Below are 449,553 nucleotides of genomic sequence, written 5' to 3'. Positions count from 1 at the left end.
ATCGCCTGCAGCCGTTCGGGATAGAACAGCAGCAAGCGATGCAGACACAAGCTGGTGGCGATCCAGGCCACCACCAGCTGCACCAGGTTGCCGGCCAGGACGAACAGCAGGACATTGGCCAGCGTCGCCGCCATCCAGCCGATGAACGCGCCCTGGCGCGCTTCGCCGTCAAGATAGTTCGCCGAATAGCGCAGCACCGCCCAGCCAATGGTCGCGATCATGGCCAGCATCGTGGCGCTTACCGCATCGAGCCGGATCGAAAGGCCGATCCCGCCCGCGCCGATGAACGCCGATGTCGCCGATCCGGTGGAAACCAGTTGCACCACGCTGGCGATTGATATCGCGATCGCGACAAGGGCGGCCGCTTCGGCCTGAGCCAGCAGCAGACGCGGGCGCCGGCCGGGCGTGAGCCAGGCCAGCCCGGCGACGAGCGCAAACAGCAGCGGCGCGGCGAGCGGAAGGGAAGGGTGGATCATGAAGGCTCCGACAGAGGAAAGCAGCAGTCGGACGGCCGATAGGCGCTAGGCTTTATCAAGAAAAATACATTGTTTTGCACAATACGTTCTGTTTAAGTGAACATATGAGTGAGCTGAACTATCACCACCTGCGCTACTTCCATGCGGTGGCCGTCGATGGGAACCTGACGCGCGCTGCAACTGCCCTGAATGTCTCGCAGTCTGCGGTCTCCACGCAGATCCGGCTGCTGGAAGAGCGCCTGGGCCACCGACTGTTCGAGCGGCGCGGCCGCGCGCTGCTGCTTACCGAAGCGGGCCGCATCGCGCTCGACTATGCCAATTCCATCTTCACCAGCGGTGACGAGCTGATCGCGACACTGCAACAGGGCGAGCGCCAGCGGCGGGTGCTGCGGGTCGGTTCGCTGGCCACCTTGTCCCGCAACTTCCAGCTCAAGTTCCTGCGTCCGCTGCTGGGTCGAAGCGATGTTGAGGTCATCGTGCGGTCCGGCAGCGCGGGAGAGCTGTTCCACGCGCTCGAAGATCTGCAGATCGACATTGTGCTGACCAACCAGCCACCCCCGGCCGACACGCTTGGCAACCTGATCGTCCGCAAGCTTGATGAGCAGCCAATCAGCCTGATCGCCATTCCATCCCTGCTGGCTGGCGATCTTTCAATCGAGCAGCGCCTGGCCAGCACCCCGGTGATCCTGGCGACGTCCGGGTCCACGCTGCGGATGAGTTTCGATGCCATGGCAGCGCGGCTTGGGATCAAGCCACAGATCGCGGCCGAGGTTGACGACATGGCGATGATGCGCTTGCTGACGCGCGAAGGCATCGGTCTTGCCGCGCTGCCCCCGATTGTCGTGCGCGACGAACTTGCGAGCGGGGAACTGGTCGAATGTGCCAAGCTGCCCGGTGTCATGGAAACCTTTTACGGGGTCACGGCAGAGCGGCGGTTCCCCAACCCCCTGCTAGAGGTTCTGATCGCCGCAGCTTGACCGGGCCGGCCATCCCGCCTCAGGCTCCGCCTTCTCAGCCGCCTCTTTCTCCGCCACCGCTTTCTCGGCCGCGCGCCGCCGCTCGGCCATCAGGTTCAGCGGCGCCTTGTGGCGATAAGGCTTGAACCCCCGCAGCGGATCGCCCTTCTTCAGCGGCAGATCGGCAAAGGCCGTGCGGCTAGTCCGCCGCGAAGGGCGAGGGGAGCGGCAGGCCAAAGATCCTCCCTGAGCATGCTCGGGGAGGGGGACCATCGCAGATGGTGGAGGGATATTTCACACTCGCATAGCCGCAAATCCGCAAACACCCCAGCCAGTGCCGCGCCAACGGGCGGCACATCAGACGAATGGGAAGACATCAGGCAGGTTCCTCGTGCTGGAAAAATGTTGGATTCCCCTGCGGAGGGAAACACTTACACGAGGCGGGGGTGTGTAGGAAAATGGTTTGTGGCGGCTTTGCTGGACTGTCCGGAATGGCGGCTTTTGAAGCGGCGAGAAGCTGAAAATCCGAATGGTCCGCGATCTATTGGCGCCCACCAAATCCTGGCCGGTCCTTCAATACGGTACCCAGGTCACTGAACCCTGATAAGGCGAATTTCGCGACTTCAGACCCCTGCAAACCCCGTAGCGCTGTTTCCGCGTCGACCGGCCTGCCGAAATGGTAGCCTTGCATTTGTCGAACCCCAATGCTGCGGGCAACAGCCTGCTGGGATAGGCTCTCGATGCCTTCGATCGTGCACTGTAGCCCAAGATGGCGAGATAAGCTGAGAATGGTTCCAACGATCGCGCGTGAACGCTCGTTCTCGACCAGGTCCCGCGCAAAGCTTTGGTCAACCTTGAGGCAGTCAATCGGCAAGTTATGAACATGGCTAAGCGAGGATTGCCCCGTTCCAAAATCGTCAAGGGCGATTTGCAGCCCGATTGCGCGGAGCGCAGTTAGGTTTGCAGCAGCTTTTCTGTAGTCGGACAACAATGCGGTCTCAGTTATCTCTAAGGTGATACTGGAGTTTGGTGCCGACGATTGCTCGATGATTTTACCAATCCGGTCAGATGTGTCGTCGCGAAGAATATCGTGGGCAGACAGATTGATAGCCAAACGGCAGCCCCAATTCCACGCAGGGCACTCATCAAGAGCGGTTGCGAGAACATGATCGGTCAATTCACCAATGCGCCCTGTTGCTTCCGCCAAGCGAATGAATTCAGCAGGAGGAAGTAGCGTGTCACCGTCGCGAGACCATCGAACAAGCGCCTCCAGAGTGACGACCCGGCCCGTATCGACGTCCACTATCGGCTGATAAACCAGCTTTAGCTGGCTCTTGAAGTCTGCACTTGTGAATGCCTTCGCGATCTCGCGCCGCTCCAAAAGGCCCACCTCATCCACATCTGTAAAAACAGATATGCATCCGGTTTCGCCAGCTTTCGCGCGATAGAGCGCCGAGTCCGCACGCTCGAAACATGCGCTAATGCTTGCGCCCACGCATTTGTAAGCGCCAATTGACGTCTGCGCGGACAAGCACAGCTGATTCCAAGCAATTGGCTCGGCAATTGATTGGGCTAACGCCTCCAGCTCCGATTTTACTTCGCTGAGTGAAAGCGTGCCAGACAAGAGTACTGCAAACTCGTCCCCGCCCATGCGCCCGGACGTAACGATGCCGCGACTAGCCTCAATGCGGTCACTTACAGTCATCAGGATATGGTCGCCTACGGGGTGGCCATGCGTGTCGTTAATCAATTTAAACCCGTTGAGGTCCAGGATTGCCAGCCATGGACGTGTAGACGGCGGCCCGATCAGTGCTTCCCCCAGCAACTCTTGGAATCGCCGCCGATTAAGGGCGCCAGTTAGAGGGTCATGCATCGCCAAGGTGCGATGCTTGAGAGCAAGGCTGGCAAACTGCTTTTTGCGCCGACCGGCAAGTTGCCGCGACTGCTCAAGGAAAACGAAGTCCCGGTGGTAGGTGACCGTAATCAATACGAGCAAGATCGAGACTGCAGTTTGAACTCCGACAATGGCGACGCGATTGGGGTGATCATGTAACAAGAACACGACGCTTGCGGGCAGCATTCCAATTAGAGCCATTCGAATTGCAGTTTTTGGAGAATGGCTGAGGCCAAGAATTCCAGTAAAACAGGTCACAGCGGTCACATAATGGATCAAGCTTTGCTGGGGTTGGTCCCCATAAGGGTACAATGACAAGACCCAGCTGATCTGCCCGAGTGAAACCGCGGACCCAAGCAATGGTAGTCTGTCTATGTCTCTTTTGAGGAGCGGCAATGATCGGCGCTGGACATTAATCGGTAGCCAGTACGTGGCCCTGGCAAGCAGCGCGGCCAGCATCGGCAATGGCAGCCAGAATACCAAGGCAGCAGGGGCAGACTGTCTGAAGGTCACCATCATGGTGACAATGTTCACCATCGTCACAACGTAAACCAGCGGGAGGCGATGCGAGAGATTTTCCGCATATGCCTGCGTGAAACCATCGCCGGTTTGGGGCGCAGGGCTTGGGCCAAATAGCTTACGGAGCAACCCCCGGCTGGATCGGACCGGACCGCTTTCGACAGGTTGTGGATGAACCACCGGATTGCTCATGCTCAAGGCCGTAATGCGGAACCATGAATTTTTTCTACTTGGATCAGTGGTAGTTACCGGACCATGGCCCGTAGCCTTTTGCAGTTGGTACCGGAGACTTTTTAGGAAGTGATTTCAGACAGGCAGCACCAACATATCTGAAGAGCCATGTTGAGGCAGCTATGCCTCTTCCCCTCCAAGCAGCGACCCATGTATACCAGCAAACGCACCTATGCCGTTCGCTGCCAATAAGCGGGCAAGTAGACGGGTATGCCTTGTTCGCTTAGATCGCCCTTGCCTCGTTCGGGCACAATCTATTTGTTACCGACGTCTCGTCCCGGAGCCCTGCATGATGCCAGACGTCATTCTCCACCAGTACGATACCTCCCCCTTTTCGGAGAAGATCCGGGTCTGTTTGGGTATCAAGGATCTGGCGTGGTGCGCCGTCGACCAGCCAGTGATCATGCCAAAGCCCAATCTGGTGCCGCTGACTGGCGGATATCGCCGCATTCCGGTGATGCAGATCGGAGCCGACATCTACTGCGATAGCCAGCTGATTGTCCGAGAACTTGAGCGACGCTTTCCGCAACAGCAGCTCTATCCGGCAGGAAGCGAGGCCTTCGCCAATGCGGTTGAACAGATGTGCGACAAGGCTGTGTTCCAGTCCGCCGTTGTGGCGATCTTCGGCTCGATCGGAGAAAACGTCGACCCTGCCTTCATCAAGGATCGCGAGGCGCTGAGCGGCCAGCCATTCAATGTCGCGGCCATGAAGGCGCTTGCGCCGTTCGCGATCACTCAGATCAAGGCCCATGCTGCCCTTCTTGCGCAGCAGCTGGCGGATGGCCGGGCCTTTCTTGCCGGTACCGATCCCTGCCTGGCCGACGCCGCCGCGTACTATAACTTCTGGTTTGTGCGCGCCTTTGCACCCGGAATTGCCGACCAGTTCGAAGACTTGGCCGGCTTTGACGCCTGGTATGGCCGCGTAACCGCGATCGGCCACGGCAAGCGGACTGCGATGGCACCGGCACAGGCGCTCGAAATTGCCGCCATGTCACAACCAGACGAGGCCGAAACGCTAGATTGCGATGCCAGGCTTCAGGGCATGACAGTGGCGCTGTCCGCCACCGACTATGGCCGCGATCCCATCGTTGGAGCTTTTGCGGGCTCGACCCATTTCAGCCTGACAGTCGCGCGAGACATGCCCGAACTAGGCAGGGTAAACGTCCATGTCCCGCGGCTCGGATATTCGCTCAGCGTTGCGTAGATTTGGGCTGCCAAGCCGCGACGTCGATTAAGGCCGGCATGTGCGTCAAAATTGGAAACAATCTGGGGCGATTTACCAGCCGATAATGACGAAGACACATTGCCCGCTGCCAATGTCGCAAGAAACATGCGCGGCGCTAAGCGCGCCAAACCAAGCTGCCTACCAACCCGCTCCAACCCTTGACCAAATCCAACATCCCGCCTAAGGGCCGCGCTCTTCCAGGGCCAAGGCAACTTACGTCCCGGATTGAGCTGAACATTGCCGGGGCGCCTGCTTTCACAGGTAAACCGTCAAAGTAACCCGGTCTTTTCAGCCGGGTGGAGCGTTTTCGGCTCGCGATTGATCGCCGGGTGGGGCCAGTCCCCGCCGCTGCGCTGTTCGCGATTCGCTTGCTCTTCACCCTGCCGCGATGGCCACAACCTAGGTGAAGAGATTCAATGCCTACGATCAACCAGCTGATCCGCAAGGGTCGCGAACCGCAGAAGGCCAAGAGCAAGGTCCCTGCGATGGAACAGAACCCGCAGAAGCGCGGCGTCTGCACCCGTGTTTACACCACCACCCCGAAGAAGCCGAACTCGGCGCTGCGCAAGGTTGCCAAGATCCGCCTGACGAACGCGCGCGAAGTGATTTCGTACATCCCGGGTGAAGGCCACAACCTGCAGGAGCACTCGGTGGTGCTGATCCGCGGCGGCCGTGTGCGCGACCTTCCGGGCGTGCGCTATCACGTGCTGCGCGGCGTGCTCGACACCCAGGGCGTCAAGGACCGCAAGAAGAGCCGTTCGAAGTACGGCGCCAAGCGTCCCAAGTAAGCCTGCGGGCTGGTTTTCACGGCCGGCGCGCCTGTCGCGCGGCCGCAGATAAGGAATAGAAGCGATGTCACGTCGTCGTCGTCCCGAGAAGCGGGAGATCCTGCCGGATCCGAAGTTCAACGATCAGATCCTGTCGAAGTTCATGAACAACCTCATGCTCGACGGTAAGAAGTCGGTTGCCGAAAGCATCGTTTACGGTGCGCTCGAAACCATGGAGACCCGGGCCAAGGCCGATCCGGTCCAGCTGTTCCACGATGCGCTGAACAACGTGAAGCCGCAGATCGAAGTGCGCAGCCGCCGTGTTGGTGGTGCGACCTATCAGGTGCCGGTCGAAGTTCGTCCGGAACGCGCCCAGGCGCTGGCCATCCGCTGGCTGATCACCGCCGCGCGCAACCGCAGCGAAACCACGATGAGCGCGCGCCTTTCGGCCGAGCTGCTCGACGCTGCCAACAACCGCGGCAACGCGGTAAAGAAGCGCGAAGACACCCACCGCATGGCCGACGCGAACCGCGCGTTCAGCCACTACCGCTGGTAAGGCGTCACACCGCGGTCACAAAACTGCACCAGGGGCGGGAGCTGCAGCGCAGCTCCGCTCCGACTTAAGGAAACCCAGACCATGGCACGCAGCCATCCTCTTGAAAAATACCGCAATTTCGGTATCATGGCGCACATCGACGCCGGCAAGACCACCACGACCGAGCGGATCCTCTACTACACCGGCAAGTCCTACAAGATCGGCGAAGTCCACGACGGCGCCGCGACCATGGACTGGATGGAGCAGGAGCAGGAGCGCGGGATCACGATCACCTCGGCCGCCACGACCTGCATCTGGCAAGATCACCGCCTGAACATCATCGACACCCCGGGCCACGTTGACTTCACCATCGAAGTCGAACGCTCGCTGCGCGTGCTCGACGGTGCGGTTGCCGCGTTCGACGGCGTTGCCGGCGTTGAGCCGCAGTCGGAAACCGTGTGGCGCCAGGCGGACAAGTACAAGGTTCCGCGGATGTGCTTCATCAACAAGCTCGACCGCACCGGCGCCAACTTCTACTACTGCGTCCAGACGATCATCGATCGCCTGGGTGCCACCCCGGCGGTGCTGTACCTGCCGATCGGCGCCGAAAGCGATTTCAAGGGCTTGGTCGACCTCGTCGAAAACCGCGCAATCATCTGGAAGGATGAAAGCCTGGGCGCCGAGTTCTACTATGAAGAAATCCCGGCCGACCTTGCCGACAAGGCTGCTGAATATCGTGAAAAGCTGATCGAACTCGCCGTCGAACAGGACGACGTGGCGATGGAAGCTTACCTCGATGGAAACGAGCCGGATGTCGCGACGCTCAAGGCGCTGATCCGCAAGGGCACGCTTAACCAGTCGTTCGTGCCGGTGCTGTGCGGCTCGGCGTTCAAGAACAAGGGCGTTCAGCCGCTGCTCGACGCGGTGGTAGACTACCTGCCTTCGCCGCTCGACATCGAAGACGTGCAGGGCATCAATCCCGACACTGACGAGCCCGACAGCCGCGCCACGGCAGACGACGCGCCGTTCTCGGCCTTGGCGTTCAAGATCATGAACGACCCGTTCGTCGGCTCGCTCACCTTCACCCGCATCTATTCGGGCACGCTGACCAAGGGCAGCTACCTGAACTCGGTGAAGGGCAAGAAGGAAAAGGTTGGCCGCATGCTGCTGATGCATGCCAACAGCCGCGAAGACATCGAAGAAGCCCACGCTGGCGATATCGTTGCGCTGGCCGGCCTCAAGGAAACCACCACCGGGGATACGCTCTGCGCCGAAAGGCAGCCGATCATCCTTGAGCGGATGGAATTCCCCGAGCCGGTCATCGAGCTGTCGGTTGAACCCAAGACCAAGGCCGACCAGGAAAAGATGGGCATCGCGCTCAACCGCCTGGCTGCCGAAGATCCCTCGTTCCGCGTCTCGACCGATCATGAATCGGGCCAGACGATCATCAAGGGCATGGGCGAACTGCACCTCGAAATCCTCGTCGACCGCATGAAGCGCGAGTTCAAGGTCGAAGCCAACGTTGGCGCGCCGCAGGTGGCCTATCGCGAATACCTCGCGAAGCCGGTGGACATCGACTACACCCACAAGAAGCAGTCGGGTGGTACCGGTCAGTTTGGCCGCGTGAAGGTCAAGGTTACCCCGGGTGAGCGCGGTTCAGGCTTTATCTTCAAGGATGAAATCAAGGGCGGCAACATTCCGAAGGAATACATTCCCGCCATTGAAAAGGGCTTCCGTGAAACGGCCGAAACCGGCTCGCTCATCGGCTTCCCGATCATCGACTTTGAAGTGCTGCTCTATGATGGTGCGTACCACGACGTCGACTCATCGGCCCTGGCCTTCGAAATTGCCGCGCGCGGTGCGATGCGTGAAGTTGCCCAGAAGTCGGGCATCAAGCTGCTCGAGCCGATCATGAAGGTGGAAGTGATCACGCCGGAGGAATACCTTGGCGATGTGATTGGCGACATCAACTCGCGGCGTGGCCAGATCCAGGGCACGGATACGCGCGGCAACGCGCAGGCCGTGACCGCGATGGTGCCGCTCGCGAACATGTTTGGTTACGTCAACCAGCTGCGTTCGTTCACGCAGGGCCGGGCGAACTACTCCATGTTCTTCGACCACTACGACGAGGTCCCGGCAAATGTCGCGGCCGAGGTCAAGGAAAAGCTGGCCTGATCCAGAAATACCGCTGTCACCGCTCATGGTGACAGCGGGGGTTGCTATTTGGCGGCGCGGCCGACCTGCAAAGGGTCGACCGCGCCGTCGTCGTTTGGATGGTCCCGAAGGGCATCACGCAAATCATCCAGATAGCCATATGCGACATGAAGGCCACAGTCGCACGAGATTCTGCAGAGCGATCTTTTCTATTTAAAACAACGAACTAGACTCGAAACGCGGCCAGCCGGCTGGCTGCATCTTTTATGGCAAAAAGGGGTCTCAGTTATGGTGTCTTGGCACAGCCGCAAGGAACTCAGGGCTAACATGATCAGCGGCGTTGCCGCATTGGCGCTTCTTCCGGCTGCGCCAGCAGTCGCCCAGACAGCCGGCGATACGTCAGCCGAAACGGCGGAGGCCGAACTGGTCGTGATCGGGACACGGCGAACCGACCGCTCGGTTACTGACAGTCCTTCGCCAATTGACGTTATCGGCGCGACCGAGCTGGGCCAGCAGCCGACTGCGGACATGCTCGATACGGTACGCAACCTGGTGCCCTCGTTCTTTGTGCCGCAGAACACGATTTCGGATGCTTCAACCTTTGTGCGTCCGCCCTCGCTGCGCGGCCTTGGCGCCGACCAGATCCTCGTGATGATCAATGGCAAGCGCTATAACCGCGCCGCGCTGGTTCAAGTCTATTCTGGTGCCGATACGGCGCTGTCCTATGGATCGCAGGGCGCCGATATCGCGAACATTCCCGCAATTGCGGTTAAGAACCTGCAGATTCTGCGCGACGGCGCGACGGCGCAGTACGGTTCGGACGCGATCGGCGGCGTCATCAACTACCAGATTCGCGACGATGCAGGGTTCGAACTACAGGCCCTTTATGGTCAGAACTATGAAGGTGATGGCGATCGCAAGCAGGTTGCCGGCTATGCCGGGTTCAAGTTTGGCGATGGTGGTTATGCCTCCATCAGCGGTGAGTGGTACGATCAGGACGGCACCAGCCGCGGCGCAACTCGCCCAGTTGTTGCGGCGCTCGCCCTGACAAATCCCACCCTGGCAGCACAATTGCCGAACTACCCCGGTCCGGTCCAGATCTGGGGTACCTCGCCGGGCGATGGGTGGAAGGTGTTTGGCAATCTGGGCTTTGCGTTTTCCGAGGCTGCCAAAGTCTATCTCACCGTCAACGCTGCCCAGAGCGATGCCAATCAGAGCTTCAACTATCGCTCCTCTACGAGCCTGGCTGGCACGCTCCAGGCCGATACAGGCACGGGCACACCGCTCACGGTTACGTCGGCCTTTTCGGGTGCCCTGCGGGCCAACGGGTCGTTCAACACGATCTACACCACGCCGTGCCCGACCGGTAACGCAACCTGTCCGTCGGGCGGGTTCGTCCAGAACGGCTCGACATTCAGTTTCACCTCAATTTACCCGGCCGGCTTTACCCCGCGCTTCATCGGCGAAGTGGAACAGTTGTACGGCACAGGCGGTATCAAGGGCGAACTCGGCGGCGGGCTGACCTATGATCTGTCAGCGACGCTCGCACGCAATTCGCTGAACCTGTCGATGACCAACTCGCTCAGCCCATCGTTCGGTCCGCTGAGCCAGACCTCGTTCTTCTTTGGTGAACTGATCCAGCGCGAGCAGACTTTCAATCTTGATCTGACTTATCCGGTTGAAGTCGGCTTTGCGAGCCCGATCACGTTCTCGGCCGGGGCCGAGCATCGCCGCGAAGAATACGAAAAGACCGTTGGTGATCTGCAGTCCTACGCTGCCGGTCCCTATGCCCGTCAGCCGCTCTACGTGCAGACTGCGCCGGGCGTCTATGCCCCGGCACTCAACGGCTCGGGTGCGCAGATTATCGCGACCCAGTCGCCGGCTGCGAGCGGGTACGGCGGCGTCAGCCCGGTCTTTTCCGGCAAGAACGCCCAGAAGAGCTACGGCATCTATGCCGGCGCCGAAGCCGACATCACCGAGGCCTTCACGATGGGCGTGGCCGGCCGTTTTGAGCATTACGACACCTTTGGCGATGCCTTTGTGTGGAAAGCCAACGCCCTGCTCGAGCTTTCGCCCGAGCTCTCGGTCCGTGCAACCATCGGTACCGGCTTCCACGCACCGTCACCAGGGCAGAACAACACCCAGATCGTCACCACCAACTTCCTAGGGGGCCAGCAAACCCAGACCGGTACCTATCCGGTGACCAGCTCGATTGCGCAGTACTATGGCGCAACCTCGCTGCGGCCCGAACGGTCGAACAATTATGGTGCGGGCTTCATCCTTAAGCCGCTCGACGGCCTGACGATGACCGTCGACGGCTACATCATCGACGTACGTAACCGCATCGGCATTTCCCAGAACTTCAACGTGACCGCAGCTAACGTTGCAGCATTGCCTGCGCTGGCGGCTGTAGGTGTTGGGGGCGTGGTGAATTACTTCACCAACGGCTTCAACACCTCGACCAAGGGTATCGATGCGGTCACAACCTATCGCACTACCCTTGCCGATGGCCCGCTGAACCTGACGCTGGCCTATGCCTACAACAAGAGCACGGTGAAGGACTTCAACCCGGCCGTGATCAGCGCAGCGCAGCGGTTCAATATTTCCAATCTACCGCCTCGCCATCGCATCAATGCCTCGGCCAACTGGCAGCTTGGCGATTTCCAGGCCAACGCCCGTATCAATTACTTCAGTTCCTGGGCCAACCAGCTTGAGTATCCGGGCCAGCGCTTTGGCCGCAAGGCGACGGCTGATCTCGACGTCAGCTACACCTTCGCCGAGCATTTCACGCTTACCGTCGGAGCGAACAATCTGTTCGATACCTATCCTGACAGGATCAAGGCGAGCACCACAAATCCCGTCTACGCGATCACTGGCAGCCTCGCCGACGGGCAGGTCTATCCTCGTTCGGGCGGTCCGTTCGGGATGAACGGAGGCTTCTATTACGCAAGGCTCCGGATTAAGTACTGAGCCAAGATGATTGTATGACTAGAGCGGGCGGGGAGGGTTGTACCTTCCCGCCCGTGCTGTCTTGAGGTGCTGACGATCATGGCCGAGACATTTAGGCACCGGATCGCGAATGACGCCGACATCCCCGCCCTGCGCGAGGTGATGCGCCTGGCGATCGAACAATTGCAGCACCAATTCCTGTCTCCTGTGCAAGTGGCAGCGAGTCACAAGGTGATGGGCCTCGACAGCCAGCTGGTTCGCGACGGTACATATTTTGTGGTGGAGGCGGGTGGCCGGATCGCCGGCTGCGGCGGGTGGAGCTTTCGGGCAACACTGTTTGGCGGCGATGACAGCATCGTGGCGCGCGAGCCGGCCCGGCTCGATCCGCTGCGCGATGCTGCCAAGATTCGGGCGATGTACACGGATCCTGCCTTCGTGCGCCGCGGTGTGGGCGCCCTGATCCTTGATCTGTGCGAGGCGGCTGCACGCCAGGCAGGCTTTGCGCGGGTCGAATTGATGGGGACAGCGGCGGGCGTGCCGCTCTACCGAAGTTGCGGGTATTCCCCGCTCGGACCGCTTGATCAGGTCGCAGTTGGCGAGGTTTTGGTGCCTCTGCAACGCATGATAAAGTCGCTGGTCTGACCTGGCCGACGGCGTATCGCAGGCGCGCGCCGGGCGAGCCTCTGTCGCGGCGCATTTTTTCTCTGGCATACGCAGCGGACATTCGCTATCGGCGCGCCTTCGCGAGGTACCGGACGACTCAAGCCGGTTCTGGCGTTCAGGGACGGACCCGTTCCACAGACAGAAATTCATTATCGAAAACGCGGTCAGCCGACGGTTGGCGGCGCGCTGCAAAGGAAAGACAATGGCTAAGGCTAAGTTTGAGCGGACCAAGCCGCACTGCAACATCGGCACCATCGGTCACGTTGACCATGGTAAGACCACGCTGACCGCCGCGATCACCAAGGTGATGGCCGAAATCAACGGTGGTGAAGCCGTTGACTTCGCAAACATCGACAAGGCTCCCGAAGAGCGCGAGCGTGGCATCACCATCTCGACCGCTCACGTCGAGTATGAAACCGCTGCCCGTCACTACGCGCACGTCGACTGCCCGGGCCACGCTGACTATGTGAAGAACATGATCACCGGCGCGGCGCAGATGGACGGTGCCATCCTCGTGGTGAACGCTGCTGACGGTCCGATGCCGCAGACCCGCGAGCACATCCTGCTCGCCCGCCAGGTCGGCGTGCCGGCTCTGGTCGTTTACATGAATAAGGTTGACCAGGTCGACGACGCGGAAATCCTCGAGCTCGTCGAACTCGAAATCCGCGAGCTGCTCAGCTCGTACGGTTTCGACGGCGACAACATCCCCGTAATCCCGGGTTCGGCCCTGGCCGCTCTGGAAGGCCGCGACGAAAACATCGGCAAGGACTCGATCGTTGCCCTGATGAACGCCGTCGACACTGCCATTCCGCAGCCGCCGCGTCCTACCGACAAGCCGTTCCTGATGCCGGTGGAAGACGTGTTCTCGATCTCGGGTCGCGGCACCGTCGTGACCGGGCGCGTCGAGACCGGTATCGTCAAGGTTGGCGACGAAGTCGAAGTGATCGGCCTCAAGGACACCCAGAAGACCGTCGTGACCGGCGTCGAAATGTTCCGCAAGCTGCTCGATCAGGGTGAAGCCGGCGACAACATCGGTGCCCTGGTTCGTGGTCTGAAGCGTGAAGACGTTGAGCGCGGCCAGGTTCTGGCCAAGCCGGGTTCGGTTACGCCGCACACCGAATTCAGCGCCGAAGTCTACGTGCTGTCGAAGGACGAAGGTGGCCGTCACACGCCGTTCTTCGCCAACTACCGCCCGCAGTTCTACTTCCGCACCACCGACGTGACCGGTGAAGTCGTGCTGCCGGAAGGCACCGAAATGGTCATGCCGGGCGACAACGTTGCCTTGTCGGTCAAGCTGATCGCGCCGATCGCGATGGACGAAGGTCTGCGCTTCGCAATCCGCGAAGGCGGCCGCACCGTCGGTTCGGGCGTTGTCTCGAAGATCACGAAGTAATTCGTCGATCCTCGGGCAACCGAGACAGAAAGGCCCGGTCTCCGCAAGGAGGCCGGGCTTTTTCGTTGCAGGAGGGGGAAGGGATGGCCCGTAAATACTCAAAGCACGGCCCGCGCGAAGACCTTTGGCGCGACGACGACGACAATCGGGACGAGGCACCGCCGCCACCCGATTGCTGGCTGTGCGAGCGGCCTTGCGGTGAAACGGTGATCTGGCACCATCCCGTGCCGAAGAGCCGCGGCGGGCGTGATACGGTGCCAATGCACCCGATCTGCCAGAACATGCTGATCACGACCTTCACCAATTCCGAGCTGCAGCGCTATGGGCTGGACGCCAGCTTGTTGCGGATCGAACCGCGCGTGGAAAAGTTCATTGCCTGGGTGGCCGGCAAGGATCCTGAATTCAACGCGCCGCTGGGAAAGAAGAAGCAACGTTAACCGGATCCACGGATCTGGAAGGCAAAGGCTGTTCTGTTTCGCGCTGGCCGCGGTTTTGGTTATTTTCTTGCTTGCGTGGTAGGGGCGGTCTCAACCCGGCAGAAATGCCGCAACTGCACAAGAAAAGAGGCTTGCGCGAATCCCATACCCTGTGTAGGGGCGCGGCTCGAATTTGGTCGGGGTGAAAGTCCCCGTGGCTCTTTCTCATCGGCAGGACACAATGGAAGCTCAGAATATCCGCATTCGTCTGAAGGCATTCGATCACCGCGTGCTCGATCAGGCGACTGGCGAAATCGCCGAGACTGCTCGCCGCACTGGCGCGCTGATCCGGGGCCCCATTCCTCTGCCGACCCAGATTGAGAAGTTCTGCGTTAACCGCGGGCCGCACATCGACAAGAAGTCGCGTGAGCAGTTCGAAGTGCGCACCTATAAGCGGCTGCTGGACATCGTGCAGCCGAACGCCACCACCGTGGACGCGCTGATGAAGCTCGACCTGGCGGCCGGCGTGAACGTCGAGATCAAGCTGGCCTAACGGCCAGCGGCCTTCGGGCCAAACCTTCCGGCTTCGGCCGGTTCGCGGGAACACTCCCGCGCTGACATAGGGATACCTCCGGCTTCGCCCCTCGGGGCAACTTGGCCGGGCAAGCGTCCCCCGTCTAGCCGCCGCAAGGTGGCACTCAGCCCGGACGGGGCTCGCTTCACATTTCGGGCTGAACACGCCTTTGGGGATGGTCCCCACAGGCCTCTGTAGGAGAACGGATCATGCGTACCGGCGTGATCGCCAAGAAGGTGGGGATGACCCGCCTGTTCCAGGAGGACGGCCGGCATGTGCCCGTGACCGTCCTGGCGCTGGAAGATTGCCAGGTGGTGTCCGTGCGCACCGCTGAAACCGACGGCTATGTCGCTGTTCAGCTGGGTGCCGGCAGTGCCAAGCAGAAGAACGTTGCCAAGCCGCAGCGTGAACATTTCGCCAAGGCTCAGGTTCCCCTGAAGGCCCAGGTTGTCGAATTCCGCGTGGCCGATGATGCCGTGCTGGAAGTCGGTGCAACGATCGCTGCCTCGCACTTCGTGCCGGGCCAGATGGTCGACGTTGCCGGCACGACCCAGGGTAAGGGTTTCCAGGGCGCTATGAAGCGCTGGGGTTTCGGCGGTATGCGCGCCACCCACGGTGTTTCGATCAGCCACCGTGCGCACGGTTCGACCGGTAACCGCCAGGATCCGGGCCGCGTCTTCAAGAACAAGAAGATGGCCGGCCACATGGGTGACCGCAACCGCACCCAGCAGAACCTCGAAGTCGTCCGCGTCGATGATGAGCGCGGCCTGATCTTCGTCAAGGGTTCGGTTCCGGGTGCCAAGAACTCCTGGTTGACCGTCAAGGACTCGGTGAAGGTCTCGCGCCACGCCGAAGCGCCCTATCCGGCCGGCCTCAAGGGCGCCGCCAACAGCAATGACTCGGCAGCTGCCGACACCCCGGCGGAAGACGTCGCGGCTGTCGAAGCCACCGAAGGCCAGGAGGGCTAAGTCGTGAAGGTGAAGCTTTCCAATCTCGATGGTACCGCCGGCAAGGGCGACATCGAGCTCAACGATGCGGTCTTCGGCCTTGAGCCGCGCGCCGACATCCTGCACCGCGTTGTCACCTGGCAGCTCGAGAACCGCCGCGGCATCGCCCGCGCCGCTCGCGAGCGTTCGGACGTGGCCCGCACCGGCAAGAAGTTCGGTCGCCAGAAGGGCGGCGGTACGGCTCGTCACGGTGACCGCAAGGCGCCGATCTTCATCGGCGGTGGCAAGGCCATGGGTCCGCGTCGTCGTGAATTCGACGTCTCGCTGAACAAGAAGGTCCGCGCACTGGGTCTCAAGATGGCGCTCTCGGCCAAGGCCAAGGGTAGCCTTGTCGTGATCGACAGCCTGGACATCAAGGACGTCAAGACCAAGGCCGTTGCCGCACAGCTCGCCAAGGCGAACTGGGGCAAGAAGGTGCTGGTGATCGACGGTGAAGCCGTGAACGAGGGTTTTGCCCGCGCTTCGGCCAACCTGGTGGGCGTGAACGTCCTCCCGGCGATCGGCGCCAATGTCTATGACATCCTGAAGCATGATACGCTGGTGCTGACGCGCGCCGCGGTCGAAAAGCTGGAGGCGCGTTTCAATGGCTAAGGACGCAATCGACACGCGTCACTACGACGTGATCGTGGCTCCCCACATCACCGAGAAGTCGACGCTGCTCAGCGAGAACAACGCTGTGGTCTTCAAGGTTGCCGACAAGGCGACCAAGCCCGAAATCAAGGCTGCCGTCGAGGCGCTGTTCGGGGTGAAGGTCAAGAGCGTGAACACGCTGACCCAGAAGGGCAAGACCAAGCGCTGGAAGGGCAAGCCCTACAAGCGCTCGGACGTAAAGAAGGCCGTTGTGACGCTGGCTGCTGGCCAGTCGATCGACGTCACCAGCGGGATCTGAGGCTGAACCATGGCACTCAAGAACTATAACCCGACCAGCCCCGGCCGCCGCGGCCTGATCCTGGTCGACAAGTCGTCGCTGTGGAAGGGCAAGCCCGTCAAGGCGCTGACCGAAGGCAAGCGCAAGACCGGTGGCCGTAACAACAAGGGCCACGTGACCTCGCGCGGGATCGCCGGTGGCCACAAGCAGAAGTACCGCTTCATCGACTTCAAGCGTCGCAAGTGGGACATGCCGGCTACCGTTGAGCGTCTGGAGTATGACCCCAACCGCACGGCCTTCATCGCCCTCGTCAAGTACGAAGACGGTGAGCAGACCTACATCATCGCGCCGCAGCGTCTCGCTGTTGGTGACGTGGTGGTCGCTGGTGAAAAGACCGACGTGAAGCCGGGCAACGCCATGTTGCTCAGCCAGATGCCGGTCGGGACCATCTGCCACAACGTGGAGATGAAGCCGGGCAAGGGTGGTCAGATCGCCCGTTCGGCCGGGACCTATGTCCAGGTCGTCGGACGTGACCGTGGGATGGTGATCGTTCGCCTGAACTCGGGTGAGCAGCGCTACCTGCGCGGCGATTGCATGGGTACGGTTGGCGCGGTTTCGAACCCCGACAACCAGAACACCAACCTGGGCAAGGCCGGCCGTAATCGCTGGCTCGGTCGTCGTCCGCTGACCCGCGGCGTCGCCAAGAACCCGGTCGACCACCCGCACGGTGGTGGTGAAGGCCGCACCTCGGGTGGCCGTCATCCGGTTACCCCGTGGGGCAAGCCGACCAAGGGTGCCCGCACTCGCCACAACAAGCAGACGGACAAGATGATTATCCGTTCGCGTCACGCCAAGAAGAAGAGGTAAGCCACCATGGCACGCTCCGTCTGGAAAGGCCCCTTCGTCGACCTGCACCTGCTGAAGAAGGCGGAAGCCCAGCAGGAAGCCGGCACTCGCGCCGCTCCGATCAAGACCTGGTCGCGTCGTTCGACGATCCTGCCGCAGTTCGTCGGCCTGACGTTCAACGTCTACAATGGCCACAAGTTCATCCCCGTCTCGGTCAACGAAGACATGGTCGGCCACAAGCTTGGTGAATTTGCGCCGACGCGCAGCTTCCCCGGCCACGCTGCCGACAAGAAGGGTAAGCGCTAATGAGCAAGCAAGCTGCTCCGCGCCGCGTAGGCGAAAAGGAAGCGCTGTCGGTCGGCACCACCATTCGTGGTTCGGCCCAGAAGCTCAACCTGGTCGCCGCCCTGATCCGCGGCAAGAAGGCCGAAGAGGCCATGAACATCCTCGCCTTCTCGAAGAAGGCGATGGCTGTCGACGCCCGCAAGGTACTCGCCTCGGCGATCGCCAATGCGGAAAACAACCACAACCTCGACGTCGACGCGCTTGTCGTTGCCGAGGCTTCGGTTGGCAAGTCGGTCACCATGAAGCGGTTCCACACCCGTGGCCGCGGCAAGTCGACCCGCATCCTCAAGCCGTTCTCGCGGCTGCGGATCGTGGTCCGTGAAGTTGAGGAGGCCTGATCATGGGTCACAAGAGCAACCCGATCGGCCTGCGTCTGCAGATCAACCGTACCTGGGACAGCCGCTGGTACGCCGAAGGCAAGAACTATGCGCAGATGCTTGAGGAAGACCTCAAGATGCGCAAGTTCATCATGGAATCGCTGCCCCAGGCCGCGATCTCCAAGGTGGTCATTGAGCGTCCGGCCAAGCTGTGCCGCGTGTCGATCTATGCTGCCCGTCCGGGCGTCATCATCGGCAAGAAGGGCGCCGACATCGAAAAGCTGCGCTCGCAGCTCGCCGCGATGACCTCGAGCGACGTGAAGCTGAACATCGTTGAAATCCGCAAGCCGGAAATCGATGCGAAGCTCGTCGCCCAGGGCATCGCCGACCAGCTGGTTCGCCGCGTGGCCTTCCGCCGGGCGATGAAGCGCGCGGTGCAGTCGGCTCTCCGTCTTGGCGCCGAAGGCATCAAGATCACCTGCTCGGGCCGTCTTGGCGGTGCGGAAATCGCCCGCGTCGAGTGGTACCGTGAAGGCCGCGTGCCGCTGCACACCCTGCGCGCCAACATCGACTATGCGGAAGCCGAAGCGCTGACCGCCTACGGGATCATCGGCATCAAGTGCTGGATCTTCAAGGGCGAGATCCTCGGCCACGACCCGATGGCGCAGGACCGGTTGATGATGGAGGCTCAGACCTCCGGCGTGCGCCCCGCGCGCGATGACCGCAGGAACTAAGTCATGCTGCAACCTAAGAAAACCAAGTTCCGCAAGGCCTTCAAGGGCCGGATCAAGGGCGATGCCAAGGGCGGTACGGACCTGAACTTCGGGTCGTACGGTCTGAAGGCGCTTGAGCCCGAGCGGATCACCGCGCGCCAGATCGAAGCGGCGCGTCGTGCAATCACCCGCCACATCAAGCGCCAGGGTCGTCTCTGGATCCGCGTTTTCCCGGACGTGCCGGTCTCGAAGAAGCCTGCCGAAGTCCGTCAGGGTAAGGGCAAGGGTTCGATCGAATACTGGGCCGCGCGCGTGAAGCCCGGCCGTATCCTGTTCGAACTGGACGGCGTTGCCGGCCCGCTGGCCGCCGAAGCCTTCAGCCGCGCTGCGATGAAGCTGCCGATCAAGACCAAGGTCGTTGCCCGCCTGGGCGACACCTCGCACCTGGGAGGTGAATGATGGCCAAGGTTGAAGACCTGCGCGCCAAGACCGACGATCAGCTGACCGCTGATCTGGCCGATCTCAAGCGGGAAGCGTTCAACCTGCGCTTCCAGGCCGCGACTAACCAACTCGAGCGCCCCGCGCGCATCAAGGAAGTGCGCCGCGACATCGCCCGCATCAAGACGCTGCAGGGCGAACGCGCCCGCGTGGCCAAGTAAGGAGCCCACAGATGCCCAAGCGTATCCTGATCGGGACCGTGGTCTCCGACAAGACCGACAAGACCGTGGTCGTGAAGGTCGAGCGTAAGGTGAAGCACCCGCTCTACGGGAAGATCATCCGTCGTTCGAAGAAGTACCACGCCCACGACGAAGACAATGCCTTCAAGACCGGCGAAACCGTGCGCATCGAAGAGACCGCGCCGATTTCGAAGCTCAAGACCTGGAAGGTCATCGAGCGGGTCCAGGCTGGCAAGACCGCTGCGGTCGAAGCTGACGTCTAAGAAGTCACCCAATTTGGAACTGCCGGACTGGTTCCGGCAAGCCAGTGAGAAGGAACCGGATCTATGATCCAGATGCAATCAAACCTCGACGTCGCTGACAACAGCGGCGCGAAGCGCGTCCAGTGCATCAAGGTGCTGGGCGGCTCCAAGCGCCGCACTGCCGGCGTGGGCGACATCATCGTGGTGTCGGTCAAGGAAGCGCAGCCCCGCACTAAGGTGAAGAAGGGCGACGTGCACCGCGCGGTCATCGTGCGGACCCGCAAGGACGTGCGCCGTGCCGACGGCAGCGTGATCCGTTTCGACAGCAATGCTGCCGTTCTGATCAACAAGAACGCCGAACCCATCGGTACCCGCATCTTCGGCCCCGTGGTCCGCGAACTGCGCGGCAAGGGCTACATGAAGATCATCAGCCTTGCGCCGGAGGTCCTCTAAATGTCCGCTGCCAAGATCAAGAAGGGTGACAACGTCGTCGTCCGCTCGGGCAAGGACAAGGGCCGTTCCGGCACCGTCCTTCAGGTCATGCCGAAGGAAGGCAAGATCGTGGTCCAGGGTGTGAACGTTGCGACCCGTCACCGTAAGCCGAGTCAGGTCAACCCGCAGGGTGGCATCGAGCGCCGCGAAGCGCCGATGGCGATCTCGAAGGTCGGCCTCGCCGATCCGAAGACCGGCAAGGCAACTCGCGTCCGCTTTGAAGACAAGGACGGCAAGAAGGTCCGCGTGGCCGTGAAGTCCGGGGAGACCATCGATGGCTGAGAAGTACGTGCCCCGTCTTCGCAAGAAGTACGACGAGCAGATCGCCAAGGCGATGACCGACAAGTTCGGTTACAAGAACGTCATGGAAATTCCGAAGATCGAAAAGATCACGCTTAACATGGGCGTCGGTGAAGGCAGTCAGGACAAGAAGAAGGTCCAGACCGCCGCCGCCGAAATGGAACTGATCGCTGGCCAGAAGCCCGTGATCACCAAGGCGAAGAAGTCGATCGCGCAGTTCAAGCTGCGTGAAGGCATGCCGATCGGTTGCAAGGTCACCCTGCGCCGTGAACGCATGTATGAGTTCCTCGATCGCCTGATCACTGTCGCAATGCCCCGCATCCGCGACTTCCGTGGCCTCAATGCCAAGTCGTTCGACGGCCGTGGCAACTATGCCATGGGCCTGAAGGAGCAGATCATCTTCCCAGAGATCAGCTACGACCAGATTGAGAAGGTGCGTGGGATGGACATCATTGTCACCACCACTGCCAAGACCGACGAGGAAGCGCGCGAGCTGCTTCGCCTGTTCGGTTTCCCGTTCCCGGCGGAAGCCGAAGCTGCACAAGCGGCCTGAGTTAGAGAGAGCTTAAGTCCATGGCGAAACTGAGTTCCGTGAACAAGAACGAGCGTCGCAAGAAGCTCGTTCAGAAGTATGCGGCCAAGTATGCCGCGCTGAAGGCGCAGGCCGACGACAAGTCGCTTGACGAAACCGAGCGTCTGATCGCCCGCCTGAAGCTGGCGGAAATCCCGCGCAACGGCAACCCGACCCGGGTTCGCAACCGTTGCGCCACCACCGGCCGCCCGCGCGGCTACTATCGCAAGTTCGGCCTTTGCCGCATTGAGCTGCGTGATCTTGCCAACAAGGGCATGATCCCGGGCGTGACAAAGTCGAGCTGGTAAGGATCAAGCGATGGCACTGACCGATCCCCTGGGTGATATGCTCACCCGCATCCGTAACGGCCAGCGGGCGAAGAAGGACTCCGTCCTTTCGCCGGCTTCGAAGCTGCGCGCCCGCGTGCTCGAAGTCCTCCAGCGCGAAGGCTATATCCGTGGTTACTCGGAGGACGCCACCGGCGCCCACCCGCAGCTGCGGATCGAACTGAAGTACTTTGAAGGCGAACCGGCGATCAAGCACGTCGCTCGCGTCTCCAAGCCGGGCCGCCGGGTCTATTCGGGCAGCAAGGAGCTGCCGGTGATCCGCAACGGTCTTGGCATCACCATCGTCTCGACGCCGCGGGGCGTGCTTTCGGATGCCGAAGCGCGCGCCCAGAACGTCGGCGGCGAAGTGCTGGCGGAGGTGTTCTGATGAGCCGCATCGGTAAGCGTCCGGTGTCGATCCCGAGCGGCGTAACCGCCGAAATCGCGAACGGCATCCTCACTGTGAAGGGCCCCAAGGGTACCCTCACCCTGGGTCTGCGCGATGAAATCGCCTACAAGGTCGAAGGTGACAGCATCTCGGTGCTGCCGGCCAACGACAGCAAGCAGGCTCGCGCCTTCTGGGGCATGCAGCGTACCCTGGTCGACAACCTGGTGACTGGCGTCACCCAGGGTTACACCAAGGTGCTCGAAATCACCGGTGTCGGTTACCGCGCCACGGCTCAGGGCAAGATCCTGAAGCTGCAGCTCGGCTACAGTCACGATGTGAACTTCGACGTGCCCGAAGGCATCGAGATCAAGACCCCGGATAACACCACGGTCGAAATCTCGGGTATCGACAAGCAGAAGGTCGGCCAGGTTGCGGCCGAGATCCGCCGTTGGCGCAAGCCCGAGCCTTACAAGGGCAAGGGCATCAAGTACCGCGGCGAGTTCATCTTCCGCAAGGAAGGGAAGAAGAAGTAATGGCCAAGCTTTCCCTGTTCGAGCGCCGTCGTCGGCGCGTTCGCACCGCGCTCAAGGCGCGTGCCGGTGGCCGTCCGCGGCTTTCGGTGCACCGTTCGGGCCGCCACATCTATGCCCAGATCATCGACGATGCCGCTGGCCGTACGCTGGCTGCCGCTTCGACCCTGGGCAGCAAGGGTGGCTCCAACGTCGACGCTGCGGCCAAGGTCGGTTCGACCCTCGCCGAAGCAGCCAAGAAGGCTGGCGTGACTTCCGTCGTGTTCGATCGCGGCGGCTACCTGTTCCATGGCCGCGTCAAGGCGCTGGCTGATGCCGCCCGTGAAGGCGGGCTGGAGTTCTAACGATGGCTGACGAAAACAACACCAACGAAGCCGAAGCTCCGATCGCGGCTGGCGAAGTGCAAAGCGCTGACGCCGGTACCGAAGCCCGCGAAGGTCGCGGCCGTGGCCGCGGCCGCGGCGGTAACGATCGCGGCGGTGACCGTGGCGGCCGTGGCCGTGGACGTGACGATCGTCGCGGCCGTGGCGGCGACGATGACGGCGGCGAAGAGCTGATCGAAAAGCTGGTCCATATCAACCGCGTCTCGAAGACCGTTAAGGGCGGTAAGCGCTTCGGTTTCGCTGCGCTGGTTGTGGTTGGCGATGGCAAGGGCCGCGTTGGCTTCGGTCATGGCAAGGCTCGCGAAGTGCCGGAAGCCATCACCAAGGCGACTGCCTCGGCCAAGAAGAAGATGGTCCGCGTTCCGCTCAAGGAAGGCCGCACCCTGCATCACGACGGCAAGGGCCGGTTCGGTGCGGGTAAGGTGAACCTGCGCTCGGCTCCGGCCGGGACCGGGATCATCGCTGGTGGTCCGATGCGCGCCGTGTTCGAAAGCCTGGGCGTTGCCGACGTGGTGACCAAGTCGGTCGGCACCTCGAACCCCTACAACATGATCCGCGCCACCTTTGACGCGCTGGTGAGCCAGACTTCGCCGAAGTCGGTCGCTCAGCGTCGCGGCAAGAAGGTTGCCGACCTGCTGGGTCGCGGCGGTGCGAGCGCAGCTGAGGCGGAAGCCGAAGCTGCCGCGATCACGGAGTAAGCTGACATGGCCAAGATCAAGATCAAGCAGATCGGTTCGCCGATCCGTCGTCCGGAAAGCCAGAAGAAGATTCTGGTCGGCCTGGGCCTGGGCAAGATGCACCGCGTGGTGGAGTTGGAAGACACTCCCGAAGTGCGCGGCGCGATCGCCAAGCTGCCGCATATGGTGGCTGTGGTCGATTGACCGATCCAGCATCCCGGCTTCGGCCGGGATGTTTCTTTAAGCGCGACAAAAGCGAAAGCGAGTGCAACGACATGAAACTCAACGAAATCTCTGACAACAAGGGCGCCCGCAAGGGTCGCATGCGCGTCGGCCGTGGTATCGGTTCGGGCAAGGGCAAGACTGCTGGCCGGGGCCAGAAGGGTGCCAAGGCGCGCTCGGGCGTCTCGGTGAACGGCTTTGAAGGCGGCCAGATGCCGCTGCACATGCGGATCCCGAAGCGCGGTTTCAACAACATCTTTGCCAAGGACTATGCCGAAGTGAACCTGGGCCTGGTCCAGAAGTTCATCGATGCCGGCAAGCTCGACATCAAGGCCGTTATCGACCACGCCGCGCTGAAGGCCGCTGGCCTGGCCCGTGGTGGCAAGGATGGCGTGCGCCTGCTCGGCAAGGGTGAGTTCACGGCCAAGGCCAAGTTTGCCGTTGCCGGCGCCAGCAAGGGCGCTGTCGCTGCAGTCGAAAAGGCCGGTGGGTCGGTTGAACTGCCGGCTGAGCAGCCGAGCGAGCACGACAAGAAGACTGCTCGCCGCGAAGCCAACAAGGCTGCGAAGTAATTCGAATCCATCCCCGCCCATCAGGCGGGGATGGATTTGTTTGCAGGGTTTGGACTTCGCCGCACGCTCCCTATATGGGGCTGATAAGCGGTCCGGGGCGGACCCAAAGCAAGGTTCACTTACCCGATGGCTTCACGTGCCGATAACGTTGCGAGCAATCTCAATCTCGCGAATTTCTCCAAGGCGACCGAGCTGAAGAACCGTATCTGGTTCACGCTTGGTGCCCTGATTGTCTTCCGCTTCCTGAGCTTCGTGCCGCTCCCCGGGGTTAACCCGCTGGTGCTTGAGCAGCTCTATGCCCAGACGCGCGGCGGCATCCTGGATATCTTCAACACCTTCTCGGGCGGCAGCCTTGAGCGCATGAGCCTCATCGCGCTTGGCATCATGCCCTACATCACCGCCTCGATCGTGGTGCAGCTCGCCGCCTCGCTCCATCCCTCGCTGATGGCGCTGAAAAAGGAAGGCGAAAGTGGCCGCAAGAAGCTCAACCAATACACTCGCTATGGCACGGTGCTGCTGACAGCAGTGCAGGGCTGGTTCATTGCCTCAGGCCTTGAAGCCTATGGCGCTTCCAGCGGCCTGCAGGCGGTGGTCAATCCGGGCCTGATGTTTAAGGTTGTGGCGGTGATCAGCCTGGTTGGGGGCACGATGTTCCTGCTGTGGCTCGGTGAACAGATTACCAGCCGCGGGATTGGTAACGGCACCTCGCTGATCATTATGGCCGGTATCGTTGCGCAGATGCCCAAGTTCGTCTCGAACCTGTTCGAAGGCGGGCGTTCCGGCTCGATCTCGGGCTTCACCATCGCTCTTGCGGTTGGCGTTCTTGTCGTCCTTGTCCTGTTCATCTGCTTCATGGAGCGCGCAACCCGGCGACTGTTGATCCAGTATCCGAAGCGTGCCAGCCAACACGGCATGATGCAGGCCGATCGCAGTCACCTGCCGCTGAAGATCAACACGGCGGGTGTGATCCCACCGATCTTCGCCAGCTCGCTGCTGCTGCTACCGCTGACCATCAGCCAGTTTGCCGGGAACTCGATTTCGCCGGATACCAAGCTGGGTGGCGCGATCGTCACGCTGAACCAGTACCTGGCGCACGGCCAGCCGCTCTACATGACGCTCTACGCGCTCGGCATCATCTTCTTCTGCTTTTTCTACACCGCCGTGGTGTTCAATCCGGAAGAAACCGCTGACAACCTCAAGCGCAATGGCGGGTTCATCCCCGGCATTCGTCCGGGCAAGAGCACGGCCACCTATCTGGACTATGTCCTGACCCGCATCACCGTGATCGGCGCGATCTATATCACCGTGGTCTGCGTGATCCCTGAATGGTGGATCGCCTCGACCGGGCTCAACATGATGTTCCTGGGCGGCACGAGCCTGCTGATCGTGGTCAACGTGACGGTCGATACGATCACCCAGATCCAGTCGCACCTGCTGGCACACCAGTATGGCGACCTTATCAAGAAGGCGAAGCTGAAGGGCCGCATTCGCTGATCTGCACTTGGGGGTACTGACGTGAACATCATCCTTCTGGGCCCCCCGGGTGCGGGCAAGGGTACGCAGGCGCAGCGCCTGGTCGAGCGGCACGGCATGCGCCAGCTCTCGACCGGCGACATGCTGCGCGCCGCGGTCAAGGCGGCGACCCCGGTCGGCCTCCAGGCCAAGGCGGTGATGGAGCGCGGCGAACTGGTGTCGGACGAAATCGTCTCGGCACTGATCGGAGAAGAGCTGGATGCGATGGGTCCGGAAACCGGGGCGATCTTCGATGGCTATCCCCGAACCGAAGCCCAGGCCCATTCGCTTGATGCGATCCTGGGCCAGCGCGGCCGCACGCTGAACCACGTGATCGAACTGTCGGTCGATGAGGACGCGCTGGTCGAACGCATCACCGGCCGGTTTACCTGCGCCAACTGCGGCAAGGGTTATCACGACAAGTTCGAACGCCCCAAGGTCGACGGCGTCTGTGACAAGTGCGGCTCGACCGAGTTCAAGCGCCGACCCGACGATAACGAGGAAACGGTTCGCACCCGCATGGCCGAGTATCGCGCCAAGACCGCGCCGATCCTGCCGATCTATGAAGCGCGGGGGATTGTCAGCCGCGTCGACGGCATGGCTGACATGGACCAGGTGACGGCGGCCATCGAACAGGTTATCGCTTCCTGATCCTGTAAGGGGAGGGAAGGGCGATGTACCGTTCACTTATCCTGACCGCGCTGGTGCTGGCATCGCCGGCCCGGGCGGAACTTTCGGCCAGCACCGATGCCGGCTTCGTCAGCGACCACGCTGCGACCGTTGCGGCTGAGCCGGCTGCTGTCTGGAAAGTCCTGATCGCGCCCAACCAGTGGTGGTCACCCAGCCACACCTATTCGGGCGATGCTGCCAATCTCTACCTCGATGCCCAGGCTACCGGCTGCTTTTGCGAGAAGCTGCCCAAACCGGCCGATGCGCCCGAAGGTCAGCGGATGGGCAGTGTCGAGCATATGCACGTGGTATATATCGATCCCCAGCGCGGGGTACTGCGGATGACCGGCGGCCTTGGCCCTCTGCAGGGCGAGGCAGTGCATGGGGTGCTCACCATCACCCTCAAGAAGGTGGGAGATGGTACGCAGATCAAATGGCGCTATGCCGTGGGTGGGGTCTGGCAGGCCAAGCCGGCCGAGCTGGCGCCGCTGGTGGACAAGGTTCTGGCCGAACAGGTCCAGCGCTTGGCCGATAAGGCTGGCGGTCCGATGCCCGATAGCGCACCGTTGAAGCTGGCACCTTAACTGCGGCGTTGACACCTTGGCCGAATCAGCATAAGCGCCCGGTCCATTCGGCATGAACGGATAAGTCCGGAAGGCGAGGGCCATTGCGCGCGCCAACCGGGCTTTTTGCCGTTCTAACGAATGAGCGTTGAGATGGAAGGTCGTGGACACCCGCCGCCTTCTGTGGAGCATGGAGAAGTAAGTGGCTCGTATTGCCGGGGTCAATATCCCCACCAACAAGCGCGTTCTTATCGCGCTCACCTACATTCACGGTATCGGCCCGTTCAAGGCCCGCCAGATCGTCGACAAGCTGGGTATCGACCATACCCGTCGCGTTTCGGATCTTTCTGACCAGGAAGTCCTGCACATCCGCGAAACGATCGACGCCGAGCACACGGTTGAGGGTGACCTCCGCCGCGAGACCGCGATGAACATCAAGCGCCTGATGGACCTGGCCTGCTATCGCGGCCTGCGTCACCGTAAGGGTCTGCCGGTTCGCGGTCAGCGCACGCACACCAACGCCCGTACCCGCAAGGGTAAGGCGAAGCCCATCGCCGGCAAGAAGAAGTAAGCAGCAGGCTCAGGCCCGCAGCTTTCCCTTCCCGATATTCGAGTAGGACAACCAAATGGCACGCGAACCCCAGCGCATTAAGCGCCGCGAGCGGAAGAACATCACCAGCGGCATCGCCCACGTGAATGCCAGCTTCAACAACACGATGATCACCATCACCGACGCCCAGGGCAATGCGATCTCCTGGTCCAGCGCCGGCATGATGGGCTTCAAGGGTAGCCGCAAGTCGACCCCCTATGCCGCTCAGGTGGCTGCGGACGACGCCGGCAAGAAGGCCGCCGAACACGGCGTGCGCACCCTCGAAGTCGAAGTGAAGGGCCCCGGTTCGGGCCGCGAAAGCGCGCTGCGTGCCCTCCAGGCCGTTGGCTTCACCATCACTTCGATCCGCGACGTCACCCCGATCCCGCACAATGGGGTCCGGCCTTCGAAGCGTCGTCGCGTCTGATCGTGCATTCGCGGCGGTGGGGCCCCATCGCCGCAGTTTCGGATCGGTCGCGGTGCTGAAAAGCGCAGCGGCCGTTCCCGCCAAAACAAGACCCTAGGGGAAGTACATGACTGTCAACATCAAGAACTGGCAGGAACTCAAGAAGCCCAACGCCCTCGAGGTGAAGCCGGGCAACGACCCCAAGCGCCGTGCCACTTTCGTCGCGGAGCCGCTCGAGCGCGGTTTCGGCCTGACGCTGGGCAATGCGCTGCGCCGGGTGCTGCTGTCCTCGCTGCAGGGCGCGGCCATCACCTCGATCAAGATCGAGAACGTGCTGCACGAATTCTCGTCGCTCGCTGGCGTGCGTGAAGATGTCACCGACATCGTCCTGAACGTGAAGCAGATCGCGCTGAAGATGCAGGGCGAAGGCCCGAAGCGCTTGCAGCTTTCGGCAACCGGCCCGGCTGAAGTCAAGGCTGGCGACATCGCCGTCTCGGGTGACATCGAGGTCATGAACAAGGACCTCGTGATCTGCCACCTCGACGAAGGTGCGACGCTGAACATGGAACTGACTGCCGACACCGGCAAGGGCTATGTCCCGGCCGTGTCGAACCGTCCGATTGATGCGCCAATCGGGCTTATCCCGGTCGACTCGCTCTACTCGCCGGTCCGCCAGGTTTCGTACAAGGTCGACAATGCCCGCATCGGGCAGGAACTGGACTACGACAAGCTGAACCTGACCGTCGAAACCGACGGCACGGTTACCCCGGAAGACGCCGTGGCCTATGCGGCGCGCATCCTCCAGGACCAGCTCTCGCTGTTCGTCCACTTCGATGATGCGGTGCCGATGGGCGCCTCGCCGATGATCGGCATGGCGGCTGCTCCGGCCGAGGAAAGCGACACCAACCAGCTCAACCGTTACCTTCTCAAGAAGGTCGACGAGCTCGAGCTGTCGGTGCGTTCGGCCAACTGCCTCAAGAACGACAATATCATCTACATCGGCGACCTGGTCCAGAAGACCGAGGCCGAGATGCTCCGCACGCCGAACTTCGGCCGCAAGTCGCTCAACGAGATCAAGGAAGTCCTGAGCTCGATGGGTCTGCGCCTTGGCATGGACATCCCTGGCTGGCCGCCGGAGAACATTGAAGAAATGGCCAAGAAGCTCGAGCAGGAGCTGCTGGGCTAACCAGTTTCGGGGCACCTGCGGGTGCCCCGACGGTTTTCGGCAGCAACCGCGACTGCTGCCAGCTACGGGCTACCTGATACGGGCCCATAACGAACAAAGGAATGACCCATGCGTCACAAGCTTGGCGGGCGTAAGCTCAATCGCACTTCCAGCCACCGTAAGGCGCTGCTGCGCAATATGTCGGCGGCCCTTATCAAGCACGAACAGATCACCACCACGCTGCCCAAGGCGCGCGAACTGCGTCCCTACCTGGAAAAGCTGATCACGCTGGCGAAGCACGGTGGCCTGTCGAACCGCCGTCTGGCCCATGCCCGCCTGCTCGACGAAGCGCAGGAAAAGAAGCTGTTCGAAGTTCTGGCTGCGCGTTACGCCGACCGTCAGGGTGGCTATACCCGCGTGATCAAGGCCGGCGTCCGCGCTTCGGACGCTGCCCCGCTGGCGGTGATCGAACTGGTTGATCGCGACACCTCGGCCAAGGGCCAGGACTCGGGTCCGGTTATGATGGCTGACGACGCCGAGTAAGCACTGCGCTGCGACCTTTGGTCCAGTTGAAAAGGCGAGGGTGACTGCTAGGGTCGCCCTCGCCTTTTGCTTTTCGGAGACCCGCATGTCGCGCCGCCTTCCGGCCACCTTGGCCGCACTTGTTGCCCTTTCGCTTGTCACTCCCGTCGCTGCCGAAAAGATGACCCTGTCCTATCCGGAAACCAGCAAAGTCGATCTCGTCGAGACGCAGTTCGGCGAAGCGGTCCCCGATCCCTATCGCTGGTTGGAAAACGATGTCCGCACCGACAAGGCCGTGGCCGAATGGGTGGCCAAGCAGAATACCCTGACTCAGGGCTACCTTGCGCAGCTGCCCCAACGCGAATGGTTCGCCCAGCGGATCAAGTCGCTGATGAATTATGAACGCTTCGGCCTGCCGCGCAAGGCTGGCGGCTATTACTTCTACATGCGCAATTCCGGGCTGCAGAACCAGTCACAGCTGTTCGTGCGCAAGGGGCTCAACGGCACGCCCAAGCTGCTGATCGACCCCAACGCCTGGGCCAAGGACGGCGCGACGGCGCTCGATGCCTGGGTGCCATCGAAGAACGGCAAGCTGCTGGCCTATTCGATCCAGGATGGCGGATCGGACTGGCGGACGATCAAGGTGCTGGACGTCACGACCGGCAAGGACCTGGGCGATGGCATCAAGTGGGCCAAGTTCACCGGCATCGCCTGGGTCGGAAGCGAGGGCTTCCTCTACTCGCGCTTTCCCGAGCCGCAGCCGGGGGCGGAGTTCCAGTCGCTCAACAAGAACCAGGCGATCTATTTCCACCGCATCGGCACGCCGCAGTCGCAGGACGAACTGGTCTATTCGACCCCGAACGACCCCGAACTGGGCCACGGCGCACAGGTAACGCACGATGGGCGCTGGGTGGTGATCACCACGTCAAAGGGCACCGACAGCCGCTATGCGCTGCACCTGATCCCGCTCGGCAAGAACCGCAAGTGGCAGGCGCGCACACTGGTGGCGGGCCTCGAGAACGACTGGCGCCTGGTCGAAGGGATGGGCGACACGCTGTACTTCGTAACCAACAAGGATGCGCCGAAGCTTAAGGTGGTGAAGGTCAACGTCGCCGCTGCGCGGCCGCAGTTCGAAGAAGTGATTGGCGAACGCGCCGAAACGCTGGAACGCGCGGAGATTGTCGGCGATCGCCTGATCCTGTCCTATCTCAAAGATGCCAAGTCGGTGGCTGAGGTTCGCTCGCTTGATGGCAAGCCGGTCCAGCAGATCGCGCTCAACGCGATCGGAACGGCCTCGGGCTTTTCCGGCGAGCCGGGCGATCCTGAGACGTTCTATTCGTTCTCCAGCTTCAACCAGCCCAGCGGGATCTTCCGGTTCGACACCCGCACCGGCAAGAGCGAGCCCTTCGCGCTGCCGAAACTGACCTTCAACCCAGCCGACTATGCGATCGAGCAGCGCTTCTACAATTCGAAGGACGGCACCCGGGTGCCGATGTTCGTCGTGCGCAAGAAGGATGTCGCCCAAGCGGGCAAGGCTGTGCCGACGTTGCTCTATGGCTACGGCGGGTTTGATATCTCGCTCACTCCCGGATTCTCGGCCGCGCGGATGGCCTGGCTTGAGGCTGGCGGAGCCTTTGCACTGGCCAATCTGCGTGGCGGCGGGGAATACGGCAAGGCCTGGCACGATGCCGGACGCCTGGGCAACAAGCAGAACGTATTCGACGATTTCATCGCGGCGGGCGAGTATCTGATCGGGCAGGGGATCACGCCGAAGAATGGCCTGACCATTCAGGGCGGTTCGAATGGCGGTCTGCTGGTCGGTGCGGTGGTCAATCAGCGGCCCGACCTGTTCGCTGCTGCCAATGCCGCTGTAGGCGTGATGGATATGCTGCGGTTCGATCGTTTCACCGCCGGGCGTTATTGGGTCGATGACTATGGCTATCCCAGCAAGGAGGCCGATTGGCGCGTCCTGCGGGCCTACTCGCCCTATCACAACATCAAGGTGGGGGTGGAATACCCGGCCATGCTGGTGACTACAGCCGATACCGATGACCGCGTGGTTCCGGGCCACAGCTTCAAGTACACTGCGGCGCTCCAGGCCGCCAAGGCCGGCGACAAGCCGCACCTGATCCGGATCGAAACCCGAGCCGGCCATGGCTCGGGCAAGCCGACCGACAAGGCCGTGGCCGAAGGTGCAGACGTGCTGGCCTTCCTGGCCCAGTGGAGCGGTTTGGAAGTGCCACGTTCAGGAAAGTGATTTAAAACCTGAACGCAGCCTAACGACCGAGTTCAGCTTCACGCCACGGTCGAGTCGCTAATCCTTCACTCAACGACGGGCCATCATGCCCGCCGAAGAGTGAAGGATCGATACGATGAAGACCATGTCCAAAGCCCTAGTCGGGACCATCGCGGCTGGCGCGATGGCGTTCTCTTCGGCCACCCCGGCGTTCGCCGACAATCGCGACCGCGACGGGATCAGCGCGGGCGATGTTATTGCCGGCGCGCTGATCATCGGCGGGATTGCTGCTGTGGCTTCGGCCGCCAGCAACAACAACGATCGCTATGATCGCGACTATCGCTATGACCGCGCGGGTTACGGCGGTTATGGCTACAACCAGGGTTACGGCTATCGCAACGACTATGCCCAACGCGGCAGCGCCCGCCGTGCGGTGGAGCAATGCGTCTACGCCGCCGAACGCAACGCCGCGCGCTACAGCTATGGCCGCGCCGATGTGACCGACGTCCGCGATATCCGCGAAACGCGCTATGGTTATGAAGTGCGCGGGCGGATCGCGGTCAATAGCAACGGTCGGGACTGGCGCCGTGGTGACGGCAACTACGGCCGGGGCTGGAACGGCGACTACCGCGGCTGGAATGACAATCTGCGCGGATACGACTCCGGCTCGTTCAAGTGCCGGATCGAGCGGGGCCGGATTGTCGACCTCGACTATAGCGGGATCCGTGGCCTCTAACGGCTAAAGATCCAGACTTTGGGCGGTTCAGGCAGGTGAAAGCCTGGGCCGCCTAGGTCGTTGCAAGCACTGACGCGAGTCGCGTTATGGAAGGGGTCAAGCAAATGACGGGTAAGTTCAAGCGGAGCGCCGCTGCCCTGGCGCTGGCGGCTTCGTTCTCAATGGCGGCAACGCCGGCCCTGGCGCGCGGCTGGGGCGATGGCTGGGGCGGCCATTACCGCCACCGCGATCGCGTTGATGGCGGCGATATCCTGGCCGGCATCCTGATCATCGGCGGCATCGCCGCAATTGCCAGTGCGGCCAGCAAGGCGAACAAGCAGCGTCAGGACCAGCGCGACTATCGCGAACCCTTGCCGCGCGACCGGGAAGAAGCGCCGCGCTATGGCAGCGACGAAGATCAACCGGAATGGCGCGAAGGCACCGGGATCGACAGCGCGATCAATCGCTGCATCGATGAAGTGAATCGCGGCCGAACCCGAGTGGGTGAGGTCGACAGCGTCAATCGTGACGACGGTGGCTGGCGGATTACCGGTACGACCACCGGCAATGGCAACTTCAGCTGCACGATCGATCGCGATGGCCGGATCCGCAACGTGAACGTTGACGGTCAGGCCGTTTAACCCAGTGTTTTTCAGATAAAGGGCCGTGCGGATCCTTCCGTGCGGCCCTTTTGCTTATCCCGCGACCCTCAGCCAGTGCGCCATCGCGCCAAGCAGGTCGCGGCCATAGGCCTTGGCGAGGCGGCTTTCCGTGACCGCGTTGAAAGCATGGATCGCCCCCGGATAGGAATGCAGTTCGACCGGCACCCCGGCTGCAACCAGGCGGCGAGCGTAATCCAGGTCCTCATCATAGAACAGGTCAAGGCTGCCCGTGCCGATCCAGGTCGGCGGAAGGCCGGACAGGTCTTCCGCAAGGCTGGGCGAGAACCATCCCTTGCGATGGTCGCTCGGCGCATAGTTGCCTTTCAGCGCACCCCAGCCATAGCGGTTTGAGGAGCGGGTCCAGACAAACTCCCCGGTCGCGGCGTTGTTGTAGGGGCAGTTATCACCGCCGGTGCGGTGGTCCAGCATAGGATAGGTCAGGAACTGCGCGGCCAGCTGCGGACCGCCCAGATCGCGCGCCATCAGGGCCACCGATGCCGCGAGCCCGCCGCCGGCGCTCTCACCGGTGATGCCGACGCGTTCCAGGTCGACCTCGGGCAGATCGGCCAGCCACTTCAGGGCAGCCAGGCAGTCTTCCTGCGGGGCTGGGAAGGGATGTTCAGGGGCAAGACGATACTCGACCGAAGCGACAGGGATGCCGAGCGCCTGTGCCATGGCCGCCGGGCCAGCCTGCATCACGCTGGCCGATCCCATGATCATCCCGCCGCCATGGATATGCAGCAGCGCGGCGCGGCCCGGCGTGCCGGGGGCTGGATCGTAGAGATAGATGTCAAGCGGCCCACCCGGACCGTCGATGGTGTGGACCACCGGCGCAAGCGGCGGGGCACCAAGGAAGGCATAGCGCGCGTTGCTGGTCTCGCGCAGTTCGTTGAGGTCCATCGCCGCCAGATCGGTCGGCGGCAGCAGATCGAGCAGCGGCAGCAGCTCGGGATCGACCAGGTGCCGGGTGGACATCAGGTCTATTGCAGGCTGGTCTTCGGGAACATCCAGCGCTGCGAGAGCCGCGCCTGGAACGGCTTCCATTCGCCCTCGGGCTGCTGGAGCCGGTCCACGATGGCAATCACCGCGCTGGGATTGAAGCCAAGACCGCAGTGGCTGGCCAGCACCTCGATATTCTCGGTATGCGGGTGGCTATCGCGCTTCTGGACGGAGCCACGCCAATGGACCACGCCATCGGTCTTGGTCAGGATCGAGGTCGTCGGGACTGGCGGGGCGCGATGCAGATCGACGAACCGGCCCTGGCGGATCGGCTCGGGATCGCGGCCGTTGAGGTATTCGAACAGCCGCGCCGCATTGGAATGGCGGCGGTCATCGGAAATGGGACTGCCAAGCGAGATCACCAGCCGCACTGCTTCTGGGTGGGCCTTGGCCAGTTCGCGGGCAAAGACGCCGCCCAGGCTCCAGCCAACGATCGAGACCTTGCGGCCAGTCTCGCGGTAGATCCGTAGCAGCATCGATTCCATTTCGTGCACGCGGGGTGCATCGATCCGGACATTGCGGCCCATGCCCCAGCCGCGGGCATCATAGCCCAGCTGCTTGAGCAGGTTGCGCAAGGGTGCGGTCGAGCTGTCCGAGGCGAGAAAACCCGGCAGGACCAGCACCGGATGCCCATCGCCCTTTGGCAGGTTCGAAAGATAGGGGCGGACAGCATAGAAGGCCGCGAATTCAAGCAGCGCGCGCGGCTCGGCAAAGGCGAACAGGCGCGAGGGCGGCCGAGCGTGGCTCGGCTGCGGGAATGCGGCACTGGCTGCTGTCATTTCTTGGCGACCTTCCTGCTTTTGGTGGCCGGCTTCTTGGTGGCCGGCTTCTTTATCGGTGTGGTTTTTGCTTTTGCTGCTGGCTTTGCGGCGGACTTGGCCGGTTTGGCTGCGGACTTTGGCTGCTTGACGGGCTTGGCCTGCGGCACCCGCGGCTCCTGCACCTTTGCTGCCGCTTCGCGCAGCTCGTGGAAGCTCTCTTCGATGCACTGGGCGTAGAACTCCGGATCGGGCAGGAGGTTGCGGCAGGCGGTGAAAGCAATGGTCGCTTCCTTGACGTAGCTCTGCACCACATGGCCAAGGCCCAGCCCGTCGGTCAGGCAGAGCAGGCCCATCATGCTCTCCAGCCGCGCGCCGGCCGAATAGATCGGCACCGGCGGGCCGGGCACGTTGGTGACCACCGTGGTGAAGGGCAGGGCGACCCGGTTGGCGAGGCCCAGGCGGGTATAGGCCTGCGCCGCCAGCGCCATGAACAGCGCCGGGCTGACCTTGCTCATCTCGGTCATGTTGCGCGCGCCGAGCGCGTCGGTCATCGCCTTCGAATTGGTGGTCTGCGAGAAGACGTATTCCAGCCGGTCAATCGGATCGGCGATGTGGGTGCCCAGCGGAGCGATCATTGCCGCCACCTGATTGCCCATGTCGCCCTTTTCGTCCTTCCCGCGGACCGAGATCGGGGCCATCGCGGTCAGCGTCTTGTCGGGCAGGTCGTCCTTGGCCTCGAGGTACTTGCGCATCGCCCCGCCGATGATGGTCAGGAACACGTCGTTGACCTTGGCACCCTCCACCGATTGGCGGATCGCCTTGATATCCGACAGCGGGACCGAACGGCCCTCAACCACGCGGCTGGTGGAGATCACCTGGTTGAACCGGGTGCGCGGGGCGATCATCTCGCCATGCAAGGCAAAGTCCTTGGTGGCCAAGCCCTTCACCGCGCGGGCCAGGCCCGGCATAGCCTTAGCGGCCACCTCGAGCTGGCGGACCGGATTGGCAACCGCGTTGAGCCAGGACTTGGCGATCAGCGAAGCGGGGCTGGGCACCGATTCCGGCTGCCAATTATCCGGCTCTGACGGCGGCGGCGCATCGGGCATCAGCGTGTGGAGCGCCTCCATCAGGTCGATCCCGCTCATCCCGTCGATCGCCGCGTGGTGCACCTTTGTGACCATGGCATAACTGCCCTTGGCCACGCCGGGGATATTGTCGAGCCCTTCGACCACCGTGAATTCCCATGGCGGCCTGGTCAGATCCAGCGGGCGGGCAAAGATCCGCGCGGCCTGGATGCAAAGCTGGCGCCAGTCGCCCGGCTTGGGCAGGGCGACGTGGCGGACATGGTATTCCAGATCGAAGTCCGGATCCTCGATCCAATAGGGGTAATCGAGATCGAACGGGACCCGCACCAGTCGCTGGCGCATCGTGCGCGACAGCTGCATCCGGCTTTCCATAAAGCTCAGGATGTCCTTGAAGCGGACAAAGCCGCCAGGTGCTGTCTCAGGATTGTAAATCAGGATCGAGCCGATGTGCATCGGCGAATTGCGCGTTTCGAGCGCCACGAATGACGCGTCCATCCCCTGGAGCTGGCGCAAGTTGATCCTCTCCTGCCTTTGACCTGCCTTAAAGGCCTGTTCTTGTTGGCGAGCCTATCAGACTCGCGCCACCCGTCAATCGCTCGCTTGCGGAGCCTTTGCGCCGGTCCGATAGCGTTCGAACCAGGCGATGATCGCGGCCGCCTTGGCTGCCGATTGCGAGGGGCGGGCGGCTATGCCGCCGTGGCTAGCACCGGGAACCTTGACCAGCGCGGTGGGCACCCCAGCGATCTTGAGCGCAGCGTAGTATTGCTCGGCCTCGCTGACCGGCGTGCGGTAATCCTCGCTGCCGACGACGACCATAGTCGGGGTCTTGACCTTGTCGATCAGGCTTAACGGCGAGCGCCGCCAATAGGGCGTCACGTCCTTCCATGGCGGCTGGTCAAACCAGTAGCGCGAAGTGAAGCCGGTGCCGTCCATGGTCAGGGCTTCGCTGATCCAGTTGATGACCGGCTTCTGCGAGACTGCCGCGCGGAAGCGCGTCGTATTCCCGACAATCCAGGCGGTCAGGATGCCGCCGCCCGAGCCGCCGGTAACGAACAGGTTGTCGGGATCGGCAACGCCTGCGGCAATGGCTGCGTCCACCGCAGCCATGAGGTCGTTGTAATCCTCACCCGGATAGGCCCGGTCGATCAGCTTGGCGAAACCTTCGCCATAGGACGTGCTGCCGCGCGGGTTGGTGTAGAGCACGGCATAGCCGGCAGACGCATACTGTTGGTAATCGGTCGAGAACCACGGACCATAGGCCGAATGTGGCCCGCCGTGGATTTCCAGCACCAGTGGCACCTTTTGGCCGGGCTGGCGGCCTGGCGGCATGACCAGCCAGGCGTCGATTGGCTTGCCGTCCGGAGCTGTTACCGCCAGCTTCTCGACCGGCGCCATCGCCTTGGCTTCCATCCAGGCGTTGAGCCGGGTCAGCTGCCGTGGCGCGCCTCCTGCCAGAACCTTTACATCTGGTGGGCGCTGCGCGCTGCCGCCGCTGAAAGCGATTGCGCCGGTGCGCGAAAGCGAGAAACTGCCGCCGGTGTAGGGGCGATCGTAGCCCGGGCCTGAGAGCCCGGAGGCAAGCTGGCGGAAACTGCCGTCCAGACCGAACCGGCCGATGGTCGCCGCGCCCTTGAAGTCGTATTGCACCACCAGCGATTTGCTGTCGGCGGACCACTTTGCATCGTCGATGCTGATGTCTTGACCAACCGAGATCGAGCGCGCGCCGCTGCCATCGCGGTTCATCACGTAGAGCTCGGCATTCTCGTAAGTCCGGTGGGTGTCATCGAAGCCGAGATAGGCGATCTTCTGGCCGTCGGGCGAAACGGCCAGCACCTGATCGGGACCATAGCGGCTGGTGAGCGCGGTCAGGTTGCCGTTGCGCAGATCCAGCGAATAGACTTCGCTGTCGTTGAATTCGGTTTCCCAGTTATCCTTGCGAATGGCGGAAAACAGGATCGACTTGCCATCGGGTGTCCAGGCAATCGGGCCATTATCATCGAAGTTGCCGAAGGTCACTTGGCGCGGCGCACCGCCGTCGGCGGGAACTACGAAAAGGTGGTTGAAGCCAGGTTTGATGTAACCGCCGCCATCGGCGCGGTAAGTGGCCCGATCGAAGATTTCCAGCGGTTCGGCCCAATTCGCACCTTCGGGCCGGGGCAGCGGTTTGCCAAGGCTGGTGCCCTCTGCCGGGACCCGCATCGAATAGGCAATCGTGCTGCCATCGGGCGACCAGGTGATCGCATCCGGCGCATCGGGCAACTGGGTGATACGGGTTACCGCGCCGCTGGACACCCACCGCACCCAGAGCTGCGCACCGCCTTCGTCGCCAGAGATATAGGCCAGACGCGAACCGTCGGGCGACCACCGCGGCGAACCATAGCTGCCGGGTCCGGTCACCAGCGGGCGCTGCTCGCCACTGGCAACGTCGACCAGCCACACAGACCCGCGCACCCGGTCGCTCATCACGTCGGCGCTGCGCCGAACATAGGCGATCGTCTTGCCATCCGGGCTGATCTGCGGATCGGCTGCGGCTTCAAGCTTGAACAGGTCTTGCCCGGTGAACTGACGGTCCGGACCGGCATCGGCGATGGCCGGTTGCGGTGCCAGCGCACTGGTGAGCAGCAAAGCGAATGCGGCGAGTCTCATGGCGGTATCTCCCCCTGGGCCTCAGCCTGCGGCGAAGCGGGGACAAAGGCAACGGCAATGTGCCCGCGCGGCACTGCACATTTTCCTACATCCCGGGTTTGTGTCACAGAAGCCCGGTGATCAACCTGTCTTCTATCCCGATGATTCTCGCCGTGGCGAAACTGCCTGCCGGCGGCGGAAACGCGCCGGTCTTGGTGTGACTTTCGCGTGACCTTTCGATGAGCAAAGCCGGCCGCCCCGATCTGCCCAATGGCAATGACCGCTTCAACGAGGAGCGGGCGACCTATACGGTCAAGTCGGGCCAGCCGGATCTAGAGGCTGGCGTTGCTGCGATCCGCGAGGTTCTGGCCACGTTGAAGCCCAAACCCGGCGTCTACCGGATGCTCGATGCGCGGGGCGATGTCCTCTATGTCGGCAAGGCACGGGCCCTTAAGAACCGGGTGGCCAACTATACCCAGGTCGAGCGGCTGCCGCTGCGGCTGAAGCGGATGGTGGCGCAGACGCGGGCCATGACAATCGTCACCACCAACAGCGAGGCCGAGGCGCTGCTGCTCGAAGCGCAGCTGATCAAGCGCTATCGCCCGCCCTACAACGTGCTGCTGCGCGATGACAAAAGCTTTCCCTTCATCCTGCTGCGGGTCGATCACGATTTCCCGCGGATCATGAAGCACCGCGGCGCGCGCAAGGCCAAAGGCAATTACTATGGCCCCTTCGCCAGCGCGGGATCGGTCAACACCACGATCAACGCGCTGCAGAAGCTGTTCCTGCTGCGCTCCTGCACGGACAGCTTTTTCAGCCGCCGCGACCGGCCGTGCCTGCTCTACCAGATCAAGCGCTGCTCGGCCCCCTGCGTCGGGCGGATCGACGCCGCCGGCTATGCCGAGCTGGTCGGTGAGGCCAAGGATTTCCTTGGCGGCCGCAGCTCGGCGGTGCAGCGCAAGCTGGAGGACCAGATGGCCCAGGCGGCCGAAGCGCTCGATTTCGAACGCGCGGCCATGCTCCGTGACCGGCTGCGCGCCGCGACCTTCATCCAGGGCAGCCAGGCGGTGAATGCCGAAGGCGTCGGCAATGCCGATGTCTTCGCGATTGCCGAGAAGAGCGGGCAGTTCGGCATCCAGGCCTTCTTCATCCGCGGCGGCCAGAACTGGGGCCACCGTGCCTTCTTCCCCGGCCACACGGACGGGCTGACGGCGGAAGAGGTGCTGACCGCGTTCCTCGCCCAGTTCTATGAAGAGGTGCCGCCGCCGCGCTGCATCCTTGTTGATCGCGCGCTGCCCGAGGCCGAACTGCTGGCCGAGGCCTTCCGGGAAGGGGCCGGTGGCAAGGTCGAGTTGTCGGTGCCGCAGCGCGGCGATCGGCGGCGGCTGATGGAACAAGCCCAGCGCAACGCGGTCGAAGCGCTCGATCGCCGCGCGGCTGAAAGCGGCACCAAGGCCCGGCTCAACCGCGACCTGGCCGAATTCCTGGAGCTTCCCGAGCCGCCGCAACGGATCGAAGTCTACGATAACAGCCATATTCAGGGGGCACAGGCGCTGGGGGCGATGATCGTCGCCGGGCCGGAAGGTTTCATCAAGGGTCAGTACCGCAAATGGAACATCAAGACCGCCCAGACCAATGATGACTTCGCGATGATGCGCGAGGTGTTCCAGCGGCGCTTCGCCAGGGTCCAGGATGAGGACCCCGATCGCGACGGTGGGATGTGGCCCGACCTGGTCCTGATCGACGGCGGTAAGGGCCAGATGTCGGCCGCGCGCGACACGCTTGAGGACATGGGGATCGAGGACGTGCCGCTGATCGCGATCGCCAAGGGGCCCCATCATGGCCGCGAGGGGCGCGAGGTCTTCCATTTCCCTGACGGGCGCGAGAAGATGCTGCCGGAGAACTCGCCATTGCTGTTCCACCTTCAACGTTTGCGCGACGAGGTCCACCGCTTTGCCATCGGCGCGCACCGCGAGAAGCGCAGCCGGGCGATTACCGCCTCGCCGCTCGACGAAATCCCCGGGATCGGTCCGGCGCGGAAGCGGGCCTTGCTGTTACACTTCGGCACGGCGAGCAAGGTTCGCGCGGCCAGCCTTGAAGATCTCCAGCGTGCGCCGGGGGTAAGCGGGACGGTGGCCCAGACGGTCTACGATTTCTACCATCCCGGCGGCTGAGCGGGCGTCAGGACCGGCCTGCCCGACCTTTAGGAACCATGTGCAGCAGGTGAGGTTCCGGTTGGAACGTTATGTTTCAGCAGGAAATTGTATCATGGCTACCCGCGCCGAAGTTAAGCTCCGACAATCGCAGTTCAATTCCGACCTGTTCCAGCAACGCCTGGCCCAGTGGAACCGCGTACGGCTGGCGCCAGCGTTTCCAGAGGTCAACTGGCGTGACCAGCTTGAGATGGACCAGACCATGTTGCGGCTTGAGGGCGCCTTCCTTGAAGAGCTGCGCGCCGACGTCCGGCATGAGGCGGCGGCCGTGCCGACCGATCCTGATGGCTTTGTCGAATGGTTCGAAGCGCTGAAAGACGACGGTCCGGGGCAGGGCGATCCGCTGTTCCCGTGGTTGGCAGAGGATGCCTCGCGCGACGAGCTGCGTTGGTTCCTGCAGCAGGAAGCCGCGGGCGAAGCCGGCTTCGATGACCTGGTCGCGCTGACCCAGATCAAGCTTCCGGAAGGACCCAAGCTGGAGCTCGCCCGCAATTTTTGGGACGAGATGGGCCGCGGCCAGGCCGCCGGGATGCACGGACCGATGTTGGCCGGGCTGGTCGATACGCTCGATCTCGACCCGCAGATCGAAACGACGGTCTGGCAGAGCCTGGCGCTGGCCAATGCGATGACGGCGATGGCCACCACGCGCCGCTATGCCTGGCACAGTGTTGGCGCGCTGGGCGTGATCGAACTGACCGCACCGGGCCGCTCCGCCTGCGTTGCCAAGGGCCTTGCCCGGATCGGCCTGACCGAGCGCGAGCGCCGCTACTTTGCGCTCCACGCCGTGCTTGACGTCAAGCACAGCGAGGACTGGAACCGCGAAGCGCTGCGGCCGCTGGTCAGTGCAGACAGTCGCCGGGCGGCCGCGATTGCCGAGGGTGCACTGCTGCGGCTGCGCTGCGGTGCCGCGTGTTTCGATCGGTACCGCGAGCAGTTTGGATTGTAATCGGCTTCAGGTCAGATCGCGCTGTAGACTGCGGCGACAAGCGCGTTTGCGCGCGCATCGTCGCGCAGGTTCGCGTCCATGCGGTTCATCGTATAGGCGATGGTCAGCCTGTTCTCGGGATCGGCGCAGGCAAACGAACCACCCCAGCCAGAGTGCCCGAAGGCCGTCGCGATCGGGCCGAACAGCCCGCTGGAATTGAGTAGAAAGCCGGCCGCCCAGTCGCATTCCATTCCCAGTACCAGATCGGCATGGCGGATTTGCCGCGAGGTGGCTGCCGCAAGCCCCTGCGGTGAAACCAGACCGCCTTCGGGCGCAATGAGCGCCGCGTAGATTGATGCCAGCGCCCGCGCCGTGCCATGCCCATTGGCGGAGGGTAGGTCGGCATCGCGCCATGTCTTTGTCATGGCGATATCCGCCCGCAGCGGCGGGTTGCCCATGGCTGCTAACTGGGCCGCGTTGAATGTGGTGGGATCGACAGGCAAGGCCGGTGGCGGGACCAGTTCGGCGCAGCGGCTATTCTGGCTGGAATCGAGGCCGATCGCAAAGTCCAGGCCAAGCGGGCCGGCAATCTCCTCGGCCACGAATTGCCGGATCGACCGACCCTCAATCCGCCGGAAGAGTTCGGTGCCGAGGATGCCGATCGACAAGGCGTGATAGCCGCTGGCACTCGCTGGTTCCCAGATCGGAACCTGCTGCGCCAGGCGCTGCGCGGCTGTATTTCCGGACAGCAGGTCGGCCTCGGTTGCTGCCGCCGTAAAGCCACAGATTCCCGCCTGGTGTGACAGCAATTGTCCGACAGTCACCCGATCCTTGCCCGCAGCGGCAAACTCGGGCCAGAACGCGGCGACGGGCTGATCATAAGAGAACAGACCGCGATCGGCCGCCATCGCAAAGCAGGTGGCCTGTACGCCCTTGGTCGTGGACCAGACATTGACCAGTGTATCAGGGCCCCACGGACGGGTTCGCGCTGCGTCTGCCCAGCCGCCGTGCAGGTCAACGACCAGTTCGCCGTTAAGGGTTACCGCAAAAGACGCGCCGATTTCATTGTTCAGCGCGAAGTTCCGTTCGAAGGCCGCGCGAACAGCTGCGAACCGATCGGTGCAGGTTCCGCCGATCGTGATTTCGGTGCTTCCGCTCATGCCTGGTTCCTCTAGCTCTTCGGGGTCGCTCGGCGGATCATGCCTTCTTGGGCGACGCTGGCGACCAAGCGGCCATCCTGCGTGAAGATCCGCCCGCGGTTGAAACCGCGGCCGCGGTCGGACCAGGGGCTTTCGGTGGCGTAGAGCAGCCATTCGTCGGCGCGAAAATCGTCATGGAACCAAACGGCGTGATCGAGACTGGCGCTGACCACTTCGCCGCGCGCCCAGGACAGGCCGTGGGGCAGGGCGCAGGTGCCAAGCAGTGTCATGTCGCTGGCATAGGCCAGGACCGCGCGGTGGATCGCCGGGTCGTCGGGCAGCGGAGCGACGGTTTTAAACCAGGAATGCGATCGCGGCGGGGCGGGTTGCGGGTTCATCCAGTGTCGCCCCTCGACCGCGCGCATTTCGAGGGGATGCGGGGCCAGGAAGTGATGCCGCGCCTCGGGCCGGGCCTGTTCGGCAAAGCGGCGGCGCACATCGACCTCGGGCTCCAGCTCATCCGGCGGCGGAACGTCCGGCATCTCGGCATCGCGGTGCGACAGGCCCTCCTCGTGCTTCTGGAACGAGGCGGTGAGGTTCAGGATCGGCCGGCCCTGCTGGCTGGCGACGACGCGGCGGTTGGAGAACGAGCCGCCATCGAAATCGCGCGCGACCTGGTATTCGCTCGGGTGCTCCTCGCTTGCCCCGCGCAGGAAGTAGGCGTGGAGCGAGTGGGCCGCGCGGCCTTCCTCGACCGTGGCCTGGGCGGCGTTGAGCGCCTGGGCAATCACCTCGCCGCCAAATACCCGGCCGATACCGCCCTTCTTGCGGCGGCCGTGGAAGTGATCCTCGCCATCGGGTTCGACAGTCAACAGGCGCACCAGGCCGGAAACCAGGCGTTCGGGGGAGATTTCGGGCATATCCATGCCATGCCCTTTGCGGGTGGCACTCTCGCGCGTCAATCCGGTTTTAGCCGGGCAGTTAACTCCGCAACGACAGCCGCCGCATCACCCGCCAGCCAAGCGACTTGGCCGCGTTGCGGTGCGGCCAGCGGCCAGGCTGGCGGGGCCTGAGACCAATCCGCCGCAGCAGGGAGTTGAAGGCCCGCGCGTCTGCCTCGGCAAAGGACCATTCCGATCGCCAGGTGATTGAAAGCGAGACCGAAGGCTCTGGCCCATTGCGGACGAAGTGCGGCGCCATCACCGGTACGAACAGCGCCTCACCAGGCTTGAGCGGGAACTCAGTTCCGCCCACCAGCAACTCATCGCGCCACTTCAGCTCGCGCCCGCCGCCGGTGTGATAGGCCTCATGCACCTCGTCCGGGGCATAGGTGGCATCGCCCGCCAGGAACTGGGTCATCACCTTGGCGCCACGGATCTGCAGCAGGATGTTGTGCTCGGGATCGAAGTGATAGGGTGTCACGCCATTGGGGCTGGTGATGAAGATGAAGCCCTGGGTCTTCAGCATTCGGCCGGTCTTGGCTTCGATCTGCGGTTGGATTTCGGCCAGCAGGTCGGCCAGCAGCGCGGCATAGGCCGGCAACTGCTCGATGTTCTTCAATGCAGCCCACGAACCGGTCTGCTCGATTTGGCGGATAGTCTCGCCGATCGGAATGCCCGTCGGGTCTGGCTTGCCATCAATGCCGATCGGCAGGTCGGCCTGGTTGTACTCGATCGATTCTGCCGGGAGCGCTTCGGCGAGGCGGGCGAGGGCATCGAGCTCCAGTAGCGGATGGCGGCCAAGCGCATGGGCCAGCTTGTGTGGCACTTCCGGATAGTGCGCGGCAAAACGCTCGCGCTCAGCGAGGGTAAAGACGGTCATCGGCTCAGTCCTGCGGGGTGGCGGCCCAGCTCAAGTCGGAGCAAGGCGGAGAAGGCGCGGCGGCGGAGCCCACCGCCAATGCCGAGTGATATTCGTCCGATCACGCGCCGTTCGCGCCAGATGTGATCGATCATCGGGTGGTCGGCGGCAGCGCAGCTGTCGGTCCAGAAGACTTGCGGATCGTCCAGCATGGCAAGGTTGGCGCGTTGCAGCAGCACGCCAGGGGAAAAGCGGGCGAAGCGCTCGTCAAAGGCGGTCTTATAGGAGAATGCGCCGGGCGGGCTGATAAAGCTGGCCAGCATCGCCAGCGGCTCCCCGTCCAGCGCCAGGGTGAGCCGCTCCAGCCGCCCCTGGGCGGCGGCGCCGGGCAGCGCCTCGCGAAAGAGCTGCGCCGTGGTGTGGTGTGAGGCGAGCGCCGAACCGGCGCTGCCCTTCCAGCCGGAATGCTCGAGGGCGAGGAAGTCCTCGATCCATTTCTCCAGCCCGGCACTGTCGCGACTCTGGCTGATCGTAACCGCGCCCAGTTCGGACAGGCGGGCAAACTGGCGGCGCAGTTCCTTGCGCTTCTTGCCGGTCAGCGCCGCCGCAAGATAAGGCTCCGGAGCGAGCTCGGAGGCGAGCATCGCGCGCTCCTCGCGGTGGACCAGACCGGCGGGGCGGTGCTGCTGGGCACACAGTGCGGTCAGCGCACGGTGATTGGGGCCATCCAGCGGCAGGTGCGGCAAGTGCAGGAACAGGCCAGAGCTGGCGTGGCTATCAGCCCAGGCCAGCAAGGCCTGCCAGAACAGGGTTTCACGGCCCGTGGCGACCAGCGGCGCGCCGAGGAAACAGTTGCCGTGCATCCAGGCGGCCCAGTGCGGAATGAGCTTGCCATAATAGCGCGGCAGCCGGGCAAGGGGGATCAATCCGACCAGCGCGCCATCGTGATGCAGGCAAAACAATCGCACTTCGCCCGCCGGATCGTGAGCGCGCAGCGCCGGCAGCAGATACCAGGGTTCGAAGAACGGATTGGGTTCGGCCGCGATCCCAGCAAGGGCATTCCAGGCGGCGCGAAACTCCGGCCGGTCGGCGCCGCGCCAGTCGGTTACGGTTACCTGAAGAGCAGGCGCGGCAACAGGGTCGGCAGTTTGCCGCACTTCATCAGGCAGGACCAGCGATGCGCTGCTTGCCAAAGAAAACCCCCGGTTGCCGTGGCCGAATTGGGCCCGCAACCGGTGGTTTAGCTTTGAAACCCCAAGGATTGGCTAACGCGGGTTATTTCCCGCCGCCGGCCGTCCCCCCGCCGCCACCAAACAGCCGGGCCGCCATCCGCACGACGTCCGGATCGGGGTCGGGCTTCTTGGCATAGTCGGCATCGGTCGGTACGTAGGCCGGGTTGAACTTGTTCAACCAGGCCGCCGTGCCGCCCAGCCATTCAAGCCGTTCTTCCTTGGTGAAGAAGATGCCGTAGTGACCGTTCTTGGGCTGCTCGATATAGGCAAAATCAACGCCTTCGACCTTGCCTGCAGAGCGCAGGCGCGAGACCAGGGTGCGGCCCTGGGCGATCGGGACGCGCGGATCGCGTACCCCGTGGACCACCAGGATCGGTGACCAGTTGGTTTTGGTCTGGAGTGCCGGCGAAACCTCCTGCAGCGAGTTTGCCCCCTTGGCGAGGTAGTTGGCACCGAACGAGCCAAGGTAACCCTGGTCATAAGAGCGCATCATTGGCAGGTCATAGACCCCGGCACCGGCGATGGTGCAGCGCCAGCGCTGCGGATCGCGCTGGGCCGCGCGGGCCGAGGCATAGCCGCCATAAGACCAGCCCATCATGCAGGCACGAGCCGGATCGACTTCACCCTTGGCGGCGAGGTGATCGACCACGTCGTTGAGATCATCCTGCATACGGGTCCCGAAGCCATCCTTGCGGCCCGCCTTGACGAATTCCCGGCCATAGCCGCCCGAGCCGCGATAGTTTGGCTGGACAACCACATAGCCCTGTTCGGCAATTGACTGGGCCCACTGATCGTAGTCCGCATTGTCGCGCACGCCATAGGGTCCGCCGTGGGTCAGGACGACCACCGGCAGCTTGCCCTGGCCGGCGCGGAGCCGGGGCCGGGTGACGATCGCTTCGATTTCCAGGCCGTCGCTGGCCTTGTAGCGGATTGCTTCAACCGGGTTCATCAGCCCGTCCTTGATCGTCAGGCTGGCATAGCCAATCAGCTGCATCTGCCCGGTGATCGTGTCGTAGGTGTAATAGGACGGCTGCTGACGCGGCTGCGACAGCGCCACGATCAGCTTCTGGTTTTTCTCCCCGCGCGAGACGATCAAAGCGTTGTCCTTGCCAAAGCTTTCGTCAAGGAACGCCTTGATTTGCTTGAGCTGCGGATCGACGAAGTACTGGCGCGGGCGATCGGTGGTGAAGTTATAGCCCAGCAGCCTGCTGCCGTTGATATCGGTGATCACCCCATCGACATCATAGCCGGCTGGGGCAGAGAACATCTTCGACACGATCTGCATCGTGCGCATATTGGCTTTGTATACGGCGTTGAAACCTTCATGATTGCTGGTCACCACGGCCATGTCAGGTTCCTGCAAGAACATCGCCGGGCGAAGGCCGCCGCCGGCAAAATCCTTGTCAATGACCCGCTGCACGGTCTGAATCGGCTCGCCCGCTTTGGAGCGATAGAGGTACCGCTCCTCGCCGGTATCGCGATCACCACCAAAGCCCAAGCGAACTACACCGTTGCTGTCTGCCGCCCAGCCGCCAACCACTGGGTTGGGCTGCTGGACGATTTCGATCGGCTTGCCGCTGACGATATCGACCCACTCGACGCGGTCGCGGAACATCATCTCGGTGTTGCCGGTATCGACGCCGCGCGCCAGCAGGATGCGCAGGTTTTTCTCGTCGACATAAAGCACGTCGGCCGCGCCGCCGGTGGAATCGCGCCAGGCGACTGGCGTGCTCGTCCCGGTTTCAGTGTCATACGAGACCAGCCGCGACAGATCGACCCGCTGCCCGGCGATCGCCTCGCGCGAGTTGAGCGTCATCAGGATGTAGCGGTTGCCGACCCAGCGATAGCCCGCGATCGCCTTTTGGCCGGCTTCCTTATAGGTTTCGGCTGAAGCAATGACCTTGGGCTTTCCGCCATTGATCAGGTCGAGCAGCGCATAGACGAAGTCATTGCCACCGCCGAGCGTGACCATCGCCTTGGTCCCGTCAGGGGACATCCGCACCTGTGACAGGGCAGGGAGCTCGGTCAGCACACTGAGCGAGACCTTGGTCGCAACCGGCGTTCCCGGCGTGGTTTGCGCGGCAGCTGGGGCGACGAACGACAGACTGAGCACGGCAGCCAGCGCGCCGCCGAGCAGGATGTTCTTTGCAAGCACTTCCAAAACCTCCGGTTCAGGGCGCGACCCACGCGTCCCCGATGGAGCGAAACCTAACGAAACCGGCGTCGCGCGCAATGGGCCAATGGGCCTAATTCCAAAAGAAAACCCCGCCCGGATTGCGCCGGACGGGGTCTCCTTCACCTGTGGGGTGTGTGGTGGCTTGCGCCGCCTCAGTGCCCCGCCGCCAGCGCCGCGAGCAGCAGCAGCGCGACGATGTTGGTGATCTTGATCATCGGGTTGACGGCCGGACCGGCGGTATCCTTGTAAGGATCGCCAACCGTGTCCCCGGTCACCGCAGCCTTGTGGGCTTCAGAGCCCTTGCCGCCGTGGTGGCCGTCTTCAATGTACTTCTTGGCGTTGTCCCACGCGCCGCCGCCCGAGGTCATCGAGATCGCGACGAACAGGCCGCCAACGATCACGCCCAGCAGCAGCGCACCCAGCGCCGCAAAGCCATTGGCCTGACCGGCGACCGCCGTGATCACGAAGTAGACGACGATCGGGACGAGGACCGGCAGCAGCGACGGAACGATCATTTCCTTGATCGCGGCCTTGGTCACCAGGTCAACGGTGCGGGCATAGTTCGGCTTCGAAGTGCCGGCCATGATGCCCTTGTCGTTGGCGAACTGGTCACGCACGTCCTTCACCACGTCGCCGGCGGCGCGGCCCACGGCGGTCATGCCCATCGCACCGAACAGGTAAGGGAGCAGCGCGCCGAGCAGCAGGCCGACGATCACGTAAGGGTTCTCCAGGCTGAAGCTGACGACCAGATCAGGGAAGAACTCGCGAAGGTCAGTCGTGTAGGCGGCGAACAGCACGAGTGCCGCGAGGCCCGCCGAACCGATCGCATAGCCCTTGGTCACGGCCTTGGTGGTGTTGCCCACCGCGTCGAGCGCGTCGGTCTTTTCACGGACCGAATCGTCGAGGCCGGCCATTTCGGCAATGCCGCCGGCATTGTCGGTGACCGGACCATAGGCATCGAGCGCAACGACCATGCCCGCGAGCGCCAGCATCGCAGTAGCCGCATAGGCAATCCCGATCAGGCCAGCGAGCTGGTAGGCGATGATGATGCCGGCGCAGATCACGATCGTGGGCAGCGCGGTCGATTCAAGGCTGATCGCCAGGCCCTGGATCACGTTGGTGCCGTGGCCGGTTTCAGACGACTTGGCGATCGAGCGCACCGGACGATAGTTCGTGCCGGTGTAGTACTCGGTGATCCAGATGATCAGCCCGGTGATGACCAGACCCAGCAGCGAGCAGTAAAACAGCACGCGGCCGGTGAAGCTCACCGTGGTGTCGAGGATGGTGTAGCTCATCGCGGTTTCCATGTCGCCCAGCGCATAGGAAATCGCCCACCAGATCGCGCCGATCGAGAGCACGGCGGTGACCAGGAAGCCCTTGTACATGGCGCCCATGATGTTCGTGCCGCCACCCAGGCGGACGAAATAGGTGCCGATGATCGAGGTGACGATGCAGACGCCGCCGATCAGCAGCGGCAAGGCCATCATCGGGGCCAGCATATCGCCCAGGCCCTTCAGCAGCAGCGCGGTCAGCACCATGGTGGCGCCAACGGTGACGACATAGGTTTCGAACAGGTCGGCAGCCATGCCGGCGCAGTCACCCACGTTGTCGCCCACGTTATCGGCGATCACGGCCGGGTTGCGCGGATCGTCTTCGGGGATACCTGCTTCGACCTTGCCGACAAGGTCAGCGCCGACGTCGGCGGCCTTGGTGAAGATCCCGCCGCCGAGGCGCGCGAAGATCGAGATCAGCGAGGCACCGAAGGCGAGGGCAACCAGGCCATCGACCACGGTGCGGTCATCGCCGCCCACGGTAAAGCCGGCCACAGTGGTCAGGTAGTAATAGAACACCGCGATGGCGAGCAGCGCCAGGCCGGCCACCAGCATGCCGGTGATCGCCCCGGCGCGGAAGGCCAGGGTCAGACCGGCCTGCAGCCCGGTCTGGGCCGCAGCGGCGGTGCGGACGTTCGAACGGACCGAAATGTTCATCCCGATGAAGCCGGCGACGCCTGACAGGATCGCGCCGATCAGGAAGCCCGCAGCCGAGATCGGCCCCAGCGCGACGGCGACAATGACAGCGACGATGACGCCGACGATAGCAATGGTGGTGTATTGCCGCTTCAGGTAGGCTTGCGCGCCCTCCTGGATGGCTGCGGCGATTTCCTGCATTTTTGCATTACCGGCATCTGCGCCGAGTACTTGGCGGCTGGTGATGAAACCGTACAATACGGCCACCAGTCCCAGGATTATTGCGAGCGTGACGAGATCCACGAGATCGCTCCCCCTTATTATCTAATAGGAACCCCGCGAATGCGGGGCTGGGCCGGGACGCTAAAGCACGTTTTCCGGCCATGCAACGATTTCGCGCAGCCTTTTCCCCGCCACTTCCGCTAGGGGCGTTTCCGGATGGGGCAGAAGGTTGAATCCAAGGAATCTTGCGCACTTGGATGGTTTGTGGGAAGTTAACGCCATGGCCACGGTCCTCAAACAAGTGCTCGCCTGGATGCCGTTCTTCTTCGGCATCGGCTTTATCGCTCCGCTGATCGCGCAACTGATGGTGCTGTGGGATCTGCCCGCGCCGTTCGGGATCAGCCGGATTGCCTTTGGCCTGATCATCGGCGGGACCTGGGGCCTGGTTGCAAATATCCGGGGGCGCTGGCTGTGAGCGAACAAGATCTTCTCCTGCCCAATCCGGCTACGGTTGCGCCGGCTGATGATCGCGCTGCGCTCCCGCTTGGGCGCGACGGGATGGATCGGTACACCCGGCGCGATCTGCGCAAGGAAGAAATTGAGATTGCGCGGCGGTTCCATGGCGGCGCGATGTGGCCCTATGCGGTCGCGGCCTTTGGCTGTTTCGCGATCTGGCTCTCGTTCTTCCCGCTGGCGATCATGGGCGTGCTCAATCTGCCGCTCGCTTTCGTCCTGTCCTGCATCTTCTGCGTCGGCGGCTATGTGACGAGCCACGAGGCGATGCATTCGAACATCGGCCGGCCGGGCACCAAGTATCGCTGGCTGAATGAAGCAGTTGGCGCGGTTTCGACCATTCCGATCGTTTTCCCCTTCTCGATGGCGCGGCTGATGCACCTCGAGCATCACTACCATACCAACCATCCCGACAAGGATCCGGACTATACCGACGAGGCCCCCAACATGTGGCTGGCCTGGTACAAGACCTGGTACAACCGCCAACCCGGCGTCGACGGCTCGATCCACCACTACAAGCGAATCCTGGCCGAAATGGGCACGCCTGAAGCGCGCCGCGCGTTGGTCGAAACGATGATCCTTCAGTTGGTCTTCATGGGCACGCTCTTCACCATGGCCTGGAATGGCTATGCAATCGAGGCGGCGCTGATCTGGTGGCTGCCGCGTCACATCGGCCTCAGCTATATTCGTTTCTTCCTGTCCTGGGCGCCGCACCACCCGCGCGAAGGCAAGATGGGCCGTTATGAGAACACCAATGTGTTCAAGAGCCGGGTCGGCCACATCCTGTCGATGGGGATGCAGTACCACATCGTCCACCACCTCTATCCCGGCATCCCCAACCACCGGACCAAGGAAGCCTATTACGCGCTCAAGCCGATCCTGAAGGCGCGCGGGGTGGACGTTTCACCGCTTTAAGAGTGCTCGTAGCCAAGGCCCTTGGCCTCGGTCAGGGGCAGGCCATCCAGCACGACCGGGGCTTCGGCTGAGGCAGATGCCGTGCCGATCTGGAAGGCCGTGATCGGCGGTTCTGCCCCCTCGGGCAGCGTGAACAGTAACTGGTAATCCTCACCCCAGCGCAGCGCCTCGGCCCGGCGGGCTTCTGGCGCGGCGATCGGCACGGCCATGCTGTCGATAGCGAAGCTCACGCCCGAGGCGCGGGCCATACGGCTGGCATCGAGGAGAAGTCCGTCCGAGACGTCCATCATCGCCGAGACGAGCGGAGCTAGCGCCCGTCCGTCAGCCAGCCGGGCGAGCGGACGGCGGAAAGCAGCGCTGTCCGCAGCGGTGGCATCACGCAGGGCCTCAAACCCCAGCATCGCAGCGCCCACAGGGCCGGTGATCCAGATTGCATCGCCGGGCCGCGCGCCGCTCCGCGCCGGGACCGGGCGATGGGTGGCGCGGCCTAGTGCGGTGAGACCCAGCACCTGCGGCCCGGTCGCACTGATGGTGTCACCGCCGAGCAGCGGCACGCCAAAGTGCACCAGCACCTCCTCCAGGCCCGCCAGGAACCGGGCATCGTCCGGACCGAACTGATAGCCCAGCAGCACGCCAAGCGGTTCGGCCCCCTTGGCGGCCAGATCGGAGAGATTGGAGGCAACCAGCTTCCACGCGACATCGGCTGCGTCCTGTCCGGGCAGGAAATGCACCCCCTCGGCCATGGCGTCATGGGTCAGGATCAGCGTTTCGCCGCCGATCTCTAGCACCGCACAATCATCTGCCAGACCGCGCGCGGCGGGATGCGTGGCTATTCCACGCAGCGCGGCAATAAAGGCCGCCTCGCGGCTCATCGAGCTTCTTCCCCCTCGATGGGGGAAGGATACGGAGACTTGGCGGAACGCCTAGTCGTAGTTGGATGGGGGTGCGTTTGCCCGACAAGATCAAGTAGCCGAGCCAGGCACCCTTCGGAATTCTCCAGCACTTCGTTGTTCCAGAAGCGGGCAACGCGATAACCCTCGTGCTCGATCGCCGCAGTACGGACTGCATCGCCAGCTTCGGAATGCTGTCCGCCATCCAGTTCGATCACCAGCCGAAGCCGATGGCTCGCGAAGTCGGCGATGTAGTGGCGAATGGGAACCTGCCTCCGCCATCGGCCTTCGGGAAACCCTTCGCGCAGCAAGCGCCACATGCGCAGCTCTGCCGACGAGGCATTCTGCCGAAGTTCGCGTGCGCGAACGGTCGAGATGCCAGGCGGATGCTTCTTCATCGGATGCCTCTCTAGCCGAGAGATCACCCCCATCCAACCTGCGCTAGGCGACAAGTCGCCAAGCTGCGGTATCCTTCCCCCATCGAGAGGGAAGGGAGGGTGTCAGCCGCGCACGTCCTTCGCCACGGCATCAAGCACGCCGTTGACGAACTTCGCCTCGCGCGCCTCGAAGAAGGCGTGGGCGACGTCGACATATTCGCTGATGGCCGTGCCGGTCGCCACGTCAGCGCGAGCGAGCAGTTCCCAGGCGCCGGCGCGCAGAATCTGGAGCATGGTCTTGTCAAGCCGCTCCAGTTTCCAGCCTTCGGCAAGGCGCGCCTCTAGCAGAGCGTCAATCTCCTCGTAGCGGGCGATCACGCCCTGTACGATCGCGTCGAAAAAGGCGACTTCGGCCTCGGCGTACTGGTCCCCTTCGATCTCGGCGCCAAGGCGGTGGCGATGGAACTCGTCGAGCAGCGAGGCCAGCGGCGTGCCTTCCATGGCGTGCTGGTACAGCGCCTGCACCGCCGCAAGGCGGGCGGCTGGGCGGGCTTTTGACTTGCTCATATTCCCAGTCTCACTTCGATCGAGCGCGCATGGGCGGTCAGCCCCTCGGCATTGGCCAGCTCCACTGCAGCCGGGCCAACGGCCTTCAGCGCCTTGGCATCAAGCTGGATGAAGCTGGTGCGCTTCATGAAATCAAGCACCGACAGCCCGGATGAAAACCGCGCGCGGCGTCCGGTGGGCAGTACGTGGTTGGGCCCGGCAACATAATCACCAACGGCTTCAGGCGTCATCCGGCCAAGAAAGACCGAGCCGGCGTGGCGGATTCGTTCGAACAGCGCCTGTGGATCGTCGGTGGCGATCTGGACGTGTTCGGCGGCGAGCGCATTGGCGAGTGCCGGGGCCTCGGCCATCAGGTCGGCCACTTCGATAATCGTGCCGTGGGTGTTCCAGCTCTCGCTGGCGACGCGGGCGGTTGGCAGCATGGCCAATTCGACGCCAATCCGGTCCGCCACCGTATCGGCGAAGACCGGATCATCGGTAATCAGGATCGACTGGGCCGAGGGGTCATGTTCGGCCTGGCTCAGCAGGTCGGCGGCGGTCCATTCCGGCGAGTTCTGGCCATCGGCGATCAGCAGGATCTCGCTCGGTCCGGCGACCATGTCGATCCCGACCACACCGTAAAGCTGGCGCTTGGCTTCGGCGACCCAGGCGTTGCCGGGGCCAACGATCACATCGACCGGCTTGATCCGTTCCGTGCCATAGGCCAGCGCGCCGACCGCTTGGGCGCCGCCGATCCGCCAGACTTCATCGACGCCGGCCAGGTGCGCGGCGGCCAGGACCAGCGGGTTGACCTGGCCCTTGGGGCTGGGAGTGACGACGACCAGCCGCTCGACCCCGGCAACCTTGGCCGGAATCGCGTTCATCAGCAGCGAAGAAGGATAGGCCGCGCGGCCGCCCGGCACATAGAGCCCGGCGGCATCGACCGCCCCCCAGCGCGCGCCCATGCGCACGCCATGCTTGTCGGTTTCGTCGCGATCGGCCGGCTTCTGCCCTTCATGGAAGGCGCGGATGCGCTTGGCGGCAAGTTCCAGCGCGGCGCGCAGGTCCGGTGTGAGGTTGTCGAAGGCTTCGCGGCAGGTGGCGGCATCGACCTGCCAATCGGCATCGCTGGCCAGCTCGTGCTGGTCGAACTTGCGGGTCAGCTCGGCCAGCGCCGCATCGCCGCGGGCGCGGACATCGTCGAGGATGATCTGGACATCGCGGCTGACATTCTCGTCGCTCTCGCGGCGGTCGGAAACCAGCTTGCGGAAGGCAGCGTCAAAGCCGGGGTCGCGGGTGTTGAGGCGCAGCATCAGGCGGCCTCCGCCGGTGCGGCCAGCGCACGGAACGCCTCGACCAGCGCGCCCACCCGGGCGTCGGTCTTGAGCGCGGCGCGGTTGACGATCAGCCGGGCCGAAACGTCTAGGATCGTGCTGGTCTCAACCAGGCCGTTGTCCTTGAGCGTGCGTCCGGTCGAAACCAGATCGACGATGCGGCTGGCCAGCCCCAGGCCCGGCGCCAGTTCCATCGCGCCGTTGAGTTTCACGACTTCGGCCTGAACCCCCATCCGCTCGAAGTGGCGGCGAGTCAGGTTTGGGTACTTGCTGGCGACGCGCAGGTGGCTTGAAAGCGGCGCGCCAGCCTGGCCTTCGGGTTCGGCCACCGACAGCCGGCAATGGCCGATCGCCAGGTCAACCGGCGCGTAAAGGTCGGGATAGGCGAACTCTTCCACCACATCCGAGCCGACGATCCCAACCTGTGCGGCACCGTGGGCAACGAAGGTCGCGACATCGAAGGCGCGTACGCGGATCACCCGCATGTCTGAGCCTTCGCAGGCGAAAGAGAGGGCGCGGTTGCCCTTGTCGTGGAACCCTGCCTCTGGCACCACACCGGCGCGGGCCATCAGCGGCAGCGCCTCGTCGAGAATGCGGCCCTTGGGCACGGCGAAGGTCAGCGGGTTCGACATAGCGCCGCGCGTTTAGGCGGGGCAGCGCCAAAGGGCAAGGAGCGCCTATGGTCCAGGGTTATCAGTTCATCGATATCAACGCGAAGGGCGAAGGCATTGTCGTCGCGGCCTTCGACAACCAGGTGGCATATTGCACCCAGGCCGGTGCGACCGTAACGGCGCGCGTGGTGGCGGCGCTGCGCGACCTGCTGGAGCGCGGCGAACCGGGGCAGCTGTTCGATGCGCTGCGCAACTGGCCAGGTGCGCCCTTGGCCGATGCCTTGCCGCTTCGGCTGGCAGGCGGCATCCATGCCCTGCACCTGAAGGGGGCGGAGCCAGCCCTGGCGGCGATCTACGAGGATCGCGCCGGGGTTGACGATGCGGCGATAGTGGCCGCAGCGATCCTTGCACATGAAGCGGAGCTGCTGCCCTGGCTAGACGGCCCGCCGCAGACCAACGAGGCGGGGCGCTCCAGCAACTTCATCGCCGCTATGTTGTGGCTGGCTAGCAAGGGACTGCCGCCCCGTTTCCAGTGCCTGGAGATCGGCTCAAGCGCGGGGATCAACCTGATGATCGACCGCTATCGCTATGACCTTGCCGGGGTGCAAGTCGGGCCGGAGCCTGGGGCCATGGGCTTCAAGCCCGAATGGCAGGGCAATCCGCCGCCAGCCCAGCAGATCGAAATAGTCTCCACCAAGGGCTGCGATGTCGCGCCAGTTGATCTGACCGACCCGGATCAGGCGCTCCGGCTCAAGGCCTATATCTGGCCTGAGCACACCGTGCGGTTCGAGCGGATGGCTGCTGCCATTGCCGAGGCCGGCAAATCACCGCCTGACCTGGTGCAAATGAACGCTGCGGACTTTATCGAGGCCGAACTGGCGAAACCGCAGGTGGCCGGGACCACTCGAGTGCTGATGCACTCGATCGTCTGGCAATACGTGCCGGAAGACCAGCAGGCGCGGGTGACCCAGGCAATGGAAGCGGCGGGGGCCATGGCCACGCCCGAGCGGCCACTCGCGTGGATTGCGCTGGAGGCAAACCGCGTGCTGCATCTCCACGAACTGGTCGTGCGCTATTGGCCGGGCGGGGGTGAGCCGGTGATGCTGGCGCGGGCGCACCCGCACGGCGCTAGTATTGACTGGCGAGCTTGAACCAGGCGACGGTATCGTCGATCCGTTCCTTCCACCCACCGTGGTAAGAGACCCATTCCCAGCCCGAGACAACGGCAAAGGCGGCCACGCCCATGCCGCCAACCTGCAGCGTGGTCAGCATGCCTTTCCACGCTGCAATGCCCAGTCCAACGAACAGCAGCGTTCCGACCAGATGCGATAGCGGGAAATTACCGAGCGGGTTGGAATTGCGCTTGAACAGACCCAGACCCACCAGGAACAGCACGCCTCCGCCGCACATCACTAGCGCCAGCTTGCCGTCGGCGGGCTTGTACCAATTGTCGAGCAGCTTGGCGTCGGCAACCGCCAAGATCACGATGCCCAGCACGATCGGCATATGCAGATAGGTATAGGCATTGCGCGCCACCCGGCCGACCTCGGCGTTCTCGCTGATATGGTCCGACCCGCGCTTTTGCCCGAGATCGAAGTAGAGCCACCACATCAGAACCGATGAAAGGAAGGCGAGGCAGAAGGCGAGTACCCGCCCGCTCTCCATCGTCGCATCGGCAAATGTAGCGCCGGTAATGATGATCCCTTCGCCCAGCGCGATGATGATGAACAGCCCGCAGCGTTCGGCCATGTGACTGCCGGAAATGTCCCAGTCCGAGGCCTTGGAGCGGCCCAGGCCCGGCACCGGGAATAGCGTGATCGGGCCAAGATACTCGATCACCACGGCCAGCAGCCACCAGGCCAGCCGCTCGTCCTCCGGCCGCAGCACGCCGATCAGCCAGAACGGCGCGGCATAGCAGAACCACACGGCGATCCGCATCATGTTGCGGGCATTGGCCTGCTGCTCGCGGTAGAGCACGAAGGACATGAACACCGTGCGCCCCAGTTGCAGCAGGACGTAACTGGCCGCGAACAGCCAGGCATATTTGCTGAAGCCATAGGGCAGTGCGACCGCCATCAGCAGGCTCAATGCCATCAGCGCGAGCAGCATGATGCGGATCTCGAACCGCTCGGGATCGGCCCAGTTGGTCGCCCAGGTGGTGTACATCCAGGCCCACCATACAGCCAGGAACAGCACCAGCGCCTGGGCAAAGCCCAGCCAAGTCAGGTGGTCCTTGAGGAAGTGCGAGAGCTGCGTGATCGCGAAAACGAAGACCAGGTCGAAGAACAGCTCAAGGAAGCTGACCGGCGCGTGGCCGCCGCCGTGATTGCGCAGCAACGAGCGGCGGCTTTTCGCCTCGGCCGCGGCAATCGCGGCGCCGATCCCGCCGCGCCGCGCCTCAGCCATGGCCGGTCCGCGCCAGGAAGCCATCGAGCGCGGCGTTGACTTCGTCCGGGGCTTCCCACTGCACAAAGTGCCCGCAGCCGGGCACCTGGACCAATGTCAGGTCCTCGATCACTTCGTCCAGCCCATCGAGGTTCGCAGCGGGCAGGGCGATATCGTCCATCGCCCAGACCACCAGTGTCGGGATGGTCAGCTTGGGCAGGGCCGGTGGCTGATATCCGGCTGGAAGCTCATAGGGCGCATCCATGTCGAGCACTTCCATCGGACTGGCGCGGTACCAGTTCAGCATGGCGATGGAGGCCTCGCGGTTGGCATAGTCCTCCATCAGCGCAGCGCGCTCGGCCGGGTCCATTTTGGGGTTTTCCGGCACCTCGCCAAAGGCTTTGAGCAGCACACCGCCAAGGCCGAACTGCTCGACCAGCTCGTCGCTGGCGGAATCGCGGAACACGCGGAAATACTGGCTGGCCTGGCGCTGCTGACGGTTGGTGTAGAGCAGCTTGGGGAAGATCGTGGGGTGCGGCGCGTTCATCACGACGGCGCGCGTTACCCGGCCATTGAGCTGCCCCATGATCGCCACGCCCCAGGCAATCGCGCCGCCCCAGTCATGCCCGACGATGGTGAACGGCCCGACGCCCAGCGCATCGGCCAGCTGGAATACGTCGCCGATCAGCTTGTCGGGCGTGTAGTTCTCCACCCCCACGGGCTTGGACGAACCGCGATAGCCGCGCTGGTCCGGCGCGATGCAGCGATAGCGGCCAGACAGGTGTGCGATCTGGTGACGCCAGGTCCGGTGGCTGTCGGGAAAACCATGAAGGAAGATCAGCACCGGCCCGTCGCGCGGGCCGACATCAACCACATCGAGTTCGATCGCGTTGGCGAGTTTGACTCGGATCTGCTCCATCACTGCTTTGCCTCTGACTTCATCTTTTCGGCATAGCCAGAAGCCATCATCGCTGCGACCTGATCGAACAGGGCGTCGGGTGTGCGGCGCAGCTCGCCCATTTTCGCCTCGCCGCCTTCGGCCACGATGATCTCGCGCTGGTCGGCCAGCATGGCGTCCAGCATCCACTTCGCCGCAACCTGCGGATCGATCCCGTTGTCGATGACAGAGTCGCTAGCCCCGCGGGCCGATCCATCGGCGGTGAGCGCATTGCGCGAGACATCGGTGCGGATCGATCCGGGGTAGATCGTATGCACCTTGAGCCCCAGCACCGAAGTTTCCGCACGCAAGGCATCGGCATAGCCAGCCAGGCCGAACTTGGCCGCGCAATAGGCGGTGCGCATCGGCACGCCGACCTTGCCCGCGATTGACGAGATATAGGCGAGCCGGCCCGACTTGCGCGCCGCCATCTTCGGCAGGATCTCCTGCGTCAGCGCGATCGGCGCGAGGAGATCGACATCGATGATCCGCTGATAGACCGGATAGGCCGTCTCCACCGCCAGGCTGCGCTGCGAGATGCCGGCATTGTTGACCAGCAGGTCGATTCCACCTGACCAGGTCCAGGCCTGTTCAACCGCCGGAGCTAGCGCCGCGATGTCGGTCGTCTCGAACGGCAGGATCAGGCAATCGCTGCCACATTCGGCCGCCACGGCTTCCAGCGCATCGATCTTGCGGCCTGACAGCACCAGCCGCGCGCCTTGCTCCGCCAGCGCCTTGGCCAGCGCCGCGCCGATCCCCGATGAAGCGCCGGTGATCCAGGCGGTCTGTCCCTTGAAGCTCATCGCACTCTCCCTGTTATCGGTCTTAGCTGTTGTCGCTGTTGGTCAGTGGCACCTGCGGGATCGGGATGAATTCATCCTCGTCCCCGGGCACCTTGGCAAAGCGGCCTTGCCGCCAGTCATCCTTGGCCTGGTTGATCCGATCGCGGCTTGAGGAAACGAAGTTCCACCAGACATGCCGCGGGCTGCCAATCGCCGCACCGCCCAGCAGCATGACGCGCCCGCCGCGCTCGCTGGCCAACCGCATCGGCTGGCCGGGTGCGAGGACGGCCAATTCGTAAGGTCCCAGCGCCGCGCCATCCAGGCTCGCCTCGCCGCCAACCAACATGACGGCCCGCTCGTCCGCTTCGCTGTCGATCGGGATCGCACCGCCGGGGGCGAGGACGATCTCGGCATAGATGGTGTCCGAATGCTGGGTGGTGCGGGCCGTGTGGCCCCACAGGCTGCCCATGATGACCCGGGCGGAAACGCAGGAATCTTCGACCAGCGGCAAGTCGGTCTGTGCTTCGAAGGCCGGGTCGATCTCCTCCTTGCCATCGGGGAGGGCGAGCCAGGTCTGCATTCCATACATCGGCTTCGCGATCTCACGCTCGGCCGGCAGTCCGCGTTCGGAATGGACGATGCCGCGCCCCGCGGTCATCAGGTTGACCTGGCCGGGGCGGATCGTGGCGAAGGTGCCCAGACTGTCGCGGTGGTCGATCGCGCCTTCGAACAGCCAGGTCACCGTGGCAATGCCGATATGCGGGTGCGGGCGCACGTCCATCGCGGTGCCGGGCGGAAGGATCGCAGGGCCGAACTGGTCAACAAAAACGAACGGCCCGACCATGACCTGCCGGGGCGAGGGGAGCACCCGGCGCACCTGGAAGGCGCCAAGATCGTGCGTGACCGGCTGGATCGTGGTCTGGATGGTCATTCGCCGGGAGCCCTTGCTTTGATGGCCAGTGCATGGACCCGCTGGCCGGGGATGTCGCCCAGCGCGGCATTGACCATGCGTTGGCGCTGCAGCCGTGAAACGCCGGCAAAGGCCGCGCTCTCGATCTCGACCGTAAAGTGCGATTCGCCCGAGCCGTCATCACCCATATGGCCATGATGCTTGGCCGAGTCGTTGAGCACGGCGAGGTGGCTTGGCGCAAAAGCAGCGGTGAGCAGTGCCTGGATTTCGGTCGCAATGGGGCTGGTCATGGCTTCCCTTCTAGCCGAACAATCGCCATGTGGAAGCCGTGAAGCACGATCGTTTTCATGGCCGGGTTCAGGGTGCCCAACGCCGCTGCATGGCTCCCGGATGCCGGGAAGCCGGGGAATTCCGCGCACCCGGTGAACGCCGCCCCGGATTTGACGGGCCGGGTGACTATCGCTGGTTCTGCCTTGATCACGTCCGCGCGTTCAACGCCGGCTATGACTGGTTCGCCGGGATGACGCCTGAGGAGATCATGCGCGCGCAGAACCCGATTCACGGCTGGGAGCGTGAGACGCGCGCCTTCTCACCCACGGCCGGGATCGATTCGGCGCCGCGCTGGGCCGATTTCAAGGATCCGCTGGAAGCGATTAGTGGCCGGGCGCGGGCGCGCAAACCGGCCCAGCGGCAGGATGGCCGCGCGGTAACCCCGGACGAGCGCCGCGCGCTCGATGTGCTGGGCCTGGCGCTTGATGCGAGCCGCAGCGACCTGCGCAGCCGCTATTCGCAGCTTGTCCGCAAGTACCACCCCGATCGCAATGGCGGCGACCGCAGCTTCGAAGCGCGGTTACAGGAAGTGGTCGAGGCTTACCAGCTGCTCCGAAAGGCCGTGGCCTTCGCGTAAGAGTTGCGGTACCTAGCGCTCGCAGAGCGCCTGCAGCTGGTCGGTGCAGGCATTCCAACCTTGCTCGAAACCCATCTCGCGGTGCTGTTCCATTGCCTCGACGCTCCAGTGGCGGGCGCGGGCGGTATAGCGGGTGCCGTCGCCTTCTGGCGCGATCTCCCATATGCCGATCATGAAAGGCGTGTTGGGCTCAAGGTCGCCAACAATCGAATCCGTTGAGGCGACCCGGCGGCCCTCGTCCCAGGCGAGGATCAGGCCAGGATGCTGGTGCACTTCGCCATCCGGGCCGTACATGACGGTATGGGTGGCAGCGCCAGCGCGGCGCTCACCCCAGTCAACTTCGGCGCGCCAGGGCACCGGACACCACCATTCATTGGTGCGGTTGACGAGTGCGTCCCAGACCTTTGCGGGCGGGGCGGCGATCAGACGGGTGACGGACAATTCGTTCATGGGGCAGGTCCTGATTAATCGCGGTTGGGTGCGCCGAGCGGGAAAAAGTGGCGATAGGGCCGCGCTTCATCGACGCAGCGGGCAACGGCCGGCAAACTGAGCAGGTGCGCGCGCCACTGGCGCAGGGCATCGAACTGCATCGGGATCGGGTAAACCCAATCGGCATAGAACAGGCTGGGCGCGGCGGCGCACTCTATCAACGTGATCGCATCGCCAGTGCGCGGGGCCTTGGCCAGCCAGGCGTTGAGCCAGCGGTAGGCGCGGTCCAGCTTATCGCGGGCGCGGCCCTCGATGGCCGGGTCGGGCATGCCGGGGGAACGGATGTGCTCTGCGACGATCTCCTGCATCGGGCTCATCACCGCCAGATCGAACACCCGGTCGAGCATGCGCAGATCGAGCGCCGCCGCAGAGTCACCCGGCAATAGCGGGGCCCGGCCGGGATGATGGAGGTGCAGGTATTCGATAATGCAGCTCGCCTCGAAGACCGTCGTCTCGCCGTCCAACAGCACCGGGAACTGGCCGAGCGGACCTGCCGCGGCGACCACCGCGCCATGCTCTGGGTGATTCGGATCGAGCATCCGGAATTCGAAAGGTGTGGTGTTGGCGTAGAAGGCGATCAGCGCCTTCCACGTGTAGGAAGAGAAGGGGTGGCCGTAGAGCGCCAGCACCGGCTCAACCTGCGCGGGCCGCTTCGATCGCGGCATGGTCGATCTTGTGCATTGTCATCATCGCTTCGAACACCCGGCTGCGCACAGCCGGATCGGGATCGGCCATGCCCTCGGTCAGCACGCGCGGGGTGATCTGCCAGTTGAGGCCCCACTTGTCCTTGCACCAGCCGCAGGCACTTTCGGCCCCGCCATTGCCGACAATGGCGTTCCAGTAGCGGTCGGTCTCTTCCTGGCTGTCAGTTGCAACCTGGAACGAGAACGCCTCGGTATGCGGGAAGATTGGCCCGCCATTGAGGCCCAGGCATTTCACACCGAGCACGGTGAACTCGACCGTCAGTGGATCGCCCGCTTTGCCCGAAGGGAAGTCGGCCGGAGCGTAGTGAACCGCGCTGACCGAACTGTCCGGAAAGACCGAGGCGTAAAAGTTCGCCGCCTCTTCTGCCGTGCCATCGTACCACAGGCAGATCGTCACATCGGTCATTTGCGGCTCTCCTCAATCAGCGCGTTGTCGATGCCTTTGGCTTCCTTGTAGGCCGGGCGGGCCTGAAGCCGCTCGGCATAGGCGACAAAGGCCTCGTTCGGCGGAATCGAGCCGAAGGTCAGGCCCCAGTCGACCTGGCTGCCAACATAGACGTCCGCCATGGTGAAACGCTCACCGCACACGTAATTGTTCCCCTCGAAATGCCCTTCGAGCGCGGCAATGGTGCGTTCGTAGCTGCCCCAGCCGGCCATCGCCTGGCGCTCAACCGGCAGTTCCCAGCCCATTGAGCGGGTGATGATCGCTTGCTCGACCGGTCCTGCAGCGAAGAACAGCCAGCGGAAATAATCCGCCGACTCGTCTGCCGACGGTCCAAGTCCGGCCTCCGGTTGCGCTTCGGCCAGGTAGGCGCAGATCGCAGCGCATTCGGTGATGACCTTGTTGCCCGTCTCACTGTGGTGGATCAGCGTCGGCACCTTCGCCATCGGGTTGGCGGCGAGGAGCGCGGGGGGCTTGCTATCCCAGCTTACCAGCACCTGGTCGTAATCGACGCCCGCCTCATGCAATGCCCAACGGGCGATCTGGCCGCGGCTCATCGGGTTGGTGAAGAAGGTATAGGCGGCCATGGCTGATTTCCCTCAGTGAGAACAAAAATAGAACGATAGCGATCAGAGCCGTTCGGTCAAGGGTTCCCGACCAGCGAGAACAGTGCGCCTTGCGGGTCAACGCCCTGGATGATCCACAGCGGGCCGGGCACCTCATGCGGACCATTGACGATATGGCCGCCGTTGGCGGTGACCCGCTCCTTGGCGGCAGCGATGGATTCGACCCAGAAGTAGTGACACCAGAGCGGGGCAGGGACGGCATCGGGCTTGGCCATGATCGCGCCAACAGTCGTGCCGTCATGCGCGATGAACTGGTATTTGCCCATCGGGCCCATGTCCATCGCATCGGGCAGGGTCCAGCCGAACTGGCCCGTGTAGAAGGATACCGCGCCGTCGAAGCTTCCGGCCAGAAGCTCGTTCCAGCCGCAGCGACCCGGGTGCGGCATGGCCGAAAAGCAGGTGCTTTCACCGCCGCCGGGCGGCGGCGTCGGCGTCATGATATAGAACGGCACGCCATCAGCATCGGCGACCATGGCGATCCGTCCCGCCATCGGCACGTCGCGCGCGGGCATCAGGCTTTTGCCGCCAGCCGCCTCAATCGCCGCGACGCTGGCATCGACATCGTCGACCCCGATATAGCCCAGCCAGCAGGGCCGCGCGCCGTGGTCGGTCATGTCCTGCGAGAGTTTGAGCAGGCCGCCAGTCATCCCGCCATCGGCATTGGCGATAAAGCCATAGTCGCCGGTTTCCGGCGTGCCCGGCTGCATCGCCCAGCCGATTACGGCATCGTAGAATGCCTTCGCTCCGGCCGGGTCCGGCGTCATCAGTTCGTACCAGACCCAGCTGCCTTGAAGCTTAGTCATTGGTGCCATCTCCCTGCTGCATTTCCACCACCGGCGCGAAGCCGCCAAAGATCAGACGCTTGCCATCGAAGGGCATGGGGTTTTTCGCCGGATCCATGCGCGGATCGACTTTCGAGGGATCGTTCATCATCTCGGTCATCCGGGCCATGGCGGAGTCGCGGGTGGCCTTGTCAGGCCACTCGATCCAGGAAAACAGCACCTCTTCATCGTCCGCGGCTTTCACCGCCATGCGGAAATCGGTGGTGTGGCCGGGCTGAATATCGTCGCCCCAGCATTCGACCACGCGCAGCGCGCCCATCTCGATAAAGACCGCGTCACCCATCCGGGCATGGGCGATGAACTTGTCGCGATTGGCGCGCGGACAGGCGATCACGAAGCCGTCGACATAGGTCATTGCCCCACCTCCTCGGTCTTGGCCTCGCCGCCGGCAAAGGCCGGGTCCATCCAGAACGGCTCCCAGACATGGCCGTCCGGATCGAGGATCGTGCGTTGGTACATAAAGCCATGATCTTCCGGCGGGTTCACGTCTGCTGTTCCGCCATGGGCCGCGCCCAGTTCCACCAGCTTGTCGACCTCGGCGCGATCATCGAGCGCCAGAGCGAGCGAGACCTCGCTCGACCCCTGCGGGCAGATCGGCCGCGTGGTGAAGCCCTGCCACTTCGGATGGGTCAGCAGCATGACGTAAATGGCATCCGACCAGACCATGCAGGCGGCGGTCTCGTCAGTGAATTGCGGGTTATTGGCAAAGCCCAGCGCGGTGTAGAACCGCGTGGCGTGGGGCAGGTCGGCCACCGGCAGGTTGACGAAAATCATTCGGCTCATGGCATCTACTCCTCTTCATCGCCCCCGACATTAAACAGCAGTTCGAAATAGCGGCGCAGGTGGCCAATTGCCTCTCGGGCCAGGTCGGCCGCGGCATCGGGCGCTTGCGACTTGGCCAGGATGAAGGCGCCCTGGATCACGGTCTGGACATGGCGCGAGAGGCTGGCGGCAGTCGTGCCGGTGACGCCGGCTTCGGCCATGGCAGCTGCGATATCTCCCTCAAGCGCGATGGCGTTGCCCATGATGCTCGCCTCGCAGGCCGCACGGATCGCGTCGCTGGTGCGGAAGCTTTCCTGCAGCATGGTGCCCGCCACGCAGCTGAAGCTTTCCGGCGGCCCGGCGATAAGCGCCAGGCGCAAGTCGATATAGCCAAGCACGCGGTCGATCGGGCGGGCGTGATGGTGATAGGGCGCCTCCGCGAAAAAGCCCCCCGTACTGGTCGACCAATAGGCCGCCAGCGCCACACCCAGCGCCTCCTTTGAGGCGAAGTGGTGGAAAAATGCGCCCTTCGTGACCCCTGCCGCACGGCACAGATCGTCAACCGAAGTGGCGGCAAAGCCTTGTTCGCGCACCACCCGCACGCCTGCTTCCAGCAGCTTGTCGCGCGCCGTTTGCGGGGCAGGCCGGAAGGGGCGATTCGGAATCATGCTTTAGCCATACCGACCGGTTGGTATGTCGCAAGACTAAATCGGTGGATCACTTTGCCTTTGCGTTCAAGTGACGGATGTTCAGCCCTGTGCCTTGGTCTGGCGGTAGAGTTCGCGGTCTGCTGCCAAGGCTGCCTGATAGGCCGGACGGGCATGGCACCGCTCGGCATAGGCCAGAAAGGCGTCGTGCCGGGGCAGCAGCTTCAGGTTCAGGCCCCAGTCGAACTGGCTGGTGAGGTAGACGTCGGCCATGGTGAAGCGTGTCCCGCAGGCAAAGTCATGCTGCGACAGATGGACGTCCAGCGCGGCGACGGTCCGGTCGAAACTGCCGAACCCGGCAGTGCCTTCGCGCTCCGCCGGCAGTTCCCAGCCAAGCATTCTCGCCATCAGCGCCTGCTCCAGCGGCCCGGCGGCGAAGAAGAGCCAGCGGTGATAATGGCCTCGCTCGGCCGGGTTGGGGAGCAGGCCGGCCTCGGGGTGCTCCTCGGCCAGGTAGGAACAGATCGCCGCCGCCTCGGTCACCACGCGGTCGCCTTCGGGCGCGTGGTGAACCAGGGTCGGGACCTTGCCGAGCGGATTGGCGGCGAGCAGGGCGGGGGGCTTCTCCCTCCAACCAACCGGGACCATTGCGAAGTCAGCCCCGACCTCGTGCAGCGCCCAACTGGCGATCAGCCCGCGCGAACGCGGGTTGGTGTAGAAGGTATAGGCCGCCACCGCCTAGCCGCCCAGCGCGCGGCTCACGATCTTGTCTTCCAGCGCGGCGACCGGTCCCCAGCTCGGCCGCGCCTTGACCCGCGCGTACCAGGCCGCAGTGCGGGGGTGTGTTTCGGGGTTGGGTTCAAGTCCGACATAGCCCAGCGAGCGGAACGTGGCCGCAACGGCAATGTCGCCGATCGAGAAATCGTCTCCGGCCAGCCAGCCATCGCCGCACTGGCTCTCTAGATATGCCAGGATCGGCTCCAGCTCCCTTTCGCCCTGCTGGGCCATGGCCTCGTCACCAGGCTTGCCCATCAGTTTGGGGCTGACGAAGCGGTTGAACATGATTTTGCCGCCCGCCGCGATCAGGATCGTATCGGCAAACTCCTCAAACCAGATTGCCTTGGCCTTGGCCTTGGCATCGCCCGGCGTGATCGGGGGTTCGGGTTGAATGGCATCGAGATAGGTCACGATCGCGGTCGAATCGCACAGCGTGAAATCGCCATCGACCAGCGCCGGGATCTTGCGGAACGGGCTCGCCGCCAGAAACTCTGCCGCGGGGTCGGCCGGGTTGCTCAGCGCCAGTTCAACCGGCACGCCCTTTTCGGCAGCGACGAGGTGAACCTTGCGGACAAAGGGCGAGATGGGGAAACCATAGACTTTCATCGAACGAACGCTCCCGGGCATTGAGTCGCTGATTGCAACGCATTCCTTATTGCAGCGCTGCGCGCGCGCGTATAGGCGATGCCTCGTCATGACCGATATTCCCAACATCCAGCTCGACACCAGCGGCAACACGATCCTGCCTGCGCCCGATATCGAACTCGACGTGCGCGAGACTTTCGGGATCGACATCGACATGAAGGTTCCGGCCTTCTCCGTGGCCGATGAACGCGTGCCTGATCGCGATGACAGTTATGTCTTCGATCCAGACACCACGCTGGCGATCCTGGCCGGCTTTGCCTTCAACCGCCGCGTGATGGTTCAAGGTTATCACGGCACCGGCAAGTCGACCCATATCGAGCAGGTCGCGGCACGGCTTAAATGGCCCTGCATCCGCATCAACCTTGACGCCCACATCAGCCGGATCGATCTGATCGGCCGCGACGCGATCGTGCTGCGCGATGGCCTGCAGGTTACCGAGTTCCGCGAAGGCCTGCTGCCCTGGGCATTGCAGCACCCGGTTGCGCTGGTGTTTGACGAATACGATGCCGGCCGCCCCGACGTGATGTTCGTGATCCAGCGCGTCCTGGAAACCGAAGGCAAGCTGACCCTGCTGGACCAGAACCGGGTCATCCGCCCGAACAAGAACTTCCGCCTCTTCGCCACGGCCAACACCGTCGGCCTGGGCGATACTTCGGGCCTCTATCACGGCACCCAGGCGATCAACCAGGGCCAGATGGACCGCTGGAACATCGTCGTCGGCCTGAACTATCTCCCCGCTGCGGTGGAGAGCGAGATCGTGCTGAAGAAGGTCGCCGGCGTGCCGGACGATACCGTCGACAAGATGGTCAAGGTGGCGGACCTGACCCGCCAGGGCTTCATCGGCGGCGATATCTCCACCGTGATGAGCCCGCGCACCGTCATCACCTGGGCGCAGAACACCGCGATCTTCAAGGATCCGGGCTTCGCCTTCCGTCTCTCGTTCCTCAACAAGTGCGATGAGACCGAGCGGATGCTGGTAGCTGAATATTACCAGCGCGTGTTCGGCACCGACCTGCCGGAAAGCGTGGTCGGGAAGGCGTGAGAGCAGGGGCGTGAGCCTGCTCTGCCTCGCTCCGCTGCTGCTGGCGCAGGCTGTAACAGCCACTGGGCCGGCAGCGGAGGAGTGCAAGGCGAACTTGCCAGACAAGCCCGTCGCTACGGCTGCTACCGCGAAACCGTTTTATGACCAGAAGGCCGATGCCCGTGCTGCGATGGACGCGGCGCTGGCCGGTGCCGCGCAGAGCGGGCGCTCGGCCGTGCTCGTGTTCGGGGCGGACTGGTGCCACGATAGCGTGGCGCTGGCCAAGGTGCTCACCTCCGATGCCTTCAAGACCGAGTTCGGCCAGGACTATTCGGTCACCTTCATTGACGTTGGCGTGCCGCAGACCGGCAATGGCCGCAACATCGAACTGTTGGCGCGCTTCAAGGTCAAGCAGCTGAAAGGCACCCCGGCGATGTTCGTGGTGGGGTCTGACGGCCGGCAGCGCAACAAGTCCAAGGACGCGCTGTCCTGGCGCAACGCCGAAAGCCGAGGCGCGGCGGCAACCTTGGACTGGTTCCGCAAGCTGCGGGGCTAGCGACCGATTTTCCTACATTCGAGCCGTCTGGTAGAACACGGGCTGCTCTTTCCACCGTCAAACGTCAGGCGCATTTCGGCGTCATCTCTGCCTGCAAATCCGGCACGGAATTTTTTTAGCCGGAGCAAGCGCGAGCCCGTGAAACAGGCTCCAACACCGCAGAAAACAAGCGTTCCTGCGGTGTTGGGAAAAGCGGACTCAGTGTCAACTATGTCAACTTGAGCGTAACGCTGCTCAGCCGTCGTCGGTATCGGCATCGGCGGTCGGGCCGCCACCAGCGGGTCCAGCATAGCCGGCATCGCCATCCTTGCCTTCCCACCAATAGGCCGGTCGCTTGCGGCTGCCGGTCAGCTCTTCGTTGAGCGTCGCGGCATCGAGCAGGCGGCCACCGATCATGACCTTGCTGATCTTGTCGGAATTGCGGATGTCCTTGGTCGGGTCGGCATCCAGCACCACAAGATCCGCCAGCTTGCCCGGTTCAAGGCTGCCGACATCGGCGTCATAGCCAAGGCTGCGCGCCGCCTCGATCGTGCCGGCACGCAGCGCTTCGACCGGGCTCATCCCGCCGCGGGCAAAGGACCACAGTTCCCAATGCGCGGCGATGCCGGGTTCCTGCCCGTGTGCCCCGATCGAAACCGGCACGCCGCGGCGCGCCAGCTTGGCGGCTTCGCGGGCGTTGTCATCGTCCTTGTAGTCGCCGTCGGCGGCTATGGTCCGCCGCGAGTTGTTGGCAGCAAGGATGGCGGCCGGCTCGTGCTTCTTGAGCAGCGGATGCTCCCAGACATTGGTGTGCGATCGCCAATAGGGATCGCCTGCCGGGCCACCATAGGTCACCACCAGGGTCGGGGTGTAGCCGGTCTTCGACTGGCTGAAGAACTGCAGCACGTCTTCATAGAAGACACCCAGCGGCAGGTTGTGTTCGACCGTGGTGTTGCCATCGGCGATCAGGGTCATGTCGAAGCCGAACAGCGAACCGCCTTCGGCCACCGAACGCATCCCTTCGGCCAGGGCCGCAGCGGTGACCTGCTGGCGCTGGTCGCGGCGCGGCTGGTTATAGTTCTTAAGGCTGTGCGCCCCCTGGGCCTTCAGCCGCCGGACATGGGCCAGCGCATCGTCATAGCTGTCGATCTGCGCATAGACCCCGGCCGCCCGCGCACCATAGACGATCTCGGCGGTCGAGAAGGTCCGCGGGCCGATGATTGTGCCGGCGCGGGTCATCTCAAGCGCCGGGAAGACCGTGCGGGCGCTGCTCGACGGGTCGTGCCGGGTGGTCACGCCCATGGCGAGGTTGATCATCTCGGCCCAGTTGGCCTGGGGGGTGATCTCGTCGATCCCGTAAGGGCCATGGGCATGGGCGTCGATCAGGCCAGGGATGATGGTCTTGCCCGTAGCGTCAAAAATCGGTGTACCGGCCGGAATCGCCACTTCGCCAAGCTTTCCGACGCCCTTGATCCGATCACCCTCGATCAGGATCACCCCGTTGTCGATCGCGCCGCCATCGGCGCCCTTCATCGTCACGACCCGCGCGCCGATGATCGCCACGGTGCCCTTGGGCTTGTCCGCCGTGATCGTCATCGACAGCGAAACGCCGGTCTTGGGCGGCTCGAACTTCACCGGCTTGGCGCCCTTGGCCAGCGGGGCATCGCCGAACAGACTGGCCGTATCGGCGCCGAACACCGTCGGGCCAAGGGACCAGTTCACGCGGCTGCCGCCCTGGCTGAAGTGGATCCAGTCGGCCCCGTCACCGCTGACCTTGACCACTGGCAGAGCCCCGCCCTTGGGCGAGAGCGACACTTCCTGCGTGCCCGGAACCAGCGGGGTGACAAATGCCTGGTAGTTCTGGCGGAAGGCCAGGAACTTGCCATCAGGAGAAACGCGGTAGTCATTGACCAGCTCGCCCTTGGCATGGACCCGGCGGGCCTCGCCATTGAGGTCCAGGCTGACCAACCGGCTTTCCTTGGCATCGCCTTCCATCACGAAGATGCGGTCATTGCTGGCCCCGAACTGCGGATTGCCCCCGTTCTCCGTAATGCGGGTCAGCGCGCCGCCAGTCGCAGCCACACGGTAGACGCCCGGTTCAGCCGAGGCGCGCGGGCTGGAGAGATAGCCGCCGCGATCCTTCTCGAAGACCACGGTCTTGCCATCGGGCGAAAAGCGCGGGCGGGCATAGTGGCCGGCGGGGGTGATGGCGGTCGACTTGCCGCCGCTTGCGGCAATGGTCCGCACTTCGCCCAGGCCCGCATCGGTCCAGCGAACATAGGCCAGTCTTTTGCCGTCGGCCGACCATGATGGGTAGGCCTCCATCGCGGCATCATCGCCGGTCAGACGGCGCGGTTCGCCCCCGGCCATCGGCTTGACCCACAGCTTGCCCAGCGTCTCGAACACGACCGACTTGCCATCGGGCGAAACGGTCGCACCGCGCGGCAGCTTGGTCTCGAAGCTATCCGGAGCTACCGCCACGGCCGGACGCGGCGGATCAATCAGCCCGCGGGTATCGGCGATCTTGAACGGGATCACCGCACTCTTGCCCGTGGCCAGGTCGACCCGGTTGAGCTTGCCGCCAGCCCAGACCACCAGGCTGGCCGAATCCGGCGTCCAGGCCATGTTGGGATAGACCCCGGTAACGGCCCAGGTCTCCTGCATGTCCATGTCGAGCGCGTCATAGACCTTGCGGTCCTCGCCCGTAGTCAGATCGCGAACATAGAGCCGCGGCTGGGTCGCCTCGCGGCGGACATAGGCGATCTTCTTGCCATCGGGTGAAGGGGTTGGCCGCACCGCCCCGCCTTCGCCGCCGATCACGCTGTCGATCTTGCCGGTCTCAAGGTCATAGCGTTCGATCGCGAAGAGCTGGTTGTTGCTGTCCTGGGCATATTCGAAGATCGGACCCGGCGTGGTGTTGCGGGTGTAATAGACATGCTTGCCATCGGGCGCGAAGATTGGCTCGCCCAGTTCCTTCTGGTGCTGCTCGCTCGGCCGCTTGACCAGCAGGACGCCGTCGCCGCCCGAAACATGGTACATCCAGACTTCGCCCGTGCCGAGCGAACGGCCGGTGGTGAAATGCTTCTTGGCGACGATGTACTGCCCATCCGGACTCCAGCTTGGCTGGTTGAGCAGGCGGAAGCTTTCGTTGGTCAGCTGGCGCTTGTCACTGCCGTCGCGGTTCATGATCCAGATGTTGTCGCCGCCGCCGCGGTCGGAGGTGAAGGCGATCCGCTTGCCGTCGGGGGAGAAGCGCGGCTGGGTCTCATAGGGCAGGCCTTCCGAGATCCGGGTCGGCGTGCCGCCGCTGATCGGCATGGTGTAGATGTCACCCAGCAGGTCAAAGGCCACGGTCTGCCCGTCCGGGCTGACATCGAGGTTCATCCAGGTGCCTTCCTCGACCGAGATCGGCACTTCGCGGACCTTCATCCCGGGCGGAGCGGAAACATCCCACTTGGGCGCTTCCTTGGCATCCTGGGCCAGTGCGGCGGCAGGCAGGGCGGCAAGGCTCAGCGCCAGAGCCAGGCGCGAGGCGGTACGGTTGGCAGTCTTCATCGGTGGAATCTCCCCCATTCTGGCCCCAGACTTCCCGTCCGGGAGCAGCGCTGTCAATCAGCGGTTCGGCGAACGACTTCAGTATCGGACGAAAGCTCTCTCCTCCCCCTCGATGGGGGAGGGATACCGCAGCTCGGCGGCTCTGCCGCCTAGCGCAGGTTGGGTGGGGGTGCGCTATCCAAGAGGTGCTGTGACCTAAGGTTCCATCACCCCCATCCAACTTCGACTAGGCCGCTGCGCGACCAAGTCTTTGTATCCTTCCCCCATCAAGGGGGAAGAGATGTGAGTACATCAGCCGTGCGGCGTAACCAGGTACTTCTCGCCCGTGCGGCGGGCGTTGTACATGGCTACCGCATCCTTGGTCAGCATGTCCTCAAGAGTGCCCTTCTTGGCATAGTGGCTGGCGAAGGTGGTGGTCAGGTCCTTCATCACCCGCGCCCGCATCCGCCCGACCACTTCGGGTCCGGCCTTCATCATGAACGGGGTCAGCAGCCAGCCCGAAAGGTCCCAGGTGAGGCCAAAGGCGCGGTTCAGGATCGTCGGGCCAAGGTCCAGCGCACCATAGATGCAGACCTTCTTGGCCGCGTTCGAGCCATAGCGGCTGAAGGCCGCGCCGCGGCTCGCGGCGGCTTCCATTGCGGTCAGGAACTGACTGGCCACGGTGCCGCCACCGATCGGATCAAAGCCGATCATCGCCTTGGTCTCGGCAATCGCGTCGATCAGCTTGGGCATGTAATCGGCATCGGTCATGTTGAGGACGTGGGTCGCGCCGAGATCCTTCAGGAGCTTCACCTGCGCATCGGACCGGACCACGTTGACCAGCGGGATGCCATCCTCAAGGCAGATCTTGAGCAGCATCTGCCCCAGGTTCGATGCAGCGGCGGCATGGACGATGCCGGTGTAGCCTTCCAGCTTCATCGTTTCGACAAAGCCCAGCGCGGTCATCGGGTTGACAAAGGAGCTGGCCGCCTGTTCGGCGGTCACACCGTCCTGCACTTCGAAGCCCATGTTGGGATCGGCATAGGCATAGGAGCCATAGGCCGTGCCGGGGACACAGGCGATCCGCTTGCCCATCAGGTGTTCGCAGCCTTCGCCGGCGGCAACCACGATCCCGGCGGCCTCGTTACCGGCCGGCATGGGCATCCCGTGACGTGCCTTCATCGCCCGGGTCGCATTCTCGGGCATCTTCGCCACGACCTTGCCGGGCGAATAGACCGCAGTGTCAGTATCGGCGCTGGCAAACAGCAGGCCCAGGTCAGACGGGTTGATCGGCGTTGCCTCAACCTGGATCAGCACCTGGCCGGGCTTTGGATCGTCCCAGGTCTGGTCATTGAGCTGAACGGTCAGCGTGCCATCGGCGTCGAGTTGAGTGGTGAGCTGCTTGCCGGTGAAGGCCATTGGTTGTCTCCCGAATCCTTGGTTTCGGATCGCAACCTAGTGGCTCATTCGCCCGGGTAAAGCGCACGGACGAAATAGAGTCCCGCGCTGGGCGCATTGAGGCCCAGCGCAGCGCGGTCACGAGCCGCAAGCGCCTCACCCACCTGCTCCTCGCGCCAGCGGCCCATGCCTACCAGCGCAAGGCAGCCGACCATCGAACGGACCTGGTGATGCAGGAACGAGCGGGCGGCCGCGCGGATGTGGACTTCCTGATCCACCCGCTCGACCGATAGCAGTTCAAGTGTCTTCTCCGGGCTCTTCGCCTGGCAGTGGACCGAGCGGAAGGTGGTGAAGTCATGCTGCCCGACCAGCACCTGGGCCGCGCGGTGCATGGCCTCGGCATCGAGCGGCTGGGCGACTTGCCAAGCGCGATTGGCGTCCAGCGTTAATGGAGCGCGGCGATTGGCGATGCGGTAGAGGTATTCGCGGCCAATGCAGGAGAAGCGGGCGTGCCAGTCTTCAGGCTTGGCCTCACAATCGAGCACCGCAATGGGGGCAGGGCGGAGGTGGTAATTGAGCGCTTCCATCAGGCGGAAGGCGTCGATCTCCTTGGTCACATCAACGTGGACCCGCATCCCCAGCGCGTGGACCCCGGCGTCGGTGCGCCCGGCGGCGTGGAGAGTGACAGTCTCACCCGTTGTGGCCTGCACGGCCGCTTCCACCGCCAGCTGCACCGATGGCCCGTGCGCCTGCCGCTGCAAGCCCATGAAGGGGGTGCCATCGAATTCAAGGGTCAGGGCAAAGCGGGTCAAGCGAGTCTTGCCCCCGCAGCAATCGCCCACCCGCGCAGCAAGTCAGCCGTCGCCATCACTGGCCGGCCAGCCCGCTGGACGAGCGTCGGGCGGATTGCGCCTGTGGCGCAAGCGATGGTCAGCAGGTGATCCAGCACCTCGCCAGGTGCCCCGCTCCCGTCAGTGATGTCAGCCGCGAGCACCTTGCAGCGCTCGCCCTGGTATTCGAACCAGGCACCTGGGGCCGGAGCAAAGGCTCGGATCTGGCGTTCGACCTGCGCAGCGTCCTGGGAAAAGTCGAGCCGGGTCTCGGCCTTGTCGATCTTTTTGGCATAGGTCACGTCGTCGTCCGGCTGGGGCTGTTCCGGATAGGCGGAAAGGTTAGCCAGCACCTCCACGATCAGCCGCGCCCCGATCTGCGCCAACTCCTCGGTCAGCTCCCCGGCAGTCTTGCGGTCGATTGGTGTACGCCCTTCCAGCAGCATCGGGCCGGTATCGAGCCCGGCCTCCATCCGCATGATGTCCACCCCGGTCTCTGCATCGCCGGCCAGGATCGCGCGCTGGATCGGTGCGGCGCCGCGCCAACGTGGGAGGATCGAGCCGTGGAGGTTGAGGCAGCCGTGCTTTGGCGCATCAAGCACTGCCTGCGGCAGGATCAGACCATAGGCCGCAACCACGGCAATGTCGGCATTGAGCGCCGCAAGGGCGGCCTGTTCCTCCGCACCCTTGAGCGAGGCCGGATGGCGCACTTCGATCCCCAGCTCCTCGGCCTTGCGGTGCACCGGGGTGAGCGTCAGCTCCTTGCCGCGCCGGCCGCCGGGGCGGGGCGGCTGGGTATAGGCAGCAATCACCTCATGCCCCGCCGTAACCAGCGCTTCCAGCGCCGGTACGGCAAAGTCCGGGGTACCCATGAAGATGATGCGCATTGGTGGCTTTCGCTTGGCTTCGCTTCGCCCTATCGAGGCGGCCATGGCATCGCAAGAGATCGAGACACTGACTCAGGCCCTGTCGCGCCTTCCAGGCTTGGGGCCGCGCTCGGCCCGCCGTGCCGTGCTGTGGCTGATCAAGCGGCGCGAGACCGCGCTGGTGCAGCTGCTCGCCGCGCTGGAGGGCGTGTCAGAGCGGCTCGTTGAGTGCCAGACATGCGGCAATGTCGATACGACCGATCCTTGCGGCATCTGTGTCGATCCGCGTCGCGACCAGCGCGCGCTCTGTGTGGTCGAGGATGTCGCCGATCTCTGGGCGCTCGACCGGGCGCGGCTGTTCACCGGGCGTTACCATGTGCTTGGCGGCCGGCTCTCGGCGCTGGAAGGCGTGCGGCCCGAAGACCTGAGTATTGCTGCGCTGATCGAACGGGTTTCGGCTGGCGGGATCGATGAGGTGGTCCTGGCAATGAACGCCACGCTCGAAGGCCAGACGACCGCGCATTACATCGCCGAGCGGCTGGAGGGCTTTCCGGTGCGGATCACCCAGCTGGCCCACGGACTGCCGGTGGGCGGCGAACTTGACTACCTTGACGAAGGCACGCTGGCCCAGGCGCTCCGCGCGCGGCGGCCGATGGGCTAATCGATCAGACTGATCGGCGCAGCCACCTTGCGATTTGGCGCTTTGCCGCCTATTTGCCCGCTATGGCTATCCGCGAAATCATCGAAGTTCCCGATCCCCGACTGAAGGTGATCTCCGAACCCGTCACCAAGTTTGACGATGAGCTCAAGTCGCTTGTCGCCGACATGTTCGAGACCATGTACGACGCCCCCGGCATTGGCCTCGCCGCCATCCAGGTCGGCGTGCCGCTGCGCGTGCTGGTGATCGATCTGCAGCCCGAGGATCCGGATGCAGAGCCGGAAGTCTGCACCGCGCATGGCGGCCATTCGCACACACATCAGCCGCTCAAGAAAGAGCCGCGGGTTTTCATCAACCCGGAGATTCTTGATCCCTCGGAAGACCTGTCGGTCTATTCTGAAGGCTGCCTCTCGGTCCCGGAAATCTATGCCGATGTCGAGCGTCCGGCCCGGATCCGCGCCCGCTGGCAGGACCTAGACGGCAAGGTTCACGAGGAGCACATGGACGGCCTGCTGGCAACCTGCCTGCAGCATGAGATGGACCACCTCGAGGGCATCCTGTTCATCGACCACCTCAGCCGGCTGAAGCGGCAGATGGCGCTGAAGAAGCTGGATAAGCTGCGCAAGGTCGCCTGATAGGACTGGCGTTCCTGCTCCGTTCCGGTTAGCGTGGCGGCATGGACTCCACGCTTACCCTCATACTCCTTCTCGTTTTCGGCCTTGGCGCGGGCACGGGCCTCGGCTGGTTTTTCGGCTCGCGCCCAGTCGCTGATTTGCGCGTGCGGCTGGCCGAGCAGGAGGCCGCGAGCAAGGACCTCGACGCCCGTTTCCGCCAGGCCGTGAAGGAATTGAGCGAGGCGTCGATCGAGAATGCGACGCTCAAGGCGAATGCCGCCAACTTCGAGGAGCAGAAGGCCGGCCTGATCGCCGCGCAGGAATCGCTCAAGAAGGAATTCGAGAATGCCGGCGCGAAGATCCTTGCCCAAGCGCAGGAGGTCTTGCTCAACCGCGCGCAGGAACGGCTCACCCAGTCTGAAGAGAAGAGCGCGGAACGGCTGAAGGCGCTGCTGGCGCCGGTCGATGAGCGGCTCAAGAGCTATGAAGTGCAGGTCCAGTCGCTGGAAAAGCAGCGCGTTGATGCCTTTGGCCAGCTCACTGGCCTGATCCAGTCGCTGCGCGAGGGGCAGGAGCAGGTCCGCGCCGAGGCGGCTCGGCTGGGCAACTCACTCACCAACGCCCCCAAGGCCCGCGGCCGCTGGGGCGAGCGGGCGTTGCAGAACGTGCTCGAGCAGTGCGGTCTGTCGGAGCACACCGATTTCGAACTGGAGCACTCGCTCGACACCGAAGACGGCCGGCTGCGGCCCGATGCGATTGTCCACGTGCCGGGGCAGAAGAAGCTGGTGATCGACGCCAAGGTCTCGCTCAACGCCTATCAGGCGGCGTTCGAGGCCAATGATGATGCCGAGCGCAAGCGCCATCTCGATCTCCACGCCCGGTCGATGCGGAACCATGTCGCGACGCTGGGGGCCAAGGCTTACCAGAGCCAGTTCGACGATGCGCCGGACTATGTGGTGATGTTCGTTCCCGGCGAGCACTTCGTCGCCGCCGCGCTCGAACACGATCCCGAATTGTGGGATTTTGCGTTCCACAATAAGGTTCTACTCGCCACTCCTACCAACCTGGTTGCGATTGCGCGGACCGTGGCGATGGTCTGGAAGCAGGACCAGCTGGCGCGCGAGGCAGTTGAAATCGGCAAGGCCGGGGCCGAGTTGTACGACCGGATTGCCGTGGCTGCGGAACATCTCAAGCGGGTTGGCGGCGGCCTCGAAAGCGCGGTCAACAACTACAACAAGTTCGTGTCCAGCTTTGAACGCAACGTCGTCTCATCCGGCAAGCGGCTGCGCGACAAGGGCATCGAAATCGGCAAGCGCGAGATCGAGGAGGTGCCCCTGATCGAGGCGGCGCCGCGCTATAGCGGCAGCGAGGCTCCGACCATCGCCGAGGAAGCGGACTAATCGGCCTTACGGACCAGCTCCGCCACGTGCTTGCCGGATTTGATGCCCATCCGGCCATTCTCGACGAAGAAAGCCGGTGATGCGCCAAGCAATTCGGCGACGGCGCGCTCCTGCTCCATCAGGCCTTCGCAGTACATCTGGGTCGAAATGATCGGTCCGACCTTCATCTGTCCATTGATCAGTTGAAGGTCTCCGCCAAGGCCGTTGCAACCAACGGTTGCGGCAATGCGCTTCTCGAAAATCCGTAATTCAGCCCTATTGGACACCGGTTTCTGGCCGTCGATCGAAACGAAGGTCCAGCTGGTCAGCGGGCGATCTGGACCGCTCGCCGGCTTGGGCTCGGCTCCAGTCTGCGGCGTGGCGCAAGCGGCGAGCAGGGGTAGGGCGGCGAGAAGCGCTTGGCGAAGCATGCTTTACCGTATCGGCTAATCCGCCTGATCGCCAGCTGAACGGTCAGCCGCCCAGCGCGACCAGCACTTCATAGGCGAGCACTGCGCCGGCAACGGCAGCGTTCAGGCTGTCGGCACGGCCCTTCATCGGCATGGTTACGCGCAAGTCGCAAGCCAGTTCATAATCCTCGGGCAGGCCGCGGCTCTCGTTGCCGACCATGATGAAGCACGGCGCGGCATATGGTGCGCCGCGATAGGGCACGGCATCGCGCAAGGATGCGGCGACAAGCTGCCCGGCATCACCCCGCAGCCAGGGCAGAAAGTCCTCCCACCGCGCCTGCGCGACCTGCTGGGTAAAGATTGCTCCCATGCTGGCCCGGACGGTTTCGGCCGAAAAGGGATCGGCGCAGTCGTCGATCAGGATCAGCCCGCCGGCGCCAACCGCATCACCGGTGCGGAGCATGGTGCCAAGATTGCCCGGATCGCGCAGCGCCTGGGCGACGAGCCAGATTTTCGCTTTGCTGCGGTCAAGCGCAGCAAGGCCCGTGTCGAATTCCGCAAAGACGCCGCAGACCGCCTGGGCGTTATCCTTGCCGGTGATCTTGCTGAGAATGTCCGCAGTCGTCTCGATCACTTCGCCGCCAGCGGCCAGAACATCGGCCTCAAGCGCGGCCAGCAGCGGATGCGGATCGCGCTCTTCAGCCATGACCAGCACTTCAGGCAGATGTCCGCTTTCGCGCGCATCGGTCAGCAGCCGCAGCCCTTCGGCGAGGAACTTGCCCGCAGCCTTGCGATGCTTCTTGTCCCGTAGCGCCCGCAGCGCCTTGACCGTGGGGTTGGAAAAGCCGGTGATCTGGCGGCGCGACATATTAGTCTTCGCCGAACCCGTCCTTGACCAGGCCGACCAGCTTGAGCAGCGCAGGTTCACAGCCTTCGCCGCTGACGATGATCTCTACGCTGTCACCCTTGGCCGCGCCGAGCATCATCAGGCCCAGGATTGAACCGCCGGCGGCCTCGTTGCCATCCTTTTCAACCCGCACGGTCAGGCCATTGCAGAGCTGCGCCACGGCATTGACGAACTTGGCGCTGGCCCGCGCATGCAGGCCCCGGTTGTTGACGATTTCAACGGTTTCGCGCGCCTCAGCCATTTGCCTGTTTCCCCACCCCAAAGCCGGCCGTTCATGCGTCCTGGCCAAGAAACTCCGACGCGATCGTGATATAGTTGCGGCCGGCATCGCGCGCGGCTTCGGTCGCCTTCTGCAGCGTCATGCAGGTGCGGGCCTTGGCCAGGCGGATCAGCATCGGCAGATTGATCCCGGCAATCACTTCGACCTTGCCGGCTTCCATCAGCGAAATCGCCAGGTTGGATGGGGTGCCACCAAACAGGTCGGTCAGGATGATCACGCCATTGCCGCCGTCGACATTTTTCACCGCGTCGGCAATCTCGCGGCGGCGGGCTTCCATATCATCGTTCGGGCCAATGCAGACCGTGGCGACCGCATCCTGGCGGCCGACGACATGCTGCATCGCATGGACAAATTCCTCGGCAAGCTTGCCGTGTGTCACCAGGATCAGGCCGATCATGCGGGGGGAATGCTCCGAACTGCCAGCCCGGCGAATCCCGCCGGAAAGTGGCGCAGGGCCATGACGCCGAACGAAGGCACGGTCAATGCTTTCCTTCGACCAGGTCAGCCGCGCGCGAACCAAGGTTGCGGTGGATCACCGTCGGGGTAAGCCCCGCTTCGTTCAGGGCGATGGCCAGTTGTTCGGCCGAATAAACCGAGCGATGCCGCCCGCCGGTGCAACCAAAGGCAATGTTGACATAGGCCTTGCCCTGGGCGGCATAGCGCGGAAGCAAGGTCAGCACGAGGTCGCGAATGCGGCCAAAGGCATCTTCCCAGGCAGGATCTCGGGCGATGTGTTCACCGACCGCGGCATCGCGACCGGTCAATGGACGCAGGCCCGGATCCCAGTGCGGGTTGTCCAGAAACCGCATGTCGAAAACCAGGTCGGCAATCGGCGGCATACCGCGCGAGAAGCCAAAGCTGGTAACCGTCACGGTCGTTCCGGCCGGAGCGCTGTGGGCAAAACGCTCGCGGATGGCCTGCTGCAAATCGTTGCTGGTGAACTCGGTCGTCGAGATCACCATATCCGCCCAGCGCCGTAGCGGTTCAAGCAGCTCGCGTTCCGATGCGATGCCGGCGGTGACCGGCAGGTCCTGCGCCATGGGGTGGCGACGGCGGGTTTCGTTGTAACGTCGTTCCAGCTCGGCCCCGCCGCAATCGAGGAACAGCGTGGTCAGTTCAAGGTCCGGGCGTTGAACCAGCTTCTTGACCCGATCGATCACCTTGTTGGGATCAAAGCCGCGGGTCCGGGCATCGAACCCGATCGCCAGCGGCGGGCGCAATTCGCTGCGCGGGGCATCCGGGCTGTCAATCAGGCGATCGAGCAGCCGGATTGGAAAGTTGTCAATCGTCTCCCAGCCCAGGTCTTCCAGGACCTTGAGCGCCGTCGTCTTTCCGGCACCGAGCAATCCGGTGACAAGGAGCACGCGTTGCCGCGGCGGGGCGGAATCGATTGCAGTCATGGTCGCGGGCCAATGTGGGACTGCTCTGCGCCAAATGAAAGCCCCCAGCGTTCCAGCGCCGCCTCGGCCCGCAAAGCTAGTACCGGGCTTTCGGGCCAGAGCGCCAGGCCAGGCAGTTCAATGCCTTCGATCAAGACGGCTTCAGGCTCCTCGGGCAAGCGCGGGGCCGCTGGATCGAGCCGCAGAGCCAGGGCGATCGGCACGAAGCTGGTCACAGGCCTGGTCAGAATCCCGACATTGCGAACTTCGATCAGGCCTGCGATGCGGGGTGGGGGGAAGGCGCGCAGCACGGCACCCTGGGCCTCGACGCTTAGGCCGTCATCGCCCACCAGCATCGCGCCGCGATCGATCAGGGCCAGGGCGAGGCTTGACTTGCCTGACCCCGGCGGGCCCTGGATCAGCACGCCGCGCCCGCCGATTGCCACGCAGGTGGCCTGGATCAGCCGGCTCATTCGGCCTCCTCCGCCACTTCGGGCAGCGGCAGGTGCAGCACCAGGCAGGCGCCGCGCCGGCCATCGGAGCGGTCCAGTGCGGTCAGCGAGCCGTCGTGCGCCTCGGCAATCGTCCGGGCGATGGCAAGGCCCAGGCCCGAGTGGCTGCCAAAATCCTCGCTTTGCGGGCGCAACGAATGGAAGCGTTCGAATACTTTCTCGCGCGCCTCCTCGGGGATGCCTGGGCCTTCGTCGCTTACCGCAAGTTCGAGTAGATCGCCTTGCCGCTCAAGCGTGACCGTCACCACCCCGCCAGCCGGAGAGAACGAAACGGCGTTGTCGAGCAGGTTCTCGAGCACCCGTTCGAGCCGCGCCGCATCGCCTGGAACGTCCCAGGGACCGGTGCCGAGTGGACTGACCTCGATCCGGCAGCCGGCATGCGTGCCGCGCTCGGCCCGGGCCGCCACCAGCGAGCGGGCGAGGGCCAGCATGTCCACCGGCTCGAACCGGGTGCGCGAAAGCTCGGCATCGATCCGGCCGGCTTCGGCAATTTCGGTGATCAACCGGTCGATCCGGCGCAGGTCGTGCGCGGCGATTTCGGTCAGTTGCCGGCGCAGCGCTTCGTCCTTGACCTTCCCGAGAGATTCCAGCGCGGAGCGGAGCGAGGCAAGGGGATTCTTGATCTCGTGGGCGACATCGGCGGCAAAGCTTTCGCCCGCATCGATCCGGTGGCGCAGCGCAGAGGACATGTCGGAAATGGCGCGGGCGAGCAGGCCGATCTCGTCGCGCCGCTCGGGCAAGCGGGGCACCACGACCTGGCGCTCGCGGCCAAGGCGCACCCGGATCGCCGCACGGACCAGCTCACGCAAAGGCTGGACGATGGTTCGGGCAAGGAACAACGAGAGTTGGATTGAAATGATCAGCGTGACCGCCAGCACGATCGCCAGCGTCTGACGGGCATCGCGCACGCTCTGCGTCACGTCGCGGGCATTGCGGGTGGTCAGCAGCATCTCGCCACTGGTGCCAACAGGCGTCGCGGCATTGATCACCGGGGTCTCATCGGGTGCAGCGCGACGTTCAACCACCGTGGCCTTCAGGCGAGCTGCTTCGCCCAGTTCAGGCCACGCGGCGCTATTGTCCACAACAGGGTCAGCATAGGCCGAGCCAGCCGCATTGCCGATCAGGAAGTTCATCCCGGCATCGAGCCAGCGGGCTGCGTGCTGGTACCAAGGCTCAGTAGCGGGATCTACCAGGGCATAGGTCGGCGGAGCCAGTTTGAAACTGTCGAGCAGCAGCCGGCCGCTGGTATCGTAGAGTCGCAAACGCAGGGACTGTTCGCGGCCGATCCGGGCCATCAGCGTGGCCCGATGATTGTGCGATGCAAAAGCGAGTCCCTGGGCCGCAATCTGCGCTTCGGCCCGGGCCAGCTGATAGCGCTCGGCGAACAACTGATTGCGGTACGAATCGAGGTAGAAGAGGCTCCCCGCCATCAGTCCCAGGGCGATAATGTTCACCGCCAGGATCCGCGCCGTCAGCGAGGCCCGCCGGGTCCAGTCGCGCCGCCGCGCAAGGCGAGGGCGGAGCGGCTCAGCCATCGCTGAACGAATAGCCGGCACCATACAGGGTATCGATCGCGGCGAATTCGGGATCGACCACCCTGAACTTGCGGCGCAGGCGCTTGATGTGGCTGTCGATCGTGCGGTCGTCGACGAACACGTCCTCGCTGTAGGCCGCGTCCATTAACTGGTTGCGGCTCTTTATGACGCCAGGGCGCATGGCAAGGGCTTCAAGGATCAGGAACTCGGTAACCGTCAATGAAACTGGTTGCTTGCGCCAAGTGACGCGGTGGCGCGCCGGGTCCATCTCTAGCGCACCGCGCACGATTGCCGTGCTCGGCTGAGCATCAGGTGTGGCATTGTCTTCAGCTTGGGCTGCCTCGGCCTTGACCAGTTCAGTCCGCCGCAGGATCGCGCGGATCCGGGCGACGAGCAGGCGCTGGCTGAACGGCTTGGTGATGTAATCGTCCGCGCCAAGCGACAGGCCCAGCGCCTCGTCCGTTTCCTCGTCTTTGCTGGTCAGAAAAATGACCGGGAGAGGGCTCTTGGCGCGGAGCTGGCGAAGCAGTTCGAACCCGTCCATGCGCGGCATCTTGATGTCGCAGACCGCCAGGTCAGGCGGGTTTTCCAGCAGAGCCTTGAGCGCAGTCGCGCCATCTGAATAGACCCGTGTCGCAAAGCCCTCGGCCTGGAGCCCGATCGACACGCTGGTCAGGATGTTGCGGTCATCATCGACCAGCGCGATTGTCTGCAGGGGGCTGGCGGGCGTGGCGTCCATTGGGTCCGTTCGGGCGTCCAGTGCGGGGCTATTCGGTTACCGCCTTCATCTGCTGGTGACAATCTTGCTGGTGCGGTTGCCCCCGCATTCGATTTTCATCGGGATTCGGACCTGTTGCAGCGTTCAGCAGTTTGACGGGTGCGGCCCGCGTCGCTATGCGCGCTGGCGAATCCCTGCATTCGTATGCAGAACCCCCGGCGGAGCGCCTTCGCGACCCGTCTTGAACACGGAGACGACCTTGACCGCTGCGCTGTCCTACCCGCTCGCCAATCAGGGTATTGCCACCGATGCCACGATCCACGCGAACCTCGGCACCGCGCCGCTTGTGGAGCATGCGCTGGCTAACGGCGAAGGCATCCTGGCCAAGGACGGCCCGCTGGTGGTCGAAACCGGCAAGCACACCGGCCGCAGTGCCAAGGACAAGTTCATCGTCCGTGATGCGCTGACCGACGGCACCGTGTGGTGGGGCAAGACCAACGTCGAAATGAGCCCGGAACACTTCGCCGCGCTCAAGGCCGATTTCCTCGCCGAACTGGCGAAGCGCGATACGCTCTACGTGGCCGATCTGTTCGGCGGCTCACAGCCTGAACATCGCGTCAACGTCCGCGTCATCAACGAGCTCGCCTGGCACAACCTGTTCATCCGCACGCTTCTGGTCCGGCCGACTGCGGCCGAGCTGGATGGTTTCGTGCCGGAATACACCATCATCGACCTGCCCAGCTTCGTGGCCGATCCGGCTCGTCATGGCTGCCGCAGCGAAACCGTGATCGCGGTCAACTTCACCGAGAAGCTGATCCTGATCGGCGGCACCAAGTATGCGGGCGAGATGAAGAAGTCGGTCTTCGGCATCCTCAATTACCTGCTGCCCGAAAAGGGCGTAATGCCGATGCACTGCTCGGCCAATATTGGCCCGGACGGCAAGACCGCTGTGTTCTTCGGCCTGTCGGGCACCGGCAAGACCACGCTCTCTGCCGATGCCAGCCGTACGCTGATCGGCGATGACGAACATGGCTGGTCGGATACCGCCGTCTTCAACTTCGAGGGCGGCTGCTATGCCAAGATGATCCGCCTGTCGCCTGAGGCAGAGCCGGAAATCTTCGCCACTACCAAGCGCTTCGGCACAGTTCTGGAAAACGTCGTGATCGACCGCGAGACCCGGGAACTCGATTTCGACGACAACTCGCTGGCCGAGAATAGCCGCGGATCCTACCCGATCGACTTCATTCCGAACGCCTCGGAAGACAACCTTGGTCCGGTCCCGGCCAATCTGATCTTCCTTACCGCCGATGCCTATGGCGTTCTCCCGCCAATCGCGCGGCTGACCCCGGACCAGGCAATGTATCACTTCCTTTCGGGTTATACCGCGCGCGTCGCCGGGACCGAAATCGGCGTGACCGAACCGGAAGCGACCTTCAGCACCTGCTTCGGTGCACCGTTCATGCCGCGCCACCCTTCGGTCTATGGCAACCTCCTGAAGGAACGGATCGCGAAAGGCGGGGTGAAGTGCTGGCTGGTCAACACCGGCTGGTCGGGCGGCAAGGCGACGATGCCGGGGATCAGCCGCATGCCAATCAAGGCCACCCGGGCGCTGCTCAACGCCGCGCTTGATGGCAGCCTCAACGATGCCGAGTTCAAGAAGGACTCGAACTTCGGCTTCGAAGTGCCGGTTGCAGTGCCGGGCGTCGATAGCAAGCTGCTCGACCCCCGCGGGGCTTGGGCCGACGGTGCAGAATACGACAAGACCGCCCAAGACCTGGTCCGCAAGTTCATCGACAACTTCGCGCAATTTGCCGACCACGTTGATGAAAGCGTTCGTCAGGCGGCCCCCACCGCCGCCTGATCCGGCCCGGAACTTCCGGGCCTCGTGATGAGACCCGGAGTTCCTGATGTCTGAAGATTTCGACCTTTCCTGGCCGATCCGCCGGTTTGCCGACGCCGCCGCAGTGCGCCGCATTGGCAACGGCTTGCTCGATTGCACCTTGCCGCGCGCCGAGTGGACGCATGAAGCGCATCTGGCCGCCTGTCTGTGGCTGCTGACCGAGCGGCCTGACATTCTGCCTGAGCGTGACCTGCCCGCGATCATTCGCCGCTACAACGAAAGCGTCGGCGGGGTGAACGATGATACCCAGGGCTATCACGAGACCCTGACCCAGCTGTATATCCGCGGGGTCCGGCGGTTCTTGACGGATTCCCGGGCCGATGGTCTGGCTGAACGGGTCAATGCCCTTTTGAGCAGCGCCGTGGGCGCGCGCGAATGGCCACTGCGGTTTTACAGCCGTGAAGTGCTGTTCTCGGTTGCGGCGCGGCGGGGATGGATCGCGCCCGAACTTACTCCGATCTAGTCGGTTCGACCTCTAGCCCTGCTTGGCGGCGATGTAGCGGTCCACGTTCTGGGCCAGGACATCGAGCGGGACATTGCCGCCGCCCACCACTGCATCGTTATAGTCCCGCAGATCGTACTTCGAGCCAAGCGCTGCCTTGGCCCGGTCGCGCTGATTGAGGATCTCGCTGTGACCGATCTTGTAGCCACAGGCCTGGCCGGGCCAGGAGCAATAGCGATCGACTTCGCTTGAAACCTCGGCACGGCCTGAACCGTTGGTGTTGGCAAACCAGTCAATCGCCTGTTCGCGAGTCCAACGCTTGGCGTGTAGCCCGGTATCGACCACCAGGCGGCAGGCACGGAAGGCAATGGACTGCAGGTAGCCCAACTGCCCGACCGGATCGCCTTCGTAGGCCCCCAACTCATCGCCCAGCGTCTCGGCATAAAGCGCCCAGCCTTCGGAATAGGCGTTGAAGGCCAGCAAGGTGCGGATCAGCGGGAGCCGGTTGGCATATTCGCCCTGCCAGACGTGCCCGAAAATCCCTTCATGGAAGGCCAGGGTTGGCAAGCTGTAGCGGCTGTGCAGCTCGGTCGTGCTAAGGTTGATCCAGATCTTGCCCGGGATTGATCCGTCGATCGAGCCCGCTCCGCCATAAGCTCCAGGCGCACCAGCTTCCTCGGCCGGGGGCAGACGGCGGATCTCCAGGTTGCCCTTTACCGGGTGCCCAAACGCGCGCGGCGCCTGGGCGCGCATATAGTCGACCTTTGACTGCATGAGCGCAATGATCTCGGCCCGGCCCTTGTCATCATTGGGGAAGGTAAAGCGCGGGTCCTTGCCCAGCGCGGTCATCCGTTCGCCCACCGTGCCGCTGGTATAGCCAAGCGAACGTAGAATTGGGTTCATCCGGCCATGCAGCAGCGCGAGCTGTTCCTGGCCGATCTGGTGGACTTCCTCCGGCGTGCGGGCGGTCGTCGTGCTGGCAGACAGGCCCCAAGCGTACCATTCATCGCCGCGCGGCCGTGCCCACAGGCCGGCGTCGCTGGTGGCGAGCGTGCGTTGCAGCTTGAGTTCGGCCAACTGGCGTTCGAGAGCGGCTGCGACTGGTCCGGTCGATAAAGCCTTGGCGCGCGCCTCCCAATCCCCTGGAATCGTAGCGGTGCGGCGCACCAGAGACCGCGTCAGGTCGCCGCCATCGCGCAGGCTCGCCAACTGCGTTTCCATCTGCCGGATCGCTTTGTCGAGCAGGAACGAAGGAGGCACCAGGCCCATGCCGCGGGCCGACTGGATCCGGTCCAGCTCGCCCTCCAGCAGCGCTGGAAAGGCACCAAGGCGGGCGAGGTAAGCTTCCGCATCGAACGCATTGCGGACTGGATGATCGCTGTCGAGGAAGCGCGGGATATCAAGATAACCGCCGACATTCTGGATTACGACATAGGGCGTATTGCGCCAGCCGCCGACTGCCACGTCGCCATATGGCAGATCAAAGCCCTTAAGCGAGGTGCGGAAGGCGCTGCGGACCACAGCCAGGCTCGTGCGCGTGTCGGGATCGAGCGCTTCGCCGTTGATCGCCTCCACCTGCTTGAGCCCACGCCGCAGCACTGCTGCCGTGGCCTTTTGCCCGGCGGCGGAGCGATCACCCAGCCTGCCGCGCAGTGCGGCGTGGGCGCCGGTGTCGATCCCAAGCGAGGTTGCGCCCTCGGGGCTCTGTTCGATCAGCTGCCAGGCCAGCGAATCGAGCAGGGCGGCAGCGCTGTCCGGTTTGCTGGCAGCGGCCAAGCGGTTGGCGCAACCCGGAAGAATTGCTGCGGTGGCCGTCGCCCCAAGCAGGTGCAGGCTCTGGCGACGGGAAAGTGACATGGATTCCATGGCCTAATCGTGCTGCGCCAAACGCCCCCTGTCAAATCTGAGCGGAACCTCAGGATAACTACGCGATACAATTGGCAGCAACCCTGCAATTGGCATAACGTAGCAAGGCCCAGGGGTCGCATCCGGGTAGAACAAGTGCAGAAGCCGATGAGTACTCCGAATGCCTGACCCCGGCTTGCTAGATGTCCTGCGTCGCAGTGGCGGGGTTGTTGCCATTGCCCGCCAGCTGGACATTGCCCCGCCCATGGCCCTGGCCGCCGCGACTGCGCTACTGCCACTGGTCCGCGCGGGCTTTCGGCGCGATGTCGAGCAGGCTGATAACCGCTCGGCCGGATTGACCTCCCAGCTGGAATGGCTGGAGGAACTGGGCGGCGGTGCAATGGCCAGCGCCGTTTTGCAGAACGACCAGGCCGGGCCGCATCTGGGTGAGGCGATCGTAGCCCGTATCTTCGGTCCAGGTCTGACCCAGCAGGTCGTCGCGGCAGCAGCTGCGCAAAGCGAGCTGCCGAGCGAAATCGTGGCGCAGGTCCTGCCTCTGCTAGCGATGCTATCAGGCGGATATGTCTCGGCGCGCGCCGGGCATATGTCGGAGGCGGACCGTCTGGCTGAGCTTGGGCCGCTGCTCGATCTAGCGGGTGCCCCCAATCCACTTGACGCCCTGATCGGCAGCGCCGACGACTAGGCGATGATCACCACCGTCCTGTCGCTGCTGACCCTGGCTGTCCTGCTGATGCTTGCCGGTGCCGCGCTACAATGGCGGCGGGGCGAGCGGCGCAAGGCAGCGCTGCTGGTGATCCTGGCGCTGGTCGCCGGGATCAATGTCGCGATCTGGACTGTGCCTTACGACAGCGGCGAAGCGCCCGTTGCTCGCGCGGACGAGAAGCCCGCCTGAACACTCAGCGGATCGGGCAATCCGGGGCGAGGCGCATGTCGAGGTAGTTGTCGACCGCGCGCATCATATCGTCGAGCTCGTTCTCGAAAAAATGGTTGGCGCGGGGAACTTCATCATGATGGATCGTGATGTGCTTTTGGGTGCGCAGCTTATCGACCAGCTTTTGCACCGCGCCCGGGGTTACCACCGTATCCTGAGCGCCCTGGATGATTATGCCCGAGGCGGGGCAGGGGGCAAGGAAGCTGAAATCATACATGTTGGCGGGTGGGGCGACCGAGATGAAGCCGCGGATTTCCGGACGGCGCATCAGCAGCTGCATGCCGATCAGCGCGCCAAAGCTGTAACCGGCGATCCAGGTCGTGCTGGCTTCCGGGTGGATGGACTGGACCCAGTCAAGCGCTGCGGCCGCATCGCTCAACTCGCCGATACCGTTGTCAAAGCTGCCCTGGCTGCGGCCGACGCCGCGGAAGTTGAAGCGCAGCGTGGCAAAGCCACGCGCCTGGAAGGTCTTGTACATCGCCATGGTGATGCGATCGTTCATCGTCCCGCCGGCCTGGGGGTGCGGGTGCAGGATCATGGCGACCGGCGCGCGCGGACGGGTGGCGGGCTGGAAACGCCCTTCAAGGCGACCTTCGGGGCCGGGGAAGATGACTGACGGCATGGCGGTACCTGCTTCTTGGCTGCTCCACCCAGGGGCCGCCGGAGAAAACGGCGCACCGGACCAGATGGGGCTATGATCGGGAGAGAGGCGCTATATAGAAACGGACCTTCGAAAAGCAACTTTTCCGAACCATGACCGGCAAACCCATCTATCTTGACCACCAGGCCACCACGCCGCTTGCGCCCGAGGCGCTGCAAGCCATGCTGCCCTGGCTGTCCGGCCCCGAGTCCTTGGGCTTTGCCAATCCCCATTCGATGCACCGGGCCGGGCGGGCCGCAGCGGCAGCGGTGGAAGTGGCCCGCGAGCAGGTGGCCAGCCTTCTCCCCAGGGGCGGGCGGGTGATCTTTACCAGCGGCGCGACCGAGGCGCTCAACCAGGCGCTTCGTTCGGTCACGCGCGGTGCCATCGCCTATTCCGCGATCGAACATTCCGCTGTGGTCAACGCCGCGATTGCGAGCGGCGAAGCGGTTCACGAGCTGCCGGTAAGCGCGCAGGGCCTGGTTGATCCGGAAGTGGCTCTGCCGGACGGCGTAGGCCTGGTCGCAGTCATGCAGGTCAATAACGAGATCGGTACGATCCAGCCGGTCGAACGCCTGGCCGAACGCGCGCAAGAGGCGGGGGCGCTATTCCTCTGCGATGCGGTCCAGGGCGCTGGCAAGCTTGCTCCACCCGAAGGTGCGGACCTGATCGCGATCACCGCGCACAAGCTTTATGGTCCTAAGGGGATCGGTGCTCTGTGGGTCCGGGATGGCGTCAAGATCGGCCCATTGATCGCCGGGGGCGGCCAGGAAAGCGGTTTGCGTTCAGGTACGCTCAGCCCTGCCCTTTGCGCCGGGTTCGGCGCGGCTGCAGCGCTGGCCAAGGCACGGATGGAACAGGACTTCCAGCACCTGTCCGGCCTTGCTGAACTGGCTCGCTCAGTCCTGTCCCGCTGGACTGTGAACGGCAGCGAAAGCGCGCGCTGGCCCGGCAACCTCAGCCTGCGATTGGCAGGGCTGAATTTCCCGCGCCTCCTCAGCGATTGCCGCGACATCGCCTTCTCGGCTGGATCTGCTTGTGGCAGCGGCACGGGAGCACCCAGCCGGGTGTTGACCGCAATCGGGTTGGAACCGGCTGAGGCCCGCAATTCGATTCGCCTTGGTTTCGGCCGCTATACCACCCATGACGAAGTTGAAACGGCCTGCCGCGCGCTCGAAGCCGCCGCCCAGGCCCAGGGAGTCTGATTAATGCCCAAGGTTACCTTCATTACCGCCAAGGGCGATCGCGTCGAGGCCAAGGCTGCTGAAGGAGACCGGCTGCTGGAAGTGGCGCAGAATGCAGACATGCCGCTTGAGGGCACCTGCGAAGGGCAGATGGCCTGTTCCACCTGCCACGTGATCATTGGCAAGGACTGGTTCGGCAAGCTCCCCCGTGCAAGCGAGGACGAGGAGGACATGCTCGATCTTGCCGCCGGGGTCACCCGCACCAGCCGGCTCGCCTGCCAGATCGTCCTGACCGCGGCGCTCGACGGGCTGGAAGTGCGGATTCCGGGGGAAAGCCACAACATGCAACGCCGCTGACCCTTGGCGGCAGGATTCCCGCCCTGCTAGGGCGCTGGCCAATGACGACCGACACGACTGAACCCGATCCCTTCGACGCCATCGTCGACGCGCCGTTCGATGCGGCGCTGTCCGAGCGCTATCTCGTTTATGCCCTGTCGACGATCACTGCTCGCTCGCTGCCCGACCTGCGCGACGGGCTGAAGCCAGTCCACCGCCGCCTGCTGTGGGCGATGCGTCAATTGAAGCTCAATCCCAACGATGCCTACAAGAAGTCGGCCCGCGTGGTCGGCGATGTCATCGGTAAGTATCACCCCCATGGCGATCAGTCGGTCTATGACGCCATGGTCCGCCTCGCGCAGGATTTTTCGCTGCGTTACCCGTTGGTCGACGGGCAGGGAAACTTTGGCAATATCGACGGCGATAACGCCGCTGCCTACCGCTACACCGAAGCGCGGCTTACCAAGACTGCGATCCAGCTGATGGCCGGCCTGGACGAAGGCACGGTCAACTTCATTCCGACCTACAATGGCGAGGAGGAAGAGCCAGAGATCTTCCCGGGCCTGTTCCCCAACCTGCTGGCCAATGGCTCCAGTGGGATCGCCGTCGGGATGGCTACCAATATCCCCAGCCACAACGTGGCCGAGATCATCGATTCCGCCCTACTGCTGATCGACAATCCCCATGCCGAACACGCCCAGCTGATGGAGCTGTTCCACGGGCCAGATTTTGCCACGGGCGGGATCGTGGCCGAAAGCCGCGAGGTTATCTCGCGCGCCTATGAGACCGGGCGCGGCGCGCTGCGCGTGCGCGGACGCTTTTCGACCGGGCGAAATGCGGATGGCACTTGGGAAGAAACCGGCATTGAAAAGCTGGGCGGCGGGGCCTGGCAGCTGGTGATTTCGGAGATCCCGTATCAGCTCCCCAAGGGCAAGCTGATCGAGCAGGTCGCCCAGCTGATCGCCGACAAGAAGTTGCCGATCCTGGAAGACGTCCGTGATGAATCGGATGAGCAGATCCGGCTTGTCTTCGTGCCGAAGAGCCGCAACGTCGATCCCGAACTGCTCAAGGAATCGCTATTCAAGCTGACCGATCTGGAAACCCGGTTCGGGCTCAACCTCAACGTCCTCGATGCCAGCCGCACGCCCGGCGTGCTCAGTCTCAAGCTGGTGCTTCAGGAATGGATCAAGAGCCAGATCGACATCCTGGTCCGGCGCAGCCAGCATCGTCTGGCCAAGATTGCCGACCGGCTGGAACTGCTCGACGGCTATATCATCGCTTACCTCAACCTTGACCGGGTGATCGAGATCATCCGCACCGAAGATGAGCCCAAGCCGGTGATGATGGCCGAATTCGGCCTGACTGACCGCCAGGCTGAAGCGATCCTCAACATGCGGCTGCGCTCCTTGCGCAAGCTGGAGGAAATGGAGCTGCGGCGTGAGCGGGATGACCTGCTGACTGAGAAGGAAGAACTGGAAAAGCTGCTCGAAAGCCCGGCACGCCAGCGCACCCGGCTTAAGCGTGACCTGAGCAACCTGCGCAAGGACTACGCCGAAGACACGCCTCTTGGCCGCCGGCGGACCACCATTGCCGAGGCCGCGCCAACGGTTGAGTTTTCGATGGACGCGATGATCGAGAAGGCACCGGTAACGGTGATCCTCTCGGCCAAGGGCTGGGTCCGCGGCGCCAGCGGCCACGAGCCGCTCGACAAGGATTTCAAGTTCAAGGAAGGCGATGGGCCGGCCTTCGCGCTTCACGCCCAGACCACCGACAAGCTGCTGGTCGCCTGCGACAATGGGCGGTTCTATACGCTTGGGTGCGACAAGCTGCCGTCAGCGCGCGGGTTCGGCGAACCGATCAGGACAATGATCGATATCGATGCCGGGGCAGAGATCGTGGGCCTGCTGGTCTATAAGCCCAAGGCGCAGCTTTTGCTGGCCAGCAATGCCGGGCGCGGCTTCGCGGCCGAAGCAGACGAACTGCTTGCCGAAACGCGCAAGGGCCGCGGGGTGATGACCACCAAGCCAGGCGTGAAGCTGGCAGTCGTGCGTGAAATCCCGGCCGAGCACGATCACATTGCTGTGGTGGGTGACAACCGCAAACTGGTGATCTTCAGCCTGGAAGAGCTGCCGATCCTCGCCAAGGGCCAGGGCGTAACCCTGCAGCGCTATCGCGATGGCGGGCTGGCTGATGCGACGACGCTGAAGCTGGACGAAGGCCTGTCGTGGAAGATGGGCGGCGACAGCGGCAGGACCCGAACCGAGAGCGACATGCGCTTGTGGAAGGTGGCGCGCGGGGCGGCAGGCCGGCTGCCGCCCAACGGCTTCCCGCGGGACAACAAGTTCTAACGCTTTGGCACCAGGACCAGTTTCTCGCCTTCGACCCGCCAGCTGGCTAGCTGGCTGAGCAGGTTCATACCGATCACCTGTGTATCGTCAGCCGTATCCTGCGGCACGGCCACGGGTAGGCCGCGGACTTCGATATTGCCGAAGCGCAGGGCCTCGATCTTGCCCATGGTGGCGGTAATCACGCCGTTGGCGGTTTCCAGCTCTAGCGGGGCCTGTTGCGGGTCGGGTTGGATCCCGAGTTTCTCTGCCGCATCGCGGCCGATCCCGGTGAAGGTCGCGCCGGTATCGATCAGGAAGTCGAGCTCGCGTCCGTTGACCTCCGCGGTTACCCAGAAGTGGCCGTCACTGGCCATTGGCACGATTGTCTCGCCGCCGCTGACGGACAGCGCCGGGCGGCGGTGCAGTTCCAGCGCGGCATCAGAGCGTTCGGCAGTATAGGCCAGTTGGCCGACCAGCAGCAGTCCGGCCGCGAGCATCCCTAGGTAGCCCGTCTGGCGCAGCCCGCGGGCGAGGCGAGGGCGGTCGCGCTCGATCATCCACCCGGTCGCGGCGGCAAGCACCGCCAGGATCGCGATGACCAGCAGCGGTTCGTTGAAGACCAGCTCGCTCACGCCTGTTCGCTCAGCTCCGCGTCAAGCAGGGCTGGGATGAGAGAGTCCGCAAAGCCCGCGGCGATCCAGCCGCTTTCAACCCGGCGTAGCACCCGTGCGACCTCGGGCCCGGCCTTGATTCCGCGCGCCACAATCTCCCCGCCCTTGAGCGGGAATTCAGGGATGGTCCAGCCGTCCAGTGCAGCGACATCCGTCCCCGCGATTAGCAGCCGGTCAAGCGCGCCATCAATGCCGAGGCGATAGGCAAGGGGGCGGGCTTCCTGCTCGGTCCCCTCCCGCGCAGCCGCCAACGCCAGCCGCTTCTTTTGCGCTCCTGACAAACGAAAGCGGCTTGCTACGGCTTCGGCCAGTTGCACGTCAGCAGGCAGCAGCGCGGCGAGGCGGCGCAGGGCGTCAGGCGCGATCCGCTGGCGCACTTCCTCGGCCACCAGCGCCGCGAGGGCCACTACATCCGCTTCGGGCAGAACCACTTCTAGCACGCCGAGCTCTGCCATCCGCGCCACGGTTGGCGCCGGATCGGTGAGCGAGAGGAGATTCATCATCTCCATGCCGACGCGTTCGCGCGACAGGCCCTTGAGCATCGCGGCCAGTTCGGCGCAGGCGCTTTCGGACGGCGCATCGGCCGGCATCGAACCGAACCGCGCTTGAAAGCGGAAATAGCGCAGGATCCGCAAGTGATCCTCGCGGATGCGTTGGTGCGGATCGCCAATGAACCGCACTCGCCGTGCGGCAAGATCGTCCAGCCCACCAAACCAGTCAAAGATCTCGCCGGTCGCCGGATCGGCATAGAGCGCGTTGATCGTGAAGTCGCGCCGGGCGGCATCGTCCTGCCAATCGCTGGCAAAGGCCACCGTGGCACGGCGGCCGTCAGTACTGACGTCATGGCGCAAGGTAGTGATCTCAACGGGTCCTTGCGGCAGGACAGCAGTTACGGTGCCATGTTCGATTCCGGTCGGAACCACCTGAATTCCCGCGCTCTTCAGTTGTTGCATTACCGCGCGTGGTTCGAGCGGGGTAGCCAGGTCGACATCCTTGACCGCTATGCCCAGCAGCGTGTCACGTACAGCACCGCCGACATAGCGCGACTGGCCCGGGCCAAGCGCTGCCACCAGCAAGGCCAGGTCCTCACGCCTGGTCCAATCCGCCGCGGGCAGGGTAAGCGTCACCAGGCAATCCGCCGCGACAAGTTGTGGATGATCGCCGCTGTCACGCCCCAGATCCGATGCTGCTGCCACATGATCTCGATGTAGCGCCTTTCCGCGCCTTGCCAAAATGCCGATTGCTCGACCTGGTTCTGGCGGTTGAAGACGAAGTCGACTGGGGCCTCGAACCACTGCGCCACCTCGGTCGGGCTTGGATTGAGTTCAAGGTCTGGCGGAACCACCGCGATAACCGGGGTCACCGCATAGCCGGTGCCGGTGCGATAGACATCGCTGGTGCCGATCACGGTCACGTCGCGTTCGTGGATGCCCAGCTCTTCCCAAGCCTCACGCAGGGCGGCCTCGACCGGGCTCTCGCCGGGGTCGATCTTGCCGCCGGGGAAGGCGACCTGGCCGGGGTGCGAGCGCATATTGGAGGGCCGGTGGATCATCAGGAAGCCCGGCCGTTCCCGCTCGGTTATGGCGGCCAGGACCGCAGCCGGACGAAATGTTCCCCCATGGCGTTCGTCTGACAGCAGGTTGTCTAGTTCCTGCGCGTGCCCGTCTTCATGCAAGGCGCGCAGCCGCGCCACCAGCTCGCTCATGCCGGCACCAGCGCGAAGCGGACGCCCTGGCTTGCCGCAGTCAGGTCGGCATCGGCCAGCTCGACCAGTTGCAGCCAGGTGCTGCGGTTGATCCGCGCCTCGCAGCCATTGCGCACGGCGAGGTAGATCGCCGGCAGCTCGGCCGTGCCGCGCGCCACCAGCGGATGATCGGGCCCCGCCACGATGATCTCATCGGTGTTGAGCTTGAAGGCCAGTGCCCCGTCCTGCGCAGCGACATCGGTGGCGATGAAGGCTGCGTCCTCGACCTTGATCGACTGCTTTTCGACCGGGGTCACAAGCCAATAGCGCCCGTCGCCCTCGCGCCGCAGCAGGCCGGCGAAGGCGCGGATCATGGCCGGGCGGCGGATTTCCCCACCATCGTGGAACCAGCGCCCGTCGGCCCGGATCGTCATCAGGCTATCGCCGCTGGTTTGCGGGTTCCACTGCGCGACCGGCGGCAGCTTGCGCGCATCGTTAAGCGCTGCAATCTCGGCAAGGCTCAACGTCGCAAGGTCGGGCAGAGGTTCGTAGGGCATCGGCGCTGCGATGCCAGATCAGCTTACCCGCGCCAAGGGCCCAGCATACCGTATGCGGGCAGGACTGCCGGATTGTCGCAGCGCGCCAGTAGCCGGTGCTGCTCAAACGGGCCGGGTAGGTCCCAGCCGCCGGTATGGGCATTGGTGAAGCCCCAGAACCGGCCGTAATACTCCGGATCGCCGATCATGACTTGCGGCAGCGGGGCCTGCGGGGAAAGGGCAGCTAGGCTGGCGGTCATCAAGGCCTTGCCATAGCCTGCCCCCTGCGCGGCTGGCTCAACCGCGACCGGGCCAACCATGATCAGCGGATGGCGGCGGCCATCCGGATCGGTCAATGCGACCGGCCAGCATTGGATCGTGCCGACCAGATGTTCTTCGTCATCGATCGCGGCAAAGGACAGGCCTGGCAGCCAATCGGTACCCTCGCGGACCTTGTAGGCGGTGCGCTTGTGCCGCTCCGGTTCGAAGGCGCGGTCAAGCAGCGCCTCGACCAGCGCGGGGTCGACGTTGTCGAGCGGGATCAGAGTGGGACCGTCTGCCATAGGCGCGCGCCCCTAAGGCGCGGTGCCGCGCTTGTCGATGGAATTTACCCTTCGGCCTACTTTGCGGGGGCGAGCTTGAGCAGACGGCCATCCTTGCCGTCCTCGATCACCAGCAGCGTTCCGTCCGCAGCTTCGGCCACGTCGCGAATCCGCTTGTCGAGCGGATAGCGCCCGGCTTCGGTCACCTTGGTGCCGTCGATGGTGACGCGGACCAGGCCCTTCGAGGCCAGCCCGGCGATCAGCAACTGTCCGCGCCAGTCACGGAAAGCCTTGCCACGGTAGAACACCATGTCGCCCGGCGCGATCACCGGAGTCCAGACGAGGTTCGGCGCGGTCATGTCGGGCCGGGTGCTGTGCGGCGGGATATCCTTGCCGTCATAGTGATCGCCTTCGGAAACCACCGGCCAGCCATAATTCTTGCCTGGCTCCACCAGGTTCAATTCGTCCCCGCCGGCCGGACCATGCTCCAGGTCCCAGAGCCGGCCCTGCGGATCGAAGGCCAGACCCAGGATATTGCGGTGGCCATAGGACCAGATCTCTGCACTGACGCCGCCCTTGTCGGCAAAGGGATTGCCCGGGGCGGGCTTGCCGTCGGGCAGCAGGCGCAGCACCTTTCCGAGATTTCCGGTCAGGTCCTGCGCAGGGTCCATCTTCTGCCGTTCACCCGAGGCGACGAACAGCAGCTTGCCATCGGGCGAGAAGGCGATGCGGTGCGAATAGTGGCCGCGCCCGGTCACCTTGGGGCTTTGCCGCCAGATCACTTCCAGCCCCTCGAGCCGCGGGGCATCGCCGAGCACCAGCTTGGCTCGGCCGATCGCTGCGCCGCGGGTTTCGCCATCACCGGCTTCGGCCCAGGAGAGGTAGACCATGCCGCTCTTGGCATAGTCCGGGGCCAGCACCACGTCGCCGAGGCCACCCTGACCGCCAAAGGCAACGGTTGGCACGCCCGCCACATCTTTGACGGTGCCATCGACCAGCTTGAGCTTGCCGCCCTTCTCGGTCACCAGCACGCCGCCGCGCGGCAGCACGGCAATCGCCCAGGGGGCATCGAGCGCGGCCAGCGGCGTTACTGCAAACGCCCCCTTCGTTTCGGTGATAGCCGGTTTGGGGCTATCCCCAGCAACCGATGGGCTGCAGCTTGCGAGGAAGGCGGCGAGCGGGAAGAAGGTGCGGATGATGGTTCTGGTCATGGCCGGATAGATGGAAGCTGGACTGCTCTTAGCCAAGGGGACCAAAGGCCGGGTCGTGATCGGCGTGGACGAGGCGGGTCGCGGGCCGCTGGCCGGGCCGGTTGTCGCCGCAGCTTGCGTCCTTGGGCATGATGCGCCGCAGGGTCTGGACGATTCCAAGAAGCTTTCGGCCAAGCGGAGAGCCGTGCTCGAACCACAAATCAAGGCTAGCTGTCACTGGGCGCTGGGTGTGGTCGAGGCGGACGAGATTGACCGGATCAACATCTTTGCCGCCACCATGCTGGCCATGACCCGCGCGGTTGCCGCCCTGGCGCTCGAGCCGGACGAGGTGCTGATCGATGGCAATATGACGCCGGCCGGCCGCCACCCTGACTGGTGCTGGCCAGCCCGGGCGATTGTCGGCGGCGATGCGCTGGAGCCCTGCATCTCGGCCGCCTCGATCCTCGCCAAGGAACACCGCGACCGGCTGATGCGCGAATATGCCGAGGCGCACCCGCATTACGGCTGGCAGACCAATATGGGTTACGGCACGGCTGAGCACCTGGCCGCGCTGCGCGAACACGGACCTAGCCCGCTCCACCGCCGCAGCTTTGCCCCGGTTGCGCAGCTGGTGTTGCTCTGACAGCAAAAAATTTCGAGCCGAGTCTCGCGGGCCACACCCACCAGATGTTGAGTCCGGATCGATTCTCCGGGCTCTAGATGCTGTGGCGGACTCGTTTCGTTCTCCTCGCCGGTAGCCCTTTGCTAACCATGAATCGCTAGGATTCCTGCGGAGTCGCCCTTGACGCGGGACTCCGGATGACTCACCCTGTGGATAACTTTGGGGACATTAGAGAACGTCATGGGTCAGTTGCTGGTGGGTGAAAAAGCGCGGTTGAAGGCTGCGCGCGAGGTGGTCAGGCCGGATCTTCCGATCGGGCGGATCCTGGATGGCGATTGCATCGAAGCGATGCGCAGCCTGCCCGATGCCTCGATCGACATGATCTTCGCCGATCCGCCTTACAACCTGCAACTGGGCGGTGATCTGTCGCGCCCCGATGGCAGCCATGTCGATGCCGTGACCGATCACTGGGACCAGTTCGACAGCTTTGCCGCCTATGACAAGTTTAGCCGCGAATGGCTGACCGAGGCGCGTCGACTGCTGAAGCCCAATGGCTCGCTGTGGGTGATCGGGTCCTACCACAACATCTTCCGCCTTGGCGCGATGCTGCAGGATATGGGCTTCTGGATCCTCAACGACATCGTCTGGCGCAAGGCCAACCCGATGCCGAACTTCAAGGGCACCCGCTTCACCAATGCGCACGAAACGCTGATCTGGTGCTCGATGGGGGAGAAGGCCAAGTACACCTTCAACTACCGCGCGATGAAGACCCTGAATGACGAGCTGCAGATGCGCTCGGACTGGGTCCTGCCGATCTGCGGCGGCCAGGAGCGACTCAAGAAGGCCGGACACAAGGTTCATCCGACCCAGAAGCCCGAGGCACTGCTCTACCGCGTTATGCTGGCGACGACCAACAAGGGCGACGTAGTCCTCGATCCCTTTTTCGGCACCGGGACAACCGGCGCCGTCGCCAAGCGGCTGGGCCGCGAATGGATCGGCTGCGAGCGCGAGAGCATCTACCGCGAAGCCGCCCTGGAGCGGATCGAACTGGCCCTGCCGCTCGACGAATCTGCGCTGATCACGATGCAGAGCCCCAAGGCCGCGCCCAAGGTGGCCTTTGGCACCCTGGTCGAGACTGGCTTTATCGCCGCCGGGACCAAGGTTTTCGACAAGAAGCGCAAGCTGGTTGCCACGGTGCGGGCCGATGGCTCGCTGGTTGCGGGCAGCGAGATCGGATCGATCCACGGCCTTGGTGCCAAGCTGCAAGGCGCGCCCAGCTGCAATGGCTGGACTTTCTGGCACATCGAGCATGAGGGCGAACTCAAGCCGCTCGACGCGCTCCGGCAGCTTTACTTGCTGGCGACGGAAGATTGAGCAGCGCCCACTACCTTCGCCCCATTGCCCTTGCTGAATCGCCGCAAAGCGAGGAGGGCGGGGCAGTCCGCATTGCCGGCGGGCTGACCTATGCCAGCCGTTTCGCGGTCATTGCTCGCGAAGGCGGCAGGGTGGTTTCGCGCGAGCTCTATTCGGCGAGCGAACTGCGAGCGGTCTTGCCCGATCTGTCGCACGATCTGCAGGCGCAATTTACCAACCTGCAGCGCAGCCATGCGCCGCTGGAATGCGGGGCCCGCACGATCCGGCTCGACCAGCCACAGGTCATGGGCATCCTCAACATCACGCCGGACAGCTTTTCCGATGGCGGCCAGTTCATGGACGATCCGGAAATTGCCGCAACCCATGCTGCGGCGATGCTCGAAGGCGGCGCCGCAATCATCGACATTGGCGGTGAGAGCACCCGGCCTGGCGCGGCGGCGGTCTGGGAAGGCGATGAGCTGAAGCGCGTCGTGCCAATGATCGAGCGGCTGGCTGCATCGGGTGCGGCCATCTCGATCGACACCCGCCGACCGGCAGTAATGGAAGCGGCACTCGCGGCCGGGGCCCACATCATCAACGATGTGTCCGCCCTGCGCCACGATCCGCGCAGTCTGGATTTTGCGGCCCGCTCGGGCGTGCCGGTCGCGCTGATGCACGCGCCGGGTGAGGGCGATGATCTGCATGGCGGCGGCGCCTATTCAGATGTCGTGCTTGACGTGTTCGACTGGCTGGCTGCGCGGCGCGATGCGGCGATTGCGGCCGGGATTCCGCGAGAGAAGATCGTGCTCGATCCGGGTATCGGCTTCGGCAAGTCGGTCGCGGACAATCTCGCGCTGCTGATTGCCTTGCCACTGTTCCATGCGCTGGGCCAGCCGCTGCTGGTCGGGGTCAGCCGCAAGCGGATGATCGGTGCGCTCTCGGGCGAGGCCCCGGCGCATCAGCGCCTCGGTGGTTCGATCATGCTGGCGACGCGGGCGCTGGAAGCCGGCGTGCAGCTGCTGCGCGTCCACGATGTGCCGGAAACGGTTCAGGCGCTGCGCGTCTGGCGCGGTCTGCGCGATGCGGCGCTGACCGATTTCAGCCAGCTCGCCCCTTAGGCGACGTTTTCGATCCCTAGGTCGGACAGCTTGCGATAGAGCGTGGAACGACCAATCCCCAGGCGGCGCGCGACTTCAGTCATTCGGCCACGGTAATGGCCGATCGCGAGCCGAATCACGTCGGCTTCGATCTCTTCAAGCGGGCGCAGATTGCCATCGGGGGTGTAGAGCGTGACGCCTATTGCCTCGTGGTGGTTGACCGCGCCGTTGCAGGCCTCGCCCAGCATGTTCGCGAGCTGCGGGAAATCATCGGCGGTCAGGGCGTCGCCATCGCAGAACACGGCGGCGCGGAACAGCACCGCCTGGAGCTGGCGGACGTTGCCTGGCCAGTCATAAGCGGTCAGAAGCGCCAATGCGCCATCAGTGATCCCTATTTCGCGCAGCCCCGGCTGTTCGCCGATTTGAGCCAGGAAATGGCGGGACAGGGCTGGAATGTCGCCAGCGCGTTCGCGCAGCGGCGGCAATTGCACTGTCACGCCGGACATTGCCTCGTGAAGGTCAGCCAGGAAATGTCCGCCCGTGACCATATCTTTCAGCGGCAAGTTGCTGGCTGCGATCAGCCGCACGTCGATCCGAAACGAGTGCCGCGCGCCGATTGGGCGGACATCGCCGCGCTGGATCGATTCGAGCAACCGTTCTTGCACGGAGAGCGGCAAACGATCGACTTCATCGAGGGCCAGAGTGCCGCCGTCGGCATGCTGAAGTGCGCCGACATGGCGATCAAAGGCTCCCGGGAATGCCCCCTTTTCATGCCCGAACAAGGCGGATTCGATCGAATTGGCAGGAATCGCGCCGACATTGAGCAGCCGGAATGGAGCTTTGGCGCGTGGGCTGGCGGCCTGCATCGCGCGGATCAGCATTTCCTTGCCGGTGCCGCTCTCGCCTTCGATCAGGATCGGGCCATGACCGCGTGCCGCTTTGGCGGCAATGGCCAGGGCAGTCCGGAAAGTGGGCGAAGCACCGATCATCGCGTCGAAATCCGGGTTCGACGGCATCTTCTCGGTCAAAGGCATCAGCTCGTCGCGCGGCGCCTCGCGTGTGGTCGCCATGCGCAGCGCCTGCATCAAGCGTTCGGGTGAGACGGGCTTGACGAGGTAATCGGTCGCCCCGGCGCGCATTGCTTCGACCGCAAGCAGCGGCGAGGCCGAGGCGGTCAGCATCAAAATCGGCAAGGCAGGGCGGCGGCTCTTGAGCTCGGCAATCAGCGTGCAGGCTTCGTCACCCGGGACCCACTGGTCAAGGATGATCGCGCCAAGCTGCATGCCCTGGCGCGTGCCCAGGGTTGCGATTGCTGTTTCCGAATCGCGCACCACCAGTGTGCGCCACCCTTCGCGCGCGGCCAATGCGGAGATCAGCCGGCTTTGCGCCGGCTCATCGTCGATCAGCATCAGTGTTTGCTGTTCGAAATCCGCCATGATCTTAGTGATAGTCCCCGCTCTTGGTCGAACCTGCGATAGCGCAAGGGAGTAAAGAGGCGATTAAGCCTGCATTTTGGGGATGGTTCCCTTTTGGCCTACTTGAGTGCAGGCGCAGGCGGCGATAGACGGGGCGGCGAAACATCAACTTGCCAATTCAGGGACAGGATTATGGCTTCGGGTAATGACATGAAGATGGCCAACGAAACCTACGGCGGTTTCATCGGCCTGGTGAAGTACGGCAGCGTCGTGGTGGCGGTTGTCGCTGCCGGCGTGATCGCACTGATCGCTTGATTAGCCGGTGAGCGCCAGCCTGCGGATCGCCGTCCTAAAGGAACGTGCGAACGGGGAAACCCGGGTCTCGGCTACACCGGAAACGGTGAAGAAATTCATCGCCTTGGGCGCGACTGTTGCAGTCGAAGCCGGGGCTGGTGGAACGGCTTCGATTGCCGATGCAGACTATGCCGCCGCTGGCGCTGAAGTGGTGAAGGATGCCGCCAAGGGCGCCGACATTGTCCTTGGCGTCCAGGGGCCGGATTCCAAAGCATTGAAAGGTGCCAATGCCGGTGCCTGGATCGTGGCGGGTCTCGATCCGTTCGGCCAGCGTGCCCGGGTGGATGAATATGCCAAGGCCGGATTCGAGGCCCTGGCGATGGAATTCATGCCCCGCATCACGCGCGCACAGTCGATGGATATCCTGTCCAGCCAGTCGAACCTTGCGGGCTACAAGGCGGTAATCGAGGCGGCGAATCTTTATGGCCGCGCCTTCCCGATGATGATGACTGCGGCGGGCACAGTTTCCGCCGCCAAGTGCTTTGTGATGGGCGTGGGTGTGGCTGGGCTGCAGGCCATTGCCACCGCCCGCCGCCTGGGCGCGCAAGTTTCGGCAACAGACGTGCGCTCGGCGACCAAGGAGCAGATCCAATCACTTGGCGCCAAGCCGATCTTCGTTGAAAGCGTGGCAGGGATCGAGGGTGAGGGCGCTGGTGGCTATGCCACGGAAATGTCTGAGGAATATCAGAAGGCGCAGGCCGAACTGGTTTCTGGCCACATTGCCAAACAGGACATCGTCATCACCACAGCGCTGATCCCGGGGCGACCAGCGCCGCGGCTGATTTCGGATACACAGATTGCCAGCATGAAGCCCGGCTCGGTAATCTTTGACCTCGCTGTCGCTCAGGGCGGCAATGTCGAAGGCAGCAAGGCTGACGAAGTGGTCGAGCGCCACGGGGTCAAGATCTTCGGCTATTCGAACACCCCGGCCAAGCTGCCCGCCGACGCCTCGGCGCTCTTCGCCCGCAACCTCTACAATTTCCTCTCCGCATTCTGGGACAAGGAAGCTGGGCGCCCGGTCTTGGACGAGGAGATCGGCAATGCCGTGCGCCTGACGCAAGGCGGCAAGGTCGTGAACGAAAGGCTGCTCGGGTGAGGGCGCTGATCACGGCGCTTGCCCTGACCGCCAGCCTCGCCTCTGCGCAGACTCCGCCAGTCGCTTCGCCTTACGCGGCGCTGGCCGGGGAATGGTCGGTCGATCTGCGTGTCGCGCTGACCGATCCCGCCTATAGCAAGGCCATGGTGCTGAACATTGGGACTGATCGCGCGATCACGGGCAGCTTCTATGACAGCGAGATCCTCGCCGGCCGAGCAGGGACCGCGCAGGGACGCCAGTGCGTGGCATTCCGCACTACCGACGGGCAGGGCATGTATCACAGCTCCGCCTGCCTGATCGACGGCAAGATGGTCGGCCAGACCTGGGCCGAAGGGCGCAATTTCGTGCTGCCGTGGACGGCGACAAGGAAGTAGCAATGGACTTCATTTCGATCCTCTCGATCTTCGTCATGGCCTGCTTCGTAGGCTATTATGTCGTCTGGTCGGTCACGCCCGCGCTGCACACGCCGCTGATGGCGGTCACCAATGCGATCTCTTCGGTCATCATCGTCGGCGCGCTTATTGCAAGCGCCGCGGCGGGTAGCCCGGCGGCCAAGTGGCTTGGGTTGCTCGCAGTGGTCTTCGCGAGCGTGAACATCTTCGGCGGCTTCGCGGTCACGGCCCGCATGCTGGCCATGTACAAGAAGAAGGATCGCTGAGCATGGAACACGCTGCGGTCCCTGCCTGGGCAATGCTTGCCTATCTCGCTTCCGGCGTTCTCTTCATCCTGGCGCTGCGGGGGCTTTCCAGCCCCGGCACCAGCCGCGCGGGCAACCGTTATGGCATGATTGGCATGCTGATCGCTGTCGTGACCACGCTGGTCACGCACGAGATCGCGAACCTGCCCGAGATCCTGGCTGCCATCGCCATCGGCGGTGGCATCGGTTGGATCATCGCCCGCCGCATCGCGATGACCGACATGCCGCAGCTGGTTGCAGCGTTTCACTCGCTCGTGGGCTTGGCAGCAGTATTGGTCGGGTGGGCGGCCTATCTCAATCCTGAGGCCTTTGGCATTGTCGGCGCGGATGGGCTGATCAATCCTGTGTCGCGGCTTGAGGCCGGCCTTGGCATCGCCATCGGTGCGATCACTTTCTCCGGCTCGGTCATCGCCTTCCTCAAGCTTGCCGGCAAGATGAGCGGCGCGCCGATCCTGCTGCCAGCGCGGCACGTTATCAATCTCGGCACGCTGGTCGCGATTGTTGGCCTGACCGGCTATTTCATGACCGACCAGAGCCTTTGGGTGATCGCCACGATCACCGCGCTGGCCTTCCTGATTGGTTTCCTGCTGATCATCCCGATCGGCGGGGCGGACATGCCGGTCGTGGTCTCGATGCTCAATTCCTACTCGGGCTGGGCGGCGGCGGCGATGGGCTTTACGCTGCACAACACCGCGATGATCATCACCGGGGCGCTGGTTGGCTCCTCGGGCGCGATCCTTTCCTACATCATGTGTAAGGCGATGAACCGCGGCTTCCTGAGCGTGATTGCCGGCGGCTTCGGTGCCGATGCCAGCGCCGGCGGCGGCGAAGCGCGCGAGCAGCGCCCGTGGAAACGCGGCAGCGCCGAAGACGCAGCCTATATGCTGGGCGAGGCCGAGAAGGTCATCATCATCCCAGGCTATGGCATGGCTGTGTCCCAGGCGCAGCACGCGCTGCGCGAGATGGCTGACCTGCTCAAGGCCAAAGGCGTTGAGGTAAAGTATGCGATCCACCCCGTGGCCGGCCGCATGCCAGGCCACATGAACGTACTGCTGGCCGAAGCCAACGTCCCCTACGACGAAGTTTTCGAGCTCGAAGATATCAACAGCGAGTTCGCGACAGCCGACGTCGCCTTCATCATTGGCGCCAATGACGTGGTCAACCCGGCCGCCAAGACCGACAAGTCGAGCCCGATCTACGGGATGCCGGTATTCGATGTCGACAAGGCCAAACAGGTCTTCTTCATCAAACGCAGCATGGGCGGTGTTGGCTATGCCGGGGTCGACAACGACGTGTTCTACATGGACCAGACGCTGATGCTCCTGGCCGACGCCAAGAAGATGGTCGAGGATATCAACAAGGCGCTGGCGCACTGATGCGGATCGCAGTTGCTCTGACCTTCCTGGTGCTTGCGGCCTGTTCGCCGTCGAAGCTCGCCTATGGTCAGGTCAAGAGTGCGATGATGGATGCTGGCCTCAGTGAATCCAACGCCGCCTGTATGGCCGAACGGATGACCGACCGGCTGACTCTCGGCCAGCTGCAGAAGCTCAAGCAGCTGAAGGGTGATAAGCGCAATCTGGCCGACTATGTCGTCGCGGTGCGGCGGGTCGGCGATGTTGAAGCGATCAAAGTGACCGCCAGTTCTGCCGCGCTCTGCGCGAGCGGGCTGGCCAGCGAGAAGCGTTGATCCTGCCTTTTGTGGCGGTGGATTGACTTACACCGCTGTCAGTTCAAAACTCCGATCCCATGAGGATGCCCGCAACGCTGATCGCTGTGGCCACGGCACTGGCCCTGGCTGCTCCTGCCCATGCCAAGGTGATACCCGTCGCGGCGGGCGAAAACGCCCAGGCCCGCTTGCAGGAGGCTTTGATCCTGGCCGAGCCGGGGGACGTCGTTGAGCTAGGGGCCGGGCGCTTCACGCTGACTGATGGCCTGTCGCTCGACGTCACGGGCGTGACGGTGCGCGGTGCCGGGATGGACGCGACCGTGCTCGACTTCACAGGCCAAAAGGGGGCCGGCGAGGGGCTGCTGGTGACTTCTGACGAAGTCACCCTGCGCGATTTCGCGGTCGAGAACACCAAGGGCGACGGGATCAAGTCCAAGGGTGCCGATAACATCGTCTATTACCGCGTCCGCGTGACTTGGACCGGCGGGCCCAAGGAAACGAACGGCGCATATGGCATCTATCCCGTCTCGAGCACCGGAGTGCTGGTTGATGGGTGCAAGGTTTCGGGCGCCTCAGACGCCGGGATCTACGTCGGCCAAAGCAAGGCGATCACGGTCCGCTACAACTATGTCGAGCAGTCCGTCGCGGGGATCGAGATCGAGAACAGCCGCGATGCGTTGGTTACCGGCAACCTGGTGACCCGCAATACTGGCGGCATCCTGGTATTTGATCTGCCCAACCTGCCGGTGATGGGCGGAGGCAACGTGGTGATCCGCGACAACTTGGTGGTTGGTAATGACACGCCAAACTTCGCGCCAAAAGGCAACATCGTTGCCGGTGTGCGGCGCGGCACCGGGGTAATGGTGATGGCCAACGATGGCGTAATGGTCGGCCGTAATCAGTTTGACGGCAATCCAACGACCTCAATCATGGTGGTCTCCTATCCGCTCGCATTTGCCGATGCGCGCTACAATCCTGCGCCTCGCAATGTGCTGATCGGCGGAAACAGGTTTGGACGAGACGGATACGATCCGCAGCTTCCCGGGGCAGCTACGCTGCTTACGGCATTCGGTGGTTCGCTCCCTCCGGTGCTGTGGGATGGGCTTGGCGATCCTCCAAAGGCGGTCGACCTCGTGAATGGCAAGGCCTTGTCATTGAACCTGCCAAAGCAGGGGGCAGGCGCTGAACAGGCCAAGCCGGCACCATTCCGTTTGCCGGATTCGGTGCCGATGCCGCCCGCACCAGGAGCGAGCCAGGCAGTCGAACCTCGGGCCCCCGCAGCGCTCGATCTACGTATTCAATGAGGCTGTTACTGGCCGCATTCTTGTTGACGGCGACGGCGGTCGCCGTCGCTGCGCCGCAAGATGACGGCGTCAATGTTGCGGCAGTAACAGGATCCGGCCTGCCGGCCACTCTAGGCGAATTCCATTTCTTCGCTGACGCCGCTGCCCAGCGACCGGCAGCAGGCGTAACGCCCTATCGCCTGCAAACGCCGCTCTGGTCTGATGGCGCGGAAAAGCTGCGCTTTGTCTATCTCCCCGCTGGAACCAAGGCCAAAGCCAATGGCGATGGTCTGCTCGACCTCCCGGTCGGCGCCGCCCTGATCAAGACTTTCAAGCTGGAAGGCCGCCTGATCGAAACGCGCGTGCTGCTCCACCGCGCCGATGGCTGGGTCGCGCTGCCCTATCAATGGAACCGCGAACAAACCGAGGCACGGCTGGCCCTGGCGGGCGCACGGCTGGAACTGACGACGCCGCAGGGACAGCCGATTTCCTATGCCATCCCCAACAAGAACCAGTGCAAGGAATGCCACCAGCAGGGCGATGCGGTGGTGCCAATCGGCCCCAAGGCGCGCAACTTGTCGGCGGCTTGGCTGGAGAGCTTCCACAAGGCTGGTAAGCTTGACTCTGTGCCAAAAGTGACCGCGCGCGTTCCGCTATGGGATGACCGCGCCAAACTCGCGGTCGCCCCGGTCGCACGCGGTTGGCTCGACAGCAATTGCGCTCATTGCCACAATCCCGGTGGCTCGGCCTCCAATTCGGGCCTGGACTTGCGGTGGGAGCAAGCCGACCCGGTCAAGCTAGGCATCATGAAACGGCCGGTGGCTGCAGGTCGCGGCTCGGGCGGGTTGGAGTTCGATGTGCTGCCGGGTCATCCGGAGCAGTCGATCATGATCTACCGGATGGGCAGCCTTGAGGGCGGGATATCCATGCCTGAAGTGGGCCGATCGAGCATCGACCCGGATGGACAGGCGGCCGTTGCGCGATGGATCAGGGAGATGAAACGGTGAAGCGTCTGGGCAAGTGGCTGCTGGGTATCATCGTGGTCCTTGTGGGCGCATTCCTGCTGTTCCGTACCCCCGATACCGATCCCGCTGAGATGAAGGCCAAGTACGGCGGCTCACCGTCTCAATTCGTCGATCTGGGTGCGGGGCTGACGGTCCATTTGCGCGATGAGGGCCCGCGCAATGCGCCCGTGCTTGTGCTGCTTCACGGCTCCAACGCCGATCTCCACACCTGGGATGCCTGGACCAGGACCCTGTCAAATCAGTTCCGCGTGATCCGCTTTGACCAGATCGGCCACGGTCTGACCGGGCCTAACCCGGCGGGCAAGCACACGCTGGAAGACATGGTCTCTACCACTGAGAAGGTTCGTGCAAAGCTGGGGATTGAACGGATGGCCCTGGCCGGCAATTCCATGGGCGGGGCGATCGCGGCGAAGTATGCGATGGTCCATCCCGAGCACCTCAGCGCCTTGATCCTGGTCGATGCCGGTGGAGCACCGCAATCGCCAGACCGCCAGGGCCGGGGCAATATCGGCTTTACCCTTGCCGCGACCCCGGGGGTGAATCTGGTGATGCGGTCAATCACGCCGCGCGCCCTGGTTGAAAGGAGCCTGCGCCAGAGTGTCTCCAACCAGGCGGTTGTCACCGATGCGGCCGTTGACCGGTATTGGGAACTGCTGCGCTTTCCTGGCAACCGGGCCGCCACAGCCGAGCGCTTCGCTACGCCCCGCAAGAGCTTTGCCGCGCAGGAGCTATCCGCAATCAAGAGCCCCACGCTGATCCTGTGGGGCGAGGAGGACAAGCTGATCTCCGTTGCCGGTGCGCACTGGTACAATTCGGGAATCGCTGGATCGCAGCTCAAGATCTATCCCCGCATCGGCCACCTGCCGCACGAAGAAGCGGCCGAGGCGAGTGCCGCAGACGTCAGATCGTTTCTCAGCCCACAACCCTGAGGGGGCACGTGCTGGACCTGTTGGACCACCTTCGTTAAGGGCGCTGGCAACAGGGACCCACGCCCCTAACGGAGAATTTGCTTGCGCAAGATCGGTTTGATCGGCGGGATGAGCTGGTACTCGACCCGCACTTACTACGAGCACATCAATCGTCTGGTTCAGGCACGCGTCGGCCAGGGTTCCAGCGCGTCAATGGTGATCGAAAGCCTGGACTTTGCCGAACTGTCCCGCCTGTCGAGCGACGCGGAATGGACCCGCGCTGCCAAGACCCTGGCGGCGGCTGCCAAGCGCCTCGAAAAGGCCGGGGCGACGGCTATCCTGATCGGCGCCAATTCGATGCACAAGGTCTATGACCAGGTTGCCAAGGCGGTGGATGTGCCGATTATCCACATCGCCGAATGCGTGGCCGAGCGGATGGCTGGCGGCCGGGTCAAGAAGGCGGCGCTGCTTGGTACCCGCAACGTGATGCTGGAAAGCTTCTATCGCCAGAAGCTGATCGCCCGCGATATCGAGTTGCTGCCGCCGGAAATGCCTTTCGTCGAAACGCTCGACCGGGTGATCTACGACGAGCTGCTAAAGGGCAAGGTCAGCCGCCAGGCCGAGCGAGAGCTGAAGACGATCATCACCAATCTGGAACAGGACGGAGCCCAGGCGATCGTGCTGGGCTGCACCGAACTGGAAATGGTTGTCGACGTCGATGCCAACGTCCTGCCGATCTTTGACTGCACCCGGATCCATGCCGAGGCGGCGGTCGACTGGATGCTGGCAGACGCGTGAGGGCCGCATACGCCTCTGACCCGGCGCAGTCGCGCGGGCGCGAGTTTCCGCTGGAAGCGGCGCTGGCCCGCGGGCCGCGCAGCCAGTTTCAGCGCGATCGCGACCGGATTGTCCACTCGATCGCCTTCCGCCGGTTGCGCCACAAGACCCAGGTCTTTGTCGCGCCCGATGGCGATCATTACCGCGTCCGCCTAACTCACAGCCTGGAAGTTGCTCAGATCGGCCGGGTCATAGCCCGGGCGCTGGGGCTGGATGAGGACCTCACTGAGGCGCTTTGCCTGGCTCATGATATCGGCCATCCGCCGTTTGGTCATGCCGGTGAGGACGCTCTGAATGCGGCGCTGGAACGCCACGGCGGGTTTGATCACAATGCGCAGTCGCTGCGTATCCTGATGCGGATTGAGAGCCCCTATTGCGAACACGACGGGCTCAACCTCTCATGGGAAGTGCTGGAGGGTCTGGCAAAGCACAACGGGCCGGTCGGCATGGTCAACTGGGCCTTGGCCGAACTCGATGCGGCCTATCCACTCGATCTTACCACCTGGCCCTCCCTTGAGGCACAGGTCGCCGCGATTGCCGACGACATTGCCTATGACAACCACGACATCGACGATGGCCTGCGGGCTGGCTTCCTTGAGCTGGATGAACTCCTGACACTCGATTCTGTGGCCGACCAGTGGCGCGCAATCGAACGCAAGTTTCCCGCCGCGCCGCAGGACCGGCGCCTGCGCGAGTTGGTCCGCAGCCAGATCGGCTGGATGGTCAACGACGTGATCGCCGAAACCAATGCGCGGGCCCAAGGCATGGACTGCGCGGACGATGTCCGGGCTGCGGGGCAGGCAACCTGTGTCTTTTCAACCGGGCTGGCGGCGCATGAACGCAGGCTAAAGCGCTTCATGTATGACCGGCTGTACCACCATCCCCAGCAGTTACAGACGGCCGAGCGCGCGCGGGCAGTGACGGCCGAGCTTTTCGCTGCCTATGCCCAGGATCCGGCGCTGATGGAGGGAGGCTGGGTCAGCCGCCTGCCGAGCGATGAGCCGCATCGCAGCCGCCATATCGCTGACTACATCGCTGGCATGACTGATCGGTTTGCGATCGCCTCGCATGCCGCGATCTATGGCCGCACCCCCGAAGGATTGCGCAATGTCTAAGGTTACCCGCATTGCCCTGGTCGGGGCTTCGGGTCTGATTGGGCAGAGCCTGATCAAGCTGGCGGTCGGCCGCAGCGACATCCGTCTTGTTGCCATTGCCCGCCGCGAGATTCCGCTGCCCACAGGCGCGCGGATGGAAGTGCTGGTCGCGCCGCCTGAGAACTGGGATGATGCCATCGCTGCATCCAACGCCGATGTCCTGGTTTCTGCGCTCGGCACCACGTGGAAGAAGGCGGGCAAGAGCGAGACCGATTTTCGCGCGGTCGATCAGCATCTGGTGCTGGCCTGTGCCAAGGCGGCCAAGGAGGCCGGGATGCGGCAGGTGATCGCCATCTCCTCGGTCGGGGCCGATGCCCTGGCCAAGAACTTTTACCTGAAGGTCAAGGGCGAGACCGAGCAGGGGCTTGGGCGCATCGGCGTTCCCCGGCTCGACGTGCTGCGCCCCGGCCTGCTGCGCGGCCCTCGCGAGGAATTGCGTCCGGCCGAGCTGGCGGGCCGGATACTTAGCCCTGTGGCCGATTTGCTGCTGCAGGGCCAGTACAGCAAGTACCGCTCAATCAAGGCCGATACGATTGCCAAGGCGATCATCGGACTGACCAAGGAAAAAGCTGCGGGGCGCTTTGTCTTTGAGCACGATGCCATCTTGCGGGCCGCCCGCAAGGCAGACTGAACCCTCGATCGGGGAAGGACCCGAAGGCCGGGATTGACTTGCCCGCTGGCTCCGGCCATCGCCCTCCGCATCGCTGATCGCGCGGGAGAGTTCCGACGATTCGTCTGTTGACGTCTCGTCGGGCGCCGAAGGAGCAACCGCCCCGGAATCTCTCAGGCACCAGGGACCGCGTGGGTCAATAGCGATACTCTGGAAAGTGTCCCATTCCTTGGGGCCGCCGAAGGGGTAACCTTGGACTTGCTCCAAGGGAAAGCTCTCAGGTTTCCGTGACAGAGGGGGCACCGATTTTGGTGCATTCTGTGCGGAGTAGACCTGTGGGCGACGTCCATTCGATCAACGATGAAGAAGCGGTAGAGCCCGAAGTGCTGATGCTGCCGCTTGACGCCTGGCACCGCGCGCGTGGTGGCCGGATGGTCGAGTTCGCCGGCTACTGGATGCCGGTCCAGTACGAGGGCATCATCGCCGAGCACACCTGGACCCGCGAGAGCGCCGGGCTGTTCGATGTCAGCCACATGGGTCAGCTGTTCATCTCTGGCGAGGGCGTCGAGGCGGCGCTTGAAGCCGTCCTTCCGATCGATCTTGCGACGTTGAAGCCCTATGGTCCGCGCTATTCATTGCTGCTGGACGAAAACGGCGGTGTTCTGGATGACCTGATGGTCACGCGCTGGAACTCCGGGTTCTATCTGGTGGTGAATGGCGCGACCAAGTGGGACGATATCGGCCACTTGCGCGAGCATCTGCCCGATGAGGTGACGATCAACCATCTGGAGGACAGCGCGCTGCTGGCCCTGCAGGGGCCGAAAGCCTTCGCTGCACTGGAGCGGGTGGTGACGGGCGAATATCCGCTTGCTGCGCTTACCTTCATGAAAGGCGGGCAGTTCAAGATTGACGGCATTGACGCCTGGATCAGCCGTTCGGGCTATACGGGCGAAGACGGGTTTGAGATTTCGATCCCGGCTGCCGATGCCGAACGCGTGGCCGATCTGATCTGTGCCCAGCCGGAAGTGAAGCCGATTGGCCTTGGCGCGCGAGATTCGCTGCGGCTTGAGGCCGGACTGCCGCTCTACGGTCATGACCTTTCACCCGACACCAGCCCAATCGAAGCCGGCCTGTTGTTCGGCATCAACAAGCGCCGCCGGACAGAAGGCGGCTTCCCCGGAGCTAACCGTATCATGCGCGAGATTGCCGAGGGCACTGCGCGCAAGTGGGTCGGGCTTGTGCTCGAAGGCCGCCAGGCTGCGCGCGAAGGTGCGACCGTCCACCTTGGCGCAGATCAGGTTGGCGTGGTCACCTCGGGCGGCTTTTCGCCCAGCCGCGGCGAGCCGATCGCCATGGCTTACATCGCCAGTGCCAATGCCGCGCCTGGTACCAAGCTTGAGATCGAGGTGCGGGGCAAGCGCCTCGCCGCCGAGGTCGTTTCCACCCCCTTCGTTCCGCACCGCTATTTCCGAGGAGCCTGACGCCATGACTCGCTATTTCACCCAGGACCACGAATGGATCGATGTTGACGGCACCAGCGGTGTGGTCGGCATTACCGACTATGCTCAGAGCCAGTTGGGCGACATCACTTATGTTGACCTGCCCGCTGCCGGCAGCACTGTGAAGAAGGGCGACGCCCCCTGCGTGGTCGACAGCGTCAAGGCTGCATCAGACGTCTATTCGCCCGTCAGCGGCACGATCACCTCCGCCAACGATGCGCTGGGTGATGCCCCAGAAACTGTTAACACCGACCCTGAAGAGGGCGGCTGGCTGTTCCGCATCGATCTCAGCGATGTGTCCGAACTTGAAGGCCTGATGGATAAGGCCGCCTACGACGCCTACGTCGCGGAGCTCTGAACCCATGCGTTATCTGCCCCTGACCCCGAGCGACCGCAGCGCCATGCTTGGCGTCATCGGCGCGGGATCGATAGACGATCTCTTTGTCGACGTACCCGCCGAAGCGCGCCTTGCCGGACCACTTCCAGGTCTGCCCTTGCGCCAGAGTGAAATGGCGGTGGAGCGCCATTTTTCGAACCTGGCCCGCAAGAACAAGGCCGCTTCCGATCATCCGTTCTTCCTGGGGGCAGGGGCCTATAAGCACCACGTGCCGGCCAGCGTCGATCACCTGATCCAGCGTGGTGAATTCCTGACCGCCTACACGCCCTACCAGCCGGAGATCGCCCAGGGCACGCTGCAGGTGCTGTTCGAGTTCCAGTCTCAGGTCGCGCGCCTGTTCGGCTGCGACGTCGCCAATGCCTCGATGTACGATGGCTCGACTGCGTGCTGGGAAGCGATCGGCATGGCCGGCCGAGTCACGCGCCGGAAGAAGGCGGTGCTGAGCGGTGGTTTGCACCCGCACTACGTCAGCGTGGCCAAGACAATGGCCCGCTTCACTGGCGATACGCTGGATACGGCCACGCCGGACCTTGGCAGCACCGACATGGATCGCCTGTTGGGTGCGATCGATGCCGAAACCAGCTGTGTCGTGGTCCAGTATCCGGATGTCCTCGGCCGGATCGAGGATCTCTCGCCGCTCGCCGCTGCGTGCCAGGCGGCTGGTGCACTGCTGATCGCCGTGGTGACCGAGCCGGTTGCCCTGGGCGCGATCAAGTCTCCGGGCGAAATGGGCGCGGACATCGTGGTCGGTGAGGGGCAGTCGCTCGGCGTCGGCCTCCAGTTCGGTGGCCCCTACGTTGGCCTGTTCGCAACCCGCGATAAATACGTCCGCCAGATGCCAGGTCGGCTGTGCGGTGAGACTGTCGATGCCACCGGCAAGCGCGGTTACGTGCTGACGCTCTCGACCCGTGAGCAGCACATCCGCCGCGAAAAGGCGACCAGCAATATCTGCACCAATTCAGGTCTTTGCGCGCTCGCCTTTAGCATTCACATGACCCTGCTGGGTGAGCGCGGCCTACGTGATCTGGCGGCTCTGAATCACGCCCGCGCAGTCCAGGTTGCCGATCTGCTGGCGGCGATCCCGGGCGTCAGCTTGGTCAACAGCAGCTTCTTCAACGAGTTCACAGTGACCCTGCCCAAGCCGGCGCGTGCCGTGGTGCACGAACTGGCCGCAAAGGGGGTGCTGGGCGGCGTTTCGTTGGGCCGGCTCTATCCGGAACTGACGGAGCTCGAAAATGGCCTGGTCGTTGCCGTTACCGAGGTCGTCTCGGACGAGGATATCGCTGCCCTTGAAGCAGCGCTGAAGGAGGTGCTGGCATGAACGCTCCGAACACCGCCGGCTGGCGTCCCGAAATGGGTGATGCCCACATCGCAAGTGAAGAAACCTTCACCGGCAACCGCGCATTGATGCTGGAAGAGCGCCTGATCTTCGAGATTGGCGATACGAGCACCACTGGTGTCGATATCGATCCGGCCCCGGCAGCAGCGTCGCGGCTTGGCAGCCTGGCTCGCGCAGACGCCATTGGCCTGCCGGGTCTGTCAGAGCCGGAAACGGTTCGGCACTATACCCGCCTTAGCCGCCAGAACTATGGCATCGATCTGGGCTTCTTCCCGCTCGGTTCCTGCACGATGAAGCACAATCCGCGCCTCAATGAAGCCGTGGCGCGGATGAAGGGCTTCAAGGATGTCCACCCGCTCCAGCCGCGCGAAACAGTGCAGGGCGCTTTGGCCGTGATCGACGAGCTGGCCCACTGGCTGGTGACTTTGACCGGCATGGACAGCGTCGCTATGTCGCCGAAGGCGGGCGCGCACGGCGAGCTGTGCGGGATCCTGGCGATCAAGGCTGCGCTCGAAGCGCGTGGCGAAGACCGCAAGGTCATCCTGGTGCCGGAAAGCGCCCACGGCACCAACCCCGCCACCGCCGCCTTTGCAGGATTCTCGGTCGAGAACATCCCGGCGACCGAAGCGGGCCGGGTCGATCTTGCCGCACTCAAGGCCCGCCTGGGGCCGGATGTTGCGGGCGTGATGATCACCAACCCCAATACCTGCGGCCTGTTCGAGCCAGACCTGAAGGCCATTTCCGACGCGGTCCACGCCGCCGGCGGCTATGTCTATTGTGATGGCGCGAACTTCAACGCGATCGTCGGCAAGGTGCGCCCGGGTGATCTGGGCGTCGATGCGATGCACATCAACCTGCACAAGACCTTCTCCACGCCGCACGGCGGGGGCGGGCCGGGTTCGGGTCCGGTGGTGCTGTCTGCGGCGCTGTCGCCCTTTGCACCGCTGCCTTACGTCAAGCGCGAGGCCGATGGCTCGCTGCGCCTGGTCGAGGAAGAGACCGCGGGCGAGGATCAGCCGGATAGCTTTGGCCGGATGGTCGCGTTTCACGGCCAGATGGGCATGTTCACGCGGGCATTGGCCTATATCCTCAGCCACGGTGCCGATGGCCTGAAGCAAGTGGCCGAAGATGCCGTGCTGAATGCCAACTACGTGCTGCGCAGCCTGGAAGGCGTGCTTGATGCCCCGTTTGGCCATTCCGGTCCGTGCATGCACGAAGCGCTGTTCACCGATGATGGCTTTGCCGAAGGGTTCTCGACCCTGGACGTTGCCAAGGGACTGATCGACGAGGGCTTCCACCCGATGACGGTCTATTTCCCGCTGGTAGTACACGGCGCCATGCTGGTCGAACCGACCGAGACGGAAAGCAAGGCCGCGCTCGACCAGTTCATCGGCGCGCTGCGTTCGGTGGCGATGCGCGCCAAGCAGGGCGATCCGGCGCTGAAGTCCGCACCACATTTCGCCCCGCGTCGCCGGCTTGACGAGACGCTGGCGGCCCGCAAGCCGGTGCTGGCCTGGAAGGGCGATAAAGGGGAGTAAGCGGCGATGTGGCAGGCGATGTTCTCGTTCACCAATGCGGTGGTCGTCATCGCCTGGCTCATCCTGGCGTTCCTCCCGCGCAAGCCGCTGGCGATGACCGCGGTGCTCTACCTCGGTGTCGGGCTGCTGTGCCTTTGCTATACAGTGATGTTCGCGGCTTTGCTGAGCGGTTCGGTCGACCCCGGCCAGGTCCCCGGCAGCGCCCCCTATGTTGCCTCGGACTATTCAATCGCCGGCTTGCGCAAACTGTTCTTATCCGACGGCGGGCTGGTGATCGGCTGGACGCATTACCTGGCGTTCGACCTGTTCACCGGCCTCTGGATCGCGCGTGACGCGGATAACAAGGGCTTCAGCCGCGCGGTACAGTTGCCGTTCCTGTTTGCGACCTTCATGGCCGGGCCGATTGGCCTGTTCACCTGGCTGATCGTGCGGGAACGCCGGGCGCGGGAAATGCACCCGGCGCAAAACCGCATCCGGCTGTAATCGGTCAGGCGGCTTCCTTGCTTGACGGCGCTTCGTAGTTCTCGGGCGTCAGGTCGATCCGTTCAATCCGCGGGGTCGCTTCGCGGCGGCGCATGCGAGTGCCAGTATTACCCTCTTCGAAACGGGCGGTGAGGGTATAGCGCTCGATCATGTAGAAGCCCGGCGCTGTCCCGCCATCCTTCTTGAGCGGCGCATAGATACGCTTGGCGATGTTGGCGAGGACCGGCTTTAGCCAGGACTTGTCGCCCGACGTGCGCAATGCCTCGATATCGGTTACGCGGCCATTGGCGTCGATCCAGAAGCCGACATCGGCCCATTGGTTACGTGCCTGGAGCGCGGTCAACCGGTTCAGCGTGTTAAGTCCCGGCTGGTCATCGGGCAGGTCCTTCTGCAGGTCGGTCCGCTGGAGCGGTTCGGCAAAGAGGAGGATCGGACGGGTCGCCCCACCACGCTCGGCAAAGCGCTTGATCAGGGCTTCCGTGCTGCCAGCGGCACCGGCCTTGCGATCAACCTTGGCCTTGATCACTTCGGCAGCAAGGGTAAAGTCGCTGCTTTCGGCAAGCGGTTGCTGAATGAGCTGATCAAGCCGTTCATTTACGTTCTTCAGGTTAAAGGCGTTGGGATTCTGGTCATACTGGCCGCGCCAGAGCAAGGCTTGGCGCAAGCGCGAAAAGCTGGCCACTCGCGGCTGTCCGGCAGCCAGCGCGCGCGCTTCGACTTCCTTGTAGATCCGCTCTGCTTCTCTCGCGAAACCTAGCTTGGCGCGGCTGTCACCCACTTCGATCTGCGCCACCAGAGTTCGGAAATCGTTCTCTCCAAACCCTTTTTTCAGGGTGTCGCGCATATCCAGGACAGAAAGCTGGAAATCCCGGGCCTCGCCCATCTGCTCGGCAATCCGGCCATTGGCGCGCAGCAGGTCCGATACGGGGACCGGGAAGGCGTCGCCATGCTTGCGGTTACGCCCCACCGAATCTTTCAAAGTTGCCCGGCTGTTCTTGTAATCGCCCGAGACGAACAGGTTCTCGGCATGGGCCAAGGTTGCCCTGATGTCTTCATCCGGCGGGCACTTCCGCTCGAGGCAGGCCCTAAGATCAGCCTCGGTCTGCTTGAGCGACTTGCCCGTGACGACAATATCCTGGGCCTTGGCCGGTAAGGCGAAGGCCAAGGCAACGGCAAGAGCAGGCAAAGAAAGGACAGCGCGACGCATTACAAGCTCCTGAAAGGCAAGTATTCGTCGCTGCCCTATCAGACTTGCATGGGCAAGGCATTGCTCATCGACCAAGCGCAAACCTGGTCGGGTCAATGGCACGTCGGATGGCTTAGCGATTGATCGCCTTGTCACCCGCGTCGCCAACAGACTCGATGTCGCGGCCCAAGCCCTTCACCGTATTGCAGGCAGACGTCGTAACCGCGACCGAAGCCAGCAAAATCGCGGCGATGATACGCTTCTTCATGGTTCGTCTCCGTTGCTTGGAATTCAGCGACCCTGTTTCACCTAGCTGGTGTTAACACAAGCCGAATGCAGCCCCTGCCTTGACGCCGCGCGATGAACCGAGCAGCGGAACGCGATGAACTGGGACTGGCTCTATAGCGACTGGGCGCCCTGGGCCGAGCTGGCCAGCGGCGCCGTGCTGGTCGCAGCGGTCGCCTGGTGGGGCGAGCGGAGGCGAATGCGCCGCAGCGATCCCGATGCCGTCGGTTTCATGCCCTGGGGCACCGTCTTTGTGCTGGCGCTGTTCGTCGTTCTGATCGCCGCCGTCTTTATCCTGCGCTACGCACTTTAGAGACAGGCTTCCAGATAGGCTTGGTCGAACCCAAACTGACGGGCCTTTTCCAGCGTGTAGGGCCGCAGGCCCGACGGGCGGAATTCGCCGATGATCTTGCCGTCGTCGCTCTCGTCCAGATACTCGAACTTGAACAGCTCTTGGGTGACGATCACATCGCCTTCCATCCCGATCACCTCTGTGATGTTGGTCGTGCGGCGCGAACCGTCGCGCAGGCGCTTGACCTGAACGATGATGTCCACGGATTCGGCAATCTGGCGCGAGATCGCTTCCTTCGGGATCTTGATGTCGCCCATCAAGATCATGTTTTCCATACGGCCCAGGCATTCGCGCGGGCTGTTGGCGTGGAGCGTACACATCGAACCGTCGTGGCCGGTGTTCATCGCGGCGAGGAGGTCAAAACACTCGGCGCCGCGGATTTCGCCCAGGATGATCCGGTCCGGCCGCATACGCAGCGCGTTCTTCACGAGATCACCGATGGTGATTGCGCCCTGGCCTTCAAGGTTGGGCGGACGGGTTTCGAGCGGCAGCCAGTGCGGCTGCTGCAGGCGAAGTTCGGCCGCGTCTTCGATGGTCAGCACACGCTCGCCCGGGTCGATCATCTTCGACAGGGCGTTGAGCATGGTCGTCTTACCCGAACCCGTACCGCCCGAGATGACGATGTTCATGCGGCAGGCACCCGCGATCTTGAGCGCGGTGCACATCTTGTCGCTCATCGAACCGAAATCGCGCAGCATGTCGAGCGTGATCGGCTTCTCGGAAAACTTACGGATTGATATCGCGGTGCCCCGCAGCGAGAGCGGCGGCACGATCACGTTGACGCGGCTGCCATCCTTGAGGCGGGCGTCAGCCAGCGGCGTGGTCTGGTCGACGCGGCGGCCGACCTGGTTCACGATCCGCTGTGCAATCTGGAACAGATGGCTTTCGTCGCGGAACCGGATCGGGGCAATCTGCAGCTTGCCCTTCTTTTCGATGTAGGTCTGGTCCGGCCCGTTGACCATGATGTCCGATACGTCGGGATCGTTGAGCAGCTCCTCCAGCGGGCCGAAGCCGAGCAGCTCGTCGATCAGGACCTTTTCGAGTGCGAACTGTTCGCGCCGGTTCAGCGTGACCTTCAATTCGGCCAGCACTTCCATGATGATCGGGCGGAACTCTTCGGAGAGTTCTTCCTTGCTCAATGTGGCGGCGGCTTCGGGATCGACGCGTTCGAGCAGGCGCGGCAGCACCTGTTCCTTGATCTTGTGGACCGAGGCTTCGAAGCCTTCGGCATTGTACTGGTTGTCGACCACGCCGTTGACGCGGTCCTGCAACCGGGTCATTGCGTCGGCCTTGACCGCAGGGTTGTCGTACGAGGCGGGCTCGGCCATTTCGCCAGGCAACGGCGGGAACTGGTCGCCGCCGGGGACGGGCGCCTTGGGCGTTTCAATGCCGCCCTTCATCGGGCGGGCAACACCAAACTGGGGGCGTGCCCCGGGTGCCATGCCACCAGCTCCGTTGCGTCGGCCGAATGCGCTCATGCTTCAAAATCCCAACTGTGCCCGGGCCGTGACCATGGTCTCGCATGGCTACTCCAGGGCTAAGCTGGATGGTGAATAGATCGGAAACTTTGATTATTTCCTAATGCCGCGATGCAGGCGGAAACTGCCGCTTGGCAAACCCACTCCGGCGGCTAAGGGTGCGACCATTCCCGCTCCTAAGGTAAAGCATTTGCCCGCTGAAAACCGTTCCGGACTGCTGTTTGCCCTGGCCGGGTTTGCCGTGCTTTCCGTTGGAGACGGCGTGATCAAGTCGATGGCCGGGCAGTGGTCGCCAGTGGCGATTGCAGCCCTGCGGTTCAGCATCGCTGCATTCGGGCTTGGGGCCTTGTTGGCCGCGCGCGAGGGGACTGCCGCAATGCGCCAGATGTGGCGCTGGCCGCAGGCCGGACGGGGCCTTGCGCTGGCAGTTTCATCAACCATTTTCTTCACTTCGCTGTTTGTCCTGCCACTAGCGACCGCGACCGCGCTGGGTTTTACCAGCCCGATGTTCGCGGCCTTGTTTGCTGCTATCCTGTTGGGTGAGCCAGCCCGCAAGGAAACCTGGATCGCTTCAGCCGTGGCCTTCATTGGGGTTCTGATCGTGCTGCGGCCAAACTTGGTGGAAGCTGGGTGGTGGGCCGTGCTGCCGGTCTTTTCGGCGATGACTTTTGCCTTGCTGATAATCGGCAACCGCTATGTAGCGGGACAGGCTTCAGGCCTGGCGATGCAGTTCGTGGTTGCAGCCTATGCAGCGCCAATCCTGCTGGTCGCCACCCCGCTGTTTGCCTTGACTGGAATCGAACGCTTTGCAGTGGGCATGCCGGACAGGAGCATTGTCGTCCGCTGCGCCGTGGTTGCCTTGACCGCCAGCTGCGCACATTGGCTGGTCTATCTCGGCACCACGCGCGCGGGGGCCGCAAAGGTCGCGCCGATGAGCTACATCCAGCTACTTGTCGCCAGCGTCATCGGCTGGGGTTGGTTCGGGGACCACCCCGATGGCTGGACACTGCTTGGTGCGGTCATAATCATTAGCGCCGGGCTCTACCTCTGGCGCGCCGGATTGGTGAAGGAACCGGCAGAGAGCGAATAGGCTCGACGAACGACACGCCATGTCGCTTGGTTTGTGGCGTGATCCCGCTAGAACAAGCGCTTCGCCGCGCTTGAGATATCCGTTCGATGAAGAAGCTTGTACTCGCTGCCCTCCTGACGCTTTCGGCTCCCCTCGGCGCGCAGAGCGCCGCGCGCAGCTTGCCCGAATGGATGGCCGGAACCTGGGTGCACGAGGATGGGGCAAGCTGGTCGGACGAAATCTGGACGGACGCGCGGGGCGGCCTGATGCTCGGCCTTGCCCGCACCGGGTTCGGGCCGCGGCTCGACAACTGGGAGATTGCCCAGATCCGGCGGAAGCCTGACGGTACGATCAGCTTCCTGGCCCAGCCGCAGGGCAAGCCAGCCAGCGAGTTTCCGATGGTGTTGGTCAGCGAGGAAGCGATCGAATTCGCCAATCCGGCGCACGATTACCCGCAGCGAATCCGCTATTGGCGCCAGGGTAAGCTGTTGATGGCCGAAATTTCCAAAATGGACGGCAGTCAGGTGATGCGCTGGAACTATCGCCCAGTCGTCCCCCCGCAGGATTGAGATTTATGACCGTTACTCGCCGCTTCGCCCAGGTCGACGTGTTTACCGCTGTGCCGCTGATGGGCAATCCCGTCGCCGTGGTGCTCGACGGGGAGGGGCTGACTACAGAGCAGATGCAGGCGATGGCGGCCTGGACCAACCTGTCGGAAACAACCTTTGTCCTGCCGCCGAGCCAGGCCGGGGCGGATTACCGGGTACGGATTTTCACGCCGAAGGCCGAACTGCCCTTTGCTGGTCACCCCACGCTGGGGACGGCGCATGCCGTGATCGAGGTGGGCATCGCGGCACCAAAAGATGGCCGTCTGGTGCAGGAATGCGCGGTTGGCCTGGTCGAACTGACGGTTGGTGCCGATCGCCTGTCGTTCCGTTTGCCGCGTTATGCCCTGACTGAGCTCAGCGATCCGGAGGCGACAGCCTGGATCAACGCGCCGGTCAGGGGCATGGCCCAGGCGGTCGATGTCGGGCCAGTCTGGCTAGTGGCCGAAGTGGACGGTGTTTCTGCGCTTGAGCACCTGGCCCATGATGAAGCCCGGCTGGCAGCTTACTATGTCCCCAAGGGATGGACCGGTGCCACGCTATTTGCTGCTGAAGGAGACCGGGTGGTGGTTCGCAGTTTTGCCCCTGGCGATGGCATCCCCGAAGACCCGGTTTGCGGCAGCGGCAACGGTGCAGCAGCAGCATTCCGGCTGAATGCCCGGCAGGTCGGCGATGGCGACAGCTACCGCGCCAGCCAGGGCCGCCAGGTCGGCCGCGATGGCTGGATCGACATCCGCTTCGAAGGGTCTAGTATCCATGTCGGGGGGCAGTGCGTAACATGCATAACGGGGACAGTGACGATCTAGCCAGGCCGGCCGCTGCGACAGCGGCCGAACGGATTGAGGCGCTTGACGCGCTGCGCGGCTTTGCGCTGCTGGGCATCCTGCTTGCCAACATACTCTATTGGTCCGGCTGGGGACTGATGAGCGAAGCCCAGCATCTGGCCTTGGCCGGGGCGGATGGCGCGACCTGGCAGTACCGGTTCCATCATCTGCTCATCGACGGGAAGTTCTACACGCTGTTTTCGCTGCTGTTCGGGGCCGGTTTCGCGCTCCAGCTGGCGCGGATCGAGGGGCGCGGCGGCAATGGCCTGGCGATCTACCGGCGGCGGGTGCTGGTCTTGCTGGGTATCGGGCTGATCCATTCCTGCCTGATCTGGGACGGCGATATCTTGACGCTTTATGCGCTGCTGGGGCTGATCTTGCCGCTGTTCATCCGTTGGAGCGATGCCCGGCTTGCGATTACGGCCCTGATCCTGATTTTCGCTGTGCCCTTTGCGGGGGTTGCCTTGTTCGATGCCCTGGGTTGGGCGCCGCACACCGCGCTCTACAACCTTGGCGACTCGGTCGCCCTGGCGCTTGGGACGCGACTGACGGAAGACAATGGCGTTGCCGTTCTGGCCAGCGGCCGCTGGGATCAGCTGGCAGCCTGGATCATCAGCGGCCCGATTTATGCCTGGGGGATCAAGCTTGAATCCTGGCGCATCCCGAAGGTTCTGGGGATCATGCTGCTGGGCCTGATCGTTGGGCGCTGGTTTGCCGGCGGGCGGTTGCCGGGCGACCGGACGCTGCTGCGCCGCACCTTGCTGGCAGGCCTGCTGCTGGGGCTGCCGCCAACCCTGGCCTATGCGTTCATGCCAAAACAGGATCAGGCGGACTGGTCCTCGCTGCTCGGGACGGTGCCGATGGCCCTGGCCTATGGCGCTGCTTTCCTGCTCGCCTGGCCCCATGCGCGCAGGGTGCAGCAGCTGTTTGTCGCGCCGGGCCGGATGGCACTGACCAATTATCTGAGCCAAACGCTGATCGGGATCGTGCTGTTCTATGGGGTTGGTTTCGGGCTTGTCGGGCAGGTCAAGCCACTGGGCATCTATGCTATTGCCCTGGGCATTTTTGCCGTTCAGATCGTATTCTCGCGGTGGTGGCTGGCGCGCCATGCCATGGGGCCGATGGAGCGGCTCTGGCGCAACCTGACTTACGGCCGCCGGCCGCAGTAGTCGCCATCGCTGCGAGACGAGCAGCCGATAACCGCCAGCGGCTCAATCGCGATCGGCCCGAGCTAGTCCGCCTACCCTTCAATTGAAACATGGCAGTCCTGTACGGGCAGACGGGAGCAAACGAAAAGGGCGACCCGCAGGCCGCCCTTTGCTTGTCCAGGTTGAAGCCGAAAGCCTTAGCCTTCGACGTGTTCCGCCAGGACGGTCAGGCCAGTCGCGGCGACTTCAGCGAAGCCGCCCTGGATCTGGATGGTTTCCGGAGCACCACCTTCGGTCCGGTAGACCAGCAGGGCACCGTCGCGGATGGTCGACATGAAGGGCGCGTGCCCTTCAAGCACGCCGAACTCGCCTTCCGCACCGGGGACGACCACCATGTGGACGTCTTCCGAGCGAACGAGCCGTGCCGGCGTGACGAGTTCGAAGTGCAGGGCCATGATGCTTAGGCTTCCTCAGCCAGCTTCTTGGCCTTTTCGACCGCTTCGTCGATCCCGCCGACCATGTAGAAGGCGGCTTCGGGCAGGTGATCGTATTCGCCTTCGACCACGGCCTTGAACGAGCGCACGGTGTCTTCGACCTGGACGAACTTGCCCGGGATGTTGGTGAAGACTTCGGCGACGTGGAACGGCTGCGACAGGAAGCGCTGGATCTTGCGGGCGCGGGCCACAGTGAGCTTATCTTCTTCCGAAAGCTCGTCCATGCCCAGGATCGCGATGATGTCCTGCAGCGACTTGTACTTCTGCAGCGTTTCCTGAACGCGGCGAGCAACGTCGTAGTGCTCCTGGCCGACAACGGCCGGGGTCAGCACGCGGCTGGTCGAGTCGAGCGGGTCAACGGCCGGGTAGATGCCCAGTTCCGAGATCGCGCGCGACAGGGTGGTCGTGGCGTCAAGGTGAGCAAACGAGGTGGCCGGCGCCGGGTCGGTAAGGTCGTCCGCGGGAACGTAAATCGCCTGCACCGAGGTGATTGAGCCCTTGGTGGTCGAGGTGATGCGTTCCTGCAGCGCGCCCATGTCGGTCGCCAGGGTCGGCTGATAGCCCACGGCCGAAGGAATACGGCCGAGCAGCGCCGACACTTCCGAACCCGCCTGGGTGAAGCGGAAGATGTTGTCGACAAAGAACAGCACGTCCTGGCCTTCCTGGTCGCGGAAGTATTCGGCCATGGTCAGACCCGAGAGCGCAACGCGGGCGCGGGCGCCCGGAGGCTCGTTCATCTGGCCGAACACCAGCGCCACCTTGGAGCCTTCCGGCGTGGCATTGCCATCGGCGTCCTTGGCGATAACGCCGGCGTCGAGGAATTCGTGGTAGAGGTCGTTACCTTCGCGGGTGCGTTCACCGACGCCCGCGAAGACCGACACGCCGCCGTGGCCCTTGGCGATGTTGTTGATCAGTTCCTGGATCAGCACGGTCTTGCCCACGCCGGCGCCGCCGAACAGGCCGATCTTGCCGCCCTTGGCATAAGGCGCGAGCAGGTCGATAACCTTGATGCCGGTCACGAGGATCGCGGCTTCGGTCGACTGGTCGACGAATTCCGGCGCAGCAGCGTGGATCGGCGCGCGCAGGTCGGTGTTGACCGGGCCGCGCTCGTCGATCGGATCGCCGACCACGTTGAGGATGCGGCCCAGGGTCTGCGGACCGACCGGCACCGAGATCTGCGCGCCCGTGGCGGTGACCGGCTGACCGCGGGTCAGACCGTCGGTCGAGTCCATCGCGATGGTGCGGACGGTGTTTTCACCCAGGTGCTGGGCAACTTCGAGCACCAGACGGGTGCCGTTGTTGTCGGTTTCCAGCGCCGAGAGAATCGCCGGCAGTTCGCCGTCGAAGGTCACGTCGACGACGGCGCCGATGACCTGGCTGATCTTGCCGCCAGCGGTGTTGGCGGCGGCCGGAGCGGCCTTCTTGCGAGTGGTGGTCTTGGCTGCGGTGGCCATGGTCGTTTCCTTGCCTTGAAAGTCGTTAGAGCGCTTCGGCGCCCGCGATGATTTCGATCAGTTCGGTGGTAATCGCGGCCTGACGGCTGCGGTTGTACTGGATGGTCAGCTTCTGGATCAGTTCGCCGGCGTTGCGCGTGGCGTTGTCCATCGCGGTCATCGACGCACCCTGTTCCGAGGCCTGGTTTTCCAGCAGTGCGCCGAACAGCTGGGTCCGCAGATAGCGCGGCAGCAGTTCGGCGAGGATTGCTTCTTCCTCGGGCTCGTATTCCACCACGGCGCCATCGCTGCTGGAAGCAGCAACCTTGGGGGCGGGGACGGGGATGATCTGCTGTTCGGTCGGGACCTGCGCGAGCGCACTCTGGAAGCGCGAATAGAACAGGTGGGCGACGTCGAACTTGCCTTCGTCATAGAGCGCGACGAGTTCGTTCGCGATCTTCTGGGCTTCGGCAAAGCCGGGTTCGCGCACGTCGGTCGTGTCGAACATGGCCAGCACAGCCTTCGGGTAAAGCCGGCGCACCACCGCGCGGCCCTTGCGGCCGACAAGGTAGAACAGCACGGTCTTGCCTTCGGCTTCCAGCGCGCGGGCCTTGACCATTGCAGCCTTGACGATGTTCGAATTGAACGCGCCGCACAGGCCCTTGTCCGAGTTGGCCACGACCAGCAGGTGAACCTGGTCCTTGCCCGTCCCGGCGAGGAGCTTGGGGCTGTTCTCGCTGACCGTGATCTTGGCAGCAAGCGAGCCCATTACCGTGGCCAGCCGCGCGGCATAGGGCCGGGCGGCTTCGGCAGCGGTCTGCGCCTTGCGCAGCTTGGCCGCGGCGACCATCTGCTTGGCCTTGGTGATCTTCTGGGTCGACTTGACCGAGTTGATCCGACCTTTGAGTTCCTTAAGCGAGGCCATGAAGCCTTACCCTTTCAATCGGATCAGGCGAACTGCTTCGCGAAAGCTTCGAGTGCGGCCACGGTGCCCTTCTTGGCATCGTCGCCGAAATCGCGGGTGTCGCGGATCAGCTTGAGCACGTCGGCGTGCTTGTCGCGCATGAAGCTGAGCATTTCGGCTTCATAGCGGACAACGTCGCCGGTCGCGATGGCATCGAGGTAGCCATTGGTGCCGGCGAAGATCGACACGGTCTGCTCTTCGAACGGCAGCGGGCTGAACTGGGCCTGTTTGAGCAGCTCCGTCAGGCGCGCACCGCGGTTGAGCAGCTTCTGGGTCGAAGCGTCGAGGTCCGAACCGAACTGGGCGAAGGCCGCCATTTCGCGGTACTGCGCCAGCTCCAGCTTGATCGAGCCCGACACCTTCTTCATCGCCTTGGTCTGGGCGGCGCCGCCGACGCGGCTAACCGACAGACCGACGTTGATCGCCGGACGGACGCCCTGATAGAACAGGCCGGTTTCGAGGAAGATCTGGCCGTCGGTGATCGAGATCACGTTGGTCGGAATGTAGGCCGACACGTCGCCCGCCTGGGTTTCAATGATCGGCAGGGCGGTCAGCGATCCGCCGCCCAGGCTGTCATTCATCTTGGCCGCACGTTCAAGCAGGCGGCTGTGGAGATAGAACACGTCACCCGGATAGGCTTCGCGGCCCGGCGGGCGGCGCAGCAGCAGCGACATCTGGCGATAGGCGACGGCCTGCTTCGAAAGGTCGTCATACACGATCACGGCGTGCATGCCGTTGTCGCGGAAGAATTCGCCCATGGTCGCGCCGGTGTAGGGCGCCAGGTACTGCAGCGGAGCCGGCTCCGAAGCGGTTGCGGCGATGACGATCGTATATTCCATCGCGCCGTTTTCTTCGAGCTGGCGCACGATCTGCGCGACGGTCGAGCGCTTCTGGCCGACAGCGACGTAGATGCAGTAGAGCTTCTTGCTCTCATCCGTGCCGGCGTTGACGCCCTTCTGGTTGATGAAGGTGTCGATCGCGACGGCGGTCTTGCCGGTCTGGCGGTCACCGATGATCAGTTCGCGCTGGCCGCGGCCAACGGGGACGAGGGCGTCAATCGCCTTGAGCCCGGTCTGAACCGGCTCGTTCACCGACTGGCGCGGGATGATGCCCGGAGCCTTTACTTCCACGCGCTGGCGGGTGGCTCCTTCGATCGGGCCCTTGCCGTCGATCGGGTTGCCCAGCGCGTCGACCACGCGGCCGAGCAGGCCCTTGCCGACGGGGACGTCCACGATGGTTTCGGTGCGCTTGACGGTGTCGCCTTCCTTGATCTCGGCGTCCGAGCCGAAGATCACGACGCCGACGTTATCGGCTTCGAGGTTCAGGGCCATGCCCTTAACGCCATTGGCGAACTCGACCATTTCACCGGCCTGAACCTTGTCGAGGCCATGGATGCGGGCAATGCCGTCACCGACGGACAGCACGGTGCCGACTTCCGAGACCTGGGCCTTCGTACCGAAGCTGGCGATCTGGTCCTTGATGACCTTCGAGATTTCAGCGGCGCGGATATCCATGTTCAGCCTTTCATCGCATTCGCGAGGGTGTTCAAACGGGTACGGATCGAACTGTCGATCTGGGTGGAACCGATCCGGACCACCAGACCCCCGAGTACCTCGGGGTCGACATTCGCCTTGATCTTTACGTCCTTGCCTTCACGGGCCTTCAGCTTGGCGGCAAGCGCCTTGAGCTGGGCATCGCTGAGCGGATGGGCGCTGGTCACTTCAGCGGTCACTTCGCCGCGGGCGGCGGTAGCGATCGTGCTGAAGGCGCGGACCACATCGGGCAGCGCGGCGAGGCGGCGGTTGCCCGCCAGCACGCCGATGAAGTTCTGAGTAAGCTGATGCAGGCCAAGGACCTTGCCGACTTCGGCCATCGCGGCGGCAGCGGCATCGCGGCCGATCTGCGGGTTCCGAATCAGTGCGGCCAGATCGGCATTGCCGAGAATCGCCGCGCCCAGCTTGTCGAGGTCGCCCTCGACAGCGGTTACAGCCTTGGATTCGCTGGCCAGCTCATAAAGCGCAGAGGCGTATCGCCCCTGCAAGCTGGCCGTAATGCCGCCGGAATTCTCCACGCGCTCAAGTTCCTTGCATCGGGTGCATTGATGAGGCTGAAGCGGACCAGGTCCGCACATCTGCCCCTTGGACGGGGGCGCGCATAGCGACGATTGTGCTGCGATGCAAGGTGGGGTTAGGACTATGCGCCAAGCAATCTGAGAGAGGGCGCGCCTGATGGGCGATACAATCACGATCACCATGTCTGACGGGCATGCAATGCCGGTCTATCATGCCCAGCCAAGCGGCGCGCGTCGGGGCGGGCTGGTGCTGGTGCAGGAGATTTTTGGCGTTACCGATCATATCCGTGAGCTGTGTGACGAATATGCGGAGGATGGCTATGAAGTGCTCAGCCCTGGCCTGTTCGATCGGCAGGAGCCAGGCTGTGCACTGGGCTACACTGGTGCCGACTGGGAGCGCGCAGTCCAGATCGCCCGCAGCGAGCATGACTGGGACCAAGGCCTGAAGGACACCCAGACCAGCGTCGACTGGCTGGCGGCGAAGGGTGGCCCTGTATTCATAGTCGGCTATTGTTTCGGCGGATCGGTCGCCTGGCGAATGGCGCAGATTAGCCCAAACCTGACAGCGGCCTCGTGTTACTATGGTGGCTACATCGCCACCCGCTTCGCCGACGAAGCGCCGCAGGCTCCTGCGATCTGCCACTTCGGGCGCTACGACAACCTGGTCGAGTTCGCGCCGGTAGAGAAGCTGATCGAGAAGCAACACCCGACGGCGCAGATCTTCGTTTACGAGGCCGGCCACGGCTTCAATTCCGATCGCCGCAAGGACTGGCATCCGGAAAGCGCCGACCTGGCCAAGGAGCGGACCCTGATGCTGTTCCGGGCCTGCGGCAGCTGACCAGGAACTTTGAACGCAAGGTCCGGGACGCGGGCTGCTGCGGCGCAGTCTAATGCGGCTCCAGCTAGTTTGGAGTTGACCTATGACCTATCGCATTGCCGGACTTTCTGACGAAACTTTCGCTCCCTTGTTTGCGCTTGAAGACGCAGCGCTGGCCGCGCGCAACGCCCGCCGGGTAACCGCCACCGCTAGCCGAGGCTTTCCCTGCCGGGTCAGCCTGGAGGACGCACGAGAGGGGGATGAACTGATTCTGCTCAATCACACCAGCCACGATGTCGGGACGCCCTATCGTAGCACCTATGCCATCTATGTGCGGGCCGACGTAAAGCCGGCAGAGTTCATCGACACGACCCCACCGGTGTTCGAAGGCCGCCCGCTCGGGCTGCGCGGCTTCGATGCAGAGGGCAACCTGCGTGATGCCCGCCTGGCCTTGCCGGGTGAGGCCGACGAGAAGATCCGCGAGCTGCTTGCCAATCCCGCGATCGCCTATATCGATGCCCATAATGCCGCGCATGGCTGCTTCAGCGCGCGGGTCGAGCGCCACGGAGATGCGCCATGCTGATCGATGACGATTGCTGGACCGCCGTGCTGGCGCGCGACCGGGCCTTTGACGGGCGCTTTGTCACTGGGGTGCTGACGACCGGCATCTATTGCCGCCCGTCCTGCGCGGCGCGGCATCCGGCCCGTCACAATGTGCGCTTCTTTGCCGATGGCGCGGCCGCACGCGCAGCTGGTCTCAGGCCCTGCAAGCGTTGCCTGCCAGACGACGTCAGCCGCGACGAGCGGGCAGTGCTTGCAGCGATCGCCGCGATCAAGGCGGCCGAGCAACCGCTGGCCTTGGCCGCGCTGGCGGCGGAGACAGGTTATTCGCCCACGCACTTCCAGCGGGTCTTCACCCGCCACACCGGACTGTCCCCCGCCGCCTATGCGCGGGCCTTGATGCAAGAGCGGGCAGCCGAGGCGCTGACTGGTGAGGGCCGGGTGACCGAGGCCATCTATGCGGCCGGCTATTCCGGTCCGAGCCGGTTCTATGGCAACAATCGGGAGAAGCTGGGCATGGCACCTTCAGCCTGGGCCAACGGGGGCAGCGGGGTTACGATCCATTGGGCAGTAGTCCCGACCTCTTTGGGCCCGATGCTGGTTGCAGCTACTGACAAGGGCGTTTGCCGTTTGTCCTTCAACGAAGGCCGCGAAGCCTTGGTGGCGCGGTTTCCCAAGGCCGAACTGGTTGAGGGCGGGGCGGAGTTCGCAGCACTGCTCGAACAAGTGGTGGCCGCCGTCGAAGCGCCTGGCGACTTCGCCCACATCCCGCTCGACGTAAAGGGCACCGCCTTTCAGGAAGCAGTCTGGAAGGAACTGCGCCGCATTCCGGCCGGCGAGACCCGCACCTATGCCCAGCTTGCTGCGGCAGTCGGCCGGCCCAAGGCAGTCCGGGCGGCGGGCAGCGCCAATGGCGCCAACAATGTCGCTGTGCTGATTCCCTGCCACCGGGTCATTGCAACAGGCGGCGGGCTGGGTGGTTATGCCTATGGCTTGGAGATCAAGCGCAAGCTGCTCGAAAAGGAAGCGAAATGACTGACCCCGTAACCGCGTTCAAGGCGCTTCACGTCCCAGGCGATCCGCTGGTGCTGTTCAACATCTGGGACGCTGGCAGCGCGCGGGCCGTGGCACGGGCGGGCGCCAAGGCGATTGCTACCGGATCCTACGGCGTCGCCGAGGCGCAGGGGTTTAGCGATGGCGAGGACTTTTCGATCGACGATGCCTTGCGCAACCTGGAACGGGTGCTGCGGGTAACCGACCTGCCCGTCACGCTTGATTTCGAATCCGGCTATGGCGCAACCGCCAAAGAGGTTGGCCAGTCGGTCCAGCGGGCCCGCGCCGCCGGTGCTGCCGGGATCAACATGGAGGACCGGATGCCGGGCCAGGCCGAGCTGATCCCGCTGGCTGAGGCGGCTGACCGGGTGGCGGCAGCGGCCGGTTCCGGGCTGTTCGTCAACGCGCGCTGCGATGTCTATCGCGGGGCCAAGCCCGAGGCGCTGGGCCAGAGCCAGATCGATGCAGTGCTTGAACGGGCAGAGGCCTATGCAGCGGCAGGCGCGGGTGGTCTGTTCGTGCCGTTCCTGGGCGATCATGCGGCGATCACCGCGATCTGTGCCGGTTCGCCATTGCCGGTGAACATCCTGTGGGGACCGGGGCGGGGCACCCGCGCCGAACTGGCGGCCTGCGGCGTCGCGCGGATCAGCTATGGTCACGGTCCCTGGGCGGCGGCGATGGACTGGCTGGAAGGGCAGGCGCGGGCGGTGTTTGCCGGTGAAGTCGTACCTTATGCTTCCGGCTGAATGGCTTGACCACGCACCGTTACTGTCTTATTCAAACAATACAGTAACGGGAAACAGCGCCGTATGACCGAATTAGCCACCGCCGAACCCTCGCGAATCCGGCGGATCGTCGCTCACCCGGTCAACCTGCTGCTGATCGGTTTTGCATTGATGGTGGCAGTCGGTGCAGTGGGGTCGATTGTACTCAACAAGGTGTTCGGCGCGCTTGATGCAAGCAAGAACACACCGACGCGGCTGCTAGGCGCCATCATTCTCGCTGCGCTCTTCATCCTTGCTTACAAGGGCTACAAGCGTTGGATCGAACGAGCACCCGACCGCGAGCTGGAATTGGCCGGGGCCGGGCGCGAGCTGGCGCTCGGTCTGCTCGGCGGGGCTGCGCTCTTTTCGGTCATGACCGGCATCGTCGCCCTGCTTGGCGGGTTCGAAATCATGGGTCTGCGCGGCGCGGGGGCAATTTGGTCGATGCTTGGCCTTTCGGTGTTCAGTGGCGTGTTCGAGGAGATCTTGATCCGGGGGATCGTGTTCCGCCAGCTTGAGGCCTGGCTTGGATCGTGGATCGCGCTGGCGCTCTCATCGGCGCTGTTCGGGGCGCTCCACATCATGAACCCGGGTGCTACCTGGTTTTCCAGCGTCGCCATCGCGGTCGAGGCCGGGATCCTGCTGGGTGCGGCTTATATGCTGACGCGGCGGCTGTGGCTGGCGATCGGCATCCACGCCGCCTGGAATTTCACGCAGGGCTGGGTGTTCTCCGTTCCCGTCTCGGGCGGAGAGGCGCCGCTGGGCCTGCTGATCACGCGCCGGCTCGGCCCGGACTGGCTGACCGGCGGCGATTTCGGTCTGGAAGCCAGCGTCGTGGCGATGATCGTCGCCACCCTTGCCGGGGTGATCCTGCTGCTGTTGGCGATCCAGCGCGGGCAGTTGGTTGCCGCGCCGTGGCGCCGGGTCAGGTAAGCATCGGCGGCATGCCAGGCTCGGCCTTGGCCATCGCGCGCTGATAGGCCGGACGCTGGCCGATCCGCTGCAGGTAGGCTGCGATGTTCGGATAGGGATCCAGCGAGGCCCCGCCGAATGCGCGCGAGGTGGTCAAGTTGAAGCCCATCATGATGTCGGCCAGGGTCAGGTTGCGGCCGCCGAAGAATTCTGCCTCACCCAGTCGCGCATTCGTCATCGCCCAGGCCTTGGCAACCCGATCGGCAACAAAGGGCGGTGTTTCAGCAGCACCGAGCGACTGCGCCACCAGCCCCATCATGCCGTTGGTCATGAAGGTCGCGTTGGAAAAGTGGAACCAGAACAGGTGATCGGCAAAGTCCGGATCGTCGACGCCGGGCGAGAGGCGGCAGCCGCCATACTTGCGGTCGATATATTCGCAGATCGCCCCGCTTTCGCCCAGCACCAGGTCGCCATCGGTAATCACGGGCGCAATCCCCATCGGGTGCAGCGCCTTGTACTCGTCCGGCGCCAGCCGATTGTCCTCACGGCGATTGTAGAGCTTCAGATCGTATTCGATCCCCAGCTCCTCGCAAAGCCAGACGATCCGCTCGGACTGGGAAATGCGTAGGTGATGGACGGTCAGCATGGGAGGCTCTCCTATCGGTTCTGTTCTGATTGACCATGCCGCGCCCAGCCGGCGTCAGCGTTTTGCAATTGCTGCAGGAATGCCTCCGCGCTGGCAAGGTATTCCGTGCGCTTCTCCTCGCTCATCCGCCGCCAGGTGGCGTAGGGATTGGCGAGGCGCATGTTGCGGCCAAGCTTGTCTTCGTTGCGATCAAGGAAGTGCCAGTAGAGCGCATTGAAGGGGCAGGCGTCCGGACCGGTCTTGAGCTTGACCTTGTAGCGGCAGGATCCGCAGTAATTGCTCATCCGGTCGATATAGGCGCCACTGGCGGCATAGGGCTTGGAGGCCAATCGGCCGCCATCGGCAAACAAGGCCATGCCGGCCACGTTGGGCAGCTCGACCCAGTCAAAGGCATCGGCGTAGACCACCAGGAACCAGTCAGCCACGTCCTGCGGGCGGATTCCGGCAAGCAGGGCAAAATTGCCGAGCACCATGAGGCGCTGGATATGGTGGGCATAGGCATTGTCTCGCGTGGTGCGGACGCAATCGGCCAGGCAGGCCATGTCGGTTTTGCCAGTCCAGTAGAAGTCCGGCAGCGGCCGGGTGGCACCAAGGTAATTGTCCTCGGCCAGCCCCGGCATTTCCAGCCAGTAGACCCCGCGAATGTACTCGCGCCAGCCAATCAACTGGCGGACGAAGCCTTCCACCGCGGCCAGCGGCGCGCGTCCGGCGCGATATTCGGCCTCGGCGCGGCGGCAGAGGTCGAGCGGATCGAGCAGGCCGAGGTTGATCGCGGGCGAGAGCACGGCGTGGAACAGGAAGTCTTGCCCGCGCACCATCGCGTCCTGCCATTGGCCAAAGGTGGGCAGGCGGTCTTTTAGGAACGCCGCTGCGGCGGTTTCGGCCTCCTGCGCCGTGACCGGCCAGCTGAACTTGTCCAGCGCACCGAAGTGATCGGCAAAGCGGGTGCCGACCAGTTCGATTACCTCGTTCGTCATTGCATCCGGCGCGAAGCGAGGAAGGGGCGGTCCCTTCAGCCCCGTGGGCGGGCCGGAGCGATTCGCGGCGTCATAGTTCCACTTGCCGCCAACCGGATCCTTCCCGTCCATCAGCAGGCCGGTGCGCCGCCGCATCTCTCGGTAGAAGAACTCCATCCGCAGTTCCTTGCGGCCCGCCGCCCAGCTGGCAAATTCGTCGCGCGAGCAGAGGAAGCGGCTATCGGGCAGGATCTCTACCGGACAGCCGATGAAGGTCTGCCAGTCGAGCATGGCCTGCTCGACCCGCCAGTCGCCCGGTTCGACCACGCGGATCAGGCGGGGTGAGTGGCGCTCGGCAGCACGAATGACTTCTCCCGTGAAGCTGCCCGCGTTTTCGGGATCGTCCAGCCGGATATAATCGACCCGCCAGCCTGCCTTGCGGAGCTCGGCCGCGAAGTGGCGCATGGCTGAGAAGATCAGCGCGATCTTGGCCTTGTGATGGCGTACATGCGCGGCTTCTTCCGCCACCTCCATCATCAGCACAACCGTATCGGCTGGGTCGCAGCCTTTGAGGCTGGCAAGACCATGCGAAAGCTGATCGCCCAGCACGGGCACGAGCACGGTCATACGAAGGAGTAGGGATCGATATCCACGGCGACCCGCACGCCCTGCGGGAAGGCCAAGGCGCCCAGCCACTGGCGGATGATGTCCTGCAACTGGGCCGAGCGCCTGGCGTTGATCAGCAGGCGATAGCGATAGCGCCCGCGCAGTAGCGAAAGCGGGGCGGGGGCGGGACCCAGGATCATGACGTCGGGCAGATCTGGCCGCGCCCCGCCGATCTGGCGGGCGGCCGCGCGCGCTTCAGCTTCATCCTCGCTCGACACGATGATCGCGGCCCAACGGCCAAACGGCGGCGCCCCGGCATCGCGCCGGGCCTCGGCTTCGGCGGCGTAGAAGGCGTCACGGTCACCGGCGGCGAGGGCAGCGATGACGGCGGCTTCGGGATGGCGGGTTTGGATCAGCACTTCGCCCGGCTTTACCCCCCGGCCCGCGCGTCCGGCTACCTGGGCTATCTGCTGGTATGTCCGCTCGGCCGCCCGCAGGTCGCCGCCTTCGAGGCCCATGTCGGCATCGATCACGCCAACCAGGGTCAGTTCGGGAAAGTGATAACCCTTGGTGACAAGCTGCGTACCGACAATCACGTCGATTGCGCCGCCTTCCGCCCGGGCGACGAAATCGGCGATCTTTTCGGGGCTGTTGAGCGTGTCGGACGTGGCGATGGCAATCCGCGCTTCGGGAAACAGGCTGCTAACCTCGTCAGCGATCCGCTCCACGCCGGGGCCGCAGGCGACCAGGCAATCGGGCGTGTGGCATTCTGGGCAAGCCTCGGGCACTTCGGAGGCATGACCGCAGTGGTGGCACGCCAGCCGCCGCGACAGTCGATGCTCGACCAGCCAGGCCGAGCAGTTGGGGCACTGGAAGCGATAGCCGCAATGCCGGCACAGCGTCAGCGGGGCATAGCCGCGGCGGTTGAGGAACAGCAGCGATTGTTCGCCGCGCGCCAGCCGGTCTTCTAGCGCTTTGACCAGCGAGGGAGCGAGCCAGTGCTGGCGGGCCGGTTCATCCTTGCGCAGGTCGACCACTTCGATGTGCGGCAGGGTGGCACCGCCAAAGCGGCTGGGCAGGTCGATCTTCTGATAGACCCCGGCTTCGGCCAGCTGCAGCGATTCCAGAGCGGGTGTGGCACTCGCCAGGATCACCGGGATCGCTTCGAACCGCGCGCGGATCACGGCAACGTCGCGGGCGTTATAGCGCACCCCGTCGTCCTGCTTGAACGAGACCTCGTGCGCCTCGTCGACCACGATCAGGCCCAGCCGCTTGAACGGCATGAACAGCGCCGAACGCGCGCCGACCACAACCTGCGCTTCGCCCGAAACGATCGCTCGCCAGGCCCGCCGCCGCTCGCTCTGCTTGAGGCTAGAATGCCACAGTACGGGCGGTACCCCGAAGCGTGCCTCGAACCGCCGCAGGAAATTCTCGGTCAGGGCGATTTCCGGCAGCATCACCAGCACCTGCTTGCGGTCCCGGATCGCTGCGGCGATGGCTTCGAAATAGCACTCGGTCTTGCCTGACCCGGTCACCCCGTCGAGTAAAAAGGTCTGGAACTTTCCAGCGCCGACAGCCGCTATAAACTGATCGGCTGCGGCCTGCTGCTCTTCCGACAACTCAGGCTGTGCATGGTCCGGCTGCGCCCGGGGGTAGGCGCGGTCAAGGTCAACCGTCACCGGCTCCAGGATGCCGGCATTGACCATGCCGCGCAGCACGCCTTCGGAAACCGAAGCGAGTTCGGCCAGCTCGCGGATCGAGGCCTGCTCGCCCTGCAAGGCATCCAGTGCGGCGGCGCGCTGCGGGGTTAGGCGGGCTGGTTCAAGGCCGGACAGGCGATACTCGGTCGTAGTCCCACCGCCGCGCAGCGCCGCCATCGACCCCAGCATCATCCGGGCAACGGAATTGAGCGGGGCGCAATAGTAATCGGCCGTCCATTCGATTAGCCGCCGCAGCGGCTCGGCAATCGGCGGGACGGGCAGGACCTCCAGCAGGGGGCGCAGTTTGCTTTCGGGCACTTCCGTGCCGTCGAGCCGATCCGGTTCCCAGACGATTCCCAGCACCTGGCGCGGGCCGAGCGGGGCGATCACCACGTTGCCCAGCTGTACGTCCACGCCCGGCGGCACCCGGTAATCGAGCACCGACAGGACCGGATTGAAGACAAGAAGGCGGACGCGGCTCATGAGTCTCGTCCCTATGCGCAGAAACCGCGCTGGGGGCTAGGCCCTCGCCAAAGCCTTCCCTATAGCGATGGGGAATCGTTACCGGAGCATGCCCGCCGTGAAGTTCTTTGCCGACACCGCCGAAATCGCCGAGATCAAGGACCTGGCCGCCACTGGCCTGCTTGATGGCGTCACCACCAACCCCTCACTGATCGCCAAGTCGGGGCGCGATTTCATCGAAGTGACCCGCGAAATCTGCGGGATCACCAGCGGCCCGGTCAGCGCCGAAGTGGTCGCGCTCGATCACGAAGGGATGATGCGTGAGGCGGAAGTCCTGCGCAAGATTGCCGATAACGTCTGCATCAAGGTGCCGCTGACCATTGACGGCCTTAAGACCTGCAAGGCGCTGACCAGTGAAGGCACCATGGTCAACGTCACGCTCTGCTTCTCGGCCAACCAGGCGCTGCTGGCGGCGAAGGCCGGAGCCAGTTTCATTTCGCCGTTCGTGGGCCGCCATGACGATAACGGCTGGGACGGGATGCAGCTGATCAGCGACATCCGCCTGATCTATGACAACTATGGCTTCCAGACCGAGATCCTGGTCGCCTCGGTGCGCCATTCGGTTCACGTGCTCGAAGCCGCCAAGATCGGCGCCGATGTGATGACGGCGCCGCCGTCGGTCATCAAGGGGCTGTTCAAGCATATCCTGACCGACAAGGGCATCGAAGGCTTCCTGGCCGACTGGGCCAAGACCGGGCAGTCGATCTGAGCAGCTAACCGATGGCCGACGAAACGCCCCTCGATCGCTTCCGCTCCGTGTTGACTGGCGCCAGCCGGGCAATTGCGCACGAGCCCGAGCTGGAGGTGGCGTGGACGGCCGACATGGCCGTGGCCAATGGCAAGAACCTGCGGGTGCCGATGCCGGGCCGCAACCTGCCGCGCGACCAGGCAATGGAAGCGCGCGGCCATGCCGATTCGATGGCGCTCAAGCTGCGCCACCATAACGAGGCGATGCACGCCAAATCCGCGCCAAGCGATCCCTCGGCCCGGGCCTGCTATGACCTGGTTGAGCAGGTGCGTTATGAAGCGCTCGGTTCGAAGGCCTATGCCGGGATGCGCGACAATCTGGACGCGGCCATGGCCGTGCGGGTGGGGGGCGATCCGATCGCCCGCGCGACCAGCCCAGATGAAGTACCGCTGCCGGTCGCGCTGTCGCTGCTGCTGCGCGAACACCTGACCGGCCAGCCGGTGCCCGAGGCCGCGCGCAAGGGCACTGATATGCTGCGCGGCTGGATTGCGGAGCGCGCCGGGACCGATTTCGACGCGCTGGCGCTCTCGCTGGATGACCAGAAGGCATTCCAGGCGCTCAGCCTCGACATGCTCCAGCACCTGGAGCTGACCCGTTCCGAGCCGATGGAGGCCGAACCCGAGGAGGGCGAAGACCAGGACGGCGAAGACGATAGCGAGGACAATCCCGACGCCGGCGATAGCCAAGAAGACCAGGCCCCCAGCGAAGTCGCCGGTGAGCCCAGCGAGGGCGATGAGGAAGGCGAGGGCGAGGTCGAACAGCAGGTCGAGGACGACAATGCCGAGGCCGAAGCGGGTGACGACGGCGAAGAGGGGATGCTCCCGGTCCGCCCTAACCGGCCGTGGACAGATATTCCCGGCAACTTCGACTACAAGGTCTTCACCGAGCAGTTCGACGAAGTGGTCGCCGCGCAGGACCTCTGCGACGAGGAAGAGCTGACCCGGCTGCGCGCCTATCTCGATGCGCAGCTGAAGGGCTTGCAGGGCATCGTCACCAAGCTGGCCAACCGTCTGCAGCGGCGGCTGATGGCGCAGCAAAACCGCTCGTGGGATTTCGACCAGGAAGAGGGCATCCTCGATGCCGCGCGGCTGGCCCGCGTAGTGATCTCACCCGGCCAGTCGCTGTCCTACAAGGTTGAGCGCGATGTCGAGTTCAAAGACACCATCGTCACCCTGCTTATCGACAATTCCGGCTCAATGCGCGGACGACCGATCTCGATCGCTGCGATCAGCGCGGACGTGTTGGCGCGTACGCTGGAACGCTGCGGCGTGAAGACCGAAATCCTGGGCTTCACCACCCGCGCGTGGAAGGGCGGGCAGAGCCGCGAGGCCTGGCTGGCGGGCGGCAAGCCGGCCCAGCCCGGCCGCCTCAACGACCTGCGCCACATCGTCTACAAAAAGGCCGACGAGCCCTATCGCCGCAGCCGCCGCAACCTCGGCCTGATGATGCGCGAGGGCCTGCTCAAGGAAAACATCGACGGCGAGGCGCTGCTCTGGGCCCACACCCGGATGCTGGCCCGGCCCGAAGACCGCCGCATCCTGATGGTGATCTCGGACGGGGCACCGGTCGACGATTCAACCCTCAGCGTGAACACCGCCGGCTATCTGGAGCAGCACCTGCGCCGGGTGATCGACTGGATCGAACGCCAGTCGCCAGTGCAGCTGGTCGCCATCGGCATCGGTCACGATGTGACGCGCTATTACCGCCGCGCCGTGACTATCATGGACGTTGAACAGCTTGGTGGCACGATGATCGAGCAGCTTGCCGCGCTATTTGAGGACGAATAGCGCTTGACCGCTCCGTTTAATCGAACGATTAAACGCGCCATGAACAAAGCCAGCACCCCCACCGAAGCCGTCCTGACCCGTCGTTCGATCCGTTCGTTCAGCGACAAGCCCGTACCATTGGAAATCATCAAGCAGGTGATGGACACCGCCCGCTGGGCGCCCTCGGGCTGCAATTTCCAGCCGTGGGAGGGCGCGATCCTGACTGGGGAGCCGCTTCGCCAGTTGCAGGAGAAGATGCGGAGTACCCCGCCGCAGAACCCGCAGGAATATTCGTGGAGCGATCCCGAGGTCCTGCCGGAATGCAAGGCACGCCTCGCGCAGGTCGGCGCGGACATGTACGCGGCCATGAGCATCGAACGGTCCGACAAGGCCGCGCGCGGCGATTTCATGGCGCAGAACCTGGTCTCGTTCGGGGCACCCGCGGTGCTGATGGTCTATTTCCCGCGCGTCATGGGCCCGCCGCAATGGTCGGACGTCGGCATGTGGCTGCAGACCATTATGCTGCTACTGCGTGAACACGGGCTCGATACCTGCCCGCAGGAATTCCTCTCGCTCTACGCCAAGCTGATCAAGGAGTACCTTGGCGTCTCGGATGAAACCCATATCTTCTTCTGCGGCATCGCCATCGGCTATCGCGACGAGACCGATCCGGTGAACGGCTTTGATCGCAAGCGCGAGCCGCTGGAAAGCAAGATCCAGTTCCTGGGCTTTGAATAGGACTTGGCCGGCATGAACGTTTCCGAAGCCGTCGCCACCCGCCGCACGGTGCGGGCGTTCCTTGACAAGCCGGTTGATCAGGCAGTGCTGCGCCGGGTGCTGGAAAAGGCGCAGAACGCGCCCTCGGGCGGCAATACCCAGCCGTGGAACGCCACGGTGATCACCGGCGAGCCGCTGGCGAAGCTGCTGGCCGATGTCGCCGCGATCCTGCCCGAGGGGCCGGCGCGGCATAAGCCAGAGTACCACATCTACCCGCCCGAACTCGACGGCGCCTATGCCGAGCGCCGCAAAGGCGTGGGCGAGGCGATGTATGCCGCGCTGGAGATCCCGCGCGACAACAAGATGGGCCGCCTGATGTGGTTTGCGAAGAACTTCCAGGCCTTTGGCGCCCCGGTGCTGATGCTGATCCACACCCCGCGCTACATGGGGCGGCCGCAGTGGTCCGACATCGGTATGTGGCTGCAGACCGTCTGCCTGCTGCTGCGTGAGGAGGGCCTCGATTCCTGCCCGCAGGAAGCCTGGGCGATCTACCAGGAGCAGATCCGGGCCGTGGTGAACATTCCCGAGGATCACATCTTCTTTTGCGGGATGGGCATTGGCTGGCGCGATCCGGATGCCCCGGTCAACCAGTTCCCGGTGCCGCGCGCGCCGCTGGATGAAGCGATCCGCTGGGAGGGTTTCTGAGCCTCTCACTTCTGCTCTGGGTGCCGGTGACAATTGCTGCGGCATCGGCGCAGGTTTTCCGCAACGGCGCCCAGGCGGGGCTGACCAAGACGATTGGCATGCTGGGGGCGACGCAGGTGCGGTTCGTCTTCGGTCTGCCTTTTGCGCTGCTGTTCCTGGCTGCGGCCTTGTGGCTGACCGGCCAGCCGCTGCCGGGTCTGACGCGAACGGCGCTGGGCTGGGCGGCGCTGGGCGCGGTCTGCCAGATCATGGGCACGGCGCTGATGCTGGTGGTGATGCACCAACGCGCCTTTGGCGTCGCCTATGCCTATATCAAGACCGAACCGGTGCTGGTCGCCGTGCTGGGCGTCATCCTGCTGGGCGACCACCTCAGTCCGCTGGCCTGGCTGGCGGTGGGCGTGGTGACGGCAGGAGTGCTGATCGCCTCGGTCAAGCCGGGGGAGTACCGCAATCTCTTGAAAGAGGGACGGATGATCGCTGCGGGTGTTGGTGCGGGCGGGCTGTTCGGCCTCTCCGCCATTGCCTTTCGCGGCGGTATCGGTGCGCTGGAGGGCGGGGATTTCCTGATCCGCGCGCTGACCGTGCTGACGATCAGCCTGACGATCCAGGCGGGTCTCCTGGGGCTGTGGCTGGTGGCGCGCGATCGCGAAGCCTTTACCGGCAGCCTGCGCGTCTGGCGGACCAGCCTGGGTGCGGGATTTCTTGGCGCCTTCGCCTCGGCCTGCTGGTTCACCGCCTTCGCGCTGACCCCGGCGGCCAATGTCCGCACGCTTGGTCTGATCGAAATGCCGCTGGCCGCGCTCTTCGCCGGGCGGCTGACCGGCAAGGCTAGCAGCCGCCACGAAGTGGCCGGATTGCTGGTCGTGATGGCCGGGGTAGGGCTGCTGCTCGCCTCGCTGGCAGCTTGACCGCGCCGCAAGCCTGCGTAAGGCGCGAGGCATGACTACGACGCCCCTCAAGCTGTTCAACAGCCTGACCCGCCAGCTGGAAGAATTCCAGCCCGTCCACCCGGGTGAGGCGCGCGTCTATACTTGCGGGCCGACGGTCTACAATTACCCGCACATCGGCAACATGCGCGCCTATGTCTTCGCCGACGTGCTGGGCCGTACGCTCAGCTTCAAGGGCTACAAGCTGACCCACGTGATCAACATCACCGACGTGGGCCACCTGACCGACGATGCCGACGCGGGCGAAGACAAGATGGAGAAGATGGCGGCCGAGCGGGCGCAATCCATCTGGGACATCGCCCGGCACTATACCGAGGCCTATTGGGCCGATGTGAAGGCGCTGAACATCCGCCAGCCGGCCCAGTGGACGATTGCCACCGAGTTCGTGCCGGCGATGATCGACTTCGCCAAAAGCATTGCCGAAAAGCACTGCTACGAACTCGACAGCGGGCTCTATTTCGATGTCTCGACCGTGGCCGATTACGGCCGCCTCGCCCGCGCCGTCACTGAAGAAGGCGAAGGCCGGATCGACGAAGTGGAAGGCAAGCGCAACGCGGCTGACTTCGCAATCTGGCGCAAGACGCCGCCGGGTGAGAAGCGCCAGATGGAATGGGATTCGCCCTGGGGCCGGGGCGCGCCGGGCTGGCACCTGGAATGCTCGGTCATGTCAGGCCAGGTCCTCGGCTTCCCGTTCGACATTCACACCGGCGGGATCGATCACCGCGAGATTCACCACCCGAACGAGATCGCCCAGAACCAGGCGTTCTGCTGCACCAATGGCCTGAACGTGCCGGCCAATTCCGGCGCAAACATCTGGATGCACAACAACTTCCTGGTCGAACGCACGGGCAAGATGAGCAAGTCGTCAGGCGAGTTCCTGCGGCTGCAATTGCTGATCGACAAGGGCTACCACCCGCTCGCCTACCGGATGATGTGCCTCCAGGCGCATTACCGCAGCGAGCTGGAGTTCAGCTGGGAAGGGCTGCAGGCGGCGCTGGTTCGGCTGAAGCGGATGCTGATGGCCCACCGCAAATGGACCGACACGCTGAAGGAAGGCCGCATGACGCCCGGCGACAGCAGGGAGCGTGAACGCGTGACCAATGCGCTGGTCGCCAGGTTTGAAGCTGCGGTGTCCGCCGATCTCAACACGGCCGACGCCCTGACGGTGCTGGAGGAAACGCTGGCCTTGAAAGGCACAGCACCTGAATGCGTCGCGACTGCGGCTTCGCACATGGACTGGGTAATGGGCCTAAATCTTGGTCACCTGCAACGCACTGACCTGCGCCTGCGCCCCAAGGCTGCGACGATCACCGAGGCCGAAATCGAGGCCGTCCTGGCCCAGCGCAAGGAAGCCCGCGCCGCCAAGGATTTTGCGACGTCCGACCGTCTGCGCGACGAACTCGCCGCGCAAGGCGTCGAGGTGATGGACGGCGATCCACTCGGCTGGGACTGGAAACTTGGAGACTGATATGACCATTGCCGTCCTCTCTTCCATCGCCCGCCCGATCCTTGAACCGCGCCTGCCTGACTGGATTGAACCGCGCTGGTTCGCCACCACCGAAGAGCTGCTGGAGATCGCCGATCAGGCCGAAATCGGCTGGTTCGACCTCTACAAGAAAGAGGACATGGCCGAAGCGGCGCGGCGTGCGGTGCGGATGAAGTGGCTCAATTCGATCTATGCGGGCCTGGAACACATGCCGCTGGCGCTGATGCACGAACGCGGCGTGGTGGTGACCAACGGCGCCGGGATCAACGCCATTACCATTGCCGAATATGTCGTGATGGGGATGCTGACGGTGGCCAAGGGCTATCGCGAGGTGGTCCATGCCCAGGATCGTCACGAATGGCTGATGGATTCGCCCGGCAAACGTGAACTCTTTGGCAGCAAGGCGCTGTTGCTCGGCATGGGGGCTATCGGCTCGCTCATCGCCGAGCGGCTGGCACCGTTCGGGGTGGAAGTGACCAAGGTTCGGCGCACCCCGGGGCCGGATACACTTGCGCCGGACGCCTGGCGCGGCAAGCTGGGTGAGTTTGACTGGGTGATCCTGGCCGTCCCTGCCACGCCCGAAACGGATGGGATGATTGGTGCGGCCGAGCTGGCGGCGATGAAGAGCGATGCCGTGCTGCTCAATATCGCCCGCGGCACCGTGGTCGATCAGGACGCGCTGGTCGAGGCGCTCAAGGCCGGACAGATCCACTCGGCCTTCCTCGATGTCACCACACCAGAACCGCTGCCGGCCGACCATCCGCTGTGGGATCTGCCCAACGCCCATGTCACCATGCACCTGTCGGGCCGCGCGCAAGACAAGATGTTCGTCCGCTCGGTCGATCGCTTTCTGGTGAACCTTGAGCGCTATCGCCGGGGCGAACCGCTTGAGCCGGCCGTGGACCTGCTGCGCGGCTATTAGCCGTCTTCCAGTAACAGGAGCTCCAGTTCCAGCGCCATCTGCGGCTGGGGCAGGGCAACCTGATCGACCGAGATGACCGAGGCATCGGCGACGAGCTGCCCGGGTATCGCAAATTCGTGATCGGGCAGGGCTTCGATCAGCGCCTCGCCGGCTGCAATCGCCTCCGCTCCGATGAAGGCCAGGGTGACGTTGTGGCGCGTACCAGCGAAGGTTGCGCTGGCCCAGTTGCGCTCGGCATGGCGCAGCAGCTCGGCCTGGCCCTGGCCCAGCTCGAACAGCGCTGAAAGCAGGGAGAGCCACGGGCGCCGGCCCTTGCGCTGGGCCGCGGCGGCAAGGGTGCGAAGGATGGCCGGATCATGCAGCACGGTGATTCTCCCGAAAAGTGTTCATGAAATGTTCCACACGCGCTTCCATCGCAGTGCGCGGGGTGCGGCCATTCCGCAGGTCTTGCACAAAGCGCGGATCATGCGCGGCCAGGCGGCCGAATTTGGTCCACGGCATCCCGGTTTCGCGCAGGAATTGCTCGATCCGGCGTATCAGCATGGCAGCGTCTCCCATGGCGAGGGTTGGTTCCGGCCCGGCGAATCGAACCGAAGGAATAATCCTGTTCTCTCTGGCGAAATCCTACTTGTCTAGGAAAAATACATCGTGTAGGAATGATTCATGGTTACCGCCGATCCGCGCCAGCGCCTGCTGCAGCTCGCCACCGAGCGGGGCGCCAGCTTGTCCGCCCTGTCTGACCTGATCGGTCGAAATTCGACCTATCTTCAACAGTTCATTCGCAAGGGCAGTCCGCGCAAGTTGGAAGAGACGGACCGCCGGACGCTGGCGCGGTTCTTTGGTGTGGATGAATTGGAACTGGGTGCGCCAGAGGAATTTTCCTCGCCTGCTGTGTCAAAACCGGTGCGGGGCGACTGGGTCGACGTGCCGCGCCTGCCGCTTGGCGCCTCGGCCGGTCCGGGTACTCTGGCGTTGGAAGAACTGCCGATCGGGGCCTTCCGCTTTTCGGCGCGCTGGCTGCGCGAGCAGGGGCTCGATCCGCGGATGCTTTCGGCGATCCGGGTGGAGGGGGATTCGATGGAAAGCACGCTGCGCGACGGCGACGAGATCCTGGTTGATCGCAGCCCGCGCCCCTTGCGCGATGGGATTCACGTGGTCCGCACCGGCGAAGCGCTGCTGGTCAAGCGGGTCGACCTGGGGCGCCCCGGCACGATTACCCTGCTCAGCGACAATCCCGCCTATCGCCCGATCGAGCTGCCGCCCGAAGAGGTGCAGGTGATCGGGCGCGTCGTCTGGAAGAGCGGCCGCTTGTGATCGAACGCTTGCGGGCCTGGGCGAGGGCCCTCAAACGCGACGTCATGGCCTTGTGGCTCGCCGCGCGCGATCCGCGCGTTCCGATGCTTCCCAAGCTGCTCGCCGGGCTGGTGGCGGCCTATGCGCTTTCGCCGATTGACCTGATCCCCGACTTTATCCCGGTCCTCGGCTATCTCGATGATCTGCTGATCGTTCCGGCCGGGATCTGGCTGGCGGTGCGGATGATTCCGGCGGATGCGCTTGAGGACTTGCGGCTTCGGGCGATCGAAGAGGAACGGCCGGCTTCTTGGGCCGGATTAGCCTTCGTACTCACTGCTTGGCTCGCCGCAGGGGTGGCAGCGTGGGCGTGGCTCGCTGACTAGCCAAACCCGAACAGGCTGGGGGCCAGCCCGTTCCACCACGCAGTTCGCGCGACGAATGGCTCGGCAATATGGATCGGGACCAGCACGGCGGCAGCCAGGCAGGTGATCGGATGGACCTTCCCCAGCGTGCGCCGGTCATGCAGCGCCAGCACGATCAGCGCGGCATCGGCAAACAGGTTGGGTGCCATGTCGAGCCAAGGGTAGGGGAGCGGCATCTCCAGGAACCAGCGCGAGGCTGCCGGTCCCATCAGGTTCAGGATCGCGATGAAGGCCAGCCGCCGATGCCAGTCGATCCGGCGGCGCGTCTCGAAGATCGCCCAGCCCATGAGCAGACTGAACACCAGGATATCGACGAGGTTATAGATCGCCCACTCGAACGGCAGGGGATAGCCGCTGGCAATCCGCCCTTCGATCGCCGCGATTGCCATCCAGAGCCCGAGCGGCAGCATGGCGCCCGCCAGCGCTATCCCGGCCAGGCCGACCTCGCGGTGCAGCCGCACATGGCCGCGCACAGCCAGCTGGGTCTGCAACACGTAAAGCCCGGTCCAGGCGAAGAAGGCCAGGCCGTGCAGGTGCCGCAGCAACGAGAAGGTCTTCGTGCCGGTGACGAGCGGGATGTAATAGGTCAGCGGGAAACTGAGCAGGATCACGGCGGCGATGACCAGGCCGGACCGGGCAAAAAATGGATCGCGGCGCGCTTGCGCCCCGTTACTGGCAACTGTTGTCATGCTTGATCCCCCTAATGCCCAAGGGAAGCCTAACAAAACCGTGGGGCAGGCGATAGTGCGCGGGTCTTGCAATGAACCGGCCTGCCGTGCACATCCGGCCCATGACCGAAACCAAAGCCGAACCGCCGATGCGCGTGGGGATCGTGCCTGTCACGCCGCTCCAGCAGAACTGCTCGCTGATCTGGTGCACCAAGACCATGCGTGGCGCGCTGGTCGATCCGGGCGGCGATCTCGACCGGCTGAAGGCCGCCGTGGAGAAGTGCGGCGTGACGATCGAAAAGCTGCTCGTCACGCACGGCCACCTCGATCACTGCGGACAGACCGGGATTCTGGCCAAGGAACTGGGCGTACCGATCGAAGGCCCGCACGAGGAAGACCGGTTCTGGATTGCCCAGCTCGATGATGACGGCAAGCGCTGGGGCATGGATGCCAAGACTTTCGAGCCCGACCGCTGGCTGCACGATGGCGACAAGGTCACCGTGGGCGAACTGGAGCTCGATGTGATCCACTGTCCGGGCCACACGCCGGGCCACGTGGTGTTCTTCCACGCGCCGTCGCGCTTTGCGATTGTGGGGGATGTGCTGTTTGCCGGGTCAATCGGGCGGACCGATTTCCCCAAAGGCAATCACCAGCAACTGGTGGATTCGATTACCCAGAAGCTCTGGCCGCTGGGTGAGGACGTGACCTTTGTTCCCGGCCACGGCCCCACCAGCACTTTCGGCGCCGAACGCAAGGTCAACGCCTACGTCAGCGACTACGTCCTCAGCTGACTACATCCGGCCGAGCACGACCAGTACGGCCACTACGGCCAGGCCCAGCTGGGTCAGCATGGTGATCAGGGTGCCGACCATCCGGCCCTTGGCGGTTGCCCCGGTGCCATCCATGCCCAGTCCGTGGGCCACGCGGCCCAGCATGTAGACCCCGCCGACGATGGCGAGCCACTGGCCGCCCTTGCCGGCCAGTTCAATCCCGGAGATCAGCAGGAGCACCCAGGGGGTGTTTTCGACAAAGTTCAATTGTGCGCGCATCCGACGCTCGAGCAGCTCGTTGCCGCCGGTGCCGATACTGATCCCGGCCTTGCCGCGGACTTGTCCGCAGCGAATGCCGAGCCACAGATTGATGATTGCGGCAGCAGCGGCCAGTGACAGTGTAGTGGGTAGCAACATAACTCTCTCCCCTATTGGTGGCGCAAAGGGCAGGACGGTGCTTGCAACGCGCGCAATATTCGCTATAGGCGCGCCTTCGCAGCCGCCGGCCCCTTGGTCCAGCGCGGCATACTTAGTCGACCATACGAATTTCAGGAACAGGTGCCGCGATGGCTGTCCCCAAAAGAAAAACGAGCCCGTCCCGCCGGGGCATGCGCCGCAGCCACGATGCGCTGAAGGTCGAAGCATTCCACGAATGCTCGAACTGCGGCGAACTGAAGCGTCCGCACAACCTTTGCACTGCCTGTGGCCACTACAACGGTCGCGAAGTCATCGCCGTCGGGCTCTAAGCCCAGTTAACGGGGGGATAGCGCGATGAGCCTGCCGCGTATCGCCATCGATGCGATGGGCGGTGATGAAGGCGTTCGCGTAATGATCGAAGGCGCCGCGCTTGCGCGTCGGCGCCACGATCGCTTCAAGTTCCTGCTGGTCGGTGACGAAGTGCGGATCAAGGCCGCGCTGGAGAACCACCCGAACCTGCGGGCTGCTTCCGAAATCCTGCATTGCGACGATGTGGTTTCCGGCGATGAAAAGCCAACCCAGGCGCTGCGCCGGGCGAAGACCACTTCGATGGGCCTTGCGATCAATGCGGTGAAGACCGGTGCGGCCGGCGCTGCGGTCAGCGCAGGGAACACCGGCGCGCTGATGGCCATGGCCAAGCTGGCGCTGCGCACCATGCCGGGGATCGACCGCCCGGCGCTGTCGGCGCTGATGCCGACGCTGGGCGAAAATGACGTCGTCATGCTCGATCTCGGTGCCAATACCGATTGCGACGCCCGCAACCTCGTGCAGTTTTCGATCATGGGTGCGGCCTATTCGCGGATTATCACCGGGCGCGATCACCCCCGGGTCCGTCTGCTCAACATCGGCAGCGAGGAAACCAAGGGCACTGAGGCGCTGCGCGAAGCTGCGGCGCAGCTTAACGCCCACAGCGAACTCTCGCTGAAGTTCGATGGTTTCATCGAAGCTGACAAGATTAACCGCGGCGATGTCGATGTGGTGGTGACCGACGGTTTCTCGGGCAACATCGCGCTGAAGGCGATCGAAGGTACGGCCCGGTTCGTAGCGGACCTGCTGCGCCGCTCGTTCGCCTCGTCGCTGCGTTCGAAAGTTGGCTTTCTGATCTCGCGCCCGGCGACAGAGCTGCTCAAACACCATCTCGATCCCAACAATCACAACGGCGCGGTCTTCCTTGGCCTGAACGGCATTGTCGTGAAGAGCCACGGCTCGGCCTCGGCCTTGGGCGTTGCCAATGCCGTGGCCGTTACCGCGCGGCTGCTGGAAGAAAAGCTGACTGAGCGGATCCAGGCCGAACTTGAGCATTTCGGCGCTGAATCGATCCGCCGCGGCGGCAAGGCGGCGGGATGACCCGTCGTTCCGTACTTGTCGGCACGGGTTCGGCTCTGCCAGTCCGGGCCGTTTCCAATCAGGAATTGTCCGAACGCGTCGATACCAGTGACGAATGGATCGTTGAACGAACCGGCATCCGCTCACGCCATCTGGCGGGCGAGGGGGAAACCACCTCCAGCCTCGCTACCGATGCCGCGCGAGCTGCCCTGGCTGCTGCGGGATTGGAACCCAAGGACATTGGTCTGATCGTGCTGGCCACCTGCACGCCGGACCAGACTTTCCCGGCCGCCGCTACAATTGTTCAGGACCGCTTGGGTTGCCATGGCGGGATCGCGTTCGATGTCGGTGCAGTGTGTTCCGGCTTCCTCTACGCGGTCAGCGTGGCCGATGCGATGCTCAAGACTGGCGCAGCGGAACGCGCGCTGGTGATCGGCGCGGAAACGATGAGTCGGCTGCTCGATTGGGATGACCGCACCACTTGCGTGCTGTTCGGTGATGGTGCCGGGGCAATCGTGCTGGAAGCGCGGGATGTGGCAGAAGATGGGCCCGGCATCCTGGCAAGCAAGCTGCATGCCGATGGTGCGCACAACGAACTGCTTTATGTCGATGGCGGACCATCGAGCACCGGCACCGTTGGACACATCCGGATGAAGGGTCGCGAGGTTTTCCGCCACGCCGTCGTAAACTTGGCCGATGTACTGGGCGAAGTGCTTGCTGACACTGGCGTCACGGCGGATGAGCTTGATTGGGTGGTACCGCACCAGGCCAATCAGCGGATCCTCGATGCGACAGCCAAGAAGCTTGGCTTGCCGCCAGAGAAGGTGGTGGTGACAGTCGATCGCCACGCCAATACCTCGGCTGCGTCAGTTCCGCTCGCGCTGGATGCCGCAATCCGCGATGGCCGAATCAAACCAGGCGATCTGGTGATGCTGGAAGCAATGGGTGGTGGCTTCACCTGGGGTGCCAGCCTGGTACGAATGTAACTTTTCCCCGATCAAAACGTCGTTTTTCAGACGCTTTTGTTGCATTTTTACGATATTGCGCTATCCGACCCACTCCGGGTCGCGCCTAATGTTGTTCGAGGGGAGAGAGCTATAATGCGCTCTATGCACACATTGACCCGGGCCGATCTTGCCGAAGCCATCAATCGGAAAGTGGGCCTGTCCCGCTCTGAATCGCTCGGGATGGTGGAAGCGATCCTTGATCACATGGGTAACGCCCTGGAAAAGGGCGAGAATGTGAAGATCTCGGGCTTTGGCACTTTCCTGCTGCGCGACAAGGCTCAGCGGATCGGCCGCAACCCGAAGACCGGCGTTGAAGTGCCGATCACCCCGCGCCGGGTCCTCACGTTCCGCGCCAGCCAGATGCTGAAGGACCGGATCGCCAAAGGGTGACAGGGGCAGACCTCTTCTCAACCGATTCGCCGGCTCCCGGGGCTGCTGCTCCGGGATCGGTCGATGGCAAGGAAGAGGGCGCGCTGCGCACAATTGGCGAAGTCGCAAAAGCGCTCGGTATTCGCCAGCACGTCCTGCGCTATTGGGAAGAACAGTTCCCAATGCTCAAGCCACTGAAAAGAAGCGGCGGTCGTCGATATTACCGTCCTGAAGACATTGCGCTGGTCGAAACGATCGACCGTCTCGTGCACCGCGAAGGCTTCACTCTGCGCGGTGCCCGCCAGGCTTTGAGCAAGGGCAAAGTCAGCAAATCCGAAGCTGCGCCGCAGCCGATCCCGGCACCTGTGCAGTCGGCCATGGCAAGCACGCCCCCGATCAACAGCTCTGCCTTTCGCGCGCGGCTGATTGCGCTGCGTGCCACACTGGTCAAGGCGCTGCACGACAGCTAATCCTGCTCGTTAGAGAGCGAGGATTCCCATGACTCAGAATTACGACGCCGACCTGGCGCTTTTCATCAATGGCAGTTGGAAGATCGGCGAGGGGCGCGACCTGTTCCCGGTGGTTGACCCGTCCAGTGGCGAGACGATTGCCGAAGTGCCGCTGGCCAGCCCCGCCGATCTGGACGAGGCACTGGCAGCAGCCGAGCGCGGCTTTGCCCTGTGGAAAGCGACGCCGGTTGAGCAACGCGCGGCCGTACTGAACAAGGCCGCCGCCCTGCTGCGCGAACGCGCCGATGGCATTGCCCGCATCCTGACGATGGAACAGGGTAAGCCGCTGGCCGAGGCGCGCGGCGAAGTGATGTCGAGCGCCAGCCTGTTCGAATGGTGCGCAGCCGAAGCATCGCGGATCTATGGCCGCGTGCTGGTCCGGCCAACCGGGCAGCGCGCGCTGGTTACGAAGCAGCCGGTTGGCCCGGTCGCAGCCTTCAGCCCCTGGAACTTCCCGGTCTACCTGATGGCCAAGAAGCTGGGGCCGGCCCTGGCAACGGGCTGTTCGGTGATCGCCAAGCCGCCTGAGGAAACCCCAGGCTGCACCGGCGCGCTGGTGCGCTGCCTTTATGACGCCGGCCTGCCGGGTGATGTGGTTCAGCTGGTCCACGGCGTGCCCGACGCGGTCAGCCGCCACCTGCTGGCCTCTCCCGTGATCCGCAAGGTCAGCTTCACCGGCTCGGTCCCGGTTGGCAAGCACCTGATGCGGCTGGCCGCAGACGGGCTGAAGCGCGTGACGATGGAACTGGGTGGGCACGCGCCGGTGCTGGTCTTCGATGATTGTGATCTCGAAAAGACGCTCGACATGGTCGTGCCGCAGAAGTTCCGAAATGCCGGGCAGGTCTGCGTGTCGCCGACCCGGTTCTATGTCCAGCAGGGCATCTATGACCGGTTTGTCGAAGGCTTTGCGGCCCGCACCGCCAAGGTGAAGACTGGCAACGGGCTTGAGGGCGATACAAACATGGGTCCGCTCGCCAATGTTCGACGCCCGGCTGCGATTGAAGCGCTGGTCGAGGATGCCCGGGCCAAGGGCGCCCGGGTCCTGGCGGGCGGCAATCGCGGCAATGCCGGGTTCTTCTTCCAGCCGACGCTGCTGGCCGACGTGCCCGACAGCGCCGACATCATGGCCAACGAGCCATTCGGTCCTGTGGCCGTGGCCGCGCCGTTCGTGGACCTTGACGATGCGATCACCAAGGCCAACCGCCTGCCTTACGGCCTTGCCGCCTTTGCCTTTACCGAGCAGATGCGCCGCGCCAACCTGCTGGGCGATGCGCTGGAATCGGGCATGGTGGGGATCAACACCTTCGCCATTTCGGTTCCGGATTCACCCTTCGGCGGGGTCAAGGATTCGGGCTTCGGCAGCGAAGGCGGGATCGAGGGGATGGAAAGCTACCTCGTTACCAAGGCGATCCACATGGCCTGAAGGCGTGGGGGGTGCCTTGCGGGGCACCCCCGTGCTTTATCAGGCTGGTAGCAGATCCTCAATGCCGTAGAACTTTGCCGCAGTGCCGGCGTAAAGCGCGCGCTTCTCGTTGGCGCTGGCGCCAGTCGTCAGCCGCTTGAAGGCGTTCCACAGCACAGGATAGCTCGCGCCCCACTTGTCGACCGGGTAATTGCTTTCGAACATCCCGCGCTCGGGGCCGAAGGCCTCGATGCAGGTTTCGATATAGGGCCGCCACATTGCCGCCAGTGTCTCAGACGAAAGACCCGCCGCCGGGCCATGGTCGGGCAGGCCGGCGAAGGACATGGCAAGGCCGCCCAGCTTGATCGATACGTTCGGGCATTCAGCAATCGCGCGGATCTTGGTGCGCCAGGTGTCGAACCGTTCGTGCAGCTTGCCATGGTATGAACCCATGCCCAGCGGCGTGCCGCAGTGATCAAGCACGATCGGCTGGTTGGGGAAGGCCTTGGCCAGGCTCAGCACATCGTCAAGCTGAGGCTCTAACAGCCAGGCATCGAAAGTCAGCCCGCGCTTGCCCAGTTCGGCAAAGCCTTCGCGGAACTTGCTGTCAAGATAGAGCCCGGCGGGATGGTGGAACGGCGGGCCCAGCACGTCGGGATCGGCATCCCAGGCCGCAGCATGGCGAATTCCGCGGAAGCGGCCACCGCCCGCCGCGGCCAGTGTATCCAGCACAGCACCGGCACGGCTACCCAAGGTGAGATCGGCATGTCCCACGATCGCGTGGCACAGCCGCTGGCTGCCATAGAGCCCGCTGGCGCTCTGCGCGGCGACGCCGTTCACATATTCGACCTCGCCCACGACCTTGAGCTCGTCGCCAGCGCCGGCCTTGTAGAAGGCGCCGCATTCCATGAACACCGTGCCGATAACGTTGTGACCACTGGTCGTATCGGCGTGCAGCTCGTTGAAGGTGTAATAGGCCGAGAGCGCGATGCTGGAGATGAAATGATGGACTGGCTCGGGGAAGGCGCCCATCAGCGGACGCAGGTCCCACAGGTGATGGTGCGGATCGATGATGGGCAGATCTGGTTCCAGGATCGCTTCGCTCACGGGGTCACTCCTCTCCGGTTCTCTTTGACGTGCAGCTTATGGCCCGATGCGGGTTTGACAAGCACAGACCGGCCCCGCATTAATCGATCGATTAAAAAAATCGTGGACGAGGGGTTGGGATATGAATTTCGAACATAGCGACAAGGTCAAGGCGCTGCTGGCCCAGGTCAGTGCCTTCATGGATGAGCATATCTATCCCAACGAGCAGGCCTATCAGGACTTCGTGACCGATCCGGCCAACCTCTGGCAGGAATGGCCGGGGATGGAGGAGCTGAAGGCCAAGGCGAAGGCGCAGGGCTTGTGGAACTTGTTCCTGCCGCACGAGTATGGCGAATTCTCGCCGGGGCTGACCAACCTGGAATATGCGCCGATTGCCGAGCTGCTCGGCCGCGTGCCGTGGTCCAGCCAGGTGCTCAATTGTTCGGCCCCCGATACCGGCAACATGGAAGTTCTGGCCAAGTTCGGCAGCCCCGCGCAGCAGGAAAAGTGGCTGAAGCCGCTGCTCGAAGGCACAATCCGTTCGGCCTATGTCATGACCGAGCCGCAGGTCGCGTCATCGGACGCGACCAACCTTGAGTTGTCGATCACACCCGATGGCGATCACTATGTCCTCAACGGGCGCAAGTGGTGGATCTCCAACGCCATGCACCCGCGCTGCACGATCTGGATCGTGATGGGCAAGACTGATTTCAACGCCCCGCGCCACGCGCAGCATTCGCAGATCCTGGTCGAGCCCGACACGCCAGGTATCACCATCGTCCGCCACCTGACGGTCTTCGGCTCTCACAATTCACCCGGCGGGGAGTGCGAACTGCGCTTCGACAATGTCCGCGTGCCGAAGGAGAATCTTATCCTGGGCGAGGGGCGCGGCTTCGAGATCGCGCAGGGCCGCCTTGGGCCAGGCCGGATCCATCACTGCATGCGCTCGATCGGCCAGGCCCAGCGGGCGCTGGAAATCATGGCGCGGCGGGCCGACAGCCGTACCGCCTTTGGCAAGAAGCTGGCCGACCAGTCTTCGATCCGCCAGGACATCGCCAAGAGCTTCTGCGAGATCGAGATGGCCCGGCTCCTCACGCTCAAGGCGGCCGATGCGATGGACCGGTTTGGCAACAAGGTGGCCAAGGACCTGATCGCCGCGATCAAGGTGGTCGCGCCGCAAATGGCACAGACTGTCTGCGATCGCGGCATCCAGATGCATGGCGGGATGGGCGTGTCTGACGATACGCCGATTGCCCGGTTCTTCACACTAAACCGCTTCGTCCGCATCGCTGACGGGCCGGACGAGGTGCACATGAGCCAGCTCGGCAAGCAGAAGATCAAGGAATATGTCGCGATGAACGAGCGGTAAGGGCCATGGCATCACTATTCGATCTCACCGGCAAGGTTGCGCTCGTCACCGGCGGCAACAGCGGTATTGGCCTTGGCATGGCTGAGGGCCTTGCCCAACACGGTGCTACTGTTGTGATCTGGGGCACCAATGCCGAACGCAACGTCAAGGCGGCCGAGCAGATCCGCAGCCACGGCGGCGAAGTTCGCGCGGCGCAGATCGACGTATCCGATGAGACGGCCGTCGCCGCCGGCATTGCAGCGATCATCGAGGAGTTTGGCCGCATCGACCAGGCGATTGCCAATGCCGGCATCTCGATCCCGCGCAAGAGCCTGTTCGATATCTCCGCGGCCGACCTTGAGCGGATCGAGGCGATCAACATCCACGGCGTGTTGTTCACCCTGCGCGAGGCGGCGCGGCACATGATCGCGCGGCATGAGGCGGGCGACAGTGGCGGCTCGCTGGTCGGCATCTCATCGACCTCGGCAATCCACGGCGCGGCGCGCAACGAGCACTATGCCGCCACCAAGGGTGCGGTGGTCACCATGATCCGCGCTATGGCGGTCGAACTCGCGCGCTATGGGATTACCGCCAACTCGATCCTGCCCGGCTGGACCCGCTCGGGACTGACCGAGGGCTTGCAGGGTTGGGACAAGTTCAACGACAACGTCATCAGCCGCGTGCCGACCGGCGGCTGGATGGACGGGTCGGACTTTGCCGCCATTGCCGTCTATCTCGCCAGCCGCGGCTCGCGCCACCATACCGGCGATTCGATCGTGATCGACGGTGGCTACACGATTTACTGAGCGGAGGACTGGCATGAAGGCCCTGCGATATTACGGCGCACGCGATGTCCGGTATGAAGGCATGGACGATCCCACGCCGCAGTCCGACCGTGACGCGGTGGTCAAGGTAACGGCCTGCTCGATCTGCGGATCGGACCTCCACATCTATCACGGCCACGGCTTTTCCGATGATCTGGGCTTCTGCGTCGGCCATGAGGCCGTCGGCGAAGTGGTCGAGGTCGGCCGGGCGGTCCACCGCCTCAAGGTGGGGGACAAGGTCATGCTGCCGGCGGCGGTAGGCTGCGGGGCTTGCCGCTCCTGCCTGGCCGGCAATGTTGCCAATTGCGCCAATAATGCCGGGGCCTGCTATGGCCTTTCGGCCAAGCTCCAGGGCTCGCAGGCCGAGGCGGTGCGGGTGCCGGCTGCCGACATGAACGCTGTGCCAGTGCCCGAAGGTGTTTCGATGGAACAGGCGCTGATGATGACCGACGCGCTAGCGACGGCCTGGTTCGGTGCGCGCAACGCTGACATCAAGCCGAGCTCGAGCGTTGCGGTAATCGGCCTTGGTCCTATCGGTTTGATGGCAGTCGACAGCGCCCTCGTGATGGGTGCGCACGTGGTCTATGCAATCGATCCGGTGCCCGAGCGCCGCGCCATGGCCGAAGCGTCCGGCGCGATCGCGCTCCATCCTGATGAAGCGCTGGAGCGGATCAAGGAGGACACGCTCGGGATCAAGATCGACTGCGTGGTCGAAGTGGTCGGCTCCGATGCCACGGTCGATTTCGCGCTGCGGCTGGTGCGGCGGCGCGGAACAGTCTCGGTGATCGGCGTCCAGCAGAGCAAGCGCTTTGCCTTCCCGCTGGAGCGTGCCTTTGGCGCTGGTCTGACCTTCCGGGTAGGGACCTGCTCGGTGCCCGAGGAACTGCCGGCGCTGTTCCCGCTGGTCCAGTCGGGCCGGCTGCGCCCCGAACGCTATGTCAGCCACCGCATGCCCCTCAGCCAGGGGACGGAGGCCTACCGGCTGTTCGAGGCGCGCGAAGCCGGAGCGCTCAAGATGGTGCTGCTGCCGGACTAGGTCCGGGCAGCACCATTGGCGGCGCTGAGCACGGCGCGGACTGAGGCGGTTGCGACGTCCTCGTCAATGCCAACGCCCCAGACTGTCTTGCCGTCAGGCCCAATGCATTCGACGTAGGCTGCTGCGCGGGCATCCGAACCGGCGGTCATCGCGTGCTCGGCATAGTCCTTGACCTCAAGCGATACGCCAAAGGTCTCGGCAATCGTCGCCACGACCGAGCTGATCAGGCCGTTGCCGCGACCTGAAACGGACTGCTCCTTGTCATCAACCGCGATCTTGCCAGCGAAGATGCGGGTGCCGTCGGCTGCCTTGCTTTCCTCGTAGTCAACCAGTTGGAAGTGCTGCGGCGTGCTGAGGTGATAGGTCTTCTGGAACACGGTCCAGATATCCTCGGCAAACAGTTCGCGGCCCACTTCGTCGGCCAGCTCCTGGACATGGGTTGAGAAGTGCGCCTGCATCTTCTTGGGCAGCTTGAGGCCCTGGTCCTGTTCCAGCACCCAGGCGAAACCGCCCTTGCCGGACTGCGAGTTGACCCGGATTACCGCTTCGTAATCGCGGCCCAGATCAGCCGGGTCGATCGGCAGGTAGGGCATTTCCCAGGTCTCGTCATTCTGCTGCTCGCGTGCGGCAAAGCCCTTCTTGATCGCATCCTGATGGCTGCCCGAGAACGATGTGTAGACCAGCTCGCCCACGTAAGGATGTCGCGGGTGGATCGGCAGCTGGTTGCAGTACTCCACGGTCTTGGCGATCGCGTCGATGTCCGAGAAATCGAGGCCGGGATCGACGCCCTGGGTGTACATGTTGAGGGCGACGGTCACGATATCGCAGTTGCCGGTGCGCTCGCCATTGCCGAACAAACAGCCTTCAACCCGGTCACCGCCAGCCATCAGACCCAGCTCGCAGGCCGCGATGCCGGTGCCGCGGTCATTATGGGTGTGGAGCGAGATCACCACCTTGTCGCGATCCGGGATCGAACGGCTGAACAGTTCGACCTGGTCGGCATAGACATTGGGCGTGGCGCATTCGACCGTTGCCGGCAGGTTGAAGATGATCGGCTTGGCTGTGGTTGGCTGGAGCACCTCCATGACTGCCGCACAGACCTCGACCGAGAAATCGACTTCGGCGGTCGAGAAGGTTTCCGGCGAATATTCGAAGTGCCAGTCGGTCCCGTGATACTTCGCCGTCTGATCGCGCATGATCTTCGCGCCTTCGATCGCGATCTGCTTGATCTCGGCGCGGCTCATTCCGAAGACGATCCGCCGCCAGGCCGGGGATACCGCGTTGTAGACGTGGACGATGGCCTTTTCCGCGCCTTCCAGGCTGGCAAAGGTGGTTTCGATCAGGTCACGGCGCGACTGTGTCAGGACTTGCGGCGTGACGTCGGAGGGAATCCGGCCACCTTTGACCAGGCCTGAAATGAAATCGAAGTCGGTCGCGCCCGAGGCCGGGAAGCCGACTTCGATTTCCTTCACGCCCACCTTCAGCAGCAGATCGAAGAACCGGCTCTTCTTCTCGGCCCCCATCGGGTCGATCAGGGCCTGGTTGCCATCGCGCAGGTCGGTCGAAAGCCAGCGCGGCGCCTGGGTGATGACACGGCTGGGCCACTGCCGGTCGGGCAGGTTGATGGGCGGGAAGGGGCGGTACTTGACCCCGGGGTTCTTCAACATGGTCATGGCATGGTCTCGACTTGGTACTGCGACTGTCTAGCGGTGCGTTTGGGTCCCTTGGGCGCTGCTGCGCGCCGCAGGATGGCACGCCAGCTCACGCCCAAGGGCGGATAAGTCGCAGGGTAAGGCCAAGCGGAGAAATCATGGCGCTAGCCTATGGCGGCAGGAATCGCCGCTGTAAAGCGGGCATCGCACATTCGTTGCTTTGGCCTTGCACTCGCGGCAATAGGGTTGCCGAACACAGCCATTGGAATGACCGAATGAGATTCGATCCGACCCGTCTCGACCGTATCCCCGCTTTCATCAAGGACCGCTACCTCGATACCGGCAAGCTGCCGCACGCCCAGGTGCTGGTGGCGCACCGGGGGAAGATCGTGCACTTCTCCTCGCAAGGCGCTGCGCGCGAGGGGGCTTCGGCCCAGATCGACGAAGGCACGATCTTCCGCATCGCTTCGATGACCAAGCCGGTCACTTCGGTCGCCTTCATGCAATTGCTTGAACAGGCGCAGGTGGCGCTCGATACGCCGGTCCATCATGTCCTGCCCGAGTTCAAGGACCTGGCTGTCTACAACGGCGGCGGTGGTGGGGTCGGCTTCCTGACCAGACCCTGCGAGCGGCCGATGCAGATGGTTGACCTGCTGCGCCATACTTCGGGCCTGACCTATGGCTTCCAGCAGCGCACCAACATCGATGCCGCCTATCGCGAGGGCAAGATCGAGAATTGGCATGGTAATCTGACGCTAGACGAGTTCATCGGCGCGCTGGGCAAGCTGCCCCTGGAGTTCTCGCCGGGCGAGGCCTGGAACTATTCGGTCTCGACCGACGTGCTCGGTGCCGTGGTGGAGCGGCTATCGGGCCAGTCGTTGCATGAATACTTCCGCGATAACATCTTCGCCCCGCTGAAGATGGATGACACCGGGTTCATGGTGCCCGAGGGGCAGACCCACCGCTTGCCCGATTGCTATACGATGGTGCCGGGCAAAGGCCGGGTCCTGCTTGATCGCGGTGCGGAAAGCCTGTGGGCGAAGATGCCGCGCTTGGTCTCGGGCGGGGGCGGGCTGGTCTCGACCGCGCTGGACTATCACCGCTTCAACACCATGCTGCTGAACGGCGGCGAACTCGACGGGGCGCGGATCCTGGGGCGCAAGTCGATCGAGCTGATGACGCTCAACCATCTGCCCGATGATGGCGATCTCGCCTCGTGGTCAAGGTCGCTGTTCAGCGAGGCGACCAATGCCGGTGTCGGGTTCGGTCTGGGCTTCGCGGTCAACCTCGACCCGGTGCGGACGATGATCCCGGGTTCGGTCGGGGAGTATTACTGGGGCGGGATGTATTCGACCGCCTTCTTCGTCGACCCGGTCGAGGAGATCACGATGGTCTTTATGACCCAGCTGGCCCCCAGCAGCACTTACCCGATCCGGCGTGAGCTGAAGACCCTGATCTATTCGGCGCTCGTCTGACATGAGCGTGGACAGCCTTTACGAAACGATGGGCCTTCACCGGATCGTCGAAATGAGCCCCGACGGCCACGCGCGGCTGGAGTACTTCGCCAAGCCGGGCATGTGCCATTCGGGCGGCGTAGTGCAGGGCGGCTTCGTTACCGGCTGGATCGATGCTGCCATGGCCCATGCGGTGATCGCCGTGCTGGGCGATGAGGTCACGCCGATGAGCCTTGAGATCAAGGTCAGCTTCTTTGCGCCGGTTCGCCCCGGCCTGGTCGTGGCCGAAGGCTGGATTGAGCGGCGCGGGCGCAAGACGGCCTTCCTTGAAGGGCGGCTGCTGGACGAAGCGGGCAATGTGCTCGCCAAGGGAACATCAACAGCAACACTGTTCGACCGGGCCAAGGTGGAGGCAGCAGCGAAAGCGGCAATAGGGGGATAAAGATGAGCGCGATCCGGCCTTTCACACTGGAAGTTCCGCAATCCGAACTGGATGATCTCAAGGCGCGGATCGACATGGCCCGCTGGCCGGAGAAGGAGCCGGTCGACGACTGGTCTCAAGGCACGCCGCTAGCAGTTCTGCAGGATCTGGTGGCCTACTGGCGCAACGACTATGATTGGCGGCGGTGCGAGGCGCGGCTGAATGCGCTTGGCCAGTTCATGACCGAGATTGACGGGCTCGACATTCATTTCCTCCATGTCCGGTCGCCACGCGCCGATGCCATGCCGGTGGTCATGACCCATGGCTGGCCGGGTTCGGTGATCGAGTTCATGGGGGTGATCGACAAGCTAACCAACCCCGACGATCCCACAGCGCCCGCCTTTCACCTCGTCCTCCCATCGCTGCCTGGCTATGGTTTTTCCGGCAAGCCGACTAGGACCGGCTGGGGCGTCGAGAAGATCGGGCGCGCGTGGGGCGAACTGATGGCGCGGCTGGGTTATGAGAAGTGGTTTGCGCAGGGCGGGGACTGGGGTTCGATCGTCACCACCGCGATCGGGGTGCAACAGGTGCCGGGCTGTATCGGTATTCACCTCAACATGCCGATTGCTCGGCCGACCGAGGAAGACCTTGCCAATCCAAGCCCGGCCGAACTCAAGGCGCTGGGCGCACTCAAGCATTACCAGGATTGGGATTCGGGTTACTCCAAGCAGCAAAGCACGCGGCCGCAGACCGTTGGCTATGGGCTGGTAGACAGTCCGATCGGGCAGGCCGGCTGGATCCTCGAGAAGATCTGGGCCTGGACTGACAACCAGGGCTCACCTTGGGACGCGCTGAGCCGCGACCAGGTGCTTGATAACATCATGCTTTACTGGCTGCCGCGGAACGGGGCCTCTTCCGCGCGGCTCTATTGGGAAAGCTTCGGCAGCTTTGCTGCGCAGGAAATCGCCATTCCGGTGGCCGTCAGCGCCTTTCCGCGCGAGGTCCTGCCAACCCCGCGAAAGTGGGCGGAGCGGAATTATCGGAACCTGTTGCACTGGGGCGAGGTTGAACGGGGCGGCCACTTCGCTGCCTGGGAGCAACCGGATGCATTTGTGCGGGAATTGTGTCTCGCTTTTGGACAGATGTCCTCAGCGTGACCCGAATCACGGTTACGTCTTTCCAAAAAAGGTAGAAAATACGTACAGTAAGGTGTCATGCTGCGTTCATGTGGCATCTGGATGGGTGCGTTTGGCCTAAAAATGACCGTTTGGAAGTAAGATTGAAACTCTTTGAAGCTAGGGTTTGCGGGACGTTGGTACATCCGCAAGTCGCGGCGGGGTGATTTCAGAAGGAAAATCATGCAGATCGATAAAAGCATCACCGCGAGTGAGATGCTCGATCCGGTAGCCGCCTGGCTGGAAACGGCACGCATCGGCATTATCGGCTTGGGGTATGTTGGCTTGCCGCTGGCGGTTGAGTTCGGCAAAAGCTTCCCCGTAACCGGATTCGACATCAGTGAGCGGAGAATTGAAAGTCTGCGCAAAGGTTTAGACCACACCCTTGAGACATCACGCGAAGAACTGCAGAGCGCCGAACACCTGACTTACACCACCAGCTCGGTCGATCTGGAAGACTGCAACGTGATGATCGTTGCGGTGCCGACCCCGATCGACAAGCTGAAGCGTCCGGACTTGACCGATCTGCTGTCGGCCTGCCGGGTCGCCGGTTCGGTGCTGAAGCCCGGCGACCTGGTGATCTTTGAATCGACCGTTTACCCGGGTTGCACGGAAGAAGACTGCGTGCCCGTGCTCGAGGCTGTTTCCGGCCTCAAGCTCAACGAGGATTTCCACGTCGGCTACTCGCCCGAGCGCGTGAACCCCGGCGACCGCGAGCATCGCCTGACCGATGTGGTCAAAGTGACTTCGGGCTCGAATGCCGAAGCTTTGGCGCGCGTTGATGCTCTTTATGGCGCCATCGTTACCGCCGGGACCTTCCCGACCGAAAGCATCAAGGTTGCCGAAGCAGCCAAGGTGATCGAGAATACCCAGCGGGACCTCAACATTGCCCTAGTCAATGAGCTGGCGATCATCTTCAACCGGATGGGCATCGATACCCAGTCGGTGCTTGAAGCGGCTGGCACCAAGTGGAATTTCCTCCACTTCCGGCCGGGTCTGGTCGGCGGCCACTGCATCGGCGTCGATCCCTATTATTTGACCCATAAGGCGGAGAGCATCGGCTATCGCCCAGAGATTATCCTGGCGGGACGCCGGCTGAACGACGGCATGGGCCGCTACTGCGCCTCGCAGCTGATCCAGGCGATGAGCCGCAAAGGTATTCCCCTGAAAGACTCGCGCGTCCTGTTGATGGGCTTTGCTTTTAAGGAAAACTGCCCGGACACGCGCAATACGCTGGTGACAGACCTTTATTGGGCGCTCAAGGAATACGGCTGCGAGGTCGATGTCCACGATCCAGTGGTCTCGGCCGAGGATGTTCTGGCCCACACCGGCATCGTGCTGATCGATCAACCTTCAGCGGGTGCCTATGACGCCACTGTTTTGGCGGTCGGCCACGATGTGTTTCGCCAACTAGGTTCGGCCAAAATTCGGAAGTTCGGACGCAGCAAGCACGTGTTCTTCGATCTGAAGCACCTGTTTGACCGCGCGGATAGCGATCTCAGGCTCTAGGCGTTGGGTTGGCGGGCTGTCTTGGCTGCCAGCGGGCGCGCCCGCTTGGGATACCAGGCCGCAATCTGATGTTCGAGATGCGCCATCAGGGCCGAATGGTCCATCACCGCCCGATGCCGCTTGGCGGCGCGGGCGCGGTCCAGCGCCACCGACAGGGTCTCGGCATCGTCCGCGATTTCGATCAGGCCGCGGCTCGCGAAGACTTCGGCAATCTCGCTTTGGTGGTCGTCATAGGAATCGCCAGCAGAAACCCGGCGCGGGATCGCCACAACGCCGCAGCACTGTGCAAGTGCGGTGATGATCGAACCGGTTCCGGCATGGCAAACCACCAGATCCGCCCGCGTAAGCAGTTCCTGCAACTCGTCGAAAGGCAGGCTCTCGACAATCGTCAGGCCCGGTATCTTGGGACGGGGCAAGTCACTCTTGCCAACTTGAAGGACGACGTCCTCAGGGATCCGTCCGGCCGCCTTCAGTTCCACGACCGCGCGCTCCAGCCGGTGCAGAGGCAAGATCGCGCCGACGGTTGCGAACAGCAGGCGTTCTTTGCCTTGGGCGATGGCCGGTTCGGTTCGCAGCGGATCGAATGCGGTGCTGCCGGGCCAATTGTCGGCCGACACCTGAGACTGGGTGATCCGGATATTGGCCAGCGGGCCGCCGATCCGGGCGAACTTGCTGGGCGCGTGAAACCGGGCAAAGCTGTCAACCAGGATGACCTTCGCACCGATCAGCCGTGCCCAGGCAATGACGAATATCTGCGAGCCGGCGCCCGTGGTGATGACCACGTCGGGGCGCCGGCGGAGCATGATTCTGAGCGAGTGCCAGGCACTGCGGGCGGCGCCGGAAAGCATTGCCCAGCCTTTACCCATGCGGCTCTGGCCCAGGGCGAAGTGGGGTATGAATTCCACATCCTCGCGCCGCGCCAGGGACCGCGCCAGCACCGTATCTTCCGTCACCAGAAAATGCGGATAGCGCGACCACAATGGTTCAAGATCAAGCAGTTGCCGAAAATGGCCTCCGCCCGAAGCAGAAAGACAGACCAGCGGTGCAGAATTCATGAGATCGGGCCGAGCCACGCCTTGTCCTTGCCGCAAATGTCCCGCTTTGTGTTTGCGAATACAGTTGCCAATATAAAATTAGTGGTGGCAAATTACGCCTAGCGCAATCGCATTTACCATTTTGCTATACCGGCCATGGCAACAACCGTGTCCCGGAGCCGATTTTAAGGAAACCCCCGATGAAGTACGCTAGTTCAATCACCGTAGCCTTGGCCTTGATGGTGGCAGCATGCGGCGGGAAGGGCGATGTGCCCTCTGGGCAGGTTGTCGCAACCGTGGATGGGCAGGAAGTCACCCTGGCTGATCTCAAGGCAGAGATGAGCACGGACGACAACACCGATGCCAACACGCAGGCGCAGGCATTGGAGCGGATTATCGCCCGAAAGTTGCTGGCGGCTGAAGCGCGGCGTCAGAAACTCGATTCCACGCCGCTTGCGGCGATCGTCAAGACCCAGGCTGAAGAAACCGCCCTGGCGCAACTGCTGGCCCGGAAGGTCACCGAGGGCGTTCCCAAGGTATCCGAGGACGAGATCAACGAGTTCCTGCGCAGCTATCCTGCCAGCATATCTGACCGCCGCCTGCTGTCGGTCGACCAGTTCTTCGTCCCGAGCTTGCCGCCCAAGGTGCTGGAGGAGATCTCTAAGGTGAAGACCATGGAAGCGGCCGAAGCGATCCTTAACGCCAACAAGGTGGTGTTCCGCCGCACGGTGACGAACGTCGATACGGTCTCGCTCGATCCAGCCTTCGCTCAGCAACTTGTGGGGACGGAAGGTAATGACATCTTCGTCATGCCTAACGGCCAGTCGGCCGAGATTGGCCGCATCGTCTCGAGCCGGTCAGAGCCTATCACGGGCGATGCGGCACGGCAGGCTGCGCGCACAATCATGATGCGGCAGCGGAGCGTCGAGATGGTCAACAATCAGCTGGGCAAGGTCATTGCAGAAGGCCGCCGTAAGGTGCAGGTCAATCCGCAGTTCCAGGGCAAGGCAGCCCCGGCCAGCGCTGCCGAGGCGGCCAAGCAGGCTGCTCCCGCCGTCGCCAAGTAAGCGCGAAAGGGCAGGCGGCTGGTTTGCCGCCGCGGTCCCGCGGTAACGATCCTGGGGTGAGATCGAACTGATGCATTCTCCCACCCTTGAGCGGGTACGTCGCGGCGAGTTGTGCACGGGATGCGGCCTGTGCGCCGCGCTGTCTGACGGCGCCTTCAGCCTGGCAGACAGCGCGCCAGGCTATCTCCGGCCTCCTGCAGGCGCTGCGCTAACGCCTGCAGCAGAAATTGCTGTTGCCGCAGCCTGTCCGGGCAATCGTGTTGCGCCTTGGCCGGAGGATCGGCCGGTCCACCCTTACTGGGGGCCGATCGGTTCATGCCAAACCGGCCACGCCGGCGATCCTGCAGTCCGTCACCTGGGTTCTTCGGGTGGCGTTCTGACGGCGCTAGCCATCTTTGCGCTTGAACAGCGACTGGTCGATGCGGTTGTCCATGTCGCTGCCGATCCGGCCCAGCCGACGCGCAACCGCAACGTCCTGTCGCGCGACCGGGACAGCGTTTTGGCAGCAGCGGGGTCGCGATATGCGCCGTCCAGTCCGCTTGCCGAGGTCGATTCCCTGCTGGCCAGCGGGGAGCGGTACATGTTTATCGGCAAGCCCTGCGATGTTTCGGCGCTTGCGGCTTTGGGCGAAATCGATCCGCGCATTGCCAGCGCTTTCCCGTACCGTCTTTCGTTCTTCTGCGGCGGCATCCCGAGCTTTGCTGGCACCGACCGGATCCTGGCCGCCCTCGGCTTGGCCGGCCGGAAGCTGGCAAGCTTCCGGTTCCGCGGCAATGGCTGGCCGGGACTGACCGAGGCGCGCACGATGGACGGCGAGGTTGCGACCATGCGTTATGCCGACAGTTGGGGGCGTTATCTCAGCACAGAAGTACAATACCGGTGCAAGATCTGCCCCGATGCGGTCGGTGGTGTGGCCGATATTGCGGCTGCCGACGCCTGGTATGGCGGTGAGAGCGGCTATCCGACCTTTGAGGAACTCGATGGGCGCAGCCTGGTTATCGGTCGCACCGCAATCGGCCAGGATTTGCTGGCGCGCGCGCTGGCATCGGGCGCGATTGCACTTGAGGAGTTGGACCTGGCCGAGGTAGACCTGATGCAACCATCGCAGGCGCGCCGCAAGCGGCTGGTCGCGGCGCGTACTGCCGCCGCCCGCACCTTGCTGCAGCCGGTGCCGGAGATGCGTGGGCTCGGCTTGGGCGTCGCGGCACGGCAGGGAAAGATTGCGGAAACCATACGTAATTACTTTGGCAGCTTACGACGCATCATTGTGGGGCGCAGGTAAGATGAGGCGAAGTCATTCCATCGAGAAAGCTTGGGTTCATACCATAAATGCTGTAGCGACTAGCAACATGGGTGTGGCTAATTCATCTCGTCGCCGGGTCTGGCAGTTTCGTGCCGGGCTGATGGCTATTTGCTTGCTGTCGCCAGCGGGGCTGCGTGCGCAGGAAACGCCGAAGGGCAATTTCGAGGAGGTCGGGCTCAACTTCGACCTGCGCCACTTTGGCAACTCGGTAAGATCGTCAGAAGCGAGTGCGGCTGCGCGCGGACTGGTTCTTGCAGACCAGCGTCTCACGGTTGGCGTCGATATCGCGGTCAACCGCGATATCGGGCGGAACACGCTTAGATTGGTCGCCAATGTCGGCTATGATTTTTACCGTCGCAACACGCGCCTGAACCGCGAGCGGATCGGGATCGGTGCAGAGACCGGCATAAATGTTGGACCCTGTCTGGCCGAAGTGGCTGCGCGAGTAGACCGCCGTCAAAGCGATCTTGATAGCATTGCCCTGGTCAACCTGCCGGATGAAGACAGCGTCAGCAACACCGAGACTGTCCAGACCTACCGCGTCGAAGGGCGCTGCGGTTACGTCTATGGCCTGCGCCCGTCACTCGGATACGTGCATGCGCGCGGGGACAATTCGAACGCGCTTCGTGATATATCGGACTACACATCAAACCGTGTGTTTGGGGGTATTGCCTATGACCACCCGGTTATCGGCAAGGCCAAGCTGACCTACGAGCACGAGAAGCTCAAATTCGGCAACCGTGTTGCCACGCCGCTGGCCGCATATTCGGGCTACCAGACGGATGAAGTGCGATTGCAGCTGTCCCGCGATATCGGCACGCTGCTGACGGCCGATGCGATGTTGGCCTATACTTGGCTCAAGCCCGACAATGCCGCTGCGCAAGACTTCAAGGGCACAACGTGGCGGGTCGGCGGTACGATCAAGCCAGGCACACGGCTCCAGATCCGGGCTTTCACCGAACGCTCGATCCAGCCGTCACTGGGAGCCGAAGCGCTCTATTCGAAGCAATTGATGAACGAAGTACGGGCCAGCTACGCCTTGTCGGAACGGCTGTCCGCTTCGGGCGGTTTCAGCCTGCGTAAACGCGATTACGAAGGCGCCCAGGCCAATTTTGGTCCGCTTTTGGATGAGGACAAGTTCCGCCGAATTTTCGCCGCGATGACCTTGCGCACCAGCCGCCGGCTCGATCTCACCCTTGAGGGCGGACACGAACGGCGCAACGCGACCGGTACGATCTTTGATTACAGCGGTGGCTATGTCGGCCTGCGTGGCCGGCTCAAGCTCTAGCACCAGGATGATGGACCAGATGAATTTCGCATTTGCAAATGCACGGCCCTTGCGCGGCTTGTTTTCCCTGATTGCTGCTTTCCTGATTGCGCTGTCGGTCCATGCCGGTCCTGCTGCCGCACAAACTTCTGCGCCGGCTCCGACCCAGGTTCCGACCCAGGCTCCGACCCAGGCCTCGGTCGCAGCACCGGCGAATGGCGGCGTGATCACCCTGAATGACGGCTATGTCATGGGGGTTGGCGACGTGGTGGAGATTGCGGTGCTGGGCCGCGAAGAATTCAAGCCGCGCGTGCAGATCCAGGTCGATGGCACGGTTCAGCTGCCCTATCTCCATTCGGTCATGGCTTCGAATCTGACCGTGATCCAGCTGCGCGAACGCGTAGCCAAGCTGTTGCGTGATGGCGGCTATTACGTCGATCCCGTCGTGAGCGTGACGGTCGTCAGTTATGCCAGCCGCTATGTGACAGTGCTGGGCGAGTTCGCGGTTCCCGGATTGGTGCCGGTTGACCGCGCCTATCGCGTTTCGGAAATCCTGGCGCGCGCCGGCGGTCCGCGTCCGACCGCTAGCGATGAGCTGGTCCTGCGGCGCGCTACCGGCGAAGAGGTGATCCTGCCGATCGAGCTGCTTTCTCGCGGTGGGCCGGCCGATGATCCGCTGGTTCAGCCCGGTGACAAGCTGTACATTGGCGCGGCGCCCAACTTCTACATCTACGGGCAGGTCAATGCGCCGGGAGCCTATCGGACCGAACGCGGTATGACCCTGCGCATGGCCCTGGCCCGGGGTGGCGGCCTGACCGAGCGCGGCTCAACGGGGCGTCTCTCGCTTTTCCGGAATGGTAAGCAAATCAAGGTAGGACTCGATTCCGTGTTGCAGGGCGGCGATACTGTCGTCGTCGGCGAACGCTTCTTCTAGTCCAATGAGGATCGGCCCGATCGCATGAGTTTCGAACAAATCTTCAGATTGCTCTGGGCGCGCCGGGCACTGATCCTGATAGCCACGGTGCTTGCTCTGTTTGCGGCAACGATCGCAGGCATGGTTCTGCCGCCGCGGTACCAGGCGCATGCCCGTGTCATGCTGAATCTGGTCAAGCCAGACCCGATCACGGGCGAAAGCATCTCCTCCCAGTTTGCGCGCGCCTATGTTCGCACCCAGACCGAGCTGATCCGCGACTATCGCATTGCCGGCAAGGTGGTTGATATCCTTGGCTGGGCCAGTTCGCCCGACCTGGCCGAGCAGTATGCCAACCGCCGTTCGGACGACGTGCGCGATTTCCGCCGGTGGATGGCACAGCGGGTTATTGACAGCACCAATGCCGAACTGATCGAGGGAAGTAACATCCTCGACATTTCCTACACTGCGCCTTCGCCGCAAGGTGCGTCTGCCGTGGCAGAGGCGATCCGGCGGGCCTATATCGAACAGGCAATTGCCTTCCGCCGCGAAGATGCCAGCCGCGATGCCGAATGGTTCAGGCTGCAATCGGCCAAGATCAAGGAAGAGCTTGCCGCCGCCGAGCAGCGCAAGAGCGCCTTTGAACGCGCCAACGGCATCGTGCTTGACGATCAGGATATTGATCAGGACCAACGCCGATTGACCGCGCTGGCAATAGCCCAACCGGCGCAGGCCAGCGGGCAGGCTATCTCGGTTGGTGCAAATCCGGCTGCAGCGCAGATCGCACAACTTGATGCCGCGATTGGCACGGCGGAGCGGACACTGGGCCCCAATAACCCGCAGCTGCTCGACATGAAGCGGCAGCGCGAGGCCCTGGCCAGCACCGCTGGTTCGGCGCAAGTGGTTTCCGCTGGCCCTTCGGGTCCCTCGGTCGGGGCACAATACAACGCCCAGTTGCAAAAGGTTCTGGCCCAGCGCGGCAAGACGGATGAGGCCCGGCGTCTGTCGGTCGAAGTGGCGGTGCTGCGCGACCAGTTCCAGAAGGCCAGCATGCGGGTTGCTGAACTTGAGCAGCAGTCACAGTCGATCGAGAGCGGTCTGACCCTGCTTGGCGCGGCGACTGCACCCAACAAACCTTCGTTCCCGAACTGGCCGTTGATCATTTTTGGTTCGCTCGGGCTCGGCCTGATGCTTGGCGTCCTGGCAGCACTCATCGCCGAACTGCTGGCCCGCCGCGTCCGCTGCACCGCGGATCTGCGATTTGGCGAACTGCCGGTGCTGGGCGAAATGGCCGTGCCGGCACGAAGCGGAGGCTGGAAACTGCTCAGCTTCGGCCGCAAGCCGCAAACCTCTGAGGTAATGGCCCATGGCTGACGTCGATTACACGATTGCCCCGGGCGCCTTGCGCGAGCGGCCGCACGCTTTGGCGGATAGTAGCGCCCAGCATTCCTTCGTCCTGACCGAGCACCTGGTGGCAGCAACGCGGCCTGGCTCGATCCAGGCGGAGAGTTTCCGGGGGCTGCGCTCCAACCTGCTCTCTCAACACGTCAATCGTGGCCGCCGGGCCCTGGCCATCTGTTCCCCCGCAGCGGAAGCCGGCTGCAGCTTCGTCTCTGCGAATCTGGCGTTCGTCATGGCTCAGGCTGGCGTCAATACCCTCCTGATCGACGGCAACCTACGCGGACCATCGATCCATCAGTTCATCGCCAGCGATCACTATGGCGCAGGGCTGGGAGAATGTCTGGCCGATGATACCCTGCCATTGGCCGGCGTCATCAAGCGGGTCCAGCCTTCGCTTTCTGTGCTCTATGCCGGCGATGCAGGCATTGCGGCGGCTGACCGCCTCGGCTCGTCCGTGTTCCGCAACCTGATTTCCCAATGCCTGCGGGATTACGACCTAACGATTATCGACACCCCGCCATCCAGCCTTTCGGCCGATGCACGGCGGATCGCGGCGGTTACCCATTATGCCCTGGTGGTCACCCGGCGTGACAAGACCTTCGTCAAGGATGTGCGGGTCCTGCTTGATGAGCTCGCCGCCGATGGGGCAGAGCCGATCGGCACTTATCTGAATGACTTCTGACGCGATTAGCCGGACGAAGCTTGTCATTCCAGCCTGGTGGCCGCTGCTGCTGGGGCTGCTGGTCTTGGCTGTGCCGACCATCGCCAGCCTCTCTAGCAGCGCCTGGTCGACTGATACCGGTGCCCATGGTCCCATTGTCCTCGCGACCGGTCTTTGGCTGCTTTATCACGACGGGCTGCGCCCACCGCCGCCTGGAGCGACCGCGCACTGGCGGCCGGCGCTGCCAGTCTTTGTGGTCGGCTTGCTGAGCTATGCCTTTGGGCGCGCCTATGACTTCATTAGTGTTGAGGGACTTGGGCTGTATCTGGTCTTTGTTGGCATGGTCATCCGGCTGGCCGGGCTTGCGGCGGTGCGTCGGCACCTGTTTCCGTTGTTCTACCTGGCCTTGTGCCTGCCGCCACCAGGCTGGTTGATGACCGAGCTGACTGCGCCGCTCCAGGTGCTGGTTAGCTGGGCGTCCGAAGGGCTTGCCGCCGCGCTCGGCTTCCCGATTGCAAGAGAAGGGGTGGTCCTGCACGTGGCCCAGTACCAGTTGCTGGTGGAGGATGCTTGCGCTGGGCTCAATTCGCTGTTCGGGCTGACTGCGATCAGCCTGCTCTATATCTTCCTCGCACACCGCGCCTCGCTGCGTCATGCCGGGATCCTGCTTCTGGCGGTAATCCCGATCGCGATCCTGGCGAATATCATCCGCGTCTTCGGATTGATTCTGATTACTTATTATTTTGGTGATGCTGCGGCCCAGGGCTTCATGCATTCGACCACCGGCATGGTCATGTTTGTGGTTGGGCTGTTGCTGATCATGGCCTTCGATCAGGTGGTCAGCCGGTGGCTGCTGCGGAGCCCGGCACCATGACGCTGGACAGGCGTGACCTGCTGGCCGGACTGGCCTGTGCCGGCGGGCTGGGCCTTGCCGAATGGCTGCGGCCGCGCACCCCTGTCGTTCTGATGCCACCGGGCGGCAAGCTTACCAATCTGGTCCCGCAGCAGCTTGGTCCCTGGTCCCAGGGCCAGGAAGGGGACATTGTCGTCCCCCGAACCGAAGGCAGCCTGGCTTCGCGTCTCTATGGCGATCAGCTGGCCCGGATCTATTACCGCGCCGATCAGGCTAACATGCCAATGATGCTGAGCATCGCCTATGGCAGCCGGCAAAGCGATTCCTTGCAATTGCATCGTCCTGAGGCCTGCTACCCGGCGGTCGGCTTCACGGTTGGCCCGCCGCGCAGCCTCATGCTCGACCTTGGCGTGACGCAGGTGCCGGCAGTCGCACTGACGGCAACCGTGCGGGACCGAATTGAGGATCTGGTCTATTGGACCCGCATGGGCCGCCGGTTCCCCCGCAATGAGGCAGAGCAACGCGAGATGCGCTTCGCCAATGCGATCGAGGGGCTGGTGCCCGACGGCGCGCTAGTCCGGGCTTCTGCGATCCGCACTAACCCGGATATGCCGGTATTTGGCGCAGTTGAGGCCTTTCTTAAGGCCCTGGCGAGCTCGCTCGGCCGCGATGGCCGCAAGGTCCTGCTCGCGGCCGAAGGATAAGTGCGGCTAACGGAGTGCCAAGGCGTTGCTCCGTTATGGGACAACCGTGGAATCCCCTAGTGTTTTGCATTGTCAGTCCCCCAGCCGAGGGTTAAACAGGCATTAACTCCGAATCGGCCTTTAGCTAAAAAGGTCGCGCTTTCCCGGATGGGGGCATGGGCGATGAGGGGCAGGGAAGAACTGGAGTATTTGAAATGAAGCGGACTTTTACCCTTGCACTCGCAGCTGCCGCGACCTTTGCGGCCGCATCGCCGGCTCAGGCCGCGCTCACTCCGACGGGCCTAGCTTGTAATGCCTCGCAGGTTTCGCCGACGGCTTCGGCCTGTGTCGGCTGGTACCAAGGTCAGCTGCTTGGCGGTTCGCCCGGCATGCGGGCTGATGCTAAGGCTGCCCTCGCGTTGCTCGGCTTTAACTGGTCGCCGAATATCCTGTCCAACACTGTGCAGATCCTCGGCAGCCTTAACGGCAACACGATCGACTTTACTGCTGGCAGCGGGATCCTCTCTGGCAAGACCATCATCGGTATCCACCGTGGTGGTGCGAACAATGGCGAGCAGTCGACCGCTTTCTTCCGCTGGGATAACCTTTCGCCGACCGACAAGATCACCCTGAACCTGGGTGGCCTGTCGAGCTCGACGCTCTTCCTCACCACCTTCTCGGTCGTGCCTGAGCCTGCCACCTGGCTGCTCATGATTGCCGGTGTTGGCCTGGTTGGCTGGCAGCTGCGCCGCCGTCGCCAGACGGTCAAGGTCAGCTACGCCTGATCTGATTACCAGTTAAAACCGCTTCGAGGGCCGGGTCTTTGACCCGGCCCTTTGCTTTTGGGCGGATATGGTTGCGCGAGCGAGGGGGTTTGCAGTTCCCAAGGACTTCGGCGAAGAACCGCCCAGGCCGATCGCGCCCGTAAACACATGAGTCGCCACAGGCGCTGCTTTGCGTCCTATCCAGGTATGCCAGGGTGGACCCTGGGTCAGCTTTGCAGTTCGGCCAGTCGCAACCAGATTGTCAGCGGAACGCCGTCATCGACAAAGGTCAGCGGGATCTCGCCGCTGGCCTCCCCATCGGCCATCGGCTTCAAAGCCGGGAACTGGTTCAGCGTAACTTGCCCGAAATGTTCCAGGGCATGACCAACGGCGGCGCGCAGCTGATCATGCGGGACCTGGGTCAAAAGCTTCTCAACCTGCTGTTGGGCGGCTTCGGGCAGGCGCAGCATCTGTTCGCGCGCCATCATCGCCAGTCCGTCCTTTAGATCGGCTGAAGTCACTGACTTGCCGCCGCGCTCGATTGCGCGGCTACTGGCCTGGTGGGCGATCAGATTGGCCAGATAAGGCGAACCATTGGCCGAGGCGATCAGCCGCTCTTGCGCAATCTTGTCGATCAGAAGGCCGCTGATTGCCTGCCCATTGGTAAGGATCTCGATCAGTTCGGCATCGCTCATCCGGCCAACCGGGATGCCCAGCAGGTTGCGGCGGATCGACGGGATCTGGCGGACCAGCTCGCTAAGGTTTTCAGCAACGCCGCCGATCAGGATCTGGACCTTGGAACTGCGATCGGACAGGTTCTTGATCAGTTCGGCCACTTCACGGCGGAAATCCGGGTTCTCGGTCCGGTCGAACTCGTCGAGAATGATCAGAAGCCGCGTGCCGGATACGCCATCGAGGACCTCGCTGAGCGAGGCAGGCGTCAGCCGGCTCGCATCAAACAGATCGGCCAGGGTCTTGCCGGATTCGACCTGGGCCGAGGTCGGATCACCCTTTTCATGGTAAAGCAGCGGAATGTCCTCGGCGATCGCACGAAAGGTACTGTCGAGGTCACTGGAGGCACTGCACGAGGAATAGCGCACCAGATAGCGGGCATCCTTGGCCAGCAAGGCTATGATATGCAGCAGGGAGGTCTTGCCGATCCCGCGATCACCATAGAGCACCACGTGCATTCGCCGTTCTTCGATCGAACGGATCACGCTGGTCAGCAGTTCGCGCCGCCCGGCGAATTGCCGCAGGTCCGAAACCGGCTGCGAAACCGGGTAGGCGCGGCCTAGCCGGTGACCGGCCGAAAGCTCGCGGGACTGGCCGCGATCGTCCTCAATCTCGTTCGCCAGGCCGGAAAAGCGTGGCAATCCTCCGGAATTGCTGGCCGGCGCAACGGGCGCGGAAACGACCAGCGTTGCCTGTCCGTCATCATACTCCGCCTGGTCGTTCTGTGGGCCAAGCCCGAAAAGCTTTCTAATCCAGCTCATGTGTTTTTGTTATCCGGGAGAGGGAAGGTTGGCGCGCGGCATAGCCCTATTCGGGGCGGGACAGCGGCTTAAGCACGTAATAGATATAGGCCAGTACTGCCACCAGCAAGGCAACAGCGGGGATCGGATAGCCTTCATCGCCGACGTAGTTCACGGCCATGCAGCCCATGGCCGGCGGCAGATAGTGCCAGACCTTGTCAGTCGGTTCAGGCGCGGCCGAACGCTGCAGGTACAGCACAGCTAAACCGCAAAAGACCAGGACCGTGATCCAGTCGAAGATCGATTCCATCAAATGCATCCTGTCATTCGCGACTTGTAGCCGCGAAACTATACCGAAGCTCAGCCTGTGACCAGCAACACTGGCCTTAGACCTGCCGTGGTGGGGTATTGTTCGTTCTTAGAGAAGCGATGATAAACTGAATATGCCAATAATCCGTAATCATGAACTTTGTTGCGCCGATGGCTGGCCAAGCGTCCGGGTGGCTGGCACTAGTCAGGTTTCCGGGTGGTTGACCCGCTGTCAGACAGGGGAGATCGCGGTTGAGGACTTTTGCTGACCTGCCTGCAGGGCGGGACAATCATTTCAACCTGATCCGCCTGCTGGCCGCCGCGGCGGTGCTCGTATCCCACAGCTTTCCCCTGACCCGCGGCATGGGCAGCGAGGAGCCGCTCGAAAGACTGACCGGGCAGTCGCTTGGTGCGGCGGCAGTCTATATCTTCTTTGGCATATCGGGCTACATGATCACGCGCAGTTTTGACCGCCGCACCGATCTGTGGAGCTTTGCCGCGGCGCGGATTGCACGGATTTTCCCGGGTCTGCTGGTGGTTCTGGCGATCACCGCCTTCATCCTTGGTCCGATTGCGGCAGTGGTGGACTGGCGGACTTTCTTCGCTGATCCGCGAGTCTGGACCTATGTGCCCCGCAACCTCAGCCTGCGGTTCCTGCAGTTCGATCTGCCCTATGTGTTCACCGCCAACATTTACCCTGGCGCAATCAACGGCTCGCTCTGGACGCTGTTCTGGGAAGTCGCCTGCTATGCGATGGTCGTGGTGCTAGGACTGCTTGGAGCCCTGCGTGGCAAGTGTTTGCTGGGATTCCTGGCGATTTATCTGGCAGTTTGCGTGGCCATTACCGTCACTGATGAACCGGGGAGCTGGATACGCCTGTCTTTCCCCTTTGTAACTGGCATGGCGATCTACCTGCTGCGCGACCGGATTCCAGCCAGTGGGCCTGCGCTGGTGCTAGTCTGTGCAGGGGCCTTGGCACTTTACCTCACGCCGCTGTGGCCGCTGGCCTACGGTTTCGCGCTTGCCTATCTGGCGTTGCTACTGGGCCATGCCAAGGCCAACTGGCTGCTGGGCTATAACCGCCTGGGTGACTACAGCTATGGTACCTATATCTATGCCTTTCCGGCGCAGCAGACCGTCGCCTGGCTTGTTCCCGGCATTACCGTACTCGAGATGATAGCGCTGACCCTGCCAGCCACGCTCGTCCTGGCTGTCCTTTCCTGGCACCTGATCGAGAACCCCGCGCTGGAGCGGCGGGAACGCCTGGCAGGGCTGATCCGGTCGCTTCTGCCGGCGCGCCTGGTCAAGCGGAGCTAAAGCCTACGCGCGCAGGGCGTGCTTTAGCCGGCTGGCGAGTGGCATCCAGCAAAACGCGCCGTGCATCTTCAATCTGAACAAGCGTTCGGTGTCGGATGGTTCAACCGCCGTACGGCCCCGGAGAATTGCAGCGTGGCCGCTGCCGATCCGTTCGGGCATGACCGAATAGGCCCGGCGATAGCCCGCGCCGTGCACAGCCTGAACCGCCGCATCGTTGAGGCTGCCATAGGGAAACGCAAATTCGTCGACCTTTTGCCCGCAGACCTCTTCCAACGCGGATCGCGACACTGCCGCCTGCCGGGCAGCCTCCTCGGGCCCAACTGCTGCCATCTGGACATGATCGATCGAATGCGACCCGATCCGCAGCAAGGGTGACTGGATCGCTCGGAGTTGATCCGCCGACATCACGGTTTCGGCCTGGTCGTGCAGCGATTCCATTGCCCAACCGGCCTTTTGGCCAAGCCAACCGCTGGGAGCAAAGACTGTCGCGGGCAGCCTTCGCTCCGCCAGGATTGGAACTGCATTGCGGGCAACCGAAGTGAATGCATCGTCGAACGTGATTGCGACCATGGGGCGATCGCCGCCCACGTCACCTTCGAAATCAGCGAAGACAACGTCCGTCTCAGCCGCCAGGATATCCATTTGCCGGGCAAAACCATCCCGCAGATGATCAGGCACGGCATGATAATAGAGGATGGTCAGCGCCGGGCGGACTCTTAACAGGCGCGCTCCCGCCATCCAGGCCGTGGCGATCGATGTCTTCAGAGGGCCGTGCAGCGCCACGTCAGGCTGTCCTGACCGTCATGAAGGGGACGGAGAGTTCAACCTCCCGCGGATCCAGACTGTAGCCGCTCGACGCTCCCCCGGTAAATCCGATCTCCTCCAGCACCAGCTGCGCGGGCCGATTGCGATCGGTCTTGTGGAAATCGATGAAGACTTCGGCCGTCGCGGGCCCCGCTAGGCGAACCAGGTGATCGATCAATGCCTGTTCGATGAACTTGCCCTGGACCCGGCATGACAGCATGAAATCATCAACCACGACCCGCGGTGTGCCGGCGATGTCCTCCAGATGGGCCATGCAGAAGCCGACCGTGCCATAGCTGCCGAACCGGTCGCTGCATTCGATCACTAGGTGGATGCGATCATCCTCTAGCGCCTCGGCGATGGCGGCACGGTCATACTTCCGGCCTGAGAAGTTGAGCTGATTGGTGCGCTGGACCAGCTCGGCAATCCGGTCATGATCGGCGGGCAGATCGGGCCGGATCGTCAGCACCAGCTCGCAACTGCGCAGGAACTCAAGGTAGTCATCTCCGAACGAGCCGGCCGCCTGCGTGCGTACCACAGCCTCCTGGTACATCTTACGGCGACTACGCGATTCGGCGGTTTTGGCACCCTGAAGGCGCGGGTGCTGGAGCAAGTTCGCAAGCGACTGATCGTCGAGCACTTCGACTTTGGGGTGAACCGCGCTGACTTCGGCGCGCTCGAACGGATTGTCGTCGATAAACATGACCGAATCGATCCCGATATCGATCGTGTCGACGATCGTCTTGATCGAGCGCGATTTCGGCAGCCAGCCGATCTGCGGAAACAGAAGGAGTTCATCGAGACCAAACCCGGCAAGCCGCTCAAGCGCGTCCGCCGGAGCATTCTTGCTGGCGACCGAGAGCAGGATGCCGCGCTCGTCCAGTTCCCGGAACAGCTCGCGGATCCCGTCACGCAGGCGAACATCGCCTTCGAGCAGCACGCCGTCCCACAGCGTGTTGTCGAGGTCGAACACCACCAGCTTGGCCGGTACCTTGAACTCTGTCTGCGCGCTTTCAACGGGCTGCGCTGCCAGCGCGGGATCGAACACGACTTCCAGTTCGAACAGGATCAGGTGCGGCGTGGCAGAGCCCAGCGGCGCGAGCGCAAGGTTGAACGGCAGACCACATTCGAAGACCGGTGCAGCATCGGAGATGGGGATGGAAAGCCGATTGCTGCCGGGCACGAGGGTGATCGGGATGCTGACAGGCGGCGGCAACTGACTGGCGGTCAGGTCCCGGGTTAAGCGGGCCTTGTCGACTGCGATAGTCAGCAGGAGCTCGCACGGCTCGGCATCCAGGTTTTCTGCCTCAATCAGCGCCAAGTTCGGGACCGGACCGGTCGGATCGCGGTGCCGTTCGAGCCAGGTATTGACCCGCTTGAACAGGGTTTCGTGCGCGGTGGCCCAACGCGGCGCGGTGGAAAAGCGCCCGATCAGCTGGCCCAGTGCATGGGCTTGCCGAGCGGCCAAGGCTGTCAGGCGCTCTGCCGTGCGCGCCTTGGCGGGCGGAAACAGCCGGGCGTTGCCCTGGGCCTCCAGCTTGCCCCAACGCTTGAAGCGCAGTTCGACGCCAGTGCGCTGACCGGCCTGGACTGGCACCAGTCCGTTTTCGATCCGCCGACACTTGCCCGCCTCGGTTGGGGAGAACAGATCGCAGCTGGCATAACAGCTTGGCGCCGCGCATTCGATGCAATGCTCGGCCCACGACAAGAGCAACCGGTCACGCAGGTCATCCGCAGCCGGCGCGCGATCGCCTCTCCATTCGCTGGGGCGGGCAAAGTAGTTGAACTGGAACATCTAGATTGGGACTGCGATAGCTTTAGCCTTACCGGGATGGCAATCACGGCATTACGATATATTCATTGCGATGGCGTTTAGGCAGGGTGGACTGCCTGAATTCAGGGATCGATTGGCGCATAAGGCCGGTTTGTGGCTTTGGAAGTTTCAAGGACCAGTGTGGACAGCAAGGATAAAATAGTCGTCTGCCTGGTTGGGTTCCGCAACGCTGCAGATGTCATGCGGTGTCTGCCGGCTCTTGCCGCGCAGACTTTCACGGCATTCGAGGTGGTCATTTGCGAGAACGGCGGGATTGAAGCGCTCGCCGCACTTGCGGCGGTGGTCCCAGACCGCCTGGATGCAGGCCAAGCCGTTACCCTCATCGCCGATCATTCCAACCCGGGCTATGCCGGGGGCATCAACCGCTGCATCGCTGCGCGGCCGGATGCTGGCGCCTATTGGGTGCTCAATCCCGATACGGTGCCCTATCCCGAGGCATTGGCCGCCATGGCCGAGCTGGTATTCAGCGGGGCAGGGGACGCCATTGGCGGACCGATCGTGCTTCCCGATGGCCTGCTGCGCACCTGCGGGGGGCGCTGGTCGCCGTGGCTTGCCTATTCCCGCGCCATCGCCAACGGAACGCCGCTGGCGGCCTGCCCGACCGCTGAAGAGGTGGAACCGCACCTTTCATTCATTTCCGGCGCATCGCTGCTGGTATCGCAGCGCCTCATCGCCGAGGCCGGGCTGATGCGAGAGGACTATTTCCTTTACGGCGAAGAAGTTGAATGGTGCCTGCGCGCAAAGGCAAAAGGCCTGCGCCTGCGCTTTAGCCCTGCGGCAGTGGTGCTGCATTATCAGGGTACGACCACCGGATCGGCCCACGATATCAGCGGCCGGCCGCGTTTGGCGATCTTCTGTGATGAGAGAAACCGGATCCTGACACTGCGCGACACGGCTTCCTTTCCCGTCTTCGCCATAGGTGCGATTGGCGCGGGACTAACTGTTCTGATCCGCTATGGACGGCGCCTTGCTTTCCGCGCGCTACGGCATGCTCTGGCCGGGTGGTGGGCCGGGCTGTGCAATCGGCGGGGGAAACCGGCCTGGATGACCAACCCAAAGGAAGCTCAATGCGAAGTGTGACAATTGGGCTGCTGTGGCACTCAGTCAATTCAGGAAACCTGGGCGTTGGCGCGTTGACGATCGGCAACATGGCGCTGATCCGCCAGGCCGCTGAAGCGGCTGGTATCCGCCCTCGCTTCGTGATCTTGGGCTTCGTCGATCCCGGCCGGGCGTTGTATGTCGATGGCCCCGATGTGGAGATTGTCGCACTCAACTCGCGGGCAATGCTCCCCGGTGGAGCCTTTACCCGCGCGGTCCGAAGCTGCGACTGCATCATAGACATCGGCGGGGGTGACAGCTTTACCGATATCTATGGGGCCAAGCGCTTCGCGTTCCTGTGGGGCAGCAAGGCCATAGTCCTGATGCAGGGCAAGCCGCTTATTTTGGCCCCGCAGACTATCGGGCCGTTCACCAAGACGGTCCAGACACGGCTTGCCGCCTGGGCCATGACCCGTGCCCAGGCCGTGTTCTGCCGCGATCCGATTTCGTTTGCCTTCGCCCAGACGATGGCCCCGGCAACGCGGCTGTACCAATCCGTCGATGTTGCCTTCGCCCTGCCGTTTGAGAAGCCGGCGCCACAGCCGGGTAAGGCCAGGATCGGAATCAATGTTTCTGGGCTGCTCTACAATCGGGGCTATGACCGATCGAGCAGCTTCGGGATGGAGATTGACTACCCGGTCTATGTCGATCGCCTGCTTGCGGCGCTGGAAGGACGGGAAGACTTGGAGGTGACAATCGTCCCGCACGTGCTCAGCGACGCGACACCGGTGGATGATGATCGGCGCGTGGCAGACATGCTTACGGCGCGTCACCCCTGGCTGCGGCGCTCTCCCGATTTTGCCGATCCAGTCTCCGCCAAGTCATTCATTTCAGGGCTGGACTTCCTTACCGGCGCGCGGATGCACGCCTGCATCGCCGCCTATTCATCCGGTGTCCCGGTTTTGCCATTGGCCTACAGCCGGAAGTTCACCGGGTTGTTCGAAGGCGCCTTGGCATATCCCCATGTCATTCCCGTTACGGGTGTTCCCACCGAGAAAGCGGTCGATCTGACAATCGAGGCAATCGCCGGGCGGGACAAGCTCGCTGCCAGCATTGGCCGCGGCAGTGCCGCTGTGGCGGCATTGCTACGCAGTTATGTTGACCACCTGGCCGAATTCCTGGCCATTACGGCGCGATAGCCGCTTCCTGCGGCAGTTGCCCTGCCGCGCGCCGGGTGTGTTCGCGAACCCGATAGATCAGGGCAACTGTCAAGCCAAGCACGGCAAAGAAAAGCGTCAGGTTTTCAAGCTGGCTCAACACGGTCTTGATGATCAAGAAGTTTACCAGCGTGATCGCCGCCGGAACCAGCAGCGAGGATTCAAAGTCATAAGTCCGGCTAATTTCCTTGGCGCCGGTCAAGGCGGCCCAGGCAAACATGATGACAAAGGCAGCCAGCCCTATAAGGCCCAGTTCCAGCGCCAGCGACAGCATATAGTTGTCGATCGTGATCATCCCGGCTGGATTGGTGAAACCCAGCGTTTCACCGCTCCGGCCGATGCCATACCCCCATGGGCGTTCCAGGATCATGGGCAGGCCCTTGTTAACCTGGTCGATCCGGCCCTGGTTGCTATCGCTATAGGCGCTGGAGCCCCAGACGATGTTCTTGAGCCGCTGAATTGCAAACGATGCGGCGATGAATGCTGCAAAGCCCAAGGGGTAGCCCAGCACCACAACCGGAGCCAAGAGCGAGTCCTTGCGTTGCCGCATGCGCATCACGGCCCAGGCCAAAATGAACAGCAGCGAGGCAAACATCAGTCCGATCATCCCCAATCGGGCGTCGGTCTTGGCAATCGCCCATATCAGCGGGGGGATCGTGCAGACCGCAGCAATTCGGGCGACCACATTCTTGTGGTAGGCGGCTATGTGCATGATGAATGGCGCGCTAAGGGCCAGAAATTCCGACATTGAGAGCGGTGAGGCAAATTTGGTCTGGGCCCTGAAAACCCCGGTGCTGCCGCGGACCTTGGGCGATAACATGCGTTGCACCGCTTCGTCCTCGATCTTCAGGAAGTTGGGGATGTGGCCGGCCCACGGGATTGCTTGCCGGCGTACTTCCATCACCGCGATAATGCAGATGACGATCGTGCTGGCCCAGACAAGATAGCAGAAGATCGTCGCCGTTCCGGGCCGTCTGAACACATGGCTCGCGATGAAAAAGATCATCACCCAGGCATAGGCGGCAACAAATAGTCGGTTGGCGGAAGCGAAGGGTTTATCCGATACCAGAACGCTAAAGGCTGCAACGGCAGCAAATATCGCCATGGCCTTCCAGATGACCGGGACCTCAGCCAGCACAGCCTTGATCTCGGCTCGATAATGGCGCGACTGCGAAAGCGACGAGATGTAGAAGATTGCCAGCGGTATCGCGGTTATTCTTCCCATCGTGATCCAGGGGAGCCCAGGCAGGGCAATGGCCAGGTAATCGGGCCACAGCATCGCTCCTCCCAGGTAGACAAAGAACAGCACCTCGACGAGCCTTGGTGAGGGATTGTCAGTTTCGGGCAGGAGCCAGAGTACCAGAAAGGCTGCGAAGGCGGGCAATAGCAGCAACTGCATCAGGAAGATCGTGCCGGTAGCCCCCACGACCAGCCCGTAAAAGAGTGAAATCAGCGCCAAAGTTGCAGAAGCAATAAACCGGCGGCGTCGCCTGCGTTGCTGTTGCGTATATCCGCCCAACACCAGAGGCGCGGCGGGCTTCCTGGCCCTACGAGGAAAAGGCCAGCGCCACGTGCCAAGTTTGGTCAGGAGCTCACTGCGATTGATCATTTGGCGGAGCTATGCACCGGGACCGCGGCCACGAACAGCCCAAAGATCACGGACATACAAAGTCCGCGCCGACAGCGCGCCCGGCTGATGCAGAACCGAATGCGGTCTTGCACACGCGCCGCTGGAGCTCTGCCGGAACAGGCGTGCGACTGCGGATAAGGCGCAGGAGCTCACCTTCCCACGGCGGCGCGGCATTGAGCCAGCGGTTGGCCTGCGCGCCCGTAGGTTCCGTGACCGGGGCGGTTGCAGCGGGCGGCCTGCCGAAGTTGCGGGATACCGTGACGCCTTGATCGTTGGGGTTCATGCGCAGGCCGATGGGTCCGCCCAGCATAATGTTGTCGCGGATTGCAACGTCTCTGGTCTTCAGGCCCCAGCTAATCAATGCTCCCAGCGAATCCGGGGTTGAGACCAGCAGATTGTTTTCGAAGACCAGCGCTTGAGGCGTTGCGGTCTTCTCGTTGTTGCCCTGGAATGTCACCGCCTGTTTGGCATCGATCACCGTATTGCGCCGGAAAGCGACATTATTGTTGCCTTGATAGGCGGTCAGTCCGTTGCCGTGGACACCCTTGACGTCGGCGATGAAGTTGTCGGTCACTTCAACGTCCTTGGCCTCGGCAACATAAATTGCTGTGCGACCAATGCCGACGATGGTGTTGCCCGAGATACGCGTATTGACCGATGGCCCGGCAAGGCGAATGCCAGAGCCCCGGACAATACCTTCGATCTGGTTGCCCACTATCGTGAGATCGCTGACCCCGCGCAGATTGATAGCACCCGTGCCCGATCGCAAGTCCAAGTGCCGCAAGCGATTGTTGCTGATTGTCAGGCCGCGAATGCCGGGCGTGTTGACGAACACTCCGATGCCTTTTCCATAGGCCCCGCCGTCACCCATCTGCTCAAAACCAAGGTTCCTGATCGTCACCCAAGAAGCATTTCTGACCATGATCCCGCCGCGGCCGGAAGCGAACGCGAACTTGCTTCCCGCCTGCCGGGGCAGGGCCAGCACCAGTCCGTCGCTGACTGGCAGGTACTCGCCAGGCTCATCAAGAAACTGAGGCAATCCGCGCAAGGCATAGCGCGTATCGCGATCAGTGTAGAAGCGCAGGCCAGCGGGATCAAACTGGGCCACACCATTCTTGATCGAAAGGACCGGTTTGCTCACCACGACATTGCGCTGGACCCACAAGGCCAGCTCCATCCCGCAATCGCCGGCGCAATCCGGACTGCGGATCGGCAGGGGGAATTCGCCGGCCTGGATCCGGCTGGTTGCGATCGAACGGAATTGCGTGATTTCGTCAGGATACTGCGCGGATTCGGGATTCGGATCCTGGGCCAGCCGCATGGGTCCCGCGCTGTCGAAGATCGTTCCCGCCAGCGCCGCGTGGCGATCGATCCGCAGCAGCACCGCTTTGCCGGCCAGGCCCTGGCACTCCGGTTGTGACCCGCACGGGATCGCCTCGACCGGTTCGGACCCGTTGATAATCGCGGGCGCTCCCGCCGCGGCTTCAAAGACAATCGGCGCGGGCTGGGTGCCGCTGTCACTTACGACGATGCTGCCGCGATAGGTTACGCCGGCCGCAAAGGTGACCTTGTCACCCGGAACCAGCCGCAGACCCTTGGGCTGGCCGGTTGCGTTGGGATCGCCGGGCGCGTGCTTCCAGCTCCGCTGCGGCGAAAGGCCATCGTTCTGATCGTTACCGCGCTCGTAATCGACGTGGAAATGGGCTGCCGTCCGTGTTTTGCCGTTCTGTGCCACAGCGAAACTGCCCAGTGCCAACGAGATTGCGGCGACAATGATCCAACCCAGTTTCATCATCACAGGATTACAGATTGTTGCAGATAAGCAAGAAGCCAAGCTCGCTCCGGTCAGGCACGAACTTGCGGGTCTGCAGCGCATCGAGCATGGCCGGATCAAAGATGCCGAGGCGATCGAGGCGTCCGAAATCGAGCCGATCGGCGCCGCCGTGCTGGCGCCACGCCTCGACAACCGCTGCGCTTCCCAGCGCCGCACCAGAGCGCGGCCGGATCCGTTGCCCAACCTTGCGGGCCAGCTTACGGGCAGTGCCGCGCAGACTCTCCAACTTCGTCCCCAGTCCTGGGTTCAGGAAACTCGCGGGCGTCCTGCCGCTATCGAGCGGGATCCTGGCCAGCATGGGATCGATGTCGTGCAAAAGACGGTATGCAGCTATCGATTGGCTGCGGCTGGAAGCCGGAAGAGCCATGGCTGCGGCAACAAAACTCGGATCAAAGAAGGGCATCAGCATCGTACGTTTAACCAGGTTGCTACTGGCTGCGTTCCCCACCCACGCCTGCATGCGCAATCTGAGATAGAGCCGATCCAGCACCTGCCCCCATTCGCCCGCGAAATTGCCCAGTTCTGCCAGCAATGCCTGGCGCTGCGTCGGGATCATTGCATCGCGCGCATGCTTTGACAGCAATCGCGCTGAAACCTTGTCGTTGGCCGTCAATCGCCAGTCGACAAGATTGGCCCACAGGCTCTCAGAGGCGGGCAAGCCAAGCGGTTGCATCGCGTGATAGAAGCCGCGCAGGATTTCACCGTTCTGGCCGCCGAACCGGATTAGTTCAGTGCTGTCTTCGCCGGCCGCCAGCAGTGTTGCCTTGTCGACGGGATTGCCCATGCCCTGATAGCCGTCGCATGCGTCGGCCAAGGTTGCGAAAAGCACCGCGGGATCGTCCCAGGGGGTGGCGGGCGGCTGGTTGATCTGGTGAACTAACCCGTAGTCGCTAGCCAACCTGCTGGCGATGCGCTGGTCCGGGCTGATCTCTCCGGGGCTGCCAAGGGTCAGGGCACTTCGTCCGGCCCGTTGCTCGGGAGTCATAGCGGCCAGGATCAGCCGACTGTCGAGTCCGCCACTCAGCTCAAGCGCCGCAGACGGCGCCGCTGATAGCAGCGCTTGCACCGCATTGCGGAACGTCGATTCCACGTGATGATTTAAATCTTTGGCCTGGCTTTGGGAGCTGGCGGCGTACTGATCCGCCCAGGGATCGGGAGGCAGCAGCTTGCTGACCCCCAGGTAGGGCGTGGCCGAGAAGGCGAAGACGCCCAGCTGCGAATAACCAAGCAGCGCGCCAGTGTCAGGTTCAGCACCGATCGCTCGGGCGACAAGCCGGGCTGACGACGCGGTGAAGAGTACGCCGTCGGAGCGGCCTTCGAACCAGTGTCCGAGCCCGAACTGGTCAAAGTGCACGGTGGGACGGTTTGCGCTGCGATCGACGGTCAGCAGCCGGAACGGCGGTGCTAGGTCCATGACCCATTCGGGGCCGTTGCGAACCAGCGCCCTGCCGACGTCGGCCCGCGACATCAACAGGCCTCTTGCGCGATTTACGAATTGCCGTGTCGGAGTGGCGACCACCCAATCGCCCAGTTCAACGATGCAGTCTTGCCGGTTCGCTCCAACAATCCAGCCTGGACCTTCGCTGATGGACCAGTCCCGCAACTGCTCAAGAAGAGCCTCTACCGCAGCAGGGCGATGGCCTTGGTCATGGTCGGGCCAGCTGGCAGACCAGATTATCGGGCCGGTATCGCGCACTATGGGTCGCCTTGCTGCTGAATCTCAGGACAGGGCAAGGTCAAGGCAATCTCTTGCTAAGTCAATTGAGCTGTCGGCAACTGCGACCACGCCTTCCCGACGCGGTCGCAGCTCCGATCGTCATCAGAAGTTGAAGTCGGTCGACAGCAGTTTCGAAACGCCATGGACCATCATGCTGAAGTCCGGCACCCCGTCACCGTTGACGTCGCCTGAGACCAGCATGCCGCCAGCATAGGCCTTGATCTGCAGTTCTCCGGCCTTCTTCGAGAAGTTGGCGCCCCAGATCGGCGTGAATGTGTCATTGCGCGAGGTGTTGCTGTTCGCGTCGATCCCGCGCAGGTCGATCTTGTCCTGGCGGCTGACGAAGTCGAAGATCTCGTCGAAATCGTTATTCGCAACACTGCTCTGATCAAAGACAAATGCGTCCTTGCCGGCGCCGCCATAAAGCTTGTCGTTGCCGCTACCGCCGTTGATGATGTCGTTGCCGTCACCGCCATAAACAGTGTCGTTGCCGGCACCAGCGCTGAGCCGGTCGTTGCCGCCAAGTCCGCTGAGGACCTGGCTGCCTGCATCCGAATTGATGTAGTTGGCCAAGCCGTTGCCTGTTCCGTTCACCGCTGACCCGGTGAGGTTCAGGTGCTCGACTTCAGCACTCAGCGTGAAATTGACACTGGCGTTGACCGTATCGATCCCGCCGCCGGCAACCTCGTTCACCGTCGTACCGGTGGCGCTTACCGTGTAGAAATCATCGCCCGCCAAGCCAAACAGCTTCGAAGCAATGCCCTTGTCGCTCAAGTTGTCGACGCCTGCCGTTCCATTGATGACCGGCTGCGTCGGCGCTGGCGCCGGTGTCGGTGCAGGTTCGGTGGTGGTTGTCGTCGAGGTGGGGCTTGTTGAACCCGATGTAGTGCTATCGGCGGGGACCGGTTCGACCAAGACGGTGCCGGGTGAAATTGTGCCGGACGTATCCGTCGTCGTTGTCGTTGTCGTTGTCGTTGTGGTCGAGGCTTCCCAAGCCAGCTGACCAGCCCAGGTCAGCACGGCCCCAGCTGTGATTCCGTCAATCTTGGCCAGATCTTCAAGCTTTGGCAGCGTGGCGAGGCCGTTTATGAAAACTTTACCATAATAACCTGCAGCGTTGGGGTCAGCGCGGGTGATGATCATGTTGCCCGACTGGACCGACGTCGAATCGGTGTAAACGGTGACGTGGCCCAGCAGATTATTGGTGATCGTCAGTGAAGAGCCTTCGGCGGCGATCAGGCCGGGCGAGCCTTTGACCATGCTGTTGTCAGGCGCGATCGCGGTGTTGCCGGTCACGATCCCTTGGACGTGCTCAAGCCGAAGCGCCTGGTTGTTGGCGTTCGAGATGATGTTGTTCTGAATGACTACATTCTCATAGCCAAACGGCGTCGAATTGTTGGCAAGGAAGATCCCCAGCATCGCTGTGCCGGTGCCCTGGGTCAGGAAGTTGTCCTTGATGATGATGTTCTTGGAAGCTGTCGTTTGGTAATTGGCATCGGTCCATATGTGGATCAGGTCGCCGTGGTCGCCATAGCTGGTTCCCCAGGCCCACGGCGTATAGTTGTAGGTGTGGTTTGACGAGATCGTGATGTCGTTCAGCGCGGAGCCAACTATTGGCGATGAGCGGAGGTCGTGGATTTCGTTGTTGTGAATGGTCACGCCATTCGACTGCGCCATCACGACGCCCTTGTGGAACAGCGAAATGTCGTTGCCTTCGATGCGGATGTCGCTCGACTTGTTGATCATGATGCCGCGGCCGACGGGCAGGCCAAGCACGTTGCCGGTTGCATCGAGCACGGTCGAGCTGGGATCCACGCCGTTGACCGAGGGGCCGCCGGTGATCTTGGAGTTGAGCACGCTGATCCCGCTGGATTGGGTGATCGTGATCGCGCTGCTTGCCGAGGTGCTCGTCGCGCTCGGGATCAGCTTGTAGGTCAGGCCGTCCAGGACAATGCCGGTAGAACCGAAGATGACCACGCTGTTGAATACCGGCGGGTTGGACGGATCAAGGGCCGTGATCTTGATTGGCGTGTCTGCAAGCTTGTAGCGGATCGACAACGACGGATATTCGCCCGCCGCAACCTTGATCTCGTCGCCTGCCGCCGCCTTCGAGATTGCGTTGGCAAGTTCGGTGCTATTCGTGACAGTCCAAATGGCCATGACCCGGTATTTCCCTTTTTGGTTCATCGGCGGGATACCGGCCGGGTATTAAGGCTTGATGGAAAAGATCAGGTTAATTCGCTAGTCACAGGTTTGACACCATGAGCTTTCACCCGGAGTTAGCCGAGTCCGGTAAACATAGTCATAACAAGACCTTGCGCGCTTATTCAGCGATAAGTCGCCCGCGCAAAACGTCGATTCCTTCAAGGCGGCGCACCGCCAAAACGCAGCTAATCGCGCGAAAGGCCATTAATGAAGAGATGCAGGCGGCCAAGCCGGTGGCGCCCCATGTCCGGACAAAGAACGGAGCGGTTAGCACGATGGCGGCCGTGGTCATCAGATTGACCCACAGATTGATCCGCGGATGTCCGCTCATCGCCAGGACCATGCTGGCCGATCCGGCAAATGTGAAGGCGATCTGTCCCAGCAGCAGAACGCGCAGGACAGTGGCGCTGGCGGCGAATTCTGGGCCCACCAGGCCTAGTAGGTAAGGCGCAAGGAGCAGGACAATCAGCGCCAGCGGCAGGACAAGAGCGAGGGATAGCATGGTAGCCTGTCCCGCCGTCTTTGCGGCGAGCTCCTTGTCGTTGGCATGGAAGGCGGCACTGACCGGCGTCGAGTAGGTACCCAACAGCCCCAGCGTGATGATCGAGAACGATACCGCGAATTGGGACGCAACGCGAAACAGGCCGGTCTCTGCCAGACCGCCAATGGCTGTGATGGTAACGAGGCCATACCAGTCCGCAAAGTTCTGGGCGATCGCCACGCCCCACAACGGCCAGGCGGTTGCATAGAGCTTGCGCATGTCGACCTGCCAGGCATCGCTTGCGCCGCTGGATTCGCGCCAAGCGACGACCATGCCGCCAGTCGCTGCAATGCACCCGGCGATCAAGGTGGCGAGCAGGATCTCGCTGACTGTTCCGGCCAGGCCTGCCGCAATCAGGACGACCGTAAGCAGTGGCACGGACAGCATTTCAATCGCTTGGCTGGTCAGGAAGTAGGACTGGGCGCGAAGGATTGTCGCCAGCATTCGCAGCAGGGTGCGCGACAACAGGATAAGGCAGAGCAGCAGGATGCTGCCTTGCGGCAAATCAGGGCGGCCCAGCATGTGGAGGAAGGGGCCGGACGCAACGGTTAGAATTCCGGCCAGGGCGATTGCTATCCCGAGCGACTGGCCTAGCACCAGGGCCAGGCTACGACGCGATACCGACTTGCCCTGGACCTTGGCTTGCGGAAACTCTCGGGCGACAGCCAGATCGAGGCCGCCGATGGCGATCATGGCCAGGAAGATGGCCGTCTGCGAAACGATCGCATACTGTCCGTTCGCGACCGGGCCGAACAGTCTTCCGATATAGATCGTGACGGCAAAACCGGCCAGCACCCCAAGCCCGCGCACGCCCAACGAGGCCATCGGCATGATGTAGGGCTGCAGCTTTTCCAGAAGCCTGGCTTGGAGTGTGCCCATGATCAGGCCGCCGCCCGTTCGATTGCCGCGCAATAGCTGGAGACGATCGCTTCACGCTGAAAGCTTCGGGCGCCGTCGTGCAGTTGCCAGCCGGCCAGCTGGGTCTTGATCTCGTGCTGGGATTTCAGTGCTTGCACTAAGGCAGCACCAACACGCTCGGGATCTTGCGCTCGGGCGGCAAGGGCAAAGGGCAGATTGTCGAAATAGCCATCAACGGCTGCCCCTGCAGGATGGACTATCGGCGTGCCCGCCAACAACGCCTCGACAAAGACCATGCCAAAGGTTTCGCGGCGCGAGGGCAGGGCAAACACTGCCGCATCGTTCATCCAGTCCTGAATGCGTTCGGGCGGGATATGGCCAGACAGAGTCGTTATCTCCGCAATCCCCGCAGCTTCAATCAGCTGTCCGACCTTGGCTGTTGCGACATTGCTGCCTGCTCCGGCAATCTTGAACCTCAGCGCAGGGATCTCGCGGCGGGCAAGGGCAACGGCCTTAACCAGGGTCTGCAGATTCTTATTCTGCCAGAAGTCCAGATTGAACGCCGTGCAGACCGTGTCTTGGTTTTCGCTTGGCGCCAAGATCCGCTCGCTCGCGACGATGCAGGGCAGATTGGAAACCGGCCGACGGCGCCTGCCAAAGCGGCCCTGGCACCAGGCTGCGATCCACGGGCTGAATGCAAACACATGGGCCGCATCGTGCCACGCTGCACTGAAGTGCCGATGCAGGTCGCGGCGGGCAGAGATCACTTTCTGGTCGGTGTTGCCCTGTAGCGACATCACGAAGGGCTTGCCGAGGCGCCGCGCCAGAGCTTGCCCTGCCAGCCCTTCAAAGCTCAGCTTGTGGGCATGGATCACGTCGGGCTCATATCCCAACGCTGCGATGTCTGCAGCGATCGCTGCCGCAACACCCTCCATCGATTTGGCGAGCATCAGACCCCAACGGGGTGCGTGGTAGCGCATTGGCACTAGCGCGAGGCCGCGCTCCACAACCTCCGTGCTGCCCGGCTGCACCCATCCTCTCCAGCCGTTCGCGCGGTTGAGCGAATAGACACGATGATCGAGCTGCCCAGCCGTCGCCTCGACCAGGTTAGAAATGGCACGCGTCTTGGCCGGTTGAAGCGGATCGGGATAGTCAGCCGAAATGTGCAGGACCCGCAGCATGATCGTCGCTTGCCGGAGTGGAGCGCTGACGTCGAGCGGATTTACCAATCCCGGTCTATTCCCCTGTCACGGTTTCGGCTGTCCCCACCAGAGCCGCCGCATCGGGTGAGGCGCGGCTGGACTTGAGGTTCGGGAGGGTAACTCCGTCAAGTGCCGATAGGGTCCCGGTCAGCAGCGGGACATCCCCCTTGCCCTTGACCCTGCGGAAGTGATCGGAGGGATCATAGAGTGTTAGACCATCCGACATCTTGGTCGGATCAAGCTGGCCCATGGCGGCGAGCAGTGTGGCGCGGCTCTGGTACTCGTCAGCCAGTGCCGCATTGTAGGCATTGCGGACATTCAGCAGGTCGCGCGCCAAATCGAGCACATCAAGCGTGCTGCGCATCCCGGCCCGCTCCTGCCGCTGTGCGTTCTCGTAGGCACGCTGGGCACTTTCCACCGCCTGACGATAGTGATCAATCGACATCCTCGCGGCGAGCAGGTTGTTCCAACCGGTCGCCACTGCCGTGCGGCTGTCACGCTGGGCGGCTGCGATCAGTTGCAGATCGGCGGAATTGGCCTCGCGCGCTTGGCCGGATTCGGCTGAACGGGCACCGCTGTCGAACAGCGGGACGGACAGCGTCACCGTGCCGCGAACCCGCGTGCCGCGCAGGTCGCGAGTGTACTCCGAGACCGAGCCATAATCAGCCGTTCCGCGGAAATCGACGCGCGGCGCCGCCTCGGCCCGGGTCCCGGCCAGAAATGCGCGCGATACCCGTTCACGCGCCTGGGCCGCGCGGACCAGCGGGCTTTCGGTATCAGCCAGCCCATAAGCCTCAGACAGTGCGGTGACAGGCAATGTCAGCGGCTCGGGCGGGGCGAGTTCGCCCGGCGGCATCCCAACCGCGCGATAGAACCGCGACTGGATTTCACCCAAGCGTGCCTGCGCATCGAGCAGAACCGTTTTGCCAAGAGCGAGCCGGGTTTCGACCTGCTGGACATCCGCTAGGGTAATCTCGCGCACCGCAAAGCGGGCATTGGATTCTTCCAGCTGGCGCTGCAGCAGAGCGACGTTCTCGCGCGCGATCGTGACGGCACCAGCCTCGCGCAGTGTGCCGACATAGGCCGCGATGACATCAAGCATCACTTCGTTCTGGACCAGTCGCAGCGACTCGCGGCGGTACTCGATGGTGGCCGCCGCCTGGCCAACCCGCGCCTGCGAGCGGCCGAAGGTCAACAGCGGCTGGCTGAGGATCAGGCTGGCGGTGTCGCTCCAGCCCTGCTGGCGCAGGAAGCTGCCGGGCAGGACCTCGTCGCGATCGCGCGTGTAGGACAGGTTGGCACTGGCATCGAGCCGCGGTCCGAATGCGGCGCGCGCTGCCGGATAGCCGAGATCGGCGGCGCGGCTCGAGGCGCGCTCCGCCAGTAGGCGCGGGTTGGTTTCGTAACTGTAGGCGATCGCCTGGGCGAGGGTGCTGGCCGAACCAGGGCTGGTCGGCTGCTCGGGCGGCTCGATCGAGGAATAGGCCGCTGGGATGAACTTCGCTTCGGGCGGACCGAAGGCCGGTTCGGGATAGATAACCTGTGCCGGCGCGCCCACCGGCACAGTCTTGGCAGCAGTCGTTTCAACCCGGCGCGGCGGGCCGGCCGGGGTTGGCTCCTGCGCGATAGGCGCAGGCGTGAATGCGGCCAGCACCAATTCACCCACTGGCAGCTTCGCCCGCGGCACGGCCACTGGCTCGGCCACTGGCTCGGCCGGTCTGACGGGGGCTGGCTGTAGGGTGGCAGGGATTGCCACTGGCTGTTGAACTGGCGCCTTGGGTGCAGCTGCGGCAAGCACCTCGGCCAGTGGCTTTGCCTTAGGTGGCAACACAGGAGCGGGATTACTGGGCGGCACTGCCGATGCAGCCTTTGGCACCTCGGTCGCAGCCAGCTTGACTGGAACGGCCTGGACCACAGGGGCAGCAACATAGGCCGGTGCCGGCTTCGCTGCCACCGGATAGGCTGGGGTCGCCGTGGCCTTCACCGGGTGCGGGGCGTCAATCGCTTTCGGCGCTGGTAAGGGCGAGGCGGGAGTGCTGGCCTGAGCCTCACCTTGCACCGCCGCCTCGGCTGCTACGGATAGTAGATCGACCCGGGCCACTGCAGCGGGCTGAGGGGGCAGTTCCAGGCGCGCCAGGACCACTGGTTGAGGCGGGAGCGGCTGAACCAGCGGTTCCGCCACAAAATTCGGGGTGGCGGTCGGTTTGGTCAACAACGGCGGTGGAGTATCGGCTTGCGCCAGCAAGACCGTCGCAGATTGTAATGGCGGCACCGAAGAGGCCGGCTCCGCTATCGGCGCTGGTAGCGGCTGCACCACGGGCCTCGCCACGAAAGCAGGCGATGGCTCGGGATCTGCCACGACTAGAGCGGGCAGGGCAGCGACAAGGTCGGGCGGCGGCAGCGTTGGCAAGGCCAATCGTTCGGCTTGGGTCAACGGTTCGATCGGCGGAACAAAGGTGGGTTCCGGCAGCCGGAAGGAATCTTTAGACCCCGGTTGCATTTCCGTTGCCGGGACGGCCGCTGCGGGCGCTTGCCCGAAAGCCGGTTCGATTGCGGCAAGCCGCTTGGCTGGATCTGCGACAACTTGCGGCTGGCTTGCGCCTTCTGGCTCAGGCGCCAAGGGCGGCGCGGCACTGCGCTCATCCGCGCTGGCCAGCAGCCAGGCACCCGGCACGGCAGCGGCAGAGGCGAGCAAGCCTGCTATCGGACGCTTCATTTCCCGAATCCCGAGCTGCGGGGCGCGACCTTACCCCAACTGTTTCAAGTTGGGACAGGCTACGGCAGCCCGGGAATCTTTGCACCGGCAACACTGATGTTTTCCACTATCCGGCGATGACTTGAGCCCGACTTGTCAGTTGTCCCTGAAGGCCCGCGCAAACTGGTCGCGTAGCGGCTTGGTCAGGTAGGATAGCATCGAACGGCTGCCGGTCTCGATAAAGGCTTCGGCCGGCATTCCCTGCCGCAGCTTCAGTTCCGGATAGCGTTTCAGCATTGCGGCATCGATCCGCACCCGGACCGGGAAGAAGCTGCTGCCGTCCCGTTCACGCACGGTTGGATCTGCCGCAACGTAGAAAACTTTGCCGGCGATTTCCGGTGTGGCGGTTGAATTGATTGTGCTGAACCGGATTCGGGCTGGTTGTCCCACCTGAACCTGCTCGATATCCGCTGGCGAAATCGCCGCCTCCACGATCAGGTTATCGTCTACCGGTACGATTTCCATGATTGGTTCGGCTGGACGAACCACCCCGCCGACACCCGTAAAGGCAAGCTTTTCGACCACCCCGGCATAGCTCGCCTTGACGACGCTGCGATTCTGGCTGTCGGCTGCCGCAATATTGCGCAATTGCTGCTCGTTCAGCGCCGCGTTTACCGTGGCGAGCTCGGTGCCGGCATCGGCACGGCGCTGCTGGCCCAAGAGGACAATCTGCTGGCGGGTTTCGCCGATCCGTGCCTCGGTCTGGGCGATCGTAGCGTAGAGCGCGCCGACATTGCCCTTTAGGTCAACTGCTGTGCGCTCCAGTTCGTTCTTGCGGCTGATCGTCACCAGGCCGCGATCCCAGAGTTCCTGTACACCCTTGCGCTCGGGCTCAATCAAGGCGCTCTGCTGGTTGAGTGCACCGATCTGGATGCGATAGCCGGATATCTCGCGTTGGAGCTGCGTCACGCGGGCTCCAAGCTGGGCGCGCTGGCTGGCCTCCTCAACCTGACGCAGGCCGAACAGCCGCCGTTCGTATTCCATCGCTTCCTTGGCGCCGGGTGAGGTCGAGTTCAGCAGGGCATCGGGGAAACGTATGGTCGGCAGGCTGACCTGCTCGGCCTCAAGCCGCGCGCGCTTCGCCAGCAATTGATCGACGGAGAGGGCCGAAATCTCCGACTGGCCGCTAGTAACGCCATCGTCAAACCGCAGCAGTGGATCGCCAGCCTTCACCCGGTCACCATTGCGAACATAGAGATAGGCGATCACCCCGCCGTTGGGATGAGTCACGCGCTTGGCGCTGCTTTCCATCCCCACCTGGCCCGAACCGATCACCGCGCCACCAATCGGAATCAGCGTTGCCGCAGCAAGCAGAACGGGAACTAGGATGCCAATCCCCCAAAGAACCTTGCGCGTCTGCTGGCGCAGTTCACCCTCGGGTTCAGCTGCCTGCTCTGGGGCGGCAGTTTCCAAGGCGGGAAACTGGTGAGTCATGTCCATTCGGGTGCGATCCCTTGTATGTGGTTAAGCGGCTGCGGGCAACTTCCGACCGTCACCCTGGCGAAGTAGCGGGGCGAGCACCTCGTCGCGCGGGCCAAACCCTTCCATCCGGCCATTGCGGAGCAGGACGATGTGCGTAGCCTGGGCGAGAATTGCCGGGCGATGGGCGACAACGATCACGATGCAGCCACGGTCCCGAGCCGCGGCAATGGCCGTTTCCAGCGCCACTTCGCCTTCCTGGTCGAGGTTCGAGTTGGGCTCGTCCAGTACCAGCAGGAATGGGCTGCCATAAAGCGCACGGGCCAAACCAATCCGCTGGCGCTGACCGGCCGAAAGCCAAGAGCCATCGCGACCGATCGGGGTTTCGTAACCCAGTGGCATCCGTACGATCATATCGTGCACGCCGGCCAGCTTGGCGGCCTCAATCACTGCGTCGGAGTCGGTGCTGATTGCAAAGCGCGAGATGTTTTCGGCGATGGTTCCGTCGAACAACTCAACCGACTGCGGGAGATAACCGATCGCCTGACCGAGCCGTTCGGCTGGCCATTGATCGATCGTCGCACCATCAAGCCGAACTGAGCCGCGGCGAGGCGCCCAGGCGCCGACGATCGTGCGGGCGAGAGAGGACTTGCCAGCGCCGCTCGGCCCGATCACCCCGACGACCGAGCCAGCCGCTACGGCAAACCCGACGTTGCTGACCGCCGGCATCGGGTGGCCCGGAGGGGCGGCCTGGACGCCCTCAAGGCGCAGTTCATTCTGTGGCAGGGGCAGGGCAATGTTGCTGGATGCCAGTGCTGGCACCTCATCAAGCAACTGATTGAGCCGCGCCCAGCTGGCTTTGGTCGAAGTAAAGCTGCGCCAGTTGCCGATTGCCATATCAATCGGCGCGAGCGCGCGGCCAAACAGCAGCGAAGACGCGAAGATCACCCCGCCGCTCGCCTTGCCATCGATCACCAGCAATGCGCCGACCGACAGGATCGCGGACTGCAGAAACAGGCGAAATACCTTGGAAAAGCTGCCCAGCTTGCCGGCGGCGGCTGACAGGCGATCCTGCGCGATTAGATAGCGCTGGTTCACCTGGTCCCAGCGGCGCTCCATCGCGCCGCGCATGCCAAGCACGGTCAGCACTTCGCTATGCCGCAGCGCGGTCTCCGCCTGGCCTGAACGTTCGGCGATCAGCTGACCTAGTTCGCGGCTCGGCTCTGCCCCAACCCGATGCGTGGCGACTGCCAAAGCGATCAGAACAATCGCCCCGGCCAGTGCAAACAGGCCCAGCCAGTAATGCAGCAGACCAAGGACAATCAGGAAAAAGCCGATCCACGGCAGGTCGAGCAGGGTGGCTGGACCAGTGCCAGTCAGGAAGGTGCGGACCTGATCAAGGTCACGCATCGGGGCAAGGCCATCGCCTTCGGTCTTGCCGTTGAGCCGCGCCATGTCGTTCATGGCACGCTGGACTCGGCGGCTTAGCTGGCGTTCAAGCTGGGCGCCAACGCTGGCCAGCAGCTTGCCACGGCCATGTTCAAACAGGCCCTGGAAGCTGTACGCAATCGTTACGAGCGTAAAGAGTCCGACCAGTGTTGGCAGCGAATGGCTTGGCAGAACCGAATCATAAATCATCATCAGGTAGAACGAGCCGGCCAGAACCAGCACGTTCAGCACTGCGCTGAGCACGGCCACTGTTATTAGCGTTGCGCGGTAACGCTTTAACGCGGCCCCCAATTCCCCGGTCCAAAGTGCCAAGTCTGCCTCCGCCAGAGCCGCTGCAAATCCCGCAAATCTGCGGAAACGACCCCTTTGAGGCGAGGATTAGGTCGGCATGGTCAAGATTGACTTAATGCCGAACCCTTATTTTTTATCTACGGGGAGTGCCTCCGGTCCGCCTCGGCATTGCCCGGCCGGTGTGCCCTTGAACAGCGCACAGTCGAACTCGATCGTTTCGCGGTTCTGATCATCGAGGACATAGCTCATGCTGATCCGGTTACGTGCCTGGGGCGGGACGGGATAGCCACGCGGAACGGCACTGCGATCAGCCCAGGCCATGACCCGGCAGTAACCATTGCCGCCGCACAGCCGGCGTGCCATCGCAACCGCCCCCGATGCGCCTGTCCCCGGCTTCAGCCCCACCAGAAAGGCACCGCCGTCTGGATGGGGAATAACCAGCTCTCCGGCGGTTTTGCCAGCAGCCAGACTGCCGACCTTGGCCACATCTGCCGCCTCGCTCGCCGCGTCCATGGCGGATTCGCTAGCGAGCGGATCGGGTACCTGCACCTGCTGGACCAAGGCGGTGAAGCTGGGCTCACCACCGCGATAGCGTGACTGGACCGCAGCCGGCGTCCCCCAGAAACCGCGCCAGCGGAAGAACAAGTGGGTATCGACCTGGGCAACCTTGTCGAGACTGGGGCTCCAGTAAGGATAGACCCAGTTGGTGTGGTAATGGGTGGCAAGGCCTACTGGCTTGTAGACATAGCCATCGAGGGCCTCGCGGGCCCGCTTGCGGGCGGCTTGCCAGGCCACATCCGGATAGCGGCGAGCGAGCGAGCCATCGCAGGTATACGTAAACTGACAACCAGTCGCACGCTCAGAACCCTGGAAGACCACGCCGCAGATCGTCTTCGGGAATGCGGGGTGTCGCACCCGGTTGAGCACGACCTGGATCACTGCACGCTGGCCGGGATCGCTGCCGCCCGCCTCAGCCATGGCAGTCAGCGCAAGGCATTCCGTCGCCTGAAGCCGGTCAGCGGCCGAGCCAGTGAAATTGAAGGCACGGGCAGGCGTGATCGGGCCTTTGACAAAGGGCACTGCCGCATTCTGATTGAGCGCAGTGAGCGGATCGAGCGATGGTTGCACGATCGGTTCTGATCCGGGCTTGCCCGGCAGGACGGCCAGCTCGCGCTGCCGCGCCGCCTGACCGCCGGGCGTGCGAGCGGGATCGCCGAACAGGCCCTGCTGCCAGGCCAGGGCCAGGACCCCGAACAGGGCTATAGCCACGGCAAAGCCGATGATCAGACGAACATTGGACATCGGCACGCGGGCCGCAGCGGCGGGCATGGTCAGAACGCCTTGTGGTGTATCAGCACCCGCACCGTGCCGATCATGATGCGGAAATCACGCCACAAGGTCCAACCCTCGAGATACTCGATGTCAGAATTGAGCCGCTGGGTCAGGTCTTCTTGCTCTTGCGTCTCGCCCCGGAAGCCCCGGATCTGCGCCAATCCGGTGATCCCGGGCTTCAACGCATGGCGTTGCCAATAGTTCGGGTCGATTTCCCAGAACAGCTTCTCACCGGCGCGCGAACCCAGCGCATGGGGGCGGGGGCCAACCAGACTCATGTCTCCCAGCAAGACGTTGAACAACTGCGGTAGCTCGTCGATCGAGGTCTTGCGGATGAAGGCACCGACACGAGTCACTCGGCTGTCACCAACCGAAACCGACTTGTTGCCATTGCTGTCAGTCGCCTCATGGCGCAGCGAGCGGAACTTGTAGATCCGGAACGGACGATTGCCGTAGCCGACCCGAGACTGGCGGAACAACACGGGGCCTGGACTGTCGAGCTTAATCGCAATTGCCACTACCAATAGCAGAGGTGCCAGCAGCAGCAGGGCAAGTGCCGAAACCAGGATATCGACCAGCCGCTTCTTGATCCGGCTTGCCACGGAGAGCTGGCCGCGATTGACGATCAGCGTCGGCCGATCGCCCATGCGACCGATCCCGATGGCACCGATCGGCAAGTCAGACGGCATGACAACCTCAGCCTGGATATCGAAGGCTTTCAGCATCAGGCTCCAGGCGCTGGCGCGCTCGGCATCGTTGCAGATGACAACGACCTTGTCATGGTCTGCCAGTACTGAACCGAGGCGAGCGACCACGTCTGGGTCATTGCGTTCAGGGCTAATGCCTTCGGCCTGCGCATCTAAAGTGGTCAGTCCCGGATCTGCCGGGGGCGGTGCGCCATCCAGCAGGACGATTCGACTGGTCCAGAATTCATCGCGATTGTGCAGAAACAGGGTCAGGAAGATGATCCGGCCGGCACCAATAAACAAGGCCGACAAGACAATGGCGGTGAGCAGCGATAGACGCGACAGCGTCAGGCCGTGCGGCTGGAAGAACAGAATGGCGATGCACAAGGCACTGGCCATCAGCAAGGTCCGCTCGCCCAGCATGGCCGAACGCAGCCGCGAGCCGAACGCATCGCGGGTAACGCTGCCGCTCGACAGTGCGAGCATGGAGTAGATAACGCAGAACAGAACCGAGACTGGAAAGCCGTACAGCTGCAACCAATAGGCCCCGCGCCAATGCGAAGCTATCGCAAACCCAGCCTGGATCGAAGTCAGGTCGCACAGCAGCATTGACCCGTAGCTGATCAGCCGCAGGGCCTCGCGCTTGTTCAGCGAGTCACCAAACAGACGGGTATTACTCATCGCGGCCTGCTCGCGGGCGAATGCAAGTTCCTGTTCCCTCACCATGCTGCAGGAACCTCGAATATAGGCTCCCGGGTGCAAAACTGACAATGCCCGCCACGCGAAATCACGCAGCGGGCATCAACAGTGCTAGCAGATGCGGGTAAACGATCAGTTCTTGTCCTGGTCGACCAGCTTATTTGCGCCGATCCAGGGCATCATGGCGCGCAGGCGGGCACCCGTCTGCTCGATCGGGTGGGCTTCGGCCGCCTTGCGGGCGGCCTTCAGTTCCGGCTGGCCGGCGCGGTTGTCGAGTACGAAGTTCTTCACGAAGCGGCCCGACTGGATATCAGCCAGCACGCGCTTCATCTCGGCCTTGGTCTCGGCGGTGATGATCCGCGGGCCAGTGGTGATGTCACCATATTCGGCCGTGTTGCTGATTGAGTAGCGCATATTGGCGATGCCGCCTTCATAAAGCAGGTCAACGATCAACTTGGTTTCGTGGAGGCACTCAAAATAGGCCATTTCCGGGGCATAGCCCGCTTCAACCAGGGTTTCGAACCCAGCCTGGATCAGGTGCGTGATCCCGCCGCAAAGCACGGCCTGCTCACCGAACAGGTCGGTCTCGCACTCTTCCTTGAAATTGGTCTCGATAATGCCGGAACGGCCGCCACCAACGCCCGAGGCATAGGCAAGGGCGACGTCGAGGGCATTGCCAGTCGCATCCTGATGCACGGCGACCAAGCACGGCACACCGCCGCCGCGCTGGTACTCGCTGCGCACGGTGTGGCCAGGACCCTTCGGCGCGATCATGATCACGTCGATGTCTGCGGGTGCTTCGATCAGGCCGAAGTGAATGTTGAGGCCGTGCGCGAAGGCGAGGGCCGAACCGGGACGCAGATTGCCCTTGATGTCATCGGCCCAGATCGCAGCCTGGTGCTCATCCGGGGCGAGAATCATCAGGATGTCGGCCCATTTGGCAGCTTCGGCGTTCGAGAGGACCTTGAAGCCGGCAGCCTCGGCCTTGCGCGCACTGGCCGAGCCGGGACGCAGCGCAATCGCTACTTCCTTGACCCCGCTGTCGCGCAGGTTCTGCGCATGGGCATGGCCTTGTGAGCCATAGCCCAGGACGGCGATCTTCTTGCCCGTGACCAGGTTCAGGTCGCAATCGGCGTCGTAGTAAACCTTCATGTCAGTCCCTCAGTTCGTCATTCCCGCGAAAGCGGGAACCCATCTCCCGCGCTTTCGTGAAGCTGTACCGTCCGGTGATGGGTCCCCGCTTGCGCGGGGATGACGGTATGTGAGTTATGCGTTCCTCGGCTAAGCCGCCTCGGCCCCGCGCATCATGCCGACCACCCCGGTGCGGCCTACTTCGACCAGTCCCAGCTCGCGCATCAGTGCGACGAAACGGTCGATCTTGCCGGGGTCACCGGTCAGTTCGAAGACGAAGCTGCTGGTGGTCGTGTCAATCACCTTGGCCCGGAACACCTCGGCCAGGCGCAAGGCCTCAACCCGCGCGTCGCCCGTGCCCTTGACCTTGACCAGTGCCAGCTCGCGCTCAACGTGGTCGCCAGCCTCGGTCAGGTCGATCACCTTGTGGACCGGCACCAGCCGCTCGAGCTGGGCATGGATCTGGTCGATCACCGCCGGCGGGCCGTGGGTGACGATCGTGATCCGGCTGACCGCGTGGTTTTCGGTGATGTCGGCCACGGTCAGGCTGTCGATGTTATAGCCGCGCGCGGTGAACAGGCCGGCGATCTTGGCCAGAATCCCGGCCTCGTTGTCGACGGTGATGGTCAGGACGTGGCGTTCGGCCGCCTGGTGCTTGATCTTCATCATGGCCTGCCCCTTACACCAGCGCCTTGGCTTCGTCGTCCATAGTCCCGGCAACGGAATCGCCATAGAGGATCATGTCGGTGTGGGCCGCGCCGCTGGGGATCATCGGGAAGCAATTTGCTTCCTTGTGGACCAAGCAATCGACGATCACTGGTCCCGCATGGTCGATCATCGCCTGGATCCCGGCATCAAGCTGACTTTCGTCCTCGATCCGGATCCCCTTCCATCCATAAGCCTCGGCCAGCTTCACGAAATCGGGCAAGCTGTCCGAATAGCTCTCCGAGTAACGGCTTTCGTACGTCAGTTCCTGCCATTGGCGGACCATGCCCATCCATTCGTTGTTGAGCACGAAGACCTTGACCGGCAAGCGGTACTGCGTGGCCGTGCCCAGTTCCTGAATATTCATTTGGATCGAGGCATCGCCGGCAATGTCGATCACCAGGCTGTCCGGGTTACCCAGCTGCGCGCCGATGGCGGCCGGCAGGCCATAGCCCATCGTGCCGAGCCCACCCGAGGTGAGCCACTTGTTGGGCGCAAAGAAGGGGAAGTACTGCGCCGCCCACATCTGGTGCTGGCCAACTTCGGTAGCGATCACGGGGTCGCGTTGCTTGGTCAGCTCGTACAGGCGCTCGATCGCGAGCTGCGGCATGATCGCCTGCTTGTTAGCCGGATAGGCCAGGCTTTGGCGCGCGCGCCAGCCGTTGATCCGGGCCTTCCACTCGGTCAGGTCCTGGCCCTTGCGGGTCCCCCAGGCGTTGAGGAGTTGCTCGAGCACGAGGGTGCAATCGCCAAGGATCGGAAGATCGACCGGCACGGTCTTGTTGAAGGACGATCGGTCGATATCGATGTGGATCTTGGTCGAATTGGGAGCGAACGCGTCAAGCCGCCCGGTCACCCGGTCATCGAACCGAGCGCCCACACAGACGATCAGGTCCGCCTTGTTCATCGCCATATTGGATTCATAGGTGCCATGCATGCCCAGCATGCCCAGCCAATCGGCATGGTCCGCTGGGAAGGCGCCAAGGCCCATCAGCGTTGACGTGACTGGTGCCCCAGTCTTGGCCTGCAACTCGCGCAGCAGTTCGGTGGCGCGGGGGCCTGAATTGATCACGCCGCCGCCGGTATAGAAGATCGGGGCCCGGGCATTGGCGAGCAATTCGATTGCGCGGGCAATATCCTTGTCAGTACCGCGCAGGGTCGGGGTGTAGCGGTTGGGCCGCTGCGGCGCGCCATCGGTGTAGCTGGCGACCGCAACCTGCACGTCTTTCGGAATGTCGATCACGACCGGGCCTGGGCGGCCCTGGGTTGCGATCTGGAACGCCTCGTCGATCGTCGCGGCCAGGTCCGAAGGGTCTTTCACCAGATAGTTGTGCTTGGTGCAGTGGCGCGTGATGCCAACCGTATCGGCTTCCTGGAACGCGTCCGAGCCGATCAGGCCGGTCGCGACCTGGCCGGTAATGACGACCAGCGGGATCGAATCCATGAAGGCATCAGCAATTCCGGTAACCGCATTGGTTGCGCCGGGGCCGGATGTGACCAGCACGACGCCTGGCTTGCCGGTTGAGCGGGCATAGCCTTCGGCGGCATGGGCGGCCCCGGCTTCGTGACGCACCAGGATGTGGCGAATGCGGGGATCGGCGAACAGCGCATCGTAAATCGGCAGCACAGCGCCCCCGGGATACCCGAAGACGAATTCGACCCCCTGGCGGACCAGGCTTTCGACCAGGATGCTTGCGCCGCTGCGCTCTTCACTCACCGTAACAGTCCTTCATTCGTATTCCCGCACCCTTGAAAGAACCGACCCGGCACAGTTGCCTGTGCCGGGTCGCCCTCTCCAACTCGTGCGGGCCTGCCATGGGCAGGTAGTGATCTGGCCCTAAGCGACAGTAAATAACGTGTCAAGCGCTAATGTTGTAATAATGATGCGAATTGATGGCCTAGATCGACATTTTGGGACTCAATTTGCTGCCAATTGGCTGGCGGCTGGTTGCGGAACCAGGTGTATTGGCGCTTGGCATAGTTGCGGGTTGCCTGCGCTCCGCGCTCAAGCAGTTCTCGTCGCGTAATCTCTCCGGCCAGGAAGGCGCGGATTTCCGGTACCCCAATGGCCCGCATGACGGGCAGGGCAGGGTCAAGCTGGCGAGCGAGCAGGGCTTGGACCTCGGCAATTGCCCCTTGCTCAAGCATGAGCCCAAACCGCCGGTCGCAGCGCTCGTAAAGCCAGGCTCGGTCCGGCAGGAGCACGACCGCGTGAAGCGAGACGGACTGGCCAATCCCGCCTTCCCGGCGCGCTTGCCAGGCGGCCAGCGGCTGTCCGGTTGAACGGACGACCTCCAGCGCGCGGGCAATTCTGGTCGTGTCATTCGCCGCGAGAAGGGCTACCCGATCTGGATCTTCCTGTCGCAAGGCCAACCAGGCTTCGGCCACAGGCAGGGCGCGTACTTCTTCCCTGATTGTGGGATCGATCGGCGGCACTGGCGCAATCCCGTCCAGCAGTGTCCGCAGGTAGAGACCGGTCCCGCCGACCAGGATCGGGACCGCTCCATCAGCCTGGGTGGCATCAATTTCGGCCCGCGCAGCCTTTGCCCAATCGGCTGCCGAGCAGGCTGTCGCGCCGTCCCAAGTGCCGAACAAGCGATGTGGCACGCCTTGCATTTCTTCTTGCAAGGGACGGGCGCTTAGTATGGCAAGATCGCCATAGACCTGTGCGCTATCAGCGTTGATCACCACCGCCTTGCGCCCCTGCGCCTTCAGGGAGAGTGCCAGCCGCACGGCCAGATCGCTCTTGCCGCTGGCGGTCGGCCCTGCGATGAGCGCCAGCGGCGGCCGTTCGCTGTCCGAATCTGAAGGGGAATCCTGCGTGCTCATTGCCCGGGTGATAGCAGAACCGGCGATCTTGTCCGCCCATCTCGATGCCGCGGTCCATGCGATCGAGGCGCAGGGCGCGCGGGTGATCGGCGCCGATCCGCTGCCGGCGATCGATCAGGTGCTGCAGGTCATGACGCAGGACGGCGATCCCGCCGCAATTCGGGGCGTGCTGGATCGTCACTTCCAGCCGTCGGACCTGCTGATTGCCGATCATCTGCCGCAAGTTCCGCAAGTCTTCGTGTCGGACATGGATTCGACCATGATTGGCCAGGAATGCATCGATGAACTGGCCGATTTCGCGGGTCTCAAGGACCAGATCGCCGACATTACCGAGCGCGCCATGCAGGGCGAGCTCGATTTCGCCGAAGCCCTGACCGAACGCGTGCGGCTGCTGGGCGGGTTGGGTGAGGACGCAATCCAGCAATGCCTGGATGAGCGGATTCGCGACATGCCGGGCGCACGCACGCTCGTGGCAACACTCAAGGCCCATGGCTGCAACACCGTGCTGGTCACGGGCGGCTTTCACCAATTTGCCGATCCGGTGGCCGAGCGGCTGGGGTTTGAACGCGTGGTCGGCAACCGCCTGGCCGTGAGCCACGGCAAGCTGACCGGCGGGCTGGTCGGTGACATCGTCGACAGCGCGGTCAAGGAAGCGGTATTGCGCGGCGAGGTCGAAGCGCGGGGCGGGGCGGCCAGCCTGGCCACCGGCGATGGCGCCAACGATATCCCGATGCTGGTCGCGGCCAGCTATGGCGTGGCTTATCACGCGAAACCCAAGGCCCGCGCCGCCGCGAACGGTGCGATTGACCGCGGCGATCTGACCGACGTACTGCGGCTGCTGGGGATTCCAGAAAGTGACTGGAATTAGATAGTTAGCTGATACTGACACACTATTGACATTTCTGTAAGTAGTTCGCATTATCGTGTTCGCTATGAACATGATGACCGCACCGCTCGAAGCCAGGCCCTCGCTGCGCCAGGCCCATGTCGATTTCGCCGCACCGGACCTGCCGCTGATGCTGCCGGGGCGCCCCGAAATGCGCTATGACTTGCCCAAGGCCTGGCGCAATTTTCGTGAGCTGGTGAAGGACAAGGAAGACACGTCCAAGGTCACCCCGATTTTCGAAGCTCTGCCGTGGCGCGGAGTTTATGACGCTGCGCTAAGCTTCCTGAAGACCGAGCGTGCGCAGGAAATCCGCCGCAAGGAGCCTTCGCTGATGAAGCTCCTTGACGATCACGAAACGCTGCGCAAGATGCACAAGGGCAGCCTGGCCCACGTCTATTGCGACTTCATGGAGCGCGAAGGTCTCTCGGCCCACGGCCTTGTGGACGAGCTCGACAAGGATCGCCCGCTCAACTTCTACTGGGAAGATCAGGTCACCTGGTATTTCAACCGGATGCGCGACACGCACGACCTGATGCACATCCTGTCCGGTTTCGGCCGCGATGCGCTGGGTGAGCAGTGCGTGCTGGCCTTTACCTATAGCCAGCAGCCAAGTCCGGCTCACCTGTTCCTGGGCTATGCCGGTGCGGTGGAGATTGCCAAGCGCAAGACGGTGAAGGTGCCGGTGTTTCGTGCGGTGCGCGAGGCGCAGAAGATGGGTAAGGCCTGCCCGCGTCTGGTTGAAATGTGCATTTCCGACCTGCTGCCGCTGCCGATCGAGGAAGTGCGCGCCAAGCTCAACATCAAGCCGCCGAGCTACTACCAGCAGGCGCACGCGATGTGGCGGGCGGCGGGGATCGATCCCTATGATCTGATGGCGCCAGCCAAGCAGGCCGCCTGATCAGGCAGCCTAACGCAGGTCCTTGCGGATCACCAGCTTCAGGCCGGACCAGACTTCGTCCACCGCGCAGACCTTGGTGTCGACCAGGCCGAGCGGCAGGCAGACTTCGCGGATCGTGTCCTCGGTGATGTCGGTCTGGACCTTTGCGGCCTTTTTCGGCCAGCTCACCCAGATCTGACCATCGGGCGTGATCTGGTGGCGCAGCGCGCCCAGCCGCGCTTCCAGCACTGCGCGCTCCGTCACGAAAACATGTGCGGCGTCGATCCCTTCGGCCGGGTCGGCGATGAAGTGCAATTCCAGCGCATATTCGTCGATTTCATCGGCAACGGATTCGGGCATGGCATCGAACCACACCCGCATCCCGTCACGCAGGTTGAGCTTCTTGGCCAGCGGCGTGCCGGAATAGCCCGCCGTGCTCACCGGCTCAGCCTTCCATCCAGTCGCGGAAGAAGCGCTCGTTCGCTTCTTGCAGTGCACTCAGCTTGACCGGCTGGCCATTGATCACCAGTGCATCGCCGCCAACTGTACCAATCTTTTCGAACGGTACCTTGCTGCGGTCCAGCGGCTTGTCGGCCGGGTAGGTGACCAGATACCGCGACTGGGTCTCGTTGAAGGCGAAGGCCGTATCCATTGGATCGATCGCCGCACCCAAATTGCCCGCCAGCGCCATTTCCGCGATCGCGACCAGCAGGCCACCGTCGCTGATGTCATGAACGGCGGTCACTGCGCCGTCGGCAATCAATTGGCGGATCACTTCGCCATGGAAAAGTTCGTCGCCCAGATCGACCTTCGGCGGATCGCCATCCTCGCGGCCATGGATTTCGCGCAGCCACAGCGATTGGCCAAGCTCGGGATAGCTTGGGCCAATGATCGCCAGGCATTCGCCTTCGGCCTTGAACGCGATAGTGGCCATGACCTCGTAATCGGCCATCAACCCGACGCCGCCAATCGCCGGAGTGGGAAGGATCGCCGAACCACCGCCGGTCGCCTTGCTCTCGTTGTAGAGGCTGACGTTGCCTGAGACGATAGGATAGTCGAGCGCCCGGCAGGCATCGCCCATGCCACGCAGGGCTTCGACGATCTGTGCCATGATTTCAGGACGCTGCGGGTTGGCGAAGTTCAGACAATTGGTGATTGCCAGAGGCTTAGCGCCAACAGCTGAGATATTGCGATACGTTTCGGCGACGGCCTGCTTCCCGCCTTCATAGGGATCGGCATAGCAATAGCGCGGGGTGCAATCGGTGCTGATCGCCAGCGCCTTCTTCGTCCCGTGAATGCGCACCACTGCCGCATCGCCGCCGCTCTTCTGCAGGGTGTCGGCGCCAACCTGGCTGTCATACTGCTCCCAGATCCAGCGCCGGCTGGCGAGATCGGGGCAAGCCATCAGCTTGAGCAGGTCTGCGCCCAGGTCCGTGCTCTGCGGCACCTCGCCCAAAGGCTTGACCTTGGCCCAGGCCTTGTATTCCGCCAGGCTCAGCGCCGGGCGGTCATAAAGCGGGGCGTCCTCGGCCAATGGACCGAGCGGAATGTCGCAGACCGTCTCGCCTTGCCAGGTCAGCACCATGTGGCCGGTGTCTGTCACTTCGCCGATCACGGCAAAGTCCAGCTCCCACTTGCGGAAGATCGCCTCTGCCATGGCTTCCTTGCCGGGCTTGAGCACCATGAGCATGCGCTCCTGGCTTTCGCTCAGCATCATTTCGTAAGGCGTCATGCCTTCCTCGCGGCACGGCACCTTGTCCATGTCGAGGATGATGCCAGCCTTGCCGTTGGTCGCCATTTCCACCGAGCTGGAGGTCAGGCCCGCCGCGCCCATATCCTGGATCGCGACGATTGCGTCGGTCGCCATCAGTTCGAGGCAGGCCTCGATCAGCAGCTTTTCGGTGAAGGGATCGCCGACCTGCACGGTCGGGCGCTTCTCGTCAGACTTCTCATCGAAGTCGGCGCTGGCCATGGTCGCGCCGTGGATCCCGTCGCGCCCGGTCTTGGAGCCGACATAGACGATCGGGTTGCCGATCCCGGTGGCGGCCGAATAGAAGATCTTGTCGGTATCGGCGATCCCCACGGTCATCGCATTGACCAGGATGTTGCCGTCATAGGCCTGGTGGAAGTTGGTCTCGCCGCCCACGGTCGGCACGCCGACGCAGTTGCCATAGCCGCCAATGCCCGCGACCACGCCCTGAACCAGCGATTTCATCTTGGGATGGTCGGGCCGGCCAAAGCGCAGCGCGTTCATATTGGCGACCGGGCGCGCGCCCATGGTGAACACGTCACGCAGAATGCCGCCAACGCCAGTTGCCGCGCCCTGGTAGGGCTCAATGTAGCTCGGGTGGTTGTGGCTCTCCATCTTGAAGATCGCGGCCTGGCCATCGCCGATGTCGATCACCCCGGCATTTTCGCCTGGGCCGCAGATCACCCAGGGGGCCTCGGTCGGCAGCTTCTTGAGGTGGATCCGGCTCGACTTGTACGAGCAATGCTCCGACCACATGACGGAGAAGATGCCGAGCTCCACCAGGTTCGGCTCGCGCCCCAAGGCGTGCAGGACGCGCTGGTACTCGTCTTCGGAAAGCCCGTGCTGGGCGACGATTTGGGGAGTAATCTCGGCCATGGGCGGCCCTTAGCGCCCACCTGCGGCTAAGGCTAGCCCGCGAGGATATCTTCCCCACCTTCAAGGAAGGCATCGATCAGCTTGGGGGTTTCATCGCTGTCAACCAGGGTGCCCATGAACTCGGTCGCTGCGGTCAGCAGGCCCTGCTCCAGCGTTTCGCCAAAGGCAACTTGCCGCGCCATCCGCTTTGCCGCGGCGACGGCATGGGGCGGATTGGCAGCCAGCTCTGCCGCGATTTCAAGCGCGCGGTCGAGGGCGGAGGGAACAACTTCATCGACCAGACCAATCCGCAGCGCCTCGTCCGGGCCAACCACGCGGCCGCGCATCACCATTTCGCGGGCTCGCGATAGGCCAACGGTCCGGGCCAGCAGTTGCAGTCCGCCGACGCCCGGGATGATGCCGAGGCGGGTTTCGGGCAGACCGATTGTGAAATCGCCCGCCTCTGCAATCCGTATGTCGCAGCACAGCGCAAATTCGCAGCCGCCGCCCATGCAGATGCCGTTGATCGCGGCGATGGTCGGCTTTTCGCAGGCCAGCATTAGGTCGATCAGGGCATAGACCGGTGAGGCCGCTCGATCCCCGCCCGGCTGGATTGCCCCGGCCCGCAGCGCGTCCGCCACCGCCTTGATCTCGCCTACGTCATAGTGCCGAATGAACACCCCGGGCAGGCCGCCGGTGAAGACGATCACACGAATTTCCGGAGCGGCGAGGGCGTCCTGCAGGGCGACCAGCAGCTGCGCCGCGTTGGCTGCATTCATATAGCCGCGCGGCGGATTGGTCAGCGTGATGATCCGGACCGGGCCCTTATCGTGGGTGGATACCTGGCTCATGCCTGCGAGCTCTCGCTTTTGCCCATCCACCAGGCGGCCAGCGTCCCCAGGCCATAGGCGAAGAAGGCGAGTAGGCTGGTCCCGGCAGTCACTTCGGGCTCCACCGGTCCGAACCAGTTTACCGCCTGGAGTGCGATTAGGATCATGGCCAGCGCAATCACGCGCAGTCCCGCAGGCTTTCGGACCTTCGCATACCACCATAGCGCACCGAAAGTGATGCCCAGTTCGAGCGGTATTTCGACCATCGGATGGTTCCAAAGACCCAAGCCGAGCTTGGGCGGATTGCCGGCAAGGGTCAGGTCCGGCACGTGCACCAGCAGGTCGAGGAACCAATGCGACAGCACCACCGCGCTGCCGATCAGGGCGGCCGAGGGGTCCTTGCTGCCCAGCCAGATCAGCCCGGCAAACACCGCCGCAAACCCGGCCGAGCCCAGCAGGCTATGCGTGATCGGCATACGATAGAGGTCCATCGGGTTCATCACGCTGATCCCGGGGGAAAAGCGCATGTGCTCTACGCCCAGCAGCAGGAGGCCAAAGAAGGCCCAGTCGACCAGCTGCGCTGCCACGAACAACACGCCGATTTTCGGCGCGCGCTTGCTGGCCGCTGCGGCGGCGAGGGCGGGCGCCCAGTGACCGATGAACATGGCTTTCCCCCTCCCGTCAAAGCCCTATTGCGAAGTGAGTTTCTGCACCGCGAAGACTGCGAGGCCGCTGGCCAAGGCCGTGGCCGATGCGCCCCAGGCAATGTCGATCAGAGTCATCTGGGTGGACCAGACCTTCAGCGTGGCCTGGTTGGTCAGGTCATAGGTGGCATAGCACAGCGCCCCCAGCAGCGCGCCGTTCAGCACGCCATAGGGCACCCCTTGCGAGAGACCTGGCCGGACTGCGAACCACACCATCCCGGCGATATAGAGCGCGTAGAAGACCAGCGCCGGAACCATCCTGAAACTGTCGGCCAGCATTTCCCCAATCAGCGGGCGGTAAAGGTTGGGTGCGGCCCAGCGCAGCCACAGCGCATCGAGCACGCCAAAGGCCACGGCGGCAGTCACATAGGCGGTAATCCACTGCATCGACATTCTCCCTTTGCCGATCAGCTTGACCGGCGCGGCGGGCGCGGTCAATGCTGTGCGACGATGAGCGAGGACAATTCCGATATCGCCGACCTGAGCTTCGAAGACGCGCTGCGCGCACTCGAAGACATCGTGCGCAAGCTGGAGGGCGGGGAAGTGCCGCTCGACAGCTCAATTGTGCTCTACGAGCGGGGCGAGAAGCTGCGCCAGCATTGCCAGGCCCGGCTCGATGCGGCCCAATTGAAGATCGAACAGATCATTGCTGGGGCCGACGGCCAGGCAGCCGGAACCCGCCCGTTCGATTCAGAAGCCGGACACTGAATCATGACCGGCAAGGCAACGCCGCTGCTGGCTGAGGCGATCCGGGACATCGGTACTGATGTCGCCGCTTTGTTCGATGCGCTGCTGCCGGTGCCAGAGGACCCGCGCGCCCGGCTTGTTGAAGCCATGCGCTACGCTCTGCTGGGCGGCGGCAAGCGGCTGCGGCCGCTGCTGGTCACTGCCACGGCCGCGCTGTATGGCGTGGACCGTTCTGCTGCGCTCCGTGTCGGCTGCGCGATCGAGGCGATCCATGTCTATTCACTGGTCCATGATGACCTGCCCTGCATGGATGACGATGCCCTGCGCCACGGCAAAGCGACCACCCACCTCGCCTTCGACGAGGCGACGGCGGTCTTGGCGGGCGATGCACTGCACGACTTTGCCTTCGAGATCCTGGCCGATCCCGTCACCAGCGGTGATCCTTTCGTTCGGGCGGAACTGATCCAGGTCCTGGCGACCGCCAGTGGCTGGAACGGCATGGCCGGCGGGCAGATGATGGACATGGTGGCCGAAACCACCACTTTCGATCTTCATACCATCACCAAGCTGCAGCAGCTCAAGACTGGGGCCTTGCTGGGTGCATCGGTCGAACTGGGCGCGGTGCTGGGCCGGGTGCCGCAAGAGGGGCGCGCACACCTGCGTGGCTATGCCCGCGATATCGGCCTTGCTTTCCAAATTGCCGACGATCTGCTGGATCACGAGGGCGATGCCGAAAAGGCTGGCAAGGCGGTGGGCAAGGATGCGGCGGCCGGCAAGGCCACCTTCGTTTCGCTGCTCGGCCCGGACCGGGCGCGCGATCAGGCGCGGATGCTGGTTGATCAGGCCATTGCGCACCTGGGCCAGCATGGGGCAGAGGCGGACCTGCTGCGTGATCTTGCGCGGTTCATTGTGGAGAGGGACCACTGATGGAACGGGTTGGGGTATATCCGGGGACGTTCGACCCGATCACGCTGGGTCACATGGATATCATCGCCCGCGGGGCGAAACTGGTCGACCGGCTTATCATTGGCGTCACGACCAACATCGCCAAGTCGCCGATGTTTTCTGATCCCGAGCGGATCGACATGGTCAAGCGCGAGGTGGCTGCCCTGGGGGTCACCAATATCGAGGTGGTCGGTTTCAATTCGCTGCTGATGGATTTTGCCGAAAGCCAGGGCGCATCGGTGGTGATCCGTGGCATTCGTGGGGTGACCGACTTTGAGTACGAATACCAGCTCACCGGGATGAACCGCCAGCTCAACGCCCGGGTCGAAACCATCTTCCTGATGGCCGACGTCTCGCTTCAGCCAATCGCCTCGCGCCTGGTCAAGGAGATCGCGATCTATGGTGGCGACATCTCCAAATTCGTTACGCCCACCGTTTGCGCCGACGTCCTGGCGCAAATTGCCAAGGCGGGCGGCGTGCGCGGTTAATAGTCTGCGGCCATTCATTGCCACGACAGGCTGACGCGGCTATCCCGCGCCAGCACGAGCGAACCTCCAGATTCCGAGACCTGACCTGATGATCCGAGCCAAGTTTACTGCCGTTGCCCTGGGCCTGGCCCTGATTGCCGGACCCGGCTTGGCGAAAGACAAGGCGCCGCCGGCCCCTGCCGCTCCGGTGCTGAGTGCGGTGATCAATCCTGATCCAGCCTTTGAACCCGAGAATATCCTGGTCCTTGACCTGTCGAACGGCGGCCGCGTGCTGATCCGGCTGATGCCGGCCTGGGCACCGGGTCATGTCGAGCGGATCAAGACCCTGGCCGCTCAGGGCTTTTACAACGGGATCATTTTTCACCGCGTGATCGACGGCTTCATGGCCCAGACTGGTGATCCGACCGGAACGGGGCAGGGCGGCTCGCCGCTGCCGGACCTCAAGGCGGAATTCAACTACATCCCGCACGTGCGCGGTTCGGTCTCGATGGCCCGCACGGATCAGCCCGACACGGCCAACAGCCAGTTCTTCATCGTGTTCTACCCGCGTTTCGCGCTCGATCACCGTTATACTAACTTCGGCCGCGTGATCGCAGGCATGGACTACGTCGACGCGATTGAGCGGGGCGAACCACCTGCAAACCCGACCAAGATCCTCCAGGCTTCCATGCTCAGCGAGGGCAAGCCGCGCCCGGCTGCTCCAGCAGCCGCCGCGCCGGCTGCGATCTCGGCCGACATGCTCACCCAGTCGAAGTCCAACTAGCCCACTTTGCCGACTTGACCGCTGACCACGCCCCGCTAGGGCGCGGCCATGCGCGTTGACCTGTTCGATTTCGAGCTTCCTACTGACCGGATTGCCCTGCGGCCGGCCCGCCCGCGCGACGCCGCGCGGCTGCTGTTCGTGCCGGGGCAGGGGGACTTTGCCGACAAGGGCGTGTTGGACCTGCCCAGTCTGCTCGAACCCGGTGACGTGCTGGTCTTCAACGACACGCGGGTCATTCCGGCCCAGCTTGAAGGCTATCGCGGCGCGGCCCGGATCGGCGCGACGCTGCACAAGCGGATCGACCTGCGCCGTTGGCAGGCCTTTGTCCGCAACGGCAAGCGGCTGAAGGCCGGAGACCTGATCGAGTTCGCCGCCGCGGTCAGCGCGGTGGCGGAGGAGCGCCATGCCGATGGCTCCTGGACGCTGGCCTTTGCGGGCGATGAGCCAGTCGAGGTGCTGCTCGACCGGGCCGGCCAGGTCCCGCTGCCGCCCTACATCGCGGGCAAGCGCGCGATCGATGAGCAGGATAAGTCTGATTACCAGACCATGTTTGCGGCGAAGGACGGTGCCGTCGCCGCTCCGACGGCCGCGCTCCACTTTACGCCAAGGCTGATGGAAGCGCTGGCGGCGCGGGAGATCGGGCATGAGACGCTGACGCTCCACGTCGGCGCCGGCACCTTTCTACCGGTCAAGGCTGACGATACCAATGATCACCAGATGCACGCTGAGTGGGGTGTGATCAGCGCGGAAACGGCTGAACGCCTGAATGCCAGCCGGGCGCGCGGTAACCGGATTGTTGCAGTGGGTACGACAAGCTTACGCCTGCTTGAGAGCGCAGCAGATGCGGACCGGGTGATCCATCCATTCGAGGGTGACACGGCAATCTTCATCACCCCTGGCTATCGCTTCAAGGGGATCGATGGGCTGGTGACGAACTTCCACCTGCCCAAGTCGACCTTGTTTATGCTCGTTTCCGCGCTAATGGGGCTGGATCGGATGCAGGCGGCCTATGCCCATGCCATTGCCAACGAATATAGGTTCTATTCCTATGGCGATTCCTCGCTGCTGCTGCCGAGTTAATCGCGCGCCTAAACACCGCTTGCGCTGATCAGCCTTTTCCGGTCTCCTTGTCCGGCTTCCCGCAAAGCGGGGGTCTGGAGGGGGATTTGAGATGACGGATTCGACTGCGACAGCGGCGCCAGGGCCACTTGCTGGGCTGGGCATTGTTCTGATCGTTGTGGTTGCGGTAATCGCCTGGGCGATCATCGGGACGGCGCTTTTTTCAGACCTGACGCTGTTCGGCGGGTTCCTGTTGCTTTGGCACTGGGCCAATCTTGAGGCGCTGGAGATCAAGCGCTTGCCGGCAACGATTGCCGGGGCACTGGTCGGCATTGGACTGGCCTGGCAGGTGGTCTACCTGACCGGCAAGATGGGCAGCAACGGCATGATCCTGGGCTTGTTGATCATGGTCGCTGCGATCTACCTGCAGGTGATCGCCGTGCTGCCATTCCTGTTCAACGCCGCGGCGATGCTGTTCCTGACGGTGGCGGCTGCCCCGCTGATTCAGCTCAAGATCGATTTTGCTGAACTCGCATTGGCGACCGTAGTCGGTGGGCTGTTCTTCGGCGTCTTCGTCGAGGCGATCAAGCGGATCGCGGCCAAGTTCATGCCCGCGGCGGGCTAGCGCGTGAACAGGGTGCGCGGGTCGATCACCCGGTCGATCAGCGCGTGATCCTGCGGCAACTGTCCATCAAGCATCAGCATGGCCAGGCCGTGGACCACCGCCCAGGCCTGGACCATCAGCCGCTGGGCGCCGGCCGCGTCGCCGCCGACCGCGTGCAGCGCCCGGTCTTGCAGCAAACGGGCGGCAAGGTTGTCGCCAAAGATCGACGGGCCGACATCGCGGCATTGCCCGAAGACCAGACGGAACAGCGCCGGATTGGCGAGCGCCCAGCGGACATAGGCCCGGCCAGTTGCGCCGAAGGCATCGCTATTGCCCTCCGTACCGGCTGCAGCGGCTTGCTGGTACTGGCCCAGTTGCTCGATCCCTTCAGCCGCCAGCGCAGCCAGCAATGCCTGCTTGTCGGGGAAATGGCGATAGACGGCCGTCGGCGATACGCCGACTTCGCGGGCGAGGGCACGCAGCGAGAGTTCCTCGATCGGTGCGGATTCCAGAGCCTTGAGCCCGGCATCGACCAGCGCAGCGCGCAGGTCGCCGTGGTGATAGGCGCGGGTTTGCGGTGATGTTGACACTGTTACCATTGCTGCTATGTTTACGCCATAAACATTAAGCGGAGATTCGCATCATGGCAAGCGCAGTCGAGACCGTTATCCGGGGGGTCGTCACCAAGGGTGTCATGGCCGTGGCCAATTTCAACCGTGCGCGCCAGGATGCTGAGCAGCAGCACCCGTTCCTGACCGGCATCCACACGCCAATGACCGAGGAACGGACGCTGACCGACCTCAAGGTCACCGGTACGATCCCGGCTGAGCTTTCCGGCCGCTATGTCCGCATCGGGCCGAACCCCTTCAAGCCCGATCCGCGCGGGCACCACTGGTTTATCGGTGACGGCATGGTCCACGGCGTTCGGCTGCAAGGCGGCAAGGCGCTGTGGTATCGCAACCGTTATATCCGCAGCCAGGCGCTTGAGGCGCAGGGTGGCCCTGAGGCCGCCCCAGGGCCACGGCGCGGACGGCGTGATCTGGTCAATACCAATGTGATTCAGCACAATGGCCAGACCCTCGCGATTGTCGAAGCGGGTTCATTCCCGGCGCAGCTCAATGATGAGCTCGAAACTGTTACCTACACCGATTTCGGGGGCACCCTGCATGTGCCGTTCACCGCCCACCCACACGAAGACCCGCTGACGGGTGAGCTGCACGCGATCACCTATGACGCCATGACTCCCGACACGGTCTGGCACGTCGTTGTTTCAAAGGACGGCAAGGTGCTGCGCGAAGCGCCGATCCCGGTGGAGCATGGCCCGTCGATCCACGAATGCGCGATTACCCAGCAGTATGTGCTGGTATTCGATCTGCCTGTGACCTTCTCGATGAAGGCGATGATCGCGGGTGAGCAGTTCCCCTTTGCCTGGAACCCGGCCCACCGCGCCCGCGTCGGCCTGTTGCCGCGTCAGGGAACGGCGGCTGACATCGTTTGGTGCGATGTTGATCCCTGCTATGTCTTCCACGTCAGCAACGCCTTTGATGCGGCGGACGGCAAGGTAATCGTCGATATGTCGGTCCATGAAACGATGTTTGCCGGTGGCCCCGAAGGCCCGAACGGCAAACCGCTTGGCATGGAGCGCTGGTCGATCGATCCGGCCGCCGGCAAGGTCGTCCGGACAACGCTCGATTCCGCGCCGCAGGAGTTTCACCGTCCAGACGAACGCTACTTCGGCCAGCCCTATCGCTATTCCTGGTCGATGGGTCTGCCGAGCGAGGAAGACGTTGGTTTCCTCGGTGAAGCGCCGATCTATCGCTATGACCTTGAGACGGGCGAGCGCAGCCAGCACAATTTCGGCCCGGGCCGCGTGCCGGGTGAGTTTGTCTTCGTACCACGCAGCACCGATGCGCCCGAGGGCGATGGCTGGGTCATGGGTTATGTCATCGACACCACCAACGAGACGACCGATCTGGTCATTCTCGACGCGGCCAATATAGCCGCACCGCCGGTCGCCTCGGTTCATATCCCGCATCGCATCCCGCCGGGTTTCCACGGCAACTGGCTGCCCGACGCTTGATTTCTGACAAGACATCGACCCTCCGCTGCGGTTAGCCTGCGCGGCGGAGGGATCGATGACGAATAGCCAGGGTCAGGCCGCGATTGAAGCGCGACTGGAACGTGCCGCCGAAGTTCTTGGTGACCTGACCAGGCCGGTGATCACTGAATACTATCGCCGCTTCCCGCAGGCCCGCGCCAGTTTTGCCCACCATGCTCCGCTTGGGCCGGAGCGGCTCGAGGCCGAGATGGTCGGCAACACACTCTACTACGTCATGACCTGGTTCGATTCGCCGATTGAGGCGCGAATCTATTTCGATACCTCGGTTCCGCACCACCGCGTCGCGCTGGATGTGCCGCCGGACTGGTTTCGCGGGCTGATCGATACGCTGATCGATGTGGTGGAGGATGCAGTCCCGGCTATCGATGCGGCTGAGCAGCATGGCTGGGACGAAATGCGCGGGGCACTGGTCGGGCTGGTCGAGCGCAACCGTTTCGTCTAGCGGGCCGCTATGACAGCGCCGCGCTTCCAGTTTGAAATCCACGCCACCGATGGCAAGGCCCGTACCGGCACAATTCGGATGCGGCGTGGTGAGATTCGCACACCCGCCTTCATGCCAGTTGGTACGGCCGCGACAGTCAAGGCGATGAAGCCGGAGAGCGTCCGCGCGACCGGAGCGGACATCCTGCTGGGCAATACCTATCATCTGATGCTGCGCCCGGGTGCAGAGCGGGTGGCGCGACTGGGCGGCCTGCACAAGTTCATGAACTGGGACCGTCCGATCTTGACCGACAGCGGCGGTTACCAGGTGATGAGCCTGTCCGACCTGCGCAAGATCACCGAAGAGGGCGTTACCTTCAAGAGCCACCTCGACGGCAGTCGGCACTTGCTGACCCCCGAGCGCTCAATGGAAATCCAGCGGCTGCTCGGCAGCGATATCGTCATGGCCTTTGACGAGTGCCCGCGTGCCGATGCGCCTTATGACACGATCGCGCAGTCGATGCGGATGTCGATGCGCTGGGCCGCGCGCAGCCGCGCGGGGTTCGACAGCGGCGCAGAGCATGCCGAACGCTCTGCCCTGTTCGGGATCCAGCAGGGCGCGCTGAATGAGGACCTGCGCCGCGAAAGTGCACAGGCGCTGCAGGAAATCGGCTTCGATGGCTATGCGATCGGCGGTCTGGCCGTGGGTGAGGGGCAGGAAGCGATGTTCGCCACGCTCGATTTTGCGCCTGGGATGCTGCCAGCGGACCGTCCGCGCTACCTGATGGGCGTGGGCAAGCCCGATGACCTGGTCGGTGCAGTCGAGCGCGGGGTCGACATGTTCGACTGCGTTCTGCCAAGCCGCTCGGGCCGCAATGGTCAAGGCTTTACCTGGAATGGCCCCGTCAACCTGCGCAACGCCAAGCATGCCGAGGATCCGGCTCCACTGGATGAACGCTGCCCAGGCGATTGCTGCACCAGATACAGCCGTGCCTATCTCCACCACCTCCACAAGAGTGGCGAGATCCTGGGTGCCATGCTGCTGACCGAGCACAACCTGACTTTCTACCAGCAGCTGATGCAGGCAATGCGCGGCGCGATTGCGGCAGGCACTTTCGCAGCCTTTGCGGCCGATTTCAGGCGCAGTTACCTGGGCACCTGACAAGCGCGGCGAATCGTCTTAGTCTGCCCGCAAAGAGACAAGGAGAGCGATCATGGCCACTGTGCTTGAAACCAGAACCGAAACGAACGACGATCATGTGCGTGCATCGGTAAGCGCCGAAGAATGGGCGGTCCGGGTGGACCTTGCGGCAGCCTATCGGTTGGTGGCGCTGTATGGCTGGGATGATCTTATCTTCACTCACCTTTCCGCCCGCGTGCCGGGGCCAGAGCATCACTTCCTGATCAACCCCTATGACATGATGTTCGAAGAGATCACCGCCAGCTCGCTGGTGAAGATCGACGTCGAAGGTCAGCCGGTGATCCCGACGGCCCACCCGGTCAATCCCGCCGGCTTCACGATCCATTCGGCGCTGCACATGAATTGCGAGGATGCGCACGCGGTGATGCACCTCCACACGCCTGCCGGCCAGGCTGTCAGCGCCATGTCCGAAGGATTGCTGCCGCACACCCAGACTGCGATGATTGCCGGGTCCGACATCGCCTATCACGACTATGAAGGTATCGCGACCGACCTCGAGGAACGCGACCGGCTGGTGGTCGACATGGGCGACAAGCACGTGATGATCCTGCGCAACCATGGGACCCTGGCGATCGGCAAGACCGTGGGCGAATGCTTCCTGCGGCTCTATTTCCTGGAGCGGGCCTGCGATGCGCAGGTCAAGATGCTGTCGGCCGGGCGTGATGGCCTGAACAACCCGCCGCAAGGCACGCCCGAAAAGGTCAAGTCGCAGACTCCGCCGGCCGGGATTGGGATGCTGGCCAACGGCCTTGCTTGGCCGGCTCTGCTGCGCAAGCTGGACCGGATCGATCCCTCGTTCCGCAATTGATCAGAGCAGGATTCCCGCAATAGATTGCGGCAATTGCAACGGCGCTGCGGGCTGATAGGCTCCTACGATTGGAAGGGGGCGGGGCTCATCGCTGCCGACCCCCGGCAGGGGGAGAATGCTATGCGAATTATCAGGGGCTTGCTCGCGACGGCTGCGGTCACCCTGGCTATGCCTGCTGCGGGGCAGGATGCTGCGACACTGGCGCAAAGGTTCGGTGCGCTGGAATCGATCCGTCAGCTCTCGATGTCGCCGGGCGGCAACTACGTCTCGATCGTTGCGCCTGACAAGACTGGCGGGCAGGTGCTTTATCTGGCTGACCTGACGGTGCCTGGCCTGCCAAAGGCGATCATGCGCCAAGGCCAGCCGGACCAGCAACTGCGCTGGTGTGAGTTCGCGACTGACACCCGGCTGGTCTGCATGGTTACCTTGCAGATGGATGAAGGCGGCGAGACGCTCAATTTCTCTCGGCTGTTCTCGATGGCGACCGACGGAACCGATGTGAAGCAGCTTTCGGCGCGCAATGGCGGGCGTTCGCTGGGGCGGGTCTTTTATGGCGGCGGGATCATCGATTGGGATCTCCCGGGCAAGCCAGGCAAGGTGCTGATGAGCCGTGTCTTCCTGCCACAGGATACGTCCGGAACCAATATCCGGTCCAAGGGGGAAGGGCTGGGAGTCGAAGAAGTCGACGTGACCACGCTTAGCCGCAAACTGATCGAAAAGCCTCGCTCAGAAGCGTCGGAGTATATCAGCGATGGCCATGGCAATGTCCGGATCATGGGCATCACCCCGCGCGACGCCGATGGCTATTTGCGCGGCAAGGTCAGCTACTCGTACCGCAAACCGGATTCGCGCGAATGGGAAGGGCTGGCCAAGGTCGTGCAGAGCGACGCCGGGCTGTGGGGCGGGTTTGAGCCCTATGCTGTCGATGGCGCGCGCAATGTAGCCTACGGCTTTGACGACAATAACGGTTATTCCGCGCTTTTCGCCATGTCCCTCGATGGGCTGGGCAGCAAGGAACTGGTGCTTGGCCGCAATGACGTCGATGTGGACTCGCTGATCCAGATTGGTCCGAGCAACCGTGTGGTCGGCGCCAGCTATGCGACCGAGCGGCGGATGATCGAATTTTTCGATCCGGAGCTGAAGAAGCTCGCAGCGGGCCTCGGCAAGGCCTTGCCGGGCAAGCCGGCGATCAGCTTTGTCGATTCGAGCGCGGATGAGAGCAAGCTGCTACTCTTCGCCTCCAGCGACGTCGATCCCGGCCAGTTCTATCGCTATGACAAGACAGCCCGCAAGCTGGAGCCGCTGCTGCCGGTGCGCGCCGAACTGGCCGGAATGAAACTGGCCGAGATGAAGCCGATCACCTTTGCGGCGGCAGACGGCACTCAGATCCCGGGCTATCTGACTCTGCCGCCGGGCAGCGCTGGCAAGAACTTGCCCGCCATTGTCATGCCGCACGGCGGACCAGGTTCCCGCGATGAATGGGGTTTTGACTGGCTGGTCCAGTTCTATGCGCTGCGCGGCTATGCGGTGCTTCAGCCCAACTTCCGCGGCTCGGCGGGATATGGCAACGCCTGGTTCCGCCGCAACGGCTTCCAGTCCTGGCGGACGGCGATCGGTGATGTGAATGATGCCGGCCGCTGGCTGGTTAGCCAGGGGATTGCTGCACCTGATAAGCTCGGCATCCTGGGCTGGTCGTACGGCGGCTATGCTGCCCTTCAGAGCTCTGTCCTCGATCCCGGATTGTTCAAGGCGATTGTTGCGATTGCGCCGGTGACTGACCTCGAAGGTCTGCGTGCCGACCGGATCGACTATGCCGACTATCCATTGGTTGATCGGCTGATCGGGACGGGCGCGCATATCCGCGAAGGCTCGCCAGCGCGCAATGCCGGGCAGATTAAGGCGCCGGTGCTGCTGTTTCACGGCGATCAGGATACAAACGTCAAGATCACCCAGTCTAGGCTGATGGCCGACCGGCTGCGCGATGCCGGCAAGCAGGTCGAACTGGTCGAATTTCAGAAGCTGGATCACTATTTGCAGAGCAATGCAGCCAGAACTCGGCTGCTCTCGCAGTCCGATGCCTTTTTGCGCAAGGCGATGGGAATACCGGCCAACTGAATGGGCGGGAATCGAAAAGGGCGGCCCCGCAGGACCGCCCTTCTTGAATTCGGTAAGGCCGAAGCTTAGCGCGAGTAGAACTCGACGACCAGGTTCGGTTCCATCTTCACCGGATAGGGCACTTCGTCGAGCGTCGGGACGCGAACGAAGGTGATCTTGTCGGTGCCGTCGGCAGCGACATAGTCCGGGATTTCACGCTCGGCCAGGGTCTGGGCTTCAGCGATCAGGGCCATTTCCTTGGCCTTCTTGCCCAGGCTGACGACATCGCCCGGACGCACGCGGCGGCTGGCGATGTTGCACTTCACGCCGTTCACATAGATGTGGCCGTGCGAAACGATCTGGCGAGCCGAGAATATGGTCGGCGCGAACTTGGCGCGGTACACGACCATGTCCAGGCGCTGTTCGAGCAGGCCGATCAGGTTCTGACCGGTATCGCCCTTCATGCGGCTGGCTTCCTGGTAAGTGCGCTTGAACTGCTTTTCGGTGACGTCGCCGTAGTAGCCCTTGAGCTTCTGCTTGGCGCGGAGCTGCAGACCGAAGTCCGACACCTTGCCCTTGCGACGCTGGCCGTGCTGGCCCGGGCCATAGGAGCGGCGATTCACCGAGCTCTTGGGACGACCCCAGATGTTTTCGCCCATCCGGCGGTCAATTTTATACTTCGACGCATTGCGCTTCGACATGGCGCATCCTTCAATTTGCATGCCCTGGAACTGCCCGGGGCTTCTGGTCCGGAACCGCACCATCCGGCCTGCTGCCGGATGCGACCGCCGCTTCACCGGAGTGCGGGGTCAATTGCGAAGTGGCGCCCCTAGCTGTGCCGGGGGCAGAATTCAAGAAAAAATGCGCCTTTGTAGGGCGTCAGATCTTGGGACCGACCGGCTCAACCTTGGTCGTGTCTTCCATCCGCCCTTCCATATAGACGTCCTTGTCGCGGATCTTCCATTCCGCGGCAGTCTTGCAGACGCGGCCCTGCGGGCGGTGACTGCCGGTGCGGGCGGGCAGCGGACGGCAGATCAGCTTGGGCTTGGCAGCCGTGGTTGCTTCCGGCGTCGGCGCGGCATCGGCCGCCAGGACCGGCGCGGGCGCGGCAACCAGGGCAAGGACAAGGGCGGTGGCAAGGTGACGCATTGAATCGAACTCCATAAACGATTGCAGCGGCCTATGGCGCAGGAGACCGAGCGGCGGAAAGGACTTTCGACGAACGACCTAGTTCGGCCGCCGCGGTCCCTTGGCCAGGTGTGACAGCACCCCGCGCAGGGTCCGCACTTCCAGGTGATTCCAGCCCGGCTTGGTCAGCAGACCGCGCAGGGTCCGCCGGGTTGCTGCGGCGCGGCTGACCGGGTGATAGAAGCCGGTAGGGGCCAGCATGGCCTCTAGCTGGGCAATCATCCCTTCAAGTTCATCCTGCGGGGCGGGGGGAAGCAGTTCCTCGACCGTCGGCTGCACGAGACTGGCCTGCTTCGACCATTCGTAGGCGCAGAGGATTACCGCCTGGGCCAGGTTGAGCGAACCGAAATCTGGATTGATCGGCACCGTTAGGATCGTGCGGGCCAGGGCCACGTCATCGGTTTCCAGGCCCGACCGCTCGGGTCCGAAGACATAGGCCGAGCGGCCTGGCTCCCGATGGATCGCCAGCGCTGCCTGTTCGGCATCGACTACCGGTTTGGTCACCCCGCGCTTGCGGACTGTCGTGGCGTAGACATGGGCGCAATCGGCCACGGCTTCGGCCAGACTGTCAAAGACCCGCGCTCGTTCGAGCACGATATCGGCGCCGGCTGCGGCAGGCCCGGCACCTGGATTGGGCCAGCCATCGCGCGGCGCAACCAGGCGCAAGTCCGTCAGGCCGAAATTGAGCATGGCCCGCGCTGCCTTGCCGATATTCTCGCCCAGCTGAGGGCGGACCAGCACGATGGCGGGCTGGTTACTGCTTGGCGGCATCCTGCACCGCGCTCGCAAAATCTTCAAAGTCCTTGGCTTCGCTGAAATCGCGATAGACCGAGGCAAAGCGTATATAGGCCACGCTATCGAGCTGGCGCAGCCCGTCCATCACCATCTCGCCGATCTGCTTGGCACTCACTTCGCCATCGCCGAGCGTTTCGACTTGACGCTGGATTCCGGAGACGAGTTGATCGAGCCGTTCCTGCGCCACCCCGCGCTTGCGGCAGGCGAGCGCGACCGATTGTTCGATCTTCGAACGGTCGAACGGCTCCCGCTTGTCGCCCGATTTGACCACGGTGATTTCACGCAGCTGTACGCGCTCGAACGTGGTGAACCGGGCCCCGCAGCCTTCACATTGCCTGCGGCGGCGGATCGCGGTGTTGTCCTCGGTGGGCCGCGAATCCTTTACCTGGCTGTTGTCGTGCGCACAGAACGGACAGCGCATGCGTTACGGGCGCAGTCGCTTGTAGAGCATGAAGCCCGCCCCCGCGATCAGTCCGACCGGCCAGGTAATCACCGGTAGAACCGTCGCAGCAACCGCACCAACTGCAGCGCCAGTCAGCACCGGCTTGGTTGAGGGATGGGCCATCCCCTGCTTGCCCATGCCGACAATTTCATCGCGGGCTTCGGACAGCAGGTCGTTCGGGCGGTTCGGATCGGTCATGGCTTATAGCTCCGGATAGATCGGGAAGCGGGCGCAGAGCTCTTCCACCTGTCCACGGACGCGGGCTTCGATCTGGCCATCCCCTTCGTCGCCGTTACGGACCATGCCGTCAACCACTTCGGCGATCAGCGCACCGACCTTGCGGAACTCTTCCTCGCCAAAGCCGCGGGTCGTGCCAGCCGGGGTACCGAGCCGGACGCCCGAAGTGACGAACGGCGAGCGCTTGTCGAACGGGATGCCGTTCTTGTTGCAGGTCAGCCAGGCACGATCGAGGCCCTTTTCAGCGGCCTTGCCGGTCACGTCCTTGGCGGTCAGGTCGACCAGCATCAAGTGGTTGTCGGTGCCGCCTGACACGATCCGCAGGCCGTTTTCGGTCAGACTTTCAGCCAGCGCGCGTGAATTCTTGACGATCTGTGCGGCATAGGCCTTGAACTCTGGCTTCAGCGCATCGGCAAAGGCCACGGCCTTGGCGGCAATGACATGAACCAGCGGGCCGCCCTGCATGCCCGGAAACACGGCGGTGTTGAACTTCTTGGCCAGATCCTCGTCATTGGTGAGGATGATCCCCGAACGCGGCCCGCGCAGGCTCTTGTGCGTGGTCGAAGTAACGACATGGGCGTGGGGGAAGGGCGAGGGGTGCGCTCCGCCAGCAACAAGCCCCGAGAAGTGGCTCATGTCGACCAACAGATATGCACCTACCGCATCGGCGATCTCGCGGAACTTCTGGAAATCCCAGACCCGCGAATAGGCGGTGCCGCCGGCGATGATCAGCTTCGGCTTATGTTCGTGGGCAAGACGCTCCACCTCGGCCATGTCGAGCAGCTCGTCCTCGGCGCGCACGCCATAGGGGATCGGCTTGAACCACTTGCCGCTCATGTTGACCGGCGAACCGTGGGTCAGGTGGCCGCCCGAATTGAGATCGAGGCCCATGAAGCTGTCACCCGGCTGCAGCAGCGCCAGGAACACCGCCTGGTTCATCTGGCTGCCCGAATTCGGCTGGACGTTGGCGAACTGGCAGCCGAACAGCGCCTTGGCGCGCTCAATCGCCAGGTTCTCAACCACGTCGGCATATTCGCAGCCGCCGTAATAGCGCTTGCCCGGGTAGCCCTCGGCATACTTGTTGGTGAAGACCGAGCCGGTTGCTTCGAGCACGGCAAGCGAAGTGATGTTCTCGCTGGCGATCAGCTCGATCTTGGTCTGCTGGCGGTGCAGTTCCGAGCGGATCGCGGCGTAGACTTCAGGGTCGGCGCTGGCGAGATGTTCGGTGAAGAAACCGGCGGAGCGGATCGCGGGGCTGGCGAGGGTGGTGGTCACAGGAAGGCTCCTCAGGCGGGCGGATTGGAGAGTTTGGCAACGCGGCCAGTGTGGCGACCTTCGCCAAAGCCGGTTGCCAGGAAGGCGTCAATACAGGCCTTGGCCATGTCACTGCCGATCAGGCGCGCGCCCATCGCGATGACATTGGCATCGTTATGTTCGCGGGCGAGGGCGGCCGAAAGCGGCTCTGAAACCAGGGCGGCGCGGCAGGCCGGGTTGCGGTTCACCGCGATCGAGATGCCGATCCCGGATCCGCACAGCGCCACGCCGCGCTCGGCCATGCCGTCAGCGATAACCGAGGCGAGCAGATAGCCATAGTCAGGATAATCGACCCGGTCGGCCGTCTCTGGGCCAAGATCGGCCACTTCATGGCCCAGTTCGATCAGGTATTCGCGCAGTTCCGCCTTCAGGTCGACGGCAGCATGATCAGATGCGATCGCAATACGCATGGCACACCATAGGGTTTAGCGGGGGTGCCCAGACGAGCGGCAGCTACGTTTCACGCTCCCCGGCGGTACTCCGCCTGACTCGTCAGTTACGTGAACGAAGGCGGTATAGTTCCTGGCGACGGGAACCGCAAGCGATGCCCCGCCGCCAAGTGCGTCATTGATCGAGGAACGAACGCATCTTGCGTGACCGGCTCGGGTGCTTGAGCTTGCGCAGCGCCTTGGCTTCGATCTGGCGGATACGTTCGCGCGTCACCGAGAACTGCTGGCCAACTTCTTCCAGCGTGTGATCGGTGTTCATGCCGATGCCGAAACGCATGCGCAGCACGCGTTCCTCGCGCGGGGTCAGGCTGGCCAGGACCCGGGTGACCGTTTCCTTGAGGTTGGCCTGGATTGCGGCGTCGACCGGGATGATCGCGTTCTTGTCCTCGATGAAATCGCCCAGGTGCGAATCTTCCTCGTCGCCAATCGGCGTTTCGAGGCTGATCGGTTCCTTGGCGATCTTCATCACCTTGCGGACCTTTTCGAGCGGCATGGACAGGCGCTCGGCCATTTCCTCGGGCGTGGGCTCGCGGCCCTGTTCGTGGAGGAACTGGCGGCTGGTGCGGACCAGCTTGTTGATCGTTTCGATCATGTGCACCGGGATGCGGATCGTCCGCGCCTGGTCGGCGATCGAACGGGTGATCGCCTGCCGGATCCACCAGGTGGCATAGGTCGAGAACTTGTAGCCGCGGCGGTACTCGAACTTGTCGACCGCCTTCATCAGGCCAATGTTCCCTTCCTGGATCAGGTCAAGGAACTGCAGACCCCGGTTGGTGTACTTCTTGGCGATCGAGATCACGAGCCGCAGGTTGGCCTCGACCATTTCCTTCTTGGCGATGCGCGCCTCGCGCTCGCCCTTCTGGACCATGTTGACGATGCGGCGGAACTCGTTGAGGCTCATGCCAGTCGCCGAAGCGATGTCGGCGATTTCGGCGCGGATGCGCTCAACCGCGTCGGCTTCGTTCTCGGCGAAGGCGGCCCACTTCTTGTCCTTGGCCGCCATGGTCTGGAGCCAGCCATCGTCCAGCTCGCGTCCGACGTAGCTATCCAAGAAGTCCTTGCGATTGACCTTGTGACGCTCAGCCAGGCGCAGCATCTGGCCGCCCAGGGCGGTCAGGCGGCGGTTGAAGGCATAGAGGTTGTCGACCAGGTATTCGATCTTGGTCGCGTGGAACTGAACCGATTCAACCTGCGCGGTCAGGTCTTCGCGCAGCTGCTGATAGGTCTTTTCCTTGGCGGCGGAGAACACCCCGCCAGCGCCCATCACCTCAAGCCGTTCGGCCTGCAGCTTTTCGAACTTCTTGAAGAGCGAGGTGATCTCGGCAAACTTCTCCAGCGCATGCGGTTTGAGCTGCGCCTCCATCTGCGCGAGGCTGAGGGTGTTGTCCTCTTCCTCTTCCTCGACCGGTCGGCGAGCGCGGCGTTCGATGCCGTCCTCATCCTCTTCGTCGGCCGATTCCTCTTCCTCGATGTCTTCCTCTTCCTTGTAGGAAGGGCCGGCAGTCGCTTCAGAGATTTCCCCGTCGCCTTCGTCTTCGCCGTCCTCTGAGAGGTTTTCCGGCGCCGGTTCCTTGGAAAGCATGGCATCGAGATCGAGGATCTCGCGCAGCTGCATTTCCTCGTTGTTGAGAGCTTCGGACCACTGGATGATGGCGTGGAAGGTGATTGGGCTTTCGCACAGGCCGAGAATCATCGTGTCCCGACCGGCCTCGATCCGCTTGGCGATGGCGATTTCGCCTTCACGGCTGAGCAGTTCGACCGCGCCCATTTCGCGCAGGTACATCCGCACCGGATCGTCGGTGCGCTCGACCGTTTCTTTCTTCTTGATGAGGTCCGGCCGCTCGGCCATGCCGTCCGGCTGCTCGTCGATCTCCTCGACTTCCTTCTCGTCGGGATCGACCGCATCCTCGTCGCTTTCGACGATATTGACGCCCATCTCGCTGATCGCGGCCATGATGTCCTCGATCTGCTCAGAGGTCATCTGGTCCTGCGGCAGGGCCTCGTTCAGCTCGTCAACCGTGATCACCCCGCGGCGCTTGGCCCGGGCAATCAGCTTCTTGATCGAGGCTTCATTGAGATCGATCAGCGGGGCGTCGCCACCCTCATTACCGCCGCCGATGTTATCGTCTTCGTCCATTAGTCCGCCATTGGTTTGGCAGGGGAAGACAGCGCCGCCCCCGCTCGCGCGCTGGCCATTTGCCGCAAGCGCGCATCGAATTCCAGTTTTCTCTTCAACAGCCGCTGCTGTTCGGCATAGGCCCCCTCGGAAAGGTCGCTTTCAAACCGCTTTGTGGCCGCTGCCAACGCCGCTTCCAGCGCCGGACGCTCGACCAGCAAGCCGATTGCCTGGGCAAGCTCGGCGCGGGCCTGTTCCGGTGGAATGGCATCGGCCAGAAAGCCAAAGCGCATTGCGGCATATTCCTCTGGGGTCGGGGCAGCCATACCCCGTTTGGCCAATATGGGTTCCATCGCCCCCTTTTCAAGCGTTGCCGCCGAGTCGGCTGCATCCAGCAGTACATCAAAGCGCGGATCGGCCAGTCCCGCCTGACCCAGCACCTCGGCATGACGGTGAATCTGGTCCGGAAAGCGCAGCAATCCGGTCAGTACCGCGGCCGAAAGCGCATCGCGCGGGGGAGCGCGAAGAACGGCCGAGGCCCGCCGCGGCGGCGCGGAAGGCTTGCGCCAGTCGCGGCCGTCGCGGCTCTCGCGGCGGGGAAAAGCGAAATCTGAGAATCGCTCAAGCAGTTCGCGCCGGTAGAGCGCCTGGATGTCGCGATCGGCAATCGTCTCGACATGGGCCAGCAGCCGCGCCTTGAGCCCGGCCTTGTCCTCCGGCGTGGCGAGCGGAGCGGAATCGCGCTCATGTTCCCACAGCACCTCGATCAGCGAGCGGGCATTGGCGAGCTGGGCTTCCATCGCTGCGACGCCCTGCTGCTTGATCAGGTCATCGGGATCCAGCCCCGGTGGCAGGCGGACAATCTTGAGCGAATGAGCAGGGCGGAGTAGGGGCAGGGCGCGGGTGATCGCCCGCATGGCGGCGCGCTGTCCGGCAGCATCGCCGTCAAAGCAGAGGACTGGCGCTTCAACCAATCGCCACAGCAGTTCGATCTGCCGTTCGGTCAGCGCGGTACCCAGCGGCGCGACGGCATCGGCAATTCCGGCTGCGGCCAGAGCGATCACGTCCATATAGCCTTCAACCACCACGATCCGCCCGGTCTGGCGGCTCGCTGGGCCAGCGCGGTGGAGATTGTAGAGCGTGCGACCCTTGTCGAACAGAGGCGTATCGGGTGAGTTCAGGTACTTGGGCGCATCGGTCTTCTGCGCATCAAGAATACGGCCGCCAAAGGCAATTACGCGCCCGCGCGCGTCCTCGATCGGCAGCATCAGCCGGCCGCGGAACCGGTCATAGGGTTCCTTGTCTTCAACTGCGATGCGCAGGCCCGCCTCGATCAGCTTGGCTTCGGGCACATCCTTCAGCGCCGCCTTCAAGGCTTGGCGGCCTTCCGGTGCATAGCCGAAGCCGAAGCGCTGCAATGTATGGGCATCGAACCCACGCGTGGCGAGATAGGCGCGGGCCTTATCGCCCTCCGGCCCGGCGAGCTGCGCCACAAACCAGTCCTGCGCGGCCTTCATCACATCGTGCAGGCTGTCCCGCTGCTCTGCGGCCTGGGCCGCGCGCGGATCGGGGGCGGGGACTTCCAGCCCGGCCTCGCTCGCCAGCTCCTTGATCGCATCCATGAACGACAGGCCGCGCTGGTCGGTCATCCAGCGGATCACATCGCCATGCGCCCCGCAGCCAAAGCAGTGATAGAACCCCTTCTGGTCGTTGACCGTGAAGCTGGGGCTCTTCTCGTTGTGGAACGGGCAGCAGGCCTTGAATTCATGCCCCGCCTTGGTGAGCCGCGTCGTCCGGGAAATGACGCTGGACAGCGTCACCCGGGCGCGGAGTTCATCAAGCCATTGGGGGCTGAGCATCTAGGATTTCTCGCCGCGCAGCGGGCGAGCCCACAGGCTCCCCTCCCGCCTACGGGAGGGGCTGGGGGAGGGCATGTTTTCAAGAGTCTGCCCGATCACAGCCAAAACACCGTCCAGATTGTCGAGAACCTCATTGTTCCAGAAGCGCAGCACCTTGTAACCCTGCACTTCGAGGAAGGCTGTGCGCCGTGCGTCATATTCGGTGGAAAAGGCATGCTGCCCACCATCCAGCTCAATCACCAGCCGCCGTTCACGCGAAACGAAGTCGCAAATGAACTGGCCGATCGGGTACTGCCGATTGAAGCGGACACCGCGCAGTTTCCGCGCACTTAGGTGTGGCCAAAGCTTGCGTTCGGCCTCGGTCGCATTGCGGCGGAGCTGGCGCGAACGCAAGGTTGGGCGGGAATAGCCCTTGTCGTTCGACTTGAACCAGTCTTCGTCCAACTTGCGCTCCGGTAACAGGCCCTCCCCCGGCCCCTCCCGCAGGCGGGAGGGGAGGTTTTTGAAAATCACGCCAAGGCGGATTTAACGAGTTGGCTGGCCTTGCCCATATCGATCTGCGTCCCGTGCTTGGCCTTAAGTGCGCCGACGACCTTGCCCATATCCTTCATGCCTTCTGCGCCGGTTTCGGTGATGATCGCGGCGATTGCGGCCTTGACCTCGTCCTCACCCATTTGCTGGGGCAGGAAGGTCTCGATCACGGCCAGTTCGGCCTTTTCGATCTCGGCCAGCTCCTGACGGCCGCCCTGCTCATAAAGCGTGATCGATTCGCGGCGCTGCTTGGCCATCTTCTGGAGCACATCGGTCACCACCACGTCGTCATCGGGTACATTGGCCGCGGTGCGCAGTTCGATGTCCTTGTCCTTGAGCTTGGCGAGAATCAGGCGGACGGCGGCCAGTCGGGCCTTGTCGCCGGCCTTCATCGATTCGATCTGGGCGGCCTTGATGGTATCTCTCAGCATTATCTCTCTCAGCGTTTTGGCGAGGATTGGGGAAAGAACCCGCCTAGCCGGATTTTTCGCCTTTTCCTAGGTTGACGCTGGGGGTCATCCCCTCTAGCGGCGGTGCCTTAGCGACATCGCTGGAACCCCATTATTCGGAGCGCCTCCCCATGGCCGACGCCGCCTCTTCGCACGCACCCCAACCACAGGGTGCGACGGGAGTCCTTGTGCTTGCCGATGGCACGGTGCTCTGGGGCCACGGCTTCGGCGCGAGCGGTGCCGCAGTGGGCGAGGTTTGCTTCAACACCGCAATGACCGGCTATCAGGAAGTCATGACCGATCCCAGCTATGCCGGGCAGGTCGTCACCTTTACCTTCCCGCATATCGGCAATGTCGGCGTGAACGAGGAAGACCTGGAAAGCCACGTCGATGGTGCGGTCGGCTGTGTGGTGCGCGAAGACGTGACCGCGCCCAGCAACTTCCGCTCGACGGGCACCTTTGGCGATTGGTTGACCAGCAAGGGCAAGATTGGCCTCGCCGGAATCGACACCCGCGCATTGACCCGCCGCATCCGCCTGTCCGGTGCGCCCAACGCGGTGATCGCCCATGCGCCGGACGGCAAGTTTGACATTCCCGCCCTGATCAAGCGCGCGCAGGACTGGCCGGGGCTGGAAGGCATGGACCTTGCCCGCGTGGTCAGCCGCGAAGAGATCGAAAACTGGGAAGGCAGCGTCTGGACCCTGGGCAAGGGCTATGGCCGCTCACCCCATGACAAGCGCCCGCATGTGGTGGCGATCGATTACGGCGCGAAGGACAACATCTTCCGCAACCTGGTGAAGGCCGGTGCCAAGGTTACCGTTGTCCCCGCGCAGACGCCGCTGAGCGGTGTGCTGGCGCTGGAGCCGGACGGCGTGTTCCTTTCCAACGGCCCGGGCGATCCCGCCGCGACCGGCGCCTATGCCGTGCCGGTTATCCAGGGCCTGCTGGAACGCGATATTCCGGTCTTCGGTATCTGCCTCGGCCACCAGATGCTCGGCCTCGCCGCCGGGGCCAAGACCACCAAGATGCACCAGGGCCACCGCGGCGCGAACCATCCGGTCAAGCGGCTGGCAGACGGCGTGGTGGAGATCACCTCGATGAACCATGGCTTCGCGGTGGATAACACCGCCCTGCCGGACAATGTCGAGGAAACCCACGTTTCGCTGTTCGACGGCAGCAACTGCGGCATCGCCATCAAGGGCAAGAAGGCTTTCGGGGTGCAGTATCACCCCGAGGCATCGCCGGGGCCGATGGACAGCTTCTATCTCTTTCAGAAATTCATCGAAGGCCTCGCCTGATGCCGAAGCGCACTGACATCTCCTCGATCCTCGTCATTGGCGCTGGCCCGATCATTATCGGCCAGGCCTGCGAGTTCGACTATTCCGGAACCCAGGCAATCAAGGCGCTGAAGGAAGAGGGGTACCGGGTGATTCTGGTCAACTCGAACCCGGCGACGATCATGACCGATCCGGAATTCGCCGACGCGACCTATATCGAGCCGATCACGCCCGAGATTGTCGCCCGGATCATCGAGAAGGAGCGGCCCGATGCCGTCCTGCCCACCATGGGCGGGCAGACCGCGCTGAACACCGCGCTGGCGCTGTTCAACGACGGCACGCTGGAGAAGTTCGGCGTCAAGATGATTGGCGCCGATGCCGATGCGATCGACAAGGCCGAGGACCGGATGCGGTTCCGTGAGGCGATGACCAAGATCGGGCTGGAATCGGCCCGCTCCGGCATTGCCCACAATGTCGAGGAAGCCTTTGCGGTGCTGGAGCGCACTGGCCTGCCGGCGATCATCCGCCCCAGCTTTACCCTGGGCGGCACCGGCGGCGGCGTGGCCTATAACAAGGCCGAGTTCGAACACATCGTCCGCACCGGCCTGGACGCCAGCCCGACCACCGAAGTCCTGATCGAGGAATCGCTGCTCGGCTGGAAAGAGTACGAGATGGAAGTCGTCCGGGACCGGAACGACAACTGCATCATCATCTGCTCGATCGAAAACGTCGATCCGATGGGCGTCCACACCGGGGATTCGATCACCGTCGCCCCGGCGCTGACGCTGACCGACAAGGAATACCAGATCATGCGCAACGCCAGCATCGCTGTGCTGCGCGAGATCGGGGTCGAAACCGGCGGTTCGAACGTCCAGTTTGCGGTCAATCCCAAGGATGGCCGCCTGATCGTGATCGAGATGAACCCGCGCGTCTCGCGCTCATCGGCGCTGGCCTCCAAGGCCACCGGCTTCCCGATTGCCCGCGTCGCCGCCAAGCTGGCGGTCGGCTATACGCTGGACGAGCTGACCAACGAAATCACCGGGGCCACCCCGGCGAGCATTGAGCCCTCCATCGACTACGTGGTCACCAAGATCCCGCGCTTCGCCTTTGAAAAGTTCAAGGGCGCCGAGCCGCTGCTCTCCACCGCGATGAAATCGGTGGGTGAGGTCATGGCGATTGGCCGCAACTTCAAGGAATCGATGCAAAAGGCGCTGCGCGGGCTGGAAACCGGGCTCGACGGCTTCAACCGCGTCATGCACCTCGAAGGCGCGGGCCGCGATGCCATCGTCGCCGCGCTATCCCGCCAGACGCCGGACCGGTTGCTGATCGTCGGCCAGGCCTTCCGCGAAGGCTTCACGGTCGAGGAAGTCCAGGCAATCACCCATTACGATCCCTGGTTCCTACGCCACATCCACGAAATCATCGCCGAAGAGACGGCGATCATGGAAAACGGCCTGCCCAACGATGCGGCTGGCCTGCGCCGGCTGAAGGCGATGGGCTTTTCCGACAAGCGATTGGCGATCCTGGCAGTGCGCGGGATCCATGTCGCGGGCGGCATGGGCGAAACCTCGGCCCGCCGCTCCGGCCTGCTTCACGACGCCCTGCGCGCCATGGCCGGGGCGACCAGCGAGGAAGAAGTGCGCGAGCTGCGCCAGCGGCTGGGCGTGCACCCCGTGTTCAAGCGGATCGACAGCTGCGCGGCCGAGTTCGAGGCGGTTACGCCCTACATGTACTCGACTTACGAAGGCCCCAGCTTTGGCGCGCCAGAGTGCGAATCCGCCCCGTCGAACGCCAAGAAGGTGGTTATCCTCGGCGGCGGTCCGAACCGGATCGGGCAGGGGATCGAGTTCGACTATTGCTGCGTCCACGCGTGCTTCGCGCTGGAGGAGGCGGGCTATGAAACGATCATGGTCAACTGCAACCCGGAAACGGTTTCGACCGACTATGATACCTCTGACCGGCTCTATTTCGAGCCGCTGACCGGCGAGGACGTGCTGGAAATCCTGCGCGTCGAGATGAGCAAGGGCCAGCTGCTGGGCGTGATAGTCCAGTACGGCGGCCAGACCCCGCTGAAGCTCGCCCAGACCCTCGAAGACAACGGCGTGCCGATCCTGGGCACCTCGCCCGACGCGATTGACCTCGCCGAAGACCGTGAGCGGTTTGCCGCGCTGGTCAATAAGCTGGGCCTCAAGCAGCCGCTCAACGGCATTGCCCGTAGCCGGGACGAGGCCGTCGCCGTCGCCAATCGCATCGGTTACCCGGTGCTGATGCGGCCGAGCTACGTGCTCGGCGGCCGGGCGATGGAAATCGTCGATTCCGAAGCCCAGCTCGATGACTATATCGCCACGGCCGTGCAGGTTTCGGGCGATAGCCCGGTTCTGATCGACCAGTATCTGCGCGATGCGATCGAATGCGATGTCGATGCCCTGTGCGATGGCGATCAGGTCGTTGTCGCGGGCGTCATGCAGCACATCGAGGAAGCCGGGATCCACTCGGGCGATAGCGCCTGCACCCTGCCGCCCTACAGCCTGTCGGCAGAGATCGTCGCCGAAATGGAGCGTCAGGCCGACGCCCTGGCCATGGCGCTGGGCGTACGCGGGCTGATGAACGTGCAATTCGCGGTGAAGGACGGCACGGTCTACCTGATTGAGGTCAACCCGCGCGCCAGCCGCACCGTGCCTTTCGTCGCCAAGGCCATTGGCCAGCCGGTTGCCAAGATCGCGGCGCGGGTCATGGCCGGTGAGAAGCTCAAGGACTTTCCGCCGTTCAAGCGCGAGCTCGATTACATGGCGGTCAAGGAAGCGGTCTTCCCGTTTGCGCGCTTCCCGGGGGTCGATCCGGTGCTCAGCCCGGAGATGAAGTCCACCGGCGAAGTCATGGGCATCGACAGCAATTTCGCCACAGCCTTCGCCAAGGCTCAGCTGGGCGCGGGCATGGTCCTGCCGCAGGGCGGGGTGGTGTTCGTCTCGGTCAAGGATACCGACAAGCCGGTGATCCTGCCGGCGATCAAACAGCTCATCGACCTGGGCTTCACCATCATCGCCACGGGCGGGACGCAGCGTTACCTTGCCGAAGCAGGCCTGCCGGTCGAAGCGGTCAACAAGGTGGCCGAAGGGCGGCCGCACATCGTCGACCGGATCATCGATGGCGATGTCGCGCTGATCTTCAATACCACCGAGGGCTGGCAGAGCCTGAAGGATTCGCAGTCGATCCGCGCTTCGGCGCTTACTGGCAAGGTGCCGTATTTCACGACGGCCGCGGCATCGGTGGCGGCGGCAGAGGCGATTGCAGCCTTGCGGGGGGCGAAACTTGAAGTTCGCAGCCTGCAAGACTATTATGCTTGAGTAGATCGCGTTTTCCCCCACATCGCGACGGCACTGCCTGCAATCCCCTGAGGGATGCGGGGCAGGGTTCTAGTCGCTAAACGGGGCGGTCAGAAGGAACGGACGGAATGGCAAGTGTCGAAAAGCTGCCGATGCTGGCGGAAGGCTATGAAAAGCTGATCGCCGAGTTGAAGGCGCTGCGTGAGGAGCGGCCAAAGATCGTTGATGCGATCGAGGAGGCGCGCGCCCACGGTGACCTCTCCGAAAACGCGGAATACCATGCCGCCAAGGAGCGCCAGGGCCAGGTCGAAATGTCGATCGCCGACCTGGAGGACAAGGTCAGCCGCGCCCAGATCATCGATCCGGCGACGCTGTCGGGCGACAAGATCATTTTTGGTGCCACCGTCACGCTGCTCGATGACGATGACAATCCGGTGAGGTACCAGATTGTCGGCCCCTATGAGGCGGACGCCAAGGTCGGCCGGATCAGCTACAACTCGCCGCTCGGCCGCGCCCTGATCGGCCGCCGGGTTGAGGATGAGATCGAAGTGACCGTACCCGCAGGCGACCGGTCCTATCTGGTGCAGAAGATCGAGTTCGTCTGATCCCGGAACGGGTCCGGGACGACTTCATTCCGGCCGCTTGAGCTGTTCCGGCTCAAGCAGGCGGTGCAGGTGCACCACGACATACTTCATTTCAGCGTCGTCGACCGTGCGCTGCGCTTTGTCGCGCCAGGCTTCCTCAGCCTCGGCGTAAGTGCCGTAGACGCCGACCAGGTCGAGCGCGGCAAGATCGGTAAATTCAAGCGTTTGCGGATCGCTGACGCGACCGCCCATCACAAGGTGAAGTTTCTGGCTGCTCATCGCAAATATCCCGGGGGAGGGTGGATGGCGCGCCTTTAGCGTCCCTTGCGTTTCGCGCAAGGGGTGTGCGGGCTATTTCCGGACGCGCGCCGCCAGCTTGATCGCCTCACGCGCGATGGTTGCGCCAGTGTTGCGAGCGGTTGAGCGGACCTGCTTGCCGCCTTGCTTGGCCAGTGACAGCCCATCCCGTCCCGCTTCACCAGCACGTTCGCCGGCCTGCTTGCTCAGCGCCAGACCGATTTCGCCAGCGGCGATTGCCAGGCTGAGCGCACGCTTGCCGAACTTGCTGCCAGTCTTCTTGGGCATCAGCGCGCCGGCCAGCAGACCCAAGCCTGCACCGGCTGCAACGGCCAGCCACGGATATTCGGCGATCAGCGAGCGATAATCCTCAGGCGGATAGGCATCCTTGGACGGAAGGGCAGGGCGGGTGCTGCTATTGCGATCAAGCCGTTCTTGCGAAGCGGCGATCTTGGCTGCGATCCGTTCCTGGCGGGGTTCGGGCTTGCTCATTGGGCCGGCTCCTCAAGCGCTTCGTCGAAATCGTCATTGGCAGGTTCCGGCTGAACGTCACCTTGCGCATCGCGACGCGACTTCAGCAGATTGAACAGGGGCTCACGGAACATCCAGGCAAGCAAGGCGGCGATCGTGGCCGCGACCAGGCCCTTGTTGTCTTTGGCGACTGCCACGGCCTCGTTTGCAACTGCCAGGGCGTCTTCCTTGGCCTTGGCAACGATCCGGCCTTTGATGCCTCGCGCGGCGAGGTCTTCCTTGACCTGCGCCAGACGCCCTTCGAACAGGCTCCAGGCTGCCTTGCGGTTGGCGCGATCCATCTCGAACCCGCTCATGCCGCGTCATCCTCGCTCAGCCGCCGCGACATCGCGTTCCAGCGCTTCGCCGCAACCCAGCCGCTGAACGCAGCAGCGGCCAGCAGGACTGCCACCACCACGAGGGTGGCCCCGAGTCCCCCGATCAGCGGGGCCAGGGCAAGCAACATTCCCATAACCAGCGCCATCAATGCGAAGAACACCAGGCTGAGCGCCAGAGCGATCCAGCCCGCCATGCTCTTGGCGGTGCGGCCAGCCAGAGCCGCGCGGGACTTCTGGTAGGCCAGTTCAGCCTCAAGCAGCGTCCGCCCGTCGGCGACGAGCTCACGCACGTCGTCGACCAGCGAACGCTCAGCGGCATCAGCCGAGGCTTCTTTCACCAATGAGGGATCGGGCTGTTCCATTGTCCTGTACCGGCAAAACTCGCCGGATCAGGCTTTGTTCGATCCCTTGAACAAACGCGCGACTAGGAAGCCGAATGCCGCTGCAATGCCGACGGCGAGGCCGGGGCTCTTGCGGACGAATTCCTTGGCATCGTCGCCCAGTTCATTGAGGTCCTTGGAATCGAGCTTCGCAGCCGATTCCTGCATGGTGCGGGCGGCGGTGCGCGCATAGTCGCCATAACGGGTGCCGAGTTTCTCATCGATCGTGGTGGCATTTTCGCCCACCAGTTTGCCCAGCGTCGAGATAGCATCGCTGGCCTTGGCCTTGCCTTCAACGGCGAGGTCGGTCGCGCGGCCCTTGGCCTGGCCGGCAATATCCTTGGCTTCTTCGACCCAGTCCGCGCTCTTGGTGGACAGCTGGTCGCGGTAACCTTCGGCCTTGGCCTTGGCTTCGGCGGTCAGCGCAGTAGCGCCGGCCTTGGCTTCTTCGATTGCCTTGGTGAACTTCGCCTTGGCTTCGCCAGTCCCGGCCGAGGCTGCCTTGGCAGCCGGCTTCTTGGCAGCCGGCTTGGCGGCGGTGGTGGTGGTCTTTTTCGGAGCGGCGGTGGGGGTCTTGGCCATGATGTTTACCCTTTCTGCACCGCAAGATGCGGCAATGAATAAGAATGTGGTGCCGTTACGGCAGTGCTGCAACCCCGAATATGCTGCAATGCACCTTGCCTGCCAAGGCTCCGCTGCTTAGGAGCGGCCCAACCGAGCCATACAAGGGGTAAAGCAGCCATGACCGCGATCATCGACATCCACGCGCGCGAGATTCTCGATAGCCGCGGTAACCCCACGGTTGAAGTCGATGTGCTGCTGGATGACGGTTCGTTTGGCCGTGCCGCTGTGCCTTCAGGTGCCTCGACCGGCGCGCACGAGGCGGTGGAACTGCGCGATGGCGACAAGGGCCGCTACCTTGGCAAGGGCGTGCTCAAGGCCGTGAAGGCTGTGAACACCGAAATCAGCGACGCGCTGCTGGGCCGCGATGCCGAAGACCAGCGCGATATCGACGCGGTGATGATCGAGCTCGACGGGACCGAGAACAAGGGCCGGATCGGCGCCAACGCCATCCTCGGCACCTCGCTGGCCGTTGCCAAGGCCGCCGCCAATGCCCGCGGCCTGCCGCTCTATGCCTATGTCGGCGGGGTTTCGGCCCACGTCCTGCCGGTGCCGATGATGAACATCATCAACGGCGGGGAACATGCCGACAACCCGATCGACTTCCAGGAATTCATGATCATGCCGGTCGGCGCGCCGACCCTGGCTGAGGCGGTCCGATGGGGCGCGGAAGTGTTCCATACCCTCAAGAAGGGCCTCCATGAAAAGGGCCTCGCCACCGCCGTGGGAGATGAAGGCGGCTTTGCCCCGAACCTCTCCAGCACCCGCGCCGCGCTCGACTTCATCATGTCTTCGGTCGAAAAAGCCGGATTCAAGGCCGGGACCGACATCAAGCTGGCGCTCGACTGCGCCGCGACCGAGTTCTTCAAGAACGGCAAGTACGAGATCAGCGGTGAAGGCCTCTCGCTCAGCCCGGTCGAGATGGCCGATTACCTTGCCGCGCTTTGCGCCGATTACCCGATCATCTCGATCGAAGACGGCATGAGCGAGGACGATTTCGAAGGCTGGAAGGCCGTGACCGACAAGATTGGTCACCAGGTCCAGCTGGTCGGCGATGACCTGTTCGTGACCAACCCCAAGCGCCTGACCATGGGCATCGGCAAGGGCCTGGCCAATTCGCTGCTGGTCAAGGTCAACCAGATCGGCTCGCTATCGGAAACGCTCGACGCGGTCAGCATTGCCCAGCGCAATGGCTACACCGCCGTCATGTCGCACCGTTCGGGCGAAACCGAGGACGCGACCATTGCCGACCTGGCGGTCGCCACCAACTGCGGCCAGATCAAGACCGGTTCGCTCGCCCGCTCTGACCGGCTTGCCAAGTACAACCAGCTTATCCGTATCGAGGAAGAGCTGGGCGATGCCGCCCGCTACGCTGGTGCGGCTGCGTTCGGACGTCTCGCCTAGGCTCTCTGGCCTAAGCCCATTGCCACCCGTCTCCGGCTCGTTTAACCGTTCGTTTAAACGACCGGAGGAGAGGGCCGGGTGACAGCGATACCGTCGCACCCAGATTCGATTACGCCTGCCTGGCTGACCGAGCGCCTGCGCGCTGCTGGGCTGCTTGAGCGTGGTTCCGTCACCGCTATTCGCTGGGAGCCGATTGGCACTGGCCAGGTGGGTGACAGCGTCCGCCTCCATGTCAGCTATGACCAGCCCGGAGCCGGTCCGGCGACGCTGGCGGGCAAGTTCCCGGCGGCCGATCCCACCAGTCGCGGCACGGCGGCAATGTTCGGGCTCTATGCCAAGGAAGTCGGCTTCTACCGAGAGCTCCAGCAGCACCTGGGGGTGCGCGTGCCGCGGACGATTGCGGCCGAGATTGCCCCCGATGGGGTCGATTTCATCCTGTTGTTCGAAGATCTGGGACCGGCGCGGGGCGGCAACCAGATCGCCGGTTGCACGGCGGAAGATGCCCGGGTCGGAGTGATCCAGGCAGCAGCCCTTCATGCCCCCAGCTGGGGCCATGCCGAGATCCTGGCGACCGAATGGCTGCAGCCCAAGCCCGAGGTCATCACCCAGATCGGCGCGCTCTACCCCAACGCTCAGGCGATCTTCCGCGAACGCTATGCCGACAGCCTTGAGCCGGAGTTCATGGCGCTCTGCGAGGAACTGGCGGAGGTCAACGCCGAGCGCATGGGGCGGCAGGATCCGCCGCAGTGCCTGATCCACGGCGATTTCCGGCTCGACAACATGCTGTTCGACATCAAGGGCGGCGCCGAGCCGATTGCCGTGCTCGATTGGCAGACGGTCGCGCTGGGCAATGCCATGACCGACATCGGCTATTTCCTTGGCACAGGGATCGGCGACGAACTGCGGCGGGTGCACGAAAACGAACTGCTCGATCTTTACTGCGCCGAGATGACCGCGCGCGGCGTGCCGCTGACCCGTGACGCGATCTGGGACGATTACGTGATTGGCGCGCTGCACGGCGTCTCCACCGCCGTGTTCAGCGCCGCCTACGTCGAGCGGACCGAGCGCGGCGATGCCAATTTCCTCTCGATGGCCCGCGGCGGCTGCGCTCTGGCGCTGCAGCACGGCAGCATCGCCAAGCTGAAAGGCTGATTTGATGGTTCTGACCAAGGGTGACGATTTTCCGCTGCACCAGACGCCCGAACCGGTCGCCTATGCCGGGACCAATCGCAACTTCTACGATCGCTATTTCTTCAATGGCTATGCGCCCGATGGCACGGGCTTCTTTGCCGTGGCACTGGGGATCTACCCGCACCTCAACGTGGCCGACGCGCATTTCTCGGCGATCCGCGACGGGGTGCAGCACAACGTCCACGCCAGCCGCGAGCTCAACATGGAACGGTTTGACCTGCAGGTTGGGCCGATCCGGATCGAAATCATCGAGCCGCTGCAACAACTGCGGGTCGTTGTTGACGGGGAGGGGCTCAAGGCCGACCTGACTTTCACGGGCCGAGCCTTTCCTATCGAGGAGCCGCGCTTCATCCATCGGATCGGGCCGCGCACCTTCATGGACTACACCCGGTTGACCCAGAACGGCCACTACGCCGGCTGGATCGAGATCGACGGCGTGCGGCAGGACTGCGCACCCGGCACCGCCGGGACGCGCGACCGCTCATGGGGTGTCCGCCCGGTCGGCTCGCGTGATGAGCAGCCCCACGGCCACGGCGTGATCCCGGGCTTCTTCTGGCAATGGACTCCGCTCAACTTCGCGGACCGCTCGGTCTTCTTCCACATCAATGCGGATGCAGGTGGCCACGCCTGGAACACCCGCGCCGTGATCGCGCCGGACGGCAGCGGGGGAGAAGGGCATTACGAGACGCCAGCTGCGCAGATGGCATCACCGCTTATGCCGGGAACACGCTGGCCCGATGGCGGGACGATCACGGTTGAAACCCCGGACGGCCCCGACACCATCACCTTCGAGCCGCTCGGCCGATTCCAGATGCGCGGGCTTGGGTATACCCATCCCAAGTGGGGCCACGGCCTCTACCACGGCAAGCAGGTGGTCGAGCGCGAGGACTTTGGCCTGGCGCAATGCGATCCGCGCACGATGGACAATTACCATGTCCAGTTCGTCTCGCGCGTCCGCTCGGAGCGCTATGGCGAGGGGATGGGCGTGTTCGAGCAGTTGATCATCGGGCCTTACAAACCCCTTGGCCTGAAGGAGTTCATGGATGTCGGGTAAGCTCGCTACCGCTGGCGTGCTGCTTGCCGGCCTGGCCGTCGGCGCGGCTTCGGGATGGTACACCTTGCAGCATGGCATGGTGCAGGGCGACACCTACTCGGGATGGAGCGGCAGCAAGGTGACCGGCTCGGTCGATGCCGATCCCTGGACCCGCGCGCGGGTGGCTGTTTCGGGTCTACTGGCGCTCAACAAGAGCCAGGCGATCTACTTCAGCCGCAACACCGACGATAGCGGTGCCCGCCTGCGCGAGGATTGCCGGTACCGGGTGACCGGTGGGGCCATGCCGGCGCGGTGGTGGTCGATCACGGTCTACGCGGCCGACAACTACTTGCCGCTCAACGACGACGATGCCCTATCGTTTGACCAGACCGAGGCGCAGCCGACGGGGAAAGCGGAATGGACCGGCATCCTTTCGCCCAAGCAGCCAGATGGCGAACCCTGGGCCTCGACCAACAAGGCGGGCGACTACGACATTACCCTTCGTCTCTATCAGCCGACGCCGCAGGCGCAGCAGGATTATGACGCGATCCCGATGCCCAAAGTCACCAAGCTTGATTGCGGAGGTGCAGCATGACCCGCAACCTCAAACTGCTGGCACTGTTTGTCGGCGCGGCAGTGATTGGCCATGTCGGGCTGGTCATGGCCGTACCGCACGCACTGATGAAAGTGGCGATGAACCGGATGTCCGGCGATGGGGCCCGGATCAACCAGTTCAGTTTTGGCCCGCGCACCACCAAGGATTCGCGCGGCGTGGTGCGGCCATCGCCGGATCTCGCCTATTCCTCCTGCGTCTATGATCTCAGCAAGGGACCGTTGCTGGTCAGCGCGGCACCGTCACCCAACCAGGGCTATGTCTCGCTCTCGGTATTCGCCGCGAATACGGACAATATCGCGGCGCTGGACACGACGCAGTACCCCAAGGGCATCCGGTTTGTGCTGAAGCGCGAGGATCAGGTGGCACCGGTGGGTATGCAGGTGGTGAATTCACCCTCGGACAAGGGGATCATCCTCGACCGGCGCTTGGCACCTTCCGCAGAACTGTTTGCCGAGGTCGACCAGGCCCGCCGCGCCGATAGCTGCGCCCCGGTGAAGGGTTGATCGCGGGCGCCTAGCCGAGCTGAACGGCGCTCAGGCGCTCGACCTGATCGTCGCTCAGTTCAAGCGCGGCGCTTTCGATCAGCTGGACCAGCTGTTCTACGCGGGTGGCGCTGGCGATCGGAGCCGCGATGCCAGGCTGATGGCGCAGCCAGGCCAGAGCAATGGCGGCATGCGAAGCGCCGGTTTCGGCGGCGATCTGATCCATCGCGGCCAGCATCGGCTTGCCGGTGACGATCAGCTGCTGCAGGCGCATGCCGCGCACCGATTTGCCGAGGTCGGCCTCCACCCGGTACTTGCCGGACAGAAAGCCGTTGGCGAGGCCGAAGAACGGCAGCATCGCTACGCCGCTTGCGGTGCAGATCGCCTGCAGATCCAGGCCATAGTCTGCGCGTGACACCAGGTTGTATTCGTTTTGCAGCGCTGTGATCGCCATCCCGCCGCTGGCCTTGCTGGCGGACAGCACCGCTTCAAGGCGAGCCGCCGAAAACTTCGAGACGCCAAACGCGCGAACCTTGCCCTCGGCTGCACCGGTAAAGGCGGCGACGATATCGCTGGCGGACAGCTCTGTGTAATCGCGGTGGGCATAGTAGAGATCGATGTAATCGGTCCGCAGCCGGTCAAGGGACTGCTGGAGCGAATGCGCAATCCGCTGCGGGTCGTAGAGCGAAGGATCGCCGCCTCCGGGTGCGAGCATGCCGGTCTTGGTGTGGATACGCATATCTTGGCGCACGCCGCGGCTTTCGAGCCAATCGCCCAGCACCGCCTCGCTCTCGCCGCCTCTGTGGCCCGGCACCCAGGCGGAATAGACGTCGGCGGTATCGATCATCCGCCCGCCGGCTACATAAAACGCGTCGAGGATGGCGAAGCTGGTGTCGCGGTTCGCGGTCCAGCCGAAGACGTTGCCACCCAGGACTAGCGGAATCCCGGCAATTGCCGGATGACTCACGTAAATTTCTCGCGCAGCTCGAGCATTGCAATCGCCGCCTTGGCCGCTTCGCCGCCCTTGTCCTTCTGGGCCGGATCGGCGCGGACCAGGGCTTGCTGCTCGTTCTCGACCGTAAGGATGCCGTTGCCAATGGCCATGCCATCCATGGTCAGCGCCATGATGCCGCGGGCGCTTTCGCCAGCGACGATCTCGAAGTGATAGGTCTCGCCGCGGATCACCACGCCGATCGCGACATAGCCGTCATAGAGCTGGGCCTGATCGGCAAGGCTGATCGCGCCGGGGATTTCCAGAGCGCCGGGGACCGTTATGACGTCAGCCTGGTGCCCGGCAGCTTTCAGCGCGGCCTTGGCCCCGGCGATCAGCTGATCGTTGAGGTGGTCGTAAAAGCGCGCTTCAACGATAAGAAATTTCGCCATTATTCGCCTGCCGTTCCGGTGATGGGCCGCTCTCCGACGATCGACAGGCCATAGCCATCGAGCCCGGCAAGGGTGTGGTGGGTGTTGGTGAGAAGGATCATGTCGTGGACGCCCAGTTCCGCCAGGATCTGAGCGCCGACCCCGTAATCGCGCAGCTGCTCGACTTCGGGCGCGCCGGCACCTTTCCCCTGTTGGCGCAGTTCGATGAAGCGCGACACCATGCCTGGCATACGCTTGTTGATCAGTACCAGCACCCCGGTGCCTTCCTCGGCGATGATCTCCATCGAGCGCGAGAGCAGGCCCGAGCGCTCGTTGGTCTCACCGAACACGTCCACGAACATGCTCATTGTGTGCATTCGGACCAGGGTAGGCTTGTCGGCAGTGATGTGGCCCTTGACCAGGGCCATCGTCTCGTCCTCGGTGGCCTTGTTGAAGAAGGTATAGGCGGTCCATTCGCCGCCCCACTTGCTCTGGAACCGCAGTTCCGCCCGCTTTTCGACCAGGTGGTCATGCTTGCGGCGATAGGCGATGAGGTCGCGGATCGTGCCCATCTTCAGCCCGTGCTTGCGGGCGAAGGGCAGCAGGTCATCCATCCGCGCCATGGTGCCGTCTTCGTTCATGATCTCGCAGATCACGCCCGAGGGATTGAGGCCGGCCAGGCGCGAAATGTCGACCGAAGCTTCTGTGTGGCCGGCGCGTACCAGGACGCCGCCATCGCGCGCGATCAGCGGGAAGACGTGGCCGGGGGTGACGATATCCTGGCGGCCCTTGCTGGAATCGATCGCCACGGCAACAGTGCGGGCGCGGTCGCCAGCGGAGATCCCGGTCGTCACGCCTTCGCGCGCCTCGATCGAGACGGTGAAGGCGGTTTCATGCCGGGTGCCATTGTTGCGGCTCATCAGTTCAAGGCCCAGCTGCTCGGTCCGTTCGCGGGTCAGGGTCAGGCAGACCAGGCCGCGGCCGTGCATGGCCATGAAGTTGATCGCGTCGGGCGTGGCCATTTGCGCGGGGATGACGAGGTCGCCCTCGTTCTCGCGGTCTTCGTCGTCGACCAGGATAAACATGCGGCCGTTGCGGGCTTCCTCGATGATCTCTTCGATCGGCACCAGCACCGGCTCATCGTCGCTGTCCCACAGGAAGCGTTCAAGCTTGCGCAGGGTCTCGGCCGTGGGGTTCCAGTCGGTTTCCGTGCAGTCACGCAAGGTGTTGGCATGGAGCCCGGCAGCGCGGGCGAGGCCGGCGCGCGACATGCCGCCATCGTTGATAAGACGGCGGACGCGATCGATGAGTTCAGCAGACATGCGAATCGCCTATCACATCACAATGTGATGCAACAGGCGGAAAATCACATCGATGTGATTCAGTCACCCTTGAAGACGGGTTTCCGCTTTTCGAGGAAGGCGTTGACCGCTTCCTCGTGATCGCCGGTGGCATGGGCGACGGCCTGCATGGCGGCCGACATCTCCAGCACAGTGGCGAGGTCTGCGCGGCGCGCTTCCCACAGCAGGCGCTTGGTCATGCGCACGGCGTGCGGCGGATTGGCGGCAATCTTGGCGGCAAGCGCCCGGGCCTCGGTCAGCAGGTCCGCATCCGGCACAACGCGCGAAACCAGTCCGCAGGCCAGGGCTTCGGAAGCATCGAGCATGTCCCCGGTCAGCGACATTTCCGCCGCCTTGGAGAAGCCCACGACACGCTGGAGCAGCCAGGCTCCGCCATCGCCCGGAATGATCCCCAGCTTGACGAAGCTCTCGGCAAACTTGGCGCTTTCGCCGGCGATGCGCAGATCGCACATGCAGGCCAGATCAAGCCCCGCGCCGATCGCCGGGCCGTTGACCGCAGCGATCACCGGAACTTCGAGGGCCGCAAAGGCCAACGGAATGCGCTGGATGCCGCGCTTGTAGTTACCGCGGGTTCCGGCGGGGAGACCGGCATTGAGCCCGCCGCCGCCCGGCTTCATCGCGTTGATATCGCCGCCCGATGAGAAGGCCTTGCCGGCGCCAGTCAGGATCGCGACGCGGACCTTGGGATTGGCTTCCATTGCCGCCAGTGTATCGCAAATGCCATTGACGACATCGTCGCCCGAGATCGGGTTGCGCATATCGGGGCGGTTGAGTGTGATCGTGGCGATGCCGGCATCGTCAAGGTCGAACAGGACGGCGGGTTCCATCGGGGGTCTCCTCTAAGTCTTTGCCAGCGCCTTGCGGGCATCGCGGCGGTTTGTCCACCACACGATTGTGAGAGCGGTCGCAAGGGCGAGCGGGATCGCCTGCCACTTGCTGCCACCCAGCTCACGGACGGCTTCCAGGATCGGCAGGTGCACCGCGAAGAGTGGGAACGAGATCGCGGCGGAGAGCCAACCGAGCCGGGTCTGGCGCGTGATTGCCGTCGCCGCAGAAATGACTAGCGGGCAGAGCAGCACGACGAAGGCCAGATCGAATTGCCAGGTGCGCCAGTCACCATACCAGCTGCCCATGATAGCAATCGACATGGCGGCGAGGACCACGGCGGCGGGGAGGGGGAGCAGCACCCGCTCCTGCCGCCAGCGCCACAGGCCGATGCCCAGGCAATAGGCAAAGAACACCCGCGGGATCGCCGCCCAGATATGACCTGGCCGGGCGCCCACATCGAGCGAGCCCCAGGCCATGGCAACCCACACCGTCAACCCGCCCAGAACGATGGTCAGCACTGCCAACCAGCGGTTGGTGAGGTGGCGCAGCGCGAAGACATGGGCGCCATTGGCGACCAGTTCGGCAAAGATTGTCCAGGCGGGGATGTTGAGCGCGAACAGCAGGTTGGCCACTGGCCAGGGCAGCAACGCGAAGTTGGCCAGCAAGGCTGGCAGGAACGGCCACCATTCGCCACCTGCGCGGATCCACAGGTACGGAATGCCGATCAGCGATCCCAGCGCCACCGTGCCCCAGAACCGCTTGTAGCGCGCGACCATGAAGCGCTGCGGCAAGAGGCCGGCAGCAAGCCGCGGTTCGGTAATCCGGGCCATCAGGAAGCCCGATAGCATCAGGAAGAAATCGACCCCCAGGTAGCCCTTGGAAAAGGCCCCAAGCCCGCCGAACACGGCATTGGCATGCAGGCCCATCACCAGCAGCGCGGCAATCCCGCGCAGTGCATCAAGGCCCGCCAGGCGCGGTGCAGCAGCGCTCACGCCCAGATCCGTTCGATGAACCAGAAGCTGGCAGTCGCGCCGATCAGGTAGGTGCTGGCGATGATTGCAGGTCGCCGCACCTTGGGGGCCAAGCGCTCAAGCGTGGCTAGGGCCGCCAGGGTCGCGGCGATGATCAGCAATTGTCCCGCTTCCACGCCAAGATTGAAGGTCAGCAGCGCCATCGGCACGTCGGTTTCAGGCAGACCGATCTCGCGCAGCGCGCCGGCAAAGCCGAAGCCGTGGAGCAGGCCGAACAGAAAGGCGACTACCCAAGGCAATCGCTCCGACAGGCGCGGTTCGCCCGGTCTGGCCTTGGCGATCTCTACCGCAAGGAAAACGATCGAAAGCGCAATGCTGGCCTCGACCGGCGTCTGCGGAAGGCCAAACAGACCCAGGGTGGTACCGGCCAGGGTAATCGAGTGGGCCAGCGTAAAGGCCGATGCTGCAACCACGACCGCCCGACCGCGCTGCAACAGCAGGACCAGAGCGACCACGAACAGCAAATGATCGAACCCGGCGACAATGTGTTCGACACCGATCACGAAATAGGTTCGGGCCACTTGCCAGCGATCGGGTACGCCGCTGACCGTATAGGTGCTGCTGCCGGAGGTCAGCCGCTCGCTCTGGATCGGGCGGCCCAAGGGCGCAACCCGGAGCAACGCGTCGGTCGAGCCAGGTTCCATGCCGGTAAGGCCAACAGTCGCGCCATCGAGCGACCTGCTACAGGTGACCGTGCCTTTGGCGACCACGGCAGGTCCCGCCAATTGCGGCGTCTCCAGCCGGAGCTGGCAATAGTCGGGCAAAAGCGGCTGCGCGCGGGTGGCTAGGCCGCCCAGGATCGGTGCTTTCCAGACGAGCTTCCATTCGCTGGCGCTCTGCTGCGTAAGTTCAAGGTAGCCGGGTCGCAGTTCATCGGCTCGGGCGGGGGCAAGGCCGACCAGCATCAGCAGTGCCAGGAGCAGCCGCGCGAGGCGTTTCACCGTGGCTTCTCAATCACGACGTCATACCCTTTGAGCAGGGCATTGAGGTTGTCTTCCTCAGCCTTGCGCACCGCCGCACTGCGCCAGTCGTTTTCAAGCCGCTGGCGGATATCTGCGAGCTTGGGCGGTGGCGGATTGTCGCGCCGGATCACCTTTACCAGATGCAGCCCGAAGCCCGATGCGACAGGACCAGTCCAGCGGCCGGTCGGCGCCTTTTCGAGCGCGAGGGCAAAATCATCGCCGAACTGGGTCGCAATATCGATCAGCGGGGCGCCATCGAGGGTTCCAGGCAGGGGGATGGGTTGCTCGGGCAGGGTCGGAGCATCGCCCGGCTTCAGCGAAGAAAGCTGTGCGATTGCAGCAGCGCGAAGGGACGGCGTGTCTGACCCCAGGTAGCGCTGTTCCAGCGTGTAGCGCGGGGGCTCGGCGTAGCGCGCTGGGTCCTTGTCGAGCAGTGCCTGGAGTTCAGCGTCACTTGGCCTGGTCGCTTCGGCTTCCGCCCCCGCAATCGCCAGCATCTTGTTGCGCAGCCGTTTCTTGACGACATCATCGTCACGGTCGAGTCCCAGCCGCAGCGCCTCACGGTAATAGACCTCGCCGCGAACGTAGTCGCGGATCAGCCCGTCCAGTTCATCGTCGCTCGGCGGGCGGCGAAAAGCCTGGACATAATTGTTGACCAGCCCAGTCACGACCGCTTCGTCGACCACGATCCGCCGCTCGCCCGTATCGGGAGCACGGCCGGACAGAACGACGAAGATCAGGGCCCCGGCGACCAGAAAGTGCACCAAGGGTTCGCGCAGCAAGGCCGCTGCGCGGGTCCGCCAGGTCATTTAGGCTCCTTATGACTTGGTCGGGTTATACCAGATCGCCGAGGTATAGGCGCGTTCCTGCTGCTTGACCCGCACGTCCGGGGTTAGCTTCAGCTTGAAGCGAACCGCATCATAGGCTGGCCAGCTTGGCGTCGGGATCTCCATCACGCGCACGTAATAGAACGCGCGCACGGCGGGATCGAATTCCGGATCGGTCCAGACAGTGGCCAGGGTCGGCGCGCCGATGGTGTTCTTGTAGGTCGCCGTGGCCACATCAACCGTATCGCCCACCGCCGGCACCTTGCCGCCCACGGGCTTGCGCTTGCCCGGATCGCTCCAGACCACATCAAAAACCTTTTCCTGGGCCTTGCCAGACTTGTCGACCCAGCCCTTGACCACCTGAACACGGTCAAGGTTGGCACCGATCGGATCCTTCAGCGCCGATACGATGAAGCTGGGCGCGCCGTTTTTGCCGCCGGACAGTTCCCCGCCCATCGGCACGCCGCGCTTGTAGCCGGCCTGGACCCAGTTGCCCTTCAGGTCATCGGCCTTGAAGTCCCAGCCGCCGAAGAACCGCACGGTCATGCGCGGGCCGGTGCTGGCATAGACTTCGCGCCGCTCCATCGCATCGAAGATCGCGGCGCGGGTGTTGGCCTTGGCCCAGACCGCGGCATAGCCGCTGGCCAGGTAGTGCCAACCGAATCGGCCCTTGCGAGTGCCCAGGTTCTGCGGTTGCATGACGCGGTTGGGGTTGGGTTCGTTACCGGTGTGCTTGCCGAAGAATTGATCCTCATCGGCAGTTGAAAGCGCGGTGTGGCTGTCGGTCGAGCCGATCACCCCGAACTTGTAGGGGTTCACGCCCATCTGCGCTTCGAGCAGCAGCCCGCGCTTCAGCGCCTCACGGACATACTCACCTGCAAACATGTTGGGCGTCTTGGGCTGGTTGCCTAGCAGGTTGCTCAGTTCCCAACCAGCCACGCCAAAGCCGGCGAATTCGTCGTTGGGAGACAGGAACGGATGCGCTTCGCTGTCGCCCTTGATCTGGGTGATTTCGACCACTGGTTCGAGCTTCGCGCGGCGCTTGGCATAGGCTGCCGTCATCGGCCCGCCGCCGGGCTGGGTTAGCTCGAACATCAGGCCGTTGGAGAGGTTCGAGTTGTGCGGGATTGCGAGGACCCGCCCGCCGGTCGCCTTCTCATAGGCTTCCATGTAGTTCCAGATCTCGTCCGGCGTGGCCTTGTAGGTCGGGTCGATCGGCGCGACTGTACCAACCTTGTCGGCGCCATCGCGGAAGATCACGTTGCGGTGCAGGTTATTGCCGCCTTGCATCAGGGTATATTCAAATCCGTGGAAGGCTGTGAACTTGCCCGGCTCGTTGTAGTCCTCGACCGTCTCCATGTTGGACTTCCAGACCGACTTGGTCCGTTCGGCCGCATCGCCGGCATTGAGCATGGCCTTAGGCAGATCGTTCCGCCCGCGCGCGTCCAGGATCTCTGCCATTGCGCGCTGTGAGCCTTGGGGCCCTTCGTGCATCATGTCGTACCACCGGCGCATCGTGGGATCGGTGATCAACATGCGCGGCGCATCATAGAGCGCTTTGGTGGCGCCGAGACCTTCGGCGTGATCGGTCACGACCAGAAAGTCGAGCGGACGAGGCAGCTTGGCCTTGAGGCCGGTGGTCGAGGTGACTTCTTCACCGCGGGCAAAGCGCAGGGCGTCTTCGGGCGAAAGGCGGACACCGAAGCCGAAGGCGTCGACCGAGTTGGCGGTATGCAGGTGGGTATCGCCCCACAGCACCTTTTCCGGATAATCGGCTTCCTTGACCTCGACGGTCTTGCCACCGACTGCATTCTTGACCTGATCGCAACCTGCAATCAGCCCGCTTGTCCCCAGCAGCAATGCTGCCAGCATAACCTTGCGCCGCATATTCCCCTCCGCATGGCATTTCAGTTTTGCTTTGCAATTCACCATGCCACGCAAATGCAGAGCGTCAATCCCGAGTTGTTGCGGAATTGGTGATCAGCGGACCGCGATCGCCAGGACTTCGATGACATCGGGGCGGCCGGAAAAATCCAGCATCTCGCCGGCCTCGGCGCCCATCATCGCGCGGGCCAGCGGGGCGGACCATGAAATCAGGTCCCCGGCGGGATCGGCTTCATCATCGCCAACAATTCCCAGGGTCCGTTCCTTGCCATTGAGCCGAAAGGTTACGTGCACGCCAAACTCGACTGTCTCGCCCGTCGGGATTGGCATCAGTTCGGCAGTGATTTGCCGGGTGTGCCAGTAACGCAGGCTGCGCTTGGCCGCCATCAGTTGCGGATCATCCGCCGCCAGTCCCGCCAGCGCGGCCACTTCGGCTTCCAGCGCTTCGACCTGCTGCGCGATCAGCGCCAGGCCGCGCTCCGTCACCCGGTTCGGTCCGGGCGGGATCGGCAGTTCGAATTTCGGCTCCAGGTGTTCCTCGTCGCCGTCGCGCCGGAAGGCAACGCTCATGCTGGCCCCCGTCTCACGCGACAAGTGCTTCGAGGGCTTCGCTCGCCTCCAGCCAGGCTACCTCCGCCGCTGCGATCCGCGCTTCCAGTTCGGCCCGGTGCTTCATCAGCTCGGTCATGGTCAGCTTGGCGAGGTGGGCCTGGGCGCTTTTGGGATCGAACATTGCCTGATCGACCGCCTTCAGCTGGGCAGTCATTTGGGCCAGCTCAGCCTCGGCCGCATTCGCGCGTTTGCGCATCGCCTGGCCTTTTTCACGGGTTTCGGCAGCGGCCTTGCGCTGGTCCTTCTTGTTGATCTTGCGGTTGTCGTTGTCATGCTCGCCGCCGCCGCGGGACTGGGCGGGATCCTTGGCGAGGACAAAGGCGATGTAATCGTCGATCGAGCCGTCGAATTCCCGCGCCGTGCCGCCATCGACCAGAACGAGCCGGTCCGCCGTGGTTTCCAGCATGTGCCGGTCATGGCTGACGATCACCACAGCGCCCGAATAGGCATTGAGCGCCTGGATCAGCGCCTCACGGGTATCGACGTCGAGGTGGTTGGTCGGCTCGTCGAGGATCAGCATATGCGGCGCCTCGCGCGTGATCAGCGCCAGGGCAAGGCGCGCGCGCTCACCGCCTGACAATTTGCCGACTTCGGTCGTGGCCTTGGGGCCGGAGAAGCCGAAGCGCCCCAACTGGGCCCGCACTGCTGCAGGGCTAGCGCCTTTCATCAACACGGTCATGTGCTGCAGCGGCGTTTCGGAGCGATCAAGCTCCTCGACTTGGTACTGGGTGAAATAGCCTACGCGCATCTTGCCGCTGGCTGTCATCGACCCATCCAGCGGGGCAAGCTGAGCGCAAAGCAGGCGTGCCAAGGTGGTCTTGCCGTTGCCGTTGCGACCCAGCAGCGCAATCCGGTCGTCCGGATCGATCCGCAGGTTGAGCCGCTGGAGCACCGGCACATCGCCGTAGCCGACCGATGCGAGATCAAGCGTGATCAACGGCGGGCGCAATTCTTCCGGATCGGGAAAATCGAACTGCAGCGAGGGATCGTCGATCATCTCGGCGATCGGCTGCAGCTTGGCCAGCGCCTTGGCGCGCGACTGCGCCTGCTTGGCCGTGCTGGCCCGCGCCGAATTGCGGGCAACATAATCGCGTAGCCTGTCGCGCAAGGCTTCCTGCTTTTCCCGCGCCGAGGCGAGCTGGGCCTGACGCTCAGCACGCTGGCGTTCGAACGCGTCATAGCCGCCCGGATAGAGCGTCAGCTTGCCGGCGGAGAGGTGCAGGATGTGATCGACCACGTTATTGAGGAAGTCCCGCTCGTGGCTGACCAGCAGGATGGTGGCCGGGTAAGACCGCAGGAAATCCTCCAGCCACAGCACGGCTTCAAGGTCGAGGTGGTTCGAAGGCTCGTCAAGCAGCAGCAGGTCAGGCTGCGAGAACAGCAGCGCGGCCAGGGCCACACGCATCCGCCAGCCGCCAGAGAAGCTCTCCAGCGGGCGGTGCTGCGCCGCTTCGTCAAACCCCAGACCGACCAGGATCCGGGCCGCGCGGCTTGGCGCCGAATGCGCTTCGATCGTGATCAGCCGCTCGTGGATTTCGGCCAGGCGGTGCGCGTCGTGGCAGGTCTCGCTTTCCAGCATTAGCGCGGCGCGCTCAGTATCGGCGGCCAGAACCGTCTCAAATGGCGTCGCATCGCCGCCGGGCGCTTCCTGCGCGATATAGCCCAGCCTGCTGCCGCGCGGCATGGTCACTTCGCCGGTATCGGCTTCCAGCATCCCCGCGATTACCCGGACCAGCGTGGACTTACCCGCGCCATTGCGCCCGATCAGCCCGATGCGCCCGCGCGGCGGCAACTTGGCCGTCGCATCATCAATAATCGTGCGTCCGCCAAGGCGGACCGTGATCCCGGTCAGGTTAAGCATGGCGCGCGCCTAGCAGGAGCGGACGATAATCGAAAGCCGCGTGTCACGATACGGGAGCAGAGCGGCTTTGAAGGGGGGTGGTGGACGCACTAGGGCTCGAACCTAGGACCCGCTGATTAAGAGTCAGCTGCTCTACCAACTGAGCTATGCGTCCACACGGGCGGTACTCCGCGAGGTCCCGAATCGTCGGGAGCGCCCCCTATAGCGGCTGTTTCGCCGGTGAAAAGGGGGCAAGTCGGGTTTTTCTAGCTGGCAATGCCACTCCCGCGCCGGCTCCAGCGATCAACAGCCATGATCGTGCCCAGGCAGATCATGTTGGTCATCATTGAAGAGCCGCCATGGCTCATGAACGGCAGCGGGATGCCGACCACGGGAGCAAGCCCGACGACCATCAGCAGGTTGATCGCCACATAGAAAAACACCGTGCAGGTCATCCCCGCTGCCAGCAAGCGCGAGAAGCGGTCCGGCGCGTTCTGGGCGACGCGCCAGCCCCAGCGCAGGATCAGCATGAAGATGAACAATACGAACAGCGCACCCAGCAGGCCCCATTCCTCGCCCATGGTGGCAAAGATGAAGTCGGTGTGGGCCTCGGGCAGGTATTCGAGATGGCTTTGCGAGCCATTGCCGAAGCCCTTGCCGAACAAGCCGCCGGAGCCGATCGCGATCTTGGACTGCGAGATGTGGTAGCCGGAGCCGAGTGGATCGCCTTCGGGATCGAGGAACACCAGCACGCGCTTGCGCTGGTAGTCGTGGAGCAGGGTAAAGAATGCAACCGGCGCGGCGACGAGGGCGGCAGCACCGGCACCCAGGAACCAGCGCAGCGGCAAGCCCGCCAGAAACATGACGGCAACCGCACCGAAGGTAATTGCCAGGCCCGTGCCAAGGTCGGGCTGAAGCATGACCAGTCCGGCCGGCACGGCGAGTAGTCCGGCGGCAGGGATCAGCGAGCGCCAGTTCTGCGTCATTGCGGGAGGCAAGGCGTCATAGAACCGGGCATAGGCAAGAACGATAGCCGGCTTCATCATTTCTGATGGCTGCAGCTGCATGAAGCCCAGGTTGAGCCAGCGCTGGCTGCCCCCGCCGACCGCTCCGATCAGATCGACCAGCATCAGCAGGAAAACCAGTGCGCCATAGGCTGGATAGGCGGCCAATTTGAACAGCGATTGCGGCAGGCGGGCAATGACCATCGCCATGGCCAGGAAGACCAGGAACCGGATCAGGTGCTGGAGCGCCCATGGCTGCATGCTCCCACCCGCCGCCGAATAGAGCACGGCCGAACCGAAGGACGTAAGCACCGCCAGTGGCAGGATGATGCCCCAGGGTTGGCGCGCAATGGCCGCCGGGATCACGCCGGCCCTCATTGCGGCGCATCCGGCTGAGCTGGCGTGGTGGCCGCTGCGGCGGGGGCTGCATCGGCACCATCTTCGGGCCGGGGTGCTGCTGCCTCAGTCTGCTCAGGTTGCGGCTTGGTGCCGGCTGCTTCCGCGGCGGCGTCAGCCGTTGCCACCGGATTGTCCTCGGCCGGTTTGGGGGCACTGGTGCCATAGCGCGCTTCGTAGCTGCTGTAGCGGGCGGCCATGCGCTGCTGCGGGGTGCCGCCCCAGCCAGCTTCCATCTCGATCAGCACCTGCATGGCCTTGGCCGGATCGAACAGGAAGGTCATCACATCGCGCGCGATCGGATAAGCGGCGGAAGAGCCACCACCATGCTCGATCACCACGGCGCACGCATAGCGCGGGTTGTCGAACGGGGCGAACGATATGAAGTGGCCGTGATCGCGATACTTCCACGGGCCGGACTTGCCGTTGGAAATGTGCAGGCCAACGACCTGAGCCGTCCCGGTCTTGCCGGAGATCTGGATATCGGGAAAGGGCAGGCGCGCCCGGCCGGCGGTGCCAGGACCGTTGACGACGTCCCACATCGCCTTGTGGACATAGTCCAGGTGCTCCTGGCTGAAGCCCATGCTTGGCGTGGCGGGCGCCTTGGGATCGAGCAGCAGACGCGGCTGCAGCTGCTTGCCACTGGCAATCCGCGCCGCCATCACTGCCTGCTGCAGGGGGTTCACCAGCATGTAGCCTTGGCCGATGGTGGCATTGACCGTATCGAACACGGCCCACGGCTTGCCGTACTTGCGCTGTTTCCAGGCGGCATCCGGGACCGTGCCATAGGACTGACCGACCACCGGCAGGTCGAACTTCTGACCCATACCTAGGCGGCGGGCCATGGCAGCGATCGGATCCATCCCGATCCGCTGGGCGAAGTGATAAAAGTAGACGTCGCAGGACTGATAGATGCCCTTGGCCATGTTGACCGTGCCGTGACCGCGCCGGTTCCAGCAGCCGAATACCCGGTTGCCAACGCGCAGGCCGCCACCGCAGAACACGCTCTCGTCGGGGTCCAGGCCGGCCTCGAGGAAGGAAAGGGCGACCATCGGTTTGACGGTTGATCCCGGCGGATAGAGCCCGCGCAGCACCTTGTTGCGCAGCGGGACGTGATCGTCTTCCGACAGCATCTTCCACTCGATCCGGCCGATCCCGTCGGAAAAGCTGTTGGGATCGTAACTGGGCATTGAGGCCATCGCCAGGATATCGCCGGTGTGGCAATCCATCACCACGACCGCGCCAGATTCGACCCCCAGCCGCCGCGCGGCATAATCCTGCAGCGGGGCATTGATCGTCAGGCGCAAGGGTTGCCCGGGAACATCCTCACGCATTTCGAGATCGCGCACGACCTTGCCGGCGGCGGTAACTTCAACCCGCCGCGCGCCGGGGATTCCGCGCAGTTCCTTTTCGAACCGCTTCTCAAGGCCGTCCTTGCCGATCTTGAAACCCGGCGTAACGAGCAGCGGGTTACGCTCTTTCTCGTAATCCTCGGCCGAAGCGGCGCCGACATAGCCGATCAGGTGGCCAACCGAGGGGCCCGTTGGGTACCAGCGCGAGAAGCTGCGCTGCGCCAATACTCCCGGTAGGTCCGGCAAGCGGACGGAGATTGCGGCAAAGCTGTCCCAGTCCAGGCCTGCCGCGACTTCGACGGGCTGGAACCCGCGCGCCTTGTCGAGCTTGTCTTTGAGATCCTTGATCCGCACGTCGCTGAGCTTGAGCAGGCGGCCAAGCTCGGCCAGCGTGCGATCTGGATCGATCAGCCTGTCGGGCACCAGATCAACGCGAAAATCCGCGCGATTGGCGGCAATGGGTGCACCGTTGCGGTCAAGAATGGCGCCGCGCCGGGGCGAGATCAGCGTCAGGTTGACGCGGTTACTTTCCGAGGCGAGCGTGTATTTCTCGTTTTGGGCAAGGCTGATCCAGGCCACGCGCCCGGCCAGCAGCAGGCCAACCGCTGCCTGCAGCCCGCCGATCACCAGCGAGCGGCGGTCGTAGGCGTTCTTAAGCGTGCCCGAACTGACATGGGGCGTCAGACCGCCGATCATCAAACCTCCCGCACCGGGATCAGCCGCAACCTGTCAACGAGGCCAACCAACTGCGCCGTGATCGGATAGGCCAGGATCGACAGCGCGATCTGCGGCAACATGGCCAGCAGCAGGTCAGGCTGGCGGTGGACCCCGGCAAACCAGGCCGCAACCAGCAAATAGCTGGCAATCACCGCCGAAGCGACTAGCCAGTTCTGGACAAAGCCGCGCCAGGGAAAGCGCGTCTCGACATAGTCCATCCCGATCGTGGCCAGCGACCACAGCAGGATCGCCGAGCCCATCGGCTGACCGCTGAACAAATCATCCACCAGCCCAAGCGGCAGCCCAGCCCAGACAGGCAACAGCCCAGGCCGCAGGTGCAGCCAACCGAGTAGGAACAGGAACCCCACCGGCGGCATGACCGGTGCCGACGAGATGATTGGCCAGGTCGGGCTGAGGCTGCCAAGCATGACCAGCACCCAAGGAAGCGCGATCGCCAGTGGGGGTGAGGGGGCGCGGTTGATCCGCGGCCGGCCCAGATCCTTCAATTGTTCCGGGATCGGAACCGGCATCACTTTGCTCCGGCGGCAGGCGGAGCCGTCAGTCGCTGGGCGGCAGTGCCTTCTTCCCACAAGGGCTGGACCTGGACGAATTCGGTGGTGCCAGGATCGCTCAGGGCACGGGCGATCGCGCCGTCGCGGGTTAGCCTGGTCACCACTGCAATCGCCGTATTCGGCCAGTAAAGCCCACCCGACCCGGAGGTCACGAAAGCATCGCCGACCTTGAGCGGATTGGTGCCAAGGTTGATCAGCCGCAGTTGCAGCGTCCCGTCGCCGCGGCCAGCAGCAAAGGCCGGGATACCGTCGCTGGCGCGGCGAACCGGCACCAGGCTTTCAGTATCGGTTATCAGCAGGATCCGTGCGGTGCGGTCGCCCGTTTCAAGCACCCGGCCAACAAGCCCCAGCGGCGAGCGCACCGGCATGCCCACTGACACGCCCTGATCGCGCCCCGCACCCAGCAGCGCAAAGCGCCGGGTGCTGGTGGAGGTCGATCCGATCAGGCGGGCCATTGCGATCGGTTTGGGTTCGCTCTCACGCAGCTTCAGCAACGCTTTGAGCCGCGCATTCTCGTTCTTTACTGCTTCGGCTTCGGCCAGCTTGACGCGGGCTTCGGCCAATTCCTGTTCATTGCGGGCAACTCGAACGCCATAGGTGAAATATCCCGTCAGCGCAGACCAGACTGACTGGCTCTCGCTGCGACTGGCAGCAGCCGCAGTTGCGGCAGGCGCGACAACATCGCTCGCACCGCTGCGTAGCGATGCAAAGGCACCGGCATTGCTGGTTGAGAACAGCAGCACGGCGACGCCCGTGATCACGCCCGCAAAGGCGATCACATAAGCCAGAAATGTCGAGTACTGCGCCCTGCGGGAACTGCCGGGGCGCCGGTTCGACGACGGCGCCATGCGGTGCCTTCTCCCCTGTTTAGGCCGTCATCAACACGCCGCGGTAGATCGGATCTTCCATCGCCCGACCGGTGCCCAGCGCCACACAGGACAGCGGATCCTCTGCGATCGAGACGGGCAGGCCGGTTTCTTCGCGCAGGTAATCGTCCAGCCCCTGGATCAGCGCGCCGCCGCCAGTGAGGACAATGCCCTGATCGACGATGTCGGCGGCCAGTTCCGGTGCGGTGTTTTCCAGCGCGATGCGCACGCCTTCGATGATTGCACCGATCGGTTCAGACAGCGCTTCGGCGATGTTGGCCTGGGTAATGGTAATTTCCTTGGGCACGCCATTCACCAGGTCGCGACCCTTGATCTGGATTGATTCGCCGATGCCGTCGAGCGGCACGGTCGCCACGCCATAGTCCTTCTTGATCCGCTCAGCCGTCGCTTCACCGATCAGCAGGTTGTGGTGACGACGCACATAAGAGACGATGGCTTCGTCCATCTTGTCCCCGCCGACCCGGACCGAGGTGGTATAGGCGAGACCGCGGAGCGAGAGCACGGCGACTTCGGTCGTGCCGCCGCCAATATCGACGACCATCGAGCCGACCGGTTCGGTCACCGGCATGTCGGCGCCGATCGCTGCGGCCATCGGCTCGAGTATCAGGTAGACCTGGCTGGCCCCGGCGTTGCTGGCCGCATCGCGGATTGCGCGGCGTTCGACCGAGGTCGAGCCCGAAGGCACGCAAATCACGATTTCCGGCGGCGAAAACATTGAAGTGCGCTTGCCGTTCACCTTGCGGATGAAGTGCTTGATCATTTCTTCGGCAATTTCGATGTCGGCAATCACGCCATCCCGCAGCGGACGGATCGCTTCGATGCTATCCGGGGTTTTGCCCATCATCATCTTGGCATCATCGCCCACGGCCTTGACGCGCTTGATGCCGTTGATCGTTTCGATCGCCACCACCGACGGCTCGTTCAGCACGACGCCGCGATCCTGCACATAGACCAGGGTATTCGCTGTCCCGAGGTCGATCGCCATGTTCTGCGAACCAAATTTGAAGAATCGGGACAGGAAATTGGCCATTGGCAAATCCATAATGTTTACGGCCACTTACTGCAAAGACTGCAGAAGTCAAAAGCCGGTAGGTTGGCGTGAATCGCGGCTCATTACCGCAAGGGGCGAACAAAGGCCAAAAATTTGTCCGAAACATGGGGATTGCGTTCGTTCTTCCGTCTCGAATTCGGTGCACTTCATCGCTAGGGTCGGGAACCAATGCCGATGATCCGCCGCCTTCCCGAGACACTGGTCAACCGCATCGCTGCTGGCGAAGTGGTGGAGCGGCCGGCCGCGGCACTCAAAGAGCTGGTTGAGAACGCGATTGATGCCGGATCGACCAGCATTGCGGTGCGCCTTGGTGAGGGCGGTCTGGGCCTGATCGAGGTAACCGACGACGGTTGCGGCATGACCAGCGCAGAAATGGCTCTCGCGCTCGAGCGCCATGCCACCTCCAAACTGCCCGATGATGCGATCGAACTGGTCGCCACACTCGGTTTCCGGGGCGAGGCGCTGCCGTCGATCGCCAGCGTTGCGCGGCTGACCATGGAAAGCCGGGTGCGGGGCGCGGACAGCGGGTGGCAAGTGGCGATCGATCACGGCCAGCAGGTCGGCGAAGGACCCGCCGCCTTACCGCCAGGCACGCGTATCCGGGTCGAAGACCTGTTCGGCAAGGTCCCGGCGCGGCGCAAGTTCCTGCGCTCGCCGCGGAGCGAATACGCCGCCTGCCTTGATGTGGTGCGGCGCCTCGCCATGGCGCGGCCCGAGGTAGGCTTCACGCTGGAGCACGATGGCCGCCGCGTGCTGGCGGTGCAGGGTGGGCAAAGCCTGGCCGCCCGGGTTGCGCAGCTGGTTGCCCGCGAGCTCGCCGATGACGGCGTGGTGATTGACCTGGCGCGCGGCCCCGTGAAGTTGACCGGGGTGGCCGGCCTGCCGACATTCAATCGCGGCGTTGCCGATCACCAGTACCTGTTCGTCAATGGCCGCCCGGTTAAAGACCGCTTGCTGGTTGGCGCGGTGCGGGGGGCCTATGCCGACATGCTGGCGCGCGATCGCCATGCCGTGCTGGCGCTGTTCCTCGATCTGCCGCCCGAAGAGGTCGACGTTAACGTCCATCCGGCCAAGACCGAGGTCCGTTTCCGCGATCCCGCCTTCGTGCGCGGCTTCATCGTTTCCGGTCTGCGCCATGCTCTTGATGCAGCAGGGCAGCGCTCGGCTCAGGCACCGGCGGCGCCGGCCATGGCCAACTGGCAGGCCGAGCCGATCACCCGCGAGGCCGCGCCTGCGCTGGGATCGCTGTTCGCCGGCAGACCGGAACCTTACGCCGTGCGCGATGCCGGGCAGGTGTGGCGCGGCTATGAAGCATCGGTCCTCGCACCGGCGGCCCGCGCCGAAGTGGCCCAAGCCGCACCGGAACCGGCCGCATCGCACCCGCTCGGGGTTGCTCGCGGCCAGGTCGCCAACACTTACATCGTCGCCGAGGCTGAGGACGGGCTGGTGATAGTTGACCAGCACGCCGCGCACGAGCGGCTCGTGCTTGAACGTCTGAAAGCCGCCGGAGCGCAGGGGGCTATGGCGGCATCGCAGGCGCTGCTGATCCCCGAAGTGGTCGAGCTGGACGAACCGGATTGCGATCGCCTGACCGAGGCCGCCTCGCAGCTGGCCGACCATGGTCTCGCGCTGGAACGCTTTGGTCCGGACGCAATGCTGATCCGCGCTGTCCCCGCCGCTCTCGCGGGCGGTAATGTGCAAGCCCTGGTCCGCGACATTGCCGATGACCTGGCGCAAAACGGCGCAGCGCTGCTGCTGGGCGAACGGCTCGATCACGTCCTGGCGACAATGGCCTGCCACGGTTCGGTTCGCGCCGGCCGTACGCTGTCGGTGGCGGAAATGAACGCCCTGCTGCGCGAAATGGAACGCACGCCCCGTTCCGGCCAGTGCAACCATGGGCGGCCGACCTGGGTCAAGCTGGCGCTTGAAGATGTCGAGAAATTGTTCGGGCGGCGCTAGGCTGCCAGGCTTTCGCGATTGGGGGATCTGCATGGCAAGGCCGGTTCGGAAATTTGTCGATGGTCAGCATGGCCAGATCCACCTGCGGATCGCAACGCCGGCCGCGCCAAGCAAGCGCCCGCTGGCCTGCTTGCACATGAGCCCGAAGTCAGGCCGGATCTTCGCCCGGTTTATCGAAGCGGCTGCGGATGACCGGATCGTGCTGGCACACGACTATCCGGGCTTCGGCGAGTCCGATCCGCCGCCGAGTTCGCCGCCGGTAACCATAGAGGACTATGCGCAAAGCCTGTGGGATGTGGTCGATGCGCTGGGGCTTGGGGTGATCGATCTGCTGGGCTATCATACCGGGTCAGAAGTGGCGGCGGAGGCGGCGCGGCAGCGGCCGGACCAGGTCGGCGCGATCGTGATGATCTCGGCGCCGGTCTTCTCACCCGAAGAACTCAAGCTGATGCACGAAACCTATGAGCACATTCCGCTCGATGTCGAAGGCACCAGGTTCCGGATAATGTGGGAAAAGGTGGTCCATCATCGCGGTCCGGGCACCGATCTGGAAGCGATGGCGATGTCCTTTGCCGAGAACCTGCGGGCCGGCGAAAACTATGAATGGGGGCACCGGGCGGCCTTTGAGTACGCCCCAAAGTATCCGGCAGTCGTCGGCGCGCTGTCGCACCGGATCACCGTGTTGATGCCGGGCGATGAACTGGCTGAATTCACGCCCCGCATTGCGCCCTATCTCGCCAACGGGGAAATCATCGCCCATCCCGAATGGGGGCACGGTTTTCTGGATGCGCATACAGAAGCTGCTGTCACGGCGGTGAAGGCTGCACTGGGCTGAGGTTGATTGTTTTCCTACATCGGCGCTGCCTGCTACCTTCGCATCGGCTCTTTCAGATCGTTGTTTTCGTTGCGTTTCGTGGCGCGCGCTCGTTCACGCTGGTTGAACCGCGTTCTACGCGCGTGTTTCATCAACTAACTAGCCGCGACTCGGCGAGACCGCGTTGGCGAGAACGCGCGTTCAGTCGCGAGTTTCGGGGTTACGCACCGCGATCAGGCCGATCGAGCGGAAGGTCATGACTTTTTCGTCGTTCTGGTTGAGCACCGTCACGATTGATTTGAAGCTGCCCATCTCCGGGCGCGAGCGGCTGCGGGTCTTTTCGAGCAGCTCGGTTTCGACGCGCAGCACATCACCGGGATAGACCGGGCGGTGCCAGCGCAGTTCGTCCTGCCCCGGCGAGCCAAGCCCGGCCTGCTTGCGCTCGGTGATGTTGTCGACCAGCATCCGCATGGTCATGGCGCAGGTGTGCCAACCGCTGGCGGAGATCCGGCCGAAATGGGTCTTGGCGGCGGCCTCGTCGCTGAGGTGGAAGGGCTGGGGATCGTACTTGGCGGCGAACTCCAGCACCTCCTCGCGCGTCACCTCGTAGCGGCCGAAGCTGGCCTTGGTGCCGATTTCCAGGTCTTCGAAATAGAGCAGGTCGTCGCTCATCGCCGCCTCACACGTTGAACTTGAAGTGCAGCACGTCGCCGTCCTGGATGACGTATTCCTTGCCTTCCTGGCGCAGCTTGCCGGCATCCTTGGCCGCCGTTTCACCGCCCAGCGTGATGTAATCGTCATAGGCGATGGTTTCGGCGCGAATGAAGCCGCGCTGCATGTCAGAGTGGATTTCGCCGGCCGCTTCCGGGGCCTTGGCGCCGCGGTGGACGGTCCAAGCGCGGGCTTCCTTGGGGCCGACGGTGAAGAAGGTGATCAGGTGGAGGAGGTCATAGCCAGAGCGGATCACGCGGGCCAGGCCGGTCTCGTGGAGGCCCATTTCCTCCAGAAAAACCATGCGTTCCTCCGGGTCCATCCCGACCAGCTCGCTCTCAATCGCGGCCGAAACGATCACGGCATTGGCGCCTTCGGCCTTGGCCTTTTCGAACACCGCAGCGGAGAAAGCGTTGCCGCCCGCCGCGCTCTCTTCCTCGACATTGCAGACATAGAGGACCGGCTTGGCGGTGAGCAATTGGGCCTGGTTGAAGACGCGCAGTTCGTCCTCGCCTTCCGGACGGGCCAGGCGGGCGGGCTTGCCATCACGCAGCAGCTCGAGCGCGGGGGCGAGGACCGCGGCGATCAGCTTGGCCTCCTTGTCGCCCTGGGCAGCCTTCTTCTGGGCAGCGGGCACGCGTTTTTCCAGGCTTTCGAGATCGGCCAGCATCAGCTCGGTCTCGACCGTGTCGGCGTCGGACACGGGATCGACCCGGTTGTCGACGTGCTGGATGTCATCGTTTTCGAAGCAGCGCAGCACGTGGACGATGGCATCAACCTCGCGAATGTTGCCAAGGAACTGGTTGCCCAGGCCTTCGCCCTTGCTGGCGCCGCGCACCAGGCCGGCAATATCGACGAAGCCGAGCTGGGTCGGGATGATCTTGGCCGAGCCGGCAATCGCCGCCAGCTTGTCGAGCCGCGGATCGGGAACGCCGACATTGCCGACGTTCGGTTCGATCGTGCAGAACGGATAGTTGGCTGCCTGGGCCGCCTGGGTCTCCGTCAGCGCATTGAACAGGGTCGACTTGCCGACATTGGGCAGACCGACAATTCCGCAACGAAACCCCATTTCACACTCCGATCGAACTGATGCGCGGCGGCCCATAGCGGGGCAGGGCGGGTTTGACCAGTTGCGGCAGGGCCGGCGCGGTGTTTCACCGAATTTTCAGGGGTTGGTGGCACGTTAATGCCATGCGCAAGACCCTTTTCCTGCCCCTGCTATTGGCGATCTCCGCTTGCTCCGCTTCGCCCGAGGAGCAGGCTGCCGATGCGCGGGCTGCCTTTGCTGCCAACGACTATGCCAAGGCCCGAATTCTCGCGGCTTCGGCGCTTGAGGCCATGCCGGGGAACAAGGACCTCTTGCTGCTCCAGGCGCAGACCCTGCTGGCGCTGGGCGATGGAGCCGGCGCGGGCGCGGCCTTGCAGAAGCTGGCGGAAGTCGGCGGCGTTCCCAGCCAGGCCGAGCTGACCGCCGAAGCAGCCTTGCTGCGCAATGCCCCGCAAGTGGCGCGCGATGCGCTAGGCAGGGCGACCAGTTCCGAAGCGGACCGCCTGCGCGGCCTGGTTGCGATCCAGGATGGCGATACCGGCGCAGCGGCGGGCTTCTTCGCCAAGGCCGTTGCTGTAGGTGACAACGCCCGGGCCTATGCCGACATGGCGCGCCTGCGGCTGATGGAACGGGACATTGCCGGTGCGAGCGACCTGGCCCAAAAGGCCGCCGCGCTTGCCCCCCAGAAAATCGATACCCTGCTGATCCAGGGCCAGATTGCCCTGGTGAGGGGTGATCTCAAGGCGGCGCTCGATACCTACAGCTTGGCGGCTAAGCGCTATCCAACGAGTCTGGCCGCGCTCAACGGGCAGGCCGCAGCCCTGGGCGATCTCGGCCGGTTCAAGGACATGCTCACAGTGGCCGACAAGGCCGCCGAGCTGGCGCCGCGCAATCTCCAGGTGGCCTACCTGCGCGCGCGGGCCGGCGTGGCGATGCAGAACTGGGAACTGGTCCGCTCGATCGTCCAGCCGCTCGAGGCGGAACTGCCAGCGGTCGATCCGCTGCGGGTGCTCTATGCGCAGGCGCTGGTGAAACTCGATCGCAGCGAACTGGCCGCAGCGCAGCTGACCCCGATCGCGCGAGTCCAGCCTGGCAACCGTAAGGTCGCGCTGTTGCTGGCCGAGGCACGGCTTGCCAGCAATGATCCCAAGGGGGCGATGGCCGCGCTTCAGGCGATTGCCGATTCAGTCCAGGCGCGGCCGGAAGAGCTTGCTGCGATGGCGCGGGCTGCCAAGGTTGCCGGTGATCCGCGTGCGGCAGACTATGAACGGCGAGCAAAAAGCCCGTTACTGCAAGTGGTCGGGGCCGATCTGGCCGAAGCCGACGCAGCAATTCAACGCGGTGACTGGGCCAAGGCAGCAATCGCTTACGACCGGATCCTGGCCTCAACCAAGGGCGGCAACGTGCTGGTCCTGAACAACATGGCCTATGCCCAGTCCATGCTCGGCAACCACGACAAGGCCCGCAGCTTTGCCGATCAGGCGCTCAGGCGCGCGCCCGACAATGCCTCGGTACTCGACACTGCGGGATGGGTACGGTTCCGGGCCGGACAGGACCTTGAAAATGCGAAACGCCTGCTCCGCCGTGCCGCGGAACAGGCGCCCCAGAACAAGACTATCCAGATGCACCTGGCCGAAGCCACGCGCACCGGGAGCTAAGCTTTAGGCCAGCGCCAACTGCTGCTGGCAGCGACGGCGGCGGGCAAAGGCCACGCCGGCAAGCGCCGCGCCAAGCAGACCAACCATGCCCGGTTCCGGAACTGGCGTGCCGCCCGTGCTGGTGCTGCCGCCGGAAGTTGTCAGTGTGCCAGTGCCGCTGCCCGAGGTAATGTTGCCCGCGCCGGTGATCGACTGATACCGCACAAAGAAGTCGCTTAGCGTCAGCGAGGTCAGCGGCTGTGCAAAGTTCAGCGTGAAGCTGCCGGTGCCATTCTGGCCGTCGAGCAGCCCGCCGCTGCCACCACCCGCGCACGCGCCGGTCGAGGCGGCCTTGAAGCAAACGTCGACGCTGCCGATCCCATTTGGGTAGCTGCCGCCGACGGTCGTGTAGCTGAACGCCCCAGTCGAACTGGCACTCGAGATATTGGGATCAGTGTTGAAGGCAAAGCCTGACAGCCGCGAATTGACCGGATCGCTGGTGGTGTTCGTCAGGCTGTAGCTGAAGGTGTAGCTGTTCGACGTAACGCCCGTCAGCGTGAGCTTTGCGGTCGAGGTCAGTCCAGTGACAGTGGTGCCGCCCGAGTAACCGTCGAAAGCAAAGTCATAGCTTGAACCAACGTCGCCCGCGCCAAGCGTGATCGCATCGGCAAGGGCCGGTGCACTGGCAAACGTCAGGCAGGCGGTAACGGCCAGCGACGAGATCTGACGGGCAATGCGCATGGAAACCCCCTGCAAACGAATGGTTGACGGCAAGTAACGCAATCGCCGTGCCAGTTCAGGAACGCAGGGGAGGCCGGTGGTTAACGACCGATGTGAGGTGTTAGGTTTGTAAGTGAAACCGACAGCTTCCAGCTAATCGTGGACTGCCTTGAAATCGTTTGGGTTGGTCCCATTTGCTACCGCTAGCCGGTCAGGGGCAATAGCCCCCCGGCCAAAGGGAGGCGTTAACGATGCTGATCATTCTGGGCTATGTGCTCGATTTCTCGGCTGTCATGGCCTCAGCTGTCGCTGCCTGGTTCTGGTACAAGGCCAGCAACCAGCTGATCCACCGGGTCACACCCCATGAAACCTTCGATTACCACGATCTCAACCGCGTGATCGTGGCGATCAACCGCAATGGCATTCGCAACCGCCGGGCAGCCCTGGCCAGCGCCGTGGCGGCAGCGATTTTTGCGCTCGACCTTGCTTTGGCAACTTACGTCAACTGACCGAGCCATTCGGCGGCAAGGCGCGAGTTTTCGAAGCGCAGCACCTGGCCGTTGAACTGCTGCAGCGCCGCCGCGTTGCGATGCTGCCAAGCCCTGCGGAAGTTCAGCACATAGAGCAGGAACTCAAGATTGAGGTTCTCCGGGCAGCCCTCGGTCATGTCGGGCCGCGCTCTGCCGCGGTATTGCCACCAGCGTTTGAACACCCGGCCCAGGCAAAGCCAGGTTGGATAGTCCAGCCAGACCACGGTATCGGCCCGGGCAAGCCGCATCGGCAAGGTCGAGCCATAATTGCCATCGATGATCCAGCGCTCACTGGCCAGAACCTCGGCAAGCTCGGCGCGACCCTTTCCGCGGTCGCGCTCGACCCAGCCGGGCAGCCAGAACAGCTTGTCGAGGTGATGAAGTGGTAGTCCCGTTCGCGCGGCCAGCGCGTGCGACAGGGTCGATTTGCCCGCACCGGGCGAGCCTATGACGAGCACGCGCTGCATGGCGCCTAATCCTGCATGCGCAGCGCCAGGTCGCTCATGAAGCGGGCATCGTCACCGCGGGCCAGCCATTCGGCCTCCGCGGCGATGCCGCCCAGCATGGCAGCCAGGTCATCCTGTTCGGCCTTCGCGTAGTTGCCAAGGACATGACCGGTCACCCGGTCTTTATGTCCAGGGTGGCCGATCCCGATCCGTACCCGGCGAAAGTCCGGGCCAAGGTGCTGGTCGATCGAACGCAGGCCGTTGTGTCCGGCGAGGCCGCCACCCTGTCGGACCTTGACCTTGAACGGAGCCAGGTCGAGCTCGTCATGGAATACCGTCAGGGCATCCACGCCCAGCTTGTAGAAGCGCAGCGCTTCGCTGACCGAGCGGCCGCTTTCATTCATGAAGGTTGCCGGCTTCAGAAGCAGGACCTTCAGTCCGCCGATCCGCCCCTCACGCAGCCAGCCCTGGAACTTCTTGGCTTCCGGACCAAAGCCATGGACCTCGGCAATGGTGTCGAGTGCCATGAAGCCGACATTGTGCCGGTGCAGGGCATATTGCGGTCCCGGATTGCCAAGGCCGACCCAGAGCTGCACGTCATTCCTCCAAAGAAATACCTGGCAAAACGAAGCCGGGCCGCATCGCTGCGGCCCGGCCTGTGTGGGACAGCAAGGCCGCCCCGGTCAACCTGAAGGGCTTAGGAAGCCGCTTCGGTCTTGGCGTTGTCGCCTTCCTCACTGCGCAGGCCCGAAGGGGCAACGATGGTGGCGACGGTGTCATCACGATCGGCATGGGCAGCGGTAACGCCGACCGGCAGCTTGACATCGTGGATGTGGATCGAAGCACCGACTTCGAGGCCGGTGACGTCGATGACGACTTCGTCCGGGATGTTGTCGGGCGAGCAGACCACGTCAAGATCGTGCAGCACGATGTTGAGCACGCCGCCGCGCTTCAGGCCCGGCGAGGCTTCTTCGTTGGCGAAGTGGACCGGCACGTTGACGTGGACCTTGTGGTCCTTCGAAACGCGCAGGAAGTCAGCGTGGATCGGACGATCGCTGACGGGGTGGAAGGCAACGTCCTTGGGGAGCGTACGCACGGTCTTGCCGCCAACTTCAACTTCGACGATCGAGTTGAAGAAGTGACCCGTGCCGAGCTGCTTGACCAGCAGCTTTTCTTCGACGTGGATCGCCAGCGGCTCTTCGTTGTTGCCGTAAACTACGGCGGGGACGCGGCCATTACGACGCAGATCACGGGAGGCTCCCTTGCCAGCCCGTTCGCGCGTCTCGGCCGGCAGGTGCAGCGTATCGCTCATTGCATTGCCTTTCAAAACTCTGGATTACAGTTCTTCTCCGTCACGCCTCCAGGGATGACCATAACGGGAAGCGCGCGCCGTTAGCGGCAAAGCGGCAGGAAAGCAAGGCTATTGCAGCCGGGTGACCCTGAAACCCTGCGCTTCGAGCCTGGTAACGAGGCCGTCCTGCCCAACCAGATGGAGTGTGCCGACGGCCACCAGCGGCTTCTCTCCGCGCCTCAGCATGGGCAGCAGCTGCGCGATCCAGGCCTCGTTGCGCCGGACCAGCAGGGCCTCGCGCAGTTCCGGATCGGCCAGCAGGCCCTGGTGATCAAGTGCAGCCAATGCCGCCGCATCGCCGCGCAGCCAGGCTTGCTGGAGCTTGCGGCCGTCTTCGCGCGCGGTGGAAGCTGAGCGGATCACGGCGGAAAGCAAGTCGCGCTGCTCCGCTTCGGGCAGGGCATCGAAGATCGCGAGCTGTCGCTCGGCGCCTTCGAACTCGGCCAGCGGTTTGCCCTTCATCTCCTTCAGGACAAGCCGGTCAGCGCCATTGCCGCTGTCGTCGCCGCTGCGAGCCGAGACGGCCTGTCCGAGCATAAGCGCCGCTGCCCAGGTGTCCATCTGGTTGAAGCTGTCGGCCGGGATCTTTGCCTCGGTCAGCAGCTTCAACAGCACCGGGCGGTCAAGTTCGCTGGCGCGGGCGGTGATCGGCGGGGCGGCCGCAACTGCGGACAGACTATGAAAGGCCAGCGCGGTGCGCTTGTCATCGTCGAGCGCGGCGACTTCGACGACCAATCCAGTCGCCTCGGCAGTCGCGCGGTCAAAGGCTGGGCTATCGAGGCTGATCGGGTTGGGCAGGGCATGGATTGTGCCGAGCAGCCAGGCCCGTTCGCCATTGGGACCATCGAGCTGCCACAGCGCGGGGCGGGCTTGTTCCTTTTGCTGGCAGGCCGCCAACAGCAGCGCCAGCAGTGCCGCAATCAGCCTATTGGACACGGGAAGACTTGACCCCAAGCGCCTGAAGCTGGTCCTGGACCGAACCCTTGCCGCCCAGATGGCCCGCGCCGACTGCGATGAAGGCCACCCCCGGCCGCGCCAGCCGCGCCTTGATCCACTGGGCCCAGGCCTTGTTGCGGTTGGTCAGCAGGGCTTTGACCATGGCGGGATCGTCCTGATCGGCATTCATCAAGGTGGCAAGCTTGGCGGCATCGCCAACGCGCCAGGCCTCGACCATTTCGCCGACGTCCTTATCGATCTCGGGCAGGGCAGCGATTACCTCGAACAGGTAGCGGCGCTGGACCTTGGCTGGAAATGCATCGAACAGGCCAAGCTGGTAGTCGAGCGTCTCCAGCCCAATCCGCGGCCGTTTTAGCTCTAGGTTTCGGTTGGCCAGGTCGGCCTCAACCCCATTGGCCAGCGAATAGCCCTTGCGCTGCAGTGGCAGGGTGGAAAGGACCACGGCGGCATACCAAGGCTTGAACCGGTCAAATGCGGCAAGCGGCATGCCATAATTGCCCAGTGTTTTTTCAAACTGCGTGCGCTGCTTGGGTGACATCTGGTCACGCAGGCTCTGCCCGGCGGGCAGGATGCCGCGTTTCAGCAGTACGGCCTGGCCGGTTTGCGGATCGATCTCGGGAATCTCGGTTACTAGCTCGTCGGCCTTGGCAAAGGCATCTGCTAGAGGCCCCTGGAACCAGTTCAGACCCTGCGGCAGCAGGTGGATTGTGCCGAACAGGTAGATGGTCGTGTCTTCGTCCGCCACCCGCCATAGCGCGGGGTGGACCTCGGCCGGCACGGGCTCCGCCACAACCGGCTGCTCGGTTGGCAGCGATTGCTGGGCGGGGGCGGCGGTCGAAAGCAGCAGAGCGAGGGGAGCCAGGAAACGTCCGATCATGCCTGCGATATAGCGCAAGAACCGGGCGCGTCGATGAACGATCTCGCGTAGTGGAACCTTGCCTCGCCGGTTGACCCGAAACGGCCCATCCGCCAAAGGCCTCGGCCATGACGGACAATGCCCGCCCGCTTTCGTTCCAGGAGATGATCCTGCGGCTCCACGCGTTCTGGAGCGCGCAGGGCTGCCTGATCCTGCAGCCCTATGACATGCGCATGGGGGCAGGCACCTTCCACCCCGCCACCACCCTGCGCGCGCTGGGGCCAGAGCCGTGGAAGGCCGCCTATGTCCAGCCGAGCCGCCGACCGACCGATGGCCGCTATGGTGAAAACCCGAACCGGCTGCAGCACTATTACCAGTATCAGGTGATCCTGAAGCCGAACCCGGCGAACCTGCAGGAACTCTATCTGCAGTCACTGGCCGAAATCGGCGTCGATCCGCTGGCGCACGACATCCGCTTTGTCGAGGATGACTGGGAAAGCCCCACGCTGGGCGCCTGGGGCCTGGGCTGGGAAGTCTGGTGTGATGGGATGGAAGTGACCCAGTTCACCTATTTCCAGCAGGTCGGCGGGTTCGATTGCAAGCCGGTGGCGGGCGAGCTGACCTATGGGCTTGAGCGCCTGGCCATGTATATCCAGGGCGTCGACAACGTCTATGACCTGGCCTTCAATGCCGAGGGCGTGAGCTATGGCGACGTGTTCCTCAAGAACGAGCAGGAACACTCGAAGTACAATTTCGAAGTCGCCGATACCGAGCAGCTGTTCAAGGGATTCCAGTACGCCGAGGCCGAATGCCAGCGCTGCATCGCCGCGCAGGTGCCGCTGGCCGCCTATGACCAGGCGATCGAGGCCAGCCACTTGTTCAACCTGCTCCAGGCGCGCGGCGTGATCTCGGTCCAGGAACGCGCCAGCTACATCGGCCGGGTCCGCGATCTTGCCAAGGGATCGTGCCAGGCCTGGATCGAGAAGAACAAGGCCGAATGGGAAGCGAAGTACCCGGGGTGGACCGTATGAGCGACTTCCTGCTTGAGCTCCGCTCCGAGGAAATCCCGGCCCGGATGCAGGCCGGCGCACGCGCTGACCTGGAAAAGCTGTTCCGCAAGGAAATGGATGCGGCCGGCGTTGCCGTCGGCGAAGTCACCGTCTGGTCAACCCCGCGCCGCCTAGCGCTGATCGCGCGCGGCCTGCCGGCGGCGACGGCGGCGGTCTCGGAAGAAGTGAAGGGCCCCCGCGTCGGCGCGCCGCCGCAGGCGCTGGAAGGCTTCCTGCGCAAGACCGGGCTGACCGAAGACCAGCTGACCGAACGCGATGGCGTGCTGTTCGCGATCACGGAGAAGCCCGGCCGCGCCACCGCCGAAGTCCTCGCCGAAGCGATCCCGGCGATCGTCCGCGCCTTTCCCTGGCCCAAGAGCCAGCGTTGGGGTGCGGCCTCGATCAGCACCGAAAGCCTGCGCTGGGTGCGCCCGCTTTCGGCCATCGTCGCGCTGTTCGACGGGCAGGTCGTCGATTGCGAGGTCGGCAGGATCAAGGCCGGGCGCCTGACCAAGGGGCACCGCTTCCATTCGAGCGGCGAGATCAGCGTGGATGGCGTCGATGACTACGCCGCCAAGCTGCGCGCCGCCCATGTCATCGTTGACCATGTCGAGCGCCAGGACCTGATCCGCAGCAAGGCCGGCGAAGCCGCCGCTGCTGCGGGCCTCAAGCTGGTCGAGGACGAAGGCCTTGTGATCGAGAATGCCGGCCTGACCGAATGTCCAGTCCCGCTGCTCGGCCGCTTCGACGAACAGTTCCTCGAAGTGCCGCCCGAAGTGATCCAGCTGACCGCGCGGACCAACCAGAAGTACTTCGTCTGCGAGGATACGGCGGGCAAGCTGGCCAATGCCTTCGTCTGCACCGCCAATATCGCGGCGGCCGATGGCGGCGCGGCGATTGTGGCCGGCAACCGCAAGGTCCTCGCCGCGCGCCTGTCCGACGCTCGCTTTTTCTGGGAGCAGGACCGCAAGACCGCGCTGTCCGACCATGCCAGGAAGCTGGAGCAGATCACCTTCCACGAAAAGCTCGGCACGGTTGCCGACAAGGTCGAACGGGTCGCCAAGCTGGCGCGCTGGCTGGTGGAGGAAGGGATCGTCAAGGGCGCCAGCGCCGACGATGCCGAACGCGCCGCCCGGCTGTGCAAGGCCGATCTTGTCACCGAAATGGTCGGCGAATTCCCCGAACTCCAGGGCCTGATGGGCGGCTACTACGCCCGCGCTGAGGGCCTAAGCGATGCCGTCGCCGACGCGATCCGCGATCACTACAAGCCAGTAGGACAGGGCGATGAGGTGCCGACTTCGCCGGTGACTGTGGCGGTGGCGCTGGCGGATAAGCTGGATACCATCCGCAGCTTCTTCGGTATCGATGAGAAGCCGACTGGTTCGAAGGATCCCTTCGCCCTGCGGCGTGCGGCGCTGGGTATCATCCAGATTATCACCACAAATGGCCTGCGTTTTGGCGTTGGCGAAGGTGATGTCCTCGCCTTCTTCGCCGACCGCCTCAAGGTCCAGCAGCGCGAAGCCGGCGTACGCCACGACTTGATCGACGCAGTCTTCGCGCTCGGCGGCGAGGATGATCTGGTCCGCCTGCTGGCCCGGGTCCACGCGCTTCAGGCCTTTGTTGGGACCGAGGATGGCGCCAACCTGCTCGCTGGCTACAAGCGCGCCGCCAATATCCTCAAGAAGGAAAATTGGGGCGAGGGTGGCAATGGCACCCGCATCCCTCGCGATGGTGAGGAAGATCCCTTTGCCATGGTCGACGATCCCGATGTCGCCCATGCCATGCGTGAGCGGATCGCCGTCCAGAAAGAACTTTCCTACACGCCCGAACAAGCGGAGAAGGCGTTGATCGATGCGCTCGAGGCAGCCGGGCCGACTGCTGCCGCTGCCGTGGCGGCAGAGGACTTTGCCGGGGCCATGGCAGCGCTGGCTACTTTGCGTGCGCCGATCGATGCATTTTTCGACGAGGTGACCGTGAACGATGCCGATCCCGCCAAGCGAGCATTCCGACTGACGCTACTGGCGCGGCTGCGTGATGCGGTGCACGGCGTCGCCGATTTCTCGAGGATCGAAGGGTAGCGTAACCGGACAATTTTCCGCATCCCGCTGCCGAACTGCCCGGATTTCGGATGTGTTTCCTTGGAAATGCACCAGAAATCGTTTGTTGGAAGAAGCGGACACAGTGTCAACTGTGTCAACCTGCAAGTTCAGGGAAGAGACTGGAAACGTGAACAAGCAAGTCTATACCTTCGGCGGCGGTGCCCGCGACGATAGCGCCCGCAGCCGCGACAAGACCATTGTTGGGGGCAAGGGCGCCAACCTGGCCGAAATGGCGGGCATCGGACTGCCGGTGCCACCGGGCTTCACGATCACGACCGAGGAATGCGTCCGTTACCTGGCCGAAGGCGGCGACTTTTCGGAGAGCCTGAAGGCCGAAGTCCAGGCCGCGCTCGCCCACATCGAGGCCGCCGTCGGCAAGAAGTTTGGCGATCCTGCCGATCCGCTGCTGGTTTCGGTCCGTTCGGGTGCGCGGGTTTCGATGCCGGGCATGATGGACACGGTGCTCAACCTGGGCCTCAATGACGCCACGGTGGAGGGGCTGGCGACGTCATCTGGCGACCCGCGCTTTGCCTGGGACTCCTACCGCCGCTTCATCCAAATGTACTCTGACGTCGTGCTCGGGCTCGATCACCACCTGTTCGAGGATGCGCTGGAAATCGCCAAGGAAGACAACGGCTTTTATGCCGATGTTGAGATGGAGGCTCCGCACTGGCAGGCGCTGGTGCGGGAATACAAGGGCATCGTGGAGAGCGAGCTGGGTCGCTCCTTCCCGCAGGACCCGCACGAACAGCTGTGGGGCGCGATCCGGGCGGTGTTCGACAGCTGGGATTCAGACCGGGCCAAGGTCTATCGGCGCCTCAATGACATTCCGGGTGACTGGGGCACGGCGGTCAACGTCCAGGCCATGGTCTTCGGCAATATGGGCGATACCAGTGCAACCGGCGTTGCTTTCACGCGCGACCCGGCAACCGGCGAGAAGGCCTATTACGGGGAATGGCTGGTCAATGCCCAGGGTGAGGACGTTGTCGCCGGCATTCGCACGCCGCAGTACCTGACCAAGGCAGCGCGCGAGCGTGCCGGGGCCAAGCCACTTAGCATGGAAGAGGCGATGCCGGCGGCCTATGCCAAACTCGCGGGGGTCTTCGAACTGCTTGAGAAGCATTACCGCGATATGCAGGACATCGAGTTTACCGTGGAACGCGGCAAGCTGTGGATGCTCCAGACCCGATCGGGCAAGCGCACCGCCAAGGCCGCGCTGAAGATGGCGGTCGACATGGTCGCCGAGGGGCTGATTGACGAAGCCACAGCCATCAAGCGCGTCGATCCGATGGCGCTCGACCAGTTGCTCCACCCGACGCTTGATCCGTCGGCGACGCGCGACGTGCTCGCCCGCGGCTTGCCAGCCAGCCCGGGTGCAGCCTCTGGCGCAATCGTTCTTGATGCCGATACGGCGGAAAAGCGCGCCGAACGCGGCGAGGCCGTGATCCTGGTCCGGGTCGAAACCAGCCCGGAGGATATCCACGGCATGCATGCCGCCAAGGGCATCCTGACAGCGCGCGGCGGCATGACGTCGCACGCCGCCGTGGTCGCGCGCGGGATGGGTCGGCCTTGCGTTTCAGGCGCTTCGGCTGTGTCGATCGACATGGCCAGTCGTACGCTCAAGATCGGGCAGCGCGAGCTCAAGGAAGGCGACATCATTACCCTCGATGGCGCCAATGGCGATGTCATGGCTGGCAAGGTCCCGACCATCGAGCCGGAACTGGTCGGCGATTTTGGCACGCTGATGGCCTGGGCGGATCGCCACCGCCGGATGAAGGTCCGTACCAACGCCGAAACGCCCGATGACTGCCGCATGGCGCGCCAGTTCGGGGCCGAGGGCATTGGCCTGTGCCGGACCGAGCACATGTTCTTCGACGCCACGCGCATCTCAGCCGTGCGCCAGATGATCCTGGCCGAAGACGAGGCCGGCCGCCGCGCTGCGCTTGCCAAGCTGCTGCCCGAGCAGCGCGCCGATTTCCAGGCGATCTTTGCGGTCATGGCCGGCCTGCCGGTGACGATCCGTCTGCTCGATCCGCCGCTGCACGAGTTCCTGCCGCACAGCGAAGCGGACTTTACCGAACTGTCCGAAGCGATCGGCATCGGCGTGGATACGCTGAAGCGCCGGGCGGGCGAGCTCCATGAGTTCAATCCGATGCTGGGCCACCGTGGCTGCCGCCTGGGGATCACTTTCCCTGAGATCTACGAGATGCAGGCCCGCGCGATCTTCGAAGCGGCCTGTGCGGTTGCCGCCGAAAGCGGTGATGCGCCGGTGCCTGAAGTGATGATCCCCCTGGTTGCCACCCGCAAGGAGCTGACGATCCTCAAGGCCCTGGTCGACCGCACTGCGGAAGCCGTCTTTGCCGAGCAAGGCCGGCGGATCGACTATCTGGTCGGGACGATGATCGAGCTGCCGCGCGCCGCCTTGATGGCCGGTGAGATTGCCGAGGATGCGACGTTCTTCTCATTCGGCACCAATGACCTGACGCAAACAACTCTGGGCGTCTCGCGGGACGACGCGGCGCGCTTCCTGACCCCTTACGTCGAGCAGGGCATCTATCCGCGCGATCCCTTCGTCAGCCTGGATATCGAGGGTGTCGGTCAACTGGTCGAACTGGCGGCCGAGCGGGGTCGCCAGACCCGTGGTGACCTGAAGCTGGGCATCTGCGGCGAACATGGCGGTGATCCGGCCTCGATCGCTTTCTGCGAAAAGGTTGGCCTCGATTACGTCAGCGCTTCGCCCTACCGGGTGCCGATTGCGCGCTTGGCGGCAGCGCAGGCTGCCCTTAACGCCGCCAGCCGCTGAGCGTCAAGATCTCGAAACGCTCAACGGTTCCGGTGCCAAACTGCTCGTTTACAATTGAATATTGCTTACGGGTAAGGATCGGTCCGGATTGAGAAAGCACATTGGTCAGACCCTGCGTCCGCAGGTCTGCCAACAGGCTTTTCAGACTACTGAACCGAACAGCGAGCGGGCGACTGTCCACCACCGGATCGGCCCAACCGGCGCGCTGCAGTAGCTGGCCACCAGCCCGGACATCGACCGTGGGATGGAGCCTTGGGGCGGGGCGATCACCATCCGCAGCCAGCATCGCGGCGCGAAGCGCGGGCAAGCTGCCAGCGCCAACAAAGCTGGCGATTGCCAGTCCGCCTGGGGCCAGCGCGTTGCGGATATGAATCAGCGCACCGGGCAGGTCGTTGACCGTATCGAGCGTCCCGAAGCTCGCAATCAGGTCAAAGCCGCGCCCGGGAAACGGCTGCTCCTCGGCGAAGCCGGTGGCTGGCTCGACCTGCGTGACCTCCGCACCGCGCGCCGAAAGACTGGCAAGGAGATCGGCGGGCGCCATTCCGATCAGCAGCACTCGCTTTGGTTCGTGCCGCAGGAATGCAAGCCGCTCGAGCAAGTCTTCGGCCATGTCGGCGATTAGATATCGGGCCGCGCCCGGGCGGGCTTGCAGGGCCAGGGCGCGGCGGCGGACGGCCAATCTGCGGGCAGGGGAGAAGATCAGGGGCGGGGCTGGAGTGCTCACCGGGCCGCACTGCCTTGCGCTGGCAACGGGCGCAAGCGATAGTCGTCTGCGATGCAGGTTCCCGCTTCCATTGCCCCGCTCGTGGACCTGGTCTTCCCGCCACGCTGCCCCTTGTGCGGCGAGGCTTTGGCCAGCCAGGGTGGGCTCTGCTCCGACTGCTGGAGCGAGCTCGCCATCCCCGGAGAGCCCTGCTGCGCCAGTTGTCAGCGCCCCTTCGGCGAGGGCGCGCCTGAGGGCATGGTCTGCGGCCCATGTTTAGCCAATCCGCCAGCCCACGACGGGATCGCCGCGGCCACGCTTTACACTGAGGGCTCGCGCCGCCTAGTCCTGGCCTTCAAGCATGGCCGTCGCATCGCCCTGGCGCCGCTGCTCGCAAGACTGATTGCCGCCAAGCTGCCTGCCGTCGGACCCGATTGGGTCATCGTGCCGGTTCCCTTGCATCGCTGGCGGCTCTGGCGGCGCGGCTTCAACCAGTCGGCCTTGCTTGGGCGCGAGCTCGCCGCGGCCACCGGGGCCTCGCTGCTGGTTGACGGGTTGGTCCGCCGCAAGGCTACGCCGATGCTGGGCGGCCTAGGTCGCGCGGCCCGAATGCGGGCGTTAAGCGGCGCAATGGCCGTCAATCCGGCACGGGCCGGGCAAGTTAGAGGCAGGCAGATCCTGCTGATCGACGATGTGCTGACCAGCGGCTCGACCAGTGAGACTTGCGTGAAGGCCCTGAAGCGCGCTGGCGCCAGCAAGGTCCAGATCGCCTGTTTCGCTCGCGTCCTTGATGAGGCGTTGGACCTCGTCTGAAAACGAAAACGCCCGGAGCTGGGCTCCGGGCGTCCTCGTGACGAAACTGTTAGGCGTCGCTTGCGCGATTAGGCAGCCCCCCTTGACCGCCTCGCCAAACCCTCATGCGGTGGCTCACCTTTTCGGGGAGCCGGCCTGGTCCCTGAACCTTGGCCGCTTGCTTTCCGCAGCGCTTCTTTCACCGAACTTGGCCACGCTGGAAAGCGCGAAGCGGCGGCCTTGCAGATTTTGGTCGACACATGTGGTTATCGTGCAACAAGGAAGCGCCATGACAGAGACTGATGACCGCGAGCAGGGGACTTCGTTTCAGCCCCGTTTCGATGCCAATGGCCTGCTGACCGCCGTGGCGGTCGACGCTGAAAGCCTTGAAATCCTGATGCTGGCACATATGGATGCGGAGGCCCTGGCGAGGACCCGCGAGACGGGCCTGGCGCATTTCCATTCACGTTCGCGCGGGCGGCTGTGGATGAAGGGCGAAAGCTCGGGCCATGTCCTGAAGGTCGAGCAGATCCGCGTCGATTGCGACCAGGATGCGCTGGTGCTGATCGTTCGTCCGGCCGGTCCGGCCTGCCATACCGGGGCGGTGAGTTGCTTCTACCGCGCTCTCGAAGGCGATTTGCTGGTGCGCATCGACGATTGACGCTTACGTAAAGGGAACCTAGAGGAGGCGGCGATGGACTCGCCGGTTTCCACGACTCCTGCCCATGACGGCGCTCACCTTGAGCGGCCCGATGCCCTGGCGCGTGAGCAGTTCACCATTTCCGACCTGACCGCGGAATTCGGGCTGACCGCCCGCGCGCTGCGATTCTACGAGGACGAGGGCCTGATCGCCCCGGCGCGGCAGGGTCTCAGCCGGGTCTATTCGAAGCGCGACCGGGCCCGGCTGGCCTGGATCATGCGCGCCAAGAACGTCGGCTTTAGCCTGACCGAGATCAAGGAAATGATCGACCTGTACGACCTGGGGGATGGTCGGGTCGAGCAGCGCCGGGTGACTATCGCCCGGTGCAAGCAGCAGGTCGAACGGATGCAGCAGCAGCGGGCCGATATAGATGCCGCGATCCGGGAACTGACCGACTTCATCACGCTTGTCGAAAACATCGATCGCGCCCCGCGCGGTTGAATTCAAATTTACAACGAGGACCCCCATGCCCGTTTACAAGGCACCGACCGGTGACGCCCGCTTTCTGATCAACGAAGTGCTCAAGCTTCAGGACTATGCGGACCTGCCCGGCTTCGCCGGCGCGACCCCTGACATGGTGGAAGCTGTGGTCGAGGAAGCCGGTAAGTTCTGCTCGGAAGTGCTCGCTCCGATTAACCTCGCTGGCGATCAGGAAGGCTGCACCCGTCATGCCGATGGCTCGGTTAGCGTTCCGGCGGTCTACAAGTCGGCCTTCGCGCAGTTCCGCGAGGCGGGCTGGTCGACCCTGTCGGTGCCGGAAGAGTTCGGCGGGCAGGGCCTGCCGCACGTGCTGGGCATGCTGATGGAAGAGTTCATGTCTTCCGCCAACCAGGCCTTCTCGATGTATCCCGGCCTTACCGCCGGCGCGATCTCGGCGATCCTTGCCAAGGGTTCGCCGGAGCAGAAGGCCAAGTATGTGCCCAAGATGGTCACCTGCGAGTGGCTCGGCACGATGAACCTGACCGAGCCGCAGTGCGGGACCGACCTTGGCATGATCCGCACCCGCGCCGTGCCGCAAGCCGATGGCAGCTATGCGATCACCGGCACCAAGATCTTCATCTCGTCGGGCGAGCACGATCTGGCCGAAAACATCATTCACCTGGTCCTGGCGAAGCTGCCGGATGCCCCGGATTCGACCAAGGGCATTTCGCTGTTCATCGTGCCCAAGGTGCTGGTGAACGAAGATGGCTCGCTTGGCGCGCGCAATGCCGTGTTTTGCGGTTCGATCGAGCACAAGATGGGCATTCACGGCAATGCCACCTGCGTGATGAACTATGACGGCGCCACCGGCTACCTGGTTGGCGAGGAGAACAAAGGCCTCGCCGCCATGTTCATCATGATGAACGCCGCCCGCCTGGGTGTCGGCATCCAAGGCCTGGCCCAGGCCGAAGTGGCCTACCAGAACGCGGTCAAGTATGCGGGCGAACGCCGCCAGGGCCGGGCGCTGACCGGCGCGGCCGAACCGGGCGAGAAGGCCGATACGCTGTTCGTTCACCCGGACGTGCGGCGCATGCTGATGGACGCCAAGGCCTTTACCGAAGGCATGCGCTCGCTCTGCCTGTGGGGCGCGCTTCAGGTCGACCTGAGCCACAAGGCCGCGACCGAGGAAGCGCGCCAGGCGGCTGACGACCTGATCAGCCTGCTGACCCCGGTGATCAAGGGCTATGGCACCGACAAGGGCTATGATGTTGCCACCAACATGCAGCAGGTCTTCGGTGGTCACGGCTACATCGAGGAATGGGGCATGAGCCAGTTCGTCCGCGATGCCCGCATCGCCATGATCTATGAAGGCGCCAACGGGGTTCAGGCAATGGATCTGGTCGGTCGCAAGCTGGCCCAGAATGGCGGGCGCGCGGTGCAGGCCTTCTTCGCGATCGTCGATACCGAATGTGCGGCGGCCAAGGACAAGCCCGAACTGGCCAGCCTGGCCGCAGCCGTCGAAGCCGCCAATGCCGAGCTCAAGGCGGCGACCATGTGGTTCATGGCCAATGGCATGACCAACCCCAACCAGGTCGGGGCCGGGGCGCACCATTACATGCACATCATGGGCATCGTTGCGCTTGGTTCGCAGTGGCTGCGGATGGGCACTGCGGCACTTTCGGCGCTGGCCAGTGGCGCCGGTGACAAGACCTTCTACGAGGCCAAGCTGACCACTGCACGCTACTTCGGCGAGCGGTTCTGCCCCGATGCTGCGGCGCTGCGCCGCAAGATCGAGGCAGGCAGTGAGGCGGTCATGGCCCTGCCGGTCGAGGCTTTCGCTACGGCCTGATCCGGGCGGAGCAGCGTTACGCTCAAGTTGACACAGTTGACACTGAGTCCGCTTCTTCCAACAAGCTGGAAGGGCCCGATTTCGGCCGTTTTCGGGGTGGTTTCCGCGGTAACGACGGGTTGGAGAAAAGAAAAAGCCGGGCCGCTGCGGTGCGCCGGCAGCGCACTTGCCAGAAGCGGATCTACAATTGGAAAGAGCCCCGGCTGTTTAGCAGATGGGCGTCATGTAGGAAAACATGCGGAGCCGGGGCAGGGTGGCTCTCAGTCAGGCCTGGCTAAGCAGTTCGTCGAGCAGTCCCAGCAGCGCGGCCCATGACTGCCGATCAGCGCTGGCGTTGTAGCTGGGATTGGGCGCGCCCGCCGGCGTCAGCGGGTTGGTGAAGCCGTGATCGACCCCGGCATAGCTATGGAAGTGCCAATCGGCCTTCACGCCGTCCATTTCTTCCCAGAAGGCCATCACATGGCTGCGGGGGACGAGGAAATCGACATCGCCATGGCAGACCAGGATGCGCGGCTTGATCGGCTGCGCGGCAGGCAAAGGCGATTGCAGCAGGCCGTGGAAGCTGGCGACAAGCACCAGGTCGGCGCCGTCGCGGGCCAGTTCGAGCACAGCCATGCCGCCCAGGCAGAAGCCGATGGCGGCCTGGGGAATGCCAGGTGCCAGTTCGTCCAGCTTGGTCAGGGTGGCGCGTAGCCGCCGACGCATCGCCGCGGGATCGGCGCGCAGCTTGATCATCGCCGCATTGGCGCTGTCGAAGTCATGCGGGGAATCGGGGCCATAGAAGTCGGCGACGAAGGCAAGGTACCCCTGCGCTGCCAGCGCGCGGGCCTTGGCTTCGACCCCCGGCGTCGTGTTCATGAAGGTCGGATAGACCGCGACGGCGGCTCGGGGCACTCCAGCCGGACGGGCGAGCCAGCCGGTCAGGGCTGTCTCGCCATCGGCGTAGGCAATCCGCTCGAGGCTGCTCATTCGGGCAGGAAGTCCGGCACCGAGAGGTAGCGTTCACCGGTATCGTAGTTGAAGCCCAGGACGCGGCTGCCGGCGGGCAGGTCAGGCAACTTTTGGGCGATCGCTGCCAGGGTCGCGCCCGAGCTGATGCCGACCAGCATGCCTTCTTCGCGCGCGCAGCGGCGGGCCATTTCCTTGGCATCGGCCGGATCGACCTGGATCGCGCCGTCGATGGCCTGGGTGTGCAGGTTGGCCGGAATGAAGCCCGCACCGATCCCCTGGATCGGGTGGGGCGAGGGCTGGCCGCCTGATATGACCGGCGAAAGCGTCGGCTCGACCGCCCAGGCCTTCATTGCCGGCCACTTGGCCTTGAGCGCTTCGGCGCAGCCGGTCAGGTGCCCGCCCGTGCCAACCCCGGTGATCAGGGCGTCGATCGGCGTGTCGGCGAAATCAGCCAGAATCTCTTGTGAAGTTGTGCGGACATGGACGGCGATATTGGCCGGGTTTTCGAACTGCTGCGGCATCCACGAATTGGGCGTGCTGGCGATCAGCTCATGCGCCCGCTCGATCGCGCCCTTCATGCCCTTTTCGCGCGGGGTCAAATCGAAGGTCGCGCCATAGGCCAGCATCAGCCGGCGGCGTTCAAGCGACATCGATTCGGGCATGACCAGGACCAGCTTGTAGCCCTTGACCGCCGCCGTCATGGCAAGGCCGATCCCGGTGTTGCCGCTGGTCGGCTCAATGATCGTGCCGCCGGGCTTCAGACTGCCATCGGCTTCAGCCGCCTCGATCATGGCGAGGCCGATGCGGTCCTTGATCGAACCGCCCGGGTTCGATCGCTCCGACTTGATCCAGACTTCGTGGTTCGGGAACATCCGCGAAAGGCGGATGTGCGGGGTGTTGCCGATCGTAGCGAGAACGGAGTCAGCCTTCATGGCACAGATCCTTCTTTTGGAATGACATGGCGGTACTGCGGAGCAAAGGTCTTTGCCCGGCGTAGTTCAGGGAATAGCACGGCCCAGGCAGCTGTTACCACAATCGCGCCGACGCCGCCGAGCGCAACCGCCCAGACCGCGCCGAACAGCCCAGCAGCCAAGCCGGATTGCATCTCGCCCAGTTCGTTTGAGGCTGAGATTGCCAGACCCGAGATCGAGGAGACCCGCCCGCGCATCTCATCAGGCGTATTGAGCTGAACCAGGGTGCCACGCACGAAGACCGAGACCTGATCTGCCGCCCCCAATAGGGCCAGCATGGCCAGCGAGATGGGGAAGCTCTTGGACAAAGCAAAGGCCAGCGTTGCCGCGCCGAATATCGCCACCGCCCAGAGCATCTTGGGCCCAACGTTTCGCGAGAGCGGGAAGAAAGCCAGGAACAGCGCCACCAGCGCCGCGCCCAGGGCCGGGGCGGCGCGCAGCAGGCCCAGGCCCTCGTCGCCTACGTGCAGGACATCATAGGCAAAGGCCGGCAACATGGCGGTGGCGCCGCCCAGCAGCACGGCAAAGAGATCGAGCGAGACGCAGCCGAGCAGAAACCGCTCACGCCAGACAAACCGCGCGCCCTCGGAAATCTGGCGGAGCGGAGGTTCGGTGCTTTTGGGCTTGAGCGGCAACGGCTTGATGAAAAGAAGACCGACGATGGCGATCGACAGCAGGACCGCCGACCAGACATATGGCAGGGCATCGCCCCGGGCGAGCAGGAAGCCGCCAAGCGCCGGGCCGAGCACCGAGGCGCTTTGCCAGGCGATCGATCCGGTCGCGACAGCCTTGGGCAGGATATCGGCCGGGACCACATTGGGGACGATCGAACTGATCGCCGGACCGATGAAGACGCGCGCCGCGCCGTGCAGGGCAGCCATGACGAACAGCAGCGGCAGGCTGACCAGCCCCAGCGTATTGGCTGCGATCAGCGTCAGCGCGACCAGCAGATCGAGCAGCGAGGAGGCCGCGCCGACGAAGCGACGGTCCATCCGGTCAGCCACCAGCCCGGCGACCGGGGTCAGCAGCAGGAAGGGAATGAACTGCGCGAGGCCCAGCGTGCCGATCAGGAATGCGGCCTGCTTGGTATCGTAGCCGTAATCGGTCCGCGCGATCTGGTAGGTCTGGGCGGCGACGACCACGACCATGGCGGTGGTGGCGGCGACCGATGCGAACCGTGCCAGCCAGACCAGGCGATAGTCGCGGATCTGCAGCGGATGGGTCGGCGTGCTCACGCCCCCGGCATGGCAGCGCCAAAGACGCTTGCCAAGCCGAGTGCTGCTTCTTTCCTCAGAAGGATAGCTTTGCGGTCACACGCACGTCGCGGCCGGCCAGCGGCACGAAATCGCGGGTGAACGAGGCGGCACGGCGGGCCGAAACGTTAAACAGGTTGTTGGCCGCAAGGCTCAGCGTCAGCGGACCCTCGTCGCCCAGCGGGTGCCAGACGGCCGAGACGTTGACCAGGGTGAAGCCAGCGACCGGGGTTTCGAAGCTGGCGACGCGGTCCTGCTTGTCGTTCCATTCGACTTCGCTGCGCAAGTGCAGCGGGCCAAACTCGAACTCGGCCCCGCCGCGCAGCCGCAGCGGCGGAATGCGCGGAACCGGGCCGACGCCCTTTAGCTCGGCATGGGTATAGTCGGCCTGGGCATCGAGCGTCAGGCCGCCGTCGGTCCAGTCCAGCACCTTGGCGCTGGCTGCGGCCTCGAAGCCCTGGAAGCGGGCCTTGCCCTGGGAGTATTCGAACACCGGGAAGCCATCGATCTCGGCGCCATTGGGCAGGGCCGCGATGAAGCTGTCGAAATCGGAAAGGTAGCCGGTGAGCGAGAGGTTATAGCGCCCGCCATCGTACCGCAGGAAGACTTCGCCGCCGTTGCTGGTTTCGGGGCGGAAGGCTGCGTTGCCTAGCTCGTAGGACTGGGTGGCAACGTGAAGGCCGTCGGACAGCAGCTCTTCCGGCGCGGGCGCGCGGGCACCGCGGATATAGCTCGCGCCCAGCTTCCAGCCGGGGGCAAAGCGCCAGGTCAGGCCGGCCGACCCGCTCCATAGATCATAGGCCTGCTGGAAGCCGACCGAATTGGCGCGGACCGTGGCGCGTTCATAGCGGCCCGCTCCCTCCAGCTCGATCTGGCCAATGCGCAGCGACTGGAGCGTGAACACCCCGAAGCGGGTCACGTCGTTTGACGGGGCAAAGGCCTCGGCGCCAACTATCGACAGGTTGCGAGTGAAATACTGGATCCCGCTGCGGCCGCGCCAGCCGCCCTTGGTGTTCTGCACCAGGTCGGCCCGCGCCTCGACCCCGCGGCCGGTGAAGGTCGTGCCAACCTCGTCACCTTCGAATTCGATATGCTGGTAATCACCGAAGGCGCTGCGGACCTGGATCGAATCGAACAGGCCATCGCCCAGTTCGACAGCGCCGCGCAGGTCGACGCGGGTCTGCCCGAGTTCGATCGAAACCGGCTCTTCGCCGTGATCGCCGCCGCCGTGATCGTGGTGACCGGCGCCGGGCCGCGAAGGCAGGCCATAACGCATGTCCTGGCGTTGGACCGAGATGCCCAGGTTCCCGCCTGCATCGATGAAGGCCAGACCCGCACCAAAGGTCGTGCTGCGCGCGGCGGTGTTGGGGACCTTGCCGCTCAGGTTGGCGAGTTCCTCGTATTCCTCAGCTTCGGCCGGTTCGCCATCAGCGCGATATTCGGCGGCCTCATCGAGTAGGGCAGCGCGCAGGGACGGTGAATTGACGAAACCCGGGACTTTAAGGTCATCGCTCTTGCGCCACGAGGCATCGACGCTGGCGGCCCAGCGATCCCCGAGGCGGAACTGCGCCGCGCCCGATGCGGCGCGTTCGCTGGCCGCAGAGCCATAGGAGCCAAGCACATCTAGCTTGATGCCGTCCGGCACGGCACGCGGAATGCGCTTGTCGAGCGCGTTGACCGCGCCGCCGATTGCCTGGCCGCCGAATAGCAACACGGCGGGGCCATGCAGCACGTCGATATGGTCAACTGTCAGCGCATCAAAGACCACGGCATGGTCGGCTGAGACGCTGGAGGCGTCGATCGCGCCAATCCCGTCGGTCAGCACCCTGATGCGGTCGCCGTCAAAACCGCGTAACACCGGGCGCGAGGCACCGGGAGTGAACGAGGTGGCCGAAACACCCGGCAGGCTGGCAAGGGTTTCACCCAGCTGACCACGCAGGCTGACGTCGAGCTTGTCACCCTCGATCGTGCTAGTGCTGTTAAGGAGGTTGAAATCGACCGGCGGGTGGCCGACCACGACGATACCATCATCGTCCGCATGAGCCTTGCCATGGGGATCGTCACCCTGTTCGTCATTGGCAAGGGCTGCGGTAGGCAGCAGGGCGATGGCGAGGGCCGTCAGGCTCAGTCGGTGCTTGAACATAGCGCGCCCACTAAACGCTATGTTATACTATATCAAGTCTGGTCAAAGCGACTCGTCGATGCGCAGCCGCCGTTCGTCGTCGGGAATCAGCGCCGGGCCGGACGCAGGCGCGGGTTGGGCTGAAGCGTATCGATCAGCTTCATGAAGTCTTCGAGCCGGATAATCCGTTCGAACTGGAAGCCGGCCCGATCGCCCGATGTCCAGATCATGTGCGCCTCGATCCGGCCCACTTCAGGCAGGCGGATCACGACGCGTTCGCCGCGTTCGAAGCTGATCTCGCCCTCGGTCATGAAGCCATGGGCCGAGATGTTGACGATGCGCATGTGCACGTCGCCGAGCCGGCGGTGTTCGCCGATGACCTTGTGATCGACCGGATGCCGGGTGGCCCGGCGCAGGTCGGTAACAGTCAGTTGTGCTCGCGAAGACATGGCTTCGTGCGCCTCCATCAGGTTGATACAGGCAGCACTATGTCGGCAATGAGCAAAGAAAGGGTAAACTGCTGGAAGATTTTTTTGAATTCAGCCGTTTAGGCCGGTCGCAGCACTCCATGCTTTTTCTTGCCGGCAGAGATGCGGACCTCGGACACCCCCGTAATATGGTGCGTTTCGTCGGTAACGCTTTCGCCATCGATGCGGGCCCCGCCACCGGCTATCAGCCGCTTGGCTTCACCCCGGCTCGCGGCGAAGCCGATCCCGACCAGGGCATCGATCAGGCCAAGCCCTTCGGCGGGAAGCGTCAGTTCGGGCAAGTCTTCACCCACGCCGCCCCCGGCAAATGTGGCGGCGGCAGTGACTTCGGCGGCCTTGGCAGCATCTTCGCCGCGGCACAGGCGGGTAACCTCGTTGGCAAGCACGATCTTGGCCTGGTTGATTTCGGCGCCTTCCAGCGCTTCGAGCCGGGCGATCTCGTCCAGCGGCAGATCGGTGAACAGGCGCAGAAACTTGCCGACGTCGCGGTCATCCGCGTTGCGCCAGTATTGCCAGAAATCGTAAGCTGGCAGCGCATCGTCGTTGAGCCAGACGGCGCCGGCGGCGGTCTTGCCCATCTTGGCGCCATCGGCCGTGGTCAGCAGCGGGGTGGTGACGCCGAAGACTTCGGTCCCGTCCATCCGCCGCGACAGCTCAATCCCGTTGACGATATTGCCCCACTGGTCGCTGCCGCCCATCTGCAGGCGGACCCCGGCATTCTTGGCGAGGTGGCGGAAGTCGTAACCCTGGAGGATCATGTAGTTGAATTCCAGGAAGGTCATCGGCTGTTCGCGCTCAAGCCGCAGCTTGACCGAATCGAAAGTCAGCATCCGGTTGACCGTGAAGTGCGTGCCGACTTCCTGCAGCAGCTGGATATAGCCCAGCTGGCCCAGCCAATCGTGGTTATTGACCATGATCGCATCGGTCGGCCCGTCGCCAAAGGTCAGGAAGCGTTCGAAGATCGTGCGGATTGAGGCGATGTTGGCCTCGATCACTTCGTCGCTGAGCATCTTGCGGCTCTCGTCGCGTCCGGTCGGATCGCCGATCCGGGTCGTTCCGCCACCCATCAGCACAACCGGCTTGTGCCCGGCCTGCTGCAGCCGCCGCAGCAGCATGATCTGCACCAGGCTGCCGACATGGAGCGAGGGCGCGGTCGCGTCAAAGCCGATATAGCCGGGCACCACCTGCTTGGCAGCCAGGGCATCAAGACCCTCGGCATCGGTCATCTGGTGGACGTAGCCACGTTCATCGAGCAGGCGCAGGAGGCTGGATTTGTAAGTCATCGCGCCGCGCCCATAGCAGCGGTTGCGGACAAGCCCAAGTGCCGCATGACGTGCCGCTTGATGCTCCTTCGGGCAGCGGGCATTAGGCGGCGATGCATAGCCTGGTTCTCCACCCCGATTGCGCGAGCGGCTCGATCCATTCGATCGAGGCCGCCATTGTCCCGACCGCTGATGGCTGCCGTGCCACATTCGTCGCGCGCGGCGACGTAACCAAGATCGCCGTGCCGACCGTGGCCACGCCCGGCCGGTTCGACAACCTCTGGAAGACCACCTGCTTCGAGATCTTCTGGAGCCACGACGGCACCAGCTATCGTGAGTTCAACCTCTCACCCTCGACCCGCTGGGCCTGCTATGATTTCGATGCCTTCCGCGAAGGGATGCGCGATGCCCCGGCCGAAGTTGAAATTGCGGTGACGGTCAGCGACAGCGAACTGCGCCTTACGGCCGAAATCCGCTCGACCCTGCCGGTCCCGGCGACAGTCGCTTTGAACGGGATCATTGAGGACGAGGACGGCGTGAATCGCTTCTGGGCGCTGGCCTTCCGCTCCGGTTCCCCCGAATTCCACGCCAGCGAATGCCGCGCGCTGGAGCTGCCGGCATGAGCGTGCTGTTCGGGATCGACCGCCTGCTGGCCGAGCCGGAGCTGCGCGCGCCGCTGGCTGGCAAGCGGGTCGCGCTGGTCGCGCACCCGGCGAGCGTCACCGCCGACCTGACCCATTCGCTCGACGCTTTGATTGCCGCCGGGATCAATGTCACCGCCGCCTTTGGCCCGCAGCACGGCCTGAAAGGCGACAAGCAGGACAACATGGTCGAAACCGCGGACGAGCTCGATCCGCATTACAACATCCCGGTCTTCAGCCTCTATGGCGAAGTGCGCCGCCCAACCGGGCAGATGATGTCGACCGCCGACGTTTTTCTGTTCGATCTCCAGGACCTGGGCTGCCGGATCTACACCTTCGTCACGACGCTGCTCTATCTGCTCGAGGCGGCTTCCGGCACCGGCAAGGAGGTCTGGGTGCTGGATCGCCCCAATCCGGCCGGTCGTCCGGTCGAAGGCACGCTGCTGGTGCCGGGGCAGGAGAGCTTTGTCGGGGCCGGGCCGATGCCGATGCGCCACGGGCTGACCCTTGGCGAAATGGGCCAGTGGTTCATTACCGAGAACAAGCTGGACGTGCCCTATCGGGTGATCACGATGCAGGGCTGGACGCCGGAGGCCGCGCCGGGCTGGGGCTGGCCCGAAAGCCGGATCTGGATCAATCCCAGTCCCAATGCCGCCAGCCTCAACATGGCCCGCGCCTATGCCGGGACTGTCATGCTCGAAGGCGCGACCCTGTCCGAAGGGCGCGGCACGACCCGGCCGCTCGAAGTGCTGTTCGGCGCGCCTGATATCGATGCCAAGGCGGTCCATGCCGAGATGCGGCGGCTTGCCCCGCAATGGCTGGCGGGCTGCGCGCTGCGCGAGGTCTGGTTCACGCCAACCTTCCACAAGCATGCCGGGCAGCTTTGCAACGGGCTGATGATCCACGCCGAGGGCGGCTTCTACGATCACCACGCCTTCCGCCCCTGGCGCTTGCAGGCACTGGCCTTCAAGGCGATCCGGCGGCTCTATCCCGATTACGAGCTGTGGCGCGACTTCCCCTATGAGTACGAGTTCGAAAGGCTCGCGATCGACGTGATCAACGGCGGACCGGCCTTGCGCGAATGGGTCGACGATCCCGCTGCCGAAGCGGGCGACCTGGAAAGGCTTGCCGGCACCGATGAAGCGGCCTGGATCGCCGCCAGCACCCCTTACAGGCTCTATTGATCATGACGCCCGAACCCCGCTTTGACCTGGCCGAGACTGAGCGCCGCCTGGAGCGTAACCGCACCGATTCCGCCGCGATGCTGTCCAAGGCCGAGCACCTCCTGCAGGCGGGTGACCTGCGCTCGGCCGGGGCATGGTTTCGCGGGGTGCTCAACCTCGCATTCGAAGGCCGCGCCGTCTCCTTTGGTGAGCGCGCCCGGGCCGAAGCGGCAGTCGAATGGATCGGGCGGCGTCAGCGGCAGTTGCTGCTAGAGGGGCTGGACCAGGCTGGACTGACCCGCGCCGAGCGGCACCCCCAATTCCAGAAATCGTTGGAGATCATGCTGGGTGAGCGGCAGCGCGGAACCGAGGGCGGCAAGTTCCCGCAGTTGCCGCAGACCTATTACTACCCGGACCTGCCTTATGTTCAATTTGCCGATCCGGCGGACTATCCCTGGCGTGCGGCGCTGGAGGCACAGACCGCAGCCATCCTGGCCGAGGCGCTAGACCTGCTCGCCGATCAGCAGGCCTTCACGCCCTATGCCAAGCTCCAGGAAGGGCGGCCGCAGGGCGATGTTCACGGCTTGCTCGGCAATGCTGACTGGAGCACCTGGGAGCTGACCGACAAGGGCACTCCGCTGCCTGACCGGATCGCCCGCACGCCGCAGACCTATGCCGCGTTGGAAGGGCCGGTCCCGTTGTGCCGCATTCCCAATCGCGCGCCGACGCCGATGTTCTCGCTGCTGCGCCCGCATTCGCGCATCCCGGCGCATACCGGCATGATCAACGCCCGCTTTATCTGCCACCTGCCGCTGGTGGTTCCGCCCGGCTGCGGCTTCCGGGTCGGTGAGGAAACTCGCGAATGGCAGGTGGGCGAGTTGATGGTGTTTGACGATTCGGTTGAACACGAAGCCTGGAATGATAGCGATCACGATCGCCTGGTGCTGATCTTCGATGTCTGGCGGCCCGAAGTATCGCAAGTGGAGCAGCAGCAGATCGCCACGCTGTTCCGGATCGTTGATGCTGCCTGAGACCTCAGGTCGGGGTTGACCCGGTCGGTCCTGCCCGCCACTTTCGATGCGGATGGGATTCGCGGTGCTCAAGCGCCGGGGCCAAGAGAGGATGATCGATGGCAGAAGCAACGGCGGGCCCCAAGCCCGTGAATTCGCTGCGTGTTACGCTCTGGGTCCTGCTGATCGTCTACATTCTGAATTTTCTGGATCGCCAGATCCTCAACATCCTGGCTGAACCGATCAAGGATGAACTTGGGCTCAGCGACACCCAGCTGGGCTTGCTGGCAGGCCCGGCCTTCGCCGTGTTCTATGCCGTGCTGGGCATCCCGATCGCGCGCTATGCCGACCGCGCCAGCACCAACCGGATTTCGCTGATCTCGGTTTCGCTGGCGATCTGGTCGGGCATGACCGTGCTGTGCGGCTTTGCGCAGAATTTCTGGCAGATGGCGCTCGCCCGGATCGGTGTTGGGGTGGGCGAGGCGGGTTGCACGCCCTCGGCACACAGCCTGATCAGCGATGCGGTTGCCCCTGAAAAGCGGGCCTCGGCAATTGCCTTCTATGGCATGGGCGTGCCGATCGGCACCTTGCTCGGCCTGGTGATTGGCGGCGTGGTCAATGACATCTGGGGCTGGCGGGTTGCCTTGATGCTGGTTGGCGCGCCAGGGCTTCTGCTCGCCGTTTTGTTGCCGCTGCTGCTGCGTGAGCCGCGCCGCTCTGGCCTGATCAAGGGGCAAGCCAGCCCGGCCGGCCCGGCGCAGGTCCCGGTGCGTGAAGCCGTCGCCGAAGTGTTTGCCTCGCGCGCTTACGTGCTGCTGCTAGTGGCCGCTTCGTTCGCGGCCTTCCTCAGCTATGGCAAGGGGCTGTGGACGCTGTCCCTGTTCATCCGCAGCCATGGCATGACGACGACAGAGGTTGGCCTGATCGGCTCGGTCACGCTGGGCATTGCCGGCGTGTTCGGTACCTGGCTCGGTGGCTGGGCCGCGGATCGCTTTGGTGCAACAAATCGCCGCCACATCCTGACGCTTCCCGCAGTCGGCATGGCGGTTGCGGCGCCGATCCAGTTCCTGGGCTATGGCGCGCCAATCTGGTGGGTGGCGGGCCTGTTGATCCTCGTTCCGACAATTCTCAACGCGGCCTATTATGGCCCAGCCTATGCCTGTGTGCAGGGGCTGGTTCGCAAGGAGCTGCGGGCGGTCGCCGCCTCGGTCATGCTGTTTGGCCAGAATCTGATCGGCCTGGGGCTGGGGCCGTTCGTGTTTGGCGCCCTGTCAGACTGGCTGCAGCCCATGGCAGGCACCGACAGCGTGCGCTGGGTGCTGTTTGGCGCGGCATGGCTTGGTTTCATTCCGGCCTTCTTCTTCTGGCGCGCCAGCCTGCGGCTGAACGACGAGCTCGACAAGAAGGGCTGAGCGGTCAGACGTAGTTCGCCACCCAGGCAATCGCCTGGGCCGATGGCAGGAACAGCAGCTGGGCCAGCAAGGTGCCGGCAAGGCGGCTGAGGCTGATCCAGACTATCGTGCGGCGGAACAGCGCTTCGCTGACCCGGCCTTCGACCACATCGTCGGTCATCACCGAAAGCTGTGGGTCGATCAGCGCGAACAGCAGGATCGTGGCAAACCCATTGACTACGGCGGAGAGCTGCGAAGCGGTGACGCGGAATTCGGGATTGAGGTACCCTGCATAGAGCGAGGCGACCACGCCGACCGTGATCAGCGCCTGGGCCAGGCAGTTGGCCAGCAGCACGCCCCAGCCAACGCCGCGTTCCTTGACCAGCTCCTTGAAAATTGATGGGCTGGGCGGCGTGATTGCCTTGCGTAAGGTATGCAAACCTGCGGGAGTGGCGGTGCGCAGCAGCATTCGGGTGGTAGAGCGGTGTTGCTGGAAATAGCCGATGGCGCTGGCGAACAAGCGCTGCCCGGTGGGAACCAGCAGAATGCCGATCAGTACCGCCAGCGAGGCCGAGGCCAGCACGAGGTGAAAATCGAATAGCAGGGCTTCCCCGCCGCCTTCGGAAATTCGCACCTCGATCCGCTTGGCCAGGAAGGGCCCGAGGAACGAGTTGGACGTGCGGCTGACCAGCACGAGGATGTTGAACAGCGCAAAGCTCATCGCGATCCGCCGCGTCCGCACCCCGGCAATGCGGGCGGCATAGGCCAGCGTACCGATCAGGTTGATTGCGGCAGTAAGCAGGCAGATGATCAGAAGCTGGCTATCCATGCCGCGCTTCTAGCGGCGAGATTGCGTCGCCGCCATCGCGATCGGCAATGGTCCACAATCTCGCGTCAGGCAGCCACCAAGCGGGTATCGCCAATCAGGTAGCTGGTCATCGATAGGGCGCCGTCGATGCTGTCGTTGAACACCGCACAGTCATCGCCCGGCAAACGCGCGCCAACCGCGTAGAGCAGTGGCAGGTAATGCTCGCCGCTGTTGATTGCCTCGCTGGCTGCCTGGTCATCGGCGGCGCAGCGGGTGAGCGCTGCATGGTCGCCAGAACCAACCGCAGCACTGATCCGGTCCTGAAACCCGCGCGCCCAATCTGGCACGGTTCCGGCAAATTGCCGCCACAGCCGCAGGTTGTGCACCACGTTCCCGCTGCAGATGATCAGCACACCTTCGTTGCGCAGTGGCGCGAGCTTGGCCGCGACTGCCAGGTGTTCCTCGGCCGAAAGGCTGCGGTTCAGGCTCATCACCACAAGCGGTATGTCGGCCGCCGGATACATCGGCTGTACGACGCCCCAGGCGCCGTGATCGAAGCCCCAGCTATCGTCCGCCTTCGTCTTATTGGCACCGATTAGATCGATCACCCTTTGCACCAAGGCTGGAGATCCGGGCGCCGGATACTGGATGGCGTAGAGTTCGTCCGGAAACCCGCCGAAGTCGTGGATCGTGCGCGGTGCCATGCCGCCGGTCAGGTGAATCTTGCCCCGCGTCTCCCAGTGAGCGGAGACGACCAGGATTGCCTTGGGCCGCGGGAGCGACTGGCCCAAGTTCTGCCAGGCGCGCCGTTCGGGGCCATCGGTGATCACGGTCATGGGCGAGCCGTGGCCGAGGAAAAGGGTGGGAAGCCGCTGGGTCATGTCCTGTAGATGGACCGGCTAAGGCTGCAATCAAGCCAACTATTTCTTTCACCAACGAAACCGGCGCGGCTTCTGACAGGTTACACCGGAACGGTGAAACGCGTTCGTCGAAAAGGCCTTGGCTCCTGATGCCACAGTCCTAGCGCCAGAGCCGACCCGTTATCTTGGAGCGATTACCCGATGTTCACCACCCGCCGCCATCGCCATGACCGCCAGCTTGCCCTGACGATCGGGCTTGTGCTGCTGGTTGCGACCTACCTGGTCTTTTCGATCCGTGCGGTCCTCGATCCGGCCGCGCCGGGCGAGTTTCTCAGCCTCAAGCGATTGCTTGCCACAACTGCTGGCTCGGGCCTGTTCATGCTTGCCGTGGCCAAGGCCGCCAAGATGACCACTACACGCTGGTCCGAACGGCTGATGGCCCTGCTCTGGGTCACGGCAATCGGGTCAATCGCCATTTTCGCCTTCCGGATTGGTTACGATGTGCTGGTCGACAACCGCCTTGAAGCGGTCGTTGCCCGCAATGCCCGCTGGGTACTGGCGTGGCTCGGCTATTTTGGCTCGGCTATCGGGGGCTACTTTGCGATCACTTTCGTGAAGCAGGCCATGCACCGCGAGCCGGCAGCGCCAGCCTTCGATCGCGCCGATATTGCAGCCGTGATGGTTGCTGAAGTGGCTGATTGGACGCCTGCAGAACGCCGCGCCCTGATTGCCCGCCTTTCACGCCTCCGCGATTACGATGAGGCCGATCCGCTGGTCGGCTGCCTTGACGCCCCGCCGCGTGGTTAGTGCTTCTTGCGGGTCAGCTCGCGCATCGCGCCGTCCAGGCCATCCAGCGTCAGCGGGAACATGTTGCCGCCGACCATCTCCTTGATCACCTTGGTGCTCTGCGAATAGCCCCACTGCTTTTCGGGCACCGGGTTCAGCCAGACTGTGGCCGGATAGACGTGGGCAACGCGCTGGAGCCAGACCGCACCGGCTTCCTCGTTAAAATGCTCGACCGAGCCGCCCGGGTGGGTGATCTCATAGGGGCTCATCGCCGCATCGCCGACGAAGATCACTTTGTAGTCGTGGCCGTACTTGTGGAGGATGTCCCAGGTGTTGGTCCGCTCTGACCAGCGCCGCTTGTTGTCCTTCCACACGCCTTCATAAAGGCAGTTGTGGAAGTAGAAGAACTCCAGGTTCTTGAACTCGGTCGTCGCCGCGCTGAACAGCTCTTCAACCAGCTTGATGAAGGGATCCATCGATCCGCCGACGTCCAGGAACAGCAGCACCTTGACCGCGTTCTTGCGCTCGGCCCGCATGCGGATGTCGAGCCAACCCTGCTTGGCCGTACCCTCAATCGTGCCTTCTAGATCGAGCTCGTCCGGGTTGCCCTCGCGCGCAAAGCGGCGCAGCCGGCGCAGCGCGACCTTGATGTTACGGGTGCCAAGTTCCCGGGTGTTGTCGAGGTTCTGGAACTCGCGCTTTTCCCAGACCTTCAGCGCGCGCTTGTGCTTGCTTTCGCCGCCGATCCGCACGCCTTCGGGGTTATAGCCGTTGTTGCCATAGGGCGAGGTACCGCCCGTGCCGATCCACTTGTTGCCACCTTCATGGCGCTTTTGCTGTTCTTCAAGCCGCTTCTTCAGCGTCTCCATGATCTCTTCCCAGGAACCGAGCGACTTCATCGCTTCCATTTCCTCAGGGGTCAGGAATTTCTCGGCAACGGCCTTCAGCCATTCCTCGGGAATGTCGACCGGGTTCTGGCCGTAATCGGTCAGGATCCCTTTGAAGACCTTGTTGAAGACCTGGTCGAACTTGTCGAGCAGGCCCTCATCCTTCACGAAAATGGCGCGCGACAGGTAATAGAACTGCTCGGGCGTCTGCTCGATCACGTCCTTGTCCAGCGCTTCGAGTAACACCAGGTGCTCCTTGAAGCTCGCCTGGATCCCTGCGCTGCGCAGCTCGTCGATGAAGTTGAAGAACATGGGATTAGCTTCCCGAAGGTGCTGGATTGGGTGACGGCGGCATCTGCGAGAACTGTGGAATGGCAGGATCGATCTGGGCCCACGCGGGTGCTTCAGCCGTCCAGATTGCCATTTCCGGCTTCAGCCCGTGCGGTTCATCGATGAAGCCCAGCCGCACAGTGCGGAACTGCGGCCGGGCCGAGCTTTGGGCATAGGCCTGTGTGCCGCAGCGCGGGCAGAAGTGGAAAGTCAAAGTGTTGCCACTGGCGGCGATCCAGCTTGATGCGGCAAGTTCGCCTGAGAAATGCACGCTTTCAGTTGGGAACATGGCATTGTGCGTCGGGCCGCCAGCAGCAATCTGCTGGCACTGGCGGCACCAGCACTGACGCACCGCAACCGGTTCGCCTTCAAGCTTGAGCGTTACGGCCCCGCAGGCGCAACGGCCAGACCGCGCCATGGTCAGTTCTGGCGCCGCGCCATGAAGGCCAGGCGTTCGAACAGCATCACGTCCTGCTCGTTCTTGAGCAGCGCGCCGTGGAGCGGCGGGATGGCCTTGGCCGGATCGCGGTTCTGCAGCACGTCGAGCGGCATGTCCTCGTTGAGCAGCAGCTTAAGCCAGTCGAGCAGTTCGCTGGTCGAGGGCTTCTTCTTCAGTCCCGGCACTTCGCGGACTTCGTAGAAGATTTCCATCGCCTTGGAGACGAGAGTCTTCTGGATGCCGGGGAAGTGGACGTCGATGATCGCCTGCATCGTCTCGCGATCGGGGAACTTGATGTAGTGGAAGAAGCAGCGGCGCAGGAAGGCGTCCGGCAGCTCCTTTTCATTGTTCGAAGTGATGACGACGATCGGGCGCTCCTTGGCCGCGATCCGCTCCTTCGTTTCGTAAACGTCGAAGCTCATCCGATCGAGTTCCTGGAGCAGGTCGTTCGGGAACTCAATGTCGGCCTTGTCGATCTCGTCGATCAGCAGGACGGGGAGCTGCGGCGAGGTGAAGGCCTCCCACAGCTTGCCCTTCTTGATGTAGTTCGAAATGTCGTGGACGCGCTCGTCACCCAGCTGGCCATCGCGCAGGCGGGCGACTGCGTCATACTCGTAAAGACCCTGCTGGGCCTTGGTGGTCGACTTGATGTTCCACTCGATCAGCGGCGCATTGACCGCCTTGGCGATCTCATGCGCCAGTACGGTCTTGCCAGTGCCGGGCTCACCCTTGACCAGCAGCGGGCGGCGCAGCAGCACCGCGGCATTGACCGCAACCTTCAGGTCATCGGTGGCAACGTAGTTCTGAGTACCTTCAAAGCGCTGCATGGAAATGGTCATCCCCGGTCGGTTAATCGTTCGGTTAAGGGATAGGGATGGGCGCTGAAGCGCGCAAGCGTGAAAAAGACCAGTTTCGGTTCGTCGCAAACCTCAGCCGGCCCATTGCTATCGCGCTTGCGTTTCCAGTATCAACCGGCGTCCCGTGGGAAGGTAGCATGGTTCGATTGCGATCAGTTCGATCGAGGCTGCTGCGCGAGCCAACCTTCGGTCACAGTATACTGGTGATTTCAGCCTGCGTCGCAGCAGCCTCGCTGGCGCGTTGGCTGCTTGGCGATGCGGCGCGGACGGTGCCATTCGTGACCTATTTCCCGGCAATCGTGCTCTGCGCACTGCTCGCCGGCTGGCGAGCCGGCTTGGCAAGCATTTTTGCATCCATGGCAGTCGTCAACTATGTTTTCATGCAGCCAAAAGTGGAGATAACTGCTGACTGGAACACAGCAGTGATGATGATCCTCTTCGTGCTGTCCTGCTCCCTCCTGGTTGCGATTGCCCAGACCTTGCGGAGCACCGTTGGCAGGCTTCAGGCGGCGACCGATCGGGCCGAATTCCTCAACCAGGAACTCATCCACCGGGTGCGCAATTCACTGACTGTGGTGAATTCGCTGGCGGCGATGACCCATCAGGCGGACCCGGCCAATTTCACTGCGGTGTTCTCGAAACGCATGGCGGCGCTGGCGGCCGGCCTGGACATCCTGTCGCGGCGCGAAGGGCTGGAATGCGATCTGCGCGAGATTGTCAGCAGGGCCTGTGAGCCCTTCGACGTGGGTAACCGCATCGTCATTTCCGGCACTACCGGCAGGTTGCCGCCCCAATCCTGCGTTCCGCTGATCCTCGCAATCCACGAACTCTGCACCAATGCAGTCAAATATGGCGCCTTGTCCGTGCCGGCAGGCCGGATCCTGGTCCAGACCGACTGGGACGATGCCCGCGGCCTGGCCCATGTGCATTGGGAAGAAGCCGATGGCCCCCTGGTGGCTTCGCCCGAGCACGAAGGCCTTGGCTCGGCCTTACTGGCCGACCCGGTGCTTGGGCCGGCTAACCTGGTATTCAATCCGCAAGGGCTGCGCTGCGAGATCTGCCTCAAGACCAGCTGTTAGGGCGCGTTAAGCGTCAATCAGTTCCGGATCGATATCCGCCGCACGGTTCTGAATGAACATGAAGCGCTGGGCCGGATCGCGTCCCATCAGCCGGTCGACCAGGTCCTTCACCGCCGCCCGGCCCTCATATTCGGGGGGCAGGGTGATGCGGATCAGGCTGCGCTTGGCGGGGTCCATCGTCGTTTCGCGCAGCTGCTGCGGGTTCATTTCGCCCAAACCCTTGAACCGGCCAACTTCTACCTTCTTGCCCTTGAACCGGGTTGCTTCCAGCTCGGCGCGGTGGGCGTCGTCGCGGGCATAGGCGCTCTCTTTGCCGGCGGTCAGGCGATAGAGCGGGGGCTGGGCAAGGTAGAGGTGCCCGCGCCGGACGATCTCGGGCATTTCCTGGAAAAAGAAGGTCATCAGCAGGGTGGCGATGTGCGCCCCGTCGACGTCGGCGTCGGTCATAATGATGATGCGGTCATAACGCAGGTTGTCGGCGTTGCAGTCCTTGCGGAAACCGCAACCCAGCGCGAGGCCGAGGTCGGCGATTTCGGTGTTCGCGCGGATTTTGTCGGCCGTGGCGCTGGCGACGTTAAGGATCTTGCCGCGGATCGGCAGGATCGCCTGGGTCTTGCGATCGCGCGCCTGCTTGGCGCTGCCGCCGGCGCTGTCCCCTTCGACAATGAAAAGTTCGGTCTCTGCATCGCCTTCGCCGGTGCAGTCGGTCAGCTTGCCGGGCAGGCGCAACTTGCGCGCGTTGGTAGCAGTCTTGCGCTTGACCTCACGCTCCTGCTTGCGGCGCAGGCGCTCATCCATCCGCTCGAGCACATGGCCGAGCAGCGCCTTGCCGCGTTCCATGTTGTCTGCAAGGAAATGGTCGAAGTGATCGCGCACGGCATTTTCGACCATGCGCGCTGCTTCCGGGCTGGTCAGCCGGTCCTTGGTCTGGCTTTGGAACTGGGGGTCGCGGATGAAGACCGAGAGCATGATTTCGCTGCCGGTGATCACGTCCTCGGGCGTGATGTCCTTGGCTTTCTTCTGGCCAACCAGATCTGCGAAGGCGCGGATGCCCTTGGTCAGCGCAGCGCGCAGGCCCGCCTCGTGTGTCCCGCCGTCAGGGGTGGGGATAGTGTTGCAGTACCAGGAATAGGCCCCGTCGCTCCACAGTGGCCAGGCGACGGCCCATTCGACCCGGCCCTGCTGCTCACCCGGAAAATCCTGGCTGCCAGAAAAGAACTGGCTGGTGACGCACTCCCGTGCGCCAATCTGCTCTTTGAGGTGATCGGCAAGGCCGCCGGGGAACTGGAAAACGGCTTCGGCCGGAACTTCATCGCTGGTGAGCGCGGCGGCGCATTTCCAGCGGATTTCCACCCCGGCAAAGAGATAGGCCTTCGACCGGACCAGCTTGAACAGCCGCGCCGGTTTGAACTTTGCATCCTCGCCGAAAATCTCGGGATCAGGCACGAAGGTAACCGAAGTGCCGCGCCGGTTCGGTGTGCCGCCCAGGTGCTGGAGCGGGCCCGTGGCCAGACCGCGCGAGAATTCCTGGGCGTAAAGCTCCTTGTTGCGCGCCACTTCGATCCGGGTGAGGGTGGAGAGCGCATTGACCACCGAGACGCCGACACCGTGAAGGCCGCCCGACGTGGCATAGGCCTTGCCCGAGAACTTGCCGCCCGAGTGAAGCGTGGTCAGGATCACTTCGAGTGCCGACTTGCCAGGATACTTCGGGTGCTCGTCAACGGGGATGCCGCGGCCATTGTCGGTGATGGTCAGCCGGTTGCCTTCCTCCAACGTCACCTCGATCCGGTTGGCATGGCCGGCAACGGCCTCGTCCATCGCGTTGTCGAGCACTTCGGCGGCCAGGTGGTGCAGCGCGCGCTCATCGGTGCCGCCAATGTACATGCCCGGGCGGCGGCGGACAGGCTCAAGCCCCTCCAGCACCTCGATCGCGCTGCCATCATAGGAATCGCCGCTGCTTTGGGGCAGCTTTTCAAACAGGTCATCAGCCATGGGAACGTCTATAGAACGCGGGGATTCCGCTAAGCAAGGCGGGGCTGGGGGTTTTCGTCAGTCGCCGAACTTGTCGGGTGCCGGACTGACCACGGCGACAGTCCCGGCGCGGGCTTCGCGCACTTCCAGCGCCCGTTCGATCTGACCGGACGGCGTGAAGCGGAAGGGACCGTCGAGTCCAAGAAAGCCACCGGTATCGGCCAAGCGTGCCGTCGGAAATGGCGTGCCCAGCCGCCAGTCACGCGCCACGCGGATCGTCAGCAGGACCGAGTCATAGCCCTGCGTGGCGACACGGAAGGGCTTGGTGCCAAACCGGCTCTGGTAACTGTCGGCAAAGGTGCGGAAGCGGGTATCCGCCACCGCCGAAAACCATGCCCCGCGCAGCGCGGGGGTAGAGCTGATCACGCTCTCCCCGCTCCACAGTTCGGTGCCAAGAATGCGCGGGTTGGCTGCGCCCGGCGTCTTGAGCTGCGGCGCGGCAAGGGCTGCAAAGCGCGCACCGTCTGCAATCAGCACGGCCTCAAAGCCGCCCCGCGTGCGCAGACGCCGGGCCGCGCTGACAATCGAAGGGTTGGAACGGTCATAGCTTTCGCTGGCGACCAGTGTGCCGCCCACGGCCTTGACCGCATCATCATAGGCCACCCTGGCCCGCGCACCATAATCGCCATTCGGAACCAGCAGCGCAAAGCGGGTGATGCCGCGGGCCTTGGCGAAGGTTACGGTGCGACCGATCGAATTGCTTGGCGCGGTGCCCATAGCAAAGACATCGCGGGCATTGGCACTTGTATCGCTGGCATAGGAAATCAGCGGCACCCGCGCAGCGCGGGCGACTGTGGCCACGGGCGGCACTTCGTCGCCCATCAGCGGGCCAAGGATCAGCTTGTTGCCATCCTGGATCGCCTTGGTCGCCGCAGCAGCAGGGCCAGCCGAGGTGTCGTAAGTCGTAATGCGGATGTTCTGCGCATTCGTATCGAGCAGCGCCATCGTCGTCGCATTGGCAAGCGACTGGCCGACATCGGCGTTGGGCCCGTTCATCGGCACGAGCAGCGCGACGCGGTGGCGCGTCTGGTCGCTGGGCAGGGCATCGGTTGGCCGGTCTTCCGGTGGCGGAGCGGGTGTGGGGGTGCCCTTGGGAATGACCTTGCAGCCCGACAGCAGCACGATGGCGCCCAGCATGATGGCGTTGCGCCGATTGAAGGACATCACTTTACGCTCCCCTCGAGGCGGTCCATGAACTGGTTATGGACGCGCCGCTCTCTCCGGGACTCTACATTGTCGCAACGCCGATTGGCAATCTGGGCGACATCACCCTGCGAGCGATAGCGACACTGCGTGGCGTAGCTGCGGTAGCCTGTGAAGACACGCGAATCACGGGCAAACTTCTGCATTATTTACAAATAAAACAAAAACTTATCCGCTATGACGACCACGCGAGTGAGGCGACGCGGGATCATATCCTGGCATTGGCGAGCGAGCAGCCGGTCGCGCTGGTCAGTGATGCGGGTACGCCGCTGATTTCAGACCCTGGTTTCAAGCTGGTCCGCGCAGCGCGGGAACGCGGGGTTTCCGTGACCAGTCTGCCGGGGCCAAGTGCCGCGATTATGGCCCTGACTCTGGCCGGCCTGCCGAGCGATCGCTTCCTCTTTGCCGGGTTCCTGCCCAGCAAGGACAAGGCCCGCCGCGATGCGTTGCGGGGCCTCGCCAGCGTAGAAGCAACGCTGGTGCTGTATGAAACTGCGCCGCGTCTGGCGGATGCGCTCGCCGCGATTGGCGAAGAGCTGCCGGGACGCGAGGTGGCTGTCGCCCGCGAGTTAACCAAACGGTTCGAGGAGTGCCGCACCGGCAGTACTGCTGGGCTGATTGCCCACTACGCCGCCAATCCCCCCAAGGGCGAGATCGCGCTGGTGATCGCTCCGCCTGGCGAGCCGGCAGCGGTGGAGCACGATATCGATGCCCTGCTGCGCGCGGCGCTGGCGACTGACAAGGCTTCGCAGGCCGCTGCCGCGGTGGCCAAAACGACCGGGCTGGACCGCAAAGTGCTCTATGCCCGCGCGCTGGAGCTCAAGTGAACCAGCGCGCCCGGCGGGAGGCCCAGGGGCGGCGCGGTGAAGCGCTGGCGGCGCTCTATCTTCGCTTCAAGGGCTGGCGCATCCTCGCCCAGCGGCTCAAGACCCCGCGCGGCGAGATTGACCTGATCGCGCGGCGGGGGCGAACCGTGATTTTCGTTGAAGTGAAATGGCGTTCGTCCGCCGAATTGCTGGACGATGCTATAGACCCCTATCGCCTTCGCCGGGTGTCCGCCGCCGCCGAAGCTGTCGTCCATCGCTATGTCCGGCCGGGCGATCTTGTCCGCATTGATGTTCTCCTCCTTGCGCCGTGGCGTTTCCCGCGCCATCTGGAGAACGCTCTGGCGGCTTGAGGAATTTGCATGACCTTGCGTGTCGCGGTCCAGATGGACCCCATTGAAACGATCAATATCACCGGCGATTCCAGTTTTGCGCTGATGCTGGCGGCCCAGGCGCGCGGACACCGGGTCTGGCACTACGATGTCAACGCGCTGACGCTGGATGCGGATGACCGGCTTACCGCTGTGTGCCATCCGGTGACCGTCCAGCGCGTGGCTGGTGATTATTTCGCCAAGGGCGATCCCGTCCGGCTCGACCTTGGCCGCGATATCGATGTGGTGTTGATGCGCCAGGATCCGCCGTTCCACATGGGCTACATCACCGCGACCCACCTGCTCGAGCGGATCGAACACGAGACGCTGGTAGTCAACAACCCGCGCTCGGTCCGCAATGCACCCGAGAAGGTCATGGTGCTCGACTACCGCCGCTTCATGCCGCCGACGCTGGTGACGCGCTCGGTCGACGAGGTGAAGGCGTTCCAGGCGCAGCACGGCGCCGTGGTGGTCAAGCCGATCCACGGCAATGGCGGCAAGGCGATCTTCCGCGTGCCAGCCGAGGGTGACAACCTTTCCGCCTTGTTCGAGGTGTTCAACCAGACTTGGCCCGAACCGCACATGGTCCAGCCATTCCTTCCCGAAGTGGCCAAGGGCGACAAGCGGATCGTGCTGATCGACGGCGAAGTGGCCGGGGCGATCAACCGCAAGCCGGGCGAGGGCGAATTCCGCTCCAACCTCGCCGTCGGCGGCAGCGCCGAAGCGACCGAGCTTACGCCGCGCGAGCAGGAAATCTGCGCGGCGATGGGACCCGAGCTCAAGCGACTGGGTTTGATCTTTGTCGGGATCGACGTGATCGGCGGCGAGTGGCTGACCGAGATCAACGTCACTTCGCCGACCGGCATTGTTGCGATCGACCGATTCAACGGCACCGATACGCCCGGCAAGATCTGGGATGCGATCGAAGCACGGATCGCTGCCCGCACCGTAAGCTGAGGACAGCATGGAAGACTGGATCATCCGCCTCGTCGAATGGGGCGGTTACTGGGGTGTCGCTGCGCTGATGCTGCTGGAAACGGTGTTTCCGCCGGTGCCATCGGAAGTGATCATGACCGTTGCCGGCGTTTCGGCGGCACGTGGCAGCATGACGCTGGAGGGAACGATCGTGGCCGGCACCGCCGGTGCCATGTTGGGGAACTGGTTCTGGTACTGGCTGGCGATCAAGTTCGGCGAAGCGCGCATGCACGTGTTCATCGACAAATACAGTCGTTGGCTGACGCTTGACTGGGATGAGGTCGAGCGCGGCGAACGCCTGTTTGAGCGCTATGGTTCGACCATCGTGCTGATCGCCCGGATGATCCCCACACTGCGCTCGCTGATTTCGGTCCCGGCCGGGTTGTTCAAGATGTCGCTGCGGCGCTTCCTGGTTTTCTCGACCATTGGCACGCTGGGCTGGAGCGCGGCGCTGGCCGGGGCGGGCTATTTCCTGGGTTCGCAGTTCGGCGATGTCGAAAAATGGCTGGGACCGCTGTCGACCGCCGTGATCGCGGCGATTGTCGTCACCTACCTGTGGCGCGTGGTGACCTGGAAGCCAAAGGGCTAACCCGCTTCACGCGGGTGGGCGTGGCGATAGACATCGAGCAGCACGGCAGCATCGACCTTGGTGTAAATCTGGGTTGAACCCAGGCTGGCGTGGCCAAGCAGTTCTTGCAGCGAACGTAGGTCCGCGCCCGCGCTCAAGAGGTGCGTCGCAAAGGAATGGCGCAGCGCGTGCGGGGTGGCGCTGGGCGGCAGACCGAGAGCGCTGCGCGCCGAGGCCATCGCCTTTTGAACCATGCCTTGCGACAACGGTCCGCCGCGGGCGCCGCGAAACAGGGGCTTGTCGCGCTCCAATGGCCAGGGACATTTGGCGGCATAGTCCGCGACGGCGGCGGAGACCAGCGGCAGGATCGGCACGGCGCGCTGCTTGCCGCCCTTACCAGTGACGGTCAGTGTTTCGCCCAGCGGCAAGGCTGCGCCGGACAGCGAAAGCGCTTCGGCAATGCGCAACCCAGCGCCGTAGAGCAGCAGCAGCACGGCCCGGTCACGCGCGCCGATCCACGCGATCGCCGCATTCTCCTCGACCCCGGCGGCGAGATTGACCGCTTCGTCCGGCGTGACGGGGCGGGGGAGGCCTTTCTTGACTCGGGGGCCGCGCATTCGCGGCGGGGTGGGATCGGTCATCCCCGCCTGCGCCCGGGCAAAGGCGACGAAGCCCTTCAGTGCCGAGAGCTCCCGCGCGGTCGAGGCATTGCCCAAACCGTCTGCGCGGCGCCGGGCTAGTTGCTGGCGCAAGGCCGTCGCATCGATCCGAGCAAGCGTTGCCCAGTCGGTCAGTCCGGTAGCCTCGATCAGTCGCTCCACTATGGCTACATAAGCACGAACAGTATGCGGGGAGCGGCGGCGCGCCTGGGCCAAGTGATCATGCCAGGCGTTGAGGATCGCGCTGGCGCTCATGCTTCGACCAGTTCGGCCGGGACCAGCTCACCGAGCAGGGCGTCGAGCAGCGGCATTCCCGCCTCGGTCACGCCGACCCTCGCGCCATCCTGCCAGACCAGGCCTTGCTGCCGGTAAAGTTCAGCCTTTGCCTGATCGAGCAAGGCTGCCGGAGCCAGGCTGAACCGCGCGGCGAGGGCCGCCAGCTCGATCCCTTCACGCAGGCGCAGCCCCATCAGCATGGCCTCGGCGGCTTGCTCGCGTGTTCCGAGCACGCGGCTTTCGGCGATGCCGTGGCCATTGGCCGCGACCGCGCTCAGCCAGTTTTCCGGCTTCTTGTGCCGCACGGTCGCTGTGCCATTGCGACGACCGTGCGCGCCAGGGCCGATCCCAACATAGTCCTGATAGCGCCAGTAGGTCAGGTTATGGCGGCTTTCCTCACCGACAGCGGCGTGGTTGCTGATCTCGTAGGCGGGGAGGCCTGCCGCTGCGGTCTGCTCGCGGGTCAGCGTGAATAGGTCGGCGCAGGTGTCGTCATCCAGCGGGGTGAAGTCGCCCTTGCGTACCATGGTCTCGAACCGGGTGCCGGGTTCGATCGTCAGCTGGTAAAGCGAGAGGTGTGTGGTGCCGAAGCTGATGGCGCGCTTAAGCTCCGCAGCCCAGGCTTCCGGCGTCTGGCCCGGGCGCGCATAGATCAGGTCTAACGAGACGCGGCCGAACACCCCTTGCGCCGTTTCCAGCGCACGCAGACCTTCACCGGCATCATGCAGACGGCCCAGGAAGTGCAGCGTCTGGTCATCGAGTGCCTGGATGCCGAGCGAGGCCCGGTTGACTCCAGCCGCAGCCAGAGCCTCATAGTTCGCCGCCTCGATCGAGGATGGATTGCCTTCCAGCGTGATCTCGATGCCCGGCGCGAAGCCCCAGAGCTTCTCCGCCTCGCCCAGCAGCCGCGCGACCAGGGCCGGCGGCATCAGTGATGGGGTGCCACCGCCGAAGAAAATGCTGTCGAGCGGCTCGCCGCCAGCCAGTTCCGCCTCGTGCCGCAAGTCCGCCAGCAGCGCGGCCTCCCAGGCGGCATGGTCGACGCTGTCACGGACATGGCTGTTGAAGTCGCAATAGGGACACTTTGCGAGGCAGAACGGCCAATGGATGTAGAGCGCGCGGGCCATGCGGGCAGTCTTACCCGCCAAACTGCTCCGCGACCAGCTTGGCAAAGGCATCGGCGCGGTGGCTGATGGCGTGCTTCTCGGCCGGGTCATGCTCGGCAAAGGTGCGGGTGTCGCCCAAGGGGACGAAGACCGGATCATAGCCAAAGCCCATGGTGCCGCGCGGCGGCCAGGTCAGGCTGCCATTGGCGCGGCCTTCGTAGACGGCGCTTTCGCCGTCGGGCCAGGCAATCGCGAGGACGCAGGCGAAGTGGCAGGAACGGTCTGTATCCGGTCCCAGCTCGCACAGCAGTCCTTCGACCTTTCCCATGGCCATGTACCAGTCGCGACCCGCGGGACCTTCGAACCACTGCCGTTCGGCCCAGTCGGCGGTGTAGACGCCGGGGCGCCCATCAAGCGCCGTGACGCAGAGACCGGAATCGTCAGCGAGGGCAGGGAGGCCAGAGGCTTCGGCCGCAGCCCGCGCCTTGATCAGGGCATTCTCGACAAAGGTCTTGCCCGTTTCGGCTGGCTCCGGCAGCCCGAGCGAGCCCGCAGAGATGCAATTGACCCCATAGGGATCGAGCAGGGCGCCGATTTCCTTGAGCTTGCCCGCGTTGTGCGTAGCAATCACCAGGGTTCCGCCGCCCAGCCGCCGGGTCATTTGCCGACCGCCTTATCCTGCGCCGCGAAGATCGCGTTGCAGCCGATCCGGGCGAGGCGGAGCAGGCGCAGCAAGCCTTCCTCGTCATAGGTCGCGCCTTCGGCCGTGGCCTGGACCTCGGCAATGTGGCCGCCTTCGATCAGCACGAAGTTGGCATCGGCATCGGCCGAGGAATCCTCGTCATAATCAAGGTCGAGCACCGGGTTGCCCTTGAAGATCCCGCAGCTGACCGCCGCCACCTTGCGGGGCAGTGGATCGGCGGTGATCAGGCCCTGCTTGAGCAGGCCATCGACCGCGAGGCGCAGCGCGACCCAGGCGCCGGAGATCGCGGCGGTGCGGGTGCCGCCATCAGCCTGGATCACGTCGCAATCGAGCGTGATCTGGCGCTCACCGAGCGCCTTGAGGTCGGTGACTGAGCGCAGGCTGCGGCCGATCAGGCGCTGGATCTCCTGGGTGCGCCCCGATTGCTTGCCCTTGGCCGCTTCACGGCTGCCGCGGGTGTGGGTAGCACGGGGGAGCATGGAGTATTCCGCCGTCACCCAGCCTTCGCCCTTGCCGCGCAGAAACGGCGGCACGCGTTCTTCGACTGAAGCGGTGCAGATCACCTTGGTGTCGCCAAAGCTGACCAGCACCGATCCTTCGGCATGTTTGGTGAAGTGGGGTTCGAAGCTGATAGCGCGCATCTCGTCGGGCGCGCGGCCGGAAGGTCGCATAAGTAATCCTTGCTTGGTTTCGCGCCGCGTTAGGCGCAATGGGCTTGAGGCTGCAAGCCCAGCCTTTACATTAGGCCCGCAATGTCCACCCCGCCGATCACCGAATTGACTGCCCGCGCCCGCGATATCTTTCGCCTGGTGGTGGAAGGCTATCTGACGTCGGGGCAGCCGGTCGGCTCGAAGACGCTGGCCGGCTCCGGGGTCAATCTCTCGCCCGCCTCGATCCGTTCGGTGCTGCATGAACTGGAAATGCTTGGGCTGCTGGCCGCGCCGCATACCAGCGCCGGGCGGATGCCGACCGATCAGGGACTGCGGCTATTCGTTGACGGCATGATGCAGGTGGCCGAACCGACTCCGGAAGAACGCGCCGCGATCGAAAGCCGCCTGGGCCAACCCGGGCCAATCGAGGCAGCACTGACCGCCACCAGCGCAATCCTGTCCGAATTGTCCGCTGCGGCCGGCGTCGTGATGGTGCCGCGCCGCGAGCCGCGCTTGCAGCATCTGCAGCTGGTCCCGCTGGCCCCCGGCCGGGCGCTGGCGGTGCTGGTGGGGGCCGATGGCGGGGTCGAAAACCGGGTGGTCGAATTGCCGCTTGGTCTTGCTCCCGGTGCGCTTGAGCAGGCCTCGAACTATATCTCCGCGCACCTTAGCGGGCGGACCCTGGCCGAAGCGGCGCGGGCGATGCGGGCTGAGATTGCAGCAGGGCAGACCGCGCTGGATGCCGCCAGCCGCGATCTGGTCGAACGCGGGCTGGCCGTGTGGAGCGAGGACGCGGCGCAGCGCCCGGTTCTGATCGTGCGCGGCCAGGCCAATCTGCTCGATGAAGGTGCTTTGACCGATATCGAGCGCGTCCGGCAATTGCTGGATGATCTGGAGAACCGTCAGTCCGTCGCCGACTTGCTCGATGCCGCGCGCGAGGCTGAGGCGACGCGAATTTTCATCGGTGCGGAGAACCGGCTGTTCTCGCTTTCCGGCTCTTCCGTCATCGCCTCGCCCTATCGCGATCGCGATGGCCGGGTGGTCGGCGTGGTGGGGGTTATCGGCCCGACCCGGTTGAATTATGCGCGGCTAGTCCCCATGGTGGATTTCACAGCCCAATCGCTGGGCAAACTGATCCGATAGACAGGTTTTAGAAGCATTATGAGCGACGAAAACAAGCCGCAGGTCGACCCCGCGGTGGAAGCCGAACTGGCAGGCGTTCCTGACGAACTGCTGGACAAGGAAACCGACAAGCTGGGCGAAGCGCTTGACCGGCTGCGCGAAGATCTTGAGGCGGCGAAGCAGGAGGTGCTCTACGCCAAGGCCGAAACGCAGAACGTCCGCCGCCGCCTGGAAAAGGACATCCAGGATGCCCGCGCCTATGCCGCCACCGGCTTTGCGCGCGATATCCTGTCGGTGTCGGACAACCTGGCCCGCGCGCTCGATTCCATCCCGGCCGAACTGCGTGAGGATGACAAGCTCAAGAACCTCGTCGCCGGAATCGAAGCCACCGGCCGCGAGATCGACAAGGCCTTCGCCGCCCACGGCATCAGCCGCATCGCCGCCCTGGGGCTGCCGCTCGATCCCAACCAGCACCAGGCGATGATCGAGATTCCCTCGGCCGATGCTGAACCGGGCACCGTGATCCAGGAGCTGCAGGCCGGCTATATGATCAAGGATCGACTGCTGCGACCCGCGATGGTGGCGGTGGCTAAGAAGCCGGATTGATTAAGCCGCTCCGGAAACTTTCTTTCGGACCTGCTCGATCTCACATGAAAGCAATTTGAAATCCGCTATGCGAAGTATCCGGGCGGGTCGCGCGGATGCATCAACATTTTGGGCATTCACAGCTAGAGCTTGAAGCTGCCCCTCAAGTTGCACAAACCGCAGTTGAGAATGCACCAGATCGTTGCGGATCGCCCGTAGAGCAGTGATCTCTTTGGCAAGTGCATCGGTCTTGCTCAGAGTGGCAGAGCGTCCAAGCGCCTCCTCAAGCGCGGCAAAGGCGTCAAGGAAACGGCTGCGTTCGGTGTGGAACGCGTCTTTGGTTGCCTTGTTTTCTACAGAGGTCATGGCAGCAGACCTTATTTTAGGTCTGCTGCCAATCGGTTAACTTGTTTCAAATCACCTGCGCCGCGTTCTCATCCCGGTGCTTCTTCAAATACTTCATGAACGGCGTCCCCCCAGTCCCAACGTCGGGGTCGTTGCCCGGGATCGAGCTGGCCTGCTTGTTGATATAGCTGGCGGCATATTCGAGGTGCCGGGTGCGAAAGCGCGCGACCTGTTCGAGGTTGGCGTTGAAGGCGTCCTTGAGGCTTTGCACACCTGATTCCGCCACGAACCCGCGCAACTGCGAGCGGGCGCCGACATCCTCGATAAAGCGCCGGTGCGGCACCGGGCGGTAATGGTGCAGCTCATCGAGGAAAGCCTTTAGCGGATCGTCGCTGTGCTTCACCCCGAACAGGGCATCCATGGCCGGGACGATCGAGCTTTGCGAACCGGTCTGGCCGCGCAGTGCCTGGGGCTGGCCATTGTAGAGCCCTTCATAGACCAGCCCGCCGTTCAGCGCCGGATTGTTGGCCCAGCCATGGATCCACGGGCGGACACGGTGGAAATAGACATAGGGATCGCAGCGTTCCGGCATCCGCTTGAAGTGCGCGTAGATCCGTTCCCAGGCATCGTTCATTTCCAGCAACAGCGCCTCGCAGCGCGCCGCATCACCGGCTGCGCTGGCGGCGATCAGCTGGACGGCATTGTCGAGCAGCACGCCGGCTTCCTGCTCGATCGCGACGTGGATCAGCACGAACCAGTTCTCGTCCTCACCGCCCGCGAAGTTCTGGACCATGCGGACATTGTCGAGGCTGAGCGGAGCCGCCTTGTCGATCCGCGCCCAGTTATCGAGGACATAGCCCGAATAGGGCAGCAGCGGCGCCTGGCCGAGCCGCTCGGCAATCGCCACCATCGGCTTAGCCAGGTTGGCGGGCAAGTGGCGCGGCGGCTCGGCATGGCCCCAGACATAAGCCTGAACCAGGAAGCTGTAGCGCACCATGGCGGCGCGGACTTGTTCTTCGGGGGCGGTCTGGGCCCATTCGGCCAGGTCGGGATCGGGCAGCCGCTCCAGCCAGTCGCGCACCCGGCCGCTAGTAATCAGGCCGGATAGCGTTTCGGCGGCTTCGACAATCGCGCCGAACCGGGCGGGGAGGGCGATTTCGTCGATCTCGAATGCGGAGAGGAAGCCGCGCTCGCGCGACAGGCCATAGTCGGAAAGATGCATGGGGCAACTCTCGGTCGGGCGCGGGTTGGGCCGCCCTGATAGTTGCAACTGTTACGATCTCGATTTGGGCAGATCAACACCCGTGCCGCTACGGAATGGCAGGATCTGTTGATAGGTTTTGAGTGGCGGCGCCCCTGCCACCGGCACGCCGCGGGCCAGCAGAAAGGCATGGCGCACAATCTCGGCCTGTTGCTCCAGCCCATAGCGTTCCAGCGGCCAGCCAGGCTTGAGCGCGTAATCATAGCTGCACAGCGGATGCCGGCGCAGCACCAGATACCAGCGCCCCTTGGCCTGGGCCTGCCAGACATGCGTCATCTCGTGGATGAAATGGCCCTGCAGGTGGATATCGGCCTGCGCGAAATCGTCGCAGTAGCTTTGGGACGCCGGATGGAAGTGCAGGTGCCCCATCGGCGCCATGGTCACCCGGCGGGGTTGGAACGGGAACCAGCGGCGGCGGCGGATCCGAACCGCACCGCAGTCAATCGCACCGCCGAAAACGGACTGGACCAGCGCAACCTCGCCCGGGGTCAGGGGCCGTTCGCCGCCAACCGGACAGGCATAGGTTGCGGATGCCTGGGTCAGTTCGTGTGCTCCGAGTGGTCCATGCCTTCCATCCCTTCCATCTCACCCATGTCATGCATCGCACCGCCCGGCGCTTCCAGCTTGAGTGGGGCGGAGAGCTTGTCGCCGTCGGCAAAGGTCAGGGTGATCTCGCTGCTTTCGCCGGCAACCAGCTTGGGATCGAGCTCGAAGGCCATGACGTGCTTGCCGCCGCGCTCAAACTTCACCGTTTCTCCCGGCTTGATCTCTAGGCTGGCGAGCGGGGCCATGGTGCCGCCTTTGGTCTCGTGCATTTCCGCCCGGGCAGCACCCGAAATGCTTACGGCGGCCAGCGTCACCGCCTTGTCACCGTTGTTCACCAGGGTGAAATAGCCGCCGGCGGGATTGCCCTTGACCGCCGGAAGCACCAGCGTCCCTTCGCTCAAGGCAAGGCCCGGCTTGGCCTCGGGTGCGGCCTGGCTGGCCTCATCCTTGGCGGGCTGCTGTCCGCAGGCAGACAGTGCGGCCAGCGAAATGGCCAGGAAGAGCGGGGCAAGACGCTTCATCGGGAACCTCGGATCAGGGGGTTGAAATTGCAGTGGTGCCTAATGCGACGCTGCCCTTGTGCCAAGCAAAACCGCTCCTATATCCGCCCGGTCAACGAGCCGCAGGGCGCCTTTGCCGGGACTGGGAAGGTGCAGGGGCGGTGTCCAGAAAATGACCAAGGATGGGCAGTAATATGGGTAAAGTAATCGGTATCGACCTCGGCACAACCAACAGCTGCGTTGCGGTTATGGATGGCGGCAAGCCGAAGGTTATCGAAAATTCGGAAGGTGCGCGCACCACGCCGTCGATTGTCGCCTTCACCAAGGATGGTGAGCGTCTGATCGGCCAGCCGGCCAAGCGCCAGGCGGTGACCAACCCCGACAACACGATTTTCGCGGTGAAGCGCCTGATCGGCCGCCGCTTTGACGATCCCCTGACCAAGAAGGACATGGAGCTCGTCCCCTACAGCATCACCAAGGGCAAGAACGGCGACGCATGGGTCAAGGCTGGCGGCGAAGACTATTCGCCCAGCCAGATCAGCGCCTTCACGCTCCAGAAGATGAAGGAAACGGCTGAAAGCTACCTGGGCGAAACCGTCACCCAGGCAGTGATCACCGTGCCGGCCTACTTCAACGACGCGCAGCGCCAGGCGACCAAGGACGCCGGCCAGATCGCCGGCCTTGAAGTGCTGCGCATCATCAACGAGCCGACTGCGGCCGCGCTGGCCTATGGCCTCGACAAGAACGACGGCAAGACCATCGCGGTCTATGACCTTGGCGGCGGCACCTTCGACATCTCGGTGCTCGAGATCGGCGATGGTGTGTTTGAGGTGAAGTCGACCAACGGGGACACGTTCCTCGGCGGGGAAGACTTCGACTCCAAGCTGGTTGAGTACCTGGCCGACAAGTTCAAGGCCAAGGAAAACATGGACCTGAAGTCCGACAAGCTGGCCCTCCAGCGGCTCAAGGAAGCCGCCGAAAAGGCCAAGATCGAGCTGTCGAGCGCCCAGACCACCGAAATCAACCTGCCGTTCATCACGGCCCGCATGGAAGGCGGCACCACCACGCCGCTGCACCTGGTCGAAACGATCAGCCGTGCGGACTTGGAGAAGCTGGTTGCCGACCTCATCCAGCGCACGCTGGAACCGTGCCGCAAGGCGCTGGCCGATGCGGGCCTCAAGGCTGCAGATATCGACGATGTGGTGCTGGTTGGCGGGATGACCCGCATGCCGCGTGTCCGCGAAGTCGTGAAGGAGTTCTTCGGCAAGGAACCGCACACCGGCGTTAACCCGGATGAAGTCGTTGCCATGGGCGCGGCGATTCAGGCCGGCGTGCTGCAGGGCGACGTCAAGGACGTGCTGCTGCTCGACGTCACTCCGCTGTCGCTGGGGATCGAGACGCTGGGCGGCGTGTTCACCCGCATGATCGATCGCAACACCACGATCCCGACCAAGAAGAGCCAGGTCTATTCGACCGCCGAGGACAACCAGCAGGCGGTGACGATCCGCGTGTTCCAGGGCGAGCGTGAAATGGCCGCGGACAACAAGCTGTTGGGTCAGTTCGACCTGGTCGGCATTCCGCCGGCCCGCCGCGGGGTGCCGCAGATCGAAGTGACCTTCGACATCGACGCGAACGGCATCGTGAACGTCAGCGCCAAGGACAAGGGCACCGGCAAGGAGCAGCAGATCAAGATCCAGGCTTCGGGCGGTCTGTCTGACGCGGATATCGATCAGATGGTCAAGGACGCCGAGCGCTTTGCCGAGGAAGACAAGCAGCGCCGTGCTGCGGCCGAGGCCAAGAACAACGCCGACAGCCTGGTCCATGCGACCGAGCAGCAACTGGCCGAGCATGGCGACAAGCTTGACGCCGACCTCAAGGCCGAAATCGAGGCTGCCATCGCCGAAGCCAAGACTGCGATCGAAAGCGGCAATGTCGATGACATGACCGCCAAGACCCAGGCCCTGACCGAGAAGGCCATGAAGATGGGCCAGGTGATTTACGAGAAGGAACAGGCCGCGGCTGCCTCTCCGGGTGCCGGCGCCGAAGCGGCCGACACTGCGGAAGACGTGGTCGATGCCGAATTCTCGGAAGTCGACGAAAACAACAAGGGCTGAGCAAGCCATGCATGACGCCCGCCACCGTGCTGACCGGCGCGGTGGCGGGTGCTGCATCGGGGTGGGGCGATGGCAGTAGAAGTCGACTATTACGAGCTGCTCGAGGTAGATCGCGGCGCGGATGACGCTGCGATCAAGTCCTCGTACCGCAAGCTGGCCATGCGTTGGCACCCGGACAAGAATCCCGGTGATGCCGAGGCCGAAGCGCGGTTCAAGGCAATCAGCGAAGCCTACGAATGCCTGAAAGATCCGCAAAAACGCGCAGCCTATGATCGGTTCGGCCATGCCGCGTTCCAGAACGGCGGGATGGGCGGCGGAGCCGGCGGACCCGGCGGCGGCTTTTCCGATCTGGGCGATATTTTCGAGACGATCTTCGGCAGCGCGTTTGGCGGCGGCGGCAGGCAGCAGGCCCGGCGCGGGGCGGACCTGCGTTATGACCTAGAAGTCAGCCTGGAAGAGGCGTTTCACGGCAAGCAAGCCCAGATCGAGATCGAAGTCGCTGCTGCTTGCGAGCCCTGCGATGGCTCAGGCGCCGAGCCGGGCACCGGTACGCGCCGCTGCAACCTTTGTGGTGGTCATGGTCAGGTCCGCGCCCAGCAGGGCTTCTTCATGGTCGAGCGAACCTGCCCGACCTGTCACGGTCGCGGCGAGGTGATCGAAAAGCCCTGCCGCAAATGCGGCGGGGAAGGGCGGGTCGATCAGCCGCAAACCCTTGATGTCACGATCCCGCCAGGCGTCGATACCGGCACCCGCATCCGCCTGGGTGGCAAGGGTGAGGCCGGGCCGTTTGGGGCGCCGCCGGGCGATCTCTACATTTTCGTTCACGTCCGCCGCCACGCAGTGTTCGAACGCGACGGGACCACGCTGCTGACCCGCGTGCCGATTACCTTCACTACGGCTGCGCTGGGCGGCGAGATCGAACTGCCCGGCATTGATGGCGAGCGCCATACCGTGCCGATCCCGGCCGGCATCCAGTCCGGTAAGCAGCTGCGCCGCCGCGGTGCCGGCATGCCCGTCCTGCAAGGCCGCGGGCGCGGCGACCTGGTGATGGAAATCACGGTTGAAACCCCCACCAAGCTGACCGCGCGTCAGAAAGAACTGCTGCGCGAGCTGCAGGAGACTGAGACCGGTGATGAATGTCCGGGTTCAAAGGGCTTCTTCGACAAGCTGAAGGAAGCCTGGAACGACTTGACCGATTAGCGGCGGGGGCGCAGTCCTCTCGCCCATAAGAACCGAGAGGATTTATCATGCGCCTTGCCAAGCTATCTGCCGCTGCAGTTCTCGCCGCGAGCATTCCTGCTGCTGCGCAAACGCCGGATTTCAGCAAGGTCGAGATCAAGTCGGAAATCGTCGCGCCTGGCGTTGCCGTACTGTTTGGCGCGGGCGGCAATATCGGTCTGTCCTATGGCGAGGATGGCTCAGTCCTGATCGATGACCAGTTCGCACCCTTGACCGACAAGATTGTTGCTGCAGTTGCTGCGGTCGGGGCCAAGCCGGTCAAGTACCTGGTCAACACCCACTGGCATTACGATCACACCGGCGGGAACGAGAACCTCGGCAAGACTGGAGTGACGATTTTCGCCCATGAGAACGTCCGCGTGCGGCTGCTGGCCGGTTCCAGCAGTGGCCCGACCGCCACTCCGCCGGCACCGCCCGCAGCCCTGCCGGTGGTGACCTATCAGGATGGTGTGAGCTTTCACCTGAATGGTGATCGGATCGACGCAATCGGGACTAAGGGAGGCCACACCGATGGCGACACTGCGCTTTATTGGCGCAAGGCCAATGTCCTACACACCGGAGACCTGATGATGAACGGTCTGGGTTTTCCCTTCATCGATACCAACTCTGGCGGCAATGCGCTGAACCTGGTCCATACCCTTGATCACCTGATCAAGATCACCAACCCCCAGACCAAGATCATCCCCGGCCACGGTCCGGTCGGAACCCAGGCCGATCTGATTGCCTGGCGCGGGATGATCGCGCAATCGATCGAACTGATCCGCGCGCGCAAGGCCAAGGGGCAAAACCTGGAAGCCGTGCTAGCCGACAATCCGCTGAAGCCGCTGGAAAAGCCCAAGGCCTTCATCAACGCCGACACGTTCGCCAAAGCGATCTGGGCCAGCCTGGACGCCAAGCCGGCGCCTGCCCACAAGCACTAGCTTGCCATTACCTCGGCCCTGATCCGTGGCACCAGGCCGGGATCGGCGCGCAGGCGGGGTTCTTCCTCGTCCAGGACAGTCAGGAAGGCCTCGCGCTTCAAGGCCGCCAGCTCATGCTCGTCGATGATGCTGCCGGCCGGCAGGGCAGAAGCGACCAGATCAATCATGCGTTCAGCGCCATGGAGCCGGCCCCAGAGGTAATCGTTCTCACGGTAGGCGCGGCTGAAAAACGCGCCGAAGTTGTAGAACTCCACCCCGCGCAGCGCTTGCGCTGCCCCGCCAGCGCGGATGCCAGGGCAATCGTCGGGTGAAATCCGGTCAACCTTGGCCGGATCCAGCTCGTTGATGTTCTCACCCCGCAGCAGCGGCAGAGTGACCGTGTCGTAGAACGGGAAACCCAGGTAGGTCAGCAGGATTCGCCGCCGCAGTTCGCGTGGGAGCGGCTTAAGCGCCTCGACCAGGATCGCATCAACTTGCGGATCGAGTTCGGGCAGGGCCCGGCGCTCGGCCATCATGGCAAGGACAGTGGCCGGATCCTCCAGCACTCGTCGGGCCGCAGGTACAAAGTCTGGCCCCAGATAGGCAGCGCCCTCGCGTTCGAAATAGAGACCGAGCGCGCGGTACACAGCATCGCGGGCGTCCTCGCGCGCGTGGGGATGCTCGCGGTCGATATCGTCCCAATCCTCGGACAGGCGCCGCGCCAAGTGCCGCAGGCGGCGAACGCGATAGCCAAGATCGTGGTCGCGGAAGAAGGTGATAGCTTCTGACGAAGCACCACCCTTGAGCAGGGCAAGGTGATCGAAGCCAATGGTGTTGAGCCAGCTGGTCAGGTGACGCTCTATGGCTTCTCGGTCGCCCGGAATGTCTGGTGCCGCCGCATGGATAGTCTGGGCCAGATCCTGCACGATTGCGCGCAGCTTGACCTGGCCATAACCGTGATAGGCATAGCCGGCACCCTTGGCTGCTGCATCCTGTGCTTTCTTGCGCCATGATGTCAGGCGGCGCAGGCTGGGCCATTCGAACATCAGGGTGCGACCGAACAGCCGCTCAACCTCAGCCTCGACATCGGGGCGAAGCGTTTCGACTACGCGCTTCAGTTCATCAAGCTCGTGCGAGCGCTCGGCAATGGCATCAAGATTGTCCCGAACCGGCTGCTCGCGCGGGATCGAGGATAGCGAGCCGAGGATCACCGAAAAGAAACCCGGCGGGCGCGGATCGTTGCGGCGCAGGCCGCCAACCCGGTCCGGATGGGGGTCAACATAGACGAAGCGCCGATCGACCTCGCGCTGGGCGGGCCGATCGCGCAGCACGTTCATCGCTTCGGCAAAGGGAGCGTTGACCAGCACCGAGCCGTCGATCAGCGAAACGCCTTCGACATCGCCAAGCCGGGTGTGGTTGGGCATGATCCGTGCGAAAAAGGCGGTGCGGCTGTGCCATTCCTCGTCACGCTCTGCCACCAGCGCGTCGATCTCGGCGGCTTGCAATGCCGGGAAGGCACCGGGAAAGCTGGCAGTTGCGCGTGCGGCGAAGACTAGTTCGGGTGTCGGGGCGAGGGGGTGGGCGCCGGTTAGCGGCGTCTTGCTGCGAAACCCGATCGAAAGGCGATGCTCGCTTTCCTCGGCATTGGCCGGACTGTTGAGCCGCAGCATCTGGGGATGGCCCTTGAAGTCGGTGGCAGTCACGAACAGGTCAAGCGGATGGCCCGGCGGCAGAAGCGGCGCGTCGGTCGGTCCTTTGGCCATGGTATCGAGCGCTTCAGCCAACAGACGCGAGAAACCGATGCCCGAAAAAGGCGGTTCAAACCAACGCGAGCGGATCAGGCGCGAAAGCTTGGCCCGCACCTCGCCGCGGGTCTCTGGGGCGACGCTTTGCGAAACCACGTTACCGGGACGCGAAAGCAGGAACCAGACAATCGGCATCGCCCAGAATTTGGCAAAGCGCCACCAGGGGCGGGCATCGGGATCGACCAGCACATCGACATCGGCGCGCTCCAGCCAAAGGTCGGTCAAGGGTTCCAGGCTCTGTCCGGAATGGATCGCCTGCGCCAGGAACACGCCGTTGATCCCGCCGGCGCTAGCCCCGGCAACGATATCGGGCATGACCCGCAGGCGCAGCTGACGGTCACGCTCCATGCTGCGCAGCAGTTTAAGGTAGACCGCCTCGGTGCCCTTTGGTGCATCCTCACCGACGATATGAGCGCGGCTGGCGCGGGCCAGCTTCCACAGCTCTTTGGTAACGCCGTGCATGTAAACCGCAAGGCTGACCCCGCCATAGCAGACGAGGGCGATGCGGAGTTCCTTCTGGCGCATACCGATCATATAGGCAGATTTAGGGCTGCAACGAAACCTCGTTACAAAACAATCCACGCGCCTTGCGTTCCTGCTTCGTTCCGGTTATCGGTCGACCATGGCCAAGCCCAAACGCCGCTATATCTGCCAGGCCTGTGGTAGCGTCAGCTTTCGCTGGCAGGGTCAGTGTGCGGACTGCGGCGAATGGAACACGCTCAGCGAGGAGGCACCGGAAACGGTCTTTTCGGCCAAGCACGATCTTTCGGGCGGCGGTCGGAAGATTGATTTCGAACCGCTCGACAAGCCCGGTGAAAAGCTGGTCCGGCGCAGCACCGGCATTGCTGAGTTCGATCGCGCGCTGGGCGGCGGGCTGGTGCCTGGTTCGGCGGTATTGATGGGCGGCGATCCGGGGATCGGCAAATCGACCTTGCTGATCCAGGCCGCGGCGCAGATGGCGCGGGCTGGGGGTGAGGTTGTCTATATCAGCGGCGAGGAAGCGGCCGGGCAGGTCCGCCTGCGGGCTGAGCGCCTGGGGCTGGCCGATGCGCCGATCCGTCTGGCCTCGGCTACTTCGGTTCGTGACATCCTGACGACGTTGGGCGGCATGGCCCCGCCGGCGCTGGTGGTGATCGATTCTATCCAGACCATGCACTCTGACCAGATTGAGGGCGCACCCGGCACGGTCAGCCAGGTTCGTGCCTCGGCCTTTGAGCTGATCCGCTTTGCCAAGGAATGCGGCTGCGCGCTCGTGCTGGTGGGCCACGTTACCAAGGATGGCTCGATCGCCGGGCCCCGCGTGCTGGAGCACATGGTCGATGTGGTCATGAGCTTTGAAGGAGAGCGCAGCCACCAGTACCGGATCCTGCGCAATCTCAAGAACCGCTTCGGTCCCGTCGACGAAATCGGGGTCTTCGCGATGGCTGGGCAAGGGTTGGAAGAGGTAGGCAACCCATCATTGCTTTTCCTGTCGGGCCGCGAGAACCCGGTTCCAGGCAGCGCAGTCTTCCCGGCGATGGAAGGGACCCGCCCGGTGCTGGTGGAGATCCAGGCCCTGATCGTACGGCTCGCCAGCGGAGCCACGCCGCGCCGCGCTGTGGTCGGTTGGGACAATGGCCGGATGGCCATGTTGCTGGCCGTGCTGGAGGCGCGCTGCGGGCTCAACTTCTCTTCTTGCGAAGTGTACCTCAATGTGGCGGGCGGATATCGGCTCGGTGACCCGGCTGCCGATCTGGCAGTAGCGGCGGCGCTTATTTCAGCCCTGGCTGACCGGCCGCTGCCCAATGACGCAGTCTGGTTCGGTGAAGTTTCGCTGGCCGGGGAAGTGCGACCCGTGGCGCACGGCGGGTTGCGTCTCAAGGAGGCGGCAAAGCTGGGATTTACTAAGGCCTTCGGCCCGGGTGACGGTACAGGCATGGCCAAAGGCCATCGCGAGGTAACCTTACTCCGGAATCTCGTTGACCAGGTGATGGGCGGGTCATAGATTTGAAACCATGACTGGTTTTGACATCGCTGTGCTGGTCTTGGTCGGGCTGGGCGCAATCACGGGTTTTATGCGCGGCTTCGTGCAAGAGATTTTGGCGCTTTCGGCCTGGGTCATCGCGCTGTTCACAATCCACAATCTGCATACGCCGCTGTCGGCTGCGCTGGTTCCCTATGTCGGCAGCGAATCCGGGGCGACCGTGTTGGCCTTCGCCCTGCTGCTGCTGGTGCCCTATGCGATCGTCAAACTCGTTGCCAACCGGATGGGTGAAGCCAGCCGCGAATCGGTGCTAGGTCCGATCGATCGCCTGCTCGGTTTCGGGTTCGGCGCAGTCAAAGGCATGGTAATCACCGTGCTGGCCTTTTCGGTGCTGGTGCTGGGTTATGACACCGTTTGGGGCATTGGCGGTCGGCCGACCTGGATCACGCAGGCCCGCGCCTATCCATTCGTCAATGCCAGCAGCGAAGCCTTGGTCAAGATGATTGCCGAGCGCCGCAAGGAAGCGGCCGAGGCCGAAGCCAAGCGCCTGGGCAAAGACAAATCCTGATCGTTGAGTAGCACTACTAACCTCTACACGCGCGAAGTCCTCGCGCTGGCAACCAGCCTCAGCCAGTGGCCTCACGATCCAGGCCTGCCCCTGCAGGGCGCAGTGCGTTCGCAAACATGCGGCAGCGCGGTAACGCTTGGCCTGGCAGTTGGTGAAGCGGGCGCGATCACCGGCATTGGGCTGAAGGCTCAGGCCTGCGCCATCGGTCAGGCCAGTGCTGCGCTGTTCGCAGCGCAAGCAATTGGTCACGATGAGAACAGCCTGCGCACCGCGCTCCGCGAAATTCGCACCTGGCTGAATAAGGGCGGTGATTTGCCCGCTTGGCCGGGCTTCGCCACGATCGCTGCCGCGCGAGACTATCCGGCCCGCCATGGCGCGATCACGCTTGCCTGGCAAGCCGCGCTGGAGGCGCTTTCCAGCGCGCCAAAGCCCGGCTAGAGGGCAGCTAACGAGATAAACTACAGGGGAAGCCATGGCCACGCAGACCGTTCACCACGAGCCCTCCGCCTCCGACATGCGCCTGGTAATCGGCGCCTCATCGGCCGGCACCGTGTTCGAATGGTATGACTTCTTCATCTACGGCGCGCTCGGCGCGATCCTGTCGAAGACCTTTTTTCCGACCGGCAATGCCACACTGGAAATGCTGCTGTTCTGGCTGGTCTTCGCGGTCGGCTTTGGCTTCCGCCCGCTGGGAGCGATCCTGTTTGGTTACCTGGGTGACAAGCTGGGGCGCAAGTACACGTTCCTGGTCACCGTAACGCTGATGGGGATCGCGACGGCCGGCGTTGGCCTGATCCCGGCAGCATCGGAAATCGGTCTGTGGGCACCGGCCATCGTGATCCTGTTGCGGATCCTGCAAGGCCTGGCACTTGGCGGGGAGTACGGCGGGGCTGCGATCTATGTCGCGGAGCATTCCCCTTTCAGTCGGCGCGGTTACTTCACCAGCTATATCCAGGCCAGCGTGGTCGGCGGCTTCGTTCTCAGCCTGATCGTCGTGCTGGGTTGCAAGGCGGCGATGAGTCCCGAAACCTGGAACGCCTGGGGTTGGCGCGTGCCTTTCCTGCTCAGCCTGCTGCTATTGGCGATCTCGCTGTGGATGCGCTTCAAGCTCTCCGAAAGCCCGGTCTTCCAAGCGATGAAGGAGGCGGGCGAAACTGCGGGCAACCCCTTCGTTGAAAGTTTCACCTATCCCGGCAACAAGAAGCGCATCTTCATCGCCCTGTTCGGCATTGCCGCTGGCCTGACCGTGATCTGGTACACCGCGATGTTCTCAGGGCTGTCTTTCCTGCAGAATGCGATGCACGTGGAGAGCACCACGGCGGAAATCATCGTTGGCATCGCGGCGCTGATCGGGATGGGCTTCTACATCTATTTCGGCAGCCTTTCGGACCGCATCGGGCGCAAGAAGCCGATCGTGATCGGCTATGTCCTGACCCTGCTGCTGTTGTTCCCGACCTTCTGGTTCATCGGCTCGGTCGCCAAGAACCCGGCACAGCACGCCTCGATCGAGTGGACCATCCGCGGCAGCGACTGCTCCTATGATCCGTTTTCCACCAAGCAGAAGACCCAGTGCGGCAAGCTGATGGGCGATTTTGCCGGAGCCGGGATCGGCTATACCCTTGACCAGGGTGACAAGCTTGAACTTGTGATGGGCGGCACGGAAGTGATCGCGCTTGATGGGCTCAACTGGGACGATGCCAAGGCCCGCAAGGCTGAGATCGAGGCGCGCGTCGGCAAGACGGTGTTCAATTTCGAGAAGCACAAGCCCAGCCTTGGCCAATCCGCGCTGATCATTGCCGCGCTGCTGGTGCTCATGGCGCTTTCGGCGGCAACCTATGGCCCCGTCGCGGCGCTGCTGGCGGAAATGTTCCCACCAAAGGTCCGCTACAGCTCGATGTCGATCCCCTATCATATCGGCACCGGCTATTTCGGGGGCTTCCTGCCCTTCATCGCCAGCTTCATCGTTGCGCGCACCGGCGATCCCTATTCAGGGCTGTGGTACACCTGGGGCGTCGTGCTGATGGCATTGATTGTCGCCTGGTGGGGCTTGCCGGACGGAAGGCCGCGCGATTTCACTGACGATGTTGCCTGAACTGCCGCCAGCCACGCTGCGCCTCGCGATCGACCGTGATGCGCTCGCCGCCAACTGGCGCGCGCTGGATCGGCTGTCAGGACAGGCAAGCGCGGGGGCCGCAGTAAAGGCGGATGCCTACGGACTTGGCGTTGCAGTTGCTGCGCCAGTCCTGCGCGAGGCAGGCTGCCGTGACTTCTTCGTGGCGCATTGGCAGGAGGTACCGGCGCTGCTGGAGCATGTTCCGCCTGCCGCAGTCGCTGTGCTGCATGGCCCGTTGACTGCTGCCGATGCAGCATTTGCGAAGACCTGTGGTGTGCGTCCTGTCATCAACTCGCTGCTCCAGGCGCAACGCTGGATTGAGGCTGGCGGCGGCCCCTGCGACCTGATGATCGATACGGGTATCAATCGCATCGGGTTAAGCCTTGGCGATCTGCCTGACCCTGTGATTGCTCAGCTTGAGATCGATGTGTTGCATTCGCATCTCGCTTCGGCTGACGAAGATTCCGCACAAAATGCTGCGCAGCAAAGTCGCTGGAATGCTGCACGCGGCGTTTTGCAGCATAAGCGGGCCAGCCTTGCGAACAGCGCTGGTATCACGCTTGGTCCCGACTATCACGGCAATCTGACAAGACCAGGACTGGCGCTATATGGCGGTGTTCCTTGCGCGGCACTTGCGGGCGAGATCAGCCAGGTTGTCGCGCCCGAGGCGGCCTTACTCCAGGTACGGAACATCGCGGCGGGCGAGAGTGTTGGTTACAACGCGACCTTCGTTGCGCCCCGTGCCATGCGGATTGGCGTAATCAGTCTGGGCTATGCCGATGGTTATCTGCGTGCCTGGTCAGGCAAAGGCATGCTGCGCAGTATGGGCCGGTCAGTCTCCGTGATTGGGCGCGTTTCGATGGACATGACCGTGGTCGATCTGACTGCCACGCCAGACCTGCGCGAAGGAGACTGGCTCCGCGTTGATTACAGCCTGCCTGAAGCCTCCTCGGCAACGGGCCTGTCGCAATACGAGCTCCTGACGCTGCTGGGCCGCCGTTTCGCGCGCTAGGCTACTGCTGCTGTGCAGCATGACTCATGTTGCATTGCCGTTGTTGCGGGTGCTAACAGTGCTGCAACTGCACAGGCAAAGGGGAACCTCATGGCCCAGGCCAAAGGCGATACCGTAATCATCAAGAAGTACGCCAACCGGCGGCTCTACAACACCCAGTCATCGAGCTACATCACGCTGGAGCACCTCGCGAAGATGACGCGTGAGGGGGTGGAGTTCAAAGTGCTCGATGCCAAGACCGGGGCTGACATTACCCACCAGATCCTGACCCAGATCATCATGGAAGAGGAAAGCTCAACCGGTGAGCAGATGCTGCCGGTGAACTTCCTGCGCCAGCTGATCGGAATGTACGGCAATTCGATGCAGAGCCTGGTGCCGCATTACCTCGAAGCCTCGATGGAGAACTTCCGCTCCAACCAGGCCAAGCTGCGCGAGGCCTTCGAAACCAGCCTCGGCAACAATCCGCTGGCCAAGTTGGCCCAGCGGAACCTTGAGATGTTCAAGGCGGCGGCATCAGCCTTCGTTCCGGGCCTGGCAGACAGCAAGCCCGCCAGCGGCGAAAGCAAGGACGACGAAATCGCCCAGCTCCGGGCCCAGATGGCCGCAATGCAGAAGAAGCTCGACGAACTCAGCAAGTAGGCCTCTACGCAGGTTGACGCCGCTTGCCGGGGCGAGGGCGCTCCGCTATCGCGCCGCCCCATGAAGCACGCTCTTTCCGTCACCCGCGCCGACGATTTCGCCCAATGGTATCAGGAAGTCATCTCCGAAGCAGAGATGGCCGAGGAAAGCGGCGTGCGCGGCTGCATGGTAATCAAGCCATGGGGCTATGGCATATGGGAGCGGATCCAGCACCTGATGGATGCGCGGATCAAGGCCGCCGGCGTGCAGAACTGCTATTTCCCGCTGTTCATCCCGCTGTCCTACTTCGCCAAGGAGGCCGAGCACGTTGACGGCTTTGCCAAGGAAATGGCGGTCGTCACGCATCACCGCCTGATCCAGGATGGCAAGGGCGGGCTGGTGCCCGATCCGGAAGCCAAGCTGGAAGAGCCGCTGATCGTCCGCCCGACCTCCGAAACGGTGATCGGCCAGGCGATGAGCCGCTGGATCCAGTCGTGGCGCGATCTGCCGCTGCTGACCAACCAGTGGGCCAACGTCGTTCGCTGGGAAATGCGCACCCGCATGTTCCTGCGCACCAGCGAATTCCTTTGGCAGGAAGGGCACACCGCGCACGCCAACCGCGACGATGCCATGGCGGAAACGCTCCGCGCGCTAGAGATGTACCGCAGCCATGCCGAGGACGATCTCGCCATGCCGGTAATCGCCGGCGAGAAGCCGGAGAACGAGCGATTCCCGGGCGCCGTTGCGACCTATTCGATCGAAGCGATGATGCAGGATGGCAAGGCGCTCCAGGCCGGCACCTCGCACTATCTCGGCACCGGCTTCGCTGAGGCGGCAAATATCCGCTACCAGGACAAAGAAGGCAGCCAGCAGCTTTGCCACACCACCTCGTGGGGCGTTTCGACCCGCCTGATCGGCGGCGTGATCATGACGCATGGCGATGACGACGGCCTGCGCGTGCCGCCGCGCATCGCGCCGCACCAGATCGTGATCCTGCCGATGCTGCGCGAGGACGATGGCGACGAAGCCCTGCTGGCCTATTGCGAGGAGCTGCGCGCTGCACTCGCCAGCCAGTGGGCGCTGGGCGAGCCGGTTCGCGTGCTGCTCGACAAGCGGGCCGGCAAGGCCACGGCCAAGCGCTGGGGCTGGGTCAAGAAGGGCGTGCCACTGATCCTTGAAATCGGTGGCCGCGATGCTGCTGGCGGCCAGGTTTCGGCCGTGCGCCGTGACCGGCTGTACCGCGAGGATGGCAAGGTCAACTTCGTCGGCCAGTCGCGCGAGGACTTCCTCGCCGCTGCTGCTGGTGAACTTGAGGACATCCAGCGCACACTCCATGCCGAGGCCACCGCGCGCCGCGATGCTCAAATCCACCGTGGTGTAACTGACTTGGCCGGACTCGAAGCTTTCTTCAGCGCCGACCAGCGCTATCCGGGCTGGGTCGAAGTGCTTTGGTCGCGCCCGACTGGCGCGGCGCTGGAAGCCGTGGTCGCAAAGCTCAAGGCGCTCAAGCTGACCATCCGCAATACGCCGATGAACGGAGAGCCGGTCAGCGGCACCTGCCTGTTCACCGGCGAGCCAGCGGTGGAACGTATCTTCGTCGCTCGGGCTTACTGACTTGGTGAAACGAACCAAGCCTGAACCCGGCCTACCGAGCCGCCAGCAGATCCTGGATTTCATCGCGAACAGCGAAGACCCGGCCGGCAAACGGGAGATTGCCCGCGCTTTTGGCCTCAAGGGCCAGGAGAAGATCCAGCTCAAGGCCCTGCTCAAGGATATGGCCGAGGAAGGCCTGATCGACGGCAATCGCACGGCCTTTCACCGCATGGGCGGCGTGCCCAAGGTAACCGTGCTGCGCGTGGTCGGGACGGAAGACGGCGAGGCCCTGGCCGTTCCCGATACCTGGCAGCCGGAAGAAGCCGTGCCGCCACCGCGCCTGCGCCTGATCGAGCAGCGCAAGCAGCCCGCCTTGCGTGTTGGTGACCGGGTGCTCGCCCGAACCGAGGAAACCGCCACGGGCTGGATTGCCCACCCGATGAAGAAACTGCCGGCCCGGACCGAGCAAATCATGGGCGTGGTGGAAATCGACGGCACGGGGAAGGGCTGGCTCGCGCCGGTCGACAAGCGGGAACGTCATTCGCAGCCGATCGCCGACCTGGGCGGGGCCGAGGCGGGTCAGCTTGTCCTTGCCGAGCCAGCCGGACGCAGCCCGCGCTCTGGCGTCAAGGTGACCGACGTGCTCGGCGATCCACTGGCACCCAAGGCCTTCAGCCTGATTGCGATCCACAAGCACGGCATCCCTTTTGCATTCTCGCCTGAAGCGATCGAGGAAGCGCAGCGCGCTGCCAAATTGCCGCTAAGCCAGGATCGCCGCGAGGACTTGCGGCACCTGCCGATTGTCGCGATCGATCCAAGTGACGCGCGCGACCATGACGATGCGATCTGGGCAGAGCCCGACGGAGAAGGGGGCTACCGCGCGCTCGTCGCCATTGCCGATGTCAGCTTCTATGTCCGTCCCGGCGGGGCGCTGGATCGTTCAGCGCGGGAACGCGGCAACTCGGTCTATTTCCCGGATCGAGTCGTGCCGATGCTGCCGGAAGTGCTGAGCGCCGATGTCTGCTCGCTGCGAGCGGGCGAAGATCGTGCCGCCATGGCCTGCCATCTGACCATTGCCGCCAATGGCAAAGTCACCGACTGGCGCTTTACCCGCGCGCTGGTGCGGATTGACGAGGTCATTGAGTACGAAGAGGCCCAGCGCCGGATCGACGAAGGTGATGCTGCGCCGCACCTGGTCAACCTGTGGGATGCCTGGCGCGCGCTGGAACGTGCCCGGACGGACCGCGATCCGCTTGACCTTGACCTGCCCGAGCGCCGGGTCAAGCTAGACGAGGCTGGCCGGATCACCGAAATCGCGCTGCGCGAACGGCTCGATGCGCACCGCGTGGTCGAGGATTTCATGATCGCGGCGAATGTGGCTGCAGCCAAGGCGCTCGAAAGCAAGGTCGCCCCGATCGTGTACCGCATCCACGAGCCGCCGAACCGCGAAAAGCTGGTCGCGCTGAAGGACTATCTTGCCACGTTCGAGCGCAAGCTGGCGTTGGGCCAGGTGATCACGCCCGGGCTGTTCAATCGCCTGCTCAAGGATGTGGCAGACGAGGCTGAGAAGGCGCTAATCATGGAAGCCGTGCTGCGCAGCCAGACCCAGGCCTATTATGGCCCGCGCAATGCCGGGCACTTCGGCCTGGCGTTAGGCTCCTACGCGCATTTTACGTCGCCAATCCGCCGCTATGCTGACCTTCTGGTCCACCGGGCGCTGGTCGATGGCTTTGGGCTGGAACAGCCGGAACCGAAGGGTGATTTGCCGCCGCGTTCGGGCCTGTCCGACCGCGACCGCAACGACCTCTCACGGATCAGCGATGCGATCAGCGCGGCCGAACGCCGGGCGATGGAGGCTGAGCGAGAAACGATCGATCGCTATGTCGCCGCCTGGCTGTCAGCGCGGGTGGGCGAGGTGTTCGAATGCCGGGTGACCGGCGTGCAGAAGTTCGGCCTGTTCGCCACGATCATAAGCCTGGGCGGCGATGGCCTGGTCCCCGTTTCAACGCTGGGTGACGAACGCTTCCACTTTGACGAACGCGCCAAGGTGCTGGTGGGCGACAGTGGCCATACGCGCTTCGCCATGGGGGATCGCCTGCGCCTGCGCTTGGCTGAAGCCAATCCGCTGACTGGCGCATTGAAGTTTGAACCGGAAGATCACGTAGGCGCGCCGATTGAGCCGCGCGGGCGACCGGTGCAGATGCCGCTAAAGAAGCGCGGGAAGCACCTGGTCGGTCAGCGCGGTCGGCCGGGCAACATTCGGCACCAGGGCCGCGGCAAAAAGCGATAGGGCAGGGTTAGCCGAGCCGCTCGAGGTCGGCGTCGCTGATGTTGCCGGGGATCACATAGACGGGGCAAGGCAGTTGCCCGGCGATCCCGACAAAGTGATTTACCAGTGGACCGGGTCCGCCATTTGCCGCTGCACCCAGTACCAAGGCGGAAACCTCTGGGTGTTTGGCCAGGTATTCGCGGATTACCGCCACGCCTTCGCCCTGGCGGACAGAGATAGTGGGCGGGTGCGGACTGTCGCCCATCACTGATCCGGCGGCGCTGGTCACCAGCGCCTCGGCCCGGACGCGGGCTTCCTCCTCGATGGTAGCCTGGATGCCGCCGAAGGCGACGAAGGGCTGGCGCGGGATCAGGGCGAGCAGATGGATGGACCCGCCCGTGCGCGCCGCACGCCGGGCGGCAAAGCGCAAGGCAACACCGGCCTCATCGGTCTCATCCATGATCACCAGATAGACACGCATCGGCCGGCCCCTTCTGGCGGCTATCATATCCGCTACAATCGTATTCCGCGCAAGAACCTTGCCCTTGGGCGCAGTTTTGGCCAGAGACGTAACGGCAAATCACTCCCCAGCAGGACTTACCCGACCGATGCCGATCGAGATCAAGATGCCCGCCCTCTCGCCCACGATGGAAGAGGGCACCCTCGCCAAATGGCTGGTGAAGGTTGGCGACAAGGTTTCATCCGGTGACATCATGGCCGAGATCGAGACCGACAAGGCGACGATGGAATTCGAAGCCGTGGACGAAGGCACGATTGTCGCCATTTCCGTTCCGGAAGGTTCCGAAGGCGTGAAGGTTGGCGCGGTGATCGCCACGCTCGCGACCGACGATGAGGACGCAGCACCGGCTGCGCCCAAGGCAGCCGCACCGGCTCCCAAAGCAGAGGCTGCTCCAGCACCCGCCCCGGTTGCTGCCCCGGCACCGGCCCCAGTCGCTGCCACGCCAAAGGCTAGCGCCGAGGACCGCGTTGTTGCCTCGCCCCTCGCGAAACGGCTTGCGGCTGAACTGGGCGTTGACCTCTCCAAGGTGACCGGCACTGGCCCCAACGGTCGGATCGTCAAGGCTGACATCGAGGCGGCCGCTGGTGGCGCCGTTGCGCCGTCCTCGCCAGCACCCGTTGCCGCGCCCGCTGCTGCTCCGGCTGCACTTGCTGCCGTTCCGGACTTCGGCATCCCTTATGAAGCCGAAAAGCTCAACAATGTCCGCAAGACCATCGCTCGCCGCCTTACCGAGGCTAAGCAGACCATTCCGCACATCTATCTCACCGTCGATGTCCGGCTTGATGCCCTGCTCAAGCTGCGCGGCGAGCTGAACAAGGCGCTTGAGCCGCAGAGCGTGAAGCTCTCGGTCAATGACCTGATGATCAAGGCCCTCGCCAAGGCGCTAGAGATCGTGCCCAAGTGCAACGTCAGCTTCGCGGGGGATGAACTGCGCAAGTACTCGCGCTCGGACATCTCGGTCGCCGTCGCCGCGCCTTCGGGCCTGATCACGCCGATCATCGTCGATGCGGGCGCCAAGTCGGTCTCCCAGATCTCCAAGGAAATGACGGCGCTCGCCGGCAAGGCCCGCGAGGGCAAGCTGCAGCCGCATGAATACCAGGGCGGCACGGCCAGCCTCTCCAACCTGGGCATGTTCGGGATCAAGCAGTTCGACGCCGTGATCAACCCACCACAGGCAATGATCCTGGCCGTCGGTGCGGGCGAACAGCGACCCTATGTGGTCGATGGCGCGCTCTCGGTCGCCACGGTCATGTCAGCCACGGGCAGCTTCGATCACCGCGCAATCGACGGAGCCGATGGCGCCGCACTGATGCAGGCCTTCAAACAGCTAGTGGAACAGCCCCTCGGGCTGCTTGCATAAGCCAGACCAAGACAAATTTCGGAGAGTTCGATGTCTGAACAGTACGACGTCATTGTCCTTGGTTCGGGACCGGGCGGCTATGTCGCGGCGATCCGCTGCGCGCAGCTTGGCCTGAAGACCGCCATCGTCGAGCGCGAGAACCTGGGCGGGATCTGCCTCAACTGGGGCTGTATTCCCACCAAGGCGCTGCTGCGTTCGGCCGAGGTGCTGCACAACATGAAGCACGCCGCTGCCTATGGCCTGGCGGCCGACAATATCCGCGCCGACCTGGATGCAGTGGTGAAGCGCAGCCGCGGTGTGGCCAAGCAGCTCAACCAGGGCGTCACCCACCTGATGAAGAAGAACAAGATCACCGTGCACATGGGCACCGGGGTCCTGAAGGGGGCAGGCAAGCTGGAAGTTACCGGTGACAAGGGCACCGAGACCCTCACCGCCAAGCACATCATCGTCGCCACCGGCGCACGGGCCCGCGACCTGCCTTTCGCGCCGGCTGACGGCAAGCGCGTCTGGACCTATCGCCACGCGATGGTTCCGCAGGAACTGCCGAGCAAGTTGCTGGTGATCGGTTCCGGCGCGATCGGGATCGAGTTCGCCAGCTTCTACAATGATATGGGCAGCGAAGTTACCGTTGTCGAAATGATGGACCGGATCGTGCCGGTTGAGGATGCCGATGTTTCGGCCTTCCTCGAGAAGGCGCTGGTCAAGCAGGGCATGACGATCATGACTGGCGCCGGGGTCGAGAAGCTCGACGTTACCGCCTCAGGCGTGCAGGCCGCGATCAAGGGCAAGGACGGCAAGGTCGTTACCAGTGATTTCAGCCACGTGATTGTCGCGGTCGGCATCGTTCCCAACACCGAGAACATCGGCCTGGAAGCGCTGGGCGTGAAGGCCGAGCGCGGGATTATCGCGATCGACGATCACGGCCGCACCAATGTGAAGGGCCTTTGGGCGATCGGCGACGTTACGCCCGGCCCGTGGCTCGCCCACAAGGCCAGCCATGAAGGTGTGATCGCGGCGGAAAGCATCGCCAAGGAACTGGGCAACAAGGATGTCCACCCCCACGCGATGGACCGTCGCAACATCCCTGGCTGCACCTATTGTCACCCGCAGGTCGCCTCGGTCGGCCTGACTGAGGCCAAGGCCAAGGAGGCCGGGCACGAGGTCAAGGCCGGGACCTTCCCCTTCATTGGCAACGGCAAGGCGATCGCGCTGGGTGAGCCGGAAGGCTTCATCAAGACCGTATTTGACGCCAAGACTGGCGAACTGCTGGGCGCCCATATGGTCGGCGCGGAAGTGACCGAGCTGATCCAGGGCTATGTCGTTGGCAAGACGCTCGAGACGACGGAAGCTGAATTGATGGCCACAGTCTTCCCTCACCCGACGCTCAGCGAGATGATGCACGAAAGCGTCCTCGCCGCTTACGGGCGCGCGCTGCACATTTAAGCCGCGATGCACGTCACGCATTCGCCAGGCGATCCCGCGGCCGATCCGATCACCTTCGAGGATTTCCTCAAGGTCGATGTACGGGTCGGCCGGGTGGTTACGGCCGAAGCCTTTCCGGAAGCACGCAAGCCGGCCTACAAGCTGACGATCGATTTCGGGCCGACGATCGGCGTCAAACGCTCCTCGGCCCAGATCACCGAACACTATGCGCTGGAAGATCTTCCGGGCCGCCTGGTTGCCGCCGTGGTCAACTTCCCCCCGCGCCAGATCGGCAAATTCATGTCCGAGGTGCTGACCCTGGGCTTTCCGGACGAGCGCGGCGCTGTGGTGTTGTTCGCACCGGATAAGGCGGTGCCAATCGGCGGACGGCTGTTTTGACAGTGCCGGCTACGCTCCGGGCAGGCTAGGCCTCGGAGCGAAGAGGAGGCAGTGTGACGGACGTAGCAGCATGGCTGGGCAGCTTTGAGCGGGCTCTGGCAGACAACCAGCCGGACCTGATCGCGAACCTTTTCCTCGAAACGGGGCTGTGGCGCGATTTCCTGGCCTTCGACTGGACGCTCGCAACCCATGAAGGACGGGACGCGATCGCCGAGTTCGCCAAATCCCGGGCTGCCCTTACTGCTCCATCGAACTGGACCACCGAAGCGGCTGCCGGCGCCAGCGAAGGCCTTATCGCCTTTGAGACGGCGATTGGGCCGGGCCAGGGTTATGTACGGCTAGTCGATGGCAAGGCACTCAGCCTGTTCACCATGCTTAGCGATATCAGAGGGCACGAACTCCCGCTGCGCCAACGCCGAGTGAGCGGGCTTATCGCGGACGCGGAGGGACGCAACTGGCAGGATCTGCGCCAGGCCGACCGCGATACCATTGGCGTCTCGCGTGAACCCTATGTCCTGATCGTGGGTGCCGGCCAGGCTGGCTTGGCGCTTGGCGCAACCTTGCGGCTGCTAGGTGTGCCGCACCTGCTGATCGATAAGCATCCGCGTGTCGGCGACCAATGGCGATCACGCTACATGTCGCTGACGCTGCATGATCCGGTCTGGTACGATCATATGCCGTACCTGCAGTTTCCGGACCACTGGCCGGTCTACACCCCCAAAGACAAAATGGGCGACTGGCTGGAGCTCTATGCTGCGGCCATGGAACTCGACGTCTGGACCGGAACGGAGCTGAAGTCTGCCCGACCGACCGACGCGGGTTGGACCGCCACGGTGGTCCGGGAAGGTGAGGAGCGGGAACTGAAGCCCAGCCATGTCGTGATGGCCTTGGGCAATTCCGGCTTCGCCCGTATTCCCGAAATTCCCGGCGCAGAGAGCTTTCGCGGCGCACAGTACCACTCCAGCGCGCACCGCGGGGGGGAAGGACTGGCGGGCAAACGGGTTGTCGTGATTGGTGCCAATAACAGCGCTCACGACATCTGCGCAGACCTGGTCGAGCATGGTGCCTTCCCGGTGATGATCCAGCGATCCTCAACGCACATCATCCGTCAGTCGACCATGACCGACGTCATGCTTAAGCCGCTGTATTCGGAACAGGCTGTTGAAGCTGGCATGACGGTCGAGCGTGCTGACCTGATCAGCGCTTCCGTGCCCATCCGCTTGCAGGAAATCGGCAGCCGTCAGGCCTGGGCTCGGATTCGAGAGGCGGAGGCCCCGTTCTACAACCGACTCGAAGCCGCCGGCTTCAAGCTGGATTTCGCCGAGGACGGAGCGGGCATTGCCGGCAAGTACCTTCGTTCGGGCTCAGGCTACTACATCGATGTTGGCGCCTGCGAGATGATCGTCGATGGCCGTATCGCGCTCCGTTCTGGTCATGATGTCGCAAGAATTGTTCCGGACGGAATCGAACTGGCTGATGGCGAGCACATCGCGGCAGACATGATCATCTACGCAACCGGCTTCGGCGCGATGGAGGAATGGGTCTCGCGGCTTATCGGGCCGGACGTGGCGGAGCGGATCGGCCGCTGCTGGGGTTACGGCTCTGGCTACCGCGGGGATCCAGGGCCTTGGGAAGGCGAACTGCGCAATATGTGGAAGCCGACAGCGCAGCAGGGGCTCTGGTTCATGGGCGGTAACCTGGCCCAGGTACGGTTCTACAGCCGTCTGCTTGGTATGCAGCTAAAGGCACGGCTTGAGGGCCTGGTCGTCGCCTAGCTGCCAAAGCGCGCGAGGAATGGCGGACAGGGTGGGATTCGAACCCACGGTGAGCTTGCACCCACGGCGGTTTTCAAGACCGCTGCCTTAAACCACTCGGCCACCTGTCCTTGGCAACGCCCGCTAGCGGCAAAGCGCGGGATTGTCACGCCCGATGGATTTTCAGAATCGTCTGCGCTGTGCCAAAGTTGGGCCGATGAGCTTGCTGCGCCGAATCTGGATTGCTTTTCCGCTGGGTGTGGCAGCCGCGGCGTTCTCGATGCCGTCAGCGTCGCAGGTCGGGCCAGAGCCAGACGTTGCAATTCCTGTGGTTCAAGCTGTGCCGGCTTCGCCTGCCCCTGACCCTGGCTTTCAGTCTTATCTTCAACTTGTTGCGGCCAAGGCGCGGGGGCAGGGTGTCAGTCAGCAAGCGGTCGACAGCGTGCTTGGCGGACTAACCTACAATCCGCGCGTCGTTTCGCTTGATCGGGCTCAACCGGGCTCGAACCCGGGCACGCCGCCGCCATTCTCTGATTATTACGAGCGGCATATCGGAGCGGCCCGGATCAACGGTGGTCGCAATGCCCTGGCCGAAAACCTTGATCTGGTCCGGCAGATGGAGGCGCAGTACGGCGTCCCGGCCAAGATGATCGTTGCGATCTGGGGCAAGGAAACCTTCTACGGCCGGATCAAGGGTGACTTCGATCTGGCCCGATCACTGGCCACACTTGCCTATGAAGGGCGCCGCCGGGAGCTGTTCGAGGGCGAGCTGATCGCGTTGATGAAGATGATCGATCGCGGCGTGCCCCGGTCGCGAATGCTGGGGTCCTGGGCCGGGGCCTTTGGCAATCCGCAGTTTCTGCCCTCGGTGTTCTTGCGGGTTGCACGCGATGGTGACGGCGATGGCGATGCCGATATCTGGAATGACCGCGCCGATACCTTCGCTTCGATTGCGAACTATTTTCGCGATGCCGGGTGGCGAGCGGGTGAGCCCTGGGGTGTTCGGGCTTCGGCGCCGGCCAGTCTTGATCGCAGCCAGTTAGGTACGCAGCTGCAATCGCCGGCCTGCCCGCGCGTCCATGCCCGGCATTCACAATGGAAGACGGTTGCTGAATGGCGCGCACTTGGCGTCGTTCCACTGGGCGGCATTGCTGATGCGACCATGGCAACGCTGTTCGAACCGGACGGAGTGGGTAACGGCGCCTTCCTTTTAACCGGTAATTATCGGGTTATCCTGCATTACAACTGCTCGAACTACTACGCGCTGTCCGTGGGGTTGCTTGCAGATGAGATTGCCCGTTAGCCGAAACCTGCCGCATGCGGCGCTGATCCTGTTGCTGGCCGCGGGCGCACCTGGCTTCGCGAAGGATCGTCCGGCGCCCCTGCCAGCAAACGGCCCCCAATCGGACTATCCGATGGTCCTTGGCCAACCCTTTGTTGTCGATGGCGTGACCTACACGCCCGCAGATACGCTCAATTACGACGTCGTAGGCCACGCTGCTGCTTCGAGCGAAGGTGGTGATGCCATTACTGCCAGCCATCGGACCTTGCCGCTGCCTAGTTATGTCGAGATCACCGCGCTTGAAACCGGACGGACGATCCTGGTTCGGCTGGAACGGCGCGGCCCGATGACCGGCAATCTGCTGACCGAGCTCTCGCCGGGTGCGGCGGCGCAGCTTGGGATCGCCGGGCAGGCCAAGGCTCCGGTGCGCGTGCGCCGGGTCAATCCGCCCGAGCCCGAACGCGCAGAATTGCGCGCCGGCCGCACGGCACCAGCCCGGATGGATACGCCGCCGTCACTGCGGGCGGTGCTGATGCGCCGGCTTGAGCAACAGGGACCAGGCGTCCAGGTCTCGCGCCCAAGCCCGATGGTGATGCCAGACAAGGTGCCGCCCGTTCCAGTTGGCGGTCCCGTTTCGCAGGCCATCCCCGCCGGATCGGCGCCGGTCACCAAGCCTGTGCCAGCAATGGCCAGGCCCGAAACCAAGCCGGCCTTGAAGCCGGCCTCGGCCGCCAAGGCTCCGGATAAGGGTGCGTGGCTGGTGCAGGTCGGTGCCTTTTCCTCCCGGCCGCGCGCCGAGGCGATCGCGAAGGCCGTTGGCGGTGAAGTTACGGCAGCTGGCGCGCTGTGGCGCGTTAGGATAGCCAACCTTGCCACAACGGCCGCCGCCGATGCGGCGCTGGCGAAGGCCAGGGCTGCAGGCTATACCGACGCCAGGATTCAGCGCGCCGACTGACCTGTTCTGTGGCGCGGCAGATGCGCCGAGGAAAGATTGGCTAACCCACTGGTTTTGTTTGCAATCGCTGCTGGCGTGCTGGCTTTGCCTGCGCGTGCCGGTGATCCTGCAGGCCCGCCCATACCTGCCAGCGTAAGATCGGCACCAATTGCTCTTCTGGTCGATCTTTCGGCTGGCCAGACGCTTTATGCCCATCAAGCCGAGCGCCGCTTTCGACCTGCCTCAATGACCAAGGCGATGAGCGCGCTGGTGGCGTTTGATCTGATCAAGATCGGCAAGCTTGATGAAGAGGCCATCGTTGTGGTCGATCCAGGCCTGGCTGCGCAATGGGCGGGCAAAGGGACGACGCTTTCCCTGCGGGCTGGCGAAAGGCTGCCGGTCAAGCGTTTGATTGAAGGCATGATCACGGCGTCTGCCAATGACGCGACAGAAGTGCTGGCACACCACGCTGCTGGCAGCCGGGGCAAGTGGTTAGCCTTGATGAATGCGCGGGCCAGCTCGCTCAGCATGACCGACAGCACATTCGCCAGCCCCAGCGGTTGGCCCGATGGCGGCAAGACGCAGGTGACCGCGCGTGACATGGTACGCCTCGCCCGCGCGCTGATCGAGGACCACCCGGAGCTTTACCGGCGATACTTCGGCCACCCGGTGATGACCTGGCGCGGCACGCAGCTGGCCAGTCGCAATCCCCTGGCTGGCCGGTTCAAGGGCGCGGACGGGATCAAGACTGGCCACACCAGCGAAGTTGGCTACAACTTCCTCGGCGCGGCGGTGCGCGATGGACGCCGGCTCGTACTGGTGATCGGCGGCGCGCCGAGCGAGGCTACGCGGGCGGCTGCGGCGCAGGGTCTGGCCGAATGGGGCTTTACCGCCTGGGATAGCCGCCAGCTCGTTCGGAAAGGGCAGGTCGTGGGCCGGGCATTGGTTCAAGATGGATCTGCCCCGGCCGTTGACCTGGTGCCATTGCGCGACTGGCGTTTGACGGTGCCGCACGGCAGCACGGCCAGGGTTACCACCCGGATTGTCTATCGCGGCCCGCTGGGAGCCCCGATCGAAGCCGGGCAGGTGGTTGCCGGGCTTGAGGTAACGGTGCCCGGTCTGCCGCCGCACGACATTCCGCTGGCAACGGGACAGCGGGTAACGCGGGCAGGACCGTTCGACAGGATGGTCAATGGCCTGCTAGGGCTGCTGCCATGATACGTGGGAAGTTTATTGCTCTTGAGGGCGGCGAAGGGGCCGGAAAAAGCACGCAAGCGCGGTTGCTGGCTGATGCCCTGCGTTCTCGCGGTGAGACCTGCGTCATCACCCGCGAGCCGGGCGGCACTGCCGGTGCTGAGGCAATCCGCGGCCTGCTGCTCGGTACCGAAGGGGAGGGGTGGCATCCCCGCGCCGAAGCCTTGCTGTTTGCTGCCGCGCGCTCCGATCATGTCGAACGCCTGATCGTACCGGCACTTGCGCGCGGTGACTGGGTCATCTGCGATCGCTTTGTCGATTCAAGCCGGGCCTATCAGGGCGGCGGCGGCGGCCTCTCTGACGCCGAGGTGCTGGAGCTCCACCAAATCGGTAGCGGAGGATTGCTGCCGGACCTGACCTTGCTGATCGAGGTTGCGCCGGAAATTGTGACACAGCGGCTCGCCGCGCGTGATGGCGATCAGGCAGACCGGATCGGCGGGCGCGATGCCAGCTATCATGCCGCGGTCGCCGCTGCCTTCCGCCGGTTCGCCGAGGCGGAGCCAGGCAGGTTCGCCCGGATCGATGGCAACGGAAGCGCTGAAGTGGTTCACGCAGCCGTGATGGCGGCGCTTGGGCCGGTTCTGCCATGAGGCTGCGCGGCCACGATGCCGCCTGGGCGGAATGGCGCGCGGCGCTGGGTTCTGAGCGGATGCATCACGCCTGGATTCTTGCCGGGCCGCGCGGGCTGGGCAAGGGACTGTTCGCCCGCGCTGCGGCGGCCGAACTGGTAGCAGAACCGGGCTTGCCGCAGCCGTCTGCTGATCGCCACCCCGATATCCTGATCCCGGAGCATCCGCCCGAGAACAAGGATGAAGAGAAGAAGCGTGCTGACGGACAAGAGGATGTCCGCCGCAAACGCTCGATCCCGATCGACGAGATCCGGACTGTGCAACACCGGCTGACCACGCGGCCAACGCTTGGCAGCCGTCGCGCTGTGATCATCGATCCGGCCGACGACCTTGAAAAGGGTGCGGTCAATGCTCTGCTGAAAAGCCTCGAAGAGCCACCTGTCGGGACCTTCTTCCTCCTGGTGGCGCACCGCCCAGGGCGCTTGCTTCCGACGATCCGTTCGCGCTGCCGGATGCTGCGCTTTGCTCCGCTGGGTGACGCAGATGTCGAGGCTGTCTTGCGAGATGCCGCGCCCGAGGCCGATCCCGCGGCCCGCGAAGCCGCCGTTGCGGCCGCCCAGGGTGCGCCTGGCGTAGCCTTGGAGTTTCTTGATCAGGATCTGGGTGCGATCCTTAAGGCAATGCAGGCGATCCTGGCGCGCGGCGACGACGATTTTGCCCTGCGGGGCATCCTTGCGGGCGAGATCGGTGCGCGCCCGGATCGAGACCGGATGCAGGCAGTCGTCGAACTTGCCCGCGCCGTAGTTGCCGCCGATCTGGCCAATGCGCCTCGTCCCCGCCAGGCGCGGATCATTACGGCGCATGCCGAGCTGGTCCGTCTGGCCGGGCAATTGCCGACCTACAACTTCGATCCCGGCCTCGCTGCCATGGAAATTGGCGGGTTGCTGGCCTCCGCCGCGATGCCTAGAGAGGCCGCGTAACTCAGCCAGAAAGATTGCAAACGGCCATGGCCGAACCATTCTATATTACCACCGCGATTGCCTATCCGAACGGCCGACCGCATATCGGCCACGCCTATGAAGCGATTGCAGCCGATGCCATTGCGCGCTTTCAACGCGCGATGGGCCGCGACGTCCGCCTAGTCACGGGGACAGACGAACACGGCTTGAAAATGGATCAGACGGCGCGCAAGCTGGGCCGCGACACACTTGAATTTGCAACGGAAATGTCGAATTATTTCCGTGAAATGTGCGCCACTCTTAACATTAGCTATGATGCTTTCCGGCGGACTACGGAAGAGCAGCACAAGGCGGCCTCGATCGCGATCTGGCAGGCGATGGAAGCCGCTGGCGATCTCTACCTGGACCGCTACGAAGGCTGGTATTCCGTCCGTGACGAGGCCTTCTATGACGAAAGCGAGCTAACGGACGGGGAAGGGGGGCAACGTCTTTCACCGCAGGGCACACCGGTGGAGTGGACGGTTGAGGAGAGCTGGTTCTTCCGCCTGTCGAAATATCGCGATTATCTGATCGAGCTTAATGAAAGCCCCGGCTTTCTGGAGCCCGAAAGCCGCCGCAACGAAGTGCTGGCCTTCCTGAAGGGCAACGAACTGCGCGATCTGTCCGTGTCGCGCACCAGCTTTGACTGGGGCGTCCCGGTGCCAGGTAGCCCGGGACACGTGATGTACGTTTGGGTCGATGCCTTGACGACCTACCTGACCGGGATCGGTTTCCCCGCTCGCGATGGCGAATTCGCCCGGTTCTGGCCGGCCAATCTGCATCTGATCGGCAAGGACATCGTCCGGTTCCACACGGTCTACTGGCCAGCCTTCCTTAAGAGTGCGGGCCTCCCAGCGCCAAAGGCGGTGTTCGGACACGGCTTCCTGCTGCATCGCGGCGAGAAGATGTCGAAGTCGCTCGGCAACGTGGTCGATCCGTTGGAACTAGCGGAGCGCTTTGGCGTCGATCAGCTGCGCTATTTCCTGCTGCGCGAGGTCAGCTTCGGCCAGGACGGCTCCTATTCTGCTGAGGCTATTGTCACGCGCTGCAACGCCGAATTGGCCAACAGTTTCGGCAACCTGGCCCAACGGGTGCTGTCGCAAGTGTTCAAGAACTGCGATGGCTATCTCCCTGAAATATCAGGGCATACAGAAGAAGATAATGCACTGTTCGAGCTGGTCCAGCGTGTCGTTGGTCGCGAGATGCCAGAAGCATTCGCTGCGTTGGCGTTGAACCAGGGGATCGAAGCCTGGATGTCGGCCGTCTTTGCCTGCAACGCCTATATCGACAGCCAGGCTCCTTGGGCGCTCAAGAAGACCGATCCCGCCCGGATGCAAACCGTGCTGGCGACACTGTATATCGCCATCGCGCAGCTTGGCACGGCGATCCTGCCGATCATCCCGGGCAGCGCCGGCAAATTGCTCGATGCGATGGGCATTGCGGCAGACTTGCGAAGCTATTCCGGGATCCAGTCACATTGGTATTCGCCGTTGGCGGAAAGCGGCTTCCGGCTCGATCAGCCGGTCGGTCTGTTCCCGCGCCTGGAACTGCCGGCCGACGAGGCCGCCGACTGATGTTGATCGATTCGCACTGTCACCTTGAATACAAGGGTCTCGTTGAGGATCAGGCAGGTGTGCTGGCGCGCGCGCGGCAGGCCGGAGTGGGGGGCTTCCTCTCGATCTCGACTCGCCAGCGCGAATGGGCACAGGTCATCGCCACGGCTGAGCGCGAGGCGGACGTCTGGGCCAGTGTCGGTATCCACCCGCATGAGGCCGATGGCCATGCTGATCTGGGGGAAGCGGCCTTGCTCGAGGCGGCGGAACACTCGCGCGTAATTGCAATCGGCGAGACGGGCCTCGATTACTATTACGACCATTCCGACCGTGCGACCCAGCAGGCCCTGTTTCGGCGGCATATCGCCGTCAGCCGCGCCACAGGCCTGCCGATCATCATCCATACCCGCGATGCCGAAGACGATACGGCCGCCATCTTGCAGGAAGAGATGGAGCGGGGGGCCTTTCCGGCGCTGATCCACTGTTTCACGGCTTCGGCGGACTTCGCCCGGATCGTACTCGATCTGGGGCTGACCATTTCGCTGTCGGGTATCGTGACATTCAAAAATGCCCGGGACTTGCAGGCTATCGCTGCAGCGGTTCCGGAGGATCGTTTGCTGGTTGAAACCGATGCCCCGTTCCTTGCGCCGGTGCCCAACCGCGGCAAAGTCTGCGAGCCGGCCTTCGTGGCCGACACGGCACGCTTTGTGGCAGACCTGCGGGGTATAACCACAGAGACATTGGCTGAGACGACAACGGCAAACTTCCGCCGCCTGTTCAACAAGGCTGCGCTATGAAGCTGCTGATGCTAGGCTCCGGCACCTCGACCGGGGTGCCGCGGATTGGCAATGACTGGGGCCTGTGCGACCCCAACGAGCCGAAAAATCGCCGCACCAGAGCTTCTATCATCGTTGAAAGCGCGGCCGGGCAGCGCATTCTGGTCGATACCTCAACCGACCTGCGGGCCCAATTTCTCACCAACGGCATAGACCGGATCGATGCGGTGTTCTGGACCCATGACCACGCCGATCATGTCCATGGCATAGATGACCTGCGCCCCCTACGCTACGGTCGTGGCGGGCCCATCCCAGGCTATGCGATCGGCGAGACGGTGCGCCGGCTGCGCCAGCGGTTTGATTACGTCTTTGCCGGTCAATACGGCTACCATACGATTGTCGAGCTCGACACGCTGGACCGGCTGCGAATTTGTGCTGGGTTCGGGATCCGCCATTGCCAGATGCCGCACGGACCGGCGCAGACTACCGCCTTGCGATTTGATTGTGACGGAAAAACAATCGGTTATGCGACAGACTTCAGCGCGATTACGCGTGAGATGGTCGATCTTTTCACCGAAGTGGACCTGTTGGTTGTCGATTGCCTGCGCCGCGAGCCGCATCCGACTCATGCATGTCTGGGCCTGGCACTCGAACTGGTTGAGGCCACCCGCGCGCGACAGGCCGTTTTGACCCATCTCGACAAATCAATGGATTATGCGACCTTGTCGGGCGAGGTGCCGTCGCACGTTGCGGTGGGCTTTGACGGTCTGGAGATTGTTCTGTGACGACGACCGCGCAGATCGTTGCAATCATATCGGTGCTTGCCAGCTTGTTTCTGGTCACGCGCGGTTTTCGCAGTCATGGCTTGTCGATCAACCAGACAGTGAAGATGGCGTTGATTTGGGCAGCTATCATTTCGGTAGGGACCCTGCTGATTAGCCGTCTCGCCGGATAGAGCGCCATTTTATTTTACATAATATATATTATCATCCTTATATATATTATCATCCTTATATGACTGAACCAGCCAAACCCTCCATCACCCGCCTCCTCGCCATTATGGCTCGCCTCCGCGATCCAGAGCGTGGCTGCGAGTGGGATCTGGCACAGACTTTTGCCACGATCGCGCCGTATACGCTCGAAGAAGCTTATGAGGTCGCCGACGCGATCGAACGCAATGATCTCCCCGCGCTAAAGGAAGAACTCGGCGACCTGTTGCTCCAGGTCGTGTTCCACGCCCGCATGGCGGAGGAAGCCGGCCATTTTGATTTTCACGCCGTGGCAGAAACGATCAGCGCCAAGATGGAGGCTCGCCATCCGCATATCTTCGGCGATGCCGATGATAAAGGCCAGTCGCGCGAAGAACGCTGGGAGCAACTGAAAGCAGAAGAGCGCGAAGCCAAGGGCGCAATCAGCGCACTGGATGGAGTCGCCCTGGCGCTGCCAGCCTTGCTCCGCGCCGAGAAGCTGCAAAAACGTGCTGCGCGGCAGGGGTTTGATTGGACTGATCTTGAAGGTCCGATGGAAAAGCTGCGCGAGGAAATGGGTGAACTCGCGGCAGCGAGAACAGCACAGGATCGCATCGAGGAGGCAGGTGACCTGCTCTTTGCCGCGGTCAACGTAGCCAGAGCCTATGGTGTCGCACCGGAAGACGCCTTGCGGGCTGCCAACGCCAAGTTCGAGCGCCGATACCGCGGCATGGAAGCTCTGGCCCGCGATCGCGGCGTTGATTTCGCCGCGCTGAGTATCGATCAGCAGGAAGCTTTGTGGCAGGACGTCAAGGCGTTAGAGCCGGACAAAGCGCCCTAGCTCGCGTGGTTCAAGACGCACGGTCAGCCGCCGCAATGGACCGCGATCGTCTTCCCCGCCATCTTCATCGGCCACCACTTCTCCATGCGCGTGCAGCCAGGCCAGTCGTTGGCCATCACCCACGGGCACCACAAATTCGTGCGGCCGCGCCCCAGAGGTGAGCAACTTCGCCACGGCTGTCAGGAGTTCCTCACACCCTTGGCCGGTCAGCGCGGACAGCGGAACGATGACTTCATCGGGATGTGCCGCAATCTGTTCGGAAAGCTCGCCAGCGCGATCGGGTGGGAGCAGATCCCACTTGTTCCATGCCTCGACAATCGGAACCCTTGGCGTTCCGCCCTCGCCTTCCACCAGCCCCAGTTCTTCCAGCACTTCAAGCACTTGGCGCTTTTGCGCAAGGCTGTCGGGATTGGCGATATCACGGACGTGGACGATCACGTCTGCAGCAGTAACTTCTTCCAATGTGGCCCGGAATGCTGCCACCAGTTGGGTTGGAAGATCAGAAATGAACCCGACCGTGTCGGAAAGAATTGCCTTGTCGACGCCGGGAAGCCGGATCCGCCGCATGGTCGGATCAAGTGTCGCGAAGAGCAGGTCCTCGGCCATCACCCCTGCCCCAGTCAACTGGTTGAATAGCGTGGACTTGCCCGCATTGGTATAGCCGACCAGTGCGATTACCGGCCACGGTGCCTTTTCGCGCCGGCTGCGATGCAGACCACGCGTGCGGCGAACCTGTTCAAGTTCGCGGCGCAGGCGGGCCATCCGGTCGCGGATCATGCGCCGGTCGGCCTCGATCTGAGTTTCGCCCGGACCGCCGAGAAAGCCGAAACCGCCGCGCTGCCGCTCAAGGTGAGTCCAGGACCGGACCAGTCGTCCAGCCTGATAATCAAGGTGCGCCAGTTCGACTTGGAGCCGCCCTTCAGCCGTCGCCGCGCGCTCACCGAAGATTTCCAGGATCAGGCCGGTCCGGTCGATCACCTTGCGCTTGAGCTTGTCTTCAAGATTGCGCTGCTGGATCGCAGTCAGGGCCCCATCGACAATCACCAGCTCGGCCTGCTCCATTTCGCAAGTGGCAGCGATGTTCTGGATCTGGCCGTCGCCAAACAGGGTGCCGGCGCGCGCTTCGCGAATCGGGACCAGCAGCGCATCGACCACGACGAGGCCGATCGCCAAGGCAAGACCCTTGGCTTCCTCAAGCCGCGCGTCCGGATCAGCGCTGCCACCACGGCTGCGAAATGTTGGGCAAACGATGACGGCCCGTGCGCCGCGGGCTACTTCTTCGCGATTGTCATCGAGAAAGCTCAGGCGTCGTCTTCCTCTTCGCCGTCCCACTCACCAGTCAGGTCAACGGGGGTGATCGGCTGGATTGTAGAAACCGCGTGCTTGTACGCCAGTTGCACATAGCCTTCGCGTTCCAGCAGCATGCAGAACAGGTCATAGGCGGCAACCCGGCCCTGCAACATCACGCCATTGACCAGGAACATGGTGACCTGGACTGCTTCCTTGCGCAGGCTGGAGAGAAACACATCCTGGAGCAGGCGAGTCTTCTTGCCCCCTTCTCCGGCGCTGCCAAACTGGCCAGCGTCGATCGGCTGACTGGGCATGATGGTTGAGACCGCGTGCTTGTAGACTAGCTGCGACTGGCCATCGCGGCGGAGCAGGATCGAAAAATTGTCAAACCAGGTGACGATGCCCTGCAGCTTAACGCCCTTCACCAGGAACATGGTGACAGGAATCTTGTTCTTGCGCAGCAGGTTGAGGAACTGGTCCTGCAGGTTTTGCCCCTTCCCTGCCACGATCGGAGCGGCAGTTGCTGCCTGGGCTTCGGGTTCTGCTTTGGCCGGGCGCGGACGGGCACTAAGGGTGCGAGAGGTCATTATGGTCTCCTTCGTTCTTGGCGGACACCTTGTTGGTGATCCGCAGTCTGGTTGCCCAAAGGCAACCGGCATTCAGTCTGGGAAGGTTATCCCGCCTTAGTATTTGCCGCAATGCACAATTCACCCAGAATCATTCGGCAATCTCGTCTTCGCATTCATCTTCGCGCCGATCGACCATGCCAAGCAGCTTGAGCTTGCGGTGCAAGGCCGAGCGTTCCATGCCGATAAATGCGGCAGTGCGAGAAATGTTCCCGGAGAAACGACGAATTTGCACGCGCAGATATTCGCGCTCGAAGTTCTCACGCGCCTCGCGCAGTGGCACTCCCATCAGCGCGGACAGACCGCTATCACCATTGATCCGCCCGCCCAGTAGTTCTCCTGGCAGCATGTCCGCTTCGATCCGCTCAAGCTTCTCGCGCGGGGTCAGGATAATCGTGCGTTCAACCAGGTTGCGAAGCTGGCGGACGTTGCCCGGCCATTCGTAGCTTTGCAGAGCGGCCATGGCCTCGCTGGTAACCTCGGGGGGCGATACGCCTTGATCGGCGGCAAAGCGGGCAAAGAAGTGATCGACCAATGCCGGGATGTCATCGCGTCGCTCGGCCAGCGAAGGGATCGTCACGGGCACGACATTCAGCCGGTAGAACAGATCCTCGCGGAACCGGCGCTCGGCGATCTCAACCTCAAGATCCCGCGCGGTCGAGGATACAACGCGGACATCGACGCGGATTTGGCGATTGCCACCCACGCGAACGAAGCTCTGTTCGGTCAGAACGCGCAAGATTCGCGCTTGGGTCGAAAGCGGCATGTCAGCCACTTCGTCGAGGTAGAGCGTGCCACCATCGGCCATTTCCAGCAGGCCGGCGCGGACCAGCTTGCCGCCCGATTCCTCGCCGAAAAGTTCCTGCTCGAATCGCTCGGGCGTAATGCGGGCGGAATTCACCGTCACGAATGCGTGATCGAAACGCTGGCTCCATGAATGCAGCAGCCGCGCCGCAACTTCCTTCCCAGCACCAGCAGGACCTGAGATCAACAGGCGGCTGCCGGTGTTCGCGACCCGCTTCAGCGTGGCGCGGACCTGATTGATCGCGCTGGAATTGCCAGTGAACTCGTCAGCCGTGACGAAGCCTTCGCGCAGACGGGCATTTTCCCTACGGAGGCGTTCGGTCTCGGTCGCGCGGGCGACCAGCAGCAGCAGGCGCTCTGCCTCGAACGGCTTTTCGATGAAATCCATCGCCCCGCGACCGATCGCAGAAACGGCAGTGTCGATATTGCCGTGGCCGGAAAAGATAATCACCGGCAGTTCCGGTTCACGCGCCTTGATCGCGTCGAGCACTTCAAGGCCGTCCATCGGGCTACCGTGGAGCCAGACATCGAGCAGGACCAGGCTTGGACGGCGCTGGTCAATCATTTCCAGCGCGGAGTTGCTGTCGCCGGCCGTACGGCATTCATAGCCCTCGTCGCTCAGCACACCCGCCACCAAGTCGCGGATATCGCGTTCATCATCGACGATCAGAATATCGAGTGCCATTTCCTGTCCTAATCCCGCGCTTATTCAGCTGCTTCATTGGCGCGGCCGCTGCCTAGCGGATCACGCGCAAATCGCATTGTTACGATGGTCCCCTGCCCGTCCGCCGGGCCAAAGGTCATGTCGCCGCCGTGTTCCTCGACGATCTTCTTCACGATCGCGAGGCCAAGGCCCGTGCCCTTCTCGCGTGTCGTAACGTAGGGCTCAATGATCCGCTCCCGATCCTGCGGCAGGCCGATGCCATTATCGGTAACGGTCGCGACAAGGTCTTCTTCATCCAGCGTCAGCGCCAGGCTGATCCGGCCGCGATAATCCGCCTCTGCCGTCTTCTGCCGCGCCTCCACCGCTTCGGTCGCGTTCTTGAGCACGTTGGTCATGGCCTGACCGAACTGGTGGCGGTCGCAGGCAATGATGCCGATGTTCTTATCGGCCGAGAAGTCGAAGTTAATTTCCGGTCGCGCAACTTCCTGCAGGAACAGCGCCTGCCGCGCCAGATCGACCGGATCCTCACCGCGGAACACCGGCTTGGGCAGGCGTGCGAACGAGGAGAACTCGTCGACCATTTTCCTGAGGTCGCCGACCTGGCGGATAATCGTACTGGTCAACTCGTCGAACAGGTCGACATCGGCCGTCACCAACTTGCGATAGCGCCGCTTGAGCCGCTCGGTCGCGAGCTGGATTGGGGTTAGCGGGTTCTTGATTTCGTGCGCGATCCGGCGCGCCACGTCCGACCAGGCCGCCTGCCGTTGATCGAGAAGCTGGCGGGTAATGTCCTCGAAGGTCACCACAAAGCCAGTCGGGCTGGCGCTGGCTTTGACTGCCAAGGTCAACAGTTCAGAGCCCTTGGCATATTGCACGATCCCGCTGTGCTTACCGCTTGCTATCAACTCGGCGATCGGCGGGACCAGCTCGGCCAGCGGCTCGCCAACCGGCGATTGCGCACCCGGCGCCAGCAGAAGCTTCATAGCCGCACCGTTGATCAGCCGGACCTCGCCGGTTGCCGTGGTTGAGACCACGCCGGCCGTGACCGAGTCCAGCACCGCCTCGATAAAGGCCCGGCGCTCATCTAGCTGCTGGTTGGCGCCGACCAGCGCCTGGGTCTGGCGCTCTAGCTGCTGAGTCATCCGATTGAAGGCGCGGTTGAGCAGGCCGATCTCATCGGCACCGGTTCTTCCCTCTACCCGCATCGAAAAGTTGCCTGCCCCCACCTCGCGTGCGGCGGCGACGAGATCGTAGAGCGGTTTCACCTGTCGGTCGGCAAAGCGGAGCGCAAACCAGACCGACAGGCCGACCAGCGCGAGGGAGGCGACGAACAGCGCAATGATCGACTGCAACTGCAATACCCGCGTGCGCTTGGTTAGCTCGGCATAGTCCCGCACGATGCTTTGCGCGCGCTGACCTTGCGACAGGCTCAGCAAGTCGGACTTGCGGGCCGTGTAGAGGTAGATGCCGGACCGGCGGTCGATCGGCGTCAGGGCCTCGATCCGGTCCGGCTTGGTATCGACAACGATGTCAGCGCCGCTATCGAGTTGGCGGACCACGTCGACTGAAACTTGCTCGTTGAGAGGGTTCTCACCGCGTGCAAAGGCAGCCCGGCTTAGCGAGCCATCGGCCAGCTTTTGCAGTATGGTCGATTCGTTGATGTTCCGGTTGGTGATCTGGAACTGGTAGTAGCTGATGAATTCCGGGCTGACCGGGCTCTGCTTGCTGAGGAAATCCCGCAAGTCGGCGGCCATGGCGAGCGACGAATACTTCATGTCGTTCTCGGTCTGCTCGTAGAAGCCAAGCGCCAGCTTGTTCGAGTTTTCCAGCAGGCCGCGCGACTTGTCGGAGAACCAGAATTCAACAGCCGACTGGAAAAGGAACGAGGCGAAGATCGCCACCAGCAGGGTGGGGATGGCCGAGATCAGCGAGAACAGGAACACCAGGCGGACGTGAAGCTGGCCGGACCCGCCTGCCACTTCGCGCGCACGCTGGAGCGCGAGCCGGCGCCCAAGCAGGACCAGGATACCCAGTGCCGGAATCAGCGTGCCGACCAGCAGAGTTGCCGTCAGGTCGGTTGGCAGCAACTGGTCACTCTTGGCCTGGGCGCTGATCACGAACCAGGTGATTCCGGTCATGATCAGGAAGCTCAAGACCGCAGCAATCTCCATCACCGCGAAGAAGTTCGCCCGCCGCGCAGCAACCTGGAAACGCCGCCACCAGCGGGGCCAGCCGCTATTGCGCGGAGAAGGGGCGCCAGGCGTCATCGTTGCGCGGTTACAACACCCCTGTTGCCAAAAAGCAAGAGTGACTTAGCGAGCTAGCTCACCCGGAGCGATGCCGAGCTCACTCAGCCGCTTGCGCAGCGTGTTGCGGTTGATCCCTAACACTTGTGCTGCACGCAGCTGATTGCCCTGCGTTTGCCGCAACACGGCCTCGAACAGTGGCCGCTCAAAGGCTGCCAGCGCGGCGTCATAGACCGTTCCTGGCGATGGACTGTTGATTCCCAGCCAAGCCCTTACCGATGCATCAAGGTCATCAGTATTGGCAGCCTCCCCTCGGGGTACTTCAGCGAGAACTGGACCTAGGCTCGCCGCATCGATCACATCCTCGCGCGACAAAAGCGCGAGCCGGTAGATGAAATTCCGCAGCTCTCGCACGTTCCCGCGCCAGGGCTGGCGCGAAAGCAGTGCCGAGGCGTCTTCTGACAGCTGGCGACGCGGAAGCCCTTCCTGTGCTGCCATGGCGAGGAAGTGGCGGGCCAGGGCCGGAATATCATCCGCCCGCTCGCGAAGCGGCGGAAGCGTGATCGGCACGACGTTCAGGCGGTAGTACAGGTCTTCGCGAAATGTGCCGGCGGCGATCATCGGCTGCAGATCGCGGTTGGTAGCGGCGACAATCCGCACATCGACCTTGATCTCATCGCGCCCACCGACCCGGCGCACTGAACCGGACTGCAAAGCGCGCAGCAGGCGGGTCTGCGCCTGCATCGGCATGTCGCCAATTTCATCAAGGAAGAGCGTGCCGCCATTGGCCTGCTCAAACTTGCCGACATGCCGCGCGACGGCGCCGGTGAAGGCGCCCTTCTCGTGCCCGAACAGTTCGCTTTCGATCAATTCGCCGGGAATCGCCGCAGTATTGACCGCGACAAATGGCCCATTGCGCCGCTGGCCAAGCTGATGGATTGCCTCCGCCACCAATTCCTTGCCGGTCCCGCTTTCCCCCAGGACCAAGACGGTGAGATCGTTCCGCAGAACACGGGTGATCATCCGGAACACCGCCTGCATCGGCGCGCTGCGGCCGACCAGCGGGAGGCTGGCTGGAGCCCCCTCCCCTTCCAGTTCGGCCTTAACGGTGTTGCTGCCGACAGCTTGGCGGACGGTCCGCGCCAGCTCGTCAATGTCGAACGGTTTGGGGAAATACTCGAAAGCCCCGGTGTCAGTTGCGCGGACGGCCGTATCGAGGGTGTTCTGGGCCGAGAGAATAATGATCGGCAGACCGGGATCGGCAGCGCGGACGCGGTCAATCGTGGCGATCCCGTCTCCATCGGTCAGCATGACATCGGTCACTAAGGCCGAGAAGCGGCGCTCCGCCAGCAATCGGTCGCGCTCGACGATCGAATCGCAGCGCACCACCTCGAAACCTTCGGCTTCGAGCGCGGCGGTTATAACGATGGCGATGGACATGTCGTCCTCGACCAACAGCACGCTCACGCCACCTGCTCCCGTGCCCTGCTTGCATCTGGTGCGATTGACTTGGGTGCAACCTGCAAGTGAACGCGGAAGTGCGTCATCCCAGTGGCCTGCTCGCGATCATGGCTGATCCGTCCGTTCATATCGCGGACCATGCGGCGGACCAGTGCCAGACCCAGGCCCTGCCCGCTTTTCTTGGTGGTGACGAAGGGCTCAAACAGGTGATCGGCCATGGCCGGATCGACGCCGGGGCCGTTGTCGCTTACCCGCAGCTCGATTGGCAAACGGACCGGCGCGCCCTCATGCGTGCGATGCAACTGCAGCCCGCTGGCAAAGCGGGTTCGCACGGCAATCCGCGGCTCCGCAGATCCGGCGCAGGCCTCCGCAGCATTCGCGATGAGGTTGATCAGCACCTGAACCAAGGCATCGGCATTCGCCAGCACAGGCGGGAGCGAAGGGTCGAACTCTTCGATTACCAGCGGCGATTTGCCGCTCGCCTCGATCACAGCGCGGGCGCGCCGGACGGCTTCATGCAGGTTGCACGCTCCGAGTTCCGGCGGGGTGCGCCGCGATAGTGACTGCATCTGGTCGATCAGCTTGGCAATGCGATCAACCTCATCTGCGATCAGGCCAGTGAGGGCAAGATCGCCGTCCTGCAACTTGCGCCCCAACAACTGCGCCGCGCCGCGAATTCCGGCCAGCGGGTTCTTGATCTCGTGCGCCAGGATTTCCGGGGCACGCAGGACCGTGTCCTCACCGCCTTCGCCGCGCAGCGCTTCTGCTCCGGCGGAGTCCTGCAGCGTCAATATCTGCCAGCCGGGCTGATCCAAAACCGGAGCAGTTGTCACATCAAGGCGGCGCTGCCCCTGTCCTGGCACCAGAACCGGCGTTGCCCGTGCTGAGATCTGGGCATCGACTTCAGCCATCCGCTCAGCCAGTCGCGGCTCATCAAACAGGATCACTTCGCCCAGGGCCCGCCCCACCAGGCGCCGTGCGCTTTGGCCCAGGAACTGTTCCGCTGCCGGGTTTACGGTCGAGATGCGTTGCCCCGGCGCAAGGAGGACCACAGCCAGTGGCAGCGAAGCCAGCTGACGCGCCGGATCGACCATGGTCAGGCCGCCAACCGCGAGATGAATGGCGCGTAAAACTCACGCAGATTGCGCATCACCGCGTCGGCATCGTCGACGAAGTTGATCATGTTGCGGAACTCGGCCGAACCGTGCAGGCCCTTGGTGTACCAACCCAGGTGCTTGCGGGCCATCTTGACCCCGGTATCCCTGCCATAATGGCTGAGCATCGCCTCATAATGCTCTAAAATAACTGATAACTGCTCATTGATCGAAGGATCTGGAACCTGCACCCCATGGCGCAGCCAGTGCATGACCTGGCCCAGCAGCCACGGCTTGCCATAGGCACCACGGCCGATCATCACGCCGTCCGCACCGGACAGCTTGAGCGCGCGGGCCGCGTCCTCGATCCCGCAGATGTCGCCATTGACGATCACCGGGATCGAGACGGCGTCCTTGACCTGGCGGACGAAGGCCCAATCGGCCTCGCCCTTGTACATCTGGTTACGGGTACGGCCGTGGACAGTGACCATTTTGGCGCCAAGGTCCTCAGCAATCTTCGCGAGTTCCGGTGCGTTCAGGCTATCATGGCACCAGCCCATCCGCATTTTGACGGTGACAGGAACCGAGACAGCCTTGACCGTCGCTTCGATCAACTTGGCCGCCAGCGGCACGTCGCGCATCAAAGCCGAGCCGGCATCGCCATTGACGACCTTGCGGACCGGGCAGCCCATGTTGATGTCGATGATCGCCGCGCCGCGGTCCTCGACCAGCTTTGCGGCCTCGCCCATCTGCACCGGATCGCAACCAACCAGCTGCATCGAGACCGGCTCTTCGATCTGGTCCCACATTGCCTTCTGCACCGAAACCCGCGTTTCGCGAATGGCGGCCGGGCTGGCGATCATTTCGGTGACATTGAGGCCCGAACCATAGCGCCGCACCATCCGACGGAACGGCAGATCGGTCACGCCGGTCATCGGCGCCAGGATTACCGGGCAATCGATGCGCTGCGGACCGACCTGGATCGGGTCTAGCGAGGGAGGAACGGGAAGGGACATTGTGATCTGCCTAAAATTTGGGCAGCACATAGGGAATTGCCGGAAACACGGCAAGTCTTTACCGGCGCGCAAGCGATGAGCAGTTCTGACGCCCCCCCCTCTAGCATTGCCGCCGTGATTGTCGCGGCCGGCCAAGGCCTGCGCGCCGGCCAGCCGCTGCCCAAGCAGTTCGCCCGCTGGCGCGGCAAGCCGGTGGTCCGCCATTCCGCTGAGGCATTTGCTAAAGCAGGTGTGGCGGCGATCGTTGTTGCGATCCCAGAGGGCGCCGAAGCCATTGCGGCGGAGCGTCTTGCCGGTATTCCCGGGATCCAGCTTATCGTCGGCGGGGCAACCCGCCAGAATTCAGTGCGGCTAGGGTTGGAGGCACTTGCGGCTCAGGCGCCCGACATCGTGTTGATCCACGATGCAGCGCGCCCGATCCTGCCAGGTGCAGTGATTGAGCGGCTGGTTGGTGCCCTGGCCGTTCAGCCGGGGGCCATCCCGGTCCTGCCAGTGGTTGACAGCCTGACCGAAGCCGAAGGGGAACTGATGGGCAACCCGGCCCGCCGCGAGACGCTGCGCCGAGTCCAGACCCCGCAGGCATTTCGGTATCGGGACATTCTGGCGGCCCATCGGGCTTGGCCCGGCGCGGCAGAAGCGGGTGACGATGCGCAGGTGGCGCGCGCTGCGGGTTTGACCGTGGCGCTGGTCGAAGGAGACGAACGCTTGCACAAGCTGACTTTTGCCAGCGACTTTGCCGCCGAACTGCCGCCCATGCGGGTCGGCACTGGCTATGATGTCCACCGTCTGGCCGCAGGCGAAGACCTGTGGCTTTGCGGGATCAAGATCGATCATACGCACGGCCTGGCGGGACACAGCGACGCGGACGTTGCGATCCATGCCCTGGTCGATGCCATCCTGGGAGCGATTGGCCAAGGTGACATTGGTAGCCATTTCCCGCCCAGCGACCCGCAGTGGAAGGGCGCCGCATCGGACCGCTTCCTGGCCCATGCCGCCAAGCTGGCAAGCACTGCCGGCTATCGTATTGGCAATATTGACCTGACGATCATTTGCGAGGCGCCCAAGATCGGCCCCCACCGCGAGGCGATGCGGGTACGGTTGGCCGAAATCCTTGCTACCGGGATCGAGGCAATCAGCGTAAAGGCCACCACAACCGAGCGGCTTGGCTTTACTGGCCGAGCCGAAGGGATCGCTGCGCAGGCGGTCGCAACCCTGCTGCGCGATTGATTGGAGAAGTTTGAGATGCGTGTCCTCAACCGGACTATCGCCATTGCGGCGGCCTTGGCCTTGCCTGCCCCTGCCCTGGCCCAGGCAGCGGGAGTTCCCTGCCTGACCGCGCAGGAATTCACGGCTGTCTCAACTTTTGCCTTGCCGGGCGTGATCCGCGGCGCGGCGCAACGTTGCACGCCGGTCCTGCCCAGCGATGCGTTCCTGCGCAGCCAGTCCGAAAACCTGGCCAAACGCTATTCGGCGGGCCGCGACCGGTCCTGGCCGCAGGCGAAGGCCGCCTTCTTCAAGATCGGCGGGGGCATGGACCCGCAGGCCGCCAGCCTGCTCAAGGCCATGCCGGACGAGAACCTGAAGCCTTTCGTCGAGGGTGCAGTTACCACCATGGTCGGTCAGCAATTGCCGACCGACCGCTGCTCGGCAGTCGACCGCCTGGTCATGCTGCTTTCCCCGCTGCCAGCGGAAAGCACGGCCGAAGTGATCGGCCTTGCCGCCGGTCTCGGTGCCCGATCCGGGCAGGCCCGCGTCGGCAAGTTCACGATCTGCAAGGCCTGAGCGATGGATCACCTGCTTCCCGCCGACATCACCGAACTCGCCGCGCGCGTGATTGAAAGCAACATTGCCGCCGGCCGGACCGTGGCCCTGGCCGAAAGCTGCACCGGCGGACTGGTCGCAGCCGCCTTGACCGAGATCGCCGGCTCCTCCGCCGTGCTTGATCGCGGCTTCGTGACCTATTCGAATGAAGCCAAGCAGGAGCTGCTCGGCGTCAATCCCGACATCATCGATACCTTTGGCGCCGTCTCAATCGCCTGTGCCTGGGCCATGGCCCAAGGCGCACTCAAGCGCAGCGGCGCGGATGTTGCCGTGGCGATCAGCGGGATTGCCGGACCGGGTGGCGGGTCGCCGCAGAAACCCGTTGGCACGGTGGTTTTCGCGCGGGCAATTCGCGGGCAAGATGAAGAGGAAGCGCTGGCCGAAGAGCGGCTGCTCGATGGCTCAAGCCGTTCTACGGTGCGCCATCAGGCGGCGCTGGTCGCGCTGGAATTGCTGCTGCCGTAAAGCGCCTCGGCCCGCGTCTCAAAGGCGCCGACCATCTTGCGGAAGGCCCGGTCGAAATACTGGCCGGCCAACCGTTCGAACATGGCGTTGCGGAATGTGAAGTTGACCATGAACTCAACCTCGCAGCCGCCGTCTTCGGCGGGCCGGAACTGCCAGACGTTGTCGAGATCGCGCATAGGCCCGTCGATGTAGATTACCTCTATCCGCTCCGGCCGCTGCTTGAGCACCCGCGAGGTGAACTTCTCACGCAGTGCATTGAAGCCGACCAGCATGTCAGCGATCATTTCGGTTTCGCTGTCCGAGCGGACCCGCGTTGCGACGACCCAGGGCAAGAACTCGCCATAGCGAGCGACATCGGCAACGAGGTCGTACATCTGCTCGGCGCTGTAGGGCAGCCGGCGGACTTCGTGGATCCCCGGCATCAGCCGCGCGCAGCGGCCTTGGCCAGCTGCGCCTCACGCGTAGCCCGCATTGCCTTGAAATCATCGCCCGCGTGATAGCTTGAGCGGGTCAGCGGGCTAGAAGCGACCTGCAGAAAACCTTTGGCCCGGGCGATCGCGCCATAGGCATCGAAGGCTTGCGGCGTGACGAAATCGATCACCTTGGCGTGCTTCGGCGTGGGCTGAAGGTATTGCCCCATGGTCAGGAAATCGATCCCGGCACTGCGCATGTCATCCATCACCTGGTGCACTTCAAGCCGCTCCTCACCCAAGCCAAGCATGATGCCGCTCTTGGTGAAGATCAGCGGATTATGACGCTTCACTTCCTCGAGCAGGCGAAGCGAGGCGTAATAGCGCGCGCCGGGGCGGATCGTCGGGTAGAGCCGCGGCACGGTTTCCAGGTTGTGGTTGTAGACGTCTGGTCCGGCGGCGACGATTGCCTCGACCGCCGCATGCATTTTGCCCCGGAAATCAGGGGTCAGGATCTCAATCGTGGTTTGCGGCGTGTTGCGGCGCAGGGCTTCGATCACCTTGACGAACTGCCCGGCCCCGCCGTCCGGCAGGTCGTCACGATCAACCGAGGTGATGACGATGTGCTCCAGCCCCATCTTGGCAGCGGCGGTGGCGACGTGTTCCGGCTCCAGCGGGTCGACCGCGCGGGGCATCCCGGTCTTGACGTTGCAGAACGCACAAGCGCGGGTGCAGACATCGCCCAATATCATCACAGTGGCGTGCTTTTTGGTCCAGCACTCGCCAATATTGGGGCACGCAGCCTCTTCACAGACCGTGTTCAGGTTGAGATCACGCATCAGCTGGCGCGTTTCGCCATAGCCCTTGCTGGTTGGTGCCTTGACCCGGATCCAGTCCGGTTTGCGTTGCCGTTCGGGCTTGGGTGAGCTGGCCATGTCGTTCATGCCCTGCCCTCTAGTCGCCTTGCCAGCACTTGCCAATGGCGCTAGCGCTCTCGCTCATGGAAGTATCTGCATTTGCCCCGTTCGCTTCGCCGGTCTTTCTGTTCTTCTTGCTCGGCCTGCTGCTGACCATGTGGGATGTCGAAGTAATCCGGGGGGAACGCTTCTAATGCCAGAATTTGCCACCCTGCTTGAAGGCTATCGTCGGTTCCGGACCGGTGCCTATCGCGAGCAGAAGGAACGCTATGACCGGCTGGCCGAGGAAGGCCAGTCACCCAAGCTGCTGGTGATCGCCTGTTCCGACAGCCGTGTCGATCCCGCCCAGGTCTTCGATGTTGATCCAGGCGAAATCTTCGTTGTGCGCAATGTCGCGGCGCTTGTGCCGCCGTTCGAGACCGCACCAGGCCTGCACGGCGTTTCCGCTGCGCTCGAGTTCGCCATCCAGAAGCTGCAGGTAAAGCAGGTGGTCGTCATGGGCCACGGCATGTGTGGTGGCTGCAAGGCAGCTTTGACGCGCGAGTTGCAAGGTGCGCCGCGCGGCGAAGGCGGCTTCGTGGCTGACTGGATCGGGCTGCTGGATGGAGCCCGCCACATGGTATCGCTGCGCCACGGGACCGAAGGTCCGGAAGCCGAACGCGCAATGGAAATGGCAGGGGTGAAGGTCAGCCTGTCAAACTTGCGCACATTCCCACAAGTTCTTGCCAAGGAACGCGAAGGCTCGCTCAAGCTGCGCGGCGTGTTTTTCGCGATCAGTGATGGCGTGCTGCATGTGCTGGATGAAGCGACGGGCGAGTTTTACGCCGCTGACTGAGCGCAAATGAAAAGGGCGGCAGTTGCCCGCCGCCCCTTCCGATCGACATAGACCTGATCAGACCGCCGGAACGACCTTGCCCTTGGCAAGCAGGGTCCAGAGCTGGGCAATGCCCTTGCGCGGACCATCAACCTTGGCAAGGGCCGCTTCGGCCTCAGCCATTTTGCCCTGCTTCACCAGGGCGATGCCCAGGCGCAGGTTGGCGCCGGCCAGGTCAACGCCCGGTTTGCCCAGCGCAATCTGGTACAGTTCCGCCGCCTTGGCATCCTGATCATAGCTTAGCAGGGTATCGGCACCGATCAGTACGGTCTTCGCCGTCGCCGCAGGCGCGCGGGCATCGCGCTCAAGCCCGGCGAGCGAGGCCTTGTCAGCTGCCAAGCGACGGTTTGCTTCGGCCAACGCATCGCGCACGAACGGATCGGTCGCCTGCAGGGCAGTCGCCTTGATCCCCTGGTTGGCGATCTTGATCACCTCGCCCGGATAAAGCACGCCAACCTTGCCAACGGCGGACTGCAGATACTCGATGTATTCGCGCTGCACCGACTGGGTGCTGGTGTTCAGCGCGCCCGCCTTGTCGAGCGCACGCGAGATATCAAGCGACTCGTTCGGGCCAAAATTGGCGCGTTCGCGCAGGATCTGACCGGCGGCCACCCAGCCCAGCTGCGTCGGGTAGAATTCAACCCGGCGGATCGCCCAGTCGGCGGCATCCGGGTTCTTGCTCTGATAGGAAATCACCACGGCCCGCTCGATCACGTCGGCGGCGGGGGTCTGGCCCGCAGCCACTGCGCTGTCCACGATGGTCTTGATCGTCGCAAGCGCGTCGGCCGGACGGCCGGCCGAATTTTGCGCTTCAGCCAGCAGGCCTTGAACATCGGCACCATTGTTGCCAGCGGCAATCGCTGACTTCAGCGAAGTCTCGGCAGCAGCAAAGTCCTTCATGTCAAAGGCAAAACCTGCAGCGTAATAGTGGTACTTGCCCAGTTCGGTCGCGGGCACGTTGCCGCTATCGATCATCGCCACAAGGCCACGGCGCTGCATCGGCTTGTCGACGGCAAGGCCGCCGTAGGTGAAGGCCAGCTGGCCAGCAAAGAACTTGTCCGCTTCGTTGCCGGTCTTGGTGAACAGCTCGTCAGTCTTGGCCTTCTCAGCCGTCAGCAGGCCGGCAAGAGCCGCGACTGCAGCGTCGTACTGACCGCGGGCGGCTTCCTGGGCCGTACGGCCACGGGCCGAACGATAGGCACGCTCGGTCTCGGTTACCTTAGTCTTCGCGGCAATTACGTCCGGGCGCTTGGCGGCAGCATCCAGCATGGTCTTCAGTTCGGTGTAGACCGGCACAAAGGTTTTGGTCGGCTGCGGGCCCTTGGCGGCGGCGCCCTTCTTGTCATCCTTCTTCTGGGCTTCAGCCGGACTTGCAATCAGGCCTAGGGCACCGATCGAGGCCAGCGCCAGTGCAAGGGCATAGGCCGGACGGGTCAGAAACTGGGTGCGACGCATTGTTCACTTCACTCCTCGTACCGCCCCGGCGGCGAGCCCGGGCGCAACTTCCATCTGGCCTGCTACTGACGCCAAAACGCCAATTTGGCAACAGTTGGGGCGAACTATCGCGCTCGCACTGAACGCGTGTTGAATGCACTTCGTCGCCTTCGTTCAGGAATACTGCCGCGGGTGTGGAAAAACTGCGTTCGAGTGCCCCTTAAGGTGGCCTTTCGGACAGGCTTGTCCTAGGCGCTTGGGCGAGACTTTCCCGCCAACAACCGGCCGATATTCCGCGTGAGCGATAACACAGACATACCCGAATTCGAAGGCAGCGAACCCACCGGACCGGAGGGCGATTTCCAGCGCGTCGACATCGTCGATGAAATGAAGGCCAGCTACCTCGATTACGCGATGAGCGTGATCGTCAGCCGCGCCCTGCCGGACGTGCGCGATGGTCTTAAGCCAGTTCACCGCCGCATCCTGTTTGCCAGCCAGGAAGGCGGCTTTGTCGCCGGCCGGCCTTACCGCAAGAGCGCCAAGATTGTCGGCGACGTGATGGGCAACTATCACCCGCATGGTGACAGCGCGATCTATGACGCGCTGGCACGCATGACCCAGGACTGGTCGATGCGCCTGCCGCTGATCGATGGCCAGGGCAACTTCGGCTCGATGGACCCCGATCCGCCGGCCTCGATGCGCTACACCGAAGCGCGCCTGGCCCGCGTCGCCAACTCGCTGCTCGACGATCTCGACAAGGATACGGTCGATTTCGCCGACAACTATGACGGGTCTCGCCAGGAACCGACCGTCCTTCCCGCCCGCTTCCCCAACCTGCTGGTTAACGGCGCCGGCGGTATCGCGGTCGGTATGGCCACCAACATTCCGCCGCACAATCTGGGCGAAGTGATCGACGGCTGCCTGGCCTATATCGAGAACCCGGCGATCACCTCCGAAGAGCTGATCGAGTACATTCCCGGGCCGGATTTCCCCACTGCCCCGCTTATCCTGGGCACGGCCGGCGCGCGCAAGGCCTATACCGAAGGCCGCGGCTCAATCATCATGCGGGCGCGGCACGAGATCGAGGAAGGACGCGGCGACCGGCGCTCGATCGTGCTGACCTCGATCCCCTACCAGGTCGGCAAGAACGGTCTGGTCGAAAAGATCGCCGAGGCGGCAAAGGACAAGCGGATCGAAGGCATCTCGGACATCCGCGACGAATCGAGTCGCCTGGGCGTGCGGGTCGTGATCGACCTCAAGCGCGATGCGACGCCGGAAGTCGTGCTCAACCAGCTGTGGCGCAACACGCCCGCGCAAAGTTCGTTCCCGGCCAACATGCTGGCGATCCGCGGTGGCCGCCCCGAAGTGCTGATGCTGCGCGACATCATCAGCAGCTTCATCACCTTCCGCGAGGAGGTGATCACCCGTCGCACCAAGTTTGAACTGAACAAGGCGCGTGACCGGGCCCATATCTTGCTCGGTCTGGTCGTAGCCGTCACCAATCTGGACGAAGTGGTTCGGATCATTCGCGGCTCGCCCAATCCGGCGGCGGCGCGCGAAGCCCTGCTGACCCGCGAATGGCCGATCGGTGAGATCGCACCTTACATCAAGCTGGTCGAAGCGATCGAGCCGAGTGCCGAGCAGGAAGGCGGCACTTACCGCCTGTCCGAAGTGCAGGTGAAGGCAATCCTCGACCTGCGCCTGCATCGCCTAACTGCGCTGGGTCGTGACGAGATCGGTGATGAGCTCAAGGAACTGTCGATCGCGATCGAGGAATACCTCTCGATCCTGGGTGACCGCGCGAAGCTCTATGGCGTCCTCAAGGGCGAATTGGTGCAGATCCGCGATACCTATGCCACGCCGCGTGTGTCCGAAATCACCGCGGCTGCCGACGGCATCGAGGACGAGGACCTGATCGAGCGCGACGAGATGGTCGTGACCGTGACGATGGACGGTTACATCAAGCGCACCCCGCTTTCGACCTTCCGCGCCCAGAACCGCGGCGGCAAGGGCCGCGCGGGGATGTCGACCAAGGAAGAAGATGTCGTCACGAACATGTTCGTGACCAGCACACACAACCCGGTGCTGTTCTTCTCAACCGCCGGCAAGGTTTACCGTCTGAAAGTCTGGCGCCTGCCTGAAGGCGGCCCGGCCACCAAGGGACGCCCGATCGTCAACCTGCTGCCGGCACTCGACAAGGACGAAACGATCCAGACCGTGCTGCCGCTGCCGGAAGACGAGGCGGAATGGGCAAAGCTCTCGGTCGTCTTCGCAACAGCCAAGGGCAATGTGCGCCGTAATTCGATGGACGCCTTTGCCAACATCCCGTCCAACGGCAAGTTCGCGATGCGGTTTGACGAAGGCTCGGACGATCGCCTGATCGGCGTCGCCCTGCTCGAGCCCAGCGACGACGTCTTGCTCGCCAGCCGCCAGGGCAAGGCAATCCGATTCGCCGGCGATGAGGTGCGTGAATTCACCAGTCGGACCTCCACCGGCGTGCGCGGTATGCTGCTCAAAGGTGACGACGAGGTGATCAGCCTCTCGATCCTCCACCGCGTCGGCACGACCAGCGAGGAGCGCGAGGAATACGTCAAGTTCGCGCCGTGGAAGGGCGAGAAGGAAGGCGAACCGTCGCTTTCTGCTGACCGCTATGCCGAAATGCAGGCGCGTGAGCAGTTCATTCTGACCGTCTGCGCCAATGGCTATGGCAAGCTCAGCTCGGCCTACGAGTATCGCCGCACCGGCCGCGGCGGCCAGGGGATCACCAATATCGACAACATCGGCCGCAATGGCCCGGTGGTGGCGAGCTTCCCGGCCAGCCAGGCTGACCAGCTTATGCTGGTGACCGACCAGGCCAAGCTGATCCGCCTGCCGCTCGAGAGCCTGCGCGTGATCGGGCGCGGTTCGGCCGGTGTCCGCCTGTTCAACGTGGCCGACCAGGAGCACGTCGTCTCGGCCGTGCGTCTGGCCGACGACGGCGAGGAAGGTGGCGAGGTAGCGCCGGTCGACGGGGATACGGTGCACTGATGGGCCTGCAGGCCGAACCCTCAGGCGGGGCGTGCGGGGCACGCATCACCGGGGTCGACCTGAAGGCGCCGCTCGATAGTGCCACGGTCTCAGCAATCCGGGCGGCCTGGCTCGAACATCACGTCCTGGCCTTCCCGGACCAGTTCCTGAACGACGACGAGCTTGAGCGGTTCACGCTCTACTTTGGCGGGTTTGGCGAGGATCCCTTCTTTGCACCAATTCCCGGTCGGCAGCACATCGCTGCCGTTCGGCGCGAAGCGGATGAGCAATCGCCGCTGTTTGCAGAAAACTGGCACGCCGACTGGTCTTTCCAGGCCCGCCCGCCTTCGGGCACCTGCCTTAACGCGGTCGATATTCCGCCGGTCGGCGGCGACACGCTGTTCGCCAATCAGCATATGGCCTGGGAAGCCCTGCCCGATGCCCGCAAGGCCGAGATTGGCGATTTGATCGCAATTCACTCGGCTCGGATGCCATATGCCCCTGACGGTACCTATGGCTCGCGCGACAAGGGGCGCTCGATGGATATCCGGCCATCCGAAGCCGCCTTTGCAACCCAGACCCATCCCTTGATCCCGATGCACCCTGAAACGGGCCGACGCGGTTTCTATTCAACGCTTGGCTACATCATCGGAATCGACGGGATGGATCAGGCTGAGGCGATGCCCTTGCTGCTGGAACTGGCGCAGTGGCAGGGGCAGGAACAGTTCACCTATGCCCAGAAGTGGGAACCGGGCATGCTGGTCATGTGGGACAACCGCTCGGTCCTGCACAAGGCCACGGGCGGCTACGAGGGCTATCGGCGCGAGCTTCACCGGACGACCATCGCCGCCTGGCAAGGCTAACTCGCACCGGCTTCACAAGCCGTCGTCAGCGCGCCACAAGCAAATCAACCGACTCGGCCCCTATTGGCCGGCAAGTACTTTTCCAGGAGGGGAATACCGATGAAGACCCGCGCCGCCGTTGCCTTTGCCGCCAAGCAACCGCTCGAAATCGTTGAGCTGGACCTGGAGGGTCCGAAGGCAGGCGAAGTGCTGGTTGAAATCATGGCGACCGGCGTCTGCCACACCGATGCCTATACGCTCGATGGCTTGGACAGTGAGGGCATCTTCCCCTCGATCCTCGGCCATGAAGGCGCCGGGATCGTGCGCGAGGTGGGCCCGGGTGTAACCTCGGTCAATCCGGGCGATCACGTGATCCCGCTCTACACGCCGGAATGCCGCCAGTGTAAGTCGTGCCTTTCGGGCAAGACCAACCTCTGCACCGCGATCCGCGCGACCCAGGGCCAGGGGCTGATGCCTGACGGGACCAGCCGGTTCTCCTACAAGGGGCAGACGATCTATCACTACATGGGCTGCAGCACGTTCTCGAATTTCACGGTCCTGCCCGAGATTGCCGTTGCCAAGATTCGTGAAGACGCGCCGTTCCAGTCTTCGTGCTACATCGGCTGCGGCGTCACAACCGGCGTGGGTGCGGTGATCAACACGGCCAAGGTCCAGGTCGGTGACAATGTCGTGGTCTTCGGCCTTGGCGGGATCGGCCTGAACGTGATTCAGGGCGCGCGGCTGGCCGGTGCCAACAAGATCATCGGCGTCGACATCAATCCTGATCGTGAGGAATGGGGCCGCCGTTTCGGCATGACCGAGTTCCTCAATTCCAAGGGCATGAGCCGCGAAGATACCGTGGCGAAGATCGTCGCCATGACTGACGGAGGGGCCGACTATACGTTCGATGCCACCGGCAACACCGAAGTGATGCGCACCGCCCTTGAAGCTTGCCACCGTGGCTGGGGCACTAGCATCATTATCGGTGTGGCCGAAGCTGGCAAGGAAATCGCCACGCGCCCTTTCCAATTGGTCACCGGCCGCAACTGGCGGGGTACGGCCTTTGGCGGGGCCAAGGGCCGCACCGACGTGCCGAAAATCGTCGACATGTATATGACTGGCAAAATCGAGATCGACCCGATGATCACGCATGTGATGGGCCTTGAAGAGATCAACACCGCCTTCGACCTGATGCATGCTGGCAAGTCGATCCGCTCGGTCGTGGTGTTCTGATGTTCAGTCACGTCACCATTGGTGCCAACGATATCGCAGTGGCCAAACAGTTCTATGACGCCGCACTCGGCGCGCTCGGCGTTCCCCCGGGTGAGATCGATGTTCGTGGTCGGCTGATCTACAATCATGCCGGCGGGCGGCTGCTTATTACCAACCCCATCAATGGCCAGCCCACGCACGGCGGTAACGGCCATACGCTGGGCTTTGTCGCCGCCTCCCCGGCCGAAGTGGATGCCTGGCACACAGCCGGGCTCGCTAACGGCGGCACCGCGATCGAAGACCCGCCGGGCGAACGCCATCCGCCAGACGGGCGTGTCCTGTACCTCGCTTACCTGCGCGATCCATCGGGCAACAAGCTGTGCGGATTTCATCGGGTCAAGTGATGGAAACCGTCTCCACCAATCGCAGCCACGGCGGCACTCAGGGCGTTTACACGCACCAGAGCACTGCGACCGGCACGGCGATGACCTTCTCGGTCTTCGTGCCGGACCACGCTCCGGAGGCCAAGCTGCCTGTGCTGTGGTATCTGTCCGGCCTGACCTGCACCCACGCCAACGTCACCGAGAAGGGTGAGTTCCGGGCCGCCTGCGCCGAGCACGGGATCATCTTCATCGCGCCTGATACCAGCCCGCGCGGCGATGATCTGCCGGATGATGAGGCTTATGATTTCGGCAAGGGTGCCGGCTTCTATGTCGATGCAGTGCAGGCGCCGTGGTCAGTCAATTACCGCATGCGCACTTACATCGAGCAGGAACTGCCCGCCCTGGTTGCGGAGCACTTCCCGGTCGACATGGCGCGCCAAGGGATCACCGGCCATTCGATGGGTGGCCATGGTGCCCTAACCATCGGCCTGCGCAATCCTGATCGCTTCCGCTCGGTCAGTGCCTTTTCTCCGATTGTCAGTCCGCTCAATTGCCCTTGGGGGGAGAAAGCGCTGGGCGGATACTTGGGTCCCGACAAGGCCGCTTGGCGCGCGTATGACGCCTGCGCGCTGATCGAGGACGGGGCCCGCTTGCCCGACCTGCTGGTCGATCAGGGCGATGCCGACAGTTTCCTGCACGAGCAGCTCAAGACCGGACTGCTGGTCATGGCCTGCCGCAAGGCCGGCATCCCCGCGACGATCCGGATGCAGCCGGGCTATGACCATTCCTACTACTTCATCTCGACCTTCATGGCCGATCATATCGGCTGGCACGCCGCGCGTCTGAAGGCGTGACGCAGGAGCAGCGCATCGCCGAAATCTGCGCGGCCCATGCGGCGCAGGAAGGGCCCTTGCTGCCGATCCTTCATGACGTCCAGGCCGAGTTTGGCTGCGTGGATGCAGCCGCCGAACGGGTGATCGCGCACGAGCTGAACCTCAGCCGCGCCGAAGTGCACGGCGTGGTCAGCTTCTACCATGACTTCACGGCCGAACCCGATCCACGCCCCTGCATCGAATTATGCCGGGCCGAAGCCTGCCAGGCGCGCGGGGTCGAAGCGCTGGTTGCCGCCGCTGAAACCGCAGCCGGTGAGCGGGTGCAGCTCAAGACAGTCTATTGCCTCGGCCTATGCAGTGTCGGACCGGCAGCGCGGGTTGGCGACCGTCTCCATGCCCGTCTGGACCAGGCGAGCTTGGTCAAGCTGGTGCAGTTGACATGACGGTCGTGCGGATCAGCGACGATGCGCTTGCCCTCGCTTGCGGAGCGGGTGCAGTCGCGCATGCATTTGCGGAAGCAGGATCTGAGATTGAGCGGGTCTCCAGTTGGGGGATGCACTGGCTGGAACCGCTGGTTGAGATTGATGGCCAGGGGTTTGGGCCAGTCTCTCCCGCCGATGTGCAAGCGATCCTGGCTGGCCATTCGGACAAGGCGATTGGCCCGATCGTCCAGCACCCTTTCATCGCCGGCCAGCAGCGATTGACCTTCGCCCGCGCGGGCAGGACCCGCCCGCTCAGCCTTGAAGACTATGCAGCAACGGGGGGGTGGACTGCCCTCGCCCGTGCCCGGGCAATGGCGCCGGCGGATGTTATCGCCGAAGTCACTGGCTCTGGTCTGCGCGGTCGCGGGGGGGCGGGTTTCCCGGCTGGGGTCAAATGGCAAACGGTTCTAGCCGCCGCGGCGCCGCGCAAATTCGTGGTCTGCAATGCCGACGAAGGCGACAGCGGGACCTTTGCCGACCGGATGCTGATGGAAGGCGATCCCTTTCAGCTGATTGAGGGCATGGCCATCGCGGGCCACGCGGTCGGTGCCTGGCAAGGCTTCATCTATATCCGAAGCGAGTATCCGCATGCGATTGCCAAGCTGCGTGCTGCGATTTCGCTGGCCGCGTCTCAGATCGCGCCGTTCCAGATCGAGGTTCGCGTTGGCGCAGGGGCCTATGTTTGCGGAGAAGAAACCTCACTCCTGAACTCGATTGAGGGTAAGCGGGGAGAAGTCAGGGCGAAGCCGCCCTTGCCTGCAATCGAGGGCCTGTTCGGTTGTCCCACCGTGGTGAACAATGTCCTCACTCTCGCCGCGATCCCGCACATTCTGACTGACTGTGGTTCAAGCCTTTACGACAGCCTTGGCATCGACCGGTCCAAAGGGACAATGCCGATCCAACTTGCCGGCAATATCAAGCACGGCGGGCTGTTTGAAACGGCCTTCGGGATCACCTTGAACGATCTGATTCATGGTATTGGCGGGGGAACTGCTTCGGGCCGCCCGGTCAAGGCCGTTCAGGTGGGTGGCCCGCTTGGCGCATACCTTCATCCTAGCCAGTTCGATCTGCCGTTCGATTATGAAGCCTATTCGCGCGCTAATGCGCTGATCGGTCATGGCGGCGTGGTGGTGTTCGACGATACGGCCAACATGGGTGCACTCGCCCGTTTTGCGTTCCAGTTCTGCGCGGCGGAAAGCTGCGGAAAGTGTACGCCGTGCCGGATCGGCTCGACCCGTGGAGTCGAACTGATCGATCGAATTCGCTCTGGCCAACACGTGCCGGACTTGGTTGCAGCGCTTCCGCAGATGCACAACGCCCGCAATCACGCGCGCAGCCGGGAAGAGGAACTGGCTCTGCTTGAGGACCTGTGCGAAACCATGCAGTACGGATCGCTTTGCGCACTGGGCGGGTTCACGCCCTATCCGGTGCGCTCGGCACTGAAGCATTGGCCGGAGGACTTCGCATGATCCTCGGATGCGTATTGGCAGGCGGCCAGTCGAGCCGCTTCGGCAGCGATAAGGCGTTGGCGGAGCTGCACGGTCGCACGCTCCTGTCACGCGCCGTCGATACGCTCTCAGGCTGGTGCGAACATGTCGTGGTGGTTGGCCGGGCCGAGGCCCCTGCCCCGACATTGCCCGATTGGCCCCGCCCTGGAATGGGTCCGCTTGGTGGACTAGCCGCCGCGCTCCACCTTGCGGCAGACGAGGGATACGAGGCGGTACTCACTTGCGGTGTCGATGCGCCGCACCTGCCAGACGATCTGCTAGCCCTTCTGGTGCCCGCCCCGACCTACCTGGCCGCACAGCCAGTGATCGGGCTGTGGCCGGTCAGCAGCGTTGCGGCGATCGAAGCGATCCTGCACGGCACCGGCAAACACTCGATGCGCGCCCTGGCCGAAGCGATTGGCGCTCGGCCGGCGAACCTGTCTGCCGCGCCGGCCAACATCAACACGCCCGACGATCTGCGGGCGGTGGAGACGCACCATGGGCTATGAACGGCAAGTCGATTTCGGCACGCCGGCGGTCCAGTCGGACAGCGCAGTTTCGCTGACCATCGACGGTCGTTCGGTTACTGTCCCCGCCGGGACCAGCATCATGCGCGCGGCGGCCGAGAGCGGCGGCTCGATCCCCAGCCTCTGCGCGACCGACAGCGTCAAGGCGTTCGGTTCGTGCCGGATGTGCCTCGTCCAGATTGAGGGACGGCGCGGCACCCCCGCGAGCTGCACCACCCCGGTCGAGCCCGGCATGGTGGTGCACACCCAGACCGCGCTGCTTACCCGGCTGCGGCGCGGGGTGATGGAACTCTACATCTCCGATCATCCGCTCGATTGCCTGACCTGCAGCGCCAACAACGATTGCGAGTTGCAGGATACCGCCGCCGAAGTCGGTTTGCGGGACGTGCGTTATGGCTATGCGGGCGAGAACCACCTCGGCCTCGAAACCGATGCCTCAAACCCCTATTTCGATTTCGACCCCTCGAAATGCATCGCCTGCTCGCGCTGCGTACGCGCCTGTGACGAAGTCCAGGGCACGCTCGCACTGACCATGGATGGCCGCGGCTTCGCCTCCAAGATCAGCGCGGGCCAGGCCGGCGACGATTTCCTGTCCAGCGAATGCGTTTCCTGCGGCGCCTGCGTGCAAGCCTGCCCAACCGCGACCTTGCAGGAAAAGGCGGTCAAGGAAATCGGCAAGCCCGAGCGCGCGGTGATCACCACCTGCGCCTATTGCGGGGTCGGCTGCACGTTCCGCGCCGAAATGCGCGGGGAGCAGCTGGTCCGGATGGTGCCGTGGAAGGACGGCAAGGCCAACCGCGGCCACTCCTGCGTCAAGGGCCGCTTCGCCTGGGGCTATGCCAACCACCAGGACCGGATCACGGAGCCGATGATCCGGGATTCGATCGAGGAACCCTGGCGTGTGGTCAGCTGGGCGGAAGCCTTTGCTCACACCGCCGCGCGGCTGAACGCGATCAAGGCTCAGCATGGCCCGCGCGCACTCGGCGGGATCACCTCGAGCCGCTGCACCAACGAGGAAACCTTCCTGGTCCAGAAGCTGGTCCGCGCCGGGTTCGGATCGAACAATGTCGATACCTGCGCACGGGTCTGTCACTCACCGACCGGCTATGGCCTGAAGACTACCTTTGGGACTTCGGCCGGCACGCAAGACTTTGACTCGGTGATGGATTCGGACGTGATCCTCGTGATCGGCGCCAACCCAACCGACGCGCACCCCGTCTTTGCTTCACGCATGAAGCGGCGGTTGCGCCAGGGCGCCAAGCTGATCGTGATCGACCCGCGCCGGATCGACCTGGTCCGTAGCCCGCACATCCAGGCCGCGCATCACCTCCCGCTCCAGCCCGGCACCAATGTCGCGGTGCTGACCGCAATGGCTCACGTCATCGTCACCGAAGGCCTCGCCGACGAGGCCTTCATTCGCGAACGCTGCGACTGGGACGAATACCAGGACTGGGCGCGCTTCGTGTCCGACGAGAAGCACAGCCCGGAAGTGCTGGAGGCCGTGACCCGCGTCCCTGCCGCCGAGCTGCGCGCTGCTGCCCGACTGTTTGCCACCGGTGGCAACGGGGCGATCTATTACGGCCTCGGCGTGACCGAGCACAGCCAGGGTTCCTCAACCGTCATGGCGATCGCCAACCTTGCCATGGTTACCGGCAACATCGGCCGGCGCGGTGTGGGCGTGAACCCGCTCCGCGGGCAAAACAACGTCCAGGGCGCCTGCGACATGGGCTCGTTCCCGCACGAGCTTTCGGGCTATCGCCACATCTCCGACGTCGCCACCCGCGGCCTGTTCGAACAGGTCTGGGGCGTCACGCTTGATCCCGAACCTGGCCTGCGCATTCCCAACATGCTCGACGCCGCGCTCGATGGCTCGTTCCGGGCGATCTACATCCAGGGCGAAGACATCCTCCAGTCCGATCCCAACACCCATCATGTCGCCGCCGGACTCAAGGCAATGGAACTGGTCATCGTCCACGACCTGTTCCTCAACGAGACCGCCAATTACGCACATGTCTTCCTGCCGGGTTCGACCTTCCTCGAGAAGAACGGCACCTTCACCAATGCCGAACGGCGGATTCAACTGGTCCGCAAGGTGATGGAGCCGGCTAATGGCCTCGAGGACTGGGAGGTGACACAGGAGATCGCCCGGGCGATGGGGCTTGAGTGGAACTACGCGCACCCGAGCGAGATCATGGACGAGATCGCGCGGCTTACCCCGACCTTTGCCGGAGTTTCGTTTGGACGGCTCGATCGCGAGGGTTCGCTGCAGTGGCCGGTCAATGACAAGGCGCCTGATGGCAGCCCGATCATGCACGTTGATGGGTTCGTGCGGGGCAAGGGTAAGTTTGTTGTGACCGACTATGTGCCGACCGACGAGAAGACCGGCCCGCGCTTCCCACTGCTGCTCACCACCGGACGCATCCTCAGCCAGTACAACGTCGGCGCGCAAACCCGGCGGACTGCGAACACAGTCTGGCACGATGAGGACCTGCTCGAGATCCACCCGACCGACGCTGAGAACCGCGGCATCAAGAGCGGTGACTGGGTCCGCCTTGCCAGCAGGACCGGCGAGACCACCCTGCGCGCCGAGGTGACAGAGCGGGTCGCGCCGGGCGTGGTCTACACTACCTTTCACCACCCTGCGACCCAGGCCAATGTCGTCACGACCGAGTTCTCCGACTGGGCTACGAACTGTCCGGAGTACAAGGTTACGGCGGTGCAGGTTTCGCCCAGCAATGGGCCAACCGAATGGCAAGAAAGCTATGCCAGCTGGTCCGAAAAGAGCCGCCGTATCGCGGCCGAACCGGCCGAGTAGCAATGGACAGTGCTCGACTTACCTACATGGCCAATCAGATCGCCCGGAATCTTGCCGCCCAAGGTGAGGATGCAGCGATCGCCGCAACCGCGCAGCATATTCGCGATTTCTGGGATCCACGGATGAAGGCGGCGATCATCGCGGTTGATCCAGCACCCCTCGAACCCATCGCCCGGGCCGCGATTGAACGGCTACGCTCGGCGCTATAGCCGCGACCTACATCGCCATCTTAGCGAGAGCCTCGGCCAGGGTCGATCCGTCCGGACCCATCGGCTGCTTGGCCGCGATCTCAAAGATCCGCTGCGCCTTCGCCTGATCGCCCTCGGCCGCGGCCAGGATCATCCCAGTAAAGGCTACCGAGAAGGCATTGCGATCCAGGCGCCGCGCGATCTCCAGACGGTGCCGCGCGGCTTCAAAATTCCCGGCAATTGCTTCCATGGCTGCCAGCGAACCTTGGGCTTCACCAAAGGTATCATCGTGGCGCAGCGCCGTCTCAATGCGTTCACGCGCGGCGTCTGGGTTACCAGCAAGAAAATGGGCCCATCCCGCCGCTAGCCAGGCGCCCAGGTGATCATCGAACTGCTCTGCCCCGCGATCGAGGTGGTCGAGCGCCTCGTTGCTCCTGCCAGTTGCGAGCTCGACCAGCCCGAGCCCAACATGGGCCCGTGGATTGTCTGGGCGCGTGGTGAGCGAGCGCAGAAACATCGCGCGCGCGGCATCGTGGTTGCTATCGGCCAGAGCAAAAGTGCCAAGCGTGGCCAAGGCATCGGGATGATCACCGCCCAGCTTCGCAGCCTCGCGCGCCAATTCCGGTTCGTCCATGTCTAGCGCCAACAGCGCGATTGCCGCATGCAGCGGTTGATAGTCCGGGAAACGCGCTGTGTACTGCGGGATCTTCGCTTGGGCTTCCGCAAATTCACCCAGATGATGAGCCAGCTGCAGGTCAAGCATGGCCGCCTGCGGCAGGTCTGTCCCGCTCACGTCGCCCAGCGTCTCGCGTGCCGCCAAATGATTGTCGGACAGGGCCTGGCTCCACGCCAGATTGAACCGCGCGCCCTGATCATCGGGCGCTTCATCCAGTCGCGCGGCATAAATCCGTTGGGCGGTCTCCTGGTCCCCGCCCCGCATGGCGGCGATGCCGGCAAGGCTCAGACCTCGCGTACCCAACCGGTTCGCTGCCAAAAACGGCGCCAGCAGCTCGCGCGCCAGCTCGATCCGATTGGCTTCAAGTGCCGCACCGGCGCAATCAACCGCCAGGACCGGGTTGTCCCGATCGTGATCAAGATAGCCAAGGAGACGTTCGAGCTTCGCTTCTGCTTCTTCAGCCACTTTTCTTTCCCCAACCAAGCTTAGGCCGAAGCGGGTTCCAGTCTTACCACGTCAAACGATGACAAAGACATGCGTGTCGGGATCTCATCAACCGAGATCACCGCAAGCTGCACCATGGTCCGCTGGGTCGTTATAATCTGCCCTTTCAGCAGATTGCCTTGCTGCTTGGATTGAGCAAGGGTCGCGTATCGCAATTGCATTCGCAAGGGCTCGAGCGCCTGCGCAAACAGATGGCGCCTGTGCGCTAAGGCAAGGGAGGTCTGCATGTCCGATGAGTTGGCATCCGAGGCCGAAATCGCGGGGCTGATCACCGCGATCGAAACCCGCGCCGATGGCGAGGATCAGGACATTGCCGCGCTGCTCCGTCGCTACCCGGATGATCCGCGGTTGCATTTCATGCTCGGCTCAGTCCTGGCCGGCAAGGGGCGGGCAATCGAGGCGCATCGATCGATGAGCCGTGCGGTCGTGCTGGCCCCTGGCTTCCAGGTGGCGCGGTATCAGCTTGGCTTTTTCGAACTCACTTCGGGCGAATCGGAGCGCGCGCTGTCAACCTGGGGGCCACTGCTTGCCGCGCCGCGCGACAACTATCTGCGCATCTTTGTTGAAGGGATGACTCACCTGATCCGCGACGAGTTTGCCGAGGCGATTGCGCAGTTCCAGGCGGGGATTGCCCTCAACACCGAAAACCCACCCATGAACGCCGATATCCAACTGCTGATTGCTGAGTGCCGTAAGCTCATGGATCGGACAGGCGGGTCTGCTGAGGAGGATGTCTCTGCCACGGCGCTGCTGCTGGGCCGGTTCTCCGGCAACCGCACAGTCCAGTAGGCCAATCGGAATGGTAACGATCAGCAATGCCGACCAGGTCGTGGCCATGGTCCGCGCGCAGCTCGAGCGAATGTCGCGCGAGCGCAAGGTTGACAAGGTCGGCCGCCCGCCGAAGTCGGGCAGCACCGGATCTGCCGGCAAATTAGCACCGGCCAGTCGGCAATCGCGGCTGGAGGCCATTTGCAACCTCGTCGACCTGCCCGAAGAGGAGTTTGATCGGGTCTTGGGGGGTGCATTGCTGTCTTACGAATTCGGCGAAGATATTGGGCGCGATTCCCGGTTCCAGTCGCTGGTTGGTCGAACCACCGCAATCCTTCGGGGTGACCCCGATCTTGCCGCGATGCTAAGCGATCTGCGCCAAGGCCTGCTTGATTGAGGGCCAATGCCCCCGGGCTGTTCCCGAGGCTTGTTCAAGACCAAGCTGGTAGCGGAGGAGGGATCTATAATTCCTCTACAAAATATTGATTTATTGCATTTTTATCGGCGATAAGTTTTCAATACCCCCACCAATACCCCCGACTATTTCGGCTTTGCGACTGCGTGTTTCGGCAATCGGATGAACTGAGCTTCTCCAGCTCAGCCAGCGCCCCTTCCTGATTGGATCCCTTCAGAAACAGTGGATGCTCGTGCTTTGACCGAGAAGCGGAGATCAGAGCACGCGGCCACCCTTCGGCGGCGAGGAACCAACCCCGACTTGTTTTGGTACAGGCCGTGTAAAAACGCGTTGGCAGACTAACGGCGCTGATTCCGGATTGGCGCGGAAGGTTGCCGTTCACCTTCAGGTCTGGATTGCGGTGATCATCGCCGGGACACCGAGGATGGCGACCACCCTTTTGAAGTTATAGGCCAGGATGTGGAGACTGGCTTCCGTTCTGACATTTTTTAGCGTCTTCATTTGGAAGTGGGTCGAGCCCATCCAGGATTTCAGCGTGCCGAACGGATGCTCGACCGTTTGTCGGCGGATTCGCATCGCCTCTGGCCTATGATCGAGGCGACGCTCCATTGCCTCTACGACAGCCTCATGCTCCCATCGTCTGACCCGCCGTTCCTTGCCGGTCGTGCATTGGTCATGGAGCGCGCATGTCTGGCAGTTCGAGCTCCAATAACCTTCATCCCGAATTCTGGACCGCTTAAGCCGGCAAATTCCAGTATTGATCGGATGGTCACCTTTCAGGGGAGCACGTTAGGTGGCGCCAAGAAAACAAGCCGCGCTACACCCCCGCACCTACTTCGGTGCGGGGGCTGCTACATAAACAACTCAGGATCAGAACTTGTAGGACAGCTCAAGACCGTATGTTCTTGGTTCACCGTAAGTGCTGGAGATGTAGCCAGCTTCGCGATAAATACCAATCACGCCAACACGATAGAACTGGTCGGTCAGATTATTCACGAAAGCGGCAGCCCCGATCCCGGTCCCCTTGATGTTCCCGAGCGATGCTCGGAGGTTCACCAGGGCATAGCCCTTTTGCAGGCTCTGGTCGTCATTGAGATCAAGCCAGATTTTGCTGCGATAAGACATGCTGGCATTGAGGTTCAAGTCTCCCAAACCGGCGAGTGGAGTTGCATAATTCAGCGTAACACCAACCTGATGCTGGGGAGCACCGACCAGTTCATGTTCGAACGGTTGCAGTCCCTTCGTGATATCGATGTTCACATAGGCATAGGACAGCGTCATATCGAACGGACCGGAATGCAACCCTGCATCGAATTCTGCGCCATAGTTGTGCTGGGCAGCCGTATTGGAGATGATTGTCGTGACGTTGCCGCCACCATCGATGCCGGCCTGCTGCTTCTGTACATTCCTGTAATTCTGGAAAAACAGGGCCGTAGCAGTCGTCAGGCGCGCACCGCCCAGATCTGTGCGCGTTTTCAAGCCGAGTTCGTACTCCTGCACCTTCTCCGGATTGAAGGGTGCCAGTTCGGCGTCAGATGTTGCCCGGAGCGAGAACCCGCCCGCCCTGAAGCCTTTTCGCGTGGAAATATAAGCCGTCAGCGCATCTGAAGGCTGATATTGCAGCGTCACATCCCAGGTGAAGGCATTCCAGGTGTTGGAATTCGAGTGAGTGCACTGTGCGAACGGGAAGCTCGTCCCGTCAGGTCGACGATACAGGCATACACCGAGCGCTGGAAGCTGGGGAGACACAGTCGCGCTGCGCTTGTCGGTGGTGTAGCGTCCGCCAGCAGACAGTTGGAACTTGTCGGAGAACTTGTAGGTGCCTGCGAGGTAACCCGCCACCGCCTCCGCGCGCCCGGTACCTCCCAGAGCGTTCCTGAACAGGACAGCGGGTGTCGTCAGCGGCAATCCCTGACTGACGAGCGCAAGTTCGGGAAACTGTTGCGAAGTGGACCCGTCAGACCCTTGCTCAAGGAAGTAGTAAATTCCGGCTACGAAATTGAGGCGATTATCGAGCGCCTTCCCCTGAACTTGAAATTCTTCACTGTATTGCTCGATATTTCGTGTCTGTGCAGAGTTGATCAGGAAAGCCGGAACTCCGTCCAGGTCCTGAAAGGAAGCATACTCCACTTTTCGATAACCAAACACGTTCTTCAACGTGAGATCACCGACCGGAATTATGGTGCGATTGGTCACGCCCCAGTTCTTGCTGTATTCGTACGGTTTGAATCCATAGGCGTCGAGATTGCCGCCGTCACCGAAGCCCTGATCGAATTGTTGGCGGCCCAAGGTTTGCTGCCGGGCAAACTGCGCAACCGGGTCCGCGACGTTCAGGCCTAGCGAACGAAAGTACGCGTAGGCCCCGATGGCCGGCGCGGCCGGGTTGATGGCGGTCGGATAGAGGGCGGACCCGTGAATACGACTGCGCAGCCAATCGAAGATAGTGGTCGATTCGATCCCGCCGCCCGGCGTCAGTCGTAGTGAAGCACGGAAGGTATCGTAGTTCTGATCATCATAATCCCGACCGTCACTGACGTCCGTCGTGTACCCCTTGCGTTCGCGGGTCTTCCCGGCAACACGCAGCGATGCCCAGTCCGCTAGCGGAATGTTGAGCATGCCGTAAACGTCATGCATCTTGTAGTTGCCGACTTGCGCGACCACCTCGGCCGCCAGTTTGTCGGTCGGTCGATTGGGCTCAACCAGCACGGCACCGCCAGTCATGTTGCGGCCGAACAGCGTGCCCTGGACGCCCTTGAGCACCTGGACCGACTGGATATCATAAAGCGATGATGCAAACCCGATGGATCGCGCCTGCAAAACTTCCGCAAAGTAGGCACCAACCGGCTGGTCGGTCAGCAGCTGCGCCTCGTTCGTGCGCTGGCCGCGCAGCGAAAGGGCGAAGGCCGTCCGACTCGTCCCCTGAGTGGTGATCGTCAAGGACGGCGCCACTGCCTGGATGTTGGCAATGTCCGTGGCTCCCGTCTTGGCAAGCGCGGCGCCGGATACCGCAGTAACCGCGATTGGCACGTTCTGCAGGGATTCTTCACGGCGCCGTGCGGTGACAACAATATCGCCAGTCTCGTTACCGGCAGTGGCAGTCGCATCGCGTGCCGGTGCCGGCGTTGCATCCTCGGCCCAGGCCTGCCCGGCACCCGAGATCAATGCCGCAGAAGCCAGCAACATCCGCCCAAACATCCTCATCGCATCTTCCCCTCGAATTTTTGGTCTGCAGGATGCGGAATATTGGCAACTTGGCGTGACGAACAGGGAGACGGCCCGTTGATCACAATCGCGATGGCGGGTCCGCAATCGCTCTCACAAAACGCCAGTCAAAGGGGAATTTGTTTCCAAACGACGCACGTTGAAAACCGCGGATTCCGTAGCCCCATGGCACACCGGCGCCGGCGCACTTGCTTCGATGAGGCGACTCACGCGCCGCGATAGGCGGGCTTGCGTTTTTCCTTGAACGCCCGGGTCCCTTCCGCGAAATCTTCCGTCCACGTCATAAGTGCCTGAACGGCGGCTTCGAATTCCAAAGCCTCATCGAGTGACTGGGTCGGCGCGCTGTCGAACTGACGCTTTATTTGCGAAAGAGCGAGTGTCGGGGCGGTAGCGAAGCTTGCCGCCAACTCGTTCGCACGGGCGAGCGCAGTACCCGGCTCTACCGCCTCCAACGCAAAGCCAAGCCGTGCTGCTTCCTCGCCGCTCACAAACCGGCCGCTGTAGGCAATCTCCTTTGCCCGCATTACCCCCACGTGTCGTTCGAGCAGCCACCCCGCCGCCCCGTCCATCGCGAGCCCGATGTGGCGGAAGGCAAACTGGAAGCGCGCGTTCTCGGCGCAAACGACGAAATCGCAAGCGAGCGCTAACGCGAACGCCACGCCGATGCACACGCCTTCGACTGCGGCAATCACCGGCTTGTTGGTGTGCGCCACGCTGCGCACCATGCGATGCAGGGTCCGTGATTTGACCATGTTACCCCGGACTCCGCCGGTTCCCATTTCGCCCACGTCGGCCCCCGCGGCGAAATCGCCCCCTGCGCCGGTCAAGATAATCGCGCGGACCTCGTCGTCGTCCTGCAGATCCTGGAACACACTCTGAAAAGCTTGCCGCATCGCCATGGTCACCGCGTTCTTGCGTTCTGGGCGATTGATCGTGACGGTGGCGACTCCGGCCTCGCGGGTCACATCGATCGACATCAGCGGCTCTCCTGCATTTCGCGTAACGCCCCGATCAAGCGGAGGTCGCGGCCCGAATGGAGTGAGATCTCTAGCAGCCATCAGAACTCCGGCCAGCCCGCTTGTCAGGCATATCGCTGCTGTGATGAACCGGAGTGGGCAATTGGCTCACTGCAGCAGCTACGCCACAGAGGCGACAAACAGCAGGCAGAACTCGTCGTGCAGACTTTTGCGATTCAGGCCATGTCTTTCCCGGAAGAGGGCCCGGCTCTTCGCCGCCAGGTGCGAGCTCTGGTTGAGGAACACGTGGGCTTCGACGACCCGGCGGCACGAACAAACTGCTGGGCGGTGGCCAATCCGGATTTCAGTCGTGCGCTGGGCGCGGCCGGGCTGCTTGGCATGACATGGCCGCGTGCATACGGCGGGCACGAGCGCAGCCCGCTCGAACGCTATGTTGTGCTTGAGGAACTGCTTGCAGCAGGGGCTCCGGTTGGCGCGCACTGGATTGCGGATCGACAGACAGGTACGTTGCTGCTTCGCTATGGCCACGAGGAGGAGCGTCGCCGCTGGGTGCCCGGGATGGCGCGCGGTGAGATCTACGCGTGCATCGGCCTTTCCGAACCTGGCGCCGGTTCCGATCTCGCAGCAGTTCGGACGACCGCGCGGCGTGACGGCGAGGGCTGGGTCATCGATGGACAGAAAGTCTGGACGACCAACGCCCACAACGCCCACGTCATGATCGCGCTCGTACGCTCCGAAGAAGGCTCGCAGCGCAATGCCGGGCTCAGTCAGTTCGTCATCCCAATGGACGCGCCGGGGGTCATCGTGCGTCCGATCATCGACCTCACCGGCGGGCATGATTTCAATGAGGTGTTCTTCGATGGCGTCCGACTGCCAGCCACCGCGCTACTCGGTATCGAAGGCGAGGGATGGAAACAGGCCACTGCCGAGCTGTCGCTCGAGCGATCCGGGCCGGAGCGATACCTCTCATGCCAGACGCTACTCACCGAACTGATCCGTGCGGTCGGTACGGAGCCAAGCGAGGGAGTGCGTGCGCTGATTGGTCGGCTCGTATCCGAGACCTGGACGCTGCGTTTGATGTCGGCGTCGGTCGCGGCGCAGATCGCGGCCGGCCATGATCCAGCGCTCGAAGCGACGATCGTGAAAGACCTCGGGAACAGCTTCGAGCAAGCAATGCCCGAACTGATCCAAGCCGCGGTTGAAACAGACCTTTCCAGCGAGGCGGCCTTGCCCATCATGCTTGGCCATCTGCTTCAGGTTTCGCCCTCGTTTTCTCTTCGCGGCGGCACGCGCGAAATCCTCAAGGGCATCATCGCGCGGGGGCTTGGCCTTAGATGAATGAACAACAACAGATGCTGGCGGACATGGCGAACGGCCTCTTTGGGAGCCTCGGGCCAGGAGCAACTGTCGAGCGCGATTGGGACCAAGTGGTGGAACTCGGCCTCCCCTCGCTCGTGCTCCCAGAAGACGCCGGTGGCTTTGGTGGAACGTGGCAGGATGCGCTGATCGTATTCCGTCTCATCGGTTACCATGCGCTCGCGCTGCCTCTTGCAGAGGCAGCAGTCGCCGCCCGCCTGGCAGCAGGTCTCGGCTTTGCCGGGCGAGGGACAATTGCATCACGTTCGGACGGGAAGATTGTCGACGAACGCTTCACCGGCACCGTTCAAGGTGCTGTGGCGAGCGAGGGCGCTGGGTTCGTTGCGGCGCCCATCCCCGGTGGAACGGGTGGAACGATGATCCTCGCGACCGAGGGCGCGGTTTGCATCGCCGGCCGCAATCCTGCTGGCGAGCCGCGTGATGTCCTGCACTTTACCAAGGCACCGGTACGCGCGGGGTATGAGGATGTGTTCAAGCTCGGCGCCTTTGTTCGCGTTGCTCAGATTGCCGGCGGGCTCGATGCTGCGCTTTCGATGTCGGTTCGCTACGTGAACGAACGGCAGCAATTCGGAAGACCGCTTGCCAAGTTCCAGGCAGTGCAGCAGTCGCTGGCCACCTTCGCCTGCGAAGCGGCGGCGGCGAACTGTGCGGCGATGGGCGTTGCCCAGGCGCTTGATCGCAGCGGAGGAGACGCAAGATTCGAGGTCGCCGCCGCCAAGCTCCGCGCCAATCGCGCGGTGGGTGCGGGCACCTCGGCCGCGCACCAGGTGCACGGCGCTATCGGTTTTACGCAGGATTATGCTCTTCAGCCGAACACCCGCAGGCTGTGGTCTGCCCGCAGCGAGTTCGGCGGTGATAGTCATTGGGCAGCGCAAATAGGCGGGCGTGTCGCGGTCGCCGGCGCCGATCGCTTCTGGGCTGACCTCACCGCTCTCACCGACTGACAGGATCCATCCATATGCCCGATGCCGTGATCGTCGCCACTGCCCGCACCGCCATTGGCAAGGCCGGTCGCGGTGCGCTCAACAATCTCGACGGAGCCGATCTTGGAGCGCTGGTCATTCGCGAGGCCATGTCGCGGGCTGGTCTTGAGGGCGCAGAAGTGGAGGACGTGATGCTCGGCGCGGCGCGTCTCGAAGGACCGCAGGGCGGCAACCTCGGGCGCATGGCGGCCTTGCGCGCGGGGCTGCCGGTCTCGGTTGCGGGCTTTGCGATGGACCGCAAGTGCGCCTCGGGCCTCAACACCATTGCTCTCGCGGCGCAACGGATCATTGCTGGGGAAGAAGGCATCTATGTGGCTGGCGGCTTGGACAGCTGCTCGCTCGCACTGCCCGGTACCCGCGCCGACAGGCTCCAGAACCCCTGGCTCAAGGACCACGCACCCGGCGTCTACGACAGTATGATCCAGACCGCAGAGACTGTTGCGGCGCGCTACGGTATCAGCCGAGAGGCGCAGGACGAGTTCTCACTAGTCAGCCAACAGCGCATTGCTACAGCACAGGCCGAGGGCAGGTTCGAAACTGAGATCGTGCCGGTTACGGTAATCAAACTGCTCAAGGACAAGACTGGTGCCGTCGTTGGCGAAGAAACGGTGAAGTTCGCACAGGACGAAGGCAATCGACCCGGAACGTCGCTCGAGAGCCTCGCCGCGCTGCGCCCGGTGATCGAAGGAGGGACGGTTACCGCGGGCAATGCAAGCCAGCTTTCGGATGGTGCGAGCGTTTGTGTCGTGATGAGCGATCGCGAGGCGGCACGGCGCCGCCTGCATCCACTGGGTGTTTTTCGGGGTTTTGCAGTCGCGGGCTGCGAACCCGACGAAATGGGCATTGGACCGGTGTTCGCAGTGCCCAAACTGCTTGAACGCGCAAGCCTGTCGGTGGACGACATCGGCCTTTGGGAGCTCAACGAGGCTTTTGCGGTCCAGGCAATCTACTGCCGTGATCGACTGGGTATCGATCCGGCGCGGCTAAATGTGAATGGCGGTGCCATCGCGATCGGCCATCCATTCGGTATGTCTGGTTCTCGCCTCACAGGTCACGCCCTGATCGAGGGCAAACGCCGAGGCGAAAAGTACGTCGTAGTGACGATGTGCGTTGCGGGCGGAATCGGCGCGGCAGGACTGTTTGAGATCACCTGAAGGGGTGCAGTCATCGGTCATACGATGGCTGTCCCGAGTGGCTCGACAGCGCGCGGCCAGCATGGCTACTCGGCGATGACGGCTCCCGGCACAGACCGGTGAAGCTGACCCGACGGAGACGCTGGCATGACGAGCACCTATGCGCCTGACAGGACGACCCTGTTTGGGATCTACAAGCGGGTCGCGCTGTTAAAGGCCAACGACGAGCGCAGCCGCAAGGTGATCATGACCGGCCGACTGGTGATGCCCTACTACAGCTACCGCGGCCAAGAGGTGATCCCTGCCGCGATGGCGACCGCGCTGACCGACGACGATTACTGGGTGACGATCTACCGGGGCATTCACGACATGCTCGCGAAGGGCATGCCGCTCAATGACCTCTGGGCCGAGATCGCTGGGCGGGTCGACGGTACCTGCAAGGGCAAGGGGGGGCCAATGCACCTCACCTACCCCGAGAAGGGGATCATGGTGACGACCGGCATTGTCGGCTCATCAATGCCGATCGCCAATGGCATCGCATGGGGCTCGCAGCTCAAGGGCAACAACCGGGTAACGGTGGCGACTTTCGGCGATGGCGCGACAAACATCGGCGCGTTTCATGAGAGCCTCAACCTTGCTTCGGTCTGGAAGCTGCCCGTGATTTTTCTGTGCCAGAACAACCTGTACAGCGAGCACACGACCTACGAAAAGGCGACCGCAGCCAAGCGCGTCGCTGACCGAGCCGCTGCATACAACATGCCCGGCGTGCGCGTGAACGGCAACGATCCAGTCGAGATGTATGCTGCCGCGCGCGAGGCGGTGGACCGCGCCCGCGCTGGCGACGGCCCGACATTGATCGAGGCAATGACCTTCCGCTTTTACGGCCACGTGTTCGGCGATGCCGATGCCTACATGGACAAGGGACAGAAGCAGGCGGCAATGGATGCCGACCCGGTGCCGCTTTTCCGCGCTCGGTTGATCGCGGAAGGGATCGCCACCGAGGCGGAACTCGTCGCGATCGAAGCAGAGATCGAGACGCGTATCGATACCGCAGTCGAGTTCGCGCTCGCCTCGGCTTTCCCCGATCTCGGTGAACTGACCCGTGATGTCTACGCTGAGGGAGAAGTGGCATGAACGCGACCGCCACCAACGCCAAGCCGGTCACCATCCTGCAAGCAATCAACAGCGCCCTCGCCGATGCCATGGCAGAGGATGAAACGGTGCTCGTGCTCGGCGAGGATGTTGCCGATCCGGAGGAAGGGGGCGTAGTCGGTGTTACCAAGGGCCTCTCGACCCGCTTTGGCGATCACCGTGTTCGCTCGACGCCAATCTCCGAGCAGGCGATCATCGGCGCGGCGATCGGAGCGAGCCTTGTGGGCTTTAGGCCCGTGGCCGAGATCATGCTGATGAATTTCACGACGGTCGCGATGGATATGATCGTCAATCACGCGGCTAAACTGCGGTTCATGTCTGGTGGGCAGACCCACGTCCCGATTGTGATCCGCACCATGACCGGCACCGGTTTTGCCTCGGGCGGCCAACACTGCGACTATCTCGAAGCGTGGTTTGCGCACACCGCAGGCATGAAGGTCGTCGCCCCGTCGAACCCGGCCGATGCTTACGGTTTGATGCGCGCCGCGATTCTCGATCCCGACCCTGTTCTCTACATTGAGAACCTGCCGTCGTACTGGACGCCCGGCGAGGCGCCGCCGACTGGCTTCGTGGTGCCGCTGGGCAAGGCGCGGGTTGCGAAGGAAGGCACAGATATCACCATCGTCAGCTATTCGCGCGTGCTCACCGAAGTGCTCGGCGCTGTCGAGGCGATGGAGGCAGCCGGTGTTTCAGCCGAAGTGATCGACTTGCGCACGATCTCGCCGTGGGACAAGGAGACGGTGTTCGCTTCGGTGGCGAAGACGGGCCGCTGCCTGATCGCGCACGAGGCGGTCACCCAGTTCGGCGTCGGTGCGGAGATCGCCGCGACGCTCCAGGCCGAGTTCTTCGGCCAGCTCAAGGCCCCCGTTGGGCGGCTCGGCGCGCCTTACGCACCGGTGCCGTTCTCCAAGCCGCTTGAAGCCGCCTATGCCCCCACCGCCGCGCGGATCGCCGAAGTTGCGATCGCGCTGACCAAGGACCACTGAACCATGGCTACTGAAGTCCTCCTGCCCAAGATCGGCTTTTCAATGAATGAAGGCGTCCTCGCCGAATGGCTCGTTGCCGACGGCGATCAGGTCAGCGAAGGCCAGGTGATCTACTTGCTCGAGAGTGACAAGTCGACCAACGAGGTCGAAAGCCCAGCCAGCGGTACGATCCGGATCGCAGCCCAGGTGGGCGAAACCTACGAGGTCGGCGCTGTGCTCGCGGTGATACAGTAAACTTATCGCCGGCTTTCGATGATCAAACTATGGCCGGGACCACCTGTTGAAGCAAGTACGACCATAGTTGGCGAGTATTCTTCAAGCAGGCGTAGGTTCGCACGCATTGTGCGCTGACATGCAAGAGACTGAGAAAGCCAATGAGCGAGACAAGCATCACACCCGACCTCGTCGAATTCATCCGACAGGCCAAGGATCGACAGGAGATTCATGACTGCCTTCTGCGATACACTCGCGGCGTGGACAGGCACGACAAGGCACTGATGATGTCTGCATACCACGCCGACGCCTGGGATGAGCATGGGGTAGCGGAAGGTGACCCCGAGGCATTCTGCAATTGGGCAATCGGTTGGCATGCCCAAGCGCAGACACACCACCAACATATCATCACCAATCATACCGTCGAGATCGACGGCGACACCGCCCATGCTGAAACCTATTACCTGTTTCTCGGGGAGAACCGCGAAGGTCCGCCATCGCTCGCATTCGGGCGCTATGTCGACCGATTTGAAAAACGTAACGGCAAGTGGGCCATCGCCCACCGGGTCTGCGTCAACGAGAAAGCGGGTGCCTTCGTGGACATCGACATACCTGACGAGTGGCTCGCTGCGATGCGTTCCACCGGTCCTGATCGCCGCGACTCCCATGATATATCCTATAGACGCCCGTTGATCAGGACTGGCGGGACCGCCAGTTGATCACCGAAGGCCGACCGGCCGAGGGTTGGTTTCGATTTCGTCGCAAGGCCGTGTCCAGATCGTAAGGCTGCAACGGAGGGCAGGATGAGCGAGATTACCGAGCTGGCTCGCCGGGTTGAGCGAACGGAGGCACGGCAGGCGATCGGGGAACTCCCGGCCCGCTATGCGCTTGCGGTTGATGCTCGCGATATCGAGGCTTGGGTTAACTTGTTCGTCGAGGACGTGGACTGTGGCCGCCGTGGGACGGGGCGCGATGCGCTGCGCAGCTTTATCGTGCCAAGCGTGCGCACTTTTTACCGATCAATCCACCAGATCTGCGGGCACACGGTCGATTTCATCGACGACGATCATGCGACCGGTACAGTCTACTGCCGGGCCGAGCACGAGGACGGCGACCAGTGGGTGGTCATGGCGATCATTTACTTCGATCGATACGTCCGGCGCGACAGGCAGTGGTACTTCGAGACGCGGCACGAGAAGCACTGGTACTCTGCCGACGTTCTTGAGCGCCCTGCCCCCCCATTCCAACTTTGGAAGACTTGGGCGAGCCGCTTGCCCGAACTGCCGGGAGACTTCCCGACGTGGCGCCCATTCTGGGAAGGGATGGACCAGGATGTGCTCTCAGCCCTGACCCGCAGGCCATGAAAACAATTCACCCCGTCAGAAGGAAAACGTCATGAGCGAAAAGGTCATCCAGTTCGCCAGTCAGAGCATCACCTGTGAGGGCACTCTCCATCTGCCAGTGGGGTTCGACGCTCAACACAAATACCCTGCCCTGGTCATCGGCCACGGCTTCACGGTGTCGCGTAGCAGTCTGGTGCAGGAAGCGCGTCTCTTCGCCGAAGCCGGCTATATTACTCTGGCGATCGACTATCGTCATTTTGGTACTTCAGGCGGCGAACCGCGCGGACGGCTCTGGCCCATGCAGGAGGTCGAGGACTTCCGTGCCGCGATCGACTGGCTCGAAACGCAGCCGGGTGTCGACCCAACCCGCATAGGCATCTGGGGAACAAGCTTCGGTGGCGGGATCGTCACCCATGTAGCAGCGCACGACATCCGCGTTCGTGCTTGCGTGGCGCAGGCGCCAATCCTCGATGGCGACTTCTGGATCCGTTCGCTCAATCGCGAAACTGACTATCTGGCCGTACGCAAGTACCTTCTTGCCGCAAGGCGCAAGCGCCTTGTTGAAGGCGGAGATCCGACGATGCCAATGGGAGCGCAGCCCGAGGATGGCTTCATGCCGATGCCGGCCGATCCAGCAATGATCGAGGACGTCATGGGCTGGTATCAGAAAACCGGCGACATGCTGATGCACTCAGCTCCGGAGATAACGATCGAAAGCTTTGAACAAGTCATGCAGTTTGACGCGACATACACCGCTCGCAAGATCGCACCGCGCGCCTACTGCATCGTCCAGCTCACGGGTCACGATGTGTACCATCCCAACGAGCCGATCCAGACCGCTTACCGGGTCGCTGGGGAGCCCAAGCGAATGGTGTCGCTGAAGATGGATCAACTTGATGCGTACAAGCCTGGCTTCCGCGAGCAGGCGATTGGCGCGGCAGCGGCTTTCTTCGACGAATATCTCGCCTGAGAGTGACCCTCTCAGGAACGAAGCAACCGAGTACGGCTCGGCAGACCGGAATAGTGACATCCTCTACCGAGCCGGCCTTCAGGCAAGGCTCAGGGTGCTGGTAAGAAGAAGGCGAACAAGCTCGGCCTGCCGTCTGGTGCCTGTCTTCTGAAAGATGCGCTTTGAGTACGTTCGCGCGGACTGCAATGTGATGCCCATCATTTGCGCTGCTTCCGCAAGCGTATTCCCCTTGCCCAGGGCCAGCGCAAGCCGCGCCTCGGACGCGGTGAGGCGGAACATCTCGGCCAGTGATTCTAAGCTGTCGCCAGCCGATCGCGGATCGCAGTGCACATATGCGCGCAGGACAGGTGTGTGCCGGCCCGTTGCTGGCCGCTCAGTCACTGGCAATAGAAGCATGTCGGCACCGGCAGCGTCGCCAAGCCGCAGCGCCCGAGGGCGGCCCGCGGCCTCGCGAGCGAAGTCACGAAGCGCCGCAGCGAGGGTTCGTGCAGCCCCGCCATTTTGCAGTACCAGCCGTCCCCGCGGATCGCGTGACATGACCTCGCCGGCAACCATCAGCCGGCTAGCCAACGGATCGGCATCAATGATCTGCCCATCGGCTGCCAGCGTGACCAGTCCAACATTGAGCCGGTCCATCGCGCGCGCGTAGGCTGCTAGCCGGGAGTGGGCATCCGCGAGTTGGACATAGGTCTCAAGTGCAATGCCCAGATGCAGAGCAAGGCGTCCGAGCACCTCGCGATCTCTGCTGGAGAAGCCGGGATCATCAGCCATCACTGTCAGCCATGCGTTCGCCCCGTGGGTCTCGGTGATCCGCACGATCAGCAGGTGCTTGGCGCCAAGGTGATCGAGCAACCCCTGCATCCTCGCCATGCCGACTTCCTCTCCAGGCCCGAACAACTCCGCAAGAGAGAAGACCTGCCCCGCGCCAAGCCGATAGTAGGGCAGCGGGTCCTCGCGGTGAAAACCGCCGAAATAAAACTGCGAGATTTCCTCTTCGTCGCCGCCACTGGCGAAGGAGGTCAGCTCAGACATTGGCGCGTCAGTTCGCCGTAGAGTCAGATTCGCGTGAACCGCGCCCATTGTTTGGCGAAGAGCGGCTGCAAATGGCTTCCAGCCAGCTGGATCAATCACCCCCTGATGCGCGGCAGCGATCAACCCGTTTTCACCTTCAGCGTCCATTGCGCCCTTCCTTGCTGCATTGCCATTTGGGGACGGCGGCAGGCTGCAATGCGGCTAATATTCGCATCGGAGAGGTTGGGAAAGGAACATCGGGTGACAAGGATCGCCAAAGTGGGCGAAGACTGCCTTTTTGCAGGCAGCCGCGAGGAGATGTGTGCCGAAGCGGCGCGTCGAACCGGTCTCGAAGACTTCGGCAAGCCCGACTTTCATGAAGGCCTTGACCGACTGCTCGATGAGCTGGATAGCGCAAACCTGTCTCCGCAAGGAGCAATCGCCGCTCGCGAAAGCATACTCGGCCACCTGACCGGGCGGCTCCGCTCCATTGACGGCTTCAAGCGCCATGCCGAGGCGATGCTGCGCCCGGTGGTTCGGCCCTTGATCGTGACTGGCATCGTCCGTTCGGGCACTACGGCATTGCACAAGCTGCTTTCGATGGACCCGCAGTTCCAGGGAGCAGAGCATTGGCTCTGCGCTGCACCTCAGCCGCGTCCGCCGCGCAGCGCCTGGTCCGACAATCCGGACTTCAGGAATTCGAAGTCAATCCTTGATGGCATGATCGCACAGGCTCCCGAATTCCTTGAAGATCACGGCATGGCGGTGGACACAGTCGAGGAATCTCTCAATCTGCTGGCCCAACGGTTCTGCACCAACATGTTCCCGTCTCAGTTCGTCATCCCGAGGTATGATTTCTGGTATCGAATGCAGGATGACACCCCCAGCTATCGCCATTTTGCAGACAATCTCCGGTTGATCGGTGCCAATGATCCGGACCGGCGGTGGCTTCTCAAGAACCCCACCGACACGCTTTCCCTCCACGAAGTCTTGGCAGTCTTCCCGGATGCAATGGTGGTTCAAACCCACCGAGATCCGCTGCAGTCAATTCCCTCTGTCGTTAACCTGATCAGTGCCGCACACCGCATGTTTTGCGGTGAAAACGCTGATGCTGCCCGTGTTTATGCGCGCGAAGAAGAGTTCTGGGAACTAGCTCTGCGGCGCGCAGACGAGGTCAAGGCGAAGCATCCGGGGCAGGTTTTCGACGTCCAGTTTGCAGATTTCGTCCGCGACCAGATCGGTTTCGTGCATCGCATCTATGATCACTTTGGCCTCGAACTGTCCGCGCAGGCTGAAGTGGCAATGCGTGGCTGGCTTGCCGCGAATCCCCGTCGCTCGACCACGATGCAGCGCTTCACCCCCGAGGACTTCGGCGGCAGCAGCGATGCGCTGAAAGAGCGCTACGCCGCTTACCGCGGACGCTACGGCTACTGACACCATGTGCTCAATGGAGACAACCGCGATGACCGTTCCCCTGTTGGACAGGATTTTTCAGATCGCCTACGTAACGAACGACGTTGCCCGGGCGGAAGCGCTGTTTCGCGAAAGGTTCGGTACTGGCGCCTTTAGCAGGATGGACCCGCCGGGCGGCTTTATGCGGATCTCGCTCGCCTTCGCGCAGCAGACGATGATCGAGCTGATCGAACCTGTCGGCGATGCCGTCGAGCTCTACGCGAACTGGATCGCCGGTCGGCAGGACTTCGTCGTTCGACATCATCATTTTGGCATGCTGGTCGATAGCAAGGCCGAACTCTCGGCAATCAGGGCTGCACACGTCGAAGGCGGCACTGCAATTGCGATGGAAGGCGAGATGCCCGGCGCCCTCGACTATCTCTATGTCGATACGACGCAATCCCTCGGACACTATCTTGAATACATCCGGTTGGAAGAGGGCGGACGAGCCATGTTTGCTGGCGTTGAGGGCAGCACCTTCCAGGCGACCTGATCGCATCTCGGCCTCGATTTGGCCCTACGCCTCGACAGAACCAATCGGTCGCTGCTCTCAGAACGTCGAGAGAGAGCAGCGGCCGGTTGCCATGTGCAAGCTCAGGCCCGCCCGCCGCCATTCAGGCGATGATGCGTTCCAACTCGTTCGACCCTGTTGCGTGATGCGCGGCGATGAAGCCAAAGGTGAATGACGCGCCGATACTCGCCCCTGCCGCCGGGTAGCAACGACCGAAGACCGATGCTGTCGAGTTGCCGGTGGCGTAGAGGCCCGGAATTATCGATCCATCATCCTTGAGGACGCGCGCGTACTCGTCGGTGACAACGCCGCCCGCGGTGCCGACATCGCCAGGATAGATCGCGACGGCATAAAACGGTCCCTGCTCCACCTTGCCAAGACTGGGGTTCGGCTTGACCGTCGGATCGCCATGGAGCTTGTCGAAGCGGCGGCAGCCTCTGCCAAAATCCTCGTCCACCCCGGTATCGCAAAACCGATTGAACCGCTGTGCTTCGGCAACCAGTCCGTGCGGATCTATACCGCAGAGTTCCGCGAGTTCCTCGAGCGTATCGGCTTTCTTCATGTAGCCGCTGTCGAGCCAGGACCGCGGCGTCTTGCCGGGCGGCATCGCGCCCCAGGGGTATCGCTCGCGATGGCGCTTCTCGAAGATCACCCAGCAGGGTACCGCCCTGCCCCCTGTCTCGCGGTTGCGCTGGTATATCCGCTCGCCGATCTCCATGTAGGCACCGGCCTCGTCAGCGACGCGACGACCATTTTGGTCGACCATGATCGAGTGTGGCATGCTGAGGTCGAGGTGGTGCATGAACGGGAACACGCGCCCGTCCTTCCAAATCGCCCCTTCTGGCCACTCGCCGTTGGTGTTGCGCGAAGTAACGACCCACCAGGCGGTGTCGAGGCAATCGGTCGCTGCGCCAATGTCGATCATCGCCTGGACCATCTCGCCGGTGTCGCCCGGGTTCGCGCTAGTCCACTCATCGGTCGTCGGGCCGTCGGTCACCTTCTGTCGGAATGACTTGTTGCGCGAAAACCCGCCGACGTTAACGAGCACGCCCTGTCGGGCTCGAACCGGTATCGATTTCCCATCGCGCTCGATCATCACGCCCGTGACCTTACCGCCCTCGACGATCAATTGGCGCGCCGGACTGCCTAGCTGGATTTCAAGCCCTTCGCGGAGTGCGATCTGGAGCATTCGTCCCTGGATCGCCGAGCCGTTGCCAACCGTCTGCCTGCCTGTCAGCCGGTCACGAAGCATGAGCCAAGCCATGCGCAGCGCCTTTCGCTTGCCCGCCCAGGTCCGCTTCATCAGGAACAGCGTGGGATATTCCTCGGCGGGCATGGGCAGGGATGCCATTGGCGGGTAAATCGCCAGATGATCCTCCCACTGACCCAATTCACGAAGGTTCAAAGGTTCGGGCATGATCGAACGGCCCTGCGGCTCGCCGCCTGGCAGATTGTCGTAGTAGTCGGGCCAATCATCGCGCGGTCGACGGACTTTCAGGCCCTTGTCGCGCAGCCAGTCGAGCATCCGCGGTGCCGCCTTGAGGAACGCATCCCTTCGTTGAGGTGTAACTGCCGGCCCTGAATACGTGACGCAACTGTCAAAGTACTCGCGTGAGCGTTCGAAGCTGTCGGCAATCCCCGCCTCGCGCAGCAGGCTGTTGTTGGGGATCCACCAGACGCCACCCGAAAAACTGGTCGAACCGCCAAAGCGGGTCTCTTTCTCAAGGATAACCGCAGTCCTTCCCTGCTGCTTTGCTACAAGCGCAGCTGGTACCGAGCCTCCCCCCGATCCGACGATTACGAGATCGTATTCAGCTTCGAGTGGCGGATTGACGATCGCCATGGCAGGCCATTCTCCTTGCCCACCGGTCTTAGGCGGGACTTTGCGAGGGATTACGCTAACCGCACCATCGCCAATCACCAGTCCCTGGCTGCAGGTCGCCTCGGGTCATCGCGCCTGCGATGCTGGCCGCCCCGCCCCGACAGGGTCACGACCAGGCGAGCTCGAGCTTGAGGATGCCGTTTACCATGCCCGTCGCCATGACAGGTTTAGTCCCAGCCTTGATCCGGAACTCGGGAATGCGGCTCAGCCATTCTCTCAGGAAGATGCGCAGCTCACGGCGAGCCAGGCTAGCGCCGGGACAGGCATGGGGCCCGTTGCCAAAGGCGGCATGGATGCCCCCTTCCCGCGCAAAATCGACAGTCAGTGGATCCGGGTTGAGCCTGTCGTCGATGCCCACCAGAAGATTGGGAGGCAGCAACCGATCACCGGCCCGGAACCTCACGCCTTTGTACTCGAAATCATGGGTCACCACGCGTGCGGTGTTCGCCATACCATGCCGGCGGATCAGTTCCTCGATTGCACGTTTGAGAAAAGCATCGTCGTCGAGGCGTTCGACAATCTGGCGGCGCTGCACATCATGAGTCGCGAGATGGCGCGCGAAGAACGAGAGCATGCCCGCAACCGTGTCGAGCCCACCGAAGAGGACAAGCGCCGCATAGGAAATCGCTTCATCATGCGAGATGCGCTGACCGTTGATCTCGACGTTGACAATTTGCGTGAGAAGGTCGTCCCCCGGTGCTTCACGTCGCTCATTCACCCACTTTTGCAGATAGGCGCCCATAGCCACCATAGACTTGAAGCGCGTTTCGGCATTGCGGCCTCGTACCGAATCCTCTGCGATCGGCAGCAGGAAATTCTTGTCCTCGAGCGGCAGGTTCACCATGCGAAGGAACACGTGGATCGGCAGCACTTTGGCAAAGTTCTCGACGAACTCGCATTCGCCCAAGGGTAGGAGCCGCTCGATAGCCTCGACGGCAACGTCATGAACGCCCTGCTCGAGCTTTGCCACTGCCGCAGGTTGAAGCGCCTGCATGAGCGGCCGGCGATAATGCGCGTGCTGCGGAGGATCGATCTCGAGCGGTATTTGCCGCGGGGCCACCTCGGGCATCGGCGGCAGGGTGATGTGGCGATAGGAGAAGCGCTGGTGATCCTTCTGCATCACCAGGATGTCATCCGCCCGGGTTGCGACCCAATGGCCTCCGTTTCGGGGAGTCCAGAAGATATCCGGGCCTTGCACCTGAAACTGGCGGTAGGCGGTCTGAATGTCCTCGTCCGATCCGGGCAACTCGTAGAAATCAAAATCTACCACCAGGGCCTCAGGCACATGGTCAGGCCGCCGGGCAAGCGACGGCTCGATCGGCGTAGACATTGCGGGCCTCCCTCGTCTGCTGGTCCTGGACGTCAGGCGTCGAAAAGCACATGAATGTGGGCGGGCACCCGCATCATCATGCCTCGGATTTCCGGAGCTGGGCGCTGGGGATCGAGACGCAGCCCTGGCAGCTTGTCCAGCACAGCGTGGAGCGCACGCGTCATTTCCACCTTGGCCAAATGCTGACCGACGCAGATATGCGGTCCTCGCGAGAATGAAAAATGCGGACGCCGGTCGCGGAAGATATCGAAACGGTCGGGATCCTTGTAGACATCCGGGTCGCGGTTTGCGGCACCGGCGAGCACATCCAGAGACGCCCCCGCAGGGATATGAACCCCGCCCACGACCGTATCCTGGATCGCAACGCGAAGTTGGGACAGCACAGGTCCATCCCAGCGCAGCGCTTCTTCGATCGCGGCAGGTATAAGGCTACGATCGGCGCGGATCGCGGCCAACTGGTCCGGATTGCGCAGCAACGCGGTGAGCAGCACGCTGGTACCACGATAGGTGGTGTCGCCTGCCGCGTTCATCAGCTGGCGCAGGAACGAGACCAGGACGATTTCTGGCAAGTGCTCACCATCAACCTCGGTAGTGGCAAGGAGGCTGACCAGATCTTCGCCGGGCTCGGCCCGTCGTGCATCAATGAGCGCACGGAAATAGTGGCCGAGCTTGACACCCGCCTCCTGCGCCTGCGCCATATGGACATAATCGGTCTGGCCGATTGCCAGGCGCTGGAATGTATGGACGTCACTCGCTGGCAAGTCGAGTTGGTGGTAGATAACCTCGAACGGGTAGCGCTGCGTGAATTCTTCCACGAGGTCTGCCGAGCCGCGCGGAAGGAACCTGGCCATGAGGCCATCCACCACCGGATCGACTATGGTGGTGCCCCAGGTGCGCACGTACTGGGGTAGGAAGATCTTCTGGAATATTCGCCGCCACCGTCCATGCTCGGGATTGTCAAGCGTACTGATGCTGCCCATCCCAAACGTGGTGCCTAGCGTAGGCCGGTAGCCCGAGTTGGAGAAGCGCGATGCGTCGGTGAGGACCTCTTCCGCTTCGCTACTTCCCAGAACCGTGAATTTCGGCCCATCTCCGTAAAAGCAAGGGTACCCCATGTGCTCGCGGTACGACCCGGGGATGACTGCCCCCCCCGCACGCAAGGCGTGAATGCGCGGATAGGGATCGAGATCATCACCGAAGTTGACCTCGTCGGATGTGAACGGGTCGTACGCGGTGTCGTCGAATTCCTCGATCCGTAGTGGGGTTGTCATTTTCAGCCCATCCTCTCTTATACAGTGATCACTACATAAGTGCTGGGGGTCGCCGGGTCAATCGGACAGTACCGTTCCAGGGCCCGGATCGAGGGCACGTCCGACCATGCCCTCAAGCAGTGAAACAATCTGGTCGTTCGACGGAGCACCTTCGGGAAAGAGCCAGTCGCGCAGCAGGACCGAAGCAGCGAGCATTCCGAACGCCAACCTCAGCCCGAGTCCAACATCGAAAGACGGTACCTCGCCGCGGTCGGCATACTTCTGGAGTTGTTCGGCCGTGCCGGCGCGGAAAAACGAAACCAGCCCTTCGAACTGTGGCATGGAACCAGCCTCTTCCCGTGGCCCGCGCGCCGAAAGCAGCGCAGTAAACAGTGCACGGTTCTGCTCGATCAGATCATAGACCGCCGTAAAGATGAAGTGCTCGTCGGCACGCGGATCGGTGCTGGTCGGGCGCTGCGCAAGGAAGTCTTGGAGCAGGCGGTTGAACGGTTGCAGCACGACTTCATCGAAGAGAACTGCCTTGTTGCCATAGTAGCGAAACAGCAGAGTTTCTGACACATCGGCAACCCGCGCAATCTCGCGCGTGGTTGCGCCATGATAGCCAAGTTCGGCAAAGAGCCTTCGCGCGGCATCGTGGATGCGCTGGTTGACGTCGGCGCGCGACCGCCGCCGGCGACGAGCACCCTCGACGGCTTGTTGCGCAGACAGGCCTGGCGCGGCGCCTATCGGTTCCTCCCGTCAAGAATCAGCGAAGAGGCTCGCCAAGCCGACGCCATTATCGGACCATTGGTATTGGCCGAGACCATTGTCGGCATGATTGATCCATCCACCACTCTAAGTCCCGCGACCCCGCGCACGCGGAGCTTGTTGTCGAGTACCGCATCGGGGAAGTTGCCCATCCGGCAAGTGCCACAGGCATGGTAACCAGCCTGCCCGGCCGTGCGATAGGCGTACAGAATGTCTTCGTCGGTGCGCAGTGAACGGCTCGGCTCGCGTTCCCCTTCAATCATCGAGGCGATCGCCGGCTGCTGCATCCAATTGCGGATAAACCGATGCATCGCAATGGTCACGGCACAATCGTATGGATCGGAAAGATAGCCTGCTCGAATGCGCGCCGGAGCTAGCGGATTTCGAGAGGCAATGCGGACCGAGCCCTCACTGCGTGAACGCAACGGATAGCCGAACAGGGTGACACTATGCGTCCGATCCACGGCGAGTTGCCCGCTTTTGTCAGGCAAGGCGACTACGGGTGAAAAGAGGATCTCGATGTCGGGTGTGTCTGATTCCGCAAGCACGCGTGCGAAGGCACCCACAGTCCCGTAAGCGACCGCCATTGGCCCGGTCCGGGTCAGAAACCACCGCAGGCCGTTGGCGATCGCGCGCACACCGCGCAGCTGCAGATTATGACTCCATGGCACTGTCAGCCCATAGTGCATTCCGAACAGCCGATGCTCGAGCATGTGCTTGCCTACGCCCGGGCTATTGACCAGGACCGGGATACCGAGCGAGCCTAGATGCTCGTCCGCTCCGATGCCCGAGCGCTGAAGGATCTGCGGGGACATCAGTGCACCGGCGGAGAGGATCACCTCCCCATCTGCCTCGAAAGTCCGCGCCGGCGCCCCCTCGGTCGCGACTGTGACGACGCCGCTGGCCCGGGCGCCATCAAACAGGACCTTGTCAACCGCGACACCGGTCTCGACTCTGAGATTGGGGCGTCCAGCGGCGGCCTTGAGAAAGGTTTGTGCCGTGCTCTGTCGCCGCCCTTTGCGGATCGTGCGAGGAGCGTAGCCCACGCCTTCCTGTCGCGGCTGATTGAGGTCCTCGACCCGAGGCACACCCATCTGCTCACCCGCTTTGATGAACGCCTCGGTCAGCGGATTGCGCTCGCGTTCGATTGAAATGCCGAGCGGCCCACCGGTGCCGCGCACGCCATCATCACCAAGTTCGTGGTTTTCCATCGCGCGGAACGCCGCGCTCATCTCATCCCAGCCCCAGCCGTGCGCGCCGAGCGCCTCCCAGCCATCGTAGTCCTGCGGCTGGCCGCGGAAGTACATCATTCCGTTGATCGAGGACGAGCCGCCGAGCATCTTGCCGCGTAGCCATGTCTCGGACGGAATGTTGTCATGTGCCTCGGTCTGGAAGTACCACACGTGGCGCGGGTCGCCGTAGAGCTTGCCGACACCGCGAGGCATGTGGATGAACGGACTGTGGTCGGGCGGTCCAGCCTCGAGCAGCAGCACGCGGTTCGCGGGATCCGCGGAAAGCCGTTCAGCAAGCACGCAGCCCGCCGAACCCGCTCCGACAATGATGTAGTCCCAAGCGGACATCGGTTAAATGCTCTCCATGTGCCCTTGGCGGCGCTCACTCGGTCCTGGCAAAATGCGCGGTGACGACCTGGTCCTGAATTGCTCGACGCATCGCGTTGCTGATCCTGTCGGTCCGCTCTCTTCTTTCAAGACGCTTGGCCTTAGCCCACACGGTTGACTGCTCGCGTCTCCTGCATCGCCTCGCTCACAACACAAGCCCATTGCGGGTCAGTTCCACGCGGCGGGAAAATGCCGCACGATCCAGAAGTTGATTGCATCGAAGTACTGGATGGGTCCCGTCAAACGCAGATTCGGCAGTCTCTCGATCAAGATACGCAGCGCGATTCTTGCTTCCATCCGGGCGGTCCAGGCGCCGGGACAGAAATGCGCACCGCTGCCGAATGCGATGTGCCGCTCATCCTTGCGGTCAAGCCGGAATATGTCAGGGTCGCTGAAATGGGCCGGATCGCGGTTGGCACTGAGAACCGAAAACAGCACTCGGGAGCCTTCAGGAATTGTCTCGCCTGCTATGGTAACCTGACGCGGGGTGCCGCGGAACATCCCCATGGCTGGCGGCTCGAGACGCAGCGATTCTTCGATAGCTACATCGATCAGCGCGGGATCAGCCTTTACCTGCTGCCAAAGTGGTGGCTGCTCGAGCAGGCGATACAGGGTATTGAGCATAAGCGCGCCGGTCGTATCCACCCCACCGACAAAGAAGCCGCGGATGGTGCGGCGCAGTTCGTCATTGGTGAGGTAGCGCCCGCGATAAGGCGTCGTCATCAGGACCGACGTGAGGCTGTCGTCGAGAACAGTGCCGACATGGGTCGATGCGGGCTCGTCGACTCCGGCTTCGCGCAATTTCTGGCGCTTGAGCTCAAACTGCTCATCGAAAAAGGCGTACATCTCGGCGATGACGCGTTGCTGCGCCCCAGGATCGCGGATCATTGCGTCGAGGAAAGAATCAGTCCAACGCCGGTACATCTCGACCGGCTCCTCCGGGAAACCGATTGCCCGTGCGGCAACCTTTGCCGGCACGGGTTTCCCAAACAGATGCTGGAGGTCGCCCGAGCCGAACGCCTCGAAGGAGTCGATCGCCTCATGGGCAATGCGCGCGCAGTCCCCGGCCCAGCGCTTGACTCCAGCTGGTGACATTTAGGCGTTGTAGAGGCGCCTGAACGCATGGAAGTCTGGCGGATCCTGATTCAGCGCAACACCGCGCTCCATCGGCGCTAGCTGACTGCCCCACTCCTTTGAAAAGTGTGCGTGATCTTCCAGCACTTCCTTTACGATGTCGAAGCCCGCCGCAAGATAGAAGCCGCCATCGGCGGAAAGCGAGACGCCGTAGTTGCGCAGCTGGCTGTGAAACGCCGGGCGGTCGGCAAGCGCTTCCGGGGCGTTCGGGTCGACTTTCTGCATAAGGCAATCTTTGTCGCAACCAAGCCCGCAGCGATCTTCCGAAGCAATGCGTGCGTGCGATCCATCACATGGCTGATGGACTTTACCCTGACCGGGACCGACCGAAGGCCAAGATTACTTATTTCGGCTTTTTGCAGCCTGGCGGACAGATCGGCGATCACCGCGAGATCGGCCGTCAGGAGCGGTCCGCCCAACTGGTGCAGAGCCTGCGCCTTGTTGCGCGATGTACCGGGTGAGCAGCCGCGAAAATACGTCGAAGGCTTGTTAAAGCACCCCCGCTGCGCGAAGCCGCTCGATCGCCGCGTGGTCGTAGCCCAGCACTTCACGAAGTACCGCCTCGTTGTCTTGGCCAAGCATCGGCGGTGCGCTGGCGGAACCGATTGGCGTTGCCGACATACGGATCGGATTTCGCAGCACAGGCACGACTCCAGCGACACTATGCTGGACATGGTCGAGCATGCCGCGATGGCGCACCTGCGGGTTATCGAACACCATAGCCACGTCGTTGACGAGGCTGGCGGGAACGTCAGCCACCTCAAGCGCGGCAAGCCAGTCCGCCGCAGGTCGGCTGGAGAACAGGCGATCGAGAATGGCAAGCAGCGCGTCGCGATTCTCGATACGGCGCTGCACCTGGTCGAAACGCGGGTCGCACGCCACCGCCGGCTCGCCGAGGACGGTCATCAGCCCGCCGAACTGCTTGTTGGTACTGGCCACGACGAAGATGTCGCGATCCGCGCAGCGGAACGTCTGTGAGGGGATGCCCCCAAAGCCGCCGTTGCCGCGCCGTTCGGGGACCACTCCGGAGATCAGATAATTCTGGACGTAGTGCGAGAGCGACGCGAGTCCGCAGTCGAGCAGCGCCATATCGATGAACTGGCCTTGCCCCGTCCGATCGCGGTGGCGTAGGGCCGCGAGGATCGCATTGCTCGCGTATAGTCCAGTGAGAATGTCGACCATCGACACGCCGACCTTCATCGGCCCACCGCCGGGGACCCCGTCGGGCAGGCCCGACACGCTCATCATCCCGCACATCGCCTGAAAGACACCGTCATAGCCAGGACGGGCCGCATACGGCCCATCCTGGCCGAAGCCGGTGATCGAGCAATACACAAGCCGAGGGTTGATGGACTTCAAGCTGTCGAAGTCGAGACCATACTTGGCGAGCACGCCAGTGCGGAAGTTTTCGATCACCACGTCGCACTTCGCCGCCAATTCCCGCAGCAGCGCGGCGCCTTCTGGCTTTGCGTGGTCAACCGTAATGCCGCGCTTGTTGCGGTTGCAGCTCAGATAGAAGCCAGCGTCGCGAGTGTCCTCGCCATCCTCGTCTTTGAGGAATGGGGGGCCGTAAGAACGGCTGTCATCCCCTGCACCCGGCCGCTCGACCTTGATCACTTCGGCGCCGAGATCCGCCAGAAGTTGCGCGCAGTAAGGTGCTGCGAGAATTCGGCTCAGATCTAGTACCCGGACACCCTGCAATGCTTCCGATGGCATCGATCCAGCCCCTGCAGCCCCATTCGCTGGTCCCGCATTCACCGTCTTTGCCGCGTGAGGACAATCTTGCCGTCCGGCACATCATATTAGCGATATATCACTTTCGCACACGGGGCGCCCTCGCCTTCGCGCGCCTCTGTTGCCAAAGCAGCCACTCAAGCGAGCAAGCCGGGTGCTGGCCGCAGGATCACGATCGGAGATGGCAATGAGCACGGTGGGTTACGAGATCGACGGCGAGGTTGCAGTCCTGACAGTCGAATACCCGCCGGTCAACGCACTCAGCGCCGCAGTGCGCACCGGGCTCGGTGAGGCGCTCGAGCGGGCCCGCAGTGATGCGGCGGTGCGTGCAGTGGTGATCCTCGGCGGGGGCAAGACGTTCATTGCCGGTGCCGACATCACAGAGTTCGGAACCGACAAGAGCAAAGTGAAGCCGAGCCTGCAGGACATCCAGACGGTGCTGGAAGGCTTCCCCAAGCTCACCATCGCAGCAATCCACGGCACTGCGCTCGGCGGTGGGCTGGAACTGGCGCTGACCTGCCACGCGCGTGTCGCCGTTCCCGCCGCGAGGGTCGGACTACCCGAAGTCAATCTCGGCCTCCTGCCGGGCGCCGGGGGCACACAGCGGCTTCCGCGTCTGACCGGTGTGGAGGTGGGCATCGACCTGATCACTTCGGGCAAACACATCCCTTCGCAGCAGGCGCTGGCGCTCGGGGTCATCGACGCGATCGTCGATGACGTACGCAGCGGCGCCGTTGCCTACGCGCGGGAGGCACTGGCCAAGGGCATCAGTTTTGTCCCGGTGATCGAACGCAACGATAAGGTGACAGGCATTGACGCCGCCGTGTTCGCCGCCGCACGCAAGCAAGTCGGTGCCAAGGCGCGTGGCAAAATTGCGCCGATGGTCATCATCGACTGCATCGAGGCCGCCTGCACCCGTTCTGCAGCAGAGGGGCTCGTCTACGAGAAGGAGCGGTTCCAGGAGCTCTTCGCCAGCGACCAGCGCGCCGCGCTGATGCACTACTTCTTCGCCGAGCGGCAGGCGCGCAAGATCCCCGGCATCCCGGCGGACGTGAAGCCTAAGCCGATCCAGTCCTGCGCGATCATCGGCGCCGGTACGATGGGCGGAGGCATCGCTATGACCTTCGCCAATGCAGGCATACCGGTCACCCTGCTGGACCTCGACCAGGCATCGCTTGATCGCGGGCTCGGCGTGGTACGCAATAACTACGGGATCTCGGTTTCGCGCGGATCGATCAGCCAGGAGAAGATGGACAGCGCACTGGCGCTGATCACGCCGACGCTTGCCTACGACGACCTTGCGACATGCGACATCGTCATCGAGGCGGCGCTCGAGCGAATGGACATCAAGAAGGAAATCTTCTTCCGGCTCGATGGTCTGATGAAGCCGGGTGCGATACTCGCCAGCAACACCAGTTACCTCTCGATCGACGAGATCGCGAGCGTCACGAGTCGTCCCGGCGACGTCGTCGGTTGTCACTTCTTCTCGCCCGCCAACGTCATGAAGCTGCTAGAGAACGTGCGGAGCGCGTCGACCTCGGACGAGACGATCATCACCGTCATGGAGATGGGCAAAATGATCGGAAAGGTGCCCGTCCTCGCGCGCAATGCGGACGGCTTCATCGGCAATCGCATGCTGCAGTACTACACCGGCGAGGCGGAATTCCTCCTGGAACAGGGAGCTACGCCAGAACAGATCGATCGCGTAGCAACGCGTTTCGGCATGGCAATGGGGCCGATGTCGATGCGCGACATGGCCGGCATGGACATGGCCGTCGTATCGCGGAAGGGTCGCGCGGCGAGCATCCCCGCGGGTGAGCGCGTGTCGCCGATCGTTGAGCGGCTGGTCGAGGCCGGTCGCTACGGACAAAAGACTGCCAAGGGCTTCTATCGCTACGAGGGCCGCGAGAAGTTCTCCGATCCCGAAGCTATCGCGATCATCGAAAGCGTGTCGAAGGAGTTCGGGATCACGCGCCGCGAATTCACGGATGACGAGGTTGAGGCGCGGCTCTTCGCGCCGCTGGTGAACGAAGGCGCCAAGGAGATCGAGGACGGCACCGCCATCCGGGCGAGCGATATCGACGTGGCTTGGGTGAACGGCTACGGTTTCCCTGTTCATCGCGGCGGCCCGATGTTCTGGGGCGAGAAATACGGGCTGGACCGGATCTACCAGATGGCGCTCGATGCAGCTGAACGGAACGGTCCGCGCTGGGCTCCGGGCAAGCTGCTCGAAAGGTTGGCAAAGGAAGGCAAGGGCTGGGACGCGGCGTGAGCAAGGACGGGATGGCGGCTGGCGCGGCGATCGACTGGGACGAGACCAGGTTCGATCCGCTCGACGGTCCGTCGACTATCCCCGAGCAACTCGCTGAATCGGCGCGGATTCATAGTGGTCGCCTCTTCCTCGTCGGCGAGGACGGACGAAGCCTGACATTTGCCGAAACCGAAACCTCAGCGCGCCGCATGGCGCGTGCCTTCATTGCGGCGGGGATCAAAGCAGGTGACCGCGTTGCCATCTGGGCGCCGAACAGCATCGAGTGGGTGATAGCCACGCTTGGCCTGCAGTTGGCGGGTGGCGTGCTGGTCCCGCTCAATACCCGGTTCAAGGGCGCGGAAGCCGCCTATATCCTCGAACGCAGTCGGGCTACAATGCTCTGCACCGTGGGAAGCTTCCTTGGCATTCAGTACGTCGACTTGCTCGCTGAGGCGCGCGGCGGGCCGACCGAAGACCAGCCGATCAGTGGACTGCGCCATTTGCGTGAGATCGTCCTGCTCGATCCCGAACCTCTGGCCGACTTCGTGGCCCGTGCCGATGCCGTGAGCGAAGCTGCACTCGACGGGCGGATCGCTGCGATCAGGCCAGACAGCCTTTGCGACATTCTCTACACCTCGGGCACCACTGGAAATCCCAAGGGCGCGATGTTCTGCCACCGTCAGGCGCTCGCAGTCTTGCGCAGCTACAATTTCGTGAACCGCACCCGGCCCGGCGACCGGATGGCTATCGTGAACCCGTTCTTCCACAGTTATGGGTATCGCGCGGGCTGGGTTGCCTGCCTCGTGGACGGGATGACGGCTTTTCCGGTCGCTCAACTTGACGCCGAGCACCTTGGAGAATTGATCGAGCGCGAACGTATCACTGTGTTGCCCGGCCCCCCTGCCCTCTTCCAGACCCTCGTGGACCGACCGAGCGGCCATGACATCTCCTCCCTCAGGATCGGTACGACCGGGTCGGCCAGCTTGCCTATCGCGCTGATGCAGGCATGTCGCGAGACGCTTGGTCTTGAAGTGCTGCTGACGAGCTACGGACTCACCGAAAATACCGCCATGGGGACGAGTTGCCGCGTGGGCGACAGCGCCGAAATACTGGCGACGACCGTCGGACGGCCGTTTCCCGGTTTCGAGATGCGCCTTGCCGGCCCGGATGGAGCGCCCGTGCCTCCCGGTGAGCCCGGCGAGGTCTGCTTTCGGGGTTTCAGTGTAATGCAGGGCTATTTCGAAGACCCCGACGCCACCGCTCAGACAATTGATGCAGATGGCTGGCTGCATACGGGTGACGTCGGCGTGCTAGACTCGCGCGGCTACCTGCGGATCGTTGACCGGCTCAAGGACATCGTGATCGTCGGGGGCTTCAATGTCTATCCAGCTGAAGTCGAAACAATGCTGCGCAGCGCACCGGGCGTGGCGGATGTGGCCGTGGTGGGCATGCCGGATCACCGCCTCGGTGAGGTCGCAGTGGCCTTCGTGGTACCCTCTCCAGGCGGCGCGCCGGACGAGGCCCTGCTCACCGCGTGGGCCCGAGCGAACATGGCCAATTTTAAGGTACCTCGAAGGTTTGTAATGATCGATGCGCTTCCACGCACACCCCTCGGCAAGGTCCGCCGCGTCGAGTTGAGAGAGCGGGCGGCAGTTCTTGACACGGCCCGCTGATCGCCTTCGCCCGGCCGTCTAATCGCAAGCATGATCAGAACCCGCCAATGCTGTGCCTGCAGACAGCCCGTCGCGTTAGTCTGCATGTAATGGGCCGGCGAAGCGCCGCCGACCATAGGCCGCCCACCAGCTGATCCACCAAGAGGAACGTACCTTGCCCATCACTGGACCAATTCTCGTGACTGGCGCCACCGGCACGCAAGGCGGCGCGACCATCGACGCGCTGCTGGATGCTGGAATGCCAGTCCGCGCACTGGTGCGCGATCCCGCCTCGGCGGCTGCGCGCAAGCTCTCGGAGCGCGGGGTGACGCTCTGTGCTGGCGATTTCGATGATACGGTCCTGCTCGACAAGGCGGTCGAAGGTGTCTTCGGCGTCTTCTCGATGCAGCTTACGCCGCTGCCCGGTGACCCTGACTCCGAAGTCAGGACCGGTCGTAAGCTGATCGAGGCGGCACGGCGCGCCGGTGTGGTTCAATTTGTTCATACCTCGGTTGCTCGCGCAGGTGACCAGGCGAGCTTCGCGGGGTGGAGCGAAGGGCGCTGGACAAAGGGGTACTGGGACAGCAAATCCGCCGTGAACAGCCTGGTACGCGTCGCCGGCTTTGACCATTGGACGGTGCTGAAGCCGGCGTTCATGATGGAAAATTTCATTCCTCCCAAGGCGGTATGGATGTTCCCGCTGCTAGCCAGTGGTTTACTGGGCACGGCAATGACCAAGGGCGTGCCGCTCGATCTGATCAGCGCCGCGGATGTCGGGCGCTTCGCCGCAGCCGCTTTCATGGATCCATCCCGGTTCGACCGGCAGGAGATCGATCTCGCTGCCGAGACACTCGATATGGATTCCTTGGCCGCCGTGATCGCCGACGCAACGGGTAAGCCGGTGCAGGCCCGCTACCTGACCGAGGTGGAAGCAATCGACACCGGACACCACGCCGGGCTGGTCAGCAGCCAGCAATGGGCCAGCATTGAGGGCTACAAGGTGGATCTCGCCCGAGCGGCCTCATTCGGCATCAGGCTCGAAACCTTCGCTGCATGGGCGCAGCAGCACCGCGACGACTTCGTCGTGAACGTCTGACGTCGATGCTAGCCAAGCCGGGGAACGCCTGAAGTATGACCGAGCTCGTTGGCGACGACCTGCTGATCGAGGATCGCGGCCCGATCCGCATCCTGACCCTAGACCGGCCGGAGGATCGCAATCCCGCCTCGACCGCGCTGCTGTTCAGGCTGACCCGGATCGCGCGCGAGCTTGCCGAGGACGGGAGGGTCCGCGCGGTGATTCTGACAGGCGCGGGCAGGGCGTTCAGCGCTGGCGGCGATTTCCTGCACTTCGTGGCCACCGCGAACGATCCGGCAGTCGCCCGCGAAACAATCGCCAACGGGCGGGATTTCATTACCGCCATGCTCGATGTTCCCGTACCGGTCATCGCCGCAGTGAACGGCGCTGCAGTGGGATTCGGTGCGACGCTGCTGGCGCTTTCGGATATCGTGATCATGGCCGAGAACGCCTTCATCATCGAACCCCACGTCAATGTCGGGCTGGTGATCGGCGACGGCATTTCCATTACCTGGCCGTTCCTCGCATCGCTGCACAAGGCCAAGGAACTCGCCTTCACCGGGGACCGACTGCTGGCGGCGGATGCTGTGGCCTGCGGTCTCGCCAACAAGGTGGTGCCCCCAGGCGAGCACCTCAACGAAGCACTTGCGATGGCCGAGCGCATCGTCGCGCACCCGCGTAGCGCATTGGCAGGCTCCAAGAGGCTGTTCAACATGTATGCCAAGGGCATGGTCGATACGGTGCTGAAAGCGCAGATGGACCTGCAGTTCGCCCAGACCCAGGGGCCCGATCACGGACGTATCGTGCAATCCATGATCGATGGGCAGAACCGGAACAGATGAGACGCCAACCCCGAGTCTAACCCCGTTGCGCCGCTTCAGGCAGCGCCGAAATGAGGCACCGCGCCGGTAAAGCCGCCAAGCGCCGCGAGCCGGCCAAGCTGGCTCTCGGTATCGCCCAGGATCATGCCGATTGCGGTGAGCCGGCGGAAGTAGTGGCTGATCGCGTGCTCCTCGCTGACGCCGATCCCGCCGTGGAGTTGCACCGCGTTCTGGGCTACGAACCGGCCGGCCTTTCCGATCACCGCCTTGACCGCAGCATGCCCGGCGGCACGTGCATGCTCGTCCGACTCATCGGCGAGCAAGGCCGCGTACATCGCGGCGGAGCGCGCCTGCTCTACCTCGACCAGCATCTCGGCCGCACGGTGCTGCAGGGCCTGGTTGGTGCCGATTGCCTTGCCGAACTGTTCGCGGGTCTTGAGGTAGTCGACCGTGAGATCGAGCGCGGCCTGCATGGCACCGGTCGCTTCGGCTGCAAGCCAGGCGATCCCGGCCTCGAGCACGCGGTTGATCCGGCCTTTGCCGGCAAGCCGGTCTGAACCAGCCACTCTTACCCGGGAAAGATGCAGGTCAGCCGCGCAGCCACCACCATGCAGCTGATAGCCGCGCCTTGTCAGTCCGTTGACTGATGGTGGAACGGCGAAGAGATCATCTCCGGCCAGTATCAACAGCAAGTCGGCGCTGTAGCCGCCCAGGACCATGCGGGCCTCGCCGTCGAGCAGCCAGTCCTCGCCTTCGCTCCGGGCCAGGATCGAGCCTGAATCGGCAAATGCCGCGATCGTCTCTCCGGACAGGATGCCAGGTAGCCAGCGCTCCGCCTGGGCCGCCGTCGCGCATTCGCGGATTGCGTTGCCGGCAAGCACGATCGAGGAAAGATATGGTTCGACAACAAGGCCACGGCCGAACGCTTCGCCCACGATCATCGTTTCGACGCCGCCGAGGCCCAGACCCCCCTGCTCCTGCGAAAACGGCAACATGGTCAATCCCAAGTCCGTGATCGCGCTCCACATCACAGGTGACCAGCCGCGAGGCTCGCGCATGGCCGCCCGCCGTGCATCAAGGTCGTAGCGTTCGGCTATCAACCGCTGGACGCTGTCCTGCAGCATGCGCTGGTCGTCGGAAAGCTCGAGGTCCATCGCGGTCAGACCCCCAGCTGCGACTTGGCGAGGATACCCTTTTGCACCTCGCTTGAGCCGCCATAGATCGAGGCGGCTCGAAGAATTCCGTAATTGGGCATGATCGTGCCAAGCCATTCGGATCCGTCTTGATCGAACGGTGCATCGTCATGGCGCACCTCAAGCGCCGCAGGTCCCGCGGCGGCGAGCAGCAACTCCGAGGCGGCCTGGCGTAGCTCGACCCCCTTCAGCTTGAGGATCGAAGATCGTGGATCGGCGGCATCGGAGCGGCGTTGCCCATCGAGAATGCGAAGCTGCGTGATCTCGAGGATCTTCAGCTCGGCCTCGATGGCAGCGGCCTTGAGGAGCACGGAACGATTGTCGCCCGCGAGCCGCTTGATCCGCCGGATCAGATGTTTGGTCATTCCGATCCGCGCAATCCCGGTTCGCTCGTTCGACAGCAGGAACTTGGCTACGTCCCAGCCCGCGTTCTCTGCGCCGACCAGGCAGTCAACCGGGACGCGTACCTCGTCGAGGAAAACCTCGTTCACCTCGTGGCGCTGATCGAGGGTAATGATCGGGCGGATCGTCACGCCAGGCAGCCGGAGGTCGAGGAGCAGGAACGAGATGCCCATCTGCTTCTTCGGCGCCTGCGGGTCGGTCCGCACGAGCGTGAACATCCAGTCCGCATGGTGCGCCATGCCCTGCCAGATCTTGTGGCCATTGACGACGAAGTGGTCTCCCTCACGCCGGGCGGAGGTGCGCAAGGCAGCAAGATCGGATCCTGCGCCCGGCTCGGAAAAGCCCTGCGCCCACCAGATGTCCAGGTTGGCTGTGGCGGCGAGGAAACGTGCCTGTTGCTCAGGCGTGCCGTAGCGGATCAGCACAGGACCGATCATCGAGACATTGAACGAGACCGGTTCGGGCGCCGGAGCCTGGTGCAGTTCGTCGAGGAAAATGTAGCGCTCCACCGGCGTAAAGCCGGGCCCGCTGTGGCTCTGTGGCCAGGAAGGCGTCGCCCAGCCCCGCGCATTGAGTGTGCGCTGCCAGGCAACGATTTCGTCCTTTTCCGGAATCCGGCCTTCGATCATCTTGCGATGCGTGACCGGATTGAGATTGTCGCGGATGAACGCCCGCACCTCGCGGCGGAACGCCTCTTCCTCCGCAGTGAACCGCAGGTCCATCGTTGGCTCCGAACTACTTGCCGGTGAAGACCGGCTTGCGCTTTTCGGCAAAGGCGCGAACGCCTTCCTTGTAGTCGTCCGAAGCGTAGCAGATCTGGAATAGCTCCTCGCAGCGATCTGTGTCGCGGCTGGCTTCATCCTGCGCGTAGGTCCACAGCGTGAACTTGATGTCCTCGGCAGTGAGCGGCGCGCCGATCGAAATGTTGCGAACCGTCTTGTCGATCCAGGGCTGAAACTCCTCATTCGGCAGCACGCGGCCGACGAGACCCTTGGAAAAGGCTTCCTGCGCGTCAAAGCGCAGCCCGCCGAGCAGCATATCCTTCGAGGCACCATAGCCGATGATGTCGACCATGCGGCGCAGCGAAGAATAGCGATACCCGATGCCGATGTTCATCGCCGGCTGGCCGAAGCTCGACTGGGCTGAACAATACCTCAGGTCGCACACAAGCGCGACCGACACGCCGCCGCCAATGCAATATCCATCGATCGCAGCGATGGTTACCTTCTTTGAGCGGTAGATCGCCTGAAGCGCGTCCTCTCCGGTCTTCGCGTAGCGCTCCTGCGAGGCCTTGTCGCCGCGCTCGTCTTCGTATTTGCCGACATCGGCGCCGGCAACGAAGGCCTTGCCGCCCGCGCCGGAGAACACCACCACGCGCACCTCGTCGTCGGCCTCGAACGCCGCCATTGCGTCGCCCATGCCCTTCCACATCTCGAGGCAGATGGCGTTCATCTTCTCGGGCTTGTTGAACACGACGTGGCCGATTGCGCCATCTTTGCGCGTGAGAATGTACTGTGTCACGAAAACCCTCTCTGTCTTGGAATGCGACTGAATCCGCTCAGTGCATAGCCACCAGCGCGGGTCGCTCGACCTGCCGCAGGTCCTGGCCGGAATGGGGCGAGAAGCATTGGGCGATCGCGCCGCGGAGGGTCTGCACCAGTTGGCCGCTATTCGCCGCGATGCGTCCGACCGGGCCGGCAATGCCGATTGCTAGTTGTTCCTCACCTGGGCGCTCCGGAAGCAAGACAGCGACCGAAGCGCGACCGTCACCCAGGTCACCGGTGGCGTAGCCCTGGCGGCTGGCCGTGTTCAACTGCGGCTCAAGATGGCTGTAGCGCATGTGCAGGGCAGGATCGCTCTCTGCATTAAGCCGATGCACCAGTTTGCGCACGTTCTCGCGGTACATCATCGAGAGCAGCGCCACGCCGAAAGGCGAATGCAGCGGGTGATGTTCAGTACCCGAACCGAGGGTTTCCGGCAGCCCCTCGCCCACAACATGGACGTGCTTCACATCGACCCCGATCAAGGAAGCAAGAATGACTGCTTCCCCGGTAACCTCATGCAGGCTGTCCATCATCGGTAAGAGACGGCCCTGGCGGAACAAGTCGGGCTGGACCCAGGCGCCCAGCAGTGCGACGCGTGCGGTGGGCCGGAAGGTACGCTCTGTCCGGTCGCGATAGAGGTAGCCTCGGCGCACAAGCGAGCCAAGCAGCTCCGAAGTACTCGACTGTGGTACGTTCAGCGCACGAGCGACGTCCATCACAGTGACCGATTTCCTATCGCCCGAGAACATCTCGAAGATCTCCAGCACCCGGTCGGCGGATTTGATCTTCTTTTCGCGCATGACGGTGGCCATGGTCCACTCTCCCTTGCCGAACATGACTTTGCCTGCCGCTTGTCATGTCATGTTATGATGTCATGATATGCTGACAACAAGCTTCCTGGCAAGAGAAACTTCGCATCCGCGATCTTGCCGCCAAAGCCTCGCCAACAGGGCTCAAAAGCTTAGGATTGCTTCACTTCCAGGCTACCATGAGGAGCAATGCGGTGCCCCCTTTCGTGACAATCGAGCGGCGTGGCCGCGTCGCCTTGCTCACTCTGAATCGGCCCGATTCGCTTAATGCGATCGGCACGCATCGTGACTGTCTCGATCTGGTAGAGGCGATTGAGTCCCTGATCGATGATCGCTCGATCTCCGCAGCTGTCCTTACCGGTGCGGGAAGAGCCTTCTCAGCCGGCGGCAACCTCAAGGCGATGAGGGAACGCAATGGCATCGGCCCGCTCGAGCAGCCTGACTCGACTCGGCACAATTACCGCCGTGGGGTGCAGCGGATCACCCACGCGTTCATGGCCTGCGAGGTGCCGCTCATCGCTGCAGTCAACGGCCACGCAGTCGGCCTGGGCTGCGATCTCGCCTGCCTGTGCGACATACGTCTTGCCGCCGAGAGCGCGAAATTCTCGGCAAGCTTCATCAAGGTTGGCATCGTGCCCGGCGATGGCGGCGCCTGGTCGCTCCAGCGTGTCGTAGGTTACTCCACGGCGGCGCGAATGTTTCTCACTGGCGATCGTTACAGTGCACAGGAGGCACTGGGATTTGGGCTGGTCGATACAGTCGTCCCCGATGAACGGTTGCTGCCGGAGGCATTAGATTTAGCACAGCGGATCGCCGCCAACCCCGCGCGCGCACTGCGGCTGACAAAGCGGTTGTTGCGCGAGGCGCAGACGCAGCGCATGTCGGAAATCCTGGAGCTTTCCGCCGCCTACCAGGCCCTCGCACATGAAACAGCCGACCACACTGAGGCGCTCGACGCGTTCCTGGAGAAGCGCGAACCGGTATTTCGCGGCGAATAAGGCGCAGCCACCGACTCCAGTCAGACGCTGTGCAGGCCGGCCTTGAGTTCGACCTCGTAACGGTACCGCTCTGGATGATAGCGCTGGCGTGCGATCTCCACGAGCTCGCCCGTGGTCGTGTAGTAGTTACGCTGGGCGTACAGTACCGGCGTGCCTTCAACGATGCCCAAAAAGTCTGCGGTTCGCCCTGTCGCCTTATCTGGTGTGATGGTCTGGCTTGCGCGTCCGAGCCGCACGCCCAGCTTTCGCTCTACGATACGCACGATGGGCTCGCTGCCAACAATATCTTCCGCCGCAAACTTGCCGATTAGTGCGGGCGTGAAAAAAAACTCCGAGTGCGCCGTCGGGCCTTCCCGAGTCCTGCTCACGACCTCGAGGCGAAGCAACTTGCCGCCGGGCTCCAGTCCAAACTCCGCCAGGACATCCTCGGGCGCGAGCCGTTGGTCGAGCGATACGAAGATCGGCTCGAGCTCCGACGCCGTAAGCAGAAAGGCATCGAGCGAGCCGGTCAGGTGCACGGCATGGACCGGGGAGCTTGGACTTGCCACGAACGAACCGACACCGCGCCGCCGCCGGATCAGCCCCTGAACATCAAGTGTTTCCAACGCACGTCGAACAGTGATCCGGCTGACACCATAGGCTTGCCCGATCTGCTCTTCGGTCGGCAGCATGGAGCCGGCAGCATACTCGCCCGAGGCAATCCGCGCCTTCAGATCCTGCTCCAGCTGATGATACAGCGGAACGGGTCCGACCTCGAGCTTGCTTGCAGAAAGGTTGTTCATTTCTGAAACCATATACCTGCTCCAACCCAGCGCAAAGCGATACGGACACCGCATCACCTGTGCGATCCGCTCGGTCAGCGGCCGAATTGGTCGAAGAACGCGATCACGTCCGCCGCGAACGCGGCTGGCTCTTCCATCGCAGCGAAATGTCCGCCTGCCGGGAGCTTGCTCCAGCGCTGCACATTATACGCCTGTTGGGCTAGGCGCCGGCTTGGCATCGGGTAGAACTCACCCGGAAAGTGCGCCAGGCCGCAAGGTACAGCGACCGGGCCGGGATGGCGCTTTTCACGATTGCTAGCGTAATACATCCAGAGCGAAGAGATCACGTTGTCGGTCACGAGATAGCTCATAAGGTTCGTGATGAGGTGGTCCTTGTCGAAGCGGCTCTCGATCACGCCGCCTGTATCGCCCCAGCGCCAGAACTTTTCGACAACCCATGCTGCCCAGCCGACCGGATTGTCGTGCAGCGCGAGGCCGATCGTCTGCGGTTTTGTCCCTTGCTCGTGGTGATATCCGCTCTCAGCTTCCATCAACTTGGCGACACTGCGCCAGTATTCGGCAAGCTCGGGATCGTCGCTTGATCCCGGCGGCGGCCCCATGAAGAAGTTGACGTGGATCGCGGCAACTGCATCGGCGTGAGCCGCGCCAAGCTGGTGCGTTACCGCGCTGCCCCAGTCCCCCCCCTGGGCAAGGAAGCGCGGATAGCACAATATGTCGACCATCAGTCTGCGCCACAGCGCGGCAACCGAAGCCGGCCCGATCGGCCGCCCCGGCCTGCCAGACCAGCCGTATCCCGGCAGCGAGGGGATTACGAGCGTGTAGCCAGCCGCCACCAGAAGCGGGATTGCAGCCTGGAACTCGACCACCGATCCCGGCCAACCGTGAGTGATGATGATCGGCAGCGGCCGCGAACCGTCGCCCTGGATGTGGTAGAAGTGGATATCGACGCCATCGACCGTTGCCATGAACTGCGGCCACCGGTTGAGCTTTGCCTCTTCAGCCCGCCAGTCGTACACGTCCCGCCAGTAGGCAACGAGTTCGGCAAGGTACCTGTGGTCCATGCCGTAGTCCCAGGGACCTCCCTCGGCAGGCGCATAGCCGATGCGGGCGTCCGCGAGACGCACCGAGATACGGTCGAGCACCGACTGGGCGACGTCGATGCGGAAAGGCCGCAGGCTCATCTTCGCGTTACCTCCTGTCGCGAAATGGACCGCGAGAGCGGCAGCGGCCAGACGGACGGCACGCCCATCGCTGTTGCGATGAAACCGGCACGCGCTTGTTCAGCCGCGGCCTTCTAAACTAGTTGTCCTGCCCAGCGCCCGGAAGAGGAGAAGGGTCTGGTGGCACTGACGGTCCGCTATCCCAATATCGATTACTCCAGGGTGCGCGCCCATTGGGCGCCGAGCCGTGCGTTTTCCCACCACCGGAACGCCACTTCGTTCATCCCGACCCCAATCGAGCCATGGCTGATCCGTATCCTGCAGCGGGCCAGGCCGCTTGTCCCCGCGTCGGAAGCGCGCTTGCTCAAGGACATGGATGATTTCATCGGGCAGGAATCACAGCATTACCGTCAGCATCGTCTGTTCAATAAGCACCTGATCGCGCAAGGCTATCCGGCCCTTGCAGACATCGAGAAGGAGCTCGAGGACGATCTCGAACGATTGCTCCAGAACCGTTCCCTCAAGTTCCTGCTTGCCTATGCCGACGGCTTCGAGTCGCTTGGTGCGGTGGCCGGCTGGGTCTGGTTCGAGAAGAGCGCAAGTTGGCTTGAAGGGGCGGATCAGGATCTAACCGACCTGTGGAAGTGGCATATGGCCGAGGAATTCGAACACCGCCACGTCTGCTTCGATATCTACCACGCGATCTATGGTCGCGGCTGGTGGAACGCGATCTGGAATGGGTACTTCTGCCGGATCTACGGTCTCCTGTTCGCGGTGCGCCACCTGAACCGGGGCTACATGGAGCGGATGTACGCCTATCTTGCCGAAACCGACCGCGCTGCCATGACGCCGGACGAACAGGCCGCCTTTGCCCAGGATGAGAAGCGCTTCCGCCGTTTTCTGCTCCGCACCGCGCTGCCACTGCTGGCGAACTTTCTGCCCTGGTACAATCCGTCGCGCAAACGTACGCCACGCGGCCTGACTGAGTACCTGCGACGCTTCGAGCCTGGCGGCGACCGATCGCGGCACGCCTTGAGACAGCCTGCTTCGGTTTGAGTGCCGTCCCCGCCACGGCTACTCCCCATCCGGGGATGGCGTGGTGGAGGATGACACTTAGCACTTGTCGAAACATATCGATCCGGGAGAGTTCAGATGCGGGCTGCAGTATTCAAGGAAGCAGGGAAGCCCTGGGCTATCGAGGAACGCCCCGACCCCACCCCGGGCGAAGGCGAGGCCGTTATCCGTGTCGGCCGCTGCGGCATCTGCGGCACTGATCTCAACATGACTTCAGGAAGGGGCTACGACTTCCCTTGCGACACGGTCCTAGGACACGAGTTCTCGGGCGAAGTCGTTGCAGTGGGAAAGGGCGTGGAGACGCTGAGGGTCGGGGACCGGGTGACGGCTCTGCCCGCAGCAGGTTGCGGCCATTGCGACCTGTGCCACGCAGGCCAGGTCGTGATGTGCTCGAATATGGCCCCGTATGCTGGCGGCTATGCCGAATACATGCGTATCGCAGAGCGCACGGCAGTGAAGCTTCCCGCTGCCCTGAGCCTAAATGATGGCGCGCTGATCGAGCCGCTCGCAGTGGGCTTGCATGGCGTGCGCCTCGCCCAGTTGCCGCTCGGCGCCAAAGTACTCGTGCTGGGCGCTGGTGCGGTCGGACTTGCAGCCACTTTCTGGGCACGACGGCTGGGCGCCGGTAAAGTGGTCTCTGCGTCACGTTCGGAGCGGCGGCGCGATATGGCGCTTACGCTGGGTGCCGATGACTATGTCTTGACAGGTGAAGGCGAGGCCGAGCGGATCAACGAAGCGCTTGGCGGCATGCCGGACTACGTATTCGAGGCGGCAGGCGCAGTCGGACTGCTTCAGCAGTCGATCAATCTCGTAAGGCCCAACGGCCATGTCGTCTCCCTTGGATTCTGCATGGCACCGGACCCGGTGATTCCCGGTGTCAGCACGTTCAAGCAGGTCAAGCTCGCCTTCTCGATGGCCTGGACGGTGCCCGAGTTCCGCTACGCAGTGGACACAATGGACGCGGGGCATGTTGAACCACGGCAAATGATTACCAGCAATATTGGGCTCGACGACCTGCCGGACATGATCGATCGGTTGCGCGGCGAGAATACCGAGACAAAGGTTCATGTCGACCCTTGGGCCTGATTGTTCGGCGGCCCGGTCATACCTGTGGCGTTTCGAGTGGCCGGTGTTGCGACCGTTCCGCGCCTAGACGACGTAGCGGATCGTCTGTCCCCCATCGACTGCTATGGTTTGACCGTTGACATAGCCTCCGGCTTCGCTGGCAAGCATGACAACAACGCCGGCGATCTCGTCCGGCTCACCCATTCGCCCCACGGTCGAGCGAACCATTTCCTTCGCGAGCTCTTCCGGGTTGTCGAGGATCGCTCCCGCCATTGTGGTTCGCACTAGTCCCGGCGAGACGGTGTTGGCGCGAACGCCGGACGGGCCATGCTCAACCGCGATGTTGCGCACATACTGCATGGCGATGGCCTTGCTTAGCGTATAGCTATGATAGACCCCGCTGCCAAAGTGCGCGGCAATAGTGCCGATGTTGATGATCCTCCCCCATCCGCGCATTCTCATGCCTGGCAGAAACTTCTGGCTGAGCCGGTGCAGCGCACCGAAGTTGCCGTCGATGGTCTTCTGGAGAATTGCGTCGTTCATCGTCGCACTCGGCCCGTTGTGGATGTGCAGCCCGGCGTTGGCGACGAGTATATCAATCCCCCCAAATGCGGCTTGCGCTTCGCTGGCCAGTTCCTCGACCTCATCGGGCCGGCTGATATTTGCGGATATTGCAACTGCACGTCCAGGATTGGCCATGTTGATGGCGTCGGCAACGGCGACAAGCGCCTCGGCCTTGCGAGCGCAGATCACCACATCAGCACCGTGCTGGGCCAGCCGGTGGGCTATCGCACGGCCGATCCCGCGGCTGGCGCCAGTCACCAAGGCTCTTCGACCGGAAAGGTCAAACAGTGTACCAGCGAAACGCCCGCGCGCTGTGCTCATCGTGCCCATCCAACTCAGGATCGGCATCCGGACACTTTCGAGCAAGCGGCCGGGCCGAGATATCGGCACCGCGATCATCGCATGCGCCGGGGCGCGTTGGATGCTTCTTCCATCTACAAGGATGCCGCGCAGCAATTGCGCTTTGGCCGCATAAGCTACAGGCGGGTTGAGGAAATGACGGAGACCGATCCGAAAACGGGGCCGGACGAACAGTTCATGGCGTTCCTCGCGCAGGGCCGCTTCATGATCCAGCGGGGGACGCTGTCCGGCAAGCACGTGTTTTTCCCCCGCGTTGTGGCGCCGGGCACCGGCGAAGACCTGGAGTGGGTCGAAGCTTCGGGGATTGGGGTCGTTCACTCGACGACGGTGGTGCGCAAGCGCCCTCCAGAGCCGAACTTCAATGTCGCCCTTGTCGACCTCGCTGAGGGACCGCGGATGATGAGCCGGGTGGAGGGCATCGATCCGGCCGAAGTGCGCATCGGCATGGCGGTACGCGCTCGCATCATCGATGGGGAAGACGGTCCTCTTGTGGTCTTCGTACCTGAAGCTACCCACGACGAGGCAGCTGCAGCATGAGCGACGAGATGTTCCCCCGGGGAAAAACCGCGATTGTCGGCGTCGGCACATTCGGGACAGACCGGGCACCGGGCTACGAGCCGCACGATATGGCTGCGAACGCCGCGCGTGATGCGTTGCGGGAGGCGGGACTGAGCTTTGCCGATGTCGACGGATTGTTCTACACGAATAATGTCGACACCTTTGGCGGCGCCTTGAGTTTTGCGCAGTATCTCGGAATTCAACCCCGCGTCCTGGACAACAGTCGTACCGGCGGAAACGTGTTCCAGAGCTATCTGGAACGCGCCGCCTGGCTGCTTGACGCAGGCCTGATCGATTGCGCTTTGGTCGCGTTCGGTTCCAACCAAGCCTCGGCAACCGGCAAGCTTTCGAACGCCTCCCGGCCTTGGCCCTACGAGGCACGCTACAAGCCACTCCTTCCGGTCAGCGGCTATGCGCTTGCAGCAGCTCGGCATATGCACGAGTTCGGCACGACGAAGGATCAGCTTGGCGAAGTGGCGGTTGCGGCACGGGCGTGGGCAACCCTAAATCCTGAAGCGGTCAAGCGCGATCCGATGACCCTGGACGACTATCGCGCCTCGCGCATGGTCTCCGATCCATTGTCGGTGCTTGACTGCTGCCTGGTGACGGACGGCGCGGCGGCAGTGGTACTCACGCGGTCAGACCGGGCGAGGGATCTGGCCAAGAAGCCGGTCAAAGTTCTTGCTGCGGCGAGCTCGACGACCCACGCGTTCATTTCAGCGATGCCCGATCTGACCCGCACCGCGCTGGTCGAATGCAGTGCCCGTGCCTATTCCGCAGCTGGCCTGGGTCCACAGGATATTGACATAGTCGAACTCTATGACGCGTTCACGATCAACACGATCATGCTCCTTGAAGACCTCGGTTTCTGCCCGAAAGGCGAAGGCGGCCGGTTCGTGGAAGGCGGGGCAATCGCGCCGGGCGGCAAGCTGCCAGTCAACACTAACGGCGGCGGGCTCTCGTGCACGCATCCGGGCATGTACGGCCTGTTCACGATCGTGGAGGCCGTGCGCCAGCTAAGGAGCGAAGCTGGCGCACGTCAGCTACCGGGTGTTCGGACTGCGATTGCGCAGGGCAACGGCGGTGTGCTCTCGGCACAAGCGCTGGCGATCCTGGCGGTAGACTAAGGGCACATCATCGACTGAAGAAAGTCGAAACGGGAGAAGCGAGTCATGGATTTCCGGTTGGACGAGGGTCTCGAGGAGTTCAGGCAAATGGTCCGAAGTGCCATTGCCGAGGACCTCCCGAACGACATAAGGGACCGCCAGCGGCGGTTCGGTGGTCTTCAGTCCGATCCCGTTGATGTCCTTGAATGGACACGCATCCTCGCGAGACGCGGCTGGACCGTGCCGCATTGGCCGGTCGAGCATGGCGGATGCGGGTGGACGCCGCTGCAGCTCTTCGTTTTTCAGGACGAAATGATCCGCTCCTTCGCTCCGGACTCCTGCTGGGGTGGCACGCACATGGTTGGGCCGGTAGTCTACACATTCGGGTCTGAGGAACAGAAGGCGCGCTTCCTCCCCGCGATCCGCAATGGCGACTTCTACTGGGCACAAGGATTTTCAGAACCGGGCAATGGTTCGGACCTTGCCAACCTTCGTACTGTGGCGGTGCGCAAAGGCGATGTCTATGTCGTCAACGGGCAGAAGATCTGGACGAGTTCCGCGTGGGCCTCGGACTGGGGCTTCTTTCTTGTCCGCACCGATCCGACAGTCAAACCGCAACGCGGAATCTCCTTTCTCCTCATCGACATGAAGAGCGCGGGCGTAACCATCCGACGCATTCCGCAGATCAACGGAGAGTCAGATCTTTGCGAAGTATTCCTCGATAACGTGGAAGTGCCTGCCACCAACCTTGTGGGCGAAGAAGGTGCGGGTTGGACTTACGCCAAATTTCTGCTCGACCATGAGCGTACCACCAGCTCGTTCATCTACTTCAACAAAAAGGAAGTAGCGCTCGCGAAGGCAATGGCAGCCAGCCATTCGCTTGACGGCGTCACCCTCGACAAGCACCCGCGTTTTCAAGGCCGGCTCGCCCGCCTCGAAGCCGAGGTGTCCGCGCTCGAATGGTCGGTGCTGCGCACCCTAGGCGATGAGCCGTTCCAGTACCCCGAAGCGGCAGCAGCTTCGGTGCTCAAGGTGGCGGGATCCCGGCTCCAGCAGGCGATCAGCGAACTGCATGTAGACCTGCAGGGCGTTCAATCGATCCGGCTCTACCCGCACGAAGTTCACAAGCGACCGGCGCGCAGCCCGTTGTGGCCGGAGGAGAGCGAATACGTAACGCAACGGGCGCTCATCCTGCGTGCTGCCACGATCTACGGCGGAACGTTGCAAATCCAGAAAAACATCATTGCCAAAGTCGCTTTCGGCCTCTGAAGGACCTGCCATGGAGTTCAACACTTCCGACCTGCAGCGCATGCTGCTTGACAGCGCCGAGCGCTACATCGCCGAGCGCTTTACACTCGAGCATCGGCGCGCCCTGCGCGACAACGGCAGCGGGCTCGACGAGAAGGCCTGGGCCACCTTTGCCGAACTGGGCTGGCTGGCACTGGCTGTTCCGGAAACCTTGGGCGGACTAGGCGGGAGTTCGGTCGATCTCGCAGTACTTGCTGCCGCCTTCGGCACCAAGTGCGTCTGTCAGCCATTCGTCGGCACAGCCGTGCAAGGGGCATACCTGCTCGCCGCAGCAGAGGAGCCACGGACAGCTGTCATCGAGCAGGTGATCGGCGGAACGGCCCTCATCGCGCTGGTCCATGGCGAGCCCGGCGAGCGGTACGCCGAGGTTGCGCCCCGCCGCGTGACGCTGACGCCCGATGGCAACGGCTACATTCTGAACGGCCAAAAGTTCTTCGCGGTCGATGCGCCGCTAGCGACGCACCTCGTCGTCTCGGCTGATATTCCCGGACGCGGGCTTGCCTTGATACTGGTGCCCTCGGACAATGCCGGCATCGCCGCGGACGCCTATCCGTTGCTGGATGGGAGCCGCGCCGCAGACCTGCAATTCGAAAACGTGTGGCTGGGGCCCGACGCGGTGCTCGCAACCGGCACCACGGCCGAGGCGCTGCTTGGGGCGGCACTCGACCAGGGCCGGCTCGCGCGCCTCGCGCAGGCCGTCGGCTCGATGGAAGAAGTGCTGCGGATCTGCTCGGCCTACCTTAAGGAACGCCGGCAGTTCGGCCAGCCGATCGGGAGCTTTCAGGCACTGCAGCATATCATGGCCGACATGTTCGTGGCCGCCCACCAGTCGCGTTCGGCGCTCTACCAGGCCCTCGCGCACGCCGACCGGCCAGCGGCCGAGCGAAGCCGGTCGATCTCGCTTGCCGCGATCACGATCGGAGAAGCCGGCCAGCTCGTTTCGCGACAGGCTATCCAGCTTCACGGTGGCTATGGCCTGACCGACGAATATGAAGTCGGTCACCACTACCGCTACCTGCTGACGCTTGAGAAGCTGAGCGGCGACATCGACTTCCACATGGCGAGACTCGCCGCCTCTTGAGGACCTGGTTCGCTCGCTAGCGCAGTCCGGTCAACAGAAACGGCAGGCGCGGGGTGCCTCTCGCGACCTCGCGGCGCGCACTTGACGCGCCGCGAGGACTTCTCCGTACCGAAGACGCCTGGGAACCTCTCGGGTCGAGACCTTCTCGGCTCGAACTGCGCAGAGGCCCTGTCCGCAATTTCGGGACCGGGCCTCGTTCCATGCTCGCGTTGACCGTTCAGAGATTCCAGAGCTTCGCCGCATTGCGGCCTACCACGTCTTTGGCGCGCTCCTCGCCGAGCACGTCGAAGATCTTGCGGATCTCATTGCGCGATTCGCCAAACACGCTCTCGCCGTGTGGATAGTCGCACGACCACAGCAGGTTGTCGGTGAGGTTGTATTCTCCGGCGAGCTTCAACCCGACGTCGTCGGTCATGATGGCTGAATAGCACTGGCGCCGGAAATAGTAGCTCGGTAGCTCCTTGAGCTTCGGCTTCATCTCCGTCTCATAGACCTGATAGATCCGATCGGCGTCCTGCAGCGTCCACGGCACCCAACCGAAGCCGCCCTCGCAGAACACGACCTTTAGGTTGGGGTGGCGCTCGAGAATGCCCGAGAACGCTAGCAGCGACCACAGCGGACGATAGGGCCCGAGGTTCTTGGTCAGGTTAGCGCCGGTTGCCCCCTTGCCCCGGAATTCGAGATAGGCGCCGACGTGGAACATCACCGGAATGCCGCTATCCGCGATGGCCTCCCACATCGGCTCCATTGCGGAAGCATTGTAGGGCACATTCTTGGGCGCCGAGGGGATTTCAAGCGCCTTGAGGCCCCAACCTTTGAACTTCTCGATATAGGCCGCGGTGTCCGCCGGGTTGTAGATCGTGGGCAAGATGCCGACGCCGACCAGCCGCTGCGGATTGGCCGCACACAACTCTCCGAGCCACTCATTGTAGGCATCCATGCAACGGGCGAAGAACGCCTTGTCCTCCATCCGTACCAGCGACATCGCACGGCTGTGGAAGAACAGCGAGACGTCGATTCCCTCGGCGTCCATGTCCTTGAGGCGCTCCTTCGCGTCCCAGAAGCCAGGGCGCCCCTCGCCGATCAGACCCTCAATGCCGGGAACGTCATAGTTCATCCCGTCGACCGTCATGTGCCAGCGGTCGTCGGCCTTGTCCTGCCACAGGCGCGGCGCACGCTCGCGGTCCGCGCCGGACATGCGCTTCTCCCAAAGACCTTCCTCTTCCATTCCATGGTCATCAACCGAGATGACCCGCGTGCCGGCGGGCGGGCGCCAGCCACTATCCTGCACCTCGCGGTTCATCGGCCAATCCACCGCCTCTATCGGCGTGTCCTGGGTGAATGTCGCCTGGTAGCCTTCCATCGCAGGTCTCCTTGAACATTTAGTGCTTGATTTATTCGACAGATGAGTAATATATTCGCTAGATGATTGAGATATACCCATGATGACGAATAAGTCAACCAGATCCGAGTCGCGCCGCGACAGTGGAGTCACTGCACTCGCGCGCGGCCTTGCGATCCTCCAGTGCTTCGACCGGCCGGGCGCCCATTTCACCGTCTCCGAATTGGCGCGGCGTGTCGGGCTCAGCCAACCCACCACCTGGCGGCTCTGCAGCACGCTGATCGACAAAGGTTTTCTGGTGAAGGCACCGGGCAACTCAGCGCTCAGCATCGGCGCGCCGGCGCTGACCCTGGGATACGCGGCCGCGCAGGGACAGGACCTGAGGGCGCTGGTGCGGCCCTATATGGAGCAGTTGACCACCCGGGTCGGGACCACCGTTGCGCTGAGCCTGTACAGCGGCGACGAGATGCTCTCGATAGACCAGACGATGGGTACCTTCGTCGTGCCCGGCCAGCCCGTCGGCTGGCGAGCGTCGCCAACCTCCTCGTCCGCCGGGCTTGCGGTCCTTGCCGTGCTCCCGGACGAAGATCGCAATCGCGCGCTACAGACGATCGCCGAACGCGATCCAGCCGCTTGGCCCCGCCGAAAAGAGCGGATCGAGGCGGCCGCAGCCCATTTTGCCGAACACGGCTATGTAGTTCTGACTGACATGTTCGACGGGCAATATGCCGCCGCCTCGGTTCCACTGATCGAGGGTGGCGCGGCCCCGCGATACTGGGGCCTCAGCTGCAGCGGTCTCAGCGCCACCTGGACCGCCGACGCCCTGCGCCCCGTCGGCACGGAACTCGTTCGCATCCGTGCGCTACTCCAGCCAGCGGCAGCCGTCATCGGAGCACTACGTTAAGGCAGCTCCGTCTGCTGAAGGTCGGCAAAGGCAAAGGTCATCGGCGCGCGCTCGACGAACCAAGTTCATTGGCCTCACCATCCACCGCGGTGGCACAATCGATCACGCCCGCGATATCGACGAGCTGAGTGTCGTCCTCGGGCCAGGACCCGATGTACGTTTCTGCGTTGTCAGGACGGGAGCGTCGCGAAAGCTGGAGCCTCCCGCCCGGAGCACTACGGACAACATGTCCGCGCCTCGATGAAGGAGGCGGGGATGCAAACGATCGCTGAGGAGACGTATCCGACGATGGTTGCCCGATCCTTTGCCGGAAGGACCGCTCTCGTCACCGGCGCCGGTGCGGGTATCGGCCGAGCATCGGCCACAGCCTTCGCTCGCCGCGGTGCGCAAGTGATGGTTGCCGATATCGATCTGGCCGGTGCTCAGGAAACCGTACGGATGATCCGTGTCGCAGGCGGAACGGCCGAAGCAATTCTCTGCAATGCAACCGACGGTGCATCGGTAGAAAATCTCGTGCGCGCGACGACTGAGCGGTTCGGCTCACTCGACTTCGCGCACAACAACGTAGGCTGCGGCGTGGGCAAACCGCTGGAGGACCTGACCGATAATGACTATCAGTTCGTCAGTGATCTATCGTTCAAGTCGGTGTTCCTCGGCCTCCGCCATGAATTGCCAGTGATGCGGGCGCAGGGGCACGGTGCCATCGTCAACACCGCTTCGATGGCCGGCATTAGCACCAGTCCGGCCGCGGACATCATCTATGCCGGGGCCAAAGCTGGAGTAATCCAGATGACGGCACATGCCGCGCGTGCTTACGGGCCCTATGGCATACGTGTGAATTGTGTCGCGCCGGGGTTGGTGGCCACCAAGATCGTCTCGGAAATGTTCACTCCGGAGCAACAGGTCGAACTTGCCGGTGACCAGATCCTGAAGCGCCCTGCCAGCCCGGAAGAAATCGCTGCAGCGGTGGTGTTCCTCTGCTCGGCGGAAGCGGCGATGATCACTGGACTGGTCATGCCGGTTGACGGCGGCCAGAACGCCTTACGCTAAGATAGGGTTGGCCTCGCTAGATGAAAGATCAGCAATTCGCAGCAGCAGACTGGCTCGACGACAATGGCCTCCCCCGTCCAGGCGCGCCGATGGGCATGCTGCTGAGTGCCCATGCGGCGCTCCGGCCGGACGCTCCGGCCTTCACGTTTGACGGTGAAACGCTCTCGTTCCGACAATGCGATTCCCGGGCAAACGTCCTTGCTAGAGCCCTCGCGCTGCGCGGCGTCGCCAGCGGCGACCGCGTGGTGGTTTCCATGCCCAACCGACCGGACCACGCGCTGGCAATAAACGCGATCTGGAAGCTCGGCGCGACCCCGTGCTCGGTTTCCCATCGTTTGACACCGAGCGAGTTCCGTGAGGTGCTGGAGCTCGCTGAACCAAGGTTGGTCATCGGGACATCCCAAACTCCGGCTAGCGCCTCCTCACTCTTTGATATCGATGCGCCGCTTTCAGGCGAACTGGATGACCGTCCCCTGCCCCCTGCCCTATCCACGCCAGGGAAGATCCTGGCAAGTGGCGGGAGTACGGGGCGACCGAAACTGATTGTCGACCCTCGCAATTCGGGGTGGGGTCCCGACAAGGTCAATCTCTACCGCCCACCGTTGAGCACAGTGCTGTGCGCAGGGCCGCTCTACCATGCAGCGCCCTTCGCCTTCGTCATCGTAGGCCTTGCCGAGGGCAGCCATGTGATCTGCATGGAGCGATTCGAGCCGGTTGAGTGGTTGCGGCTGGCAGAACGGTACCAGGCCACGGTAGCGACAATGGTGCCCACGATGATGAGCAGGATTGCCCGACTCGATCCCGCGATAACGATCGCTGCTGATCTCTCGTCGTTCCGATTCATTATGCACTCTTCCGCTCCCTGTCCTGAAGACGTGAAGCGCTGGTGGCTTTCGAAGGTGGCCCCCGAGACACTATGGGAGGTCTACGGATCAACCGAGCGTCTAGGCTCGACCCTGATCAACGGCACCGAATGGCTCGAGCATCCGGGCTCTGTAGGCCGCGCCAATGCGGGCGACACCATCATCATTGCCGGGCCGGACGGGACCCCTCTGCCACCGGGAGAGATTGGAGAAATTTTTTTCCGACGAGCAGCAGGAGTGGGCACAAGCTATCGCTACATAGGCGCAGAAAGCCGCATTCGTGGCGATCTGGATGGTCTGGGCGACATGGGATGGCTCGATGCAGACGGATATCTCTTCATCGCGGACCGGCGCACCGACATGATACTGGTCGGCGGCGTCAATGTCTGGCCCGCTGAGGTGGAAGCGGCGCTGGAGCAGGTCCCCGGGGTGCTCTGCGCAGCCGTGATCGGGTTACCGGACCCCGATCTCGGCAATCGTGTGCACGCAATAATTGAACTGGCGCAGCACGTCGAGGTGCCAAAGGCTGATGCTGCCTTGGCATTTCTTGCTGCCGGCTTGGAGCGCCTCGCTTCGTTCAAGCGGCCAAGATCAGCGGAATTCACATACGAGCGCGTACGCGATGATGCCGGAAAAGTCCGCAGGGCCGCCTTGCGCGCCGAACGGATCGGCGTCCACTGAAGTCCTGAAATGTCGCGGCTTCCTGAGCCCGGCCCCCAGTCTCAAATCTGCTGTACCATTTGCACGCCGTCGAGCCCAACCTGCAATCACGTCGGTTGGCGGCGCGGTCCCAAGAATCGCTGCGGCGAACTCAGTCCATTGCCCTGAGTTCGACCTTTGCTACCTTGCCAGTCGCATTCAGTGGCAGCGCATCGAGGAACCTGACCGAGCGCGGCACCTTGTAGTTTGCCATTTCACTCCGACACCAGGCGATCACCTGCTCCTCCGTCAACGTGGCACCGGGCTGCCTGACGATAAACGCACGGCCAACCTGGCCGAGCCGCGCATCGTCCACCCCGATCACTGCCACCTTGCCCACACCGGGCATGCCCTGCATCATCCCTTCGATCTCGGCCGGATAGCAATTGAATCCGCCGACCAGGTACATGTCCTTGATCCGGTCGGTGATCGAAAAATTGCCATGTGCATCGACCGACCCGGCGTCACCGGTCAGGAAAAACCCATCGGCGGTAAAGGCTGCAGCGGTCGCCTCCGGGTTGTTGTAGTAGCCCTTGAGGACCTGCGGCCCACGCACCGCGATCTCGCCGACTTCGCCTACCTGCAGTTCGACATGGTCGGGCCCGACAATCTTTACCTCGAGCATCGAGAGCGCCCGCCCGACTGTCTTCGCGACAACCTCGGACGGATCGTCAGGCATGGTAGAAGTGACCGAGCCGGCGGTCTCGGTCAGGCCATACCCGGTTTGCACCTGTGTACCCGGCCCGAACGCGGCGCGAAGTTCATCCACTTGGCGAACAGGGATGGTGGTACCACCGGTCGCGACGATGCGCACGCTCGAAAGATCGGTATGGGGCCGGTCAGGATGGTCGATGATGCCTTGGGCAACCGGCGGCGCCGTTGGCAGAAAGGTCACCTTCTCACGTTCGATCAGCCTCAGCAGGTCGCCCGGGTCGAAGGTGCTCACCGGCAAGATGCGGACGCCGTAAAGCACCGAGACCTGCCAACCGGCTCGATAGCCGGCATTGTGAGCGAAGGGATAAGTTACCGCGAAGACGTCGCTCGGCGTGAATCGGGTCAGTTCTTCGCGCTGTGCTTCGCATGCGATCAAGCTTTGCGCGCTCGTCATCGGCACGCCCTTGGGCTTGCCGGTGGTGCCCGAGGTGAAGATGATGTCGACGATGTCATCGCCCGTCGCCTCGGCGATGCGGGCGTCGAGCGCGGCATCCTCGATTTGCGTTCCGATTGCCCTGAGTGAATCAAGTCCGATTACCCGCGTACTTTCATTTTCATCGCCGGGCGCATCGAGGACGACAATGCGTTCCAGTGCCGGCACGTCCCGGGCAAGGATCGCGTCGACGTAGTCGAATTCACCAAAGCGCCGGTCACAAAGCAGCACTCGGGCGCCAGAGTCCACGAGTATGCCTTCGGCTTCGCGACCGCGCAGCCGCGTGCCGATCGGCACCAGCGTGGCACCTGCCGCCTGGATTCCAAGCGCGGCAACAACCCATGGTGCACTGTTGACGCCCCATATCGCCACCCGGTCCCCACGTGCGACGCCGAGTGCCATCAGCCCTCGCCCGACTTCGCGGCTGGCAGTCTCGAGCCCGGCGAACGTCAAGTCGCCCGATTCGCTGCGGATGGCGATGGAGTCCGCATGGATGCGTGCAGATTGCTGGAAGCGCCGATAGATCGCCTGTTCGGTCATGCTGTTTCCAATGAGTTGGGGCGAAAGGGGTCGCCAAGGAGCGGTTGCCGGTCAAGAAATGACAGTTGCTGATCAAATGGGCGATGAAAGCCGCGTCAACCGATCCGCACACCGCATGCGCGATATCATCACCGGGGCTGCTGGCCATTGCCCCGTCTTTAGCGGCATGACAGATGTCAGCGTGAGAAAGGAAACCGATGTACGACTATTGCGAGAACCTGCGCTTGGAGCGCCGAACAAACGGCATCCTGGTGCTCACGCTCGACAATCCTCCGTCCAATGCCATCAGCGACTCGATGCATGACGAGCTGCGCCGCGTGCTGGAAGATGCAAACCACGACCCTGAGACCAAGGTGATCGTTATAACGGGTGCGGGCGAGCGAGCCTTTTCGGCCGGCGGCGACATCCAGGACATGCGCGACCTGCTCGATGATGCGCGTCGTACCCTCGATGGATTCATCGAGGCCCGCCGATTGCTTCATGCCCTGCTTCGGCTCGAGAAGCCACTGATCGCGCGGCTCAATGGCCATGCAATCGGACTGGGTGCAACAATCGCGCTCTTCTCGGACTTGTGCTACGCGGTGGAGACCGCGCGGATCGCTGATCCGCATGTTGCAGTCGGGTATGCCGCCGGTGATGGCGGAGCGCTCATCTGGCCACAGCTCATCGGGTACATGCGGGCCCGAGAATTCTTGATGACCGGCGATCCGATCCTGGCGAGCGATGCTGCTGCGATAGGCCTTATAAACCGTGCGGTGCCGATGTCCGAATTGGACGCAGTCTCTTTTGGCATGGCCGAGCGACTCGCAGCGGGCGCAACTGTTGCGATCAACCTTACCAAGCAGGCGATCAATTTGCCGCTACGGCGCCACGTCGAGGGCATGGTTGACGCGAACGTGTTCTTCGAAGCTATCTCGGCCTTGTCCGACGATCACCGTGAAGCCGTCATGGCCTTCGTGGAGAAGCGCCAGCCGCGATTTACAGGACGATGAGCGCGGTGTAACGCCGCTCAATCACGACTGCCCGGCGGGGAAGCGCGCGGCAAGGTATGCCAGGCAATGGGGCGGCGTGAGCCTGGGTTCGGGTCTCCACGATCTACACAGCACAGCTGTCTCTGGCACTACGCGCGACAGGTGGCCGGGCTTTCCGCGCGGCTGGTTGGTGATCCGCCATCTGCGCCCAGGCAGGCCCGGAAAGCGCTCAAGATTCTCGGGTCGTGGAAGTCAATGCAATCGCCAGATAGCAAGCGCGACAAGCAGACGGCTCGGCTTGATTCACTTGCGATCTGACCCTCGGAAACCTGGCAGATCTTAGGTCAGAACCCCAAATCGCGCACGGGCACATCGATCGGGCCGGAGACGTGCTGCACTGCCGCCAACAGCGCTTCCTTTGGCAGTTCGGCGAGGTAGCCGTCGATGAGCCGCTGGTAATTGCTGATCAACCCCTCGAACTCCGCCGCAAGCCGCATGAACTCGAACCCGGCATGGAGGCCCTTCTGCTGGCGCGGCAAATTCGCGTAGTCCTGCGCCGGGATCGGCGGCCAGGAGGGATCGCTGCTCGGAACCGGCTTTGGTTCGTCGGGTCGGGGGCGCTCCTCGCCGGCTGGGTAGCGCGTGAGCGACCACAGTTCGAACAGGCACTCCTCCGGCCCCAGGGGGCGGATACGATACGAGCTCGCGCTGCCATAAGTGGGCAGCAGGAAGAAGTGAGGAAACGCAAAGTTCACGCCGCTGGCCAAACCCATCGCATCGAGTGCGTTGAGATCGGGCGGGTTGGCGCCCATTTTCTCGTAGTGCTTCATGACGGCATCGTTGACGGCGCGGTTCCACACTGCCCCCGCTTCCATCGGGTTGGACGGCAGGTCCATGTCGACGAGCGTCTCGGCGACCTCGATTTCCTGCATGTGGGTCATTCCCGCCATGCCCCTGTTGAGCTCCTTCATGAAATGGATGTTCATTTCCGCAAACTCGCGGGCATTGAAGTCCATCTTCATCGCCGGGCCCATTGTCGTCCACAACTGGCGGGTGACGTACTCCTCCGGAATGCGACCGTAAAACGCGTCGCCCGCGCGGTTCGTTACGCCCGGCGGCAACAGCTGCGGGTGTGTCATTGCGACGTGGTAGCCTTCCTGGAACGCCTCCATCGCCAGCTTCCAGTTGCAAGGGATCCGCGCCGCCTTCCACCACTCGACCCGCAGTTCCTCCGGATTCCAAAGCTCCATCCGCTCGGCAAAGTGGCCGAGCGAGGCGCGCAATGGGGGCGCATCCATGTCCAGATTGATAAACGCGCAGTGCGCCCAGACCTCGCAGCGGACCGGCACCAGGTTCAGCTCATCGGCGCAGAGGTTGTCGGGTGCGTAGCCTTCGGGCGTAAAGACGAAAGTGTTCTCGCCGCCGCGGTTCCAGCGCCAGCCATGGAACGGACAGATGAATCCGCCCGAGCTATGCCCGCTGCGCGTGACGAGTTGCACGCCGCGATGCCGGCAATGGTTGTGAAACGCCTTGATCGTAGTGTCGTCCACTCGCATCACGATGATCGACTGGTCGAGGTTCTCGTAAAGCACGTAGTCGCCGGGCCGCTGGATCTCGTCGAGGCGGCAAGCCATCTGCCACACTCTTGGCCAGAGGTACTGCTTCTCAAGCTCGTAGAACTCCGGATCATAGTAGCGTGCCGCGGGAATACGGTCCGGGCGGGTCACCGCATGGGGGACGCGGGCGCGGATTTGTTCGGAATTGCTGGACATCATTGAGACTCGCTAGATTGCCATCCGGGTTCACCGAATGCAATCGCTCCATTCCTCCAGCAGGGCCAGCCGGATGGTTGCATATCGTGTCCGCGATCACCCGAAGCAGCGGACTGCGCAGCGGCCATGCGAGGTCTTACACACCGCGCTAGAGCGACCCGGCAACCTCACTGATCGAGATGCTTCAACGGTACGGCTGTTACCACGGGACTTGCCGGCAAATTGACGGCCATGGCACAACAGAAGCCTCGGGCTCGCGCGCCTGAGGGTCGCTCGTTGCCCGGCGCCATCGTGATCACAGCATCACCATGCCCCCATCGACGTTGATTGTCTGACCCGAAACGTAGCGGCTCTCGTCGCTGGCGAGGAACACGGCGACCGGCCCGATGTCCTTCTCGGCATCGCCCCAGCGCCTCAGCGAGACCTCGGCGAGGTTCTTGGCTGCCTCGTCAGGGAATTGATCCAGCCACTTGAGCGCGGCGGGCGACATTGCCGAGGGGTTGATCACGTTCACGCGAATGCCGTCCGGGCCCCATTCGCGTGCCGCGGCGCGGCTCAGTCCCCGAATGGCTTCCTTGCTGGCACCGTAGATGGAGTAACCCGCCGGCGCGACGATCCCCTGCCGCGATCCCAGGTTGATGATCGACCCTCCGCCTCGCGCAACCATGTGCGGGCGCACGGCCTGCATGTAGTAGATCGAGCCGTACAGTCCGGACTCCACCGTCGCGGCGATCTGCTCGTCCGTATAGTCCGACAGCATCAGTCCGGGGAAGGTTGTCTGGGCATTGTTGACGAGGATGTCGATGCCGCCGAAGGCGTCCACTGCGTATGCGACCACCTTGTCCGCGGCGGCGCGCACGCGGACATCGGCTGGATGGATTGCCACCCTTGCGCCGCGCGCCTCGAGCCCGGCGGCGACGCCCTGGAGCTTCTCGGGCGTACGGCCAGTCAGCACAATAGAGGCGCCGGCGTCGGCAAAGGCGCGCGCTATCCCAAGTCCGACCCCCTGCCCGCCGCCCGTTATGATGGCAACCTTGCCGGCCAATTGGCTCATTAGTCCTGCTTCCTGCTCGCTGAGGTCGTTGACGGTCAATCCGCGCCCAGGAAGCGGGCGCGGTAACTCTCGAAGGCTGGTGCCAGCTCTGACCAGTTCACACCGAAGGGCTCGAACTTGTAGTGATGCCGACCGTACCGATCAGAGGCGTTCGCCGGGTCGTCCAGCCACGCCCGCATCGCCTGCTCGCTATCCGACGTCCATGCGAAGCCCCAGACGCCATAGCAATCGCGCAAAGCGGCGATCGGATCGGCGATGAAGTGAGCGAAGCGCACGTGGGTGACCCGCGGATCATCCATGCACGGATCGGCCATGACCGCATCGATCCGCTGTTTGAAGTCCGCAAGGTAACCCTTGGCGAGCGTCTGACGGTCGAGCGCGCCATCGGTGATCGCATTGTAGACAACCGCCGCGATCGCGAGACTGGACGGCAGAAACGCACCCGGCTCTCGGTGCGAGAAGAGGCAGCGTGCATCCGGAAATGCTCGGAAGAGCTCGGGCAAGTGCCGCTGGTGCTCGATGCCCTTGAGCACCCAGCGCCGGCGCGGGCGGCGCCACTGCTGGTGCTGGAGGAACAGGCGCAGAAACTCATAGGCCTGAGTGAAATCAGGGTCTGCTTTACGGATCGCGAGGCTCGGTGCGTCGCACAGCACGACCGGGTAATTGTCAAACAGGTCGAGAGTGAGGATCTCCTCGTCCTCCACCAGCGTCTCCGCGCCATCGTCCCAGTAGGGGTGGAGCGTCAGGAGACCGGGACAGCGCTCGTAGAAGTGCTCGACCACGCGCGCCGCGGCAGCCTTGCGGGTCTCTGTCACCGGCTGCTCCCCGGGTGGTGGCGACGGTTCGTGAACCTGCCACGCGACAACGCCGCGGTTGGCCGGATCTGCGGCAAGCAGCGCCTGCTGGATCGATGTGCCGGTGCGCGGAAAGCCGATCACGAACACCGGCTCGGCGATAACCTCGTCGAGAATCTCCGGATGACAAGCCACGTCGCGCGCGATGGCGAGCCGCCGGGCGAGCAGCTTGACAAGTTGGCGCCGTGTGGCTGCCGCCTGGCCAGGCGTATAGTCACACCCTCCGCGCAAACCCTCCACCAATTGCGCGAGACGGCCGCGCAAGCCCTCGCAGACCAGTCCGGACGTGCCCGAGGCAATCTCGGCAGAATCGATGATCGAGCCGGGATCGAGCAGCCGTGCCATGTCGCTTGTCGCGTTCAGAGCGCGAGCCGCCCGGACCAGCTCGACCAGCGCCCGGCGATCTGCCGCTGCCGCTCGGCGGGCGTCACCCACTTTGCCCCGGGGGTCACGGTGGCGATATCGGAAAGCTTGACGAGCTGCTCCCGCACCAGCCGCGGCAGATCGTGCTCGGGCGTCTCACGCGGCACGCCCTGCCAGCGGTGCAGCATGATGGTCTCGTTGAGCCCGCCGGTGTCGAGCCAGTTGTGAATGCCCGGATCGGTAGGCCCGATGGCGAAGGTGTAGTTGCCGTCCTCGTCAGCCGCGATCTGCGCGTTGTTGAGCGATCCGGTTGATCGGTGCGGAGCGATGCTGCGATGCCACCAGTCATGCACCACGATGTCGCGGAAGGCGGCGTTGCCGCCGTTGACCGTGATGACGTAGGCCTCATCGTCCGCAACGCGCAGCGTGCCGTAGCAGCTGAGCTGCGATCGAAGCCCGCCGACGCTGCCGGATGCGACCGGCGGAATAAGCCGGTTGGCTGGCTTGCCGTGCGTGAGCATCGTGAACCAATGGTAGAGCGGCACGTCGCCCAACATCCACTTGATCGCACGATATGCCATCTCGTCCTCGTCGAGCGGCGGCCGCCCGGTCGGGTTCAGGCGAGTGACCCGCAGGGCATTTGGCCGCTCGCGGTCCCAGTCACCCAACGCGTCGCGAACGAAGAGGAAGAGCGCATCGCGTTGTGTCTGGAGATGGTTTGGCCGGCCATTCGCTGGTTGGTCATCCACGGTCACGGTGAAGCGTCCGTCGGGTGTCACCACCAGATCCTCGTTTTCGAGGCTAGCCAGCGTGATCGATGTGCCGGGGTTGGCGACGATCGTCCAGGTCACGTCGGCTGGGCCCCGCCCCAGTCGTTTACCCTCGATCCGGTAGTGGCCGCCATGCTCGACTGGAATGAGGCGATACCCATTGTCCGGATTGTCCCCGCCGATCCGCGCAGAGGGCATCGAAATTCCGAACCACTCGTGGGCGATCATCCAGTTCTGGAACACGCGTGGATACTCGGGATCGCTGTTGCAGGCCTTTTGGACATAGTTGAGGCCATATTCCTGAATGAAATCGTCGAGCAGGCCTTTTGCCTGTTCGCTGGCGGTCTCCGACACGGTTGCCCAGAGAAACCGCGCCTGTCGGATCGAGTCCTTGACGTCGTCTCGGGCCAGCAACCGCAGGGCGGTGCGCTGGACAGCAAGCTGGTCAGTCGTCGCGATCGGATTGCGAGACGACAGGAAGTAGTCGTCGGTTTCGATCCATTCGGGAATGCCTGGCATCTGCACTGTCCCTCCAGCCGGCCGCCTGAGATGCGGCCCAACGCCGGTCTGAGGAGCGTTTGGCGTGATGGCGAGCTTGCGGTTGTGATGATCGCAGGACTGATCGACCAACCGCGCCGCGCGAACCTCGCGCGGCACTGCCCGCCAAACCCACGCTCAGAGGCGCATGAACCGTTTGCCGTTATCGTACATGATCGCTCGGGCATCCTCGTCGGAAACCTCAGTCAGCGCCTCGGCGTAGAAGTCACGCGGTTCGGGGACGCCTTCTGCATGGGGATAATCCGAACCCATCAGGATGCATTCCGCGGTGCCAATCCTGTCGACGATGCCCTTCACATCGTCCTCGGGATACGCAACGGCGAAGCAATGGCGCTTGAATATCTTGCTTGGACGCTCGGCAAGTTGTCCGCACGGCCAGTAGCCGTTCTTCGCCATGCCACGCATCTTGTCCATCTTCTCGAGAAAGCCGGGCAGCCAGTTGGCACCGTTCTCCACACTCGCAATCCGGATGTTCGGGAAGCGCGAGAAGAAATTGTGATAGATGATGTTGGCGAGGGTGATCTGCACCGGTAGCTCGGAATAGCAGAACATCCATTGCCACGCCGTTTGCCCGGTGCGTCGTGACTGCAGCGGCGTCTCGCCGAATTCACGGATCAACGGATGCATGAAGTTGGCCTCGGATACGTGGAACGTGACCGCCACGTGGGCATCGTCAAGGATCTTCCACACCGGATCGAAGTAGGGATCTGCGGGTGACTTGCCTCCAGCCGGCCCCATCGGCATGCAAACCACGCGCACGCCCTTCTCGACCAGCCACTTTGCTTCGGCAATCGAACTGTCGAGGTCCCACAAGCTGAGAAGGCCGGTAGTGAATATGCGGTTCTCGTAGGCGAAGCCCCACTCGGCGTTCACGTATTCGTTGTAGGCATGCAGAACCGCATTTCCGGTGACGTCCTGTGGATAATAACCGAAAGTCGAGACGAACTCGCCGACAAACAGGATGCAGCCCTCGACACCGAATTCGTCGAGCTTCTTCAGGCGCTCGGCTGGAGCCATCATGTCTTCGGTCGGCTGCGACCAACCCTCGACATTGGACTTGCCATCCTTCATCGCCTGCAGCCACTCCTTGAGCCGGCCCGGCGGTGGCACCAGTCCTTGCGCGTTCGCCTCGGCGTTCTCGACCATGCGGTCGCCGATATGCAGCCCGAACCGCCCGTCTGGCCCGACTTTGCGCGCCGGCAACCATTGGGCATGGAGCTCTGCGGGCAGGTACTCGCGCATGAAGTCGTAGTTGCGCTCATGGATGTGGCTGTCGCAATCGAAGATCGGACCGCTATAGACCTTGGTCGGTTGAACGTTGAGAGCAGTCGCCATCTTTGCCTCCGGTGGTGCTAACTGGCTTGGACTGATACGCCTGCTCGGATCGGGGTGGGAGAAATTGTGGCCCGAACCACGCAGTGATCGCAGACGTGATCGCCTGTTTGAGTGCTACCAGCGTCGGCGAAGCTGCGCGCCGATCAGCCGATCCCGCATTGCGGCAGAACGCTCTTCCGGTGTGATCGGCGCGCTGCGGCCATTCAGATAGCCCGCGACATCCGCCAGCTTCATCCGCTTGATTTCGGGCGTGGGCAGACTGCTGCAGCGGTACCAGCGACCGATCATCATTCCGTAGCCGCGGCCGCACGTGTCCAGCCAGTTTGCGAAGCCCGGATCCTCGTGAGAAAGAATGGCCCGGAACTTGCCGTCGCTATCGATCCGCGCGGTATGACCGTTGAGGCTGGTTTGGCGATAGAGCACCTCCATCTGATTCCACAGGCCATCGATCACCTGGACGTTCCAGTAGGGCCGGGTTTCGGGAAGTTCGGTCTCGAGTACGAGCGCCTCATCCGGGCCAATGTCGAAGACCGCCTCGTAGTATGCCTGGGGCCAGTCCTGGCCGTTGCCGAGGTCCTGGAAGGTTGTAAGTCCGCAGGCGTTGACGAGGCCCTTGTCGTGTGCCGCCTTCACGGCCCCGATACCGATCTGCGACAGGCGGCGGGCATAGGTCCCGAACAACAGGCGCAATTGCCGATCGACTTCCTCAGGTTTGACCGGCGACTTTGGCGGCTGAGCGTCGAGACGCTCGATTGCAAGGCGCAGATCGGTCTCGCGGCCCCATTCATAGGAGAACTGCCTCACCATGATGAAGTCCGCCTCGGCATCCAGTCGCAGCCAGTCGCCGGTCCAGTCTGCCGGTCGCTCGGTGCTGAACAGCACTTCGAATGAGCCATCAGGTGCGATCGTCAGGTCATTGATGTCATAGTTTCCGAAGCCCTTGCCGAAGGATTCGGACATGCCGATGATGCGGTTGCCCACCGCGAAGCCGACGACCGGCGAATTGCCGCGCTGACCCGTGACCCGGTAAGTGCCGGCGCCGTCCACTGCCGTATAGTAGTAGACCGCATCGGGATTGGGCTGAAGCAGGAAGGTCGAATTCTCGAACGGCACCCATTCCGGGTAGCGTGGATCTGTTTGGAAAATGAGCATGTAGCCTTGCGACAGGTTCATTGCGAACTGGCGGTACAAGTTCGCGCGCAGTGCCTCGTCAACCGGTGCGGTTCCGCTACCGAAGATGTCCCCCGCCGGCTTGAGCAGGTCGACATACTCGCTCCAATTGTCCATATTAGCTCCTCCAGTTCTGGCCAGTTGCCGCAGCCGTGATCGCTTTGGCGGGGGGATTGTGCCGCAAGGTCATGCCGTCGATGAGATGGACCGCCTGCCCGGTCGTGAAACATTCGTCGCCTGCCATGAAGGGCGCAGCCTGTGCCACGTCCTCGGCGGTGGTGATCCACCACATTGGGGATTGGCGGGCGAAAGTGGCGATCATCGCCGGTGTGAATTTTCCGCCCCGCATCTGATCGATTTCGACGTCGCCGATCGTCGCGCGATCCGAGTCGTAAGCCGGAAGTGCAGTCGCGCCGGTCTGCATGGCAAACGCCGCGAGTGCCGGGGCGGATCGTCCGGAAGCGGCCACCTTTGCGCCCTCATCCAGGAATCGCTGCTTGATCGCCTCGCCCATGTGGCTGGCGCACACGGCTCTCATATCGACCGCGACCTTGCCTTCGATCCTGTTCACCAGCGCGCTCCTCGAACCCTTACCAGATACTCCTATGCCATGCCGCCTCGCACAGTCCCCGCACGGGGACGATGACATCAAGCATGCGATCAGCCTTATGAGCGCTTTCCTCGTCTCGCTGTGCGAGGCAAAGTCGGCGAGAGTTTCCCCGTAGTGGGGGGAGAGGAGATCCCATGACGGACTATCGCGGCAAGTGGCTCTACGAACCGCAGCACCTGCTTTTCAACGTGGCCGACGCCGTTGCGACGATCACCTTCAACCGCCCGGACAAGCGCAATTCGCTGAATGCGCCGATGCTGCGCGAAATGCGCGAGGCTCTGCTCGAGGCGGACGACCGGCTGGACGTTAATGCCATTGTGCTGTGTGGCGCGGGCAAAGACTTCTGTGCCGGGTATGATCTCGATCAAGCCTACGAGGGCCGCGGCGAGCGGACCGAGATCGGCAACTACCAGTACCGCAAGGCCGGCCAACGCTTTGACGACGACTGCTTCTCAATGGAGCGCACGCAGGAGCACGCGCTGGTGATCCCGGCCATCCACAAGCCGGTGATCGCCAAAGTCCACGGCAATTGCCTCGCCGGCGGCACCGACATCGCCCTCTCCTGTGATCTGGTGATCGTGGCCGACGATGCCCGGATCGGCTTTCCGGCCACGCGCGCCAACGGTTCACCTCCCGCGCACATGTGGATTTACCACTGCGGGCCGCAATGGGCGAAGCGAATGCTGTTCACCGGCGACAAGCTGAGCGGAGGCGATGCCGTGAAGATCGGCCTCGCGCTCGAATCCTGGCCCGCCGAAGAACTTGACGCTGCCGTGGATGCGCTCGCCCGCCGGATCGCCGCAGTCGATCAGGAGCTGCTCTCGGCACACAAGCGGATTGTAAACCTGGCCCTGGAGCAGATGGGTGCGAATACGATCCAGCGGCTCGCGGCGGAGATCGACGCGCGCGCGCACCTTGCAAGCGGCCCACGCCGGACCCGGTTCAAGGCGGACATGGCGGATCACGGGCTGAAAGAAGCGCTCAAGAACCGCGACGAGCCCTTTGGCGACGGATTCGTGCGGGTGAGGAAGTAACTCCCCTCGCCTCGGCAAGCCGCAAGATGGAGATGACTTGATATGATCAAAACCAAGATTACCGAGATGTTCGGCATCGAAACGCCGATCCTCATGGGCGGCATGACCGGGGTCGGCTACGGAGAGTTGGTCGCCGCCGTTGCCAATGCCGGTGCCCTGGGCTTCATCACCGCGCATATGTTCCCATCAGGCGATGCGCTGCTGGCCGAGATCGAGAAGACGAGGTCGCTGACCGACAAGCCGTTCGGCGTCAACCTGACGCTGCTGCCTTCGATAAACCCGATCCCCTATGATGACTACCGCGAGGCCATCATTGCCAGCGGGGTCAGGATCGTCGAGACTGCGGGCCGCGCGCCGACCGATCACTTGCCACGCTTCAAGGAGACCGGCGTCAAGGTCATTCACAAATGTACGAGCGTGCGCCACGCGGTCTCCGCCGTGCGCAAGGGCGTCGACATCATTAGCATCGATGGTTTCGAATGCGCCGGCCATCCCGGCGAGGACGATGTCGGCCTGGTGGTGCTGTTGCCCGCGACGGTCGATGCCCTGCCTGGAATCCCGATCATCGCCTCGGGCGGCATGGCCGACGGGCGCGGCCTGGTGGCGGCGCTCGCCCTTGGCGCCGATGCGGTCAACATGGGAACGCGGTTCTGTGCGACGCAGGAAGCGAAGATCCACGCCAACGTGAAGCAGAAGATCGTTGACAATACCGAGCTCGACACCGTGCTGGTGGGCCGAAGCCTGCGCAACACCGCGCGCGTCGCCCGCAATGCGATCTCGGAGCAGGTCGCCGCGATTCAGCAAGACCCGACCCGTCCATTCGAGGATGTGAAGGAACTCATGGCGGGCGCCCGTGGTCGAGACAACGTGCTTCGCGACGGCGACCTCGATGGTGGGATCTGGACGAGCGGCCAAAGCCAAGCCTTGATCCACGACATTCCGACATGCGCCGACCTCGTCGCCAACATCATGCGACAGGCACATGCCGTATGTGCCCGACTGGCAAGCTGAGTAGCCCGGGGGTATCGACATGGTGGTTTTCCGCCGACCTCGGCCCTCAGCCTGCGACATCATGAGCCGCGCCCGGATCGAGACCGCATTTGTGTCCGACCGCGAAGGCAGCCAACGGGAATGGAAGTCGGCAGGCAGCTATGCGCTTGAAATCGCATACGCGTTCCTGTGTGTGGCGCTCGCGACCAGACATCCGGCTTCACGGCAGAAAAGCAGTTGTGCAACGGTCCGGCCACTCCTTCTCCTTCGGAAATCCCGACGGCAGGACAGCGCGGCTGCATGCGAAAGCGCCGCATGATCACGCAAATCTCGGCAGCGGAGACTTAACTTGGACCTGCAGATCGCTTCGCCATCGCCCGCTGACCTCGCTCCCTTGTTCACACCGCTTTCGATCCGCGGACTGACAATCGCCAACCGACTTGTCATGGCGCCGATGACGCGGGGTTTCTGCCCCGACAACGTGCCCGGACCGGACGTGTCCGGCTACTATCGCCGCCGTGCCGAGGGCGGCGCCGGACTTCTCGTTACTGAGGCGATCGGTACTGCGCACCCCGCGGCGGTAGGCGACACCGGTCTGGGCGAAGACAACCTGCCGCTGCTCGACGGCGAGGATAAGGTGGCGGCATGGGCTCGAGTGGTCGAAGATGTACACACGGCTGGTGGGCACATCATACCGCAGCTCTGGCACCAGGGACCGATGCGGATGCCCAACGGCAAGGCTCCTGCGTTCTCGCCATCAGGACGATATGGTGATCCTGCGAAGGCGGCCGGCTATTACATTGAGCAAGCCCGGATGATCTCCGCCGCGGCGATGCCGGTTCCCACCGACGAGGACATCGCCGACGTCGTTGTGGGTTTCGGCGTGGCCGCGCAGGCCGCGGTGCAGGCGGGGTTCGACGGGCTCGCGCTGCATGGTGCGCATGGTTACCTGATCGACTCGTTCCTATGGGCCGAGACCAATCGCCGCGCGCCGCCCTGGGGCGGCAGTGCCAAAGAGCGCACGCGCTTCGCCGTGGAGGTGGTTCGGGCTTGCCGTCTTGCGATCGGCGAGGATCGGCCACTCATTTTCCGTTTCTCGCAATGGAAGCAGCAGGACTTTCGCGCGCGCCTTGCAGACACGCCGCAAGAGCTCGAGGCAATCCTCGGCCCGATCGCTGACGCCGGCGTCGACCTGTTCGACGCCAGCGTGCGCTATTTCGATACGCCCGCGTTCCCCGAACACGGTTCGCTCTCTCTTGCCGGCTGGGCCAAGAAGCTAACGGGCAAGCTGACCGGCGCCGTCGGCGGCATCGGTTTACGCTCGGGCAAATACGACTCCGACGATGCTGTTGCCGAACCGTCCAACAACCTTGGGCAGGTATTGCGTCGGTTCGAGTCGGGCGAGTTTGACATCGTTTCGGTCGGGCGGGCAATCCTTCAGGACCCCAACTGGGTTCGCAAACTTCGCAATGGCGAAGCCTTGCCCGCCTTCGATCCGGCATCAGTGTCGATCCTGACCTAGCCGCCTGGGGAAACCCGGGACGAGGCCTCGCTGATCGCGGCCCATGTGGACGAAACCTGCAACGTCGGCGCAGTGTTCACGGTCACAGAGTGGGCCCGACTGGCATGGGGAGGGAGTTGAAAAGCGTGCCTCTTTCTCAGTCTCCGGTCAGCAGTGGTTTGCGCCCTTCAGCCGATGCAGCAAGGATTTCGTTCCGATCGGCGGAGGTCGTTAGCAAGGCCTGTCCAGCCATTTCCTCGCGCAGCATCGTGGACCAGTCCGCTTCGAGCGAACGACGGTAATGTCGCTTCGCCAAGCCCAGTCCGCGCGTCGGCTGCTCGGCTAGGCGCCGCGCGAGATCTATCGCGGTCTCGGCAAGCTGTTCGCGGTCGACCAGACGATTGATCAGCCCCCATTCACTGAGCGTATCCGCAGTGACAGTGTCCCCGAGCAGAGCAATCTCATTGAGCCGGTGCAGCGGGATGATCCGAGGCAAGTAGAACGAGTCGCCCGCATGCGGGATCATTCCGCGCCGCACGAAAACGTGGGTCCAGCGGCTTCCCTTCGCGGCGACAACCATATCTGCCAGCAGTGCGAGAAGCCAGCCGACGCCCGCCACCGTCCCCTGTACCTGGCTGACCACCGGGCGCTCAAGCTCCCACATGGCCTTGAACATCTCGATGTGGGGCGTCGACACGAAGCGATAATCTAGCGTGGTCCGCGGGGGAGCAGTGGGTTTCCTGCTCGCCGCGCCGCCAAGGCAGAAATCGCGATCACCGGTACTGCGGATCAGGATGGATCGCACATCCTGCCGGGTGTTTGCATCTTTGAAAAACTGTGTGAACTCGGCTGCAACCTCGCTGCCGAAGGCATTACGCGTTGAAGGCATGTCGAGTGTGAGCGCTGCGACCCCGTTTTCGATCTCGATCCTGAGACCCTCGTCTTCTGCACTGACTGACATATTCGGTCTCCGGCGGGCTGCTAAGCTGAGTGGGAGGTCAACCGGTTTATCTCTACGCTCCCGTCGGACAATGTCAGACCTCACTTAAACTGTGATCCATCGCATGGGCAATACCCGCTGGCCAAGGGGCAGCCTTCGCAAGCCGGTAGCCCGTTATCCGGGGGTGCGGCCGAGAACTGTACGGCGGTGCCTGACAAGAAGCGTTGCGCAAGCGGCACAATTGCGCAGCCAAGTCACGCCCGCTGCGGATTCCACGGCGGTAGATCACTCGATCACGTCGGATTGGCCTTGCGACAGCCAAGCTGCTACCAGACCAAGCGTAATGGCGATGGCGCTCCCAGCACCGGTCACCGCCGCAACCTGTCCCGCCCCATGCTTCTTGGACCGATCCGGCTCACAATAGGCCGCGATCTTCTGCCGTCATCGCTCCGTCGTCGAGGCCCCGTTCGCGCAGGACCTCGACGATCGCGCTGATCGCAGAGGCAACCGCTGGGAACCCCACATAGGGAATCGCCTGGATCGTCGCCTCCTGGATTTCTCGGGCGGTGAACCCATTGGTCAGCCCGATGCGGATGTGGTTCTTGAGCTCCTGACTCTGCCTCTGCGCGATGAGAATGCCAATCACCACAAGGCTGCGCTGCTTGCGCTCAAGGCCGTCGCGGGCCCAGACGCTGCCAAAGGCAAAGTCAGCCGCAAGCTTGGCTATGGGTGCCCCGAAGCCCGTCTCCTCCATGCCAGCCCGCAAAGCTTCGGCCGCCTCCGGCCCCATGAGCTCGGCGAACAGCTCAAGCCCTTGCCTGGTCAGATCGGTCATTGCACCTCCTCATGCTGGGCCCGACAGCCTGCAGTTCCCCGGCGATCCGTCGGTATCTTGGCAGCCTGTCAGAAGGTGCCCGATTACTCTTCTATGAGAAACGTGGAGAGGAAACACAGCGACGGGCGGAACTGATCGCGCTGTCGATATGACGAAGAGAAACTCCAGGACCCCCCGCGCCGCATCCAGCAGGCTTTTTGCGAGCCATCGAGCCTGTGATCGCAAGCCATCGCGGCTTTACAGTACGCCCAGCAGCCCTAGCGCTTTCGTGAACAACGGAATGAACGGGAGAAGCAAGGATGGCGGAGATAAGCTTCGAAGGCCGGGTTGCGGTCGTGACCGGCGCTGGCAATGGTTTGGGGCGGGCCTACGCACTGGAACTGGCGCGGCGCGGTGCCCGGGTCGTCGTCAACGACCTTGGCGGCAGTGCGTCAGGCAGCGGCGCATCAGCCACCGCAGCCAAGCTCGTGGTTCAGGAGATCCGCGCAGCCGGCGGCGAAGCAGTCGCCAATACCGATAGCGTGGCGACCCGCGCTGGCGGAGCTGCGATCGTCCAGACCGCGCTCGACACCTGGGGGCAAATTGATATCCTGATCAGCAATGCTGGCTTCCTGCGGAACAACCGCTTTGAGGATCTTACAGACGAGCAGATCGATCCTATCCTCGACGTTCACCTGAAGGCCGCATTCTATGTGGGTCAGCCGGCCTATAGGGCGATGCGCGAGCGCGGCTACGGTCGCATGTTGTTCACGGGCTCCGCATCGGCCATGTTCGGCCATGCCTGGCAGGCAAATTATGCCGCTGGCAAGGGCGCGATGCTCGGTCTGTCAAACGTCATCGCACTCGAAGGTTCAGCCTATGGCATTCAGTCGAACGTCATACTGCCGACCGCATCCTCGCGGCTCGAGAGGGAAATGACGCCGGGTTTCATGGAGATCCCCGAATTCGCGCAGTCCGTTCAAAACGCGGATTTCTCCGCAAGTGAGGGACGCCTGGTGCCCGAGTTTAACACCCCGCTGGCGCTCTATCTGGTCAGCGAAGCCTGTACGGCCACGCACGGAGTCTATTCGTCGAACAGCGGCCGGTATGCTCGCGTCGGCATCTGCGCGGCAGAAGGCTGGTTCGCCCCCGCAGGCGTGGTGCCGCCCAGTGTCGAGGACATCTCCGATCACTTCGAACAGATCGGTGAACTCGGTGCCTGCAGTGAGCCTATAACCCCTTATGACGAGTTTACGGCGGTCGCGGGCGTGGCGCGCAAGCAAGGCGTGCTGGCTTGACCGGACTCGCGTCTCGCTCACGAGCCGGCAGGATTGCGGGCAGGAAAGGGACAATCAGCGTCAAGTGGAGCTCGGAGGTCCACGCCGTGATCCGGCGGCAGCTGCCGGAAATGGAAGAAGGCAATCCAAGTGAAGCGCGCACTTGGGCGTCAAGGGATCGCAGGCGTGATCCAACTATGCGCGAAGCAATAGCACGCGCTGATTGCGCTTGCCATTGCGTAGCCTGCTCCACAGACAATTGGCCATGACAGACTTCGACTACATCATCGTGGGTGCCGGATCAGCTGGCTGTGTACTGGCCGACCAACTCTCTGCGGACCCGAGTTGCAAGGTCATGCTGGTAGAGGAAGGTCGCTCAGGCGACACCTTCGTGATCAACATGCCGAAGGGTTTCGGGAAGACGCTATCGGATCCCACGACCGCGCACTTCTTCCCTACCGTACGCACCCGCGAGGATGGCGCAGGGCAGGAAGTTTGGGTTCGCGGCAAAATGCTCGGTGGTTCGAGCGGGGTTAACGGCATGGTGTGGAACCGTGGCATCGCGGCAGACTACGACCGGCTGGCCGAACTGGCTGGTGAGCAATGGTCGTGGCAGCACATGCGGCGCATATTCAACACGATCGAGGATCATGCGAGCGGCGCGAGCGAGGACCGCGGGACTGGCGGCCCAATCCCGGTCAAGTCGCACCCGGCACCCTCGCCGCTGCTCAAAGCCTGGCTCGAGGCGGGACGGGCAATGGGGCTGCCGATGAAGGCGGACCATTCCGATCCGCAGCAGGAGGGGATCGGGCCTCTGCAATGGAATATCGACTCTTGGGGCCGCCGGGTTTCGGCCGCCAAGGGCTTTTTGAAGCGCGCACGTCAGCGGCCCAACCTGAAAGTCGAGACGGGTATCCGCACCGATCGCGTGATCATCGAGGACCGACGTGCAGTTGGAATCGTCGGCGTTCGGGACGACGGAACGCCGGTCGAGTTCCGCTGCCGGGGCGAAGTGATCCTGTCGGCCGGCGCCATCGGCTCGCCGCGCATTCTCCAACTTTCGGGCATAGGGGGGGCGAAGGACCTCAAGTCGGCGGGCATTGATGTCGTGCTTGACTGCCCCGGCGTGGGCCACCACATGCGCGAGCACACGCTGGTCATGATGAACTGGCGGCTGCGACATTGGCGCGACAGCGCGAACAACCAGTTTGGCGGCACGCGTCTGCTGGCGAACGTCGCACGCCATTTTGCGGGCCGCAACAACACGATGAGCTACGGCTCCTCTGAAGCCGCCGCTTTCGTTAGAGTGCTGCCAGAGAGCGAGCGGCCCGACAGCCAGCTCATGTTCGCGCCCTACAGCCTGGATCTGTCCAAGGGCCTCATCATGGAGACCGAGCCGGGGATGCAGGTCTACGCGATGGTGCTGCGTCCGCGCAGCGAAGGCCATGTCTTGGTCACGAGCCCTGATCCGACCGCGATGCTGGCGATCGATCCCAATTTTCTCGCCGACGACTATGATCGGCGGGCAGCCGTGGGACAGTTCCGCTATGTGCGCCAGCTGATGGCCCAGCCGCCGATCCAGCCCTTCGTCGCTGGCGAGACCTCATTGACTGCAGCCGCCCAGAGCGATGACGAGATCCTCGACCTATTCCACCGCTACGGCGGCGCTGGATACCATGCGACCGCGACGGTGCGGATGGGCCGCGATAACTCCGCCCCGCTCGATGGCCGGCTGCGGCTGCGCGGGATCGACGGGCTCCGCGTGATCGATTGCTCGGTGTTCCCAGAGATGGTCGCCGGCAACACCAATGCGCCCACGATGGGCATGGCAATGCGCGCAGCAGAATTGATCCATGAGGACCGTCGTACCGAAAGGCAAGAGACCGCCTGACAGAGCGCGTGTCGACTATAACTGCGCGATACCCTTTACCCGGGACAAAGGCCTTGCTTTGCCTGGGTGGGCGACAGCACTGTGTGAATGACCAATGGCGTTAGCCGCTGGTCCGCCCGAACCCGGTCAAAGCTTGGCAATCTCAGCCAGGACCCGGGCTGCATGCTCCTTCCGGCAGATCAACAGGTCGGGCATGTAGGTGTCTGGCTGATTGTAAACGAGCGGGCTGCCATCGATGCGGCTGGCATGAAGACCATGCGCCAACGCCACAGCGGCCGGGGCACAGCTGTCCCACTCATATTGCCCGCCGGAGTGGAGGTAGATGTCCGCCTGGCCGAGAATCACCGACATGGTCTTGGCCCCTGCGCTCCCCATGGGCACAAGCTCCGCGCCGAGCGCCTCGGCCACTGCCACGGCTTCGCTGGCAGGGCGCGTCCGGCTTACCACCATGCGCAGTCGTTCCGGCGCCGCCGGGACGGCAACAGGCGCATCTGTGCGCAAGACAAGACCCCTGCCGCCATCCGCGCCGGGCAAGGCAACTGCGCCCAGCACCGGCGCTCCGTCGACCGCCAGCCCGACATGAACCGCCCAGTCCTCGCGCGCCTCGCCATATTCGCGCGTGCCATCGACCGGGTCGACAATCCACACGCGGCTGGCATCGAGGCGGTCGAGGTTGTCCTTTTCCTCTTCGGAAAGCAGGGCGTCGTCCGGACGCTGCTCGCGCAAGGCATGACACAGAAACTGGTTGGCGGTCGCATCCCCCGCCTTGCCCAAGGCCTTGAGGCTCAGCATTCCGCTTTCGCGGACGGTGAGGAGCAACTTGCCAGCTACCTCGGCAAGATGAGCAGCAAGGTCCGCGTCCGACATGGCCATCAGCTTGCTCCCAGAAGAAGGTCTACGATCAGGTCGGCCGCGTCCTCGGGCGACTGACGCGTTGTGTCGATGCGGACGGCGGGGTGCTCGGGCGCTTCGTAGGGACTGTCGATCCCGGTGAAGTTCTTGAGCTGACCCGAGCGGGCCTTCTTGTAGAGCCCCTTCACGTCGCGCCGTTCGGCTTCTTCGAGCGGCGTATCGATGAAGATCTCGTAGAACTCGCCCTCAGGCAGGAGGCCGCGCACCATCTCCCGCTCGGCGCGGAACGGACTGATGAAGGCGGTGAGCACGATGAGGCCGGCATCGGTCATCAGTCGCGCCACTTCGCCCACGCGGCGGATGTTCTCGATGCGGTCGGCCTCGGTGAAGCCGAGGTCCTTGTTGAGACCGTGGCGGACGTTGTCGCCATCGAGCAGGAACGTATGCTTGCCCAGCGCGTGCAGCTTCTTCTCGACGAGGTTGGCAACGGTCGACTTGCCTGAACCGGAAAGCCCGGTGAACCACAGCACGGCCGGCTTCTGGTTCTTGAGCGCCGCATGCGCCTCGCGGCCTACCTCGAGCGCCTGCCAGTGCACGTTCTGCGCGCGGCGCAGGCTGAAATTGATCATCCCCGCCGCGACGGTCGCATTGGTGATCTTGTCGATCAGAATGAACCCGCCAAGCGTCCGGCTATCGGCATAAGGCTCGAAGACGATGGCACGGTCCGTGGTGATTTCAGCAACGCCGATCGCATTGAGATCGAGCGTCTTTGCCGCCAGATGCTCCATCGTGTTGACGTTCACGACATACTTGGGCTGCTGGACGGTGACCGATACGGTTTGCGTACCAAGCTTGAGCCAATAGGCCCGGCCGACGTGCATCGCATCGTCATTGAGCCAGACGAGCGTGGCTTCGAACTGGTCTGCGGCCTGTGGCGGATTGTCGGCAGTCGCGATCACGTCACCGCGCGAACAGTCGATCTCGTCCTCGAAGCAAACCGTGACGGACTGGCCAGCGACCGCCTCGTCGAGATCCCCGTCAAGCGTGACCACGCGGCTGACAGTGCTCGTCTTGCCCGAAGGCAGCACGCGCACCGCATCGCCCGGCTTGACCGAGCCCGTGGCAATCAGGCCAGAGAAGCCGCGGAAATCGAGGTTCGGGCGATTCACCCACTGCACCGGAAGGCGTAGCGGCTTGTCCGCGTCGACCGAGGAAAGCACTTCCACCGTTTCAAGGTGATCGACCAGCGTCGGCCCCTTGTACCAGGGCGTGTTGGGCGAACGCGCCGTGATATTGTCGCCCTTGTAGCCGGAGATCGGCATCGCGGTGAAGTTCTCGATCCCGATCGAACGCGCGAATTCCGTGTAATCCTTCACGATGGCGTCGAAGACGGCGTGCTCGTAATCGACGAGATCCATCTTGTTCACCGCCAGCACGATGTTCTTGATGCCGATCAGATGGCACAGGTAGCTATGGCGGCGCGTCTGCACCAGCACGCCCTTGCGCGCATCGATCAGGATCACCGCAAGGTCGGCGGTGGAAGCGCCGGTAACCATGTTGCGGGTGTACTGCTCGTGTCCCGGGCAATCCGCGACGATGAACTTGCGCTTCTCGGTATTGAAGAAGCGGTAGGCGACGTCGATCGTGATGCCCTGCTCGCGCTCGGCGGCAAGCCCGTCGACGAGCAGGGCAAAGTCGATCTCCTGCCCCTGCGTGCCGACCTTTTTGCTGTCGTTCTCGAGGGCTGCGAGCTGATCCTCGAAGATCATCTTCGAATCGTAGAGCAAGCGCCCGATCAGGGTCGATTTTCCATCATCCACGCTGCCGCAGGTGATGAAGCGCAGCATCGACTTGTGCTGGTGGATATCGAGATAGGCGTCGATGTCCTGGGCAATCAGGTCCTCGACGACATACACAGGCTCGTCCGTTGTGATCTGGTCGGTCATCAGAAATACCCCTGCTGCTTCTTGACTTCCATGCCGGCGCCGCCGGCATCCTTGTCGATCACCCGGCCCTGCCGCTCGCTCGTGGTAGTCAGCAGCGTTTCCTGGATCACTTCGGTGAGCGTCGAAGCGGTGCTCTCCACCGCACCCGTCAGCGGGAAGCAGCCCAAGGTGCGGAAGCGGATCGAACGTTCTGTGATTTCAGGTCGATAGCCCAGCACTTTCTCGAGCCGGGGCAGGTCATCGGCCATGAACAAGCCGCCTTCCCATTCGAAGGTCGGACGCTTGGCCGCAAAATAGAGCGGCACGATCGGCACATCGTTCAGGTGGATGTACTGCCAGATATCGAGCTCGGTCCAGTTTGAGATCGGGAAAACGCGGATGCTCTCGCCTTTGTTTTTCCGAGCATTATAGATGTTCCACAGCTCAGGCCGCTGGTTCTTGGGGTCCCAGCCGTGGCTGGCAGTACGGAACGAAAAGATGCGCTCCTTTGCACGGCTCTTCTCCTCGTCGCGCCTTGCGCCGCCGAAGGCCGCATCGAAGCCGTACTTGTCGAGCGCCTGCTTGAGGCCTTCCGTCTTCCACATGTCGGTGTGGAGCGCACCGTGATCGAAGGGATTGATGCCGCGCGCTGCCGCTTCCGGGTTCTGATAGACGAGCAGCTCCATGCCGCTCTCCTTGGCCATGCGCTCGCGCAGCTCGTACATTGCCTGGAACTTCCACGTCGTATCGACATGCAGCAGCGGGAACGGCGGCGGGCTCGGGTAGAACGCCTTGCGCGCCAGATGCAGCATCACCGCGCTGTCCTTGCCGACCGAATAGAGCATCACCGGATTGGTCGTCTCGGCTACCACTTCGCGCATGATGTGGATCGCCTCGGCCTCAAGGCGCTGGATATGGGTCAGGGTCGACTTGCTTATGATGTCTGACATCGCTCTCTCCGATGCGGTGATTGCAGGATCAATCGCGCCGGGAGGTTGACGGATAAGCTCCCATGTGGGAGCAAAATGCATGACTTTTCTTTCTGCAGACCAACGTGAGCTTTTTCTGCCGCTGATCGACGGCATCCATGACAACCCGCCGTGGGGTGCTTTCATGCGCAATCTGGTGGCGCGAACATACGCGCGCCGAGCATTTCTCGTGGTCGTTCTCGCCAATGCACCGGCGGACCAGGCGCCAACCGTTCTCCACGTCACCGCACCTCGTGCCGCAAACGAGCCACCGCTCGACATGATGCGGCTCGACAGTCTGCGGCTCCACCCACACAGCCGGATGCGCCCCGAGCGGGTCTACAGCCTCGATGAAATGCTCGACTATGATCGTCCGGAGCAGCTGGCACACCAGCGCGCGGTGCTCGAGGAAATGGGCATCCGCTATGGGCGCTGGCTTCGTATCTCGGCCCGCGGAGCGGCAGATGCGTGGCTCGTCCTTGCCCGCGAACGCGAGGATTTCACCGGATCGGCGGTCTCGACCATGAGCATGATCGCGCCGCATCTCGCCGCAGCGCTGCGAACCTTCTGCGCGCTTGCTGCTCAGCGCCTGCAGACCGCGCTGGCTGAAGATTCGCTTGCGCGTATCGGAGTCGGCCAGGTTGCTTTCGATGTGGCCGGCCATGTCATGGCAGCGGATCGCGAGGCCGAACGCCTGCTGACGTTCTCTGCAGGCTCCAGCACGACAGTCGGACGAAAGCTGCAGTTGCTGCCGGAAACCGGTCGTCAGCTCGAAGCACACTGCGCAGCCTTGGCATCATCGCCTGAAGGAGCGTGTGCCGCACTCCTCCTCGACGAACGGCGCGATCTCTGGATGCTGCTGCGCAAGTCTGATCTCACGCTGGATGGACCGCACGCCGCCCCCGCCGTTATCGGTACGCTCCGCCTCGAGCGCTACGAGAACTCGGCCGCTGCAATCCGGACGATCGCAGCGGTCCACGGGCTGTCGGCGCGGGAAGCGGCCCTTGCCCATGCGATCACGCTGGGCGAATCCATCGTGGAGGCAGGCAGGTGCCTCGGGCTCACGACGGAAACGTCGCGGAACTACTCGAAGCGGATCTACGCCAAGACCGGCACCAGCGGGCAGGCGGACCTGGTACGAAAGCTGCTCAACGGGCTTGCCCCCTTCAGCTGACGGGGAAACAGTTGCTAACCCCCAAAGAAGCCCCCACTCCCGGAGTTTTTGCCGCGATCTTCGCCAAATTTTCTGGCGACAAACACTGTCCTACCACGTCCGGACCGCCATCGTAGGGCCAGACATTGCAGACGCAGATAAGACCGGCGGAACCTTGGTGCGCAGCATGGTAGCAACCTGTTCGCATCGATGCAGATGCGCCACGCCGGCTCTTCGCGAAGCCGGTTCAGCTGCTCGATCACTTCTCCGATCGCGGCCAATGGCAGGAGAAGTGCCGCGTCAAACCCCTCGCCCGCAGCTGTCAAAGTAACGCTGCGTGTGAGCCGGTTAAGGAACCTGACCCCAAGTCTGGCTTCGAACACCTTCACAGCATGGCTCAGCGCCGATGCACTGACCCCGAGATCAACACCTGCGGCACGAAACATGCGATGCCTTCGGAACACTTCGAACATGTTTAAGTCGACAAAATCTCATCTCGCCATATGCATATCATGCCAGCGCTTGGCCACCGCCTCGAAGCTCTTGTCTTCGTCGCCTTCGCCCTCACCCTTGGCCCTCATGGGGTCTTGTCCCTGGGCGAGCTGGGCCTTCGCGGCGAAGCGCCTCTCTCTTGCAGCCGAGATCCCCACGGCTGGATAGGCGCCGAAGGACAGCAGCTTCTCCTTGCCCGCAAAGCGGTACTTCATCCGCCACAGTTTCGCGCCGTTTGGCTGAACGAGCAGGAACAGCCCCTCGCTATCGGAGAGCTTGTAAGCCCGGTCAGTTGGCTTCGCATTTCGGGCCTGAGTCTCTGTGAGAGGCATTGGGGGTATCGCTCCTTTCCGGCACTCCGCGAAAATACCCCCAAAATACCCCCACACCAAATCTGGCTGCATGGGGACGGCATCGGGCAAATGCGGACGCGAATCACCCGCAACCCTCTGCTTTCTCTTGAATTTTCGGAGAAATGCGGAAGCTTTCGGAAGCTTCCGAACCCAAGGTTGGTAGCGGAGGAGGGACTCGAACCCCCGACACGCGGATTATGATTCCGCTGCTCTAACCGGCTGAGCTACTCCGCCCCGAACAGGCTATGGCGCCGCATGGCACCCCGGCAGGCGGGCCACATAGGGTGCGGCGGGGCTGTGGTCAACCAATCACTTTACCTCGGAATGACCACGTCCCAACCGCTTCCCAATGCGGGTTGCAGTAGCGATGCAAGCCAAGGCCAGTGAAGGCGAATTTGCGATGCGGAAGCAACGGTCCAAGTTCGGCCTGGAGGACGCGGGCGACTTCAGGCGTGACTTTGTTCTGGATCGTGATGTGCAGCCGCGGCTTGTGCTGGTCCTGCGCGGTCAGCATGCCATGGAAGAGGTTGGCGATCTCGTCACGGATTGCCAGCATGGCTGGACTGGCAAGGGCCAAGGCGGTGCCCTTCCCCAGGTTCATGAGGCCCGTGACCTCCGCCAGAGGCGGCGCAAATTCACCCGCCAACCGCGCCAGAACGGCGGGCAGTTCCTCGCGAAGCGACGGGGCCAGCGCGTGGAACAACGTCACATGAGCCGCCAGGTGGTTGCGCTCCGGCGGGAAGTGCGTCTGGCGTAAGCCATTGGCCCAAGCGAACAGGTCTGCTGGCAGCTCTGCGGTGACGATAAAGGGTTCGAACGCCATTTCGCACCTATACCCCTGGGGGCGGCAGACTGGGAGGGGTGGGTTCGTCTGCCGCCCTTACCGGAGCGCCGCCAAGCCGCTCCGGCATCCGAGGGATGAGTGCGGGATAGAAACAATCGTGAGGCGCGGCTAACAGGCAGTTCCATTCGATGTGATCGACTCAGTCGATCAGCAATCCTGCTTGCCCGAATCACCCGCTCCTTTCAGGCTGCTGGCGGGAGGATTTTACATGACTGGATTGCGCCATCGCCGGCTTGCCGGAACTGCCTTGATCGCCCTTGCCCCGCTGCTGCTGGCTCAGGCGCCAGCACCGGATGCAGCCAAGCCCGCAACCGCTGCCACCCTCGCAGCCCAGCGCGCTGCTGCAGCATCATTGCCGCAGGATGACGGGCGCGATGCGACCTTTGCCAAGCAGGGCTTTCTGGGCACCCGCGCGGATCCGTTGATCAAAGCTGCGGACGGACGCCCGGTCTGGAACCTGGCGGCCTATGACTGGGTGGCAGGGGCAGCTCCGGACACGGTCAATCCGTCGCTCTGGCGGCATATCGGGATCCTGCGCCAGCATGGTCTGTTT

General features: G+C 63.4%; 449 protein-coding genes, 3 tRNA genes, 1 pseudogene and 3 riboswitches (2 of these 456 only partly in view). Of the genes and pseudogenes, 242 read left to right on the top strand and 211 right to left on the bottom strand.

All coding sequences use genetic code 11. The features are described from left to right. Positions 1-476, bottom strand: partial view of a proton-conducting transporter transmembrane domain-containing protein gene (locus FRF71_RS15285; protein ID WP_147091465.1) — the 5' end (the start) only. It extends 1,084 nt beyond the left edge of the window; the window shows 476 of its 1,560 coding nt (coding positions 1-476); it begins with the start codon at positions 474-476; the stop codon falls past the left edge of the window. Between the two features lie 104 nt (positions 477-580). Here FRF71_RS15285 and FRF71_RS15280 point away from each other — a divergent pair, with 104 nt between their 5' ends. Then, positions 581-1,453 carry a LysR family transcriptional regulator gene (locus tag FRF71_RS15280; RefSeq protein ID WP_147091464.1) on the top strand — a complete coding sequence of 291 codons (873 nt, stop codon included), beginning with the start codon at positions 581-583 and terminating at the stop codon, positions 1,451-1,453. Here FRF71_RS15280 and FRF71_RS15275 read toward each other — a convergent pair. Further along, positions 1,427-1,669, bottom strand: coding sequence for a hypothetical protein (locus tag FRF71_RS15275; RefSeq protein WP_147091463.1), 243 nt, complete (start codon positions 1,667-1,669; stop codon positions 1,427-1,429). The genes FRF71_RS15280 and FRF71_RS15275 overlap by 27 nt on opposite strands. Positions 1,670-1,973: 304 nt before the next feature. After that, positions 1,974-4,037: a putative bifunctional diguanylate cyclase/phosphodiesterase gene (locus FRF71_RS15270; RefSeq protein WP_147091462.1), complete on the bottom strand. Its 2,064-nt coding sequence runs from the start codon at positions 4,035-4,037 to the stop codon at positions 1,974-1,976. Between the two features lie 331 nt (positions 4,038-4,368). On the opposite strand from FRF71_RS15270, the gene FRF71_RS15265 reads away from it, so the two are divergent. The 39 genes from FRF71_RS15265 to FRF71_RS15075 all read left to right on the top strand — a co-directional run bounded on the left by FRF71_RS15265 (position 4,369) and on the right by FRF71_RS15075 (position 33,246). Then, on the top strand, positions 4,369-5,280 hold the full coding sequence (locus FRF71_RS15265; RefSeq protein WP_161597992.1) for a glutathione S-transferase family protein: 912 nt from the start codon (positions 4,369-4,371) through the stop codon (positions 5,278-5,280). Positions 5,281-5,717: 437 nt separating this feature from the next. Next, positions 5,718-6,089 (top strand): 30S ribosomal protein S12, encoded by a 372-nt coding sequence (rpsL, locus tag FRF71_RS15260; RefSeq protein ID WP_147091460.1) that lies wholly within the window; start codon positions 5,718-5,720, stop codon positions 6,087-6,089. Positions 6,090-6,153: 64 nt separating this feature from the next. Beyond that, complete coding sequence (rpsG, locus tag FRF71_RS15255) at positions 6,154-6,624, top strand: 30S ribosomal protein S7 (protein ID WP_147091459.1); 471 nt, start codon at positions 6,154-6,156, stop codon at positions 6,622-6,624. Positions 6,625-6,705: 81 nt separating this feature from the next. Next, on the top strand, positions 6,706-8,778 hold the full coding sequence (fusA, locus tag FRF71_RS15250) for an elongation factor G (RefSeq protein WP_147091458.1): 2,073 nt from the start codon (positions 6,706-6,708) through the stop codon (positions 8,776-8,778). A 267-nt stretch (positions 8,779-9,045) separates the two neighbouring features. Next, entirely contained in the window at positions 9,046-11,727 is a 2,682-nt protein-coding gene (locus FRF71_RS15245; protein WP_238339298.1) for a TonB-dependent receptor plug domain-containing protein, read from the top strand. 78 nt (positions 11,728-11,805) lie between these two features. Continuing rightward, positions 11,806-12,348, top strand: coding sequence for a GNAT family N-acetyltransferase (locus FRF71_RS15240; protein ID WP_147091697.1), 543 nt, complete (start codon positions 11,806-11,808; stop codon positions 12,346-12,348). Between the two features lie 223 nt (positions 12,349-12,571). Continuing rightward, on the top strand, positions 12,572-13,762 hold the full coding sequence (gene tuf, locus FRF71_RS15235; protein ID WP_147091457.1) for an elongation factor Tu: 1,191 nt from the start codon (positions 12,572-12,574) through the stop codon (positions 13,760-13,762). An 83-nt stretch (positions 13,763-13,845) separates the two neighbouring features. Then, positions 13,846-14,199, top strand: coding sequence for a hypothetical protein (locus FRF71_RS15230; protein ID WP_147091456.1), 354 nt, complete (start codon positions 13,846-13,848; stop codon positions 14,197-14,199). 220 nt (positions 14,200-14,419) lie between these two features. Next, on the top strand, positions 14,420-14,731 hold the full coding sequence (gene rpsJ / locus FRF71_RS15225) for a 30S ribosomal protein S10 (protein ID WP_147091455.1): 312 nt from the start codon (positions 14,420-14,422) through the stop codon (positions 14,729-14,731). A 230-nt stretch (positions 14,732-14,961) separates the two neighbouring features. Further along, on the top strand, positions 14,962-15,720 hold the full coding sequence (rplC, locus tag FRF71_RS15220) for a 50S ribosomal protein L3 (RefSeq protein WP_147091454.1): 759 nt from the start codon (positions 14,962-14,964) through the stop codon (positions 15,718-15,720). Between the two features lie 3 nt (positions 15,721-15,723). Then, the gene (rplD, locus tag FRF71_RS15215) at positions 15,724-16,350 is read left to right on the top strand and encodes a 50S ribosomal protein L4 (RefSeq protein ID WP_147091453.1); all 627 of its coding nucleotides are present in this window, start codon (positions 15,724-15,726) and stop codon (positions 16,348-16,350) included. Continuing rightward, positions 16,343-16,648, top strand: coding sequence for a 50S ribosomal protein L23 (locus FRF71_RS15210; protein ID WP_147091452.1), 306 nt, complete (start codon positions 16,343-16,345; stop codon positions 16,646-16,648). The genes rplD and FRF71_RS15210 overlap by 8 nt, the downstream gene beginning before the upstream one ends. A gap of 9 nt (positions 16,649-16,657) precedes the next feature. After that, a complete protein-coding gene (gene rplB / locus FRF71_RS15205) occupies positions 16,658-17,494 on the top strand; it encodes a 50S ribosomal protein L2 (RefSeq protein ID WP_147091451.1) in 837 nt (278 codons plus the stop codon). Between the two features lie 6 nt (positions 17,495-17,500). Then, positions 17,501-17,779 (top strand): 30S ribosomal protein S19, encoded by a 279-nt coding sequence (gene rpsS / locus FRF71_RS15200; RefSeq protein WP_147091450.1) that lies wholly within the window; start codon positions 17,501-17,503, stop codon positions 17,777-17,779. Continuing rightward, the gene (gene rplV / locus FRF71_RS15195) at positions 17,779-18,156 is read left to right on the top strand and encodes a 50S ribosomal protein L22 (protein WP_147091449.1); all 378 of its coding nucleotides are present in this window, start codon (positions 17,779-17,781) and stop codon (positions 18,154-18,156) included. The genes rpsS and rplV overlap by 1 nt, the downstream gene beginning before the upstream one ends. 2 nt (positions 18,157-18,158) lie before the next feature. Beyond that, complete coding sequence (gene rpsC / locus FRF71_RS15190) at positions 18,159-18,869, top strand: 30S ribosomal protein S3 (protein ID WP_147091448.1); 711 nt, start codon at positions 18,159-18,161, stop codon at positions 18,867-18,869. A gap of 3 nt (positions 18,870-18,872) precedes the next feature. Continuing rightward, entirely contained in the window at positions 18,873-19,307 is a 435-nt protein-coding gene (rplP, locus tag FRF71_RS15185; protein ID WP_147091447.1) for a 50S ribosomal protein L16, read from the top strand. Continuing rightward, positions 19,304-19,507 carry a 50S ribosomal protein L29 gene (gene rpmC, locus FRF71_RS15180; RefSeq protein WP_147091446.1) on the top strand — a complete coding sequence of 68 codons (204 nt, stop codon included), beginning with the start codon at positions 19,304-19,306 and terminating at the stop codon, positions 19,505-19,507. The genes rplP and rpmC overlap by 4 nt, the downstream gene beginning before the upstream one ends. An 11-nt stretch (positions 19,508-19,518) precedes the next feature. After that, positions 19,519-19,788, top strand: coding sequence for a 30S ribosomal protein S17 (gene rpsQ, locus FRF71_RS15175; protein WP_147091445.1), 270 nt, complete (start codon positions 19,519-19,521; stop codon positions 19,786-19,788). Between the two features lie 63 nt (positions 19,789-19,851). Beyond that, entirely contained in the window at positions 19,852-20,220 is a 369-nt protein-coding gene (gene rplN, locus FRF71_RS15170; protein ID WP_147091444.1) for a 50S ribosomal protein L14, read from the top strand. Then, complete coding sequence (gene rplX, locus FRF71_RS15165; RefSeq protein WP_147091443.1) at positions 20,221-20,541, top strand: 50S ribosomal protein L24; 321 nt, start codon at positions 20,221-20,223, stop codon at positions 20,539-20,541. Continuing rightward, on the top strand, positions 20,534-21,112 hold the full coding sequence (gene rplE / locus FRF71_RS15160) for a 50S ribosomal protein L5 (RefSeq protein ID WP_147091442.1): 579 nt from the start codon (positions 20,534-20,536) through the stop codon (positions 21,110-21,112). Before rplX ends, rplE begins: the two co-directional genes overlap by 8 nt. Before the next feature lie 20 nt (positions 21,113-21,132). Continuing rightward, positions 21,133-21,438 carry a 30S ribosomal protein S14 gene (gene rpsN / locus FRF71_RS15155; protein WP_147091441.1) on the top strand — a complete coding sequence of 102 codons (306 nt, stop codon included), beginning with the start codon at positions 21,133-21,135 and terminating at the stop codon, positions 21,436-21,438. A 10-nt stretch (positions 21,439-21,448) separates the two neighbouring features. Next, entirely contained in the window at positions 21,449-21,844 is a 396-nt protein-coding gene (rpsH, locus tag FRF71_RS15150) for a 30S ribosomal protein S8 (protein WP_088307798.1), read from the top strand. Then, positions 21,844-22,377 carry a 50S ribosomal protein L6 gene (gene rplF / locus FRF71_RS15145; protein ID WP_147091440.1) on the top strand — a complete coding sequence of 178 codons (534 nt, stop codon included), beginning with the start codon at positions 21,844-21,846 and terminating at the stop codon, positions 22,375-22,377. The genes rpsH and rplF overlap by 1 nt, the downstream gene beginning before the upstream one ends. Continuing rightward, positions 22,377-22,718 carry a 50S ribosomal protein L18 gene (rplR, locus tag FRF71_RS15140; protein ID WP_147091439.1) on the top strand — a complete coding sequence of 114 codons (342 nt, stop codon included), beginning with the start codon at positions 22,377-22,379 and terminating at the stop codon, positions 22,716-22,718. The genes rplF and rplR overlap by 1 nt, the downstream gene beginning before the upstream one ends. Before the next feature lie 2 nt (positions 22,719-22,720). Then, on the top strand, positions 22,721-23,455 hold the full coding sequence (rpsE, locus tag FRF71_RS15135; protein ID WP_147091438.1) for a 30S ribosomal protein S5: 735 nt from the start codon (positions 22,721-22,723) through the stop codon (positions 23,453-23,455). A 6-nt stretch (positions 23,456-23,461) separates the two neighbouring features. After that, complete coding sequence (rpmD, locus tag FRF71_RS15130; RefSeq protein ID WP_147091437.1) at positions 23,462-23,638, top strand: 50S ribosomal protein L30; 177 nt, start codon at positions 23,462-23,464, stop codon at positions 23,636-23,638. Positions 23,639-23,709: 71 nt separating this feature from the next. Continuing rightward, positions 23,710-24,228, top strand: a complete 519-nt coding sequence (gene rplO, locus FRF71_RS15125; protein ID WP_147091436.1) for a 50S ribosomal protein L15 — start codon at positions 23,710-23,712, stop codon at positions 24,226-24,228. Between the two features lie 126 nt (positions 24,229-24,354). Next, positions 24,355-25,722: a preprotein translocase subunit SecY gene (secY, locus tag FRF71_RS15120; RefSeq protein WP_147091435.1), complete on the top strand. Its 1,368-nt coding sequence runs from the start codon at positions 24,355-24,357 to the stop codon at positions 25,720-25,722. A 21-nt stretch (positions 25,723-25,743) separates the two neighbouring features. Next, a complete protein-coding gene (locus FRF71_RS15115) occupies positions 25,744-26,391 on the top strand; it encodes an adenylate kinase (RefSeq protein WP_147091434.1) in 648 nt (215 codons plus the stop codon). Between the two features lie 23 nt (positions 26,392-26,414). After that, positions 26,415-26,993, top strand: coding sequence for an SRPBCC family protein (locus tag FRF71_RS15110; RefSeq protein ID WP_238339295.1), 579 nt, complete (start codon positions 26,415-26,417; stop codon positions 26,991-26,993). 181 nt (positions 26,994-27,174) lie between these two features. Continuing rightward, positions 27,175-27,543 carry a 30S ribosomal protein S13 gene (gene rpsM, locus FRF71_RS15105; RefSeq protein ID WP_147091433.1) on the top strand — a complete coding sequence of 123 codons (369 nt, stop codon included), beginning with the start codon at positions 27,175-27,177 and terminating at the stop codon, positions 27,541-27,543. A 55-nt stretch (positions 27,544-27,598) separates the two neighbouring features. Then, entirely contained in the window at positions 27,599-27,988 is a 390-nt protein-coding gene (gene rpsK, locus FRF71_RS15100) for a 30S ribosomal protein S11 (RefSeq protein WP_088307824.1), read from the top strand. Positions 27,989-28,094: 106 nt separating this feature from the next. Beyond that, positions 28,095-29,153: a DNA-directed RNA polymerase subunit alpha gene (locus FRF71_RS15095; RefSeq protein WP_147091432.1), complete on the top strand. Its 1,059-nt coding sequence runs from the start codon at positions 28,095-28,097 to the stop codon at positions 29,151-29,153. Between the two features lie 108 nt (positions 29,154-29,261). Next, positions 29,262-29,675: a 50S ribosomal protein L17 gene (gene rplQ / locus FRF71_RS15090; RefSeq protein ID WP_147091431.1), complete on the top strand. Its 414-nt coding sequence runs from the start codon at positions 29,262-29,264 to the stop codon at positions 29,673-29,675. Positions 29,676-29,760: 85 nt separating this feature from the next. Continuing rightward, on the top strand, positions 29,761-31,911 hold the full coding sequence (locus FRF71_RS15085) for a prolyl oligopeptidase family serine peptidase (RefSeq protein WP_147091430.1): 2,151 nt from the start codon (positions 29,761-29,763) through the stop codon (positions 31,909-31,911). Positions 31,912-32,026: 115 nt separating this feature from the next. After that, positions 32,027-32,626, top strand: coding sequence for a hypothetical protein (locus tag FRF71_RS15080; protein ID WP_147091429.1), 600 nt, complete (start codon positions 32,027-32,029; stop codon positions 32,624-32,626). A 104-nt stretch (positions 32,627-32,730) separates the two neighbouring features. Continuing rightward, a complete protein-coding gene (locus tag FRF71_RS15075) occupies positions 32,731-33,246 on the top strand; it encodes a hypothetical protein (RefSeq protein WP_147091428.1) in 516 nt (171 codons plus the stop codon). Between the two features lie 54 nt (positions 33,247-33,300). On the opposite strand, the gene FRF71_RS15070 is transcribed toward FRF71_RS15075, so the two are convergent. From FRF71_RS15070 to FRF71_RS15055, 4 genes are all read right to left on the bottom strand, one after another. Further along, positions 33,301-34,242, bottom strand: a complete 942-nt coding sequence (locus tag FRF71_RS15070) for an alpha/beta hydrolase (protein ID WP_147091427.1) — start codon at positions 34,240-34,242, stop codon at positions 33,301-33,303. Positions 34,243-34,247: 5 nt separating this feature from the next. After that, positions 34,248-35,045, bottom strand: coding sequence for an esterase/lipase family protein (locus FRF71_RS15065; RefSeq protein WP_147091426.1), 798 nt, complete (start codon positions 35,043-35,045; stop codon positions 34,248-34,250). Continuing rightward, the gene (locus tag FRF71_RS15060; RefSeq protein WP_238339293.1) at positions 35,042-36,625 is read right to left on the bottom strand and encodes a WS/DGAT/MGAT family O-acyltransferase; all 1,584 of its coding nucleotides are present in this window, start codon (positions 36,623-36,625) and stop codon (positions 35,042-35,044) included. Before FRF71_RS15060 ends, FRF71_RS15065 begins: the two co-directional genes overlap by 4 nt. A gap of 75 nt (positions 36,626-36,700) precedes the next feature. Further along, positions 36,701-38,758: a S9 family peptidase gene (locus FRF71_RS15055; protein WP_147091425.1), complete on the bottom strand. Its 2,058-nt coding sequence runs from the start codon at positions 38,756-38,758 to the stop codon at positions 36,701-36,703. 218 nt (positions 38,759-38,976) lie between these two features. On the opposite strand from FRF71_RS15055, the gene uvrC reads away from it, so the two are divergent. Together uvrC and FRF71_RS15045 are read left to right on the top strand one after the other, a co-directional pair. Next, on the top strand, positions 38,977-40,911 hold the full coding sequence (uvrC, locus tag FRF71_RS15050) for an excinuclease ABC subunit UvrC (protein ID WP_147091424.1): 1,935 nt from the start codon (positions 38,977-38,979) through the stop codon (positions 40,909-40,911). Positions 40,912-41,005: 94 nt separating this feature from the next. Beyond that, a complete protein-coding gene (locus tag FRF71_RS15045; protein WP_147091423.1) occupies positions 41,006-41,896 on the top strand; it encodes an iron-containing redox enzyme family protein in 891 nt (296 codons plus the stop codon). An 11-nt stretch (positions 41,897-41,907) separates the two neighbouring features. Here FRF71_RS15045 and FRF71_RS15040 read toward each other — a convergent pair whose 3' ends face one another. From FRF71_RS15040 to FRF71_RS15015, 6 genes are all read right to left on the bottom strand, one after another. Beyond that, positions 41,908-43,035 carry a serine hydrolase domain-containing protein gene (locus tag FRF71_RS15040; protein WP_147091422.1) on the bottom strand — a complete coding sequence of 376 codons (1,128 nt, stop codon included), beginning with the start codon at positions 43,033-43,035 and terminating at the stop codon, positions 41,908-41,910. A gap of 11 nt (positions 43,036-43,046) precedes the next feature. Beyond that, positions 43,047-43,940, bottom strand: a complete 894-nt coding sequence (locus FRF71_RS15035; protein ID WP_420359386.1) for an acyl-CoA thioesterase — start codon at positions 43,938-43,940, stop codon at positions 43,047-43,049. A 55-nt stretch (positions 43,941-43,995) separates the two neighbouring features. Further along, positions 43,996-44,835, bottom strand: coding sequence for a cupin domain-containing protein (locus tag FRF71_RS15030; RefSeq protein WP_147091421.1), 840 nt, complete (start codon positions 44,833-44,835; stop codon positions 43,996-43,998). Continuing rightward, the gene (locus FRF71_RS15025; protein ID WP_238339291.1) at positions 44,832-46,007 is read right to left on the bottom strand and encodes a GNAT family N-acetyltransferase; all 1,176 of its coding nucleotides are present in this window, start codon (positions 46,005-46,007) and stop codon (positions 44,832-44,834) included. The genes FRF71_RS15030 and FRF71_RS15025 overlap by 4 nt, the downstream gene beginning before the upstream one ends. A gap of 82 nt (positions 46,008-46,089) precedes the next feature. Then, on the bottom strand, positions 46,090-48,201 hold the full coding sequence (locus FRF71_RS15020; protein ID WP_147091420.1) for an alpha/beta hydrolase family protein: 2,112 nt from the start codon (positions 48,199-48,201) through the stop codon (positions 46,090-46,092). Positions 48,202-48,374: 173 nt separating this feature from the next. Beyond that, positions 48,375-50,492 carry a sodium-translocating pyrophosphatase gene (locus tag FRF71_RS15015; RefSeq protein ID WP_147091419.1) on the bottom strand — a complete coding sequence of 706 codons (2,118 nt, stop codon included), beginning with the start codon at positions 50,490-50,492 and terminating at the stop codon, positions 48,375-48,377. A gap of 199 nt (positions 50,493-50,691) precedes the next feature. Between FRF71_RS15015 and FRF71_RS15010 the strand changes: the two genes are divergently transcribed. Further along, entirely contained in the window at positions 50,692-50,886 is a 195-nt protein-coding gene (locus tag FRF71_RS15010; protein WP_147091418.1) for a hypothetical protein, read from the top strand. Next, on the top strand, positions 50,883-51,839 hold the full coding sequence (locus FRF71_RS15005; protein ID WP_238339289.1) for a fatty acid desaturase: 957 nt from the start codon (positions 50,883-50,885) through the stop codon (positions 51,837-51,839). The genes FRF71_RS15010 and FRF71_RS15005 overlap by 4 nt, the downstream gene beginning before the upstream one ends. On the opposite strand, the gene thiL is transcribed toward FRF71_RS15005, so the two are convergent. The 5 genes from thiL to hisG all read right to left on the bottom strand — a co-directional run bounded on the left by thiL (position 51,836) and on the right by hisG (position 55,618). After that, positions 51,836-52,711, bottom strand: coding sequence for a thiamine-phosphate kinase (gene thiL, locus FRF71_RS15000; protein ID WP_147091417.1), 876 nt, complete (start codon positions 52,709-52,711; stop codon positions 51,836-51,838). The genes FRF71_RS15005 and thiL overlap by 4 nt on opposite strands. Next, the gene (locus FRF71_RS14995; protein WP_238339287.1) at positions 52,708-53,127 is read right to left on the bottom strand and encodes an endonuclease domain-containing protein; all 420 of its coding nucleotides are present in this window, start codon (positions 53,125-53,127) and stop codon (positions 52,708-52,710) included. Before FRF71_RS14995 ends, thiL begins: the two co-directional genes overlap by 4 nt. 102 nt (positions 53,128-53,229) lie before the next feature. Then, a complete protein-coding gene (nusB, locus tag FRF71_RS14990) occupies positions 53,230-53,673 on the bottom strand; it encodes a transcription antitermination factor NusB (RefSeq protein WP_147091415.1) in 444 nt (147 codons plus the stop codon). After that, positions 53,670-54,965: a histidinol dehydrogenase gene (gene hisD / locus FRF71_RS14985; protein ID WP_147091414.1), complete on the bottom strand. Its 1,296-nt coding sequence runs from the start codon at positions 54,963-54,965 to the stop codon at positions 53,670-53,672. Before hisD ends, nusB begins: the two co-directional genes overlap by 4 nt. Continuing rightward, positions 54,965-55,618, bottom strand: a complete 654-nt coding sequence (gene hisG / locus FRF71_RS14980; RefSeq protein WP_147091413.1) for an ATP phosphoribosyltransferase — start codon at positions 55,616-55,618, stop codon at positions 54,965-54,967. The genes hisD and hisG overlap by 1 nt, the downstream gene beginning before the upstream one ends. Positions 55,619-55,665: 47 nt before the next feature. On the opposite strand from hisG, the gene FRF71_RS14975 reads away from it, so the two are divergent. After that, positions 55,666-56,748, top strand: coding sequence for a DUF2332 domain-containing protein (locus FRF71_RS14975; protein WP_147091412.1), 1,083 nt, complete (start codon positions 55,666-55,668; stop codon positions 56,746-56,748). Here the strand turns inward: FRF71_RS14975 and FRF71_RS14970 are convergent. The 5 genes from FRF71_RS14970 to FRF71_RS14950 are packed head-to-tail and all read right to left on the bottom strand — an operon-like array spanning position 56,726 to position 60,901. Beyond that, the gene (locus tag FRF71_RS14970) at positions 56,726-58,027 is read right to left on the bottom strand and encodes a low temperature requirement protein A (protein ID WP_238339285.1); all 1,302 of its coding nucleotides are present in this window, start codon (positions 58,025-58,027) and stop codon (positions 56,726-56,728) included. The genes FRF71_RS14975 and FRF71_RS14970 overlap by 23 nt on opposite strands. Next, on the bottom strand, positions 57,996-58,901 hold the full coding sequence (locus tag FRF71_RS14965) for an alpha/beta fold hydrolase (protein ID WP_147091411.1): 906 nt from the start codon (positions 58,899-58,901) through the stop codon (positions 57,996-57,998). Before FRF71_RS14965 ends, FRF71_RS14970 begins: the two co-directional genes overlap by 32 nt. Continuing rightward, positions 58,901-59,722 carry an SDR family NAD(P)-dependent oxidoreductase gene (locus tag FRF71_RS14960; protein ID WP_147091410.1) on the bottom strand — a complete coding sequence of 274 codons (822 nt, stop codon included), beginning with the start codon at positions 59,720-59,722 and terminating at the stop codon, positions 58,901-58,903. The genes FRF71_RS14965 and FRF71_RS14960 overlap by 1 nt, the downstream gene beginning before the upstream one ends. A 22-nt stretch (positions 59,723-59,744) precedes the next feature. Beyond that, positions 59,745-60,632, bottom strand: a complete 888-nt coding sequence (locus FRF71_RS14955) for a pirin family protein (RefSeq protein WP_147091409.1) — start codon at positions 60,630-60,632, stop codon at positions 59,745-59,747. Next, positions 60,629-60,901 carry a BolA family protein gene (locus FRF71_RS14950; protein WP_147091408.1) on the bottom strand — a complete coding sequence of 91 codons (273 nt, stop codon included), beginning with the start codon at positions 60,899-60,901 and terminating at the stop codon, positions 60,629-60,631. The genes FRF71_RS14955 and FRF71_RS14950 overlap by 4 nt, the downstream gene beginning before the upstream one ends. An 89-nt stretch (positions 60,902-60,990) precedes the next feature. Between FRF71_RS14950 and FRF71_RS14945 the strand changes: the two genes are divergently transcribed. Continuing rightward, the gene (locus FRF71_RS14945) at positions 60,991-61,518 is read left to right on the top strand and encodes a J domain-containing protein (RefSeq protein ID WP_147091407.1); all 528 of its coding nucleotides are present in this window, start codon (positions 60,991-60,993) and stop codon (positions 61,516-61,518) included. 12 nt (positions 61,519-61,530) lie between these two features. On the opposite strand, the gene FRF71_RS14940 is transcribed toward FRF71_RS14945, so the two are convergent. The 10 genes from FRF71_RS14940 to FRF71_RS14895 all read right to left on the bottom strand — a co-directional run bounded on the left by FRF71_RS14940 (position 61,531) and on the right by FRF71_RS14895 (position 67,413). Further along, positions 61,531-61,968 (bottom strand): SRPBCC domain-containing protein, encoded by a 438-nt coding sequence (locus FRF71_RS14940; RefSeq protein ID WP_147091406.1) that lies wholly within the window; start codon positions 61,966-61,968, stop codon positions 61,531-61,533. A 14-nt stretch (positions 61,969-61,982) separates the two neighbouring features. Next, positions 61,983-62,672 (bottom strand): glutathione S-transferase family protein, encoded by a 690-nt coding sequence (locus FRF71_RS14935; protein ID WP_147091405.1) that lies wholly within the window; start codon positions 62,670-62,672, stop codon positions 61,983-61,985. Next, positions 62,641-63,117, bottom strand: coding sequence for a VOC family protein (locus tag FRF71_RS14930; protein ID WP_147091404.1), 477 nt, complete (start codon positions 63,115-63,117; stop codon positions 62,641-62,643). Before FRF71_RS14930 ends, FRF71_RS14935 begins: the two co-directional genes overlap by 32 nt. Continuing rightward, positions 63,114-63,740, bottom strand: coding sequence for a glutathione S-transferase family protein (locus FRF71_RS14925; protein ID WP_147091403.1), 627 nt, complete (start codon positions 63,738-63,740; stop codon positions 63,114-63,116). The genes FRF71_RS14930 and FRF71_RS14925 overlap by 4 nt, the downstream gene beginning before the upstream one ends. Positions 63,741-63,796: 56 nt before the next feature. Next, positions 63,797-64,582, bottom strand: coding sequence for a VOC family protein (locus tag FRF71_RS14920; RefSeq protein ID WP_147091402.1), 786 nt, complete (start codon positions 64,580-64,582; stop codon positions 63,797-63,799). Further along, positions 64,575-64,976 carry a DUF1428 domain-containing protein gene (locus FRF71_RS14915; protein WP_147091401.1) on the bottom strand — a complete coding sequence of 134 codons (402 nt, stop codon included), beginning with the start codon at positions 64,974-64,976 and terminating at the stop codon, positions 64,575-64,577. The genes FRF71_RS14920 and FRF71_RS14915 overlap by 8 nt, the downstream gene beginning before the upstream one ends. Continuing rightward, positions 64,973-65,404: a VOC family protein gene (locus FRF71_RS14910; RefSeq protein ID WP_147091400.1), complete on the bottom strand. Its 432-nt coding sequence runs from the start codon at positions 65,402-65,404 to the stop codon at positions 64,973-64,975. Before FRF71_RS14910 ends, FRF71_RS14915 begins: the two co-directional genes overlap by 4 nt. A gap of 5 nt (positions 65,405-65,409) precedes the next feature. Further along, positions 65,410-66,051, bottom strand: coding sequence for a TetR/AcrR family transcriptional regulator (locus tag FRF71_RS14905; protein WP_147091399.1), 642 nt, complete (start codon positions 66,049-66,051; stop codon positions 65,410-65,412). Between the two features lie 81 nt (positions 66,052-66,132). Next, positions 66,133-66,765 carry a glutathione S-transferase family protein gene (locus FRF71_RS14900; protein ID WP_147091398.1) on the bottom strand — a complete coding sequence of 211 codons (633 nt, stop codon included), beginning with the start codon at positions 66,763-66,765 and terminating at the stop codon, positions 66,133-66,135. 3 nt (positions 66,766-66,768) lie between these two features. Further along, positions 66,769-67,413 (bottom strand): glutathione S-transferase family protein, encoded by a 645-nt coding sequence (locus FRF71_RS14895; RefSeq protein ID WP_161597991.1) that lies wholly within the window; start codon positions 67,411-67,413, stop codon positions 66,769-66,771. 88 nt (positions 67,414-67,501) lie between these two features. Between FRF71_RS14895 and FRF71_RS14890 the strand changes: the two genes are divergently transcribed. Both FRF71_RS14890 and FRF71_RS14885 read left to right on the top strand, forming a co-directional pair. Next, on the top strand, positions 67,502-68,494 hold the full coding sequence (locus FRF71_RS14890) for an AAA family ATPase (RefSeq protein WP_147091396.1): 993 nt from the start codon (positions 67,502-67,504) through the stop codon (positions 68,492-68,494). A gap of 10 nt (positions 68,495-68,504) precedes the next feature. Next, positions 68,505-69,029: a thioredoxin family protein gene (locus FRF71_RS14885; RefSeq protein WP_147091395.1), complete on the top strand. Its 525-nt coding sequence runs from the start codon at positions 68,505-68,507 to the stop codon at positions 69,027-69,029. 234 nt (positions 69,030-69,263) lie between these two features. On the opposite strand, the gene FRF71_RS14880 is transcribed toward FRF71_RS14885, so the two are convergent. From FRF71_RS14880 to fmt, 4 genes are all read right to left on the bottom strand, one after another. Next, positions 69,264-72,563 (bottom strand): amidohydrolase family protein, encoded by a 3,300-nt coding sequence (locus tag FRF71_RS14880; RefSeq protein ID WP_147091394.1) that lies wholly within the window; start codon positions 72,561-72,563, stop codon positions 69,264-69,266. A gap of 291 nt (positions 72,564-72,854) precedes the next feature. After that, the gene (locus FRF71_RS14875) at positions 72,855-73,961 is read right to left on the bottom strand and encodes a zinc-binding dehydrogenase (protein ID WP_147091393.1); all 1,107 of its coding nucleotides are present in this window, start codon (positions 73,959-73,961) and stop codon (positions 72,855-72,857) included. A 44-nt stretch (positions 73,962-74,005) separates the two neighbouring features. Next, positions 74,006-74,752: a tRNA pseudouridine(38-40) synthase TruA gene (gene truA, locus FRF71_RS14870; protein ID WP_147091392.1), complete on the bottom strand. Its 747-nt coding sequence runs from the start codon at positions 74,750-74,752 to the stop codon at positions 74,006-74,008. Then, complete coding sequence (fmt, locus tag FRF71_RS14865; protein WP_147091391.1) at positions 74,749-75,657, bottom strand: methionyl-tRNA formyltransferase; 909 nt, start codon at positions 75,655-75,657, stop codon at positions 74,749-74,751. Before fmt ends, truA begins: the two co-directional genes overlap by 4 nt. Positions 75,658-75,700: 43 nt before the next feature. Between fmt and recR the strand changes: the two genes are divergently transcribed. The 3 genes from recR to FRF71_RS14850 all read left to right on the top strand — a co-directional run bounded on the left by recR (position 75,701) and on the right by FRF71_RS14850 (position 78,308). Beyond that, a complete protein-coding gene (recR, locus tag FRF71_RS14860; protein WP_147091390.1) occupies positions 75,701-76,297 on the top strand; it encodes a recombination mediator RecR in 597 nt (198 codons plus the stop codon). Between the two features lie 62 nt (positions 76,298-76,359). Then, a complete protein-coding gene (gene def, locus FRF71_RS14855) occupies positions 76,360-76,929 on the top strand; it encodes a peptide deformylase (protein WP_147091389.1) in 570 nt (189 codons plus the stop codon). Between the two features lie 41 nt (positions 76,930-76,970). After that, complete coding sequence (locus FRF71_RS14850) at positions 76,971-78,308, top strand: DNA recombination protein RmuC (RefSeq protein WP_147091388.1); 1,338 nt, start codon at positions 76,971-76,973, stop codon at positions 78,306-78,308. Here the strand turns inward: FRF71_RS14850 and FRF71_RS14845 are convergent. The 8 genes from FRF71_RS14845 to FRF71_RS14810 form a co-directional block, all read right to left on the bottom strand. Next, positions 78,305-78,718 (bottom strand): META domain-containing protein, encoded by a 414-nt coding sequence (locus FRF71_RS14845; RefSeq protein ID WP_147091387.1) that lies wholly within the window; start codon positions 78,716-78,718, stop codon positions 78,305-78,307. The genes FRF71_RS14850 and FRF71_RS14845 overlap by 4 nt on opposite strands. A 43-nt stretch (positions 78,719-78,761) precedes the next feature. Next, on the bottom strand, positions 78,762-79,565 hold the full coding sequence (locus tag FRF71_RS14840) for a TrmH family RNA methyltransferase (protein WP_147091386.1): 804 nt from the start codon (positions 79,563-79,565) through the stop codon (positions 78,762-78,764). A gap of 1 nt (position 79,566) precedes the next feature. Further along, a complete protein-coding gene (locus FRF71_RS14835) occupies positions 79,567-79,845 on the bottom strand; it encodes an HPr family phosphocarrier protein (protein WP_147091385.1) in 279 nt (92 codons plus the stop codon). Between the two features lie 31 nt (positions 79,846-79,876). After that, positions 79,877-80,281, bottom strand: coding sequence for a PTS sugar transporter subunit IIA (locus tag FRF71_RS14830; protein ID WP_147091384.1), 405 nt, complete (start codon positions 80,279-80,281; stop codon positions 79,877-79,879). Positions 80,282-80,363: 82 nt separating this feature from the next. Then, the gene (gene rapZ / locus FRF71_RS14825; protein WP_147091383.1) at positions 80,364-81,284 is read right to left on the bottom strand and encodes an RNase adapter RapZ; all 921 of its coding nucleotides are present in this window, start codon (positions 81,282-81,284) and stop codon (positions 80,364-80,366) included. Then, positions 81,281-81,736: an HPr kinase/phosphorylase gene (locus tag FRF71_RS14820; RefSeq protein WP_147091382.1), complete on the bottom strand. Its 456-nt coding sequence runs from the start codon at positions 81,734-81,736 to the stop codon at positions 81,281-81,283. The genes rapZ and FRF71_RS14820 overlap by 4 nt, the downstream gene beginning before the upstream one ends. After that, entirely contained in the window at positions 81,733-83,310 is a 1,578-nt protein-coding gene (locus FRF71_RS14815; protein WP_147091381.1) for a sensor histidine kinase, read from the bottom strand. Before FRF71_RS14815 ends, FRF71_RS14820 begins: the two co-directional genes overlap by 4 nt. Next, complete coding sequence (locus FRF71_RS14810; RefSeq protein ID WP_147091380.1) at positions 83,303-84,049, bottom strand: response regulator transcription factor; 747 nt, start codon at positions 84,047-84,049, stop codon at positions 83,303-83,305. The genes FRF71_RS14815 and FRF71_RS14810 overlap by 8 nt, the downstream gene beginning before the upstream one ends. Before the next feature lie 238 nt (positions 84,050-84,287). Between FRF71_RS14810 and FRF71_RS14805 the strand changes: the two genes are divergently transcribed. Both FRF71_RS14805 and FRF71_RS14800 read left to right on the top strand, forming a co-directional pair. Further along, entirely contained in the window at positions 84,288-85,889 is a 1,602-nt protein-coding gene (locus FRF71_RS14805; RefSeq protein ID WP_147091690.1) for a phosphoenolpyruvate carboxykinase, read from the top strand. A gap of 46 nt (positions 85,890-85,935) precedes the next feature. Then, a complete protein-coding gene (locus tag FRF71_RS14800) occupies positions 85,936-86,391 on the top strand; it encodes a hypothetical protein (protein WP_192900017.1) in 456 nt (151 codons plus the stop codon). 12 nt (positions 86,392-86,403) lie between these two features. Here FRF71_RS14800 and FRF71_RS14795 read toward each other — a convergent pair whose 3' ends face one another. Beyond that, positions 86,404-88,227 carry a DUF885 domain-containing protein gene (locus tag FRF71_RS14795; RefSeq protein ID WP_238339282.1) on the bottom strand — a complete coding sequence of 608 codons (1,824 nt, stop codon included), beginning with the start codon at positions 88,225-88,227 and terminating at the stop codon, positions 86,404-86,406. A 253-nt stretch (positions 88,228-88,480) separates the two neighbouring features. On the opposite strand from FRF71_RS14795, the gene FRF71_RS14790 reads away from it, so the two are divergent. Together FRF71_RS14790 and FRF71_RS14785 are read left to right on the top strand one after the other, a co-directional pair. Next, positions 88,481-88,918: a hypothetical protein gene (locus FRF71_RS14790; protein WP_161597990.1), complete on the top strand. Its 438-nt coding sequence runs from the start codon at positions 88,481-88,483 to the stop codon at positions 88,916-88,918. A gap of 3 nt (positions 88,919-88,921) precedes the next feature. Further along, positions 88,922-89,128 (top strand): hypothetical protein, encoded by a 207-nt coding sequence (locus FRF71_RS14785; RefSeq protein WP_147091377.1) that lies wholly within the window; start codon positions 88,922-88,924, stop codon positions 89,126-89,128. Between the two features lie 4 nt (positions 89,129-89,132). Here the strand turns inward: FRF71_RS14785 and FRF71_RS14780 are convergent, their stop codons facing one another. After that, positions 89,133-89,789 (bottom strand): alpha/beta hydrolase, encoded by a 657-nt coding sequence (locus FRF71_RS14780; protein ID WP_147091376.1) that lies wholly within the window; start codon positions 89,787-89,789, stop codon positions 89,133-89,135. Positions 89,790-89,920: 131 nt separating this feature from the next. Here FRF71_RS14780 and FRF71_RS14775 point away from each other — a divergent pair, with 131 nt between their 5' ends. The 3 genes from FRF71_RS14775 to parC are packed head-to-tail and all read left to right on the top strand — an operon-like array spanning position 89,921 to position 93,675. After that, positions 89,921-91,012: a cysteine desulfurase family protein gene (locus FRF71_RS14775; RefSeq protein WP_147091375.1), complete on the top strand. Its 1,092-nt coding sequence runs from the start codon at positions 89,921-89,923 to the stop codon at positions 91,010-91,012. A gap of 3 nt (positions 91,013-91,015) precedes the next feature. Then, positions 91,016-91,348, top strand: a complete 333-nt coding sequence (locus FRF71_RS14770; RefSeq protein ID WP_147091374.1) for a 2Fe-2S iron-sulfur cluster-binding protein — start codon at positions 91,016-91,018, stop codon at positions 91,346-91,348. Between the two features lie 41 nt (positions 91,349-91,389). Then, complete coding sequence (gene parC / locus FRF71_RS14765) at positions 91,390-93,675, top strand: DNA topoisomerase IV subunit A (RefSeq protein ID WP_147091373.1); 2,286 nt, start codon at positions 91,390-91,392, stop codon at positions 93,673-93,675. Here parC and FRF71_RS14760 read toward each other — a convergent pair. From FRF71_RS14760 to FRF71_RS14735, 6 genes are read right to left on the bottom strand one after another with little or no spacing between them, the layout of a single operon-like run. Next, positions 93,672-94,286: a retropepsin-like aspartic protease family protein gene (locus tag FRF71_RS14760; protein WP_238339281.1), complete on the bottom strand. Its 615-nt coding sequence runs from the start codon at positions 94,284-94,286 to the stop codon at positions 93,672-93,674. The genes parC and FRF71_RS14760 overlap by 4 nt on opposite strands. Continuing rightward, positions 94,283-95,452 (bottom strand): CCA tRNA nucleotidyltransferase, encoded by a 1,170-nt coding sequence (locus FRF71_RS14755; protein WP_147091687.1) that lies wholly within the window; start codon positions 95,450-95,452, stop codon positions 94,283-94,285. The genes FRF71_RS14760 and FRF71_RS14755 overlap by 4 nt, the downstream gene beginning before the upstream one ends. Then, positions 95,449-96,030, bottom strand: coding sequence for a CoA pyrophosphatase (locus FRF71_RS14750; protein WP_147091372.1), 582 nt, complete (start codon positions 96,028-96,030; stop codon positions 95,449-95,451). The genes FRF71_RS14755 and FRF71_RS14750 overlap by 4 nt, the downstream gene beginning before the upstream one ends. After that, on the bottom strand, positions 96,027-96,566 hold the full coding sequence (locus tag FRF71_RS14745; RefSeq protein WP_147091371.1) for a DUF1285 domain-containing protein: 540 nt from the start codon (positions 96,564-96,566) through the stop codon (positions 96,027-96,029). Before FRF71_RS14745 ends, FRF71_RS14750 begins: the two co-directional genes overlap by 4 nt. Before the next feature lie 23 nt (positions 96,567-96,589). Further along, positions 96,590-97,108: a GNAT family N-acetyltransferase gene (locus FRF71_RS14740; protein WP_147091370.1), complete on the bottom strand. Its 519-nt coding sequence runs from the start codon at positions 97,106-97,108 to the stop codon at positions 96,590-96,592. Between the two features lie 56 nt (positions 97,109-97,164). Then, positions 97,165-98,298, bottom strand: coding sequence for a PQQ-dependent sugar dehydrogenase (locus tag FRF71_RS14735; RefSeq protein ID WP_147091369.1), 1,134 nt, complete (start codon positions 98,296-98,298; stop codon positions 97,165-97,167). 10 nt (positions 98,299-98,308) lie between these two features. On the opposite strand from FRF71_RS14735, the gene FRF71_RS14730 reads away from it, so the two are divergent. The 3 genes from FRF71_RS14730 to folP all read left to right on the top strand — a co-directional run bounded on the left by FRF71_RS14730 (position 98,309) and on the right by folP (position 101,370). Continuing rightward, a complete protein-coding gene (locus tag FRF71_RS14730; protein ID WP_147091368.1) occupies positions 98,309-98,920 on the top strand; it encodes a ribonuclease HII in 612 nt (203 codons plus the stop codon). 219 nt (positions 98,921-99,139) lie between these two features. Beyond that, positions 99,140-100,273: a site-specific DNA-methyltransferase gene (locus FRF71_RS14725; protein ID WP_147091367.1), complete on the top strand. Its 1,134-nt coding sequence runs from the start codon at positions 99,140-99,142 to the stop codon at positions 100,271-100,273. After that, complete coding sequence (gene folP, locus FRF71_RS14720) at positions 100,270-101,370, top strand: dihydropteroate synthase (protein WP_147091366.1); 1,101 nt, start codon at positions 100,270-100,272, stop codon at positions 101,368-101,370. Before FRF71_RS14725 ends, folP begins: the two co-directional genes overlap by 4 nt. Here the strand turns inward: folP and FRF71_RS14715 are convergent. Next, a complete protein-coding gene (locus FRF71_RS14715) occupies positions 101,367-102,785 on the bottom strand; it encodes a sigma-54-dependent transcriptional regulator (protein ID WP_147091365.1) in 1,419 nt (472 codons plus the stop codon). The genes folP and FRF71_RS14715 overlap by 4 nt on opposite strands. Positions 102,786-102,956: 171 nt before the next feature. Between FRF71_RS14715 and FRF71_RS14710 the strand changes: the two genes are divergently transcribed. From FRF71_RS14710 to FRF71_RS14630, 17 genes are all read left to right on the top strand, one after another. Continuing rightward, positions 102,957-103,079 (top strand): aa3-type cytochrome c oxidase subunit IV, encoded by a 123-nt coding sequence (locus FRF71_RS14710; protein ID WP_147091364.1) that lies wholly within the window; start codon positions 102,957-102,959, stop codon positions 103,077-103,079. Positions 103,080-103,098: 19 nt separating this feature from the next. Continuing rightward, positions 103,099-104,214 (top strand): NAD(P) transhydrogenase subunit alpha, encoded by a 1,116-nt coding sequence (locus tag FRF71_RS14705; protein ID WP_147091686.1) that lies wholly within the window; start codon positions 103,099-103,101, stop codon positions 104,212-104,214. After that, entirely contained in the window at positions 104,211-104,588 is a 378-nt protein-coding gene (locus tag FRF71_RS14700; protein WP_147091363.1) for a hypothetical protein, read from the top strand. The genes FRF71_RS14705 and FRF71_RS14700 overlap by 4 nt, the downstream gene beginning before the upstream one ends. Before the next feature lie 2 nt (positions 104,589-104,590). Continuing rightward, positions 104,591-104,872: an NAD(P) transhydrogenase subunit alpha part 2 gene (locus FRF71_RS14695; protein ID WP_147091362.1), complete on the top strand. Its 282-nt coding sequence runs from the start codon at positions 104,591-104,593 to the stop codon at positions 104,870-104,872. Between the two features lie 2 nt (positions 104,873-104,874). After that, entirely contained in the window at positions 104,875-106,287 is a 1,413-nt protein-coding gene (locus tag FRF71_RS14690) for an NAD(P)(+) transhydrogenase (Re/Si-specific) subunit beta (protein WP_147091361.1), read from the top strand. Then, the gene (locus FRF71_RS14685) at positions 106,287-106,598 is read left to right on the top strand and encodes a hypothetical protein (RefSeq protein ID WP_147091360.1); all 312 of its coding nucleotides are present in this window, start codon (positions 106,287-106,289) and stop codon (positions 106,596-106,598) included. The genes FRF71_RS14690 and FRF71_RS14685 overlap by 1 nt, the downstream gene beginning before the upstream one ends. A gap of 59 nt (positions 106,599-106,657) precedes the next feature. Beyond that, positions 106,658-107,881, top strand: coding sequence for a parallel beta-helix domain-containing protein (locus tag FRF71_RS14680; RefSeq protein WP_337678491.1), 1,224 nt, complete (start codon positions 106,658-106,660; stop codon positions 107,879-107,881). A gap of 20 nt (positions 107,882-107,901) precedes the next feature. Then, positions 107,902-108,867, top strand: coding sequence for an SO2930 family diheme c-type cytochrome (locus tag FRF71_RS14675; protein WP_238339278.1), 966 nt, complete (start codon positions 107,902-107,904; stop codon positions 108,865-108,867). Further along, positions 108,864-109,814, top strand: coding sequence for an alpha/beta fold hydrolase (locus tag FRF71_RS14670; protein ID WP_147091358.1), 951 nt, complete (start codon positions 108,864-108,866; stop codon positions 109,812-109,814). Before FRF71_RS14675 ends, FRF71_RS14670 begins: the two co-directional genes overlap by 4 nt. 81 nt (positions 109,815-109,895) lie before the next feature. Then, positions 109,896-110,591 carry an aspartate/glutamate racemase family protein gene (locus FRF71_RS14665; protein ID WP_147091357.1) on the top strand — a complete coding sequence of 232 codons (696 nt, stop codon included), beginning with the start codon at positions 109,896-109,898 and terminating at the stop codon, positions 110,589-110,591. Continuing rightward, positions 110,588-111,745, top strand: coding sequence for a deoxyguanosinetriphosphate triphosphohydrolase (locus tag FRF71_RS14660; RefSeq protein WP_147091356.1), 1,158 nt, complete (start codon positions 110,588-110,590; stop codon positions 111,743-111,745). Before FRF71_RS14665 ends, FRF71_RS14660 begins: the two co-directional genes overlap by 4 nt. Then, a complete protein-coding gene (locus FRF71_RS14655) occupies positions 111,738-112,415 on the top strand; it encodes an NAD(P)H-binding protein (RefSeq protein WP_147091355.1) in 678 nt (225 codons plus the stop codon). Before FRF71_RS14660 ends, FRF71_RS14655 begins: the two co-directional genes overlap by 8 nt. Before the next feature lie 72 nt (positions 112,416-112,487). Continuing rightward, positions 112,488-112,594: riboswitch (glycine riboswitch) on the top strand. Continuing rightward, positions 112,595-112,698: riboswitch (glycine riboswitch) on the top strand. 85 nt (positions 112,699-112,783) lie between these two features. Further along, complete coding sequence (gene gcvT / locus FRF71_RS14650) at positions 112,784-113,875, top strand: glycine cleavage system aminomethyltransferase GcvT (protein ID WP_147091684.1); 1,092 nt, start codon at positions 112,784-112,786, stop codon at positions 113,873-113,875. A 4-nt stretch (positions 113,876-113,879) separates the two neighbouring features. Beyond that, positions 113,880-114,251, top strand: coding sequence for a glycine cleavage system protein GcvH (gene gcvH, locus FRF71_RS14645; RefSeq protein ID WP_147091354.1), 372 nt, complete (start codon positions 113,880-113,882; stop codon positions 114,249-114,251). A 4-nt stretch (positions 114,252-114,255) separates the two neighbouring features. Then, complete coding sequence (gene gcvPA, locus FRF71_RS14640; protein ID WP_147091353.1) at positions 114,256-115,611, top strand: aminomethyl-transferring glycine dehydrogenase subunit GcvPA; 1,356 nt, start codon at positions 114,256-114,258, stop codon at positions 115,609-115,611. After that, positions 115,608-117,167, top strand: coding sequence for an aminomethyl-transferring glycine dehydrogenase subunit GcvPB (gcvPB, locus tag FRF71_RS14635; RefSeq protein WP_147091352.1), 1,560 nt, complete (start codon positions 115,608-115,610; stop codon positions 117,165-117,167). Before gcvPA ends, gcvPB begins: the two co-directional genes overlap by 4 nt. 6 nt (positions 117,168-117,173) lie before the next feature. Continuing rightward, positions 117,174-117,650, top strand: coding sequence for an ABA4-like family protein (locus tag FRF71_RS14630; protein WP_147091351.1), 477 nt, complete (start codon positions 117,174-117,176; stop codon positions 117,648-117,650). 4 nt (positions 117,651-117,654) lie between these two features. Here FRF71_RS14630 and FRF71_RS14625 read toward each other — a convergent pair whose 3' ends face one another. After that, positions 117,655-118,857, bottom strand: coding sequence for an energy transducer TonB (locus tag FRF71_RS14625; protein ID WP_147091350.1), 1,203 nt, complete (start codon positions 118,855-118,857; stop codon positions 117,655-117,657). Between the two features lie 112 nt (positions 118,858-118,969). Then, a complete protein-coding gene (locus FRF71_RS14620; RefSeq protein WP_147091349.1) occupies positions 118,970-119,104 on the bottom strand; it encodes an entericidin A/B family lipoprotein in 135 nt (44 codons plus the stop codon). 114 nt (positions 119,105-119,218) lie between these two features. On the opposite strand from FRF71_RS14620, the gene FRF71_RS14615 reads away from it, so the two are divergent. Further along, positions 119,219-119,434 (top strand): hypothetical protein, encoded by a 216-nt coding sequence (locus tag FRF71_RS14615; RefSeq protein WP_147091348.1) that lies wholly within the window; start codon positions 119,219-119,221, stop codon positions 119,432-119,434. Here the strand turns inward: FRF71_RS14615 and FRF71_RS14610 are convergent. After that, positions 119,431-120,951, bottom strand: a complete 1,521-nt coding sequence (locus FRF71_RS14610; protein ID WP_147091347.1) for a TadA family conjugal transfer-associated ATPase — start codon at positions 120,949-120,951, stop codon at positions 119,431-119,433. The genes FRF71_RS14615 and FRF71_RS14610 overlap by 4 nt on opposite strands. A 190-nt stretch (positions 120,952-121,141) precedes the next feature. Here FRF71_RS14610 and FRF71_RS14605 point away from each other — a divergent pair, with 190 nt between their 5' ends. From FRF71_RS14605 to FRF71_RS14590, 4 genes are all read left to right on the top strand, one after another. Beyond that, positions 121,142-122,041: a DMT family transporter gene (locus tag FRF71_RS14605; protein ID WP_238339276.1), complete on the top strand. Its 900-nt coding sequence runs from the start codon at positions 121,142-121,144 to the stop codon at positions 122,039-122,041. Positions 122,042-122,127: 86 nt separating this feature from the next. Then, on the top strand, positions 122,128-122,589 hold the full coding sequence (locus FRF71_RS14600; RefSeq protein WP_147091345.1) for a DUF6265 family protein: 462 nt from the start codon (positions 122,128-122,130) through the stop codon (positions 122,587-122,589). Between the two features lie 5 nt (positions 122,590-122,594). Then, the gene (locus tag FRF71_RS14595) at positions 122,595-123,431 is read left to right on the top strand and encodes a PhzF family phenazine biosynthesis protein (protein WP_147091344.1); all 837 of its coding nucleotides are present in this window, start codon (positions 122,595-122,597) and stop codon (positions 123,429-123,431) included. Beyond that, positions 123,404-124,618, top strand: coding sequence for a DUF418 domain-containing protein (locus FRF71_RS14590; protein ID WP_147091343.1), 1,215 nt, complete (start codon positions 123,404-123,406; stop codon positions 124,616-124,618). Before FRF71_RS14595 ends, FRF71_RS14590 begins: the two co-directional genes overlap by 28 nt. Positions 124,619-124,794: 176 nt before the next feature. Here the strand turns inward: FRF71_RS14590 and FRF71_RS14585 are convergent, their stop codons facing one another. From FRF71_RS14585 to FRF71_RS14565, 5 genes are read right to left on the bottom strand one after another with little or no spacing between them, the layout of a single operon-like run. Continuing rightward, entirely contained in the window at positions 124,795-125,052 is a 258-nt protein-coding gene (locus FRF71_RS14585; protein ID WP_147091342.1) for an ATP synthase F1 subunit epsilon, read from the bottom strand. A 5-nt stretch (positions 125,053-125,057) separates the two neighbouring features. Next, positions 125,058-126,545, bottom strand: coding sequence for a F0F1 ATP synthase subunit beta (gene atpD / locus FRF71_RS14580; protein WP_192900015.1), 1,488 nt, complete (start codon positions 126,543-126,545; stop codon positions 125,058-125,060). 25 nt (positions 126,546-126,570) lie between these two features. Further along, positions 126,571-127,449: a F0F1 ATP synthase subunit gamma gene (locus tag FRF71_RS14575; RefSeq protein ID WP_147091341.1), complete on the bottom strand. Its 879-nt coding sequence runs from the start codon at positions 127,447-127,449 to the stop codon at positions 126,571-126,573. 23 nt (positions 127,450-127,472) lie between these two features. Continuing rightward, the gene (gene atpA / locus FRF71_RS14570; protein ID WP_147091340.1) at positions 127,473-129,002 is read right to left on the bottom strand and encodes a F0F1 ATP synthase subunit alpha; all 1,530 of its coding nucleotides are present in this window, start codon (positions 129,000-129,002) and stop codon (positions 127,473-127,475) included. A 2-nt stretch (positions 129,003-129,004) separates the two neighbouring features. Next, positions 129,005-129,559, bottom strand: coding sequence for a F0F1 ATP synthase subunit delta (locus tag FRF71_RS14565; protein ID WP_147091339.1), 555 nt, complete (start codon positions 129,557-129,559; stop codon positions 129,005-129,007). Positions 129,560-129,716: 157 nt separating this feature from the next. On the opposite strand from FRF71_RS14565, the gene FRF71_RS14560 reads away from it, so the two are divergent. From FRF71_RS14560 to FRF71_RS14540, 5 genes are all read left to right on the top strand, one after another. Beyond that, positions 129,717-130,397 (top strand): dienelactone hydrolase family protein, encoded by a 681-nt coding sequence (locus tag FRF71_RS14560; protein WP_147091338.1) that lies wholly within the window; start codon positions 129,717-129,719, stop codon positions 130,395-130,397. 82 nt (positions 130,398-130,479) lie between these two features. After that, positions 130,480-130,959 carry a DUF1203 domain-containing protein gene (locus FRF71_RS14555; protein WP_147091337.1) on the top strand — a complete coding sequence of 160 codons (480 nt, stop codon included), beginning with the start codon at positions 130,480-130,482 and terminating at the stop codon, positions 130,957-130,959. Continuing rightward, positions 130,953-131,972, top strand: coding sequence for a bifunctional transcriptional activator/DNA repair enzyme AdaA (locus FRF71_RS14550; protein ID WP_147091336.1), 1,020 nt, complete (start codon positions 130,953-130,955; stop codon positions 131,970-131,972). Before FRF71_RS14555 ends, FRF71_RS14550 begins: the two co-directional genes overlap by 7 nt. Next, the gene (locus FRF71_RS14545; protein ID WP_147091335.1) at positions 131,969-132,736 is read left to right on the top strand and encodes an isocitrate lyase/PEP mutase family protein; all 768 of its coding nucleotides are present in this window, start codon (positions 131,969-131,971) and stop codon (positions 132,734-132,736) included. Before FRF71_RS14550 ends, FRF71_RS14545 begins: the two co-directional genes overlap by 4 nt. Before the next feature lie 63 nt (positions 132,737-132,799). Then, complete coding sequence (locus FRF71_RS14540) at positions 132,800-133,687, top strand: CPBP family intramembrane glutamic endopeptidase (RefSeq protein ID WP_147091334.1); 888 nt, start codon at positions 132,800-132,802, stop codon at positions 133,685-133,687. Here FRF71_RS14540 and FRF71_RS14535 read toward each other — a convergent pair. The 3 genes from FRF71_RS14535 to FRF71_RS14525 are packed head-to-tail and all read right to left on the bottom strand — an operon-like array spanning position 133,680 to position 138,057. Then, a complete protein-coding gene (locus FRF71_RS14535; protein WP_147091333.1) occupies positions 133,680-134,312 on the bottom strand; it encodes a glutathione S-transferase family protein in 633 nt (210 codons plus the stop codon). The two genes, FRF71_RS14540 and FRF71_RS14535, sit on opposite strands and share 8 nt — an antisense overlap. Positions 134,313-134,323: 11 nt before the next feature. Further along, on the bottom strand, positions 134,324-135,895 hold the full coding sequence (locus FRF71_RS14530; protein WP_147091332.1) for a cryptochrome/photolyase family protein: 1,572 nt from the start codon (positions 135,893-135,895) through the stop codon (positions 134,324-134,326). Further along, positions 135,892-138,057: a primosomal protein N' gene (locus FRF71_RS14525; protein ID WP_147091331.1), complete on the bottom strand. Its 2,166-nt coding sequence runs from the start codon at positions 138,055-138,057 to the stop codon at positions 135,892-135,894. Before FRF71_RS14525 ends, FRF71_RS14530 begins: the two co-directional genes overlap by 4 nt. Positions 138,058-138,154: 97 nt before the next feature. Here FRF71_RS14525 and fsa point away from each other — a divergent pair, with 97 nt between their 5' ends. The 7 genes from fsa to FRF71_RS14490 are packed head-to-tail and all read left to right on the top strand — an operon-like array spanning position 138,155 to position 145,387. Next, on the top strand, positions 138,155-138,805 hold the full coding sequence (fsa, locus tag FRF71_RS14520) for a fructose-6-phosphate aldolase (protein WP_147091330.1): 651 nt from the start codon (positions 138,155-138,157) through the stop codon (positions 138,803-138,805). Positions 138,806-138,816: 11 nt separating this feature from the next. Then, positions 138,817-140,631, top strand: coding sequence for a cobaltochelatase subunit CobT (gene cobT / locus FRF71_RS14515; protein WP_147091329.1), 1,815 nt, complete (start codon positions 138,817-138,819; stop codon positions 140,629-140,631). Positions 140,632-140,670: 39 nt separating this feature from the next. Further along, positions 140,671-141,348: a nitroreductase gene (locus tag FRF71_RS14510; protein ID WP_147091328.1), complete on the top strand. Its 678-nt coding sequence runs from the start codon at positions 140,671-140,673 to the stop codon at positions 141,346-141,348. Between the two features lie 12 nt (positions 141,349-141,360). Then, a complete protein-coding gene (locus tag FRF71_RS14505; RefSeq protein WP_147091327.1) occupies positions 141,361-142,032 on the top strand; it encodes a nitroreductase in 672 nt (223 codons plus the stop codon). 26 nt (positions 142,033-142,058) lie between these two features. Next, on the top strand, positions 142,059-142,940 hold the full coding sequence (locus FRF71_RS14500) for an EamA family transporter (RefSeq protein WP_238339274.1): 882 nt from the start codon (positions 142,059-142,061) through the stop codon (positions 142,938-142,940). A 31-nt stretch (positions 142,941-142,971) separates the two neighbouring features. Continuing rightward, positions 142,972-144,447 carry a cysteine--tRNA ligase gene (cysS, locus tag FRF71_RS14495; protein ID WP_147091325.1) on the top strand — a complete coding sequence of 492 codons (1,476 nt, stop codon included), beginning with the start codon at positions 142,972-142,974 and terminating at the stop codon, positions 144,445-144,447. 1 nt (position 144,448) lies between these two features. Beyond that, entirely contained in the window at positions 144,449-145,387 is a 939-nt protein-coding gene (locus FRF71_RS14490; protein WP_147091324.1) for a D-2-hydroxyacid dehydrogenase, read from the top strand. Here FRF71_RS14490 and FRF71_RS14485 read toward each other — a convergent pair. Together FRF71_RS14485 and FRF71_RS14480 are read right to left on the bottom strand one after the other, a co-directional pair. Next, positions 145,384-145,752, bottom strand: a complete 369-nt coding sequence (locus FRF71_RS14485; RefSeq protein WP_337678490.1) for a hypothetical protein — start codon at positions 145,750-145,752, stop codon at positions 145,384-145,386. The genes FRF71_RS14490 and FRF71_RS14485 overlap by 4 nt on opposite strands. Next, the gene (locus FRF71_RS14480; protein WP_147091323.1) at positions 145,742-145,930 is read right to left on the bottom strand and encodes a hypothetical protein; all 189 of its coding nucleotides are present in this window, start codon (positions 145,928-145,930) and stop codon (positions 145,742-145,744) included. Before FRF71_RS14480 ends, FRF71_RS14485 begins: the two co-directional genes overlap by 11 nt. A 120-nt stretch (positions 145,931-146,050) precedes the next feature. Here FRF71_RS14480 and FRF71_RS14475 point away from each other — a divergent pair, with 120 nt between their 5' ends. After that, positions 146,051-146,701 (top strand): S24 family peptidase, encoded by a 651-nt coding sequence (locus tag FRF71_RS14475; protein WP_147091322.1) that lies wholly within the window; start codon positions 146,051-146,053, stop codon positions 146,699-146,701. A gap of 44 nt (positions 146,702-146,745) precedes the next feature. Next, positions 146,746-147,063, top strand: coding sequence for a YkvA family protein (locus FRF71_RS14470; RefSeq protein ID WP_147091321.1), 318 nt, complete (start codon positions 146,746-146,748; stop codon positions 147,061-147,063). Here the strand turns inward: FRF71_RS14470 and FRF71_RS14465 are convergent. After that, positions 147,060-147,791, bottom strand: a complete 732-nt coding sequence (locus FRF71_RS14465) for a hypothetical protein (RefSeq protein WP_147091320.1) — start codon at positions 147,789-147,791, stop codon at positions 147,060-147,062. The genes FRF71_RS14470 and FRF71_RS14465 overlap by 4 nt on opposite strands. A gap of 101 nt (positions 147,792-147,892) precedes the next feature. Between FRF71_RS14465 and FRF71_RS14460 the strand changes: the two genes are divergently transcribed. After that, positions 147,893-148,561, top strand: a complete 669-nt coding sequence (locus tag FRF71_RS14460; RefSeq protein ID WP_147091319.1) for an MBL fold metallo-hydrolase — start codon at positions 147,893-147,895, stop codon at positions 148,559-148,561. Here FRF71_RS14460 and FRF71_RS14455 read toward each other — a convergent pair whose 3' ends face one another. Beyond that, positions 148,562-148,957 (bottom strand): MAPEG family protein, encoded by a 396-nt coding sequence (locus FRF71_RS14455; protein ID WP_147091318.1) that lies wholly within the window; start codon positions 148,955-148,957, stop codon positions 148,562-148,564. Positions 148,958-149,106: 149 nt separating this feature from the next. Between FRF71_RS14455 and rpmF the strand changes: the two genes are divergently transcribed. The 6 genes from rpmF (at position 149,107) to FRF71_RS14425 (ending at position 153,651) form a co-directional block, all read left to right on the top strand. Beyond that, positions 149,107-149,286 (top strand): 50S ribosomal protein L32, encoded by a 180-nt coding sequence (gene rpmF / locus FRF71_RS14450; protein WP_147091317.1) that lies wholly within the window; start codon positions 149,107-149,109, stop codon positions 149,284-149,286. 25 nt (positions 149,287-149,311) lie between these two features. Further along, complete coding sequence (plsX, locus tag FRF71_RS14445; RefSeq protein ID WP_147091316.1) at positions 149,312-150,364, top strand: phosphate acyltransferase PlsX; 1,053 nt, start codon at positions 149,312-149,314, stop codon at positions 150,362-150,364. Beyond that, on the top strand, positions 150,361-151,329 hold the full coding sequence (locus FRF71_RS14440) for a beta-ketoacyl-ACP synthase III (RefSeq protein ID WP_147091315.1): 969 nt from the start codon (positions 150,361-150,363) through the stop codon (positions 151,327-151,329). Before plsX ends, FRF71_RS14440 begins: the two co-directional genes overlap by 4 nt. A gap of 114 nt (positions 151,330-151,443) precedes the next feature. After that, positions 151,444-151,740: an integration host factor subunit alpha gene (locus FRF71_RS14435; RefSeq protein WP_147091314.1), complete on the top strand. Its 297-nt coding sequence runs from the start codon at positions 151,444-151,446 to the stop codon at positions 151,738-151,740. Positions 151,741-151,823: 83 nt separating this feature from the next. Then, complete coding sequence (locus FRF71_RS14430) at positions 151,824-152,189, top strand: MerR family transcriptional regulator (protein WP_238339571.1); 366 nt, start codon at positions 151,824-151,826, stop codon at positions 152,187-152,189. Between the two features lie 28 nt (positions 152,190-152,217). Then, positions 152,218-153,651: an NAD-dependent succinate-semialdehyde dehydrogenase gene (locus FRF71_RS14425; RefSeq protein ID WP_147091312.1), complete on the top strand. Its 1,434-nt coding sequence runs from the start codon at positions 152,218-152,220 to the stop codon at positions 153,649-153,651. 39 nt (positions 153,652-153,690) lie between these two features. On the opposite strand, the gene FRF71_RS14420 is transcribed toward FRF71_RS14425, so the two are convergent. Next, positions 153,691-154,737: an amidohydrolase family protein gene (locus FRF71_RS14420; protein ID WP_147091311.1), complete on the bottom strand. Its 1,047-nt coding sequence runs from the start codon at positions 154,735-154,737 to the stop codon at positions 153,691-153,693. A 121-nt stretch (positions 154,738-154,858) separates the two neighbouring features. Between FRF71_RS14420 and FRF71_RS14415 the strand changes: the two genes are divergently transcribed. The 3 genes from FRF71_RS14415 to FRF71_RS14405 are packed head-to-tail and all read left to right on the top strand — an operon-like array spanning position 154,859 to position 157,924. Next, positions 154,859-156,085, top strand: coding sequence for an acyl-CoA dehydrogenase family protein (locus tag FRF71_RS14415; protein ID WP_147091310.1), 1,227 nt, complete (start codon positions 154,859-154,861; stop codon positions 156,083-156,085). 5 nt (positions 156,086-156,090) lie between these two features. Then, the gene (locus FRF71_RS14410) at positions 156,091-156,870 is read left to right on the top strand and encodes an SDR family NAD(P)-dependent oxidoreductase (RefSeq protein ID WP_147091309.1); all 780 of its coding nucleotides are present in this window, start codon (positions 156,091-156,093) and stop codon (positions 156,868-156,870) included. A gap of 13 nt (positions 156,871-156,883) precedes the next feature. Continuing rightward, positions 156,884-157,924 (top strand): alcohol dehydrogenase family protein, encoded by a 1,041-nt coding sequence (locus tag FRF71_RS14405; protein WP_147091308.1) that lies wholly within the window; start codon positions 156,884-156,886, stop codon positions 157,922-157,924. On the opposite strand, the gene leuA is transcribed toward FRF71_RS14405, so the two are convergent. Then, positions 157,921-159,597, bottom strand: coding sequence for a 2-isopropylmalate synthase (gene leuA, locus FRF71_RS14400; RefSeq protein ID WP_147091307.1), 1,677 nt, complete (start codon positions 159,595-159,597; stop codon positions 157,921-157,923). The two genes, FRF71_RS14405 and leuA, sit on opposite strands and share 4 nt — an antisense overlap. A 254-nt stretch (positions 159,598-159,851) precedes the next feature. Between leuA and FRF71_RS14395 the strand changes: the two genes are divergently transcribed. The 4 genes from FRF71_RS14395 to FRF71_RS14380 all read left to right on the top strand — a co-directional run bounded on the left by FRF71_RS14395 (position 159,852) and on the right by FRF71_RS14380 (position 164,135). Next, entirely contained in the window at positions 159,852-161,051 is a 1,200-nt protein-coding gene (locus FRF71_RS14395) for a serine hydrolase domain-containing protein (RefSeq protein WP_147091306.1), read from the top strand. Position 161,052: 1 nt separating this feature from the next. Then, complete coding sequence (locus FRF71_RS14390; RefSeq protein ID WP_147091305.1) at positions 161,053-161,472, top strand: PaaI family thioesterase; 420 nt, start codon at positions 161,053-161,055, stop codon at positions 161,470-161,472. Between the two features lie 2 nt (positions 161,473-161,474). Continuing rightward, the gene (locus tag FRF71_RS14385; protein WP_202878086.1) at positions 161,475-162,608 is read left to right on the top strand and encodes an epoxide hydrolase family protein; all 1,134 of its coding nucleotides are present in this window, start codon (positions 161,475-161,477) and stop codon (positions 162,606-162,608) included. 201 nt (positions 162,609-162,809) lie between these two features. Then, positions 162,810-164,135, top strand: a complete 1,326-nt coding sequence (locus FRF71_RS14380) for a nucleotide sugar dehydrogenase (protein WP_238339270.1) — start codon at positions 162,810-162,812, stop codon at positions 164,133-164,135. Here FRF71_RS14380 and welK read toward each other — a convergent pair. Next, on the bottom strand, positions 164,132-165,190 hold the full coding sequence (gene welK, locus FRF71_RS14375; RefSeq protein WP_147091304.1) for a beta-1,4-glucuronosyltransferase WelK: 1,059 nt from the start codon (positions 165,188-165,190) through the stop codon (positions 164,132-164,134). The genes FRF71_RS14380 and welK overlap by 4 nt on opposite strands. 179 nt (positions 165,191-165,369) lie before the next feature. On the opposite strand from welK, the gene FRF71_RS14370 reads away from it, so the two are divergent. From FRF71_RS14370 to FRF71_RS14330, 10 genes and pseudogenes are all read left to right on the top strand, one after another. Continuing rightward, positions 165,370-166,236: a hypothetical protein gene (locus FRF71_RS14370; RefSeq protein ID WP_147091303.1), complete on the top strand. Its 867-nt coding sequence runs from the start codon at positions 165,370-165,372 to the stop codon at positions 166,234-166,236. Positions 166,237-166,306: 70 nt separating this feature from the next. Further along, positions 166,307-166,771 (top strand): annotated as a pseudogene (locus FRF71_RS15800) (coenzyme F420 hydrogenase/dehydrogenase beta subunit N-terminal domain-containing protein); the annotation flags it as partial. A 45-nt stretch (positions 166,772-166,816) separates the two neighbouring features. Continuing rightward, the gene (locus FRF71_RS15655; RefSeq protein ID WP_238339268.1) at positions 166,817-167,518 is read left to right on the top strand and encodes a Coenzyme F420 hydrogenase/dehydrogenase, beta subunit C-terminal domain; all 702 of its coding nucleotides are present in this window, start codon (positions 166,817-166,819) and stop codon (positions 167,516-167,518) included. Between the two features lie 121 nt (positions 167,519-167,639). Beyond that, positions 167,640-168,827 carry a porin family protein gene (locus tag FRF71_RS14360; RefSeq protein ID WP_161597989.1) on the top strand — a complete coding sequence of 396 codons (1,188 nt, stop codon included), beginning with the start codon at positions 167,640-167,642 and terminating at the stop codon, positions 168,825-168,827. 58 nt (positions 168,828-168,885) lie between these two features. Beyond that, on the top strand, positions 168,886-169,740 hold the full coding sequence (locus FRF71_RS14355; protein WP_161597988.1) for an SLBB domain-containing protein: 855 nt from the start codon (positions 168,886-168,888) through the stop codon (positions 169,738-169,740). Positions 169,741-169,764: 24 nt separating this feature from the next. Then, positions 169,765-171,090 (top strand): Wzz/FepE/Etk N-terminal domain-containing protein, encoded by a 1,326-nt coding sequence (locus FRF71_RS14350; protein WP_147091299.1) that lies wholly within the window; start codon positions 169,765-169,767, stop codon positions 171,088-171,090. Continuing rightward, positions 171,083-171,799 carry a CpsD/CapB family tyrosine-protein kinase gene (locus FRF71_RS14345; RefSeq protein WP_147091298.1) on the top strand — a complete coding sequence of 239 codons (717 nt, stop codon included), beginning with the start codon at positions 171,083-171,085 and terminating at the stop codon, positions 171,797-171,799. The genes FRF71_RS14350 and FRF71_RS14345 overlap by 8 nt, the downstream gene beginning before the upstream one ends. Then, positions 171,789-172,652 carry an exosortase V gene (xrtV, locus tag FRF71_RS14340; RefSeq protein WP_147091297.1) on the top strand — a complete coding sequence of 288 codons (864 nt, stop codon included), beginning with the start codon at positions 171,789-171,791 and terminating at the stop codon, positions 172,650-172,652. Before FRF71_RS14345 ends, xrtV begins: the two co-directional genes overlap by 11 nt. Further along, positions 172,649-173,335, top strand: coding sequence for an exosortase C-terminal domain/associated protein EpsI (locus FRF71_RS14335; protein WP_147091296.1), 687 nt, complete (start codon positions 172,649-172,651; stop codon positions 173,333-173,335). The genes xrtV and FRF71_RS14335 overlap by 4 nt, the downstream gene beginning before the upstream one ends. A 194-nt stretch (positions 173,336-173,529) precedes the next feature. After that, on the top strand, positions 173,530-174,099 hold the full coding sequence (locus tag FRF71_RS14330; protein ID WP_161597987.1) for a PEPxxWA-CTERM sorting domain-containing protein: 570 nt from the start codon (positions 173,530-173,532) through the stop codon (positions 174,097-174,099). A gap of 206 nt (positions 174,100-174,305) precedes the next feature. Here the strand turns inward: FRF71_RS14330 and FRF71_RS14325 are convergent, their stop codons facing one another. Both FRF71_RS14325 and FRF71_RS14320 read right to left on the bottom strand, forming a co-directional pair. Next, positions 174,306-175,571: an nSTAND1 domain-containing NTPase gene (locus FRF71_RS14325; RefSeq protein WP_147091294.1), complete on the bottom strand. Its 1,266-nt coding sequence runs from the start codon at positions 175,569-175,571 to the stop codon at positions 174,306-174,308. Between the two features lie 46 nt (positions 175,572-175,617). Continuing rightward, positions 175,618-175,860 (bottom strand): XrtV sorting system accessory protein, encoded by a 243-nt coding sequence (locus FRF71_RS14320; protein WP_147091293.1) that lies wholly within the window; start codon positions 175,858-175,860, stop codon positions 175,618-175,620. Positions 175,861-176,111: 251 nt separating this feature from the next. Here FRF71_RS14320 and FRF71_RS14315 point away from each other — a divergent pair, with 251 nt between their 5' ends. Further along, positions 176,112-177,176, top strand: coding sequence for an acyltransferase family protein (locus tag FRF71_RS14315; RefSeq protein WP_147091292.1), 1,065 nt, complete (start codon positions 176,112-176,114; stop codon positions 177,174-177,176). Between the two features lie 3 nt (positions 177,177-177,179). Here FRF71_RS14315 and FRF71_RS14310 read toward each other — a convergent pair whose 3' ends face one another. Both FRF71_RS14310 and FRF71_RS14305 read right to left on the bottom strand, forming a co-directional pair. Continuing rightward, the gene (locus FRF71_RS14310) at positions 177,180-177,959 is read right to left on the bottom strand and encodes a polysaccharide deacetylase family protein (RefSeq protein ID WP_147091291.1); all 780 of its coding nucleotides are present in this window, start codon (positions 177,957-177,959) and stop codon (positions 177,180-177,182) included. A 1-nt stretch (position 177,960) separates the two neighbouring features. After that, a complete protein-coding gene (locus FRF71_RS14305; protein WP_147091290.1) occupies positions 177,961-179,775 on the bottom strand; it encodes an HAD-IIIC family phosphatase in 1,815 nt (604 codons plus the stop codon). A 132-nt stretch (positions 179,776-179,907) separates the two neighbouring features. Here FRF71_RS14305 and FRF71_RS14300 point away from each other — a divergent pair, with 132 nt between their 5' ends. After that, positions 179,908-180,894: a glycosyltransferase family 2 protein gene (locus FRF71_RS14300; RefSeq protein WP_345335742.1), complete on the top strand. Its 987-nt coding sequence runs from the start codon at positions 179,908-179,910 to the stop codon at positions 180,892-180,894. Then, a complete protein-coding gene (locus tag FRF71_RS14295; RefSeq protein ID WP_147091288.1) occupies positions 180,882-182,051 on the top strand; it encodes a polysaccharide pyruvyl transferase family protein in 1,170 nt (389 codons plus the stop codon). The genes FRF71_RS14300 and FRF71_RS14295 overlap by 13 nt, the downstream gene beginning before the upstream one ends. Here the strand turns inward: FRF71_RS14295 and FRF71_RS14290 are convergent. The 15 genes from FRF71_RS14290 to miaA form a co-directional block, all read right to left on the bottom strand. Further along, positions 182,038-183,678 carry an O-antigen ligase family protein gene (locus FRF71_RS14290; RefSeq protein ID WP_147091287.1) on the bottom strand — a complete coding sequence of 547 codons (1,641 nt, stop codon included), beginning with the start codon at positions 183,676-183,678 and terminating at the stop codon, positions 182,038-182,040. The two genes, FRF71_RS14295 and FRF71_RS14290, sit on opposite strands and share 14 nt — an antisense overlap. Before the next feature lie 46 nt (positions 183,679-183,724). Then, entirely contained in the window at positions 183,725-185,491 is a 1,767-nt protein-coding gene (locus FRF71_RS14285; RefSeq protein ID WP_161597986.1) for a right-handed parallel beta-helix repeat-containing protein, read from the bottom strand. 10 nt (positions 185,492-185,501) lie between these two features. After that, positions 185,502-187,229 (bottom strand): asparagine synthase-related protein, encoded by a 1,728-nt coding sequence (locus FRF71_RS14280; RefSeq protein WP_147091285.1) that lies wholly within the window; start codon positions 187,227-187,229, stop codon positions 185,502-185,504. Positions 187,230-187,352: 123 nt separating this feature from the next. After that, the gene (locus tag FRF71_RS14275) at positions 187,353-189,410 is read right to left on the bottom strand and encodes a right-handed parallel beta-helix repeat-containing protein (RefSeq protein ID WP_161597985.1); all 2,058 of its coding nucleotides are present in this window, start codon (positions 189,408-189,410) and stop codon (positions 187,353-187,355) included. A gap of 163 nt (positions 189,411-189,573) precedes the next feature. Beyond that, positions 189,574-190,875, bottom strand: a complete 1,302-nt coding sequence (locus tag FRF71_RS14270) for a lipopolysaccharide biosynthesis protein (RefSeq protein ID WP_147091283.1) — start codon at positions 190,873-190,875, stop codon at positions 189,574-189,576. A 2-nt stretch (positions 190,876-190,877) separates the two neighbouring features. After that, complete coding sequence (locus FRF71_RS14265) at positions 190,878-191,885, bottom strand: glycosyltransferase (RefSeq protein ID WP_420359385.1); 1,008 nt, start codon at positions 191,883-191,885, stop codon at positions 190,878-190,880. A 205-nt stretch (positions 191,886-192,090) separates the two neighbouring features. Then, positions 192,091-194,772 (bottom strand): TolC family outer membrane protein, encoded by a 2,682-nt coding sequence (locus tag FRF71_RS14260; protein ID WP_147091281.1) that lies wholly within the window; start codon positions 194,770-194,772, stop codon positions 192,091-192,093. Positions 194,773-194,907: 135 nt separating this feature from the next. Further along, positions 194,908-196,251 (bottom strand): HlyD family type I secretion periplasmic adaptor subunit, encoded by a 1,344-nt coding sequence (locus FRF71_RS14255; RefSeq protein ID WP_147091280.1) that lies wholly within the window; start codon positions 196,249-196,251, stop codon positions 194,908-194,910. A gap of 24 nt (positions 196,252-196,275) precedes the next feature. Then, a complete protein-coding gene (locus tag FRF71_RS14250) occupies positions 196,276-197,991 on the bottom strand; it encodes a type I secretion system permease/ATPase (protein ID WP_161597984.1) in 1,716 nt (571 codons plus the stop codon). Between the two features lie 105 nt (positions 197,992-198,096). After that, positions 198,097-199,299, bottom strand: coding sequence for a cell wall hydrolase (locus FRF71_RS14245; protein WP_238339266.1), 1,203 nt, complete (start codon positions 199,297-199,299; stop codon positions 198,097-198,099). A gap of 2 nt (positions 199,300-199,301) precedes the next feature. Next, positions 199,302-200,669 (bottom strand): exopolysaccharide biosynthesis polyprenyl glycosylphosphotransferase, encoded by a 1,368-nt coding sequence (locus FRF71_RS14240; protein WP_161597983.1) that lies wholly within the window; start codon positions 200,667-200,669, stop codon positions 199,302-199,304. Positions 200,670-200,819: 150 nt separating this feature from the next. Next, on the bottom strand, positions 200,820-201,839 hold the full coding sequence (gene ilvC / locus FRF71_RS14235; RefSeq protein WP_147091277.1) for a ketol-acid reductoisomerase: 1,020 nt from the start codon (positions 201,837-201,839) through the stop codon (positions 200,820-200,822). Positions 201,840-201,968: 129 nt separating this feature from the next. Continuing rightward, entirely contained in the window at positions 201,969-202,484 is a 516-nt protein-coding gene (gene ilvN, locus FRF71_RS14230; RefSeq protein WP_147091678.1) for an acetolactate synthase small subunit, read from the bottom strand. Positions 202,485-202,497: 13 nt separating this feature from the next. Then, positions 202,498-204,240: a biosynthetic-type acetolactate synthase large subunit gene (gene ilvB / locus FRF71_RS14225; protein ID WP_147091276.1), complete on the bottom strand. Its 1,743-nt coding sequence runs from the start codon at positions 204,238-204,240 to the stop codon at positions 202,498-202,500. Between the two features lie 149 nt (positions 204,241-204,389). Next, the gene (gene miaA / locus FRF71_RS14220) at positions 204,390-205,352 is read right to left on the bottom strand and encodes a tRNA (adenosine(37)-N6)-dimethylallyltransferase MiaA (protein WP_147091275.1); all 963 of its coding nucleotides are present in this window, start codon (positions 205,350-205,352) and stop codon (positions 204,390-204,392) included. Here miaA and serB point away from each other — a divergent pair. Together serB and FRF71_RS14210 are read left to right on the top strand one after the other, a co-directional pair. Beyond that, on the top strand, positions 205,345-206,220 hold the full coding sequence (gene serB / locus FRF71_RS14215) for a phosphoserine phosphatase SerB (RefSeq protein ID WP_147091274.1): 876 nt from the start codon (positions 205,345-205,347) through the stop codon (positions 206,218-206,220). The genes miaA and serB overlap by 8 nt on opposite strands. A gap of 64 nt (positions 206,221-206,284) precedes the next feature. After that, positions 206,285-207,136, top strand: coding sequence for a ubiquinone biosynthesis protein COQ4 (locus FRF71_RS14210; protein ID WP_238339264.1), 852 nt, complete (start codon positions 206,285-206,287; stop codon positions 207,134-207,136). A gap of 9 nt (positions 207,137-207,145) precedes the next feature. Here the strand turns inward: FRF71_RS14210 and FRF71_RS14205 are convergent, their stop codons facing one another. The 5 genes from FRF71_RS14205 to FRF71_RS14185 form a co-directional block, all read right to left on the bottom strand. After that, a complete protein-coding gene (locus FRF71_RS14205; RefSeq protein ID WP_147091676.1) occupies positions 207,146-207,496 on the bottom strand; it encodes a DUF3052 family protein in 351 nt (116 codons plus the stop codon). Between the two features lie 64 nt (positions 207,497-207,560). Then, entirely contained in the window at positions 207,561-209,741 is a 2,181-nt protein-coding gene (gene purL, locus FRF71_RS14200) for a phosphoribosylformylglycinamidine synthase subunit PurL (protein ID WP_147091273.1), read from the bottom strand. Between the two features lie 32 nt (positions 209,742-209,773). Beyond that, positions 209,774-210,571 (bottom strand): enoyl-CoA hydratase/isomerase family protein, encoded by a 798-nt coding sequence (locus FRF71_RS14195; RefSeq protein ID WP_147091272.1) that lies wholly within the window; start codon positions 210,569-210,571, stop codon positions 209,774-209,776. Beyond that, on the bottom strand, positions 210,568-211,215 hold the full coding sequence (locus tag FRF71_RS14190) for a hypothetical protein (protein WP_147091271.1): 648 nt from the start codon (positions 211,213-211,215) through the stop codon (positions 210,568-210,570). Before FRF71_RS14190 ends, FRF71_RS14195 begins: the two co-directional genes overlap by 4 nt. Before the next feature lie 24 nt (positions 211,216-211,239). Further along, positions 211,240-211,641: a DUF2177 family protein gene (locus FRF71_RS14185; RefSeq protein WP_147091270.1), complete on the bottom strand. Its 402-nt coding sequence runs from the start codon at positions 211,639-211,641 to the stop codon at positions 211,240-211,242. Positions 211,642-211,704: 63 nt separating this feature from the next. Here FRF71_RS14185 and FRF71_RS14180 point away from each other — a divergent pair, with 63 nt between their 5' ends. The 6 genes from FRF71_RS14180 to FRF71_RS14155 all read left to right on the top strand — a co-directional run bounded on the left by FRF71_RS14180 (position 211,705) and on the right by FRF71_RS14155 (position 215,821). After that, on the top strand, positions 211,705-211,962 hold the full coding sequence (locus FRF71_RS14180; protein ID WP_147091269.1) for an exodeoxyribonuclease VII small subunit: 258 nt from the start codon (positions 211,705-211,707) through the stop codon (positions 211,960-211,962). Positions 211,963-211,965: 3 nt separating this feature from the next. Continuing rightward, complete coding sequence (locus FRF71_RS14175; protein WP_147091268.1) at positions 211,966-212,868, top strand: polyprenyl synthetase family protein; 903 nt, start codon at positions 211,966-211,968, stop codon at positions 212,866-212,868. After that, positions 212,868-213,374 carry a pantetheine-phosphate adenylyltransferase gene (gene coaD, locus FRF71_RS14170; protein ID WP_147091267.1) on the top strand — a complete coding sequence of 169 codons (507 nt, stop codon included), beginning with the start codon at positions 212,868-212,870 and terminating at the stop codon, positions 213,372-213,374. The genes FRF71_RS14175 and coaD overlap by 1 nt, the downstream gene beginning before the upstream one ends. An 88-nt stretch (positions 213,375-213,462) precedes the next feature. Beyond that, positions 213,463-214,137: a peptidylprolyl isomerase gene (locus tag FRF71_RS14165; protein ID WP_147091266.1), complete on the top strand. Its 675-nt coding sequence runs from the start codon at positions 213,463-213,465 to the stop codon at positions 214,135-214,137. Between the two features lie 48 nt (positions 214,138-214,185). Further along, positions 214,186-215,217 carry a tRNA preQ1(34) S-adenosylmethionine ribosyltransferase-isomerase QueA gene (queA, locus tag FRF71_RS14160; protein WP_147091265.1) on the top strand — a complete coding sequence of 344 codons (1,032 nt, stop codon included), beginning with the start codon at positions 214,186-214,188 and terminating at the stop codon, positions 215,215-215,217. A 91-nt stretch (positions 215,218-215,308) separates the two neighbouring features. After that, positions 215,309-215,821 (top strand): hypothetical protein, encoded by a 513-nt coding sequence (locus FRF71_RS14155; protein WP_147091264.1) that lies wholly within the window; start codon positions 215,309-215,311, stop codon positions 215,819-215,821. Here FRF71_RS14155 and FRF71_RS14150 read toward each other — a convergent pair. Further along, positions 215,818-216,399, bottom strand: a complete 582-nt coding sequence (locus FRF71_RS14150) for a TetR/AcrR family transcriptional regulator (RefSeq protein ID WP_147091263.1) — start codon at positions 216,397-216,399, stop codon at positions 215,818-215,820. The genes FRF71_RS14155 and FRF71_RS14150 overlap by 4 nt on opposite strands. 44 nt (positions 216,400-216,443) lie before the next feature. On the opposite strand from FRF71_RS14150, the gene FRF71_RS14145 reads away from it, so the two are divergent. From FRF71_RS14145 to FRF71_RS14125, 5 genes are all read left to right on the top strand, one after another. Next, positions 216,444-217,880 carry an 8'-apo-carotenoid 13,14-cleaving dioxygenase gene (locus tag FRF71_RS14145; protein WP_147091262.1) on the top strand — a complete coding sequence of 479 codons (1,437 nt, stop codon included), beginning with the start codon at positions 216,444-216,446 and terminating at the stop codon, positions 217,878-217,880. A 55-nt stretch (positions 217,881-217,935) separates the two neighbouring features. Beyond that, positions 217,936-218,361 carry a hypothetical protein gene (locus tag FRF71_RS14140; protein ID WP_147091261.1) on the top strand — a complete coding sequence of 142 codons (426 nt, stop codon included), beginning with the start codon at positions 217,936-217,938 and terminating at the stop codon, positions 218,359-218,361. A 9-nt stretch (positions 218,362-218,370) separates the two neighbouring features. Further along, complete coding sequence (gene tgt, locus FRF71_RS14135; RefSeq protein WP_147091260.1) at positions 218,371-219,501, top strand: tRNA guanosine(34) transglycosylase Tgt; 1,131 nt, start codon at positions 218,371-218,373, stop codon at positions 219,499-219,501. 52 nt (positions 219,502-219,553) lie between these two features. After that, entirely contained in the window at positions 219,554-220,348 is a 795-nt protein-coding gene (locus tag FRF71_RS14130; RefSeq protein WP_147091259.1) for a class II aldolase/adducin family protein, read from the top strand. A gap of 120 nt (positions 220,349-220,468) precedes the next feature. Next, positions 220,469-222,463 (top strand): alpha/beta hydrolase family protein, encoded by a 1,995-nt coding sequence (locus FRF71_RS14125; protein ID WP_147091258.1) that lies wholly within the window; start codon positions 220,469-220,471, stop codon positions 222,461-222,463. A gap of 65 nt (positions 222,464-222,528) precedes the next feature. On the opposite strand, the gene rpsD is transcribed toward FRF71_RS14125, so the two are convergent. The 11 genes from rpsD to FRF71_RS14070 form a co-directional block, all read right to left on the bottom strand. Then, a complete protein-coding gene (gene rpsD / locus FRF71_RS14120) occupies positions 222,529-223,143 on the bottom strand; it encodes a 30S ribosomal protein S4 (RefSeq protein WP_147091257.1) in 615 nt (204 codons plus the stop codon). 178 nt (positions 223,144-223,321) lie between these two features. Beyond that, positions 223,322-223,591: a hypothetical protein gene (locus FRF71_RS14115; protein ID WP_147091256.1), complete on the bottom strand. Its 270-nt coding sequence runs from the start codon at positions 223,589-223,591 to the stop codon at positions 223,322-223,324. Between the two features lie 78 nt (positions 223,592-223,669). Continuing rightward, positions 223,670-224,401 carry an RNA methyltransferase gene (locus FRF71_RS14110; protein WP_147091255.1) on the bottom strand — a complete coding sequence of 244 codons (732 nt, stop codon included), beginning with the start codon at positions 224,399-224,401 and terminating at the stop codon, positions 223,670-223,672. Next, positions 224,385-224,846, bottom strand: a complete 462-nt coding sequence (nrdR, locus tag FRF71_RS14105) for a transcriptional regulator NrdR (RefSeq protein WP_147091254.1) — start codon at positions 224,844-224,846, stop codon at positions 224,385-224,387. The genes FRF71_RS14110 and nrdR overlap by 17 nt, the downstream gene beginning before the upstream one ends. 3 nt (positions 224,847-224,849) lie before the next feature. Then, positions 224,850-225,065, bottom strand: a complete 216-nt coding sequence (locus tag FRF71_RS14100) for a hypothetical protein (RefSeq protein WP_147091253.1) — start codon at positions 225,063-225,065, stop codon at positions 224,850-224,852. A 3-nt stretch (positions 225,066-225,068) separates the two neighbouring features. Next, positions 225,069-226,379, bottom strand: a complete 1,311-nt coding sequence (gene glyA / locus FRF71_RS14095; protein WP_147091252.1) for a serine hydroxymethyltransferase — start codon at positions 226,377-226,379, stop codon at positions 225,069-225,071. An 11-nt stretch (positions 226,380-226,390) separates the two neighbouring features. Continuing rightward, the gene (gene rpiB, locus FRF71_RS14090) at positions 226,391-226,828 is read right to left on the bottom strand and encodes a ribose 5-phosphate isomerase B (RefSeq protein WP_147091251.1); all 438 of its coding nucleotides are present in this window, start codon (positions 226,826-226,828) and stop codon (positions 226,391-226,393) included. 19 nt (positions 226,829-226,847) lie between these two features. Next, positions 226,848-226,928, bottom strand: a riboswitch (ZMP/ZTP riboswitch). 54 nt (positions 226,929-226,982) lie between these two features. Next, positions 226,983-229,004: an RNA polymerase sigma factor RpoD gene (rpoD, locus tag FRF71_RS14085; RefSeq protein ID WP_147091250.1), complete on the bottom strand. Its 2,022-nt coding sequence runs from the start codon at positions 229,002-229,004 to the stop codon at positions 226,983-226,985. Continuing rightward, on the bottom strand, positions 229,004-230,842 hold the full coding sequence (dnaG, locus tag FRF71_RS14080; protein WP_147091249.1) for a DNA primase: 1,839 nt from the start codon (positions 230,840-230,842) through the stop codon (positions 229,004-229,006). Before dnaG ends, rpoD begins: the two co-directional genes overlap by 1 nt. Continuing rightward, on the bottom strand, positions 230,843-231,286 hold the full coding sequence (locus tag FRF71_RS14075) for an endonuclease domain-containing protein (RefSeq protein ID WP_147091248.1): 444 nt from the start codon (positions 231,284-231,286) through the stop codon (positions 230,843-230,845). Between the two features lie 65 nt (positions 231,287-231,351). Next, positions 231,352-231,804, bottom strand: a complete 453-nt coding sequence (locus tag FRF71_RS14070) for a GatB/YqeY domain-containing protein (RefSeq protein ID WP_147091247.1) — start codon at positions 231,802-231,804, stop codon at positions 231,352-231,354. A 149-nt stretch (positions 231,805-231,953) separates the two neighbouring features. Between FRF71_RS14070 and carA the strand changes: the two genes are divergently transcribed. The 3 genes from carA (at position 231,954) to greA (ending at position 237,027) form a co-directional block, all read left to right on the top strand. Further along, positions 231,954-233,120 (top strand): glutamine-hydrolyzing carbamoyl-phosphate synthase small subunit, encoded by a 1,167-nt coding sequence (gene carA / locus FRF71_RS14065; RefSeq protein ID WP_147091246.1) that lies wholly within the window; start codon positions 231,954-231,956, stop codon positions 233,118-233,120. Further along, on the top strand, positions 233,120-236,443 hold the full coding sequence (gene carB / locus FRF71_RS14060; RefSeq protein ID WP_147091245.1) for a carbamoyl-phosphate synthase large subunit: 3,324 nt from the start codon (positions 233,120-233,122) through the stop codon (positions 236,441-236,443). Before carA ends, carB begins: the two co-directional genes overlap by 1 nt. Positions 236,444-236,550: 107 nt before the next feature. Continuing rightward, the gene (greA, locus tag FRF71_RS14055; protein WP_147091244.1) at positions 236,551-237,027 is read left to right on the top strand and encodes a transcription elongation factor GreA; all 477 of its coding nucleotides are present in this window, start codon (positions 236,551-236,553) and stop codon (positions 237,025-237,027) included. A gap of 24 nt (positions 237,028-237,051) precedes the next feature. Here the strand turns inward: greA and FRF71_RS14050 are convergent, their stop codons facing one another. The 5 genes from FRF71_RS14050 to FRF71_RS14030 all read right to left on the bottom strand — a co-directional run bounded on the left by FRF71_RS14050 (position 237,052) and on the right by FRF71_RS14030 (position 239,113). Then, positions 237,052-237,285: a DUF4170 domain-containing protein gene (locus FRF71_RS14050; RefSeq protein WP_147091243.1), complete on the bottom strand. Its 234-nt coding sequence runs from the start codon at positions 237,283-237,285 to the stop codon at positions 237,052-237,054. Positions 237,286-237,357: 72 nt separating this feature from the next. Then, positions 237,358-237,795 carry a hypothetical protein gene (locus FRF71_RS14045; protein ID WP_147091242.1) on the bottom strand — a complete coding sequence of 146 codons (438 nt, stop codon included), beginning with the start codon at positions 237,793-237,795 and terminating at the stop codon, positions 237,358-237,360. Next, a complete protein-coding gene (locus tag FRF71_RS14040) occupies positions 237,792-238,130 on the bottom strand; it encodes a hypothetical protein (RefSeq protein WP_147091241.1) in 339 nt (112 codons plus the stop codon). Before FRF71_RS14040 ends, FRF71_RS14045 begins: the two co-directional genes overlap by 4 nt. Further along, entirely contained in the window at positions 238,127-238,513 is a 387-nt protein-coding gene (locus tag FRF71_RS14035) for a phage holin family protein (RefSeq protein ID WP_147091240.1), read from the bottom strand. The genes FRF71_RS14040 and FRF71_RS14035 overlap by 4 nt, the downstream gene beginning before the upstream one ends. 27 nt (positions 238,514-238,540) lie before the next feature. Next, entirely contained in the window at positions 238,541-239,113 is a 573-nt protein-coding gene (locus FRF71_RS14030) for a hypothetical protein (protein WP_192900013.1), read from the bottom strand. A gap of 159 nt (positions 239,114-239,272) precedes the next feature. Here FRF71_RS14030 and eno point away from each other — a divergent pair, with 159 nt between their 5' ends. The 5 genes from eno to FRF71_RS14005 all read left to right on the top strand — a co-directional run bounded on the left by eno (position 239,273) and on the right by FRF71_RS14005 (position 243,899). Continuing rightward, a complete protein-coding gene (gene eno, locus FRF71_RS14025) occupies positions 239,273-240,556 on the top strand; it encodes a phosphopyruvate hydratase (protein ID WP_147091239.1) in 1,284 nt (427 codons plus the stop codon). Positions 240,557-240,634: 78 nt separating this feature from the next. Then, positions 240,635-241,708, top strand: coding sequence for a phosphotransferase family protein (locus tag FRF71_RS14020; protein ID WP_147091238.1), 1,074 nt, complete (start codon positions 240,635-240,637; stop codon positions 241,706-241,708). 4 nt (positions 241,709-241,712) lie between these two features. Next, complete coding sequence (locus FRF71_RS14015; RefSeq protein WP_147091237.1) at positions 241,713-242,801, top strand: Rv3169 family protein; 1,089 nt, start codon at positions 241,713-241,715, stop codon at positions 242,799-242,801. After that, positions 242,791-243,375 carry a DUF1214 domain-containing protein gene (locus FRF71_RS14010; RefSeq protein ID WP_147091236.1) on the top strand — a complete coding sequence of 195 codons (585 nt, stop codon included), beginning with the start codon at positions 242,791-242,793 and terminating at the stop codon, positions 243,373-243,375. Before FRF71_RS14015 ends, FRF71_RS14010 begins: the two co-directional genes overlap by 11 nt. Beyond that, entirely contained in the window at positions 243,372-243,899 is a 528-nt protein-coding gene (locus tag FRF71_RS14005) for a DUF1254 domain-containing protein (RefSeq protein WP_147091235.1), read from the top strand. The genes FRF71_RS14010 and FRF71_RS14005 overlap by 4 nt, the downstream gene beginning before the upstream one ends. Before the next feature lie 10 nt (positions 243,900-243,909). On the opposite strand, the gene FRF71_RS14000 is transcribed toward FRF71_RS14005, so the two are convergent. The 16 genes from FRF71_RS14000 to FRF71_RS13925 all read right to left on the bottom strand — a co-directional run bounded on the left by FRF71_RS14000 (position 243,910) and on the right by FRF71_RS13925 (position 260,543). Beyond that, on the bottom strand, positions 243,910-244,845 hold the full coding sequence (locus FRF71_RS14000) for an aldo/keto reductase (RefSeq protein ID WP_238339261.1): 936 nt from the start codon (positions 244,843-244,845) through the stop codon (positions 243,910-243,912). After that, entirely contained in the window at positions 244,842-245,261 is a 420-nt protein-coding gene (ribH, locus tag FRF71_RS13995) for a 6,7-dimethyl-8-ribityllumazine synthase (RefSeq protein WP_147091233.1), read from the bottom strand. Before ribH ends, FRF71_RS14000 begins: the two co-directional genes overlap by 4 nt. Beyond that, positions 245,261-246,562, bottom strand: a complete 1,302-nt coding sequence (ribB, locus tag FRF71_RS13990; protein ID WP_147091232.1) for a 3,4-dihydroxy-2-butanone-4-phosphate synthase — start codon at positions 246,560-246,562, stop codon at positions 245,261-245,263. The genes ribH and ribB overlap by 1 nt, the downstream gene beginning before the upstream one ends. Positions 246,563-246,621: 59 nt before the next feature. Further along, positions 246,622-247,428 carry a crotonase/enoyl-CoA hydratase family protein gene (locus FRF71_RS13985; RefSeq protein ID WP_147091231.1) on the bottom strand — a complete coding sequence of 269 codons (807 nt, stop codon included), beginning with the start codon at positions 247,426-247,428 and terminating at the stop codon, positions 246,622-246,624. A gap of 12 nt (positions 247,429-247,440) precedes the next feature. Continuing rightward, positions 247,441-248,421 carry an acyltransferase family protein gene (locus tag FRF71_RS13980; RefSeq protein WP_147091230.1) on the bottom strand — a complete coding sequence of 327 codons (981 nt, stop codon included), beginning with the start codon at positions 248,419-248,421 and terminating at the stop codon, positions 247,441-247,443. Beyond that, positions 248,418-249,401: a HupE/UreJ family protein gene (locus FRF71_RS13975; protein ID WP_238339259.1), complete on the bottom strand. Its 984-nt coding sequence runs from the start codon at positions 249,399-249,401 to the stop codon at positions 248,418-248,420. Before FRF71_RS13975 ends, FRF71_RS13980 begins: the two co-directional genes overlap by 4 nt. Further along, the gene (locus FRF71_RS13970) at positions 249,398-250,231 is read right to left on the bottom strand and encodes a peptidyl-prolyl cis-trans isomerase (protein ID WP_147091229.1); all 834 of its coding nucleotides are present in this window, start codon (positions 250,229-250,231) and stop codon (positions 249,398-249,400) included. Before FRF71_RS13970 ends, FRF71_RS13975 begins: the two co-directional genes overlap by 4 nt. Before the next feature lie 9 nt (positions 250,232-250,240). After that, positions 250,241-252,136 (bottom strand): DUF3604 domain-containing protein, encoded by a 1,896-nt coding sequence (locus FRF71_RS13965; protein ID WP_147091228.1) that lies wholly within the window; start codon positions 252,134-252,136, stop codon positions 250,241-250,243. 93 nt (positions 252,137-252,229) lie between these two features. After that, positions 252,230-252,703 carry a GreA/GreB family elongation factor gene (locus FRF71_RS13960; protein ID WP_147091227.1) on the bottom strand — a complete coding sequence of 158 codons (474 nt, stop codon included), beginning with the start codon at positions 252,701-252,703 and terminating at the stop codon, positions 252,230-252,232. A 13-nt stretch (positions 252,704-252,716) separates the two neighbouring features. Further along, positions 252,717-254,606 carry an ABC-F family ATP-binding cassette domain-containing protein gene (locus FRF71_RS13955; RefSeq protein WP_147091226.1) on the bottom strand — a complete coding sequence of 630 codons (1,890 nt, stop codon included), beginning with the start codon at positions 254,604-254,606 and terminating at the stop codon, positions 252,717-252,719. 78 nt (positions 254,607-254,684) lie between these two features. Next, positions 254,685-254,760, bottom strand: a tRNA-Lys gene (locus FRF71_RS13950). Between the two features lie 91 nt (positions 254,761-254,851). Then, the gene (gene rodA, locus FRF71_RS13945; protein ID WP_147091225.1) at positions 254,852-255,967 is read right to left on the bottom strand and encodes a rod shape-determining protein RodA; all 1,116 of its coding nucleotides are present in this window, start codon (positions 255,965-255,967) and stop codon (positions 254,852-254,854) included. Further along, positions 255,964-258,033 (bottom strand): penicillin-binding protein 2, encoded by a 2,070-nt coding sequence (gene mrdA, locus FRF71_RS13940; protein ID WP_147091224.1) that lies wholly within the window; start codon positions 258,031-258,033, stop codon positions 255,964-255,966. The genes rodA and mrdA overlap by 4 nt, the downstream gene beginning before the upstream one ends. Next, positions 258,033-258,584 carry a rod shape-determining protein MreD gene (locus FRF71_RS13935; RefSeq protein ID WP_147091223.1) on the bottom strand — a complete coding sequence of 184 codons (552 nt, stop codon included), beginning with the start codon at positions 258,582-258,584 and terminating at the stop codon, positions 258,033-258,035. Before FRF71_RS13935 ends, mrdA begins: the two co-directional genes overlap by 1 nt. Then, positions 258,584-259,474 carry a rod shape-determining protein MreC gene (locus FRF71_RS13930; protein WP_147091222.1) on the bottom strand — a complete coding sequence of 297 codons (891 nt, stop codon included), beginning with the start codon at positions 259,472-259,474 and terminating at the stop codon, positions 258,584-258,586. Before FRF71_RS13930 ends, FRF71_RS13935 begins: the two co-directional genes overlap by 1 nt. Before the next feature lie 19 nt (positions 259,475-259,493). After that, the gene (locus tag FRF71_RS13925) at positions 259,494-260,543 is read right to left on the bottom strand and encodes a rod shape-determining protein (protein ID WP_147091221.1); all 1,050 of its coding nucleotides are present in this window, start codon (positions 260,541-260,543) and stop codon (positions 259,494-259,496) included. Positions 260,544-260,732: 189 nt separating this feature from the next. Between FRF71_RS13925 and mutL the strand changes: the two genes are divergently transcribed. Next, entirely contained in the window at positions 260,733-262,523 is a 1,791-nt protein-coding gene (gene mutL / locus FRF71_RS13920; RefSeq protein ID WP_147091220.1) for a DNA mismatch repair endonuclease MutL, read from the top strand. 31 nt (positions 262,524-262,554) lie between these two features. After that, entirely contained in the window at positions 262,555-263,358 is an 804-nt protein-coding gene (locus FRF71_RS13915) for an alpha/beta fold hydrolase (RefSeq protein WP_161597982.1), read from the top strand. A 180-nt stretch (positions 263,359-263,538) separates the two neighbouring features. On the opposite strand, the gene FRF71_RS13910 is transcribed toward FRF71_RS13915, so the two are convergent. Beyond that, positions 263,539-263,997, bottom strand: a complete 459-nt coding sequence (locus FRF71_RS13910) for a MaoC family dehydratase (protein ID WP_147091673.1) — start codon at positions 263,995-263,997, stop codon at positions 263,539-263,541. 19 nt (positions 263,998-264,016) lie between these two features. Further along, positions 264,017-265,117: a redox-regulated ATPase YchF gene (gene ychF, locus FRF71_RS13905; protein WP_147091218.1), complete on the bottom strand. Its 1,101-nt coding sequence runs from the start codon at positions 265,115-265,117 to the stop codon at positions 264,017-264,019. 122 nt (positions 265,118-265,239) lie between these two features. On the opposite strand from ychF, the gene FRF71_RS13900 reads away from it, so the two are divergent. Next, positions 265,240-266,754, top strand: coding sequence for a tetratricopeptide repeat protein (locus FRF71_RS13900; protein WP_147091217.1), 1,515 nt, complete (start codon positions 265,240-265,242; stop codon positions 266,752-266,754). 3 nt (positions 266,755-266,757) lie between these two features. Here the strand turns inward: FRF71_RS13900 and FRF71_RS13895 are convergent, their stop codons facing one another. Then, positions 266,758-267,474, bottom strand: coding sequence for a cistern family PEP-CTERM protein (locus tag FRF71_RS13895; protein ID WP_147091216.1), 717 nt, complete (start codon positions 267,472-267,474; stop codon positions 266,758-266,760). A gap of 230 nt (positions 267,475-267,704) precedes the next feature. Here FRF71_RS13895 and FRF71_RS13890 point away from each other — a divergent pair, with 230 nt between their 5' ends. Further along, positions 267,705-267,962, top strand: coding sequence for a hypothetical protein (locus FRF71_RS13890; RefSeq protein ID WP_147091215.1), 258 nt, complete (start codon positions 267,705-267,707; stop codon positions 267,960-267,962). Here the strand turns inward: FRF71_RS13890 and FRF71_RS13885 are convergent. The 5 genes from FRF71_RS13885 to FRF71_RS13865 all read right to left on the bottom strand — a co-directional run bounded on the left by FRF71_RS13885 (position 267,950) and on the right by FRF71_RS13865 (position 271,614). Then, positions 267,950-268,450 carry a P-loop NTPase family protein gene (locus FRF71_RS13885; protein WP_147091214.1) on the bottom strand — a complete coding sequence of 167 codons (501 nt, stop codon included), beginning with the start codon at positions 268,448-268,450 and terminating at the stop codon, positions 267,950-267,952. The genes FRF71_RS13890 and FRF71_RS13885 overlap by 13 nt on opposite strands. A gap of 5 nt (positions 268,451-268,455) precedes the next feature. Beyond that, entirely contained in the window at positions 268,456-269,025 is a 570-nt protein-coding gene (pth, locus tag FRF71_RS13880; RefSeq protein WP_147091213.1) for an aminoacyl-tRNA hydrolase, read from the bottom strand. Positions 269,026-269,126: 101 nt separating this feature from the next. Beyond that, a complete protein-coding gene (locus FRF71_RS13875) occupies positions 269,127-269,741 on the bottom strand; it encodes a 50S ribosomal protein L25/general stress protein Ctc (protein ID WP_147091212.1) in 615 nt (204 codons plus the stop codon). 108 nt (positions 269,742-269,849) lie between these two features. Then, the gene (locus FRF71_RS13870) at positions 269,850-270,716 is read right to left on the bottom strand and encodes a TraB/GumN family protein (protein WP_161597981.1); all 867 of its coding nucleotides are present in this window, start codon (positions 270,714-270,716) and stop codon (positions 269,850-269,852) included. Beyond that, positions 270,706-271,614: a TraB/GumN family protein gene (locus FRF71_RS13865; protein WP_147091210.1), complete on the bottom strand. Its 909-nt coding sequence runs from the start codon at positions 271,612-271,614 to the stop codon at positions 270,706-270,708. The genes FRF71_RS13870 and FRF71_RS13865 overlap by 11 nt, the downstream gene beginning before the upstream one ends. A gap of 107 nt (positions 271,615-271,721) precedes the next feature. On the opposite strand from FRF71_RS13865, the gene FRF71_RS13860 reads away from it, so the two are divergent. The 3 genes from FRF71_RS13860 to ppdK all read left to right on the top strand — a co-directional run bounded on the left by FRF71_RS13860 (position 271,722) and on the right by ppdK (position 277,544). Then, positions 271,722-272,624, top strand: coding sequence for a glycine--tRNA ligase subunit alpha (locus FRF71_RS13860; RefSeq protein WP_147091209.1), 903 nt, complete (start codon positions 271,722-271,724; stop codon positions 272,622-272,624). Continuing rightward, positions 272,621-274,720 carry a glycine--tRNA ligase subunit beta gene (gene glyS / locus FRF71_RS13855; protein WP_147091208.1) on the top strand — a complete coding sequence of 700 codons (2,100 nt, stop codon included), beginning with the start codon at positions 272,621-272,623 and terminating at the stop codon, positions 274,718-274,720. Before FRF71_RS13860 ends, glyS begins: the two co-directional genes overlap by 4 nt. Positions 274,721-274,868: 148 nt before the next feature. Continuing rightward, the gene (gene ppdK, locus FRF71_RS13850) at positions 274,869-277,544 is read left to right on the top strand and encodes a pyruvate, phosphate dikinase (protein WP_147091207.1); all 2,676 of its coding nucleotides are present in this window, start codon (positions 274,869-274,871) and stop codon (positions 277,542-277,544) included. Here the strand turns inward: ppdK and FRF71_RS13845 are convergent. Continuing rightward, positions 277,525-278,268: a class I SAM-dependent methyltransferase gene (locus FRF71_RS13845; protein ID WP_147091206.1), complete on the bottom strand. Its 744-nt coding sequence runs from the start codon at positions 278,266-278,268 to the stop codon at positions 277,525-277,527. The two genes, ppdK and FRF71_RS13845, sit on opposite strands and share 20 nt — an antisense overlap. Positions 278,269-278,319: 51 nt before the next feature. Between FRF71_RS13845 and FRF71_RS13840 the strand changes: the two genes are divergently transcribed. The 4 genes from FRF71_RS13840 to FRF71_RS13825 all read left to right on the top strand — a co-directional run bounded on the left by FRF71_RS13840 (position 278,320) and on the right by FRF71_RS13825 (position 282,008). Next, the gene (locus tag FRF71_RS13840) at positions 278,320-279,060 is read left to right on the top strand and encodes a ComF family protein (RefSeq protein WP_147091205.1); all 741 of its coding nucleotides are present in this window, start codon (positions 278,320-278,322) and stop codon (positions 279,058-279,060) included. A 268-nt stretch (positions 279,061-279,328) separates the two neighbouring features. Continuing rightward, positions 279,329-279,700 (top strand): phosphoribosyl-AMP cyclohydrolase, encoded by a 372-nt coding sequence (hisI, locus tag FRF71_RS13835; protein WP_147091204.1) that lies wholly within the window; start codon positions 279,329-279,331, stop codon positions 279,698-279,700. A gap of 33 nt (positions 279,701-279,733) precedes the next feature. Next, positions 279,734-280,180 (top strand): MerR family transcriptional regulator, encoded by a 447-nt coding sequence (locus FRF71_RS13830; RefSeq protein ID WP_147091203.1) that lies wholly within the window; start codon positions 279,734-279,736, stop codon positions 280,178-280,180. Between the two features lie 25 nt (positions 280,181-280,205). Then, positions 280,206-282,008, top strand: coding sequence for an acyl-CoA dehydrogenase C-terminal domain-containing protein (locus tag FRF71_RS13825; RefSeq protein WP_147091202.1), 1,803 nt, complete (start codon positions 280,206-280,208; stop codon positions 282,006-282,008). Between the two features lie 264 nt (positions 282,009-282,272). Here FRF71_RS13825 and FRF71_RS13820 read toward each other — a convergent pair whose 3' ends face one another. From FRF71_RS13820 to tyrS, 6 genes are all read right to left on the bottom strand, one after another. Beyond that, positions 282,273-282,977 carry a dienelactone hydrolase family protein gene (locus tag FRF71_RS13820; RefSeq protein WP_147091201.1) on the bottom strand — a complete coding sequence of 235 codons (705 nt, stop codon included), beginning with the start codon at positions 282,975-282,977 and terminating at the stop codon, positions 282,273-282,275. Beyond that, complete coding sequence (gene cysK / locus FRF71_RS13815) at positions 282,974-283,891, bottom strand: cysteine synthase A (protein ID WP_147091200.1); 918 nt, start codon at positions 283,889-283,891, stop codon at positions 282,974-282,976. The genes FRF71_RS13820 and cysK overlap by 4 nt, the downstream gene beginning before the upstream one ends. Continuing rightward, positions 283,888-285,165 (bottom strand): MFS transporter, encoded by a 1,278-nt coding sequence (locus FRF71_RS13810; RefSeq protein ID WP_147091199.1) that lies wholly within the window; start codon positions 285,163-285,165, stop codon positions 283,888-283,890. Before FRF71_RS13810 ends, cysK begins: the two co-directional genes overlap by 4 nt. A gap of 55 nt (positions 285,166-285,220) precedes the next feature. Continuing rightward, a complete protein-coding gene (locus FRF71_RS13805) occupies positions 285,221-287,326 on the bottom strand; it encodes a TonB-dependent receptor (RefSeq protein WP_147091198.1) in 2,106 nt (701 codons plus the stop codon). 86 nt (positions 287,327-287,412) lie between these two features. Then, on the bottom strand, positions 287,413-287,754 hold the full coding sequence (locus FRF71_RS13800) for a PilZ domain-containing protein (RefSeq protein WP_147091672.1): 342 nt from the start codon (positions 287,752-287,754) through the stop codon (positions 287,413-287,415). Positions 287,755-287,852: 98 nt separating this feature from the next. After that, complete coding sequence (tyrS, locus tag FRF71_RS13795; protein ID WP_147091197.1) at positions 287,853-289,076, bottom strand: tyrosine--tRNA ligase; 1,224 nt, start codon at positions 289,074-289,076, stop codon at positions 287,853-287,855. Positions 289,077-289,168: 92 nt separating this feature from the next. Here tyrS and FRF71_RS13790 point away from each other — a divergent pair, with 92 nt between their 5' ends. The 4 genes from FRF71_RS13790 to FRF71_RS13775 all read left to right on the top strand — a co-directional run bounded on the left by FRF71_RS13790 (position 289,169) and on the right by FRF71_RS13775 (position 293,281). Beyond that, on the top strand, positions 289,169-289,678 hold the full coding sequence (locus FRF71_RS13790; protein ID WP_147091196.1) for a DOMON domain-containing protein: 510 nt from the start codon (positions 289,169-289,171) through the stop codon (positions 289,676-289,678). A gap of 2 nt (positions 289,679-289,680) precedes the next feature. After that, the gene (locus tag FRF71_RS13785) at positions 289,681-290,880 is read left to right on the top strand and encodes an exo-beta-N-acetylmuramidase NamZ family protein (RefSeq protein WP_147091671.1); all 1,200 of its coding nucleotides are present in this window, start codon (positions 289,681-289,683) and stop codon (positions 290,878-290,880) included. 2 nt (positions 290,881-290,882) lie between these two features. Beyond that, a complete protein-coding gene (locus FRF71_RS13780; protein ID WP_147091195.1) occupies positions 290,883-291,890 on the top strand; it encodes an aspartyl/asparaginyl beta-hydroxylase domain-containing protein in 1,008 nt (335 codons plus the stop codon). Positions 291,891-291,988: 98 nt separating this feature from the next. Continuing rightward, positions 291,989-293,281, top strand: coding sequence for a spinster family MFS transporter (locus FRF71_RS13775; protein ID WP_147091194.1), 1,293 nt, complete (start codon positions 291,989-291,991; stop codon positions 293,279-293,281). Between the two features lie 4 nt (positions 293,282-293,285). Here FRF71_RS13775 and FRF71_RS13770 read toward each other — a convergent pair whose 3' ends face one another. Then, positions 293,286-294,089 carry a lipid II flippase Amj family protein gene (locus FRF71_RS13770; protein ID WP_147091193.1) on the bottom strand — a complete coding sequence of 268 codons (804 nt, stop codon included), beginning with the start codon at positions 294,087-294,089 and terminating at the stop codon, positions 293,286-293,288. Positions 294,090-294,154: 65 nt separating this feature from the next. Beyond that, on the bottom strand, positions 294,155-294,949 hold the full coding sequence (gene ygiD / locus FRF71_RS13765; protein ID WP_147091192.1) for a 4,5-DOPA-extradiol-dioxygenase: 795 nt from the start codon (positions 294,947-294,949) through the stop codon (positions 294,155-294,157). A 180-nt stretch (positions 294,950-295,129) separates the two neighbouring features. Between ygiD and FRF71_RS13760 the strand changes: the two genes are divergently transcribed. Next, complete coding sequence (locus FRF71_RS13760; protein ID WP_147091191.1) at positions 295,130-295,735, top strand: hypothetical protein; 606 nt, start codon at positions 295,130-295,132, stop codon at positions 295,733-295,735. Here FRF71_RS13760 and FRF71_RS13755 read toward each other — a convergent pair. The 3 genes from FRF71_RS13755 to FRF71_RS13745 are packed head-to-tail and all read right to left on the bottom strand — an operon-like array spanning position 295,732 to position 298,197. Then, positions 295,732-296,913: a vWA domain-containing protein gene (locus tag FRF71_RS13755; RefSeq protein ID WP_147091190.1), complete on the bottom strand. Its 1,182-nt coding sequence runs from the start codon at positions 296,911-296,913 to the stop codon at positions 295,732-295,734. The genes FRF71_RS13760 and FRF71_RS13755 overlap by 4 nt on opposite strands. 4 nt (positions 296,914-296,917) lie before the next feature. After that, positions 296,918-297,349, bottom strand: coding sequence for a GFA family protein (locus FRF71_RS13750; RefSeq protein WP_147091189.1), 432 nt, complete (start codon positions 297,347-297,349; stop codon positions 296,918-296,920). A gap of 2 nt (positions 297,350-297,351) precedes the next feature. Continuing rightward, on the bottom strand, positions 297,352-298,197 hold the full coding sequence (locus FRF71_RS13745; RefSeq protein ID WP_147091670.1) for an AAA family ATPase: 846 nt from the start codon (positions 298,195-298,197) through the stop codon (positions 297,352-297,354). A gap of 167 nt (positions 298,198-298,364) precedes the next feature. Between FRF71_RS13745 and FRF71_RS13740 the strand changes: the two genes are divergently transcribed. Further along, entirely contained in the window at positions 298,365-299,306 is a 942-nt protein-coding gene (locus FRF71_RS13740) for a sensor histidine kinase (protein WP_161597980.1), read from the top strand. Between the two features lie 6 nt (positions 299,307-299,312). On the opposite strand, the gene parE is transcribed toward FRF71_RS13740, so the two are convergent. Then, positions 299,313-301,298, bottom strand: a complete 1,986-nt coding sequence (gene parE, locus FRF71_RS13735) for a DNA topoisomerase IV subunit B (protein WP_147091187.1) — start codon at positions 301,296-301,298, stop codon at positions 299,313-299,315. Between the two features lie 57 nt (positions 301,299-301,355). Next, positions 301,356-302,501, bottom strand: a complete 1,146-nt coding sequence (locus tag FRF71_RS13730) for a penicillin-binding protein activator (protein ID WP_147091186.1) — start codon at positions 302,499-302,501, stop codon at positions 301,356-301,358. Between the two features lie 38 nt (positions 302,502-302,539). Between FRF71_RS13730 and rsmI the strand changes: the two genes are divergently transcribed. The 4 genes from rsmI to FRF71_RS13710 are packed head-to-tail and all read left to right on the top strand — an operon-like array spanning position 302,540 to position 305,299. Continuing rightward, on the top strand, positions 302,540-303,367 hold the full coding sequence (gene rsmI / locus FRF71_RS13725) for a 16S rRNA (cytidine(1402)-2'-O)-methyltransferase (protein WP_147091185.1): 828 nt from the start codon (positions 302,540-302,542) through the stop codon (positions 303,365-303,367). Further along, the gene (locus tag FRF71_RS13720) at positions 303,364-303,717 is read left to right on the top strand and encodes a YraN family protein (protein WP_147091184.1); all 354 of its coding nucleotides are present in this window, start codon (positions 303,364-303,366) and stop codon (positions 303,715-303,717) included. Before rsmI ends, FRF71_RS13720 begins: the two co-directional genes overlap by 4 nt. Before the next feature lie 9 nt (positions 303,718-303,726). Further along, positions 303,727-304,692 carry a glutathione synthase gene (gshB, locus tag FRF71_RS13715; protein WP_147091183.1) on the top strand — a complete coding sequence of 322 codons (966 nt, stop codon included), beginning with the start codon at positions 303,727-303,729 and terminating at the stop codon, positions 304,690-304,692. Positions 304,693-304,699: 7 nt separating this feature from the next. Further along, positions 304,700-305,299, top strand: coding sequence for a DedA family protein (locus FRF71_RS13710; RefSeq protein WP_147091182.1), 600 nt, complete (start codon positions 304,700-304,702; stop codon positions 305,297-305,299). Here the strand turns inward: FRF71_RS13710 and FRF71_RS13705 are convergent. From FRF71_RS13705 to rph, 4 genes are read right to left on the bottom strand one after another with little or no spacing between them, the layout of a single operon-like run. Beyond that, positions 305,296-306,192: a tyrosine recombinase XerC gene (locus tag FRF71_RS13705; protein WP_147091181.1), complete on the bottom strand. Its 897-nt coding sequence runs from the start codon at positions 306,190-306,192 to the stop codon at positions 305,296-305,298. The genes FRF71_RS13710 and FRF71_RS13705 overlap by 4 nt on opposite strands. Further along, positions 306,189-307,340, bottom strand: a complete 1,152-nt coding sequence (gene hemW / locus FRF71_RS13700) for a radical SAM family heme chaperone HemW (RefSeq protein WP_147091180.1) — start codon at positions 307,338-307,340, stop codon at positions 306,189-306,191. Before hemW ends, FRF71_RS13705 begins: the two co-directional genes overlap by 4 nt. Positions 307,341-307,350: 10 nt before the next feature. Beyond that, positions 307,351-307,980: an RdgB/HAM1 family non-canonical purine NTP pyrophosphatase gene (gene rdgB, locus FRF71_RS13695; protein ID WP_147091179.1), complete on the bottom strand. Its 630-nt coding sequence runs from the start codon at positions 307,978-307,980 to the stop codon at positions 307,351-307,353. Continuing rightward, on the bottom strand, positions 307,977-308,693 hold the full coding sequence (rph, locus tag FRF71_RS13690) for a ribonuclease PH (protein WP_147091178.1): 717 nt from the start codon (positions 308,691-308,693) through the stop codon (positions 307,977-307,979). The genes rdgB and rph overlap by 4 nt, the downstream gene beginning before the upstream one ends. Before the next feature lie 81 nt (positions 308,694-308,774). On the opposite strand from rph, the gene hrcA reads away from it, so the two are divergent. Both hrcA and grpE read left to right on the top strand, forming a co-directional pair. Continuing rightward, positions 308,775-309,815: a heat-inducible transcriptional repressor HrcA gene (hrcA, locus tag FRF71_RS13685; RefSeq protein ID WP_147091177.1), complete on the top strand. Its 1,041-nt coding sequence runs from the start codon at positions 308,775-308,777 to the stop codon at positions 309,813-309,815. Between the two features lie 18 nt (positions 309,816-309,833). After that, positions 309,834-310,400 carry a nucleotide exchange factor GrpE gene (gene grpE / locus FRF71_RS13680; protein WP_147091176.1) on the top strand — a complete coding sequence of 189 codons (567 nt, stop codon included), beginning with the start codon at positions 309,834-309,836 and terminating at the stop codon, positions 310,398-310,400. Here grpE and FRF71_RS13675 read toward each other — a convergent pair whose 3' ends face one another. The 4 genes from FRF71_RS13675 to FRF71_RS13660 form a co-directional block, all read right to left on the bottom strand. Further along, positions 310,401-310,745 (bottom strand): hypothetical protein, encoded by a 345-nt coding sequence (locus FRF71_RS13675; RefSeq protein WP_147091175.1) that lies wholly within the window; start codon positions 310,743-310,745, stop codon positions 310,401-310,403. It abuts the gene before it with no gap. 46 nt (positions 310,746-310,791) lie between these two features. Beyond that, positions 310,792-311,946 carry a PrnB family protein gene (locus FRF71_RS13670; RefSeq protein WP_147091174.1) on the bottom strand — a complete coding sequence of 385 codons (1,155 nt, stop codon included), beginning with the start codon at positions 311,944-311,946 and terminating at the stop codon, positions 310,792-310,794. Positions 311,947-311,997: 51 nt separating this feature from the next. Further along, positions 311,998-312,369 (bottom strand): hypothetical protein, encoded by a 372-nt coding sequence (locus FRF71_RS13665; RefSeq protein WP_420359384.1) that lies wholly within the window; start codon positions 312,367-312,369, stop codon positions 311,998-312,000. A gap of 155 nt (positions 312,370-312,524) precedes the next feature. Further along, the gene (locus FRF71_RS13660; protein ID WP_147091172.1) at positions 312,525-313,052 is read right to left on the bottom strand and encodes a copper chaperone PCu(A)C; all 528 of its coding nucleotides are present in this window, start codon (positions 313,050-313,052) and stop codon (positions 312,525-312,527) included. A gap of 173 nt (positions 313,053-313,225) precedes the next feature. On the opposite strand from FRF71_RS13660, the gene dnaK reads away from it, so the two are divergent. From dnaK to FRF71_RS13645, 3 genes are all read left to right on the top strand, one after another. Next, positions 313,226-315,145, top strand: coding sequence for a molecular chaperone DnaK (dnaK, locus tag FRF71_RS13655; protein WP_147091171.1), 1,920 nt, complete (start codon positions 313,226-313,228; stop codon positions 315,143-315,145). Between the two features lie 69 nt (positions 315,146-315,214). Next, positions 315,215-316,345: a molecular chaperone DnaJ gene (dnaJ, locus tag FRF71_RS13650; protein ID WP_147091170.1), complete on the top strand. Its 1,131-nt coding sequence runs from the start codon at positions 315,215-315,217 to the stop codon at positions 316,343-316,345. A 47-nt stretch (positions 316,346-316,392) separates the two neighbouring features. Next, the gene (locus FRF71_RS13645; protein WP_147091169.1) at positions 316,393-317,304 is read left to right on the top strand and encodes an MBL fold metallo-hydrolase; all 912 of its coding nucleotides are present in this window, start codon (positions 316,393-316,395) and stop codon (positions 317,302-317,304) included. Here FRF71_RS13645 and FRF71_RS13640 read toward each other — a convergent pair. Next, positions 317,301-319,613 (bottom strand): patatin-like protein, encoded by a 2,313-nt coding sequence (locus FRF71_RS13640; protein ID WP_147091669.1) that lies wholly within the window; start codon positions 319,611-319,613, stop codon positions 317,301-317,303. The genes FRF71_RS13645 and FRF71_RS13640 overlap by 4 nt on opposite strands. 97 nt (positions 319,614-319,710) lie before the next feature. Here FRF71_RS13640 and radA point away from each other — a divergent pair, with 97 nt between their 5' ends. The 8 genes from radA to FRF71_RS13600 all read left to right on the top strand — a co-directional run bounded on the left by radA (position 319,711) and on the right by FRF71_RS13600 (position 329,245). Further along, a complete protein-coding gene (gene radA / locus FRF71_RS13635) occupies positions 319,711-321,072 on the top strand; it encodes a DNA repair protein RadA (RefSeq protein ID WP_147091168.1) in 1,362 nt (453 codons plus the stop codon). Between the two features lie 10 nt (positions 321,073-321,082). Next, on the top strand, positions 321,083-321,619 hold the full coding sequence (locus FRF71_RS13630) for a CvpA family protein (RefSeq protein WP_147091167.1): 537 nt from the start codon (positions 321,083-321,085) through the stop codon (positions 321,617-321,619). 3 nt (positions 321,620-321,622) lie between these two features. Next, positions 321,623-322,057 carry an iron-sulfur cluster assembly scaffold protein gene (locus FRF71_RS13625; protein WP_147091166.1) on the top strand — a complete coding sequence of 145 codons (435 nt, stop codon included), beginning with the start codon at positions 321,623-321,625 and terminating at the stop codon, positions 322,055-322,057. A 34-nt stretch (positions 322,058-322,091) separates the two neighbouring features. Next, on the top strand, positions 322,092-323,711 hold the full coding sequence (locus tag FRF71_RS13620) for an MFS transporter (protein ID WP_147091165.1): 1,620 nt from the start codon (positions 322,092-322,094) through the stop codon (positions 323,709-323,711). Next, the gene (alr, locus tag FRF71_RS13615; RefSeq protein WP_147091164.1) at positions 323,701-324,744 is read left to right on the top strand and encodes an alanine racemase; all 1,044 of its coding nucleotides are present in this window, start codon (positions 323,701-323,703) and stop codon (positions 324,742-324,744) included. Before FRF71_RS13620 ends, alr begins: the two co-directional genes overlap by 11 nt. A 90-nt stretch (positions 324,745-324,834) precedes the next feature. Next, the gene (gene phaR / locus FRF71_RS13610; RefSeq protein WP_147091163.1) at positions 324,835-325,383 is read left to right on the top strand and encodes a polyhydroxyalkanoate synthesis repressor PhaR; all 549 of its coding nucleotides are present in this window, start codon (positions 324,835-324,837) and stop codon (positions 325,381-325,383) included. A 60-nt stretch (positions 325,384-325,443) separates the two neighbouring features. Further along, positions 325,444-326,976 (top strand): aminoacyl--tRNA ligase-related protein, encoded by a 1,533-nt coding sequence (locus FRF71_RS13605; protein WP_147091162.1) that lies wholly within the window; start codon positions 325,444-325,446, stop codon positions 326,974-326,976. Positions 326,977-326,980: 4 nt separating this feature from the next. After that, positions 326,981-329,245: a ribonuclease R family protein gene (locus tag FRF71_RS13600; RefSeq protein WP_420359383.1), complete on the top strand. Its 2,265-nt coding sequence runs from the start codon at positions 326,981-326,983 to the stop codon at positions 329,243-329,245. A 7-nt stretch (positions 329,246-329,252) separates the two neighbouring features. Here FRF71_RS13600 and FRF71_RS13595 read toward each other — a convergent pair whose 3' ends face one another. Next, complete coding sequence (locus tag FRF71_RS13595) at positions 329,253-329,705, bottom strand: universal stress protein (protein ID WP_147091160.1); 453 nt, start codon at positions 329,703-329,705, stop codon at positions 329,253-329,255. A gap of 127 nt (positions 329,706-329,832) precedes the next feature. Here FRF71_RS13595 and FRF71_RS13590 point away from each other — a divergent pair, with 127 nt between their 5' ends. The 4 genes from FRF71_RS13590 to FRF71_RS13575 are packed head-to-tail and all read left to right on the top strand — an operon-like array spanning position 329,833 to position 334,700. Continuing rightward, positions 329,833-331,104, top strand: coding sequence for a pyruvate dehydrogenase complex dihydrolipoamide acetyltransferase (locus FRF71_RS13590; RefSeq protein ID WP_147091159.1), 1,272 nt, complete (start codon positions 329,833-329,835; stop codon positions 331,102-331,104). Between the two features lie 30 nt (positions 331,105-331,134). Then, the gene (gene lpdA, locus FRF71_RS13585; protein ID WP_147091158.1) at positions 331,135-332,547 is read left to right on the top strand and encodes a dihydrolipoyl dehydrogenase; all 1,413 of its coding nucleotides are present in this window, start codon (positions 331,135-331,137) and stop codon (positions 332,545-332,547) included. Positions 332,548-332,553: 6 nt separating this feature from the next. Next, complete coding sequence (locus FRF71_RS13580; RefSeq protein ID WP_147091157.1) at positions 332,554-332,925, top strand: tRNA-binding protein; 372 nt, start codon at positions 332,554-332,556, stop codon at positions 332,923-332,925. Between the two features lie 53 nt (positions 332,926-332,978). After that, on the top strand, positions 332,979-334,700 hold the full coding sequence (locus tag FRF71_RS13575; RefSeq protein ID WP_147091156.1) for a flavin-containing monooxygenase: 1,722 nt from the start codon (positions 332,979-332,981) through the stop codon (positions 334,698-334,700). A 20-nt stretch (positions 334,701-334,720) separates the two neighbouring features. Here FRF71_RS13575 and FRF71_RS13570 read toward each other — a convergent pair. Continuing rightward, a tRNA-Ser gene (locus tag FRF71_RS13570) sits at positions 334,721-334,810 on the bottom strand. 149 nt (positions 334,811-334,959) lie between these two features. Here FRF71_RS13570 and FRF71_RS13565 point away from each other — a divergent pair. The 10 genes from FRF71_RS13565 (at position 334,960) to mazG (ending at position 343,854) form a co-directional block, all read left to right on the top strand. After that, on the top strand, positions 334,960-335,982 hold the full coding sequence (locus FRF71_RS13565) for a lytic murein transglycosylase (protein WP_147091668.1): 1,023 nt from the start codon (positions 334,960-334,962) through the stop codon (positions 335,980-335,982). Beyond that, on the top strand, positions 335,966-336,916 hold the full coding sequence (locus FRF71_RS13560) for a septal ring lytic transglycosylase RlpA family protein (RefSeq protein ID WP_147091155.1): 951 nt from the start codon (positions 335,966-335,968) through the stop codon (positions 336,914-336,916). The genes FRF71_RS13565 and FRF71_RS13560 overlap by 17 nt, the downstream gene beginning before the upstream one ends. A 75-nt stretch (positions 336,917-336,991) precedes the next feature. Further along, entirely contained in the window at positions 336,992-338,113 is a 1,122-nt protein-coding gene (locus FRF71_RS13555) for a D-alanyl-D-alanine carboxypeptidase family protein (RefSeq protein WP_238339252.1), read from the top strand. Continuing rightward, entirely contained in the window at positions 338,110-338,739 is a 630-nt protein-coding gene (tmk, locus tag FRF71_RS13550; RefSeq protein WP_147091153.1) for a dTMP kinase, read from the top strand. The genes FRF71_RS13555 and tmk overlap by 4 nt, the downstream gene beginning before the upstream one ends. Continuing rightward, on the top strand, positions 338,736-339,698 hold the full coding sequence (locus tag FRF71_RS13545; protein WP_147091152.1) for a DNA polymerase III subunit delta': 963 nt from the start codon (positions 338,736-338,738) through the stop codon (positions 339,696-339,698). Before tmk ends, FRF71_RS13545 begins: the two co-directional genes overlap by 4 nt. 26 nt (positions 339,699-339,724) lie before the next feature. Beyond that, positions 339,725-341,290, top strand: a complete 1,566-nt coding sequence (gene metG, locus FRF71_RS13540; RefSeq protein WP_147091151.1) for a methionine--tRNA ligase — start codon at positions 339,725-339,727, stop codon at positions 341,288-341,290. Continuing rightward, on the top strand, positions 341,290-342,066 hold the full coding sequence (locus tag FRF71_RS13535; protein WP_147091150.1) for a TatD family hydrolase: 777 nt from the start codon (positions 341,290-341,292) through the stop codon (positions 342,064-342,066). Before metG ends, FRF71_RS13535 begins: the two co-directional genes overlap by 1 nt. Then, positions 342,063-342,830, top strand: a complete 768-nt coding sequence (locus FRF71_RS13530) for an MBL fold metallo-hydrolase (protein WP_147091149.1) — start codon at positions 342,063-342,065, stop codon at positions 342,828-342,830. The genes FRF71_RS13535 and FRF71_RS13530 overlap by 4 nt, the downstream gene beginning before the upstream one ends. Continuing rightward, the gene (locus tag FRF71_RS15485) at positions 342,827-343,000 is read left to right on the top strand and encodes a hypothetical protein (protein WP_161597978.1); all 174 of its coding nucleotides are present in this window, start codon (positions 342,827-342,829) and stop codon (positions 342,998-343,000) included. Before FRF71_RS13530 ends, FRF71_RS15485 begins: the two co-directional genes overlap by 4 nt. 59 nt (positions 343,001-343,059) lie before the next feature. Further along, entirely contained in the window at positions 343,060-343,854 is a 795-nt protein-coding gene (gene mazG / locus FRF71_RS13525; RefSeq protein ID WP_147091148.1) for a nucleoside triphosphate pyrophosphohydrolase, read from the top strand. On the opposite strand, the gene hflX is transcribed toward mazG, so the two are convergent. The 7 genes from hflX to dusB form a co-directional block, all read right to left on the bottom strand. Then, positions 343,831-345,159: a GTPase HflX gene (gene hflX / locus FRF71_RS13520; RefSeq protein ID WP_147091667.1), complete on the bottom strand. Its 1,329-nt coding sequence runs from the start codon at positions 345,157-345,159 to the stop codon at positions 343,831-343,833. The genes mazG and hflX overlap by 24 nt on opposite strands. Further along, positions 345,156-345,731: an RNA chaperone Hfq gene (gene hfq, locus FRF71_RS13515; RefSeq protein ID WP_147091147.1), complete on the bottom strand. Its 576-nt coding sequence runs from the start codon at positions 345,729-345,731 to the stop codon at positions 345,156-345,158. Before hfq ends, hflX begins: the two co-directional genes overlap by 4 nt. Before the next feature lie 130 nt (positions 345,732-345,861). Then, on the bottom strand, positions 345,862-347,259 hold the full coding sequence (gene ntrX, locus FRF71_RS13510) for a nitrogen assimilation response regulator NtrX (RefSeq protein ID WP_147091146.1): 1,398 nt from the start codon (positions 347,257-347,259) through the stop codon (positions 345,862-345,864). Between the two features lie 20 nt (positions 347,260-347,279). Further along, positions 347,280-349,505 (bottom strand): sensor histidine kinase, encoded by a 2,226-nt coding sequence (locus FRF71_RS13505; protein ID WP_147091145.1) that lies wholly within the window; start codon positions 349,503-349,505, stop codon positions 347,280-347,282. 45 nt (positions 349,506-349,550) lie between these two features. After that, positions 349,551-350,924 carry a sigma-54-dependent transcriptional regulator gene (locus FRF71_RS13500; protein ID WP_238339567.1) on the bottom strand — a complete coding sequence of 458 codons (1,374 nt, stop codon included), beginning with the start codon at positions 350,922-350,924 and terminating at the stop codon, positions 349,551-349,553. Between the two features lie 23 nt (positions 350,925-350,947). Then, the gene (locus FRF71_RS13495; RefSeq protein WP_147091143.1) at positions 350,948-352,039 is read right to left on the bottom strand and encodes a two-component system sensor histidine kinase NtrB; all 1,092 of its coding nucleotides are present in this window, start codon (positions 352,037-352,039) and stop codon (positions 350,948-350,950) included. 2 nt (positions 352,040-352,041) lie between these two features. Continuing rightward, entirely contained in the window at positions 352,042-353,055 is a 1,014-nt protein-coding gene (gene dusB / locus FRF71_RS13490; protein WP_147091142.1) for a tRNA dihydrouridine synthase DusB, read from the bottom strand. A gap of 75 nt (positions 353,056-353,130) precedes the next feature. On the opposite strand from dusB, the gene FRF71_RS13485 reads away from it, so the two are divergent. From FRF71_RS13485 to FRF71_RS13475, 3 genes are read left to right on the top strand one after another with little or no spacing between them, the layout of a single operon-like run. Then, positions 353,131-354,282, top strand: a complete 1,152-nt coding sequence (locus FRF71_RS13485) for a bifunctional 2-C-methyl-D-erythritol 4-phosphate cytidylyltransferase/2-C-methyl-D-erythritol 2,4-cyclodiphosphate synthase (protein ID WP_147091141.1) — start codon at positions 353,131-353,133, stop codon at positions 354,280-354,282. Between the two features lie 15 nt (positions 354,283-354,297). Further along, the gene (locus FRF71_RS13480; RefSeq protein WP_147091140.1) at positions 354,298-354,837 is read left to right on the top strand and encodes a hypothetical protein; all 540 of its coding nucleotides are present in this window, start codon (positions 354,298-354,300) and stop codon (positions 354,835-354,837) included. A 3-nt stretch (positions 354,838-354,840) separates the two neighbouring features. Further along, on the top strand, positions 354,841-355,341 hold the full coding sequence (locus FRF71_RS13475) for a CinA family protein (protein ID WP_147091139.1): 501 nt from the start codon (positions 354,841-354,843) through the stop codon (positions 355,339-355,341). Here the strand turns inward: FRF71_RS13475 and FRF71_RS13470 are convergent. Together FRF71_RS13470 and lipA are read right to left on the bottom strand one after the other, a co-directional pair. Further along, positions 355,302-355,763, bottom strand: a complete 462-nt coding sequence (locus tag FRF71_RS13470; protein ID WP_147091138.1) for a type II toxin-antitoxin system RatA family toxin — start codon at positions 355,761-355,763, stop codon at positions 355,302-355,304. The two genes, FRF71_RS13475 and FRF71_RS13470, sit on opposite strands and share 40 nt — an antisense overlap. Further along, positions 355,763-356,695 (bottom strand): lipoyl synthase, encoded by a 933-nt coding sequence (lipA, locus tag FRF71_RS13465; RefSeq protein ID WP_147091137.1) that lies wholly within the window; start codon positions 356,693-356,695, stop codon positions 355,763-355,765. The genes FRF71_RS13470 and lipA overlap by 1 nt, the downstream gene beginning before the upstream one ends. A 166-nt stretch (positions 356,696-356,861) precedes the next feature. Between lipA and FRF71_RS13460 the strand changes: the two genes are divergently transcribed. Next, entirely contained in the window at positions 356,862-357,503 is a 642-nt protein-coding gene (locus FRF71_RS13460) for a carbonic anhydrase (RefSeq protein WP_147091136.1), read from the top strand. A gap of 57 nt (positions 357,504-357,560) precedes the next feature. On the opposite strand, the gene FRF71_RS13455 is transcribed toward FRF71_RS13460, so the two are convergent. Then, positions 357,561-358,997, bottom strand: coding sequence for a tetratricopeptide repeat protein (locus tag FRF71_RS13455; protein ID WP_147091135.1), 1,437 nt, complete (start codon positions 358,995-358,997; stop codon positions 357,561-357,563). A gap of 276 nt (positions 358,998-359,273) precedes the next feature. On the opposite strand from FRF71_RS13455, the gene gyrA reads away from it, so the two are divergent. From gyrA to FRF71_RS13405, 10 genes are all read left to right on the top strand, one after another. Further along, entirely contained in the window at positions 359,274-362,003 is a 2,730-nt protein-coding gene (gene gyrA, locus FRF71_RS13450) for a DNA gyrase subunit A (protein WP_147091134.1), read from the top strand. Beyond that, positions 362,003-362,845 carry a TauD/TfdA dioxygenase family protein gene (locus FRF71_RS13445; RefSeq protein ID WP_147091133.1) on the top strand — a complete coding sequence of 281 codons (843 nt, stop codon included), beginning with the start codon at positions 362,003-362,005 and terminating at the stop codon, positions 362,843-362,845. The genes gyrA and FRF71_RS13445 overlap by 1 nt, the downstream gene beginning before the upstream one ends. Positions 362,846-362,944: 99 nt before the next feature. Beyond that, the gene (locus FRF71_RS13440; protein ID WP_147091132.1) at positions 362,945-364,057 is read left to right on the top strand and encodes an S-(hydroxymethyl)glutathione dehydrogenase/class III alcohol dehydrogenase; all 1,113 of its coding nucleotides are present in this window, start codon (positions 362,945-362,947) and stop codon (positions 364,055-364,057) included. Next, entirely contained in the window at positions 364,057-364,440 is a 384-nt protein-coding gene (locus FRF71_RS13435) for a VOC family protein (protein WP_147091131.1), read from the top strand. The genes FRF71_RS13440 and FRF71_RS13435 overlap by 1 nt, the downstream gene beginning before the upstream one ends. Next, positions 364,440-365,273, top strand: coding sequence for an S-formylglutathione hydrolase (gene fghA / locus FRF71_RS13430; protein ID WP_147091130.1), 834 nt, complete (start codon positions 364,440-364,442; stop codon positions 365,271-365,273). Before FRF71_RS13435 ends, fghA begins: the two co-directional genes overlap by 1 nt. Continuing rightward, positions 365,270-365,695, top strand: coding sequence for an NAD(P)H-dependent oxidoreductase subunit E (locus FRF71_RS13425; RefSeq protein WP_147091129.1), 426 nt, complete (start codon positions 365,270-365,272; stop codon positions 365,693-365,695). Before fghA ends, FRF71_RS13425 begins: the two co-directional genes overlap by 4 nt. Continuing rightward, positions 365,692-367,203, top strand: coding sequence for an NADH-ubiquinone oxidoreductase-F iron-sulfur binding region domain-containing protein (locus FRF71_RS13420; RefSeq protein WP_147091128.1), 1,512 nt, complete (start codon positions 365,692-365,694; stop codon positions 367,201-367,203). Before FRF71_RS13425 ends, FRF71_RS13420 begins: the two co-directional genes overlap by 4 nt. Beyond that, positions 367,200-367,730 carry a molybdenum cofactor guanylyltransferase gene (mobA, locus tag FRF71_RS13415; protein ID WP_147091127.1) on the top strand — a complete coding sequence of 177 codons (531 nt, stop codon included), beginning with the start codon at positions 367,200-367,202 and terminating at the stop codon, positions 367,728-367,730. The genes FRF71_RS13420 and mobA overlap by 4 nt, the downstream gene beginning before the upstream one ends. Continuing rightward, positions 367,720-370,563: a formate dehydrogenase subunit alpha gene (fdhF, locus tag FRF71_RS13410; protein ID WP_147091126.1), complete on the top strand. Its 2,844-nt coding sequence runs from the start codon at positions 367,720-367,722 to the stop codon at positions 370,561-370,563. The genes mobA and fdhF overlap by 11 nt, the downstream gene beginning before the upstream one ends. A gap of 26 nt (positions 370,564-370,589) precedes the next feature. Then, positions 370,590-370,772, top strand: coding sequence for a formate dehydrogenase subunit delta (locus FRF71_RS13405; protein ID WP_147091125.1), 183 nt, complete (start codon positions 370,590-370,592; stop codon positions 370,770-370,772). Positions 370,773-370,779: 7 nt separating this feature from the next. Here FRF71_RS13405 and FRF71_RS13400 read toward each other — a convergent pair whose 3' ends face one another. Together FRF71_RS13400 and FRF71_RS15815 are read right to left on the bottom strand one after the other, a co-directional pair. Then, complete coding sequence (locus FRF71_RS13400; RefSeq protein WP_147091124.1) at positions 370,780-371,892, bottom strand: tetratricopeptide repeat protein; 1,113 nt, start codon at positions 371,890-371,892, stop codon at positions 370,780-370,782. 20 nt (positions 371,893-371,912) lie between these two features. Then, positions 371,913-372,158 (bottom strand): hypothetical protein, encoded by a 246-nt coding sequence (locus tag FRF71_RS15815; protein WP_238339250.1) that lies wholly within the window; start codon positions 372,156-372,158, stop codon positions 371,913-371,915. Between FRF71_RS15815 and FRF71_RS13390 the strand changes: the two genes are divergently transcribed. Further along, a complete protein-coding gene (locus tag FRF71_RS13390) occupies positions 372,157-372,720 on the top strand; it encodes a tetratricopeptide repeat protein (protein WP_147091123.1) in 564 nt (187 codons plus the stop codon). The two genes, FRF71_RS15815 and FRF71_RS13390, sit on opposite strands and share 2 nt — an antisense overlap. 10 nt (positions 372,721-372,730) lie before the next feature. Further along, entirely contained in the window at positions 372,731-373,096 is a 366-nt protein-coding gene (locus tag FRF71_RS13385; RefSeq protein WP_147091122.1) for a hypothetical protein, read from the top strand. A gap of 402 nt (positions 373,097-373,498) precedes the next feature. Here FRF71_RS13385 and FRF71_RS13380 read toward each other — a convergent pair whose 3' ends face one another. The 3 genes from FRF71_RS13380 to FRF71_RS13370 all read right to left on the bottom strand — a co-directional run bounded on the left by FRF71_RS13380 (position 373,499) and on the right by FRF71_RS13370 (position 377,313). Further along, positions 373,499-373,894 carry a transposase gene (locus tag FRF71_RS13380; RefSeq protein ID WP_147091121.1) on the bottom strand — a complete coding sequence of 132 codons (396 nt, stop codon included), beginning with the start codon at positions 373,892-373,894 and terminating at the stop codon, positions 373,499-373,501. Positions 373,895-373,984: 90 nt separating this feature from the next. Further along, positions 373,985-376,297 carry a TonB-dependent receptor gene (locus tag FRF71_RS13375; RefSeq protein WP_238339248.1) on the bottom strand — a complete coding sequence of 771 codons (2,313 nt, stop codon included), beginning with the start codon at positions 376,295-376,297 and terminating at the stop codon, positions 373,985-373,987. Positions 376,298-376,542: 245 nt separating this feature from the next. Further along, positions 376,543-377,313 carry an enoyl-CoA hydratase/isomerase family protein gene (locus tag FRF71_RS13370; protein ID WP_161597977.1) on the bottom strand — a complete coding sequence of 257 codons (771 nt, stop codon included), beginning with the start codon at positions 377,311-377,313 and terminating at the stop codon, positions 376,543-376,545. 198 nt (positions 377,314-377,511) lie between these two features. Here FRF71_RS13370 and FRF71_RS13365 point away from each other — a divergent pair, with 198 nt between their 5' ends. From FRF71_RS13365 to FRF71_RS13325, 9 genes are all read left to right on the top strand, one after another. Beyond that, positions 377,512-378,651, top strand: a complete 1,140-nt coding sequence (locus tag FRF71_RS13365; protein WP_238339246.1) for an acyl-CoA dehydrogenase family protein — start codon at positions 377,512-377,514, stop codon at positions 378,649-378,651. Further along, entirely contained in the window at positions 378,648-379,634 is a 987-nt protein-coding gene (locus FRF71_RS13360) for an acyl-CoA dehydrogenase family protein (RefSeq protein ID WP_147091118.1), read from the top strand. The genes FRF71_RS13365 and FRF71_RS13360 overlap by 4 nt, the downstream gene beginning before the upstream one ends. A 14-nt stretch (positions 379,635-379,648) precedes the next feature. Next, the gene (locus FRF71_RS13355) at positions 379,649-380,827 is read left to right on the top strand and encodes an acetyl-CoA C-acyltransferase (RefSeq protein ID WP_147091117.1); all 1,179 of its coding nucleotides are present in this window, start codon (positions 379,649-379,651) and stop codon (positions 380,825-380,827) included. A gap of 126 nt (positions 380,828-380,953) precedes the next feature. After that, positions 380,954-381,940, top strand: a complete 987-nt coding sequence (locus FRF71_RS13350) for a thiamine pyrophosphate-dependent dehydrogenase E1 component subunit alpha (RefSeq protein ID WP_147091116.1) — start codon at positions 380,954-380,956, stop codon at positions 381,938-381,940. Next, entirely contained in the window at positions 381,937-382,944 is a 1,008-nt protein-coding gene (locus FRF71_RS13345; RefSeq protein ID WP_147091115.1) for an alpha-ketoacid dehydrogenase subunit beta, read from the top strand. The genes FRF71_RS13350 and FRF71_RS13345 overlap by 4 nt, the downstream gene beginning before the upstream one ends. A gap of 3 nt (positions 382,945-382,947) precedes the next feature. Further along, entirely contained in the window at positions 382,948-383,178 is a 231-nt protein-coding gene (locus tag FRF71_RS13340; RefSeq protein ID WP_147091114.1) for a biotin/lipoyl-containing protein, read from the top strand. 140 nt (positions 383,179-383,318) lie between these two features. Beyond that, positions 383,319-383,876 carry a nuclear transport factor 2 family protein gene (locus tag FRF71_RS13335; protein WP_147091113.1) on the top strand — a complete coding sequence of 186 codons (558 nt, stop codon included), beginning with the start codon at positions 383,319-383,321 and terminating at the stop codon, positions 383,874-383,876. An 84-nt stretch (positions 383,877-383,960) separates the two neighbouring features. Then, on the top strand, positions 383,961-384,521 hold the full coding sequence (locus tag FRF71_RS13330; protein ID WP_147091112.1) for a nuclear transport factor 2 family protein: 561 nt from the start codon (positions 383,961-383,963) through the stop codon (positions 384,519-384,521). 31 nt (positions 384,522-384,552) lie between these two features. Continuing rightward, the gene (locus FRF71_RS13325; protein ID WP_147091111.1) at positions 384,553-385,470 is read left to right on the top strand and encodes an alpha/beta hydrolase; all 918 of its coding nucleotides are present in this window, start codon (positions 384,553-384,555) and stop codon (positions 385,468-385,470) included. Between the two features lie 78 nt (positions 385,471-385,548). On the opposite strand, the gene FRF71_RS13320 is transcribed toward FRF71_RS13325, so the two are convergent. Further along, positions 385,549-386,649 (bottom strand): helix-turn-helix transcriptional regulator, encoded by a 1,101-nt coding sequence (locus FRF71_RS13320; RefSeq protein ID WP_147091110.1) that lies wholly within the window; start codon positions 386,647-386,649, stop codon positions 385,549-385,551. Positions 386,650-386,742: 93 nt separating this feature from the next. Here FRF71_RS13320 and FRF71_RS13315 point away from each other — a divergent pair, with 93 nt between their 5' ends. After that, entirely contained in the window at positions 386,743-387,915 is a 1,173-nt protein-coding gene (locus FRF71_RS13315; RefSeq protein WP_238339244.1) for a sulfotransferase family protein, read from the top strand. A gap of 28 nt (positions 387,916-387,943) precedes the next feature. After that, positions 387,944-388,426: a VOC family protein gene (locus tag FRF71_RS13310; protein ID WP_161597976.1), complete on the top strand. Its 483-nt coding sequence runs from the start codon at positions 387,944-387,946 to the stop codon at positions 388,424-388,426. 121 nt (positions 388,427-388,547) lie between these two features. Here FRF71_RS13310 and FRF71_RS13305 read toward each other — a convergent pair whose 3' ends face one another. From FRF71_RS13305 to FRF71_RS13270, 8 genes are all read right to left on the bottom strand, one after another. After that, complete coding sequence (locus FRF71_RS13305) at positions 388,548-390,287, bottom strand: FAD-binding protein (protein WP_147091108.1); 1,740 nt, start codon at positions 390,285-390,287, stop codon at positions 388,548-388,550. Between the two features lie 145 nt (positions 390,288-390,432). Further along, positions 390,433-391,656 carry a cytochrome P450 gene (locus FRF71_RS13300; RefSeq protein ID WP_147091107.1) on the bottom strand — a complete coding sequence of 408 codons (1,224 nt, stop codon included), beginning with the start codon at positions 391,654-391,656 and terminating at the stop codon, positions 390,433-390,435. A 32-nt stretch (positions 391,657-391,688) separates the two neighbouring features. Next, positions 391,689-392,927, bottom strand: a complete 1,239-nt coding sequence (locus FRF71_RS13295; RefSeq protein ID WP_147091106.1) for a cytochrome P450 — start codon at positions 392,925-392,927, stop codon at positions 391,689-391,691. A 57-nt stretch (positions 392,928-392,984) separates the two neighbouring features. Then, positions 392,985-393,566: a TetR/AcrR family transcriptional regulator gene (locus tag FRF71_RS13290; RefSeq protein ID WP_238339564.1), complete on the bottom strand. Its 582-nt coding sequence runs from the start codon at positions 393,564-393,566 to the stop codon at positions 392,985-392,987. 83 nt (positions 393,567-393,649) lie between these two features. Next, on the bottom strand, positions 393,650-395,254 hold the full coding sequence (locus tag FRF71_RS13285) for a GMC family oxidoreductase (protein ID WP_147091104.1): 1,605 nt from the start codon (positions 395,252-395,254) through the stop codon (positions 393,650-393,652). 207 nt (positions 395,255-395,461) lie between these two features. Further along, positions 395,462-396,388: a cytochrome P450 gene (locus FRF71_RS13280; RefSeq protein ID WP_147091103.1), complete on the bottom strand. Its 927-nt coding sequence runs from the start codon at positions 396,386-396,388 to the stop codon at positions 395,462-395,464. Then, positions 396,389-396,652, bottom strand: coding sequence for a hypothetical protein (locus FRF71_RS13275; protein ID WP_147091102.1), 264 nt, complete (start codon positions 396,650-396,652; stop codon positions 396,389-396,391). A gap of 264 nt (positions 396,653-396,916) precedes the next feature. After that, positions 396,917-398,143 (bottom strand): CaiB/BaiF CoA transferase family protein, encoded by a 1,227-nt coding sequence (locus tag FRF71_RS13270; protein WP_147091101.1) that lies wholly within the window; start codon positions 398,141-398,143, stop codon positions 396,917-396,919. A 205-nt stretch (positions 398,144-398,348) separates the two neighbouring features. On the opposite strand from FRF71_RS13270, the gene FRF71_RS13265 reads away from it, so the two are divergent. The 4 genes from FRF71_RS13265 (at position 398,349) to FRF71_RS13250 (ending at position 403,981) form a co-directional block, all read left to right on the top strand. Then, positions 398,349-400,433 (top strand): 3-hydroxyacyl-CoA dehydrogenase NAD-binding domain-containing protein, encoded by a 2,085-nt coding sequence (locus FRF71_RS13265; protein WP_238339242.1) that lies wholly within the window; start codon positions 398,349-398,351, stop codon positions 400,431-400,433. Further along, on the top strand, positions 400,430-402,085 hold the full coding sequence (locus FRF71_RS13260) for an AMP-binding protein (protein WP_238339240.1): 1,656 nt from the start codon (positions 400,430-400,432) through the stop codon (positions 402,083-402,085). Before FRF71_RS13265 ends, FRF71_RS13260 begins: the two co-directional genes overlap by 4 nt. Positions 402,086-402,263: 178 nt before the next feature. After that, positions 402,264-403,160 carry an NmrA family NAD(P)-binding protein gene (locus tag FRF71_RS13255; protein WP_161597975.1) on the top strand — a complete coding sequence of 299 codons (897 nt, stop codon included), beginning with the start codon at positions 402,264-402,266 and terminating at the stop codon, positions 403,158-403,160. A 35-nt stretch (positions 403,161-403,195) separates the two neighbouring features. Then, positions 403,196-403,981: an enoyl-CoA hydratase/isomerase family protein gene (locus tag FRF71_RS13250; protein ID WP_147091098.1), complete on the top strand. Its 786-nt coding sequence runs from the start codon at positions 403,196-403,198 to the stop codon at positions 403,979-403,981. Positions 403,982-404,016: 35 nt separating this feature from the next. Here FRF71_RS13250 and FRF71_RS13245 read toward each other — a convergent pair whose 3' ends face one another. From FRF71_RS13245 to FRF71_RS13230, 4 genes are read right to left on the bottom strand one after another with little or no spacing between them, the layout of a single operon-like run. Beyond that, a complete protein-coding gene (locus FRF71_RS13245; RefSeq protein WP_161597974.1) occupies positions 404,017-405,114 on the bottom strand; it encodes an acyl-CoA dehydrogenase family protein in 1,098 nt (365 codons plus the stop codon). Positions 405,115-405,119: 5 nt separating this feature from the next. Further along, complete coding sequence (locus FRF71_RS13240; protein ID WP_147091096.1) at positions 405,120-406,277, bottom strand: acyl-CoA dehydrogenase family protein; 1,158 nt, start codon at positions 406,275-406,277, stop codon at positions 405,120-405,122. 13 nt (positions 406,278-406,290) lie between these two features. Continuing rightward, positions 406,291-407,076: an enoyl-CoA hydratase gene (locus FRF71_RS13235; protein WP_161597973.1), complete on the bottom strand. Its 786-nt coding sequence runs from the start codon at positions 407,074-407,076 to the stop codon at positions 406,291-406,293. Positions 407,077-407,113: 37 nt separating this feature from the next. Next, positions 407,114-407,911, bottom strand: coding sequence for an IclR family transcriptional regulator (locus tag FRF71_RS13230; RefSeq protein ID WP_161597972.1), 798 nt, complete (start codon positions 407,909-407,911; stop codon positions 407,114-407,116). 191 nt (positions 407,912-408,102) lie between these two features. Here FRF71_RS13230 and FRF71_RS13225 point away from each other — a divergent pair, with 191 nt between their 5' ends. Further along, the gene (locus FRF71_RS13225) at positions 408,103-408,906 is read left to right on the top strand and encodes a crotonase/enoyl-CoA hydratase family protein (RefSeq protein ID WP_147091662.1); all 804 of its coding nucleotides are present in this window, start codon (positions 408,103-408,105) and stop codon (positions 408,904-408,906) included. 20 nt (positions 408,907-408,926) lie between these two features. On the opposite strand, the gene FRF71_RS13220 is transcribed toward FRF71_RS13225, so the two are convergent. Together FRF71_RS13220 and FRF71_RS13215 are read right to left on the bottom strand one after the other, a co-directional pair. Beyond that, positions 408,927-409,688, bottom strand: coding sequence for a GntR family transcriptional regulator (locus FRF71_RS13220; RefSeq protein ID WP_161597971.1), 762 nt, complete (start codon positions 409,686-409,688; stop codon positions 408,927-408,929). 74 nt (positions 409,689-409,762) lie between these two features. Then, entirely contained in the window at positions 409,763-410,869 is a 1,107-nt protein-coding gene (locus FRF71_RS13215; protein WP_147091092.1) for an epoxide hydrolase family protein, read from the bottom strand. Between the two features lie 159 nt (positions 410,870-411,028). On the opposite strand from FRF71_RS13215, the gene FRF71_RS13210 reads away from it, so the two are divergent. Then, on the top strand, positions 411,029-411,904 hold the full coding sequence (locus FRF71_RS13210) for a metal-dependent hydrolase (protein WP_161597970.1): 876 nt from the start codon (positions 411,029-411,031) through the stop codon (positions 411,902-411,904). A gap of 96 nt (positions 411,905-412,000) precedes the next feature. Beyond that, the gene (locus FRF71_RS13205; protein WP_147091090.1) at positions 412,001-413,008 is read left to right on the top strand and encodes an alcohol dehydrogenase catalytic domain-containing protein; all 1,008 of its coding nucleotides are present in this window, start codon (positions 412,001-412,003) and stop codon (positions 413,006-413,008) included. Between the two features lie 63 nt (positions 413,009-413,071). Here the strand turns inward: FRF71_RS13205 and FRF71_RS13200 are convergent, their stop codons facing one another. Next, positions 413,072-413,872: an SDR family NAD(P)-dependent oxidoreductase gene (locus tag FRF71_RS13200; RefSeq protein ID WP_161597969.1), complete on the bottom strand. Its 801-nt coding sequence runs from the start codon at positions 413,870-413,872 to the stop codon at positions 413,072-413,074. Positions 413,873-414,046: 174 nt separating this feature from the next. Between FRF71_RS13200 and FRF71_RS13195 the strand changes: the two genes are divergently transcribed. The 4 genes from FRF71_RS13195 to FRF71_RS13180 are packed head-to-tail and all read left to right on the top strand — an operon-like array spanning position 414,047 to position 417,964. After that, complete coding sequence (locus FRF71_RS13195; protein ID WP_147091088.1) at positions 414,047-414,448, top strand: Zn-ribbon domain-containing OB-fold protein; 402 nt, start codon at positions 414,047-414,049, stop codon at positions 414,446-414,448. Further along, positions 414,445-415,596 (top strand): acetyl-CoA acetyltransferase, encoded by a 1,152-nt coding sequence (locus tag FRF71_RS13190; RefSeq protein WP_147091087.1) that lies wholly within the window; start codon positions 414,445-414,447, stop codon positions 415,594-415,596. The genes FRF71_RS13195 and FRF71_RS13190 overlap by 4 nt, the downstream gene beginning before the upstream one ends. A gap of 45 nt (positions 415,597-415,641) precedes the next feature. After that, entirely contained in the window at positions 415,642-416,844 is a 1,203-nt protein-coding gene (locus FRF71_RS13185) for an acyl-CoA dehydrogenase family protein (RefSeq protein WP_147091086.1), read from the top strand. Between the two features lie 10 nt (positions 416,845-416,854). Further along, complete coding sequence (locus FRF71_RS13180; RefSeq protein ID WP_147091085.1) at positions 416,855-417,964, top strand: acyl-CoA dehydrogenase family protein; 1,110 nt, start codon at positions 416,855-416,857, stop codon at positions 417,962-417,964. A 217-nt stretch (positions 417,965-418,181) separates the two neighbouring features. Here the strand turns inward: FRF71_RS13180 and FRF71_RS13175 are convergent, their stop codons facing one another. Then, positions 418,182-419,327, bottom strand: a complete 1,146-nt coding sequence (locus tag FRF71_RS13175; protein ID WP_161597968.1) for an amidohydrolase family protein — start codon at positions 419,325-419,327, stop codon at positions 418,182-418,184. A gap of 79 nt (positions 419,328-419,406) precedes the next feature. Here FRF71_RS13175 and FRF71_RS13170 point away from each other — a divergent pair, with 79 nt between their 5' ends. From FRF71_RS13170 to FRF71_RS13160, 3 genes are all read left to right on the top strand, one after another. Then, positions 419,407-420,210, top strand: coding sequence for an IclR family transcriptional regulator (locus tag FRF71_RS13170; RefSeq protein WP_147091083.1), 804 nt, complete (start codon positions 419,407-419,409; stop codon positions 420,208-420,210). A 255-nt stretch (positions 420,211-420,465) separates the two neighbouring features. Beyond that, positions 420,466-421,260, top strand: coding sequence for an SDR family NAD(P)-dependent oxidoreductase (locus FRF71_RS13165; RefSeq protein WP_161597967.1), 795 nt, complete (start codon positions 420,466-420,468; stop codon positions 421,258-421,260). A 20-nt stretch (positions 421,261-421,280) separates the two neighbouring features. Then, a complete protein-coding gene (locus FRF71_RS13160; protein ID WP_147091081.1) occupies positions 421,281-422,804 on the top strand; it encodes an AMP-binding protein in 1,524 nt (507 codons plus the stop codon). A gap of 130 nt (positions 422,805-422,934) precedes the next feature. Here FRF71_RS13160 and FRF71_RS13155 read toward each other — a convergent pair whose 3' ends face one another. Then, complete coding sequence (locus tag FRF71_RS13155; protein WP_147091080.1) at positions 422,935-424,509, bottom strand: AMP-binding protein; 1,575 nt, start codon at positions 424,507-424,509, stop codon at positions 422,935-422,937. 197 nt (positions 424,510-424,706) lie between these two features. Here FRF71_RS13155 and FRF71_RS13150 point away from each other — a divergent pair, with 197 nt between their 5' ends. After that, positions 424,707-425,501, top strand: a complete 795-nt coding sequence (locus FRF71_RS13150) for an enoyl-CoA hydratase/isomerase family protein (protein ID WP_147091079.1) — start codon at positions 424,707-424,709, stop codon at positions 425,499-425,501. A 323-nt stretch (positions 425,502-425,824) separates the two neighbouring features. Here the strand turns inward: FRF71_RS13150 and FRF71_RS13145 are convergent, their stop codons facing one another. The 7 genes from FRF71_RS13145 to FRF71_RS13115 all read right to left on the bottom strand — a co-directional run bounded on the left by FRF71_RS13145 (position 425,825) and on the right by FRF71_RS13115 (position 433,927). Further along, on the bottom strand, positions 425,825-427,252 hold the full coding sequence (locus tag FRF71_RS13145) for an aromatic ring-hydroxylating oxygenase subunit alpha (protein ID WP_147091078.1): 1,428 nt from the start codon (positions 427,250-427,252) through the stop codon (positions 425,825-425,827). Positions 427,253-427,547: 295 nt separating this feature from the next. Then, a complete protein-coding gene (locus tag FRF71_RS13140) occupies positions 427,548-428,306 on the bottom strand; it encodes an SDR family NAD(P)-dependent oxidoreductase (protein ID WP_147091077.1) in 759 nt (252 codons plus the stop codon). 35 nt (positions 428,307-428,341) lie between these two features. Further along, positions 428,342-429,505, bottom strand: a complete 1,164-nt coding sequence (locus FRF71_RS13135; protein WP_147091076.1) for a sulfotransferase — start codon at positions 429,503-429,505, stop codon at positions 428,342-428,344. Positions 429,506-429,519: 14 nt separating this feature from the next. Continuing rightward, positions 429,520-430,812, bottom strand: a complete 1,293-nt coding sequence (locus FRF71_RS13130) for a DUF1214 domain-containing protein (protein ID WP_147091075.1) — start codon at positions 430,810-430,812, stop codon at positions 429,520-429,522. A 156-nt stretch (positions 430,813-430,968) separates the two neighbouring features. Beyond that, entirely contained in the window at positions 430,969-432,186 is a 1,218-nt protein-coding gene (locus FRF71_RS13125) for an amidohydrolase family protein (RefSeq protein ID WP_147091074.1), read from the bottom strand. A gap of 114 nt (positions 432,187-432,300) precedes the next feature. Continuing rightward, entirely contained in the window at positions 432,301-433,473 is a 1,173-nt protein-coding gene (locus tag FRF71_RS13120) for a DUF1214 domain-containing protein (protein ID WP_147091073.1), read from the bottom strand. Between the two features lies 1 nt (position 433,474). Further along, positions 433,475-433,927 (bottom strand): Rossmann-fold NAD(P)-binding domain-containing protein, encoded by a 453-nt coding sequence (locus FRF71_RS13115; protein WP_147091072.1) that lies wholly within the window; start codon positions 433,925-433,927, stop codon positions 433,475-433,477. A 173-nt stretch (positions 433,928-434,100) separates the two neighbouring features. Here FRF71_RS13115 and FRF71_RS13110 point away from each other — a divergent pair, with 173 nt between their 5' ends. The 3 genes from FRF71_RS13110 to FRF71_RS13100 all read left to right on the top strand — a co-directional run bounded on the left by FRF71_RS13110 (position 434,101) and on the right by FRF71_RS13100 (position 437,512). Next, entirely contained in the window at positions 434,101-435,000 is a 900-nt protein-coding gene (locus FRF71_RS13110) for a crotonase/enoyl-CoA hydratase family protein (RefSeq protein ID WP_147091071.1), read from the top strand. Between the two features lie 42 nt (positions 435,001-435,042). After that, entirely contained in the window at positions 435,043-436,011 is a 969-nt protein-coding gene (locus FRF71_RS13105; RefSeq protein WP_147091070.1) for an NAD(P)H-dependent flavin oxidoreductase, read from the top strand. A gap of 328 nt (positions 436,012-436,339) precedes the next feature. Then, entirely contained in the window at positions 436,340-437,512 is a 1,173-nt protein-coding gene (locus FRF71_RS13100; protein ID WP_238339238.1) for an oxidoreductase, read from the top strand. Between the two features lie 136 nt (positions 437,513-437,648). On the opposite strand, the gene FRF71_RS13095 is transcribed toward FRF71_RS13100, so the two are convergent. After that, positions 437,649-438,452, bottom strand: coding sequence for an enoyl-CoA hydratase/isomerase family protein (locus FRF71_RS13095; RefSeq protein ID WP_147091069.1), 804 nt, complete (start codon positions 438,450-438,452; stop codon positions 437,649-437,651). 394 nt (positions 438,453-438,846) lie between these two features. Continuing rightward, positions 438,847-439,266, bottom strand: coding sequence for a carboxymuconolactone decarboxylase family protein (locus FRF71_RS13090; protein WP_147091068.1), 420 nt, complete (start codon positions 439,264-439,266; stop codon positions 438,847-438,849). 335 nt (positions 439,267-439,601) lie between these two features. On the opposite strand from FRF71_RS13090, the gene FRF71_RS13085 reads away from it, so the two are divergent. After that, complete coding sequence (locus tag FRF71_RS13085) at positions 439,602-440,543, top strand: SDR family NAD(P)-dependent oxidoreductase (RefSeq protein WP_238339236.1); 942 nt, start codon at positions 439,602-439,604, stop codon at positions 440,541-440,543. Positions 440,544-440,787: 244 nt separating this feature from the next. Beyond that, positions 440,788-442,413, top strand: coding sequence for a GMC family oxidoreductase (locus FRF71_RS13080; RefSeq protein ID WP_147091066.1), 1,626 nt, complete (start codon positions 440,788-440,790; stop codon positions 442,411-442,413). A gap of 126 nt (positions 442,414-442,539) precedes the next feature. Here FRF71_RS13080 and FRF71_RS13075 read toward each other — a convergent pair whose 3' ends face one another. The 3 genes from FRF71_RS13075 to cysD are packed head-to-tail and all read right to left on the bottom strand — an operon-like array spanning position 442,540 to position 446,221. Further along, the gene (locus FRF71_RS13075) at positions 442,540-443,280 is read right to left on the bottom strand and encodes a 3'(2'),5'-bisphosphate nucleotidase CysQ (protein ID WP_147091660.1); all 741 of its coding nucleotides are present in this window, start codon (positions 443,278-443,280) and stop codon (positions 442,540-442,542) included. Between the two features lie 5 nt (positions 443,281-443,285). Continuing rightward, positions 443,286-445,211: a sulfate adenylyltransferase subunit CysN gene (gene cysN, locus FRF71_RS13070; RefSeq protein WP_147091065.1), complete on the bottom strand. Its 1,926-nt coding sequence runs from the start codon at positions 445,209-445,211 to the stop codon at positions 443,286-443,288. Further along, a complete protein-coding gene (gene cysD / locus FRF71_RS13065) occupies positions 445,211-446,221 on the bottom strand; it encodes a sulfate adenylyltransferase subunit CysD (protein WP_147091064.1) in 1,011 nt (336 codons plus the stop codon). The genes cysN and cysD overlap by 1 nt, the downstream gene beginning before the upstream one ends. Between cysD and FRF71_RS13060 the strand changes: the two genes are divergently transcribed. Further along, complete coding sequence (locus tag FRF71_RS13060) at positions 446,220-447,332, top strand: helix-turn-helix transcriptional regulator (RefSeq protein WP_147091063.1); 1,113 nt, start codon at positions 446,220-446,222, stop codon at positions 447,330-447,332. The genes cysD and FRF71_RS13060 overlap by 2 nt on opposite strands. A 14-nt stretch (positions 447,333-447,346) precedes the next feature. Here FRF71_RS13060 and FRF71_RS13055 read toward each other — a convergent pair whose 3' ends face one another. From FRF71_RS13055 to FRF71_RS13040, 4 genes are all read right to left on the bottom strand, one after another. Continuing rightward, a complete protein-coding gene (locus tag FRF71_RS13055) occupies positions 447,347-447,757 on the bottom strand; it encodes a LysR family transcriptional regulator (RefSeq protein WP_238339556.1) in 411 nt (136 codons plus the stop codon). Positions 447,758-447,802: 45 nt separating this feature from the next. Next, a complete protein-coding gene (locus FRF71_RS13050) occupies positions 447,803-448,135 on the bottom strand; it encodes an Arm DNA-binding domain-containing protein (protein WP_147091061.1) in 333 nt (110 codons plus the stop codon). A 178-nt stretch (positions 448,136-448,313) separates the two neighbouring features. Then, a tRNA-Met gene (locus tag FRF71_RS13045) sits at positions 448,314-448,390 on the bottom strand. Between the two features lie 67 nt (positions 448,391-448,457). Beyond that, complete coding sequence (locus FRF71_RS13040) at positions 448,458-448,979, bottom strand: 2'-5' RNA ligase family protein (protein WP_147091060.1); 522 nt, start codon at positions 448,977-448,979, stop codon at positions 448,458-448,460. Between the two features lie 229 nt (positions 448,980-449,208). Between FRF71_RS13040 and FRF71_RS13035 the strand changes: the two genes are divergently transcribed. Continuing rightward, positions 449,209-449,553 carry the start of an alkyl/aryl-sulfatase gene (locus FRF71_RS13035; RefSeq protein WP_147091059.1) on the top strand. 1,623 nt of this gene lie beyond the right edge of the window, so 345 of the gene's 1,968 nt are visible here — the first part of the coding sequence; its start codon is at positions 449,209-449,211; its stop codon lies beyond the right edge, outside the window.

This window comes from Novosphingobium ginsenosidimutans (assembly GCF_007954425.1).
Lineage (GTDB): Bacteria > Pseudomonadota > Alphaproteobacteria > Sphingomonadales > Sphingomonadaceae > Novosphingobium > Novosphingobium ginsenosidimutans.
Note: the sequence above shows the minus strand (reverse complement) of the source record. Positions and strands in the feature narration are given on the sequence as shown.

Excerpts from the sequence above, each read along its gene's own strand:
- gcvH (WP_147091354.1), top strand. The coding sequence starts at position 113,880 with ATGACTCGCTATTTCACCCAGGACCACGAATGGATCGATGTTGACGGC.
- FRF71_RS14510 (WP_147091328.1), top strand. The coding sequence starts at position 140,671 with ATGAACAAAGCCAGCACCCCCACCGAAGCCGTCCTGACCCGTCGTTCG.
- rpsC (WP_147091448.1), top strand. The coding sequence starts at position 18,159 with ATGGGTCACAAGAGCAACCCGATCGGCCTGCGTCTGCAGATCAACCGT.
- FRF71_RS13220 (WP_161597971.1), bottom strand. The coding sequence starts at position 409,688 with ATGAACAACCTTTCTGCAAGCAAGCTCGAGGTCGGACCCGTTCCGCTG.
- FRF71_RS14015 (WP_147091237.1), top strand. The coding sequence starts at position 241,713 with ATGGTTCTGACCAAGGGTGACGATTTTCCGCTGCACCAGACGCCCGAA.
- FRF71_RS14615 (WP_147091348.1), top strand. The coding sequence starts at position 119,219 with ATGAACTGGGACTGGCTCTATAGCGACTGGGCGCCCTGGGCCGAGCTG.
- FRF71_RS13120 (WP_147091073.1), bottom strand. The coding sequence starts at position 433,473 with ATGGACAATTGGAGCGAGTATGTCGACCTGCTCAAGCCGGCGGGGGAC.
- FRF71_RS13750 (WP_147091189.1), bottom strand. The coding sequence starts at position 297,349 with ATGGCGCGGTCTGGCCGTTGCGCCTGCGGGGCCGTAACGCTCAAGCTT.
- FRF71_RS15070 (WP_147091427.1), bottom strand. The coding sequence starts at position 34,242 with ATGTCCACCCGGCACCTGGTCGATCCCGAGCTGCTGCCGCTGCTCGAT.
- rsmI (WP_147091185.1), top strand. The coding sequence starts at position 302,540 with ATGGACGCGCCGCTCTCTCCGGGACTCTACATTGTCGCAACGCCGATT.
- dnaG (WP_147091249.1), bottom strand. The coding sequence starts at position 230,842 with ATGCTCAGCCCCCAATGGCTTGATGAACTCCGCGCCCGGGTGACGCTG.
- FRF71_RS14955 (WP_147091409.1), bottom strand. The coding sequence starts at position 60,632 with ATGACCATCCAGACCACGATCCAGCCGGTCACGCACGATCTTGGCGCC.
- FRF71_RS14395 (WP_147091306.1), top strand. The coding sequence starts at position 159,852 with ATGAGATTCGATCCGACCCGTCTCGACCGTATCCCCGCTTTCATCAAG.
- queA (WP_147091265.1), top strand. The coding sequence starts at position 214,186 with ATGCGCGTTGACCTGTTCGATTTCGAGCTTCCTACTGACCGGATTGCC.
- FRF71_RS13925 (WP_147091221.1), bottom strand. The coding sequence starts at position 260,543 with ATGGCCAATTTCCTGTCCCGATTCTTCAAATTTGGTTCGCAGAACATG.
- FRF71_RS14465 (WP_147091320.1), bottom strand. The coding sequence starts at position 147,791 with ATGACAACAGTTGCCAGTAACGGGGCGCAAGCGCGCCGCGATCCATTT.
- rplN (WP_147091444.1), top strand. The coding sequence starts at position 19,852 with ATGATCCAGATGCAATCAAACCTCGACGTCGCTGACAACAGCGGCGCG.
- fmt (WP_147091391.1), bottom strand. The coding sequence starts at position 75,657 with ATGCGCATCATCTTCATGGGTACCCCGGACTTTGCCGTACCGGCGCTG.
- FRF71_RS13605 (WP_147091162.1), top strand. The coding sequence starts at position 325,444 with ATGAAGCACGCTCTTTCCGTCACCCGCGCCGACGATTTCGCCCAATGG.
- rpsE (WP_147091438.1), top strand. The coding sequence starts at position 22,721 with ATGGCTGACGAAAACAACACCAACGAAGCCGAAGCTCCGATCGCGGCT.
- FRF71_RS13245 (WP_161597974.1), bottom strand. The coding sequence starts at position 405,114 with ATGGACCTCGAGCTTTCCGACGACCAGCGCATGCTGCAGGACAGCGTC.
- FRF71_RS13345 (WP_147091115.1), top strand. The coding sequence starts at position 381,937 with ATGAACGCGACCGCCACCAACGCCAAGCCGGTCACCATCCTGCAAGCA.
- FRF71_RS14920 (WP_147091402.1), bottom strand. The coding sequence starts at position 64,582 with ATGACTAAGCTTCAAGGCAGCTGGGTCTGGTACGAACTGATGACGCCG.
- FRF71_RS13155 (WP_147091080.1), bottom strand. The coding sequence starts at position 424,509 with ATGACCGAACAGGCGATCTATCGGCGCTTCCAGCAATCTGCACGCATC.
- FRF71_RS13250 (WP_147091098.1), top strand. The coding sequence starts at position 403,196 with ATGACCGAGCTCGTTGGCGACGACCTGCTGATCGAGGATCGCGGCCCG.
- FRF71_RS13230 (WP_161597972.1), bottom strand. The coding sequence starts at position 407,911 with ATGGCCACCGTCATGCGCGAAAAGAAGATCAAATCCGCCGACCGGGTG.
- FRF71_RS14875 (WP_147091393.1), bottom strand. The coding sequence starts at position 73,961 with ATGGCCTTCACCGGCAAGCAGCTCACCACTCAACTCGACGCCGATGGC.
- FRF71_RS14110 (WP_147091255.1), bottom strand. The coding sequence starts at position 224,401 with ATGCCGCCAAGCAGTAACCAGCCCGCCATCGTGCTGGTCCGCCCTCAG.
- FRF71_RS13445 (WP_147091133.1), top strand. The coding sequence starts at position 362,003 with ATGGGCCTGCAGGCCGAACCCTCAGGCGGGGCGTGCGGGGCACGCATC.
- FRF71_RS14415 (WP_147091310.1), top strand. The coding sequence starts at position 154,859 with ATGAATTTCGAACATAGCGACAAGGTCAAGGCGCTGCTGGCCCAGGTC.
- FRF71_RS13050 (WP_147091061.1), bottom strand. The coding sequence starts at position 448,135 with ATGCCTCTCACAGAGACTCAGGCCCGAAATGCGAAGCCAACTGACCGG.
- FRF71_RS14505 (WP_147091327.1), top strand. The coding sequence starts at position 141,361 with ATGAACGTTTCCGAAGCCGTCGCCACCCGCCGCACGGTGCGGGCGTTC.
- rpiB (WP_147091251.1), bottom strand. The coding sequence starts at position 226,828 with ATGCGTATTGCGATCGCATCTGATCATGCTGCCGTCGACCTGAAGGCG.
- FRF71_RS14710 (WP_147091364.1), top strand. The coding sequence starts at position 102,957 with ATGGCTTCGGGTAATGACATGAAGATGGCCAACGAAACCTACGGCGGT.
- FRF71_RS13280 (WP_147091103.1), bottom strand. The coding sequence starts at position 396,388 with ATGTCACCAGCTGGAGTCAAGCGCTGGGCCGGGGACTGCGCGCGCATT.
- FRF71_RS14195 (WP_147091272.1), bottom strand. The coding sequence starts at position 210,571 with ATGAGCCAGGTATCCACCCACGATAAGGGCCCGGTCCGGATCATCACG.
- FRF71_RS13740 (WP_161597980.1), top strand. The coding sequence starts at position 298,365 with ATGGTTCGATTGCGATCAGTTCGATCGAGGCTGCTGCGCGAGCCAACC.
- FRF71_RS14175 (WP_147091268.1), top strand. The coding sequence starts at position 211,966 with ATGACCGGCAAGGCAACGCCGCTGCTGGCTGAGGCGATCCGGGACATC.
- FRF71_RS14960 (WP_147091410.1), bottom strand. The coding sequence starts at position 59,722 with ATGAGCTTCAAGGGACAGACCGCCTGGATCACCGGCGCTTCATCGGGG.
- FRF71_RS13270 (WP_147091101.1), bottom strand. The coding sequence starts at position 398,143 with ATGCCATCGGAAGCATTGCAGGGTGTCCGGGTACTAGATCTGAGCCGA.
- tuf (WP_147091457.1), top strand. The coding sequence starts at position 12,572 with ATGGCTAAGGCTAAGTTTGAGCGGACCAAGCCGCACTGCAACATCGGC.
- grpE (WP_147091176.1), top strand. The coding sequence starts at position 309,834 with ATGAGCGACGAAAACAAGCCGCAGGTCGACCCCGCGGTGGAAGCCGAA.
- FRF71_RS14425 (WP_147091312.1), top strand. The coding sequence starts at position 152,218 with ATGACTCAGAATTACGACGCCGACCTGGCGCTTTTCATCAATGGCAGT.
- gcvPA (WP_147091353.1), top strand. The coding sequence starts at position 114,256 with ATGCGTTATCTGCCCCTGACCCCGAGCGACCGCAGCGCCATGCTTGGC.
- FRF71_RS13500 (WP_238339567.1), bottom strand. The coding sequence starts at position 350,924 with ATGTCCATCGCCATCGTTATAACCGCCGCGCTCGAAGCCGAAGGTTTC.
- FRF71_RS13840 (WP_147091205.1), top strand. The coding sequence starts at position 278,320 with ATGCAGGTTCCCGCTTCCATTGCCCCGCTCGTGGACCTGGTCTTCCCG.
- FRF71_RS13590 (WP_147091159.1), top strand. The coding sequence starts at position 329,833 with ATGCCGATCGAGATCAAGATGCCCGCCCTCTCGCCCACGATGGAAGAG.
- FRF71_RS14890 (WP_147091396.1), top strand. The coding sequence starts at position 67,502 with ATGACCGATATTCCCAACATCCAGCTCGACACCAGCGGCAACACGATC.
- FRF71_RS13775 (WP_147091194.1), top strand. The coding sequence starts at position 291,989 with ATGGCAGAAGCAACGGCGGGCCCCAAGCCCGTGAATTCGCTGCGTGTT.
- phaR (WP_147091163.1), top strand. The coding sequence starts at position 324,835 with ATGGCCCAGGCCAAAGGCGATACCGTAATCATCAAGAAGTACGCCAAC.
- rplP (WP_147091447.1), top strand. The coding sequence starts at position 18,873 with ATGCTGCAACCTAAGAAAACCAAGTTCCGCAAGGCCTTCAAGGGCCGG.
- FRF71_RS13440 (WP_147091132.1), top strand. The coding sequence starts at position 362,945 with ATGAAGACCCGCGCCGCCGTTGCCTTTGCCGCCAAGCAACCGCTCGAA.
- FRF71_RS13190 (WP_147091087.1), top strand. The coding sequence starts at position 414,445 with ATGAGCGACGAGATGTTCCCCCGGGGAAAAACCGCGATTGTCGGCGTC.
- FRF71_RS13970 (WP_147091229.1), bottom strand. The coding sequence starts at position 250,231 with ATGACCTGGCGGACCCGCGCAGCGGCCTTGCTGCGCGAACCCTTGGTG.
- FRF71_RS14655 (WP_147091355.1), top strand. The coding sequence starts at position 111,738 with ATGTCTAAGGTTACCCGCATTGCCCTGGTCGGGGCTTCGGGTCTGATT.
- rdgB (WP_147091179.1), bottom strand. The coding sequence starts at position 307,980 with ATGACCCGGCGGCTGGGCGGCGGAACCCTGGTGATTGCTACGCACAAC.
- FRF71_RS14290 (WP_147091287.1), bottom strand. The coding sequence starts at position 183,678 with ATGATCAATCGCAGTGAGCTCCTGACCAAACTTGGCACGTGGCGCTGG.
- FRF71_RS14180 (WP_147091269.1), top strand. The coding sequence starts at position 211,705 with ATGAGCGAGGACAATTCCGATATCGCCGACCTGAGCTTCGAAGACGCG.
- tyrS (WP_147091197.1), bottom strand. The coding sequence starts at position 289,076 with ATGACTTACAAATCCAGCCTCCTGCGCCTGCTCGATGAACGTGGCTAC.
- dnaJ (WP_147091170.1), top strand. The coding sequence starts at position 315,215 with ATGGCAGTAGAAGTCGACTATTACGAGCTGCTCGAGGTAGATCGCGGC.
- FRF71_RS14145 (WP_147091262.1), top strand. The coding sequence starts at position 216,444 with ATGGCAAGCGCAGTCGAGACCGTTATCCGGGGGGTCGTCACCAAGGGT.
- FRF71_RS14550 (WP_147091336.1), top strand. The coding sequence starts at position 130,953 with ATGCTGATCGATGACGATTGCTGGACCGCCGTGCTGGCGCGCGACCGG.
- thiL (WP_147091417.1), bottom strand. The coding sequence starts at position 52,711 with ATGAGCCGCGAGGCGGCCTTTATTGCCGCGCTGCGTGGAATAGCCACG.
- FRF71_RS13240 (WP_147091096.1), bottom strand. The coding sequence starts at position 406,277 with ATGGACCTGCGGTTCACTGCGGAGGAAGAGGCGTTCCGCCGCGAGGTG.
- FRF71_RS13140 (WP_147091077.1), bottom strand. The coding sequence starts at position 428,306 with ATGAGCCAATTGGCCGGCAAGGTTGCCATCATAACGGGCGGCGGGCAG.
- FRF71_RS14610 (WP_147091347.1), bottom strand. The coding sequence starts at position 120,951 with ATGAGCGCATTCGGCCGACGCAACGGAGCTGGTGGCATGGCACCCGGG.
- dusB (WP_147091142.1), bottom strand. The coding sequence starts at position 353,055 with ATGTCCCTTCCCGTTCCTCCCTCGCTAGACCCGATCCAGGTCGGTCCG.
- FRF71_RS14905 (WP_147091399.1), bottom strand. The coding sequence starts at position 66,051 with ATGATTCCGAATCGCCCCTTCCGGCCTGCCCCGCAAACGGCGCGCGAC.
- FRF71_RS15240 (WP_147091697.1), top strand. The coding sequence starts at position 11,806 with ATGGCCGAGACATTTAGGCACCGGATCGCGAATGACGCCGACATCCCC.
- FRF71_RS14185 (WP_147091270.1), bottom strand. The coding sequence starts at position 211,641 with ATGCAGTGGATTACCGCCTATGTGACTGCCGCCGTGGCCTTTGGCGTG.
- FRF71_RS14600 (WP_147091345.1), top strand. The coding sequence starts at position 122,128 with ATGAAGAAGCTTGTACTCGCTGCCCTCCTGACGCTTTCGGCTCCCCTC.
- FRF71_RS15270 (WP_147091462.1), bottom strand. The coding sequence starts at position 4,037 with ATGAGCAATCCGGTGGTTCATCCACAACCTGTCGAAAGCGGTCCGGTC.
- FRF71_RS13370 (WP_161597977.1), bottom strand. The coding sequence starts at position 377,313 with ATGTCGATCGATGTGACCCGCGAGGCCGGAGTCGCCACCGTCACGATC.
- FRF71_RS13865 (WP_147091210.1), bottom strand. The coding sequence starts at position 271,614 with ATGATCGGACGTTTCCTGGCTCCCCTCGCTCTGCTGCTTTCGACCGCC.
- rpsL (WP_147091460.1), top strand. The coding sequence starts at position 5,718 with ATGCCTACGATCAACCAGCTGATCCGCAAGGGTCGCGAACCGCAGAAG.
- FRF71_RS13560 (WP_147091155.1), top strand. The coding sequence starts at position 335,966 with ATGAGATTGCCCGTTAGCCGAAACCTGCCGCATGCGGCGCTGATCCTG.
- FRF71_RS13790 (WP_147091196.1), top strand. The coding sequence starts at position 289,169 with ATGCATAGCCTGGTTCTCCACCCCGATTGCGCGAGCGGCTCGATCCAT.
- FRF71_RS14285 (WP_161597986.1), bottom strand. The coding sequence starts at position 185,491 with ATGAAACTGGGTTGGATCATTGTCGCCGCAATCTCGTTGGCACTGGGC.
- FRF71_RS14590 (WP_147091343.1), top strand. The coding sequence starts at position 123,404 with ATGCATAACGGGGACAGTGACGATCTAGCCAGGCCGGCCGCTGCGACA.
- nusB (WP_147091415.1), bottom strand. The coding sequence starts at position 53,673 with ATGAGCAAGTCAAAAGCCCGCCCAGCCGCCCGCCTTGCGGCGGTGCAG.
- FRF71_RS14125 (WP_147091258.1), top strand. The coding sequence starts at position 220,469 with ATGCGAATTATCAGGGGCTTGCTCGCGACGGCTGCGGTCACCCTGGCT.
- FRF71_RS13160 (WP_147091081.1), top strand. The coding sequence starts at position 421,281 with ATGAAAGATCAGCAATTCGCAGCAGCAGACTGGCTCGACGACAATGGC.
- FRF71_RS13505 (WP_147091145.1), bottom strand. The coding sequence starts at position 349,505 with ATGACGCCTGGCGCCCCTTCTCCGCGCAATAGCGGCTGGCCCCGCTGG.
- FRF71_RS13310 (WP_161597976.1), top strand. The coding sequence starts at position 387,944 with ATGACCGTTCCCCTGTTGGACAGGATTTTTCAGATCGCCTACGTAACG.
- FRF71_RS14835 (WP_147091385.1), bottom strand. The coding sequence starts at position 79,845 with ATGGCTGAGGCGCGCGAAACCGTTGAAATCGTCAACAACCGGGGCCTG.
- FRF71_RS14050 (WP_147091243.1), bottom strand. The coding sequence starts at position 237,285 with ATGAGCAGCCAGAAACTTCACCTTGTGATGGGCGGTCGCGTCAGCGAT.
- FRF71_RS13060 (WP_147091063.1), top strand. The coding sequence starts at position 446,220 with ATGACTTTTCTTTCTGCAGACCAACGTGAGCTTTTTCTGCCGCTGATC.
- FRF71_RS14945 (WP_147091407.1), top strand. The coding sequence starts at position 60,991 with ATGGCTCCCGGATGCCGGGAAGCCGGGGAATTCCGCGCACCCGGTGAA.
- rpsQ (WP_147091445.1), top strand. The coding sequence starts at position 19,519 with ATGCCCAAGCGTATCCTGATCGGGACCGTGGTCTCCGACAAGACCGAC.
- FRF71_RS15040 (WP_147091422.1), bottom strand. The coding sequence starts at position 43,035 with ATGAGCGGAAGCACCGAAATCACGATCGGCGGAACCTGCACCGATCGG.
- mrdA (WP_147091224.1), bottom strand. The coding sequence starts at position 258,033 with ATGATCGGCGGTCTGACGCCCCATGTCAGTTCGGGCACGCTTAAGAAC.
- FRF71_RS14530 (WP_147091332.1), bottom strand. The coding sequence starts at position 135,895 with ATGACCGTGCTCGTGCCCGTGCTGGGCGATCAGCTTTCGCATGGTCTT.
- secY (WP_147091435.1), top strand. The coding sequence starts at position 24,355 with ATGGCTTCACGTGCCGATAACGTTGCGAGCAATCTCAATCTCGCGAAT.
- FRF71_RS13955 (WP_147091226.1), bottom strand. The coding sequence starts at position 254,606 with ATGCTTAACCTGACCGGGATCACGGTCCGCCTTGGCGGACGCACGATT.
- FRF71_RS13175 (WP_161597968.1), bottom strand. The coding sequence starts at position 419,327 with ATGGAAGGCTACCAGGCGACATTCACCCAGGACACGCCGATAGAGGCG.
- rpmC (WP_147091446.1), top strand. The coding sequence starts at position 19,304 with ATGATGGCCAAGGTTGAAGACCTGCGCGCCAAGACCGACGATCAGCTG.
- FRF71_RS15245 (WP_238339298.1), top strand. The coding sequence starts at position 9,046 with ATGGTGTCTTGGCACAGCCGCAAGGAACTCAGGGCTAACATGATCAGC.
- FRF71_RS14345 (WP_147091298.1), top strand. The coding sequence starts at position 171,083 with ATGGCTGACGTCGATTACACGATTGCCCCGGGCGCCTTGCGCGAGCGG.
- rplE (WP_147091442.1), top strand. The coding sequence starts at position 20,534 with ATGGCTGAGAAGTACGTGCCCCGTCTTCGCAAGAAGTACGACGAGCAG.
- miaA (WP_147091275.1), bottom strand. The coding sequence starts at position 205,352 with ATGAGCACGCAGGATTCCCCTTCAGATTCGGACAGCGAACGGCCGCCG.
- radA (WP_147091168.1), top strand. The coding sequence starts at position 319,711 with ATGGCCAAGCCCAAACGCCGCTATATCTGCCAGGCCTGTGGTAGCGTC.
- FRF71_RS13915 (WP_161597982.1), top strand. The coding sequence starts at position 262,555 with ATGGCAAGGCCGGTTCGGAAATTTGTCGATGGTCAGCATGGCCAGATC.
- FRF71_RS13205 (WP_147091090.1), top strand. The coding sequence starts at position 412,001 with ATGCGGGCTGCAGTATTCAAGGAAGCAGGGAAGCCCTGGGCTATCGAG.
- FRF71_RS14595 (WP_147091344.1), top strand. The coding sequence starts at position 122,595 with ATGACCGTTACTCGCCGCTTCGCCCAGGTCGACGTGTTTACCGCTGTG.
- FRF71_RS14575 (WP_147091341.1), bottom strand. The coding sequence starts at position 127,449 with ATGGCCTCGCTTAAGGAACTCAAAGGTCGGATCAACTCGGTCAAGTCG.
- FRF71_RS13090 (WP_147091068.1), bottom strand. The coding sequence starts at position 439,266 with ATGACCGATCTGACCAGGCAAGGGCTTGAGCTGTTCGCCGAGCTCATG.
- FRF71_RS13110 (WP_147091071.1), top strand. The coding sequence starts at position 434,101 with ATGACGGACTATCGCGGCAAGTGGCTCTACGAACCGCAGCACCTGCTT.
- FRF71_RS13895 (WP_147091216.1), bottom strand. The coding sequence starts at position 267,474 with ATGCGCATTGCCCGTCAGATCTCGTCGCTGGCCGTTACCGCCTGCCTG.
- FRF71_RS14470 (WP_147091321.1), top strand. The coding sequence starts at position 146,746 with ATGGCCTTGTGGCTCGCCGCGCGCGATCCGCGCGTTCCGATGCTTCCC.
- FRF71_RS13135 (WP_147091076.1), bottom strand. The coding sequence starts at position 429,505 with ATGGCACGGCTGCTCGATCCCGGCTCGATCATCGATTCTGCCGAGATT.
- gcvT (WP_147091684.1), top strand. The coding sequence starts at position 112,784 with ATGCTGCCGCTTGACGCCTGGCACCGCGCGCGTGGTGGCCGGATGGTC.
- FRF71_RS13265 (WP_238339242.1), top strand. The coding sequence starts at position 398,349 with ATGAGCACGGTGGGTTACGAGATCGACGGCGAGGTTGCAGTCCTGACA.
- FRF71_RS15085 (WP_147091430.1), top strand. The coding sequence starts at position 29,761 with ATGTCGCGCCGCCTTCCGGCCACCTTGGCCGCACTTGTTGCCCTTTCG.
- rpsD (WP_147091257.1), bottom strand. The coding sequence starts at position 223,143 with ATGTCGAAGCGCAATGCGTCGAAGTATAAAATTGACCGCCGGATGGGC.
- FRF71_RS14725 (WP_147091367.1), top strand. The coding sequence starts at position 99,140 with ATGGGTCAGTTGCTGGTGGGTGAAAAAGCGCGGTTGAAGGCTGCGCGC.
- FRF71_RS13800 (WP_147091672.1), bottom strand. The coding sequence starts at position 287,754 with ATGTCTTCGCGAGCACAACTGACTGTTACCGACCTGCGCCGGGCCACC.
- rpmD (WP_147091437.1), top strand. The coding sequence starts at position 23,462 with ATGGCCAAGATCAAGATCAAGCAGATCGGTTCGCCGATCCGTCGTCCG.
- FRF71_RS13755 (WP_147091190.1), bottom strand. The coding sequence starts at position 296,913 with ATGTTCTTCAACTTCATCGACGAGCTGCGCAGCGCAGGGATCCAGGCG.
- FRF71_RS14440 (WP_147091315.1), top strand. The coding sequence starts at position 150,361 with ATGACCCGTCGTTCCGTACTTGTCGGCACGGGTTCGGCTCTGCCAGTC.
- FRF71_RS14410 (WP_147091309.1), top strand. The coding sequence starts at position 156,091 with ATGGCATCACTATTCGATCTCACCGGCAAGGTTGCGCTCGTCACCGGC.
- FRF71_RS14935 (WP_147091405.1), bottom strand. The coding sequence starts at position 62,672 with ATGCCGCGATCGAAGCGGCCCGCGCAGGTTGAGCCGGTGCTGGCGCTC.
- FRF71_RS14260 (WP_147091281.1), bottom strand. The coding sequence starts at position 194,772 with ATGAAGCGTCCGATAGCAGGCTTGCTCGCCTCTGCCGCTGCCGTGCCG.
- FRF71_RS14360 (WP_161597989.1), top strand. The coding sequence starts at position 167,640 with ATGGCTATTTGCTTGCTGTCGCCAGCGGGGCTGCGTGCGCAGGAAACG.
- FRF71_RS14245 (WP_238339266.1), bottom strand. The coding sequence starts at position 199,299 with ATGCCCGCCGCTGCGGCCCGCGTGCCGATGTCCAATGTTCGTCTGATC.
- metG (WP_147091151.1), top strand. The coding sequence starts at position 339,725 with ATGGCCGAACCATTCTATATTACCACCGCGATTGCCTATCCGAACGGC.
- FRF71_RS14840 (WP_147091386.1), bottom strand. The coding sequence starts at position 79,565 with ATGTCGCGCCGCCAGATCACCGGCTTTTCCAACCCCACGGTCAAGGCG.
- FRF71_RS13055 (WP_238339556.1), bottom strand. The coding sequence starts at position 447,757 with ATGTTTCGTGCCGCAGGTGTTGATCTCGGGGTCAGTGCATCGGCGCTG.
- FRF71_RS13930 (WP_147091222.1), bottom strand. The coding sequence starts at position 259,474 with ATGGCGCCGTCGTCGAACCGGCGCCCCGGCAGTTCCCGCAGGGCGCAG.
- parE (WP_147091187.1), bottom strand. The coding sequence starts at position 301,298 with ATGGCTGATGACCTGTTTGAAAAGCTGCCCCAAAGCAGCGGCGATTCC.
- FRF71_RS14735 (WP_147091369.1), bottom strand. The coding sequence starts at position 98,298 with ATGACCAGAACCATCATCCGCACCTTCTTCCCGCTCGCCGCCTTCCTC.
- FRF71_RS13295 (WP_147091106.1), bottom strand. The coding sequence starts at position 392,927 with ATGACAACCCCACTACGGATCGAGGAATTCGACGACACCGCGTACGAC.
- FRF71_RS14790 (WP_161597990.1), top strand. The coding sequence starts at position 88,481 with ATGGCCCTGGCCGCCGCGACTGCGCTACTGCCACTGGTCCGCGCGGGC.
- FRF71_RS13130 (WP_147091075.1), bottom strand. The coding sequence starts at position 430,812 with ATGCCAGGCATTCCCGAATGGATCGAAACCGACGACTACTTCCTGTCG.
- FRF71_RS13860 (WP_147091209.1), top strand. The coding sequence starts at position 271,722 with ATGACGGACAATGCCCGCCCGCTTTCGTTCCAGGAGATGATCCTGCGG.
- FRF71_RS13080 (WP_147091066.1), top strand. The coding sequence starts at position 440,788 with ATGACAGACTTCGACTACATCATCGTGGGTGCCGGATCAGCTGGCTGT.
- FRF71_RS14685 (WP_147091360.1), top strand. The coding sequence starts at position 106,287 with ATGCGGATCGCAGTTGCTCTGACCTTCCTGGTGCTTGCGGCCTGTTCG.
- FRF71_RS13305 (WP_147091108.1), bottom strand. The coding sequence starts at position 390,287 with ATGGCGATCGTCAATCCGCCACTCGAAGCTGAATACGATCTCGTAATC.
- rpsJ (WP_147091455.1), top strand. The coding sequence starts at position 14,420 with ATGGAAGCTCAGAATATCCGCATTCGTCTGAAGGCATTCGATCACCGC.
- FRF71_RS13185 (WP_147091086.1), top strand. The coding sequence starts at position 415,642 with ATGGATTTCCGGTTGGACGAGGGTCTCGAGGAGTTCAGGCAAATGGTC.
- mobA (WP_147091127.1), top strand. The coding sequence starts at position 367,200 with ATGATCCTCGGATGCGTATTGGCAGGCGGCCAGTCGAGCCGCTTCGGC.
- FRF71_RS15075 (WP_147091428.1), top strand. The coding sequence starts at position 32,731 with ATGACGGGTAAGTTCAAGCGGAGCGCCGCTGCCCTGGCGCTGGCGGCT.
- FRF71_RS14535 (WP_147091333.1), bottom strand. The coding sequence starts at position 134,312 with ATGCTGACCGTCCATCACCTACGCATTTCCCAGTCCGAGCGGATCGTC.
- lipA (WP_147091137.1), bottom strand. The coding sequence starts at position 356,695 with ATGAACGACATGGCCAGCTCACCCAAGCCCGAACGGCAACGCAAACCG.
- FRF71_RS13335 (WP_147091113.1), top strand. The coding sequence starts at position 383,319 with ATGAGCGAGACAAGCATCACACCCGACCTCGTCGAATTCATCCGACAG.
- FRF71_RS13885 (WP_147091214.1), bottom strand. The coding sequence starts at position 268,450 with ATGCAGCGCGTGCTCGTCATAGGCTCGCCCGGTGCGGGCAAATCGACC.
- FRF71_RS13470 (WP_147091138.1), bottom strand. The coding sequence starts at position 355,763 with ATGCCGGGGATCCACGAAGTCCGCCGGCTGCCCTACAGCGCCGAGCAG.
- FRF71_RS14800 (WP_192900017.1), top strand. The coding sequence starts at position 85,936 with ATGTCTGAAGATTTCGACCTTTCCTGGCCGATCCGCCGGTTTGCCGAC.
- rplX (WP_147091443.1), top strand. The coding sequence starts at position 20,221 with ATGTCCGCTGCCAAGATCAAGAAGGGTGACAACGTCGTCGTCCGCTCG.
- tmk (WP_147091153.1), top strand. The coding sequence starts at position 338,110 with ATGATACGTGGGAAGTTTATTGCTCTTGAGGGCGGCGAAGGGGCCGGA.
- FRF71_RS14940 (WP_147091406.1), bottom strand. The coding sequence starts at position 61,968 with ATGAACGAATTGTCCGTCACCCGTCTGATCGCCGCCCCGCCCGCAAAG.
- FRF71_RS14690 (WP_147091361.1), top strand. The coding sequence starts at position 104,875 with ATGGAACACGCTGCGGTCCCTGCCTGGGCAATGCTTGCCTATCTCGCT.
- fdhF (WP_147091126.1), top strand. The coding sequence starts at position 367,720 with ATGGGCTATGAACGGCAAGTCGATTTCGGCACGCCGGCGGTCCAGTCG.
- FRF71_RS14390 (WP_147091305.1), top strand. The coding sequence starts at position 161,053 with ATGAGCGTGGACAGCCTTTACGAAACGATGGGCCTTCACCGGATCGTC.
- FRF71_RS13675 (WP_147091175.1), bottom strand. The coding sequence starts at position 310,745 with ATGACCTCTGTAGAAAACAAGGCAACCAAAGACGCGTTCCACACCGAA.
- FRF71_RS13390 (WP_147091123.1), top strand. The coding sequence starts at position 372,157 with ATGTCCGATGAGTTGGCATCCGAGGCCGAAATCGCGGGGCTGATCACC.
- FRF71_RS14730 (WP_147091368.1), top strand. The coding sequence starts at position 98,309 with ATGGAAGCTGGACTGCTCTTAGCCAAGGGGACCAAAGGCCGGGTCGTG.
- FRF71_RS13180 (WP_147091085.1), top strand. The coding sequence starts at position 416,855 with ATGGAGTTCAACACTTCCGACCTGCAGCGCATGCTGCTTGACAGCGCC.
- FRF71_RS13730 (WP_147091186.1), bottom strand. The coding sequence starts at position 302,501 with ATGTCCTTCAATCGGCGCAACGCCATCATGCTGGGCGCCATCGTGCTG.
- FRF71_RS13150 (WP_147091079.1), top strand. The coding sequence starts at position 424,707 with ATGTACGACTATTGCGAGAACCTGCGCTTGGAGCGCCGAACAAACGGC.
- rplQ (WP_147091431.1), top strand. The coding sequence starts at position 29,262 with ATGCGTCACAAGCTTGGCGGGCGTAAGCTCAATCGCACTTCCAGCCAC.
- FRF71_RS14780 (WP_147091376.1), bottom strand. The coding sequence starts at position 89,789 with ATGCCGTCAGTCATCTTCCCCGGCCCCGAAGGTCGCCTTGAAGGGCGT.
- FRF71_RS15210 (WP_147091452.1), top strand. The coding sequence starts at position 16,343 with ATGGCTAAGGACGCAATCGACACGCGTCACTACGACGTGATCGTGGCT.
- cysK (WP_147091200.1), bottom strand. The coding sequence starts at position 283,891 with ATGAAGGCTGACTCCGTTCTCGCTACGATCGGCAACACCCCGCACATC.
- leuA (WP_147091307.1), bottom strand. The coding sequence starts at position 159,597 with ATGACCATGTTGAAGAACCCCGGGGTCAAGTACCGCCCCTTCCCGCCC.
- carB (WP_147091245.1), top strand. The coding sequence starts at position 233,120 with ATGCCGAAGCGCACTGACATCTCCTCGATCCTCGTCATTGGCGCTGGC.
- FRF71_RS13375 (WP_238339248.1), bottom strand. The coding sequence starts at position 376,297 with ATGTTGCTGGCTTCTGCGGCATTGATCTCGGGTGCCGGGCAGGCCTGG.
- FRF71_RS14925 (WP_147091403.1), bottom strand. The coding sequence starts at position 63,740 with ATGGCCGCCTATACCTTCTTCACCAACCCGATGAGCCGCGGCCAGATC.
- FRF71_RS13630 (WP_147091167.1), top strand. The coding sequence starts at position 321,083 with ATGACTGGTTTTGACATCGCTGTGCTGGTCTTGGTCGGGCTGGGCGCA.
- FRF71_RS14845 (WP_147091387.1), bottom strand. The coding sequence starts at position 78,718 with ATGCTTCGCCAAGCGCTTCTCGCCGCCCTACCCCTGCTCGCCGCTTGC.
- recR (WP_147091390.1), top strand. The coding sequence starts at position 75,701 with ATGGCATCGCAAGAGATCGAGACACTGACTCAGGCCCTGTCGCGCCTT.
- gshB (WP_147091183.1), top strand. The coding sequence starts at position 303,727 with ATGACCTTGCGTGTCGCGGTCCAGATGGACCCCATTGAAACGATCAAT.
- FRF71_RS14115 (WP_147091256.1), bottom strand. The coding sequence starts at position 223,591 with ATGCGTCACCTTGCCACCGCCCTTGTCCTTGCCCTGGTTGCCGCGCCC.
- FRF71_RS14830 (WP_147091384.1), bottom strand. The coding sequence starts at position 80,281 with ATGATCGGCCTGATCCTGGTGACACACGGCAAGCTTGCCGAGGAATTT.
- FRF71_RS14305 (WP_147091290.1), bottom strand. The coding sequence starts at position 179,775 with ATGTTCCAGTTCAACTACTTTGCCCGCCCCAGCGAATGGAGAGGCGAT.
- rodA (WP_147091225.1), bottom strand. The coding sequence starts at position 255,967 with ATGAGGGCCGGCGTGATCCCGGCGGCCATTGCGCGCCAACCCTGGGGC.
- hisG (WP_147091413.1), bottom strand. The coding sequence starts at position 55,618 with ATGTCGAACCCGCTGACCTTCGCCGTGCCCAAGGGCCGCATTCTCGAC.
- FRF71_RS13385 (WP_147091122.1), top strand. The coding sequence starts at position 372,731 with ATGGTAACGATCAGCAATGCCGACCAGGTCGTGGCCATGGTCCGCGCG.
- ribB (WP_147091232.1), bottom strand. The coding sequence starts at position 246,562 with ATGTCTGCTGAACTCATCGATCGCGTCCGCCGTCTTATCAACGATGGC.
- FRF71_RS14140 (WP_147091261.1), top strand. The coding sequence starts at position 217,936 with ATGACGAATAGCCAGGGTCAGGCCGCGATTGAAGCGCGACTGGAACGT.
- FRF71_RS13170 (WP_147091083.1), top strand. The coding sequence starts at position 419,407 with ATGATGACGAATAAGTCAACCAGATCCGAGTCGCGCCGCGACAGTGGA.
- FRF71_RS14815 (WP_147091381.1), bottom strand. The coding sequence starts at position 83,310 with ATGGCTGAGCCGCTCCGCCCTCGCCTTGCGCGGCGGCGCGACTGGACC.
- FRF71_RS13485 (WP_147091141.1), top strand. The coding sequence starts at position 353,131 with ATGAGCAGTTCTGACGCCCCCCCCTCTAGCATTGCCGCCGTGATTGTC.
- FRF71_RS13830 (WP_147091203.1), top strand. The coding sequence starts at position 279,734 with ATGGACTCGCCGGTTTCCACGACTCCTGCCCATGACGGCGCTCACCTT.
- FRF71_RS13710 (WP_147091182.1), top strand. The coding sequence starts at position 304,700 with ATGGAAGACTGGATCATCCGCCTCGTCGAATGGGGCGGTTACTGGGGT.
- FRF71_RS13455 (WP_147091135.1), bottom strand. The coding sequence starts at position 358,997 with ATGCGTCGCACCCAGTTTCTGACCCGTCCGGCCTATGCCCTTGCACTG.
- FRF71_RS14010 (WP_147091236.1), top strand. The coding sequence starts at position 242,791 with ATGTCGGGTAAGCTCGCTACCGCTGGCGTGCTGCTTGCCGGCCTGGCC.
- ychF (WP_147091218.1), bottom strand. The coding sequence starts at position 265,117 with ATGGGGTTTCGTTGCGGAATTGTCGGTCTGCCCAATGTCGGCAAGTCG.
- FRF71_RS14910 (WP_147091400.1), bottom strand. The coding sequence starts at position 65,404 with ATGAGCCGAATGATTTTCGTCAACCTGCCGGTGGCCGACCTGCCCCAC.
- welK (WP_147091304.1), bottom strand. The coding sequence starts at position 165,190 with ATGAATTCTGCACCGCTGGTCTGTCTTTCTGCTTCGGGCGGAGGCCAT.
- FRF71_RS14630 (WP_147091351.1), top strand. The coding sequence starts at position 117,174 with ATGTGGCAGGCGATGTTCTCGTTCACCAATGCGGTGGTCGTCATCGCC.
- FRF71_RS14100 (WP_147091253.1), bottom strand. The coding sequence starts at position 225,065 with ATGACCGATCCGAACCGCCCGAACGACCTGCTGTCCGAAGCCCGCGAT.
- lpdA (WP_147091158.1), top strand. The coding sequence starts at position 331,135 with ATGTCTGAACAGTACGACGTCATTGTCCTTGGTTCGGGACCGGGCGGC.
- FRF71_RS13935 (WP_147091223.1), bottom strand. The coding sequence starts at position 258,584 with ATGCCGGTTCCGATCCCGGAACAATTGAAGGATCTGGGCCGGCCGCGG.
- FRF71_RS13405 (WP_147091125.1), top strand. The coding sequence starts at position 370,590 with ATGGCCAATCAGATCGCCCGGAATCTTGCCGCCCAAGGTGAGGATGCA.
- FRF71_RS13350 (WP_147091116.1), top strand. The coding sequence starts at position 380,954 with ATGACGAGCACCTATGCGCCTGACAGGACGACCCTGTTTGGGATCTAC.
- FRF71_RS13095 (WP_147091069.1), bottom strand. The coding sequence starts at position 438,452 with ATGTCAGTCAGTGCAGAAGACGAGGGTCTCAGGATCGAGATCGAAAAC.
- FRF71_RS13040 (WP_147091060.1), bottom strand. The coding sequence starts at position 448,979 with ATGGCGTTCGAACCCTTTATCGTCACCGCAGAGCTGCCAGCAGACCTG.
- mutL (WP_147091220.1), top strand. The coding sequence starts at position 260,733 with ATGCCGATGATCCGCCGCCTTCCCGAGACACTGGTCAACCGCATCGCT.
- FRF71_RS14895 (WP_161597991.1), bottom strand. The coding sequence starts at position 67,413 with ATGAAAGTCTATGGTTTCCCCATCTCGCCCTTTGTCCGCAAGGTTCAC.
- FRF71_RS13545 (WP_147091152.1), top strand. The coding sequence starts at position 338,736 with ATGAGGCTGCGCGGCCACGATGCCGCCTGGGCGGAATGGCGCGCGGCG.
- FRF71_RS13475 (WP_147091139.1), top strand. The coding sequence starts at position 354,841 with ATGGATCACCTGCTTCCCGCCGACATCACCGAACTCGCCGCGCGCGTG.
- FRF71_RS14820 (WP_147091382.1), bottom strand. The coding sequence starts at position 81,736 with ATGAGCCGGCTGATCCAGGCCACCTGCGTGGCAATCGGCGGGCGCGGC.
- FRF71_RS14525 (WP_147091331.1), bottom strand. The coding sequence starts at position 138,057 with ATGAGCCGCGTCCGCCTTCTTGTCTTCAATCCGGTCCTGTCGGTGCTC.
- ntrX (WP_147091146.1), bottom strand. The coding sequence starts at position 347,259 with ATGGCACTCGATATTCTGATCGTCGATGATGAACGCGATATCCGCGAC.
- FRF71_RS14045 (WP_147091242.1), bottom strand. The coding sequence starts at position 237,795 with ATGAGCAAGCCCGAACCCCGCCAGGAACGGATCGCAGCCAAGATCGCC.
- FRF71_RS15655 (WP_238339268.1), top strand. The coding sequence starts at position 166,817 with ATGTTTATCGGCAAGCCCTGCGATGTTTCGGCGCTTGCGGCTTTGGGC.
- FRF71_RS13200 (WP_161597969.1), bottom strand. The coding sequence starts at position 413,872 with ATGAGCACAGCGCGCGGGCGTTTCGCTGGTACACTGTTTGACCTTTCC.
- FRF71_RS14325 (WP_147091294.1), bottom strand. The coding sequence starts at position 175,571 with ATGAGCTGGATTAGAAAGCTTTTCGGGCTTGGCCCACAGAACGACCAG.
- FRF71_RS13495 (WP_147091143.1), bottom strand. The coding sequence starts at position 352,039 with ATGGTCGATCCGGCGCGTCAGCTGGCTTCGCTGCCACTGGCTGTGGTC.
- FRF71_RS14775 (WP_147091375.1), top strand. The coding sequence starts at position 89,921 with ATGACCGGCAAACCCATCTATCTTGACCACCAGGCCACCACGCCGCTT.
- rplB (WP_147091451.1), top strand. The coding sequence starts at position 16,658 with ATGGCACTCAAGAACTATAACCCGACCAGCCCCGGCCGCCGCGGCCTG.
- hisI (WP_147091204.1), top strand. The coding sequence starts at position 279,329 with ATGACAGAGACTGATGACCGCGAGCAGGGGACTTCGTTTCAGCCCCGT.
- FRF71_RS15095 (WP_147091432.1), top strand. The coding sequence starts at position 28,095 with ATGACTGTCAACATCAAGAACTGGCAGGAACTCAAGAAGCCCAACGCC.
- xrtV (WP_147091297.1), top strand. The coding sequence starts at position 171,789 with ATGACTTCTGACGCGATTAGCCGGACGAAGCTTGTCATTCCAGCCTGG.
- FRF71_RS14785 (WP_147091377.1), top strand. The coding sequence starts at position 88,922 with ATGATCACCACCGTCCTGTCGCTGCTGACCCTGGCTGTCCTGCTGATG.
- rpsK (WP_088307824.1), top strand. The coding sequence starts at position 27,599 with ATGGCACGCGAACCCCAGCGCATTAAGCGCCGCGAGCGGAAGAACATC.
- FRF71_RS14490 (WP_147091324.1), top strand. The coding sequence starts at position 144,449 with ATGACCATTGCCGTCCTCTCTTCCATCGCCCGCCCGATCCTTGAACCG.
- FRF71_RS14455 (WP_147091318.1), bottom strand. The coding sequence starts at position 148,957 with ATGTTGCTACCCACTACACTGTCACTGGCCGCTGCTGCCGCAATCATC.
- FRF71_RS14165 (WP_147091266.1), top strand. The coding sequence starts at position 213,463 with ATGATCCGAGCCAAGTTTACTGCCGTTGCCCTGGGCCTGGCCCTGATT.
- purL (WP_147091273.1), bottom strand. The coding sequence starts at position 209,741 with ATGGCCGAGATTACTCCCCAAATCGTCGCCCAGCACGGGCTTTCCGAA.
- FRF71_RS14330 (WP_161597987.1), top strand. The coding sequence starts at position 173,530 with ATGAAGCGGACTTTTACCCTTGCACTCGCAGCTGCCGCGACCTTTGCG.
- FRF71_RS13075 (WP_147091660.1), bottom strand. The coding sequence starts at position 443,280 with ATGTCGGACGCGGACCTTGCTGCTCATCTTGCCGAGGTAGCTGGCAAG.
- FRF71_RS14130 (WP_147091259.1), top strand. The coding sequence starts at position 219,554 with ATGGCCACTGTGCTTGAAACCAGAACCGAAACGAACGACGATCATGTG.
- FRF71_RS15110 (WP_238339295.1), top strand. The coding sequence starts at position 26,415 with ATGTACCGTTCACTTATCCTGACCGCGCTGGTGCTGGCATCGCCGGCC.
- FRF71_RS14350 (WP_147091299.1), top strand. The coding sequence starts at position 169,765 with ATGAGTTTCGAACAAATCTTCAGATTGCTCTGGGCGCGCCGGGCACTG.
- FRF71_RS13660 (WP_147091172.1), bottom strand. The coding sequence starts at position 313,052 with ATGAAGCGTCTTGCCCCGCTCTTCCTGGCCATTTCGCTGGCCGCACTG.
- FRF71_RS13275 (WP_147091102.1), bottom strand. The coding sequence starts at position 396,652 with ATGCAGAAAGTCGACCCGAACGCCCCGGAAGCGCTTGCCGACCGCCCG.
- FRF71_RS14810 (WP_147091380.1), bottom strand. The coding sequence starts at position 84,049 with ATGGACGCCACGCCCGCCAGCCCCCTGCAGACAATCGCGCTGGTCGAT.
- FRF71_RS13640 (WP_147091669.1), bottom strand. The coding sequence starts at position 319,613 with ATGCGCCAGAAGGAACTCCGCATCGCCCTCGTCTGCTATGGCGGGGTC.
- FRF71_RS14435 (WP_147091314.1), top strand. The coding sequence starts at position 151,444 with ATGCGCTCTATGCACACATTGACCCGGGCCGATCTTGCCGAAGCCATC.
- rph (WP_147091178.1), bottom strand. The coding sequence starts at position 308,693 with ATGCGACCTTCCGGCCGCGCGCCCGACGAGATGCGCGCTATCAGCTTC.
- tgt (WP_147091260.1), top strand. The coding sequence starts at position 218,371 with ATGACAGCGCCGCGCTTCCAGTTTGAAATCCACGCCACCGATGGCAAG.
- FRF71_RS14240 (WP_161597983.1), bottom strand. The coding sequence starts at position 200,669 with ATGAGTAATACCCGTCTGTTTGGTGACTCGCTGAACAAGCGCGAGGCC.
- FRF71_RS14385 (WP_202878086.1), top strand. The coding sequence starts at position 161,475 with ATGAGCGCGATCCGGCCTTTCACACTGGAAGTTCCGCAATCCGAACTG.
- FRF71_RS13670 (WP_147091174.1), bottom strand. The coding sequence starts at position 311,946 with ATGCATCTTTCCGACTATGGCCTGTCGCGCGAGCGCGGCTTCCTCTCC.
- FRF71_RS14475 (WP_147091322.1), top strand. The coding sequence starts at position 146,051 with ATGGTTACCGCCGATCCGCGCCAGCGCCTGCTGCAGCTCGCCACCGAG.
- FRF71_RS13620 (WP_147091165.1), top strand. The coding sequence starts at position 322,092 with ATGGCCACGCAGACCGTTCACCACGAGCCCTCCGCCTCCGACATGCGC.
- FRF71_RS14205 (WP_147091676.1), bottom strand. The coding sequence starts at position 207,496 with ATGCGGGTGTGGTTCGATGCCATGCCCGAATCCGTTGCCGATGAAATC.
- FRF71_RS14770 (WP_147091374.1), top strand. The coding sequence starts at position 91,016 with ATGCCCAAGGTTACCTTCATTACCGCCAAGGGCGATCGCGTCGAGGCC.
- rpsG (WP_147091459.1), top strand. The coding sequence starts at position 6,154 with ATGTCACGTCGTCGTCGTCCCGAGAAGCGGGAGATCCTGCCGGATCCG.
- FRF71_RS13435 (WP_147091131.1), top strand. The coding sequence starts at position 364,057 with ATGTTCAGTCACGTCACCATTGGTGCCAACGATATCGCAGTGGCCAAA.
- rplO (WP_147091436.1), top strand. The coding sequence starts at position 23,710 with ATGAAACTCAACGAAATCTCTGACAACAAGGGCGCCCGCAAGGGTCGC.
- FRF71_RS13960 (WP_147091227.1), bottom strand. The coding sequence starts at position 252,703 with ATGAGCGTTGCCTTCCGGCGCGACGGCGACGAGGAACACCTGGAGCCG.
- parC (WP_147091373.1), top strand. The coding sequence starts at position 91,390 with ATGACGACCGACACGACTGAACCCGATCCCTTCGACGCCATCGTCGAC.
- rapZ (WP_147091383.1), bottom strand. The coding sequence starts at position 81,284 with ATGACTGCAATCGATTCCGCCCCGCCGCGGCAACGCGTGCTCCTTGTC.
- FRF71_RS13645 (WP_147091169.1), top strand. The coding sequence starts at position 316,393 with ATGCGCCTTGCCAAGCTATCTGCCGCTGCAGTTCTCGCCGCGAGCATT.
- FRF71_RS14740 (WP_147091370.1), bottom strand. The coding sequence starts at position 97,108 with ATGGCAGACGGTCCCACTCTGATCCCGCTCGACAACGTCGACCCCGCG.
- FRF71_RS13125 (WP_147091074.1), bottom strand. The coding sequence starts at position 432,186 with ATGGCGACTGCTCTCAACGTTCAACCGACCAAGGTCTATAGCGGTCCG.
- FRF71_RS14975 (WP_147091412.1), top strand. The coding sequence starts at position 55,666 with ATGGTCCAGGGTTATCAGTTCATCGATATCAACGCGAAGGGCGAAGGC.
- FRF71_RS14270 (WP_147091283.1), bottom strand. The coding sequence starts at position 190,875 with ATGGGCACACTCCAAGCCAGGCTTCTGGAAAAGCTGCAGCCCTACATC.
- cysS (WP_147091325.1), top strand. The coding sequence starts at position 142,972 with ATGACTACGACGCCCCTCAAGCTGTTCAACAGCCTGACCCGCCAGCTG.
- rplF (WP_147091440.1), top strand. The coding sequence starts at position 21,844 with ATGAGCCGCATCGGTAAGCGTCCGGTGTCGATCCCGAGCGGCGTAACC.
- FRF71_RS13195 (WP_147091088.1), top strand. The coding sequence starts at position 414,047 with ATGACGGAGACCGATCCGAAAACGGGGCCGGACGAACAGTTCATGGCG.
- FRF71_RS14035 (WP_147091240.1), bottom strand. The coding sequence starts at position 238,513 with ATGGAACAGCCCGATCCCTCATTGGTGAAAGAAGCCTCGGCTGATGCC.
- FRF71_RS14070 (WP_147091247.1), bottom strand. The coding sequence starts at position 231,804 with ATGCTGAGAGATACCATCAAGGCCGCCCAGATCGAATCGATGAAGGCC.
- carA (WP_147091246.1), top strand. The coding sequence starts at position 231,954 with ATGGCCGACGCCGCCTCTTCGCACGCACCCCAACCACAGGGTGCGACG.
- FRF71_RS13420 (WP_147091128.1), top strand. The coding sequence starts at position 365,692 with ATGACGGTCGTGCGGATCAGCGACGATGCGCTTGCCCTCGCTTGCGGA.
- FRF71_RS13705 (WP_147091181.1), bottom strand. The coding sequence starts at position 306,192 with ATGAGCGCCAGCGCGATCCTCAACGCCTGGCATGATCACTTGGCCCAG.
- cysD (WP_147091064.1), bottom strand. The coding sequence starts at position 446,221 with ATGCATTTTGCTCCCACATGGGAGCTTATCCGTCAACCTCCCGGCGCG.
- FRF71_RS13535 (WP_147091150.1), top strand. The coding sequence starts at position 341,290 with ATGTTGATCGATTCGCACTGTCACCTTGAATACAAGGGTCTCGTTGAG.
- glyS (WP_147091208.1), top strand. The coding sequence starts at position 272,621 with ATGAGCGACTTCCTGCTTGAGCTCCGCTCCGAGGAAATCCCGGCCCGG.
- hfq (WP_147091147.1), bottom strand. The coding sequence starts at position 345,731 with ATGACCTCTCGCACCCTTAGTGCCCGTCCGCGCCCGGCCAAAGCAGAA.
- FRF71_RS13770 (WP_147091193.1), bottom strand. The coding sequence starts at position 294,089 with ATGGATAGCCAGCTTCTGATCATCTGCCTGCTTACTGCCGCAATCAAC.
- FRF71_RS15080 (WP_147091429.1), top strand. The coding sequence starts at position 32,027 with ATGAAGACCATGTCCAAAGCCCTAGTCGGGACCATCGCGGCTGGCGCG.
- gcvPB (WP_147091352.1), top strand. The coding sequence starts at position 115,608 with ATGAACGCTCCGAACACCGCCGGCTGGCGTCCCGAAATGGGTGATGCC.
- FRF71_RS15065 (WP_147091426.1), bottom strand. The coding sequence starts at position 35,045 with ATGACAGCAGCCAGTGCCGCATTCCCGCAGCCGAGCCACGCTCGGCCG.
- FRF71_RS14715 (WP_147091365.1), bottom strand. The coding sequence starts at position 102,785 with ATGGCGGATTTCGAACAGCAAACACTGATGCTGATCGACGATGAGCCG.
- FRF71_RS14040 (WP_147091241.1), bottom strand. The coding sequence starts at position 238,130 with ATGAGCGGGTTCGAGATGGATCGCGCCAACCGCAAGGCAGCCTGGAGC.
- FRF71_RS14210 (WP_238339264.1), top strand. The coding sequence starts at position 206,285 with ATGAACATGATGACCGCACCGCTCGAAGCCAGGCCCTCGCTGCGCCAG.
- fghA (WP_147091130.1), top strand. The coding sequence starts at position 364,440 with ATGGAAACCGTCTCCACCAATCGCAGCCACGGCGGCACTCAGGGCGTT.
- rplC (WP_147091454.1), top strand. The coding sequence starts at position 14,962 with ATGCGTACCGGCGTGATCGCCAAGAAGGTGGGGATGACCCGCCTGTTC.
- FRF71_RS13900 (WP_147091217.1), top strand. The coding sequence starts at position 265,240 with ATGCGCAAGACCCTTTTCCTGCCCCTGCTATTGGCGATCTCCGCTTGC.
- hisD (WP_147091414.1), bottom strand. The coding sequence starts at position 54,965 with ATGCTGCGCCTCAACACCCGCGACCCCGGCTTTGACGCTGCCTTCCGC.
- FRF71_RS14370 (WP_147091303.1), top strand. The coding sequence starts at position 165,370 with ATGAAGTACGCTAGTTCAATCACCGTAGCCTTGGCCTTGATGGTGGCA.
- FRF71_RS14405 (WP_147091308.1), top strand. The coding sequence starts at position 156,884 with ATGAAGGCCCTGCGATATTACGGCGCACGCGATGTCCGGTATGAAGGC.
- FRF71_RS13460 (WP_147091136.1), top strand. The coding sequence starts at position 356,862 with ATGCCAGAATTTGCCACCCTGCTTGAAGGCTATCGTCGGTTCCGGACC.
- FRF71_RS14680 (WP_337678491.1), top strand. The coding sequence starts at position 106,658 with ATGAGGATGCCCGCAACGCTGATCGCTGTGGCCACGGCACTGGCCCTG.
- def (WP_147091389.1), top strand. The coding sequence starts at position 76,360 with ATGGCTATCCGCGAAATCATCGAAGTTCCCGATCCCCGACTGAAGGTG.
- FRF71_RS14005 (WP_147091235.1), top strand. The coding sequence starts at position 243,372 with ATGACCCGCAACCTCAAACTGCTGGCACTGTTTGTCGGCGCGGCAGTG.
- FRF71_RS14585 (WP_147091342.1), bottom strand. The coding sequence starts at position 125,052 with ATGGCCCTGCACTTCGAACTCGTCACGCCGGCACGGCTCGTTCGCTCG.
- FRF71_RS13890 (WP_147091215.1), top strand. The coding sequence starts at position 267,705 with ATGCTGATCATTCTGGGCTATGTGCTCGATTTCTCGGCTGTCATGGCC.
- FRF71_RS13355 (WP_147091117.1), top strand. The coding sequence starts at position 379,649 with ATGCCCGATGCCGTGATCGTCGCCACTGCCCGCACCGCCATTGGCAAG.
- rpoD (WP_147091250.1), bottom strand. The coding sequence starts at position 229,004 with ATGGACGAAGACGATAACATCGGCGGCGGTAATGAGGGTGGCGACGCC.
- plsX (WP_147091316.1), top strand. The coding sequence starts at position 149,312 with ATGAGCCTGCCGCGTATCGCCATCGATGCGATGGGCGGTGATGAAGGC.
- ilvN (WP_147091678.1), bottom strand. The coding sequence starts at position 202,484 with ATGAAGATCAAGCACCAGGCGGCCGAACGCCACGTCCTGACCATCACC.
- rpsH (WP_088307798.1), top strand. The coding sequence starts at position 21,449 with ATGGCACTGACCGATCCCCTGGGTGATATGCTCACCCGCATCCGTAAC.
- FRF71_RS13745 (WP_147091670.1), bottom strand. The coding sequence starts at position 298,197 with ATGCAGCGCTTTGAAGGTACTCAGAACTACGTTGCCACCGATGACCTG.
- FRF71_RS14155 (WP_147091264.1), top strand. The coding sequence starts at position 215,309 with ATGACGGATTCGACTGCGACAGCGGCGCCAGGGCCACTTGCTGGGCTG.
- FRF71_RS13580 (WP_147091157.1), top strand. The coding sequence starts at position 332,554 with ATGCACGTCACGCATTCGCCAGGCGATCCCGCGGCCGATCCGATCACC.
- greA (WP_147091244.1), top strand. The coding sequence starts at position 236,551 with ATGGCAAGTGTCGAAAAGCTGCCGATGCTGGCGGAAGGCTATGAAAAG.
- FRF71_RS13780 (WP_147091195.1), top strand. The coding sequence starts at position 290,883 with ATGACGCCCGAACCCCGCTTTGACCTGGCCGAGACTGAGCGCCGCCTG.
- FRF71_RS14275 (WP_161597985.1), bottom strand. The coding sequence starts at position 189,410 with ATGGCCATTTGGACTGTCACGAATAGCACCGAACTTGCCAACGCAATC.
- FRF71_RS14915 (WP_147091401.1), bottom strand. The coding sequence starts at position 64,976 with ATGACCTATGTCGACGGCTTCGTGATCGCCTGTCCGCGCGCCAATCGC.
- FRF71_RS14380 (WP_238339270.1), top strand. The coding sequence starts at position 162,810 with ATGCAGATCGATAAAAGCATCACCGCGAGTGAGATGCTCGATCCGGTA.
- alr (WP_147091164.1), top strand. The coding sequence starts at position 323,701 with ATGTTGCCTGAACTGCCGCCAGCCACGCTGCGCCTCGCGATCGACCGT.
- FRF71_RS13215 (WP_147091092.1), bottom strand. The coding sequence starts at position 410,869 with ATGAGCCTGCGGCCTTTCCGCATCGACGTCGCCCAGTCGGTGCTCGAC.
- dnaK (WP_147091171.1), top strand. The coding sequence starts at position 313,226 with ATGGGTAAAGTAATCGGTATCGACCTCGGCACAACCAACAGCTGCGTT.
- eno (WP_147091239.1), top strand. The coding sequence starts at position 239,273 with ATGACCGCGATCATCGACATCCACGCGCGCGAGATTCTCGATAGCCGC.
- FRF71_RS15055 (WP_147091425.1), bottom strand. The coding sequence starts at position 38,758 with ATGAGACTCGCCGCATTCGCTTTGCTGCTCACCAGTGCGCTGGCACCG.
- rplR (WP_147091439.1), top strand. The coding sequence starts at position 22,377 with ATGGCCAAGCTTTCCCTGTTCGAGCGCCGTCGTCGGCGCGTTCGCACC.
- FRF71_RS14930 (WP_147091404.1), bottom strand. The coding sequence starts at position 63,117 with ATGACCGATGTGACGATCTGCCTGTGGTACGATGGCACGGCAGAAGAG.
- FRF71_RS14480 (WP_147091323.1), bottom strand. The coding sequence starts at position 145,930 with ATGCTGATACGCCGGATCGAGCAATTCCTGCGCGAAACCGGGATGCCG.
- FRF71_RS14460 (WP_147091319.1), top strand. The coding sequence starts at position 147,893 with ATGACCGAAACCAAAGCCGAACCGCCGATGCGCGTGGGGATCGTGCCT.
- FRF71_RS13825 (WP_147091202.1), top strand. The coding sequence starts at position 280,206 with ATGCCCGTTTACAAGGCACCGACCGGTGACGCCCGCTTTCTGATCAAC.
- FRF71_RS14620 (WP_147091349.1), bottom strand. The coding sequence starts at position 119,104 with ATGAAGAAGCGTATCATCGCCGCGATTTTGCTGGCTTCGGTCGCGGTT.
- FRF71_RS14745 (WP_147091371.1), bottom strand. The coding sequence starts at position 96,566 with ATGCCCTACGAACCTCTGCCCGACCTTGCGACGTTGAGCCTTGCCGAG.
- FRF71_RS14995 (WP_238339287.1), bottom strand. The coding sequence starts at position 53,127 with ATGAAGAAGCATCCGCCTGGCATCTCGACCGTTCGCGCACGCGAACTT.
- FRF71_RS15035 (WP_420359386.1), bottom strand. The coding sequence starts at position 43,940 with ATGGATATGCCCGAAATCTCCCCCGAACGCCTGGTTTCCGGCCTGGTG.
- FRF71_RS15010 (WP_147091418.1), top strand. The coding sequence starts at position 50,692 with ATGGCCACGGTCCTCAAACAAGTGCTCGCCTGGATGCCGTTCTTCTTC.
- FRF71_RS14880 (WP_147091394.1), bottom strand. The coding sequence starts at position 72,563 with ATGAAGACTGCCAACCGTACCGCCTCGCGCCTGGCTCTGGCGCTGAGC.
- atpD (WP_192900015.1), bottom strand. The coding sequence starts at position 126,545 with ATGGCCACCGCAGCCAAGACCACCACTCGCAAGAAGGCCGCTCCGGCC.
- FRF71_RS13760 (WP_147091191.1), top strand. The coding sequence starts at position 295,130 with ATGTTCACCACCCGCCGCCATCGCCATGACCGCCAGCTTGCCCTGACG.
- hemW (WP_147091180.1), bottom strand. The coding sequence starts at position 307,340 with ATGGCCCGCGCGCTCTACATCCATTGGCCGTTCTGCCTCGCAAAGTGT.
- FRF71_RS14850 (WP_147091388.1), top strand. The coding sequence starts at position 76,971 with ATGGACTCCACGCTTACCCTCATACTCCTTCTCGTTTTCGGCCTTGGC.
- FRF71_RS13480 (WP_147091140.1), top strand. The coding sequence starts at position 354,298 with ATGCGTGTCCTCAACCGGACTATCGCCATTGCGGCGGCCTTGGCCTTG.
- cysN (WP_147091065.1), bottom strand. The coding sequence starts at position 445,211 with ATGACCGACCAGATCACAACGGACGAGCCTGTGTATGTCGTCGAGGAC.
- FRF71_RS13820 (WP_147091201.1), bottom strand. The coding sequence starts at position 282,977 with ATGAGCAGCCTCGAGCGGATTGCCTACGCCGATGGCGAGACAGCCCTG.
- nrdR (WP_147091254.1), bottom strand. The coding sequence starts at position 224,846 with ATGCGCTGTCCGTTCTGTGCGCACGACAACAGCCAGGTAAAGGATTCG.
- FRF71_RS13105 (WP_147091070.1), top strand. The coding sequence starts at position 435,043 with ATGATCAAAACCAAGATTACCGAGATGTTCGGCATCGAAACGCCGATC.
- FRF71_RS14625 (WP_147091350.1), bottom strand. The coding sequence starts at position 118,857 with ATGCGTCGCGCTGTCCTTTCTTTGCCTGCTCTTGCCGTTGCCTTGGCC.
- FRF71_RS14320 (WP_147091293.1), bottom strand. The coding sequence starts at position 175,860 with ATGGAATCGATCTTCGACTGGATCACGGTCCTGGTCTTTTGCGGTTTA.
- FRF71_RS15030 (WP_147091421.1), bottom strand. The coding sequence starts at position 44,835 with ATGACCGTCTTTACCCTCGCTGAGCGCGAGCGTTTTGCCGCGCACTAT.
- rpsN (WP_147091441.1), top strand. The coding sequence starts at position 21,133 with ATGGCGAAACTGAGTTCCGTGAACAAGAACGAGCGTCGCAAGAAGCTC.
- FRF71_RS13165 (WP_161597967.1), top strand. The coding sequence starts at position 420,466 with ATGCAAACGATCGCTGAGGAGACGTATCCGACGATGGTTGCCCGATCC.
- FRF71_RS14030 (WP_192900013.1), bottom strand. The coding sequence starts at position 239,113 with ATGGCCAAGACCCCCACCGCCGCTCCGAAAAAGACCACCACCACCGCC.
- FRF71_RS14695 (WP_147091362.1), top strand. The coding sequence starts at position 104,591 with ATGGACTTCATTTCGATCCTCTCGATCTTCGTCATGGCCTGCTTCGTA.
- FRF71_RS13360 (WP_147091118.1), top strand. The coding sequence starts at position 378,648 with ATGAATGAACAACAACAGATGCTGGCGGACATGGCGAACGGCCTCTTT.
- FRF71_RS13985 (WP_147091231.1), bottom strand. The coding sequence starts at position 247,428 with ATGGAACCCGCCGTCCTGTTCGACCTTGACGATGCCGGCATCGCCACG.
- FRF71_RS14335 (WP_147091296.1), top strand. The coding sequence starts at position 172,649 with ATGACGCTGGACAGGCGTGACCTGCTGGCCGGACTGGCCTGTGCCGGC.
- FRF71_RS14190 (WP_147091271.1), bottom strand. The coding sequence starts at position 211,215 with ATGTTCATCGGTCACTGGGCGCCCGCCCTCGCCGCCGCAGCGGCCAGC.
- ilvC (WP_147091277.1), bottom strand. The coding sequence starts at position 201,839 with ATGAAGGTTTACTACGACGCCGATTGCGACCTGAACCTGGTCACGGGC.
- FRF71_RS13325 (WP_147091111.1), top strand. The coding sequence starts at position 384,553 with ATGAGCGAAAAGGTCATCCAGTTCGCCAGTCAGAGCATCACCTGTGAG.
- FRF71_RS15280 (WP_147091464.1), top strand. The coding sequence starts at position 581 with ATGAGTGAGCTGAACTATCACCACCTGCGCTACTTCCATGCGGTGGCC.
- FRF71_RS14795 (WP_238339282.1), bottom strand. The coding sequence starts at position 88,227 with ATGTCACTTTCCCGTCGCCAGAGCCTGCACCTGCTTGGGGCGACGGCC.
- FRF71_RS13145 (WP_147091078.1), bottom strand. The coding sequence starts at position 427,252 with ATGTCCAGCAATTCCGAACAAATCCGCGCCCGCGTCCCCCATGCGGTG.
- FRF71_RS15815 (WP_238339250.1), bottom strand. The coding sequence starts at position 372,158 with ATGCAGACCTCCCTTGCCTTAGCGCACAGGCGCCATCTGTTTGCGCAG.
- FRF71_RS13330 (WP_147091112.1), top strand. The coding sequence starts at position 383,961 with ATGAGCGAGATTACCGAGCTGGCTCGCCGGGTTGAGCGAACGGAGGCA.
- FRF71_RS13320 (WP_147091110.1), bottom strand. The coding sequence starts at position 386,649 with ATGGACGCTGAAGGTGAAAACGGGTTGATCGCTGCCGCGCATCAGGGG.
- hrcA (WP_147091177.1), top strand. The coding sequence starts at position 308,775 with ATGTCCACCCCGCCGATCACCGAATTGACTGCCCGCGCCCGCGATATC.
- cobT (WP_147091329.1), top strand. The coding sequence starts at position 138,817 with ATGGCCGACGAAACGCCCCTCGATCGCTTCCGCTCCGTGTTGACTGGC.
- FRF71_RS13965 (WP_147091228.1), bottom strand. The coding sequence starts at position 252,136 with ATGCGGCGCAAGGTTATGCTGGCAGCATTGCTGCTGGGGACAAGCGGG.
- FRF71_RS15045 (WP_147091423.1), top strand. The coding sequence starts at position 41,006 with ATGGCTACCCGCGCCGAAGTTAAGCTCCGACAATCGCAGTTCAATTCC.
- mazG (WP_147091148.1), top strand. The coding sequence starts at position 343,060 with ATGACTGAACCAGCCAAACCCTCCATCACCCGCCTCCTCGCCATTATG.
- rpsS (WP_147091450.1), top strand. The coding sequence starts at position 17,501 with ATGGCACGCTCCGTCTGGAAAGGCCCCTTCGTCGACCTGCACCTGCTG.
- FRF71_RS13875 (WP_147091212.1), bottom strand. The coding sequence starts at position 269,741 with ATGAGCGATACGCTGCACCTGCCGGCCGAGACGCGCGAACGGGCTGGC.
- FRF71_RS13805 (WP_147091198.1), bottom strand. The coding sequence starts at position 287,326 with ATGTTCAAGCACCGACTGAGCCTGACGGCCCTCGCCATCGCCCTGCTG.
- FRF71_RS14965 (WP_147091411.1), bottom strand. The coding sequence starts at position 58,901 with ATGGAGCAGATCCGAGTCAAACTCGCCAACGCGATCGAACTCGATGTG.
- FRF71_RS13285 (WP_147091104.1), bottom strand. The coding sequence starts at position 395,254 with ATGTCCGCTTGGGACTACATCATTGTCGGAGCGGGTTCGGCGGGCTGC.
- FRF71_RS14150 (WP_147091263.1), bottom strand. The coding sequence starts at position 216,399 with ATGGTAACAGTGTCAACATCACCGCAAACCCGCGCCTATCACCACGGC.
- FRF71_RS13565 (WP_147091668.1), top strand. The coding sequence starts at position 334,960 with ATGCCGTCAGCGTCGCAGGTCGGGCCAGAGCCAGACGTTGCAATTCCT.
- FRF71_RS14555 (WP_147091337.1), top strand. The coding sequence starts at position 130,480 with ATGACCTATCGCATTGCCGGACTTTCTGACGAAACTTTCGCTCCCTTG.
- FRF71_RS14295 (WP_147091288.1), top strand. The coding sequence starts at position 180,882 with ATGCGAAGTGTGACAATTGGGCTGCTGTGGCACTCAGTCAATTCAGGA.
- FRF71_RS14950 (WP_147091408.1), bottom strand. The coding sequence starts at position 60,901 with ATGACCAGCCCCATTGCGACCGAAATCCAGGCACTGCTCACCGCTGCT.
- FRF71_RS15265 (WP_161597992.1), top strand. The coding sequence starts at position 4,369 with ATGCCAGACGTCATTCTCCACCAGTACGATACCTCCCCCTTTTCGGAG.
- rpmF (WP_147091317.1), top strand. The coding sequence starts at position 149,107 with ATGGCTGTCCCCAAAAGAAAAACGAGCCCGTCCCGCCGGGGCATGCGC.
- uvrC (WP_147091424.1), top strand. The coding sequence starts at position 38,977 with ATGAGCAAAGCCGGCCGCCCCGATCTGCCCAATGGCAATGACCGCTTC.
- FRF71_RS13340 (WP_147091114.1), top strand. The coding sequence starts at position 382,948 with ATGGCTACTGAAGTCCTCCTGCCCAAGATCGGCTTTTCAATGAATGAA.
- FRF71_RS14750 (WP_147091372.1), bottom strand. The coding sequence starts at position 96,030 with ATGAGCGAGCTGGTGGCGCGGCTGCGCGCCTTGCATGAAGACGGGCAC.
- FRF71_RS13530 (WP_147091149.1), top strand. The coding sequence starts at position 342,063 with ATGAAGCTGCTGATGCTAGGCTCCGGCACCTCGACCGGGGTGCCGCGG.
- coaD (WP_147091267.1), top strand. The coding sequence starts at position 212,868 with ATGGAACGGGTTGGGGTATATCCGGGGACGTTCGACCCGATCACGCTG.
- FRF71_RS13300 (WP_147091107.1), bottom strand. The coding sequence starts at position 391,656 with ATGTCTACGCCGATCGAGCCGTCGCTTGCCCGGCGGCCTGACCATGTG.
- fusA (WP_147091458.1), top strand. The coding sequence starts at position 6,706 with ATGGCACGCAGCCATCCTCTTGAAAAATACCGCAATTTCGGTATCATG.
- ribH (WP_147091233.1), bottom strand. The coding sequence starts at position 245,261 with ATGGCGAAATTTCTTATCGTTGAAGCGCGCTTTTACGACCACCTCAAC.
- atpA (WP_147091340.1), bottom strand. The coding sequence starts at position 129,002 with ATGGATATCCGCGCCGCTGAAATCTCGAAGGTCATCAAGGACCAGATC.
- FRF71_RS14540 (WP_147091334.1), top strand. The coding sequence starts at position 132,800 with ATGACCGAATTAGCCACCGCCGAACCCTCGCGAATCCGGCGGATCGTC.
- ygiD (WP_147091192.1), bottom strand. The coding sequence starts at position 294,949 with ATGACCCAGCGGCTTCCCACCCTTTTCCTCGGCCACGGCTCGCCCATG.
- FRF71_RS13595 (WP_147091160.1), bottom strand. The coding sequence starts at position 329,705 with ATGCGTGTCTATCTGGTGATCATGGATGAGACCGATGAGGCCGGTGTT.
- FRF71_RS14545 (WP_147091335.1), top strand. The coding sequence starts at position 131,969 with ATGACTGACCCCGTAACCGCGTTCAAGGCGCTTCACGTCCCAGGCGAT.
- FRF71_RS15230 (WP_147091456.1), top strand. The coding sequence starts at position 13,846 with ATGGCCCGTAAATACTCAAAGCACGGCCCGCGCGAAGACCTTTGGCGC.
- FRF71_RS14255 (WP_147091280.1), bottom strand. The coding sequence starts at position 196,251 with ATGGACATGACTCACCAGTTTCCCGCCTTGGAAACTGCCGCCCCAGAG.
- FRF71_RS14560 (WP_147091338.1), top strand. The coding sequence starts at position 129,717 with ATGGGCGATACAATCACGATCACCATGTCTGACGGGCATGCAATGCCG.
- rplV (WP_147091449.1), top strand. The coding sequence starts at position 17,779 with ATGAGCAAGCAAGCTGCTCCGCGCCGCGTAGGCGAAAAGGAAGCGCTG.
- FRF71_RS14970 (WP_238339285.1), bottom strand. The coding sequence starts at position 58,027 with ATGGCTTCCTGGCGCGGACCGGCCATGGCTGAGGCGCGGCGCGGCGGG.